306 protein-coding genes, 11 pseudogenes and 2 riboswitches (2 of these 319 only partly in view) are annotated in these 461,373 nt (G+C 71.5%); of the genes and pseudogenes, 180 read left to right on the top strand and 137 right to left on the bottom strand.

The window, feature by feature from the left end:
• The 3 genes from J2N69_RS27865 to J2N69_RS27875 form a co-directional block, all read right to left on the bottom strand.
• Window positions 1–272: the 5' portion of a response regulator gene (locus tag J2N69_RS27865; protein ID WP_269075678.1), read on the bottom strand. 406 nt of this gene lie to the left of the window's left edge; 272 of the gene's 678 nt are visible here — the first part of the coding sequence; it begins with the start codon at window positions 270–272; the stop codon falls past the left edge of the window.
• Between the two features lie 52 nt (window positions 273–324).
• Window positions 325–2,001 carry a sensor histidine kinase gene (locus tag J2N69_RS27870; protein WP_230903140.1) on the bottom strand — a complete coding sequence of 559 codons (1,677 nt, stop codon included), beginning with the start codon at window positions 1,999–2,001 and terminating at the stop codon, window positions 325–327.
• 193 nt (window positions 2,002–2,194) lie between these two features.
• A complete protein-coding gene (locus tag J2N69_RS27875; protein ID WP_230903141.1) occupies window positions 2,195–3,100 on the bottom strand; it encodes a sucrase ferredoxin in 906 nt (301 codons plus the stop codon).
• Window positions 3,101–3,529: 429 nt separating this feature from the next.
• Here J2N69_RS27875 and J2N69_RS27880 point away from each other — a divergent pair, with 429 nt between their 5' ends.
• A complete protein-coding gene (locus J2N69_RS27880) occupies window positions 3,530–4,672 on the top strand; it encodes a CobW family GTP-binding protein (protein WP_230903142.1) in 1,143 nt (380 codons plus the stop codon).
• A gap of 13 nt (window positions 4,673–4,685) precedes the next feature.
• On the opposite strand, the gene J2N69_RS27885 is transcribed toward J2N69_RS27880, so the two are convergent.
• Window positions 4,686–7,139: a DNA gyrase/topoisomerase IV subunit A gene (locus J2N69_RS27885; protein WP_230903143.1), complete on the bottom strand. Its 2,454-nt coding sequence runs from the start codon at window positions 7,137–7,139 to the stop codon at window positions 4,686–4,688.
• A 240-nt stretch (window positions 7,140–7,379) separates the two neighbouring features.
• On the opposite strand from J2N69_RS27885, the gene J2N69_RS27890 reads away from it, so the two are divergent.
• The 4 genes from J2N69_RS27890 to J2N69_RS27905 all read left to right on the top strand — a co-directional run bounded on the left by J2N69_RS27890 (window position 7,380) and on the right by J2N69_RS27905 (window position 12,241).
• Window positions 7,380–8,753 (top strand): M16 family metallopeptidase, encoded by a 1,374-nt coding sequence (locus tag J2N69_RS27890; RefSeq protein WP_230903144.1) that lies wholly within the window; start codon window positions 7,380–7,382, stop codon window positions 8,751–8,753.
• Window positions 8,750–10,135 (top strand): M16 family metallopeptidase, encoded by a 1,386-nt coding sequence (locus tag J2N69_RS27895; RefSeq protein ID WP_230903145.1) that lies wholly within the window; start codon window positions 8,750–8,752, stop codon window positions 10,133–10,135. Before J2N69_RS27890 ends, J2N69_RS27895 begins: the two co-directional genes overlap by 4 nt.
• Before the next feature lie 216 nt (window positions 10,136–10,351).
• Window positions 10,352–10,513, top strand: a riboswitch (cyclic di-AMP (ydaO/yuaA leader).
• A gap of 13 nt (window positions 10,514–10,526) precedes the next feature.
• Window positions 10,527–11,330, top strand: coding sequence for a M23 family metallopeptidase (locus J2N69_RS27900; RefSeq protein WP_230903146.1), 804 nt, complete (start codon window positions 10,527–10,529; stop codon window positions 11,328–11,330).
• A gap of 224 nt (window positions 11,331–11,554) precedes the next feature.
• Complete coding sequence (locus J2N69_RS27905; protein WP_230903147.1) at window positions 11,555–12,241, top strand: GntR family transcriptional regulator; 687 nt, start codon at window positions 11,555–11,557, stop codon at window positions 12,239–12,241.
• 246 nt (window positions 12,242–12,487) lie between these two features.
• On the opposite strand, the gene J2N69_RS27910 is transcribed toward J2N69_RS27905, so the two are convergent.
• Window positions 12,488–12,769, bottom strand: a complete 282-nt coding sequence (locus tag J2N69_RS27910; protein WP_030021209.1) for an HPr family phosphocarrier protein — start codon at window positions 12,767–12,769, stop codon at window positions 12,488–12,490.
• A 225-nt stretch (window positions 12,770–12,994) separates the two neighbouring features.
• On the opposite strand from J2N69_RS27910, the gene J2N69_RS27915 reads away from it, so the two are divergent.
• From J2N69_RS27915 to J2N69_RS27930, 4 genes are all read left to right on the top strand, one after another.
• Window positions 12,995–15,883 carry a bifunctional acetate--CoA ligase family protein/GNAT family N-acetyltransferase gene (locus J2N69_RS27915; RefSeq protein ID WP_230903148.1) on the top strand — a complete coding sequence of 963 codons (2,889 nt, stop codon included), beginning with the start codon at window positions 12,995–12,997 and terminating at the stop codon, window positions 15,881–15,883.
• A 71-nt stretch (window positions 15,884–15,954) separates the two neighbouring features.
• A complete protein-coding gene (locus J2N69_RS27920) occupies window positions 15,955–16,542 on the top strand; it encodes a DUF5998 family protein (RefSeq protein ID WP_127910975.1) in 588 nt (195 codons plus the stop codon).
• The gene (locus tag J2N69_RS27925) at window positions 16,542–17,732 is read left to right on the top strand and encodes an alkaline phosphatase family protein (RefSeq protein WP_230903149.1); all 1,191 of its coding nucleotides are present in this window, start codon (window positions 16,542–16,544) and stop codon (window positions 17,730–17,732) included. The genes J2N69_RS27920 and J2N69_RS27925 overlap by 1 nt, the downstream gene beginning before the upstream one ends.
• A gap of 68 nt (window positions 17,733–17,800) precedes the next feature.
• Window positions 17,801–18,460 carry a thymidine kinase gene (locus J2N69_RS27930; RefSeq protein ID WP_127910976.1) on the top strand — a complete coding sequence of 220 codons (660 nt, stop codon included), beginning with the start codon at window positions 17,801–17,803 and terminating at the stop codon, window positions 18,458–18,460.
• Between the two features lies 1 nt (window position 18,461).
• Here J2N69_RS27930 and J2N69_RS27935 read toward each other — a convergent pair whose 3' ends face one another.
• Window positions 18,462–19,277, bottom strand: coding sequence for a VOC family protein (locus J2N69_RS27935; protein WP_230903150.1), 816 nt, complete (start codon window positions 19,275–19,277; stop codon window positions 18,462–18,464).
• Between the two features lie 322 nt (window positions 19,278–19,599).
• Between J2N69_RS27935 and J2N69_RS27940 the strand changes: the two genes are divergently transcribed.
• Window positions 19,600–20,427, top strand: a complete 828-nt coding sequence (locus tag J2N69_RS27940) for a sulfurtransferase (protein WP_230903151.1) — start codon at window positions 19,600–19,602, stop codon at window positions 20,425–20,427.
• Window positions 20,428–20,489: 62 nt separating this feature from the next.
• Here the strand turns inward: J2N69_RS27940 and sepH are convergent, their stop codons facing one another.
• Entirely contained in the window at window positions 20,490–21,590 is a 1,101-nt protein-coding gene (gene sepH, locus J2N69_RS27945) for a septation protein SepH (protein WP_230903152.1), read from the bottom strand.
• 480 nt (window positions 21,591–22,070) lie between these two features.
• Between sepH and J2N69_RS27950 the strand changes: the two genes are divergently transcribed.
• On the top strand, window positions 22,071–23,303 hold the full coding sequence (locus J2N69_RS27950; protein ID WP_230903153.1) for a hypothetical protein: 1,233 nt from the start codon (window positions 22,071–22,073) through the stop codon (window positions 23,301–23,303).
• 9 nt (window positions 23,304–23,312) lie between these two features.
• Here the strand turns inward: J2N69_RS27950 and J2N69_RS27955 are convergent, their stop codons facing one another.
• Complete coding sequence (locus J2N69_RS27955) at window positions 23,313–24,650, bottom strand: D-arabinono-1,4-lactone oxidase (protein WP_230903154.1); 1,338 nt, start codon at window positions 24,648–24,650, stop codon at window positions 23,313–23,315.
• Window positions 24,592–25,848 carry an MFS transporter gene (locus J2N69_RS27960; protein WP_230903155.1) on the bottom strand — a complete coding sequence of 419 codons (1,257 nt, stop codon included), beginning with the start codon at window positions 25,846–25,848 and terminating at the stop codon, window positions 24,592–24,594. The genes J2N69_RS27955 and J2N69_RS27960 overlap by 59 nt, the downstream gene beginning before the upstream one ends.
• A gap of 142 nt (window positions 25,849–25,990) precedes the next feature.
• Here J2N69_RS27960 and J2N69_RS27965 point away from each other — a divergent pair, with 142 nt between their 5' ends.
• Together J2N69_RS27965 and J2N69_RS27970 are read left to right on the top strand one after the other, a co-directional pair.
• On the top strand, window positions 25,991–27,118 hold the full coding sequence (locus J2N69_RS27965; protein ID WP_230903156.1) for a ferrochelatase: 1,128 nt from the start codon (window positions 25,991–25,993) through the stop codon (window positions 27,116–27,118).
• 32 nt (window positions 27,119–27,150) lie between these two features.
• Window positions 27,151–27,960: an inositol monophosphatase family protein gene (locus J2N69_RS27970; protein WP_230903157.1), complete on the top strand. Its 810-nt coding sequence runs from the start codon at window positions 27,151–27,153 to the stop codon at window positions 27,958–27,960.
• Window positions 27,961–28,022: 62 nt separating this feature from the next.
• Here J2N69_RS27970 and J2N69_RS27975 read toward each other — a convergent pair whose 3' ends face one another.
• Entirely contained in the window at window positions 28,023–28,196 is a 174-nt protein-coding gene (locus J2N69_RS27975; protein WP_167515896.1) for a hypothetical protein, read from the bottom strand.
• A gap of 302 nt (window positions 28,197–28,498) precedes the next feature.
• Between J2N69_RS27975 and J2N69_RS27980 the strand changes: the two genes are divergently transcribed.
• From J2N69_RS27980 to J2N69_RS27995, 4 genes are all read left to right on the top strand, one after another.
• The gene (locus tag J2N69_RS27980; protein WP_030778701.1) at window positions 28,499–29,152 is read left to right on the top strand and encodes a response regulator transcription factor; all 654 of its coding nucleotides are present in this window, start codon (window positions 28,499–28,501) and stop codon (window positions 29,150–29,152) included.
• 6 nt (window positions 29,153–29,158) lie between these two features.
• Window positions 29,159–30,460, top strand: a complete 1,302-nt coding sequence (locus J2N69_RS27985) for a sensor histidine kinase (protein ID WP_230903158.1) — start codon at window positions 29,159–29,161, stop codon at window positions 30,458–30,460.
• Window positions 30,461–30,854: 394 nt separating this feature from the next.
• Window positions 30,855–31,151 carry a DUF4193 domain-containing protein gene (locus J2N69_RS27990; protein ID WP_205035431.1) on the top strand — a complete coding sequence of 99 codons (297 nt, stop codon included), beginning with the start codon at window positions 30,855–30,857 and terminating at the stop codon, window positions 31,149–31,151.
• 13 nt (window positions 31,152–31,164) lie between these two features.
• Window positions 31,165–32,094 carry an EcsC family protein gene (locus J2N69_RS27995; protein WP_230903159.1) on the top strand — a complete coding sequence of 310 codons (930 nt, stop codon included), beginning with the start codon at window positions 31,165–31,167 and terminating at the stop codon, window positions 32,092–32,094.
• A 5-nt stretch (window positions 32,095–32,099) separates the two neighbouring features.
• Here the strand turns inward: J2N69_RS27995 and J2N69_RS28000 are convergent, their stop codons facing one another.
• Window positions 32,100–32,552 carry a DUF3093 domain-containing protein gene (locus J2N69_RS28000; RefSeq protein WP_230903160.1) on the bottom strand — a complete coding sequence of 151 codons (453 nt, stop codon included), beginning with the start codon at window positions 32,550–32,552 and terminating at the stop codon, window positions 32,100–32,102.
• A 58-nt stretch (window positions 32,553–32,610) separates the two neighbouring features.
• On the opposite strand from J2N69_RS28000, the gene J2N69_RS28005 reads away from it, so the two are divergent.
• The 11 genes from J2N69_RS28005 to J2N69_RS28055 all read left to right on the top strand — a co-directional run bounded on the left by J2N69_RS28005 (window position 32,611) and on the right by J2N69_RS28055 (window position 47,133).
• The gene (locus tag J2N69_RS28005) at window positions 32,611–33,195 is read left to right on the top strand and encodes a PaaI family thioesterase (protein ID WP_230903161.1); all 585 of its coding nucleotides are present in this window, start codon (window positions 32,611–32,613) and stop codon (window positions 33,193–33,195) included.
• Entirely contained in the window at window positions 33,192–33,743 is a 552-nt protein-coding gene (gene dut, locus J2N69_RS28010; RefSeq protein ID WP_230903162.1) for a dUTP diphosphatase, read from the top strand. The genes J2N69_RS28005 and dut overlap by 4 nt, the downstream gene beginning before the upstream one ends.
• Before the next feature lies 1 nt (window position 33,744).
• Window positions 33,745–34,512, top strand: coding sequence for a DUF3710 domain-containing protein (locus J2N69_RS28015; protein ID WP_230903163.1), 768 nt, complete (start codon window positions 33,745–33,747; stop codon window positions 34,510–34,512).
• A 160-nt stretch (window positions 34,513–34,672) separates the two neighbouring features.
• Window positions 34,673–37,930 (top strand): FtsX-like permease family protein, encoded by a 3,258-nt coding sequence (locus tag J2N69_RS28020; RefSeq protein ID WP_230903164.1) that lies wholly within the window; start codon window positions 34,673–34,675, stop codon window positions 37,928–37,930.
• Between the two features lie 112 nt (window positions 37,931–38,042).
• The gene (locus J2N69_RS28025) at window positions 38,043–40,745 is read left to right on the top strand and encodes a hypothetical protein (protein ID WP_230903165.1); all 2,703 of its coding nucleotides are present in this window, start codon (window positions 38,043–38,045) and stop codon (window positions 40,743–40,745) included.
• Window positions 40,738–41,694 (top strand): ABC transporter ATP-binding protein, encoded by a 957-nt coding sequence (locus J2N69_RS28030; RefSeq protein WP_230903166.1) that lies wholly within the window; start codon window positions 40,738–40,740, stop codon window positions 41,692–41,694. Before J2N69_RS28025 ends, J2N69_RS28030 begins: the two co-directional genes overlap by 8 nt.
• A gap of 99 nt (window positions 41,695–41,793) precedes the next feature.
• Entirely contained in the window at window positions 41,794–42,462 is a 669-nt protein-coding gene (locus tag J2N69_RS28035) for an ABC transporter ATP-binding protein (protein WP_230904904.1), read from the top strand.
• Between the two features lie 169 nt (window positions 42,463–42,631).
• Complete coding sequence (locus J2N69_RS28040; protein ID WP_230903167.1) at window positions 42,632–45,187, top strand: sensor histidine kinase; 2,556 nt, start codon at window positions 42,632–42,634, stop codon at window positions 45,185–45,187.
• Window positions 45,188–45,228: 41 nt separating this feature from the next.
• Window positions 45,229–45,912, top strand: a complete 684-nt coding sequence (locus J2N69_RS28045; RefSeq protein WP_230903168.1) for a response regulator — start codon at window positions 45,229–45,231, stop codon at window positions 45,910–45,912.
• Between the two features lie 78 nt (window positions 45,913–45,990).
• Entirely contained in the window at window positions 45,991–46,389 is a 399-nt protein-coding gene (locus J2N69_RS28050) for an OB-fold nucleic acid binding domain-containing protein (protein ID WP_127910110.1), read from the top strand.
• A gap of 3 nt (window positions 46,390–46,392) precedes the next feature.
• A complete protein-coding gene (locus J2N69_RS28055; RefSeq protein WP_127910111.1) occupies window positions 46,393–47,133 on the top strand; it encodes a DUF3159 domain-containing protein in 741 nt (246 codons plus the stop codon).
• Window positions 47,134–47,202: 69 nt separating this feature from the next.
• Here J2N69_RS28055 and J2N69_RS28060 read toward each other — a convergent pair whose 3' ends face one another.
• From J2N69_RS28060 to J2N69_RS28075, 4 genes are all read right to left on the bottom strand, one after another.
• Window positions 47,203–47,880 carry a potassium channel family protein gene (locus J2N69_RS28060; protein WP_127910112.1) on the bottom strand — a complete coding sequence of 226 codons (678 nt, stop codon included), beginning with the start codon at window positions 47,878–47,880 and terminating at the stop codon, window positions 47,203–47,205.
• Complete coding sequence (locus J2N69_RS28065) at window positions 47,880–48,548, bottom strand: potassium channel family protein (protein ID WP_127910113.1); 669 nt, start codon at window positions 48,546–48,548, stop codon at window positions 47,880–47,882. Before J2N69_RS28065 ends, J2N69_RS28060 begins: the two co-directional genes overlap by 1 nt.
• Before the next feature lie 135 nt (window positions 48,549–48,683).
• Entirely contained in the window at window positions 48,684–48,923 is a 240-nt protein-coding gene (locus J2N69_RS28070) for a hypothetical protein (protein WP_230903169.1), read from the bottom strand.
• On the bottom strand, window positions 48,923–49,255 hold the full coding sequence (locus J2N69_RS28075; protein ID WP_230903170.1) for an ArsR/SmtB family transcription factor: 333 nt from the start codon (window positions 49,253–49,255) through the stop codon (window positions 48,923–48,925). Before J2N69_RS28075 ends, J2N69_RS28070 begins: the two co-directional genes overlap by 1 nt.
• A gap of 248 nt (window positions 49,256–49,503) precedes the next feature.
• Here J2N69_RS28075 and J2N69_RS28080 point away from each other — a divergent pair, with 248 nt between their 5' ends.
• From J2N69_RS28080 to J2N69_RS36825, 6 genes and pseudogenes are all read left to right on the top strand, one after another.
• A complete protein-coding gene (locus J2N69_RS28080; protein ID WP_230904905.1) occupies window positions 49,504–52,203 on the top strand; it encodes an MMPL family transporter in 2,700 nt (899 codons plus the stop codon).
• A 61-nt stretch (window positions 52,204–52,264) separates the two neighbouring features.
• The gene (locus tag J2N69_RS28085; protein WP_230903171.1) at window positions 52,265–54,337 is read left to right on the top strand and encodes an APC family permease; all 2,073 of its coding nucleotides are present in this window, start codon (window positions 52,265–52,267) and stop codon (window positions 54,335–54,337) included.
• 103 nt (window positions 54,338–54,440) lie between these two features.
• Complete coding sequence (locus J2N69_RS28090) at window positions 54,441–55,784, top strand: class I SAM-dependent RNA methyltransferase (RefSeq protein WP_230903172.1); 1,344 nt, start codon at window positions 54,441–54,443, stop codon at window positions 55,782–55,784.
• A 650-nt stretch (window positions 55,785–56,434) separates the two neighbouring features.
• Window positions 56,435–56,872: pseudogene (locus tag J2N69_RS28095) on the top strand (sensor histidine kinase); the annotation flags it as partial.
• Window positions 56,869–57,337 (top strand): annotated as a pseudogene (locus J2N69_RS28100) (response regulator); the annotation flags it as partial. The pseudogenes J2N69_RS28095 and J2N69_RS28100, both read left to right, overlap by 4 nt.
• 439 nt (window positions 57,338–57,776) lie before the next feature.
• Window positions 57,777–58,968, top strand: a pseudogene (locus tag J2N69_RS36825) (ISL3 family transposase).
• 82 nt (window positions 58,969–59,050) lie between these two features.
• Here J2N69_RS36825 and J2N69_RS28110 read toward each other — a convergent pair.
• Entirely contained in the window at window positions 59,051–59,476 is a 426-nt protein-coding gene (locus J2N69_RS28110; protein ID WP_230903174.1) for a hypothetical protein, read from the bottom strand.
• A 225-nt stretch (window positions 59,477–59,701) separates the two neighbouring features.
• Here J2N69_RS28110 and J2N69_RS36705 point away from each other — a divergent pair, with 225 nt between their 5' ends.
• On the top strand, window positions 59,702–60,127 hold the full coding sequence (locus J2N69_RS36705; protein ID WP_408056922.1) for a helix-turn-helix domain-containing protein: 426 nt from the start codon (window positions 59,702–59,704) through the stop codon (window positions 60,125–60,127).
• 51 nt (window positions 60,128–60,178) lie between these two features.
• A pseudogene (locus tag J2N69_RS28115) lies at window positions 60,179–60,759 on the top strand (AMP-binding enzyme); the annotation flags it as partial.
• Window positions 60,760–60,891: 132 nt separating this feature from the next.
• Here the strand turns inward: J2N69_RS28115 and J2N69_RS28120 are convergent.
• Window positions 60,892–61,899, bottom strand: a complete 1,008-nt coding sequence (locus J2N69_RS28120) for a TauD/TfdA family dioxygenase (RefSeq protein WP_230903175.1) — start codon at window positions 61,897–61,899, stop codon at window positions 60,892–60,894.
• A 143-nt stretch (window positions 61,900–62,042) separates the two neighbouring features.
• Window positions 62,043–62,981 carry a TauD/TfdA family dioxygenase gene (locus J2N69_RS28125; protein ID WP_230903176.1) on the bottom strand — a complete coding sequence of 313 codons (939 nt, stop codon included), beginning with the start codon at window positions 62,979–62,981 and terminating at the stop codon, window positions 62,043–62,045.
• Window positions 62,982–63,175: 194 nt separating this feature from the next.
• On the opposite strand from J2N69_RS28125, the gene J2N69_RS28130 reads away from it, so the two are divergent.
• The 14 genes from J2N69_RS28130 (at window position 63,176) to J2N69_RS28195 (ending at window position 112,836) form a co-directional block, all read left to right on the top strand.
• Window positions 63,176–63,391, top strand: a complete 216-nt coding sequence (locus J2N69_RS28130; RefSeq protein ID WP_160507932.1) for an MbtH family protein — start codon at window positions 63,176–63,178, stop codon at window positions 63,389–63,391.
• A gap of 209 nt (window positions 63,392–63,600) precedes the next feature.
• Window positions 63,601–68,259 (top strand): non-ribosomal peptide synthetase, encoded by a 4,659-nt coding sequence (locus J2N69_RS28135; RefSeq protein WP_230903177.1) that lies wholly within the window; start codon window positions 63,601–63,603, stop codon window positions 68,257–68,259.
• A gap of 72 nt (window positions 68,260–68,331) precedes the next feature.
• Window positions 68,332–99,306 (top strand): non-ribosomal peptide synthase/polyketide synthase, encoded by a 30,975-nt coding sequence (locus J2N69_RS28140; protein WP_230903178.1) that lies wholly within the window; start codon window positions 68,332–68,334, stop codon window positions 99,304–99,306.
• 106 nt (window positions 99,307–99,412) lie between these two features.
• Entirely contained in the window at window positions 99,413–100,654 is a 1,242-nt protein-coding gene (locus J2N69_RS28145; RefSeq protein ID WP_230903179.1) for an MFS transporter, read from the top strand.
• A gap of 179 nt (window positions 100,655–100,833) precedes the next feature.
• Complete coding sequence (locus tag J2N69_RS28150) at window positions 100,834–101,637, top strand: thioesterase II family protein (RefSeq protein WP_230903180.1); 804 nt, start codon at window positions 100,834–100,836, stop codon at window positions 101,635–101,637.
• A 35-nt stretch (window positions 101,638–101,672) separates the two neighbouring features.
• Entirely contained in the window at window positions 101,673–103,490 is a 1,818-nt protein-coding gene (locus tag J2N69_RS28155; protein WP_230903181.1) for a fatty acyl-AMP ligase, read from the top strand.
• Complete coding sequence (locus J2N69_RS28160; RefSeq protein WP_230903182.1) at window positions 103,487–105,247, top strand: acyl-CoA dehydrogenase; 1,761 nt, start codon at window positions 103,487–103,489, stop codon at window positions 105,245–105,247. Before J2N69_RS28155 ends, J2N69_RS28160 begins: the two co-directional genes overlap by 4 nt.
• The gene (locus J2N69_RS28165) at window positions 105,244–106,977 is read left to right on the top strand and encodes an acyl-CoA dehydrogenase (protein ID WP_230903183.1); all 1,734 of its coding nucleotides are present in this window, start codon (window positions 105,244–105,246) and stop codon (window positions 106,975–106,977) included. Before J2N69_RS28160 ends, J2N69_RS28165 begins: the two co-directional genes overlap by 4 nt.
• A 47-nt stretch (window positions 106,978–107,024) precedes the next feature.
• Window positions 107,025–107,798, top strand: coding sequence for an enoyl-CoA hydratase/isomerase family protein (locus J2N69_RS28170; RefSeq protein ID WP_272595846.1), 774 nt, complete (start codon window positions 107,025–107,027; stop codon window positions 107,796–107,798).
• A gap of 139 nt (window positions 107,799–107,937) precedes the next feature.
• On the top strand, window positions 107,938–109,410 hold the full coding sequence (locus J2N69_RS28175; protein ID WP_230903184.1) for a condensation domain-containing protein: 1,473 nt from the start codon (window positions 107,938–107,940) through the stop codon (window positions 109,408–109,410).
• Window positions 109,403–110,398, top strand: a complete 996-nt coding sequence (locus J2N69_RS28180; RefSeq protein ID WP_230903185.1) for an alpha/beta fold hydrolase — start codon at window positions 109,403–109,405, stop codon at window positions 110,396–110,398. Before J2N69_RS28175 ends, J2N69_RS28180 begins: the two co-directional genes overlap by 8 nt.
• Entirely contained in the window at window positions 110,395–110,685 is a 291-nt protein-coding gene (locus tag J2N69_RS28185; RefSeq protein ID WP_230903186.1) for an acyl carrier protein, read from the top strand. Before J2N69_RS28180 ends, J2N69_RS28185 begins: the two co-directional genes overlap by 4 nt.
• A 39-nt stretch (window positions 110,686–110,724) precedes the next feature.
• Window positions 110,725–111,807, top strand: coding sequence for a zinc-binding dehydrogenase (locus tag J2N69_RS28190; RefSeq protein ID WP_230903187.1), 1,083 nt, complete (start codon window positions 110,725–110,727; stop codon window positions 111,805–111,807).
• A 270-nt stretch (window positions 111,808–112,077) separates the two neighbouring features.
• The gene (locus J2N69_RS28195; RefSeq protein WP_230903188.1) at window positions 112,078–112,836 is read left to right on the top strand and encodes an AfsR/SARP family transcriptional regulator; all 759 of its coding nucleotides are present in this window, start codon (window positions 112,078–112,080) and stop codon (window positions 112,834–112,836) included.
• Between the two features lie 42 nt (window positions 112,837–112,878).
• Here J2N69_RS28195 and J2N69_RS28200 read toward each other — a convergent pair whose 3' ends face one another.
• Complete coding sequence (locus J2N69_RS28200; protein ID WP_230903189.1) at window positions 112,879–113,220, bottom strand: hypothetical protein; 342 nt, start codon at window positions 113,218–113,220, stop codon at window positions 112,879–112,881.
• Window positions 113,221–113,386: 166 nt separating this feature from the next.
• Here J2N69_RS28200 and J2N69_RS28205 point away from each other — a divergent pair, with 166 nt between their 5' ends.
• The 4 genes from J2N69_RS28205 (at window position 113,387) to J2N69_RS28220 (ending at window position 116,461) form a co-directional block, all read left to right on the top strand.
• Entirely contained in the window at window positions 113,387–114,742 is a 1,356-nt protein-coding gene (locus tag J2N69_RS28205) for a sensor histidine kinase (RefSeq protein WP_230903190.1), read from the top strand.
• Window positions 114,733–115,377, top strand: coding sequence for a response regulator transcription factor (locus J2N69_RS28210; RefSeq protein ID WP_230903191.1), 645 nt, complete (start codon window positions 114,733–114,735; stop codon window positions 115,375–115,377). The genes J2N69_RS28205 and J2N69_RS28210 overlap by 10 nt, the downstream gene beginning before the upstream one ends.
• A 5-nt stretch (window positions 115,378–115,382) precedes the next feature.
• A complete protein-coding gene (locus J2N69_RS28215) occupies window positions 115,383–116,132 on the top strand; it encodes a DUF4097 family beta strand repeat-containing protein (protein ID WP_230903192.1) in 750 nt (249 codons plus the stop codon).
• A 104-nt stretch (window positions 116,133–116,236) separates the two neighbouring features.
• Entirely contained in the window at window positions 116,237–116,461 is a 225-nt protein-coding gene (locus J2N69_RS28220; protein WP_408056817.1) for a hypervirulence associated TUDOR domain-containing protein, read from the top strand.
• A 565-nt stretch (window positions 116,462–117,026) separates the two neighbouring features.
• On the opposite strand, the gene J2N69_RS28225 is transcribed toward J2N69_RS28220, so the two are convergent.
• Complete coding sequence (locus tag J2N69_RS28225) at window positions 117,027–118,799, bottom strand: Ig-like domain-containing protein (RefSeq protein WP_230903194.1); 1,773 nt, start codon at window positions 118,797–118,799, stop codon at window positions 117,027–117,029.
• A gap of 366 nt (window positions 118,800–119,165) precedes the next feature.
• On the opposite strand from J2N69_RS28225, the gene J2N69_RS28230 reads away from it, so the two are divergent.
• Window positions 119,166–119,534, top strand: a complete 369-nt coding sequence (locus J2N69_RS28230; RefSeq protein ID WP_230903195.1) for a hypothetical protein — start codon at window positions 119,166–119,168, stop codon at window positions 119,532–119,534.
• On the top strand, window positions 119,531–119,740 hold the full coding sequence (locus J2N69_RS28235) for a hypothetical protein (protein WP_230903196.1): 210 nt from the start codon (window positions 119,531–119,533) through the stop codon (window positions 119,738–119,740). The genes J2N69_RS28230 and J2N69_RS28235 overlap by 4 nt, the downstream gene beginning before the upstream one ends.
• A 143-nt stretch (window positions 119,741–119,883) precedes the next feature.
• Here J2N69_RS28235 and J2N69_RS28240 read toward each other — a convergent pair whose 3' ends face one another.
• Window positions 119,884–121,383: a PucR family transcriptional regulator gene (locus J2N69_RS28240; protein WP_230903197.1), complete on the bottom strand. Its 1,500-nt coding sequence runs from the start codon at window positions 121,381–121,383 to the stop codon at window positions 119,884–119,886.
• 399 nt (window positions 121,384–121,782) lie between these two features.
• Between J2N69_RS28240 and J2N69_RS28245 the strand changes: the two genes are divergently transcribed.
• Window positions 121,783–123,312: an MFS transporter gene (locus J2N69_RS28245; protein WP_230903198.1), complete on the top strand. Its 1,530-nt coding sequence runs from the start codon at window positions 121,783–121,785 to the stop codon at window positions 123,310–123,312.
• Window positions 123,313–123,391: 79 nt separating this feature from the next.
• On the top strand, window positions 123,392–125,044 hold the full coding sequence (locus J2N69_RS28250; protein ID WP_230903199.1) for an amidohydrolase: 1,653 nt from the start codon (window positions 123,392–123,394) through the stop codon (window positions 125,042–125,044).
• 1,366 nt (window positions 125,045–126,410) lie between these two features.
• Here the strand turns inward: J2N69_RS28250 and J2N69_RS28255 are convergent.
• Window positions 126,411–127,352 (bottom strand): hypothetical protein, encoded by a 942-nt coding sequence (locus J2N69_RS28255; protein WP_230903200.1) that lies wholly within the window; start codon window positions 127,350–127,352, stop codon window positions 126,411–126,413.
• A 1,191-nt stretch (window positions 127,353–128,543) separates the two neighbouring features.
• Between J2N69_RS28255 and J2N69_RS28260 the strand changes: the two are divergent.
• From J2N69_RS28260 to J2N69_RS28275, 4 genes and pseudogenes are all read left to right on the top strand, one after another.
• Window positions 128,544–129,766 (top strand): annotated as a pseudogene (locus J2N69_RS28260) (globin domain-containing protein).
• A 290-nt stretch (window positions 129,767–130,056) separates the two neighbouring features.
• Window positions 130,057–131,361, top strand: a complete 1,305-nt coding sequence (locus J2N69_RS28265) for an SPFH domain-containing protein (RefSeq protein ID WP_230903201.1) — start codon at window positions 130,057–130,059, stop codon at window positions 131,359–131,361.
• A 55-nt stretch (window positions 131,362–131,416) separates the two neighbouring features.
• Window positions 131,417–132,358 (top strand): C40 family peptidase, encoded by a 942-nt coding sequence (locus J2N69_RS28270; RefSeq protein ID WP_230903202.1) that lies wholly within the window; start codon window positions 131,417–131,419, stop codon window positions 132,356–132,358.
• A 316-nt stretch (window positions 132,359–132,674) separates the two neighbouring features.
• Window positions 132,675–132,848, top strand: a complete 174-nt coding sequence (locus tag J2N69_RS28275; protein ID WP_230903203.1) for a hypothetical protein — start codon at window positions 132,675–132,677, stop codon at window positions 132,846–132,848.
• 29 nt (window positions 132,849–132,877) lie between these two features.
• Here the strand turns inward: J2N69_RS28275 and J2N69_RS28280 are convergent, their stop codons facing one another.
• The 3 genes from J2N69_RS28280 to J2N69_RS28290 form a co-directional block, all read right to left on the bottom strand.
• Window positions 132,878–133,612: a response regulator gene (locus tag J2N69_RS28280; RefSeq protein ID WP_230903204.1), complete on the bottom strand. Its 735-nt coding sequence runs from the start codon at window positions 133,610–133,612 to the stop codon at window positions 132,878–132,880.
• Complete coding sequence (locus tag J2N69_RS28285; RefSeq protein WP_230903205.1) at window positions 133,599–135,998, bottom strand: hypothetical protein; 2,400 nt, start codon at window positions 135,996–135,998, stop codon at window positions 133,599–133,601. Before J2N69_RS28285 ends, J2N69_RS28280 begins: the two co-directional genes overlap by 14 nt.
• Window positions 135,999–136,335: 337 nt before the next feature.
• Complete coding sequence (locus J2N69_RS28290; protein WP_230903206.1) at window positions 136,336–137,217, bottom strand: MurR/RpiR family transcriptional regulator; 882 nt, start codon at window positions 137,215–137,217, stop codon at window positions 136,336–136,338.
• 441 nt (window positions 137,218–137,658) lie between these two features.
• On the opposite strand from J2N69_RS28290, the gene J2N69_RS28295 reads away from it, so the two are divergent.
• From J2N69_RS28295 to J2N69_RS28315, 5 genes are all read left to right on the top strand, one after another.
• A complete protein-coding gene (locus J2N69_RS28295; protein WP_230903207.1) occupies window positions 137,659–138,309 on the top strand; it encodes a hypothetical protein in 651 nt (216 codons plus the stop codon).
• Window positions 138,310–138,413: 104 nt separating this feature from the next.
• Window positions 138,414–138,950 carry a signal peptidase I gene (locus tag J2N69_RS28300; protein ID WP_230903208.1) on the top strand — a complete coding sequence of 179 codons (537 nt, stop codon included), beginning with the start codon at window positions 138,414–138,416 and terminating at the stop codon, window positions 138,948–138,950.
• A gap of 3 nt (window positions 138,951–138,953) precedes the next feature.
• Complete coding sequence (locus J2N69_RS28305) at window positions 138,954–139,754, top strand: hypothetical protein (protein ID WP_230903209.1); 801 nt, start codon at window positions 138,954–138,956, stop codon at window positions 139,752–139,754.
• A 129-nt stretch (window positions 139,755–139,883) separates the two neighbouring features.
• On the top strand, window positions 139,884–141,113 hold the full coding sequence (locus J2N69_RS28310; RefSeq protein WP_230903210.1) for a peptidoglycan-binding protein: 1,230 nt from the start codon (window positions 139,884–139,886) through the stop codon (window positions 141,111–141,113).
• A gap of 384 nt (window positions 141,114–141,497) precedes the next feature.
• On the top strand, window positions 141,498–141,920 hold the full coding sequence (locus J2N69_RS28315; protein WP_330166835.1) for an ATP-binding protein: 423 nt from the start codon (window positions 141,498–141,500) through the stop codon (window positions 141,918–141,920).
• A 641-nt stretch (window positions 141,921–142,561) separates the two neighbouring features.
• On the opposite strand, the gene J2N69_RS28320 is transcribed toward J2N69_RS28315, so the two are convergent.
• The 3 genes from J2N69_RS28320 to J2N69_RS28330 all read right to left on the bottom strand — a co-directional run bounded on the left by J2N69_RS28320 (window position 142,562) and on the right by J2N69_RS28330 (window position 144,901).
• Window positions 142,562–142,996, bottom strand: a complete 435-nt coding sequence (locus J2N69_RS28320; protein ID WP_230903212.1) for a cupin domain-containing protein — start codon at window positions 142,994–142,996, stop codon at window positions 142,562–142,564.
• Between the two features lie 105 nt (window positions 142,997–143,101).
• A complete protein-coding gene (locus tag J2N69_RS28325) occupies window positions 143,102–143,890 on the bottom strand; it encodes a TetR/AcrR family transcriptional regulator (protein WP_230903213.1) in 789 nt (262 codons plus the stop codon).
• Window positions 143,891–144,052: 162 nt separating this feature from the next.
• Window positions 144,053–144,901, bottom strand: coding sequence for an AfsR/SARP family transcriptional regulator (locus J2N69_RS28330; protein ID WP_230903214.1), 849 nt, complete (start codon window positions 144,899–144,901; stop codon window positions 144,053–144,055).
• An 811-nt stretch (window positions 144,902–145,712) separates the two neighbouring features.
• Here J2N69_RS28330 and J2N69_RS28335 point away from each other — a divergent pair.
• The 9 genes from J2N69_RS28335 (at window position 145,713) to J2N69_RS28375 (ending at window position 151,459) form a co-directional block, all read left to right on the top strand.
• Window positions 145,713–146,051 (top strand): TcmI family type II polyketide cyclase, encoded by a 339-nt coding sequence (locus tag J2N69_RS28335; protein ID WP_127910582.1) that lies wholly within the window; start codon window positions 145,713–145,715, stop codon window positions 146,049–146,051.
• 64 nt (window positions 146,052–146,115) lie between these two features.
• Window positions 146,116–147,384 (top strand): beta-ketoacyl-[acyl-carrier-protein] synthase family protein, encoded by a 1,269-nt coding sequence (locus J2N69_RS28340; protein WP_230903215.1) that lies wholly within the window; start codon window positions 146,116–146,118, stop codon window positions 147,382–147,384.
• Window positions 147,381–148,586 (top strand): ketosynthase chain-length factor, encoded by a 1,206-nt coding sequence (locus J2N69_RS28345; RefSeq protein ID WP_230903216.1) that lies wholly within the window; start codon window positions 147,381–147,383, stop codon window positions 148,584–148,586. Before J2N69_RS28340 ends, J2N69_RS28345 begins: the two co-directional genes overlap by 4 nt.
• Window positions 148,587–148,675: 89 nt before the next feature.
• Window positions 148,676–149,155, top strand: coding sequence for an SRPBCC family protein (locus tag J2N69_RS28350; protein WP_230903217.1), 480 nt, complete (start codon window positions 148,676–148,678; stop codon window positions 149,153–149,155).
• Between the two features lie 8 nt (window positions 149,156–149,163).
• Window positions 149,164–149,628, top strand: coding sequence for an anthrone oxygenase family protein (locus tag J2N69_RS28355; RefSeq protein ID WP_230903218.1), 465 nt, complete (start codon window positions 149,164–149,166; stop codon window positions 149,626–149,628).
• Window positions 149,629–149,659: 31 nt separating this feature from the next.
• Window positions 149,660–150,412, top strand: coding sequence for an SDR family NAD(P)-dependent oxidoreductase (locus J2N69_RS28360; protein ID WP_230903219.1), 753 nt, complete (start codon window positions 149,660–149,662; stop codon window positions 150,410–150,412).
• Window positions 150,409–150,741 (top strand): antibiotic biosynthesis monooxygenase family protein, encoded by a 333-nt coding sequence (locus J2N69_RS28365; protein WP_127910585.1) that lies wholly within the window; start codon window positions 150,409–150,411, stop codon window positions 150,739–150,741. The genes J2N69_RS28360 and J2N69_RS28365 overlap by 4 nt, the downstream gene beginning before the upstream one ends.
• 12 nt (window positions 150,742–150,753) lie before the next feature.
• Complete coding sequence (locus J2N69_RS28370) at window positions 150,754–151,098, top strand: antibiotic biosynthesis monooxygenase family protein (protein ID WP_230903220.1); 345 nt, start codon at window positions 150,754–150,756, stop codon at window positions 151,096–151,098.
• A 40-nt stretch (window positions 151,099–151,138) separates the two neighbouring features.
• Entirely contained in the window at window positions 151,139–151,459 is a 321-nt protein-coding gene (locus J2N69_RS28375) for an antibiotic biosynthesis monooxygenase family protein (RefSeq protein ID WP_230903221.1), read from the top strand.
• 289 nt (window positions 151,460–151,748) lie between these two features.
• Here the strand turns inward: J2N69_RS28375 and J2N69_RS28380 are convergent, their stop codons facing one another.
• Window positions 151,749–152,243 (bottom strand): hypothetical protein, encoded by a 495-nt coding sequence (locus tag J2N69_RS28380; RefSeq protein WP_230903222.1) that lies wholly within the window; start codon window positions 152,241–152,243, stop codon window positions 151,749–151,751.
• 37 nt (window positions 152,244–152,280) lie between these two features.
• Between J2N69_RS28380 and J2N69_RS28385 the strand changes: the two genes are divergently transcribed.
• Entirely contained in the window at window positions 152,281–153,366 is a 1,086-nt protein-coding gene (locus J2N69_RS28385) for an acetylserotonin O-methyltransferase (protein ID WP_230903223.1), read from the top strand.
• Between the two features lie 12 nt (window positions 153,367–153,378).
• On the opposite strand, the gene J2N69_RS28390 is transcribed toward J2N69_RS28385, so the two are convergent.
• The 9 genes from J2N69_RS28390 to J2N69_RS28430 all read right to left on the bottom strand — a co-directional run bounded on the left by J2N69_RS28390 (window position 153,379) and on the right by J2N69_RS28430 (window position 159,327).
• The gene (locus J2N69_RS28390; RefSeq protein WP_230903224.1) at window positions 153,379–153,831 is read right to left on the bottom strand and encodes an anthrone oxygenase family protein; all 453 of its coding nucleotides are present in this window, start codon (window positions 153,829–153,831) and stop codon (window positions 153,379–153,381) included.
• Window positions 153,832–153,924: 93 nt separating this feature from the next.
• Window positions 153,925–154,347 (bottom strand): SgcJ/EcaC family oxidoreductase, encoded by a 423-nt coding sequence (locus J2N69_RS28395; protein WP_127910590.1) that lies wholly within the window; start codon window positions 154,345–154,347, stop codon window positions 153,925–153,927.
• 131 nt (window positions 154,348–154,478) lie between these two features.
• Complete coding sequence (locus tag J2N69_RS28400; protein WP_230903225.1) at window positions 154,479–155,279, bottom strand: hypothetical protein; 801 nt, start codon at window positions 155,277–155,279, stop codon at window positions 154,479–154,481.
• A gap of 175 nt (window positions 155,280–155,454) precedes the next feature.
• Complete coding sequence (locus J2N69_RS28405) at window positions 155,455–155,880, bottom strand: PPOX class F420-dependent oxidoreductase (RefSeq protein ID WP_127910592.1); 426 nt, start codon at window positions 155,878–155,880, stop codon at window positions 155,455–155,457.
• 127 nt (window positions 155,881–156,007) lie between these two features.
• A complete protein-coding gene (locus J2N69_RS28410; protein WP_230903226.1) occupies window positions 156,008–157,144 on the bottom strand; it encodes an acetylserotonin O-methyltransferase in 1,137 nt (378 codons plus the stop codon).
• A 23-nt stretch (window positions 157,145–157,167) separates the two neighbouring features.
• A complete protein-coding gene (locus J2N69_RS28415; protein WP_230903227.1) occupies window positions 157,168–157,563 on the bottom strand; it encodes a SchA/CurD-like domain-containing protein in 396 nt (131 codons plus the stop codon).
• Window positions 157,563–158,294, bottom strand: a complete 732-nt coding sequence (locus J2N69_RS28420) for an SDR family NAD(P)-dependent oxidoreductase (protein WP_230904907.1) — start codon at window positions 158,292–158,294, stop codon at window positions 157,563–157,565. Before J2N69_RS28420 ends, J2N69_RS28415 begins: the two co-directional genes overlap by 1 nt.
• A gap of 2 nt (window positions 158,295–158,296) precedes the next feature.
• Complete coding sequence (locus tag J2N69_RS28425) at window positions 158,297–158,677, bottom strand: antibiotic biosynthesis monooxygenase family protein (RefSeq protein WP_230903228.1); 381 nt, start codon at window positions 158,675–158,677, stop codon at window positions 158,297–158,299.
• Complete coding sequence (locus J2N69_RS28430) at window positions 158,674–159,327, bottom strand: SchA/CurD-like domain-containing protein (RefSeq protein ID WP_230903229.1); 654 nt, start codon at window positions 159,325–159,327, stop codon at window positions 158,674–158,676. The genes J2N69_RS28425 and J2N69_RS28430 overlap by 4 nt, the downstream gene beginning before the upstream one ends.
• A gap of 310 nt (window positions 159,328–159,637) precedes the next feature.
• On the opposite strand from J2N69_RS28430, the gene J2N69_RS28435 reads away from it, so the two are divergent.
• Together J2N69_RS28435 and asnB are read left to right on the top strand one after the other, a co-directional pair.
• The gene (locus J2N69_RS28435; RefSeq protein WP_230903230.1) at window positions 159,638–161,152 is read left to right on the top strand and encodes an FAD-dependent monooxygenase; all 1,515 of its coding nucleotides are present in this window, start codon (window positions 159,638–159,640) and stop codon (window positions 161,150–161,152) included.
• A 99-nt stretch (window positions 161,153–161,251) separates the two neighbouring features.
• Window positions 161,252–163,114, top strand: a complete 1,863-nt coding sequence (gene asnB / locus J2N69_RS28440; protein WP_230903231.1) for an asparagine synthase (glutamine-hydrolyzing) — start codon at window positions 161,252–161,254, stop codon at window positions 163,112–163,114.
• Window positions 163,115–163,214: 100 nt separating this feature from the next.
• Here asnB and J2N69_RS28445 read toward each other — a convergent pair whose 3' ends face one another.
• Window positions 163,215–164,303 carry an acetylserotonin O-methyltransferase gene (locus J2N69_RS28445; RefSeq protein ID WP_230903232.1) on the bottom strand — a complete coding sequence of 363 codons (1,089 nt, stop codon included), beginning with the start codon at window positions 164,301–164,303 and terminating at the stop codon, window positions 163,215–163,217.
• A 239-nt stretch (window positions 164,304–164,542) separates the two neighbouring features.
• Here J2N69_RS28445 and J2N69_RS28450 point away from each other — a divergent pair, with 239 nt between their 5' ends.
• From J2N69_RS28450 to J2N69_RS28460, 3 genes are read left to right on the top strand one after another with little or no spacing between them, the layout of a single operon-like run.
• Window positions 164,543–165,763, top strand: coding sequence for an aminotransferase class I/II-fold pyridoxal phosphate-dependent enzyme (locus tag J2N69_RS28450; protein WP_230903233.1), 1,221 nt, complete (start codon window positions 164,543–164,545; stop codon window positions 165,761–165,763).
• Window positions 165,764–165,767: 4 nt separating this feature from the next.
• Window positions 165,768–167,420, top strand: a complete 1,653-nt coding sequence (locus tag J2N69_RS28455) for an FAD-dependent oxidoreductase (protein ID WP_230903234.1) — start codon at window positions 165,768–165,770, stop codon at window positions 167,418–167,420.
• Window positions 167,417–168,652, top strand: a complete 1,236-nt coding sequence (locus J2N69_RS28460; protein WP_230903235.1) for a cytochrome P450 — start codon at window positions 167,417–167,419, stop codon at window positions 168,650–168,652. Before J2N69_RS28455 ends, J2N69_RS28460 begins: the two co-directional genes overlap by 4 nt.
• 75 nt (window positions 168,653–168,727) lie before the next feature.
• Here the strand turns inward: J2N69_RS28460 and J2N69_RS28465 are convergent, their stop codons facing one another.
• From J2N69_RS28465 to J2N69_RS28475, 3 genes are read right to left on the bottom strand one after another with little or no spacing between them, the layout of a single operon-like run.
• Window positions 168,728–170,221 (bottom strand): peptide MFS transporter, encoded by a 1,494-nt coding sequence (locus J2N69_RS28465; protein ID WP_230903236.1) that lies wholly within the window; start codon window positions 170,219–170,221, stop codon window positions 168,728–168,730.
• The gene (locus tag J2N69_RS36560) at window positions 170,218–170,631 is read right to left on the bottom strand and encodes an acyl carrier protein (protein ID WP_330166836.1); all 414 of its coding nucleotides are present in this window, start codon (window positions 170,629–170,631) and stop codon (window positions 170,218–170,220) included. The genes J2N69_RS28465 and J2N69_RS36560 overlap by 4 nt, the downstream gene beginning before the upstream one ends.
• 46 nt (window positions 170,632–170,677) lie before the next feature.
• Entirely contained in the window at window positions 170,678–171,454 is a 777-nt protein-coding gene (locus J2N69_RS28475; RefSeq protein WP_230903237.1) for a thioesterase II family protein, read from the bottom strand.
• 279 nt (window positions 171,455–171,733) lie between these two features.
• On the opposite strand from J2N69_RS28475, the gene J2N69_RS28480 reads away from it, so the two are divergent.
• On the top strand, window positions 171,734–171,949 hold the full coding sequence (locus J2N69_RS28480; protein ID WP_230903238.1) for a DUF6059 family protein: 216 nt from the start codon (window positions 171,734–171,736) through the stop codon (window positions 171,947–171,949).
• A gap of 22 nt (window positions 171,950–171,971) precedes the next feature.
• Here J2N69_RS28480 and J2N69_RS28485 read toward each other — a convergent pair whose 3' ends face one another.
• Window positions 171,972–172,610 (bottom strand): hypothetical protein, encoded by a 639-nt coding sequence (locus tag J2N69_RS28485; protein ID WP_230903239.1) that lies wholly within the window; start codon window positions 172,608–172,610, stop codon window positions 171,972–171,974.
• Between the two features lie 309 nt (window positions 172,611–172,919).
• Here J2N69_RS28485 and J2N69_RS28490 point away from each other — a divergent pair, with 309 nt between their 5' ends.
• The 3 genes from J2N69_RS28490 (at window position 172,920) to J2N69_RS28500 (ending at window position 175,821) form a co-directional block, all read left to right on the top strand.
• Window positions 172,920–174,101, top strand: coding sequence for a spore photoproduct lyase family protein (locus J2N69_RS28490; protein WP_336298616.1), 1,182 nt, complete (start codon window positions 172,920–172,922; stop codon window positions 174,099–174,101).
• A gap of 143 nt (window positions 174,102–174,244) precedes the next feature.
• Window positions 174,245–175,360, top strand: coding sequence for a hypothetical protein (locus tag J2N69_RS28495; protein ID WP_330166837.1), 1,116 nt, complete (start codon window positions 174,245–174,247; stop codon window positions 175,358–175,360).
• 263 nt (window positions 175,361–175,623) lie between these two features.
• Window positions 175,624–175,821, top strand: a complete 198-nt coding sequence (locus J2N69_RS28500; RefSeq protein WP_205039303.1) for a hypothetical protein — start codon at window positions 175,624–175,626, stop codon at window positions 175,819–175,821.
• Window positions 175,822–175,901: 80 nt separating this feature from the next.
• Here J2N69_RS28500 and J2N69_RS28505 read toward each other — a convergent pair whose 3' ends face one another.
• A complete protein-coding gene (locus J2N69_RS28505; RefSeq protein WP_230904910.1) occupies window positions 175,902–176,102 on the bottom strand; it encodes a hypothetical protein in 201 nt (66 codons plus the stop codon).
• A 169-nt stretch (window positions 176,103–176,271) separates the two neighbouring features.
• Between J2N69_RS28505 and J2N69_RS28510 the strand changes: the two genes are divergently transcribed.
• Window positions 176,272–176,457: a hypothetical protein gene (locus J2N69_RS28510; RefSeq protein ID WP_230903240.1), complete on the top strand. Its 186-nt coding sequence runs from the start codon at window positions 176,272–176,274 to the stop codon at window positions 176,455–176,457.
• Here the strand turns inward: J2N69_RS28510 and J2N69_RS28515 are convergent.
• Together J2N69_RS28515 and cobN are read right to left on the bottom strand one after the other, a co-directional pair.
• Window positions 176,426–177,082, bottom strand: a complete 657-nt coding sequence (locus tag J2N69_RS28515; RefSeq protein ID WP_230903241.1) for a histidine phosphatase family protein — start codon at window positions 177,080–177,082, stop codon at window positions 176,426–176,428. The two genes, J2N69_RS28510 and J2N69_RS28515, sit on opposite strands and share 32 nt — an antisense overlap.
• On the bottom strand, window positions 177,079–180,693 hold the full coding sequence (gene cobN, locus J2N69_RS28520; RefSeq protein ID WP_230903242.1) for a cobaltochelatase subunit CobN: 3,615 nt from the start codon (window positions 180,691–180,693) through the stop codon (window positions 177,079–177,081). Before cobN ends, J2N69_RS28515 begins: the two co-directional genes overlap by 4 nt.
• A 36-nt stretch (window positions 180,694–180,729) precedes the next feature.
• A riboswitch (cobalamin riboswitch) is annotated at window positions 180,730–180,863 on the bottom strand.
• 107 nt (window positions 180,864–180,970) lie between these two features.
• Between cobN and J2N69_RS28525 the strand changes: the two genes are divergently transcribed.
• The 3 genes from J2N69_RS28525 to J2N69_RS28535 are packed head-to-tail and all read left to right on the top strand — an operon-like array spanning window position 180,971 to window position 184,607.
• Window positions 180,971–182,380 carry a cobalamin biosynthesis protein CobG gene (locus J2N69_RS28525; protein WP_230904911.1) on the top strand — a complete coding sequence of 470 codons (1,410 nt, stop codon included), beginning with the start codon at window positions 180,971–180,973 and terminating at the stop codon, window positions 182,378–182,380.
• Between the two features lie 11 nt (window positions 182,381–182,391).
• On the top strand, window positions 182,392–183,018 hold the full coding sequence (locus J2N69_RS28530) for a precorrin-8X methylmutase (protein ID WP_230904912.1): 627 nt from the start codon (window positions 182,392–182,394) through the stop codon (window positions 183,016–183,018).
• 20 nt (window positions 183,019–183,038) lie between these two features.
• Window positions 183,039–184,607 (top strand): precorrin-2 C(20)-methyltransferase, encoded by a 1,569-nt coding sequence (locus J2N69_RS28535; RefSeq protein WP_269075680.1) that lies wholly within the window; start codon window positions 183,039–183,041, stop codon window positions 184,605–184,607.
• A gap of 13 nt (window positions 184,608–184,620) precedes the next feature.
• Here the strand turns inward: J2N69_RS28535 and J2N69_RS28540 are convergent, their stop codons facing one another.
• Complete coding sequence (locus J2N69_RS28540; RefSeq protein WP_230903243.1) at window positions 184,621–185,373, bottom strand: cobalt-precorrin-6A reductase; 753 nt, start codon at window positions 185,371–185,373, stop codon at window positions 184,621–184,623.
• Window positions 185,374–185,390: 17 nt separating this feature from the next.
• Here J2N69_RS28540 and J2N69_RS28545 point away from each other — a divergent pair, with 17 nt between their 5' ends.
• Entirely contained in the window at window positions 185,391–186,524 is a 1,134-nt protein-coding gene (locus J2N69_RS28545; protein WP_230903244.1) for a cobalt-precorrin-5B (C(1))-methyltransferase, read from the top strand.
• 13 nt (window positions 186,525–186,537) lie between these two features.
• On the opposite strand, the gene cobM is transcribed toward J2N69_RS28545, so the two are convergent.
• Together cobM and cbiE are read right to left on the bottom strand one after the other, a co-directional pair.
• Window positions 186,538–187,287 (bottom strand): precorrin-4 C(11)-methyltransferase, encoded by a 750-nt coding sequence (cobM, locus tag J2N69_RS28550; protein ID WP_230903245.1) that lies wholly within the window; start codon window positions 187,285–187,287, stop codon window positions 186,538–186,540.
• Entirely contained in the window at window positions 187,284–188,561 is a 1,278-nt protein-coding gene (gene cbiE / locus J2N69_RS28555; RefSeq protein WP_230903246.1) for a precorrin-6y C5,15-methyltransferase (decarboxylating) subunit CbiE, read from the bottom strand. Before cbiE ends, cobM begins: the two co-directional genes overlap by 4 nt.
• A gap of 227 nt (window positions 188,562–188,788) precedes the next feature.
• Between cbiE and J2N69_RS28560 the strand changes: the two genes are divergently transcribed.
• The 4 genes from J2N69_RS28560 (at window position 188,789) to J2N69_RS28575 (ending at window position 191,496) form a co-directional block, all read left to right on the top strand.
• Entirely contained in the window at window positions 188,789–189,181 is a 393-nt protein-coding gene (locus J2N69_RS28560) for a cell division protein SepF (RefSeq protein ID WP_127910363.1), read from the top strand.
• Window positions 189,182–189,330: 149 nt separating this feature from the next.
• Complete coding sequence (locus J2N69_RS28565) at window positions 189,331–190,509, top strand: AAA family ATPase (protein WP_230903247.1); 1,179 nt, start codon at window positions 189,331–189,333, stop codon at window positions 190,507–190,509.
• The gene (locus J2N69_RS28570) at window positions 190,493–190,828 is read left to right on the top strand and encodes a nucleotide pyrophosphohydrolase (protein ID WP_127910362.1); all 336 of its coding nucleotides are present in this window, start codon (window positions 190,493–190,495) and stop codon (window positions 190,826–190,828) included. The genes J2N69_RS28565 and J2N69_RS28570 overlap by 17 nt, the downstream gene beginning before the upstream one ends.
• A gap of 185 nt (window positions 190,829–191,013) precedes the next feature.
• Window positions 191,014–191,496 (top strand): DUF6099 family protein, encoded by a 483-nt coding sequence (locus J2N69_RS28575; protein ID WP_230903248.1) that lies wholly within the window; start codon window positions 191,014–191,016, stop codon window positions 191,494–191,496.
• A gap of 95 nt (window positions 191,497–191,591) precedes the next feature.
• Here J2N69_RS28575 and J2N69_RS36430 read toward each other — a convergent pair whose 3' ends face one another.
• On the bottom strand, window positions 191,592–191,726 hold the full coding sequence (locus J2N69_RS36430; protein WP_269075639.1) for a hypothetical protein: 135 nt from the start codon (window positions 191,724–191,726) through the stop codon (window positions 191,592–191,594).
• 113 nt (window positions 191,727–191,839) lie between these two features.
• On the opposite strand from J2N69_RS36430, the gene J2N69_RS28580 reads away from it, so the two are divergent.
• On the top strand, window positions 191,840–192,763 hold the full coding sequence (locus tag J2N69_RS28580; protein WP_230903249.1) for an LLM class F420-dependent oxidoreductase: 924 nt from the start codon (window positions 191,840–191,842) through the stop codon (window positions 192,761–192,763).
• A 130-nt stretch (window positions 192,764–192,893) separates the two neighbouring features.
• On the opposite strand, the gene J2N69_RS28585 is transcribed toward J2N69_RS28580, so the two are convergent.
• The 8 genes from J2N69_RS28585 to J2N69_RS28620 all read right to left on the bottom strand — a co-directional run bounded on the left by J2N69_RS28585 (window position 192,894) and on the right by J2N69_RS28620 (window position 202,340).
• Window positions 192,894–194,294 carry a discoidin domain-containing protein gene (locus J2N69_RS28585; protein WP_230903250.1) on the bottom strand — a complete coding sequence of 467 codons (1,401 nt, stop codon included), beginning with the start codon at window positions 194,292–194,294 and terminating at the stop codon, window positions 192,894–192,896.
• A complete protein-coding gene (locus J2N69_RS28590) occupies window positions 194,294–194,959 on the bottom strand; it encodes a phage tail protein (protein WP_230903251.1) in 666 nt (221 codons plus the stop codon). Before J2N69_RS28590 ends, J2N69_RS28585 begins: the two co-directional genes overlap by 1 nt.
• Window positions 194,956–196,935, bottom strand: a complete 1,980-nt coding sequence (locus J2N69_RS28595) for a putative baseplate assembly protein (protein WP_230903252.1) — start codon at window positions 196,933–196,935, stop codon at window positions 194,956–194,958. The genes J2N69_RS28590 and J2N69_RS28595 overlap by 4 nt, the downstream gene beginning before the upstream one ends.
• Window positions 196,936–196,941: 6 nt before the next feature.
• Window positions 196,942–197,355: a GPW/gp25 family protein gene (locus J2N69_RS28600; RefSeq protein WP_127913130.1), complete on the bottom strand. Its 414-nt coding sequence runs from the start codon at window positions 197,353–197,355 to the stop codon at window positions 196,942–196,944.
• A gap of 87 nt (window positions 197,356–197,442) precedes the next feature.
• Window positions 197,443–199,362 carry a VgrG-related protein gene (locus J2N69_RS28605; RefSeq protein WP_230903253.1) on the bottom strand — a complete coding sequence of 640 codons (1,920 nt, stop codon included), beginning with the start codon at window positions 199,360–199,362 and terminating at the stop codon, window positions 197,443–197,445.
• A gap of 25 nt (window positions 199,363–199,387) precedes the next feature.
• A complete protein-coding gene (locus J2N69_RS28610; protein ID WP_127913129.1) occupies window positions 199,388–200,137 on the bottom strand; it encodes a CIS tube protein in 750 nt (249 codons plus the stop codon).
• A gap of 1 nt (window position 200,138) precedes the next feature.
• A complete protein-coding gene (locus tag J2N69_RS28615) occupies window positions 200,139–200,576 on the bottom strand; it encodes a phage tail protein (RefSeq protein WP_127913128.1) in 438 nt (145 codons plus the stop codon).
• Between the two features lie 75 nt (window positions 200,577–200,651).
• Window positions 200,652–202,340, bottom strand: a complete 1,689-nt coding sequence (locus J2N69_RS28620) for a hypothetical protein (protein ID WP_230903254.1) — start codon at window positions 202,338–202,340, stop codon at window positions 200,652–200,654.
• 130 nt (window positions 202,341–202,470) lie between these two features.
• Between J2N69_RS28620 and J2N69_RS28625 the strand changes: the two genes are divergently transcribed.
• The gene (locus J2N69_RS28625; RefSeq protein ID WP_230903255.1) at window positions 202,471–203,883 is read left to right on the top strand and encodes a hypothetical protein; all 1,413 of its coding nucleotides are present in this window, start codon (window positions 202,471–202,473) and stop codon (window positions 203,881–203,883) included.
• A 151-nt stretch (window positions 203,884–204,034) separates the two neighbouring features.
• Here the strand turns inward: J2N69_RS28625 and J2N69_RS28630 are convergent, their stop codons facing one another.
• The 4 genes from J2N69_RS28630 to J2N69_RS28645 are packed head-to-tail and all read right to left on the bottom strand — an operon-like array spanning window position 204,035 to window position 206,727.
• Window positions 204,035–204,193 (bottom strand): DUF6760 family protein, encoded by a 159-nt coding sequence (locus J2N69_RS28630; protein WP_167516034.1) that lies wholly within the window; start codon window positions 204,191–204,193, stop codon window positions 204,035–204,037.
• The gene (locus J2N69_RS28635; protein ID WP_230903256.1) at window positions 204,190–204,636 is read right to left on the bottom strand and encodes a hypothetical protein; all 447 of its coding nucleotides are present in this window, start codon (window positions 204,634–204,636) and stop codon (window positions 204,190–204,192) included. Before J2N69_RS28635 ends, J2N69_RS28630 begins: the two co-directional genes overlap by 4 nt.
• Window positions 204,636–205,079, bottom strand: a complete 444-nt coding sequence (locus J2N69_RS28640; protein ID WP_127913234.1) for a phage tail protein — start codon at window positions 205,077–205,079, stop codon at window positions 204,636–204,638. The genes J2N69_RS28635 and J2N69_RS28640 overlap by 1 nt, the downstream gene beginning before the upstream one ends.
• A 55-nt stretch (window positions 205,080–205,134) precedes the next feature.
• Window positions 205,135–206,727, bottom strand: a complete 1,593-nt coding sequence (locus tag J2N69_RS28645) for a phage tail sheath family protein (RefSeq protein WP_230903257.1) — start codon at window positions 206,725–206,727, stop codon at window positions 205,135–205,137.
• 534 nt (window positions 206,728–207,261) lie between these two features.
• Between J2N69_RS28645 and J2N69_RS28650 the strand changes: the two genes are divergently transcribed.
• From J2N69_RS28650 to J2N69_RS28660, 3 genes are all read left to right on the top strand, one after another.
• A complete protein-coding gene (locus J2N69_RS28650) occupies window positions 207,262–210,402 on the top strand; it encodes an AfsR/SARP family transcriptional regulator (RefSeq protein ID WP_230903258.1) in 3,141 nt (1,046 codons plus the stop codon).
• A 120-nt stretch (window positions 210,403–210,522) separates the two neighbouring features.
• Window positions 210,523–212,157 (top strand): peptidoglycan-binding domain-containing protein, encoded by a 1,635-nt coding sequence (locus tag J2N69_RS28655; RefSeq protein WP_230903259.1) that lies wholly within the window; start codon window positions 210,523–210,525, stop codon window positions 212,155–212,157.
• Window positions 212,154–213,548, top strand: coding sequence for a hydrogenase expression protein (locus J2N69_RS28660; protein WP_230903260.1), 1,395 nt, complete (start codon window positions 212,154–212,156; stop codon window positions 213,546–213,548). Before J2N69_RS28655 ends, J2N69_RS28660 begins: the two co-directional genes overlap by 4 nt.
• Before the next feature lie 84 nt (window positions 213,549–213,632).
• Here J2N69_RS28660 and J2N69_RS28665 read toward each other — a convergent pair whose 3' ends face one another.
• From J2N69_RS28665 to J2N69_RS28680, 4 genes are all read right to left on the bottom strand, one after another.
• A complete protein-coding gene (locus tag J2N69_RS28665) occupies window positions 213,633–215,663 on the bottom strand; it encodes an AAA family ATPase (RefSeq protein WP_230903261.1) in 2,031 nt (676 codons plus the stop codon).
• The gene (locus tag J2N69_RS28670) at window positions 215,660–216,316 is read right to left on the bottom strand and encodes a Pvc16 family protein (protein WP_230903262.1); all 657 of its coding nucleotides are present in this window, start codon (window positions 216,314–216,316) and stop codon (window positions 215,660–215,662) included. The genes J2N69_RS28665 and J2N69_RS28670 overlap by 4 nt, the downstream gene beginning before the upstream one ends.
• Before the next feature lie 46 nt (window positions 216,317–216,362).
• The gene (locus J2N69_RS28675; protein WP_230903263.1) at window positions 216,363–217,049 is read right to left on the bottom strand and encodes a response regulator transcription factor; all 687 of its coding nucleotides are present in this window, start codon (window positions 217,047–217,049) and stop codon (window positions 216,363–216,365) included.
• A gap of 156 nt (window positions 217,050–217,205) precedes the next feature.
• Entirely contained in the window at window positions 217,206–217,808 is a 603-nt protein-coding gene (locus J2N69_RS28680) for a flavodoxin family protein (protein ID WP_230903264.1), read from the bottom strand.
• Between the two features lie 328 nt (window positions 217,809–218,136).
• On the opposite strand from J2N69_RS28680, the gene J2N69_RS28685 reads away from it, so the two are divergent.
• The 3 genes from J2N69_RS28685 to J2N69_RS28695 all read left to right on the top strand — a co-directional run bounded on the left by J2N69_RS28685 (window position 218,137) and on the right by J2N69_RS28695 (window position 223,558).
• Window positions 218,137–219,648, top strand: a complete 1,512-nt coding sequence (locus tag J2N69_RS28685; protein ID WP_230903265.1) for a 3' terminal RNA ribose 2'-O-methyltransferase Hen1 — start codon at window positions 218,137–218,139, stop codon at window positions 219,646–219,648.
• On the top strand, window positions 219,645–222,236 hold the full coding sequence (locus J2N69_RS28690; RefSeq protein WP_230903266.1) for a polynucleotide kinase-phosphatase: 2,592 nt from the start codon (window positions 219,645–219,647) through the stop codon (window positions 222,234–222,236). The genes J2N69_RS28685 and J2N69_RS28690 overlap by 4 nt, the downstream gene beginning before the upstream one ends.
• Window positions 222,237–222,325: 89 nt before the next feature.
• Entirely contained in the window at window positions 222,326–223,558 is a 1,233-nt protein-coding gene (locus tag J2N69_RS28695) for an arginine deiminase (protein WP_230903267.1), read from the top strand.
• Between the two features lie 31 nt (window positions 223,559–223,589).
• Here J2N69_RS28695 and J2N69_RS28700 read toward each other — a convergent pair whose 3' ends face one another.
• Complete coding sequence (locus tag J2N69_RS28700; RefSeq protein WP_230904914.1) at window positions 223,590–224,054, bottom strand: ATP-binding protein; 465 nt, start codon at window positions 224,052–224,054, stop codon at window positions 223,590–223,592.
• A 221-nt stretch (window positions 224,055–224,275) separates the two neighbouring features.
• On the opposite strand from J2N69_RS28700, the gene J2N69_RS28705 reads away from it, so the two are divergent.
• Window positions 224,276–225,103, top strand: a complete 828-nt coding sequence (locus J2N69_RS28705) for an enoyl-CoA hydratase family protein (protein ID WP_230903268.1) — start codon at window positions 224,276–224,278, stop codon at window positions 225,101–225,103.
• A gap of 716 nt (window positions 225,104–225,819) precedes the next feature.
• On the top strand, window positions 225,820–228,090 hold the full coding sequence (locus J2N69_RS28710) for a bifunctional salicylyl-CoA 5-hydroxylase/oxidoreductase (RefSeq protein WP_230904915.1): 2,271 nt from the start codon (window positions 225,820–225,822) through the stop codon (window positions 228,088–228,090).
• Here the strand turns inward: J2N69_RS28710 and J2N69_RS28715 are convergent.
• Entirely contained in the window at window positions 228,079–228,921 is an 843-nt protein-coding gene (locus J2N69_RS28715; RefSeq protein WP_230903269.1) for a PaaX family transcriptional regulator, read from the bottom strand. The genes J2N69_RS28710 and J2N69_RS28715 overlap by 12 nt on opposite strands.
• Before the next feature lie 9 nt (window positions 228,922–228,930).
• Window positions 228,931–230,583, bottom strand: a complete 1,653-nt coding sequence (locus J2N69_RS28720; RefSeq protein ID WP_272595847.1) for an AMP-binding protein — start codon at window positions 230,581–230,583, stop codon at window positions 228,931–228,933.
• 109 nt (window positions 230,584–230,692) lie between these two features.
• Between J2N69_RS28720 and J2N69_RS28725 the strand changes: the two genes are divergently transcribed.
• The 6 genes from J2N69_RS28725 to J2N69_RS28750 all read left to right on the top strand — a co-directional run bounded on the left by J2N69_RS28725 (window position 230,693) and on the right by J2N69_RS28750 (window position 236,631).
• Complete coding sequence (locus J2N69_RS28725; protein WP_230903270.1) at window positions 230,693–231,925, top strand: acyl-CoA dehydrogenase family protein; 1,233 nt, start codon at window positions 230,693–230,695, stop codon at window positions 231,923–231,925.
• Window positions 231,922–232,320, top strand: coding sequence for a RidA family protein (locus J2N69_RS28730; protein WP_230903271.1), 399 nt, complete (start codon window positions 231,922–231,924; stop codon window positions 232,318–232,320). Before J2N69_RS28725 ends, J2N69_RS28730 begins: the two co-directional genes overlap by 4 nt.
• 158 nt (window positions 232,321–232,478) lie before the next feature.
• Window positions 232,479–233,306, top strand: coding sequence for a dimethylargininase (gene ddaH / locus J2N69_RS28735; RefSeq protein WP_230903272.1), 828 nt, complete (start codon window positions 232,479–232,481; stop codon window positions 233,304–233,306).
• Between the two features lie 527 nt (window positions 233,307–233,833).
• Entirely contained in the window at window positions 233,834–234,631 is a 798-nt protein-coding gene (locus J2N69_RS28740; RefSeq protein ID WP_230903273.1) for a thioesterase II family protein, read from the top strand.
• Between the two features lie 138 nt (window positions 234,632–234,769).
• Window positions 234,770–235,762 carry an ATP-binding cassette domain-containing protein gene (locus tag J2N69_RS28745; RefSeq protein ID WP_230903274.1) on the top strand — a complete coding sequence of 331 codons (993 nt, stop codon included), beginning with the start codon at window positions 234,770–234,772 and terminating at the stop codon, window positions 235,760–235,762.
• Between the two features lie 29 nt (window positions 235,763–235,791).
• The gene (locus J2N69_RS28750) at window positions 235,792–236,631 is read left to right on the top strand and encodes an ABC transporter permease (RefSeq protein WP_230904917.1); all 840 of its coding nucleotides are present in this window, start codon (window positions 235,792–235,794) and stop codon (window positions 236,629–236,631) included.
• A 176-nt stretch (window positions 236,632–236,807) separates the two neighbouring features.
• On the opposite strand, the gene J2N69_RS28755 is transcribed toward J2N69_RS28750, so the two are convergent.
• Window positions 236,808–237,905 (bottom strand): IS701 family transposase, encoded by a 1,098-nt coding sequence (locus J2N69_RS28755; RefSeq protein ID WP_230904918.1) that lies wholly within the window; start codon window positions 237,903–237,905, stop codon window positions 236,808–236,810.
• On the opposite strand from J2N69_RS28755, the gene J2N69_RS28760 reads away from it, so the two are divergent.
• Entirely contained in the window at window positions 237,871–238,017 is a 147-nt protein-coding gene (locus J2N69_RS28760; protein WP_230905033.1) for a hypothetical protein, read from the top strand. The genes J2N69_RS28755 and J2N69_RS28760 overlap by 35 nt on opposite strands.
• A 732-nt stretch (window positions 238,018–238,749) precedes the next feature.
• Entirely contained in the window at window positions 238,750–239,352 is a 603-nt protein-coding gene (locus tag J2N69_RS28765; RefSeq protein WP_230903275.1) for an LmbU family transcriptional regulator, read from the top strand.
• Window positions 239,353–239,443: 91 nt separating this feature from the next.
• Here J2N69_RS28765 and J2N69_RS28770 read toward each other — a convergent pair whose 3' ends face one another.
• Window positions 239,444–240,100 carry an FMN-binding negative transcriptional regulator gene (locus J2N69_RS28770; RefSeq protein ID WP_269075640.1) on the bottom strand — a complete coding sequence of 219 codons (657 nt, stop codon included), beginning with the start codon at window positions 240,098–240,100 and terminating at the stop codon, window positions 239,444–239,446.
• Window positions 240,101–240,488: 388 nt separating this feature from the next.
• Here J2N69_RS28770 and J2N69_RS28775 point away from each other — a divergent pair, with 388 nt between their 5' ends.
• The 4 genes from J2N69_RS28775 to J2N69_RS28790 all read left to right on the top strand — a co-directional run bounded on the left by J2N69_RS28775 (window position 240,489) and on the right by J2N69_RS28790 (window position 244,832).
• Entirely contained in the window at window positions 240,489–241,814 is a 1,326-nt protein-coding gene (locus tag J2N69_RS28775) for a lysine N(6)-hydroxylase/L-ornithine N(5)-oxygenase family protein (RefSeq protein ID WP_230903277.1), read from the top strand.
• Window positions 241,815–241,945: 131 nt separating this feature from the next.
• A complete protein-coding gene (gene rfbA, locus J2N69_RS28780) occupies window positions 241,946–242,851 on the top strand; it encodes a glucose-1-phosphate thymidylyltransferase RfbA (protein WP_230903278.1) in 906 nt (301 codons plus the stop codon).
• Window positions 242,851–243,834 (top strand): dTDP-glucose 4,6-dehydratase, encoded by a 984-nt coding sequence (rfbB, locus tag J2N69_RS28785; protein ID WP_230903279.1) that lies wholly within the window; start codon window positions 242,851–242,853, stop codon window positions 243,832–243,834. Before rfbA ends, rfbB begins: the two co-directional genes overlap by 1 nt.
• Window positions 243,831–244,832 carry a Gfo/Idh/MocA family protein gene (locus tag J2N69_RS28790; RefSeq protein ID WP_269075641.1) on the top strand — a complete coding sequence of 334 codons (1,002 nt, stop codon included), beginning with the start codon at window positions 243,831–243,833 and terminating at the stop codon, window positions 244,830–244,832. The genes rfbB and J2N69_RS28790 overlap by 4 nt, the downstream gene beginning before the upstream one ends.
• Before the next feature lie 100 nt (window positions 244,833–244,932).
• Here the strand turns inward: J2N69_RS28790 and J2N69_RS28795 are convergent, their stop codons facing one another.
• The 3 genes from J2N69_RS28795 to J2N69_RS28805 are packed head-to-tail and all read right to left on the bottom strand — an operon-like array spanning window position 244,933 to window position 248,665.
• Window positions 244,933–246,318 (bottom strand): NDP-hexose 2,3-dehydratase family protein, encoded by a 1,386-nt coding sequence (locus tag J2N69_RS28795; RefSeq protein WP_230903281.1) that lies wholly within the window; start codon window positions 246,316–246,318, stop codon window positions 244,933–244,935.
• The gene (gene rfbH, locus J2N69_RS28800) at window positions 246,315–247,619 is read right to left on the bottom strand and encodes a lipopolysaccharide biosynthesis protein RfbH (RefSeq protein WP_230903282.1); all 1,305 of its coding nucleotides are present in this window, start codon (window positions 247,617–247,619) and stop codon (window positions 246,315–246,317) included. Before rfbH ends, J2N69_RS28795 begins: the two co-directional genes overlap by 4 nt.
• Entirely contained in the window at window positions 247,616–248,665 is a 1,050-nt protein-coding gene (locus tag J2N69_RS28805; RefSeq protein WP_230903283.1) for an NAD-dependent epimerase/dehydratase family protein, read from the bottom strand. The genes rfbH and J2N69_RS28805 overlap by 4 nt, the downstream gene beginning before the upstream one ends.
• A 247-nt stretch (window positions 248,666–248,912) precedes the next feature.
• Between J2N69_RS28805 and J2N69_RS28810 the strand changes: the two genes are divergently transcribed.
• Together J2N69_RS28810 and J2N69_RS28815 are read left to right on the top strand one after the other, a co-directional pair.
• Window positions 248,913–250,217 (top strand): activator-dependent family glycosyltransferase, encoded by a 1,305-nt coding sequence (locus tag J2N69_RS28810; RefSeq protein ID WP_230903284.1) that lies wholly within the window; start codon window positions 248,913–248,915, stop codon window positions 250,215–250,217.
• An 84-nt stretch (window positions 250,218–250,301) separates the two neighbouring features.
• Window positions 250,302–251,606, top strand: a complete 1,305-nt coding sequence (locus J2N69_RS28815) for an activator-dependent family glycosyltransferase (protein ID WP_230903285.1) — start codon at window positions 250,302–250,304, stop codon at window positions 251,604–251,606.
• On the opposite strand, the pseudogene J2N69_RS28820 reads toward J2N69_RS28815, so the two are convergent.
• A pseudogene (locus tag J2N69_RS28820) lies at window positions 251,603–252,495 on the bottom strand (AfsR/SARP family transcriptional regulator). The gene J2N69_RS28815 and the pseudogene J2N69_RS28820 sit on opposite strands and share 4 nt — an antisense overlap.
• A 365-nt stretch (window positions 252,496–252,860) precedes the next feature.
• Here J2N69_RS28820 and J2N69_RS28825 point away from each other — a divergent pair.
• The 5 genes from J2N69_RS28825 (at window position 252,861) to J2N69_RS28850 (ending at window position 272,712) form a co-directional block, all read left to right on the top strand.
• Window positions 252,861–269,213 (top strand): non-ribosomal peptide synthetase, encoded by a 16,353-nt coding sequence (locus J2N69_RS28825; RefSeq protein WP_230903286.1) that lies wholly within the window; start codon window positions 252,861–252,863, stop codon window positions 269,211–269,213.
• Between the two features lie 9 nt (window positions 269,214–269,222).
• Entirely contained in the window at window positions 269,223–269,435 is a 213-nt protein-coding gene (locus tag J2N69_RS28830; protein WP_230903287.1) for an MbtH family protein, read from the top strand.
• 65 nt (window positions 269,436–269,500) lie between these two features.
• Entirely contained in the window at window positions 269,501–270,700 is a 1,200-nt protein-coding gene (locus J2N69_RS28835; protein ID WP_269075642.1) for a cytochrome P450, read from the top strand.
• Window positions 270,701–270,767: 67 nt separating this feature from the next.
• Complete coding sequence (locus J2N69_RS28845; RefSeq protein ID WP_230903288.1) at window positions 270,768–272,072, top strand: activator-dependent family glycosyltransferase; 1,305 nt, start codon at window positions 270,768–270,770, stop codon at window positions 272,070–272,072.
• A gap of 34 nt (window positions 272,073–272,106) precedes the next feature.
• Window positions 272,107–272,712: a dTDP-4-dehydrorhamnose 3,5-epimerase family protein gene (locus J2N69_RS28850; RefSeq protein WP_230904919.1), complete on the top strand. Its 606-nt coding sequence runs from the start codon at window positions 272,107–272,109 to the stop codon at window positions 272,710–272,712.
• A gap of 55 nt (window positions 272,713–272,767) precedes the next feature.
• Here J2N69_RS28850 and J2N69_RS28855 read toward each other — a convergent pair whose 3' ends face one another.
• From J2N69_RS28855 to J2N69_RS28895, 8 genes and pseudogenes are all read right to left on the bottom strand, one after another.
• Complete coding sequence (locus J2N69_RS28855; RefSeq protein WP_230903289.1) at window positions 272,768–273,313, bottom strand: DUF1707 SHOCT-like domain-containing protein; 546 nt, start codon at window positions 273,311–273,313, stop codon at window positions 272,768–272,770.
• Between the two features lie 57 nt (window positions 273,314–273,370).
• Window positions 273,371–275,374, bottom strand: coding sequence for an alpha-hydroxy-acid oxidizing protein (locus tag J2N69_RS36565; protein WP_330166838.1), 2,004 nt, complete (start codon window positions 275,372–275,374; stop codon window positions 273,371–273,373).
• Window positions 275,371–281,955 carry a type I polyketide synthase gene (locus J2N69_RS28870; protein WP_230903290.1) on the bottom strand — a complete coding sequence of 2,195 codons (6,585 nt, stop codon included), beginning with the start codon at window positions 281,953–281,955 and terminating at the stop codon, window positions 275,371–275,373. Before J2N69_RS28870 ends, J2N69_RS36565 begins: the two co-directional genes overlap by 4 nt.
• On the bottom strand, window positions 281,952–283,787 hold the full coding sequence (locus J2N69_RS36830) for a type I polyketide synthase (protein WP_456243089.1): 1,836 nt from the start codon (window positions 283,785–283,787) through the stop codon (window positions 281,952–281,954). The genes J2N69_RS28870 and J2N69_RS36830 overlap by 4 nt, the downstream gene beginning before the upstream one ends.
• Window positions 283,788–283,796: 9 nt before the next feature.
• A pseudogene (locus tag J2N69_RS36835) lies at window positions 283,797–292,870 on the bottom strand (type I polyketide synthase); the annotation flags it as partial.
• 92 nt (window positions 292,871–292,962) lie between these two features.
• Entirely contained in the window at window positions 292,963–306,594 is a 13,632-nt protein-coding gene (locus tag J2N69_RS28885) for a type I polyketide synthase (RefSeq protein ID WP_230903293.1), read from the bottom strand.
• A gap of 138 nt (window positions 306,595–306,732) precedes the next feature.
• Window positions 306,733–307,899, bottom strand: coding sequence for a cytochrome P450 (locus tag J2N69_RS28890; RefSeq protein WP_230903294.1), 1,167 nt, complete (start codon window positions 307,897–307,899; stop codon window positions 306,733–306,735).
• Window positions 307,900–307,912: 13 nt separating this feature from the next.
• Entirely contained in the window at window positions 307,913–309,043 is a 1,131-nt protein-coding gene (locus tag J2N69_RS28895; protein WP_230903295.1) for a pyridoxal phosphate-dependent aminotransferase, read from the bottom strand.
• A gap of 823 nt (window positions 309,044–309,866) precedes the next feature.
• Between J2N69_RS28895 and J2N69_RS28900 the strand changes: the two genes are divergently transcribed.
• The 4 genes and pseudogenes from J2N69_RS28900 to J2N69_RS36850 form a co-directional block, all read left to right on the top strand.
• Window positions 309,867–311,036 (top strand): cytochrome P450, encoded by a 1,170-nt coding sequence (locus tag J2N69_RS28900; RefSeq protein ID WP_230904921.1) that lies wholly within the window; start codon window positions 309,867–309,869, stop codon window positions 311,034–311,036.
• A gap of 88 nt (window positions 311,037–311,124) precedes the next feature.
• Window positions 311,125–315,879: pseudogene (locus tag J2N69_RS36840) on the top strand (amino acid adenylation domain-containing protein); the annotation flags it as partial.
• Between the two features lie 867 nt (window positions 315,880–316,746).
• Window positions 316,747–318,102, top strand: a pseudogene (locus J2N69_RS36845) (amino acid adenylation domain-containing protein); the annotation flags it as partial.
• A gap of 201 nt (window positions 318,103–318,303) precedes the next feature.
• Window positions 318,304–319,464, top strand: a pseudogene (locus J2N69_RS36850) (FkbM family methyltransferase); the annotation flags it as partial.
• Window positions 319,465–319,482: 18 nt separating this feature from the next.
• On the opposite strand, the gene J2N69_RS28920 reads toward J2N69_RS36850, so the two are convergent.
• Both J2N69_RS28920 and J2N69_RS28925 read right to left on the bottom strand, forming a co-directional pair.
• On the bottom strand, window positions 319,483–319,899 hold the full coding sequence (locus tag J2N69_RS28920; protein WP_230903296.1) for a GerW family sporulation protein: 417 nt from the start codon (window positions 319,897–319,899) through the stop codon (window positions 319,483–319,485).
• Window positions 319,900–320,109: 210 nt separating this feature from the next.
• Window positions 320,110–321,384: a tyrosine-type recombinase/integrase gene (locus J2N69_RS28925; protein WP_230903297.1), complete on the bottom strand. Its 1,275-nt coding sequence runs from the start codon at window positions 321,382–321,384 to the stop codon at window positions 320,110–320,112.
• A gap of 417 nt (window positions 321,385–321,801) precedes the next feature.
• Between J2N69_RS28925 and J2N69_RS28930 the strand changes: the two genes are divergently transcribed.
• The gene (locus tag J2N69_RS28930) at window positions 321,802–322,035 is read left to right on the top strand and encodes a helix-turn-helix transcriptional regulator (RefSeq protein WP_230903298.1); all 234 of its coding nucleotides are present in this window, start codon (window positions 321,802–321,804) and stop codon (window positions 322,033–322,035) included.
• Between the two features lie 158 nt (window positions 322,036–322,193).
• On the opposite strand, the gene J2N69_RS28935 is transcribed toward J2N69_RS28930, so the two are convergent.
• The 7 genes from J2N69_RS28935 to J2N69_RS36715 form a co-directional block, all read right to left on the bottom strand.
• Window positions 322,194–322,994 (bottom strand): hypothetical protein, encoded by an 801-nt coding sequence (locus tag J2N69_RS28935; protein ID WP_230903299.1) that lies wholly within the window; start codon window positions 322,992–322,994, stop codon window positions 322,194–322,196.
• Window positions 322,995–323,149: 155 nt separating this feature from the next.
• Window positions 323,150–323,863 (bottom strand): hypothetical protein, encoded by a 714-nt coding sequence (locus J2N69_RS28940; protein ID WP_230903300.1) that lies wholly within the window; start codon window positions 323,861–323,863, stop codon window positions 323,150–323,152.
• Window positions 323,860–324,072, bottom strand: a complete 213-nt coding sequence (locus tag J2N69_RS28945; RefSeq protein WP_230903301.1) for a hypothetical protein — start codon at window positions 324,070–324,072, stop codon at window positions 323,860–323,862. Before J2N69_RS28945 ends, J2N69_RS28940 begins: the two co-directional genes overlap by 4 nt.
• A 12-nt stretch (window positions 324,073–324,084) precedes the next feature.
• The gene (locus tag J2N69_RS28950; RefSeq protein WP_230903302.1) at window positions 324,085–324,987 is read right to left on the bottom strand and encodes a PD-(D/E)XK nuclease family protein; all 903 of its coding nucleotides are present in this window, start codon (window positions 324,985–324,987) and stop codon (window positions 324,085–324,087) included.
• Complete coding sequence (locus J2N69_RS28955) at window positions 324,984–325,757, bottom strand: GIY-YIG nuclease family protein (protein WP_230903303.1); 774 nt, start codon at window positions 325,755–325,757, stop codon at window positions 324,984–324,986. The genes J2N69_RS28950 and J2N69_RS28955 overlap by 4 nt, the downstream gene beginning before the upstream one ends.
• Before the next feature lie 300 nt (window positions 325,758–326,057).
• Window positions 326,058–326,336 (bottom strand): hypothetical protein, encoded by a 279-nt coding sequence (locus tag J2N69_RS36710; protein WP_408056818.1) that lies wholly within the window; start codon window positions 326,334–326,336, stop codon window positions 326,058–326,060.
• Window positions 326,337–326,439: 103 nt separating this feature from the next.
• Window positions 326,440–326,754 carry a hypothetical protein gene (locus J2N69_RS36715; RefSeq protein ID WP_408056935.1) on the bottom strand — a complete coding sequence of 105 codons (315 nt, stop codon included), beginning with the start codon at window positions 326,752–326,754 and terminating at the stop codon, window positions 326,440–326,442.
• 138 nt (window positions 326,755–326,892) lie between these two features.
• Here J2N69_RS36715 and J2N69_RS28970 point away from each other — a divergent pair, with 138 nt between their 5' ends.
• Together J2N69_RS28970 and cutA are read left to right on the top strand one after the other, a co-directional pair.
• Window positions 326,893–327,573: a PDDEXK family nuclease gene (locus J2N69_RS28970; RefSeq protein ID WP_230903304.1), complete on the top strand. Its 681-nt coding sequence runs from the start codon at window positions 326,893–326,895 to the stop codon at window positions 327,571–327,573.
• Window positions 327,574–327,841: 268 nt separating this feature from the next.
• Window positions 327,842–328,168, top strand: coding sequence for a divalent-cation tolerance protein CutA (cutA, locus tag J2N69_RS28975; RefSeq protein ID WP_016327521.1), 327 nt, complete (start codon window positions 327,842–327,844; stop codon window positions 328,166–328,168).
• Between the two features lie 51 nt (window positions 328,169–328,219).
• Here cutA and J2N69_RS28980 read toward each other — a convergent pair whose 3' ends face one another.
• Entirely contained in the window at window positions 328,220–329,467 is a 1,248-nt protein-coding gene (locus tag J2N69_RS28980) for a helix-turn-helix domain-containing protein (protein ID WP_230903305.1), read from the bottom strand.
• A 247-nt stretch (window positions 329,468–329,714) separates the two neighbouring features.
• On the opposite strand from J2N69_RS28980, the gene J2N69_RS28985 reads away from it, so the two are divergent.
• The 3 genes from J2N69_RS28985 to J2N69_RS28995 all read left to right on the top strand — a co-directional run bounded on the left by J2N69_RS28985 (window position 329,715) and on the right by J2N69_RS28995 (window position 331,067).
• On the top strand, window positions 329,715–330,116 hold the full coding sequence (locus J2N69_RS28985; protein ID WP_269075681.1) for an ATP-binding protein: 402 nt from the start codon (window positions 329,715–329,717) through the stop codon (window positions 330,114–330,116).
• 134 nt (window positions 330,117–330,250) lie between these two features.
• Window positions 330,251–330,799 (top strand): hypothetical protein, encoded by a 549-nt coding sequence (locus tag J2N69_RS28990; protein WP_230903306.1) that lies wholly within the window; start codon window positions 330,251–330,253, stop codon window positions 330,797–330,799.
• 13 nt (window positions 330,800–330,812) lie between these two features.
• Window positions 330,813–331,067 carry a hypothetical protein gene (locus tag J2N69_RS28995; RefSeq protein WP_033949325.1) on the top strand — a complete coding sequence of 85 codons (255 nt, stop codon included), beginning with the start codon at window positions 330,813–330,815 and terminating at the stop codon, window positions 331,065–331,067.
• Between the two features lie 561 nt (window positions 331,068–331,628).
• On the opposite strand, the gene J2N69_RS29000 is transcribed toward J2N69_RS28995, so the two are convergent.
• From J2N69_RS29000 to J2N69_RS36725, 7 genes and pseudogenes are all read right to left on the bottom strand, one after another.
• Complete coding sequence (locus J2N69_RS29000) at window positions 331,629–332,564, bottom strand: DUF5655 domain-containing protein (protein ID WP_230903307.1); 936 nt, start codon at window positions 332,562–332,564, stop codon at window positions 331,629–331,631.
• Window positions 332,565–332,880: 316 nt separating this feature from the next.
• Entirely contained in the window at window positions 332,881–333,615 is a 735-nt protein-coding gene (gene drmC, locus J2N69_RS36720) for a DISARM system phospholipase D-like protein DrmC (protein ID WP_408056819.1), read from the bottom strand.
• Window positions 333,612–335,480: a DUF1998 domain-containing protein gene (gene drmB / locus J2N69_RS29005; protein WP_230903308.1), complete on the bottom strand. Its 1,869-nt coding sequence runs from the start codon at window positions 335,478–335,480 to the stop codon at window positions 333,612–333,614. Before drmB ends, drmC begins: the two co-directional genes overlap by 4 nt.
• The gene (drmA, locus tag J2N69_RS29010; RefSeq protein WP_230903309.1) at window positions 335,477–339,109 is read right to left on the bottom strand and encodes a DISARM system helicase DrmA; all 3,633 of its coding nucleotides are present in this window, start codon (window positions 339,107–339,109) and stop codon (window positions 335,477–335,479) included. The genes drmB and drmA overlap by 4 nt, the downstream gene beginning before the upstream one ends.
• A gap of 52 nt (window positions 339,110–339,161) precedes the next feature.
• Complete coding sequence (locus J2N69_RS29015; RefSeq protein WP_230903310.1) at window positions 339,162–343,316, bottom strand: BREX-1 system adenine-specific DNA-methyltransferase PglX; 4,155 nt, start codon at window positions 343,314–343,316, stop codon at window positions 339,162–339,164.
• Window positions 343,316–346,477: a DISARM system SNF2-like helicase DrmD gene (gene drmD, locus J2N69_RS29020; RefSeq protein ID WP_230903311.1), complete on the bottom strand. Its 3,162-nt coding sequence runs from the start codon at window positions 346,475–346,477 to the stop codon at window positions 343,316–343,318. The genes J2N69_RS29015 and drmD overlap by 1 nt, the downstream gene beginning before the upstream one ends.
• Window positions 346,478–346,897: 420 nt before the next feature.
• Window positions 346,898–347,038 (bottom strand): annotated as a pseudogene (locus J2N69_RS36725) (L-serine ammonia-lyase); the annotation flags it as partial.
• A 1,140-nt stretch (window positions 347,039–348,178) separates the two neighbouring features.
• On the opposite strand from J2N69_RS36725, the gene J2N69_RS29025 reads away from it, so the two are divergent.
• Window positions 348,179–348,937, top strand: a complete 759-nt coding sequence (locus J2N69_RS29025; RefSeq protein ID WP_230903312.1) for a hypothetical protein — start codon at window positions 348,179–348,181, stop codon at window positions 348,935–348,937.
• Between the two features lie 591 nt (window positions 348,938–349,528).
• Window positions 349,529–351,532 carry an N-6 DNA methylase gene (locus tag J2N69_RS29030; RefSeq protein ID WP_230903313.1) on the top strand — a complete coding sequence of 668 codons (2,004 nt, stop codon included), beginning with the start codon at window positions 349,529–349,531 and terminating at the stop codon, window positions 351,530–351,532.
• A gap of 46 nt (window positions 351,533–351,578) precedes the next feature.
• Here J2N69_RS29030 and J2N69_RS29035 read toward each other — a convergent pair whose 3' ends face one another.
• Complete coding sequence (locus tag J2N69_RS29035) at window positions 351,579–353,123, bottom strand: serine/threonine-protein kinase (RefSeq protein ID WP_230903314.1); 1,545 nt, start codon at window positions 353,121–353,123, stop codon at window positions 351,579–351,581.
• A gap of 130 nt (window positions 353,124–353,253) precedes the next feature.
• Between J2N69_RS29035 and J2N69_RS29040 the strand changes: the two genes are divergently transcribed.
• The 6 genes from J2N69_RS29040 (at window position 353,254) to J2N69_RS29065 (ending at window position 367,626) form a co-directional block, all read left to right on the top strand.
• The gene (locus J2N69_RS29040; protein ID WP_230903315.1) at window positions 353,254–354,936 is read left to right on the top strand and encodes a PD-(D/E)XK nuclease family protein; all 1,683 of its coding nucleotides are present in this window, start codon (window positions 353,254–353,256) and stop codon (window positions 354,934–354,936) included.
• A 56-nt stretch (window positions 354,937–354,992) separates the two neighbouring features.
• Window positions 354,993–356,192: a restriction endonuclease-related protein gene (locus J2N69_RS29045; protein ID WP_230903316.1), complete on the top strand. Its 1,200-nt coding sequence runs from the start codon at window positions 354,993–354,995 to the stop codon at window positions 356,190–356,192.
• On the top strand, window positions 356,185–359,883 hold the full coding sequence (locus J2N69_RS29050; protein WP_230903317.1) for a pPIWI_RE_Z domain-containing protein: 3,699 nt from the start codon (window positions 356,185–356,187) through the stop codon (window positions 359,881–359,883). Before J2N69_RS29045 ends, J2N69_RS29050 begins: the two co-directional genes overlap by 8 nt.
• 31 nt (window positions 359,884–359,914) lie before the next feature.
• Window positions 359,915–362,998, top strand: coding sequence for a pPIWI_RE module domain-containing protein (locus tag J2N69_RS29055; protein ID WP_230903318.1), 3,084 nt, complete (start codon window positions 359,915–359,917; stop codon window positions 362,996–362,998).
• Window positions 362,999–363,250: 252 nt separating this feature from the next.
• A complete protein-coding gene (locus J2N69_RS29060) occupies window positions 363,251–364,123 on the top strand; it encodes a hypothetical protein (RefSeq protein WP_230903319.1) in 873 nt (290 codons plus the stop codon).
• Window positions 364,108–367,626: a DEAD/DEAH box helicase gene (locus J2N69_RS29065; protein WP_230903320.1), complete on the top strand. Its 3,519-nt coding sequence runs from the start codon at window positions 364,108–364,110 to the stop codon at window positions 367,624–367,626. The genes J2N69_RS29060 and J2N69_RS29065 overlap by 16 nt, the downstream gene beginning before the upstream one ends.
• A 378-nt stretch (window positions 367,627–368,004) precedes the next feature.
• On the opposite strand, the gene J2N69_RS29070 is transcribed toward J2N69_RS29065, so the two are convergent.
• Entirely contained in the window at window positions 368,005–368,784 is a 780-nt protein-coding gene (locus tag J2N69_RS29070; protein ID WP_230903321.1) for a hypothetical protein, read from the bottom strand.
• A 665-nt stretch (window positions 368,785–369,449) separates the two neighbouring features.
• On the opposite strand from J2N69_RS29070, the gene J2N69_RS29075 reads away from it, so the two are divergent.
• The 3 genes from J2N69_RS29075 to J2N69_RS29085 all read left to right on the top strand — a co-directional run bounded on the left by J2N69_RS29075 (window position 369,450) and on the right by J2N69_RS29085 (window position 371,878).
• Window positions 369,450–370,154 carry a site-specific integrase gene (locus tag J2N69_RS29075; protein WP_230903322.1) on the top strand — a complete coding sequence of 235 codons (705 nt, stop codon included), beginning with the start codon at window positions 369,450–369,452 and terminating at the stop codon, window positions 370,152–370,154.
• A 122-nt stretch (window positions 370,155–370,276) separates the two neighbouring features.
• On the top strand, window positions 370,277–370,579 hold the full coding sequence (locus J2N69_RS29080; protein ID WP_230903323.1) for a helix-turn-helix transcriptional regulator: 303 nt from the start codon (window positions 370,277–370,279) through the stop codon (window positions 370,577–370,579).
• A gap of 327 nt (window positions 370,580–370,906) precedes the next feature.
• The gene (locus J2N69_RS29085) at window positions 370,907–371,878 is read left to right on the top strand and encodes a tyrosine-type recombinase/integrase (protein ID WP_230903324.1); all 972 of its coding nucleotides are present in this window, start codon (window positions 370,907–370,909) and stop codon (window positions 371,876–371,878) included.
• A gap of 150 nt (window positions 371,879–372,028) precedes the next feature.
• On the opposite strand, the gene J2N69_RS29090 is transcribed toward J2N69_RS29085, so the two are convergent.
• Window positions 372,029–373,558, bottom strand: a complete 1,530-nt coding sequence (locus J2N69_RS29090) for a helix-turn-helix domain-containing protein (RefSeq protein ID WP_230903325.1) — start codon at window positions 373,556–373,558, stop codon at window positions 372,029–372,031.
• A 778-nt stretch (window positions 373,559–374,336) separates the two neighbouring features.
• Between J2N69_RS29090 and acnA the strand changes: the two genes are divergently transcribed.
• A complete protein-coding gene (gene acnA, locus J2N69_RS29095) occupies window positions 374,337–377,051 on the top strand; it encodes an aconitate hydratase AcnA (protein WP_230903326.1) in 2,715 nt (904 codons plus the stop codon).
• A gap of 122 nt (window positions 377,052–377,173) precedes the next feature.
• On the opposite strand, the gene J2N69_RS29100 is transcribed toward acnA, so the two are convergent.
• From J2N69_RS29100 to J2N69_RS29120, 5 genes are all read right to left on the bottom strand, one after another.
• On the bottom strand, window positions 377,174–377,554 hold the full coding sequence (locus tag J2N69_RS29100; RefSeq protein ID WP_230903327.1) for a VOC family protein: 381 nt from the start codon (window positions 377,552–377,554) through the stop codon (window positions 377,174–377,176).
• A 102-nt stretch (window positions 377,555–377,656) separates the two neighbouring features.
• Entirely contained in the window at window positions 377,657–378,019 is a 363-nt protein-coding gene (locus tag J2N69_RS29105; RefSeq protein ID WP_230903328.1) for a transcriptional regulator, read from the bottom strand.
• 2 nt (window positions 378,020–378,021) lie between these two features.
• Window positions 378,022–378,435 carry a hypothetical protein gene (locus tag J2N69_RS29110; RefSeq protein ID WP_230903329.1) on the bottom strand — a complete coding sequence of 138 codons (414 nt, stop codon included), beginning with the start codon at window positions 378,433–378,435 and terminating at the stop codon, window positions 378,022–378,024.
• 140 nt (window positions 378,436–378,575) lie between these two features.
• A complete protein-coding gene (locus J2N69_RS29115) occupies window positions 378,576–379,970 on the bottom strand; it encodes an MFS transporter (protein WP_230903330.1) in 1,395 nt (464 codons plus the stop codon).
• Between the two features lie 162 nt (window positions 379,971–380,132).
• Window positions 380,133–380,441 carry an ArsR/SmtB family transcription factor gene (locus tag J2N69_RS29120; protein ID WP_127908955.1) on the bottom strand — a complete coding sequence of 103 codons (309 nt, stop codon included), beginning with the start codon at window positions 380,439–380,441 and terminating at the stop codon, window positions 380,133–380,135.
• A gap of 108 nt (window positions 380,442–380,549) precedes the next feature.
• On the opposite strand from J2N69_RS29120, the gene J2N69_RS29125 reads away from it, so the two are divergent.
• A complete protein-coding gene (locus J2N69_RS29125) occupies window positions 380,550–381,995 on the top strand; it encodes an MFS transporter (RefSeq protein WP_230903331.1) in 1,446 nt (481 codons plus the stop codon).
• A gap of 131 nt (window positions 381,996–382,126) precedes the next feature.
• Here the strand turns inward: J2N69_RS29125 and J2N69_RS29130 are convergent, their stop codons facing one another.
• Window positions 382,127–383,071: an EamA family transporter gene (locus J2N69_RS29130; RefSeq protein ID WP_230903332.1), complete on the bottom strand. Its 945-nt coding sequence runs from the start codon at window positions 383,069–383,071 to the stop codon at window positions 382,127–382,129.
• Between the two features lie 221 nt (window positions 383,072–383,292).
• Here J2N69_RS29130 and J2N69_RS29135 point away from each other — a divergent pair, with 221 nt between their 5' ends.
• On the top strand, window positions 383,293–384,450 hold the full coding sequence (locus J2N69_RS29135; RefSeq protein ID WP_408056821.1) for a S1 family peptidase: 1,158 nt from the start codon (window positions 383,293–383,295) through the stop codon (window positions 384,448–384,450).
• Window positions 384,451–384,519: 69 nt separating this feature from the next.
• Here J2N69_RS29135 and J2N69_RS29140 read toward each other — a convergent pair whose 3' ends face one another.
• The 5 genes from J2N69_RS29140 to J2N69_RS29160 all read right to left on the bottom strand — a co-directional run bounded on the left by J2N69_RS29140 (window position 384,520) and on the right by J2N69_RS29160 (window position 391,514).
• Window positions 384,520–385,716: a cytochrome P450 gene (locus J2N69_RS29140; protein ID WP_230903333.1), complete on the bottom strand. Its 1,197-nt coding sequence runs from the start codon at window positions 385,714–385,716 to the stop codon at window positions 384,520–384,522.
• Window positions 385,713–386,426, bottom strand: coding sequence for a tRNA-dependent cyclodipeptide synthase (locus J2N69_RS29145; RefSeq protein WP_230903334.1), 714 nt, complete (start codon window positions 386,424–386,426; stop codon window positions 385,713–385,715). Before J2N69_RS29145 ends, J2N69_RS29140 begins: the two co-directional genes overlap by 4 nt.
• Window positions 386,427–386,557: 131 nt before the next feature.
• Window positions 386,558–386,962 (bottom strand): DUF6092 family protein, encoded by a 405-nt coding sequence (locus tag J2N69_RS29150; RefSeq protein WP_230903335.1) that lies wholly within the window; start codon window positions 386,960–386,962, stop codon window positions 386,558–386,560.
• Window positions 386,916–387,530 carry a nitroreductase family protein gene (locus tag J2N69_RS29155; RefSeq protein ID WP_230903336.1) on the bottom strand — a complete coding sequence of 205 codons (615 nt, stop codon included), beginning with the start codon at window positions 387,528–387,530 and terminating at the stop codon, window positions 386,916–386,918. The genes J2N69_RS29150 and J2N69_RS29155 overlap by 47 nt, the downstream gene beginning before the upstream one ends.
• A gap of 99 nt (window positions 387,531–387,629) precedes the next feature.
• Window positions 387,630–391,514 carry a GH92 family glycosyl hydrolase gene (locus J2N69_RS29160; RefSeq protein WP_230903337.1) on the bottom strand — a complete coding sequence of 1,295 codons (3,885 nt, stop codon included), beginning with the start codon at window positions 391,512–391,514 and terminating at the stop codon, window positions 387,630–387,632.
• Window positions 391,515–391,961: 447 nt separating this feature from the next.
• On the opposite strand from J2N69_RS29160, the gene J2N69_RS29165 reads away from it, so the two are divergent.
• From J2N69_RS29165 to J2N69_RS29230, 14 genes are all read left to right on the top strand, one after another.
• Window positions 391,962–393,647 carry a ribonuclease J gene (locus tag J2N69_RS29165; protein WP_230903338.1) on the top strand — a complete coding sequence of 562 codons (1,686 nt, stop codon included), beginning with the start codon at window positions 391,962–391,964 and terminating at the stop codon, window positions 393,645–393,647.
• 392 nt (window positions 393,648–394,039) lie between these two features.
• The gene (gene ngcE / locus J2N69_RS29170; RefSeq protein WP_230903339.1) at window positions 394,040–395,473 is read left to right on the top strand and encodes an N-acetylglucosamine/diacetylchitobiose ABC transporter substrate-binding protein; all 1,434 of its coding nucleotides are present in this window, start codon (window positions 394,040–394,042) and stop codon (window positions 395,471–395,473) included.
• 230 nt (window positions 395,474–395,703) lie between these two features.
• Window positions 395,704–396,645 (top strand): carbohydrate ABC transporter permease, encoded by a 942-nt coding sequence (locus tag J2N69_RS29175; RefSeq protein ID WP_230904925.1) that lies wholly within the window; start codon window positions 395,704–395,706, stop codon window positions 396,643–396,645.
• 22 nt (window positions 396,646–396,667) lie between these two features.
• Entirely contained in the window at window positions 396,668–397,567 is a 900-nt protein-coding gene (locus tag J2N69_RS29180; RefSeq protein WP_230903340.1) for a carbohydrate ABC transporter permease, read from the top strand.
• A 147-nt stretch (window positions 397,568–397,714) separates the two neighbouring features.
• Complete coding sequence (locus tag J2N69_RS29185) at window positions 397,715–398,977, top strand: extracellular solute-binding protein (RefSeq protein WP_230903341.1); 1,263 nt, start codon at window positions 397,715–397,717, stop codon at window positions 398,975–398,977.
• 71 nt (window positions 398,978–399,048) lie between these two features.
• Window positions 399,049–399,996, top strand: coding sequence for a carbohydrate ABC transporter permease (locus tag J2N69_RS29190; RefSeq protein WP_175613666.1), 948 nt, complete (start codon window positions 399,049–399,051; stop codon window positions 399,994–399,996).
• The gene (locus J2N69_RS29195; protein WP_230903342.1) at window positions 399,996–400,886 is read left to right on the top strand and encodes a carbohydrate ABC transporter permease; all 891 of its coding nucleotides are present in this window, start codon (window positions 399,996–399,998) and stop codon (window positions 400,884–400,886) included. The genes J2N69_RS29190 and J2N69_RS29195 overlap by 1 nt, the downstream gene beginning before the upstream one ends.
• Before the next feature lie 197 nt (window positions 400,887–401,083).
• Window positions 401,084–402,283, top strand: a complete 1,200-nt coding sequence (locus J2N69_RS29200) for an ROK family transcriptional regulator (RefSeq protein ID WP_230903343.1) — start codon at window positions 401,084–401,086, stop codon at window positions 402,281–402,283.
• Window positions 402,284–402,405: 122 nt separating this feature from the next.
• Entirely contained in the window at window positions 402,406–403,503 is a 1,098-nt protein-coding gene (locus tag J2N69_RS29205) for a sugar ABC transporter substrate-binding protein (RefSeq protein ID WP_391938881.1), read from the top strand.
• 124 nt (window positions 403,504–403,627) lie between these two features.
• Window positions 403,628–404,428, top strand: a complete 801-nt coding sequence (locus J2N69_RS29210; protein ID WP_230903344.1) for an ATP-binding cassette domain-containing protein — start codon at window positions 403,628–403,630, stop codon at window positions 404,426–404,428.
• Entirely contained in the window at window positions 404,425–405,717 is a 1,293-nt protein-coding gene (locus J2N69_RS29215) for a sugar ABC transporter permease (RefSeq protein ID WP_230903345.1), read from the top strand. The genes J2N69_RS29210 and J2N69_RS29215 overlap by 4 nt, the downstream gene beginning before the upstream one ends.
• A 222-nt stretch (window positions 405,718–405,939) precedes the next feature.
• Complete coding sequence (gene dxs / locus J2N69_RS29220) at window positions 405,940–407,871, top strand: 1-deoxy-D-xylulose-5-phosphate synthase (RefSeq protein ID WP_230903346.1); 1,932 nt, start codon at window positions 405,940–405,942, stop codon at window positions 407,869–407,871.
• Between the two features lie 158 nt (window positions 407,872–408,029).
• Entirely contained in the window at window positions 408,030–409,532 is a 1,503-nt protein-coding gene (locus J2N69_RS29225; RefSeq protein ID WP_230903347.1) for an amino acid permease, read from the top strand.
• An 83-nt stretch (window positions 409,533–409,615) separates the two neighbouring features.
• Entirely contained in the window at window positions 409,616–411,112 is a 1,497-nt protein-coding gene (locus tag J2N69_RS29230; RefSeq protein ID WP_230903348.1) for an ArnT family glycosyltransferase, read from the top strand.
• A gap of 11 nt (window positions 411,113–411,123) precedes the next feature.
• Here J2N69_RS29230 and J2N69_RS29235 read toward each other — a convergent pair whose 3' ends face one another.
• The gene (locus J2N69_RS29235) at window positions 411,124–411,492 is read right to left on the bottom strand and encodes a PIN domain-containing protein (protein WP_230903349.1); all 369 of its coding nucleotides are present in this window, start codon (window positions 411,490–411,492) and stop codon (window positions 411,124–411,126) included.
• A gap of 67 nt (window positions 411,493–411,559) precedes the next feature.
• Here J2N69_RS29235 and J2N69_RS29240 point away from each other — a divergent pair, with 67 nt between their 5' ends.
• Window positions 411,560–412,636, top strand: a complete 1,077-nt coding sequence (locus tag J2N69_RS29240; RefSeq protein ID WP_230903350.1) for a hypothetical protein — start codon at window positions 411,560–411,562, stop codon at window positions 412,634–412,636.
• A 204-nt stretch (window positions 412,637–412,840) separates the two neighbouring features.
• On the opposite strand, the gene J2N69_RS29245 is transcribed toward J2N69_RS29240, so the two are convergent.
• Complete coding sequence (locus J2N69_RS29245) at window positions 412,841–413,905, bottom strand: LCP family protein (protein WP_230903351.1); 1,065 nt, start codon at window positions 413,903–413,905, stop codon at window positions 412,841–412,843.
• Window positions 413,906–414,088: 183 nt separating this feature from the next.
• On the opposite strand from J2N69_RS29245, the gene J2N69_RS29250 reads away from it, so the two are divergent.
• From J2N69_RS29250 to J2N69_RS29260, 3 genes are read left to right on the top strand one after another with little or no spacing between them, the layout of a single operon-like run.
• Window positions 414,089–415,099 (top strand): CDP-alcohol phosphatidyltransferase family protein, encoded by a 1,011-nt coding sequence (locus J2N69_RS29250; protein ID WP_230903352.1) that lies wholly within the window; start codon window positions 414,089–414,091, stop codon window positions 415,097–415,099.
• 1 nt (window position 415,100) lies between these two features.
• The gene (locus J2N69_RS29255) at window positions 415,101–418,679 is read left to right on the top strand and encodes a bifunctional glycosyltransferase/CDP-glycerol:glycerophosphate glycerophosphotransferase (RefSeq protein WP_230903353.1); all 3,579 of its coding nucleotides are present in this window, start codon (window positions 415,101–415,103) and stop codon (window positions 418,677–418,679) included.
• Window positions 418,680–418,726: 47 nt separating this feature from the next.
• Window positions 418,727–419,674: a capsular polysaccharide synthesis protein gene (locus tag J2N69_RS29260; RefSeq protein WP_230903354.1), complete on the top strand. Its 948-nt coding sequence runs from the start codon at window positions 418,727–418,729 to the stop codon at window positions 419,672–419,674.
• 58 nt (window positions 419,675–419,732) lie between these two features.
• Here J2N69_RS29260 and J2N69_RS29265 read toward each other — a convergent pair whose 3' ends face one another.
• The 5 genes from J2N69_RS29265 to J2N69_RS29285 all read right to left on the bottom strand — a co-directional run bounded on the left by J2N69_RS29265 (window position 419,733) and on the right by J2N69_RS29285 (window position 426,698).
• On the bottom strand, window positions 419,733–421,865 hold the full coding sequence (locus J2N69_RS29265; protein ID WP_230903355.1) for a 3-hydroxyacyl-CoA dehydrogenase NAD-binding domain-containing protein: 2,133 nt from the start codon (window positions 421,863–421,865) through the stop codon (window positions 419,733–419,735).
• On the bottom strand, window positions 421,862–423,088 hold the full coding sequence (locus J2N69_RS29270; protein ID WP_230903356.1) for a thiolase family protein: 1,227 nt from the start codon (window positions 423,086–423,088) through the stop codon (window positions 421,862–421,864). Before J2N69_RS29270 ends, J2N69_RS29265 begins: the two co-directional genes overlap by 4 nt.
• A gap of 639 nt (window positions 423,089–423,727) precedes the next feature.
• Entirely contained in the window at window positions 423,728–425,002 is a 1,275-nt protein-coding gene (locus tag J2N69_RS29275) for a ribonuclease D (RefSeq protein WP_230903357.1), read from the bottom strand.
• A 78-nt stretch (window positions 425,003–425,080) separates the two neighbouring features.
• Window positions 425,081–425,743, bottom strand: coding sequence for a response regulator transcription factor (locus tag J2N69_RS29280; protein ID WP_030687574.1), 663 nt, complete (start codon window positions 425,741–425,743; stop codon window positions 425,081–425,083).
• A 295-nt stretch (window positions 425,744–426,038) separates the two neighbouring features.
• Entirely contained in the window at window positions 426,039–426,698 is a 660-nt protein-coding gene (locus J2N69_RS29285) for a DUF3000 domain-containing protein (protein ID WP_230903358.1), read from the bottom strand.
• A 151-nt stretch (window positions 426,699–426,849) separates the two neighbouring features.
• Between J2N69_RS29285 and hemE the strand changes: the two genes are divergently transcribed.
• Entirely contained in the window at window positions 426,850–427,857 is a 1,008-nt protein-coding gene (hemE, locus tag J2N69_RS29290) for a uroporphyrinogen decarboxylase (protein ID WP_408056923.1), read from the top strand.
• Between the two features lie 56 nt (window positions 427,858–427,913).
• Here the strand turns inward: hemE and J2N69_RS29295 are convergent, their stop codons facing one another.
• The 3 genes from J2N69_RS29295 to J2N69_RS29305 all read right to left on the bottom strand — a co-directional run bounded on the left by J2N69_RS29295 (window position 427,914) and on the right by J2N69_RS29305 (window position 431,790).
• Entirely contained in the window at window positions 427,914–428,822 is a 909-nt protein-coding gene (locus tag J2N69_RS29295) for an NAD-dependent epimerase/dehydratase family protein (protein WP_230903360.1), read from the bottom strand.
• Window positions 428,823–429,377: 555 nt separating this feature from the next.
• Window positions 429,378–430,763 carry an FAD-dependent oxidoreductase gene (locus J2N69_RS29300; RefSeq protein WP_230903361.1) on the bottom strand — a complete coding sequence of 462 codons (1,386 nt, stop codon included), beginning with the start codon at window positions 430,761–430,763 and terminating at the stop codon, window positions 429,378–429,380.
• 145 nt (window positions 430,764–430,908) lie between these two features.
• Window positions 430,909–431,790 (bottom strand): DUF4349 domain-containing protein, encoded by an 882-nt coding sequence (locus J2N69_RS29305; RefSeq protein ID WP_230903362.1) that lies wholly within the window; start codon window positions 431,788–431,790, stop codon window positions 430,909–430,911.
• Window positions 431,791–431,944: 154 nt separating this feature from the next.
• Here J2N69_RS29305 and hemG point away from each other — a divergent pair, with 154 nt between their 5' ends.
• Both hemG and hemQ read left to right on the top strand, forming a co-directional pair.
• Window positions 431,945–433,408: a protoporphyrinogen oxidase gene (gene hemG / locus J2N69_RS29310; RefSeq protein ID WP_230903363.1), complete on the top strand. Its 1,464-nt coding sequence runs from the start codon at window positions 431,945–431,947 to the stop codon at window positions 433,406–433,408.
• A gap of 4 nt (window positions 433,409–433,412) precedes the next feature.
• Window positions 433,413–434,132 (top strand): hydrogen peroxide-dependent heme synthase, encoded by a 720-nt coding sequence (gene hemQ / locus J2N69_RS29315; protein ID WP_127911580.1) that lies wholly within the window; start codon window positions 433,413–433,415, stop codon window positions 434,130–434,132.
• 30 nt (window positions 434,133–434,162) lie between these two features.
• Here hemQ and J2N69_RS29320 read toward each other — a convergent pair whose 3' ends face one another.
• From J2N69_RS29320 to J2N69_RS29345, 6 genes are all read right to left on the bottom strand, one after another.
• Window positions 434,163–435,764, bottom strand: a complete 1,602-nt coding sequence (locus J2N69_RS29320) for an alpha/beta hydrolase (protein ID WP_230903364.1) — start codon at window positions 435,762–435,764, stop codon at window positions 434,163–434,165.
• 139 nt (window positions 435,765–435,903) lie between these two features.
• On the bottom strand, window positions 435,904–436,683 hold the full coding sequence (locus tag J2N69_RS29325; protein ID WP_230903365.1) for a TIGR04222 domain-containing membrane protein: 780 nt from the start codon (window positions 436,681–436,683) through the stop codon (window positions 435,904–435,906).
• 97 nt (window positions 436,684–436,780) lie between these two features.
• Window positions 436,781–437,890 (bottom strand): TIGR04222 domain-containing membrane protein, encoded by a 1,110-nt coding sequence (locus J2N69_RS29330; protein WP_230903366.1) that lies wholly within the window; start codon window positions 437,888–437,890, stop codon window positions 436,781–436,783.
• Between the two features lie 4 nt (window positions 437,891–437,894).
• Window positions 437,895–439,202 (bottom strand): MbnB/TglH/ChrH family RiPP precursor modification enzyme, encoded by a 1,308-nt coding sequence (locus tag J2N69_RS29335; protein WP_230903367.1) that lies wholly within the window; start codon window positions 439,200–439,202, stop codon window positions 437,895–437,897.
• A gap of 106 nt (window positions 439,203–439,308) precedes the next feature.
• Complete coding sequence (locus tag J2N69_RS29340; protein WP_127911583.1) at window positions 439,309–440,076, bottom strand: DUF4142 domain-containing protein; 768 nt, start codon at window positions 440,074–440,076, stop codon at window positions 439,309–439,311.
• 140 nt (window positions 440,077–440,216) lie between these two features.
• Entirely contained in the window at window positions 440,217–441,026 is an 810-nt protein-coding gene (locus J2N69_RS29345; RefSeq protein ID WP_408056823.1) for an aminoacyl-tRNA hydrolase, read from the bottom strand.
• On the opposite strand from J2N69_RS29345, the gene J2N69_RS29350 reads away from it, so the two are divergent.
• Window positions 441,025–441,990 (top strand): ABC transporter ATP-binding protein, encoded by a 966-nt coding sequence (locus J2N69_RS29350; RefSeq protein ID WP_230903369.1) that lies wholly within the window; start codon window positions 441,025–441,027, stop codon window positions 441,988–441,990. The genes J2N69_RS29345 and J2N69_RS29350 overlap by 2 nt on opposite strands.
• Entirely contained in the window at window positions 441,987–442,655 is a 669-nt protein-coding gene (locus J2N69_RS29355; protein WP_230903370.1) for an ABC transporter, read from the top strand. Before J2N69_RS29350 ends, J2N69_RS29355 begins: the two co-directional genes overlap by 4 nt.
• Before the next feature lie 31 nt (window positions 442,656–442,686).
• Here J2N69_RS29355 and J2N69_RS29360 read toward each other — a convergent pair whose 3' ends face one another.
• Together J2N69_RS29360 and J2N69_RS29365 are read right to left on the bottom strand one after the other, a co-directional pair.
• Entirely contained in the window at window positions 442,687–442,920 is a 234-nt protein-coding gene (locus J2N69_RS29360) for a hypothetical protein (RefSeq protein ID WP_230903371.1), read from the bottom strand.
• Window positions 442,921–442,930: 10 nt separating this feature from the next.
• Entirely contained in the window at window positions 442,931–443,776 is an 846-nt protein-coding gene (locus J2N69_RS29365) for a polysaccharide deacetylase family protein (protein WP_230903372.1), read from the bottom strand.
• 201 nt (window positions 443,777–443,977) lie between these two features.
• Here J2N69_RS29365 and J2N69_RS29370 point away from each other — a divergent pair, with 201 nt between their 5' ends.
• The 3 genes from J2N69_RS29370 (at window position 443,978) to J2N69_RS29380 (ending at window position 446,244) form a co-directional block, all read left to right on the top strand.
• Entirely contained in the window at window positions 443,978–445,192 is a 1,215-nt protein-coding gene (locus tag J2N69_RS29370) for a Cmx/CmrA family chloramphenicol efflux MFS transporter (RefSeq protein ID WP_230903373.1), read from the top strand.
• Complete coding sequence (locus J2N69_RS29375) at window positions 445,189–445,602, top strand: RidA family protein (RefSeq protein ID WP_230903374.1); 414 nt, start codon at window positions 445,189–445,191, stop codon at window positions 445,600–445,602. The genes J2N69_RS29370 and J2N69_RS29375 overlap by 4 nt, the downstream gene beginning before the upstream one ends.
• 63 nt (window positions 445,603–445,665) lie before the next feature.
• Window positions 445,666–446,244 (top strand): TetR/AcrR family transcriptional regulator, encoded by a 579-nt coding sequence (locus J2N69_RS29380; RefSeq protein ID WP_230903375.1) that lies wholly within the window; start codon window positions 445,666–445,668, stop codon window positions 446,242–446,244.
• Between the two features lie 32 nt (window positions 446,245–446,276).
• Here J2N69_RS29380 and J2N69_RS29385 read toward each other — a convergent pair whose 3' ends face one another.
• Window positions 446,277–447,032, bottom strand: coding sequence for a class I SAM-dependent methyltransferase (locus J2N69_RS29385; protein ID WP_230903376.1), 756 nt, complete (start codon window positions 447,030–447,032; stop codon window positions 446,277–446,279).
• Between the two features lie 361 nt (window positions 447,033–447,393).
• Here J2N69_RS29385 and sph point away from each other — a divergent pair, with 361 nt between their 5' ends.
• Window positions 447,394–448,380, top strand: coding sequence for a sphingomyelin phosphodiesterase (gene sph, locus J2N69_RS29390; protein ID WP_230903377.1), 987 nt, complete (start codon window positions 447,394–447,396; stop codon window positions 448,378–448,380).
• A 54-nt stretch (window positions 448,381–448,434) separates the two neighbouring features.
• On the opposite strand, the gene J2N69_RS29395 is transcribed toward sph, so the two are convergent.
• Entirely contained in the window at window positions 448,435–449,796 is a 1,362-nt protein-coding gene (locus J2N69_RS29395; protein ID WP_230903378.1) for an alkaline phosphatase PhoX, read from the bottom strand.
• Window positions 449,797–449,920: 124 nt separating this feature from the next.
• Window positions 449,921–451,012 (bottom strand): cell division protein ZapE, encoded by a 1,092-nt coding sequence (gene zapE / locus J2N69_RS29400; protein WP_230903379.1) that lies wholly within the window; start codon window positions 451,010–451,012, stop codon window positions 449,921–449,923.
• 36 nt (window positions 451,013–451,048) lie between these two features.
• On the opposite strand from zapE, the gene J2N69_RS29405 reads away from it, so the two are divergent.
• The 4 genes from J2N69_RS29405 (at window position 451,049) to msrB (ending at window position 454,387) form a co-directional block, all read left to right on the top strand.
• Window positions 451,049–451,834, top strand: a complete 786-nt coding sequence (locus J2N69_RS29405; protein ID WP_230903380.1) for a pyrimidine reductase family protein — start codon at window positions 451,049–451,051, stop codon at window positions 451,832–451,834.
• Between the two features lie 133 nt (window positions 451,835–451,967).
• Window positions 451,968–452,441 carry an indole-3-glycerol phosphate synthase gene (locus tag J2N69_RS29410; RefSeq protein ID WP_230903381.1) on the top strand — a complete coding sequence of 158 codons (474 nt, stop codon included), beginning with the start codon at window positions 451,968–451,970 and terminating at the stop codon, window positions 452,439–452,441.
• A 121-nt stretch (window positions 452,442–452,562) separates the two neighbouring features.
• Window positions 452,563–453,966 carry a UDP-N-acetylmuramate--L-alanine ligase gene (murC, locus tag J2N69_RS29415; RefSeq protein WP_230903382.1) on the top strand — a complete coding sequence of 468 codons (1,404 nt, stop codon included), beginning with the start codon at window positions 452,563–452,565 and terminating at the stop codon, window positions 453,964–453,966.
• A 13-nt stretch (window positions 453,967–453,979) separates the two neighbouring features.
• On the top strand, window positions 453,980–454,387 hold the full coding sequence (msrB, locus tag J2N69_RS29420) for a peptide-methionine (R)-S-oxide reductase MsrB (RefSeq protein ID WP_230903383.1): 408 nt from the start codon (window positions 453,980–453,982) through the stop codon (window positions 454,385–454,387).
• A gap of 367 nt (window positions 454,388–454,754) precedes the next feature.
• Here the strand turns inward: msrB and J2N69_RS29425 are convergent, their stop codons facing one another.
• Window positions 454,755–457,790 (bottom strand): AfsR/SARP family transcriptional regulator, encoded by a 3,036-nt coding sequence (locus tag J2N69_RS29425; RefSeq protein WP_230903384.1) that lies wholly within the window; start codon window positions 457,788–457,790, stop codon window positions 454,755–454,757.
• Window positions 457,791–458,003: 213 nt separating this feature from the next.
• On the opposite strand from J2N69_RS29425, the gene J2N69_RS29430 reads away from it, so the two are divergent.
• Window positions 458,004–460,517 carry a tetratricopeptide repeat protein gene (locus tag J2N69_RS29430; protein ID WP_230903385.1) on the top strand — a complete coding sequence of 838 codons (2,514 nt, stop codon included), beginning with the start codon at window positions 458,004–458,006 and terminating at the stop codon, window positions 460,515–460,517.
• Window positions 460,518–460,943: 426 nt separating this feature from the next.
• Here J2N69_RS29430 and J2N69_RS29435 read toward each other — a convergent pair whose 3' ends face one another.
• On the bottom strand, window positions 460,944–461,373 hold the 3' end of the coding sequence (locus J2N69_RS29435; protein WP_230903386.1) for a hypothetical protein. It continues 845 nt past the right edge of the window; only the last 430 of its 1,275 coding nucleotides appear in the window; its start codon lies beyond the right edge, outside the window; it ends in the stop codon at window positions 460,944–460,946.

A 461,373-nucleotide genomic window follows, 5' to 3' on the forward strand; every position in this document is an offset into this window, starting at 1 on the left:
TGCACCGTGGCCACGTCACGCGCCGCCGTCACCATGATCACGTCGGTCTGGTGTCCGCGCTCGCGCAACGCGCGTATGACCGACAGGCCCGTCTCGTCCGGCAGATAGTGGTCCAGCAGCACCAGGTCGACCGGGGTCTCCTCGACGAGACGCAACGCCTCACCGGCGCTGTGTGCCTTCGCCGCCACGTGGAAGCCGGGGATCTTCGCGACGTAGGCGGCGTTGACGTCCGCGACCCGGACGTCGTCGTCGACGACCAGGACCTTGATCACTGTGTCGCCGATCAACGTGTCGTCGATCAACGTGTCGCCTCCGTGCCTTCGGTCATCGTGATTCCTCCGTGGCGGCCAGTTCGGGCTCTAGGTCGGGCTCCAATGCGGGTGCCAGTTCGGGCTCGCGGAGCGCTTCGGGCAGTACGACGGTGAACTCCGCGCCCCCCTCAGGCGCCTCGTCGGCCCGTGCGCTGCCGCCCTGGCGTTCGGCGAGCCTGCGGACCAGGGCGAGGCCGATGCCGCGCTTGCCGTGTGCCGGCGGCTCCTTCGTGGTCCAGCCCTCCGTGAAGATCGTCTCCCGTTGCTCGGCGGGCACTCCCGGCCCCGTGTCGCGGACACGGAGGATCACCGAGCGCCCTGCGGTGCGTACGGCGACCTCCACGCGCGCGTGGCGGGTGCCCGCGGCGGCGTCAAGAGCGTTGTCGACGAGGTTGCCGACGATCGTGACGAGGCCGCCCGGGTCGACGAGCCGGTCGGGCAGCGAAGTGTCGTGCGGCACGGAGAGCGCGACGCCGCGCTCCGCCGCGACCGTGGCCTTGCCGACCAGAAGGGCCGCGAGCAGCGGGTCATGGATCTTCTCGGTGATCTGCTCGGCGGTCACGCGGTGCGCGCCGGCCACTTCTCCGACGTACTCGGCGGCCTCCTCGTACATCTCCAGTTCGAGCAGCCCGAGGAGCGTGTGCATGCGGTTGGCGTGTTCGTGGTCCTGGGCGCGCAGGGCGTCGATGAGGCCGCGGGTGGAGTCGAGCTCGCGGCCGAGCTGCTCCAGTTCCGTGCGGTCGCGCAGGGTGGCGACGGCGCCCCCGTCGTCGGTGGGCATGCGGTTGGCGACGAGGACACGCTGACCGCGGACGGTCAGCAGGTCGGTGCCGGTGACGCGGCCGGCGAGGACGTCGGTCGTGCGTCCCGGGCCGAGCGCGTCGTCCAGCGGCCGGCCGAGCGCCTCCGCGCCGAGGCCGAGAAGGCGCTGCGCCTCGTCGTTGAGCAGCCGGACCCGGCCGGAGCGGTCCAGTGCGACGACCCCCTCGCGGATGCCGTGCAGCATCGCCTCGCGCTCCGCGAGCAGCGCCGAGATGTCGGAGAAGGCCAGGTCACGGGTCTGCCGCTGCACCCTGCGGGAGATCAAGTACGCGGCGAGCGCGCCGACGGCCAGCGCCCCGCCCGCGTAGGCGAGCAGCCCCGGGATCGAGTGGATCAGGCGGGCCCGCACGCTGTCGTACTCGATGCCTACGGAGACGGCCCCCACGATGGCCCCGTCCGCGCCCCTCAGCGGCACCTTGCCGCGCGCGGAGCGGCCCAGCGTGCCGTTGTCTATCTCCATGACCTCGCGGCCCGCGAGCGCGTCGCTGGGGTCGGTCGAGACGACCTTGCCGATCTGGGCGCGGTCGGTATGGGACCAGCGGACGCCTTCCTTGTTCATGATCACGACGTACTCGGCGCCACTGGCCCGGCGGATTCGGTCGGCTTCCCGCTGGACGGGCCCGTCGCCCGTGGGCGCCGAGGACTTCAGATCCTCGGCGAGCTGCGGGTGAGCGGCCGTTGTCTGGGCGATGGCGAGTGCGCGGCGCATCGCCTGGTCGTCGAGCTGGTCGCTGAGCGGTGCGAGGAAGAGCCCGGTGGCCAGCACCGCGACCCCGGCGGCGATCGCCAGCTGCATCAGCAGCACCTGCGAGAACACGCGCCGCGGCAGGCCGAGGCGGCGGCGTCGCACAGGGGAGGTCGGGCTCATGTGTACGAACGGTACGGCCGGTGGCGGACTACTCCGAAGTCAGTGTGGCGGGGATCTCGTACGACGACGCGAGACCCCGGACCACCAGTCGGCGCAGCCTGGCCGTACGACGCTCCTGGGCACGCGCGGCCGGTGGCAGTCGGCGGTGCGGCGGCGTTCCTGCGCAACCGGTCACGGCCCGTTGGGCGGGGCTCTACGGGGCCGGGCGCACCGCCACCACGTCCATCCGCGCCGGGGACTTCAGGGCCGCGCCGCAGCTCTCCGGGCGGGGCGGCAGTGAGGTGCCCTGTTCCACCGTGACCTGCCAGCGGCGGCCATCGGTGTGCGCGACCGTCACGTCCCAGCGCGGGGCTGCGCCGTCCGTGCCGACGACGCTCAGGACCCCGGCTCCGTCCTCGCCCGTGGCCGTCCGCACCGCCAGCTCGGCGGCCTGACCGGGACGCTCCCAGGCGGAGTTGCCCCGGCACCCCTCGGCGATCACCCGCCCCGTACGCACCGCTTCGAGGATCTCCTTGACGGCGTGCGTCCCGGTCCTGCCGTACGCGTAGCCATAGGGGAGCACCAACAGGGTGGGCGAGAAGCGATGACCACCCAGATGAGTGATCTCCCAGGCTCCCACTTCGCCGGCGGCCGCCAGTTCGGCGGCGAGCGGCCTGCCGAGCAGGGCGCAGCAGCGGTCGCGCTTGCCGTTGGTGCAGACGAGCGCGAGCGGGGCGCCCGTGTGCGGGGTGCCGAAGCCGCCGTGGTCGCCCGCGCCGAGTGCCGTGAAGTCGAGGTCGAGCAGGCGACGGGGGTCGTCGGTCACCGCGGAGCGCAGCCAGGTGCGGCCGGGGACGGTATGCGCCACGTACACCCGGTGCCGGGTCGGGGCGTGGCAGTCCGCGTGGCGTCCGGGGCGGCGGATCAGCGCGACGCGCACGCCGGTGCCCTCGGCGGCCCTCTCCAGGGCGCCGCCGACCTCCGGGTCGAGGTGGCTGGACGTCAGCGCTTTGGCGCCCCAGGGGCCCGGCTGCTCCACCAGGAGCCATGTCCTGGCGGTCGCCGCGGTTCCCGCGAGAGGTTCGTCCAGGTCCCGCGAGGCGGTCGCGCACGTACTCACACAGGCGAGCCTAACCTGCCTGTGCGTGACGGGCTGTTCCCCCTGGCCGAGGGAGGCGGTGCCGGTGCGGGTGGGGGCTCGGAGGAGACGGGCGAGGCGGGCGGGGCAAGGTCCCCTCGCGGCCTTGACAGCCGGTGATCCATGGTCGGTGCCGTCAGACAGCGCAGAACGCCAATCGCTCATCAGCCACTGGTAGGAAGCAGCGGTCCTACGTCTCGGCGCCGTGCCCAACGTGTGCTCCCGCGAGCGCCGCCAACAATCGTTCACTTCGCGGCACGTACGCGCACGCCTATCCTGGGGCGGTCTTCATTCTTCGCGGGAGTTCCGCCGCGGCCCGCACTGCGCGTACAGGGCCGTCGCGACCCGCGCTCCGCGTACGGGACCGTCGCGACCCGTACGCATACGAACGTCGGTACGAGGGGCCCACGGTTGAACACGCAGCAGATCCCGGTCATCGTCCTCGCCGGATTTCTCGGTTCCGGCAAGACCACCCTCCTCAACCACCTGCTGCACCGCAGCGGTGGCAGCCGGATCGGGGCGATCGTCAACGACTTCGGCTCGATCGAGATCGACGCCATGTCGGTCGCGGGGCAGCTCGGCGACTCCACCGTCTCCCTCGGCAACGGCTGCCTGTGCTGCGCCGTGGACGCGAGTGAGCTCGACGAGTACCTGGAGCGGCTCGCCCACCCCGCCGCCGGGATCGACGTGATCGTCATCGAGGCGAGCGGCCTCGCCGAGCCGCAGGAACTCGTGAAGATGCTGCTCGCCAGCGAGAACCCGCACATCGTCTACGGCGGGCTCGTCGAGGTGGTGGACGCCGCCGAGTTCGACGCCACGAGAGAACGGCATCCCGAGGTGGACCGGCATCTGGGCATCGCCGACCTCGTCGTGGTCAACAAGGCCGACCGGGTGCCGAGTGAGGAGCACGAGCGCGTTCTCGGCGTCGTCCGCGGGCTCGCCGGGCGTGCGGCCGTCGTCGCCGCCTCCTTCGGCCGCGTGGACGTGGAGCTGTTCTTCGACCGCGCGCCCGTGGGGGAGCGGGTCGGCCAGCTCTCCTTCGACGACCTGCGGGACGAGGCGGAGCCGGCCGACGGCTGCGGCCACCACGGCCACCTGCACTCCGCCTACGAAAGCCTCTCCTTCACCTCCGAAGCGCCCCTGGGGCCCCGCCCGCTGATGGCCCTCCTGGACAGCAGGCCCGAGGGGCTCTACCGAATCAAGGGGTACGTCGATTTCGGGCCCTCCGACCCGCGGAACCGGTACGCGGTGCACGCCGTCGGGCGTTTTCTGCGCTTCTACCCCGAGCCGTGGGACCCGGGCGAGCCCCGCCTGACCCAGCTCGTCCTCATCGGGTCGGGCGTCGACGTACCCGCCCTGGAGAAGGAGCTGGAGGCCTGTCGCGAGTACGCCCCACAGGCCGATGAGCACGGCATGTGGGGCGTACTGCGCTACGTCCAGGAACCGGACGCCGACGAACCGCACCTCGATGGCCCGGGCGAACCCGGCCCCGGCGGCCCCGGCCTCGGCGACCCGGAGTCAGACCCCGACCTCGACGCCGACGCCACCGGCTGACGGCCGGCCGCGGCTACACCGGCCCGGCCACCGCCGCCACCGGCTTCGCCAGCGAGACGCCCGAACCGTCACGGCGCGGGTCGATGTCCGGCAGCTCGGCGGGCGCGCCGTTGCGCTGGGCCGCGTGCGGCGGTGTCGGGCCCGCCCAGGCGAAGCTCAGGCAGTCCTCGCCCTTCAGGAACCGCTGGACGCGCACACCACCCGTGGCGCGGCCCTTGCGCGGGTACTGGTCGAACGGCGTGAGCTTGGCCGTGGTCTGGACGGAGTCGTCGAGCGTGCCGCGCGAGCCCGCCACCGTGAAGACGACGGCGTCCACCGCCGGGTCCACCGCCGTGAAGGAGATGACCTTCGCGCCGGCGGCAAGCTTGATGCCCGTCATGCCGCCCGCGGGACGGCCCTGGGGGCGCACCTGGGAGGCCGGGTAGCGCAGCAGTTGGGCGTCGTCCGTGATGAAGACCAGGTCCTCCTCACCGGTGCGCAGCTCGGCCGCGCCGACGATCCGGTCACCGTCCTTCAGGGTGATGACCTCCAGCTCCTCCTTGTTGGAGGGGTAGTCGGGCACCACACGCTTGACCACGCCCTGCGCGGTGCCGAGCGCCAGGCCCGGCGACGACTCGTCGAGCGTCATCAGGCAGATCAGCTTCTCGTCCTTCGTCAGCGGCAGCAGCTCCGAGACGGGCGCCCCTCCGGAGAGGTTGGGCGCGCCCATCGTCTCCGGGAGCTGCGGGAGGTCCACCACGGACAGGCGCAGCAACCGTCCCTCTGAGGTGACCGCGCCCACCTCGCCGCGTGCCGTGGCCGGCACCGCCGAGACGATCGCGTCGTGCTTCACGCGCTTGGTCTCGGCGTCACCGAAGGGCTCGCCGTTGGCCGTGCATGCCAGCAGGCCCGTGGAGGACAGGAGGACGCGGCAGGGGTCGTCCGCGACCTGGAGCGGGACCGTGGCGGCCGGGGAGCCCGCCGACTCCAGGAGCACCGTGCGCCGGTCGGTGCCGAACTTCTTGGCGACGGCGGCCAGTTCGGAGGAGACCAGCTTGCGCAGTTCGGCGTCCGACTCCAGGATGCCGGTCAGCTCGTCGATCTCGCCGTTGAGCTTGTCGCGCTCGGACTCCAGCTCGATGCGGTCGAACTTGGTCAGTCGGCGCAGCGGGGTGTCCAGGATGTACTGCGTCTGGATGTCGCTCAGCGAGAAGCGCTCGATGAGGCGCTCCTTGGCCTGCGCGGAGTTGTCACTGGAGCGGATGAGGCGGATGACCTCGTCGATGTCCAGGAGGGCGACCAGGAGGCCCTCGACCAGGTGCAGACGGTCGCGCTTCTTGCCGCGGCGGAACTCGCTGCGGCGGCGCACCACGTCGAACCGGTGGTCGAGGTAGACCTCCAGGAGTTCCTTGAGGCCGAGCGTGAGGGGCTGTCCGTCGACCAGCGCGACGTTGTTGATGCCGAAGGACTCCTCCATCGGCGTCAGCTTGTACAGCTGCTCCAGGACGGCTTCCGGGACGAAGCCGTTCTTGATCTCGATGACCAGGCGCAGGCCGTGCGAGCGGTCGGTGAGGTCCTTGACGTCCGCGATGCCCTGGAGCTTCTTCGCGCCGACCAGGTCCTTGATCTTGGAGATGACCTTCTCGGGGCCTACGGAGAAGGGCAGTTCGGTGACGACCAGGCCCTTGCGGCGCGCCGTCACGTTCTCCACGGCGACCGTGGCGCGGATCTTGAACGAGCCGCGGCCCGATTCGTACGCGTCCTTGATGCCGGTCAGGCCGACGATCTTGCCGCCCGTGGGGAGGTCGGGGCCCGGCACGTACTTCATCAGCGTCTCGAGGTCGGCCCCCGGGTGCTTGATCAGGTGGCGCGCGGCGGCGATGACCTCGCCGAGGTTGTGCGGCGGCATGTTCGTCGCCATGCCGACCGCGATGCCCGAGGCGCCGTTGACCAGGAGGTTGGGGTAGGCCGCCGGGAGGGCGGACGGCTCCATCTCCTGGCCGTCGTAGTTCGGCTCGAAGTCGACGGTGTTCTCGTCGATCGATTCCGTCATCAGGGAGGTGGCGTCGGCCATCTTGCACTCGGTGTACCGCATGGCGGCCGGCGGGTCGTCGTTGCCGAGCGAGCCGAAGTTGCCGTGGCCATCCACGAGGGGGAGGCGCATCGAGAAGGGCTGGGCCATGCGCACCAGCGCGTCGTAGATCGACGCGTCGCCGTGGGGGTGCAACTTACCCATGACCTCGCCGACGACGCGGGCGCACTTCACATAGCCGCGGTCGGGGCGCAGGCCCATCTCGTTCATCTGATAGACGATCCTGCGGTGCACCGGCTTCATGCCGTCGCGGGCGTCGGGCAGGGCCCGGGAGTAGATGACCGAATACGCGTACTCGAGGAAGGAGCCCTGCATCTCGTCGACGACGTCGATGTCGAGGATCTTCTCCTCGAACGCGTCGTCGGGCGGCGGGGTCTTCGTGCTGCGGCGGGCCATCGCTGCTGCGGCTCCTTCACCAACAAGTGCGGGTTCTGACGCCGACCATTGTGGACCGTCCCACTGACAACGCCGACCACGCCCTGTGTCGACGGCCGCGCGTCACCCCGCGAAGTACGCCGAGGGCGGACCCGGGAACTTCGTCAGGTGTCCGCACGCTTGCATACAGTGGCAGGACTGGCAGGAAATTGTTCTGGGTCCAGCGATGATCACGATGATCCAGCGATCGAAGGGACGTACATGCCCATGGGTCACACGGCCACGGCCGAGGCCGGCTCCGGCGGCCTGACAGCGACCGAGCACCGGCTGGCCAACGGCCTGCGCGTGGTGCTCTCCGAGGACCACCTGACCCCGGTCGCCGCGGTCTGCCTCTGGTATGACGTCGGCTCCCGCCACGAGGTCAAGGGGCGTACCGGCCTTGCTCACCTTTTCGAGCACCTGATGTTCCAGGGCTCGAAGCAGGTGCACGGCAACGGCCACTTCGAGCTGGTCCAGGGGGCGGGCGGCTCCCTCAACGGCACGACCAGCTTCGAGCGCACCAACTACTTCGAGACGATGCCCGCGCACCAGTTGGAGCTGGCCCTGTGGCTGGAGGCCGACCGCATGGGCTCGCTGCTCTCCGCGCTCGACGAGGAGTCCATGGAGAACCAGCGCGACGTCGTCAAGAACGAACGCCGCCAGCGCTACGACAACGTCCCGTACGGCACCGCCTTCGAGAAGCTGACCGCCCTCTCCTACCCGGAGGGCCACCCCTACCACCACACGCCGATCGGCTCCATGGCCGACCTGGACGCGGCCACCCTGGAAGACGCGCGCGCCTTCTTCCGTACGTATTACGCGCCCAACAATGCCGTCCTGTCGGTCGTCGGCGACATCGACCCGGAGCAGACGCTCGCCTGGGTGGAGAAGTACTTCGGGTCGATTCCCTCGCACGACGGCAAGCAGCCGCCGCGGAACGGCTCCCTCCCGGAGCGCATCGGCAAGGAACTGCGCGAGGTCGTCGAGGAGGACGTGCCGGCCCGCGCCCTCATGGCCGCGTACCGCCTCCCGGAGGACGGCACGCGCGCGTGCGACGCCGCCGACCTCGCCCTCACCGTCCTCGGCAGCGGCGAGTCCTCCCGGCTCTACAACCGCCTCGTGCGCCGCGACCGTACGGCCGTCGCCGCGGGCTTCGGCCTGCTGCGCCTCGCCGGCGCGCCCTCGCTCGGCTGGCTGGACGTGAAGACCTCCGGTGACGTCGAGGTGCCGGTCATCGAGGCCGCCGTCGACGAGGAGCTGGCCCGCTTCGCCGCGGAGGGCCCCACTCCGGAGGAGATGGAGCGCGCCCAGGCCCAGCTGGAGCGCGAGTGGCTCGACCGGCTCGGCACCGTCGCGGGCCGCGCGGACGAACTGTGCCGGTACGCGGTCCTGTTCGGCGACCCGCAGCTCGCCCTCACCGCCGTGCAGCGCGTGCTGGACGTCACCGCCGAGGAGGTGCAGGAGGTCGCCAAGGCCCGCCTGCGCCCGGACAACCGAGCGGTGCTCGTCTACGAACCCCTGGCCGCCGACGACGAGGCCGCCGAGGGCACCGAGGCCGCCGCCGAGACCGCAGAGGAAGAGGAGGCGGCGAAGTGACCGAGGCCGCGACGATGCAGTTCCACCCCCAGCCCCAGGCCGGCACGGCCAAGCCGTGGGCCTTCCCCGCCCCCGAGCGCGGCACGCTGCCCAACGGCCTCACGGTGCTGCGCTGCGACCGCCCCGGCCAGCAGGTCGTCGCCGTGGAGGTCCACCTGGAGGCGCCCCTGGACGCCGAGCCGCAGGGCCTCGACGGCGTCGCCACGATCATGGCGAGGGCCTTCAACGAAGGCACCGACAAGCACTCGGCGGAGGAGTTCGCCGCCGAGCTCGACCGGTGCGGTGCCACCATGGACGCGCACGCCGACCACCCCGGCGTCCGCGTCTCCCTCGAAGTCCCGGTCTCCCGCCTGCCCAAGGCGCTCGGCCTGCTCGCCGACGCCCTGCGGGCCCCCGCCTTCGCCGACAGCGAGATCGAACGCCTCGTACGCAACCGCCTGGACGAGATCCCGCACGAGGCGGCCAACCCGGCGCGGCGCGCCGCCAAGGAGCTCTCCAGGCAGCTCTTCCCGGCGAGTTCGCGCATGTCGAGGCCCCGCCAGGGCACCGAGGAGACGGTCAAGGCCATCGACTCGGCCGCGGTCCGCGCCTTCTACGAGACGCACGTCCGGCCGGCCACGTCCACGCTGGTGATCGTCGGCGACCTCGCCGGCACCGACCTGGACGCCGTTCTCGCGGACACCGTCGGCACCTGGACGGGCGACACGGCCGAGCCCCGCCCGATGCCCGCGATCACCGCCGACGACACGGGCCGCGTCGTCATCGTGGACCGCCCCGGAGCCGTGCAGACGCAGCTTCTGATCGGCCGCATCGGCCCGGACCGGCACGACCGGGTCTGGCCCGCCCAGATCCTCGGCACGTACTGCCTGGGCGGCACCCTCACCTCCCGCCTGGACCGCGTCCTGCGCGAGGAGAAGGGCTACACCTACGGCGTACGGGCGTTCAGCCAGGTCCTGCGGTCCGCCCCGGACGGCACGGGCGCCGCGATGCTCGCCATCAGCGGCTCCGTCGACACCGCCTCGACGGGGCCCGCGCTGGAGGACCTCTGGACGGTCCTGCGCACCCTCGCCGCGGAGGGCCTGACCGACGCGGAGCGCGACGTGGCGGTGCAGAACCTGGTGGGCGTGGCCCCGCTCAAGTACGAGATGGCCGCCTCCGTGGCCGCCACCCTCGCCGACCAGGTCGAGCAGAACCTCCCGGACGACTTCCAGGCGCGCCTGTACCGGCAGTTGGCCGCGACCGGCACCGTGGAGGCCACCGCGGCCGTCGTGAGCGCCTTCCCGGAGGACCACCTGGTGACGGTCCTCGTCGGGGACGCCGCGCAGATCGAGGAGCCCGTCAGGGCGCTCGGCATCGGCGAGGTGACGGTGGTCGCGGGCTGAGGCCCCGTCAGGACGCCAGTTCGGTGGTAGCGCGACCCCGGTGACCGTTTCGGTGACCGGGGTCGCCTACTCCCCATATGTCCGAATTCATATGGTGGTTGCATGTCTGGCGTGTGGCGTGCGCTACAAAAACGGCCTTCTGTTTGTCGATTGAAAGACGGTCCGTTTAGCGTCAGTCCGACTGTTCGTCACGCATCACGTCGCATCCGCGGCACCGGACAGCCATCGCCGAGTCCCCGTACGGCGCGAGCCAGGGGAGCCGGGGACCCACACGTCCCTTGGGGTGAATCGGGCACCTTGCCGTCAGGCGAGGGACTCGTAGGAGACCTTCCTGCTCCGAACCCGTCAGCTAACCCGGTAGGCGAGAAGGAAGGAAAGGATCAGCCGCTTCATGGCGTTCACCCGTGCCACCGGGAAGCACCGTCGTCCCAGCCGCCTCACCCGCACGACCGCGAACGTCGCGGGAGTGGCCGCGATCACCACCACCGGTGTCATCGGAGGCCTGGCCGCTCCGGCGCTCGCCGCCGCCGACGACGCCGCTCTCGAACACACCGGGCTCACCCAGGCGATCTCCGTCGGCGACTCGCTCGCCGACAGCATCGACGCGCAGGCCGCCGCCCAGCGGCAGGCCGCCGACGACGCGGCTGCCGCCAAGAAGGCCGAAGAGGCCGCCAAGAAGAAGGCCGCCGAGGAGAAGCGCAAGGCCGAGGCCGAGCGCAAGGCGAAGGCCAAGCAGGAGCGCGAGGCCAAGGAGCGCGCCGCCCGCGCGGCCGAGCGCAAGCGCCTGAACACCTACGTCTCCCCGATCTCCGGCTCGTACGTCTCCACGGGCTACCAGACCGGCGGCGCGATGTGGTCCTCCGGCAGCCACACCGGCGTCGACTTCCACGCCGCGTCCGGCACCCCGGTGCACGCGGTGGGCGCCGGTACCGTCGTCGAGGCGGGCTGGGGCGGTGCCTACGGCAACAACGTGGTCATCAAGATGAACGACGGCACGTACACCCAGTACGGCCACATGTCGTCCCTCGGCGTCACGGTCGGCCAGACGGTCACCCCGGGCCAGCAGATAGGCCTCTCGGGCTCCACCGGCAACTCCAGTGGCCCGCACCTCCACTTCGAGGCCCGCACCGGCGCGGAGTACGGCTCGGACATCGACCCCGTGGCGTACCTTCGCTCGCACGGCGTCAACGTCTGACCTCTCCGACGCGCTCAGCGCCTCACCGAAGGCCCCGGCTCTTGCGAGCCGGGGCCTTCGCCGTTTCCGGCGCCGTTTCCAGGCCCGCCCGCGCTTGGCCAAAAGATATCCATGAATTCCGGCCCCCCATCGGAAATTCCGAAGTCCTGCAATAGAGTCGCGAGACAGTCACGCACGAGTGTCGGTCGACCGCGTTTCGCGGGGATCAAAGCGGAGGTCCGGTCATGCGCATTCCCGCGCAGTCGGTATGCACGGCCATCCGGGACGACATTGTCGCCGGGGTCTACGAAAGGGGCGGCCGGCTCACCGAGGAGCTTCTCGCACGTCGCTACGGCGTCTCCCGCGTCCCCGTGCGCGAAGCCCTGCGCACCCTGGAGGCCGAGGGTTTCGTCGTCACGCGCAGGCACGCGGGCGCCTGTGTCGCCGAGCCCACGGAGCAGGAGGCCGCCGATCTCCTGGAGCTGCGCACGGTGCTCGAACCGCTCGCCGCGGCCCGCGCCGCGCACCGCCGCACCGAGGCGCACCTCAAGGTCCTGCGCGGGCTCGTGCGGCTGGGCCAGGAGCGCGTGCGGAGGGGGCAGGGGGAGGATCTGCGCTCGCTGGGCGGCTGGTTCCACGAGACGCTCGCCCAGGCCTCCGGCAGCCCCGGCCTCATCACGCTGCTCACCCAGCTGCGGCACAAGCTCGCCTGGATGTACGTCGTGGAGCCCCCGGCCGCGCCCGCCGTCTCCTGGTCCGAACACGCGGCGATCGTCGACGCGGTGGCCCGCGGGGACGCGGAACGGGCCAGGACGCTCACCGCCGGCCACGCGGGCCGGGTGACGGCCGCGCACCGGTTGCGCCATGCGCGGCGGGACGACCGCGTGAGGGACATGCAACAAGCCGTAAACACGGTGGGCCTCCCGAATTAACGCGCGAGCCGTATACAAAGAGGGTGGCCGTCAGGAGAGCGCCCCCGAAAAAGAGCCGAGGGTTTTGGCGCTGCCGGGTGGTTATCTTTGCTGGCGAATTCACCGGCCGCCCCGCAGGTCATAATCCGACCGCCGAAAGGCCGCGAGCGAAAACCGGGCGGAAGGCTCGGCGAAAGGTCGGGTGGAAACCGAACGAAAAGGGCCCACCCCGTGTCCAGGGTGGGCCCTTCGAAGGAACTGCGTGGGTCAGACCGTCTCCGGGAGCTCCTCAAGGCCCTCCGCGACGAGCTTCGCCAGACGGTCGAGGGCGGCGTCCGCACCCTCGGCGTCGGAGGCGAGCACGATCTCCTCGCCGCCCTGGGCGCCGAGGCCGAGCACCGCGAGCATCGAGGCCGCGTTGACCGGGTTGCCGTCGGCCTTGGCGATCGTCACGGGGACGCCGGCGGCCGTGGCCGCGCGGACGAAGATGGAGGCGGGTCGGGCGTGGAGGCCCTCGGCCCAGCCGACGTTGACGCGGCGCTCAGCCATGTGTTGCTGCCCTTCCAGGTGTCTCACACTTGTCTAGACCATTGTCGCATGCCGTGGCGGGTGCTCCGTCGACCGGAGGCTGGCCCTCCGCGAAGCGGGCCCCGACCGTCCGCTAAGCGGAAGCTGGCCCCCCGCCAAGCGGTGGCCGGCCGCCCCGCCAGTGGACGCCGGTCTTCCGTCGACCGTACCCGGCCCGGGCGCCCCCGCGACCCGTACCCTGACCCCATGCAGACCCCGTCGGATCAGCGAGATCGGCACCAGCAGGATGGGCAGCGGGACCGGCACGACTACCCCTCCCACTGGGAAGCCGATGTGGTGCTGCGCGACGGAGGCACCGCGCGGATCAGGCCCATCACGGCCGAGGACGCGGACCGCCTGGTCAGCTTCTACGAACAGGTCTCGGACGAGTCGAAGTACTACCGCTTCTTCGCGCCCTACCCGCGGCTGTCCGCCAAGGACGTGCACCGTTTCACCCACCACGACCACGTGGACCGGGTGGGACTCGCCGCCACCGTGGGCGGTGAGTTCATCGCGACCGTGCGCTACGACCGCATCGACGAGCGCGGCATGGCCGCCGGCGCCCCCGCCGACGAGGCCGAGGTCGCCTTCCTCGTGCAGGACGCCCACCAGGGCCGCGGCGTGGCCTCCACCCTCCTCGAACACATCGCCGCGGTCGCCAGGGAGCGCGGCATCCGCCGTTTCGTGGCCGAGGTGCTGCCCGCCAACACCAAGATGATCAAGGTGTTCACGGACGCCGGGTACCAGCAGAAACGCAGCTTCGAGGACGGTGTCGTACGCCTGGAGTTCGACCTGGAGCCCACCGACCGCTCGCTCGCCGTGCAGCGCGCCCGCGAACAGCGCGCCGAGGGGCGGTCCGTGCAGCGCCTGCTGACGCCGGGCTCGGTCGCGGTGATCGGTGTCGGCCGCACCCCCGGCGGCGTGGGCCGCAGCGTGCTGCGCAACCTCAAGGAGGCCGGGTTCACCGGTCGCCTGCACGCGGTGAACAGCGCCTTCGAGGAAGGCTCCGAAGTCGACGCGGTGCCCGCCCACCGTTCGGTCACGGCCATCGAGGAGCCCGTGGACCTCGCCGTGGTCGCCGTGCCCGCCGACCGGGTCTCCCAGGTCGTCGCCGAGTGCGGCGAGCGCGGGGTGCAGGGCCTCGTGGTGCTCTCCGCCGGGTACGGCGAGAGCGGCGCCGAGGGCCGCGAGCGGCAGCGCGAACTGGTCCGGCAGGCCCGGTCGTACGGCATGCGTGTCATCGGCCCGAACGCCTTCGGTGTCATCAACACCTCCCCCCGGGCCCGGCTCAACGCCTCGCTCGCTCCCGAGCCTCCCGCGCGCGGGCGCATCGGTCTGTTCACCCAGTCCGGCGCCATCGGCATCGCGCTGCTCTCCGGGCTGCACCGCCGGGGCGCCGGCCTGTCCACGTTTGTCGGCTCCGGCAACCGCGCCGACGTATCGGGCAACGACCTCCTCCAGTACTGGTACGAGGACCCGGACACCGACGTCGCCCTGATGTACCTGGAGACCATCGGCAACCCGCGCAAGTTCACCCGCCTCGCGCGGCGCGCCGCGACCGCCAAGCCGCTCGTCGTGGTCCAGGGCGCCCGCCACAGCGGCATCGCGCCCACCGGCCACGCCGTACAGGCCACCCGCCTGCCGCACGCCACGGTCTCGGCGCTGCTGCGCCAGGCAGGCGTCATCCGCGTGGACACCGTCACCGAGATGGTCGACGCGGGCCTGCTGCTCGCCGGGCAGCCGCTGCCGTCCGGCCCGCGCGTGGGCATCCTCGGCAACTCCGAGTCGCTCGGTCTCCTCACGTACGACGCGTGCGTCGCCGACGGGCTGCGCCCGCTGCCGCCCCGCGACCTCACGACCGGGGCGACCCCGGCCGACTTCCGGGCCGCGCTCGCCGAGGCCCTGTCGGACGAAGGGTGCGACGCGGTGATCGTCAACGCCATCCCCTGGGTGCGGGAGAACGGCGCCGCCGCCGACCCCGAGACGCTCGCCACAGAGCTGCGGGCCGCCGCGGCGGGCTGCCCCGCCAAGCCCGTCGCCGTGGTCCACGTCGAGCTGGGCGGCCTCGCCGAGGCCCTCTCCGCCGCGACCAGCACCCGGCCGGGCGCCCCGGCGAAACACCCCGGCCCCCCGGACTGCGCCGAACCGGTCCACCCCGCACCGCGCCCACCCACCACCGAAGGCGAGACGCCCCCGCCGGAGACGGACGAGCCCGCGGCGGAGCAGTACCGCATCCCCGCCTACCCCGCCGCCGAGCGCGCCGTCCGCGCCCTCGCCGAAGCCGTCAAGTACGCCCAGTGGCGCCGCGAGGCCGGCGAGCCCGGCAAGGTGCACGAGTACGACGACATCGACGAGAGCGGCACCGCCGAGCGCATCGCGGAGCTGCTGGGCAAGGACGGCGACCCCCGCGGCACCACCCTCGCCCCGGCCGACGCCCACGAACTCCTCAGGCGGTACGGCATCCGCGTACGACGGGCCCTGCCCGCGCCCGACCCGGACGCCGCCGCGCACGCCGCGCGCACCCTCGGCTACCCCGTGGCCCTGAAGACCACCGCCCCCCACCTGCGGCACCGCGCCGACCTCGGCGGGGTGCGGCTCGACCTCGCCGACGAAGAGCAACTGCGACGCGCCTACCGGGAATTGACCGACACCTTCGGCAAGCCCGCCGAGCTGCGGCCCGTCGTGCAGGGCATGGTGCCGCGCGGCGTCGACACCGTCGTACGCGCCGTGATCGACCCGGCGGCCGGAGCGGTGCTCTCCTTCGGGCTCGCGGGCGCCGCCTCCGAGCTGCTCGGCGACACCGCCCACCGCCTCATCCCCGTCACCGACCGCGAGGCGGCCTCCCTGATCAGGTCCATCCGGACCGCACCCCTCCTCTTCGGCTGGCGCGGCTCGGCCCCCGTCGACACCCCCGCCCTCGAAGAGCTGCTCCAGCGCGTCTCCCGGCTCGTCGACGACCACCCCGAAGTGGTCGGCGTCTCCCTGGAGCCGGTGGTCGTCGCCGAACGCGGCCTCTCCGTCCTCGACGCCTCCGTACGCCTCGCGCCCCCGCCCGCCCGCGACGATCTCGGTCCGCGGACGCTCCCCGGGTACTGAACCGCGCTCCACGGGCGCCGGGGCGGCCACGGGGGCCCAGCGGCCCCGCACCGGGCCGTAGGATGGGCGGCATGGCAAAGACCGGTACGACGACCCAGGGGCTGCGCGCGGCGATCGAGCGCAGCGGCTACTACCCGGCCCTCGTGGCCGAGGCGGTGGAGGCCGCGATCGGCGGCGAGGCCATCGGGTCCTACCTGGTCCACCAGGAGACGACGTTCGACGCCAACGAAGTGCGCCGGCACGTCACGGTCCTCGTCCTGACCGGCACGCGCTTCATCGTCAGCCACACCGACGAGCAGGCGGCGGACAGCACCTCCCCGACGCCGTACGCGACCACCTCCACGGAGTCGGTCAAGATCGGCCGGATCTCCTCGGTCGTCCTCAGCCGCGTCGTCGCCAACCCGGAGAAGTACGTTCCGGGCACGCCGCCGCGCGAGGTCGTCCTCACCATCGGCTGGGGCGCCGTCTCCCGCATCGACCTGGAGCCCGCCGCCTGCGGCGACCCCAACTGCGAGGCGGACCACGGCTACACCGGCAGCTCGACCGCCGATGACCTCAGCCTGCGCGTCAGCGAGGCCGGTGACGGCCCCGACGCCGTGCAGCAGACCCTCGCCTTCGCCCAGGCCCTGTCCGAGGCGACCGCGGACACCGCCCGCTGATGTCGCTGCCCGCCTGGGACGACGTGGAACCGCTCGCCCTCGACACCGCCCCCGTGCCCGCGTACGGCTCGGGATCGCTCGCCGACCTGCTGCCGACCCTCGTCGCCCACCAGGGCGTGCCGGGCCACGCGGCGCCGCGCATCGCCGAGCTGACCCCCGCCGACCGCAACTGCGTCTTCCTGATCGACGGCCTCGGCTGGGAGCAGCTCAAGGCGCATCCGGACGAGGCGCCCTTCCTGAACTCCCTGCTGCCCACGTCACGCGGCGGCACCGGGCGGCCCATCACCGCGGGCTTCCCCGCCACCACCGCGACTTCGCTCGCCTCCGTAGGCACGGGCCTTCCGCCCGGCGCGCACGGCCTGCCGGGCTACACCGTGCGCGACCCCGCCACCGGCGAGCTGATGAACCAGCTCCGCTGGCACCCGTGGACCGACCCGCACGCGTGGCAGCCCTACCCGACGGTCTTCCAGCAGGCGCACGCGGCGGGCGTGCACACCGCCCAGGTCTCCTCCCCGACCTTCGAGCACACCCCGCTCACCAAGGTCGCCCTGAGCGGCGGCACCTTCCGCGGCAAGCTCTCCGGAGAGGACCGCATGGACCTCGCCGCCGAGCAACTCGCCGCGGGGGACCGCTCCCTGGTCTACACGTACTACGCCGAAGTGGACGGCAAGGGCCACCGCTTCGGAGTCGACTCCGACGCCTGGCGGGGCCAGCTCATGTACGTCGACCGGCTCGCCCAGCGGCTGGCCGAACAGCTCCCGCCGCGCAGCGCCCTGTACGTCACCGCCGACCACGGCATGCTCGACATCCCCTTCGACGACGCCTCCCGCATCGACTTCGACGAGGACTGGGAGCTGCGCGCGGGCGTCGCCCTCCTCGGCGGCGAGGGCCGAGCCCGGCACGTCTACGCGGTCCCGGGCGCCCAGAGCGACGTCCTGACGGTGTGGCGCGAGGTGCTCGGCGAACAGTTCTGGGTGGCCTCCCGCGACGAGGCGATCGCCGCGGGCTGGTTCGGCCCCCACATCGATCCACGCGTGTACGAGCGCATCGGCGACGTCGTCGCCGCCGCGCACGCCGACGTCGCGATCATCGCCAGTGAGCGGGAGCCCAAGGAGTCCGCGCTGGTCGGCATGCACGGCTCCATGACCCCCGTCGAACAGCTCGTTCCCCTCCTCGAAGTACGCACCTGACCCCTCGAAGTACGCTCCTGGCCGTACGCCCCCCGATGCACCCCGCCCCGAAAGGTCCGCAACTCCCCATGCCCGAGCTGGTGTTCTTCTCCGGAACGATGGACTGCGGAAAGAGCACGCTGGCTCTGCAGATCGAGCACAACCGCTCGGCCCGCGGACTCCAGGGAATGATCTTCACGCGGGACGACCGCGCGGGGGCGGGCAAGCTCTCGTCGCGGCTCGGCCTGGTCACCGACGCCATCGAGGCCGCGGACGACTTCGACTTCTACGCCCACCTCGTCGACCACCTCTCCCAGGGGGGCCGCGCGGACTACGTGATCGCCGACGAGGCGCAGTTCCTGGCCCCGGACCAGATCGACCAGCTCGCGCGCGTCGTCGACGACCTCGGCCTGGACGTCTTCGCCTTCGGCATCACCACGGACTTCCGCTCCAAGCTCTTCCCCGGCTCGCAGCGCCTGGTCGAGCTGGCCGACCGCGTCGAGGTGCTCCAGGTCGAGGCCCTGTGCTGGTGCGGCGCCCGCGCCACGCACAACGCCCGCACGATAGGCGGCGAGATGGTCGTCGAGGGCGCCCAGGTCGTCGTCGGCGACGTCAACCAGTCGCCCGACGAGGTGGGTTACGAAGTCCTGTGCCGACGCCACCACCGCCGCAGGGTGACGGCGGCGACCGCACGCGCGGGCGCCCTCTCGCCCGATGTCCTGCCGGTCGACACCGCCTCCTGCGTCTGACTCAGCCGTGCGCGCCGGTCGAGCGTACGAGGGTGAAGACCGCGCCCTCGGGGTCGGCGACCGTCGCCTCGCGGCCGTGAGGTCCCTCACGCGGCGGCTGGACCACCTGCCCGCCGAGCTCGACGACCCGGGCCGCCGCGTCGTCGACGTCGGCGGCCTCGAAGTACGTCATCCAGTGCGGGCCCCGGTCGCGCGGCAGCGCGTCGCCCACGCCGTGCACGGACGCCACCGGGTGGCCCTCGACGTGCAGGGTCAGATGGTCGTAGTCGGCCGAGACGACGGCCTCGTCGGTATAGCCGAAAACGGTTTCGTAGAACGTGACGACGCTCGCGGTCTCCCGCGTCACCAGCTCATTCCAGGCGGGCGCGCCCGGCACCCGGGTCACCGCGCTGCCCAGGTGTCGCGCGGCCTGCCAGAGCCCGAAGACGGCGCCCGTGGGGTCCGACGCGATGGCCATCCGCCCCGCCTTGCCCGCGGTGATCGGGCCCACGCCGACCGTGCCGCCGCAGTGCCGCACGGCCTCCGCCGTCGCGTCCGCGTCGTCCGTCGCCAGATAGGGCGTCCAGGCGATCGGCAGCTGCCGGCCGGGCGGCAACTGGCCGATACCGGCCACCTCGCGCCCGTCGAGCAGCGCCCGCGCATAGGGGCCGAGCTGCTCGGGCCCCGGCCGGAACTCCCAGCCGAAGAGCGCTCCGTAGAACCCCTGGGTCGCCGCCAGGCCATGCGCCATCAGGCTCACCCAGCAGGGTGTGCCGGGTGCGCTCCGACCGGTTCCCGCGCCGTCGCGCCGCCCTGCGGACGCCTGTGCCTCGGTCATCGTCGCCCTCTCCTCGGCCTTCGTGGTGGCCGCTTCGCTTCCGCTTCATCCGAACGCGCGTGCCCTCGCCGCGCGCATGCGCGCCCCTGTAGATGCTCGCACCACCCGTCGCACCACGCGTCCCGGCCGCGCCGCATGGTCCTGCCTCCCGCGGAGGATGCCCGTTTTGCGAGGTCTCATCCATGACCGCGGGGCGGCCGGGCGGAGAACGTGTGCTGTACGGCGCGTACCGGGCTCCGTACGCCCCGTGGTCGGGCGGCTTCGGCGGAGCAGGGTAGCCGGACCTTGGCCGCGGGGCCACCCCATGCGCAAGGATGGGCCCATGAACGCCATCATCTCTGCATCCGAACTCGCGAGCGATCTGGCAGGCGAGAATCCGCCGGTCCTGCTCGACGTCCGCTGGCAGCACCAGGGCTCGATGCGCGACGCCTACGAAGAGGGGCACATCCCGTCGGCCGTCTTCGTCGACCTGGACGCCGACCTGGCAGGACCCGCCGGCGCAGAGGGCCGCCACCCGCTCCCCGACGTGGACCACTTCGGTGCCGTGATGCGCGCGGCGGGGGTCTCGGCGGACCGCGATGTCGTGGTGTACGACGGTGGCCAGAACTGGGCGGCCGCACGCCTGTGGTGGATGTTGCGCTGGACGGGGCACGCGCGCGTGCGCGTCCTTGACGGCGGCCTCGCCCTGTGGACCGGCCCTCTGGAACAGGGCACCGGGACCGCCCCGGCCGAGGGGACGTTCCAGCCCGCCCCCAACAGCACCGACCTCCTCGACGCGGACTCCGCGGCGGCCCTGGCCCGCTCCGGGCTGCTCCTGGACGCCCGCGCGGCCGAGCGCTACCGCGGTGAGGTCGAGCCGATCGACAAGGTGGCCGGGCACATCCCCGGCGCGGTCTCGGCACCCACCACCGAGAACGTCGACCAGGACGGCCGCTTCAAGCCGGCCGCCGAGCTGGCGGACCGCTTCAAGGCGCTGGGTGCCGCCACGACGTCGGAGGTCGGCGTCTACTGCGGCTCGGGCGTCTCGGGCGCCCACGAGGTGCTGGCCCTGGCGGTGGCGGGAATCCCGGCCGCGCTGTACGTGGGCTCGTGGTCCGAGTGGTCGGCGGACGGCTCACGTCCGGTCGCCACGGGCCCGGACCCGCAGTAGTCCGCCACGCGCGTGTGGGGCCCGCACCGGCCGGTGCGGGCCCCACACGCGCGTGGCTGCGGCTACTCCTGTTTCTTGCGGCGCGTGCCGAAGACGATCTCGTCCCAGCTGGGCACCGCGGCGCGGCGCCCGGGGCGCACGCCGTCGGCTTCGGCCTGGCGGTCGGTGGAACCGACCAGGCGGTCGCGGTGGCTGGCCACCGAGCGCGGCATGAGGACGTCCGCGTAGGCCGAACCGGCGCCGGCCGACGCCGCGGGCGGCTCCTCCACCTCGGGCTCCTGCTCGGGCTCCTCCTGCGCGGGCGGCGGCAGCTCCGCGGTGGCCGCGGCCGAGGGGCGCTCGGGCACCACCATGTCGCCACGGAAGCTGGGCACCGCCTCCAGGAGGCTGGTCAGCGAGTCGCGCTCCTGCTCGGCGACCACGGGCACCACGCCGTCGGTCTCCTCCGCGGGCTCGGCGGGGGAGGCCGGGATGCTCTGCCGGTCGAGCTGCCGGTCCAGGGCGCGGTCGAGCGGCCGCTCCGGCGGACGGTCCCTCGGGAGCCGGGCGATGCGGGGCACGAAGGGGAAGCTGGGCTCGGGCGCGGCGATGTCGTCCGTCTCGCCGATCAGCGAGCGCGCCTCGTCGTCCACGGCCTGCACGAGCCGCCGGGGCGGGTCGTACGTCCAGCTCGCGGAGTGCGGCTCGGTCGCGACGCGGTAGACGAGCAGGACCTCCCAGGTGCCGTCGTCGCGGCGCCAGGAGTCCCACTGGACGGAGTCCTTGTCGGCGCCGCGCAGCAGCAGCCGTTCCTGGACGGCCTCGCCGAGCTGGGGTCCGGTGTTCTCACCCGGACGGCGCACAGGAGTCTTTCTGGCGCGCTCCGCCATGAAGGCGCGCTCGGCGAGCACGGGGCCCTCGAACCGGCGGACCCGGTCGACCGGGATGCCGGCGAACTGGGCCACTTCTTCCGCGCTGGCACCGGCACGTATCCGCGCCTGGATGTCGCGCGGGCGGAGGTGGCTCTCCACCTCGATCTCGATCTGTCCGAGTCGGGGCCGGTCGCCGCGGACGGCCGCACGCAGCCGCTCATCGATCGGAAGCGTGTACTCCGTGCTGTCCGCAGCCTTCAGCACCAGCCGTGTGCCGTCGTTGCTGACGGCCACGACACGCAGTTCGGGCATGGGGACCTCCCGGGTGGTGCCTGCCGACGTCACGTGCGTCGCTGCTTCCGCTAGTCGAGTGTGGCCTGCCCGGGTGCAGCCTGCCACAACCTTGCCGAGTTGCCCGGCGTGTCGGGCAGGGGCCCTGGATCGCCGTTATGGCACGGTAACCATTTTGCAACGCCAAGTGACGACCTTCGCCACCCTGTGCGGCCAGCCCCCCACCCGGCGGTCCTGGAAGGCCCCGGGCACCCTGGCGGGAGACCGGACCCAGGGCTCGCAACAGTACTCCATTCGGACCATGCGGGTGGACCGCCGCGCCGCCGAACTTCTCGTGGGGGAAGGGAGTTGGCGGCCATTTCGGCGCTTGCGCCCCCGCGTGCGCGTGGCGCACTTCACGGAATCGCCAGAAACGGAACTAAACGCTTCGGCCGTACGTCCCCTTCTCGTGCAGTCAGTCGAAAAAGCCGAAAAGGTGAGGAAGGCAGGCAAGGGTCGGAGATGCGAGTGAAGCCGGAATCCGGCAAGGAGTCGAAGGACCAGGAGGAGCCCGAGGAGAAGCGGCGCCTCGATCTCAGCGTGCCGCAGGTGGCCGGAAGCGCCATGGCCGCGGTCGTGGCGGCGAAGTTGGCCTCGAACCTCGGCGTCTACGGAACGATCCTCGGCGCCGGCGTCGTGAGCGGCATCGCGACCTGCGGCGGCACCATCTTCCAGCACTTCTTCAAGCGTACGGGCGAGCAGATACGCGTCGTGGCGGTCCAGGCCAAGCCGAAGGCGCACCAGGTACCGGCCACCACCGCGCCACGCGTGCCCGAGACGTTCAGAACGGCTGCCCATCAGGGCTACCCGGGAGCCGCGTCCACCACCGGGCCCGTGACCACGACGTGGGGGAGAGCGCAGGGCGCCGACGCCGACGCGACCAGGGCGGTGCCCGCCGCAGAGGCCGATCCCACGGCCGTGCTGCCGCCCGTGGCGACCGACCTGGACGGGAACCAGGGCGCGGACCCCGACGCCGAGAAGACGCAACTCCTCGGCTCGGTCGACGCCACCCAGTTCGCGCCGCGTGAGGATGCCACCCAGCTGCTGCCGCGCGAGGACGCCACGCGCGTGCTCCGCGTCGGCGCGCAGGCACCGCCTCCGGGAGTGCCGCTCGAACCGCCGCTGCCGTCGGAAGACTTCACCGACGGCACCACGCACCGCACGCAGGCCCGGAGCTGGAAGCGGCCTCTGATCGCGGCGGCCGTCGTCTTCGGTATCGCGATGGGGGGCATCACCGCGTACGAACTCGTGACCGATCGGGACCTCAGCGGCGGCAAGGGGACCACGATCAGCAACCTCACGGGGAACGGCTCCTCCAAGAAGGAGCCGCCGTCCACGCCCTCCGGTGATCCGTCGGGCCAGCCTTCGGACGACGGCACTTCGGGGACGGGCGACGACGGCTCCCACAAGGGCGACGGCGGAGCGACGCAGGACCCGCAGGGGACCGGCGGCCAGACCCCCGGCCAGGGCGAGGGCACCGGCTCCGGGAACGACCCCGACAAGGGCAGCGGTACGGACTCCGACAAGGGCGACGGCACCGACTCCGGGGACGACGGCTCCCAGACGAACCCGACACCGACGCCCACGCCGAAGCCGACCCCCACGCCGTCGAGCGGCACCGGTACCGGCACCGGCTCGGGCTCCGGCCAGGGCAGCGACGGCGACGCCCAGCAGGGCGAGACCACCAGCCCGTAGGCGGGCCGGTCAGTCGCCGAGGACCCGCCGCAGGTAGGCGTTGGTGAACATGCGGTCCGGGTCCAGGCGGTCGCGCACGGCGGTGAACTCGCCGAAGCGGGGGTACACCTCGGCGAAGTACTCCGCGTCGCGCGTGTGCAGCTTGCCCCAGTGCGGCCGCCCCTCGTGCGCGGTGAAGATCCGCTCCGCCGCCGCGAAGTACGCCTGGTACGGCGTGCCCTTGTACATGTGGACGGCGATGTACGCGCTCTCCCGGCCCGAGGCCGTGGAGAGCGCGATGTCGTCTGCGGGCGCCGTGCGGACCTCGACGGGGAAGCTGATCCGCAGCCGCGAGCGCTCGACCATGGTCTTCAGCTCCCGGAGGGTCTCGACGAGGGCCGCGCGCGGAACGGCGTACTCCATCTCCATGAAGCGCACCCGGCGCGGGCTGGTGAAGACCTTGTAAGGGATGTCCGTGTACGTGCGGGGGGACAGCGCCCTGCTGGAGATCCGGGCGATGCCCGGGATGGTCGCGGGGAAGGCACGGCCCACGGAGTTGACCACCTGGAAGAGGCCGTTGGAGATCAACTCGTCCTGCACGAAGGCACTGATCCGGCCGGGCGGGGCCACCGGGCCCGAGCTGCGGTTGTTGCGCTTGGTGTTGCAGTTGCCGGTGTGCGGGAACCAGTAGAACTCGAAGTGCTCGTTCTCGGTGAAGAACGCGTCGAAGTCGCTCGTGACCCGGTCGAACGTCATCGGCTCCTCACGGGCCGTCAGGAAGAAGAGCGGCTCCACGGCGAAGGTGATCGAGGTGATGACGCCGAGCGCCCCGAGCCCGACGCGGGCGGCGGCGAAGACGTCGGGGTTCTTCTCGGCGGAGCACGTCAGGACCGTGCCGTCCGCGGTGACCAGCTCAAGGCCCGTGATCTGGGCGGCGATCGAGGACGAGTCGCGGCCGGTGCCGTGCGTGCCGGTGCTGACGGCTCCGGAGACCGTCTGCTCCATGATGTCGCCCATGTTCGTGAGGGACAGGCCCTCCCGCGCGAGCGCCATGTTCAGGCGCTTCAGCGGCGTGCCGGCCTCCACCGTGACCGTGCCCGCCGCGCGGTCGATCGCGCGGATGCCGGTGAGCAGATCGGACCGTATGAGGAGGCCGTCGGTGGTGGCGGCCGCCGTGAAGGAGTGACCAGCGCCGACGGGCTTGGCCCGCAGGCCGTCGGCCTTGGCGGCGCGCAGGGCCGCGGAGAGTTCGTCCGTCGAGGTCGGGGTGACCTCCCTGGCGGGCCGCGAGGCGACGTTTCCCGCCCAGTTACGCCACGTCGCTGTGCTCTTCCCGCCGCCCGTTCCTCTGCTCGTTTCCGTGCTCATGGGTCCCTCTCCGTCGCGGAACCGGCCTCTTCAGCCGGCGATACCCCAGGAACCCGACGAGGACCGCGGCGGCCCCGGAGACCGCGGGGACCGAGTACCCGGCGTCCGGACCCGCGGAGTCGATCACCCAGCCGGCCGCGGAGGAGCCGAGCGCGACGCCGACCGCGAGCCCGGTGCTCACCCAGGTCATGCCCTCGGTCAGTTTCGCGCGTGGTACGTGCTCCTCGACGAGGGCCATCGTCGTGATCATTGTCGGTGCGATGGACAGGCCCGCGACGAACAGCGCCACGGCCAGGGACAGCAGGTTCCCGACCAGTTGAAGCGGGATCATACTCACGGCCATCGCGCAGACACCCAACAGCCACCTGGGCGCCGGCGCCCCCTTGAAGTGCAGCAGCCCGAAGACCGCTCCGGCGAGGCAGGAGCCGAGCGCGTAGACCGCGAGGACCAGGCTCGCCGCGGACTTGTGGCCCTGGTCCTCCGCGTACGCCACGGTGACCACGTCGACCGACCCGAAGATCGCGCCGGTCGCGACGAACGTGGCGACGAGCACCTGGAGCCCGCCCGAGCGCAGCGCCGAGCCCCGGCTGTGGTGCTCGCGCGGGTGGGGCACCGGCTCGGTGGCCCGCTGGGCCGTCAGCCAGAAGACACCCGCGGCGAGGAAGCCCCCGGCGAGCAGCGGCCCCGCCTCGGGGAACCAGACGGTGGAGAGCCCGATCGAGATGATCGGCCCGAAGATGAAGCAGACCTCGTCCACCACGGACTCGAAGGAGTACGCGGTGTGCAGCTGCGGGGTGCCGCGGTACAGGACGGCCCAGCGGGCCCGGATCATCGAGCCCACGCTCGGCACGCAGCCGACCAGGGCGGCGAAGAGGAACAGCGTCCAGTCCGGCGTCTCGAACTTCGCGCACGTCAGCAGCCCGGCGACCGCGGCCAGGGAGACCAGCGTGGCGGGCCTGAGCACCCGGCGCTGGCCGTGCCGGTCCACCAGGCGGGAGATCTGCGGCCCGAGCGCGGCGGCGGACAGCGCCACGGTCGCCGAGAGCGCGCCGGCGAGACCATACCGCCCGGTCAGCTGGGACACCATCGTCACGATGCCGATGCCCATCATCGACAGCGGCATGCGGCCGAGGAACCCGGCCGTCGAGAACGCCTTGGTGCCGGGGGCGGCGAAGAGGGCGCGGTAGGAGCTGGGCACGTGGACTCCGCGGAAGCGCCGGGGCCGACTGCGAGAAGCGGCCCCGGTAAGGCGTAAAGGTGGCCGATACAGCTTACGGCCCCGGCGCGGCGAACGCACCGGGGTTTTCCGGCTGTCAGTGGCGGGTGGCAGGATCGGTGGCATGTCCGATGCGCTCGATCCCACTCCGTACGACGCCCTGCTGCTGCTCTCGTTCGGCGGCCCCGAAGGCCCCGACGACGTCGTCCCGTTCCTGGAGAACGTGACGCGTGGGCGCGGCATCCCCAAGGAGCGGCTGAAGGAGGTGGGGCAGCACTACTTCCTGTTCGGCGGGGTCAGCCCGATCAACGACCAGAACCGCGCCCTCCTCGACGCCCTGCGCAAGGACTTCGCGGAGCACGGCCTCGACCTGCCGGTCTACTGGGGCAACCGCAACTGGGCGCCCTACCTCACCGACACCCTGCGCGAGATGGTCACCGACGGCCACCGCCGCATCCTGGTCCTCGCCACGAGCGCGTACGCCTCGTACTCGGGCTGCCGCCAGTACCGCGAGAACCTCGCCGACTCCCTCGCCGCCCTGGAGGCTGAGGGCCTGGAGTTGCCGCGGATCGACAAGCTCCGGCACTACTTCAACCACCCCGGCTTCGTGCGCCCCATGATCGACGGCGTCCTGAAGTCCCTCTCCGAGCTGCCCGAGGGCGTACGGGACGGCGCGCACCTGGCCTTCACGACGCACTCCATCCCGACCGCCGCGGCGGACACCTCGGGCCCGGCCGAGGACCACGGCGACGGAGGTGCCTACGTCGCGGAGCACCTGGACGTCGCCCGCCTGATCGCCGACGCGGTGCGCGAGGAGACCGGCGTCGAGCACCCCTGGCAGCTCGTCTACCAGTCGCGCAGCGGCGCCCCGCACATCCCGTGGCTGGAGCCGGACATCTGCGACCACCTGGAGGAGCGGCACGCCGCCGGCGCCCCCGCGGTGGTCATGGTCCCCATCGGCTTCGTCTCCGACCACATGGAGGTCCTGTACGACCTCGACACCGAGGCGAAGGCCAAGGCCGCCGAGCTGGGCCTGCCGGTCCGCCGCTCGGCGACGGTCGGCGCCGACCCGCGGTTCGCCGCGGCGGTCAGGGACCTCGTCCTGGAGCGCGCGGCCAAGGAGAGCGGCGTTCCCGTCACGCCCTGCGCCCTCGGGACGCTCGGCGCGAGCCACGACCTGTGCCCGGTGGGCTGCTGCCCGGCCCGCGCCCCGAAGCCCGCGGCCGCCGGCGCCGACAGCCCGTACGCGTGACCCCCGAGACCCCCCGAGCTGGAGCGAGCACGATGACGGACCCGCTGAAGGCGCTCAAGGCCGAGCTGCTCGGCGTCGCCCTGGAGGCCGCGCACCGCGCCGGTGCCTTCCTGCGCGACGGCCGTCCCGACGACCTGGGCGTGGCGGCCACCAAGTCCAGTGCCGTGGACGTCGTCACCGAGATGGACATCGCCTCCGAGAAGCTCATCACCGACTTCCTCGCCGAGCGCAGGCCCGACGACGGCGTGCTGGGCGAGGAAGGCGCGAGCCTGGCGGGCAGCAGCGGCGTCCAGTGGGTCGTCGACCCGATCGACGGCACCGTCAACTACCTGTACGGCCGCCCGGACTGGTGCGTCTCCATCGCCGCCCGCAAGGACGGCGAGACCCTCGTCGGCGTGGTGCACGCCCCGGTCCGCGGCGAGACGTACCGCGCGGTCCTCGGCGAGGGCGCCTTCGTCGGCGACCGCCCCGCGCGCGTGCGCCCCGCGCCGCCGTTCGGGCAGGCCCTGGTCGGCACCGGCTTCGGCTATCTCACCGAGCGCCGGGTCCGGCAGGCGGAGGTCACCCGGCACCTCGTCCCGAAGGTGCGCGACATCCGCCGCGGCGGGTCGGCGGCGATCGACCTGTGCGACGTCGCGCTGGGCAGGCTCGACGCGTACTACGAGCGAGGGCTCAACCCCTGGGACTTCGCGGCGGGCGACCTCGTCGCGCGGGAAGCGGGCGCCCTGACCGGTGGCCGCCCCGGAGAGCCCCTCTCGGGCGAGCTGGCCATCGCGGCCCCGCCCGGCCTCTTCGAGCCCCTCCAGGGCCTCCTGGAGGACCTCGGGGCCTGGCACGACTGACGCCACGCGAAAGACCCCGGCATCCGATGCGGATGCCGGGGCCCTCGTGCGTGCGTATGTGCTCAGACGTGCAGAGCGCCTACCTCGACTCCGTGCTCGGCGGCCAGACGGTGGAGGTCTTCCAGCTCCGCCTGCTCGACCTCGGCGAGGAAGTCGTCTCCCGTCTCACGGGCCATCGTGAGGTCGGACTCCGTGGCCTTTATGCGCTGCAGGAGACCTGCGGTGAATGCGTCCATGGTTGCGCCCCCTCGGCTGGGTCGTGGGTCGATGGCACGGGGGTGTGCCCTCAAGAAGGGGCGATCACGTCCAGAACAGCTCCTGGAGAAAGCCGTTCGTGGCATGCCACATACAAAGCGTGATCGCGGGTGTAAAGCCGTCCTCCCCCCGCTCCCTTCCGCAGAAACCTCGACGGGCCGAGAAAATCCCGCACTTCCCGGTCCGCAGACCGCCTTACAGCCGGTTTATGGCCGAAAGGGGCAGGATGGAGCCCTACCCCAAGACACATCTGCCCGCAGGGGCACAGAGGAAGGACAGCGACGTGCGCGTACTCGTCGTCGAGGACGAGCAGCTGCTCGCCGATGCGGTGGCCACCGGACTGCGCCGGGAGGCCATGGCCGTCGACGTCGTGTACGACGGGGCGGCCGCCCTGGAGCGCATCGGCGTCAACGACTACGACGTGGTGGTGCTCGACCGGGACCTCCCGCTCGTGCACGGCGACGACGTCTGCCGCAAGATCGTCGAACTCGGCATGCCGACCCGCGTCCTGATGCTCACCGCGTCGGGCGACGTCAGCGACCGCGTCGAGGGCCTGGAGATCGGCGCCGACGACTACCTCCCCAAGCCCTTCGCGTTCAGCGAGCTGACGGCACGCGTGCGTGCCCTCGGCCGGCGCACGAGCGTGCCGCTGCCGCCCGTCCTGGAGCGGGCCGGGATCAAGCTCGACCCCAACCGCCGCGAGGTCTTCCGCGACGGCAGGGAGATCCAGCTGGCCCCCAAGGAGTTCGCCGTCCTCGAAGTGCTGCTGCGCAGCGAGGGCGCGGTCGTCTCCGCGGAGCAGCTCCTGGAGAAGGCCTGGGACGAAAACACCGACCCGTTCACGAACGTGGTCCGGGTCACCGTCATGACCCTGCGCCGCAAGCTCGGTGAGCCCGCCGTCATCGTGACGGTCCCGGGCTCCGGTTACCGGATCTGACCCCCGGTGGCCGCGACCCCCGCGCCACCGGCGGCGCCCCCGAAGCCGACCTGGGAACCGAGGAAGGTCGAAGCACCCTTCCCCTGGCTGCGTCCGACCATCCGCATACGGCTCACGCTGCTCTACGGCGGCATGTTCCTGATCGCGGGCATCCTGCTGCTGTCGATCATCTATCTGCTCGCCGCCCAGGCGTTGAACGTCGGCAGCGACCTGCCGTTCAGGGTCACGGGCAAGTCCTCGGTGACCAGCGACAGCTGTGCCAACTTCCGGCTGCTCCCCCAGCGCCCCACGGAGGCACAGCTCAACGCCGCCCTGAACGAGTGCGTCAACACGATGCGCCAGAACGCCCTGGACAACCTCCTCAGCCGCTCACTTCTGGCCCTCCTCGGCCTCGCCGTCATCGCCTTCGCCTTCGGGTACGCGATGGCGGGCCGCGTGCTCTCGCCGCTGGGCCGCATCACCCGTACCGCCCGCAGGGTGGCCGGGACGGACCTGACCCGGCGCATCGAGCTGGACGGCCCGGACGACGAGCTGAAGGAGCTGTCCGACACCTTCGACGAGATGCTGGACCGCCTGGAGCGCGCCTTCACCGCCCAGCAGCGCTTCGTCGGCAACGCCTCGCACGAGCTGCGCACGCCGCTGGCGATCAACCGCACGCTCCTCGAGGTGCACCTCTCCGACCCCGGGGCGCCCCCCGAGCTGCACCAGCTCGGCAAGACGCTCCTGGCCACCAACGAACGCAGCGAGCAGCTCGTGGAGGGCCTGCTGCTGCTCGCCCGCAGCGACAACCAGATCGTCGAGCGCAAGCCTGTCGACCTGGCGGAGGTCGCCGACCGCGCCGTCGACCAGGTGCGCGGCGAGGCCGAGGCGAAGGGCGTGGAGATCCGCGGGGAGCGCGGCGCGGCCGTCGTCCAGGGCAACGGCGTCCTCCTGGAGCGGATCGCCCTGAACCTCGTCCAGAACGCCGTCAGGTACAACGTGCCGAGTCAGGAGGGGCAGGGCGAAGCCCTTCAGGAGAAGGGTGGTGGTGGGCGGCGGGAGGGCGGTTGGGTCGAGGTCACCACGGAGGCTCAGCACGGCCAGGCGGTCCTGGTGGTGTCGAACACGGGCCCGGTGGTGCCCGCGTACGAGATCGACAACCTCTTCGAGCCGTTCCGCAGGTTGCGGACGGAGCGGACGGGCAGCGACAAGGGCGTCGGACTCGGCCTGTCGATCGCCCGGTCGGTGGCGAGAGCCCACGGGGGCCGTATCATCGCGGAGCCACGCGAGGGGGGTGGGCTCATGATGCGCGTCACGCTTCCCATCTGACACGCTGCCACGAACTCGACGGTGTGTTCGCTTTACGCGGAATTTTCGGGACTCGATCCCGGGAGAACCGTGTGCGTTCCATCACAGTGGCGTATTTCTCGTCATCTACTCTCCGTGATCGTGAAAGTCGCCGGAAAGCCTGGAAAATCCGGGTTTTCGGGGGTCTTGATCACGGGAAGTACACGGGGTGACGCCCGTGAAGTGCGACATTCGGACCGTGTACGGTCCCGATCGCCATCCAAGCCGATCACCTCTTGAGGGGTGCGGTTGGGTGTCGATTGAGTAACAGACCTTGATGTGAGGCAAAATCTCCGCCTCGGGTCGGGCACAAGCCCGGCCTCTCACGCGTTACGTGCGCTGGAGACACCGCAGACACCCAGAGGGGGAGAGCGACATGGCAACGGACTACGACACCCCACGCAAGACCGATGACGACCTCAACGAGGACAGCATCGAGGAACTGAAGGCCCGGAGGAACGACAAGTCGACTTCGACTGTCGACGTCGACGAGTTCGAGGCCGCCGAGGGCCTTGAGCTGCCCGGCGCGGACCTGTCCAACGAGGAGCTCGCCGTCCGGGTGCTCCCGAAGCAGCAGGACGAGTTCACCTGCATGAGCTGCTTCCTGGTGCACCACCGCAGCCAGCTGGCCAAGGAGAAGAACGGCCAGCCGATCTGCCGCGACTGCGACTGAGGCGGGGTCGGCCATGACTGGCTCGACCCCGTCCAGGAAGCGCCGCTTCCGCAAGCGCGGAGCGGACCAGGCCGCCGCCTCGGGCGACGGCGTGCGTGACGACGAGCGGGGCTCTTCCCTCAACGGAGCAGCCTCGCTCGAACCGGCGAGCGCCGTCGAGGTGGCGCCGGACGAGACGGCGGCCGACAAGGCCTCTGGGCCCACTCGGACAACCGGGTCCCGGAGCCGCGTCGCCGCTGTCGCGGACGGAGTGAGGGAAGGCGTGCGCAAGGGCGGGCGCGGCGCCAAGGCCGGCATCGGCTACCTCGCCGACCGGCTCATCGAGAACGCCCCGCGGGTCCCGGTCCGCGATCTGACGACCCTCCGCAAGCAGTTCCCGGGCCTCGGCCCCGAGCAGCTCGCGGACAAACTCGTCGCGGGCGCCGCCAATGCCTCGTCCACGGTGGGCGCGGGTGTGGGCGCCGCGGCGATGATGCCCGTGCCGCCGACGATGCCCGCCGAACTCGCGGCCGAGATCACCGGCGTGGCAGCCGTGGAACTGAAGCTGATCGCCGAGTTGCACGAGGTCTACGGACTGCGGCCCGGCGGCAATCTCAAGGAGCGCAGTGCCGCGTATCTGACGTCGTGGACGCAGGAGCGCGGCGTCGACGTGACCAGGCCCACGACGCTCAACGCGGCGCTGGGCGGCCAGATGAAGCGGGAGCTGCGCCAGCAGATCATGAAGCGGATGGTCCGAAACCTCCCGAACCTCATGCCCTTCATGGTGGGCGCCGCGGTCGGGGCGGTGATGAACCGCCGGGACACGAAGAAGCTCGCCGAGAAGATCCGCGCCGACCTGCGGAAGCGGCAGATTCCGTGGGACGCGTTGCCGGAGCTGCCGCCTCTGGAGACGCCGGACGATCCGCTGCGGATCGCGGGGCGGCCCAAGGAGCTGGGGGGCTGAGCCCCTCAGGGGGCGCTTTGGCGTACGGCCTTCAAGGCCTCCGCCAGAGCCTCCGGGTGCCGTGTCGAGAGGTACGCGTACGGCGTCGGGTCGTCCGGGTCCGTGATCGGTACGCGCAGCGCCGTGGGGATGTACGCGCGCAGCAGCATGAAGGCGCGCGGGTCGGCCTTGTAGGAGCGCCAGGCGCGGGTCTCCTCGCCCGTCAGGACCTCCGGCTCACCCAGGGCGGACACCGGAATCCGCGCGTCGCCGGCGACCAGCGAGCCGGCCACCACGCGGATGCGCACCGAGCCGTACGCACTGGTGACGACCGCCGCCACCGCCGTACCGCCGACCAGGCCGCCGAGGAGCGGCAGCGTGCCGAACGGCAGCATGATCAGGGCCATCGCCACACCCACCAGGACCGAGGCGAACCACCACGAACGGGGCGCGGTCAGGCGTTCTTCGTAAGGCTGCATGGAACCAAGCTTGGCACGGGGAGCTGTGAGCACTGACGCGGAGGTAAGGTCTGCGCCTGTGAGTGGTACTTCCGCAGCTCTGACGCCCCCGGCCGACGCCATAGCGCCCGTCCGCCACCCCGACGCGCCCGCCCCCGGCGAGCTGATCGGCGCCCACTACGAACACTGCTTCGGTTGCGGCGAAGGCCAGGCGCACGGACTGCACCTCGCGGCACGCGCCGGCGAGGGGGTGAGCGTCACCGCCGAGTTCACCGTGCGCGAGGCGCACCAGGGCGCCCCGGGCCTCGCCCACGGCGGCGTCCTCGCCACCGCGCTCGACGAGACGCTGGGCTCCCTGAACTGGCTGCTGCGGGTGATCGCCGTGACCGGCCGCCTGGAGACCGACTTCGTACGGCCCGTGCCGCTGGGCACCGTGCTGTTCCTGGAGGCCGAGGTCACCGCCGTCGCCGGACGGAAGATCTACTCCAGGGCCACCGGCCGGATCGGCGGCCCCGACGGGCCCGTCGCGGTCCGCGCCGACGCCCTCTTCATCGAGGTGAAGGTCGACCACTTCATCGACAACGGCCGCCCGGAGGAGATCCGGGCCGCCATGAACGACCCGGACCAGATCCGGCGTGCCCGCGCTTTCGAGGTGAACCCGTGACGTCCCGTACCCCTTCCGGCGAGCTGAACGTGCTGATCAGGCGCGTCGACCCCGAGGTGCCGCTGCCGGAGTACGCGCAGCCCGGTGACGCGGGCTGCGACCTGCGCACGACGGAGGCCGGTGAGCTCGCGCCCGGTGAGCGGACCGTGCTGCCCACCGGGGTGTCCATCGCGCTCCCCGAGGGGTACGCGGCCTTCGTGCACCCCCGCTCCGGGCTCGCGGCCCGCTGCGGTGTCGCTCTGGTGAATGCCCCGGGGACGGTGGATGCCGGGTACCGTGGAGAGATCAAGGTGATCGTCGTGAATCTCGATCCGCGCGAGTCCGTGCGGTTCGAGCGCTTCGACCGGATTGCCCAACTGGTCGTCCAGCAGGTCGAGAAGGTGCGCTTCCAGGAGGTGGCGGAGCTTCCCGTATCGGCACGGGCCGAGGGGGGCTTCGGGTCCACCGGCGGCCATGCCGCCGTGGGCGTCGGCCCGGGCGTGAGCCCGGGCGAACAAACGGGTGGGAATCGATACGCATCGGTCGTATCCGACCGGGAAGGACAGTGACGTGTTCGGACGTCGCAAGAAGGACAGTGCCGCCGAGGACGCGGCGGGCGCGGACGAGCAGGTCGTCGACGGCGTGGACAGCAACGACTCCGCCGACGTCGCGCGCTCGCGCGTGCGGCTGGAGCCGGAGCCCCGTCCCGACGGTCCCTGGGACATCTCCGAGGTCCGCGAGCCCGGCGAGGGCCGGGTGGACCTCGGTGGGCTCTTCGTGCCGGGGGTCGAGGGCATGGAGCTGCGGGTGGAGGTCGCGGGCGACGCGATCGTCGCGGCCACCGTCGTGCTCCAGGACAGCGCCATCCAGCTCCAGGGCTTCGCCGCCCCCAAGAAGGAGGGCATCTGGAGCGAGGTCCGCGAGGAGATCGCCACCGGCATCACCCAGCAGGGCGGTGTCATCGACGAGGTCGAGGGCCCCCTCGGCTGGGAGCTGCGCGCGCAGGTCCCGGTCCAGCTGCCGGACGGCACCGGTGGCGTGCAGGTCGTGCGCTTCATCGGCGTCGACGGGCCGCGCTGGTTCCTGCGCGGCGTGATCTCCGGGCAGGGCGCGGTGCAGCCGCAGGCCGCCGGGCTCCTGGAGCAGATCTTCCGGGACACCGTCGTCGTACGCGGCGAGGGGCCGATGGCGCCGCGCGACCCGATCGTCCTGAAGCTGCCGGACGACGCGCAGATGGTCGCCGAGGGCAGCGTCCAGCAGGAGCAGCAGGAAGGCTCGCGGTTCTCGGGCGGCATGGGGCAGCTCCAGCGCGGCCCCGAGATCACCGAGGTCCGCTGACACCTCCGGGCGTGCCGCCGTCGGCGCCTTGAGCGCCTGACGGGGCATCAGGGGTGTCAACTGCCTTGTGGCCCGCGGTGGTTCCGGTTCGTCCGGACCATTGCGGGCCTTCTTCGCGTACGCCCATACTGTGCCGGTCACTCGGGGGGAGACCGGTGCGGTGAGTGGACGGCGGATGCCCGCCGCGGTGCGGGGGAGTCGGCAGCACGGAGTGGTCCTGGGGGCCGCGGGGCTCGCCGTGCTGCTCGCGGCCACCGTGCTCGCCGCTCTCGCGGCGCTCTCCGAGAAGGCCGTGGAGGGCGGGGCGCAGCGGCGGCTCGCCGCCGACCGGGAGGCCGTCGTCGAGGTCGCGGGACCGCACCGGGCGGACGGCGCGTGGGAGCTGGACCGGGCCGCCCGGGACGCCCTCGGCCGCGCCTACCGCGACGTGCCGCATCACACCTGGTCGGTGCTGCGGGCGCCCGCGGCCCGGAGCGACGAACTCGCCGTCACCGGGGCCGCAGGCCATCCCCGGCAGGACGCCACCCTCACCGTCGCCGCCCTGGAGGGCGCGGAGCGGCACGCCGCGCTCCGGGCCGGGCGCTGGCCGCGCCCCCGCGCCGGGCCCGTCGAGGTCGCGCTGACCGAGGCCGCCGCCGCCGAACTCGCCGTGCGGCCCGGGGGCGACATCACGCTACGGGGCGCGGGCGAGCACCTCGTGCGGACGAAGGTCGTCGGGCTGTACGCCACCGGGGGCCGCTCGCCCGCCGTGTGGGCCTCGCTGAGCAGTACGTTCGGCACGCCCGACTCCGTGGCGGTCGTGGCGCGCGGGGCGTTCACGGGCAGCCGGGGGCTCACCGGGGACGCGGCGGCGCTGTGGCTCGGGGTGCCCGACGCGGGCGGACTGCGGCTCGACGCCATCCGGCCGCTTCAGGAGCGTGCCCGGCGGTTCGCGGGCAGCGATGCCTCGCTCTCCGTCCTGCGGGGCGGCGAAGCCGGGCAGCACATCGCCGACGGCGACGACATCACCGTGTCGGCCGGGCTGCGCCGGGCGCTCGGCCGCCTCACCACACCGATCGCCGTGGCCCGCGCCGGGCTCTACGTCCCCGCGACGCTCCTGGCCGCGCTCGCCGTGGCCGCCCTCGTCCTCACCGCGCGGCAGCTCGCCGCACACCGCCGCCCCGAACTGGCGTTGCTGGCCGCGCGCGGGGCGGGCACCCGGCGACTCGTCCTGTCGACGGCGGGGCAGTGGGCCTGCGTGGCCGTGCCCGCCGCGGTGGCCGCGCCGTTCCTCGCCGGGCCGCTGCTGCGCGGCCTCGCCGGGGCCGGGCTCATCGAGGGCGAGGTGCCCGGCTCGGCGGCCACCGGCCCCGGCTGGGCGGCGGCCCTGGGCGCCGTCGCCGCGCACGGCGCCGCGGTGCTGCTGCCGACGGCCCGGGTCGGGCGGGACCGGCGGGCGGTGGCCCGGCTCCGGCTGCGGGTGGCGCGGTTCGCCGGGGTCCAGCGGCTGGGCGCGGACGTGGCGCTCGCCGCGGTCGCCGTCCTGGGCTGGCTCCAGCTCCGGCAGTACCGCTCGCCGGTGACCGGCGCCGACGGCGTCGACCCCGTCCTGGTGCTCGCCCCGGTCGCGATGACCGGGGCGGCCGCACTGCTCGTCCTGCGGCTGCTGCCGCTGTTCGCCCGTGTCATCGACCCCCTCGCGCGCCGCGCCCGCGGGCTCGTCCTGCCGCTCGGCGGCTGGCAGGTCGCGCGGCGCGCGGCACGGCACGCCGGGCCCGCGCTGGTGGTGACGCTGGCCCTCGCGGTCGCCGCGCTCAGCAGCACGGCCCTGGCGATCCTTGACCGCGGCGACCGCGACCAGGCCGCGTTCCAGGTGGGCGCGGACCTGCGCGTCGAGCCGGGCGAGGGGTTGGCGCCCCAGGAGCGGCGCGACGCCTACGAGGCGCTGCCGGGCGCGACGGCCGTCACGCCCGTGATCACCTCGGAGGGGTACGTCGGGCAGAACGCGGTCGCCGTCACCGCCGTCAACACCGCACGCGGGCCGGTGCCTTCCTTGCGGGGCGATCTCGCGGACGCGCCCGTACGCGAGCTGGTGGCGCCGCTCGGCAAGGGGATACCGGAGCACGGGTTGCCGGTCCGGGGTGCGGGGTCCTCGCGGGAACTGCCGCTGCGGGTGCGGATGGTGGCCAGTGGGGGCGGTGACGTCGTACCCGTACGGCTCACCGTCCACTTCGAGGACGGGGACGGGCTCGGCCGGTCGAGTTCGGTGGTGATCGAGGAGGGGCGGGCGCGGACCCTGCCGTTGAAGGTGGGGGTGCGTGGCGGGGGCGTGCGCGTCCTCCAGATCGACCTGAGCATGGCCGGCGAGCGGGTGCGGCGGACCTACCGGCTGACCGTCGACCGGGTGCCGGGGCTCACGCGGGCGGCGCGCTGGCACGACCTGCGGGCCGACGCGCCGGACCGGCACGCGGCCGGGTGCCCGGGGGCGCGGCGGGAGCGGGGCGCTTCTGGCGAGGCGCCCGGGCCCGTGCTCTGCCGGGACGGCCCCGGGCCCGGCACACTGCTCGACGCGGTGCTGCGCGGGCCCGACGGGCGGCTGAAGCACCCCCCGTGGGGTGTGCGGCTCGGCACGGACCGCGTGAAGGGGCGGCCCGCAGCACCCGCGCTCGCGGACGACGCGCTGCTCGCTTCCGGGGAGGTCAGGGTCGGGGACACCGTGACGGTCCGGCGGAGTACGGGCGGCAGCGCGCGCGTGCGGATCGTCGGGCGGCTCGCGGCGGTGCCCGGAGTGCCGCGCGACCGGCCGCGGCTGTTCGCCGACTCCCGGGCCATGGCCGCCCAGTGGGCCCTGAGCGGGGCGCTGCCCGAGGCGGAGCAGGCCTGGTGGGTGGGGGTGCGCGGGGCGGACGCGGCCGCTGCCGTGGCCGCGGTGCGCGCCGACCCTCGGCTGGGCGAGGCCGTCGATGTGCCGGACGCGCGGGCGGAGTTGGCGGCCGACCCCCTGCGGCGGGGCGCCCGGGGCGCGCTGATGCTCTGCCTGGTACTGGCGCCCGCCTTCGCCGTCATCGCCTTCGCCCTGCACACGGTGGTCTCGGCGCGCTCCAGGGAACGGGAGTTCGCGCTGCTGCGGGCGCTCGGCGTGCGGCGGGGGCAGTTGGCGGCGTACCTGTGGACGGAGCAATTGGCGCTGGCCGGGGTGGCGGCGCTGCTCGGCACGGGGCTCGGGGCGGCGCTTGCTTCGGTGATCATGCCGGTGGTCACGGTGGACGCCGAGGGCGAGCCGGTCTTTCCCTCGCTGGTCACGCAGGTGCCGTGGGGGCGTGTGGGGGCGACGGCCGGGGTGACCGCGGCGGTGATCTGCGCGGTGGTGACGGGGGCCGCGCGGGTCCTGGGCCGGGTGGATCTGGCGCGGGTGCTTCGGGTGGGGGAGGACGGGTGACGGGGGTGCGGGGAGTGCGGGGGATACCTGGGGCGAGGGGGACGCGGGCGGTGTCATGGGGCGGGGGAGGCCCATGATGCGCGGGTGGTGGCGCGGAGGACCCGTCCTGCTGGTGGGTGCCTTGGTCTGTGTGCTGGTCGCGGTCGCCGCCGGTGGGCCCGGAGTGCTCGAACGGCTGGCCGGGCAGGCCCTGGACTCCCGCCTGGAGCAGGCCCAACGGGCGGCGCCCGGCATCGTCCACAGCGCGCGCCTCGACCCGCAGGACGTACGGCTCGGGGCAGAGAGCGATCTCGGCGGCGACCTCGACCGGTACGCGCAGGTCATCGAGAACTCCGTTCCCCGGCCGTTGCGGGGCGCGATCACGCACGACGCCACCCGGGTGCGACTGCCCACCGTGACAGGGGCGGGAGCCGCGCTGTCGCTGGTGTACGCCTCCGACGCCCCGGGGCCGCAGGCGTACGTGGCCGGGCGGGCGCCCCGCGCGCGGGGCGGGGTCGTCGAGCTGGCCGTGTCCACCCGCACGCGCGACGCGCTGGAACTCCGGGTCGGCCAGCGGGTGCCGCTGAGAGCCGGGGCCCTGCAGAACGTCGACGCCGTCGCGCGCGTGTCCGGGATCTTCCGGGTCGCGGGCGAACGGCGGCTCTGGCGCGAACAGCCTCTGCTCGCCCGCCCGTTGCCCGGCGTGGCGGGAACGGAGGAGAGCGCCGGCGCCCTGATCGCGCCCCGCGGGGCCGAGATCCTCCAGAACCAGGCCGACGCCGAACTGACCGTCCACTGGAACATGCGGCTGACGCTCGGCGGCGCGGTGGCCGCCCGCTTCGTGGACGACCAGGGCGAGCGGGAGTTCCGGCGGGCCATGGCCCGCCACCCGCTCTCCGCGCGCGAGTCCACCTGCCGGTCGGGTTCGTACGGCGGGAAGTTCTGCGTGATCGGCGTCCACCCCGCGACCGAGCTGGAGACCGCCACCGAACTGCCCGACGTCTTCGCGGAGTTCGGTCGGCGGTGGCGCCAGGCCGCGGTCGTGATCTCGTTCGCCTCCGCCTCGCTGCTCGGCGTGGGGCTCGCCGCCGTTGTCGTGGCGTCGCTGCTGGTGGTGCGTCGGCGCCTGCCCGCCGACCGGCTGCTGCGGGCGCGGGGCGCCTCCGCTGCAGGGCTGGCCCTCGGGCGCGCCCTGGGGAGCGCGCCGGCCGTGGCGCTCGGGCTCGGCGCCGGCTGCGCGCTCGCCGCGGCGGTGCCGGGGACTTCACCCGCGTATGGCAACGGCCTGGCCGTGGCGGTGCTCTGCTGGCTGCTGCTGCCCGCCCTCACGTGGGGCGCGGTGCGGGACGGGGCCGTGGTGCGCGACCGGGGGCCGGGGCGGGCCGGGCGGCGGCTGGTCGCCGAGGCGGTCGTGCTGGTGCTCGCCGCGGCAGGCGTGTTCGCGCTGCGGGCCCGGGGCACGGAGGGGGCCGCGGCTGCCGAGGGGACAAAGGGGGCCGGGTGGGCCGCGGGGCCCGATCCGCTGCTCGCCGCGGTGCCCGTGCTGCTCGGGCTCGCCGCGGTCGCCGTGCTGGTGCGGTGCTACCCCTGGCCGGTGCGGCTCGCGGCGCGGTGGGCGGGCCGGGGGAGGGGCGTCGTGGGGCTCGTCGCGCTGGCCCGTGCGGCGAAAGAGGCTCCCGCGCGCGGGCTCGCGCTGCTCGTCCTCGTGGTGACGCTCGCCGGAGCAGTCTTCGGTGGCCTCGTCTCCGGGACGCTGGCGGAGGGGCGCCGGTCGGCGGCGGCCTGGCAGGTGGGCGCCGACGCCTCCTTCCTGGGGGCGGGCCGGGACCCCGACATGGCGGCGCGGCTGGCACGCGCGCGTGGCGTGCGCGAGACGGTGGCGGTACGGCAGCTGCGGGTCGACCCGGTGAGCGGCACGGACGGGGGCAGGTACGGGATCTCCAGCCTGATCGGGGTGGACGCGGGGCAGCTGGGGGCGGCGGACGGGAGTTCGGCCGCCGCGCGGGCGCTGCGTCAGGCCGGGCTGACCGGCGGCGGTGGGGGCCGGGAGATCAGAGTGCTCGCCTCCGAAGGCCGCGCGGGGGATCTGCTCACCTTCACGCGCCACGGCAAGGAGATGCGGCTACGCGTCGTCGGGCCGCTCCCCGAGGCCGTGGGGCGCGACCCCGCGCTCGGTCCCGTCCGCGGCGCCGAGGCACGGCAGCACCTGCTGCTCACCGACAACAAAGACCTCACGGCTTTCGCCGCCCCGGAGTTCGAGGAGTCCGCGCTCCTGCTGTACGGCGAGCGCCTGGACGCCCGGGCACTGCGCTCCCTCGTGCCGCGCGCCGCTCCCGCGGCCGCCACCGGCGAACTCCGCATCCGTACCGAGGAACAGGCCGAGGCCGACGACGACGGACTGATCGCCGCCGTGGAGAGCGCGCACACCGCCTGCACCGCCCTCGCCGTGCTCCTCGCGCTGCTCGCCCTCGTCCTCGACCTGCTGCTGTCCGCTCCCGCGCGCGGGCGCACCGCCGCCTATCTGCGCACCCTCGGCCTCGGCGGGCGCGCCACGTCCGCGCTGCACCTGCTGCAACTGCTGCCCATGGTGCTCGCGGCCCTCGCGGGCGGCGTCGCGCTCGGCCTCGCCCTGCCGGGGCTGCTCGGGCCCGCCCTCGACCTGCGCGCGTTCACCGGCGGGCCGACCGCGCCCGACCGGCACGTCGACGTCCTGTTCACCGCGGCCCTGGCGGCGGGGCTCTGCGTCCTGGTCGCCGTGGCGGTGGCGGTGGAGACCTGGCTCGGGCGGCGCCGGGGGCTCGGGGCGGTCCTGCGACTGGGGAGAACCGATGACTGACGCGTCCCGCCGTACCGCCGTGCCCGACCTCTCCGCCCTGGAGGCGCGGGCCCGTACCGCGCGCCTCCCGGCCGGCGACGAGGGCCTCGTCGTCTGCGACAACCTCGTTCGCGTCTACCGCACCGAGGGGGTCGAGGTGCAGGCGCTCCAGGGCCTCGACCTGGTGGTGGCCGAGGGCGAGTGCGTGGCTCTCGTCGGCGCCTCCGGGTCGGGCAAGTCCACGCTTCTGTCGATCCTCTCGGGGCTCGACCTGCCCACCGCGGGCCGGGCGAGGGTCGCGGGCCACGACCTGCTCGCCATGGGGCGCCGTGAACGCCTCGGCTACCGCAGGCACACCGTCGGCTTCGTCTGGCAGCAGACCGGGCGCAACCTCCTGCCCTATCTGACCGCGCTGGAGAACGTGGCGCTGCCGATGAAGTACGCGCGCGTGCCGCGTCGTGCACGCGGTGCCAAGGCCACCGAGCTGCTCGCCGTGCTCGGTGTCGCGCACTGCCGTGACCGGCTCCCCGCCGCGCTCTCCGGCGGGGAGCAGCAGCGTGTCGCCGTCGCGGTCGCCACCGCCAACTCCCCACGTGTCCTGCTGGCCGACGAGCCCACGGGCGAGCTGGACACGGCCAGTGGCGAGGCCGTTTTCGGGGCCCTGCGCCGCGCCAACGAGGAGCTGGGCGCGACCGTCCTGGTCGTCACCCACGACCCGCTCGTCTCCGAGCAGGTCCGCCGCACCGTACGCATCCGCGACGGACGTACGTCGACGGAGACGCTCCGCGAACAGGGCGGCGCGGGCGAGGAGTTCACGGTCCTGGACCGGGCCGGGCGGTTGCAGCTGCCGGGCGAGTACGTGGAGCGGTACGGGTTGCGCGGCCGGGTCCGGCTCACGGCCGAGCCGGACCATGTGGGCGTATGGCCGGACGGGACGGACGGGACCGGTGCGGAGTGCGGCGGTGGGTGATCGCGGGCGCTCTGCCCTTGTCCGGGCCGACGCAGGGTGACGATACTGGCGCCCAGTTCGAACACGGGTCCACAAGGGGAGCGTTCTGTGCCGGAAGCCATGGTCGTCGTCGAAGACCTCCACCGCACGTACGGCACCGGCGCCGCCGCCGTGCACGCCCTGCGCGGCGTCTCCTTCACCGTCCCGCGCGGCGAACTCGTCGCCCTGAAGGGACGCTCCGGCAGCGGCAAGACGACACTGCTCAACCTGGTCGGGGGACTCGACGCCCCGGACGGCGGCAAGATCACCGTCGACGGGCTGGAGCTGGCGTGCCTCGGCGAGAGCGGCCTCCTGGAACTGCGCCGCGACCGCGTCGGCTTCATCTTCCAGTCCTTCGGGCTCATCCCCATCCTCACCGCCGCCGAGAACGTCGGCGTCCCCCTGCGGCTGAAGAAGACCGACCCACGCGCGCGGGAGGAACGGGTCGCGCTGCTGCTCGCCCTCGTCGGCCTCGCGGACCACGCCGAGCAGCGGCCCGGCGAACTCTCCGGAGGCCAGCAGCAGCGCGTGGCCATCGCCCGCGCCCTGGCGAACAGGCCCGCCCTGCTGATCGCCGACGAGCCCACCGGGCAGCTCGACGCGGAGACCGGACTCGCCGTGATGGAGCTGCTGCGCGCGGTCGTCCGCAGCGAGGGCGTCACGGCACTGGTCGCCACGCACGACGCGGCGCTGCTCGACCTCGCCGACCGGGTCCTGGAACTGCGCGACGGGGGGATCGTCGAACACTGACCGGTACAGCGCGCATCGGGGTGTATCCGCCCGGGCGCATCAGGGTTGTGTCAAGGACGGCCGCCCCGCACCCCCTCGCCCGTAATGCCGGATTTGCTGGCCGTAAGGTCGAACCTGCGTACGCAGTGAGACGCTGCGTACACAGTTGTTCGAGGAAGACAATGAGGCCATGGCACGCGGCAAGCTTCGGATCTATCTGGGCGCGGCACCCGGCGTCGGCAAGACGTACGCGATGCTCTCCGAGGCCCACCGGCGTGTCGAGCGCGGCACCGACTGCGTGGTCGGCTTCGTGGAGCACCACGACCGGCCACGCACCGAGGTGATGCTGCACGGCCTCGAACAGGTGCCCCGCAAGGACCTGGAGTACCGCGGCACCGCCTTCACCGAGATGGACGTCGACGCCGTCCTGGAGCGCGCCCCCGCCGTCGCCCTCGTCGACGAACTCGCCCACACCAACGTCCCCGGCTCCCGCAACGCCAAGCGCTGGCAGGACGTCGAGGAACTCCTCGCGGCGGGCATCGACGTCGTCTCCACGGTCAACATCCAGCACCTGGAGTCCCTCGGCGACGTCGTCGAGTCCATCACCGGCGTGCGCCAGCGCGAGACCGTCCCGGACGAGGTGGTGCGCCGCGCCGACCAGATCGAACTGGTCGACATGTCGCCCCAGGCGCTGCGCCGCCGCATGGCGCACGGCAACATCTACAAGCCCGACCGCATCGACGCCTCCCTCTCCAACTACTTCCGCCCCGGCAACCTCACCGCCCTGCGCGAACTGGCCCTCCTGTGGGTCGCCGACCGCGTCGACGAGTACCTCCAGCAGTACCGGGGCGAGCACAACATCCGCTCCACCTGGCAGGCCCGCGAACGCATCGTCGTCGGCCTCACCGGCGGACCCGAGGGCCGTACGCTCATCAGGCGCGCCTCCCGCATGGCCGCCAAGGGCTCCGGCAGCGAGATCCTCGCCGTCTACATCGCCCGCAGCGACGGCCTGACCGCCGCGTCCCCCAAGGAACTCGCCGTCCAGCGCACCCTGGTCGAAGACCTCGGCGGCACCTTCCACCACGTCATCGGCGACGACATACCGGCCGCCCTCCTCGACTTCGCCCGCGGCGTCAACGCCACCCAGATCGTCCTCGGCTCCTCCCGCCGCAAGACGTGGCAGTACATCTTCGGCCCTGGCGTCGGCGCGACCGTCGCCCGTGAGTCGGGGCCCGATCTGGACGTGCACATCGTCACCCACGGCGAGGTCGCCAAGGGCCGCGGCCTGCCCGTCGCCCGCGGGGCGCGCCTCGGCCGCTCCCGGATCATCTGGGGCTGGCTGGTGGGCGTCGGGGGGCCCGCGCTCCTGACGCTGCTGCTCACCCACGTCGACGCCGACCTCGGCCTCGCCAACGACATGCTGCTGTTCCTGACGCTGACGGTGGCCGCCGCCCTCCTCGGCGGCCTTCTGCCGGCCCTGGCGTCGGCGGCCGTCGGCTCACTGCTCCTGAACTACTACTTCACGCCGCCGCTGCACCTGTGGACGGTCTCCAACAACAAGAACATCGTCGCCATAGCCGTCTTCGTGGGCGTCGCGGTGTCCGTCGCCTCCGTGGTGGACCTCGCCGCCCGGCGCACCCATCAGGCCGCCCGGCTGCGCGCCGAGTCGGAGATACTCTCCTTCCTCGCCGGCAGCGTCCTGCGTGGCGAGACCAGCCTGGACGCCCTCCTGGAGCGGGTCCGCGAGACCTTCGCCATGGAGTCCGTGGCGCTCCTGGAGCGGGCGGGCGACACCGAGCCCTGGACCTGCGCGGGCAGCGTCGGCGACGGCCGCGCGCCGAAGCGCCCCGAGGACGCCGACGTCGACATGCCGGTCGGCGACCACATGGCGCTCGCCCTGTCCGGCCGCGTCCTGCCCGCCGCCGACCGCCGGGTCCTCGCCGCCTTCGCCGCGCAGGCCGCCGTCGTCCTGGACCGCCAGCGCCTGCAGTCCGAGGCCGACCAGGCCCGCACCCTCGCCGAGGGCAACCGCATCCGCACCGCGCTGCTCGCCGCCGTCAGCCATGACCTGCGTACGCCACTGGCGGGCATCAAGGCGGCCGTGTCCTCGCTGCGGTCCGACGACGTCGACTGGTCCGAGGAGGACGAGGCCGAGCTGCTCGCGGGCATCGAGGACGGCGCCGACCGCCTCGAACACCTCGTGGGCAACCTCCTCGACATGTCCCGGCTCCAGACCGGCACCGTCACCCCGCTGATCCGCGAGATCGACCTCGACGAGGTCGTCCCCATGGCCCTCGGCGGCGTCCCCGACGGCAGCGCGGAGCTGGACATCCCCGAGACGCTGCCGATGGTCGCCGTCGACAAGGGCCTGCTGGAACGGGCGGTCGCCAACATCGTCGAGAACGCCGTGAAGTACGCCCCTGAGGGCAAGCCCGTCAAGGTCTCGGCCAGCGCACTGGGCGAGCGCGTCGAGCTGCGCGTCGTGGACCGCGGGCCCGGCGTCCCCGACACCGCCAAGGACCGCATCTTCGCGCCCTTCCAGCGTTACGGTGACGCTCCGCGCGGCGCGGGCGTGGGCCTCGGCCTCGCGGTCGCCCGCGGCTTCGTCGAGGCCATGGGCGGCACCCTGGCCGCCGAGGACACCCCCGGCGGCGGCCTGACCATGGTGCTCACCCTGCGGGCGGTGGCCGGGCGGCCGCCGGACCGCCCCGAACTGCCCGACGTTCCCGCCCAGGTCACCCGGTGACACCAGTGACCCCGAACCACAAACCAGAAAGGCAGGCCGGCATGACCCGGGTGCTCGTGGTCGACGACGAGCCGCAGATCGTACGCGCCCTCGTGATCAACCTGAAGGCGCGCAAGTACGAGGTGGACGCGGCATCCGACGGCGCCACGGCGCTCCAGCTGGCCGCCGCCCGCCACCCCGACGTCATCGTGCTCGACCTCGGGCTGCCCGACATGGACGGCGTGGAGGTCATCAGGGGCCTGCGCGGCTGGACCCGCGTCCCGATCCTGGTGCTGTCCGCCCGGCACAGCTCCGACGAGAAGGTCGAGGCCCTCGACGCGGGCGCCGACGACTACGTCACCAAGCCCTTCGGCATGGACGAACTCCTGGCCCGCCTGCGCGCCGCCGTCCGCCGGGCCGAGCCCACCGGCGCGGGCGAGGACGACATCATGGTCGACACCGAGGACTTCACCGTCGACCTGGCCGCCAAGAAGGTCAACCGCGACGGCCGCGACGTACGCCTGACGCCGACCGAGTGGCATCTCCTGGAGGTGCTGGTGCGCAACACCGGCCGCCTGGTCAGCCAGAAACAGCTGCTCCAGGAGGTCTGGGGCCCCTCCTACGGCACCGAGACCAACTACCTGCGGGTCTACATGGCGCAGCTGCGCCGCAAGCTGGAGGCGGACCCGGCCCATCCGCGGCACTTCATCACGGAGCCGGGGATGGGCTACCGCTTCGAGCGCTGAACCCCGGCGTGAGCGGGCATGCGGACAGGTGAGCGCACCCCTGGCTCCGGTGTCGGCACCCCCCGGTACGCTTCTTGTATGAGTGCTGTTCCTGGTTCCGAAAAGCCGGCAGGCCGTTTCCGGCGCATGCTCGACCGGCTGTCCTCCTCCCAGGAGGATCTGGAGTCGGAGGAGCTGCGCGAGGACTCCGAGACCGCGGGCTGTGTCCGCATCGGAGACTGCCAAGACCGCCAGATAGTCACCGTTACTGGTACCTTGCGCACGGTCACCCTGCGACCACGCGCCGGGGTCCCCGCGCTGGAGGCCGAGCTGTTCGACGGCTCCGCGGCGCTGGACGTGGTGTGGCTCGGCAGGCGCTCCATCGTCGGGATAGAGCCGGGGCGCAAGCTGATCGCATCGGGCCGGATCTCGATGAGCCGCGGCCGCCGGGTGCTCTTCAACCCCAAATACGAACTCAGACCGCTCGGACGGGAGTAGCCGGTGACGTCCCTCGACAAGCCGACGGACCAGGGGAACGCGGACCAGCAAGCCGCGTCCGATTCCAGGGCCGTGACCGAGGCAGCCCTCTTCGAGGCCTTCGGCGGCGTGCGGGGCATGGTGGAGACGGTCGTTCCCGGCCTGCTCTTCGTGACCATCTTCACGGTCAACAAGGACCTGCACATGTCGGCCATCGCGGCCCTCGCGGTGTCCCTGGTGCTCGTAGTGGTCCGCCTGGTCATGAAGGACACCGTCAAGCACGCCTTCAGCGGCGTCTTCGGGGTCGCCTTCGGCGTGGTCTTCGCGATGATGACCGGCAACGCCAAGGACTTCTACCTGCCGGGCATGCTCTACACCCTGGGCCTCGCCCTGGCCTACATCATCACGACCCTGGCGGGCGTTCCCCTGATCGGCCTCATCCTCGGCCCGGTCTTCAAGGAGAACCTCTCCTGGCGCACCCGCAACCCGGGCCGCAAGAAGGCGTACGCGAAGGCCAGCTGGGCCTGGGGCCTGATCCTGCTCGCCAAGTGCGCGATCCTCTTCCCGCTGTACTGGTGGGCGGACACCACGCAGTTCGGCTGGGTCCTGGTCGCCCTGAAGATCCCGCCGTTCCTGCTCGCCGTCTACCTCACCTGGGTCTTCCTGGCGAAGGCCCCGCCGCCGATCGACGTCTTCGCGGAGATGGAAGCGGCGGAGAAGGCGGAGGCCGCCGAGAAGGCGGAGGCGGAGCGCGGTACCCCGTAGCGGACGACGTACGCGGATGGGGGCGCCCGGTAAGTACCGGGCGCCCCCATCCGCGTACTGCCGCGACGGTCAGCCCGCCGCGCTCTCCCGGCGTACCGAGAGCAGGTCCTCCAACTGCTCCTCACGCGCCTGCGCGGCCACGAAGAGAAGCTCGTCGCCCGCCTCCAGGGAGTCCTCCGGCGTCGGCGCGAGGACGCGCGTACCCCGGATGATCGTCACCAGCGAGGTGTCCTCGGGCCACTGCACGTCACCGACGCGCGTGCCCGCGAGGGCGGACTCGGGCGGCAGCGTCAGCTCGACGAGGTTGGCGTCGCCGTGGCTGAAGCGCAGCAGCCGGACGAGGTCGCCGACGCTCACCGCCTCCTCGACGAGGGCGGACATCAGGCGCGGCGTGGAGACCGCGACATCGACGCCCCAGGACTCGTTGAAGAGCCACTCGTTCTTGGGGTTGTTCACCCGGGCGACGACGCGCGGAACGCCGTACTCCGTCTTGGCGAGCAGGGAGACGACGAGGTTGACCTTGTCGTCTCCGGTCGCGGCGATCACGACGTTGCAGCGCTGGAGCGCGGCCTCGTCCAGGGAGGTGATCTCGCAGGCGTCGGCGAGCAGCCACTCGGCCTGCGGGACGCGCTCGACGGAGATGGCCGTCGGCGCCTTGTCGACGAGAAGGACCTCGTGGCCGTTCTCCAGGAGCTCACCGGCGATGGAGCGACCCACCGCACCGGCTCCGGCAATGGCGACCCTCATCAGTGACCGCCTTCCTCGGGGCCTTCGGCGAACGCCGCTTCGACCTTGTCGACCTGATCGGTGCGCATCATCACGTGCACCAGGTCGCCCTCCTGGAGGACCGTCTGCGAGGTCGGAAGCACCGCCTCACCCAGCCGGGTGAGGAAGGCGACGCGGACGCCGGTCTCCTCCTGGAGCCGGCTGATCTTGTGCCCGATCCAGGCCTCGGACGCGTGCACCTCGGCGAGCTGCACGCCGCCGGTGGGGTCGCGCCACAGCGGCTCGGCGCCCGAGGGGAGCAGGCGGCGCAGCATCTGGTCGGCGGTCCAGCGGACCGTGGCGACCGTGGGGATGCCCAGGCGCTGGTAGACCTCGGCGCGGCGGGGGTCGTAGATGCGGGCCGCGACGTTCTCGATGCCGAACATCTCCCGGGCGACCCGCGCGGCGATGATGTTCGAGTTGTCGCCGCTGCTGACGGCGGCGAAGGCGCCCGCCTCCTCGATGCCGGCCTCGCGCAGGGTGTCCTGGTCGAAGCCGACGCCCGTGACGCGGCGGCCGCCGAACCCGGAGCCCAGGCGGCGGAAGGCCGTGGGGTCCTGGTCGACCACGGCGACCGTGTGCCCCTGTTGTTCCAGGGTCTGCGCGAGAGCGGAACCGACTCTCCCGCAGCCCATGATGACGATGTGCACGACCGTCCTTCCGGCTGTGTCAATACTCTGTGCTCAGGCTGAACGGTAAAAGCGTCTCAGACCGGAGCCCAAGCTACACACGCGCGGTCCGTGGAGGGCACCCCCGTGCACCTGCCGGGCGGATGGCCCGCGGGCTCAGTCCACGCTGCGCAGCAGGCCTTCGACGGTCTGCAGCCGGTGGCCCAGCTCCACGAGCTGGAGGCGGGTCGCCTCCTGCTCCGACCTGGCGCGCTCGACTGCCTCGCGGTACTCCTGCATGGCCTGCGCGTACTGCCGGTCGCGCTCGCGGTTGCGCTGCGACTGGAAGTAGGCGACGGCGACGACCGCGCCGGCGAGTATCAGGAAAAATGCGACCGGGATGATCACGTCGTCCACTAGGGCGTCCCTCTGTCCGATTGCTGTCCGTCGTCGCCCGCCCGGCCCTGCCGGGCGGCCGCGGAGATCGTATCCACGTTCAACCGCACGTCGAACGGCGCCAGTTCGAAGTACTTGAGCGCCTTGCCGTCGTCGGAGAGTTCCAGGCGGCCGACGACGAGACCCGCCTTCTCCATGCGTTCGAGGTGCATGTAGAGCAGGGGGCGGGACACCCCGAGCCGCCGGGCCAGTTCGCTGACGTACAGCTGGCCGGAGGCGAGTTCGCTGATGATCCGGATGCGCTGGGCGTGGCCGACGGCCGCGAGGAAGGCCAGTAGCTCCTCGCTGTCCATGGCCCGCCTTCGCGCTGGTCCCGATACCTGTCAGCCAAGGCTTACGCATGACGGGTTCCGCTGTCAATCCGCTACTCCGCAGTCTCACATAACAGTTGACGGCTCATTCCTTCACCTGTCAGTCTCCACTTACACATGACAGCCGAAGGGGTGGGGCGGGGATGGGCGTGGGGATGGGGACGGAGACGGAGACGGGGACGGATGTGAGGGCGGGGGCGGGCGGAAGGAGACGGTCGGTCACGGTGCGCGTGGCCCGGTGGAGTGCGCTGCACCCCTGGCGGGCGATCGTCGGGTGGCTGGTCTTCGTGGTGTTGTGCCTGGGCGGCGGGATCGCCGTCGGCTTGAACAGCGCCACCTCGGAGGACTTCCGCGTCGGCGAGGCCGGCCGGGCCGAGGCCCTGGCCGCCGAGGGGGGAGTTCAGCTCAGGCCGACGGAACAGGTGCTGATCCGGGCCGCGTCGGGCCCGCTGGACGAGGCGGCGGCCGACGCGGCCGTCAAGGACGTGACCGCCCGGATGAAGGCGCTGCCGGAGGTCGCCTCCGTGGCGGAGCCGGTGCGCTCGGCGGACGGGCGCGTCCTGCGGGTCCAGGTGGAGCTGAACGGCTCCGAACAGGAGGACCAGGAGCACGTCCCGCCGCTCCAGGCCCAGACCGAGAAGGTTGCGCAGGCCCACCCGGGCCTGGTCATCGAGGAGACCGGCGACGCCTCCGTGAGCAAGGGCGTCAGCGACCAGCGCGGCGAGGACCTCGCGTTCTCCGAGGCGATCACACTGCCCATCACGCTGATCACGCTGGCGGTGGTCTTCGGCTCCGTCGTCATGGTCGGCGTACCGGTGCTGCTCGCCATCACGTCGATCATGGCCACCATGGGCCTGGCGATGGTCGCCTCGCACCTGCTGCCCGACACGGGTGTCGGGATGAGCATGATCCTGCTCATCGGCATGGCCGTCGGCGTCGACTACACGCTCTTCTACCTCAAGCGCGAGCGCGAGGAACGGGCCAGGGCGGGCGGCCGCCTCACCTCCGAGGCGCTCGTCGAAGCCGCCGCCGCGACGGCCGGCCGGGCCATCGTGGTCTCCGGGCTCGCCGTGATCGTCTCCACCACCGCGCTCTTCCTGGCCCGTGACGTCATCTTCGACTCGCTCGCGACCGGCACCATCCTGGTCGTCGCCGTCGCCGTGGTCAGCTCCGTCACGGTGCTGCCCGCGCTGCTGGTCAAGCTCGGCCACCGCACCGAGCGCCGCGCGGCGAAGCGCGTCGCCCGGGGCAAGTCCGTACGCGCGTACGGGGAGAACAGACCCGGCCGCGCGTACGGCGAGAAGGGGCCCAGCCGCGTCTGGCACGCCCTGCTCACACCCGCCCGCAAGCACCCCGCGCTCACCCTCGGCGTGTCGGTCCTCGTCATGCTGGGGCTCGCGCTGCCCGCGCTGGAGATGAACCTCAAGAACCCCGCGCGGGACAGCTTCTCCCGCGAGATCCCGGCGATGAAGGGGTACGACAGGCTGCTCGCGGCCTTCCCGGAGCTGCGCGTGCGGCACCTGGTCGTGGTGCGGGCGAAGGCCTCGCAGTCCGACGAGGTACGGCAGGCCCTGCGGGAGCTGGACCGCGAGGCGAAGGCGGACCCCCTCTTCACCGCCCGCTCGACCGGGGAGCAGGGGAGCGGTAGCTCTGGTTCTCAGGTTCTCCGGTCCTCTGAGGGGCACGGGAGTGGCAGCTCCGGTGCGCAGGTTCTCCGGTCCTCTGAGGGGCAGGGGAGTGGCAGCTCCGGTGCGCAGGTCCTCCGGTCCTCTGAGGAACAGGGGAGCAGCATCTCCGGTACGCAGGTCCTCCGCTCCTCTGAGGAGCAGAGAGCCCGCGGCTCCGGCACCTCAGCCGCCCACTCCTCTGAGGAGCAGAGGGGCAGCATCTCCGGTACGCAGGTCCTCCGCTCCTCTGAGGAGCAGAGGACCCGCGCCTCCAGCACCCCAGTCACCCACCACTCCTCTGAGGAGCAGAGGACCAGCGGCCCCCGCACCCCAGTCACCCACTCCTCCGAGAAGCAGACCCCCACAGCCCCGCTCCTCCGCTCCTCCGAGGACCGGAGGACCACGACACTGGAGCTCAACTCCCGCCACGCCACCTACTCGACGCAGGCCGAAGCCTCACTCGACCGTCTGCGCCACCGCCACATCCCCGCCACCCTCGGCAAGCTCTCCGCGCTCCCCGGCGTGGAGACGGCCGTCACCGGCGAGGTGGCGCGTGGCGTGGACTACGTGGAGCACCAGAACGGGAAGCTGCCGCTCGTCCTCGGCTTCCTGCTCCTGATGACCTTCGCCATGACCGTCCACGCGTTCCGCTCGGTCGTCCTCGGCCTCCTCGGCGTAGGGCTCAACCTGATCTCCGCCGCCTCCGCGCTCGGGCTGCTCGTCCTCGTCTTCCAGGGCCGGTGGGCGGAGGACCTGCTCTCCTTCGTCTCGCTCGACGGCATCTCCTCGCGCGTGCCGCTCTTCCTCTTCGTGATCCTCTTCGGGCTCTCGATGGACTACCAGGTCTTCGTCGTCAGCCGGATACGCGAGGCCGCCCTGAACGGCGTACCCACGCGGCAGGCGGTCCTGGACGGCATCGCCTCCTCCGCCAAGGTGGTCACCAGCGCGGCGCTCGTCATGGTCACCGTCTTCGCGAGCTTCGTGATGCTGCACATCCTGGAGATGAAGCAGATGGGCTTCGTCCTCGCGGCGGCCGTCCTGCTCGACGCGTTCGTGATTCGCGTCATGATCCTCCCGGCTGCGCTGCTCCTCCTCGGCCGCGCCACCTGGTGGCCGTCCGGTGCGGTCCGGCGCGCGCAGGAGCGGCCGGCTCCCCGTCGCGAAGGGCCTGACGGGGGCGTTTCCATCGGGCCCGGGCGGGCGTACCCCGGGGGAAGTTTTGAGCGGCACTCTAAACCGGGAAGCGTCCCACACAGCGGATAACCGGAGCAGTTGGGGGTGGTGGGTTGGGCGGCCGTCCTTGCGACCGCTTACGATCCTCTGCGTGTCCAAACTGACCGACGTGCCCAAACGCATCCTGATCGGGCGCGCACTGCGCAGTGACCGGCTCGGAGAAACGCTCCTGCCGAAGCGCATCGCACTCCCCGTCTTCGCGTCCGACCCGCTGTCCTCCGTCGCGTACGCGCCGGGAGAGGTCCTCCTCGTCCTCTCCATCGCGGGTGTGTCGGCGTACCACTTCAGCCCGTGGATCGCGGTGGCGGTCGTGGTGCTGATGTTCACCGTGGTCGCCTCGTACAGACAGAACGTGCACGCGTACCCGAGCGGTGGTGGCGACTACGAGGTCGCCACCACCAACCTCGGCCCCAAGGCCGGCCTCACCGTCGCGAGCGCCCTGCTCGTCGACTACGTCCTGACCGTGGCCGTGTCGATCTCCTCGGGCATCGAGAACCTCGGCTCGGCGGTCCCCTTCGTGGTCGAGCACAAGGTGCTCTGCGCGGTCGCCGTCATCGTCCTGCTCACGCTGATGAACCTGCGCGGCGTGAAGGAGTCCGGGAAGCTCTTCGCCATCCCGACGTACGTCTTCGTGGCGGGCGTCTTCATCATGATCGCGTGGGGCGCCTTCCGGGGCATCGTCCTGGACGACACCATGAAGGCACCCACCGCCGACTACGAGATCAAGCCCGAGCACCAGGGCCTCGCGGGCTTCGCGCTGGTCTTCCTGCTGCTGAGGGCGTTCTCCTCGGGTTGTGCCGCGCTCACCGGCGTCGAGGCGATCAGCAACGGCGTCCCGGCCTTCCGCAAGCCGAAGTCCAAGAACGCCGCGACGACGCTCGCCCTCATGGGCGGCCTGGCCGTCACCATGTTCTGCGGCATCATCGCGCTCGCCATGGTGACCAAGGTCCGGATGGCGGAGAACCCGGCGAAGGACCTCTTCCACGACGGCGTCTCGGTCGGCTCGGACTACGTCCAGAACCCGGTGATCTCCCAGGTCGCCGAGGCCGTCTTCGGCCACGGCAGCCTGCTGTTCATGATCCTGGCCGCCGCCACCGCGCTGGTCCTCTTCCTCGCGGCCAACACCGCGTACAACGGCTTCCCGCTGCTCGGCTCGATCCTCGCCCAGGACCGCTACCTGCCGCGCCAGCTGCACACCCGCGGCGACCGCCTCGCGTTCTCCAACGGCATCGTGCTCCTCGCGGGCGCCGCCGCCCTGCTGGTCTTCATCTACGGCGCGGACTCCACCCGCCTGATCCAGCTCTACATCGTCGGCGTCTTCGTCTCCTTCACGCTCAGCCAGATCGGCATGGTCCGGCACTGGAACCGCCACCTGGCCGCCGAGAAGGACCAGAACAAGCGCCGCCGCATGATCCGCTCCCGCGCGATCAACACCTTCGGCGCCTTCTTCACGGGCCTGGTCCTGGTCGTCGTACTCGTCACCAAGTTCACGCACGGCGCCTGGGTCGCGCTGCTCGGCATGGTGATCTTCTACGTGACGATGACGGCGATCCGCCGCCACTACGACCGCGTGGCCGAGGAGATCGCCGCCCCGGACACCCCCACCGACGACAGCGTGCGCCCCTCCCGCGTCCACTCGATCGTCCTCGTCTCCAAGATCCACCGGCCGACGCTGCGCGCCCTGTCGTACGCGAAGCTGATGCGCTCGCACACCCTTGAGGCGCTCAGCATCAACGTCGACCCGGCGGAGACCAAGGCCCTCAAGGACGAGTGGGAGCGACGCGGCATCACCGTGCCGCTGAAGGTCCTCGACTCGCCCTACCGCGAGATCACCCGGCCGATCATCGAGTACGTGAAGAACCTGCGCCGGGAGAGCCCGCGCGACGTGGTCAGCGTGATCATCCCCGAGTACGTGGTCGGCCACTGGTACGAGCACCTGCTGCACAACCAGAGCGCGCTGCGCCTCAAGGGCCGGCTGCTCTTCACGCCGGGCGTGATGGTGACGTCCGTCCCCTACCAGCTGGACTCCTCCGAGGCCGCGAAGCGGCGGGCCCGCAGGCGCCAGGAGTGGAACGCGCCGGGCGCGGTGCGGCGGGGACCGGTGGAGAAGCCGCGGCGCACGAAGGAGAAGGACAGGGAGAAGGAGCCGAGCAAGAAGCTCTGAGCTTCTCGGGTCCCTCTCTGTGGCGAGCGGCCGGGCGACACCCACGTAGACTGGTGGGCTGTTGTCCGGCTGTTCCCTTTTCACGTTGTGGAGTCCCCCCGCCATGCAGGCAGAACCGAAGAATCCGCAGGCGGGGAACTCCCTGGTCGGCCGCGAGTACGAGGTCGAGATCGGCCCCGTCGCGCACGGCGGCCACTGCATCGCGCGGACCGCCGAGGGCCAGGTGCTCTTCGTACGGCACACGCTGCCTGGCGAAAAGGTCATCGCACGCGTGACCGAGGGCGAGGAGGGCGCGCGTTTCCTGCGCGCGGACGCCGTGACGATCCTCGACCCCTCCAAGGACCGCGTCGAGGCACCCTGCCCCTACGCCGGCCCCGGCCGCTGCGGCGGCTGCGACTGGCAGCACGCGAAGCCGGGCGCCCAGCGCCGCCTCAAGGGCGAGGTCATCGCCGAACAGCTCAAGCGCCTCGCGGGCCTGACCCCCGAGGAGGCCGGCTGGGACGGCACGGTCATGCCGGCGGAGGGCGACAAGCTGCCGCCGGGCGAGGTCCCCTCCTGGCGTACGCGCGTGCAGTACGCGGTGGACGCGGACGGCAACGCCGGCCTGCGCCGCCACCGCTCGCACGAGGTCGAGCCGATCGAGCACTGCATGATCGCGGCCGACGGCGTCTCCGAACTCGGCATCGAACAGCGCGACTGGTCCGGCATGGCGTCGATCGAGGCGATCGCGGCGACGGGCTCCCAGGACCGCCAGGTGATCCTCACCCCGAAGCCGGGCGCGCGGCTGCCGATCGTGGAGCTGGACAAGCCGGTGTCGGTGATGCGGGTGGAGGAGAAGGACGGCGGCGTCCACCGCGTCCACGGCCGCCCCTTCGTCCGCGAGCGCGCCGACGGCCGCACGTACCGGGTCGGCAGCGGCGGCTTCTGGCAGGTCCACCCGAAGGCCGCGGAGACGCTGATGCTCGCCGTCATGCAGGGCCTGCTGCCCCGCAAGGGCGACACGGCGCTGGACCTCTACTGCGGGGTCGGCCTCTTCGCGGGCGCCCTCGCGGACCGGGTCGGCGAGCAGGGCGCGGTGCTCGGCATCGAGTCCGGCAAGCGGGCGGTGGAGGACGCGCGCCACAACCTGGCGGGCTTCGACCGCGTCCGCATCGAACAGGGCAAGGTCGAATCGGTCCTCCCGCGCACGGGCATCACGGAGGCGGACCTGATCGTCCTGGACCCCCCGCGCGCGGGCGCGGGCAAGCAGACGGTACGCCACCTGGCGGGCCTGGGCGCCCGCCGCATCGCCTACGTGGCCTGCGACCCGGCGGCGCTGGCGCGGGACCTGGGGTATTTCCGGGAGGGCGGGTACCGGGTGCGGTCGTTGCGGGCGTTTGATCTGTTTCCGATGACCCACCATGTCGAGTGTGTCGCGATCCTTGAGCCCGCTGAGAAGGGCCGCTGACCTGCGGTGTTGTCTGGTGTGCATTATGGGCGTTGTGTGCGTTACGGGCGATATCTTGACGCACGCGGGACGCGCGTGACGCACGTATGACGCACGTTTGGTGCACTTCCTGATGGGTTATCAGGGGGGTGTTTCCGCAGGTCGTGGTGTGCCAGAGGGAGTCCGCAGTGGCGCCTTCTTGGCCTTCTCTTGGTTAAGCTCTGCCGGTTAAGTCCGGATTTCGGGCCCAGTGGAGGCGAGATTCATAGGTGCTTCGGTTGCCCAGGAATGGTTCAAGACCGGCTTCTCTGGGCTGCGGTGGTATGGGCAGCTTCGCTGCCACGGCGGCACGCGAGCCACGCGTCGATCTCGGCCCGTCCTGCCCGGGTGGCAAGGATGTGGCGTAGCCGCGTACCGCTGTGGCGTATTCGGTCAGGCGCTTGGCCCAGTGCCAAGCGCCTGACTGTTCTACGAGGTGCTCGACGCGATAGGCGTGGGTGTGTGAGACGCGGGCTTTATGTCTGACGCTTTCCCGATGCCGCTCTGCCGCTTCCGTGGCTTTTGATCGGGGTGGTCGTCGCACGACTTCGGCGAGTCGGTCTTCCAGCGGGCGGTTAGGGAGATCGGCCAGGCCGGCTTCCCCGTCAGCAGGGAACGCATCGACTTCTACCCGTGGGCCGCTGGAGGCGCTGCGCGACGACGATACGGCCCCACCGTACGGACTCGACCAGATCCCGGGGTTGGTGGAGCGGGTAGGCAAAAGTGGTCTGGCGGCGACGCTGACGATCGAGGGACAGCGGCACGGCGTGCTGGCCGCGGTGGGCCGGACCGCCTACCGGATCGTTCAGGAATCGCTGACCAACATCGCCCGGCACGCCGCCGCCACTACGGCGTCGGTCCGCATCGACTACCGGCCGGACGCTCTCGCCCTCCGGGTCGATGATGACGGCCGGGCCAGGCCGGACATGGCGCCGGAGCCCGGCATCGGGCTGCTCGGGATGCGCGAACGGGTCACTGCCCTCGGAGGCCACCTGCGGGCAGCACCGCGCGGCGAAGGCGGCTTCACCGTCCAGGCCGAGCTTCCCGTGGAACGGGCGTCGGCGTCGTGATCCGTGTCCTGCTGGTCGACGACCAGCCGCTCATCCGCAGCGGATTTCGCGCACTCCTCGACCTGGAAGACGACATCGAGGTGGTGGCCGAGGCCGCCAACTGACAGGAGGCCCTGGAACGCGCCAGAGAGCACCTGCCCGAAATCGCGCTCATAGACATCCAGATGCCGGTCGTCGACGGCATCGAGGCGACCCGGCGCATTGCCGCGGACCCGGCCCTGGCCGGGGTGCATGTCTCATCCTGACCAACTACGGCCTGGACGAGTACGTCTTCGACGCGCTGCGCGCCGGCGCCGCGGGGTTCCTCGTCAAGGACATCGTGCCGGAAGACTTCCTGCACGCCGTACGTGTCGCCGCGCGCGGCGACGCCCTGCTGGCACCGTCGATCACTCGCAAGCTATCAACCGGTACGTCACCCAGCCACTCCCCACCGGCACAGGCGCTGGCACGGGGCTGGAAGAGCTGCCCAGCTCGTGGGCCTCGCGTACGAATCCGGCCTGGTATCCCCTCGCAACTCCTGACATACACAGTTCGGAGCGCATGCCTGCCCGCACATGCTCCTCTGACTGAAGGCCCTCGCAAAGCTTCACAAGCTCTGCTTCGAAGTGGGGCCACTCGGGCTGGTTGGAGGCATGGGTACGAGATCTCACTCCGCATCCGTCCGCCACGCCACTCAGTAGGTCGTCGGATGCCTTGGACGGGGTACTGCCGTTTCTCGTGGACACCGAATACGGCGGAGCTCGGGTGCCTCCCTAAGAGATGAACAACCGCTGTCGCACATCGGGTTCTGGCTCAACTTCTGTGACGCGGACACTCTGAGTGACATCTGGGTCACTTCGGGTCGCACGTGAAGTCGCCCGAGAATGATTCATGGGGAGGGTGGTTGGGCTGACAGTTCGGGGCCGTGGAAGAGATTGTGCTCGGGTTGAAGGAGCTGCTGTTCCCGTCGATCGCGGACGTCGCGGTGCTGTCGGTGGACGTGAACTTTGAGATAGTGCGTGTTGATGCGCAATGCATCGCGGACGGCGCGGTATGCCCGGTCTACGGGGTCTGGTCGAACCGGGTTCATGGCTCCTACCTGCGATTTCCGGCTGATGTGCCGAGTGGTGGCCGAAGCGTTGTTCTCCAGTTGAGGGTCCGCCGGTTCACCTGCGGGAACTCAGGCTGCGCACGCCGTACCTTCGTCGAGCAGGTACCCGGCCTGACACGTCGGCATGGTCAGCGGAGCGAGCGGTTGCGCTCCTCTCTGGCTGCTGTCGCCTCGCCCTGCGGGCCGGGCCGGGGCTCGCATCGCCCGCGTTTTCGGGGTGTCCGTCAGCCGCAGCACGGTGCTCCGGCTGGTGGACGCTCTGCCCGAACCTGAGGCCCCCGCGCCGCGGGTGGTCGGCGTCGACGAGTACGCCACCCGCAGGGGCCGCCACTACGGCACCGTCCTCGTCGACAGCGAGACCCGCCGCCCTGTCGATCTGCTGCCGGATCGGGAGGCGTCAAGCCCGGCTGCCTGGCTCGCCGACCGGCCGGGCGTCGAAGTCGTGTGCCGGCACCGGGCGCCGTTCTTGGCCGAGGGCGCCTCCGCCGGCGCTCCGCAGGCCGTCCAGGTCGCGGACCGGTGGCATCTCTGGCACAACCTGGGCGAGGCCGCCGAGCGGGCCCTCGCCCAGCACCGCCGCTGCCTGCGGGCTCTTGTCCCGGCCGCCCCCGCACCCGAGCCGGAACCCGCCCCGGAAGAAGAACCGTCCGGTTCGGACTGGCTCGCCGCCGTCCGGCAGGACGACCTCCCCAGCCTCCACACCCTCGCCGTCGGCATCGACCGCGACCTCGACGCCGTCACCGCGGGACTCACCCTGCCCTGGAGCTCGGGCGCAGTCGAGGGACATGTCAACCGGATCAAGATGCTCAAACGCCAGATGTTCGGGCGGGCGGGCTTCAACTTCTTCGCAGCGCGCCCTATTGGCGTGACACAGAGTGGCCGCGCCACAGAAGTTGAGCCAGAGCCGCACATCGTGAACAGGGCCAGCGCGGCGTGCGCCAGGACGGATTCGCGCCGTCGGCCCTCGTTGAACCATCCCCCGTGGTGCAGCTCGTCCAGGACCTGACCCTCCTCCTCGATGAAGCCGAACACCACGGAGGTCGCGACGGGGAAGAACCAGCAGGGGCCGACGTTGGCGAGGTGCCCGTTCAGCTCGACGCGGTTGAGCGCCATGAGGGTGTGGCTTCGCGTAGGGCCGTCAGCTGCCGCTCAGTGGCGTCCAGGCCGGGAAGGTGAAGGTGGGCGTCGCGGTACAGGTACGCCGCAACCTGGTAGGCGATCTCCAGCACCTTCGCCGGATCACCGGTGGTGCGGCAGTGGGCACGGACGAACTCCAGGGCCCGCTGCTCGACCGCCTGGTCGGTGGTCTCCTGGGCGCCCAGGAGTTTTTTCTGGACGCGGTCCCAGTCGGCGACCACCCAGCTGGGGTTCTCGTAGCGAAAGAAGTAGCGGGCCGGGTCGACGGCGATCGTGTTGCCGGAGACGGCGATGCTGTCGATGCGGCTCCACGGCTCGGGCAACTCCACGGAGAACGGCGTCGTCGAGGTGCTGCCCGGTGAGGCGGCCATGGTCATGGCGGGATCCCTCCTGGTACGGCGGTTTCGGCTGCTCAGCGGACCGCTGGGCGCCGTACCTTGAGGACACCGCTGATCGGGTAGTCCGGGCAGGGGCGCTGTCTCCTCCTGCAAGGCCCTTTGCGTCGGATGCAAAGGGCCCGTCGGGTCCGCTCCGGCGCATCTATGGTGGGAGCGGCGCGGTCTCGGCTATCAACGAGACGGGGTGCAGACGTGGCAGATGGAATGCACGCGGCCCCTGGTGCTGGTGAAAGGCCCGGGGAGTTAGTACGCCGAACCCGTCGGACACGCGGGCTGACCCTCGCCCAGCCCGGTGAGAGAACCGGATATTCGGCCGCCCAGGTGTCCCGCTATGAGCGGGGCATCACCCACATGAACGACGTGGACGTGAGACGCAGGTTCGCGGACGCCCTCGAACTGCCACACGAGATGTTCGGACTCCTCGCGCCCACGCCTCGGTCGGAGATTCGACACGGTCAGGCGATCGACGCAACCGCCGCCTTCCCCCGCCTGCCCGCCCATAGGGTGGGTAGGCGGGGGTGGGAGGGCGGTGAAGATCCGGTGCGGCGAAGGAAGTTGCGGCCTCTGCGGACGAGGCGTTGCTGGGCGAAGTCCTGGTTGCCAAACTGCGAGACGCGATGCTGGGCCTAGGAGGCCCTCCCTCCGTGCCGTCCATCCAAGCGCTGGGTCGCGGAACCGCTCCGACCGAGCCCCGGCTATCGGGTCACGCTCCTCGACCCGGTCACCGGCGAACCGGGAACGGCGGAGGGCGAGATTTCCCTGGACCTGTCGGCGCGGCCGGTCGGCCTGATGACCGGCTGCCACGGGGATGCGGAGCGCACCGCTGAGGCGATGGCGGGCGGCTACTACCGCACGGGCGACATTGGATCACTCGACGCCGACGGGTACTCACCTATGTCGGCCGCAGTGATGACGTCTTCAAGTCGTCCGACTACAAGGTCTCCCCCTTCGAGCTGGAGAGTGCGCTGCTGGAGCACGAGGCGGTGGCGGAGGCCGCGGTCGTGCCCGCGCCGGACGCGCCGCGGCTCGCCGTCCCGAAGGCGTACGTCGTGCTGGCGAAGGGCTGGTCGCCGGGCGAGGAAACAGCAGCGGCGATCTTTGAGTACACCCGGTCGGTGCTGGCTCCGTACAAGCGCCTGCGGCGCATCGAGTTCACGCAGGAGCTCCCCAAGACCATCTCCGGCAAGATCCGGCGGGTCGATCTGCGGGAACGTACGGCGGAAGGGTCGGCGGACGAGTGGACGGAGCGGGGCAAGCGCTGAGTTCCTGCCCGAGGGCGCGCCGGAACCGGGCGATCGCGGCACCGCCTCCGGCCAGAACTGGCCGGAGGCGGTCCCGCGTGGCGTCGTGGAGGTCCGCGTCGTCACCGACCGGTACGACCTGTCGCGGGCGGGTCAGTCGAGCACGCTGCCGTTGCCGGGGCGGCTGCCGCGGGTGCGGCGGTTGTCCAGGAGGACGAACGTGCGGTGCAGCCAGCGGTCCTGGCCGTCGTAGCGCGGGGTGAAGGCCGAACGCCCGTGGATGGCCAGGCGGTTGTCCACGAACACCATCTCGCCGGAACGCAGCGGGACCGACGTCGAGGCTTCGACGAAGGCGTCCCGCAGTCGCTCCAGGGCCGCCGCGGCCTCCGCGTCGACGGCGGAGGTGGCATTGAAGTCCACCTTGACGTTGGGGTCTTCGATGTCTCCCGTGAGCACCGCGTGGGCGACGCCCGAGTCCCCCGACCGGAAGGACGGTGGCGGCACGGTGGTGAAGCGTTCCTGGTGCAGCACCTCGCGGGTCGCGGGGTTGAGCAGGCGCAGCGTGCGTCGAATCGACGAGACGAGGGTGCCGGCCGCGTTGTCGGGGTCCCCGCGCAGGCACAACAGGCCCACGAAGTCGGGGCGGTGCGGGTGGAAGGCGTTCTCGACGTGCAACTCCAGCGGTATGGAGCCCGCGTTGCTCTGTGACGACTCGCGCCCCGGGACCGGCACCACGTTCTGCACGAGGGCGCCCGACTTCTCGTCGCGGTAGGCGGCGATCTCGCCGAGCTCCACCGCGATCAGTACGGCGACGGCGGCCGGGACCGTGGCCTCCCGCTCCACCGACTCCGGAACCGTCGGCGTCGTGGGCAGCACCTCCGGGTCCACCGGCAGGTTGCGCAGCACAAGGGTGCCGTCCTCGCCGGGGTCGTGCCGGTAGGCCCGGATGACCTGGCGCAGCCTCGGCGGCAGGTGGGCGGAGAGTTCCCGGGCCGCGGCCACCCACTTGGCGTCGTCGATCAGCTCCGGCGTGGTGGTGACCAACTCCCGCGCCACGGCGTGGAATTCACGGCGCTCGGGGTCGGTCAGGGTCAGTGAGAGCGGTACGTCGGCGTCGGCGTCGGACCGGACCGCCCCGGGATCGGGGGTCGCGATGGACATGCGTCTCCTTCGGGCCTGTGCTTGCGGGGTGCGTCGCCCGACGGGGCCTCGGCGGCCGTTCGGGCGCACGGGAACGTGCGGGTACGTGCGTACGGGAGCGTGCGGAAACGTGCGTACGGGAACGTGCGTACGGGAGCGGGCTGTCAGCTGGACATGGCCACAAGGACCCGGCGGCTGCCGGTGAACGAGCGGCGGCCGTGGCCGACCAGCACGTTGTCGATCAGCAGCAGATCACCGGCGTGCCAGTCGACGTCGACGGCGGCGGCCAGGCCGCGGTCGCGCACCTGCAGCACATACGCGTCGGGGATCGGGCTGCCGTCGGCGAAGCAGACGGACTGCGGCAGTTCGTCGGCGGGCAGCACCCGGGCCAGTGCGGCCGCGTCCTCGCCGAGCGCCGCCGGGTGCCACTGGTCGGACTGGTTGAACCAGACCTCCTCGCCGGTCACCGGGTGACGCAGCGTGGACGGGCGGTCCTGGGTGACGCGCAGGGCGTCGCCGGGGAGCCACGTCCAGTTCGAGGCGGTCGTGGAGAGGAACTCCTCGACGGCGTCGCGGTCCTGGGTCTCGAAGGTCTCCTGCCAGCTCTTGCCGAGGCCGCGGCCCCCGTGCAGGTTCTGCGTGTAGCGCACCCCGCCGGCGAACGCCTCGCGCACCTCGTCGTCCAGCGACGCGAGCCACAGCGCGCCGTTCACCACGGGGGTGGCGCCGCCGGTTTCCGGGGCGGTGTGGCAGAAGAACAGCAGCCGGGACGGCCAACAGTGCGCGTACGAAAGCTCGTTGTGCATCGAGATGACGAATTCCGGCGGATATTCCGTCGACGTGTAGACGTTCCGTCCGACCTTGGTGCGGGGGGAATTCCCGTGCACGTAGGCCGCCCGGTCGGGCAGCAGGCGGTCCATGACGGTGTCGAGTTCGTCGGGGTCGACGCCGAAGCCCCGGAACACCAACGCCCGTTCCTCGGCGAGCCGTTCGGCGAGGTCGGGAAGAGCGTCGAGATACCCGGCGAGCCCTGCGGCGCCAGGTTTCGCGTCCACGCTCGCCGGGGTGATCTCCAGTGGTTTCCAGTTCCGGTGGTCCGGCATCCCGGCCTTCCCTTCTGCGCCCCCGCCGAGGCGTGTGGAATGCGATTCGCCGGACAGCTTGCGGAGCGTTTCTATACCGGCTCTACATGCCGGGGCGGCCCGATATAGAAGGCCTATAGCGCCAGTTCACAGAATCTCGAACGCCGATACGAGCAGATACGACACGTTCGAAACCCAACCGATCAGGGAGCGACATGGCCGAGCAGAACACCGACGCGCAGACCTACCTCGTTGTCCTCAATGACGAGGAGCAGTACTCCATCTGGTGGGCCGAGCGGGAGCTTCCGGCTGGCTGGCACGCCGAGGGCACCCGCGGCACCAAGGAGGAGTGCCTCGCGCACATCGGCGAGATCTGGACCGACATGCGCCCGCTCAGCCTGCGTCGCCGGATGGCGGAGGCGGCGGGCTGACCGCAGAGGCCCGCGCGGAAGCGGAGGCCCGGGGCTGAGCGGAGGCGCCCGCCCCGCTCACCCCCCGCCCGCCCCGCTCTCCCTCCGCCCGCCCCGCTCTCCTCCGGCGCTCGCACTCCCGCCGACACCGGGCTTCTCAGCCCTCTCGTCCGGCCCGCACCGCACCTCACTCCGCCCACCCACCGCACACGACCCCACGGGGAGCACTTGTGGCACGTCAGTCGCCCCTCCACCTTCTCTTCTCGGACCTGGCAGCCCAGGCCCCTGACCGGACCGCCCTCGTCGACGGCGACGGCGGGCGCGGGATCGGTTACGCGGAGCTCGACGCGGAGGCCAATCGGCTGGCGCACCTGCTGCGCGCGGCCGGTGTGGGCCGGGGATCGCTCGTCGCCGTGCATCTGCCGCTCTCCGCGGACCTGCCCGCGGCACTGCTCGCGGTCTGGCGGGCGGGCGCGGCGGTCCTGCCGCTGCCGGCCGACGCGCCGGAGGAGGGGCTGCGGGCGCTGCGCCGGTACGCCGAACCGGCGGCCGTCCTGACCCGAGGCGACGCGGCGGTCGCCCTGGGCGCCGGAGCCGGACCGGCTCCGGTGATCGACCTCGACGCCGAGCGCGACACCCTGCGTTCCCAGGCGGCCACCCCGCCCGAGGCCGGCGTCGCGGACGACGACCTGGCCTGGGGTGTCCAACTGCCCGACGCGGGCCAGTACCTGTTGGTGGATCACGCGACCGTCGCGCACCACGTCCGCTGGACCACCCGCCGCTTCGGTGTGACCGACGCGGACCGTGTGCTGTGCACGCCCTCCGGACTCGCCTCCTACTGGCCGCTGTTCACCGCCCTCACCACCGGTGCGACCGTGGTGACGGCCACGGCGAAGGGCCCTCTCGCCCACACGGTCGCCGCCCACGGCGTCACCGTCATGCCGGTCGCAGCCTCCGGTCTGGACGCCGCCGCGGCAGAGGGTGACTGGGCCGCCTGCGGCAATCTGCGCCTCGTCCTCGCCGCAGGAAGCCCCGCCGGCCCCGCCCCCACCGCTGTCGTCACCGCGGCCGGCGCCCAGGCATGGCAGGTGTACGGCCCCGACGGCGGTGCGCCCGCCGTCACCGCGTGCCCGGTGGAAGGCGGGTCCGGCGACGCCGCGGCCGCCGTATCCCTCGGACGGCCGGTCGACAAGGTGCGCGTGCTCGTGCTCGACGCGTACGGAGACCCGGTTCCCCCCGGCGTTCCGGGCGAGCTGCATGTCGCCGGCTCCGCGGTGGCGCGGGGGATCCTCGGCGACCCGCTCGCCACAGCCGAGCGGCTGCGGCCCGCCCCCTTCGGGGCGCCGGGCTCGCGCATGTACCGGACGGGCGACGAGGTCCGCTGGCGCGCGGACGGCGCCGTGGAGCTCCTCGGCCGGGTCTCCGACGGCGCACAGGCACCCGCGGCCTTGGCCGCCGAACTTCCCGGGCGGCCGGCCCACGCGGCCCCGGTCACCGCCGCCGAACGCGCCGTCTGCCAGACGTGGTCGGAGCTGCTCGGCATCACCGACATCGGCCTCGACGACAACTTCTTCCAGCTCGGCGGACACTCCCTCGTCCTCACCCAGCTCGCCGAAATGCTGCACAGGACCACCGGCCGCCAAGTGGTGCTCGCCGACCTCTTCGCCGCGGTCACGGTCCGCGAGCAGGCCGCGCTCGTCGACTCCGCGGCCGCCGTCGAACCCGCCGTCACCCCCGTCCCGCGCGACGGGGAGCTCCCGCTGTCCTTCGGCCAGCGCCGGCTGTGGTTCATGGACACGATGCACCCCAAGAGCCCGGAGTGGACGGCACCCCTCTTCATCCGGCTCTCCCCGGACATCTCCGCCGACACCGTCCGCCGCGCCCTTGACATCCTCGGCGAGCGGCACGAGGCGCTGCGCACCCGGTACGCCTCCCGCGGCGGCGAACCCGTACAGATCGTCGAGCCGTACACGCCGGTCGAGCTGCAGGTCGTGGACGGCGAGCGCGACGAGCTCCTCCCCGTCTACACCGAGCAGTTCGAGGCGGGCTTCGACCTGGAGGGCGGTCAGGTCTGGCGGGCACTGCTCGGCCGGGCCCCCGGCGAGGACCAGCTGCTCCTCGTCACCATCCACCACATCGCCTGCGACGGCTGGACCTCGGCCGTCCTGGAGGACGAGTTCCGCACCCTGTGCCGCGCCCTGCACGCCGGTGAGCGGCCCACGCTGCCCGAACTGCCCGTACAGTACGCGGACTTCGCGGCCTGGCAGCAGCAATGGCGCACCACCGAGCGGCTCGCCGACGACCTGGACTTCTGGCGCCGCACGCTCGACGGCATGGCCCCGCTCGAACTGCCCACCGACCACCCGCGCCCCCCGGAGCGCGACCCGCACGGCTCCGTCGTCACCTTCAGCATCCCGCAGCCCCTCGTCGACGCCGCGACCGCGCTCGGCCGCCGCAACGAGGCCACGCCGTTCATGACGCTCCTCACGGCCTTCGCCACCCTGCTCGCCCGGCACACCGGGCAGTGGGACGTCGTCGTCGGCGCCCCCGTCGCCGGCCGCACCCGGCCCGAACTGCGCCCCATGGTCGGCTTCTTCCTCAACTCACTCGTGCTGCGCTGCCCCTTGGAGGCCGGACAGTCCTTCCAGGACGCCCTCGGCCGGGTACGCGGCGCCTGCCTGGACGCCTTCGCCCACCAGGAAGTGCCCTTCGAGCACCTCGTCGAGGAACTGCGCCCCGAACGCGACCTGTCCCGCACCCCGCTCTACCAGGTCGCCTTCAACATGCACGACGAGCAGCTCACCGGCGGCATGCCCGACCGCACCGACCTCGACTACCTGCGCGGCGCCCGCCAGGTCTCCAAGACCGACCTCACCCTGTACGTACGGCGCGAGGCCGACGGCACCTGGACCGGCGCCCTCGAATACGCCACCGCCCTGTTCGAGCACGCCACCATCGAGCGCTTCGCGGACCACTTCGTACGCCTCCTGGACTCCGTGACCACCGCCCCCGCCACCCCGCTCGCCGAGGCGGACATCCTGCCCGCCGCCGAGCGCGCGCGGCTCCTCGGGGAGTGGAACGCGACCGCCGAGGAGTTCCCCGCCGGCACGGTCCTCGACCGGATCGAGGCCATGGCCACCGCCCACCCCGACGCCCCGGCCGTCCTCGCCGCCGACGCACGGCTGACGTACGGCGAACTCGACGCGTACGCCAACCGCATCGCCCACCAGCTCGCCGCGCGGGGCGCCGGACCGGAGACCATCGTCGGCGTCTGCCTCGACCGCGGGCCCGACCTGGTCGCCGCCCTCCTCGCCGTGTGGAAGACGGGCGCCGCCTACGTCCCGCTCGACGCGACCAACCCCGCCGAGCGACTGCGCCACGTCCTCACCGACAGCGGGGCGGCGTTGCTGCTCACCGACTCCGCCCTCGCGCACGCCACCGACGGCTTCACCGGCGCCCGTGTCCTCCTGGACCAGGACCGCGCGGCGATCACGGAACGCCCCGCCGACGCCCCGCCGCGGAGCGGCGACCCGGACGCCCTCGCCTACGTCATCTACACCTCCGGCTCGACCGGCACCCCCAAGGGCGTGATGGTCACCCACGGCGGCCTGGCCAACCATCTCGGCTGGGCGGCACGGGAGTTGACGTCCGGAAACGACGGCGGAGCGCCCCTGTTCTCCTCCATCGCCTTCGACCTGCCCGCCACGAACCTGTACGTGCCGCTGATGACCGGCGGCCCCGTGCACGTACTGCCCGCCGATCTGGACCTCGCGGACCTTGGCGGGGCCCTTGACGCCGCCGGACCGTTCGACTTCGTCAAGCTCACCCCCGGCCATCTGGACCTGCTCGCCCACCAGCTCGACGCCGGACAGACGGCCCGCCTCGCCGGGACCGTCCTCGTCGCGGGGGAGGCGCTGTCCGCCAGGACCGCCAACCACTGGCTGACCGCCCTCGGCGGCCACCGGCTGATCAACGAGTACGGCCCCACCGAGGCGTCGATCGGCTCCACCGCCCACCCGGTCACCGAGCCCCACGACGGCCCGGTCCCGCTCGGCGGCCCCCTGCCGAACACGACCGCCCACGTCCTCGACCCCGCGGGGCACCCCCTCCCCGTCGGCGTCGCGGGCGAGCTGCACGTCGGCGGGCACGGTGTGGCCCGCGGCTATCTGGGCCGCCCGGCACTGACCGCGGAACGCTTCGTGCCCGACCCGTTCGGCCCGGCAGGATCCCGCCTCTACCGCACCGGCGACCTCGCCCGCCGCCTCTGGGACGGCAGCATCGAATTCCTCGGCCGCATCGACGACCAGGTCAAGCTGCGCGGCTACCGGATCGAACTCGGCGAGGTCCGCGCACGGTTGACGGACCTTCCCGGTGTCCTTGACGCCGTCGTCGTGCTGCGCGACGACGAAGCGGGCGAGAAGTCCCTGGCCGCCTACCTCGTCCCGGACGGCCCCGCCGACCCCGACCTGGCGGCCGTCCGCGAAGGGCTCGCGGCCGTGCTCCCCGAGTACATGCTGCCGACCGCCTACGCCGTCGTCCCGGCGATCCCGCTCACCTCCAACGGCAAGGTCGACCACCGCGCCCTGCCCGCCCTCGACCTGGCGAGGGGCGCCTACCGGGCGCCGTCCACGCCGACCGAGGAACGCATCGCCGAGATCTGGGGCGAGATCCTCGGCCTGGAGCGGATCGGCGTGCACGACGACTTCTTCGCCCTGGGGGGACACTCCATCCTCGCCATCCGGATGACCTCCCGCCTCCAGGACGCCTTCGACGTGGACCTGACCATCCGGACGGTCTTCGAGCAGTCCACCGTCGGTGGACTCGCCCAGGCGATCGAGGAGCGGATCAGGGCCGAGATCGACCAGCTGACCGATTCCGAACTCGCCTGACCGCGCGAGCCCGTTGACTCACCGCCCGACGAACCGGGCCCAGTGACATACCCGTTGAGGAGCGGAAAGACCATGAGCATCGGCGACGCGCCGTCCACGAACGACCGGGAAGCGACCGCACTGCGGGAGGAGCTGCTGCGGAGCAGGCTGGCCGGCCGGCGGGGCGGACGCCGGGCCCCGATCCCGCGCGTCCCGCGGGATCGGGAGCTGCCGCTGTCGTTCGGACAGCAGCAGCTGTGGTTCCTCCACCGCATGGACCCCACGAGCACCGAGTACGCCGTACCGCTCGCGATGCGGCTGCGCGGCGCCCTCGACGCCGAGGCACTGCGGGCCGCCCTGACCCGGATCGTCGAGCGGCACGAGATCCTGCGCACCCGCTACACGCTGGCCGGGCGTGAGCCGGTCCAGATCGTCGACGAACCAGGCGCCGTCGAGCTGCCCGTCGCCGACCTCACGGACGTCAGTGCCGCCGAGGCCCACGCCCGCGCCGAGGCCGACGCCGGCCGCCCTTTCGACCTGGAAGGGGAGTGGCCGGTCCGGGCCCGCCTCTACCGGCTCGGTGACGACGAGCACCTGCTCGTCGTCACCTTCCACCACATCGCCTGCGACGCCTGGTCAATGGGCGTCTTCGCCCAGGAACTCGGCGCCTTCTACACCGCGTACAGCACCGGCACGCCCCCCACCGCCGACCCGCTGCCCGTGCAGTACGCGGACTACGCGGCCTGGCAGCGCGGCGAGCTCACCGGAGCCTCCCTGGAAGGCCACCTCGCGTACTGGCGCGAGCAGTTGGCCGACCTGCCGGTCCTCGAACTGCCCACCGACCGGCCGCGCCCCGCACGCCGGGACCCGCACGGCGACGCCGTCGCCTTCAGCGTCCCCGCCGACCTCGCCCGACGCGTCAGCGAGGTGGCCCGCACCCACGGCGTCACGCGCTTCACCGTCCTGCTCACCGCCTACCAGCTCATGCTGGCCCGCCACACCGGCGCCACCGACATCCCGGTCGGCGTGACCGTCTCCGGCCGGAGCCGCCCCGAGCTGCAGCAGCTCATCGGCTACGGCATCAACGTCCTAGTGGCCCGCGCGCGTTGGGACGGTGACCCCACCTTCGCCGAGCTCCTCGCCGCGGGACGCACCACGGTCCTCGACGCCTTCGACCACCAGGCCGTGCCGTTCGCCACCCTCGTGGACGAACTCCAGCCGGAGCGCGACCTGTCCCGCACCCCGCTCTACCAGGCGGACTTCATTCTGCGCGAACGACAGGCCCCCGCCCTCGCGCTGCCCGGCCTGGCGGTGACGCCCGAGACGGGCCACCGCACCGCCAAGACCGACCTCACCCTCGACGTCGCCGACGCCGCGGACGGCCCGCTCGACGCCCATCTGCTCTTCGCCACCGCCCTGTTCGACCGCTCCACCGCCGACCGCATGGCAGGCCACTACCTCCGCCTCCTGGACGGCCTCACCGCGGCACCCGACGCCCGGATCTCCGCCGTCGAGATGCTGTCCGACGGCGAACGCGCGGCCCTGGACGCATGGGCGGCGGGCGAGAGCATCGACCGTGGCGACGCGAGCACCGTGGACCTGTTCACCCGGCAGGCCGCGGCCACCCCCGACGCGGTGGCCGTCAGGGCGGGCGACACCGAGCTGACCTACCGTCAAGTCGAGGAGCGGGCCAACCAGGTGGCTCACTACCTCCTGGAGCACGGCGTCGGACCCGACACCCTCGTCGGCGTCTGCCTGGACCGCGACACCCACCTGGTGCCCGCCCTCCTCGGCATCTGGAAGGCATCAGCCGCCTACCTCCCCCTCGACCCGAGCGTCCCCAGTGAACGCCTCGGCTACATGCTCACCGACACCCGCGCCGAACTCGTCCTCACCACCGGCGCCCACCTTCCCACCCTGTCCGCCGTCCACCACGGCACCCTCACCGTCCTGGACCAGGACGCCTGGCTCATCGACGAGCAGCCCACCACGCCTCCCGCCACCTCCACCGACCCGCGCCAACTGGCCTACGTCATCTACACCTCGGGCTCCACCGGCCGCCCCAAGGGCGTGATGATCCACCACCGCGGCCTGGCCAACTACCTCTCCTGGACCGTGGGTTCCTACGCGGCCCAGGGCACCGGCGGCGCCCCGCTGTTCTCCTCCATCGCCTTCGACCTCGGCATCCCCGACCTCTTCACGCCCCTCATCACCGGCCAGCCGGTCACCCTGCTGCCCACCGACCTCGACACGGCCGCCCTCGGCAGCACGCTCGCCGCCCACGCCCCTTTCAGCTTCATCAAGCTCACCCCCGGCCACCTGGAGCTGCTCACCCACCAGCTCACCCCCGCCCAGGCCAGGGACCTCGCAGGCATCGTCATCGCCGCAGGCGACAGCTTCACCACCGACCTGGTCGCCCGCTGGCGCGCCCTCGCCGGACCGCAGGGCACCCGGCTCGCCACCGAGTACGGCCCGACGGAGATCACCATCGGCAACTCCGGCCAGCCGATCGACACACTCCCCGACGGCGAACTGATCCCGCTCGGCGACCCCATCCCCAACTCCGCGATGTACGTCCTCACCGACGACCTCAGGCCCGCCCCCACCGGCGCCGCCGGCGAGGTCTACATCGCCGGCGACGGACTGGCCCGCGGCTACCTCGGCCGCCCCGACCTGACCGCCGAGAAGTTCCTCCCCGACCCGTTCGGCCCGGCGGGCTCCCGCCTCTACCGCACCGGCGACCTGGGCCGCCGCCTGCCCGACGGCTCCCTCGACTTCCTGGGCCGCATCGACAACCAGGTCAAGCTGCGCGGCTACCGCATCGAGCTGGGCGAGATCGAGGCCCGCCTACGGCAGCACCCCACCGTCGCGGAGGCCATCGCCGCCGTACGGCGCACGACACACGGCGTGGAACGCCTGGTCGCCTACGTCGTCACGGCCGACGGCACCGACCCCGACCAGCACTCCCTGCGCACCCACCTGTCGGCGGCCCTGCCCGACTACATGGCCCCCACGGTCTACGTCCCCATCGACGCCGTCCCCCTGACCCGCAACGGCAAGGTCGACCACCGCGCGCTCGCCGCCCTCGACCAGGTCTCCCACACCGAAAGCCGTGGCACGGCACCGCGCACACCCGCCGAGGAACACCTCGCCCGCGTCTGGGCCGACGTCCTCGGCCTGGACGAACTCGGTGTCGACGACAGCTTCTTCGAACTCGGCGGCGACTCCATCGCGGCCGTACGCCTCGTGGGCGCCCTGCGTGAGGCCGGCCACGACGTCACCGTCCGCGACGTCTTCGAACACCGAACGGTCGCCGACCTCGCCCTGCTCCTGGGCGGCCAGGAGACGGAGGGCTCCGGCTCACCGGTGTCACTCGTGTCACGGGTGGCGCCGTTCGCGCTGATCGACGCGGCGGACCGTGCCCTGCTCCCGGCGGACGTGGTGGACGCCTACCCGCTGTCGCAGATCCAGACCGGCATGCTCGTCGAGATGCTGGCCGCGGGCCCCGACACGAAGGACGTCTACCACAACGTCAACTCCTTCCGCGTCCCCGACGAACAGCCGTTCTCGCCGGAAGCCTTCCGGGCCGCCGTGGACACGGTCGTCGCCCGCCATGACGTCCTGCGCACGTCGATGCACCTGTCCGGCCACTCCCAGCCCCTGCAACTCGTCCATGCCGAGGCGCGCATCGGCGTCGAGATCCACGACGTACGGAGCGCCGGCGCCCCGGAGCGGGAACAGGTCGTCGCGACGTACGTACGAGGCGAACGCGACCGCCACTTCGACCTGACCACCGCCCCGCTGCTGCGGCTCGGCGTACACATCGAGTCCGACACCGGCTGGTGCCTGACCCTCAGCCACTGCCACGCGGTGACGGAGGGCTGGACCCTCAACACGCTCCTCGTGGAGCTCCTCGACTGCTACGGCAGCCTGCGGGACGGCGGTGAGGCACCGGAGTACGAGGCGCCCTCCGTGCGGTACGCGGACTTCGTCGCGGCCGAACTGGAGTCGATGGCGAGCGAGGACGATCGGGCCTTCTGGCGGGCGGTGACGGAAGCGCATGCGCCGCTGCGGCTGCCGGAGGTGTGGGGCGATCCGGCGGGCAGCGGCGCGCAGCGGGTCGGCCTCCAGGTCCCGTTCACGGACCTGGAAGGCCCGCTGCGGGAGCTGGCGCGAACGGCCGGGACTTCGCTGAAGAGCGTGCTCCTTGCGGCGCATCTGAAGGTCCTGTCGGCGCTGACGCCGGACGAGTCCTTCCACGCGGGTGTGGTCTTCCACGGCCGTCTGGAGGCCCCGGGTTCGGACCGGGTGCTGGGCATGCACCTCAACAGCCTGCCGTTCCCGGCGACTCGGCCTTACTCCGGCACCTGGCGGGAGCTGGTGGAGCGGATCCACGCCCAGGAGACGGACATCTGGGCACACCGCCGCTACCCCCTGCCCGAGATCCAGCGTGACTGCGGCATCGGCGACCGACTCGTCTCCGTGCTCTTCGAGCACCAGGACTTCCGCCCGGCCGGTACCGAAATGTACGGCAGCGGTGCGTCCTGGGACGTCGGCGGCAACGAGTTCCCGCTGAACGTGGTGGCCGCCGACGGGGCCGTACAGCTGGGCTCCACGACGGATGTGATCAGCGGGGAGAACCTGCGGCGTCTGGGGTCGATGTACCGGTCGGTGCTTGAGGCGATGGCGGCGGATCCGGAGGGGGATGCCGGGGTCGCGTGTCTGCCCGAGGGGGAGTTCGAGGCGGTCTCGGACGTCACCGAGTGGGGCGGTTGTGCGGGTGCGCTGGAGTTGTTCGCGGGGCAGGTGGCGGATCATGCCGGTGAGGTTGCCGTCGTCTGCGGTGAACAGCGGGTCAGCTACCGGGAGTTGGAGGAGCGGTCGAGTCGTCTGGCCGGGCATCTGCGGAGTGTGGGTGTGCTGCATGGCGGTGTGGTGGGTCTGTCGCTGGAGCGGACGCCGGATGTGCTGGTGAGCATGCTGGCGGTATGGAAGCTGGGTGCGGCTTATCTGCCGATTGACCCTGCGCTGCCGGCTGAGCGTGCGGCGTATATGGCGGAGGATGCCGGGGCTGTGCTGGTGGTCACGGATGACTACCTTGCCGCGCATCGTGCGGAGATCGAGGCTTTGCCCTCGGTGTTTGATTCCGTTGCCGTGGATCCGGAGCAGGTGGCTTACGTCCTGTACACGTCCGGATCGACCGGGCGGCCGAAGGGTGTGGTGATCAGTCACCGCGCGCTGCACAACTTGCTGGCCTCGCTGCGGGAGCGGCTGGGTGCCGATCACACGGGTGTCTGGTTGGCGTCGACGTCGATCTCGTTCGACATCTCGGGGCTTGAGCTGCATCTGCCGCTGATCACGGGTGGGCGGGTCGTTCTGGCCGGTGACACCGAGGCCAAGGACGCCACCGCGCTGCGGGCGCTCACGGACGTACATGGTGTGACCCATGTGCAGGCGACCCCCTCGGGCTGGCGCCTGCTGCTGGCGGCCGGGTTCGATGACCGGTCGGTGGTGGCGTTGACCGGCGGCGAACCTGTCAGCGTCGAGCTCGCGCAACAACTCAGGGCACACGTAGGACGGTTGGTGAACGTGTATGGCCCGACCGAGACGACGATCTGGTCGTCCTCCTGGGACGTGCCGGAATCCGTCACGCACGTCTCTATCGGCGGCCCGCTCGCCAACACCCAGCTGTACGTGCTCGACGCGCAGGGCAGGCCGGTTCCGGTCGGCGTCACGGGTGAGCTGTGCATCGCCGGTGATGGTCTGGCGCACGGCTATCACGCGCGGCCTGGGCTGACGGCTGAGAAGTTCCTGCCCAACCCGTATGGGCCGGCTGGTTCGCGGTTGTATCGCACGGGTGACCTGGCCCGTCGCTTGTCCGATGGCAGCTTTGAGTGTCTGGGGCGTATCGACAGTCAGGTCAAGGTGCGGGGCTATCGCATCGAGCTCGGTGAGATCGAGTCGCGGTTGCGTGAGCACCCGGCTGTGAGGGATGCCGTGGTGGTGGCGCGTGCGGATGAGGCCGGGGACAAGAGCCTGGTGGCGTACGTCGTCGGCACGGTGGAAGCGGCCCCGTTGCGGGAGGACCTGGGTGAGGCGCTTCCGGAGTACATGGTCCCGGCGGCGTACGTGACGCTCGACGCGATACCGCTGACCAACAGCGGCAAGGTCGACCACCGCGCCCTGCCCGCCCCCGACCAGGACGCATACACCGGAACCCGTGGAACTGCCCCGCGCACACCCTCGGAGGAGCGGCTCGCCGCGATCTGGGCGAACGTCCTGGAAGAGGACGAGGTGGGGGTGGAGGACAGCTTCTTCGACCTCGGCGGTGACTCCATCCGGGCCGTCCGTCTGGTCGGCGCCCTACGCGCCGCCGGTTACGACGTCGACGTCCGCGCGGTCTTCGAGCACCGCACCATCGCCGCGTTGGCCACCCATGTGACAGGGGACAGGTCTGTCTCGCCGGTCGGCACGGTGCCCCCCTTCGCGCTCATCGGTGATGAGGACCGTGCCGCGCTCCCGGCGGACGTGGTGGACGCGTATCCGCTGTCGCAGATCCAGACCGGCATGCTCGTCGAGATGCTGGCGGCGCAGGAGCAGGGCAGGTCGGCGTACCAGAACATCAACTCCTTCCGGATCCCGGACGATCAGCCGTTCTCCGCGGAGGCGTTCCGCGCCGCCGTCGACCACATCACCCAGCGGCACGAGATGCTGCGTACGTCGATCGACTTCGTGCGCTACGCGCAGCCGCTCCAGTTGGTGCACTCCGGTGCGCAGATCGAGCTGGCCGTGGTGGATGTGCGAGGTCAGAGCCCCGAGCAGCGGCAGCGGGAGCTGGAGGCGTTCGTCGCCGCCGAGGAGGCCGCCGCGTTCGAACTGCCGGCCGCACCGCTGATCCGTATGGCCGTGCACGTCGAGTCGGACGACGCCTGGCGGATCACGTTCACGTACGTCCACGCCATCGCGGACGGCTGGAGCTACCACAGCCTCGTGATGGAGCTCCTTGACTGCTACCGGCAGTTGCGGGACAGCGGTGAGGCCCCGGTGCACGAGGCCCCGGCGGTCCGGTACGCGGACTTCGTCGCCGCCGAACTCGCCTCGCTGGACGGCGATGAGGACCGCGCCTTCTGGCAGGACCTGGTCGAACGCCACACTCCCTTGTCGTTGCCGGAGGCATGGCGCACGGTTACGGGTGGGACGAGCGAGCCCCTGCGGCTGCGGGTCGACTTCCAGGACCTGGAGCAGGGCCTGCGTGGGCTGGCCACGCGGGCGCGGACCTCGCTGAAGAGTGTGCTCCTTGCGGCGCATCTGAAGGTCCTTTCGGCGCTGACGCCGGAGGAGGCATTCCACACGGGTGTCGTGTACCACGGCCGTCTGGAGGCTTCGGGCGCGGAGCGGGTGTTGGGCATGCACCTCAACACCCTGCCGTTCCCGTCGACTCGGCCTTCCGGCAGCTGGCTGAAGCTGGTGGAGCGGGTCCACGCCCAGGAGACGGACATCTGGGCCCACCGCCGCTACCCCCTGCCCGCCATCCAGCGGGACACCGGCGACAGCCGACGGCTGATCCCGGTGATGTTCGACTTCCAGAACTTCCACCAGGTCGACACCGACTCGATCGACGTCGCCTCCGGACTCGGCGCGGGCTTCAACGAGTTCGCGCTCAGTGTCGTGGCCACGGGAGGCGCGCTCGTCGTCAAGACGCACACCGGTGCCCTCGGCCGCGCGGGCGCCGAACGGCTGGCCTCGATGTACCGGCTCGTCCTGGAGGCCATGGCCTCCGATCCCGATGGCGACGCCACCGCCGCCTACCTACCCGAAGTGGAGCAACCCTCTGTGTCCCGGCGCACCGAAGCCACCAGCACCGTGCTGACCCTTGAGACGTTCGTCGGCCAGGCGTCGGCGACTCCCGATGCCGTTGCGGTGGCCTGCGGCGAACAGCGTGTCAGCTACCGGGAGTTGGAGGAGCGGTCGAGCCGTCTGGCCGGGCATTTGCGGGGTGCGGGCGTCGTACCCGGCGGTGTGGTGGGGCTTGCTCTGCATCGGTCGCCGGATGTGTTGGTGAGCATGTTGGCGGTGTGGAAGTTGGGTGCGGCGTATCTGCCGATTGACCCTGCGTTGCCGGCTGAGCGTGCCGCATACATGGCCGAGGATGCCGGGGCTGTGCTGGTGGTCACGGATGACTACCTTGCCGCGCACCGTGCGGAGATCGACGGTCTTCCGGGTGCCTTCGACGCGGTCGCTGTGGACCCGGAGCAGGCGGCCTACGTCCTGTACACGTCCGGCTCGACCGGGAGGCCCAAGGGTGTCGTGATCAGCCACCGCGCCCTGCACAACCTCCTGGCCTCCGTGCGGGACGACATCGGCACCGGGCGTCGCGGAGCGTGGCTGGCGTCGACGTCGATCTCGTTCGACATCTCGGGTCTTGAGCTGCACCTGCCCCTCATCACCGGCGGGCGTGTCGTTCTGGCCGACGACAGCGAGGTCAAGGACGCCACCGCGCTGATCGCACTGATGGACCGGCACCGGGTCACGCACGTACAGGCGACGCCTTCGGGCTGGCGGCTGCTGCTCGCGGCCGGATTCGACAACTACGCCGTGACCGCCCTGACCGGCGGAGAGCCGATCACGGCCGGTCTCGCCCGCGAGCTGATCACGCGGGTGCAGCGGCTGGTGAATGTGTACGGGCCGACGGAGACGACGATCTGGTCGTCGTTCTGGGATGTTCCCGATGTCCTGGACGGCGTCTCGATCGGTGGTCCGCTCGCCAACACCCAGCTGTACGTGCTGGATTCGCAGGGCAGGCCGGTTCCGGACGGGATCACGGGGGAGCTGTGCATCGCCGGTGACGGTCTGGCGCACGGCTATCACGGCCGTTCGGGGCTCACGGCGGAGAAGTTCGTCCCGAACCCGTATGGGCCGGCTGGTTCGCGGTTGTATCGCACGGGTGACCTGGCCCGCCGCTTGTCCGACGGCACCTTTGAGTGCCTGGGGCGTATCGACAGTCAGGTCAAGGTGCGCGGCTATCGCATCGAGCTCGGCGAGATCGAGTCACGGCTGCGCGAGCACCCCGCTGTGAGGGATGCCGTGGTGGTGGCGCGTGCGGATGAAGCCGGGGACAAGAGCCTGGTGGCATACGTCGTCGGCACGGTGGAAGCGGCCTTGCTGCGGGAGCACTTGGGTGAGGCGCTGCCGGAGTACATGGTCCCGGCGGCCTACGTGACCCTCGACGCGATACCGCTGACCAACAGCGGCAAGGTCGACCACCGCGCCCTGCCCGCCGCCGACCAGGACGCCTTCTCCAGCGGTCGGCACATCGCTCCACGGACCCCGGACGAGGAGCGGCTCGCCGCGGTCTGGCGCAAGATACTCGGCCTTGACCGCGTCGGCGTCGAGGACAGCTTCTTCGACCTCGGCGGCGACTCCATCCGGGCCATCCGCCTCGTCGGCGCGCTGCGCGCCGACGGGTACGACATCGGCGTACAGGACGTGTTCGAACACCGGACCGTCGCCGGACTCGCCCGCGTGATGGCGGGGCAGAACACGGGCGCCTCGCTGACGGAGGCCGTCGCACCCTTCGCGCTCATCGACGACGAGGACCGTGCCGCGCTTCCGGCGGACGTGGTGGACGCGTATCCGCTGTCGCAGATCCAGACCGGCATGCTCGTCGAGATGCTGGCCCGCCCGGACAGCGGCCTGTACTACAACATCAACTCGTTCCGGATCCCCGACGAGCGTCCGTTCGCGGCGGACACCCTGCGCGAGGCCGTGTGCTCGGTCGTCCAGAGGCACGACATCCTGCGCACCTCCATCGCCATGACCGGCTACTCCCAGCCTCTGCAACTGGTGCACGCCACCGCCGACGTACCGGTGGCCGCCCACGACTGGCGGGGCATGGACCCGGCGGAACAGGAGCGGCTCGGCCGGGAGTTCGTGGCCCGCGAACGATCCGAGCCGTTCGACCTGACCGCTGCCCCCCTGCTGCGGTTCGCCGTGCAGGTGGAGTCCGACACCGCCTGGCGGATGACGCTCAGCCACTGCCACGCCGTCACCGACGGCTGGACCGTGAACTCCCTGCTGGCCGAGGTGCTCGACACCTACCGCCGCATCCAGAACGGCGACGGCGCCGAGGAACCCGCCCCGCTCGCCGTGCGCTACGCCGACTTCATCGCCGCCGAGCTCACCGCTCTGGCGTCCCCTGAGACCCGCGCGTTCTGGTCCGACGTCGTCGCCCATGCCACACCGACGTCCCTGCCAGCGAACTGGGCTGACGAGTCTGGCAGTTCGTCCGACCGGCACGGGACGCGCGTGCCCTTCGCGGACCTGGAGCCGGGCCTGCGGGGCCTGGCGGAGCGGGCTGGTGCCTCCCTGAAGAGTGTGCTCCTTGCGGCGCATCTGAAGGTGCTGTCGATGGTGACGGGGGAGGACGCCTTCCACACGGGTGTCGTGTATCACGGTCGTCTTGAGGCTCCGGATGCCGAGCGGGTGTTGGGCATGCACCTCAACACGCTGCCATTCCCGGCGGATCGGCCGACTTCGGGCACCTGGCTGGCCTTCATCGAGCGGGTATTCGCCCAGGAGGCGGGCATCTGGGCCCACCGCCGCTACCCCCTCCCCGTCATCCAGCGTGACTCGGGCGCCGCCGACCGTCTGCTCACCATCCTTTTCGACTACCAGGACTTCCACCAGGTCGACAGCTCGGCGGTCGACGTCGAGGCCAACCTCGGCGACGGGGTCAACGAGTTCGCCCTGAGCGCGATCGCGTCCGGTGGCCACTTCAACCTCGGTACGACCACGGACGTCGTCAGCCGCGAGAACGTACGGCGTCTCGCCTCGATGTATCGGCGGGTTCTTGAGGCGATGGCCGCTGATCCGCTGGGTGATGCGGGTGCGGTGTATCTGCCGGTGGGTGAGGAGGAGCGGCTGCTGGGTGAGTGGGGTGCCGGCGCTGCGGTGGAGGTGCCGGTTGACCGGCGGGTGCACGAGGTCTTCGCCGAGCAGGCCGCCCGCACACCGGAGCGTACGGCCGTGGTGTGCGGGGACGTTCGCCTGACCTACGCGGAAGTGGACGAACGGGCGAACCGGCTCGCGCATCACCTGCGGGACCTGGGTGCGAAGCCCGGCACGTTGGTCGGGCTTTCGTTGGAGCGGGGGATCGATCTGATCCCGTCTCTGTTGGGTGTGTTGAAGTCGGGTGCGGCGTATCTGCCGTTGGATCCGGCGAATCCGGATGAGCGGTTGGCGACGATTTTGGAGGATGCGGCCGCGCCGATCCTGGTGACGCAGCGCAGCCTGGTCGACCGGTTGTCTTCCTTCACCGGGCGTCTGGTGGTCATCGATGATGTCGATGACCGGGCTGTGATCGACGCGTGTCTGTCTGTGGCCCCGGTGACCGTGGGTGTGCCGGACGATCTGATCTACGTGATCTATACGTCTGGTTCGACGGGCAAGCCGAAGGGTGTTGGGCTCAGTCACGCCAATGTGCTGCGGTTGTTCAGCAGCAGTGAGCGGCACTTTGGGTTCGGTGCGGATGATGTGTGGTCGCTGTTCCACTCGTATGCGTTTGATGTGTCGGTGTGGGAGATGTGGGGTGCGCTCCTGCACGGGGGCACGCTGGTGGTGGTGCCTGCGCAGGTGACGCGGTCGCCGGAGGAGTTCTTGGATCTGCTGGTCCAGGAGCGGGCGACGGTCTTGTGTCAGACGCCGACGGCGTTTCGGTCGCTGACGGCGCTTGCGGGAGAGGGCGATCCGAGGACCGGTCAACTCGCCTTGCGTGCCGTGGTGTTCGCCGGAGAGCGGCTGGATCTGAGTGAGCTGCGGCCCTGGACCGACCGGGTCGGTATCGAGCGTCCGGCGTTGGTGAACATGTATGGGATCACCGAGACGACCGTGCACTCCACGTATCACCGCATCACCGCTGAGGACATGGCCCATCCGGCGCTCAGCCCGGTCGGGTATCCCTTGGATGACACCGTCATTCATCTCTTCGACGCCCACGGAAACCTCGTCCCGGTCGGCGTTCCGGGGGAGATCTATGTCTCGGGTCCGGCGGTGTCGCGTGGGTACCTCGGGCGGCCGGAGCTGACGGCTGAGCGGTTTGTGCCGGACCCGTTCGGTCCGGCGGGTTCGCGGTTGTATCGCAGTGGTGACCTGGCGTTGCGGCGTCCGGACGGGAGTCTGGAGTCGCTTGGTCGTATCGACAAGCAGGTCAAGATCCGTGGGTATCGGATCGAGCTCGGTGAGATCGAGAACCGGCTGCGCGAGCACCCGGCGGTCAAGGACGCCGTGGTCGTGGCCCGCGAAAGCCACACCGGAGAGAAATCCCTGGTCGCCTATCTCGTGGGCATGACGGTCGGTTCGGCTGAAGTGGGTGAACTGCGCGCCCACTTGGGTTTTGCCCTGCCGGACTACATGATCCCGGCGGCCTTTGTGGCCATCGACGCCATCCCGCTGACCACCAACGGCAAGCTCGACCACCGTGCCCTGCCCGCCCCCGACCAGACCGCCTACACCGGCGGCCGGAACATCGCTCCCCGTACGCCCGCCGAAGAGCGTCTTGCCGCGGTGTGGAGCCAGGTCCTGGATGTGGCCGAGGTCGGCGTCGAGGACAGCTTCTTCGAGGTCGGCGGTGACTCCATCCGGGCCGTCCGTCTCGTCGGCGCGTTGCGGGCCGCCGGGTACGACATCGACGTACGGGAAATCTTCGAGCACCGCACGATCGCCGCGCTGGCCGCTTCGGTCGAGGGGCGGTCCGCTGCCGAGGTGACGGTGGCGGTGGAGCCGTTCGCGCTGATCGGCGCGGAGGACCGCGCCGCCCTGCCGGTGGACGTCGTGGACGCCTATCCGCTGTCGCAGATCCAGGCCGGCATGGTCGTGGAGATGCTGGCCGCGCGGAGCGAGGGCCGGGACGTCTACCACAACATCAACTCGTTCCGAATCCTGGACGGGCAGCCGCTGGACGCGGAGGCGCTGCAGCGCGCGGTGGACACCGTCGTCGCCCGTCACGACATCCTGCGTACCTCCGTGCACCTGGACGGCTACTCCCAGCCGCTGCAAGTGGTGCACTCACGGAACGAGTTGTCCGTCGAGGTCGAGGATCTGCGCGGCCGGGACGCGGCCGCCGCCGGTGAGGAGTACGCGGCGCGCGAGCGGGCCCGCGGCTTCGACCTGACCACGGCTCCGCTGATGCGGTTCTGCGCGCACATCGAGTCGGACGACGCCTGGCGTCTGACGGTCAGCCACTGCCATGCCGTGACCGAGGGCTGGACGCTCAGCACGTTCCTCATGGAACTCCTCGGCGTGTACCGGCACTTGAAGGTCGGCGACGAGTTGCCCTCCTACGAGGCACCGTCCGTTCGCTACGCCGACTACATCGCGGCCGAGCTCACCTCACTGGCGAGTGAGGACGACCGCGCCTTCTGGCAGAACGTCGTCGGCACCCACACCGCACTGCGCATCCCCGCCACTTGGGCCGACACCAACGGCGACGCCAGTGACCGTTACTGGGTCCAGGCCCCCTTCGGCGACCTCGAAGAAGACCTCAAGGACCTGGCGGAGCGGGCTGGTGCCTCCCTGAAGAGTGTGCTCCTTGCGGCGCATCTGAAGGTGCTTTCGACGGTGACGACGGAGGACGCCTTCCACACCGGTGTCGTGTACCACGGTCGTCTTGAGGCCCCGGACGCCGAGCGGGTGTTGGGCATGCACCTCAACACGCTGCCATTCCCGGCGACTCGGCCTTCAGGCAGCTGGCTGGAGCTGGTGGAGGGGGTGTACGCCCAGGAGACGGACATCTGGGCCCACCGCCGCTACCCGCTTCCCGTCATCCAGCGTGACTCGGGCGAGCCCCAGCGCCTGGTGACGACGCTGTTCGACCACCAGAACTTCCACCAGGTCGACACCGACGTCGTCGACACGGCGTCGAACCAGGACGCGGGCGGCAATGAGTTCGCGCTGAGCGCGATCGCGGCCGGCGGCAACATCAACCTCGGTTCCACGACCCAGGTGGTGAGCCGCGAGAACATGGGGCGCCTTGCCTCGATGTATCGGCGGGTTCTTGAGGCGATGGCCGCTGATCCGCTGGGTGATGCGGGTGCGGTGTATCTGCCGGAGGGTGAGGAGGAGCGGCTGCTGGGTGAGTGGGGTGCCGGCGCTGCGGTCGAGGTGCCGGTTGACCGGCGGGTGCACGAGGTCTTCGCCGAGCAGGCCGCCCGCACGCCCGACCACACCGCCGTCACCTGCGGCGACCAGCGTCTGACGTACGCCGAACTGGACGCGCGCGCCAATCAGATGGCCCACCACCTGATCGCCCTCGGCGCCGGTCCCGGCACGTTGGTCGGGCTTTCGTTGGAGCGGGGGATCGATCTGATCCCGTCTCTGTTGGGTGTGTTGAAGTCGGGTGCGGCGTATCTGCCGTTGGATCCGGCGAATCCGGATGAGCGGTTGGCGACGATTTTGGAGGATGCGGCCGCGCCGATCCTGGTGACGCAGCGCAGCCTGGTCGACCGGTTGTCTTCCTTCACCGGGCGTCTGGTCGTCATCGACGAGGACGAAGACAGGGCTCAGATCGACGGATGTGCGTCCGACGCGGCCCCGGTGACCGTGGGTGTGCCGGACGATCTGATCTACGTGATCTATACGTCTGGTTCGACGGGCAAGCCGAAGGGTGTTGGGCTCAGTCACGCCAATGTGCTGCGGTTGTTCAGCAGCAGTGAGCGGCACTTTGGGTTCGGTGCGGATGATGTGTGGTCGCTGTTCCACTCGTATGCGTTTGATGTGTCGGTGTGGGAGATGTGGGGTGCGCTCCTGCACGGGGGCACGCTGGTGGTGGTGCCTGCGCAGGTGACGCGGTCGCCGGAGGAGTTCTTGGATCTGCTGGTCCAGGAGCGGGCGACGGTTTTGTGTCAGACGCCGACGGCGTTTCGGTCGCTGACGGCGCTTGCGGGGGAGGGCGATCCGAGGATCGGGCAACTCGCCTTGCGTGTCGTGGTGTTCGCCGGAGAGCGGCTGGATCTGAGTGAGCTGCGGCCCTGGACCGACCGGGTCGGTATCGAGCGTCCGGCGTTGGTGAACATGTATGGGATCACCGAGACGACCGTGCACTCCACGTATCACCGCATCACCGCTGAGGACATGGCCCATCCGGCGCTCAGCCCGGTCGGGTATCCCTTGGATGACACCGTCATTCATCTCTTCGACGCCCACGGAAACCTCGTCCCGGTCGGCGTTCCGGGGGAGATCTATGTCTCGGGTCCGGCGGTGTCGCGTGGGTACCTCGGGCGGCCGGAGCTGACGGCTGAGCGGTTTGTGCCGGACCCGTTCGGTCCGGCGGGTTCGCGGTTGTATCGCAGTGGTGACCTGGCGTTGCGGCGTCCGGACGGGAGTCTGGAGTCGCTTGGTCGTATCGACAAGCAGGTCAAGATCCGTGGGTATCGGATCGAGCTCGGTGAGATCGAGAACCGGCTGCGCGAGCACCCGGCGGTCAAGGACGCCGTGGTCGTGGCCCGCGAAAGCCACACCGGAGAGAAATCCCTGGTGGCGTACGTCGTCGGCGGGGCGAACGCGGCATCGCTGCGGGAACACCTCGCGCCGGTCCTGCCGGACTACATGGTCCCGGCGGCCTTCGTGGCCATCGACGCCATCCCGCTGACCACCAACGGCAAGCTCGACCACCGTGCCCTGCCCGCCCCCGACCAGACCGCCTACACCGGCGGCCGGAACATCGCTCCCCGTACGCCCGCCGAAGAGCGTCTTGCCGCGGTGTGGGGCGAGGTCCTTGATGTGGCCGAAGTGGGCGTCGAGGACAGCTTCTTCGAGGTCGGCGGTGACTCCATCCGGGCCGTCCGTCTCGTCGGCGCGTTGCGGGCCGCCGGGTACGACATCGACGTACGGGAGATCTTCGAGCACCGCACGATCGCCGCGCTCGCCGCCCGACTGTCCGGGCAGGGCGGGGGTGTCTCACTGATCCGTGCCGTGGCGCCGTTCGCGCTCGTGTCGGCGCAGGACCGTGCCGCCCTGCCGGCGGACGTCGTGGACGCCTATCCGCTGTCGCAGATCCAGACCGGCATGCTGGTGGAGCTGCTGCGCGCCGGTGACCTGCACACGTACCACAATCTGACGTCCTTCCGGATCCCGGACGAGCACGTGTTCTCGGCGGAGGCGTTCCGGGCGGCCGTGGACACCGTCGTCGCGCGCCACGACATCCTGCGTACGTCGATGCATCTGTCCGGCTACTCCCAGCCGATGCAGCTCGTCCACGCCTCGGCCGTCCTGCCCGTGACCGTGCACGACTGGCGGGGGCTCGACGCCGCCGAACAGCAGCGGCTCGGCCGGGCGTACGCGGACGAGGACCGTGCCGCAGGCTTCGACCTGGACTCCGCGCCGCTGCTGCGGATCGGCGTCCAGCTGGAGTCCGACAGCGCCTGGCGCCTGACGCTGAGCCACTGCCACGCGGCGACCGAGGGCTGGAGCTACCACTCCCTCCTCATGGAGATCCTCGACTGCTACCGCGAGCTGCGCGACGGGCGTGAGCCGGCCGCGTTCGTGGCGCCCGCCGTGCGGTACGCCGACTTCGTCGCGGCCGAACTCGACTCCCTGGCGAGCGACGAGGACCGCGCCTTCTGGCAGGACGTGGTGCGCGGGCACGCTCCGCTGACGCTGCCCGACACCTGGGCCGACGAGGACGGTGACGCCGGTGACCACCACCGCGTGTACGTTCCGTTCGCCGACCTGGAGGAGGGCCTGGGGCGGCTGGCGGCACGTGCGCGTACGTCGCTGAAGAGTGTGCTCCTTGCGGCGCATCTGAAGGTGCTTTCGACGGTGACGACGGAGGACGCCTTCCACACCGGTGTCGTGTACCACGGTCGTCTTGAGGCCCCGGACGCCGAGCGGGTGTTGGGCATGCACCTCAACACGCTGCCATTCCCGGCGACTCGGCCTTCAGGCAGCTGGCTGGAGCTGGTGGAGGGGGTGTACGCCCAGGAGACGGACATCTGGGCCCACCGCCGCTACCCCCTGCCCGCCATCCAGCGGGCCTTGGGCGAGGTTCAGCGACTGATCTCCGTGCTCTTCGAGCACCAGAACTTCCACCAGGTCGACCGCGACGCCGTGGACATGGACGCCGGACTCAACTCGTCGCCGAACGAGTTCGCGCTGAGCGTGGTATCCGGCAATGGCCGGTTCAACCTCGGGACCTCCACCGACGTACTCGGCCGGGACGCACTGCGCAGGATCGGCGATCTGTACCGGCGGGTCCTGGAGGCGATGGCCGCCGACCCGGACGGGGACGCCACGGTGGTGCCCCTCGCCCAGGACGATCTCGAACGGCTCCTGATCGACTGGAACACCGCGAACACCACGAACACCACGAGCACTTCGAACACGACCAACGTCACGAACACCAAGGCCGAGCAGCCGGTCGAGCAGTGCGTGCACGAGGCGTTCGCCGCCCAGGCCGCCCTTACGCCCGACCACACCGCCGTCACCTGCGGCGACCACGGTCTGACGTACGCCGAACTGGACGCGCGCGCCAACGGGATCGCGCACCGGCTGCGCGACTTCGGCGCAGGACCGGACACCGTCGTCGCCGTCCTCCTGGACCGCGACCTCGACCTGATGCCCACCCTGCTCGGCGTCCTGAAGTCGGGCGCCGCCTATGTGCCGCTGGACCCGCACAACCCCGACGACCGCCTCGTCCACATCCTGACCGACGCGCGGGCCGGCATCCTCGTCAGCGCGAGCGGCCTCGCGGAACGGGTGACGGGTGACTTCGAGGGCGAGCTGCTCCTCGTCGACATGGAAGACGCGAGCGCCTGGCCGGTCACCGCGCCCGAGGGGCTGAGCGGCCCCGACGACCTGGCCTACGTGATCTACACCTCCGGATCCACCGGCATGCCCAAGGGCGTAGGCGTCAGCCACGCCAACGTGCTGCGGCTGTTCCGCGTGACCCGTCAGCAGTTCGCGTTCGGCGACACCGACGTCGTGACACAGGCCCACTCGTACGCGTTCGACGTGTCCGTCTGGGAGATGTGGAGCGCCCTGCTGCACGGCGGTCGCCTGGTGGTCGTGCCCCCAAACGTCGTCCGCTCGCCGGACGAGTTCCTCGACCTGCTCGTCGCGGAACAGGTCACCGTGCTGCTGCAGACCCCGACGGCGTTCCGCGCCCTCAGCGCGTCCGCCGACGACGGCGACCCCCGCTTCGACCGGCTCGCCCTGCGCCTGGTCGGCTTCGGCGGCGAGAAGCTGGAGACGGCCGAACTGCGGCCGTGGGTCGCCCGGATGGGACTCGACGCACCGGCCCTGGTCAACCTCTACGGGCCGACCGAGACCACGATGCACGCCTGCTACCACCTCGTCGGCGCCGACGACCTCGCCCACCCCCGCCGCAGCGACATCGGTCACCCCCTGGCCGACCTGAGCGCCCACCTCCTCGACCCGCACGGACACCTCGTGCCCGTCGGCGTGCCCGGCGAGCTGTACGTGGGCGGCCCGGCCGTCGCCCGCGGCTACCTCGGCAGGCCCGCGCTGACCGCTGAGCGCTTCGTGCCCGACCCGTTCGGGCCCGCGGGCGAGCGGCTCTACCGCACCGGTGACCTGGCCCGCCGACTGCCCGACGGATCCCTGGACTTCCTCGGCCGCATCGACGACCAGGTCAAGGTGCGCGGCTACCGCATCGAGCTCGGCGAGATCGAGAGCCGACTGCGCGAGCACCCGGCGGTGCGCGACGCCGTCGTGACCCTCACCGAGCCCGCCCCCGGACACAAGGTCCTCACCGGCTACCTCGTCCCGGCAGGACCCGTGCCGACCGCCGCGGAACTCCGCGACCGTCTGGCATCCGTCCTGCCCGAGTACATGGTCCCGGCGGCCTTCGTCCCCATCGACACCGTCCCCCTGACCACCAACGGCAAGCTCGACCACCGCGCCTTGCCCCTGCCCGGCAGCGACGCCTTCGCCACCGCCCACCGTCTCGCGCCCCGGACCCCGGTCGAGGAGCGTCTTGCCGCGGTGTGGGGCGAGATCCTTGATGTGGCCGAGGTCGGCGTCGAGGACAGCTTCTTCGAGGTCGGGGGCGACTCCATCCGGGCCGTCCGTCTCGTCGGCGCATTGCGGGCCGCCGGGTACGACATCGACGTACGGGAGATCTTCGAGCACCGCACGATCGCCGCGCTCGCTGTCGTGGTCGAGGGGCGGTCGGCCGCCGAAGTGACGGCGGCGGTGGAGCCGTTCGCGCTGATCGGTGCGGAGGACCGGCTCGCCCTGCCGGTGGACGTCGTGGACGCGTACCCGCTGTCGCAGATCCAGACCGGCATGGTCGTGGAGATGCTGGCCGCGCGGAGCGAGGGCCGGGACGTCTATCACAACATCAACTCGTTCCGGATCCCGGACAAGCGGCCGCTGGACGCCGAGGCACTGCAGCGCGCGGTGGACGTGGTCATGTCCCGCCACGACATCCTGCGTACGTCCGTGCACCTCGGCGGCTTCTCGCAGCCGTTGCAGGTGGTGCACGCGCGGGTGGAGCCGACGGTGGAGGTCGTCGACCTGCGCGGCCGGGACGCGACCGCCGCCGGTGAGGAGTACGCGGCGCGCGAGCGGGCCCGCGGCTTCGACCTGACCACGGCTCCGCTGATGCGGTTCTGCGCGCACATCGAGTCGGATGACGCCTGGCGTCTGACGGTCAGCCACTGCCATGCCGTGACCGAGGGCTGGACGCTCAACACATTCCTCATGGAACTCCTCGACGTCTACGGCCAGTTGGCCCGCGTGGGCGGCGACGGCGGCGAGGTCACGCAGTACGTGGCTCCGTCCGTCCGGTACGCCGACTACATCGCCGCCGAGCTCGCCTCCCTGGCGAGCGACGAGGACCGCGCCTTCTGGCAGAATGTCGTCGGCACCCACACCGCGCTGCGTCTCCCGGCCACCTGGGCCGACGACGACGGCACCCCGGAGGACTTCCACTGGGCGCAGGCACCGTACGCCGACCTGGAGGACGGACTCCGTCAGCTGGCGGCACGTGCGCGTACGTCGCTGAAGAGTGTGCTCCTCGCGGCGCATCTGAAGGTGCTGTCGACCGTGACGACGGAGGACGCCTTCCACACCGGTGTCGTGTACCACGGTCGTCTTGAGGCCCCGGACGCCGAGCGGGTGTTGGGCATGCACCTCAACACCCTGCCGTTCCCGGCGACTCGGCCCTCCGGCAGCTGGCTGGAGCTGGTGGAGGGTGTGTATGCCCAGGAGACGGACATCTGGGCCCACCGCCGCTACCCCCTGCCCGCCATCCAGCGGGACTCCGGCGACAGCCGACGGCTGATCACCACCCTCTTCGACCACCAGAACTTCCACCAGGTCGACCGCGACACCGTCGACGTCGAGGGCGGGCTCGGCGACGGCACGAACGAGTTCGAGCTCAGCGTCGTGGCGTCCGGCGGGCGGATCACCCTCGGTGCGGGCACCCATGTGTTCGGCCGGGACGCCCTGCGACGCCTCGCGGACCAGTACCGGCGGGTCCTGGAGGCCATGGCCGCCGACCCGCACGGGGATGCGGGCGACCCCTGCCTGCCGCAGGACGAGCTGACCCGGCTGCTCGTCGAGTGGAACACCACCGTCGAGCAGCCGGTCCACCACCGCGTGCCGGACGTCTTCGCCACACATGTCGCCACCGACCCTGACGCGGTCGCCGTCACCTGCGGGGACCGGCACCTGACCTACGCCGAACTGGACAAGCGGGCCAACCGGCTTGCCCACCACCTGATCGGCCTCGGCGCAGGACCCGGCACCGTCGTCGGCGTCTCGCTAGAACGCGACATCGACCTCGTGCCGACCCTGCTCGGCGTGCTCAAGTCGGGGGCCGCGTACCTTCCGCTCGACCCGACGAACCCCGTCGACCGCCTCGCGTACGTCCTCGACGACGCGGGAGCGGCCCTGCTGGTCACCAGGGCCGCGCACGTCGCCACCTTCGACGGGATCCACGAGGGTCCCGTGGTGCTCCTGGACGGCGAGACGGACCGGGCCGCCCTCGCGACCCGCCCGGACACCGCGCCCGCGGTCGCCGGTACGCCGGACGACCTGATGTACGTCATCTACACGTCCGGTTCGACGGGCAGGCCGAAGGGCGTCGGCCTCAGCCACGCCAACGTCCTGCGCATGTTCACGGCCATCACAGAGGAGATGCGCTTCAGTAGGGACGACGTGTGCACGCAGGCACACTCGTACGCCTTTGACTTCTCCGTGTGGGAGATGTGGGGCGCGCTCCTGCATGGCGGCCGTGTGGTGATCGTGCCGACCGACGTCGGCCGGTCGCCGGAGGAGTTCCTCGACCTGCTCGTGGAGCAGCGGGTGACCGTCGTGTGCCGGATCCCGTCGGCGTTCCGCCAGCTCGCCGCGCTTGCCGCCGATGGTGACGAGCGCATCGACCGGCTCGCGCTGCGGGCCGTGGTCTTCGGCGGTGAACGCCTCGACACGGCCGAACTCCAGCCGTGGGTCGACCGGGTGGGCCTCGACAAGCCGATGCTCGTCAACCTGTACGGCCCGACCGAGATCACCGTCCACTGCACCTTCCACCGCGTGGACGCCGACGACTTCCGCCGTCCCGCGCGCAGCGTCCTCGGCCGGCACCTGACCGACCTGCGCGTCCACCTCCTCGACGGCCATGGACGGCTCGTCCCGGTCGGCGTCCCCGGCGAGATCCACGTCGGCGGCCCCGGTCTCGCCCGCGGCTACCTCGGCAGGCCCGCGCTGACCGCGGAGCGCTTCGTGCCCGACCCGTTCGGGCCCGCGGGCGAGCGGCTCTACCGCACCGGTGACCTGGCCCGCCGACTGCCTGACGGACGACTGGAGTTCCTCGGCCGCATCGACGACCAGGTGAAGGTACGCGGCTACCGCATCGAGCTCGGCGAGATCGAGACCGCGCTGCGCGAGCACCCGGCTGTCGCCGACACGGTGGTCGTCGCCCGCGAGGACCGGACGGGGGAGAAGTCCCTCGCGGCGTACGTCGTCCCGGTAGGACATGGAGACGAAGCCGCATCCGGCCTCCTTCGGGAGCACCTGGCCGCCACCCTGCCGGACTACATGATCCCGGCCGCGTTCGTCACGCTGGCCGCGGTGCCGCTGATGGCCAACGGCAAAATCGACCACCGGGCGCTGCCCGCGCCGGACCGCGACGCCTTCGACACCGGCACGTACGTCGCCCCGCGCACCCCCGTCGAGGAACGTCTCGCCTCCGTCTGGGGCGAGGTCCTCGGCCTTGACCGGGTCAGCGTGGAGGACGGCTTCTTCGACCTGGGCGGTGACTCGCTGCGCGCCGTCCGCCTGGCCGGGGCGCTGCGCGCCGCCGGGTTCGACGTGTCCGTCCAGGACGTCTTCGCGCACCGCACCGTCGCCGGACTCGGCACGCACCTCGCGGGACAGGGCGGGGGCACCTCACTGGTCACCACCGTGGCCCCGTTCGCCTTGATCGACGAGGCGGACCGGGCCCTGCTGCCGGCGGACGTGGTGGACGCGTATCCGTTGTCGCAGATCCAGACCGGCATGCTTGCCGAGACCATGGCGGGCAGCCCCGACGGACGGGCCGTCTACCACAACCTCAACTCCTTCCGGATCCGGGACGACAAGCCGTTCTCGCTCGCCGCGCTCCAGGAGGCCGTCGACACGGTCGTGGCCCGCCACGACATCCTGCGCACGTCGATGCACCTGTCCGACTACTCCCGGCCGCTCCAACTCGTCCACGCCACCGCCGACTTCGCCGTGACCCTGCGCGACCTGCGTGGCCTGGACGCGGCGGAGCAGGAGCGACGCAAGGCCGAGTACGTGGCCCAGGAGCACGCCGTCGTCTTCGACCTGACGACCGCCCCCCTGATGAACGTCTCGGCGCTCCTGGAGAGCGACGACGCCTGGCGGCTCAACTTCACGTACCACCACGCCGTTTCCGAGGGCTGGAGCTACAACGCCCTGATGATGGAGATCGTCGAGTGCTACCGCAGCCTGCGGGACGGTGGCGAGGCACCGGAGTACGAGGCGCCTTCCATCCGGTACGCGGACTTCATCGCGAGCGAGTTGGCGTCCGTGGCGAGCGCGGAGGACCAGTCGTTCTGGCGCGGGGTCACGGACGGGCACGCCCCGCTCCGACTGCCCGAGACGTGGGGTGACCCGGAGGGCAGCAGCGAGGAGCGGCACGGCCTGCAGGTTCCGTTCGCGGATCTGGAGGGGCGCCTGCGGGAGCTGGCGCGTACGGCAGGCACCTCGCTGAAGAGCGTGCTCCTTGCGGCGCATCTGAAGGTCCTGTCGGCGCTGACGCCGGACGAGGCATTCCACGCGGGGGTCGTCTACCACGGCCGCCTGGAGGCTCCAGGCGCTGACCGGGTGTTGGGCATGCACCTCAACACCCTGCCGTTCCCGGCGACTCGGCCTTCCTCCGGCACCTGGCGGGAGTGGGTGGAGCGGGTCTACGCCCAGGAGACGGACATCTGGGCCCACCGCCGCTACCCCCTCCCCGCCGTCCAGCGGGACGCCGGAAACTCCCGACACCTCATCTCGGTGCTCTTCGAGTACCTCGACTTCCACCACGTCGACACCGACACGGTCGACACCGCGCAGGGCCTGAACGACGGCATCAACGAGTTCGCGATGAACGTCATTCCGACCAAGGGCAACTTCAACCTCGGCTCCACGACGGATGTGATCAGCGGGGAGAACCTGCGGCGTCTGGGGTCGATGTACCGGTCGGTGCTTGAGGCGATGGCGGCGGATCCGGAGGGGGATGCCGGGGTCGCGTGTCTGCCCGAGGGGGAGTTCGAGGCGGTCTCGGACGTCACCCAGTGGGGCGGTTGTGCGGGTGCGCTGGAGTTGTTCGCGGGGCAGGTGGCGGATCATGCCGGTGAGGTTGCCGTCGTCTGCGGTGAACAGCGGGTCAGCTACCGGGAGTTGGAGGAGCGGTCGAGTCGTCTGGCCGGGCATCTGCGGGGTGCCGGTGTCCTGCGCGGCGGTGTGGTGGGGCTTGCTCTGCATCGGTCGCCGGATGTGCTGGTGAGCATGCTGGCGGTATGGAAGCTGGGTGCGGCTTATCTGCCGATTGACCCTGCGCTGCCGGCTGAGCGTGCCGCATACATGGCCGAGGATGCCGGGGCAGTGCTGGTGGTCACGGATGACTACCTTGCCGCGCATCGTGCGGAGATCGAGGCTTTGCCCTCGGTGTTTGATTCCGTTGCCGTGGATCCGGAGCAGGTGGCTTACGTCCTGTACACGTCCGGCTCGACCGGGCGGCCGAAGGGTGTGGTGATCAGTCACCGCGCGCTGCACAACTTGCTGGCCTCGCTGCGGGAGCGGCTGGGCTCGGGTTCTGGAGACGTGTGGTTGGCGTCGACGTCGATCTCGTTCGACATCTCGGGTCTTGAGCTGCATCTGCCGCTGATCACGGGTGGGCGGGTCGTTCTGGCCGGTGACACCGAGGCCAAGGACGCCACCGCGCTGCGGGCGCTCACGGACGTACATGGTGTGACCCATGTGCAGGCGACCCCCTCGGGCTGGCGCCTGCTGCTGGCGGCCGGGTTCAGTGACCGCTCGGTAGTGGCATTGACCGGTGGCGAACCCATCGACGCCGAGCTGGCTCAGGAACTCTCCTCACACGTAGGCCGGTTGGCCAATGTGTACGGGCCGACGGAGACCACCATCTGGTCGTCGTTCTGGGATGTTCCCGATGTCCTGGACGGCGTCTCGATCGGTGGCCCCCTCGCCAACACCCAGCTGTACGTGCTGGATTCGCAGGGGCAGCCGGTGCCGTCGGGAGTCGTCGGTGAGTTGTACATAGCCGGTGATGGTCTGGCGCACGGCTATCACGCGCGGCCTGGGCTGACCGCCGAGAAGTTCTTGCCCAATCCGTATGGGTCGGTTGGTTCGCGGTTGTATCGCACGGGTGACCTGGCCCGTCGTCTGGCCGACGGCAGCTTTGAGTGTCTGGGGCGTATCGACAGTCAGGTGAAGGTACGGGGCTATCGCATCGAGCTCGGTGAGATCGAGTCGCGGCTGCGGGAACTCCCGGGCATCGAGACCGCGGTGGTCGTCGCCCGCGAGGACCGGGCCGGGGACAAGACCCTGGTGGCGTACCTCGTCGGCGAGGCGGCCTCGGCCGACTTGCGCGGACGACTCGGCAGCACGCTTCCCGAGTACATGGTCCCGGCGGCGTACGTGACGCTCGACGCGATTCCGCTGACCAACAGCGGCAAGGTCGACCACCGCGCCCTGCCCGCCCCAGACCAGACCGCCTACGCGGGCGGGCGTCGTACCGCTCCGCGCACGCCGGCCGAGGAGCGACTGGCCGGAATCTGGGCCACCGTCATGGAGCAGGACGAGGTGGGGGTGGAGGACAGCTTCTTCGACCTCGGCGGTGACTCCATCCGGGCCGTCCGTCTGGTCGGCGCCCTGCGCGCCGCCGGTTACGACGTCGACGTCCGCGCGGTCTTCGAGCACCGCACCGTCGCCGCACTCGCCGTCCACCTCACCGGCACCGAAGGGGCGTCCCTGCTCACCGCGGTGGAGCCCTTCGGACTGCTCGGCGATGAGGACCGTGCCGCGCTCCCGGCGGACGTGGTGGACGCGTATCCGCTGTCGCAGATCCAGACCGGCATGCTCGTCGAGATGCTGGCGGCGCAGGAGCAGGGCAGGTCGGCGTACCAGAACATCAACTCCTTCCGGATCCCGGACGATCAGCCGTTCTCCGCGGAGGCGTTCCGCGCCGCCGTCGACCACATCACGCACCGCCACGAGACGCTGCGCACCACGCTCCACCTCACCGGCTACTCCCGGCCGCTCCAGCTGGTGCACGACACGTCCGCCGTACCGGTGATGGTGCACGACCTGCGTGGCGAGAGCACACAGGGGCAGCATGCGGCACTGCGGGAGTTCGGTGCCGAGGAGCAGGCGACGGGCTTCGCGTTGGCCGACGCCCCCTCCTTGCGGATCGCGGTGCACCTGGAGTCGGACGACGCCTGGCGGATCACCTTCACGTACGTCCACGCCATCGCGGACGGCTGGAGCTACCACACCCTCCTCATGGAGATCGTGGACTGCTACCGCAGCCTGCGGGACGGCGGTGGGGCCCCGGTGCACGAGGCGCCCCCCGTCCGGTACGCGGACTTCGTCGCCGCCGAACTCGCCTCGCTGGACGGCGATGAGGACCGGGCCTTCTGGCAGGACGTCGTCGAGCGCCACGCCCCCGTCTCCCTCCCGGAGAGCTGGGCGGACGCCTCCACGAACCTGCCGGGGACGCACGAGCAGTCGATCCCCTTCAGTGACCTGGCCGATGGCCTCCTCGCCCTGGCCCGGCAGTCCCATACCTCCCTGAAGACAGTCCTGTTGGCGGCGCACCTGAAGGTCCTGTCCTCCCTCACACCGGACGAGTTCTTCCACGCGGGTGTGGTCTTCCACGGCCGTCTGGAGGCGCCGGGTTCGGACCGGGTGTTGGGCATGCACCTGAACACCCTCCCGTTCCCCGCGACTCGGCCCTCGGGTACCTGGCTGGAGCTGGTGGAGCGGGTGCACGCGCAGGAGACGGACATCTGGGCCCACCGCCGCTACCCGTTGCCCGCCATCCAGCGGGACACCGGCGACGGCCGACGCCTGGTCTCCGTGCTCTTCGAGCACCTGGACTTCCACCAGGTCGACACGTCCGCCGTCGACGTGTCCGCCGGTCTGAACGACGGCGCGAACGAGTTCGCGCTCAGTGTGGCCGCATCCCAGCGGCACATCGCGCTGATCGCCTCTGCCGAGACGATCGACGGGGCGAACCTGCGGCGCCTCGCGGCCCTGTACCGACAGGTGCTGGAGGCGATGGCCGCCGACCCGGCGGGCCCGGCGGGCGAGGCACACCTTCCGCCCGAGGAGCTGACCGCCGCGCTTTCGGCACCTGCCGTTACCGAGTGGGGTGCTCGTGTGGGTGCGCTGGAGTTGTTCGCGGGGCAGGTGGCGGATCGTGCCGGTGAGGTTGCCGTCGTCTGTGGTGAACAGCGGGTCACCTATGGGGAGTTGGGGGAGCGGTCGAGTCGTCTGGCCGGGCATCTGCGGAGTGTGGGTGTGCTGCCTGGCGGTGTAGTAGGTCTGTCGCTGGAGCGGACGCCGGATGTGCTGGTGAGCATGTTGGCGGTGTGGAAGCTGGGTGCGGCGTATCTGCCGATTGACCCTGCGCTGCCGGCTGAGCGTGCCGCATACATGGCCGAGGATGCCGGGGCTGTGCTGGTGGTCACGGATGACTACCTTGCCGCGCATCGTGCGGAGATCGAGGCTTTGCCCTCGGTGTTTGATTCCGTTGCCGTGGATCCGGAGCAGGTGGCTTACGTCCTGTACACGTCCGGCTCGACCGGGCGGCCGAAGGGTGTGGTGATCAGTCACCGCGCGCTGCACAACTTGCTGGCCTCGCTGCGGGAGCGGCTGGGCTCGGGTTCTGGAGACGTGTGGTTGGCGTCGACGTCGATCTCGTTCGACATCTCGGGGCTTGAGCTGCACCTGCCCCTCATCACCGGCGGGCGGGTCGTTCTGGCCGGTGACACCGAGGCCAAGGACGCCACCGCGCTGCGGGCCCTCGCGGACGTACATGGTGTGACCCATGTGCAGGCGACCCCCTCGGGCTGGCGCCTCCTGCTGGCGGCCGGGTTCGACGGTCCCGCTGTCACCGCGCTGGTCGGCGGTGAGGCCATGAGTGCCGAGCTCGCTCAGCAGCTTGGTTCGCACGTAGGCCGGGCGGTGAATGTGTACGGCCCGACGGAGACCACCATCTGGTCGTCCTCCTGGGACGTGCCGCAGGCCCTCGACGGCTGCGTATCCATTGGTGACCCGCTCGCCAACACCCGGCTGTACGTGCTGGATTCGCAGGACAGGCCGGTTCCGGTCGGCGTCACGGGCGAGCTGTGCATCGCCGGTGATGGTCTGGCGCACGGTTACCACGCGCGGCCTGGGCTGACGGCTAAGAAGTTCCTGCCCAACCCGTATGGGCCGGCTGGTTCACGGTTGTATCGCACGGGTGACCTGGCCCGTCGCTTGTCCGACGGCACGTTTGAGTGTCTGGGGCGTATCGACAGTCAGGTCAAGGTGCGGGGCTATCGCATCGAGCTCGGTGAGATCGAGTCGCGGTTGCGTGAGCACCCGGCTGTGAGGGATGCCGTGGTGGTGGCGCGTGCGGATGCGGCCGGGGACAAGAGCCTGGTGGCGTACGTCGTCGGCACGGTGGAAGCGGCCCCGTTGCGGGAGCACTTGGGCGAGGCGCTGCCGGAGTACATGGTCCCGGCGGCCTACGTGTCCCTCGACGCGATACCGCTGACCAACAGCGGCAAGGTCGACCACCGCGCCCTGCCCGCCCCCGACCGGACCACGTACGCATCCGGCGGCCCTCGTACCGCCCCGCGCACGCCCGTCGAGAAGCGGCTCGCCGTCATCTGGTGCGAGCTTCTCGGGGTGGACGGCGTCGCTGTCGAGGACGGCTTCTTCGACCTGGGCGGTGACTCGTTGCGCGCCGTGCGGATGCTGGCGGAGTGCCGCGAGGCCGGGCTGCCGGTGGCCATGTGGATGATCCTCCAGGCGCGCAGCCTCGGCGACCTCGCGTCGCTGACGGCGGCGGCCGAGGCGGACGACGCCCGGTTCCCGGAAGACGGGATGCCTCTGCTGCCGGGCCACCTCAAGTGGCTCGACGGCTACGCGGCCGGGGCGCGCACGGTACGGGTGCCGTGGGACGGGCGGGCCGACGCCGACGTACTGCGCAAGGCGCTGGCGGCCGTGGTCCGACACCACCAGGCGTTGCGGCTGACGCTCGACACCGGCAGTTCGCCGGCCGTCGCGCGGCTCGCCGAGGTCGACGACGGCGCCCTGCTGCGGGTCGCCGACTTCGCGGCCGTACCGGCGGAGCGGCGTGCGGAGGCGGTTCGCGCGGCCGTCGCGGAGAGCGCGGCGGACGTCGACGCGCGCAAGGGCGCCGCTCTGCGCGCCACCCTGGTCCGCTTCGACGACATCCCGGACGACGAACTGTGGCTGTCGGGGCATGAACTCGCCCTGGACCACAGCTCCTGGTCCGTCGTCCTCGCCGACCTCGCGACGGCCGTACGGCTGGTCGCCCGCGGCCGGGTGGTCCAGCTGCCCGAGGTGCCCGTACCGCTGCACGGCTGGGCCCGGCAGCTCGCCGGTCTTGCCGGGAGCGAGGAGATGCTGGACCAGGCCGAGGTGTGGCTGGGTCTGCCCGAGGCACCGCCGCTGCCCGTCGACCACGCGGTTGACCACGCGGTCGGCCATGCGGTCGCCCAGGAGGTTGACCACGAGGTCGGCCACGCAGTGGCGGGTGACGGCAACACCGTCACCGTGGCGCTCCCGGCGGACGAGACCGCCGAGCTGCTGGCCGGTGACCGGCCTGAGCGGCTGCTGCTGTCCACGCTCGGGCGGGTGCTCGCGCGCTGGGCCGACGCGGACCGCATCGGCGTCGAGGTCACGGTCGACCCGCGCCGGGAGGCGTCCGACGAGGCCGCCGCCCTGGTCCGGACCGTCGGCCCGCTGACGGACCGCGTCCCGGTGTCCCTGCGGCTGCCGCGCGACCGTGGCCCCGCGGCCGATCTGGCGTCGGTGACCCGGCAGTTGAGGGCCCTGCCCGCGCCTCGCCACGGTTACGGCCTGCTGCGCTGGCTGGCTCCCGATCCTGACGTCGCCGAGGAGCTGGCGGCTCTGCCCGCCCCGCAGGTCCGGTTCACGTTCACGCCCGCCGATGAGGTCCGCGACGCGGCCCTTCCGTTCGTACCGGAGCATGCGGTCACCCAGGACACGGAGCTGCCCGAAGGGCTGCTCCTGGACGTCGACGCCCGCGTCCGGGGCGACCGGTTGTACCTGCACTGGACCCACCGCCCAGCCGTCCACGAGGAGTCGACCGTCCGCAAGCTGGCAGAAGAACAGATGGCCGAGCTCGGCGCGCTGCTGCGCGACGGAGCGCGAGGCCCGCGGCGCGCTGCCGCCCGCGCGGTCCCGGATGTCCGGGAGGCCGTCGAGGGGGTGATGGCGCGGCACGGCATCCCCGGCGCGAGCCTGGCCCTCGTCCGGGACGGCGAGGTCGCGGAGGTGCACGCCTTCGGGGTCCAGCGCGCGAACCATGCCGTACCGGTCACGGACGACACGGTGTTCGCGGCCGGGTCGATCAGCAAGCACCTCACGGCCTTCACCGTGCTGCGGCTGGTGTCCGACGGGCTGCTCGACATCGACCGCGACATCAACGACTACCTGACCTCCTGGCGGGTCCCCGACGGCCGTCCGGTGACCGCCCGGCTGCTTCTCGGCAACCAGGCCGGCTTCGCCGGGCACCCCGACCTGACGGAGGGCTACGGCCGGCACGACCCGGTGCCGACGGTGCTCGACGTGCTGAACGGACGGGCCCCGGCCCGGACTCCGGCCGCGCGCCGGCAGGACGAGCCCGGCGCGGTGTTCCATCTGACGCCCTTGCACTACTCGGTGCTCCAGCAGGCGATGAGCGACCTGACGGGCGAGGAGTTTCCCGACCTGGTCCGGCGGCTGGTGTTCGATCCGCTGGGGATGACCGGCAGCGGCTTCGAGCCGCGCTACCCCGACCTGTCGGGACGGCAGTTCGCCCACGGCCACGACGCGAGCGGGGCACCGGTGCCCGACGGCTACTACGTCAACCCGGAGGCCGCTGCCGGTGGTCTGTGGAGCACCGCGGCCGACCTCGCCGCGCTGGCCGTCCAGGTCCGGCGCTGCCGCCTGGGGTTGTCGGGCGCCCTCGTGGAGCAGGAGCTCGTACGGGAGATGCTGAGGCCGAGGTCGGGCCGGATGTACGGCTGGAGCACCATCGTCGACGACTCCTCGGGCGACCTGGAGTTCGGCCACGGCGGGCAGGCGTACGGCTACCAGGCCATGACCGGCCTTCGGCTGCACTCGGGTGTCGGCGCGGTCCTGCTGACGAACGCGGTGGCCGGAAGGGAGCTGGTCCGGCATGTGATCGCCACGACCTGGAACGAGCGGACCCGCACGGCGGGCCTGTGGCGGCGTGCCATCGACGACGCGGTACAGCGGGAGCACGGCATGGACGGTTCGGGCGTGCACGGTGTCTGAGCGCCTCGAAGTGTCCGAGACCGTCCCGCCCTCCGCGGCTGCCACGACTGCCACGCCCTCCGCGGCAGCCACGCCCTCCGCAGCTGCCGCGGATGCCGCGGACACCGTGGCATCGCCTTCCGCCCCCCTCCGCCGCAACGCCGACTTCATCCGGCTGTGGGTGAGCGCCGGTGTCTCACGGCTCGGCACGTCACTGACCATGGCGGCGTTCCCGCTCCTTGTCCTGTGGCACACCGGATCGGCCGCCGCGACGGGTCTGGTGACCTTCGCGGCGGCGCTGCCCGGCTTCCTCGTCCAGCTGCCCGCCGGGGCGCTGGTCGACCGCCTCGACCGCCGGAAGCTGATGATCGGCTGCGACGTGGTGGGCGTGCTGGTCGTCAGCAGTGTCGCCGCCACCGAGGTGGCCGGACGGTTCTGGCTGCCGCACCTGATGGCCGCCGCGTTCCTCCTGGCGTCCGTGGCGATCGTCTACCAGCTGTCCGAACGGGCCACCGTCCGGCATGTGGTGAGCCCCGGACAACTGCCGGCCGCGCTCTCCCAGAACGAGGCGCGCGGCGCGGCCATCGGCCTGCTCGGACAGCCCGGCGGCAGCGCCCTGTTCACGCTCGCCCGCTGGCTGCCCTTCGCCACCAACGCGCTGGCCGCCCTGGTCGCCCTCGTCCTGCTGCTCTTCATCCGACGGCGCTTCACGACCGAGCAGCCGCCCGGCCCCAGGGAGCCGCTGCGCGCCGAAGTCACCGCGGGCGTCCGCTGGGTGTGGCGACGGCGGTTCCTGCGCACGATGGTGGGGATCTTCGCCGGCAGCAACCTGGTCTTCCAAGTGCTGCTCCTGTCGGTGATGGTGATCGTCCACGACGGCGGTCACGCGCCCGCGGTCGTCGGCGTCGTCGTCGGCGCGGGCGGCATCGGCGGCGTCCTGGGCGCCCTGTGCGCGTCCTGGTGGCTGCGCAGGGCCAGCCTGTACCGGACGGTGGTGACCGGTTTCGCCGTCTGGACCGTGCTCGTGCCGCTGTCGGTCCTCGCGCGCGACCCCCTCGTCCTCATCGGCACCCTGGCCGGCATCTCCTTCGTGGCGAGCCTCTTCAACGTCGCCGGCGGCATCTACCAGATGCGCGTCACCCCCGACGAACTGCAGGGCCGGGTCAACGGCGCCACCGGCGCCCTGTCCTCCGTCGCGAGCGCCATCGGCGCCCTCGGCGGCGGCTGGCTCCTCGACCGCGCCGGTCTCACCGCCACGGGCGTCGGCGTCGGCGTCATCGTCCTGCTCCTGACCGTGACGGCCGCCGTGAGCCCCGTCGCACGCGCGGAGGGGCGTGACCGCCAAACCGCCGACGCCCCCGCCCCGTAGACGGGGCGTCAGACATGCGTGGCCGCAGTGCAGAAGCGATATGGGCCGCATATAGATGCGGGCGGCAGCGTGTGGGCCGGGCCCGTACGCCCCGCCCGCGGAGCGGTGCGCCGGCGTGCGGTGCCCACCCTCGACCCCTTGCAGGCAAAAGCGCCGCCCGGCGCTCCGGAAGGACTGTGATGACCGAGTCAGCGGACAGGTGGTTCCGCCGCTACCGAGCGACCACCGCACCCCGGCTGCGCCTGGTGTGCCTCCCGCACGCCGGCGGTTCGCCGACCGCCTACCGGACGTGGGCCCGCCGCCTGCCCGAGGACGTCGAGCTCCTTGCCACCTGCTACCCGGGCCGGCAGGACCGGTTCGCCGAGCCCTTCGCCGACTCGATCCAAGAACTCGCCGACGGGGTCGCGCAGGCGCTCCAGCCGCTTCTCGGCACGCCGATCGCCCTGTTCGGGCACAGCATGGGCGCGGTCGTCGCCCATGAGGTGACCCGGCTCCTCGACGCTCGCCACGGGGTGCGCCCGCTGAGGCTCTTCGTGTCCGGTGCCGACGCCCCGCACCGTCGTGAGCGCACCGACCTGCACAGCAGGGGCGACGCCGAATTCCTCGCCGAGATACGGCGGTTGGGCTCGTCGTCCCTGGCGGAGATCGACGACTCCGCCCTCCTGGAGATGGTGCTGCCCGTCATCAAGGCCGACTACCGCCTCGTGGAGACGTACCGCCCGGACCCGGCCGCCAAGACCCGCTGCCCGGTGGTGGCCTACGTCGGTGACCAGGACGAGGACTGCGCGATCGAGGACGTCCGCGCCTGGTCGCAGACCACCACGGCCGGCTTCGAGATGCGGGTCTTCCCCGGCGACCACTTCTACCTGGAGCAGCGGGAACCCGAACTGCTCGCCCACCTCACCGGCCACCTCCGGGCCGACCTGCGCCTGCGCGCGGCCGTCGGCCGGACGGCCGGGGCCGCCGCGGAGCACGGCGCGTGACCACCGACCGCATGACAGAAAGGCCGTCCGCCCACATGAGCGACGATCGCGACGCCCTCGTGCGCCCCGACCACGTCATGAGCCCCGACCACCTTGTCGGCCGGCTCGAGACACACGCACGGGACATTCCGGACCGGCCGGCCGTGGTCTTCGTCCGGCACCCCGACGGCAGCCCCGTCGAGGAGACCCTGACGTACGGCGCACTCGACCGCGAGGCACGCAAGGTCGCCGCCTGGCTGCGCGGGCGGTGCATAGTCGGCGACCGGGTGATGCTCCTGTACGGCACGGGCCTGGAGTTCGTGAAGGTGCTCATCGGCTGCATGTACGCCGGTGTGGTGGCCGTGCCGTCCCCGATGCCGGGGCAGCAGCGCGGCCACGACACCCGGTCCGCCGGGATCGTGCGGGACGCCGACGTCCGGCTCGTGCTCACCACCTCCGGTGAACTCGCTTCCATCACCGCCTTTCTGGCGGAGGCCGACGCCGAGGACGTGCCCTGCGTCGCCACCGACACCCTCGACCTGGCCGAGGCGCCCGACTGGCGGGTGCCGGCCCTTGACGCCGCCACCCTCGTCATCCTTCAGTACACGTCCGGTTCGACCAGCGACCCCAAGGGCGTGCGCGTCACGCACGGCTCGCTCGCCCACAACGTGGGCGAGATGGCCCACGCCTTCAGCCTCGACTCCGGTTCCCGGATGGGCAGTTGGCTTCCGCAGCACCACGACATGGGCCTCATGGGCAAGCTGCTGCTGCCGCTGCACCTGGGCGCGACCACGGTCCTGATGACGCCCATGGACTTCCTGCGCCGCCCGCACCTGTGGCTGCGGCTGCTCGACACGTACCGCATCACCACCACCGTCGCCCCGAACTTCGCCTACGACCTGTGCGTACGCCGCGTCACCGACGAGCAGCTCGCCGGCGTGGACCTGTCCCGGGTGCGCAACGCGGGCAACGGCTCCGAACCCGTCAGCGCCCGCACCCTGCTGAACTTCGCCGAACGCTTCGCGTCGGCGGGCTTCACCCTGGACGCCTTCAACCCTTGCTACGGCATGGCCGAGACGACCCTCCTCGTCACCGGTACGCGCCCCGACCGTGCCCCGGTCCTCGCGACCGTCGACGCCGACGCCCTGGCCCGCAAGGAGCTCCGCGCCCTGCCCGCCGACGCCGAGGGCGCCCGTCTCGTCAGCAGCGGCCGCGTCAACGACATGACCGTGCGGATCGTCGACGCCGACACCGGGCGGACGCTGCCCGACGGCCGGGTCGGCGAGATCTGGGTACGCGGCGACAGCGTCGCCGACGGTTACTGGCGCAACCCCGAGGCCACCGAACGGATCTTCCACGCCTGCACCGCCGAGGGCGAAGGACCTTACCTGCGCACCGGCGACACCGGAGCCCTGCGCGACGGCGAACTCTTCGTCACCGGCCGGGTCAAGGAGATGCTCGTCGTCAACGGCCGCAACCTCTACCCGCACGACCTGGAGCGCGAGGTCCAGGACCTGCACGAAGCGTTCCAGGGGCTCGCGGGCAGCGTCTGCTCGGTCGCCGCCGACGGTGAACGGGTCGTCGTGATGCAGGAGATGCGCCCGCGCGGGTCCTCCGCCGCGGACCTGCCCGAGCTGGCCCGCACGGTGCGCGGTGCGTTGGCCGAGCGCGTCGGCATCCGCGTCGGCGGCGTGGTCTTCCTGCGGCCCGGCCAGGTCCGCCGCACCACCAGCGGCAAGATCCGGCGCTCCCACATGCGGGAGCTGTTCACGGACGGCTCACTGCCGGGTCTTTACGAGGACCTCGACGCCCCGCTGCTTCGTGAGTTCCGGGAAGCGGCACCGGCCGCCCAGGCTCCCGGACGGTCCGCGTGAGACACGCCCCCTATCTCGCCGCCGCCGAACTGGACCGGCGTCTCGGCGACCCCACCGACGAGGGCCGTCTGTTCTCGTACGCCCGCTGCGGGGCCCTCGACGACCGCGAGGAGTTCCCGCTGGAGATCTGCCGGGAACTGGACCTGCTTGGCCTGCACCGGCAGTACGTCCCGTACCTCCACGGCGGTGAACTGCGCTCCTACGAGCAGGTGCTGCAGCTGATGCGGGCGGTCGCCCGGCGTGATCTGACCGTCGCCGTCGCCCACGGCAAGACCTTCCTCGGCGCCGTCTCCGTCTGGGTCGGCGGCGACGCCCGGCAGATCCGGGAGACCGCGGCGCGGGTGGCCGACGGGGCCGTGGTGTCCTGGGGGCTGACCGAGCGGGACCACGGCAGCGATCTGCTCGCCGGTGAGGTGACCGCGCGCCGGGACGGCGGCCACTACCGCCTCGACGGCGAGAAGTGGCTGATCAACAACGCCAACCGGGGCCAGCTGATCTGTGTCCTCGCCCGCACCAAGGACACCGAAGGGCCGCGCGGTTTCAGCCTGTTGATGGTCGACAAACAGCGCCTCGACCGGAGCGCGTACCGGCCGCTGCCGCAGGTGAGGCTGCACGGCATCCGGGGCGCCGACATCAGCGGGATCGCCTTCACCGACACCAAGATCCCGGAGGCCGCGCTGGTCGGCGCCGAGGGCGAGGGCAGCGAAATCGTCCTGAAGAGCCTGCAACTGACCCGGACGCTGTGCGCCGCCCTGTCCCTGGGCGCCGCCGACCACGCCCTGACGCTGGCCACCGGCTACGCCCTCGACCGGCACGCCTACGGCGACCGGCTCGCCAACCTGCCGCAGACGCGCAGGCTGCTGGCCCAGTCGTACGCCGACGTGCTGCTCGCCGAGGCGACGACCCTCGTCGCCGGCCGCTCCCTGCACACCCTCACCGGCGAACTGGCCACCGTGTCCGCCGTCACCAAGTACTTCGTGCCGACCCTCGTCGACCGGGTCGTCGCCCGCCTTTCCACCGTGCTCGGGGCGCGCTCCCTGCTGGTGGGGGACACCTACGAACACGGCCGGTTCCAGAAGCTGCAACGTGACCACCGGATCGTCGGCATCTTCGACGGCAACACCGTGGTCAACCTGCACGCCCTGATCAACCTGTTCCCGCTCCTCGCCCGGCAGTGGCGGCGCGGCACCGTCGACGAGAGGGGACTCGGGGCCGCCACCACGCTCGCCGCCGAGCTGCCCGACTTCGACCGCGACAGCCTGTCCCTGCTGCCGCGCACCGGCTGCAGCGTCGTCCAGGCACTGGCGCCGGGTGTGGAGGAGCTGTCCGCGCTCGCCGCGCGGGGCGAGCTGCCCGCCTCGGTGGCACGCCGCGCCGAGGGTGTCCTTGCCGCCGCCGAAGGGCTCGCCACCGAACTGGACGGCTACCGGCCGACCGCCGTCGACGTACCGGCGTCCGCGTTCACCCTCGCCGAGCGGTACGCCTGGTGCTTCGCGGCCTCGGCCGCCGTCCACCTGTGGCTGCGCAACCGGCAGGCCGTCGCCGAAGCGGGTGCGGACGCCGGGTACACGGCCGAGCTGTGGCAGGACGGCCGCTGGCTGGAGGCCGTGCTCGCCCGGGTCCTCGACCACCTCGGCACCTCCTGGCCCGACGCCGGCGACGACGTCCTGGAGCGTCTGGTGCCGACCCTGATCGCCCAGCACGAGTCCGGGCAGCTGCCCTCCCTCCTCCACCACCCGCTGAAGGTGAGCGCGTGACCACGATTCCCCGCCCGCCCACCGCGGCATCGGTCCACTCCCGGCTGCACGATCCCGCGCCCCTGGAAGCCGCCCTCGGCGACCCCGGCGACCCGGACAACCCGCTCGGCTTCGCCGCGCTCATCGCCGCCGACGAGCGCGGCGACCTCCTGGCGACCGGCGAACGTGCCCTGGACGCCTACGGCCTGGGCGCGGAGTTCGTGCCGGGCGAGCTCGGCGGGCGACTCACCCGCGCCGACGAGCTGGCCCGCGTACTGCGCCCGTTGTTCCGCCGCGACATCGCCCTGGGCCTCGGGCACGGAGCGAGCAACCTGGTCGGCTCGGTGAACGTGTGGGCCGCGGGGCGAGTGGACCAGCGCCGGTGGCTGGCCGACGTCCTGCTGCGCAACGGCCGTATCGCCGCCGCGTACACCGACATGTCGACCGGCAACGACGTGACCCGCACCGGCTTCCGCGCCGAGGTGCGCGGCCAGGAGCTCGTTCTCAACGGCCGCAAGGAGATCATCAACAACATCGCGCGCGCCGAGGCGGTGACCGTCCTGGCCCGCACCAGCGAGGCTCCCGGCAGCCGCAGCCACTCCCTGGTGCTGATGGACTCCGCCACGGCACCCCGTGACCGGCTGCGCTTCCTGCCCCGCTACCGCACCAGCGGTGTGCGCGCCATGTACCTGGGCGGCCTTGAGTTCCGCGACTGCCCGCTGCCCGTCGACACCGTCACCGGCGACCTCGGGGAGGCGATGGAGACCGTACTGCGCGCCTTCCAGGTGACCAGGGCCGTGCTGCCCGGCGCGGCCGTGGGCACCCTCGACCAACAGCTGCGCACCGTCCTCGACTTCGCGACGGAGCGGCGCCTGTACCGCCGTACCGTCATCGAGATCCCGCACGCCCGCTCGGTCCTGACCGGCGTCTTCCTGGACCTGCTCGCCGCCGACTGCCTCGCCACGACCGTGTGCAGGGCGCTGCATCTGCTGCCCGAGCAGACCAGCGTGTACGCGGCCGCCGTGAAGTTCCTCGTGCCGCTGCTGATGCGGGACGCGGTGGACTCCCTCGCGGTGGTCCTCGGGGCGCGCTCGTTCCTGCGCGAGGGTCCGCACGCGGTGTTCCAGAAGCATCTGCGCGACCTGCCGGTGGCCTCGCTGGTGCACGCGGGCGGCACGGTCTGCCTGGCGACGATCATCCCCCAGCTGCCCCGGCTCGCCCGCCGCGCATGGCTGTCCGACGACGTCCCGGCGCCCGCCGGCCTCTTCGACCTCGACGGCCCGCTGCCCGACCTGGACTTCGGCCGCCTGGCCATCACCGCGGGCCGCAAGGACCCGCTGATCGCGACCCTGTTCGCCGCGGAGGCCGAGCTGCGCGGCGAGCCCGTCCTCGGCCCGCTGCTCGGCCGGTTTACCGCCGAGCTGCGCGAACTGGCCGCCCGGTGCGACGCGTTGGCGCCACGTGACCGCACGCCGCTGGCCGGACCCGGCAGCTTCGAGCTCGCCGAACGCTACGCCGTACTGCTCGCGGCCGCCGCCTGCGTCGGCGTCTGGCGGCACAACACCGACAAGGCCGGTGCCTTCCTGCGCGACCCCGGCTGGCTCACCGGCGTACTCGGCCGGCTTGCCGCCCGGCTGCGGCTCGCGCCGGTACCCGGAGCCGACGCGGCACACGAGGAGATCGCCCGTGAGCTGTTGCACCGTCACGAGCGGCGCGACGGCTTCGATCTCGTCGGCCGCCGACTGGCGTGACAGCAGGACAGCGGCACAAGGGCAGCGACAACAGGAGGGGAAGGACAGTGGCGGTATTCGTCCGGGCCGAGAAGGAGGGCCGGGTGGCGACCATCAGGATCGTGCGCCCCAAGGTCAGCGGGGTGGATCCGGCCGTACCGGGGGAGATGACCGCGGTCGCCGACGACGTGGGCCGCGACGACGCCGTACGGGCCGTGATCCTGCGGGGCAGCAAGCGGGTCTTCGCCTCCGGCGCCGATCTGCGCGGCATGGCGGGCCGGCCCACGGCAGAGGTCCGCGCCCACACCGGGCGACTGCAGGCCGGGTTCAGCGCCATGGCCGCCATCCCCAAGCCCGTGGTGGCCGCGATCAGCGGATACGCCCTCGGCGGTGGCCTGGAAATCGCCCTGTGCGCCGACTACCGGATCGCCGGCCGTGGCGCGCTGCTCGGCCTGCCCGAGATCCGGCTCGGCCTGATCCCCGGCACCGGCGGCACCCAGCGGCTGCCCCGCCTGGTGGGCCCCGGCCAGGCCAAGAAGCTCATCTTCACCGGTCGCCCCCTGACCGCCCACCAGGCCCTGGACATCGGCCTGGTGGACGAAGTGGTCGACGACGAGGACGTCGACCGCGCCGCCCGGAGCCTCGCCGAGGAGTTCGCCCAAGGGCCCACCGCGGCCCTGGCCGCGGCCAAGCGGGCCGTGGACGAGGGCCTCGGCACCCCGGTGGAGACCGGAATGGGCGTCGAATGCCGGGAGTTCGCGGGTCTCTTCGCCACCGAGGACCACCGCATCGGCATCGACGCCTTCCTCGACGGCGCGATCCCCACCTTCACCGGCCGGTGAACGGGCCGCCGACGCCGACGATATGGCCGCCGTATAGATCACTCCGGCAGCCTGGGCAGAGGCGAGCCCAGCGGCGATGAGCGCGTTCCCCACCGACCCGAACCGACCGGCCGCCGGCGGCGCCGACAGAAAGACGACCATGCCGACTTACCATCAGCTCTCGCACGCACAGCAGGCATTGTGGTTCCTCCACGAGCTGGCGCCCCTGAGCAGCGCCTACCACACCGGGGTCGCGCTGGCCGTGCGCAGCGCGCTCGACACGGCGGTCCTCGCCGATGCCGTCGCCGCGACGGTCCGCCGCCACCCCATGGCCGACTCCGCCTTCATCCGGCACGAGGGACACCCCGTAAGGCTCCACACGGCGCCCGCGCCGCCGCGCCTGGAGGTGCGCGAGGTACCGGGAGCCGACGACGCGGAGCTGCACCGGGCCGTCCGTGACGCCCTCAACGAGCCGTTCGATCTTGCCACCAGGGGCGCGTTCCGGTTCGTCCTGCTGCGCCGTACGCCCACGGACGCCGTCCTCCTCGTCGCAGGCCATCACATCGGCACCGACGCCACCTCCAACTGGCTGCTGCTGCGCGACGTGGTCCACGCCCACGGCCGCATCGCGGCCGGTGGCGAGGCGGGCCTCGCGCCGGTACCCGGCGACTACGACGCCTATGTCGCCAAGGAGACCAAGCTCCTTGCCTCGCCCCGTGGCGAACGGCTCGCCGCCCAGTGGCACGCCCGCTGCGACGGCGCCGCCCCCGCCGAGATCCCCACCGACCGGCCCCGCACCGCGCACCGCTCGGGCGTCGGCGCGACCCACACGATCGACCTCGACGCACCCCTGGTGGCCCGTCTCCGGGAGGCCGCGCGCACCTGCGGCGTGACCCTCTTCTCCTACCTGCTCGGCACCTTCCAGGGGCTGCTGCACCGCTACACCCGGCAGAACGACTTCCTCGTCGGCTGCCCGACCACCACCCGCATGGCGCCGGCCCTGCGCGAGGTCGTCGGGAACTTCATCAATACCCTCGTCTTCCGCGCCGAGTTCGGCCCGACGACGACGTTCCGCGAAGCGGCCGTGGCCGCCGACGCCCAGGTCCGCGCGGGCATCGCCGGGGTGGGCTACCCCTTCTCGCTGCTGACCCGCACCGCGAACCGCCCGCGCAGCAGCTCGGGCGCCTCCCTGTGCCAGATCACCTTCAACATGATCGGCACCGCGGCCCCGGACCCCCTCATGCGGCTGCTCCTCGACAGCGAGAGCGGCGGCGACGCCATCGAGTACGCCGGTCTCGTGCTCGCGCCGTGCCCGCTGCCGCAGGCGGAGGGCCAGCTCGACCTGTCCGTGAACATCCGGCAGAGCGCCGAGACGCTGTCGGTCGACTTCCGCTACGACGTCGACCTCTTCGACCCGGACACCGTGCGGCGCTTCGCCGACCTCTTCGTCCGCGCGGCCGACCAGTCCGCCGCGGAGCCGGACGCCCCCGTCGCTCGGCTGCGCCTGATGGACGCCGCGGAGCTGGCCCGCCTGATGGGCTTCGACGACGACACGTATGACGACGACACGTATGACGACGCCGATGACACCGATGGCACCGACGCGTACGGAGAGGTGGCGGGGCGTGTCTGAGATCACCCACCGCACCCTGCGCGCGGGAGGCCGCGGCTTCCACGTCGCCGAGGCCGGCGAAGGCCCCCTGATCCTGCTGCTGCACGGGTTCCCCGAGCTGTCGTACTCGTGGCGGCACCAGCTCACCGGGCTCGCCGCGGCGGGCTTCCACGCCGTCGCCCCGGACCTGCGCGGTTACGGCGGCAGCGACCGCCCCGAGGGCATCGACGCCTACACCATCCACCACCTGGTCGGCGACGTCGTCGCTCTCCTCGACGCGCTGGGCGTCGAGCGCGCCGTGGTCGCCGGCCACGACTGGGGCTCCCAAGTCGCCTGGCACACCGCCCTGATGCGCTCCGACCGGGTGCGCGGGGTGGCGGGCCTGAGCATCCCCTACCGCCCGCGCAGCGGCCTGCCCCCGCTGCCCGCCCTGCGCCGCGCCTTCGGTGACCGCCACTACATGCTGTACTTCCAGACCCCGGGCCTCGCGGACGAGGAGCTGGTCCGGGACCTGCCCGCGACGTTCCGCCGCATGCTGGGCGGCACCTCCGGCGGTGCCCCCGCCGTCGATCCGGTGGTCCCGCGGGGCGGTTCTCTGCTCGACATCTACCCCGACTCCGGCGTTTTGCCCGACTGGCTGACGGCGGACGACATCGCCGTCTACGTCCGGGAGTTCGGCCGCACCGGTTTCACCGGCGGCCTGAACTGGTACCGCAACCTCACCGCCAACTGGGAGCTCACCGCCCCCCTCGCCAAGGCCCGCATCCCGGTGCCCGCGCTGTATCTGGCCGGCGCGGACGACTTCGTCATCCGCGCCCTCGACCCCGCCCACCTGGAGACCGAACTCCGGCGCTGGGTGCCGCACTTGAGAGATCTCGTCCTGCTGCCGGGCTGCGGCCACTGGGTGCAGCAGGAGCGGCCGGCCGCCGTGACCGAGGCGCTGGTCGCCTTCGCCCGATCCCTCGAACCGTCCGACCCTTCCACGACCTTGACCCTGGAGCACCGATGACCACCGCACAGCAGCCCTCCGCCGCCACCGCCAAGCACCAGGCCGTCGTCGACTGGCTGGTCGAGAAGGTGGCCTTCTACCTCGACGTCCCGGCGAGCGGCATCGCACCCGACGGCAAGCTCGTCGAGTACGGCCTCGACTCGGTGTACGCGCTGGCCCTGGTCGGCGACATCGAGGACGAGTACGACATCGAGGTGGAGGCCACGCTGGCCTGGGACCACCCGACGATCGAGTCCATCGCCGGACTGGTGGGGGAGCTGGTCGCCGGTTCGCGCGCCGACGGCTGACCGGACGAGGAAGAGCACGGCGGAGGAAGGAGTACGCCCATGCGCGCCGCGATCACCCGTGACGGAGCCCTCGTCGTCGAGGAGGTCCCCGATCCCGTACCGCAGGCAGGACAGGTCCTTGTGCGCACCCTGGCCTGCGGGATCTGCGGATCGGACCTGCACGCGCTCGACGACCCGGAGGCGTTCATGGACATCATGCGCCGCACGGGCGGAACCCCGCACGACATTCGTGAAGGCATCGTGCTCGGCCACGAGTTCGCGGGCGAGGTCGTCGACTACGGCCCCGGCACCGTGCGTGCGCTGCCGGTGGGCGCGACGGTCTGTGGACCGCCGATCGGGTTCGGCCCGCAGGGCTCCGGGATCATCGGCTACACCCCGGCGTTCCCGGGCGGCTTCGGCGAGTACATGATCCTGCCGGAGGCGTTCACGATGGCGGTGCCGGGCGGAGTGCCGGCCGAGGTCGCCGCCCTGACGGAACCCTTCTCCGTGGCGACGCGCGCGGCCCGGCGCTCGGGCATGGGCCCGGGTGACGTGGCGGTCGTCCTCGGCCTTGGGCCCATCGGCCTCGGTGTCGTCGCCGTACTGAAGGCGCAGGGGCACGGGCCCGTGGTCGCCGTCGACTTCTCGGCGGAGCGGCGGGCGCTCGCCGAACGCCTCGGCGCGGATGTGCTGATCGACCCCGCGGTCGAGTCGCCGTACGACCGCTGGAGTTCGCTCGGAGTGGTCACGGGGACGATGGACCGGATGGCCGCCGAGTACCGCGGCCTGAAGGTGCGCGACGCCGTGCTGTTCGAGTGCGTGGGCGCGCCCGGCATGCTCGACCAGGTGGTGCGGGGCGCGCCGGCCGGCTCCACCGTCGTCGTGGTCGGAGTGTGTCTGCGGCCCGACACCGTCGACGCCGGGGTGGTGGCGCACAAGGAGCTGGACATCCGCGGCTCGTTCGGCGGCAGCCCGGCCGAGTACCGGCAGACCCTGCGGGACATCGCCGACGGCCGGATCGACGCGGGCGTCGTCATCACGGGCCGCACCGGACTCGACGGCCTGGCCGACGCCGTCGCCGAGCTGTCCGCAGGGGGCCGGCACGCCAAGGTCATGGTGGATCCGCGGCTCGGCGGCTCCTGACCCCCTTTTTCGACCCTGGCATGGCACGGGCCGCACCGAGGAACTCTCGGCGCGGCCCGTGTTTTTTTGGTATTCGCCGGTTGTCGCGAGGGGCTCCGCGCCCTCCGGGTTCCGGGCGAAGCGCAAAGAAACCGCAATGTGTTTCCATGGATACGCATAATTACTCTTGGTTAGTTCAATACTGAACTCGCGGCCGGGTGACCTGCGGTTTCATGTACGATGCTTAGCGGTGCAACGCCCTGCACATGGAATGCACCAGGGGGTAATACAGTGGATACGATAAATTTTCGCATCCTGGGGCCGATCGACGCCCTGTCGAATGGCGACGCAATACAGCTCGGCGGGGCCAAGTCGAAGACTGTGCTTGCAGCGCTTCTGATGGCCGAAGGTCAGGTCGTCACCGTTTCCAGACTCGGGTACCTGCTCTGGCGTGACCGACCGCCGAAGACGTGCGACGCCCAGGTCTACACGTACATCTCGCGGTTAAGGAAATCCCTGGACTGCCAGGTGTCGATATCACGTCGGGGACATGGATACGCAATGTCCATCGGCGATGCTTCGTGTGATTGGAAAGATTTCGAACGGTTGTCGCGAATGGGGCGCGACGCACTGGCGGAACGCCGCTTCCGGCTCGCGGCGAAGTATCTCAGCAACGCGCTCTCCCTGTTTCGGGGAAACGCACTCGCGGATGGCACGGAACACCTCATCAGCGAGGAGGCGGCCAGCTTCGAAGAGGCCCGGATGGCTGCTCGGGAGGGCCGTATCGAGGCGTATCTCGCGCTCGGAGTACACACCGATCTGGTGCCTGAGCTGCTCAAGATGGTCACCAGATATCCGTTCCACGAGCGGGTGCGGGCCCAGCTGATGCTCGCCCTGCACCGCTGCGGCAGGCAGTCCGAGGCCATCGCCGTCTACCACGAAGGGCGTCGGCTGCTCGCCGAGGAACTCGGCGTGGACCCCAGTCAGGTCCTTGCCGACGTCTTCCAGGGCATCCTCACCGGCCGCCCCGAGCTGCAGCCCGCGGTGTGATCCGGTGCGTGACCGGCCGCGGTGCCCGGCCGTCTCCGGGCCTCAACTCCCGGAGCCGCGCCCACAGATGGCTGCGCCCGCCAGCCACGTCGCGGCCACCGCGTACGGAGCGTCCCGCAGCAGTACCGACACCCCGCACAGAGCCGCGACGACCATGCAGAGCCGCAACCAGGACAGCCGCCGTCGGCGGGCCGCACGTGTGGCGATCGCCACATCGACGGTCTCGTCGACGATCTCCGCGACCCGGTCGTCGATCAGATCGCCGTACCGGTCGACGAACCGGAGCAGCTCCTCACGGGAAGCGGGCTCGGCCGGGGCGTTGCTCTCGTGGCGGGCGCCCGCGATCAGCGTGCCGCCCTCAACTGCCGTGTTCTGCTTCGTCATGAGGACCACTCTGGTCGACTGGGCGCCGCCCTGTCGGTCACGTGCACCCACGAACCGGGGGTGGGTTATCCCTACCCCCGACTCGTCGGTTGTCCTCGTATCGGCCCAGGCCACAGCCTCGCTACCGTCCCGGTGTACTCAGGAATCGTCAGTCGAGGAGGGCCGCATGGTTCTGGCCGACACCCACGAAGCCGGCCACCGGTCGGAATCGGGTGACCCCGTGATCGCCGGTGCACCACCGATGGCACCACCGCAGGGCCCGTCCCTGCCGCCGAATCCCTACCGGGCCCTGGGATCCCCGTACTTGTGGCGGGCGAGCGTCCAGCTGGCCACCGACGCGGTGATGGGTGTGGCTGGCCTGGCCGTGCTGACCGCGCTCGGTGTCGCGGTCTGCCTGGTGCCGGCCGGGCTTGTCGGCGTACCGCTGGTGATACTCGCGGGCCGGGCGCTGCATCTGCTCGGCGCCGCCGAGCGCCAACGCTGGTCCGCCATCTGCGAGTTGGACATCCCGCCGCAGCCGCGTCCCGCACTGTCCGGACCGCTGCTCGCCTCGGCGGCGGCGCTCGCCAGGAGCCGGTCGACTTGGCACCTGGTGGCCTACTTCGGGGTGCTGGCCCCCTGGTCGCTGGTGACCCTGCTCGGCAGCGCGCTGGTGTGGGGCGTCCCGCTCGCTCTGGTGATCCTGCCCGCCTACTATGCCCAACTCCCCTCGGGGTCAGCCTCGTTGGGCCTGTTCACGGTCGGCGACCTCGGTACCGCGCTCCTGGTCTCCGCGGTCACGCTGGTGCTGTGGGCCATCCTCGCCCCGCTGGTGGTGCGTGGACTGCTCGCCGCCGACGTCCTGCTCGCCCGCACCCTCCTCGCGCTGCCCCGCGACGTCACACTGGCCCAGCGCGTCGAATACCTGACGGAGAGCCGGGCCCGCGTGGTCGACGCCGCCGAGGCCGAACGCCGGCGCATCGAACGCGACCTGCACGACGGCGCCCAACAGCGCCTGGTCGCCATGGCGATGACGCTCGGCCGGGCCCGCTCCCGGCTCAAGGGCTCCGGCCAGGACGCGGCGCTCGAGCTGGTGGACGAGGCCAGGGCCAGCGCCCAGGAGGCCATCAACGAACTGCGCGATCTCACCCGCGGACTGCACCCGCCCGTCCTCACGGACCGGGGTCTGGACGCCGCCCTGTCCGCCGTGGCCGCCCGGCTGCCGATCCCGGTCGAGGTGGACGTGGACGTGACGCCCCGGCCGTCGACGACCGTGGAGGGCATCGCCTACTTCGTCGTCACCGAAGCCCTCACCAACGTGGCCAAGCACGCGCGGTCGAAGAAGGCCTGGGTGCGCATCCGGCGCACCACGGACCGGCTGGCCGTCACGATTGGCGACGACGGCGTCGGAGGGGCGAAGGTCTCACCGGGCGGTGGACTCGCGGGCCTGGCCGACCGGGTCTCCGGCATCGACGGCCGACTGCGCGTCACCAGCCCGCCCGGTGGACCGACCCTGATCGAAGTGGAAATGCAATGCGCGTAGTGATCGCCGAGGACTCCGCCCTGCTGCGGCAAGGCATCGTCCTGCTCCTGCGGGAAGCCGGCATCGACGTCGTCGACGCCGTCGGGGACGGGGAGGCGCTGCTGCGCTCCGCTGCCGAGCACCGGCCCGACGTCTGCGTCATCGACGTACGGATGCCGCCGACCTTCGTCGACGAGGGCCTGCGCGCCGCCCTCGTCATCCGCAACCGCTGGCCGGAGACCGGGGTGCTCGTGCTGTCCCAGTACGTCGAGCAGAGCTACGCCGTCGACCTCATCGAGAGCGCCACCAGCGGCGTCGGCTATCTGCTGAAGGACCGGGTCTCCGACGCGGACGAGTTCGTCGACGGCCTACAGCGCGTCCGGGCCGGGGAGACCGTCCTCGACCCGGAGGTGGTCAAGCAGATGCTCGCCCGCAGCCGCCGTCAGGACCCCATGGCCACGCTCTCGCCCCGTGAGCGGGACGTGCTGGCCGCGATGGCGGAGGGCCGGTCCAACACCGGCATCGCCAAGGAGCTGTTCATCGGTTCCGCCGCCGTCGAAAAACACATCCGCAGCATCTTCGTGAAGTTCGGGCTGCATCCGGAAGACGGCGAACACCGCCGTGTACTCGCCGTTCTACGTTACTTGGGAGCATGAAAGACATGGCAACGCGCAAGAACCGCTGGATCCTGGCCGTCGGCCTGACCGTCCTCGTCGTGATCGCCGGCACCGGGGCCTGGCTGGTCACCAAGGCCCTGCCCGCCCACGAGAAGTACTCCTCCACCCACACCGCGAACGCCGCCTCCGGCACCCTGCTGCGCGTCGACACCCGCGGCGGCGTCACGCTGCACGCCGGCCGTGGCTCCAAAATCCACGTCACGGCCACCGGTGACTACGCGGACACCCCGCCGAAGGTGTCCGTGAAGTCCTCGGACAAGACGACCACCGTCACCGGCTCCTGCGGCGACGACTGCTCCCTGAACCTGGACATCACCCTGCCCGCCGCCCTCGCCGCCGAGGTCAGTTCGGGCCCGGGGCAGATCACCGGGAGTGACCTCACCGGACGCCTGGCCCTGACCACCGATGCCGGTGCCATCGATCTCACCGGCCCGCGGGGCCCGCTCGTGCTGCATACCTCTAGCGGCCAGGTCGACGTGAAGAACGCGAGGCCCACCGCCTTCGAGGCCAGGACAGAGCAGGGCGAAGTCCGCGCCACATTCGCGACCGCCCCCACCACTACCGATGTCACCACCGACCGGGGCAGCGTCGACCTGGCCCTGCCGCCCCACGCCGGCTACTACATCCAGGCACAGAGCAAGACCGGGACGCCGCACATCACCCTGCCGTGGAAGCGCGACGGCAAGCACACCGTGACCGTGCACACGAACGAGGGTGGCGTGGAGATCCACTGACCGTCGCCTCCGCTCAGGGGTCCGCCGGAATGCGACCGGCCGCGAGAAGCGGGAGAGTGGGGATCAGGTGTGCCGGGGAGCCGAGTAAAGGCAGGTGGATCGTGGTGAAGAGCGAGAAGTTCAAGAAGGGCGATCGCGTCTCCTGGAACAGTCACGGTCAGACCGTTTCGGGGAAAGTGAAGAAGAAGATCACGGAACGCGCCGAGGCGGCAGGACGCACCGTCGACGCCTCGAAGGAAGAACCGCAGTACGAGGTGAAGAGCGAGAAGTCCGGCGGTAGCGCCGTCCACAAGCCGCAGGCCCTGCGCAGGAAGGGGACCGGTTCCTGACGGGTGGAACAGGGTCGGAGCCCCGGACGCAGGCCTGGGCGGACAGGTACGGAGTACATCCGGCTTAGCAGACGGTGCCAGGCACGGGGGCTACTGTGGGCGTCGCACCGGCCGGCCGTTACAAAAGGCGAACCGCGTGGCAGTCAGCGCCTGCTGGACAGGCGGGTCCGCCCTTGCCATGACGCTCATTTGAGGCTCTGACTTGCATGTTCTCTTGCCCCGCTCAATCGTCACAAGTTTCCGATGACGCATCATGCGGAGTGCGTGGCGATTCTGGAGCCTGCCGGGAAGGGCGCCTGAGTTGCGGTTCTGTCCTCTGTCAGGCGCCCTTCGCCCCTGTTCGAACCGCCTGTCGGACTGCTGGGGCGTGTCCGTGGGTCGGTGAGTCAGTGCTTGGACATACCGGTCAGACCTCTGGGTTGCGGTAGTCGGTAGGGGCTTCCCGGAGGTCCGTGTCGCAGGAATGACGGAGCGGCCGGCCCCATCGCCAGGGCGCCGCAGGCGGTGGCCCGGGCGGTGGGGCCGGTGCTGAAACGGGCTCGTAGCCTTAGGTGAAACCCGTTGGTCAGCTGGCCCGCGGCGACGGCGTGGAAGACGCATCCGTGGGCGTGGGCTGGGTCGTCGCCTCGGGCGTGGCTTCCGGAGTGGGAGCGGACCGCGGCGTGGCCTCGGGGCGGGGGGTTTGCTGCGCCACGCTCGCGGGGGTGGCCCGCTTGGTCCAGTCGTCCTGGAGCCTGATCTTGAAGGTGTCGCCGAGCCGGGACGGGTCCAGGGACAGGCTGAAGGACCCGTTGGCGCTGGCGCCTCCGGCGTCGAACCAGGTGCCGTCCGCCGCTTGGACCTGGACGGTGCCCTTGGCCTCGCTGTCGCCGAGGGTCTTGCCCTTGACGACGACTTTGGAGTCGCTCCAGGTGACGGAGGAGATGTCCGGGGTGGGCAAGGTGACGGGCACGGTGATCTCGGGACCGCTGGTTCCATCGGGGAAGTGCTGTCGGGCGGTCAGGTGGGCCCAGTCCCAGTCCGCCTTGCGCGAGGGGTTGTTGTAGACGTGACTGATGGAGCCGTCGTCGTCGATGTGTGTCCACTCGTCTGTCACCCACGTCCCATCCGCCCTGCGGAACTGCACGGACGCGCCGGGCTGCCCGGAGCCGGTCAACGTAGGCCCCTGGACACCGTTCTTTGACGTCAGCGACAGCTTCATCGGCAGTGCGGGCAGGATCTCGACGGGGACGCTGTCGTAGTTGTCGGGATTCTTCGGTTCGGACACCACCAGATTCGCCATGCCCAGCGGCACACTTGTCGGCACGGGGACGCCCCTCTTGTCGAAGATCGCGGACGACCCGGTCGCCGTGGTGGCGACCTGTCCGAGTGAGAACCGTTGCCCCTGAGTGACCAGTTGGATGTCCACGTTGCCGATGCTCTGAAGGGAGTTGGTCCATCCATTGAGCCGCATGACACCACCGGCCCGCACGCGGGCGGTTGTGGCGTCCGCGTTCCACTGAAGCTGTGACGCGTATGGATCGGTGATGATGCGGATGGTGCGCTTGTCCTCGTGGCCGGAGGCGGCGTCTTCGGTGACGTAGATGTCATGCACACCGGTGGGCACAGCATTGCTCGACGTTGAGGCGGACCACATGCCGTCGTCGTTCACGCGTCCGCCGGACTTCAGTGGCATGGGCGTGCGGTTCGGGCCGTAGCTCAGGGAGATCCGCGCGCCGGGCTCGCCGATACCGCCGAAGGAGAGCCAGAAGTGGTTGGACAGGAAAGTACCCTCGCGCGGAGTGGTGAACATGGCGGGCTGGACGCCCAGCTTGGTGGTGAGGGTGACGGGGGCGGAGGTCCGTTGGTGCCGGCCGCTCTTCTGGGTCACGCGGAAATCGAAGAGGCCATCCGCCAGTGCCCCGGCGGGAAAGCGGGCGATATCGGCCCATTTCCCGTCCGGGTCGATGAGGCCGGTGAAGCTGTTCAGCGACTTCCAGGAGGCGGCACCGGCCTTACGGTACTCGAGGGACAAGGTCGCTTTGGGTTCGCCGGTGCCACCGAAGCCGATCTGGCTGGACTGCCGACCGGCCGCCACGGTGGAGTGGTCGGCGGGTCGGGTGATCACCGGCCTGGCGAGGCCGGCACCAGGGGTGTCGGCCCCGGAGAAGGCGCCGCTGACGGCGGTCGCCTGGGACATGGGTGTGGAGTAACCGGGTGCCACCGAGCTGGACAGCGTCAGGAGTGCGAGCGCCGCGATCGAACACGTGCCCACGATGGTCCGGAAGCGAAACGGTCGCGCACGCCGCGTGCGGGACGCTCCGTAGGTCGTGCCGTGTGCCTCCGTGTGGTGTGCCATTCCCGGTCTTGCTCCTTCATGCGAGACGGCGTGACATGCAACGAGTGTTGCATGTCACGCCATGTGCAGTAGAGTCGGTGCCGACCCCGGCCGTCTCGGCTGCTGTGCGTTTTGCGCACACACGGGGTCTCTTGAGCTTCTTCGAAGCAACTACCTTATTCTCGATAGGAGTTGATGTGCTCAACTCCGTCTGAGCGGCCGTTGGGAAGCAGCATCCTTGCCCGGTGCATCCTGCCGACCTGGACGGCAACGGCAGTCCGCCAGGGCCAGCCAGCGCACACCTACGTCGCCGACCCCCGGGCCACTGTCAGGCAGGTACTCTCGCCCGCTTCCTCGACGGCGCCCGTGCAGCGGCTCCTGCGGAACTTGACGGTGGTCGAGGACGAACAGCTCGGTCGCCAGATGCCCGTGGTGCGGCGGGACTTCGCCCTGCTGTACGACAACGAGCTGACCGGCGAGAGCACTTGGCGCCGCCGGCCCGCGGCCGCACAGGCGGTGGCCACGGAACAGGTGCGGCCGTGGACCGTCCGCGAGGCAACCCAGTTCCTCCAGGACCTCGCGCTGAGCGGGCGCCTGCGGCGCACGATGCCGATCCCCGAGGGCAGCCGCCTCGCGGTCCAGCGGGACGTCATCCGGGCCGCCGCACTCGCCGAGCCCCTGCGCCGCCGCGCCCGGGCAACCCGTACGGCACCCGGCGTGGACTACCACCGGCTGCGCCCCGGTGGACATACGTGAACCTTCGAAAACCTCGCCCGGCCCGGCCCGGCTCGGCTGCGGCCGGTCGGCAAGGCCAGGAGGCGGCCGGTGCTCAGTCGGCGCACACCGGTTCCGACGGCCTGATCGGCATCGGCGCCGCGGCCCTCGCCGTGCTCGTCGGCGGTGTCGCCGCCACCGTCTACGGCACCCGCCACCGGGCCGCCAGCCGGACGAACAGTAACTGACGAACCATCAGCTATCGGTGGAGGTCACCGCGTTCCCGCCCCATGCGTCCCGGACCGCGAACGGCCCCCGCGCCCGGCCTCCCCGGCCCGCCCGCACCTCACCCCCGGGCTGCGCCGCGCACCGCCTCCTTTCCCGCCTCACCTCACCCCGGGCCGCGCCGCGCACCGCCCCCTCCCTCGCCTTCGTCCGGGTCCGCATCATCGTGGAAGAGCAGCCAGAGGCCGAAGGACGTGTCCGGGGCGTGCAGTGGTGCGCCGAGGAGCCGCTCGCAGCGGCGCAGCCGGTTGTTGAGGGTGTGGCGGTGCACGCCCAGGGCCGCAGCGGTGCGGTCGTTGCGGTATTCCTCACGGACCCAGGTGCGCAGCGTCGTCAGCAGGACGTCGCCGCCGGGCGCCGTCTCCAGGGTCTCCTGCAGGCGCGCGCGCAGCAGCGCCACCCCGGCCAGGTCGATGGTCGCCGGCACCAGGTCCCGCCACTCCAGTTCGCCGTGGGTCACCAGGGGCACCTGCCTACGAACGGCCTGGCGGGCGGCGGACCGGGCCTGTTCGTAGGCGACGCCCAGTTCGGAGCGGTGCTGGAGGGAGGCCAGGCCCGCGTGCACGGGGCGGGCGAGGTGGCCGGCCAGCCCGTCGACCAGGGTGCGGGCGTCCAGGAAGACCTCGGCGCGGGCCACCAGCAGCATCCCCTCGGGGACCTCGCACGGCGTCACCCAGCGTCCCAGGCCCCAGCACTCCTCCAGCGCCGCGCCGAGCAGCGTGGGCGAGGCACCGGTGAGCACCAGCATCGCGTATGGGCCGGCCTGCGGGAGCCGGAACTCCTCGACGACCTTGCTCCACACACCGCTCCGCAGCGCGTGGCCGGCCAGCAGCCGTATCCCCGCCTGGAGCATGAGCAGTTCGTGCGGGGCGGGCGGGCGGCCCCGGTTGAAGTGGTCGGCGAGTTCGGCCGCGGCGCGGTCCAGGCGCTCCAGCCGGGCCGTGTCCAGGGGGCGGCCGGTCACCAGCAGCACCGCCCGGACACCGCCGCCGACGGCGATGGACCGCACCCGGACCCGCGCGCCGCCGGAGTCCAGCACCGTGCGGAACATCGGGTCGTGGCCGGCGGCGGGCGGCAGTTCGCCGCGCAGCCGAGCGAGCAGCGAACCGCCCGCGTCGGGGTGTCTGGCCAGGGGCCGCAGCTCGGCGTCGAGGACGTGGACGTGCGCGTCGAGTTCGGTGGCCAGCGCGCGGGCCCAGGCGCTCAGGTCCGGGACGGTCGGCCGGACGCGGCGCAGCGCGGCACGGATCTCGGCCGCCGGGTCCTGGCCGTGCGCCGGGAGCCAGCGCACCACCGGCACCTCGTGCTGCTCGGCCAGGGCGAGGAAACCGATGGGGACGGGCTGGGCGGCATCGGCCACCTGGACGACCGCGAGCGGTACGTGGCGCAGGCGGGCGATCAGGGCGCGCTGCGCGCCCCGGCCGGCCGGGATGGCCGCGGCGTCCAGGGTCACGGCGTGTCCGGCCGGCGGCGGGTCCGGTTCCGTCAGGGGGCGTCCGCGCAGGTCGGTCAGGCCGGTCACCTGCCGTTCCACACCCCAGGCGCCGACCATCAGACGGGCCCGCGGGGAGAGATTCGCCAGTAATTGCAGTGTCTGTACCGCCATGTCCCCATTATTTCGGCCGGTGCGCGTGCCGCGGTGCCGCCGCCCGGTGACGGGAATCACCCAGGGTCTTCCGTCCCGCCGGTTTCGGGACGTGCGGCCGGTCTCCGGGGCGGGTCATCCGTCCTGGACGCGTGGCCACCGGCGACCGTCCGGGGTGGTGCGGCACCGCCTCCGGTGCGGTTCGCGGGCGGCGGCGGCTGGCCGCGTGGCCACAGGGGCCCGGCCGCACCCCGGCACACCGTCGGCACCGGTCCGCGGGGTGGGACTTTCGCCGGGAATTCCGCCGGCCCGGGCGGCCCAGTCTGGGAGCACACCACACGAGCACTCCGCCGGCCCGGAGAACGCCGCCCACCTCGCGGCACCGGGAACGGGCGTACCCCGTAGAGGAGATGACCGACAATGCCTGGTCCCGCGGTTTCCACCGACCCACCGGTGCCGCAGAACTGGTCGCCCCGGATGCTGCGCAATCCGCGGCGGCGGGAGGCGGCCCTCCTGGGAGTCAGCGCGGTCTCCACGATCCAGATGGTCGACCCGAGCCTGAACTCCACCGCCCTGCCGCGGGCCGCCGAGGGCCTGGGCATGAGCTCCGGAACGATGACGCTGGCGGCCAGTATCGCCACGCTGCTGTTGGCGGCCTCGATGCTGGGCACCGGGTCCCTGGGCGACCTGCGCGGACGCCGCAAGGTCCTGCTGGCCGGCGCGCTCGCCGCGGTCGTCGGCTGCCTGGTGACCGCCCTGGCCGGCAACGGCGCCGTCTTCCTCATCGGACGCATCGTCACCGGTATCGGTACGGCGGCCGCCTTCGGCATGAGTCTGGCGATCATCCCCTTGCTGTTCCATCCGCGCGAGCTGCCCCGGGCGTTCGGGATCTGGCTCGGTGTGCAGGGCATCATGATCGTGGTCGCCTGTATCGGCGGTGGTCTGCTGGTCACGCACTTCAGCTGGCGGATCGGCTACCTCGTCATCCCGGTGATCGGCCTGATCGCCACCACCTGGGCGTACCTGACGGTGCCGGACAGCCGGGCCGAGAAGGCGCGCCGCTTCGACACGGTCGGGGTGCTGCTCGCGGCCCTGGCGCTGATCTGCCTGATCGAAGGGTTCAGCCAGGTCGGTGCGCACGGCTGGCTGTCGCCGGTCACGCTGGGGCTGATGGCGGCCGCGGTGGTGCTGTTCGGCCTGTTCGCCGTCTGGGAGCGGCGGGTGGACGAACCGGCCTTCCCGATGGAGCTGTTCGGCTCCCGCCCGTTCGTCGCGGCGATCGTGGTCGGGGTGGTCTTCAACCTCGGCAACGCGGCGGTGACCATGCAGTACCCGCTGATGGTCCAGGGGACGCTCGGCAAGTCGGCCTTCGTCTCCTCGATCGTGATCGCGATGTTCGGCGCGGGCTCGATCGGCGGTGCGTTCGGGGCCGGGGCCTTCCAGACCCGGCGGGGCATCAGCGACCGGGCGATGTTCGTCAGCGGTCTCGGCATCATCGCGGTCGCCCTGCTGGCCATGGCCTTCACCACCGAACACACCCCGCTGTGGCTGTTCCTGACGACCTCGACGGTGATCGGATTCGGCGTCACCTGGGCACAGAACCCCCAGTCCACGGTGATGATGCGGTCCGCGCCGTCCTCGATGGTCGGGTCCGTGGGCGCGATCAAGCCCGCGGTCGGCCAGATGGGCATGGGGCTCGGCCTGGGCGGTCTCATCCCGGTGGTGAACACCTTCACCGCCTCCTCCTCCGGTACGCCGCAGCACGCCGCCGCCCGCGGCTTCGGACTCGGCATGCTGCTGGTCGCCGTCTTCCTCGCGGTCGCCGCGCTGGTCATCTGGCGGATGATGCGGCCCCGGCGAGACGACGGCCCCGCAACGGTCCCGAACCGGGCCGCCACCGAACCGGCCGAACGGGCCCAGGCGGCCGCACGGACCGACGAACCCGCCTGACCCCTGGCGCACCCGGCTCCCCTGCGCCGCCTCCCTTCCCCCCACCCGTACCACCCGTACCACCCTAGGAAGGTCCCCCATGAGCACCACCCCCGCGATCGAGCCCGCCGGCCAGGCACCCGAGCGGATCTTCGTCAACGCCAACCTGATCACCGTCGACCCGTCCCGGCCCCGGGCCGAGGCGCTCGCGGTGAGCGGCGGCCGCATCATCGCCCTCGGCGACAGCGACGAGATCCGCGCCCTGGGCGGCCCGGACACCGACATCGTCGACCTCGGCGGCCGTACCGCGCTGCCGGGCTTCATCGAGGCGCACGGCCACCCGAGCGTCAGCATGACCACCGACGGCCCCGACGTGGTGGACATCCGCCCGATGACCTGCCCCACCGCCGAGGCCGTGCGCGCGCGGATCAACGAGACCATCGCCGCCGCCGAACCCGGTGTGCCGCTGGCCTTCGTCGGCTGGGACACCCTCCTCCAGGAGGGCCTCGGAGAGCCCACCCGCGCCTGGCTGGACGAGCTGGCCCCCGCCAACCCGGTCGCGATACTCCAGAACTCCGCGCACATGTCCTGGGGCAACTCCCTGGCCATCAAGGCGATCGGGCTCACCCGCGACACCCCGGACCCGGCCGGCTGCCACTTCGAGCGCGACGCCGACGGCGAGCCCACCGGGAAGGCGGTCGAGGCCCCGGCCTCCCTGATGATGATCGGCACCCCGCTGAACCCGCCCGCTGACCGCGCCCCCGCGCTGCTCGCCAATGAGCACGAGGTGCTCGCCGCCCGTGGCCTGACCACCTGCGGGGACCTCGGCCTCAAGGCCGGCATGCGGGAGGTCTGCGCCGCGTTCGCCCGGAGCCCGGAGGCCCGGGTGCGGGTCCGGGCCTACGAGATGTCCAACGCGGAGCTGCACACGGACGCCGTCCCCGGACAGGGCGACGCCATGTTCCGCCAGATAGGCATCAAGATGTGGGCCGACGGAAGCCCGTGGATCGGCAACATCGCCACCAGCTTCCCGTACCTCACCAACGACCGCACCGCCGCCATCGGCCTGGGCCCCGACCACCGCGGCTGCGCCAACTACACGGCGGAGCAGGCCCGCGCGATCGCCGAGGCGTACCTGCCGCACGGCTGGCAGCTGGCCTGCCACGTCCACGGCGACGTGGCGGTGGACATGATGCTCGACGTCTTCGAGAAGGTGCTGGACGAGCACGGGCGCCCGGACCACCGCACCCGCTTCGAACACTGCGGCACCATGACCCGCGAGCAGTACCGGCGGGCCGCCGACCTGGGCATCACCTGCAGCCTCTTCGTGGACCACATCTACTACTGGGGCGACGTCCTGGTGGAGAGCCTGTTCGGGGAGCGGGCCGAGGACTGGGCCAACGCCCGGGCCGCCCTGGACGCCGGCATCCGGATCTCCTTCCACAACGACTCGCCGGTCACCCCGGTGGAGCCGCTGCGCAACATCCAGGTCGCGGTCACCCGCCGCACCCGCTCCGGCACCCGCGTCCTGGGCCCGCAGAACCGCGTCACCCTCGACGAGGCGATCCGCGCCGAGACCATCGACTCCGCGTGGCATCTCCAGAGCGAGCACGAGGTCGGCTCCCTCGAAGTGGGCAAGCACGCCGACCTGGTGGTCCTGAACGACGATCCGTACGCGGTGGACCCGGACACCATCGGTGACATCCAAGTGCTCGCCACCTACCTGGACGGCCGGCCGACCTACACCGCCTGACCCCGGCCAGGCACCATCCCCCTGCCCCGCGACCCGGCACCGACCGGCGTCCGCGGGGCCGCGGGCGTGGGGGAGCGGGGCGTGTCGGGTAGGGAGGTTGGTCCTACCGGTAGGCGACGTTCACCGGGAAGCGCGCGCCCCCCGCCCTACCAAGATCGCCATGAAGCTGACGAAAACACACCGGAAGGAACGTGCATCCGTGACCGAGCACGCGCTCCCCGACGTCACGAGGATCACCAGGGCTGCCGCGGTCGCCGGCATCGCCACGGCCGTCTTCGACACCAGGACGACAAGAGTCCGACCACCCCCACCGCGCAGCCTGCCACCGGAACGACGCACCCTACGACGCATCCGACAATGCACCCCACGGCCCCCCGCGCGAGCAGGCGGGGACAGCAGCTCTCCCGGATCGGATCTGACGGCCTGGCAGGCCTGGGCGTCGCCGCCGCTGCCACCCTCGCCGCGGCACCACCACCAACGCCTACGCCTCCCGCCGCCTGCGCGCGCGGTCGACGGCGCCGGGACGCGACGGGCGTAGAAGCCGTCGATGCCAACGGCCGCGCAGGCGACCAGATATTCGGTTTAACGTTTGCCCAGGACCCTCCCGCACCGCAGCTCGATCGCCTCCTTGGCCTGGTCGTAGGAACCGCGCACCGCCTCGGCAACCGCGCGGCGGCGCAGGCCGTGCGAGTGCAGCCCAGCGGGTAGCGACAGGTCCGCATCCAGGGGGGCGGACGCTGGTCATCGACCTGCCCCGCCACGCGGTCCGCGTCACGGTGCCGAATACGCAGGCCGGAGGCCTGCAATGGCCCACCTCGCGATGCGGGCGGACCTGTCCGTCCGCACCCCGGACCGCCGGGCGGCCGGCGCGTTCCCCCTGCTCGCGCTCGGCCCGCTCCCACAGGTCGAGATGGGCCTGGAGCAGCAGCCTCAGCAGCTCGCGGCCCAACCGTCCGGGCTCGTCCTCGGTCAGCCGGCCCCGCTCCACCAGCCGTTTCGGCTTCCCCCGCGTCCCCTCGATCCTTCCGGTCACCGCGGGCAGCCCGATCCGCGGCACGATCTGCTGGGCCTGCATCGGCTTCGCGGCGTCGGTAAGGACCTCGATGATGTCCCGGCAGACATCCGCAGCACCGCAGCCGGCAGCCCCTGGCGCCAGTGCGGCACTGTGGTCGCCCCGACCACCCGCACCCCAGGGTGCACCGAATTCTCCGGCTCCGCGCCGCCGGCCACTGGTGCGTTCGCTCCGGACCCGCCCAGATCCATGATCACCTCTGCCACCGTCTCCCGGGCGATCCGCAGCCGCGACCATGCCTCCTGCTCGTCCTCCAGACGGGCCGTGCCGCCGCCCCTCATGCGCAGTCGTATGTCAACCCGCCCGCTCATAGGTAAGGACGGTCTTCGGGTGGTTGCCGATCTTGCGTAGGCGCAGCGGGCCGTCCGAGGACTTCACGTCGAAGGAGTATCCGAGCTCCTCCGGCGGGCAGTTGACGGTCCTGGTGCCCTGATCGAGCTTGAAGTTGCTCATGGACAGGTCGTGCTGGTCGATGCCGGAGACAGTGGCGCTGCCCTTGCATCGCGGGCCGGAGCGGGACTCGATGACCACGCGTGCGCGTCTGCCCGACTCGACCTGGTGGAAAGTCAGCTGCTGGCTGCCGTCCCTGGCTCGCCACCGGCCCACGAACCAGGGGTGGATGGGCTTGTACTCCGTGGCCACCCCGGCGAATCCGGAGCCTTTGCGCCAGGTCAGCGTGGTGGTTTCCAGCATGCCGGGATCGACGAAGTCCACTCGGGCGCCACCGTCGCGGATGCGGACCTTCGGCCAGACGATGGTGTTTCTGGTCGGGTCGGTGGTCCAGGAGGAGAGGTCCCCGGTGGCGACGGCCGCGATCACCTCTTGCGGTTCTTCGCCGTCCCTGCAGTACGCGCCGAAGCCGGCCGCGAGCCACACGGTGTCCCGGTACGCCTTCGCCCTGATGCCGCCGCACGGTTTGGTGCCGGTCTCATAGACCGTCTTCCGGGCGGACCAGGCGTCGTCGGAGGAGTGGCGATGCTGTGCCTCCAGGCCGCGGCGAGTGAAGCGGAGGGACACCTGCCGGCCGTCGGACAGTTCAAGGACGGTGTGGTCGTCGTCGTCCTCGACGACCCGTGAATCAGGCTTGTCCTCCGGTTCGCGGTGGGACTTCGTGTGCTGCGCGCTGCTGCCGGACGGGCCCCTGTCCGATTGCTCGGCTTGCTCGGCGCAGCCGCCGACGGCTGCGCCGAGCATCAGCACCGCTACCGCCCACGCCGCTGCGCTCTTCGTTCTCATGCCGTGTCAGCTCCCCTGTACGCCGTGCCGCGATGCCCGGGCCGGTGGGTGGCACGAACTCGGCGATGCTAGTCGGTGGGCGGCTCGCCCCGCTCGGCCCCCGGCACGGTGCGGTCCCGGCGGTTCCGTCACTCGTCGAGGACGGCGGCGACCGCACCCGGGCCCGGGCCGCCGCCTCCCGTGCCTCGTGCCTCCAACTCCCCAATCCCACAACCACGATCTCCCAGCTCAAACCATCGAGGCCGTCCCTGGAAGAGAGCTACACCCCCTCAGGGACAAGGGCCTCGGGGTCGGGCTCGCCTGCCGGATGCTGGGGCTGTCGGAGTCGGCGTACTACGTGCGCGAGAAGCGGCCGGAGCCGGCCCGTCGGCTGCGCGGCGAACAGCTCGTGCCCCGGGTCGAACGGGTCCATGCTGAGTCCAGCGGCACCTATGGCGTGCGCCGGAACACCCGCGCGCTGTGTGGCCACCGCTGCCGGGGCCGCGCGTCCTCGTACAGGCGGGCATTGTCGATCGCCACACCCCCGCCGCAGCCGGCGTCCGCCGCACCGCCTCGTCGTCGGCGTCGTGTTGGTCAGGTACAGACTCCTGAGCACCCGGCCGCGGACCCGGGCCGGGACGCCCAGGAGGCTGGTCATCGGCGCATGGCCGGGCGGGAAGCCCGGGGACGACGGGTGCCGGGTCGGGCCCGCCAGGCGCACCGGCCGCAGTGCGCCGATCAGCGGGCCCAAAAGCCCCTCGCCACGCGGACAGTGGCCGATCCGGGCCGCGTCCGCCTCGTATGCCGACCATGAGGAACCGCGTGATCGTGCCGTCCTCGCCCAGTACGCTCGGCGCCCCGTACTCCGCGTCGACGCCAGGGCAACCGCAGAGTGAGCGATCCGCCGCAGGACGACTTCCAGGTCGAGGGCGGAACCGATGGCCGACACGACGTCCAGCAGCGTGCGGGCCCCGGGCCCCTGCGTTCGTTCTTCCATCGCGGCTCCGTTGGCTTCCGTGCGGCCCGGCCACCAGCATGCCGGACGCCGCCGCCCGCCCCGTGCTCGGCCTGAAAGTCCTGGTCGGAAGGGAAGTTGGCCCCTACCGGGCCGCCTGTCCCGGCACCACGATCGGCAGAGCGATCACCGCGACGAGCGGCACGGAAACGCTCTCGCCGACGCTCACCCACGTTCCCATCACCCCGGGGAGACCCATGCTGTCGTCCGACTCGGCCGCCGTTGTCCGCGCCACCCTGCCCGCCGTCGACGCGGCCCTGAACGAGATCACGAGCCGCTTCTACAGCGCCATGTTCGGCGCGCGGCCCGAGCTGCTGGACGGGCTGTTCAACCGCGGCAACCAGGCCAGCGGCGAGCAGAGCCAGGCACTGGCCGGCTCCATCGCCGCGTTCGCCAAGGCGTTGCTGGCCGACCCCGATGCCCGCCCGGACGCTCTGCTGTCGCGGATCGCGCACAAGCACGCCGCGCTCGGCGTCACCGAGGACCAGTACACGTCGTTCACAAGTACCTCTTCGGCGCGATTGCCGAGGTCCTGGGCGAGGCGATCACCCCGGAGGTGGCCGCCGGCTGGGACGAGGTGTACTGGCTGATGGCGGGCGCACTGATCGCGCGGGAAGCCCGCCTCTACCACGAGGCGGGGGTCGATCCGCGTGCGCCGTGGCGCCGGTGGACGGTGGTGGAGCGACGCGAGGAGACCCCGGACGCGGTCTCCTTCCTGCTGCGCCCGGCCGACGGCGGCCCGCTGCCCCGGGCGCGCGCCGGCCAGTACGTCAGCGTCAAGGTGCTGATGCCCGACGGCATCCACCAGACCCGCCAGTACAGCCTGTCGGACGCGCCCGGCGACCGGCTGCGCCGGATCACCGTCAAGCGGGTGGCGAGCGTGGCCGACGCCCCCGAGGGCGAGGTCTCCAACGAGCTGCACCGCACCGTACGGGCCGGCGACGAACTCACCCTGTCGGCACCATTGGGAGACGTGGTTCTCGACGGCTCCGACGCTCCGCTGCTGCTGGTCTCCGCCGGGATCGGCTGCACCCCGATGGTCGGCATGCTCGCGCACCTCGCCGCCACCGGCTCGTCCCGCCCGGTGCGCGTCCTGCACGGCGACCTCAGCCCGGCCGACCACGCCCTGCGTGCCGACACCAAGCGCCTGGTGTCCCAACTCCGCGACGCACAGGCGTACATCTGGTACGTGCGGGGCGCGGACGAGGAAGCCGGTGAGCGCCCGGGCCGGATGACCCTGGACGGCCCGGGCCTGGGACTGGACCTCGACCTGTCCGCCGACACCGACGTGTACCTGTGCGGCTCGCTGCCCTTCATGCGCGCCGTCCGCACCGGTCTGCTCCGGGCCGGCGTCCCCGCCCGCCGCATCCGCTACGAGGTCTTCGGCCCTGACCTGTGGCTGGCCCACGCCGACAGCTGAACCCACCCACCGCCGCCTCTCGTTGCCGTCCGCAGCCGGCCGAGGCCGGTCAAGAGGGCCGGAAGTCCCGGCGGTTGCGGACCTTCAGCGGACCCGGCGCGCGGGGGGATCTGTGAGGCTCTCGTTGCAGGCGCAAGATCATCGGCCGTGGCCCCGCCACCTCGACGCAACGGCACATCGCCACCACGACATACGCCGGGGCCGGCGGGTCACGGACCGCGCCGCGACCGCGGACGGGCGCGACACCGCGCGCCCGATGACGCCGGAGACCGGAGACGGAGCGAAGCACCATGGCAGCCGCGAACAGGGGAGAAGAGGGGATGCACCGCCCCGACGAGGCGCGCGAATCGGAGGACGACACCGAGGAACTGCCCCCGGTGGGCGTGGCACCGCCGCGCCCGGAGACCACCGGTCCGGCGCACACGCCCGTCCCGACCGGGGGCCGGGCGCGCCCGCAGGACGTGGCCGTGGCCGGGATCGCTCTCGTCAAGGAACTGTTGGAACCCGCCGAACCGGCCGCCAAGGGCGGCGCCCCGGCTCCGGCCCCGACCGCTCCGCCACCGGCCCCCGCCGACGCCGGAACCTCTCCGGCCGCACGCCGCCCGACGAAGCGCCCGGCGGCCGCGCCCCCTCCCGGCCCCCACCGCGTCGGCGAGACCCCCTCACAGCGCCGCGCCCCCTCCGCCGACCCCGCCCTGGTGGAACGGCGCGGCCGCTCGTTCTCCGGCTGGGCGGCCATCCTCCTCGCCGCCCTGGCCTCGGCCGGCTGCGCGACCGTGCTCTGGTGGCACGGCCTCCTCCCGGAGCGTGCGGTACGCGCCGTGGGCCTGCCGCTCGTACCGGACCACGGCCCCGTGCGGCTGTGGGAGTGGACGCTGGTCGGGTGCGGCGGAGTCGTGGCGCTGCTCGCGGTCGGCGGGCTCACCCGGGGGCGGGCCGGGAGCGTCTGGGTGCTCAGCCTGTTCGGACGGTACCGGGGCAGCGTGCGGCGCACCGGGCTTGTCTGGATCAACCCTTTGGTGCTGCGCCGCAGAGTGGACGTCCGGCTGCGGCACTGGCGCAGCGAGCCGATGCCCGCCGTGGACGCGGCCGGCATCCAGCTCCGCGTCGTCGTCCTGGTGGTGTGGCGGATCAAGGACACCGCGCGGGCGCTGCTCGCCGTCAACGACCACGAGGCGTATCTGCGCGAACAGGTGGAGGCGGCGATGGCCCGGGTGCTCTCCCAGCTGCCCGCCGACGCCTTCCACGAGGACACCCCGACCCTGCGGGACGCGGAGGCGGTCGGCGACAGGCTGACGAAGACCCTGTCCGCCGGCTGCCTGCCGGTGGGCATCGAGATCTTCTCCGCCCAGCCCACCCGGCTCGAGTACGCGCCGGAGGTGGCGGCCGCGATGCGGCGCAGCCAGATCGCCGCCCTCGATGCCAAGCACCGCGGCACCGTACTGACCTCGGTCATCGACGCCGTGGCCGAGACCATCCAGGGGCTGACCTCGCGCGGCATGGTCGAGCTGGACGACTACGAACGCCAGGCGCTGGTACGGGACTTGACCATCGCCTTCTACACCTCGCGGGGCAGCGCACCGGCGGAGACCTGAGCGGCCCCCTTGCACACGGAATACCGAACACGCAACACGGAAGGCAGGTGCGCGCATGCGCACTCCCGAATTCACCGAGGAGATACCCGCGGACTGCGCCTGTGCGTTCTGCGCGGGCGCGGCAGGCACTGAGGCCGGTGGAGGACGGCACGGCGGACGGCGCGCCCGCTGTGCCGTACGCGGCGCGGTCGCGGCCGCGGTGGGCGCGGCCGCCGTGATCGGCGCGAGCACGACCGCCGCCGCCGAACCGGCGCCGAGCCACGCCGGCTGGGACGGCAGCAAGTACTGGTATCAGGACGCCACCGGCTGGTGGCGCTGGACCAGCCACTACGACAAGTATTTGCGTCACACCGGTGGTTCGGCGTCCGGCGCCGGCGCGTCCGGGGTCACGCACTCCGCGCCCTCGTCCTCCTCCGCCGGGCACAACCCTCATCCCACCTTCCGGGGCCGGGCCGGCTGGGACGCCACGGACCGGGTGTACTGGTACCAGCAGGGCGGCAGCTGGTGGTGGACCAGCCACCAGTGGAAGTACGAGGCCCGCACCGGCCGCTCCGGCCCGACGGCCCCGACCGACTCCCCGGCTTCGTCGTCCAGGAGCCGCGCCGGGCATGCCGACCGTGGCAGCCAAGGCAGCCACGGTACGGAGGCCGCGATCCGCTGGGCGATGAGCCAGCTCGGCAAGCCGTACATCTGGGGCGGCAACGGCCCGTACGGGTACGACTGTTCGGGCCTGGTGCAGCAGGCGTACCGCCGTGCGGGCATCTCGCTGCCGCGGGTCGCCGACGCCCAGTACCGCGCCGCCACGAAGATCTCCCGTTCCCAGCTGCGCCGCGGCGATCTGGTCTTCTGGTCCTCCAACGGCTCGTCCTCCGGTATCCACCACGTGGCGATCTACCTCGGTGGCGGCCAGTATCTGGAGGCCCCGCGCCCCGGCAAGTCCGTGCGGATCTCCTCGTTCTCGTACTACAACCCCACGCTCTACGGCCGGGTCGGCTGAGCGGATGCGATGGGCCGTCGGAGGCTGACCACGGCCGAGAGGCACATGGCCCGCAGCAGTCCGCGGTGGTAGCACCGGAGTCTGCGCAAGCTGCCGCGGACTCGGCCGACTTCGCAAGGGCCGCGGGACCACGGATCTTGCGGTTCCACTCGGGCACGTTCCCCTCCGCCGGCTCGTCGTAGGCCGAGCCCGCAGACGACCTCGCCGACGTTGCCCTTTACCAGTGACCAGTTCCGACCCACGTGAAAGGTAGGCCCGACCGTGACCGCGCGGACGGACGTACGGGTGCGACCGGGGGCCCGTATCTCGCTCGCGGGTGGACCGGCGCGTTCCGGGGGCGGGCGGCGGGCCCGGCCACTTCCGCCGCAGCGGGGTGGCCGTTCCCGGCGATGTGCCGCCCGGCGCGGCCGTCCTGGTGGTGATCGATCCGGGCAACCCGATGGAGATCGACTCCATCCCTGTGGCGGTGATGGGGCTGGTGGGCTGGTGACGGCGACTGGTCCGCGGCCGCCGTCACGCTCAGCGAGCCGACGGGCCGACGAGGCTCCGCCCCTGCTCCCGGCCCGAACCCTCGTACGGCCCCTGGCCGCTCCTCATGAGGACAGCCGCCTGCCCGGCGATGGCGGCCGCCTGAGCGCGGCGCTCCACCCCCAGCTTGTCGAACAGCCGCGAGACATAGTGCTTGACCGTCTTCTCGGCCAGGAACAGCCGCTGCCCGATCTGGCGGTTCGTCAGCCCCTGGCCGATCAACTCCAGGATTTGCAGGTCGCGTTCGGTCAGACCGGGGAAGGCGTCCAGGCCCCGCTTCGGCTTGCGGCCACAGCGCACCCGTTCCATGAGCGCGGCGACCGCGCCGGGACCGAGCAGCGAGCGCCCCGCGGCCGCCTCCCGCACCGCGCCCACCAGCTCCGGCCCGCGCACCTGCTTCAGCAGAAATCCGCAGGCCCCGGCCGTGAGCGCGTCGAGCTGCACCTCGTCGTCGGCGTACGTGGTGAGCATCAGGCACGCCACCCCGGGCGCGGCCGTGCGCAGCGCGCTGCACACGGCCACGCCGTCACCGTCGGGCAGGTGCACGTCCAGCACGGCGACGTCCGGACGCAGCGCGGGGATGCGGGCCAGCGCCTCCTGCGCCGTCGCGCCCTCGCCCACCACCGTGAGGTCCCGCTCCGTGTTGAGCAGACCGGCCACCCCACGGCGCACCATCTCGTGATCGTCGAGGACGAACACCCGGATCGGGCCGTCAGCGCTTGTCATCGGCGGTGGCCTGGGTGGGTGTGGGCGAGGGGGTCTGTGCGGGCGCGGGCGAGGGGGCCTGCGTGGGCTGCGCGCCGCGCGTCGGCTCGGGGGCCGGCGTGGAATCCGAGCCTTGCGCGGACTGCGGGCTCCGCGCGGGGTCGGGGGTCGGAGCCTGCGCGGGTGCGGGGGTGTGCTGAGCCGGAGAGGCGGGGGTGGCCTTGCCGGTCCAGTCGTCCACGAAGCGGACGGCGAAGGTGGTGCCGAGCTTCGCGGGGTCGACGTGCAGGGTGAACGAGCCGCTGCCGGAGTACCCGGCCTGGTCGAACCATGTGCCGTCCGCGCCGAGGACCTGCATCCGCCCCTTGCCGTCCTCGTCACCGAGCGTGGTGCCGGTGACGGTGACGTCCTTCTTCGTGCGTGCCACCTTGGAGATTTCGGGGGTCGGGAAGGCGACGGGCACATCGACCGCGGGGCCGGTGTCGCCGTTCGGGTACAGCTGGCGGGCCGTCAGATTCCGCCAGTCCCAGGAAGGCTTCCACTTCGCGTAGCGATACCCGTCCTTGACCGTTCCGTCGTCTGAGGGGGCCGTCGTATCGGGGGCGGTCACCCAGCTGCCGTCCGGCTTTCGGAACTGTATCGCCGTGCCGGACTGCCCCGAACCGGCCAGTGTCCGGTTCTTGCTTCCGTTCTCGGCGGTGAGCTTCAGCTTCAGTGGCGTGCGGTACCGCAGTTCGGCGGACGGCGGTGTGGGGCGCTTCGTCCAGTCGTCGACGAAGCGGACCTTGAACGTGTCGCCGAGGCGGACGGTGTCCACCGAGACGTTGAAGCTGCCGTACTTGCTGATGCCGCCCGCGTCGAACCAGGCGCCGTCGGCTCCTTGGACCTGGACGGTTCCCTTGCTGTCGTCGTCGCCGATGGTGGTGCCCTTGATCACGACCTTGGGCCCGCTCTCGCTGACGGTGGAGACCTCCGGCGCCGGCAGGTCGATGGCGACCGGGAGCTCCGGGCCGCTCTCACCGTTGGGGTACACCTGGTGAGCGGTCAGGTGGGGCCAGTCCCAGGCAGGCTTCCACTTCGATGCCCAGACGTAGTAATCGTCGATCACGCCTGCGCTGTCGGGCCGGGTGCTGCTCGAGGTGGCGGCCCACGTGCCGTCCGCCTTCTTGAACTGCAGCTTGCCGTCAGGCTGCCCCGTCCCCTTGAAGTACCTGCCCCTATCGCCATTGTGGGCGACCATCGACAGCTTCAGGGGTATGGAGGGGAGGACCTGAACGGGGATGCTGTCGAAGTTGTCGGGGTTGCGAGGGTCGGTCAGTACCAGATTCGCCATGCCCCCGGGTACGCCGACCGGGACGGGGACACCGCTGGCGTCAAAGAGCGCGGAATCCTTGCCGCCCCTGCTGGACTTGGTGGCGAACGTGCCGAGGGGGAACCGCCGGCCCTGGGTCGTCAGCTGGACCGCCACGTCACCCACGGGGTCGCTGGAGTTGGTCCAGCCGTAGAGCCGCATGGTGCCGCCGGCCCGGACTCGGCTGGTGGTGTTCTTCACGTTCCACTGGAGCTGGGACGCGTTCCGGTCGGTGATGAAGGTGATGGTGCGCTTGTCCTCCTGGCCGGGTGCGGCGTCCTCGCTGACGTAGATGTCGTGCGTACCGGCGGGAACGGAGTCCTTCTCCGCGGTGGCGGCCCACGTACCGTCCGCGCCCACCCGCGGGCTCTCCCTGAGCGCCATCGGTGTGCGGTCCGGGCCGTAGGACAGGGAGATCCGCGCGCCGGGCTCGCCGATGCCGCCGAAGTCGAGGAAGAACGCCTTGGACAGCGAGACCCCCTCGCGCGGCGTCGTGAACTGGGCCGGCTGAATGCCGAAGTGGATGGTGAGGGTGATCGGCGCCGAGGTGCGTTCCCGCTGATCGGTCTGCTGGATGACGCGGAATCCGAAGGAGCCGTCCGTCAGCTCACCGTCGGGGAAGAGGGAGGTGACCGCCCACTTCCTGTCCGGGCCGACGAGGCCGGTGAAGCTCGTCAGAGTCTTCCAGCTCGCGGTGTGCGCCTTGCGGTACTGCAACGCCAAGGTGGCGCCGGGCTCGCCGGTGCCGGCGAAGTTGATCCGGGGGTTGCGCCGGCCCACCTGCACGGTGGAGCCGTCCGCGGGCCGGATGATCACGGGAGCGACCACACCGGGGCCGGGCGTGTCCGCCGAGGCGAAGGTGCCGGTGACGGCGGTGGCCGTCGCCGTCGCCATCGGCGCGGCGTGGCCGGGCGCGGCCGTGGCACAGGTCAGGAGGAGGGCGAACGCGGTGGCGGTGCCCAGGCTCGTGGCGGACGGGGCCCGGTGCGGCCGGGCGTGCCGCGGGCGGCGGGGAGCCGTCTTCCGGGCGGTTTCCGCCTCTCCGTGATGTTTCATGCTGCTGTCGCTCCTTCGTATGAGGCGGCGGTACGGCGCGGCCCGTGGGGGAGAGGCCCTGGTGAGGTCCGCCGCCTGGGCGCGGCGGCGGGGCGCGGTGCGGCAGGGCCTGGGTACGGGCGGCCACCCGGGCGCTGCCGGAACACCGCTCCGCGACGAGAGCGGTGCGCTCTTCGCGCGTTCTTCGCCCCGGGTCATGCACCCGAGGTTGCTGCAATCGTTGCACAGTTGCGGCCGTGCATCAAAATGAGCAACGCGCGCAACGATCGAAGGGGGGAAGAGGGGGTGGGAAGAGGGGGTGGGAAGGGCTGTCGGGGCGATCACCGCCCCGCACCGCTCACTGGCCCGGGTCGGGCACCACGGTCGACGGGGCCATGAGATCCATGTCGCCCCACAGCGCTTCGATGTCGCTGGTCGCACGGGCGGCCTGCTCGGGGCGGCCGGCGGCGAGTTCGGCGAGCACGGCCTGGCTGACGGCGACCGCCGGCGTCAGGGTGGGAAAGATCGACGTGCTCTCGCTGGGGATGGCCACCACGACATCGGCGGCGTGCGCGAGTCGGCTGGTGCGGCGGTCGGTGACGAGGCAGACCGTGAGATCGCGGCGCGACGCGGCCTGCGCCATGGTGATCAGCTCGCGTGGGGTGCGCCAGAAGTTGAAGATCACCAAGCAGCCGCCCGGGGGCAGGCCCACCAGCTGCGTCACCCGCTCCGTCCCGGCCTGGGTCTCCAGGCGCAGGTCGAACCCCATGCCCGTACCCACGTAGGACAGCACGATGGCCGGCGCGGCGAAGCTGCCGGACGCGGCGACCAGAGTGCGCGGCGCCGCCATGATGGCCGCCGCGAGCGCCTTGATCTCGTCCGGGTCCAGGCTGTGCGCCATCCGCGACAGGTGGTCGGCGTCCTGATGGAGCGCGGCCCGCGCCGGGGTCTCGGTCATCTCGGTGGAGTGCCGGTCGAGCAGCTCCGGCGTCGACAGCGCGGAGAGGTACTGGCTGCGCACCTCCAGCTGGAGGTCGGGCCAGCCGCCGAACCCCATCTGGCGGGCCGCGCGGGTGACCGTCGAGGCGTTGACACCGGCCCGCTGGGCCATGTCACGCGCGGAGGCGTAGGAGGCGAACTGTGGGTTGGTCTGGACGACTTCGAGGACCCGGGCAGCCTGGCTGCCGCGCGGCAACTTCGCCAGCTGCTCCGCGATGCGTACCTGGAGCGACCTTCCCACCTCCACTTTGGGGCCGCGCCGCGGCGCGGATATGCGCCTCAGTCTACGGGCCCGGGCGGCAGGGCATGGCGGTGCGCGCCACCGAAGCCCGATCCCGGTTTCGCATCCGGCTCGCGACCCGGCGCAACACCCGTTGCACCTCCACCTGCGCTTCTGAGCGTTCCGTACGCCACATTCGTTGCATACAGATTTGACTGCAATGATCTTCGCGTCTCTAATGGGTCCCGAACGCAGGGTTTGCGGACATAACCCGCAAATCCTGACATGCGGGCCCTGGTGCCGCGCTTCCTGGCGCCGGGACCCAGCGGGGGCGGGCATCGGAGAGGGTGACCTCGGCCGGCCCGCTCCCTCGCCGGAGGCGCATGCCCCCTCACCTCCGTGCGCCTCCGGCGAAAAGCCTCCAACCAAACCCCCTACACGCAAAAGAAGTTGGGATCTCCTGTGGAATCTGAGCAGAACACCAAGCGGGCCTCGCGCAAGAAGAAGGCCATCGCCGGTGTCGCCGTACTGGCCGGCGCGGGCCTCCTCGCCGCGGGTGGTTACGCCCTGAGCACCTCCACCGGCCTGGCGACCTCCGGCCTCTTCGGCACCACTACGCAGCACGGTCCCGACCCCGACACCAACGCCGACGTCTCGCTGCTGGTCAACGGCCACCAGCGCGCCGACCTGGCCGACGAGCTGACCAACGCCAAGATGGCCAACGACGGTGAGGGCGCGCAGACCACCGTCAAGCTGACCGCCGGCGGCAAGACCGACATCGACACGGTCGGTCTGAAGGTCAACTACGCCAAGACCGACGCGAACGAGGGCCTGGCCAAGCAGCTGGTCGTCGACGTCGACGCGGACGGCCGGCGTGTGGCGTCCGGCCTCTCGGCCGCGGACATCGCCAAGAAGACCACGCTCCCGGTCTCCCTCGCCGCCCTGTCCGGCGGGAAGCTGATGCACGACGGCAGCAACGAACTCCCGGTGACGCTGCACGTCCACCTCAAGGACGGCACCGAGAAGAACTGGGACCAGGTGAAGGACCAGACCATCAAGTCGATCTCCTTCGGCTTCACCGGCAGCGGTACCCCGTCCACCGACAGGAAGTGATGACCGGCCTCACGGCACGGGACTCCGGGGGCGGGCACCATCGAGCGGCCTCAAGCCCGCCCCCGGTTCCCCGCGCCGCGGTGGCTCGTACCACCGCGGCGCGGATGGCCCGCCGAGCGTTCAGGGCCACGATGACCCTGCTGGTCACGGCCCTGGCGCTCGGCGCGCTGGCCGCCGGCATCGCCTGGCTGGCGTACGGCGTCCGGTTCGTACCCGTGCTCACCCCGTCGATGCGGCCCGGTATGCCGCCCGGCTCGCTGGCGGTGACCAGGCCCCTCGCTCCCGAGGACATCCGGACCGGCCAGGTCCTGGTGTTCCGACCCCCGCAGCCGTGGACGCCCAAGGACGACCGGCCCGTTCTGCACCGGGTCACCGCGATCGAGCAGTACGCGGCGGGACGGGTGCTCACGACCAAGGGCGATGCCAATCCGGGCCCCGATCCCTGGAAGGTCGACCTCTCGGGCTCCGGCGAGTACGCCCGGGTCGTCGCGGTCGTCCCCCACGTCGGGACGGTGGCCAAGGCCGCGCACCAGGCCGGGCCGGTCGCGCTCGGCGGTGCGCTGCTGGGTCTGTACTTCCTGGGCTGGGGCGCGCGGCGGCTCGTGCCCCGGAGCGGTGGACGACACAATCGAGGAGCGTGAAGCGTGCATCTCGCACGGCATGAGAAGCGGCCGGTGCGCCCGGCCGCACGGAGGGGCGCGGCGGCGGCCCTGGGGGCGGTGGCGGTACTGGGCGCTGCGGTGCCGGCTGCGGCCGCCGGCCACGACGGGTCCGCCGGCAACCCGCAACTGGTCCACGTCCGCTCGGGACCCGGCGTCTCCTGGACGGCCGACACCCTTGGCCTGCACCCCGGCGACCAGGTGGACCGCTACCTCGACGTGGTCTCCGACCACAGCGCCCCGCTGGCGCAGTCGCTGCGGCTGTGGGGCACCGGCCGGCTCACCGACGGCGGGGGCCTGGTCGCCGGTGTACGCGAATGCTCGGTCGCCTGGCGCAACGGAAAGTGCGGCGGTCACGAAGCCCAACTCTCCGCCCCCGGCACGCCGTTGGCCAAGCCGGCCGGACTGGGCGGCGCCCGTATGGTCCCCGCCCGCGACACCCGCCACCTGAAGCTGACCCTGGCCGTCCCCGCCGACCTGCCGCCCGCCCTCGCCGGTGCCACCGCCCGCGTCACCCTCCAGGCGACCGGAACGGCCCAGGGGGACGGGTCCAGTACGGGTGGCGCCACCGGGGCGGACGCCACCGCGGGCTCCGGCGGCGGCACGGACTCCACCGGCGGCTCGTCACTCGGCGGGGCACTCGCCCGCACCGGCACCGGCGGCCTCTGGGGCCTGATCCTGCTCAGCGTCGGCGCGCTGTGCGCCGGCACCGCCGTCCTGGTCAACCGCCGCCGGACCACACCGGACGGTACGGACGCCGCGCCCGCCGCCTCGGCCGAGGCCTGACGCCCGCCCGCTCGTACCTCCTCGCCCGCGTACCGGCGCGCCCGTGGTTCCTCGCGCCCGCGTGTCCGCCTGCCCGCATACCCACGGGACGCGCGGCGGTGCCCGCGCCTCCACCCGAAAGCAGTGTGCATGTCCCTCCCCCTCTTCCAGGAAGTCCTCGCCCCGAACAACTGCGGCTGCCCCGGCTGCGACGCGCGCCGGTGCGCGGCGCGTTCGGCCCGGGTGGGCCGCGCCACGACCGGCGCGCTGATGGTCGCGATGGCGACCGCCACCACCGTCGGCGGCGCCATCCAGGTGTGCGCAGCCCAGCCCGCGGCCGCGGCGCCGGGCCCGGCCGCCGCCGGCCACACCGCGGTACGGGCAACCGCCAGGCAGGGGGCGGTGACGAGCCGGGCGGAGATTCTCCGCCACGCCCAGCACTGGGTGGACCGCGGGGTGCGGTACAGCATGGGCAGCTACTTCGAGGGCTACCGGCAGGACTGCTCGGGGTTCGTGTCGATGGCGTGGGGCCTGTCCGGCAGCCAGTGGACCGGGAGCCTGGCCTCTTATGGGGTCCGGGTGAGCAAGAGCGACCTCCAGCCCGGCGACATGCTGCTCTACCACAATGCGGCCAACCCCGTTCACGGTTCACACGTCGTCCTCTTCGGCGGCTGGACGGACGCCTCCCACACCCATTACGTCGCCTACGAACTGACCCCGCCCCACGCGATGCGGCGGGTGACCCCCTTCCCGTACTGGAACCACACCTCGGGGTACGTGGCCTACCGCTCGCGGACGGTCACGCCCGGCGGCGGCCAGGGCGGCGGAGGCACCCCGGCACGGCCCGCCCAGGGCACCTTCCCCGGCGCAGGCGTCTTCGGCCCCGGCCAACACAACACCTACGTAACCGAGTTGGGCGAAATGCTCGTACAGCGCGGCGGCGCGCGGTTCTACTCCACCGGCCCCGGGCCGTCCTGGGGGCAGGCCGACCAGCGGGCCACCGCGGCGTTCCAGCGCGCCCAGGGCTGGCGCGGCGCGGAGGCGGACGGCATACCGGGACCGGACACCTGGCGGCTCCTGGCCAACGGAACCGGCCACGACATCCCGGCGGCATCGGGCGGCGGCGGGACGGCGGACGGTGTCCCCGCTTTCCCCGGGCGCGGAGTCTTCCGTCCAGGACAGTCCAATTCCTTCGTGGCCCAACTCGGGCGGCAATTGGTGAAAAAGGGGTTCGGACAGCACTACGCGGTGGGCCCCGGCCCCAGCTGGTCGGAGAGCGACCGCCGCAACGTCGAGGCGTTCCAGCGTGCCCAGGGCTGGCGCGGTGCGGAGGCGGACGGCATACCGGGCCCGGAAACCTGGCGCCGCCTCTTCCGCTGACGGACCCGCCCCTGCTCACCCCTCGGGGACGACGGCCGAGGCGTCCTCCCCGGGGCGGGCCGAACCGCCGGGTGAAGAGCCCGGCACACGGGACCCACCCCATTCAACGAGACACATCCCCTGCAAGGAGAAATATTGCTTCTGGTGGCATAGCGCGAAACAACCGGGCAAGAGCGGAGGGTGTGCGTGCGTGCCGTCGGTTCCTCGTTCCGGGACCGAAAAGCCCTCGCCGGGACGGCCGGAAGGCCCTCACCTTTGCGGTTCGTCCGGGCACCAACGGCCATCCCGCCGGGCTGGTTCGTTCGCACATCCTTGAATGAGTCTCAGAAATCCAACACTCATTGGGGAACTGTTGTGTTCGTTGTCGATTCCACCCGTGCGGATGTGGCAGAGGCCAGGAGGGCGGCCCGCACGTACGTGAAGAGGCACTGTCCCTGGGCGCGGGAGGACGACGTGCTGCTGGTGATCAGTGAGCTTGTGGGGAACGCGGTACGGCACACCGAGGGCTTCTGGCGCCTCAGCCTCCAGGCCCGTCCGCACGCGCTCGTGGCCCGGGTGGACGACCACAGCACGCGTATGCCCGCACCGCGCGTCCCGGACGTGACCGGCACGGGCGGTTACGGATGGCACATCGCGCGCAGCCTGTGCGGGCAGCTCACGGTGCTGCCGCGCCGCGACGGCAAGACCGTGGAGGCGTGTTGGAACCGCTCGGACGCCCCGGCGGTGGACCCCATCCCCTTCGAAGGCGCCGTCCCCACCACGAACGCCACTCGCTTCGCTCACCCTGCGGGGCGCATCGCCGCGTGAAGCGTCCGCGGGCGTCCGCCACCACCCCTGCTCAGGCCGACACCTCCCTCATGTCGCCACCCCGGCCCGCTGTCCGGTACAGTAGATCTTGAACTGGTCGCCACAACACGCGGTAACCGGTGATGCGTTGGTGGTCCAAGGAAAGACGTCCCGCTTCCTGCGGGGAGATGCAGGTGCAAGGCCTGCCCGGCGCTCGAATAGAAGGCCCGTACACGTGCAGCGTGTACGGGCCTTCTTGTGTTGACAGGCGCTCGAGGGCATGGCCAATCGTTCGGGTCCTCGATGATGTCCGGCGGCCGACCCGCCGTGGTCGGGTCCGGCCGGGTAGGGAGGTATGCCTGTCGCGGCTCCCCGGATGAGGCAGTAATTGCCTGGAGTGCGTGCTGGCGGACAAGAGATGCCGGACTGGTTCGGGCCTGAAGTCATCGTGGCCGCCATCATCGGCCTCGTCGTCACCGCGACACTGTTCCTGCGACGGTCTCGTCGCTCGCGCCATTCCGCAGTCAGACGCTGGTAGCCACCGCCTCGGTCCCCTTTCGTTCCCCGGGCTCAGCTCAGAGGGTCTTCAGTAACGTGACAGTGCCCCGTGCCCCACGTGGCCCCGGGGCCGGAAAATGAGCCGGCCCGGGGCCACATGCGCGTCAGGAGGAGGAGTTGGGGGTTCCCACGGGGATGTGGGGCTCGGAGGCGTTCGTGGGCGGTTCGGTGTCCACGTGGCCCAGGTCGGGGCGGGGGGCCAGGGGCGACAGGTGGAAGATGACGTCGGCCTGCGTGGTGCCGGTGTTGACCAGGCGATGGCGGACCGAGATGGGCACCAGCAGGGAGTCGCCCGCGGTGAGAGCGACCTTCTCGCCGTTGAGGCTCATCTCGAGGTCGCCGGCGATGACGTAGAGGAATTCTTCCGAGTAGGGGTGGAAGTGCTCGGTGATCAGTTCGCCGGGCTGGAGCTTGAGGAAGCCGCCGAATCCGGAGGTCGCGCCGACGGTTTTCGGGCCGAGCGTCAGCCGCAGATCGCCGCCGCGGCGGCGATTGGGCTCGATGCTGGCGAGGGAGACGCGCTGCTGTTCCGCGTTCATGGTGAGCACCCCTGTTCGGTGAAGGCGTGTGGTGCGTAGTGGCACTTGGGCTCTTCACCGTGCCCGGGGGGCTTCGAGGTGGACTCGAACGTCGGGTGGGTGGGGTTATGCCGTTTCCGCGGCCGCCGCGCCGGGCGCTTCGTCGGCGGGTCCGGCGGGGGCCTCGCGATAGAGGGCGAGGCCGTTGATGAAGACGTCCAGGAAGAGTTCGAAGCGGGCGTCCGGGGAGTCGGCGAACATCACCGGGCCGTGTTCGGTGAGCTTGGGGAAGCGGTCCTTGGGGAGGTCCGCGAAGTAGTTGCGGACCTCGTCACCGGAGTCGCCGCCGATGCCCCGTTCGTTCCACATGTCGGCCTCCAGGACGACACCTTCGACGAGGAGCGAGAGCATGTCGCCGGCCTTGGCGGCGATGGGGACGGGGAGGCCGGCGGTCAGGAAGAGGGAGAGCATCCGCTCCAGCTGGACGATCATCTCGGGGCCCGCGGGGTAACGGCCCATGGAGATACGGGCCATGTCGCGGTGCGACTGGAGGAGGTCGCGCAGATCGCGGGCCATGCTCCTGACCTGATCCCGCCAGTTGTCCGGGTCCGGGTCGGGCACACGGAACTGGGAGTACACGTGCTCGTACATGACCTGGAGCAGCTCGTCCTTGTCGCGCACGTGCGCGTAGAGAGCCGAGACGGTGACGCCGACCTCCGCCGCGACCTTGCGCATGCTCAGGACCTCGATGCCTTCGCGGTCCAGGACGTCGAGGGCTCCGTCGATGATCGTCCTGAGGGTCAGCGGCTTGCGCTTGGGGGCGGCGCGCTTGGACAGTCGGTGCTGATCCCACGGCAGCGGAGCGAGGGCGTCGGTGTCGTCCGCGGGCTCGGCTTGGCGATCGATCTTGGCCATGAGGTGAGGATACATGGACAGGGCTCTTGAGAGCAGAACGCTGTCTATGTAAGGTGAACGCTGTAAACCTCGTCGTGGTTGCACTGGCCCCCGACAGTGCAACCATGTCCACCCCCGTGTTCCGAGGGTGGACGCCTTGAGGGTCGGCCGATGGCTTGCGGTTCAGGCCGACCGTGACCTGCGAGGGCTGACGGTGCCTGTTCGTTCGGGAGCGCTTTTCGATGGGCCTGCGTGAGCGCTCTGCCTGGAGAGGAGGACGTGATCGTCGGAGAGGAGGCCCTGGTGGATGCGCTGTACCTCGATCGAGGGGCTCAACCCGATTTCCTCGCTCAGCGTGGTCCTCAACTGCTGGTAGGTCTGCAGGGCTTCGTGGCGGCGGCCGATGGCTTGCAGTACGCGGATGAGCCGCCCGTGGAACCACTCGTTGAGCGGGTTCTCCGCGACGAGCCGCCGCAGTTCGCCGACCAGCTCGCGTTCCCTGCCGAGTTGGATGTCGGCCTCGATGCGCTGCTGGAGCACTTGAAGCCGCTGCTCCTCCAACTGCACGGCGTAAGCACTGAGCACGGGGCCGCAGGCGATGTTGCCGAGTGCGGGGCCGGCCCAGAGTTTGAGGGCCTTTGCGAGGGTGGCGGCTGCCTGCTCGGCGCGGCCTGCCCTTAGTTCGGCTTGGCCTTCCGCCGCCAGTTTCTCGAAATTCCAGGCGTCGATGGCGTCCGTGCGGAAGTTGAGGAGGTAGCCGAAGGACTGGGTCTGGAGAATGTCTTCGCCGCGCTGTGCGAACCCCTCCCGCTCAATCATTTTGCGGAGCTGGTAGATGTACGTCTGGGCGGTGGTCATCGCGCTTTTTGGCGGGGAGTCACACCATAGTTCCTCTATGATGGAATCCACCCGGACCAGGTGATTGGCCCGGAGGAGGAGAAGTGCGAGCACTTGACGGACTTTTGGTGCGGAGGGTGTGCAGTGCCGGTCTCCATTGATGACTTCGACCGAGCCAAGAACCGTGAATCGCATCGTGAAACCTCCTCTGTGTACGAGCTGTCCTCCGTTGAAGCCTTGTCCTGCTCTGCAAGGTCTGGGTAAATCGCGACGATCGCCCAGAGGGATGTCTTCTTCCGTTCTAAGGCGGCCGCGGGAGGGTCACATGGAGAGGGCGAAGCGTCACCGGGAAACGTCGCATCGCTTCCTGGTGCGCCGGTTTCATGGCGCCGATGAAGACAGCCGTTCGAGGCGCTGACGTAACGCGCCGGTGGCCGGTTCCGGCCTGTCCGGCAGGCGTGTGCGCCGCGCCAGACGGCTCGTCCGGCCTGGTCGGCGACCGGTCGGCCGATGGCAGAGGGTGGCGCCGTGCTCGCAGCGGCAGTCGTAACCGCAACGACACGTCTGTTTCTGGTCCTGTTTCTTTATCCCCGTCTTGCATCCCCGTCTTGATCCCCCGTCTCGCTCGGTGCGAACCCCAATTCTGCTACAGGGTCGCTTGGAATGTAAACGCCTCAATCTCGCGTCTCGCTTGAGCGGTTGTCGCAGATCGATCGAGCCGCAGGACGGAGCGTATGCGCGTCCGCCGGAAGGCCATGTGCGCGGTGTCGGACCCCTGCGGCATTTCGCCGACTCTGTCCGGCCAAATCCTTGATCATTTCTGCGGTCCATGGGGAAAACCCCGCCGCGGCGCCTCTTTATGGCGCTTCCGGTTCCGTTTTCGAACTGGCGGCCGGTATCGACGCGTCCGCTGAGCTTCGGTCGATATTTTAATGCAGATCGAGTGGCGCTCCGGCGCCGACTGGGACCGTCCTGGCGCGCATTCATCCAGCTGAAGGGGACAGCCGTGCACAGGACTCTCATTGTTGCCCGCCTGCAGGAGGCACGGGACACCGCCGGCATCGCCGACACGTTCGCCCAGTCCGACGCCACAGAGCTGCCGCACATGGTGGGAGTGTCACGGCGAACGCTCTTTGCCTTTCATGATCTGTACTTCCACCTCGTCGAGGCCGACGGCGACATCACGCCCGACCTGTACAAGGCGCGCCGCCACCCGCTCTACAACGACGTCAGCGACAAGCTCACCCAGTTCGTGGCGCCCTACGACCCGAACTGGAAGGAGCCGAAGGACGCGATGGCCAACCCGTTCTACGTCTGGACGGCGGACGAGGGACGGCAGCTGTGAGTGAGGAGGCGAACGCCACGCGCTCCACGCGCCGGGCGCACACCACCCTTACCTGGAGCAGCCGATGAGCCGACGCGCCGTCATCACCGGTATAGGGGTCGTGGCCCCCGGCGGGGTGGGCAGGGACGCGTTCTGGGACGTGCTCGCCGCGGGGCGCAGCAAGACCCGGAACATCACGCTCTTCGACCCGAGCGGGTTCCGCTCCCGCATCGCCGCCGAGGTGGACTTCGACCCGCTGGCCGCGGGGCTGACCCACCAGGAGATCCGGCGGATGGACCGGGCGGCGCAGTTCGCCGTGGTCTGCGCCCGGGAGGCGCTGGCGGGCAGCGGACTGGACCTCGCGGCGCTCGACCCCGGCATGCTCGGGGTCAGTATCGGCAGCGCGGTCGGCTGCACGATGAGTCTGGAGGAGGAGTACCGGGTCCTCTCCGACACCGGCCGCCGCTGGCTGGTGGACCACACCTACGGGGTGCCGCATCTGTACGAGCAGATGGTGCCCAGCACGCTGGCCGTCGAGGTGGCCAGGGACGTCGGAGCGCAGGGGCCGGTGTCGCTCACCTCGACCGGTTGCACCTCGGGGCTCGACGCCGTGGGCCACGGGGTGCACCTGATCACCGAGGGGTCGGCGGAGGTCGTCTTCGCCGGGGCCACGGACGCGCCGCTGTCACCCATCACCTCGGCCTGCTTCGACGCGATCAAGGCGACCTCGCCCGACAACGACGACCCCGAGCACGCCTCGCGGCCGTTCGACGCCGAGCGCCGGGGCTTCGTCCTCGGTGAGGGCGCCGCGGTGATGGTGCTCGAGGAGTACCAGGCCGCAAGGGCCCGGAACGCCACGATCTACGGGGAGATCGCCGGCTACGCCCGGCGCAGCAACGCGTTCCACATGACGGGACTCAAGCCCGACGGCCGGGAGATGGCCGAGGCCATCCGGGCCGCACTGGCCGAGGCCCGGCTGAACCCGGACGACATCGACTACATCAACGCCCATGGCTCGGGCACCAAGCAGAACGACCGCCACGAGACGGCCGCGTTCAAGCACAGCCTGGGGCAACGGGCCTACGAGGTGCCGGTCAGCTCCATCAAGTCGATGGTGGGGCACTCACTGGGTGCGATCGGCTCCATAGAGGTCGCGGCCTGCGCGCTGGCGCTGGACCGCCAAGTCGTCCCACCGACCGCCAATCTGCACCACGCGGACCCGGAGTGCGATCTCGACTACGTACCGCTGACCGCACGGGAGCGGCAACTCGACAGCGTGCTCAGCGTCGGCAGCGGGTTCGGCGGGTTCCAGACCGCCATGGTGATCCGCAAACCTTCGGGAGACCGGCAATGAACGGCAAGGACATGGTCATCACCGGCCTCGGCGTCGTCGCGGCCACCGGTATGGACGCCGAGGAGCACTGGGAGTCGGTGCTCGCCGGCAAGAGCGGCATAGGCCGGATCAGCCACTTCGACCCGTCCTCGTACCCGGTAGCACTGGCCGGTGAGGTCGGGGAGTTCAGCGCCCGGGAGCGCGTGCCCCGGCAGCTGGTCCCGCAGACCGACCGCTGGACCCATCTGGCGCTCTACGGCGCGGAGTCGGCGCTCGCGGACGCCGGGGTGGACCTGGCCGCGTTCGACGAGTACGAGATGGCCGTCGTCACCTCCAGTTCCTCGGGCGGCACCGAGTTCGGCCAGCACGAGATGGAGCAGCTCTACACCAAGGGACCCGGGTGGGTCGGTGTGTACCAGTCCATCGCCTGGTTCTACGCCGCCACCACCGGCCAGATATCCATCCGGCACGGGATGCGCGGACCCTGCGGGGTCATCAGCGCCGAACAGGCGGGCGGACTGGACGCGCTGGGGCAGGCCCGCCGGCTGCTGCGCGGCCAGTCCCGGCTCGTGGTCACCGGCGGTACCGATGCCTCGCTGTGCCCGTACGGGCTGGTGGCGCAGTTGTCGTCGGGGATGCTCTCTCGCAGCGAGCAGGTGGACCGCGCGTACCTGCCGTTCGACTCGGACGCCGCCGGTTATGTGCCGGGGGAGGGCGGGGCGATGCTGATCGCGGAGCGGGGCGAGTCGGCGCGGGCCGAGGGCCGGGGTTACGGCGTGGTCCTCGGGTACGCGGCCGGATTCGACCTGCCGGGACGGCCCACCTCGCTGGCCCGTACCGTCCGACGCGCCCTGGCCGACGCCCGGTTGGACCCCGACGACGTGGACGTGGTCTACGCCGACGCGATGGGCGACCTGCGGCACGACCAAGAGGAGGCCGAGGTCATCGCCGAGGTCTTCGGGCCCTGCGGGGTGCCGGTCACCGCGCCCAAGGTGCTCAGCGGGCGGTTGTACGGCGGCGGCGCCCCGCTCGATGTCGCGACCGCACTGCTCGGCCTGCGCGACGGGGTGGTGCCGCACACCCCCGGCGTCACCCGGCCCCTCCCCGGAATCGACCTGGTGCGCGAGGCGCCGCGCGAGTCCGCGCCGCGCGTGGCCCTGGTGATCGCCCGGGGGTACGGCGGGTTCAACGCCGCGGTGGCGCTGGGCCGGATCGACCGCTGAGCCGCGGGCCGCCGTATGCGCCGTACCGCGGCGGACCTCGGGCGACAGCCGCATCCCACGACGGACACAACCGGACAGGAGCAGCATTCATGAGCGAGTGCGCCGGACACACCGACAACTCCATCGTCATCGTGGCACCACTGGAACTGGTCTGGGAGATGACCAACGATGTGGAGTCCTGGCCACGGCTGTTCACCGAATACGCCGGGGCGGAGATTCTGGAGCGCTTCGGTGATGACACCATCCGCTTCCGGCTGACGCTGCACCCGGACGAGAACGGGCAGCAGTGGAGCTGGACGTCGGACCGCACGGTCAACGAGGCGGAGCGGACCACCCACTCCAAGAGGGTGCAGACCGGGCCGTTCAAGTACATGTCGCTGTTCTGGGAGTACACCCAGACCGACGCCGGCGTACGGCTGCGCTGGGTGCAGGACTTCGAGATGAAGCCGCAGGCCCCGGTGTCGCTGGCCGCCATGACGGACCGGCTGAACACCAACACGCGCGTGCAGTTGGAGCACATCAAGGAGCGGGTCGAGGCGAGGGCAGAGCAGCTGTCCAACGCCGGTTAGGGGACCCCGTGCTGGAAGTCGTCGTCGTCCCCTTGCTGCTGCTGGTGAACGGTCTGGGCGCCGGCGTCATGATGAACACCCAGCTGGGCGGCTTCGCGTATCTCAACCTGCTGCCTCCGGCACGCTACGTGCACGCGCACGCCTTCTACTCCACCCGCTACGACCCGTTCATGCCGCTGTGCATCGTGGCCACGGCGCTCGGTGCGGGGGTGCTGGCCATCGCGGGCAGTCACCCGGAGGCGCGCGTGCTGCACGCCCTGGCGGCTCTGCTGGCACTGGGCACCATCACGGTGTCGGTGGTGAAGAACGTGCCGGTCAACCGGTGGGTGCAGTCGCTCGATCCGCAGCGGTTGCCCGCCGACTTCGCGGAACGCGACCCGCGCCGCTCGTGGGGCCTGTGGAACCAGGTGCGCACCTGGCTGCTGACGGCGGCGCTGGTGGTCAACTGCGCCGCGCTGGCGACGCTGTTGTGAATCCTTTCCGATGCGACCCAGGAGGTCCGTTGTGCAACTGAACGTGGAAGGCAAGAAGGCTCTGGTCACCGGGGGGTCCCGGGGAATCGGCCGGGGGGTCGTCCTTGAACTCGCCCGGGCCGGACTGGACGTGATCACCTGCTACCGCCAGGAGAGCGACCATGTGGAGTCGCTGCGGCGGGAGCTGAAGGACATCGGCGGCGACCACCACGTGGTGCGCGCCGACCTCACCGAGCCGGAGGGGGTGAGCGCGCTGCTCGCCGAGGCCGAGCGGGCCTTCGGGCAGCTCGACCTGGTGGTCAACAACGCCGGGGCGATCACTCATGTCCCGTACGAGCAGCTGAGCCTGGCGGACTGGAACCGCATCGTCGCCACCAACCTCACCGCCGCCCACCTGGTCATCCAGGGAGCGCTGCCGCTGCTGTCGCCCACCGCCTCGGTGATCAGTGTCGGTTCGAAGTCCTCCGAGGTCGGCATCCCGCTGCGGTCGCACTACACCGCGACCAAGGCGGCTCTGCGCGGGCTGAGCCGCTCGCTGGCCAAGGAGTTCGGCCACAAGGGCTGGCGCTTCAACGTCCTGGCGCTCGGAGTGATCGAGACCGAGGCGCTGTGGGAGATGCCGGAGGAACAGCGGGCCACGATGCTCGCCCGCTACGAACCGAAGACCGCGCTCGGGCGGCTGGGCAAGCCCGAGGAGGTCGCCGGGGCGGTGCTGTGGCTGGCCAGTGACCTCTCCCGCTACGTGACCGGGTCCGTGGTGTACGTCGACGGAGGTATCTCGTGAGCGCCGCGTCGTTCCGGGTGCTGCTCAAGATGACGGTCCATCCGGGCATGGGCGAGGACTTCATCCAGGCATGGGCGGAGCACTCCTCGGTGGTCGAGGAGCACCCCGCCAACCGCGGCCACTCGCTGGCCACCAGCACCGAGGACGACGACGTCTTCTACATCGTCAGCGACTGGTCGAGCGAGCGCGAGTTCCGGGAGTTCGAGGACAGCCCGGCCCATCTGGAGCACCGGGCGCGGCTGCACCCGTACCGCTCCAGCGGCTCCATCGCCTTTCTGGAACTGGTGGCCGAGGCCCCGGCGACAGGAGCGGCACGGTCCCGGGCGTAGGAGGGAGCAGTGATGAAGGGGGAGATCAGAGTGCTGCTCTATCACTCCACCGAGGACACCGAGGGCATCACCGCCGCGTACCACCAGGTCAGCCGGGCCATGGACGGCGTACCTGGGCTGCTCGGCAACGAGCTGCTGGTCTCGCCGTACGACTCCACGGAGTTCGTCGTCGTCAGCCGGTGGGCCAGCCGCGCGGACTTCGACCGCTGGGAGCGGGGGCCGGAGCACAAGGGGCAGACGGCGCCGCTGCGGCCGTACCGGCACCCCGGGATGGCGCGGCCGTTCGGGGTGTACGAGGTGAGCGCGGCGTACCCGGCCGCCGGGGCCGGGGTGCCGGCCGGGCGGCGGAGCCCATGAACATCCGGAAGTCCGCGACATTCGGGAAAGGAGGTCGGACGTGGCCGAGCCGGAGACGTTCCGGGCCGTCCTGCACATGGAGATCGCACCGGGGACCGGCCGGGAGTTCGAGGAGACCTGGCGGGACATCGCCGGGACCATCTCCGAACACCCCGCGAATCTCGGGCAGTGGCTGCTCCGGGAGAGCGGCACGGAGGGCTCCTATTACGTGATGACCGACTGGGCCGACGAGGCGAGCTTCCGCGAGTTCGAGCTCAGCGCACCGCATGTGGAGAACCGGAAGCGCCTCGGGCGTTACCGTCGCGCCGGGTCGATGGCGACCATGCGTCTGATCGGCCCGGCCGGTCCCGGGGCCGCGTAGGCCACGAGACGGCAGCCGGCCGGGCGGCACCCCCGAGGGCGTCTGCTCGGCCTGTGCGGCACACCACGGCGCGGCAGTGTCGGCGACCAGCCGGCCTGCCGCGCATCGTGCTGTCCGGTCCGGGCGACCGCGCTCGGGCGTGCTCGAGCCACGCTCCGGCACGGGTCGATCTCCGGACGGCACGGTGGGCGGGTAACCGGACGGCGGAGACGGGAGGTCGACCATGTGCCCAGCCGCCACGGTCGTCCCCGTGCTGAACACCCTCGTCCGGCGGGCGATCTCGACGCCGTCAACGACCCTGGTGGGTCTTGTAGCCGGTCGCCGCGGTGATCCGCTTCAGCGCCTTGTCCATGGCATCGACGGCCACGTCCGCCAGGCCGAACTGCGTCATCCAGACGAAGACCCGGAACTTCGGGGCGTGGTTGTAGACCCGCAACAACAGCCGGGTGCCCTTGGCGTGCGGCTCAGCGGTGAAGACGCCCTTGTACCACCAATTGCCCATCTCGGCGAAGCTGCCGCGGCTCCGGTTCACCTCGGCGGCACCGTACGGCAGGGAGAAGCGGTCGGGGCCTCCCTTGAGGGTGACCTTCTTGCCCGGGTCGTGGAGGAGGACGGCGTTGTGCTTGCCCGCCTCGCCTTCGGAGACGTTCGTGAGCAGGGCGCGCACCGCGTCAAGCGACGCCTCGACGATGCCGGACGCCTCGTACATCGGCTTGTCGGAGCTGCCGAATGAGCGCCGGATGGCGCGCAGCGAGGTCTTCTTCCGTCCTTGTGCACTGGTCATGTCAGTTGTCCGTTCCATGTGGGAAGCGAGTGTTGCTATGGAAATGAACCTGAACGAACTCCTGGTCATGGCGAAGGGGTTCGCGAGTTCGCAGTTGCTCCTGACCGCGGTGCGGCTGGAGGTGTTCACGGAGCTGGGGCCCGGCCCGCTCAGCGGTGCGGAGCTTCGCCGGCGCCTGGAGCTGCACCCCCGGGGCGCGGGAGCCTTCCTGGACGCCTTGGTGAGCCATGGGCTGCTGCTGCGTACCGGCGAGATGTACGCCAACGCGCCGGTGGCGGCCCGTCACTTGGACGCCCGGCACACCGAGACCTACCTGGGCGGCTATCTCGGACTGAACGGAGGGCTGTACTGGTTGTGGCCGCAGCTGGAGACGAGCCTGCGGACCGGCCGTCCGTGCACCGGCTTCACCCCGGGCGGCGGGGAGGAGTGGGGCGCGGAACAGGCTGGCTCGGAACAGCAGGGTGGGCAGCCGGACGCCGCGCAGCAGGACGGGCAGGGTGACGGCCAGGAGGCGCCCATGGAGTGGAGCCCGGTCTACGTCGACGCCATGGCGGTCTTCGCCCGCGCCGCGGCCCCCGTCCTCGCCCGTTCCCTCGACTGGTCCCGTTACGAGACGTTCGTGGACGTGGGCGGCTCCAACGGCACCCTCGCCTGTGAACTCGTCCGGTTGCAGCCGCACCTGCGCGGCACCTGCGTGGACCTGCCCGCCCTGAAGGAGCAGTTCGACGCGTTGGTGGGGCGCGCGGGAGCCGCGGACAAGGTCGCTTTCCAGGGCGGGGACTTCTTCGAGGACCCGCTGCCCGAGACCGACGCCGTCATCATGGGCCGCATTCTGCACAACTGGTCCGAGAAGGAGCGGCTGCGGCTGCTGCGCCGGGCCTACGACGCGTTGCGGCCCGGCGGCACGCTGCTGATCTTCGACCAGCTCACGGACGAATGCCGGCAGCACAGCCGGGAATCGTCGCTGGCCAGCCTGGACCAGTTGCTGTTCTCCGAGTCCGGCTCGGAGTACACCTTCGGCGAGCTGAGCGGCTGGCTGGGCGCATGCGGATTCCGGGCCCCGTCCGTACAGCTGATGGACGGGGGCCCGGAGATGCTGGCCCTGGCAGGGAAACCAGAGTGAGACCATCGGGCGCTACGAGACCGCCGTGGCGGCCGCGATCAGGGCCAGCGCGATAACGGCCAGCGAGGCGCGAATCCGGTTCAGGTGACCCCACCTGGGCCGGGGGTCGTCCCAGTCGTCGGGGAGGTTCCGCGGGTCGAGTGCCGCGAGCCGCCGGTTGATGGGGACGTTGCCGAGGTGGGACACGCACTGACTGGCGAGCAGGGCCAGGCCGCCGGCCGTGAACGGAATGCTGCTCGCGTCCCCCTCGACGATGGCCAGCGCGAACGCCGAGAACATCCCGATGTTGAAGACGATCGGCATGGTCGGGTGGAAGCCCTTGCCGAACATCCGGTGCGATTCCACATAGCGCTCCGGCGGCATGTTGCACAGCGCGGGAAAGACACTGATGGCGACGGCCGTGAGCACTCCCGCGCCGACTCCGGAAGCGGTCAGCGCCAGGACCGCCAAGATGTGTGACACCACGCTGTCCTCCCTTCTACGGTGGTCCGCCCGGTCTCCTGCCGGCCCCGGGCCCGCGGCCGGTACTCCGGCGCGGGCCCGGGGCCGGCAGGGCCGTCACTGCTGGTAGGCGGCCTGCCGACGGGTGTTCTGGAAGGAGGCGAGCCGCCAGGTGTCGCCGTGGCGGACCGCGGTGATGCTGATGATCGAGCCGCGGTCCGGATCGGTCTCCGCGCTCTCGCCGAACGAGACGCCGCCGACGGAGATGACCACGACGGAGTCGTCGGTGAGGAAGCGGATCTTGGGGTCGCCGTGGTGCTGGTCGTCCATCTTCGAGCCCTTCAGGGGCCCGTCGAAGAGCATCTGGTGGACGTCCTGGATGACCTGACGGCCCTCCGCCAGCTGCCCGTCGAAGGAGATGTAGGTGGCGTCGTCCAGGAATGCCGCGGCGTAGCCGGCGCCGTCGCCCGCGTTCCACGCCTTGGCCATGTTCAGCAGGATCTCTTTGATCGCCGCTTCGTCCTTGCTGCGCTGCGACATGGTGTCTCTGCCTTTCCGAGTGCTGTGCCGGTGAGTGAGGGTGTCGGCGCCGTACGGCGGCGGTCCGCGCCGGATGGCGACGTGAGCACGCCGTGCGGCGGTCTTCCGGTGGTGCCGGTGGCCGTGGCCCGTCAGTCGACGGTGACCATCTGATGCATGCCCTCGACGGCGAACATCCGCGCCGTGGTGAAGTCGGTGAGCCAGGTGGTGAGGACGTACGGGCCGGGCGTCAGATCGGCGGTGACCACCGCCGAGCGTCCGTGGGAGAGCGGGACACAGCCGACCGGGTTGGCGCGGATCAGATCCGTCATCGGGGGCTTCCTCCCCTCGGATTTGGCGGCGAAGAACGCCGCCACGTCTTCGCTGGTGGCGCCGTCCTTCACCGCCATCAGGATGGCTTCGTTGTACTGGCCGAGGTCGTTGGTGATCCGGATCGCCGCGCCGCTGGGAATCCGGTCCGGGGCGCTGAAGCGCGGCCCGTCGTCGGTGCGGCACTGCACGATCTCCACGCTCGCCTCGGGGAGCGCGGTGGCCACCGCGGGGCCGGCGCCCGCCTCGGCGCGTACGGCGGGGATTCGGGCCGCGGTGAAGCCGTCGTCCTTGACGCGCCGGTAGTCGAAGAGGTGGTAGGTCCCCTCGGTCAGCTCCGCGGTGAAGGTGACCGACGTCTGGCCGGTGACCGCGCCGCCGCCGAGCATTGTGAACTCCCGGTCCACGGCCTTGCTCGCGGCCATGGCCTCCGGGCCGTACCCATAGGCTGTCCGGAGATTTTCCACATGCTTTTCCAGCGGAATTCCAGCCGCCAGCTTCACGATTCCGAGCCAGGCGCCCTCGGGGTCGGTGGCCTGGATGCGAAAGGTCACCGCACCGGTGGGCACGGTGTCCGGTGCCTTGATTCCACCGGGACCCGCGACTATTTCGTAAATCTGCATGGAAATGAATCCTTCCACCCGATACATGCGCGCATTTCGGCAGTGTGTTCGGCATCGAGAAATTGCCGCCGCACTGCTGCGGTTGATTCTCGAGGGCCCCGCATTTCTTTCGCTTGAGCCGGGCTCGAGCCGTGAGCGGGTGTACGACGGTTGCGCGGCCGGTGTCCGCGGGCTGTCAGCGGCCGCCGTCGTCCTGGGCGAAGGGGTCCTCGTCGGGGCCCGCGGGGCGCACTTCGTACGTCAGGGGGCGGTCCCGGTACATCAGGCGGTAGACGAGAATCCACGCAGAGCTCTGAATTCTCTCGAAGGTCGACATCTCGCCCTGCGCCTTCGGCGGGACGAGCCGCGCCACACCTTCGACGGTGGGCCCGAGGGGCTTGCCCCTGCGGGTGCACGGGGCAAGGGTGACCCGCGGATTGTTGGCCAGCCGCTTGACCTTCCAGGTCTTGGACCGGGTGTTGAAGAACACCCGGTCGTCCTTGAGGATCCGGCCGACAGGTGTGGCGACCCCGACGCCACTGCGCTTGTACGTCGTCAGCAGAGCCACTCGGGACTTCTTGAGCGGCTCGAGTGCCTTTGTGGCAGTTGATTCGGAAGTCATGATCGTTCTTTCCGAGAGAACGGACGAGATGTACAGTGCTCACTCTAGCTGAACAGTGCTCACCGTCAAGTCCACTGTTCAGTCGCGTGTCGGTGGTAGGGCTGACGGCCGGTGGTTCCGGGCGCCGTCACACCGGGCGGCAGACGAGCGCGGCCCAGCGCCCGGCGGCGGGCTCACCTTCCAGGGCGAAACCGCCGACGGCCAGCAGCTCCCGCCACTCGGCGAGGTCCCGCTCGCCCCCGCCGAAGCGCAGCAGCATGTCGATGTCCAGGAACTTGCCCTGGTCCCAGGCGTCCCCCGGCGCCAGCACATGCTCCAGCACCACCAGCCGGGCCGCCGTGTCATCCCCGATCGCGCGCCGCACGCCCCGCAGGATCGCGGTGGCCGCGGCGTCGTCCCAGTCGTGCAGCACCGCTTTGAGCACGTACGCGTCGTGGCCACTCGGCAGCTCGCCGAAGAAGTCGCCGCTCACCACCTCGGCCCGCTCCGCGACCCCCTTCTCGGCGAAGAACCCCGGCGCGTTCTCCACCACCTGCGGCTGGTCCACGAGCGTGCCGCGCACCTCCTGGTGGCGCAGGAGCAGCTCGCTGAGGAAGTAGCCTTGCCCGCCGCCGATGTCCGCGACGCGCCGGAAGCGGCCGAAGTCGAAGGCGTCCAGCAGCTGTTGGGTGGTGGTGGCGCTCATCCGGGACATCGCCCGGTCGAACAGCGCGCTGGTCTCCGGGTGCCGGCGCAGATACCCGAAGAAGTCCGTGCCGAAGATCTCGTCGAAGACCGGCCGTCCGGTGCGCAACGCCGTGCTGATCTCGGCGTACGGGCGGTTGACCGCCTCGCTGCCGTTGAACAGGATCATGTCGCGCTGGCTGTTGGGTACGTCGCTGCGCAGCGCCTGGGCCATGTCGGTCAGCCCGACCTTCCCCCCGTCCCGCAGCGTGAACACCCCGACCGCCGCCGCGCAGCGCAGCATCCGGCGGAGCGCCCCGGGGTCGGTCCCCGTCTTCTCCGCGAGCTGCGGCACCGTCAGCTCGCCGCCCGCCAGCACATCGGCCACTCCCGCCTCGGCGAGCGCGTAGACGACCTGGGAGACGCGCTTGCCGTTGGTGAGCAGGAGCAGCCGGGCGTGCGGCGGGATCACGGCCCCGCCGGGCGGTCCGGGCGGTCCGGGCGGTCCGGGCGGTCCGGGTGGGGCGGACTCGGTGGCGCCGGCGGCGTTCGCGCCGGGTTCGTCGTGAGAGGTCGTGCCGGACGTGCCGGTGACGCTCATGCCCAACTCCTTGGTCGTGGCGCTCAGTTCTGGCCCTGAGTCTGCGGGTGGGTGTCGATGGAGAGCTGGGAGACGCAGCGCATCACCGAGGAGCGGAAGTGCGAGGTGAAGCCGTCCACGGTGCGGGTGTCGGTCTCCCGGGCCTCGGCCAGATGGGGGGCCAGCTTCTCCTCCAGGATGTGGACGCCCTTCTGGGCGCCCATGTGCCGCCCGATCTGCGCGAAGTCGCCCTCGTAGTGGATGACCCGGACCAGGACGTCGTCCTGTACGAAGACGGCGGTACCCAGCAGCCGGCCCACCTCCTTGCCGTCGTCGTCGGTGAACACCGGGGTGTTCACCCGCTGGAACCCGGCGAAGAGTTCGGCCACTTCTTCCACGCGCTCCGGCTTGATCCGGTAGCTGATCGCGGCGTACGGCATCAGATTCCTCCATCGACGTTGAGCGTGATTCCGGACAGGAACGCCGCGCCGTCGCCGCCCAGGAACAGCGCGGCGGCGGCGACGTCCTCGGGGCGGCAGAGCCGTCCCAGCGGCGTCAGGGCGACGATCCGCCGGGTGACGGGGTCGTGCGGGTCCTCGGTGCCGTCGGCGACCATGCCCGGTGCGATGGTGTTGACCCGGATGCCCTGCGGGCCGAGTTCCTTGCACAGTGCCCGGGTGAATCCGATCAGCGCCGCTTTGGCGGCTCCGTAGTGCGCGGCCGCGGGCCTGCCGCGCAGTGCGGCGGCCGAGCCGATGTTGATCACGGATGAGCCCTCGCCCAGCAGGGGCAGGGCGGCCCGCGTGACCCGGTAGCAGGCGGTCGCGTTGCGGTCCATGACCCGGGCCCACTCGTCTTCGTCCAGCTGGGCCAGTGGCGCCGCGCCGTCCGCGCCCACGTTGTTGACCAGGACGTCGAGACCGCCCAGGGTCTCGGCCACGGCCCCGGCCAGCCGTGCCACGTCGGGCCCGCTGGACACGTCGGCACGGTGGATGTCCCGTACGGCGTGGCGAAGCTCGTCGTCGGGTTCGTGGGCGCCGAGGTGGCAGGTGACCACCTGGGCCCCGCTGCGGGCGAAGGCCAGGGCGATGGCTCGGCCGATGCCGCGGCCGCCGCCGGTGACGAGCACGCGCTTGCCCTTGAGCCCGCCGTCCTCGGGCCGTATGTCCATGGTCACGAGGGGTGCTCCTTGTCGGTGTCCCGGACCGTGCCGGGCACGCTGGTCCCGACCGTGCGCTCCCGCCCCGGGGCCGGCGCGGTGTCCAGCACCTCGTACAGCTCGTAGCAGGGCGTGCGTCGCCGGTCCTGATAGGGCCGCAGCGGGGTCTTCCGCTGCTGGTGGGCCGGCCCCTGCCGCCAGCTCTCGTACGCGTCGGCGTCCTGCCAGTCGGTGACCACCGCATAGCCGTACGGGTCCCCGGCCAGCCGCAGCAGGGCGACGCCGAGCACTCCCGGTGTGGGCCGGAACCCCGGCAGGAAGAGGCGGTAGGCGCGCTCCACCGCGAGCGGGTCATCGGTGGGCGCCCGGTGGTAGACGACCAGGCGGGCCGTCACGACAGCGCGGGCATCCGCTGCTGGCCGACACAGCGCATGGTGTTGGCGCGGAACTGCTCCAGGAACTGCTCGGGCGTCTCCACGTGCCGCTCCTCGGCCATGTACGGGGCGAGCTTCTGCTCCATGCCCGGGCGCCCCCCGCGCTTGGCCATGTACCGCGCCACATCGTCCAGTTCGCCGTCGAACAGCACCACGCGGATCATGTTGTCGTCGTGGACGAACAGGCCGACGCCGAGGATCACCCCGGTCTCCTGGCCCTGCTCGCCGCGCAGGGTGGGCCGCGCCTCCGCCTGGACCTCGGCGAACACCTTGCGGATGTCCTCCGCGTGCCCGGACTTGACCCGGTAGCGCAGCGCGGCCATCCCGGCGGGCCGGTCCTCGATGAAGCGGGACTGCACACACAGCATCGGGGCCGGGCCGCCGCCGTCCTGGAGGTAGGGGGCCAGTCGGGCCGCGTCCCGGTCGGTGATCGCGCGGATCGCGTCGTCGGCGTCGTCGTGGTGGTGGAACACCCGGATGACGGTGTCTCCCTGCGCGAACAACCCCGTGGCCGACAGCGGGGCGAGCCGCACCGGCTCGTCGTCGAGCTCGCGCGCGATCTCGTCGTCGAGTCCGGGCCTCACCTTGTATGCGATGGCGGATAGAGCCATGGGCCGCCCTGCCTTTCACTCGTGGGTCGTCTTGCTCGTGGTCGAGGCGAGTCGATCGTGGTCGTGGTCGTGGTCGTGGCGAGTCGATCTCCTGCGACCTCCTGAGGCAGCACGAGTCTCGACGGCCCTTCTCAAGCGACGTTGGGGCGACCTTGGAACGGGACCACAGGACAGGTGCCGCACCGGTCCAGTGGCCCACCGGTACACCGTTCCCCTGGGACGCGACCTGCGTTCGAGGGCGGTTCCGAGCGGCACGGAGAGGATCGGGCCGCCCACCCCGTACGGCTCAGGCCGTGAAAGGAGCACCCCGTTGCCCGATCGAGCCCCGTACCCACACCCTTTACCGGACACGGACCTCGATGTCCTGGTCATCGGCGCCGGGCCGGCCGGCATCGCGCTCGCCGCCGACCTCGCCAGATACGGCGTGCGCTGCCAGGTGGCCGAGCGCCGCCCCGACCCCCGCCCCGGCACCCGCTGCCCCAACCTGTGGCGCCGCACCCTGTACGCGTACGACCGGCTCGGACAGTCCTCGGACGAACTGCGCGCACACGGCGTACCGATGCGCTCCAAGGCCTTCCACGTGGGGGACCGCACCGCCGAACTCTCGCTGCTCGAAGACGCCGATGACCAGCAGTGGCCCTACCCGCTGCTGGTCCGCCAGGACCGCCAGGAGGAATACCTGACGGCGCTCGCACGGAAGCACGGTTGCCCGGTGCGCCGGGGTGTCACCGCGCGCATCGTGGCCCAGGAACAGGGCTGCGTGCACGTCGAGTTGACCACCCCGGAGGGCGGCCCCGAGCTGCTGCGGGCCGCCTGGGTGGTGGCGGCGGACGGTGCGCAGAGCCCGTCCCGGGCCGCCGCCGGAGTGGACTGGCAGGTCCTGAGACACGACGGCGTCGCGTGGTGGCAGGTGGACGCCGGCATCGAAGGGGTGAAGCTGCCGACCGACCGGGAGGATCTGTTTCACGCCCCTTACAGCCATGTCGGCATGGTGCCGCTGGCCGACGGCCGCCACCGCGTCTTCCTCGCTTCCGCCACCGAGGACGCCACCGCGCGGCCCACGTACGAGGATGTGGAGCGGCTGTTCCAAGCGGTGGTCCACCCCGAGGCGCGGCTGCACGAGCCCCGGCACCTGTGGTGGCACACCCCGGTCGAGGGCCGCGCCGAGCGCTGGCTGACCGGCCGGGTCATCTTCCTGGGTGAGGCCGCCCGGGTCTTCCCCATGCCCGTCCACGGACTGAACACCGGCATTCAGGACGCCGCCAACCTCGCGTGGAAACTCGCCGCCGTCGTCCAAGGCCGGGCTTCGGTACGGCTGTTGCGCACGTACGAGGCCGAGCGGCGGCGGGTCGCCGAAGTGCTGATGGAGCGCGGGAAACGGGTGCTGCGGGCCGGGGTCGCCGCCGACCCGGAGGCCACCCTCGCGCCGATCCTGGACGAGGGCAGCCCCCGCATCCGCACCGAGCCGGCTCCCACGTACGAGACGAGCCCGCTCACCGGGGGGACCGAACGGTTCGCGGACGGCTGCGCGGGCCACTGGATCGCGTCGTGCCCTGTCCACACCCCGGCCGGAGTGTGGAGCGTCTCCACGCTGCAGAGTCAGGGGCAGTGGCTGGTGCTCTCCCCGTCCCGCGAGCCGCTCAACGTCACCCATCCGCTCAATCCACGGGTGGTCGACGGGGCGCAGCTCGCGGTGTGCGACCGCCTGATGATCACCATTGTGCGGCCGGACGGCTATGTGGGCGCCGAGATCCCGTGCGGCACGGGCAGGCCCGCCGAACGCGCGGTGCTCGATTACCTGGACCGGGTCGCGGTCGGGGGCTGACGGAGCCCGACGAGCGCGCCTTGAGTACGCGTTGACCTGACGTCCCGATACTCGGTCGGGTCATGAGCCGGACGTTTTTTCCGAAGAGGAGTGAGCCTCATGTGCGGGATAGCCGGAGTGATCGACTGGGTCCCCGACGCCCGGGACGGCAAGGAGTCCATCGCGCGGATGACCGAGGTCATGCTGTGCCGGGGACTCGACGAGCAGGACGTCTGGCGCAACGGCAGGGTTGCGTTCGGCCACACCCGTACCTCCATCATCGACCCGGCCAACGGTCAGCAGCCGATGACCGTGTCCCACGACGGTCGTGACCTCGCGACGATCTGCTACAACGGCGAGATCTACAACTACCGGGAACTGCGGGAGGAACTGCGGGGCCTGGGCCACCACTTCAGGACCAACAGCGATACGGAAGTGCTGCTCCACTCCTATCTGGAATGGGGCACCGAATGCGTCCACCGCCTGCACGGCATCTTCGCCTTCGGCGTCTGGGACGCCCGGTCGGAGGAACTCCTGCTGATCCGCGACCACATGGGCGTCAAGCCGCTCTTCTACGCGCGCACGTCGACCGGTCTGCTCTTCGGCTCCGAACCCAAGGTGATGTTCTGCCACCCCGAGCTGGAAGCGACGGTGGACGACAACGGCCTGCGGGAGTTGTTCAGCCAGGCCAAGACGCCCGGCACCTCGATCTTCAAGAACATCCACGAGGTACGGCCCGGCAGCGTCCTGCACGTCAAGGACGGACGGCTCATCGAGCGCAATTACTGGAAGCTGAGCGCCCGTGAGCACCCCCACGACCTCGACGGCACCATCGCCACCGTGCGCGAGATGGTCGGCGGCACCGTCACGGAACAGCTCGTCGCCGACATCTCCCGGGGCATCCTCGTCTCCGGCGGCATCGACTCCAGCACCATCGCCGCCCTCGCCGCGCCCCGGCTGCGCGAGGAAGGCGAGCCGCCGCGCGCCTTCGGCATGACCTTCACCGGATACGCGGAGAACTTCCGCCCCGACGAAGTGCGCGCCACCCCCGACATCGCCTACGCCCGTCTGCTCAGCCAACGCCTCGACCTGGACCTGACGGAGATCGAACTGAGCCCCGAGGCACTGGCCGACCCCGCCCTGCGCGCCGCCGTGGTGGACCGGCAGGATCAGCCCACTGCCCTGGGCGACATGGACGCCTCGATGTACCTGCTCTTCCAGCAGGTCAAGCAGCACATCGGCGTGGCGCTGTCGGGCGACACGGCGGACGAGGTCTTCGCCGGATTCGTCTGGTCGCACAAACCCGAGCTGATGAACGCTCCCACCTTCCCGTGGGTCGCCGTCGGGCAGTTGCACGGCCGCGCCAGCCGCGGCCTGGGCTGCGGTCTGCTGGACCGTACGCTCCTGGACAAGCTGGACCTGACCGCGTACACGCAGGCCCAGTACGAGGCGACCCTGGCCGAGACTCCGCTCCTGCCCGGCGACAGCGCCGTACAGCGCCGCATCCGCGAGATCGACTACATGCACATGACCCGCTGGCTGCCGTCCCTGCTCGACCGCGGCGACCGGCTGGCCATGTCCTGCGGTCTCGAGGTCCGCGTCCCCTACTGCGACCCGGCGCTGGTGGACTACGCGTACAACATCCCTTGGGAGATCAAGAGCTTCGACGGCCGGGAGAAGAGCCTGCTGCGCGCCGCCTTCCGCGGCGTCGTCCCCGACGAGATCCTCGACCGCCGCAAGAGCCCCTATCCCGTCACCCAGGACATCCGCTACGCCGAACTCATCTGCGGTCAGCTGCTGGACGTCCTCTCCGATCCTTCCTCGCCGGTCATCGCCTTCGCCGACGTCGAGGCCGCCCGCGAAGTCGCGCGCACACCCGAACGCCTCGCGTCGGGCGCGGGTGCGTGGGCGGCCCGGTCCGACGTGGAGATGCTGCTGAACCTGGACGTGTGGCTGCGGAGCGGGGTGCGGGTGACGTTCTGAGCACCCTGTGCCGGTGAGGACGGGTGCGGAGGGAAAGAAGCGCCCCCTGGGGAGAGTTCCCAGGGGGCGACGTGTGCGGGGGAGCGAGGGGTGCGGCCGGTCAGTTCTTGTGGCCGATGATGAGGGTGTCCACCCCCATGGGCCGGGTGGCGAGGTCGGTGAAGCCGGCGGCCGCCACCCACGCACGGCATTGGGACGGGGTGTACTTGCCGCCCTCGGGGACCGTCATCATCATCTGGAGGCTGCCCAGCAGCGGGTTCAGGGCGGTGCGGGCGTCGTCGATCATGACGTCGTAGACCAGGACCAGACCTCCGGGAGCGACCGCGTCGTGGGCGCGGCGGAGCAGGTCCTCGCGCTCCTTCATGGAGATGTCGTGCAGGACCCCGCCCAGGAGCACCACGTCGGCCCGTGGAAGAGGGCCACCGTCCGCGCTGTGGAAGGCGACCCTGGAGCGGGCCGGATCGGTGGCGAAGTGCTCCTCGAAGGCGGTGGCGACCTCGGGGCGGTCCACGACGGTACCGGTGAGCCGGGGGAACGCGGTCAGCAGCTGGCGGGCCAGCTCGCCCCGGGAGCCGTCCACGTCGACGAAGGAGTCGTAACGGCCCCAGTCGATGGCCTCGCGCAGCTCGTCCGCGATCATCGCGTTCATGGAGTCCATGAACGCGATGAAGGCGTGGGCCGCGTTCGGGTCGGAGTACGGGTCTCCGCCCGCGCCGTCCTCCTCGCCGGGCCGCTCCGCCAGGCCGCCGGTGCGCAGGAGACGCACCAGCTCCGGGGCAGGGCCCGCGGTGACGTAGGCGCCGATGAACTCCGGCGCCCCGGCGTCGAGATGGAGCCGCGCGGCAGCGGTGGCACGGTACCCGTCGGGACCGCGTACGAGCAGGCCCATGGCGGTGAGCGCGTCGAGGAAGTCGGGGAGCGGGCGGGGGTGCAGACCAAGGCGTCGCTGGATGTCCTCGATGCCGGCCGGGGCCTCGGCGAGCGCGCCGAAGACGTTCAGTTCGACCGCGGCGGCGAACACCTGGGCCGCGGTCCCGGCGGCGACCGCGTCCAGGACGGGGACCAGGCCGGCTCCTACGTTGTCCGCCAGTCGGTCCGACGGGGGCGAGAACGTGCGCGTCGTCCTCGTCGGTTGCGCCGGTTGCGTGGGTTGTGTCGTCTGCGTCGGCTTTGCGTCCGTCTTCGCCATCGGCGGGTCCCTTCGTGGGTGGGGTCCCGCGCAGCATGCGCAGGAGGGCTCAAGAAGCGGACGGGCGCTGCTTGACCGGGCGTGGAGTGCCCCGGTGGACGGGGACCCCGTGCGGGCGGGTTGGGGATGACTCGAAGAGGCGTCGAGAGGGGCGGGAAACCATCGGGCCGGTGCGGCGGTGTCCGCCGCTCGGCGGCTGATCGAGCCGGTTTCCGAGGAAGACGACCTAGGAGAGCATCATGACCCGCACGCCCGTTTCCCCTCCCGACGCCTTCGCCGGGGCGGCCGAGCGCCAAGGGGGCGATCTGCGGCATCTGCCCTCCGGCCGTGACCTGCTCGACCTGGGCACCTGCGTCAATCGCTACGGGCCGCCCCCCGCGGTGGAGAAGGTGCTGGCGGACGTGGACGCCCGGGCCCTGCGGACGCATCCGTACGACGCCTCGGAGCAGTTCACCGCCGCCTACGCCAGCTATTTGCACGTCGCGCCCGAGGACCTTCTGGTGGGTCGGGGCATCACCGAATTCCTCACGGTCCTCGCGCAGGTGTGCGCGCCGGAGGACAGCGTGGTGATCACTCCGGATTACACGGACACCATTCGGTTGTTCCCTCGGCATCTCGGCCCGGGAGGCGGTTCGGGCGCCGGGTCCGGAACAGGCCGGAACGACGTCGTGCGGGACTCCGTGCGCGGACGTACGGAGCGAGTGGCGGCGGCCATGCGCGAGCGCCGGTTCGTGGTGCTGTCCAATCCCAATAACCCGCTCGGGCTCTACATTCCCCGGAGCGACCTGGTGCGGATCTGCCGGGCCAACCCCGGGGCGACACTGATCGTGGACGAGGCGTACGCCGATTTCATGGCCGACGCCACGCTGTCCATGACGCGGTGCGGTCTGGACAACGTCGTGGTGCTCCAGTCGCCGAACAAGCTGTTCGGCATCGCGGGGGTGCGCACCGGCGCTCTGTGGACACGCAACGACGCGCTGCGCGAGGCCGTGCGGCGGCGGCTGCCGAACTGGCCGCTGTCCTACCTCGACGCGGCCGTGGCCACCGCCGCCCTCGGTGAACGGTCCTGGGCCGCGGAGACCCGCACCCGGCTGCTGGACGCCGGGCGGCGGATGGAGGGGCTGCTGTGCGAGCGCTTCGGTGACGCGGTGGTCACCGGCGCGCCCGTCCACTTCCGCTTCGTGCACACCGATGACGCGCAGCGGGCGCACGAGGTGTACGAGCGGTTGGCCGAAGCGGGCGTCGTGGTCCGGATCTTCTCGGGAACCAGCCCCGGGCGGGCGCCCGGGCTGCGGATCGTCGCGCCCACCGATCACGAGATGAGCCGGGTGGCGGACGCGCTGTCCCGGCTCCCGGAACATCTGCCCGAGCGGCCTGCGGGCGGGCCCGCCCGGACCCGTCCGATCCCGGCACCGTACGCCGCAGCCCCCGTCCCGTCAGAGACCAGCCGAGTGAGGTAACCCCATGACTGCAACAGGCACGTCCGCATACAGCCCTGTGCTGGTCGTCGGCGGTGGGATCGTCGGTCTGTCCATGTCGCTGTTCCTGTCCCAGCGGGGCATCGCGAATGTCCTGGTGGAGCGGCACGCGACCACCAGCACCCACCCCCGCGCCCGCGGTGTGAACGTCCGCTCCATGGAGATCCTGCGCGCCGCCGGCCTGGAGGCATCGATCCGCGCCACGGAATCCGCGCGGGCGCTCTCCACCAATCACGGCATCGTGGCCGCGCACGACCTGGCCGGCGAGGAATTCCGCCGGATGGACGGCGCGCATACCGCCGACCCCCGGCTCGAGGCCTGGAGCGATCTCAGCCCCACGTCCTGGGCGCTGTGCGACCAGGACGAACTGGAGCCGCTGCTCGCCGACCGCGCCCGTGAGCTGGGCTCCTGGCTGCTCTTCGGCCATGAACTCACGGCGCTCGCGGACGGTGTGGCCACCATCCGTGATGTGCGTGCCGGGACGGAATTCCGGATGTCCTTCACGTACGTCCTCGCGGCCGACGGCGCGCACAGCCCGCTGCGCGAGGCCCGTGGCATCGCCTTCGACGGGCCGGGCACCTTGGCGCACTTCGCCAACATCTACTTCCACGCCGACCTCACCGAGCCGCTGCGCGACCGCCGCTTCGTGATGTGTTACCTCAGGCAACGGGATTTCCAGGGCGCCCTGCTGCCCATCGACAACCACCGTCGCTGGCTGCTGCACGTTCCCATCGGGCCCGACTGGGAGGCGGAACGGCACCGCTTCGAACCGGGCGCGTGCGCCGAGATGGTCCGCAAGGCCACGGGCGTGCCCGGACTCGACGTCGACATTCGCGGCGTGCTGCCGTGGGAGTCCGCCGGGCGGGTGGCCGCGCGCTGGCGGGACGGCTCGCTGTTCCTGGTCGGCGACGCGGCCCATGTCATGCCGCCCACCGGGGCGTTCGGCTCCAACACCGGCATCCAGGACGCCCACAACCTCGCCTGGAAGCTGGCCGCCGTACTGCGCGGCGAAGCCGGCCCCGGCCTGCTGGACACCTACGAGGCCGAGCGGCGCCCGGTGAGCGTGGCCACCGTGGAACAGGCCGTAGTGCGCTCCAAGGACCGGGGCCGCAAGGGCGGGGACGGCGGGCCGCCGCCGGGACTGGCCGACGACGCGGCGGTGATGCTGGGGTACCGGTACGCGACCGCCGCGCGGGACACCGATGACGCGTACGGAGGCGACCCCACGTCAGCGGAGACCGCTGACGGCGCGACCTTCCTGCCCGCCGACCACTGGTCCGGCTCGCCCGGCACGCGCGCCCCGCACGTCCCCCTGCCGGGCGGCCGGTCGCTGCTGGACCGCTACGGCACCGAATTCGTCCTGGTGACGAGCGATGCCCGCTGGATGCGCGCCGTCACGGACGCATGCGGTGACGGAGCCCGGTTGCGGGCATGCCATCTGCCGTCCGGCGAGGAACCGGCCAAGACGTTCCAGGCGCAGTACGGGGTGGGGGACGGCGGGGCCGTACTGATCCGCCCGGACGGGTTCGTGGGGTGGCGCTGGACGGGCACCCCGGCCGGACGGCCCGCCGAAGAGCTGTCCGCGGCCCTGGCCCGCCTCACGTACCGGGAATCCTCTCCGCAGGGAGTACGCGCATGACCTCCACCGAGCCGGCACACGTCGACGAACCACCGCTGCGCTTCCCCCTGCCCAGCCCCGACCCCTCCGCCCCGCCCCCGGATCTGGCCCGGCTGCGCGCCGGCTGCCCGGTGGCTCCGGTGCTGCTGCCGTCCGGTGACCGCGCCTGGCTCGTCACCACGTACGCCGACAACCTGAAGGTGTTCGGCGACGGCCGGTTCAGCCGGGCGGCAGCAGCCGCCAAGGGCGCCCCGCGGGCCCGTAACATCCCGCTCGACCCCAACTCCCTCACCACCATGGACCCTCCCGAGCACTCCCGGCTGCGTCGGGCCCTCAGCGGCGCCTTCTCGCCGCGGCGCCTCGACGTGCTGCGGGACCGCATCGGTGCCGTCACCCGCGCTCTGCTGGACGAGGCCATGGCACACCGGCCCGCCGACCTGGTCGCGGGCCTGGCGCAACCGCTGCCGCTGACCGTGATCTGCGAGTTGCTGGGGGTGCCCGCGGAGGAACGCGACCGGTTCCGGGAGTGGACCGAGGCGTACCTGACGTTGAGCCCGGAGCACGCCAGCCGGTCCACCGAGGCGGCCCGGCAGCTCGACACCTACTTCGCGGCTATGGTGGAGCGTCGCAGGCGGCAGCCGTCCGACGACGTGTTCGGCGCGCTGGTCGCGGCCCACGAGGACGGGCGGCTCAGCCACGCGGAGCTGTGCACCTTCGCCACCACGTTGCTGGTCGCCGGGTACGAGACCGTCGCCGCGCAGATCGCCGGCTCGCTGCACGTCCTGCTCACCTACGGCAGCGAACACCCCGAGGCCTGGGTGGATCTGTATACGGGCGACCGGCTGCGCGACCCTGTCGTCGAAGAACTGCTGCGCTTCGTCCCCATCGCCATGACCGGGGGAACTCTGCGGGTCGCCACGGAGGACGTGGAACTCTCGGGGACGGTGGTCCGGGCGGGCGAGGCGGTGCTGCCGTCCACCACGTCCGCCAACCGCGACCCGGCGGTGTACGAACACCCGGACCTCTTCGACCCGTACCGCTTCGAGGTGGGCCGGGGTGCCTCACACCTCGCCTTCGGGCACGGGCCGCACCGCTGTATGGGCGCTCATCTGGCCCGCATACAGATCGGCGTGGCGCTCGGCACCCTGCTGCGCCGCTGTCCGACGCTGCGCCCGGCCGTGCCCCTCGGCGAACTGGAGTGGAACACCGCGAAGCCCATCCGTTCCCCCAAGTCCCTGCCCGTCACCTGGTAGCGGAAGCTCCAAGGCCGGCGCGGCGCCGCAGAGATGGCACCGGCCGGCCGGGACGCCGAGGTCGTCGTCGTCCGCTCACACCCCGAGCTTGCGTGTGAGCGGACGGCGGACCAGCAGCAGGATCACGCCGATGAGCAGGGCCACGGCGCCGACCGAGAGGAAGTAGGCGGCACCGGGGGCCTGTTCACCGGAGACCTTGAGGGCGTTGCCGCCGAGGCCGCCGCCGAGGGCGCCCGCGAGCCAGAACAGGGCGACCATCTGGCTGACGAAGGCGGCCGGGGCGATGGCGGTGGTGGCGCTCATGCCGACCGGACCGAACGACACCTCGCCGCAGGCAAGGAGCAGGAAGGAGGCCACCAGCCAGAGCGGTGAGACCGGCTCGCCACTGTGCGCACCCAGCAGTGCGGCCACCGCGAGCACTAAGTAGGCGGCACCGGTGCAACCCATGCCGACGGCGAACTTGACGGCTGTGTCGAGACGTTGGCCGGCCCGCTGCCACATCCGGGCGAAGAACGGGGCGGTGAGCAGCACGAACAGGGGGATGGTGGACTGGAACCAGCTCGCGGGGATGGTGAAGCCGAGCACGTCGCGGTCGGTGGAGTCCTTCGCGAAGAGCGCGAAGACGGAGCCGCCCTGAAGGAACAGGCCCCAGAAGACGGCGGAGACGAGGAAGAGCCAGATGTACGTCTTGACCCGGCTGCGTTCGGCCGCTGTCAGGAGCGGATTGCGGATGAGCCGCCAGAACGCGCCCATGGGGGCCACCACACAGAGCAGCCCGACCAGGGCCATCACATGGCCGACCTCGAAGGTGTCGAAGGCGGCGTCCACGCCGTAGCCGACGGCGACCAGACCCGCGGCGGCCCCGCTCCAGCGCAGCACCGTGGCCCGCTGGGCGGGATCGGCCGCGCGCTCGGGCACCTTGCCGGTGGCGCCGAAGTGGCGGGCGCCGCGGACGTACTGGATGAGGCCGAGCGCCATGCCGAGCGCGGCGAGTCCGAAGCCGAGGTGCCAGTTGACGCTCTCGCCCACGGTTCCCACGACGAGTGGCGCGATCAGGGCGCTGACCTGGACACTCATGTAGAAGACGGCGAAGCCGGCGTCTCGGCCCGAGCGGTCATCGGGAGCGTAGAAGGTGCTCAGCAGGTTGGCCATGTTGGGCTTGAGCAGCCCGGTGCCGAGGGCGACGAGCAGCAGCCCCGGATAGAAGGAGACCTCCGAGGGCACGGCCAGGGTGAGATGCCCGAGCCCGATGACGACGCCGCCGAACAGGATGGCACGGTGCGGGCCGAACAGCCGGTCACCGAGCCAGCCCCCCGGCACGGAGGCGAGGAACGCGGCGGCCATGTAGCTGCCGAAGAGCAGTGCGGCATCGTCGTCGGAGAGGCCGAGCCCGCCCTCGGCCACGGGCTCGCTCGCGTAGAGCACGAGGATCGCGGACATCCCGTAGAAGCTGAAGCGCTCCCAGACGTCCGTCCCGAACAAGGTGATGAACCAGCGGGGGCGGCCCAGGATGCCGGTCTCCGCGGGCTGTTCGTCGCGAGGACCCCGGGTGACGGGCGTGGCTGTCATGGGCGTGCACCTCTCTGTTCGAGCTGGGTCTCCGACGCACCGTCGGCCCCAGGCTCTCCGGAAGGACCGGCACAAGCACCCTGGCCGCGTGCCGCCCAGGCCGGAGCGAGGGGGCAGCGGCCAGGTTCGGCGCGGAGGCGGTCAACGGATGGAACCCGCTTGGGGGCCGCGTTGATGACGGCCAGGAGCTGACGCGGGGTCTCGGCCTCGGCGACGGCATCGTCGTCGAGCACGATGCCGTACTTGCGGCTGATCAGAGCGGTCAGCTGGAGCAGTGCCAGGGAGTCGTAGCCGAACTCCATGAAGGACATGTCCAGGGCCTGTTCGCCCTCCATGGACGTCCCGTCGTCGGGGGCACCGATGCTCTCGTGGCAGAGCTCACTGAGGTCGCTCAGGGTGATGTCACTCATGACGGTCCTTTCGATGGGTGGTGGGGGTTGGGTGCTGGTGTGCGCTCTACCCCGTCGGAACCGGCGGCGCGAAGGGCGCCAGGCTGCGCAGCACTTCCCCGATCCGCTGGGGGAGTTCACGTCCGCGGACGAAGAAGTGCGTCCCCGGTACGGAGTCGAGACGGAAGCCCGCGCTGGTGCAGTGCCTCCAGGCCCGTACCTGTGCGGTGGAGACCATGGAGTCGTCGCGGCCCGCGAAGGCCCGCAGCGAGCACGGCAACGCGTCGGCCGGCGCCGACCGCAGACTGCGGGCGAGCAGCAGGTCCGAGCGGAGGGTGGCCAGGACGCGGGTGAGCCGCCCCGGCCGGCGGCGCAGCGGTTCGGGCAGGGACTGCGTGTCGCTGAACGCCACCATCAGTTCCTCGTCGGTGAGTTCGGCCGGGTCGCGTGCGTCGAGCAGGTCGAGAGGCGCCTGGGGCGCCGCGCAGGCGCCGACGAGCAACATCCGGGAGGGCGGAAGGCCGGCGCGCAGCCGATGCTGGGTGAGGCGGTAGGCGACGAGCGCACCGAGGCTGTGCCCGTAGAAGGCGTGCGGGACCGAGGAGTCGAGCAGCGGGCCCAGGTCCTGCTGGAGTTCGTGCACCAGCTGCTCCGCGTCGGTGATGCGGGGCTCCTTGAGCAAGGCCTCCCGGCCGGGCAGCCGTATCGGCAGGACATCGACGTCCCGGCCCACCCGCGGCTGCCACCCGGCGAATGCCAGGGCCCCCGCCCCGGCATGGTGGAAGCAGAACAACCGCAGCCTGCCCCCGTCGCCCGATGGCCGTACTGCCAGAAAGCGGTGCACCTGTGTCCCCCTTGCAGCTGTGGCCCCACATACCGGCGGCCGTCGATGCGCGCCACCAGAGTCGCCATGGGCCCTATAAGGGGGCTCGAATGCCGCTTGGGCAGGAGCGGAGCTGAGCTGTGCGTATGGTTTGTACTGTTTTGCACCGGCCCGGGCGCAGGTCGGACAGCTGCTCGCTGGCTTCCCAGGGCCCCGAGGGCCCCGAGGTGCTGTCGACCGGGGCGCGAGGCGCCATTGGAACGATCCGCTGTCATGTCCATTAGAGGGATACGGCGCATAGTGATCGACCGCGTCCTGCACCCGGTCTGGGAGGGCTTGGTGGCGCTGGGGATGCTGTACTTGGCCGGCGAACTGATGCGGTCCGAACGCTCGGCGCAACCTCTCACCGGCCCTGCCGAAAGCCACCCCGAACGGCTGCGCCCCGACATCCCGTTGACTTTGCAGGAACGTAAACTCGCACGTCAGTTGGAGCGCCGGGGGGACCCGCCGGTGTAGCCGCTGCGTGGCCGGGCTGTCCCTACTCCGGTTCGAGCGCGATCGTGGTCGTGATCCGTGTGAGAGCCGGGTTCCTCGGTGCCGAGCCGAAGCCGAAGCGCACGGGCGGTGCCACGGGGGCCACCGTGCCGAGGTCGGTGCCCTCGAAGGTTGCCGATGCCGTGCGGATCGGCCGCAGGTCCCGGGCGCCGTACCACTCCCGGCGTCCCGCGCCCGTGCTGCCGCGGGTGCGCACGCCGGGCAGCAGCAGGCGGGCGGGCCGGTCCGTCAGCGCGCTCCACGCCGGGCGGCGGGCGAGGGCGCCGGGAACGGCACGGAGCAGCAATCCCAGCGGGCCCCTGCGGCCGACGCTGAAGCGCAGGTCGAGTGGGCCGGCGCTGACCGTCCACGTGTCGGCGGCGACGCCGACGTCGACCGGGACCACGCGTACGGTGTCGAAGGTGTAGGTGTCGCTGACGAAGTCCGCCGTCGCCCGCGTGGGGGCCAGCAGCAGCCGTTCCCCGTCGGCCCGCTCGATCATCACATCGCTGAACGGCCCGAACGGCGACCGGTGCCAGTGGCCGAGCACGACGCGGGTCCCGGACGCGGTGCCCAGGCCCGCGATCCAGCCGTCGAAGCGCAGCAGCGGGCGCCGCGCGGCTCCGCCGGGCATTGGGGTCATCCGCTCGTCTCCGTTCGGGGTGCCGCCGCCGATGGCCGGGAGGGCCCGAGCCGACGGGCACACACACCCGGCGATTCGCCCCATACCGCGCCATGTCAGGCGAATGCCCCGAGGGGGGTCGCCGGAAACGCGCGGCACATGTCGGGTCGGCGGGCCTGGTCCTGGAGCGCCGGCGAGAGTCCGACCAGCCGCCGCGCCCGACCCGTGGCCTCCCCGATGCGCGGGACAGTGCGGGACAAGGTGTACTGGGGCCGTGGGGAGCCACGACAAGCACGGCAGGCACGACAGGAACGGCGACAGGTACGGCACGTGGGTCAGTCATCGGCGGGCGCCGGGTCCGCTGCGGGAGAGCCCGAACAGCAAGCGCTCTTCGGGTGGGCGGACACCGCCCCGGCAGCGGCCCCGCACGGGGCGTTCCGGGACAGCCCCCAGGCGCGGCGGATGCTCGACGTCCGGGAGGTCTACGCGGAGCCCGCGGCCCTGGACTCGCCGCGCGGGCAGCAGATCATGGCCCGGCTGCCGGGGGTGCGCGTGACCGAGGTGGGCAGCCACTGGCGTATCCCCTCCCTGCACGGGAACGACGGCAACGCCGAGCGGTGGGTCCGTATCAAGACCGAGACGCTCGTCCTCGGGGTCAAGCACCAGCTCGTGACGCGGCCCAACGGCAGGTCGGCCGACTGGATCGCTCCGGGGCCCTCCAACGGGTGCGCGATGGCCTGCGCCTACTGCTACGTCCCCCGCCGCAAGGGCTACGCCAACCCCATCACCCTGTTCACCAACATCGAGGCGATCGTTGCCCACGTCCGGCGGCACGTACGGGCCCAGGGGCCCAAGACCGAGCCCAACCAGTGCGACCCCCACGCGTGGGTCTACGACATCGGTGAGAACGGCGACTGCTCCGTCGACGCCCTGGTCTGCGACAACACCGCGGATCTCATCGCCGCGTTCCGTGCGCTGCCGACCGCCAAGGCGTCCTTCGCGACCAAGTTCGTCAACCCTGATCTGCTCGCGCTCGACCCCCAGGGGCGTACGCGGGTGCGCTTCTCCGTCATGCCGGCCGACGACGCCCGGCTGCTGGACATCCGCACCAGCCCGGTCGCCGAGCGGATCGCCGCGGCCGCCGACTTCCTCGACGCCGGCTATGAGGTCCACTTCAACCTCTCGCCCGTCGTCCTGCGCCCCGGATGGCAGCAGGACTGGGCCGACCTGCTCACCCACCTCGACGACGTCCTGCCCGCCCGGGTGAAGGAGCAGGCGGCGGCCGAGGTCATCATGCTGACGCACAACCAGGCGCTCCACGAGGTCAACCTGAGGTGGCACCCCCGCGCCGAGGAAGCGCTGTGGCAGCCGGACATCCAGGAGACGAAGCGTTCGCAGAACGGCGCGCTCAACGTCCGCTACGCCCTCGACATCAAGCAGGAGTCCCTGACACGGCTGCGGCGACTGCTCGCCGAGCGCGCGCCGTGGCTGCGGGTGAGATACGCCTTCTGACCCGAGCCGCCCTCCGCCTCTCGCTCAGGTCTCTCTCAGGTCTCTCTTGGGTCTCTCTTGGGTCTCTCTTGGGGCCGGTGATCCCGGGCCGGGCGCGCCGCTGCCCGCCGGGCCACTTCTTGTCGGGAACAGGGCAACCATTCGTGGCAGGTGCTGGTCTACCGGCCGAGAACACTTACGAGGAGACCATCATCATCGCCATACGCAAGACCCTGACCGCCACCGCCGTCGTCGGCGCGGTCCTCGCCGGTTCTGCCGCCTGCGGGACCGTGGAGCAGCTGTCCGCCGGACAGAAGCTCGACCGGGCCTTCGAAAAGCTCGACGAGGAGAAGACGCTCTCCTTCGAATTCTCCCTGGACAGCGACGTCGCGTCGCTCAAGGCGCTGGACGGCCCCTCGGCCCCGGAGCCCGGCGAGGAAATGCCGGACGAGGTCGCGCGGCTGTTCCGCGACGCGAAGATCAGCGTCACCGTGCAGTCGAAGAAGCCGTTCGGCGAGTCCGGGGAGAAGGACTTCGACCGCATGGCCATGAAGGTCAGCAACCCGGACGGGCAGCTGATCGAGTACCGGGTCATCGGCGACCACACGTATCTCCGTACGGACGCGGGCACGCTCGGCAAGGCCATGGGCACCCCTGTACCGAAGGCGTCGGACCTGCCTCCGGAGGCGGGCGCCCTCAAGAAGGTCCTGGAGGGCAAGTGGGTGAAGATCGACACCAAGGAGATGGAGCGGCTCGCCGCCGAGAACGGTGACGAGCCGGGGGCCGAGCCCTCCCCGGAGCCGACCATCGACGCCGTGACGCAGAAGAAGCTCATGAAGGCCGTGCGCGGGGTCGTCGCCCGTGAGGTCAAGCTGAAGTCGGCCGGGGGCGAGGACGGGACCGAGCGCATCACCGCCACCGCGCCCTTCCGCACCCTGGCCACCGAGCTGGTCGAGGAGCTTCGCCCGCTGGCGAAGAAGCTGCCGCCGGGTGCCGAGCTGCCGACGGACAAGGACCTGAAGGATGCCCCGGACGCCAAGGTGCGGGCGGACGTCACGCTGAAGAACGGCGAGCTGAAGGAGGTCCGCCTCGACCTCGCCAAGCTCACCGAGAACCCCAAGGTCAAGAAGCTCGGCCTGGTCGTACGGATGACCGGCGGCAGCACGCCCACCGTCCCGGCCGGCGCCACCGATCTGGACGTCGAGCAGCTGATGGAGGGAATGTTCGGCGGGGTGGGCGCGGGCGCGTCGGGGCCGGCCGGCCCCTTCGACGGCGAGTGACCGACAGGCGGCCGACTCTTCCGAGAACGCGGGGCTGTCTCCGTAGGGGGCGGTCCCGCGTCGTGCTTTACACCCCCCTGCTCCGGGACGCCCCCGACAGCTCAGGAGACCTGGCGCTGAGGCGAAGTGCGGCGGCGGATCGTTCCCTCAGCCACGTACGGGTGATGTGGGGCGTACCGGGTCGGAGGGCTGGGGAGGCACGGAACGGCTCGGCATGAAGCGCCGGGCCACCGGCAACACCGCCGAAGCGAAGGAGACTTCACATGCGCCGTTACGCCGCCGTCGTCCTCGGGGCCATCACCCTGCTGGGAATTCTCGCGGTGCCGGCGAACGCCGTCCCGGACCCGGTCGCGACCCTCAACTGCCTGGTGGGGACACCCGCGGACATCACGGGGCTGATCGATCCGGCGGCTCCCGCCGTGCCCAGCGAGATCCCGGGCACGACGTGCCTCGCGCCGTGACGGGCTGAACGCCGCCGCGTCGTGGCGCGCCCGCGGGGCATCCGGGACCCGCGCAAGCGCGCCACGACGGCCGTCACCCGTCAGCTCCAGCGGTATCCGTCACCGAAGTTGAGGGTGTGCTCCAGCACGTCCTCCATCGGGTCGTCGACCTGGCCCATGTTGATCAGCGCGACCCTGGGTCCGTTGTGGGATTCCTTGTTCGCCTCGTCGGCGTGCGCCGTGCCGGAGCACAGCGCGGCCGGTACGGCCGCCACCGCCGCGACCAGCGCCCAACGGGACATCTTCCGCACCCAACAACCGTCCACTGCAGCCTCCTTGGACCACGGGTGAGGGCCACCGGTCGCGGCCCGTCTCGCGGTGTGTAACCGCCCCGCGGCCAAGAAGTCACCGACGATCATACGAACGGGTCGTAGGACGCCCCGTCGCCCCCTCGATCAAGAAGGCAGCTGTATGCGTACACGTCGCGTCGTGACCGCCGCCCTGCTGGGGCTCCTCACCTTCCCCCTCGCCCTGACGGCCACCCCGGCCGCGGCGAACCCCTCCCCGATCCCGCCCATCGCCGAGACGCTGGTCAGCGAGGGCATCACGGTCGAGGGGCCGCTGGTCAACGGCGTGGTGCTGCCTCACCTGCTGTGACGTCGGGTGAATAACCGAGTGGGAAACCGGTCCAGCGCAGCTCCGCGGGCAGGTGCCCCATGTCGTTGAAGAGGACGAGTGACGCGGGGCGTCCCGGCGCGTAGCGGATGACGGTCAGGGCGGCGTTGCCGTGGTTCAGGCCCAGCCAGCGCCACGCGGGCGCGTCGAGGGCCTCCCGGACGAGCCAGCCGATGAGGAAGTTGTGCGTGACGACCAGTTCGTGGCGGGGTTCGTCGTCCGGCGCCGGGCCGGTGAACCGGGCCAGCGCCGCACGGGCGAGCGCGGGCCCGCCCGTGCGCTCCTCCTCCGGGAAGCCCGCCAGCCACTGAAGCGTGGACTCGGCGCTCTCCGGCGGCAGTTCGTCCTCGCTCGGCATGTACGGGATGTAGTCGCCAGCGGCGTCCGAGCGGCGCAGCGGCACGCCGTCGAGCCGCCCGGCGATCAGCCGGGCGGTCTCCTCGGCGCGGGGCAGCGGCCCGTGGTGGACCGCGGAGAGGGGCACGCCGCGCAGCCGCTCGCCGAGCAGGGCGGCCTGTCGGCGGCCGCCCTCCGTCAGGCCGCGCTCATCGGCGGTGGCCTCGCCGTGCCGGACCAGGTAGAGATACCGGACGGCGCCGCCGCTCACGCCTCGCCGCCCTCGTCCTCCAGGTTGCCTTCCGTCTCCAGGTAGGCCTGCCGCAGCGCTTCGAGCACCGCCGGGTCCGGCTTCGCCCACATGCCGCGCGACTCGGCTTCCAGGAGGCGTTCCGCGATGCCGTGCAGCGCCCAGGGGTTGTTCTCCTGGAGGAACTGGCGGTTCGTCGGGTCCAGGACGTACGTCTCCGTGAGCTTGTCGTACATCCAGTCGGCGACGACGCCCGTCGTGGCGTCGTACCCGAACAAGTAGTCCACGGTGGCGGCGAGTTCGAAGGCGCCCTTGTAGCCGTGGCGGCGCATCGCCTCGATCCACTTGGGGTTGACGACCCGGGCGCGGAAGACGCGCGAGGTCTCCTCGACCAGGGTGCGGGTGCGGACCGTCTCGGGCCGCGTCGAGTCGCCGATGTAGGCCTCCGGCGCCGTGCCGCGCAGGGCGCGGACCGTCGCGACCATGCCGCCGTGGTACTGGAAGTAGTCGTCGGAGTCCGCGATGTCGTGCTCGCGGGTGTCGGTGTTCTTGGCCGCCACCGCGATGCGCTTGTACGCGGTCTCCATCTCGGCACGGGCCGGGCGGCCTTCGAGGCCGCGGCCGTAGGCGTAGCCGCCCCAGACCGTGTAGACCTCGGCGAGGTCCGCGTCGGTGCGCCAGTCGCGGGAGTCGATGAGCTGGAGCAGCCCGGCGCCGTACGTGCCCGGGCGGGAGCCGAAGATGCGGGTGGTGGCCCGGCGCTCGTCGCCGTGCTCGGCCAGGTCGGCCTGGGCATGGGCGCGTACGTAGTTGTGCTCGGCGGGCTCGTCGAGCGAGGCGGCCAGCCGCACCGCGTCGTCGAGCAGGCCGATCGTGTGCGGGAACGCGTCGCGGAAGAAACCCGAGATGCGCAGCGTCACGTCGATGCGCGGGCGGCCCAGCTCCTCGTACGGGATGGCCTCCAGGCCCGTGACACGGCGCGAGGCGTCGTCCCAGACGGGGCGGACGCCGAGCAGCGCCATGGCCTCGGCGACGTCGTCGCCCGCCGTGCGCATCGCGCTGGTGCCCCACAGGGACAGGCCGACGGAGGTGGGGTAGTCGCCGTTGTCGGTGCGGTACCGCTCGATGAGCGAGTCGGCGAGGGCCTCGCCGGTCTCCCACGCGAGGCGGGACGGGACGGCCTTGGGGTCGACGGAGTAGAAGTTGCGGCCGGTGGGCAGGACGTTGACCAGGCCGCGCAGCGGGGAGCCGCTGGGCCCGGCGGGGACGAAGCGGCCCTCCAACGCCCGTACGGCGTGGTCGAGTTCGGCCGTGGTGCCCTCCAGGCGGGGAACCACCTCGCGGGCGGCGAACTCCAGGATGGCGGCGACCTGCTCGCCCTGGTCGCGGGGGACGGCCGCGAGGTCCCAGTCGGCGTCGTCCATCGCCTGGACCAGCGCGCGGGCCTTCTCCTCGGCCTCGTCGGCGCTCACGCGCGTCGCCGCGGACTCGTCCAGGCCGAGCGCCTCGCGCAGGCCGGGCAGGGCGGAGGTGCCGCCCCAGATCTGGCGGGCGCGCAGGATCGCGAGGACGAGGTTGACGCGGTCGGCCCCGGCCGGGGCGGTGCCCAGCACGTGGAGGCCGTCGCGGATCTGCATGTCCTTGATCTCGCAGAGCCAGCCGTCGACGTGGAGGAGGAAGTCGTCGAAGCCGTCGTCGTCCGGGCGGTCCTCCAGGCCCAGGTCGTGGTCGAGCTTCGCGGCCTGGATGAGCGTCCAGATCTGCGCGCGGATCGCGGGCAGCTTCGCCGGGTCCATGGAGCTGATCTGCGCGTACTCGTCGAGGAGCTGCTCCAGGCGCGCGATGTCGCCGTAGGAGTCGGCGCGGGCCATCGGCGGCACGAGGTGGTCGATGAGGGTGGCATGGACGCGGCGCTTGGCCTGCGTGCCCTCGCCCGGGTCGTTGACGAGGAACGGGTAGATCAGCGGCAGGTCGCCGAGGGCGGCGTCCGGCCCGCAGGCCGCCGAGAGGCCCGCGTTCTTGCCGGGCAGCCACTCCAGGTTGCCGTGCTTGCCCAGGTGGACCATGGCGTCGGCGCCGAAACCGCCGTCGGCGGCCGGGGCGGCGATCCAGCGGTAGGCCGCCAAGTAGTGGTGCGAGGGCGGCAGATCCGGGTCGTGGTAGATCGCGATGGGGTTCTCGCCGAAGCCGCGCGGCGGCTGGATGAGGATGAGGAGGTTGCCGCGCCGCAGGGCGGCGAGGACGATGTCGCCCTCCGGGTCGCCGCCGTCGCCGACGCGCGAGCGGTCCAGGAACATCTCGCCGGGCGGCGGCCCCCAGTGCTGCTCGACGGAGTCCCGCAGCTCCTGCGGCAGCGTGGCGTACCACCGCTTGTAGTCGGCGGCCGGGATGCGGACCGGGTTGGCGGCCAGCTGCTCCTCGGTGAGCCACTCCTGGTCGTGGCCGCCCGCGTCGATCAGCGCGCGGATCAGCTCGTCGCCGTCACCGGAGACGAGGCCCGGGATGTCGGCCTCGGGGCCGAAGTCGTAGCCCTCGGCGCGCAGCCTGCGCAGCAGCGCGACGGCGGAGGCGGGGGTGTCCAGGCCGACCGCGTTGCCGATCCGGGAGTGCTTGGTCGGGTACGCGGACAGGACGAGCGCCAGGCGCTTGTCGGCGGCCGGGATGTGCTTCAGACGCGCGTGCCGTACGGCGATACCGGCGACCCGGGCCGCGCGCTCGGCGTCGGCGACGTACGCCGGAAGGCCGTCCTCGTCGATCTCCTTGAACGAGAACGGGACCGTGATGAGCCGCCCGTCGAACTCCGGCACCGCGATCTGGCTCGCGGCGTCCAGCGGCGAGACGCCCTCGTCGTTCTCCTCCCAGGCCGAACGCGACCCGGTCAGGCAGAGCGCCTGGAGGATCGGCACGTCGAGGCCGGTCAGCGCGCCCGCGTCCCACGACTCGTCGTCGCCGCCCGCGGAGGCCTCGGCGGGCTTGGTGCCGCCGGCCGCGAGGACCGTCGTCACGATGGCGTCGGCGGGGCGCAGCGCGTCGATCAGTTCCGGCTCGGGGGCGCGCAGCGAGGCCACGTACAGCGGCATCGGGCGGCCGCCCGCGTCCTCGATCGCGCCGCACAGGTCGTCGATGAAGGCGGTGTTGCCGCTCATGTGGTGGGCGCGGTAGTAGAGCACCGCCACCGTCGGGCCCTCGACGTCGCGGGCGGCGCGCTCCAGCGGGCCCCAGGACGGGGCGGGCGCCGGCGGGTCGAAGCCGTGGCCGGTGAGGAGCACGGTGTCGGAGAGGAAGCGGGCGAGCTGCTCCAGGTTGGCGGGGCCGCCGTGCGCGAGGTAGGCGTGCGCCTCGGCGGCGATGCCGACCGGCACGGTCGAGGAGGCCATGAGCTGGGCGTCGGGCGCCTGTTCACCGGTGAGCACGACCACCGGCAGACCGCTGGCGATGAGCTGGTCCAGGCCGTCCTGCCAGGCGCGGACGCCACCGAGGAGGCGTACGACGACGAGGTCGGCGCCCTCCAGGAGCGCGGGCAGCTCGGCGAGGTCCAGGCGGGACGGGTTGGCGAACCGGTAGTCGACCGGACCCCCCGCCGCGCGGGCGCTGAGCAGGTCGGTGTCGGAGGTCGACAGCAGCAGAAGCATGCGTGCGCAGGCCTTCCTCGGGGTGTCCGCGCCCCGGGTGGTCGTATGGACGGCGGGAGTTCCTGACTCGCCCCACCTCGGTGGGGCTCACAGTGGCGGGACCGCGCCGGATTCGCACCGGGCTTCCTCCCTCGGGCCCTGGTGGGCCCACGCCGTCGCTGGCGTCGGCGGACCTGGCGGTCCGCCGCCTGCATAGTAAGTCCTGGCCGCCGCCGGTGGGGCGGCCGCCTGCCGGGACGGCCCGTCTCGGCAGGCGACCGGCCGGATCGGCGTGGGTATGCTCGCCGCCATGCCGCCCACCCGAGCAACCTCCACGAACCAGGGCGAATCCCTCATACGCAACCCGGTGCGCGACCGGGGTGACGCCTGCCCCGGAGCGCTTCGACTGCACCGCGCCGACGATGGCGCGCTGGCCCGACTCCGCCTCCCCGCAGGGCTTCTGACGTCCCGTCAGGCGGAGGTTCTCGGGGAGGTGGCGGAGCGCCTGGCGGACGGCCACCTCAGCATCACCTCGCGCGGCAACATCGAGCTGCGCGGCCTCGGCGAGAGCTGCGGCGGACGGCTCTCCGCACTCCTCGCGGACGCGGGCCTGCTGCCCTCCGAACGCCACGAACGCGTCCGCAACATCGTGGCCTCCCCGCTCGCCACCCTCGACCGACTCGGCCACGCGGACGTGCAGTTGTGGGCCCGTGAGCTGGACCGGCTGCTGTGCGGGCAGGAGTGGACGACGGCGCTCTCCGGCCGTTTCCTGTTCGTCCTGGACGACGGGCGCGGGGATGTGGCTCCGCTCGGCGGCGATGTGACCTTGATCGCAGAATCGGGTGGCTCGGGTGGCTCGGGTGGCTCGGGTGGCTCGGGTGGCTCGGGTGGCTCGGGCGGTTCGGACGGCTCGGGTGGCTTGGGCGGAGAGGGTGGCTCTGACGGCTCTGGCGGCACGGCGGTCGTCCGCATCGGGGGCCACGCTCTGCGCGTCCCCGGTATCGACGCCCCGCGCGCCGCCCTCGCCGCCGCCGAAGCCTTCCTCGCCGCCGCGCGTGACGCGGGCAACGGAGCCTGGCGGGTCCGGGAGCTGCCCGCGGGGCACCCCGTCGACCTCGCCGGGGCGCTGGCGCGGCAGGGCATCGACGCCGTACCGGCCGCCGTCCCCTCCGACCCGCCCCGCGCCACCCCCCACCCGCCCGGCGTCATCGGCCGCGCGGTGGCCGTCGGCGCCCCCCTCGGCCGGGTGAGCGCCGCCCAGTGGCGGGCCCTGCTGCCCGCCCCCGCCGACGAACTGCGCGTCACCCCGTGGCGCGGCTTCGTGCTCCCCGGCTTCGCGGACGCCGCGACCGCCCACGCACGCCTCGGCGCGCTCGCCGACGCCGGCTACCTCACCGACCCCGGCTCGCCCTGGCTCGGCGTCTCCGCCTGCACCGGCCGCCCCGGCTGCGCCAAGTCCCTCGCCGACGTCCGCGCCGACGCCGTCCCCGGCGCCGGCGGCCTGCCCGTCCACTGGTCCGGCTGCGAGCGGCGGTGCGGACACCCGCACGGCGACTGGGTGGACGTCCTCGCCACCGGGGACGGGCCGTACGAGGTAACGGTGCGCGGCGGCGGCACGGCGACGCCCGTGAGCGGCGGCGCCACGTTGACCGAGACGGTCACCACAGCACGTATGACAACGGCAACCACCACAACGGCCACGAGATGAGCGAGAGCACAGTGTTCGACTACGAGAAGGACGGCGCGGCGATCTACCGCGAGTCCTTTGCCACCATCCGCGCGGAGGCGGACCTCGCCGGTCTGCCCGCCGACGTCAGCCAGGTCGCGGTGCGGATGATCCACGCCTGCGGGATGGTCGACCTCGTCCGCGACCTCGCCTTCAGCCCCCGCGTGGTGGCCGACGCCCGCAAGGCGCTGCGCGACGGCGCGCCGATCCTGTGCGACGCGAACATGGTCGCGAGCGGCGTCACGCGCAAGCGGCTGCCCGCCGACAACGACGTGATCTGCACCCTCACCGATCCGTCGGTCCCCGGCCTCGCGGAGCGGCTCGGCACCACCCGCAGCGCCGCCGCCATGGAGCTGTGGCGCGACCGCCTCGAAGGCTCCGTCGTCGCCATCGGCAACGCCCCCACCGCGCTCTTCCGCCTCCTGGAGATGATCGAGGAGGGCGCCCCGCGTCCGGCCGCCGTCCTCGGCATCCCGGTCGGCTTCGTCGGCGCCGCCGAGTCCAAGGACGCGCTCGCCGAGCACCGCTCGGGCCTGGAGTACCTGGTCGTACGGGGCCGTCGCGGCGGCAGCGCGATGGCCGCGGCGGCGATCAACGCGATTGCGAGCGAGGCGGAGTGAACACCGAGAACGCCCAGCCCATCGAGAACACTGAGAACACCCAGAACGTCCAGGACACCCAGAACGTCACGAACACCCCGGGGAAGCTGTACGGCGTCGGGCTCGGCCCCGGCGACCCCTCCCTGATGACCGTGCGCGCCGTCGAGGTCATCGCCGCCGCCGACGTCGTCGCGTACCACTCGGCGCGGCACGGCCGCTCCATCGCGCGCTCGATCGCCGCGCGGCACCTGCGCCCCGACCACATCGAGGAACCGCTGGTCTACCCCGTCACCACGGAGACCACCGACCACCCCGGCGGCTACCGCGGCGCCCTCGACGACTTCTACGAGGAGGCCGCCGCCCGCCTCGCCGCGCACCTGGACGCCGGACGCACCGTCGCCGTCCTCGCCGAGGGCGACCCGCTCTTCTACGGCTCCTACCAGCACATGCACAAGCGGCTCGCGCACCGCTACGACACCGAGGTCATCCCCGGCGTGACCTCGGTCAGCGCCGCCGCCGCCCGTCTCGGCGAGCCCCTGGTCGAGGCGGAGGAGGTCCTCACGATCCTCCCCGGCACCCTCCCCGAGGAGGAGCTGACCGCGCGCCTCGCGTCGACGGACTCGGCGGTCGTCATGAAGCTCGGCCGTACGTTCGGCAAGGTGCGCGGCGCCCTGGAGCGCTCGGGCCGCCTGGACGAGGCGCGTTACGTCGAGCGCGCCACGATGGACGGTGAGCGCACCGGCCGCCTCGCCGACGTGGACCCGGAGTCCGTGCCGTACTTCTCCGTGGCGGTGCTGCCGAGCCGCGTGGCACCGCTGACGGGCGGCCCCGCCAAGGAACCCGCCCGGGAGGCTTCGGGCGAGGTCGTGGTCGTCGGCACCGGACCGGCAGGCCCCCTCTGGCTCACCCCCGAGACGCGCGGCGCGCTCGCCGCCGCCGACGACCTCGTCGGCTACACGACCTACGTCGACCGCGTACCGCACCGCCCCGGCCAGCGGCGCCACGGCTCCGACAACCGCGTGGAGTCCGAGCGCGCCGAGTTCGCCCTGGAACTGGCGCGGCGCGGGCGGCGCGTGGCGGTCGTCTCCGGAGGCGACCCCGGCGTCTTCGCGATGGCCACGGCCGTCCTGGAGGCCGCCTCGCAGGACGCGTACGAGGACATCCCGGTCCGGGTGCTGCCGGGGGTGACCGCCGCCAACGCCGCCGCCGCGCGCGCGGGGGCGCCGCTCGGCCACGACTACGCCACGATCTCCCTCTCCGACCGCCTGAAGCCGTGGGAGGTCATCGCTGAGCGCCTGGCCGCGGCGGCCGCGGCGGATCTCGTCCTCGCGCTCTACAACCCCGGCTCGCGCAGCCGCACCTGGCAGGTGGGCAAGGCCCGGGAACTGCTGCTCGAACACCGGGCGCCGGACACGCCGGTCGTCCTCGGGCGGGACGTCGGGGGACCCGAGGAGTCCGTGCGGGTGGTGCGGCTCGGGGACCTCGATCCCGCGGAGGTCGACATGCGGACGCTGCTGATCGTCGGGTCCTCGCAGACCCGGGTCGTGCGGCGGCGCGGGGGCGCGGAGCAGGTGGTGTGGACGCCGCGGAGGTACCCCGAAGGGGGGTGAGCGGGTTCGGGCGTCAGCCGCTGAGCCCGCGCAGCCAGGCGGCCGCCTCCTCCGGAGTGGCCGCCACCGGCACGGCTTCCGGCACCGGAGGCCGCTGCACGACCACCACCGGAATCCCTGCCTCCCGCGCGGCGAGGAGCTTCGGTGCCGTCGCCGCGCCCCCGCTGTCCTTCGTCACCACGACGTCGATCCGATGCGTGCGCAGCAGCTCACGCTCCCCGTCCGGTGTGAACGGGCCCCGCTCCAGGAGGACCTCCATGCGGGCGGGGAACGGCGGCTCGGGCGCGTCGACGGAGCGTACGAGGAACCACAGCGCCGACAGGTCCGGTTCCGGCCCGGCGAAGGCCGCGAGCCCCATCCGCCCGGTCGTGAGGAAGACCCGCTCGCCCAGCGCGGGCAGCACCCGTGCCGCCTGCTCCAGGGAACCCACCGGATGCCAGTCGTCGCCCTCACCCGCGACCCAGCCGGGGCGGCGCAGGGCGAGCAGGGGAACATGGGCGGTGGCGGCGGCCGACGCCGCGTTGAAAGAGATGGTCCGGGCGAAGGGATGGGTGGCGTCGATGAGCGCGTCCACGCGGTGCTCCCGCAGCCACGCCGCCATGCCCTCGGCCCCGCCGAACCCGCCGACGCGGACCTCGCCGGGCGGCAGCCGGGGTGCGGCGACCCGCCCCGCCAGGGAACTGGTCACCCGCCGCCCGGCCTCGCCCGCCAGCAGCTCCGCCAGGCGGCGGCCCTCGGTCGTACCCCCCAGAATCAGTACGTGCACGGAGTTCGGTTCCCCTCATGAGTAAGGCAAGCGGCCCGCACGAGGCGCAGGGCGGACGCGGCGCCCAACTCAAGCACACCGGTCTGCGGCCCGGCTGGACGACCGGCGCCTGCGCGACCGCCGCCACCACGGCCGCGTACACCGCGCTGCTGACCGGCGACTTCCCCGACCCGGTGACGATCACACTGCCCAAGGGCCAGACGCCCGCCTTCGCGCTCGCCGCCGAGGAGCGGACGGACACGTACGCCATGGCGGGCATCGTCAAGGACGCGGGCGACGACCCGGACGTCACGCACGGCGCGCTGGTCCGCGCCACGGTGCGGCGGCTGCCGCCCGGCTCCGGCGTCGTCTTCACGGCGGGCCCCGGCGTCGGCACGGTGACCCGCCCCGGCCTGCCCCTCGACGTCGGCGAACCCGCGATCAATCCGGTGCCGCGCCAGCTGATGCGGGACCACGTGGCGCGGGTGGCGGCGGAGCACGGCGGCAGCGGGGACGTGGAGATCACGGTCTCCGTCGACCACGGCGAGGAGATCGCCCGCTCCACCTGGAACCCCCGCCTCGGCATCCTCGGCGGCCTCTCCATCCTCGGCACCACCGGCATCGTCGTGCCCTACTCCTGCTCGGCGTGGATCGACTCGATCCGGCGCGGCGTGGACGTGGCGCGGGCGGCCGGGCGTACGCATGTCGCCGGGTGCACGGGCTCGACCTCGGAGAAGACCGTCGTCGCCGAGCACGGCCTCCCCGAGGACGCGCTCCTCGACATGGGCGACTTCGCGGGCGCGGTCCTGAAGTACGTACGCCGCCACCCCGTCGACCGCCTCACCATCTGCGGCGGCTTCGCCAAGCTGTCCAAGCTGGCGGCGGGCCACCTCGACCTCCACTCGGCCCGCTCGCAGGTCGACAAGGGCTTCCTCGCGGAGCTGGCGCGGCGCGGCGGCGCGAGCGACTCCCTGGCCGCACGTGTCGCCGCCGCCAACACGGGCCTGGAGGCGCTGCGGCTGTGCGAGGCGGCGGCGGTACCGCTGGGCGACCTGGTGGCGCGGGCGGCCAGGGACGAGGCCCTGGCGGTGCTGCGGGGCGCGCCCGTCGCGGTGGACGTCATCTGCATCGACCGGGCGGGCGCGGTGGTGGGGCGAAGCGAGGCGGCCTGAGCCGCTCAGGCACTCAGCACACGTGCCGGTCCCGTTCCGCCGAGTACAGATGGCTGTCCCGGAACTGCGAGGCCCCCAGCGTGCGCCCCACCATGATCACGGCGGTCCGCACGATCCCCGCCTCCTTCACCTGTCCGGCGATGTCCGCCAGCGTGCCCCGCAGGATCACCTCGTCGGGCCGGCTGGCGAGAGCCACCACGGCGGTCGGGCAGTCCGCCCCGTAATGCGGAAGCAGCTCCTCGACCACCCGGTCGACATACCCGGCGGCCAGGTGCAGCACGAGCAGCGCCCCGCTGCGGCCGAGCGTGGCCAGATCCTCGCCGGGCGGCATCGCCGTGGCACGCTGCGCGATCCGCGTGAGGATGACCGTCTGGCCGACCGTCGGCACCGTCAGCTCCCGCTTCAGCGCGGCGGCGGCGGCCGCGAACGCCGGGACGCCCGGGACGACTTCGTACGGGATGCCCGCCGCGTCGAGCCGCCGCATCTGCTCGGCGACCGCGCTGAACACGGACGGGTCGCCCGAGTGCAGCCGCGCCACGTCGAGCCCCGCCTCGTGCGCGCGCACCAACTCGGCGGTGATCTCGTCCAGGTTGAGCCGCGCGGTGTCCACGAGCCGCGCCCCGTCCGGGCATTCGGCGAGCAGTTCGCGCGGGACGAGGCTGCCCGCGTACAGGCAGACCTGGCAGGCGGCGAGCGTCCGGGCGCCGCGCACCGTGATCAGGTCGGCGGCGCCGGGCCCGGCGCCGATGAAGTACACGGTCATCGTTCTTGATCTCCTCGATCGCCTTGTTCCGCGGCCTTGGTGACGGACCATTGGGTGACCGGCATGGCCTGCCGCCACCCGGTGAAGCCGCCGACGGGGACGGCCTGCGCGACCGCCAGCCGCACCAGCTCGCCGCCGTGCCGCCGGTACCACTCGGTGAGCAGCGCCTCCGACTCCAGCGTGACGGTGTTGGCGACGAGCCGCCCGCCGCCGGGCAGCGCCGCCCAGCAGGCGTCGAGCAGGCCGGGCGCGGTGAGGCCGCCGCCGATGAACACGGCGTCCGGCGTGGGCAGTCCGGCCAGCGCGGCGGGCGCGGAGCCGGTGACGACGCGCAGCCCGGGAACGCCGAGGCGGTCCGCGTTGCGGGCGATCCGCTCGGCCCGCACGGCGTTCTTCTCCACGGTGACGGCGCGGCACGAGGGGTGCGTCCGCATCCACTCCACCCCGATCGACCCGGAGCCGCCTCCCACGTCCCACAGCAGCTCACCGGGCGCGGGCGCCAGCACGGCGAGGGTCGCGGCACGCACATGCCGCTTGGTGAGCTGGCCGTCGCTCTCGTACGCCCCGTCGGGCAGCCCCGGCGCCGCGCCGAGCCGCAGGGCGCCGGGCGCGCGGCGGCACTCCACCGCGACGACGTTCAGGGGATCACCGGGCGCGTGCGACCAGGCGTCGGCGACACCCTCGTACGAGGACTCGCGCGCCGAGCCCAGCTGTTCCAGTACGCGCATCCGGCTCGGCCCGAAGCCCCGGTCCCGCAGCAGTGCGGCGACCTCACCCGGTGTCGCGGCGCCCGCGCTGAGCACGAGCAGGCGGCGCCCGTCGTGCAGGGCGGCGGCCAGGCGCGCGGCCGGGCGGCCGACCAGCGTGACCACCTCGGTGTCCTCGACGGGCCAGCCGAGGCGCGCGCACGCAAGCGAGACGGAGGAGGGGTGGGGGAGTACGCGCAGAGTGTCCACGCCCAGCTCCGCCGTGAGGGCGCGCCCGATCCCGTAGAACATGGGGTCGCCGCTGGCGAGGACGGCGACGCGACGCCCCGCGTGCTCGGCGAGCAGGCCGCGCACGGCGGGCCGCAGCGGCGAGGGCCAGGCCAGGCGGTCACCGGGGCAGGCGTCGGCGGGCAGCAGGTCCAGCTGGCGCGGGCCGCCGATGACGACCTCGGCGTCGGTGAGCGCGGCGCGGGAGGCGGCCGGGAGCCCGGCCCAGCCGTCGGCCCCGATCCCGACGACGGTGACGGCCGGTATGCCTGCGGGGGAGGCCGGGGGTGCGGGGGTCACTGCTCATACCTCGGGGTTCGGGAGGGGGCTGCGCCCTGGCACTCTACTGGTGACCAGGCATCCCCCGGTCCGCGGCCGTCGGCGGGAGCCCCCGCGAAGTCGTCCGAGCACCCTCGTCCGGGACCGGCTTCACAGGGCCATCCGTGTCGCTGTTGGGCTGATCGGGTGACTTGGCGTAAGAATTGGCCGGTGCAGATGATGAGTGCGAGCCAGGACGGGGTGGGCAAGTGAGCAGCAGTCAGCGCCACGACGTCACCGACGAACAGTGGGAAGGGCTCGCCCAGGTGGTACCGCTGCGCAGCCGCAACGAATGGCCTTCATGGCCCGGACACCGCGCGCTGCCCGACGCGGAGACCGAGACGCGCAGGCGGTTCGTGGTGATGCGGGTCAACGTCTTCTCGGACGCCCGCGAGGTCGCCGAGACGGTCATGTCGCAGATCCCGGTCCTGCTCGACCTGACGGGTGCCGAGACGGACGTCGCCAAGCGGGTCCTCGACTTCAGCAGCGGTGTGGTGATGGGCCTCGGCTGCGGCATGCATCGCGTCGACAAGAACGTCTTCCTCCTCGCCCCGCCCGGCACGGAGGTGCAGGGTCTGGTGGAGGCGGTGGCACAGCCTTGAGGCTGCCTCAGGGGTGTCCCGGGGGTGCCTTGAGGCTGTAGCCCCTCGCAGGGCCGGCGTGGGGGAGCTTCGGGGTGAATCGCCCGATCGTAGGAAGGTCGGCTTGGTGGAACGGTTCGCCCCGTGCAAGGCCGCTTAGCGTCCCGGGCATGACGGTGTTCTCCCCGGTGCCGGCCGCCCGGCCGCCGGCAGGCCAGGACCGGCCGCAGGTCACCGAGCTGCGGTTGTCCGCCTTCGCCGGGCACCGCGGCGCGGTCCTCCCCTTCGGCCCGCTCACGCTGATCACGGGCCCCAGCGGCAGCGGCAAGACGAGCGCGCTGCGCGCGTACGAGGCGCTCGCGCGGCTCAGCGCCGGTGCCGAACTGGTCGACGTCTTCGACGACCCCGCGGCGTGCGTGCCCGAACGGGCCCGCGCCGACGGCCAGCGGCGCCGCGGGTTCCGCATCGGCTGCACGGTCGAGGGGCCCGCCGGAACCATCCGGCTCGACCTGGCCGTCCAGGCCGAACCCGAACTCCGCGTCGTCGGCGAGCGGCTGACCCGCGGTGGCCTCGTCCTCCTGGAGACGGCGCTGCGCGACCCGGGACGGCGCATGGTCCAGGCCGCCTGGCACACCGCGGGCACGGCTCCGGTGACCCGCGCCCCCATGCCGGACGACCGGCTCGGCACCGCGCTCGTGCCGCTGCGCGTGGCGGGCAAGACCGACGGGCAGCGCCTGGTGCTCGCGGCGGCCGAACAGGTCGTCGTGGCGCTGCGCTCCGCGTTCGCCTGCGACCCGCGGCCCAGCCGGATGCGGGCCCCGGTCCCGGCCGGACTGATCGGCGCGGGCCGCCTCCAGGGCAGCTGCGACAACCTCGCGGAAGTGCTGTGGCGCACCCGCGCCGAGTGCGCGGGCCGCCACGCGCTGCTCGTCTCGGCCGTACGGGACGGCTGCGCGGGCCCGGCCGCCGACGTGTTCGCCGAGGAGGCCGAGGACGGATCGGTGCAGGCCTTCATCGACCGCGGCGACGGCGCGCGCACGCCGCTCGCCCGGCTCGGGGACGGCGAGTTGCGCTACCTCGCGCTGGCGCTCGTCCTGCTCACCGGCCCCGGCGTCCTCGCCGTCGACCCGGTGGCGGAGGTCCCGGAGGCGTACCAGACCCTCACCGTCCTCGCCGACGACCTCGACCGCCGGCTGGACGCGCGGCAGGTGCGCGCGCTCGGCGAACTGGCGGCGCGGACCTGCGCCCGCGGCCACATCCGCCTGGTCGGGGCGGTGCGCGACGCCACCGAGGCGGCGTCGGCCGCCGACGCCTCGGTGGTAGACCTGGGGCGTGACGGAACGACTTGATGTGGCGGGGCTCCAGCGCAGGCTGGCCCGGTTCGCGGCGGCCCGCGACTGGGAGCAGTACCACACCCCCAAGAACCTGGCCGCCGCGCTGAGCGTGGAGGCGTCCGAACTGGTCGAGATCTTCCAGTGGTTGACACCGGAGCAGTCGCAGCAGGTGATGCGGGACCCGGACACCGCGCACCGGGTGGCGGACGAGGTGGCCGACGTCCTCGCGTATCTGCTCCAGTTCTGCGAGGTCCTGGGGATCGACGCGCTGGCGGCGCTGGCGGCGAAGATCGAGCGGAACGAGGAGCGTTTTCCGGCTCCCGAGGGCCCGTAGCACCCCCTCTTCGATATTTTCGTCACTCTCCGGAGTGGATGCCTTGTCCAATCTCGCTTACTTGTCCACAGAATTCCGACCTCCCCTGGCTTTTCGCCCGGATGAGTATCACTCTGGGTAGTGAACAGGCGAGTTCGGGCGGACGTGCGGCGGTGTGGGCGCGCGGGATGGATGGGGGGCTGCGCATGAACGCGATGCGGCTCATCGAGGCGAACCGGCGTGCGCTGGCGCTGAGCGAGGACCCGATCGGCATCGTCGTGGAGGTGTGGCAGTCGCAGGCGCTCGCGCAGGCGATCGGCAGCCGCCTCGCGGTCATGGGCCCTCCCGAGTTACGGGGCGAGGCGCTGGGCCTGAGCGAAGTGGGCGGCAGGGCCTGCGGACTGCTCGACGCCCCGCACCTCGGGACGGAGGACATCAGAGCCGCCCGGCTCACCGAGACCGGCGACGCCCAGGCGGTCCTGGTCGCCCTCGACCGGCTTCTCGGCGAGGTCGGCATCGCGCTCGTCGGCGTCGCGATGGGCGCCGCCGACGAGGGGGTGTACTGGCAGTGCATGGAGGCGATAGACGCCGCCGACGAGTCCCGGGACCGGGTCCTCGAAATGTTGCGCAGGCTCGCGGTGCGCGAACACGGCCTGCCCGCGCCCGACTCGGCGGCGGGCCCGTCGTGAGGGGCCGGTGCGGCGGCCCTGCCGGGCGGTGGCGGTGGTGGGGGCGTGGCGTGGCGGTGGGTGGGGTGCCGGTGCCGGTGCCCGTGTCCGTGCCGTCAGAAGGGGCCGGGCTCGCCCGCGGGGGAGTGCGGTGCCTTACCCCGTTCCTCCATCTGCTGGGGCAGCTCCTTGGGCGCGTCCTGTCGCTCGGGGGCGGCTTCCCTGGGCGACACGTTGGCAGGCCGGGTCACCGGGGCGGCTCCGTACGGGCCTCGGTACCGGCGGTTTTTTCACCCGACCGGGGCGGCCGTGGATCGGCGGAACCGGCGGGGTCGACAGGCTCCCGACCGTGCAGGATGGACACATGGATCTTCGAATCTTCACCGAGCCCCAGCAAGGGGCGACCTACGACACCCTGCTCACCGTCGCCAAGGCCGCGGAGGACCTCGGCTTTGACGCCTTCTTCCGCTCCGACCACTACCTGCGCATGGGCTCCGTCGACGGGCTGCCGGGCCCCACGGACGCGTGGATCACCCTCGCCGGGCTCGCGCGGGAGACCAAGCGGATCAGGCTGGGCACCCTCATGACGGCCGGCACCTTCCGCCTGCCCGGCGTCCTCGCGATCCAGGTGGCGCAGGTCGACCAGATGTCCGGCGGCCGGGTCGAACTGGGCCTCGGCGCGGGCTGGTTCGAGGATGAGCACAAGGCGTACGGCATCCCCTTCCCGAAGGAGAAGTTCGCCCGCCTGGAGGAGCAGCTGGAGATCGTCACCGGCCTGTGGTCCACGGAGGTCGGCCAGACCTTCGACTTCGACGGCAAGCACTACCGGCTCACCGACTCCCCGGCCCTGCCCAAGCCCACGCAGGCCAAGGTGCCCGTGCTCATCGGCGGCCACGGCGCGACGCGCACCCCGCGCCTCGCCGCGCGGTACGCCGACGAGTTCAACATCCCCTTCGCCTCGATCGAGGACAGCGAGCGCCAGTTCGGCCGGGTCCGCGCGGCGGCCGAGGAGGCGGGACGCAAGGGCGGCGACCTGGTGTACTCCAGCGCGCTGGTGGCCTGCGTCGGCAAGGACGACGCGGAGGTCGCCCGGCGCGCGGCGGCCATCGGGCGGGAGGTGGACGAGCTGAAGGCGAACGGCCTCGCGGGCTCCCCGGCCGAGGTCGTCGACAAGATCGGGCGGTACGAGGCGATCGGCGCGAGCCGCATCTACCTCCAGTGCCTGGACCTCGCCGACCTGGACCACCTGGAGCTGATCTCCTCGCAGGTGCAGTCGCAGTTGTCCTAGGCCAGGTGGCGGCCCCCCAGCCGTGGTCGCCGGCCGTCCTCCAGCCGTGGCCACCAGTGTCCTCCAGTCGTGGCCGCCGGGCGCACCCCCTCCGGTGCCCGGCGGCCACTCCCACGGCCGGTCGTGGCCCCTACTGCTTGGCCGAGCGGCCGAAGAACTCCAGCTCGGCGATGGCCACCTGGCGGTTGTCGGCGGCGCCGTACGCGGAGCGCAGGATCAGCCGGGCGGTCACCGCGTCCCGTACGCGCACGTCGATCTTCTGGACGCCGCCGTCGTTGATCCGGCGGTGCATGGTGTGCTCCTTGCCCGCGGAGTCGCTGACCACCAGGTCGAACTCCATGGGCCTGGCCTGCTGGGCGGCCTGGGCGGTGCGGGGTGAGGTGCCCGGGGTGATGAGCAGGTTGAGCAGGTCGGTGGGCTGGCCGAAGTCGGCCTGTATCCACTGGCCCGCCGAGTCGCCCGCGTAACCCGTGCCCCACCAGGTGTTGGAGTAGCCGTCGAAGGCGAGCTTCGCCGGCTGCTTGGCGGCGGAGTGCGAGGCGCTGGAGCCGGTGGGGTGCACGGGCACCCGCTTGGCGAAGTGGTCCTGCACGGCGCGCGCGGCCGGGGGCCCGCCGAAGATGCCGCCGACCACCAGGCCGACGACGACCGCGGCGCCGACGGCGCGGGCGATCCAGCGGGTGCGGTCGCGGTGCAGGCGCGGCCGCTGACCGGCGTACGGGCCTTCGGCGGTGGGGGCGGCGGAGGCCTTCAGGGGGGTGGCGCAGCTGCGGCAGAAGTGGCGGCGGGCGGCGTTGGGCGTCCCGCAGCCGCGGCACGGCGCGCCCGACTCCGGTTCGGCCGGCACGGCGGGCTGCCGTACGCGCGGGCGCGCCGCCTCGGGCCTGCCCGGCAGCACACCGCCCGGCGTCTCGGCGGGCGCGGCCCCGGAGGCCTCCGGCACGGGGACGAGCAGCGACCGGATGGCGGTGTCGGACATGCCGGACCCGGAGGAGGAGCCGCGCGGGGGCGTCCCGCCACCGGAGGGTGAGCCGCCCGGTGCCGAGTCACCCCGTGCCGAGCCGCCCGAGGCCGAGCCGTCGGACGACGAGCCGCCCGCCGCCGAGCCGCTCGCGGGTGCGGGGCCGGCCGTGGACTCCGTGGGGCCGGTCGCCGGGAGCGGGACGGTGGTGTCGGCGGCGGCCGGCGTGGGAGCGGAGGCGGGGCCGGGGGTGGCGGGCTTACCCGACTCAGGGGCGGCCGGGGCGGACGGGGCCGACTCCGGGCGGGCGGGCCCGGAGTGGTCCGAGGCATCGGCCTGGCGCGGTCGGGACGGGGCGGGAGTGCCCGGGGCCCCGGGGCCGTCCTGGGCGGCCGCGTTCACCGGGCCCGCCGGGGTGTCCCAGCGGAGGAAGGCCCCGCAGGAGTCGCAGAAGGACTGGCCCCGCTGCCGGGCGGGGGTGCCGCACTCGGGGCACGAAGAGGTGGGCGGCGTGTGCGAAGGGGAGTGGGGCATCGGGTCCGTCTCAGGCTGCTCGGGCTGCTCGGGCATCAGGTTCCTTCAGGGGAGGTCAGGGCGGTCACCTCGGCCGTGAAGGGGAGGTGGGCGGGGCGGGCCGCGGCGACCACGGACCGCAGGCGGTGGGGGTCCACCGACGACGGGTCGGGCACCCGCAGGGACACGTGCAGAGCGGGGCGCGGCGACCCGGGGAAGGGCCCCAGGGGACGCGCCGACCAGGTCGCGCCGCCGCTCTCGGTGATCCGCGGCCGTACGCCGAAGGCCAGTTCGACGGCGGCGGACAGGCCGCGCCGGGTGCCGCGCACGCGGTGCAGCGCCACGGCGGAGGCCACCGCGTGGCGGCGCAGCGGCAGCGGTTCGGTGCCGTCCAGCTCCGTGCCGACCCAGTCCGTCAGCCAGCCGAGGAAGTCCTCGGGTGCCAGGGCGGGCGTGAAGTACGCCTCCAGACAGTCCAGGACGGTGAAGACGGGCGCCAGCACGGTGTCGAGACCGGAGACGAAGCGCAGCGCGAAGTCGTCGTCGGCGTAGACCGCGGGCAGCTGCTCGCCCAGCGGATGGGCGGAGGCCAGCGCGGGCAGCGCCCCGCGCCGCGATCCGCCTTCCGGCGCCGCGGCACCGGCCCCCGGCCCCGCGGAGCCGCCGCCCTTGCGCAGTGACGCGGGGCCCGGCCCGGCCGGCCCCGTGAACCCCGCCGTCATCGCGCCTCGATGACGCGCACGCGGTGGTCGAAGGGGAACAGCAGGGCGGACGGGCCGAGTTCGATGCGGTCGGTGGCGTCGCCTCGACGGCCTGTGAGGGGGTCGGCCGGATGCAGCAGGACCTCGTCGACCAGCTCCACGCCCGGCACCCGCTGGAGCGCCGCGAAGATCTCGCCCGCCCGCAGCGGACGCCCGAACGGCCAGCCCGCGCCGAGCGCCCCGCCGGTCAGCGGGTCCAGGTAGGCGTAGAGCGCGTCGAGGGCGTCGGCCCGCACCCGCTCCGCCTGGGCGGCGCGGAAGGAGTGCAGCGTCGCGACGACCGTGACGCCCTGGTAGAAAGGCGGCCCGACCGCGAGGCGGGTGCCGATCGGGCGGCGGTCGTCGAGGAAGTCCGTGACCCGGGAGAGCAGTTCGTCGCCCGGGACCAGCTGTTCGAAGCGGAGCCGGCCGCCGCGGTCCGGCACGGCCTGCGGGACGACGAGGACCCGTACCGCGTTGTCGCCCGCGTCCGCCGCGTCGGCGGCCAGGCAGTGGATGCGGGCCGTCTCGGGCGCCGCGCGCCGCGCCAGCTCCTCGTAGTCGCGCGCGGTGACCGCCCGCTCCTGGGCGCGCAGCGCGATCGGCGCGCGGACCTTGGCCTCCTGTACCGTCTCGCCGTCCACACCGCCGCGCGCCGCCTCGCGGTTCTCCACCCGGGCGACGTACGGGATGGAGCTGCGCAGCACCTGGATCGCGCCGCGCGCGACGTTGCCCGCGCGGCCGCCGCCGGTGCGGTAGCGCGTGGCGCGCAGGGCGGCGCCCTTGGCGGGGACCGCGCCGAACTGGCGCAGGGAGCCGTCGGGTTCGCGGACCGCGGGGCCGAAGGCGATCTCGCCGGTCGCCGCGTCCAGCGTGACGTGCCGGTCGTCGGGGCCCGACGCGGCGAAGTGGTCCACGACCTGCCACTCCTGCCAGCCCACGCCGTCCTCGTCGGAGCCCCCGGCGCCCTCGGAGACCTCCAGGACGAGCGGGGGCCGGTCGGCGACGACCGGGGCCTGGGCGAGCCGGACCCGCTGGCCGGGCACGCCCGTGGAGTCGCCCAGCAGCTCGTCGCGCACGACGTCGGCGTGGGCGACGACCGTCGTGCCGCCGATGGTGAACGCGGACGCCGCCCGCACGGTCGGCGACGCGCTGTAGAACGGCTGCCCCGGGGCGGCCTCGACCACCCGGCACCGCACCCAGCCCGCCTCCTGCCGCCCCACCCGCGAGACGACGTGCCCGGCCGGGACGTGCAGGACGACGTCGCCCGGCCGGTTGAGGCCGCCGGTGGAGTCCTCCTCCACCTCGCACTCCGTCCAGCCCTCGGCGGTCCACGCCTCCCACACCAGCGGCGGCTGGCGCGGGTCGACGCCGACACCGTCGACGCGGCTGTCCAGCTGGAGCACGGCCACATTGCGCGGCACGGCGGCGCTGAGCCCGAACAGCAGCGTGTCGCCCGGCCGCGGGGACTCGCCGAAGACCCCCACGTCACGTCCGCCGAACACGTCCTGCCCGCAGTCCTGCGGGGTGCCGCCCGCCTCCTGGCGCAGCACGGCGTCCAGTTCGCAGGGCACCACCGTCAGGTCCGCCTCGGTCGCGAAGGCCACCGCCTCCTCGGTCTCCGTGCGGCTGGTCGCCACCTCCGTCCCGGCGGGCAGCACCACCGCCTCGGGCTGCGGCGCGGAGAGCCAGAACGTGACGTCGGCGCGGGCCGCCGAGGGCGGGAAGAGGGTGACGCCGAGCAGGTCGAGGAAGGCCAGGTGGTTCTTCTCGGGCACGCGGTTGAGGCGGTAGACGACCTGGTCGGCCATGTGCGCGACCGCCTCGACGAGGGTGACGCCCGGGTCGGAGACGTTGTGATCGGTCCACTCCGGGCAGCGCTGCTGGATGTAGCGCTTGGCGTCGTCGACGAACTGCTGGAAGCGCCGGTCGTCGAGGTGGGGTGCGGGCAGGGCCATCGGACTTCAGACTCCGCTCTCTGATTCCGTGGACGGGATCACGTAGAAGGGAAAGACGAGGCTGCGCGGGTTGTTGGTGCCGCGCACGGTGTAGCTCACGTCGATGAACAGGACGGACGGGTCGTCGGGCGCCGGGGTGACCTCGACGTCCAGGACCTCGATGCGGGGCTCCCACCGGTCGAGCGAGGACCGCACCTCGTACCGGATGCGGCCCGCCGTCGCCTCGTTGACCGGCGCGAACACCAAGTCGTGGACGGCGCAGCCGAACTCGGGTCGCATCGGCCGCTCGCCGGGCGCCGTGGCGAGCACCAGCCGGATCGACTCCTCGATCTCGCGCTCGCGGCGGGCCAGCGCGATGCCGCCGCCCGCGTCCGTGCGCAGCGGGAACGTCCAGCCCGCGCCGACGAACTGCTCACTCATCCCTGCCACCCTCTCGGAACGGAGCGGAACGGAACGCACGCACGTCTGCCGCCCCCCTTTGAACGCCATGCATCTCTGCCGCGCCCCCTAGAACGGAATGCCGTTGCGCAGGACGGCCGGTGCGCTCAGCGCGACCGTGGCCGGCGAGCTGATGGCCGCCGCGGCGCCCGCGTTGACGGCCACCGCGCCGACCGCGCTGACGGTGACCGCGCCGACCGAGTTCACCGCGATCGCGCCCGCCGACTTGAGGCTGACGGCGCCGGTCGCGTTGATGTCCGCCGCGCCGCCCGCGACGACGCCGAACTTGGCGCCCGCCTTGATGTCCACGGCCCCGCCCGCGCTCATCGTCAGCGAGCCGCCCGCGGTCAGCGACAGGTTGCCGCCCGCCCGGATGCTGACGTTGCGGGTGCCCGAGATGGACACCGAACCGTCGCTGCGGATCGTCACGCTGGTGCGCGTCTCGTCCATGTGGACGGTGAGCCGGCCGTTGCCCGTCTGGAGCCGGATGCCGCTCTTCATGCGGGACTTGGCGTCGACCAGCTCCACCGTGTGACCGCTGCGCGAGGCCATGGAGCGCCAGTTGACCCGGCCGCTGGTCGGATCGATCGGCTGCAACCCGTCCGTGTTGGGCGTCGGCTTGTCGACGCCGTTGTACAACCCGGCCAGGACATACGGGTGTTCAAGCGAGCCCCGGTCGAAGGCGACGAGCACCTCGTCGCCGACCTCGGGCATCATCAGCCCGCCGCCCCGCACGCCACCCAGCTGTGCGATGCGGCACCAGTCGCTCTCGTACGTCTGGGAGAGCCACGGGAAGCGCAGCTTGACGCGGTTCAGCTTGAGCGGGTCCTTGGCGTTGCTGACCAGGGCCATGGCGACGCCCGGCATCGGCGGGGCGGCGTCGGCGCCACCGGAGGCGAGACCGTACAGCGAGCGGAACTGCCGCCCCGTCACCGTCAGCCAGGTCATGAACTGCCGTCCGGACTCGAAGACATGGCGCACGCCGGTCGCCGTGTACTTCCCCTCGAAGGGGAAACCGGCGCCCTTCAGGGCCACGGGCTGTCCCGGCTTCAGGTCCGGGTTGCCGGTGACCGCGACCTCCAGCTCCGCGAAGGAACCGGCCACGTCGTCCGCCAACGCCTGCGCCGCGTGCCGGACTTGGGCCTGCGTGGTGTACGGCGTATGCGTACTGGTCAGCTCGGCTCTGCCGAAGGGCCGCGAGAGCTGGGCGGGCGTGATGTCGGCGACGATGTCCTTGCTGCTGACCGCTGGCGCCCGCGCGGACAGCGGCCGCTTGGCCCGCATGTCCCAGCCGCGCGCCTCCGCCGTGGAGACCTGCCCGGCGGCGGTCACCGCGACGCGGCTGTGCAGCGCGTTGTGCTTGAACTCGAGGACGTACGGGCTCTGCGCTGCGGGCGTCGTGTCGGCGGGGGCGCCCGCGGCGGGGGCGAGCCCCGCGAAGCACAGCTTGCCGTTCTCGTCGAACGACAGGTGCGTGTCGTTCTCCTGGGCGAGGCGCGAGAGGAAGTCCCAGTCGGTGATGTTGGGCTGGGTGGCCAGTTCGTAGACGGTCGGCGTCGCGTCGATCCTGCCGAGCTTCAGGCTGTTCAGGGCGGCGACGCGGCGCACGATGTCGGCGGCCGTCATGTTCGGGAAGCCCTGCACGCGGCGGTTGCGCAGCAGCCGGTGGCCGGGGTCGTAGCCGCGTACGACGAGGGACTTGCCGCCCCCGTCGACGTCCACCTCCAGCGCGGTCACCTCACCGGTCAGCATCGGCTTGCCGCGCACGCCGTCGGTGAACGGGCACAGGACGGCCTTGGCGCCCACCTTGATCTGCGGGAACTTCTCCAGGATGTCGCCGCCCGCGTCGGCGAACGTGAGCTGGAAGGCGGACGGCACGTTCACACTGGAGTCCACCCAGCCCTCGACGAGCATCGCCGCCAGCTTGTCGGGCAGCACGGAGCCGCCGATCTCGGCGTGCAGGACGCTCGTGTACGTCTTCTCGCTCATGCGGACTCCCTGTGCGTCTTCTCGCTCACGCGGACTCCCGGTGCGCGGGCGCGGGGCGGGCTTCTTCGGCGGCGGGCAGCAGCAGTTCGGTACCGGGCCTCAACCGCATCGGGTCGTCGATGTCGTTCGCCTCGGCGATCAGCCGCCAGCGGGTGGCGTCGCCGTACTCCCGCCAGGCCAGCGAGGCCAGCGAGTCACCGGCCACCGTGCGGTGTACGCGGCGGGCGGAGAGCGCCCCGGAGGTCGGGTTCTGCCCCTTGGTGGGCATCGCCACCTCGGTCAGCGACAGTGAGCACGTCGCGCGGATCGGCTCGCCGGTCGGGTTGAACAGGGTGTACGTCGCGCTGACACTCGTCACGTACGCCACGAACTGCACGGTGTTGAACGACCCCCAGGAGAACCGCACCCACGGCGGCGACGGCCGCTTGGACGTCACGCTCTGCGGTGTCACCTCGCAGCAGGAGAGCAGCGACTCCACCTGCTTCTGCACCTTGCCGGAGTTCGGCGCGCCCGAGGAGTCGAGGAAGACCTCCAGCTGGAGCGTGGCGGGCACGGACCCGGTGAACTTCGGTGGCGCACCCCGCATGTAGGCCACCGCGGGCTGCGTGCGCCACTCCGCCGAGCGGCCCATCTGGAGCTGCGTCGGGTTGAACTGGAACTCGACCTCGCCGATCTTCCCGCCCAGCGAGCCGCCCAGGTCGGTGGGCGGCTGGTGGATGGCGAGCGCGGCCCGTACGAGGCTCGCGCCCGCCTTGCCGCCGGTCGGCGCGGCCATCTCAGGCACCCCCCGCGTCGGTGAACCCGTGGTGCGCGATCTCCAGTGTTTCCGTCGCCACGCTCGGGCTGTCCGGACTCAGGCTCGGCCCCTGCCAGCGCACCGGCAGCACCTCCACGAGCCCCCACTGGGCGACGATGGAGCCGTCTGCGCGCAGGGCGGCGATCTGGGCCGTGGGCCGGGAGATCCCCGTCGCGATGGACGAGATCCACGAGGCCACGCGGGAGGTGTCGGCGGTCAGCGGCCGGGTGAGACGGATGGTGGAGAACGTCACGCGGGTCGGCAGCTGCCACACGAACCCGTTGTTGCCGCCTTCCTGGCGCTGCTCCACCTCCACCTCGGAGGACAGCCCGTCGCAGCCGTTGAACAGGCCGAGGTCCTGGCCGTCGATGGTCAGCTTGAAGAAGACGGTGGAACCGGGGTCCAGGGTCGAGGGCATCGGGGGTTCTTTCCTAGTGGCGGCGAGGCGGGCGTGAGCGGGCGGGTGGGTGAACGGGTGTGCGGGGCGGGGTGGTCAGCGGCCGTGGTCGCGCAGCCTGCCGATCCGCTCGCGGTCACCGCGCAGCTCCGCGCGCAGCAGCCGGGAAAGGGGGGCCAGCAGGCGCCGGGCGAGGTCGTCGAGGTCGGCGGGGCTGGACGCGGGGGTGGCGGGGGGTGCGCCACCGCCGTCGCGGGTCTCGCCGGGGGCGGGGGGAGCGGGGGCGTCGGCTTTGCGCGTGGCGGGGGCCGGTCGGGGCGGTGCGGCAGCGGGTGCGGGTGCGGGGGCGGGCGTGGGTGTGGGAGCAGGGGTGGGCGACGCGGCTTGCGCCGAGCGCCGCTGGACGGCCGGCCGGGGTGTGGGCCGGGCAGAGGTGCGTACGGGCGGCGCGGCCGGTACGGAGGTGAAGGCCGGGGCGGCGGCGGGCGCGGTGCGGGGAGCGGGCGCGGGGGAGGGCGTCCGGTGCGGTGCGCGGGGGTTCGGCTTGCCCAGGGGGACGACGACGGGGGCGGCGGCGGTCCCCGGCGCGGCCGCCTTGGACGTGCTCCCGGAACGCTGGAGCGGCACCGCGCTCGGCACGGTCCGCCCCTCAACGGCTCGCGGCGGAGGAGCGGCGTGGCCCGCGGCCGGGGGCTGGACCGTCAGACTCCGGGACGGCGCCAGGGGGCGGCCGGCCCCGTGACGGTGCCCTCTGGGGGCGACACCGCGGTCGAGCGGCACGATGGGCAGCGGCTTCGACAGGGGCGTGGTGCGTACCGCCTCCGGGGTGGGCGTGGGCGCGGCCGGGGGAGCGGGCGCCGGGGTCGGGGCCGGGTGCCGTGTCGAGGGGGTGGTGGCCGCGGCCTTCTGCACGGGGGTGGCGGCGGAGGAGGGGCTCCGCTGAGCCAGCGGCTCGCCGAGCCCCGTGCGCGGCCGCCCGCCCGAGGTGGCGCCGTCGTCCGGGGAACGCCGGACGCGGCGTACGAGAGGCCGTCGCTGTACGGGCTGGACGGGGGAATCCGCCCGCACAGCGACGGGGTCTGCCGCCGCGCGCACGCTCCCGGGACCGGGACCCGGAACGGCTGCGGCAGGCGTCCCCGGGCCGGCGGGGGGCACCGGTCCGGGGACATCAGTGGTCCGGACGCCGGGGGAGGCGTCCGGAAGGGACGGCGAACCGTCAGGACCCGCACTCGCGCCCCGTGCGGTGCCGACGGGGGACAGGCGCCGCTGCGGGACCGCGCTCGGCACGGCCGACACCAGCGGGGAACGCCCTGTTGGGGTGCGCCGCACCAGGGGTACGGGGGTGGCGCGGTCCGGGGCCGTGGTGGCGCGCTGGACGGTGGGCCTGACCGGGGCGGCGGCGGACGGTGCGCTGGACGGCTGGGGGTGGGCCTGCGGGGGCGTGGGCTGTACGTCGGGGCTCGCGCCGGAGGCGGGAGGCGTGCGGATACCGGTGAGCGGGGCGACGCCGTTCTCGTTCCGGGCGGTGGCTGCGGTGGGTCGTGTGGCAGCGCTTTGGGCGGTCCGGGGCGCTGACGGCACAGGGGTGCCGGTGCCCGGCCTGGGGGTCGCGGCGGGTGCGGTGTTCCGCGGTGCGGCCTGGAGGGGGGCGCCGATGGCAGGGGCGGTACGGCCCTTGGGCCTGCCGGCGATCGAGCCGTCGGTGGACTCGGCGGGCTGTGGTGCCGCCGAGGTGCTGTGGCTGTTGGTATCCGGAGCCGTGCCCTTGGGGCGCCTGGCGGGCATCGGTGTGGCCGTCCCGTAAGCGGGGGCGCCGGGGCTGCTGGTGAGTGGGTCCGTACCGCTCGCGGGCGTGGCGGGGGCGGGGCTCGTTGTGGGTGCGGTGGCCTGCGGTGCGGTCTGGATGGGGGTGGGGGTGACGCTTGGCGTCGGTGTGCTGGGGGTGCCGATGAGGGGGGCTGTGCTGTTCTTGGGCTTGTTGGCGGTTGCGCCCTTGGTGGGTGCGGTGGCTTGCGGTGTGGCTTTCCCTGGGGTGGGGGTGGTGCTCGGCGTGGGCGTGCTGGGGATGGTGCCGCTCGTGGGCGTGCTTGCGGCGGTTTTGGGTGCGGGTGCGTTGGTCTGCGGTGTGGCTTTCCCCGGAGTGGGGGTGCTGCTCGGTGCAGGTGTGCCGGGCCTGCTGGTGAGCGGTCCTGTACCGCTCGCGGGCGTGTTCGCCGCAGCCATGGGTGCGGGTGCGGTGGTCTGCGGTGCGGTCTGCATGGGGGTGGGGGTGACGCTTGGCGTCGGTGTGCTGGGGGTGCCGATGAGGGGAGCTGTGCTGCTCTTGGGCTTGTTGGCGGTTGTGCCCCTGGTGGGTGCGGTGGCCTGCGGTGCGGCCGTTCCCGGAGCGGGGGTGCGGCTCGGCGTGGGCGTGCTGGAGCTGCTGGTGAGCGGGCCGGTACCGCTGGCGGGCGTGCTCGCGGCGGTCCTGGGGGTGCGTGCGGTGGTCTGCGGTGCGGTCTGGATGGGAGTGGGGGTGACGCTTGGCGTCGGTGTGCTGGGGGTGCCGATGAGGGGGGCTGTGCTGCTCTTGGGCTTGTTGGCGGTTGTGCCCCTGGTGGGTGCGGTGGTCTGCGGTGCGGCCTTTCCCGGAGCGGGGGTGCTGCTCGGCCGGCTCGCAGCCGTGGCCTTGGCCGGTGCGGCGGACGCTGGCGCGGCCTTCCCCGTGGCGGGGCCCGTACTCGGCGTCGGTGTGCTGGACCTGCCGGGACTGCTCGGACTGCCGGAAAGCGGAGGCGTACTGCTGCCCGGCCCACTCGCAACCGTGCCCTCGACCTGCGACTTGGCGGCTCGTTGTACCGGCTTGGCGGGAGCGGGAGTCGACGCCGACGGCACAGCAGAGGGCGCCGCCGGAGACGTAACTACATGTTCGCCCGAGCGCGCCGGGCCCGCGCCCCGCGAGGCCGCCGAACCGTCGGCCGTCGCCGACCGCTGGGCACCGCCCCTCGAAGCCGCGCGCCGCACGGAACCCGGAGCCGCACCCCCACCTTCGGCCCCGTCCTCACCCAGCGGCTCCGGCAGCCCGCGGACGGGCAGCCGCAGCGACGGCAGGTCGAGGCCGCCGGGGCGTCCGGCGACGGGCCTGAGGACGTCGCGCAGCAGGCCGCCGGGGGCCGAGGCGCGTACCGGGTGCCCCAACTCCCCGCCGAAGGACGGGTTCTGGTGGGTGGCGAGCGTCGCGCCGAAGCCCTGCTCGGCGACCGTGCGCGGCGTCGCGAGGACACGCTGGACCGGCGGCACGGCGGTCCAGCCGCCGTCCCGCCGCACCTCGGCATCCACACCGCCGTGAGCACCGGAACCGGCACCGGTACCGGCGTCAGCCCGCGCCGGGTCCTCCGCCCCACGGCTCCGCGACCCGCGTCGCCACCCGAACAAGCCCATCACTTACCTCGACTCACCAACTTGCCTGACTCACCGACCGGCCGAACCGACCGGCCGCCTCACCGGCCCGCTTCCGCCCGTTCCACCAACGTGGCCGTCCGCCCCACGTACGCGCGCCGGTCCGCGTGTTCGAGGTCGAGGATGTCGTCCATGCCCCAGTGGAAGTGGTAGGCGAGATACGCGACTTCCTCCTCGATGCGGTCGGCGGCGTACGTCACGATTCCCCCAGGCGGCTCCCGGCCAGCTCCACCTCGAAGGACTCCTCGCAGTGCGGGCACGCCACGGCCGCCCGCGTGTGCCCCTCCGCGTTGATCTGCCGGTAGAAGTCCTGGAGGAAGGCGAGGTCGGAGGCGAACATGTTCTCCACCGTGCCGTCATGGACGGCGCCGAGCGTGCCGAGCCGGGTGATGACCCGGCCGAGCAGCACCACCGACAGATACGCGGGGTTCTCCCGCACCCGCACGTCCCGCAGCGGGACCAGCTCGTCGCGCGCCGTCGCCAGCCGCATCGCGCCGTTGCGGTGCACGGTGCCGGACTCGTCGACGAAGCCGCGCGGCAACTCGAACTCGAACTCCGTGCGCAGGGGTTCACGGACTCCCGCCACGCCACCCGGGGCGGACGCCGCCCCGGATGCCACCCCCGCCGGGCCCTCGCGCCGCATTATTCGATGACCAGCTCTTCGAAGACGATGGTGACCTGCTCGGTCAGCGCGGCGGCGTCGCCGGCCTTGACCCCGTTGGTCTCCACCTTGCTGCACCAGGCGTTGCGCAGGTTGTACCGCTTCACCGGCGAGTTCTGGTAGTCCATCATCATGATCGTGGCGTTCTTGCGCGCCGAACCCATGTCGCCCGCGATGGACTTGTTGATCCACTCGCTGAAGACGGGGCTCTGCGTCATGCCGCGCGTGACCGTGCACTCGCCGGCCTTCTTCACGCCGGGCATCTTCTTCACGACGGGCTTGCCGTCCGCCGACACCTGCTGGTACTCGATGACGTCCTGCTCCATCGAGAGGCCGCTGACCTCCTGGAGGTACTCGACCATGACGCCGTCGATCTGGAGGCCGAAGTTGTGTGTGGTGAGAGCGTCACCGGGCTGAAGGGACAAGGGATTTCACTCCTGTTGCGAGGTACGTGGGCGGTGCTTGACGGGCGTACGGGCTCTACTCCTCCAGCTCGCCGCCCCCGCCGGAGAACTGCGCGAGCCGGAACACCACGAATTCGGCGGGCTTGACCGGCGCGATGCCGATCTCGCAGACGACCCGGCCGAGGTCGACCGACTCGGCGGGGTTCGTCTCCTCGTCGCACTTCACGTAGAAGGCGTCCTCGGGGCGCTGGCCGAACAGGGCGCCCGAGCGCCACTCGTTGACCAGGAACGCCGAGACGTTGCGGCGGATGCGTGCCCACAGGGCGTGGTCGTTGGGCTCGAAGACCACCCACTGGGTGCCGATGAGGATCGACTCCTCGAGGTAGTTGAAGTAGCGGCGCACGTTCAGGTAGCGCCACGCCGGGTCGGACGCCATCGTGCGCGCGCCCCACACGCGGATGCCGCGGCCGGGGAAGGCGCGGATGCAGTTGACGCCGATCGGGTTGAGCAGGTCCTGCTCGCCCCGGGTGATCTGCAGCTCCAGGTCGACCGCGCCGCGCACGATCTCGTTGGCCGGCGCCTTGTGCACCCCGCGCTCGGAGTCGTTGCGCGCCCACACGCCCGCCATGTGGCCGGACGGCGGCACGAGGACCGCCTGGCCGGTGGCCGGGTCGAAGGACTTGATCCACGGGTAGTAGAGGGCCGCGTACCGCGAGTCGTAGCCCGCGGTCTCCTGGCGCCACTGCCGCACCTGGCGGGCGTTGAGCGACGGCGGCGGGTCGATGATCGCCATGCGGTCGCCCATCAGCTCGCAGTGCGCGATCAGCCCGAGCTGGACGGCCTTGACCTGCTCCTCGTCGATCAGGCCCTGCTGGTAGGCGGCCATCAGGTCCGGTACCGCCACCATGTTGATCTCGTCCAGGGCCTCCAGGCCGCCGAACCCGGTGCGGTCGGCGGAGTCGCCGATGAACTGCGCGGTCTCCACGCGGGGCGCGGCGCCGCTCGGGGCGGCCGTCGCGGGCACGGCGGCGGGGGCGGGCGCGGGCGGCGCGAGTGTGACGGTCTGGACCTCGGGCCTGGCCACCTGGCCGCCCGCCGCCGCCTCTTCCAGGGCGATGACCTTGGAACGCTGCTTGACCTGCGTGACGACGTAGTTGCGCGCGGTCTTCTTCGCGCTCACGTCGAAGCTCTCGACGACCTTGTCGCCGTCCTTGACGACCAGCTTGAAGCGGTCGGCGGCGCTCTCGCCCTCGCCGTCCTGCACCTCGACGGTGAGGGGCCCGCCCGCGGAGCCCGCGGTGATCGCCGAGACCGTGAAGGCGCCGAGCGCCACCGGCTCGCCCGCGGTCAGCTGCCTGGGGGCCTGCGCGGGGGCTGCGCCCTGCGGGGCCGCCCCGGCCGTGTCGGTGCCGCCGACCCGTACGACGTACGCGGCGGCGCCGCCGTTGTTGAAGAACCCGTACACGGAGTGCGCCAGGTAGTACCCGTCCGTGAACTCGCCGAACGCCGCGACGTACTGGGACCAGTTGGTCACCAGCGTCGGTTCGTTGAGCGGACCGCGCGGCGCCAGGCCGACGAAGGCCGCCACGGAAGTGCCGACGCCCTCGATGGGTCGAGAACCGCTGGCTACTTCCTCGATGTAGACACCGGGGGACAGGTACGTGGGCATGTGGGTCCTGGCTCTCTTCCTGGAGGGAGGCGATCGAGGGAGGCGATCGGCGGATCGACGTGGGTCCGTGACCGGGCGATACCGGTGACGATGTCTCACGCGCGGACCGGTGCGTAGAGACAAACGGACGTCAATGAGGGCAGAGGCCGCTGCCCGTTCGGCCGCCCGCGCCGGTTCACCGGCCGGGACGCCCGGGGCCGCGCTCCTCCTGGTCCGGCCGCCGGGTCGGCGGGGGCAGCGCGCGTTGCCCGTCCGGACACCCGCACAGGCACTCGCACCGGCACCCGCGACGGCCGCGCGGGGCCCGCCGTTCCCCGCGGCGCCCGGCTCGGCCGAATGTGCGTGCTCCTTGGCGCATATGCCGCACACCGGGTTTCAGCAGCGTCAATACCTGGTCAACAAGGTGGCGCAAGTGCGCCGCACGCGCCGGGAGGCCGGTGCGACTGCCGTAACGTTTGGTGCTGATGGCCATCCGTGGCCAGTACGAACGGGCACATTTGCGGTGCGTCACGGGGCAAGGGGTGCGGGCTGACCATGTGGGGCGACGCGGAAGGTGATCCGGGCCGGAACGGCGACGCCGCCGGCCGGCCGGCCGACCGGGGCGGCCCCGGCGGGGCACTGCGGTTCCAGGTGCTCGGGCCGGTGCGGGCCTGGCGCGACGGACGGCAGCTGAAGCTCGGCTCGCCGCAGCAGCGCGCCACCCTCGCCGTGCTGCTGCTGCGCGACGGGCGGCCGGTCTCCGCCTCGGAGCTGGTCGACGCGCTGTGGGGCGAGGAGCCGCCGCCGCGTGCGGTGGGCACCCTGCGCACGTACGTCTCCCGGCTGCGCGCCCTGCTCGAACCCGACCGGCGCGCCCGCGAGCCCGCCCGGCTCCTGGTGTCGGCCGGCGACGGCTACGCCCTGCGGGTGCCGCGTACCGCCCTGGACGCGTGCGAGCTGGAGGACCGGGTGGCCGCGGCCCGCCGGGCGAGCGGGGCCGGACGGCACGCCGAAGCCCACGAGGAGCTGACGGCGGCGCTCGCCCTGTCCGACGGCGCGCCCCTGGCCGGCCTGCCCGGCCCCTACGCCGCACGTCAGCGCGACCGGCTCACCGAACTGTCCGTCACCGCCCAGGAGGAACTCTTCGCCTGCGCCCTCGCGCTCGGCCGGCACGACGAGACGACCGGCCCGTTGCGGGTGTTCGCCGCCGAACACCCGCTGCGCGAGCGCGCCCAGGCCCTGCTGATGCTGGCCCTGCACCGCTGCGGCCGCCAGGCGGACGCCGTCGCCGTGTACGAGACGGCGCGCCGCACACTCGCCACCGAACTCGGCGTCGACCCGGGCCCCGAACTCACCGGGCTGTACGAGAACCTGCGGGGCGGCGGCGAACCGCTCCCGACGGCGGCCGGCGCCCCCCGCCCACCGTTCCACACCCCACCGCCGCGCCCCAGGGACACCCCTCGACGCCCCGCCCCCGCGCCACTCCCCGCCCCACCGGCCTCCGCCGTCCACGCCCCCGCCCAACTCCCGTCCCCTGTGCCCGACTTCGCGGGCCGCGAGGCCGAAGTGGACCTGCTGACAGAGACGTTGCGCGGGGCCGTCACCGGAAGCGCGATGGCCGTCGCCACGCTCACCGGGCTCGGCGGCGTCGGCAAGACCGCGCTCGCGGTGCACGTCGCCCACGCCTTACGCGACGACTTCCCCGACGGCCAGCTGTACGTGGACCTGCGCGGCGCCGACCCCGCGCCGGGCGTGGACAGCGGCAGCGCGCTCACCGGCTTCCTGCGCGCCCTCGGCGTGGCCGAGAGCGCCGTACCCGACGGCCTCGACCAGCAGACCGCGCTGTACCGCTCGCTGCTGGCCGGGCGCCGCGTGCTCGTCCTCCTCGACAACGTCCGCGACACCGCGCAGGTAAGGCCCCTGCTGCCCGGCACCCCCGGCTGCGCCGTCCTGGTCACCAGCCGCTCGCGGACCATCACCCTGCCCGGCGCCCGCCTCGTCGACGTCGAGACGATGGACGAGCGGGAGGCGCTCGGCCTGCTCGCCGCCATGATCGGCGGCGACCGCGTGGCCGCCGAACCGGCCGCCGCCCGCGAACTGGTCGCCACCTGCGGCGGACTCCCGCTCGCCGTCCGCATCGCCGCCGCCCGCCTGGCCGCCCGGCCCGGCCGCGCCGTCGCCGACCTCGCCGCCCGGCTGCGCGATGAGCACCGCCGGCTGGACGAGCTGCGGGTCGACGACCTCGGCGTCGAGGCCACCTTCCGGCTCGGCTACGAAGCACTCGACGCGGACCTCGCCCGCGCCTTCCGCATGGTGTCGCTCTGCTACATGCCCTCCTTCTGCCGGGGCGCCGCGGGCGCCCTGCTCGACCTGCCCGACGAGGAGGCCGAGGCGGCGGTGGAACACCTCGTCGACGCCGGCCTCATGGAGCTGCACGGCGAGGACCGCTACCGCTTCCACGACCTCGTACGGCTCTTCGCGCGCCGCCGGTGCGAACACCGGGAGAGCCCCCGCGAGCGCGCCGACGCCCGCCTCCGCTTCCTCGACTACGTCCTCGCCACCGTCGTCACCGCCGTCCGCCACCTGAAGCCGCACAGCGTGCTGCCCGCCCTGCTGCACCGGCCCGCATCCCCGGGCAAGGACCTGCCGGACGAGGCCGCCGCCCGCGACTGGCTCGTCGTCGCCCACACCCGCCTGTACGCCGCCGCCGAGAACGCCCTGCGGCACATCCCGGACACGGCGGACGACGACGGCGGCGCACCCAGCGGCCTGCGCCCCACCGTCGACCTGCTCACCGCCTGGTCCCACCTGCTGGTCGGCACCGCCCGCCACCGCGACCTGGAGCCGCTCGCCGAACTCGCCCTGGAGACCGCGCGCCGCCACGGCGACGACCTCGCCGCGGCCCGCGCCCTGCGGCTCCTCGGCGCCCCGCACTACGGCACCGAGACCTACGGCCGCGCCGAGCGGGCCCTGCGCGAGAGCCTGCGCCTGGCCGCGGCGGCGGGCGACCCGCTGGTCGGCGCCGAGGGCAGCCACGAACTGGGCATCGTCCTCATGGGCACGGGCCGCCCCGAAGCGGCCCTGGAGCAACTGCGGCTCGCCTACGCCCGGTTCGGGGCGCTCGGCGGACACAGCGACCGCATCCGCGTCCTCTCCCACATGGCACGGGTGCACGTCAGCCTCGGGCGGTGCGCGGAAGCCGACACCGCGCTGACCGAGGCGGTGCGCCAGGCGCGGCAGTCGGGCGGCACCTCCACCCTCGCCCACGTCCTCTACCAGGCGGGCTGCGCCCTGCTGGCCGCGGGCCGCGCCGCCGAGGCCGCCGACCGGCTGCACGAGGCGCGGCGCCTGCACGCCCGCGCGTGCGACCCCCGCTGGGAGGCGCTGTGCTGGGCCCGCCTCGCCGCCTGCGAACTGGAGCTGGGCAGCCCCGGCAAGGCCATGGAGTGTGCGGACGCGGCGCTGGCCGCCGAGGGCGAGCTGGGCGACGCGTTCTGCCACGCCCTGGCGATGGCCGCGCGGGGCCGGGCGCACCTCGCTCTCGGCGACCTCGACCGGGCCAGGGGCGCCCTGCTCATCGCCCACCGCGTCATGGACCGGCGCGGCGCCATGGAGGCCGCCGAGATCGCCGCGCAGCTCGCCCAGTGGAAGGCGCGGACCGGCGCGCCCCGGCCGCTCCTGCCGGCCCACGGCTGAGCCGCCGCCGGACGGCGCCGCGCACGGCTCGCCGGCCCGTACGGGAGGGCAGTACGGGCTGCCCCTGACGTGGCCCTTTCGTACAAGGAGGGATCCCGTGGCGGGCTCTACCGTGCCCGTATGACGTGGTGGAACTCCCTTGACCCGGCCGCGGTGACCGTTGACCCCGGTGGCCGAGCAACCGTACGGCTTCGCGTACGCAATACGGGAGACACGGTCGAGGAGTACCGGCTCGGGGTGGTCGGCGCCCCGGCGGGCTGGTCCCGCGTCGAACCGGAGGTCCTGCGGCTCTACCCGGGCAGCGAGGGCACCGCCGAGATCTCCTTCGCGCCGCCCCGCTCACCGGACGCGGCGGCGGGTCCGACGCCGTTCGGCATCCGCGTGGAGCCCCGGGAGAACCCGCAGGCCCGCGATGTCGTCGAGGGCCAGGTCACCGTCACGCCGTTCTCCGAGATCCGGGCCGAGCTGCTGCCGCCCACCCTCGTCGGACGCTTCCGCGGCCGGGCCTCCGTCGCCGTGGACAACCTCGGCAACACCCCGCTCACCGCGTCCCTGACCGCCCGCGCCGACGCCGACCGGCTGACGTTCGAGATCCTGCCCGCCGCCGTCCAAGTGGCGCCCGGCCGGGCCGCGTTCGTCAAGATGGCGGTCCGTCCGCAGCAGGTGCTGTGGACCGGCGGGGCGCAGGCGCACCCGCTCACCGTCTCCGTACGCCGCTCCGGTGACGACACCGCCCACGAGCTGCCCGGCAGCTTCGACCAGCGCTCGGTCCTGCCCCGGCGGCTCCTCGCCTTCGGCAGCGTCCTCGCCGCCCTCGCCATCGCGTTCGTGGTGCTCTGGTTCTCCTCCGCCCCCAAGCTGACCGGCTCCGCACGCGAGAACCAGGCCGTCCCGGCCCCGGACGCGGTCGTACAGGGCGGCGAGAAGAAGAAACTCGTGGACGCCCCGGGGCCCCCGAAGGACAAGAAGATCAGCGACGACGTGACTGGCGGTGGCGGTGGCGGCGGTGGTGGCGCCGAGCTGCCCGGCGACGGGGACAAGGGCGGCTCCGGCGGCTCCTCCGGCGGCTCCTCCGATGGTGGCGGTGGCGGCGGGGGAAGCGGGAGCGGCGCGGAACGGGCCGACGAGCCGCGAGCCCCCCGCGCGGGCGGCGGCACCAAGGCGGGACCGCCCTGGAAACGCGGCTACAAGGCGGACGTCGTCGTCGAGTACGCCCAGCACCGCCTCGCCGCCCTCGGCTCGAAGAACCCGTGCACGCTGACCGGCCGCGTGACGCCCGGCGTCATCGACGCCAACACCGAGGCCTCGCTGATCTGTTACCAGGAGGCCGTGGTCCGTAGCGGCGAGAACAGCGGCCACAACACCGCCCAGATCTTCGCCACCGACGACAAGGGCACGCTCGGCCGGGCCACCCTGACCTCCCTGTGGGCCCAGGGCATCCGCCCCGACGACGTCCGCTCCGGGGCGGACACCTGGGAGGTCGTGCAGTTGCAGGCGGCCTTCTGGTGGGCCTCCCAGGCCGGCATCAGCGACGACGACCTGAACCGCGACCGGGCCTACGCCGAGCATGGCGTCGCCTACTTCGCGAACGGCCGCTCCGCGCCGACCACGGCCAGGTACAGCGGCAACACCGCCGCCCACATCAAGGAGTACCAGGGGGCGGTAGGCCTCCCCAGGACCGGCGTCGCGGACAGCGCGACCCTTCGGGCGATGGTCGGCGGAAGCGTGAAGAATCCCGGCGTGGTAGGGCGATGAGCGACATGTGGACAGCATTGGAACCGACCGCGACGACGGTGGAGCCCGGCTCCACCGCGAAGATGCGGGTACGGGTGCGCAACACGGGTGACACCGTCGAGGAGTACCGCCTCCAGGTGGTCGGGACCGCGGCCGGCTGGGCCCGCGTACAGCCCGACGTCCTGCGGCTGTACCCGGGGGCGGAGGCCACGGCCGAGGTCGAGATCGCGCCGCCCCGCACGTCGGACGCGGTGGCGGAGCCGACGCCGGTCGGCGTGCGGGTGGTGCCGCGCGAGGCGCCGCACACCGCGGACGTGGTGGAGGGCCAGGTCACCGTCGGCCCCTTCGCCGAACTGCGCACTGAACTCCTGCCGTTGGTCGTACGCGGCCGGTTCAGCGCACGGGCCGCCGTGGCCGTCGACAACCTCGGCAACCAGCAGCTGACCGCCTCCTTCTCCGGCCGGGAGAACGGCGAGGAGCTGGAGGTGGAGTCCGAGCCGGGCTCCGTCCAGGTCGCCCCCGGCCGCGCCGGCTTCGCCGACCTGCGGCTGAAGCCGGGCGCGGTGAGCTGGGTCGGCGGCACCAGCAAGCACCCGTTCACCGTCTCGGTGCTGCGGGCCGGGGTGCCCGAGCCCGTGGAGCTGCGCGGCACGTACGTACAGCCGTCGGTGATCCCGCGCTGGGCGATGGCGGTGCTCTCGGTCCTGGTCGCGCTGGCCGTCGCGGCGGCCGTGATGTGGTTCCAGCACAAGCCGGCCATGACCTCCCAGGCCAGGGAGCTGCCCGGCAAACAGCAGCAGCTCCCGCAGGGCGACAAGATGAAGAAGGCGCCGAGCCCCAAGCCGGAACCCAGCGAGGAGAAGAAGGAGAAGCCCGCGCCCCCGGCCGACGCGGGCAAGGAGGAGCCGCCGAAGTCGGAGCCGGGCGGCGGCGAGGAGAAGGCCGACGAACCCGAGGGCCCCACGACGCACACCATCCGCAGCGCCGAGGGCGGCGGCTGGTACCTGGAGGTCAAGGAAGGCAAGCAGGAGGACGGCACCTACGTGGGCCAGAACCCTTCCCTCACGGACGAGTTCGGCGAGAACCAGAACTGGATTCTGCACCACTACCCGGAGTCGGACACCTACGGCCTGGAGCCCGCCCACGCCCCCGGCACCGTCCTGGAGCAGAAGGCGAACACCAACATCGCCCAGATCCTCCACGCCGAGCCGGGGAACATCAAGTCCGGTCGGCTCGGCGACAACCAGAAGTGGAAGCTGGAGAAGCGCCCGGACGGGCTGACGCGGATCGTCGCCGTCGGCTCGGGCGAGTGCCTCGTCGACATGCAGAACGACCTGAGCGCGGTCACCTGGCAGTGCGACGACAACAACAAGAGCATGGGGTGGACGATCTCCGACTGGCCGGAGCAGTAGCCGGACCGGAGCAGGTCGCGAACGGCAGGGGCCGGGTGGCGCACCGTGGGGTGCGCCACCCGGCCCCTGCCGTCTCTGTGCCGCTCACTGCCAGGGCAGCGACCCGCCCGGCTCCAAGCGGCCCATCTTGCGGTACTCGCGCCGCGCCCCGGCCCGCACGTCCGCGCCCGAGACCGGCCCGCCGCGCCCCGCCGCCAGGTAGGCGGCCGTCACCGCGGCCGACCGGATGCCGCCGCCCGCGAGCTCGAACTCCTTGGCGCAGCGCATGAGTTCGGCCTCCAGGTCGGGCGTGCGGGGGGTGCCGGACAGGCAGCTCCGCCACAGCGTGACGCGCTGGTCGACGTCCGGGAACGGGAAGTCGACCACGAGGTCCAGGCGCCGGGTGAACGCGTCGTCGATGTTGGAGCGCAGATTGGTGGTCAGCACCGCGATGCCGTCGAACGCCTCCAGGCGCTGGAGGAGATAGGCGCTCTCCAAGTTGGCGTACCGGTCGTGGGAGCTCTTGACCTCCGAACGCTTGCCGAAGACGGCGTCGGCCTCGTCGAAGAGCAGCACGGCGTCCGTGCGGTCCGCCTCGGCGAAGATGCGCTCCAGGTTCTTCTCCGTCTCGCCGATGTACTTGTCGACCACCGCCGACAGGTCCACCACGTAGAGGTCGAGACCGAGTTCACCGGCCACCACCTCGGCCGACAGCGTCTTGCCGGTGCCGGAGTCCCCGGCGAACAGCGCGACGACGCCGCGGCCGCGGCCTCCCCCGGTGCGCAACCGCCACTCGCCGAGCACCTTGTCGCGGTGCCGGGCGCGCTGCGCCAGCTCACGCAGCAGGGCGAGCGGCTCGTCCGGCAGTACGAGGTCGGCGAACCCGACCTGGGGCCGGACGCGCCGGGCGTGCTTGTCCAGGAGCGGCGCGGACTGGAGCCGGGCGCTGCTCTGGACGTGCGCGGCGGTCGGCGCGGTGCCGTCGAACGCGGCGAGGTTCGCGGCGGCGCGGGCGGCCCGGCGGATCTGCGCGGCGCCGAGCCGGTAGGGCGCGACGGCTTCGGCCAGGTCGAAGCGGAGGTCCGGTCCGCCCGGGTCCGTGCCCGCGTGCCGGGCCAGCTCCGCGCGCCACACCGCCGCCGCGTCGATCCCGCCGGGCGGCGGCGCGTCCAGCGCGAGCAGCCCCGCGTCCGGCGCCCACCCGGGGTCGTACGGCTCACTTCCGACGAACACCACCGTCACGTCCCCGGTCGCCAGGGACTGCACCAGGGGCGCCGGTTCGTCGGGCAGCGGGCCCACGACGATCGCGGCCCCGCGCAACCGCGCCTCGCGCAGCAGGGCGAGGGCGGTGCGGCCGGTGTCGTCCCCCGGCCCGGTTGTCGGCCGGTGGCGCAGCACGGGCAGCCCGGTGGCCCGCAGCGCGTCGGCCACCGGCTCGGCGGCGGAGCCGTCCCGGTGCTCCCGCAGGTGGACGAGGAGCGCACGGTCGGCGGCGAGGTCCGCGAGGCGCGTGGCGAGCGGATCACCCGGCGCGGAGACATCGCGTGCCGCCGGGGGCAGCAACTCGACGCCCCGGCCCACCAGTTCCGTGTCGAGGAGCGCGTCGTCGCCGAGGAGCCGCGCCACCACCCGTTCGGGCACGCGCAGCGCCCGCCCGGGCAGCGGCCGGTCCTCGTCCTCCAGTGCGAGGAGGCCCCCGGCGCGCAGCGGCGCGAGGGGGTGGAAGCGGGCGCGGGCGGCCGGATCGTGCGGGGCGGTGCCCGCGAGGTCGAGGGCGAGCGCGACCGTGGCCCGGCGCCGCCCCACGTCGTCGTTGAGATACCCGTACAGCGGCTCGAAGCGGCGGTCGACGTCCGGCGCGCAGGCGGCCAGGAGGATGCGCTGATCAAGGGAGGACAGCCCGAACGACCCGGCCAACTCGCCCAGCGCCCCGCCGGGTTCGCCCGAACCCATGAGGTCCGCGGCCGGCTGCGGGGCCGCCGTGGCCAGCCGGTGCGCGTGCTCCTGCGTCACGTACAGGCCACGCAGCGGGTCGGCCGCCGTCGGGTCGGCGGAGCCGCGCCGCTCGACCAGCTCCGCCACGCGCCCGCGCAACGCGTCGAGCAGCGGGAGGAGCGTGCCGGAGGCGGCGCTCACCGGGGGCCCTTCTCTTCGGCCGGCCTGGCCGCGCCACCGGCCCTGGTGCGCAGCATCCGCGGACGCGCGTCGCCCGGCTCGCCGTTGATGCCGCGTACGGACACGACGGCGCCCTCGGTGACCGGCGGCGCCACGTCGTACACCGGGGAGACCGGGAACGGCACCGTGATCACCACGTCCAGGGACGGCTTCAGCTCACCGCCGAGCGCCGACCAGATGTCCGCGATGGACCGGGACTCGGGCGGCGGCACCGCCACGCCGAGCGGCAGCGGCACCCCGAGCGCGGCGAGCGCGTCCGGCAGCCGGTCCGGCGGCAGCAGTTCATGCGCGAGCAGCGTGCCGAGGGCCGCCGAGAGGAGCCGGTGCTCGTCCTCCGGGCGGTTGGTCCAGGCGGTGAGCAGGTACGAGAGGCGGAACCAGCGCGGCGGCTGCCGCCTGCGCAGCACCACGCCGTCCGGCCCGCGCTCCGCGTAGGCGCCGCGCTCGCGCCGGGCCACGTCCTCGCGGATGTCGTACAGGTACGAGTTGAGCGTCGGCGCGTTGCGGCGCGCCGCCCAGTCGCGGTTGGGCGCCTCGAAGACGACCTCGCCCGACCCTTCGGGGAGCGCGGCCCGCAGCAACCGACGCAGCGCTTCGTCCACTTCGTGGATCACGTGGAGACCCCCGGCCCGGCCGGGCGGAGGCGGTGGATCGGCGGCATCAGATGTATCCCTCCCGCAGCGCGTACGCGACGGCATGCGCGCGGTTCTGGAGCTGCAGGCGCGTCATCAGCGCGTGCAGGACGTTCTTGACGGTGCGTTCGGAGTAGGCGAGCTTCTCCGAGATCTGCTTGGTGTCGAGGCCCTCGGCGATCAGCCGGACCACGTCGACCTCGCGGGGCGCCATGCCCAGCGTCGGCACCAGGGCCCCGGCGGCGGACGGCGGCCCGTCGAGCGCCGAGAGCCGCAGCCGCCCCAGCTGGGTCATGAGCCGGTTGATGAGGTCGGGCGGCAGCTCCCCTTCGCCGCGCGCCGCGCTGTGCACGGCGCGCAGCAGCTTCTGCGGGGTCGCCTGGTGCCGCCAGAGGATGGCGCGTACGCCGCACTCGACGACCGTGAGCAGCTCCGGTTCGCGCAACTCGCCGGCGATGAGGACGACGCGCTGCTCGGCGGAGCGCGCGAGCCGGCGCAGTTCGGTGCCCGCTAGGTCGTCGAGCCGGTCCACGAGCATGACGGCGACGCGCTCCGGCGCGGGCGCCGTGCCGGGCGCGGCCTGAGGTGTCTGCGATGGGTCCTCGGCACGGTCCACCAGCTCGACGCTGGGCTGGTGGCGGAGATGGCTGATCACTCCGGCGCGGCTGAGGGGGTCGGTGGCGTGTACGGCCACCGATATGCGTGTATCCGACACTGGTCTTTCCCTGTCTTCCCCCGAATATCGACGGGCACAGGGTGATCGGAACCGATCAACAAACGATGAGCGACGGATCAACGCGGACGTTTACCGACGTGAGCGGACGTGAGTGGACGTGAGCGGACGTGCGTGGACGTAAGCGGCGGCTCGCCGTCACGAGGCCGGCGGAGGGAAGGGCGCGTCGCGCAGCAGCCGCGCCAAGTGCACGGTGTTCGCCGCGAGCGCCCGGGTCGTGTCGGCGACGGCGTCCGGTGTCTCGTCCAGGTCCTGGTAGTCGGTGCCCTGCTGCGCCTCGCCCACCCAGTAGGTGACGGCCCCCGGCGCGAGGCTGAAGCCGATGTCGTTGAGCCCCTGGAAGACGTCGGCGCTCACCTTGTGCGCGCCGTCCTCGTTGCCCACGACCGCCACGGCCGCCACCTTGCCGTGGATCAGCGGGCGCCCCTCGTCGTCGGTCTCCGTCTCGGCGTTCAGCCGTTCGAGGACGCGCTGGCAGACGCTCGACGGGTGGCCGAGCCAGATCGGGGTGGCGATCAGCAGGATGTCGGCCGCGAGCATCTTCTCGCGCAGCGCGGGCCAGGCGTCGCCCTCGCCCAGATCCGTCGAGACGCCCGAGCGCACGTCGTGGTCGGCGATCCGTACGGACTCCACGCTCACGCCCAGCTTCTCCATCTCGGTCAGCACCTGCCCCGCCAGCAGCTCACTGCTCGAAGGCGCGGGGGAGGGGGAGAGGGTGCAGACGAGTGCCAGGGCGCGCACGGGGGACTCCTTCGCGGTACGGATGCGGTACGTGGTGCTGAGGCCTCCAGTGTCCAGATCATCACGCACGAAACATCGCCCCGCACGCCGGGCGGCCCCCCGGAGGGTCCGCCGAGGACGCCGCTCCCGTACCTGGCTGACGAGGGAAAATTCCCGGGTGCGCGGGCGGCACGCGCTGTACGTTGAGGGGGCGTACCGGGGGCGGGCGCCGTTGCGCGGGGGTTGCCGCGGCGCGGCGCACGCACCGCGGCGAGCCCGTACAGAGGGCCGCGATCACAGCCCCGGAGCGCGCATCCACAGCCCTCATCCCGTTTCGAGGCCATCCACCGTGTTCCTGACGATCAGCACCACCGGCACCCCTGACCGCCCCGCGACCGACCTCGGGTTCCTGCTGCACAAGCATCCCGGCAAGGCGCAGGCGTTCTCCACCTCCTACGGCACCGCGCACGTCCTCTACCCCGAGGCCACCGCGGAGCGCTGCACGGCCGCGCTGCTCCTGGAGGTCGACCCCGTCGCGCTCGTGCGGCGCGGCAAGGGCAAGGGGCGGGGCGGCGCGCCGGACGCGGCACTCGCGCAGTACGTCAACGACCGGCCCTACGCCGCGTCGTCGCTGCTCGCCGTCGCGATCGGGGCGGTGTTCTCCAGCGCGATGCGCGGGCAGTGCGCCGCGCGCCCCGAGCGGGCCGCGCAGCCGCTGCCGCTGCGCGTCGAGGTGCCCGCGCTGCCCGCGCGCGGCGGCGCCGAGCTGGTGCGGGCGCTCTTCACGCCGCTCGGCTGGACGGTGACGGCGACGCCGGTCCCGCTGGACGAGCGGTTCCCGGAGTGGGGCGACTCGCGGTACGTGCGCGCCGTGCTCGACGCGCCCGAGGGGCGGCTGACCCTGGGCGAGGCACTGCGCCACCTGTACGTCCTGCTGCCCGTCCTCGACGACGCCAAGCACTACTGGGTCTCGGCGGACGAGGTCGACAAGCTGCTGCGCGCCGGTGAGGGCTGGCTAGCGGGCCACCCGGAGCAGCAGCTCATCACCAGCCGCTATCTGTCGCGGCGCCGGTCCCTGACCCGCGAGGCGCAGGAGCGGCTCGAACTGGCGCGGCTCGCCGACGCGGACGACACGGACGTCACCGAGATCGACAACGCCGTCGACGAGGAGAGCGCTGATCCCGACGTCGAAGAGGGGTCGGAGAAGCCGGTGCCGCTCGCCGTGCGGCGCCGCGAGGCGATCCTCGCGGCACTGACCGCGGCGGGCGCCGCGCGCGTGCTCGACCTGGGCTGCGGCCAGGGCCAGTTGGTGCAGGCGCTGCTGAAGGACGCGCGGTTCACCGAGATCGTCGGGGTCGACGTCTCCATGCGCGCGCTGACCGTCGCCTCGCGGCGGCTCAAGCTCGACCGCATGGGCGACCGCAGGGCGGAGCGCGTCACCCTCCTCCAGGGCTCGCTGGCGTACACCGACAAGCGGCTCAAGGGGTACGACGCGGCGGTGCTCAGCGAGGTGATCGAGCACCTCGACATGGAGCGGCTGCCCGCCCTGGAGTACGCGGTGTTCGGCTCGGCGCGGCCCCGCACCGTCCTGGTGACGACGCCGAACGTCGAGTACAACGTCCGCTGGGAGACCCTCCCGGCCGGCCACGCGCGCCACGGCGACCACCGCTTCGAGTGGACCCGCGAGGAGTTCCGCGCGTGGGCCCGCCGGGTGGCCGAACGGCACGCGTACGACGTGGAGTTCGCGCCGGTGGGGGACGAGGACCCCGAGGTGGGACCGCCGACCCAGATGGCGGTGTTCCACCGGACGGAGAAGAGCCCGATGGCGGACAGGACCGCGAAGGAGGTGCGAGCAGCATGACCAGCAGCAGCAACGAAAAGAACAATGGCGCCGGCACCCCTACTGCCGACGTCACGGGCCGTGTGCTCCCCGTCACCGACCTCTCCCTCGTCGTCCTGGTCGGCGCCACCGGCTCCGGCAAGTCCACCTTCGCCCGGCGCCACTTCAAGCCCACCGAGGTCATCGGCAGCGACTTCTGCCGGGGGCTCGTCGCCGACGACGAGAACGACCAGAGCGCCAGCGGCGACGCCTTCGACGTCCTGTACTACATCGCGGGCAAGCGGCTGGCCGCCGGCCGCCGCACCGTCGTCGACGCCACCAACGTGCAGAGCGACAGCCGCAAGCGGCTGATCGAACTGGCCAGACAGTACGACGTGCTGCCCATCGCCATCGTGCTCGACGTGCCCGAGGACGTCTGCGCCGCGCGCAACGCCACGCGCGCGGACCGGGCCGGTCTGCCGCGCCGCGTCATCCAGCGCCACCAGCGCGAACTGCGCCGCTCGCTGCGGCACTTGGAGCGCGAGGGCTTCCGCAAGGTGCACGTCCTGCGCGGCGTCGAGGAGATCGACGGCGCCCGCCTCGTCACCGAGAAGCGCTACAACGACCTCTCCCACCTCACCGGCCCCTTCGACATCATCGGCGACGTCCACGGTTGCGCCTCCGAGCTGGAGACCCTGCTCACCAAGCTCGGTTACGTCGACGGCACGCACCCCGAAGGGCGTACCGCCGTCTTCGTCGGCGACCTCGTCGACCGCGGCCCCGACACCCCCGGCGTGCTGCGCCGCGTGATGTCCATGGTCGGCTCCGGAACGGCCCTCTGCGTGCCCGGCAACCACGAGAACAAGCTCGGCCGCCACCTCAAGGGCCGCAGCGTCCAGCACACCCATGGCCTGGCCGAGACCGTCGAGCAGCTGGCGGCGGAGAGCGAGGAGTTCCGGGCACAGGTGCGGGAGTTCGTGGACGGGCTCGTGTCCCACTACGTCCTCGACGGCGGCAAGCTCGTCGTCTGCCACGCCGGTCTGCCCGAGAAATACCACGGGCGCACGTCGGGGCGGGTGCGCTCGCACGCGCTGTACGGCGACACCACCGGCGAGACCGACGAGTTCGGGCTGCCGGTGCGCTACCCGTGGGCGGAGGAGTACCGCGGCAAGGCCGCCGTCGTCTACGGCCACACTCCGGTACCCACCGCGACCTGGCTGAACAACACCATCTGCCTGGACACCGGCGCCGTCTTCGGCGGCAGGCTGACCGCGCTGCGCTGGCCGGAGCGCGAGCTGGTCGACGTCCCCGCGGAGCGGGTCTGGTACGAGCCCGCCAAGCCGCTGCGCAGCGAGGCACCCGGCGGCCACGACGGACGCCCCCTCGACCTGACCGACGTGCACGGCCGCCGCGTCGTGGAGACCCGGCACGCCGGCCGCGTCGCCGTGCGCGAGGAGAACGCGGCGGCGGCCCTCGAAGTCATGAGCCGCTTCGCGACCGACCCGCGCCTGCTGCCGTACCTGCCGCCGACGATGGCGCCCACCGCCACGTCACGGCGGGAGGGCTACCTGGAACACCCGGCCGAGGCCTTCGCCTCGTACGCGCAGGACGGTGTCGGCCGTGTCGTGTGCGAGGAGAAGCACATGGGCTCGCGCGCGGTCGCCCTGGTCTGCCGCGACGCGGACGTGGCCCGGGAGCGCTTCGGTGTGGACGGTCCGACCGGCTCCCTCTACACCCGCACGGGCCGCCCGTTCTTCGCCGACCCGTCCGTCACGGAGGAGCTGCTCGGCCGGGTGCGCGCCGCCGTCACCGAGGCGGGCCTGTGGCAGGAGCTGGAGACGGACTGGCTGCTGCTCGACGCCGAGCTGATGCCGTGGTCGCTGAAGGCGTCCGGCCTGCTCCGCACGCAGTACGCGGCCGTGGGCGCCGCCGCCGGGGCCGCCTTCCCCGGCGCGCTCGCCGCCCTGGAGGCCGCGACGGCACGCGGTGTCGACGCGGGCGCGCTGCTCGCGCGGCAGCGGGAACGGGCCGCGGACGCCGCCGCCTTCACCGACGCGTACCGCCGCTACTGCTGGCCGACCGACGGCCTGGAGGGCGTGCGCCTCGCGCCGTTCCAGATCCTGGCCGCCCAGGGCCGCAGCCTCGCCGGGCTCCCGCACGACCGGCAACTGGCCCTGATCGACCGCATGGTGGAGCACGACGGCGGCCAGGGCTCCGACCTCCTCCAGACCACCCGCCGCCTCTACGTCGACACCGGCGACGAGGCGTCGGTGCGGGCGGGCGTCGACTGGTGGCTGGAGATGACCGGACGCGGCGGCGAGGGCATGGTCGTCAAGCCGGTCGAGGCCCTGGCCACGAACGGACAGGGCCGGCTGGTGCAGCCCGGCGTGAAGTGCCGGGGCCGCGAGTACCTGCGGATCATCTACGGCCCGGAGTACACGCGGCCGGAGAACCTGGAGAAGCTGCGCGGCCGCACCCTCGGCCACAAGCGCTCGCTCGCCCTGCGCGAGTACGCGCTCGGCCTGGAGGCGCTGGACCGGCTGGCGGGCGGCGAGCCGCTGTGGCGCGTGCATGAGGCGGTGTTCGCGGTTCTCGCCCTGGAGTCGGAGCCGGTGGACCCGCGGCTCTGAGCCGCCGGACGCCGGGAGACTGAGGCGGCATCAGATGACGTTGCCGTGTTGACCGCGCGCGGGCCGCCCGGCCGGGGAAAGATGGACCCATGGGATTCCATGTCGACTCCGAGGCCGGGCGGCTGCGCCGCGTCATACTGCACCGCCCCGATCTGGAGCTCAAGCGGCTGACTCCGAGCAACAAGGACGCCCTGCTCTTCGACGACGTCCTGTGGGTGCGCAGGGCCCGCCAGGAGCACGACGGCTTCGCGGACGTGCTGCGCGACCGGGGCGTGGCGGTGCACCTCTTCGGCGATCTGCTGAAAGAGACGCTGGATGTACCGGAGGCGCGCCTGCTCGTCCTGGACCGCGTCTTCGACGAGAAGGAGTACGGCCCCCTCGCCACCGACCACCTGCGGGTCGCCTTCGAGACGATGCCGTCGGTGGAGCTGACCGAGGCGCTGGTGGGCGGCATGACCAAGCGGGAGTTCCTGGAGGCCCACCCCGAGCCGACCTCCGTGCGCTTCCACTGCATGGACCTCGACGACTTCCTGCTCCGCCCGCTCCCCAACCACCTCTTCACCCGCGACACATCGGCGTGGATCTACGACGGCGTCTCCATCAACGCGATGCGCTGGCCCGCCCGGCAGCGCGAGACCGTGCACTTCGAGGCCATCTACCGGTACCACCCGCTCTTCCGCGGCGAGCACTTCAACGTCTGGTCGCAGGGCCAGGCGGACTACCCCTCGACCATCGAGGGCGGTGACGTCCTGGTCATCGGCAAGGGCGCGGTGCTCATCGGCATGAGCGAGCGCACCACGCCGCAGGCCGTCGAGATGCTCGCGCACAAGCTCTTCGCGGCGGGCTCCGCGCAGACCATCGTGGCGCTCGACATGCCGAAGCGGCGCGCGTTCATGCATCTCGACACGGTCATGACGATGGTCGACGGCGACACCTTCACGCAGTACGCGGGCCTCGGCATGCTCCGCTCCTACACCATCGAACCGGGCGTCGGCGACCGGGAGTTGAAGGTCACCGACCACCCGCCGGAGAACATGCACCGCGCGATCGCCGCCGCCCTCGGACTGGACGCCATCCGGGTGCTCACCGCCACCCAGGACGTGCACGCGGCCGAGCGGGAGCAGTGGGACGACGGCTGCAACGTCCTCGCGGTCGAGCCGGGCGTCGTGGTGGCGTACGAGCGGAACGCGACGACCAACACGTACTTGCGCAAGCAGGGCATCGAGGTCATCGAGATCCTCGGCAGCGAGCTGGGGCGCGGCCGGGGCGGGCCGCGGTGCATGAGCTGCCCGGTGACGCGGGACCCGGTGCCGGGAATGTAGGGACGGCTGCCCTGGGGACGGTTCGGTTCCCCTAGGGGCGGCTCCCCTGGGGACGGCCCCCTTGGGGTCGCGTCGGGAGTGTGAACCACACCGCCTTGCCGGACGCGGTGGGGCGGTGACCGCAGGACGAGCTGAGGGTGCGGATCAGGAGCAGGCCGCGGCCGTGCTCCTGCCAGGGGTCCGGTTCGCCGGGCGGCTCGGGGGCGGTGAGGTCGCCGGGCGGCAGCGGGCTGGAGTCGTGCACCTCGACCTGGCAGCCGGTCGGCAGCAGCTCGATCACCAGCTCTATGGGTTCCTGCCCCACGGTGTGCTCGACGGCGTTGGCGACCAGCTCCGCGGTGAGCAGTTCGGCGGTGTCCGTGTCGGGGGACGCCTCGATGTCGGTGAGCGCGGTACGGACCAGGGCGCGCGCGACGGGCACGGCCGCCGAGGTGTGCGGCAGCGCGATGCGCCAGGAGGCGGGGGAGGGGGGCTCGTGCAAGGCGGGTCCGTTCAGGGCAGCAGGCGGTCCTGCTTTCAACCGTACGAATCCTAAGCGCTATGTCGACAGAGGCGACGGTCGGGCATGCGGGGGACGTACGACCCTGCCCGCTCCAGGAGACCGGACCCGCCCCTATCGCGTACTCATGACGACAGTCACACATCAGTGATAACTTCGGTGGAGCGAACTCAGCGCACCCCGCGAACTCAGCCCGCAGGCCGAGGAGGCCGCACCTGATGAGTCCCTTCACCGGCTCCGCTTCCCCCACCCCCGAGTGGCGGCATCTGCGCCTCACCGTCGACGACGGAGTCGCCACGGTCACCCTCGCCCGCCCCGACAAACTCAACGCCCTCACCTTCGGCGCCTACGCCGACCTGCGCGACCTCCTCGCCGAGCTGTCTCGGGACAGATCCGTGCGGGCCCTCGTGCTCGGCGGCGAGGGGCGCGGCTTCTGCTCGGGCGGCGACGTGGACGAGATCATCGGCGCGACCCTCGCCATGGACACCGCCCAGCTCCTCGACTTCAACCGCATGACGGGCCAGGTCGTGCGGGCCATCAGGGAGTGCCCCTTCCCGGTGATCGCCGCCGTGCACGGGGTCGCCGCGGGCGCCGGCGCGGTGCTCGCCCTCGCCGCGGACTTCCGCGTCGCGGACTCGAGCGCCCGCTTCTCCTTCCTCTTCACCCGCGTCGGCCTCTCCGGCGGCGACATGGGGGCCGCCTACCTCCTGCCCCGTGTCGTCGGCCTCGGCCACGCCACGCGGTTGCTGATGCTCGGCGACGCGGTCCGCGCCCCCGAGGCCGAGCGGATCGGCCTGATCAGCGAGCTGACCGACGAAGGCGGGGCCCCGGAGGCCGCCCGAACCCTGGCCCGCCGCCTCGCCGACGGCCCGGCCCTCGCCCACGCCCAGACGAAGGCACTGCTCACCGCCGAGCTGGACATGCCCCTGGCCGCGTCCGTGGAGCTGGACGCGGCGACCCAGGCGCTCCTGATGAACGGCGAGGACTACGCCGAGTTCCACGCCTCCTTCACGGAGAAGCGCCCGCCGAAGTGGCGGGGCCGGTGACGGCGGGGGAGCGGGGGCGCCGTGCCAGGTCGTCGGAGTCTCGGCCTGCCTCTGCGGCGGCGGCCGGTGCTCGTGCGGCGCGGCGGCCCGCGGCCGCTGTCGCCGCCTCGTCGGCAGAAGGGGACGCCGAGGCCGTGACGGAGCCTCTCTCCACGGCGTCAGCTCACCTCGCCGCCCTGCCGTCGGAGCCCTGGCCTGCTCCTGTGGCGGACGGCGCTGGTGCGGCGCGGTGGCCCGCGGTCGCCGTCTCGTCGGCAGGAACGGACGCCGGGGTCGTGGCGGAGCCCGTCTCCACGGTCTCGGCCTGTCGTGCTCAGCCGTCCGAGTCCTGGCCTGCGGCGGACGGTGCTCGTGCGGCGCGGTGGCCTGCGGTCGCCGTCTCGTCGGCAGGAACAGGCGCCGGGGCCGTGGCGGAGCCCGTCTCCACGGCGTCAGCCCACCGTGCCCCCGGCCCCACCGGCGGCCTGCCGGGGCGTGCGGAGCCCGCGCGAAGGGTGGGGGGCGGGGCTGACGTGCCTTCGGTGCAGGCGGGGCGGTCCGGGCACGGTCGCGGGGCCGTTGTCCCCGCCCGCGACGGGGGTCTCCCCGTGACCGAAGGCGCTGCGGCGGCCAGACGGTTCGCGCGGGACGTGGGCGCCGAGGCCACGCCCCCGGCCTCGGCGCAAGCGGTCCCTGCTCCCGCCGAGGCCGGGGGCGCGGAAGCCCGCCCCCACCGCATCGCCGTCATCGGTGGCGGCCCCGGGGGGCTCTACGCCGCCGCCCTGCTGAAGCGGCTCGACCCGGCCCGCGAGGTCACCGTCTGGGAGCGCAACGCCCCGCAGGACACCTTCGGCTTCGGGGTCGTCCTCTCCGATGAGACGCTCGGCGGCATCGAGCACGCCGACCCCGCCGTCTATACCGCCCTTCAGGCCGAGTTCGTACGCTGGGACGACATCGACATCGTGCACCGCGCCCGGCGGCACACCTCCGGCGGCCACGGCTTCGCGGCGCTCGGGCGGCGGCGGCTCCTGGAGATCCTGCACGCCCGCTGCCGCGACCTCGGCGTCGAGCTGCGCTTCCGTACCGAGGCACCGCCCGCCGCCGAACTCGCCACGGCGTACGACCTCGTCGTCGCGGCCGACGGCGTGCACAGCCTCACCCGCGAGGCGCACGCCGAAGCGTTCCAGCCGGCCATCACCACCCACCGCTGCCGCTACATCTGGCTCGCCGCCGACTTCGCCTTCGACGCCTTCCGCTTCGAGATCGCCGAGACCGAGCACGGCGTGATGCAGCTGCACGGCTACCCCTTCTCCGCCTCCGGTTCTGGTGCGTCCACCGTCATCGTCGAGATGCGCGAGGAGGTCTGGAAAGCGGCCGGCTTCGACGGCCTCGGCGAACGCGAGTCCACCGACCGCTGCGCCAAGATCTTCAGCGAGGCGCTCGGCGGCCGCCCCCTGCGCGGCAACAACTCCGCCTGGACCACCTTCCGCACCGTCGTCAACTCCCGCTGGTCGCACGGCAACACGGTCCTGCTCGGCGACGCCGCCCACACCGCCCACTTCTCCATCGGCTCCGGCACCAAGCTCGCCGTCGAGGACGCCCTGGCGCTCGCCGCCTGCCTCCAGGAACAGCCCGACATCCCGAGCGCCCTCCAGGCGTACGAGGCCGAACGCCGCCCCGTCGTCGAGTCCACCCAGCGCGCCGCCCGCGCCAGCCTGGAGTGGTTCGAGCGCCTGCCCGACCACCTCGACCAGCCGCCCCGCCAGTTCGCGTTCAACCTCCTGACCCGCAGCCGCCGCGTCACCCACGACAACCTCCGCCTGCGCGACGCCGAGTTCACCCGCTCCGTGGAGCGCGAGTTCGGCTGCCCCGACGGCACGCCCCCCATGTTCACGCCCTTCACCCTCCGCGACCTCACCCTGCGCAACCGCGTCGTGGTCTCCCCGATGGACATGTACTCCGCTCTCGACGGCGTCCCCGGCGACTTCCACCTCGTCCACCTCGGCGCACGCGCCCTGGGCGGCGCGGGCCTGGTCATGACCGAGATGGTCTGCGTCAGCGCACCCGGCCGCATCACCCCCGGCTGCGCCGGCCTCTACACCGCCGAACAGGCCGACGCCTGGCGCCGGATCACCGACTTCGCACACGCCCAGGCTCCGGGCACGGCGATCGGCGTCCAGCTCGGCCACTCGGGCCGCAAGGGCTCCACGAAACCGATGTGGGAAGGCATCGACGACCCCCTGCCGGGCGGCAACTGGCCGCTCTCCGCCGCCTCCCCGCTCCCGTACACACCGCACAGTCAGACCCCGCGGGAACTCTCCCGCGCCGGACTCACCGAGATCCGCGAACAGTTCGTCGCGGCGGCCCGCCGCGCCGACCGCGCGGGCTTCGACCTCCTCGAACTCCACTGCGCCCACGGCTACTTGCTCTCCGGCTTCCTCTCCCCGCTGACCAACCACCGCACGGACGCGTACGGCGGCACCCTCACCGCCCGGCTCCGCTTCCCCCTGGAGGTCTTCGACGCCGTACGGGAGGTATGGCCCGACGGCAAACCCATGACCGTCCGCATCTCGGCCACCGACTGGGCCGACGGCGGCACCACGGCCGAGGACGCCGTGGAGATCGCCCGCGCCTTCGCGGCCCACGGCGCCGACGCGATCGACGTCTCCACCGGCCAGGTGGTCGCGGACGAACGCCCCGCGTACGGCCGCTCCTACCAGACGCCGTACGCCGACCTCATCCGCAACCGCACCGGCATCCCCGTCATCACGGTCGGCGCCATCTCCTCCTGGGACGACGTCAACTCCCTGCTCCTCGCGGGCCGCGCCGACCTCTGCGCCCTGGCCCGCCCCCACCTCTACGACCCCCACTGGACCCTGCACGCGGCGGCCGAACAGGGGTACGCGGGCCCGGGCGTCGTCTGGCCGCTCCCGTACCGCGCGGGCAGCCGCCGCCCCCAGACCGGCCGCACGGACGCACCGAAACCACGCTTGTCGCTACGGAGTTGACGAACACTCAGAATCGGCCCCGGGCGACACGAAGCGCGCACCCGCCTCCCGCAGCAACCCGTCGAGCCCGGCGAACACCGCGGCCGACCGCGCGCCCGGCCAGTCCGTCGGCAGCAGCCCGGCGGGCAGGCCCGGGTCGGCGTACGGGAGGCGTCGCCATGAGTCGAGGGCCAGGAGGTAGTCGCGGTACGCCTCCTCGGGCGGCGGGGCCGTCTCCCCCCTCGCCTCCCAGGAGCGCAGCACCGGCCCATGCCGGTCCAAAAACGCCTCGTGCTGCTTGGCCAGCGAGGTGAGGTCCCACCAGCGGCCCACCGCCTCCGCCGTCGCCGCGAACCCGAGGTGCTCGCCCCTGAACAGGTCGACGTACGGCGCGAGTTGGAGCCGCTCCAGGGTGTGCCGGGTCTCCTCGTAGAGGTGCGCGGGGGCGATCCACACGCCCGGCGCCGCCGTCCCGAAGCCGAGCCCCGCCAGACGGGACCGCAGCACGTGCCGCTTGTGCCGCTCCGTCTCGGGCACGGAGAACACGGCGAGGACCCAGCCCGTACCCTCCCGCGAGCCGGCCGGGCCGTAGATGCGCCGGTCGCCGTCCTTCAGGAGCTGCCGGGCCTCCGGCGACAGCGCGTACCCCGCCGCACCCGACGCCGTACGCGCCGGTACGAGGAGCCCGCGCCGCTTGAGCCGGGACACCGACGAGCGCACCGACGGCGCGTCGACGCCGACCGGCGCGAGGAGGCGCACCAGCTCGGCGACCGGCACGGGGCCGGGCGCCGCCCGGCCGTAGGCGCCGTAGAAGGTGACGATCAGGGACCGTGGAGTGTGCTGCTCGGACACGTGATCACTTTACGGGCCCGGCTCCGCCGAGGGGCCGGCGGCGGACGGCGTACGCAGCCGGAACCGCTGCAGCTTGCCCGTCGCCGTCCTCGGCAGCGCGTCGAGGAAGACGATCTCGCGCGGACACTTGTAGGGGACCAGCTCCGCCTTCACGAACGCGCGCAGCCGCTCCGCGTCCCGTGGCGCGCCCGCGCGCAGGACCACGTACGCCACGACCACCTGCCCGCGCCGCTCGTCGGGGCGCCCCACGACGGCCGTCTCCGCGACGTCGGGGTGGCGCAGCAGCGCCTCCTCCACCTCGGGGCCCGCGATGTTGTACCCGGCCGAGATGATCATGTCGTCGGCGCGTGCGACGTAGCGGAAGTAGCCGTCGGCGTCGCGGACGTATGTGTCGCCGGTGATGTTCCAGCCGTGGCGCACGTACTGGAGCTGGCGGTCGTCGGCGAGGTAGCGGCAGCCGACCGGCCCGCGCACCGCGAGGAGCCCCGGCTCGCCGTCCGGCACCGGCGCGCCGGAACCGTCCACCACGCGCGCCTGCCAGCCCGGCACGGGCAGCCCCGTCGTACCCGGCCGGATCGCGTCGTCGGCGGCGGAGATGAAGATGTGCAGCAGCTCGGTGGCGCCGATGCCGTTGATGACGCGGTGCCCGGTGCGCTCGTGCCACGCCCGCCAGGTCGCCGCGGGCAGGTTCTCGCCCGCCGAGACGCAGCGCCGCAGCGAGGAGATGTCGTGGCCGTCGAGCTGGTCCAGCATCGTGCGGTACGCGGTCGGCGCGGTGAACAGGACGGTGACGCCGTGCCGCCCGATCGCGGGCAGCAGCTGCTTGGGCGCCGCCTGTTCGAGCAGCACGGACGAGGCGCCGAAGCGCAGCGGGAAGATGACGAGGCCGCCGAGCCCGAACGTGAAGCCGAGCGGCGGACTGCCCGCGAACACGTCGTCGGGGACCGGCTTGAGGACGTGCCGCGCGAAGGTGTCGGCGATGGCGAGCACATCGCGGTGGAAGTGCATGCAGCCCTTGGGGCGGCCCGTCGTGCCGGACGTGAAGGCGATCAGCGCCACGTCGTCGGCCGCCGTGTCCACCGCCTCGTACCGCTCGGGCTGCCGGGCGGTGCGCGCCAGCAGGTCGTCGGGGCCCTCACCGCCGTACGTGGTGACGCGCAGGCCCGGCACACCGGCCTTGATGAGGTCGTCCACCGCGCGGACGTCGCACAGCGCGTGCCGCACCTCGGCGATCTCGCACATGGTGGCCAGCTCCGGCGCGCGCTGCTGGGCGAGGACGGTCACCGCGACCGCGCCCGCCTTCATCACCGCCAGCCAACAGGCCGCGAGCCAGGGCGTGGTGGGCCCGCGCAGCAGCACGCGCTCGCCGGGGCGTATGCCGAGTTCGGAGGTGAGCGTGTGCGCGACGCGGTCGACGTGGCCGCGCAGACCGCCGTACGTCCAGGTCTCGCCGGACGCGGTGTGGAAGGCCGGCCGCTCGGCGCCCAGCCGGTCCGCCGTCCGGTCCAGTAGCTCCGTGCCGCAGTTCAGGCGGGCGGGGTAGTGCAGCTCGGGGCGGTCGTGGACGAGCGCGGGCCACTGCTCACGCGGGGGGAGATGGTCCCGGGCGAAGGTGTCGACGTGGCCGGACGGTGTCAGCCCCGGATTGCCGTTGGGTTCCATGGCGGCTCTGCCCCCTTGCCTGCCGGTCGGGCGCTGTGGTGGGCTCGCCTCACGAGCGTATCGTGTTGGTGACGGCAGTCAACGGTGCGCGATAAAGGAGGGGCTCGCGATGACCACATTCTCCCTCGACCCAGGACAAAGTGCCTGGTGCGCGGAGCTGCGCGTCCTCGCCGCCGAGCGGCTGCGCCCCCTGGCGGAGAAGGGCGAGCCGGGCCATGTGAACCGGCCCCTGGTCGAGGCGCTGGGTGAACTGGGCCTGCTGGACCGCCTGTTCGAGGAGCCCGGTGACCGGGGAGGGGCCGGGCGCGCGACGTCCGGCGCCCTCGGCCTCTGCCTGATGCGCGAGTCCCTCGCCTACGCCTGCACGGAGGCCGAGACCGCCCTCGCGCTCCAGGGCCTCGGCGCCCACCCCGTGCACGCCTACGGCTCCGCGGCGCAGCGCGCGCGCTGGCTGCCCGAGGCCCGCGCCGGGCGGGCGGTCGCCGCCTTCGCGCTCTCCGAACCGGGCGCGGGCTCCGACGCCGCGGCCCTGACCCTGGCGGCGGAGCCGGACGGCTCCGAAGGCTGGCGCCTCACGGGCGAGAAACGCTGGATCTCCAACGCCCCGGAAGCCGACTTCTACACCGTCTTCGCCCGTACGTCCCCGGACGCCGGGGCCCGCGGCGTCACCGCCTTCCTGGTCCCCGCCGACCGGGCGGGCCTGACGGGCACGGCCCTCGACATGCTCTCCCCGCACCCGATCGGCGCCCTGGCCTTCGACGGCGTACGGGTCGGCCGCGACGACGTCCTGGGCGAGACCGACCGGGGGTTCCGGGTCGCGATGACCACCCTGAACCGGTTCCGCCCGAGCGTCGGCGCCTTCGCGGTCGGCATGGCCGCCGCCGCGCTGGACGCGAGCCTCGCCCACACCGCCGAACGGGACGCGTTCGGCGGCAAGTTGAAGGACCTCCAGTCCGTCGCGCACCAGGTCGCCGAGATGGCCACGCGCACGGAGGCGGCCCGCCTGATGGTCTACGCGGCAGCGGCGGCGTACGACGAACAGGCCACAGCGGGCGCGGAGGCGGCGGAGGGCTCGGAGGGGGCGGAGGCGGCCCGGGGTCCCGGCATCGCGCGGCGGGCCGCCATGGCGAAGCTGCTCGCCACGGAGACCGCGCAGTACGTCGTCGACGCGGCGGTCCAACTGCACGGCGCCCGCGCGCTCCAGCGCGGTCATCTCCTGGAGCACCTCTACCGTGAGGTGCGGGCGCCCCGGATCTATGAAGGGGCGAGCGAGATCCAGCGCACGATCATCGCCAAGGAGCTGTACTCCGCGCAGACCTCCGAGAAGGAGCCGCCCGCATGACCCTGCACCGCGTGAACCCCGCCGAACTCTCCCCGCCCACCGGCTTCTCGCACGCCGTCACCGCGACCGGGTCCCGCCTGGTCTTCCTCGCCGGGCAGACCGCCCTGTACGGCGACGGCAAGGTCGTCGGAGCCGGTCTGCCCGCACAGTTCGAGCGGGCGCTCACCAACCTCCTGACCGCCCTGCGCCACGCCGGAGGCACCCCCGCCGACCTCGCGCGCGTCACCGTCTACGCCACGGACGTCGCCGACTACCGCCAGCACGCGCCCGAACTGGGCCGCATCTGGCGGCGGTTGGCGGGCCGCGACTACCCCGCGATGGCGGTGGTGGGCGCCGTACGGCTGTGGGACGATCAAGCGCTGGTCGAGCTGGACGGGGTGGCGGTCCTGGACTGAGAACCGCCGACGGGCGGAAAACAGGAATTCGAAGCGGGCGGGGCGATTGCCCTGCCCTCGCTTATTCACGGTAACGCCTCGCCGATCCCGTATCCGTGCTGCTTCAATGTTCCAGGAATTTCCGCAGACAGGACGGGATCAAGGTGTCGCACATAAATATGGAACGGTCCACGAACAGCGCCCGTGCGGCGTCACCGCGGCGTTATCTGATGTGCCGCCCCACGCATTTCGACGTCACGTATTCGATCAACCCGTGGATGGATCCGAGCAGACCTACCTCGGCGGAGACCGGTCTGGGGCAGTGGAAGCGGCTGCACGACACGTTCGTGGGTCTGGGCCACGAGGTACAGGTCATCGATCCGGTGCCGGGGCTGCCCGACATGGTGTTCGCCGCGAACGGCGCCACCGTCGTGGACGGCAAGGTGCTCGTCGCCCGCTTCCGGCACGCGCAGCGCGTCGACGAGGCGGCCGCGTACCTGGAGTGGTTCGGCCGCGGTGACTGGTCCGAGGTCCGGCAGGCCGAGTACGTCAACGAGGGCGAGGGCGACTTCCTCTACGTGGGCGGGGAGATCCTCGCCGGCAGTGGTTTCCGCTCCGACCTGCGGGCACACGACGAGATGCGCGAGTTCTTCGGCCGGCCCGTGGTGAGCCTGACGCTGGTCGACCCGCGCTGGTACCACCTCGACACGGCGCTCGCCGTGCTCGGGGAGGGGGAGGTCATGTACTACCCGGCGGCGTTCTCCGCGGAGAGCAGGGCGGTGTTGGCGGAACGTTTCCCAGACGCGATCCTGGCCGACGAGGCCGACGCCGCCGTCTTCGGCCTGAACGCCCTGTCGGACGGCCGCAACGTGGTCCTGCCGGAGCAGGCCGTCGGCCTCGCGGCGCAGCTGCGCGAGCGCGGTTACACGCCCATCGGGGCCGACCTGACCGAAATGCTGAAGGCCGGCGGCAGCGTCAAGTGCTGCACGCTGGAACTGCGGGGCTGAGGCCGGGCGCGCCCCGCGCACCTGCCGACGGTGGTCGTCCCGTCCGCCTGTCCCGTTGACGGGACAGGCGTGCCGGCTTAAGCGACGGTTGTCCCTGCGACGTGCTTTCCGGGTGCTTCGTCAGCACCCGTGAAGGTATATTCGGCGTGCGGCCGGAATCCCGAACCGTAAATACCGACGCCGGTGCGGCGCGGGATTCCGTACGGTTTGCGAACGCGCCTTTACCCAGGGCGAATTCCCGGCCCATCCGTCGTATGCGCGGTGAATTCGATGCGACCCGCGGGACGAGACACGGGCCCCCGCCGCACGATCGCGGTCCGCCGCGTGATGGCACCCCCGCCCCCCCCTGGCTGCCCGCACCCCCCGACCGCGGCTGACCGCCCCCCGACGCCTCCCCGGTGCCCGCGCCGGATGTCTCGTCGCCGTCATGCCACCGCGCCGTCCCCCCCCGAACCCCCTCGCGCCGGACGCCCCGGAGCCCTCTTCCGGCGGGACCGGCGCACGAAGGACAGGAAGAAGCGATAGCGATGAAGAGCACGCGCCGCCACGACACCGTGCCCAGCGACTGGATGCGCCAGTTCCACGAGCCGCGGGGCGACGGTCTGACCCTGGTCTGCTTCCCGCACGCCGGTGGCTCCGCGTCGGCCTACTTCTCTCTGTCGAGCGCCTTGTCGGCCACGTGTCACGTGCTGGTCGCGCAGTACCCCGGCAGGCAGGACCGCCTGGCCGAGCCCGCCATCGACGACCTCGGAGAGCTGGCGGACCGGGCCGCCGAGGCCCTGGAGCCCTGGCGGGACCGGCCGTTGGCACTGTTCGGGCACAGCATGGGAGCCGCCGTGGCGTACGAGGTCGCGCGGCGCCTGGAGCGGCGGCAGGGGCGCGGTCCCCTCGGGCTGATCGTCTCCGGGCGGGCAGCGCCGTCCGTCCGGCAGGACCGGGGCGTTCACCGCATGGACGACGCCGGCATCACCGCGCACATGGCGGAGCTCGCGGGCACACCGCCCGTCCTGCTGGCCGACAAGGAGTTCCTGGCCACCGCCATCCCGCCGATGCGCGCGGACTTGAAGGCGGTGGAGAGCTACCAGGACCTCTCGGGCGGCAAGGTCACCTGTCCCATCAGCAGTTACTGCGGAGAGCACGACACGGACGTGCCGCGCGACGGGGTCCTCAGGTGGCGCGAGCACACCACGGCGCGCTTCACGGCCGATTTCTTCGAGGGCGGTCACTTCTACCTCCAGGACCGGCAGCCGGAAGTGGTCCGGGCCATCACGCGGGACCTGGCGGCCTTCACCTCCCTCAAGCCGACGACGCCGACGGCGCGCTGACCGAAAGCGGCGGTCGCGACTTGACGCGATGTATCGCGTCTCCTACTGTCGTGATCCTGCTCAACTGGGCGTCCCCGTCTGCCTGTTGTGAGAACGGCCGCGCATGCTCGAACACATTCGAACCTGGGGAGATCTCTTATGCCAGAGGCCATCCACGCCGAAGGCCTGGTGAAGCACTTCGGTGACGTGCGGGCCGTGGACGGCGTCGACCTCGACGTCCCCAGGGGGACCGTGCTCGGCCTGCTCGGCCCCAACGGCGCGGGCAAGACCACGGTCGTGCGCATGCTGACCACGCTGCTCAAACCTGACGCGGGGCACGCGACGGTGGCCGGCTTCGACGTCACCAAGAACCCGGACGACGTGCGCCGCTCCATCGGCCTCTCCGGACAGTTCGCCGCGGTCGACGACTACCTGACCGGCCGTGAGAACCTCCAGATGGTCGGCCAGCTCTACCAGTTGACCCGACGCGACGCGAAGGCCCGCGCCGCCGAACTGCTGGAGCGGTTCAACCTCGGCGACGCCGCGGACCGCGCCGCCCAGACGTACTCCGGCGGCATGCGGCGACGCCTCGACCTCGCCGCCGCGCTCGTCGTCCAGCCGCCGGTGATGGTCATGGACGAGCCCACCACGGGCCTGGACCCCACCAACAGGCTGGCGCTGTGGGACGTACTCCAGGAGCTGGTCAAGGGCGGCACGACCCTGCTGCTGACCACCCAGTACCTGGAGGAGGCCGACCACCTCGCGCACGACATCTGCGTCATCGACCACGGCCGGGTCATCGCCCGCGGCACCTCCGACCGGCTCAAGGCGCAGATCGGCGGCGAGCGGATCGCGCTGGTCGTCCACCGGCGGGACGACATCGCCGGAGCGAGCGCGGTGCTGAGGAACCGCGGCAGCGGTGAGGTCGCGGTCGAGGACCACACGCGCCGGCTCACCGTACCGGTCACCGGCGGCGCCCGGCTGCTCGCCGACATCATCCGCGACCTGGACGAACTGGGTATCGCGATCGACGACATCGGGCTGCGCCGACCGACGCTGGATGACGTGTTCATCTCGCTCACCGGGCGCTCCGCCGAGGCCGAGGAGAACGGCCGCTCCGAGGACCAGCTCGTGAAGGAGAGTGCGAAGTGACCGCCCACGCCCCCACCGCCCAGACCGCCGTGCCCACCCAGGTGTCCGCCGTGCCGCGCACCAGGAGCGGCATCGCCCTGTCCGTCCACGACTCGCTGGTCATCGCCAAGTGCGGCCTGACCCGGATGTCACGGGCCCCGGGCATGATCATCTTCATGATGATCCAGCCGCTCATGTTCGTGGTCATGTTCTCGTACGTGTTCGCCGGCTCGATGACCATCGGCGGCACCACGGACACCGGTGTCTACCGCGAGTTCCTGGTCACCGGCATCTTCGCCCAGACGGTCATCTTCGCCACCGTGGCGACCGGCGCGGGTATCGCCGACGACATGCGCAAGGGCCTCATCGACCGGTTCCGGTCCCTGCCCATGGCCCGCGGCGCGGTGCTCACCGGCCGCACCCTCTCCGACGTGGTGGCGATGTCGATCACCGTGGCGGTCCTGGCGATCGTGGGCGCGCTGGTCGGCTGGCGCTTCCACGAGGGCGTGCTCAAGGCGCTGGCCGGCTTCGGCCTGCTGCTCCTGCTCGGGTACGCGTTCACCTGGGTCGGCGCGCTGACCGGCCTGTCCGTCCGTACCCCGGAGGCGGCCTCCTCCGCCCCCATGATGTGGATCCTCCCGGTGTCGTTCATCTCCAACGCCTTCGTGGACCCGGGCCAGATGACGCCCTGGATGCGGCACGTGGCCAACTGGAACCCCTTCAGCGCCACGGTGCAGGCCTGCCGGGAGCTGTTCGGCAACCCGGGGGTGAGCACGTCCGACGCCTGGCCGATGCAGCACTCGGTACTGGCCTCGCTGCTCTACTCGATCCTCATCATCGCGATCTGCCGCGCGCTGGCCGTGCGCAAGTACCGCAACTTCTCCTCCTAGGCCCGGCCGGCCGCGCGGACACGGCTCCGGCCGGCGCGGCCGCCACGGCGCCACCCGTACCGCGGCCCTGGACATCCGTTTCCCCCGGCGGCATCCAGGGCCGCACTCTCATGAGGGCCCACCGCGGCCCGGCCGCCCGGCGTGGCCCGGCCGCTCCGGCAGGGCCACGCCGGGCGCTAAGCGGCCGACGCCAGGTGCTGATACGCGTACGCCGAGGAGACGAGGGTCATGTGGTGGTACCAGCCGGGAAAGGAGCGGCCCTCGAAGTCACCGAGGCCGAAGTCCTGCTTCAAAGTGTCGATGGAGGCCGCCGCACTCGCCCTCAGCGCGGCCAGCGACAGGACGTCGTCGAGGGGCGCTTCGGTGAGGTTCGTGATCCACACCGGCCCCGCGGCAGCGTCCGCCCCCACCTCGCGGACGAGCCGGAACGGGCCGAGTGGAGGCCCCGCCGCCCGGCCCCCGGGCAACCGGACCAGCGCGGAGCGGGCCTGCGCCGGCCGCTGCCGGGTGTCCGGCATGGTGACCGTGACGGTGTCGACGGCACGGGCGGCGGACACACAGTCACCCGCGCCGACGAGCCCCCTGCCGGGAAGGGCCCCTTCGCCGGTCGGGTGGACCTTCAGATACGGGGGGAGCGCGACGACGAAGTCGCGGTTCCGCCGGTCGAGTCCGCGCAGGAGGAAGTCGGCGTCCAGCGCGTCGCTCAGGTCGGTCACGATGGGGACCCGCGGGCGCTCCGTGCGGCTCGCCAGCGTGTCGACGATGTCGAGCATCTGCGCCCCCACCGGCCGGTACCGCACCGTGTCCGGGATGCGCGCGCGTCGGCGCAGCTGTCCGTCCTCCGCCCAGGGCGCGGGCAGGTGCAGCCGCCAGTCGACGGGCACCTGGACCGCGCCGATGGCGAGGAACGCGCCGATGCCCAGCTGGCAGTTGAGGGTGCGGCTCGCGAGCGGGTCGAAGTAGCGGTGCACGCCGACCGACTGCTCGCCGGACTTGGGTATGACGACGCGATGGATCGTCCAGGCCGAGGCGGGCCGGTACCTCTCGGCCCAGCGGGTGAGCTTGCGCATGACCGAATCCCAGCCCCAGGGACTGGTGGAGACGAACTGGCGCAGGGACTGGGCGGCGGTGGGGGAGGTGGAAACATAATGAGCCAGGCGACGTACGGACTTGTGCCCGGGTGTGATGAGCAGACCCGACAAGTAGGCCTGCGCCCATCTGCGTTGGTCGACGCGTCTGATGCTGCTGAAGACTTCGTCGGAGAAAGCGGTCAAGGTGGTGCTGTCGTCGGTGACGGGCGATGTCTCACTCGCGGTCGCGCCGGGCCTGGTCATTCGCAATTCCCCCTACTCCGATCAGCGCGACGACAGCAGGGACGAAGCATGAATCCCGATGCGGCGCAACTGACGAACGTAACTTGGCCGAAAAGCGTCGCGTTGAGTCAAAGTGTCTCGTCGCTGCTCTCTCAGGTCGACGTCAGCGAAACACCCTTGACCCTGGCCGCTCGGCCTCGAAGTCGATGGAATTCTAGCCAGCTTCAATCCGCAAGGTCACCCCTTACTTGTCGGTCTCTTGCGCGCATGGAGGGTGCCCCGGCCCCGTGCGTGCGCGTGTCCCACGGCTTACCGCGCCCACGCCGACCGGTCACCCGTCAGGGGTGGTCCGAGGGGTAAGCGGCGAATCGACGGTTTAGGGTATTTTCTGCGCTGATGGTGCGGTTCACCGGCAGCCCCGGTATGTCAATACCGCCTCCTGCGCCTCAGGTGTGCCGGAATCTGATCCTCCTATTCCGGTACGGCGGCCGGAAGGCGTCTGTGCCGTTTGAACTTCAATAAGTACGGCCGGGCAGAGCCGTGTGCTTGCCCTGGACTTTCCCTTGAGATCTACTCGGACAAGCCGCCGGAGTGGTTGCGTCCTATGTGGCTCGTTGGTGCGGAGTATCGCATCGGCACCCGCTTACCTGCGGAATATGCAGCCGAGTGGAACGGGGATGGATTAAGCATGTCGAAATCCGAAACAGCGAAGTCTGTACTATTTCGTAGAAGGGTTGACGCGATCCCGCGACAAGTGGGGAACGTCAGCGAGGACCACCGGCGCAGCCAGGTGTTGACCACACAAGTGGGATTGCAGCTACCGGCCGGTCTGACCTTCGAGAACTGGGAACTGGCCGGGCGTCAGCTCTCCGGCATCGTCAACTCGTCGTCCTGGTGGCTCGGCGACTGGCTCGTGTACGGCAAGGACCACTACCGCGACCGGTATGAGCGAGGAGTGCGCGCCGCCGGTCTCCAGTACCAGACGCTGCGCAACTACGCATGGGTGTCCCGCCGGTTCGCGCTCGACCGGCGTCGCTCCGCGCTGAGCTTCCAGCACCACGCCGAGCTGGCTTCCCTGCCCGCCGAGGAGCAGGAGCAGTGGCTCGACCGGGCCGAGCGGCAGGGGTGGAGCACCAAGCAACTGCGCAGGGCCATGCGGGTGGCCCGCGGCGGCGGGGAGCCGGAGGCGGCGCAGACCGAGACCACCCGGCGGCTCGCCGTGCCCGACAGCCGGCTCCAGTCGTGGCACAAGGCGGCGGAGCGGTCCGGGGTCGCGCTCGACCAGTGGGTCATGGCCACGCTCGACAACGCGGCCGAGCAGATCCTGGAGCACCTGGAGCAGTTGGAGCAGTTGGAGCAGGCGGGCAGCGGTGCGGGAGCGGGCCAGCAGCAGTGCCTGATCGGCTGAGTCGGTAACGGGCCGCGGGGTCCGCCTCCCTCCGGAGTGCGGGCCCCGCGGCATGCCGTTCGAGTGGCCGGGGGCCTCTCGCGCGAAGGGGTCAGGGCCCCGTCCGCGGCAGTCGGCCCATGAGCTCGGCGGTCTCCCGATGCCGGGTGCACTCGCTGCCGCCGAACGATTTCTGCACCCGTTCACGGACTGCGGCCGGCTGTTCCTGGCTGAGTTTGAACATCCCCTCGGCCCGGCTCACCGTCACCCGGAACGCGCCGACGCCGGGGACGATTCTGCGGAAGTAGTCGAGCGATTCCGACTGGTCCCAGCCGGCCCCGAATCTTCCCTCGAATGCGAGCGCGGTGGCCCGTACGACGTCGAGGGTCTCCTCAAGGGAATCGATCTTCTGCACCACACCGCGCACATGCACCGAGGTGAAGTTCCACGTCGGCGCGGCCGGCGTCACCTCGTACACCGACGGCGAGACGTAGGCGTGCGGCCCGGTGAAAGCCAGCAGAATGGTGTCTCCCGTCTCCAGTGTCCGCCAATGGGGATTGGCCCTGTTCATGTGCCCGAGCAGGGTGGCGCCCGTCAGGCCGTCGGTCCATTCTCCGCTCGTCCGGGGGTCCGGAATCACGGGAAGGTGCGTGGCGAAGGGGCCGTCTTCGGCGCTGCCGTTGATGGCGGCCAGTGCCAACGGATTATCACGGATCAGGTCGACCATCCATGAACCGTCCGGTTCACGGTAGTGACTGGGAACGAACACCCGGAAATCACACCCCTCGATGTCAGTGGTCTTAGTGCGGATCCAAGTCGGGGCAGAGTATCCACCCATTGGACGCAACGACCAGGCTCACCGGTATTCGCTTTGCTGTCCTGTCGACGGGACAGCCGGGGTGATGACGTAACGGGCCGGGGCTCTTGCCCACGCTTTCCGCAGGCATCTACGTTGGTGGCTCGATGGTCTCCTGTGCGCCACTGAATACGTGACTTCCGGATCGCCGGTCGCGGCATTCCGCGAGCATCTGAGACCGCATCAGAAACGATCTCGCCGCGAATCGACAGAATTCCGGGCGGGGTCCTTTGGTTGCCGCAATTCACCCATCGAAGATGCGGAAGTCCTGTCGCAGCGACGCCAGCGGGAGAAAACTTCTATGGTCACCAGTGCACAAGAGATCCATGACGTGGTCGGCATCGGCTTCGGTCCGTCCAACCTGTCGCTCGCCATCGCTCTGGAGGAGCACGGGGTCAATGTCTCGGCGCGTCCCGTCAACGCGGCGTTCTTCGAGCGGCAGCCGTCGTTCGGCTGGCACCGCAACATGCTGCTGCCGTCGACGACGATGCAGGTGTCCTTCCTGAAGGACCTGGCCACCTTCCGCAACCCGGTGTCACGGTTCAGCTTCGTGTCGTACCTGCACGATGCCGGCCGGCTGGCGAACTTCGTCAACACCCAGACGTTCTTCCCGACGCGGCAGGAATTCCACCAGTACCTGGAGTGGGCCGCAGCGAAGCTCGCCCACCCCGTCTCCTACCACTCGAACGTCGTCGGCATCAGGGTGCCGCGGGAGGCGACCGGCGGACCGTCCCCGTACGTGCAGGTCCAGGTGGAGGACGCGGACACGGGCCGCACCCGGCTGGTCAACGCGCGCAACGTCGCCGTCTCGACGGGCCTGGTGCCGCGCATGCCGGACGGAGTGGCCCGCGACGAACGCGTCTGGCACAGCTCGGAGTTCCTGACGAAGTTCCGGCAGCTGAACCCCGACGACCTGAAAAGGGTGGCGGTGGTCGGCGCGGGCCAGAGCGCGGCCGAGATCACCCGGTTTCTGTACGACGCTCTTCCGCACGCCCAGGTCTTCGCCGTCCTGCCGTCCTACGGATACTCCGTCGCGGACGACACACCCTTCGCCAACCAGGTGTTCGATCCGAGCGCGGTCGACGACTACTACTTCGGCACGGGCCGGACGCGGGAAGCCTTCTGGCAGTACCACAAGAACACGAACTACTCCGTGGTCGACGACGAGGTCATCAGGGACCTGCACCGGCGGGCCTACGAGGAGGACGTGCGCGCCACCAAGCGCCTGCACTTCCTCAACCTCTCCCGGGTCGACGAGGTCAAGCGGGTCGGGAACGAGACACGTGTGTCGCTGGAGTCGCTGCTCGACAGCGGCGCGCAGGAACTCGACGTCGACGCGCTCGTCTTCGCCACCGGCTACGAGGCCATGGACCCGAGCCGCCTGCTCGGCGACCTCGACCGCCACTGCCTGCGCGACGAGCAGGGACGGCACCGGGTGGAGCGCGACTACCGACTCGTCACCACCCCCGAACTCGCCGCCGGCATCTACCTCCAGGGCGGTACCGAGCACACCCACGGGCTGACGTCGTCCCTGCTGTCGAACATCGCCGTACGCAGTGGTGAGATAGCCGACTCCATCCTGCGGGACCGCGCCGGGCGCGCCGGGGGCGGAGCGGCAGCGGAGTAGAGCCACACCAGCTTTGGCTCGGCGGTCGACGGAGCGCCGAGATCTCGCGCAGATGGAGGAGACGTGGTCCACCCGATGTTCCGAGCGGCGCGCCGAGCGGCCGCACGCCCCAGTCGTACGGCCTCAGTCCGGTGAAGGGCATCGTCCTGGCGGGCGGGAACGGGACGCGACTGCGGCCCCTGACCCTCGTGGGCTCGAAGCAGCTCGCCCCGGTCTACGACAAGCCCATGGTCTACTACCCGCTGTCCGTGCTCATGCTTACGGGCATCGACGACATCCTGATCATCGCCCGCGGCGCGGAGGTCGAGCTGTTCCGAAGGCTCTTCGGGGACGGCAGCGGACTCGGCATGCGCATCGACTACGCGGTCCAGGACGAACCGCGCGGCATCGCCGACGCCTTCCGCGTCGGCGCCGACCACATCAAGGGGGAGGACTGCGCCCTCATCTTGGGCGACAACCTCTTCTACGGCGCCAACCTGCCCGCCGTCCTGCGCAGAAGCGCCCGGGAGATGCGCGGGTGCGTCCTCTTCGGCCACCAGGTCGCCGAACCGCAGCACTTCGGCGTCGCCGAGATCGACGCCAAGGGCCGGCTGGTCTCCATCGAGGAGAAGCCGGAGCACCCCCGCTCCAACCTCGCGATCCCCGGCCTGTACTTCTTCGACCCGGACGTGACGGAGATCGCCCGCGACCTGAAGCCCTCGGCCCGCGGCGAGCTGGAGATCACCGACGTGCTGCGGGCGTACCTGGCGGAGGGGCGCGCCGACCTGGCGTGGCTCGGCAGGGGCGTCACCTGGCTGGACACCGGCACCCACGAAAGCCTCCTGGACGCCGGCCGGTTCGTCCGCACCATCCAGCACCACCAGGGCACCCGCATCGGCTGCATCGAGGAGATCGCGATGTACATGGGCTTCATCACGCCCGACGCCTGCTACGACCTCGGAGCCGAGATGGGCAGTTCCCCCTACGGCCAGTACGTCATGGAGAGCGCCCGGGAGTACCGCCTGAACCCATCGCTCGACAACTTCCTGGAGGCCTGATGCGTCTCCTGGTCACCGGCGCCGCGGGCTTCATCGGCTCCGCCTACGTACGCGCACTGCTCGCACCCGGCGCCGACAACGCGGCGGCCGAGATCTCCCACGTCACGGTCCTCGACAAACTCACGTACGCGGGCCGCACCGACAACCTCGACCTCACCCACCCGCGGCTGACCTTCGTCCAGGGCGACATCTGCGACGCCGAGCTGGTCGGCCGGCTGATGGCCGGGACCGACCAGGTGGTGCACTTCGCCGCGGAGTCGCACGTGGACCGCTCCATCGCCGGCGCGGACGAATTCGTGCGGACCAATGTGACCGGCACCCACACGCTCCTCGACGCGGCGCTGCGCCACGGCGTCGACCGCTTCGTGCACGTGTCCACCGACGAGGTCTACGGGTCCATCACGACGGGCTCCTTCACCGAGAAGGACCTCCTCGGCCCCAACTCCCCCTACGCGGCGTCCAAGGCGTCCTCCGACCTCATCGCCCTCTCCTACCACCGCACCCACGGCCTGGACGTCCGGGTCACCCGCTGCTGCAACAACTACGGACCGCGGCAGTTCCCTGAGAAGGTCATCCCGCTGTTCGTCGCGCGCCTGCTCACCGGCGGCGACGTCCCGCTGTACGGCGACGGCAAGAACGTACGCGACTGGCTGCACGTCGAGGACCACTGCCGCGGCGTGGACCTCGTGCGCACCCTCGGCCGCCCCGGCGAGATCTACAACATCAGCGGCGGCACCGAGCTGACCAACCTCGAACTGACCGGGCTGCTGCTGAAGGCCTGCGACGCCGGCTGGGACCGGGTGCGCCATGTGGAGGACCGCAAGGGCCACGACTGGCGCTACTCGATCCACGACGACAAGGCCCGCACCGAACTCGGCTACCGCCCCCGGCGGGACTTCGAGTCCGGACTCGCCGAGACGGTGGCCTGGTACCGGGAGAACGCCTCCTGGTGGCAGCCGCTCGTCGCCGGTGCCACGGCATGACCGGTGGGGCGGCGACGCCGCGCCCGCTGCGGTGCGGCGTCCTGGGCTGTGCGGACATCGCGTGGCGCCGTACCCTCCCGGCGATGGCGGCCACGCCCGGCGTCGAGGTGGCCGCCGTCGCCAGCCGCGACGGGGCGAAGGCGGCCCGGTTCGCCGCCGCGTTCGACTGCGAGCCCATCGCGGGGTATGACGCGCTCCTCGCGTCCCCCGGCATCGACGCCGTCTACGTCCCGCTGCCCGCGATGCTGCACGCCGAGTGGGTCGGCAAGGCGCTGCGCGCGGGCAAGCACGTCCTGGCCGAGAAGCCGCTGACCGGGGACGCGGAGAGCACTGGACGGCTGCTGCGGCTCGCCGACTCCCTCGGGCTCGTGCTCCTGGAGAACGTCGCCTTCCCGCACCACGGGCAGCACGCCCACGTACGGAAACTGCTCGCCGACGGCGTCATCGGCGACGTGCGCGACTTCACGAGCGTGTTCACGATCCCGCCGCGGCCCGACGGCGACATCCGCTACCGGCCCGACGTCGGCGGCGGTGCCCTGCTGGACATGGGCATCTATCCGATCCACGCCGCGCTGTACCACCTCGGCTCCGACGTGGAGGTGCTCCACGCGGTGCTGCGGGTACGGGCCCGTACCGGCGCGGTGGTGTCCGGGCGGATCCTCGCCTGCACGCCCGCCGGGGCCACGGCCGACCTCACCTTCGGGATGGAGCACTCCTACCGGACGAGCTGCGAGTTCGCGGGCACCACCGGGCGGCTGCTGCTGGACCGGGCGTTCACCCCGCCCCCGGGGTTCCAGCCGGTGGTGCGCGTGGAGCGGCAGAACCATCGCGAGGAGTTCACACTCCCCGCGGACGACCAGTTCGCCAACGCCGTACGGTACTTCGCCGAGGCCGTGCGGTCGGGGGCCGGCGCGGCCGAGTACGCGACGGCCGGCCTGCGCCAGGCCCGGCTCGTCGGGGACGTCGAGCGGACGGCGGTACGGATCGAAGTCCCCTAGCGGATACGGCGGTTCGCCTTCGGCACACACCAGGGCCGGCTCCCTCGCGGGGAGCCGGCCCTCATGTGTGCTGTCGCCCTCGGCCGGGTGCGCGGCGCGGCTAGGCCTTCAGCGTGTTCATGCACATCAGGAGCGTGCGCGCCTGGACGCTGACGTAGTGGCTGTACCGGGCCAGCGCGGCGAGCTGGTCGCGGGAGACCCAGCGGAAGCCGGGCGGCTCGTGAAGCGGTGCCTCGCTCTCGTCGGCCTCCACGATCAGATACCGGCTGACCGCGTCCAGGAAGCGGCCGCCCTCCTCCGAGTGCAGCGCGGCGTAGCGGACGCGGGACGGGTCGGCGCCCGTCACCAGATCGAGGAACGGCGGCCGCTGCGCGGCCGGCAGATGCGCGTGGTTGCCGGGCGTGCACTGGACGGTGGGGCCCAGCTCCGCGTCCAGGAAGCCGCCCTCGGGCCGGGCGCGGACCAGCACATGCGGCACGCCTTCGATGGTGCGGGTCAGGAAGGCGACGACGCCCTGGCCGCACGGTTCGAACAGCGGCTGCGTCCACTGTCCGACCTCACGGTTGCCCGCCTGGACCGACACGCCCACGACCCGGAAGTACCGTCCCTGTTCGTGCTCCACCGTGTGCGTGCCGCGTGTCCAGCCCGGCAGGCCGAGCAGCGGGACGCGCTGCCCGCGGACCGGCGTCACGGACCGCTGCGCGGCGAGCCAGGACAGCAGGTCGGTGTCGGAGTGCAGGGCCTCCGGGGCGTCGGGTCCGTACAAACCGGCGAGTGCCGACCGGGCGTCCATGTTCACCGTGTGGTCGTGGCCGAGGAGCTCATGGATCTGGCCCAGCGTCAGCCAGCGGAAGTCCTCGTGCTCGGGGACCGGGCCCACCGCTTCGACGACCATGTTGCGGTTGCGTTTGCGGTGGAACCAGGAGCCGTGCTCGGACTGCAGCACGTCCGACAGGACGCGGCCCCGGGACGGGTCGGTGAAGTACTCCAGGTAGCGGACGGCCGCGCCCTTGTGGACCTGGGTGTAGTTGCTGTACGTGGCCTGCACGGTGGGTGAGAGCTGGAGCAGCTCGGGGTTGCCGGGCTCCATCTTGGCCTGCATCAGGAAGTGCAGGACTCCGTCGAACTCCCGGGCGAGGACGCCGAGGATGCCGACCTCCTGCTGGACGATGACGGGCTGGTGCCACTCGGCCTGGCCGGGCGGCTCGCCCACACAGGCGCGCAGCCCCTCCACGGTGAAGAAGCGGCCGCTGCGGTGCACGAGGTTGCCGGTCCCCGGCGCGAAGGACCAGCCGTCGAGGTCGTCGAAGGCGACACGGTCCACCGAGAACCGGACCTCCTCGCGGCGCCGGTGGAGCCAGCCGCGTATCTCCTCCGCCGACTCGCCGGTCAGCGCGGCCGCGGACCGGGCCACGCGGTCGGGCAGCGTGCGGTCCTCCCTGGGCCCGAGCAGCGGGCGGGCGTCCAGGCCGCCGGCCGCGGTCATCGGTGACTCCCCACGAACTCGGTGACGGAGGAGACCATGTAGTCGGTCATCTCGTCGGTGAGACCGGGGTAGACGCCCACCCAGAAGGTGTGCTCGGTGACGATGTCGCTGTTGGTGAGGGTGCCCGACACCCTGAACTCCCGGTCCGCATAGGCGGGATGGCGGGTCAGGTTGCCGGCGAACAGCCGCCGGGTGCCGATCTTGCGGCTCTCCAGGAAGTGCACCAGCTCCGAGCGGTGGAAGGGCGCCTCCGGGTCGACGGTGATGACGAAGCCGAACCAGCTCGGGTCGCTGCCCGCGGTGGCCTCCGGCAGCAGCAGCCACGGCACGTCCGCCAGGCCCTCGCGCAGCCGTCGCCAGTTGCGCCGCCGCGCCGCGCAGAACGCGTCGAGCTTCGCCAGCTGGGTCAGGCCGAGCGCCGCCTGGAGGTCGGTCGCCTTCAGGTTGTAGCCGACGTGGGAGAAGATGTACTTGTGGTCGTAGCCGGCCGGCAGCGTGCCCATCTGGTAGCCGAACCGCTTGCGGCAGGTGTCGCTCTCGCCGGGCTCGCACCAGCAGTCGCGGCCCCAGTCGCGCAGGGACTCCACGATCCGGGCCAGCGCCAGGTTCGAGGTGAGCACACAGCCGCCCTCGCCCATGGTGAGGTGGTGCGCCGGATAGAAGCTGACGGTGGTGAGATCGCCGAAGGTACCGGCGAGCTGCCCCTTGTACGTGGTGCCGACCGCGTCACAGGTGTCCTCGATGAGCAGCAGGTCGTGCTCCTCGGCGAGTTGCGCGACCTCCGCGACCTCGAAGGGGTTGCCGAGGGCGTGCGCGACGATGATCGCCCGGGTCCTCGGGCCGATGGCCTTCTCGATGCGCTCGGCGGTGGTGTTGTACGTGTGCAGGTCGATGTCGACGAAGACCGGCACCAGGCCGTTTTGCAGGATGGGGTTCACGGTCGTGGGGAAGCCCGCCGCCACCGTGATCACCTCGTCACCGGGCCTGAGCCTGCGGTCCCCGAGCTGCGGGGACGTGAGAGCGGTGATCGCCAGGAGGTTCGCCGAGGACCCGGAGTTGGTCAGATGGGCCTTGCGCCGCTTCATCGTGCGGGCGAAGGACGACTCGAACCGGCGGGACGACTTGCCCGCCGCGATCCGCATGTCCAGGGCGGCTTCGACGAGGGCGGCCCGGTCCTCCGCGTCGAGCACGGCTCCGGACGGCCAGATCTCCGTGACGCCGGGGACGAACCCCCGGTCGTCCTGGACGTCGTGGTGGTGCTTGCGGACCTCATCGAGGATGTGCGCGGCCCGTTCACTCATGTGCTGTCCTTCCCTCGGCCTTCGGCCGTCCCGGAGTTGAGACCATGCGGCGCGTCGGGGCCGGGCACCCCCGCCGCCGCGAGCAGATCGCGCACCGAGTCCGTCAGAGTCCGGCGCGGTGCCCAGCTGAGCAGTCGCCGCGCCCGTGAGGTGTCCAGGCGCTGCCACAGGGCGTCGGAGCGGTTCGCCTGCGCGGACCGCTCCTCCTCCACGCGGACCGAGCGGCCACTGCACGTGATCATCAGGTCGACGAGCTCGCGCACCGGGACGGTCTCGCCCCGGGCGATGTTGATGACGACGCCCGCCTCGGCGAGCGCGGCCCGCGGCACGCGGGCCGCCGCGACGATGGCGTCGGCGACGTCCCGTACGTCCACCACGTCACGGTGGGCGCGCAAGGGCGCCAGCCGCAGTACGTCGTGGCCCGCCGCCAGGTGCGCGGCGACCGTCCCGGGCAGACTGCCCAGGGGGGCGCCGGGGCCCCAGGAGACGGACACCCGCAGCACCACCCCGTCGACTCTCCGCTCCTGGACGGCGCGGACGACGGTGCGCGTCCCCGCCAGCTTGGTGCGGCCGTAACCGGTCGTCGGCGTCTGCGGCCACTCCTCGTCGATGAGGTCGTCGGGGCCGGCGGGCCCGTACTCGTGGGTGCTGCCGAGCTGGATGAGACGGGGCCGGCCGGGCAGCGCGGCGACGGCGTCCGTCAGCCGCTGGACGAAGCGGTCGTTGAGCGCGGTCATCCGCTGCTCGGTGCCGCTCCAGACCGCGCCCACGGCGTTCACCACGACCCGCGCCCCGAAGTCCGTGCACAGCCGGGTGAGTCCGGCCGTGCCGACGGCGTCGAGGTCGAGGTGCACGGTGTCGTTCCCGGCGGCGCCCGCCACGGCGCGGGCCGGATCGCCCGCCCCCGTCGCGGCATCGTCCCGCAGCCCCCTGCTGACCCGGATCACCCGGGCCCCCGTCGCGGCGAACGCGGTACAGATGTGCTGCCCCAGGTAGCCGGTGGCACCCAGTACGAGGACCGGTTCACCGGTCGGCGCTCCGTTCACGGGCGGGCACTGCCCTTGCGGCAACTGGTGCGCGTCCGCTGCCGACCGGCCTGAAAGCTCCCTGCCATCCGGTCCTCCCACTCTGTAGGCGCTCCACACGCACCGGTCCGGCGAGTGTGGGCCGCGCGGCTAAAGCCGATCTAGGCCCAGCCTTTCGTGGCGTACGACCAAGACCGGATCAAGGTCCGCTTAAGGGCGGTCGGCGAGCGTCTTCGAAGTCCCGGTGTCTACGGAGGAGTTGAGCGCTATGCGCGTCCTGTTTGTGACATGGCCCTGGCGCACCCACTACCAGCCGGTCGTGCCGTTGGGCTGGGCCCTGCAGACGGCCGGGCACGAGGTGCGTGTCGCGAGCGGGCCGGAGCTGAGCGACGTCATCACCAGGTCGGGCCTGACGGCCGTGCCGGTCGGCTCCGACGTGCCCGTCCTGCAGAAGCTCGCGGAGATGTTCACCGAGGAGCACCAGGAGATCGTCGACACCCTGGAGAAGCTCGGGCCGCGCGACGACCTCCTCTTCGAGTTCGCCAAGAACGACGAGGAACTGCTCACCTGGGACCGCCTGCGGTGGCTGACCCGGTACCTCACCGAGATCCTCAAGGGCATGAACGAGTCGATGATCGAGGACCTGGTCGAGTACTGCCGCTGGTGGCAGCCCGACCTGGTGGTCTGGGACTGGCTGACGCCCGCCGGCTCGATCGCGGCGACCGCGGTGGGCGCACCCCACGCGCGCATCAAGATCGAGATCGACGTGGACGCCCGGTTCCGCCGCGAGTTCGTGCGGGTGCGCGACGAGCAGGCTCCGGAGGACCGCGAGGACGCGATGGCGGACTGGCTGGGGAGCTGGGCGGAGAAGTACGGCGCCTCGTTCTCCGAGGAGATGGTGACGGGGCAGTTCACCGTCGAGCAGATGCTCGGCTCGCTGCGCCTGGAGTCGGACGTGCCGTGCGTCCCGATGCGCCTCATCCCGTACAACGGTCCCGCCGTCGTCCCGGAGTGGACTCGCGCCGACCCGGCGAAGCCGCGGGTCCTGGCCACCTTCGGGGTGAGCCAGGAGCAGGGCGAGGAGTATCAGGCGTTCTCCGTCGAGCAGTTGCAGGAGATGCTGGACTCGCTGGCGGACCTCGACATCGAGCTGGTCGTGACGCTGCCCGAGCAGCTCCAGAAGGAGTTGAAGCGGGTCCCCGCCAACACGCGCGTGGTGGAGTTCGTGCCATTGCACGTCATCATCCCCTCGTGCTCGGCGGTGATCCACCACGGCGGAGTGCCCGCGTTCCTGGACGCGATCGCCCACGAGGTGCCCCAGCTGATGGTCGGCCGTGTCGTGCCCGACATCGAGGAGCGGGCCGCGCGCACGGCAGAGGCAGGAGCGGGGCTGTGGCTCCCGCCGGCCGAGGTGAGCGGGGCGAGGATCCGCGAGGAACTGGTGCGGCTCCTCGACGAGCCGGCGTTCCGGGAGGCCGCCGGGCGGCTGCGGGAGGAGTACCTCGCCCAGCCCACCCCCAGTGAGGTGGTCCGGGAGCTGGAGTCGCGCGTGGACCGCGGCCGTTCCCGCTGACTTCCTTCCGGGCCGCCCGCGCGCGTCGTGGCAGGCCCCCGAGCGTTACCCAAGTCGCGGTGTCTACAGAGGAGTTTGACCGCCATGCGCGTCCTGTTCGTGACCATCCCCTGGCGAAGCCACCTGCACCTGCTCGTGCCGATGGGCTGGGCCCTCCAGACGGCGGGGCACGAGGTACGGGTGGCCAGCGGCCCGGAGCTGGCCGACGTCATCACCCGGTCGGGCCTGACCGCGGTACCCGTCGGCTCGGACGAGCCCGTCCTGGAGAAGCTGGAACGGTTGCAGGACGCCGAGGTCCTGAAGAAGGTCGAGGAACTCGCGGAGCGGGGCGACCTCCTGGTCGACATGTCCGAGAACCGCGAGGAGGAGCTGACCTGGGAGCGCCTGCGCTGGGCGTACCGGATGTACCGCAAGACCCACGCGGCCATGAACGACTCGATGGTCGAGGAACTGGTGGAGTACTGCCGCTGGTGGAAGCCCGATCTGGTGGTCTGGGACTGGCTGAGCTACGCCGGCTCGATCGCGGCCACCGCGGTGGGCGCCGCGCACGCGCGCATGCCGATCGGGCTGAACGTGGAGGCCCAGATGCGGGCGCACTACCTGCGGGTGCGGGAGCAGCAGGCCCCGCAGGACCGTGAGGACCCGCTGGGGGACTGGCTGGGGGAGTGGGCGCGGAAGTTCGGCGCCTCGTTCCATGAGGAGATGGTGACGGGGCAGTTCACCGTCGACCAGATGGTGGGCTCGCTGCTGCTGGAGTCGGACGTGCCCCGGCTGCCCATCGGCTACGTCCCGTACAACGGGCCCTCCGTCGAACCGGACTGGACCCGTGCCGATCCGGCGAAGCCGCGGGTCCTCGCGACCTTCGGTGTGAGCCTGGAGCAGGCGGCGAGGCATCAGGCCCTGACCACCGAGCAGTTGCAGGGGATGCTGGACGCCGTCGCGGGCCTCGACATCGAACTGGTGCTGACGCTGCCCGAGCAGCTCCAGAAGGAGCTGGTGCGCGTACCGGACAACACGCGCATGGTGGAGTTCGTGCCGCTGCACGTCATCATCCCGTCGTGCTCGGCCGTGCTCCACCACGGGGGCATCGGCCCGTTCCTGGACTCGATCGTCCACGAGGTGCCCCAGCTGATGGTCAGCCGTGTGCTGCCGGACATCGGCGAGCGCGGTCCGCGCATGGAACAGGCCGGAGCCGGGCTCTGGATTCCGGGGGACGACCCGGAGGAACTGAGCGGGGAGCGCATCCGGGACCACCTGGTGCGGCTCCTGGAGGAGCCCTCGTTCCGGGAGGGGGCGGGGCGGCTGCGTGCGGAGCTGCTCGCCCAGCCGACACCGGCCGAGGCGGTACGGGAACTGGAGCGGCTCGCCGACGGACACCGCTCGCGCTAATGCCCGCCGTCCATCAGGATCGCCCGCTGGATGTCCTGGAGCGCCGGGCCGGGCTCGATGCCCAGCTCCTCCCGGAGAGTCCGGCGGGCCCGCTGGTACACGCGCAGCGCGTCCCCCGGGACCCGCTGCGGTGCAGCGCCATCATCAGCTGCCGGTGGAACGCCTCGCGCATGGGGTGCTCCGTGCTGAGGAGGTAGAGGTCGCTGACCAGCTCGCGATGGAAGCCAAGGGCCATGCGCGCTTCGATCAGGCTCTCCATGCACTCCAGCTGGGCTTCGTTGAGCCAGGTGCGGAACCCCTGGAGGATCGGGCCCGGCGCCACGCCGGCGAGGAACGGCCCCCGGCACAGAGCGAGCGCGGCCTCGAAGTCACGCATCGCGGGTTCGTAGCCGCCGCTCCTGAGGTGTGCCCGGCCCTCCTTCATCAGCCGCGTGAAGTCACGCAGGTCGACCTCGTCGGTGCTCGCCGTCAGCAGCATGTACCCCGGGGGCTTGGTGAGGACGGGGCTCGCCTGCGTCCCGGCCCGGCTGAGCAGTTTGCGGATCTGGGAGACGTACACGTACAGGCCCGCCGTGGCACTGCGCGGCGGCTTCTCCCCCCAGATCTCCCGGATGAGCTGGTCGACGGTGACGACCTGCTCGGAACGGATGACGAGCGCGGCCAGCAGGATCTCCACCTTCTGCGCCTTGACGGTCTTCGCGCTCGTTCCTTCTATGACACGGAGTTGCCCCAGAATCTCGTAGCGCACGCTGTGAACCCCCATTTGCTGGAAAGATGTCCGTCCGGGTCGAGCGGTAAATTCGGCGGGTGAATCAAGCGGTGCCGGAATTAACTGAAATCGATCGCTGAATTCATCGGCTGCCGGCTGCTTCTGGCTGCGGCCGAACATACCTCAGATCGCCCGTGCCGGACCGGCCGCGAGCGGTGCCCGGCGTCCCGTTGACGGGACAGTTCCCGCCGTCTGACCAGGAGCGCGAAAGGGCATGCGGCGCCTGGTCGGAGCATTGACAGGCCGCTGGGTCGATGTGCTTACCTGATGGCCCCGCGAGCAGCTGTCCAGGCGGAAGCCGACGCGTCGTCTCCCTCCAATTCCCGGTGCCGCCGGTTGAGTACCAGGTTCTTTCCGGCACCCCCGGCAAATGTCGCTCCACCGAGGTGAGCGGACCCACTGCGCTCCGTTCACCGGGTCTCGCAACGGATTGCGGCAGCCGCGCGACCTGATCGCGCAATGACCCGAAACAGGAGTGCCGAGTAATGATCCCACTGTCTTTCGCGCAGCGCCGTCTGTGGTTCATCGACAAGTTCGAGGGCCCGTCCGCGACGTACAACGTGCCCTTCCTCGTCCGGCTCACGGGCGAGCTGGACACCGAGGCGCTCACGGCGGCGGTCGGCGACGTGGTGGCCCGTCACGAGAGCCTGCGCACGCTGATCGTGGAGAGCGCCGAAGGCATCCCCGAGCAGCGGGTGCTGCCCGCCGCGCAGGCCCGCCCCGACGTGCCGCTGGTCGAGGTGGCGTCGGAGGGGCTGGACGAGGCGGTGCGGGCGGCCGCCCTGCACGCCTTCACGCTGTCCGAGGAGATACCGGTCCGCGCCACCCTGTTCCGCGCCGGCCCCCGGGAACACCGACTCCTGCTCCTGGTCCACCACATCGCCGCCGACGGCGAGTCCATCGCCCCCCTCGCGCGCGACCTGGGGACCGCCTACACCGCCCGCCTCCAGGGGACCCTCCCGGACTGGCCCGAACTCCCCGTCCAGTACGTCGACTACACGCTGTGGCAGCGCGAACTGCTCGGCGACGAGGACGACCCCGACAGCGTCCTGTCCACCCAGCTCGACCACTGGCGCGCGGAGCTGTCGGGCCTCCCGCAGCCCATGCGCCTGCCCACGGACCGGCCCCGCCCCCCGGCGACCAGCCACCGCGGCGACGTCGTCGGCGCCACCGTCGACGCGGACCTGTTCGCCAAGGCCGAGGAGCTGGCCGGGCGCGCCGGGGTGTCGGCGCCGATGGTGTTCCAGTCCGCGCTCGCGGTCCTCCTCCAGCAGCTCGGCGCGGGCGAGGACATCGCGATCGGCTCCACCATCGCGGGCCGCCGGGACGCCGACCTCGCCGACCTCGTCGGCTTCTTCGTCAACACGTGGGTGCTGCGCACCGACCTGTCCGGCACCCCGTCCTTCGAACAGGTCCTCGCGCAGGTGCAGCACAAGGCGCTGGCCGCGTACGACAACCAGGACGCGCCGTTCGAGCGGCTGGTGGAGGCCCTGAACCCGGAGCGGTCCAATGCCTACCACCCGGTGTTCCAGGTGATGTTCACCTGGTCGGCGGGTGCCCGCGTCGCCTTCGGACTGCCGGGCGGTCTGCACGCCCACGTCGCTCCGCTGTGGACGTCGATGGCCAAGTTCGACCTGGAATTCAGCTTCTTCCACGACCCCGGCACACCGGGGCTCGAGATCCACCTGGAGTACGCGACCGACCTGTTCGACCGCGCCACGGCGGAGGCCGTCGTCGACCGTCTCGTGCGCCTCGTCGGGCAGTTGGTCGACGAGCCGTCCCGCGCCGTCGCCCTGTCGGACGTACTGGCGGCGGACGAGCGCGAACTGGTGCTGCGCACCTTCAACGACACGGCGGCCGAGACCCCCGGCCTGAGCATCGTGGACCTGATCGAACGCCAGGCCGCGGCGACACCGGACGCGACGGCCCTGGTCCACGACGACGTCGAGCTGTCGTACGCCGAGCTGACAGCGCGCGCCGGGCGGCTCGCGAGCGAGCTGGCCGCGCGCGGTGTGGGACCGGAAGCCCTGGTGGGGCTGGCACTGCCGCGCTCCGCGGAGCTGATCGTGGGCATCCTCGGCGTCTGGCGGGCGGGCGCCGCCTACCTGCCGATCGACCCCAGATACCCGAGCACCCGCCTCGGCCACATCCTGTCCGACGCCCGCCCGCAACTGGTGCTGACCACCGCCGCGACGGCCGACGCGCTGCCGGTGTCACAGGTGCCCTGCCTGTACGTCGAGGACATCGGCCTCGACGCGGCGGGCCCGGACGCGCCGCCCGCCGTGATCCGGCCCGCGAACGCCGCGTACGTCATGTACACCTCGGGCTCCACCGGGACACCGAAGGGCGTGACGGTCACCCACCGGGACGTGGTCAACGGTGTGCTCCGCCTCGCCGACCGCGTCGGCATCGTCGCCGGCACCCGCGTCCTGGCGGGCACCTCGGTCAACTTCGACGTCTCCGTCTTCGAGACCGTCACCACCCTGGCGGCCGGCGGCACCCTGGAGGTGGTCCGCGACCTCCTCGTCATCGGTGAGCGCGGCGGCTGGTCCGGGGGCGTCATCAGCACCGTGCCGTCGGTCTTCGCCGAACTCCTGGACCAGGTGGGCGGCAAGATCAAGGCGGACGCGGTCGTCTTCGCCGGTGAGGCGCTGCCCGCCTCACTGGTGGAGCGGGTCCGTGAGGTGATCCCCGGTGCGCGCGTCGTCAACGCCTACGGCCAGACCGAGTCGTTCTACGCGACCACCTTCACCGCCGAGGAGACCTGGACCGGCACGGCCGGCGCACCCATCGGCTCTCCGCTCGGCAACATGCGCGCCTACGTCCTCGGCCCCGGCCTGAAGCCGCTCGCCCCCGGCGTGGTGGGTGAGCTGTACGTCGCGGGCAACGTGGCGCGCGGCTACCTCGGCAAGGCCGGCCTCACCGCCGAGCGCTTCGTCGCCGACCCCTACGGCCCGCCCGGCGCACGCATGTACCGCACCGGTGACCTCGCCCGCTGGACCGCCGACGGCCACCTCGAATACGCCGGCCGTGACGACGCGCAGGTGAAGGTGCGCGGCTTCCGCATCGAGCCGGGCGAGGTGGAGGCGGCACTGACCGCGCACCCCGGGGTGGCGCAGGCGGTGGTGGTCACGCGCGACCACCGGGGCCGCGCCCAGCTGGTCGGCTACGTGGTGCCCGCGGACATGGGGGACTCGGGCACGGTGGACAGCCTGGGCGAGCTGGACGTCGACCTGACGGCCACGGTCTCCGCCCGCGCGCTGCGCGCGTTCGTCTCCGGCAGGCTGCCGGAGTTCATGGTGCCGTCGGTGTTCGTGATGCTGGACCGGCTGCCGTTGGCCCCCAACGGCAAGCTGGACCACAAGGCGCTGCCCGACCCGGAGTTCACCGGCTCCGCCTACCGCGCCCCGGGCAACCGCGCGGAAGAGGTGCTCGCCGCCGTCTACGCCGAGGTGCTCGGCCTGGACCGGGTCGGCGTGGACGACGACTTCTTCGCCGTCGGCGGCGACAGCATCCGCTCCATCCAGGTCGTCTCCCGCGCCCGCGCGCATGGCGTCGAGGTCACCCCGCGGCACATCTTCGAGTGCCGCACCGTCGCGGAGCTGGCCCGAAGGGCCACGTCCAGCAGCCGGCCCGGCCCGGCCCTGGCGGAACCCGAGGGCGGCGGCACCGGCTTCATGCCGCTGCTGCCCATCGGCCACTACCTGCTCGAACTGGGCGGTGACATCGACCGGTTCACGATGTCGATGACGGTCGACCTGCCGGTCGGCATCGACAGGAACGCCCTGGTGGCGACGTTGACGGCGGCCTTCGACCGGCACGACATCCTGCGCTCCAGGCTGGTCACCGGCGAACAGCGCGGCCTGGAGGTCGCCGCGCCCGGCACCGTCGACGTGGCCCCGCTCGTCCACCGCGTGGCGAGCGACGGCACCTGGGACGAGGCGTGGCGTGCCGGGGCGGCCGCCGAACTCGAAGCCGCATGCGACCGCCTGGACGCCACGAACGGCGTGATGGCGCAGTTCGTCTGGTTCGACGCGGGCACCGGAACCGCCGGACGCCTGACCCTGCTCCTCCACCACTTCGCCGTGGACGGCGTGTCCTGGCGCATCCTGCTGCCCGACCTCGCCGACGCCTGGCGGCAGCTCCGCGACGGGCGCACCCCGCGGCTGCCCGAGGTCGCCACGTCCGTACGCGCCTGGGCGCACGCCCTGACCGGGGCCGCCGCCGAGCGGGCCGCGGAACTGCCGCTGTGGCGCCAGATCGTGTCCGGCCCCGACCCCGACCTGGGCGCACGCCCCTTCGACGCGGCTCTCGACACCATGGCCACCGTCGACCACGTCTCCCTGGAACTGCCGACCGAGGTCACCGAGGCACTCCTGACCACGCTGCCCGCGGCCTTCCGCGGCGGAGTCAACGACGGGCTGCTCACCGCGCTGGCCCTGGCCGTCGCCAAGTGGCGCAAGGGGCGCGGCATCAACGAGCCCTCGGCGCTGATCCGCCTGGAGGGCCACGGCCGCGAGGAGTCCGCGGCACCCGGCGCCGACCTCTCGCGCACCATGGGCTGGTTCACCAGCATGTACCCGGTCCGTCTCGACGTGGCCGGGATCGACCTGGACGACGCCCTCGCGGGCGGCGCGGCCGCGGGAACCGCCGTCAAGGCCGTCAAGGAGCAGCTGCTCGCCGTCCCGGACAAGGGCATCGGCCACGGCATCCTGCGCCACCTCGACGCCGAAGCCGGGGCGGCCCTCAAGGCGTGCAGGTCCGGGCAGATCACCTTCAACTACCTGGGCCGCTACACCGGTTCCGCCAACATGCCCCAGGAGCTGCGGGGCCTCGGCTTCACCCAGGTCGAGGACACCACCATGCTGACGGCGCGCCTGGACGGGAATATGCCCGCCCTCGCCACCCTCGGCGTCAGCGCATACGTCACCGACACCGCGCACGGCCCCCGCCTGGACGCCCGCCTGGAGTTCCCCACCGGACTCCTCGGCGCGGACGAGGTCCAGGAGCTGGCCGGCCTGTGGCGCACCGCCCTGGAGGGCCTTGCGCTGCACGCCGCCGCGCCGGACGCGGGCGGCCTCACGCCCTCGGACGTGCCCCTGGTCGAGGTGAGCCAGAGCGAGCTGGACCGCTGGCAGGAGCAGTACGCGGGCCTGACCGACGTATGGCCGCTGACCGCGATGCAGAACGGACTGCTCTTCCACACCGAGCTGGCGGGCGCCGCCTTCGACGCCTACCAGATGCAGTTCGTCTTCCACCTCGCCGGCGCGGTCGAGCCGCGGCGGCTGCGGGCGGCCGGTCAGGCGCTGCTCGACCGCCACCCCAACCTGCGGGCCGCGTTCGTCACCGACAGCGCGGGCGACCGCGTCCAGATCATCCAGAGCGACGTCGAACTGCCCTGGCGGGAACAGGACCTGTCGGCCCTCCCGGCGGAGGAGAAGGGGGAGCGGCTCAGGCGGTTCCTGGCGGCGGAGCACCGCACCCGCCTCGACCCGGTGAAGGCGCCGCTGCTGCGGCTCTCGCTCATCAAGCTGACCGACGACCGCTGGGAACTGGTCTTCACCGCCCACCACGCCCTGTTCGACGGCTGGTCGGTCCCCCTGCTCATGCAGGACCTGCTGCGTCTGTACGGCACGGCCGGTGACGCCACCGCGCTGGACAGGCCGCGCGGCTACCGCGACTTCCTGCTGTGGCTCTCCCGGCAGGACCGCGAGGCGACCGCACGGGCCTGGGCGCGGGAGCTGGACGGCGTCGACGAACCCACGCTGCTGGTGCCCGACGCGGGCCGGGCGGCCGAGCCCTCGGGGGTCGGCCAGGTGGACGTGCCGCTCACACCGGAGCAGTCCCGCGCGCTCACCCGCCGCGCCGGCGAACTGGGCCTGACCCTCAACACCCTGGTCCAAGGTGCCTGGGGCATGCTTCTCGCGGGGCTGACCGGGCGCCGGGACGTGCTGTTCGGCGCCACCGTCTCCGGGCGCCCGCCGCAGGTGGCGGGCGTGGGCGAGATGGTCGGCATGTTCATCAACACCCTGCCGATCCGGGTGGAGTGCGCCCCCGGCCATACGCTCGGCACCATCCTCCGCGATCTCCAGGACCGGCAGAGCGCACTCCTCGACCACCACCACCACGGCCTGCTGGAGATGCACCGCACCACCGGCCTGCGCACGCTCTTCGACACGATGGTGGTCTTCGAGTCGTACCCCATCGACAGCGCGGCGCTCAGCGAGGCGTACGCGGCCGCCGGCATCTCGGTGACCGGGCTCAGCCCGCTCAGCAGCACCCACTACCCGCTGGTGGTGATGGCCTCCGCCGAGCCGCACCTGAAGGTCGGACTCCAGTACCAGCACCACCTCCTCGGCCCCGAGCGGTCGGCCGCCGTCGCCCGGCGCTTCGGCCGGGTCCTCGCCCAACTGGCGGCAGACCCGCACGCCCGCCTCAGCGACCTGGACCTGCTGGAGCCCGCCGAGCGCGAGACGCTCCTGACCGGCGTCAACGACACCGCCGTCGAGACCCCCGCGCTGACCGTCCCCGGCCTCTTCGAGCGGCAGGCGGCGAGGACGCCGGACAAGGCCGCGGTGACGTACGGCGACGTCACGTACACCTACGCCGAGCTGGACGCCCGCGCCGGCCGTCTCGCGCATGCCCTGGCCGGACGCGGGGTGGGCCCCGAGACCGTCGTCGGCCTCGCGCTGCCCCGCGGAGCCGACCTGGTCACCGGCATTCTCGGCATCCTCAAGGCGGGCGGCGCGTACCTGCCGATCGACCCCGCCTACCCCAGTGGCCGCCTGGACCACATCCTGGGCAGCGCCCGGCCGCGCCTGGTCCTCACCGACGCCGACACCGTCGGGGTGCTGCCCGACACGGACGTGCCGACGCTCCTCCTCGGCGACGTGGACCTCGACACCGGCGACGCGTCCGCGCGCCCGACGGCGAAGCCGCACCCGCAGCACGCCGCGTACGTGATGTACACCTCCGGCTCCACCGGCACCCCGAAGGGCGTGGTGATCAGCCACGCGAACGTGGTCAACGGCGTGACGCGGCTCGCCGAGCGGGTGGGCGTGGACGCGGACACCCGGATGCTCGCGGGCACCTCGGTCAACTTCGACGTCTCCGTCTTCGAGACCGTCACGACACTGGCCGAGGGCGGCACCGTCGAGATCGTCAGGGACGCCCTCGTCCTCGCCGAACGCGAGACGGTGTCGGCGAGCGTCATCAGCACCGTGCCGTCGGTCTTCGCCGAACTCGGCGACCGCATGGCCGCCATCTCCGGTCTGAAGACCGTCGTCTTCGCCGGTGAGGCGCTGCCCGGCACCCTCGTGCGCCGCATCCACGACACCCTGCCTGACGTGCGGATCGTCAACGCCTACGGCCAGACCGAGTCGTTCTACGCCACCACCCACACCGTCCGGCCGCACGAGGACCCCGGCACGGCGGACCACACCCCGATCGGCACACCGCTCGGGAACATGCGCACCTACGTCCTCGGCCCCGCCCTCACACCCGTACCGCCCGGCGTGGTCGGTGAGCTGTACGTCGCCGGGAACATCGCCCGCGGCTACCTGGGCCGCGCCGACCTGACCGCCGAGCGCTTCGTCGCCGACCCCTACGGCCCGCCCGGCGCGCGCATGTACCGCACCGGAGACCTCGCCCGCTGGACCGACGACGGCCGGCTCGTGTACGTCGGCCGCGACGACGACCAGGTCAAGATCCGCGGGGTCCGCGTCGAGCCCGCCGAGGTCGAGCGCGCCCTGACCGCGCACCCGGGCGTCGCCCAGTGCGTCGTCGTGGCCCGCACCGCCGCCGACGGCGGGGACAAGCAGCTGGTCGCCTACGTGGTGCCCGCACCGGCCGGCGCCGACGGCGCCGAACGGGACCGGCACAACGACGCTCTCGTCGGCTCGCTGCGCGGTCACCTGCAGGAGCACCTGCCCGCCCACCTGGTGCCCGCCGCCGTCGTCGCCATCGACGCCGTGCCGCTCGCCGCCAACGGCAAGCTGGACCGCAAGGCGCTGCCCGCACCGGACTTCACCGCGGCGGCCGCCGGGCGGGGCCCGCGCACCGCCCAGGAAGAGCTGCTGTGCGAGCTGTTCGCCGAGGTCCTGCACGTGGAGCGGGTCGGCATCGACGACGACTTCTTCGCCCTCGGCGGCCACTCGATCATGGCCACGAAACTGGTCAACCGCATCCGCGTCGCACTGCGCACCGAGGTGGAGCTGCGGACCCTCTTCGCCCACCCCACCGTCGCCGGGCTCGTCCCGCACCTGGACGGCGCCGCGGGCGCCCGCGCGCCGCTGGCGCCCGTGCGGGAGCGGCCCGAGCGGCTACCGCTCTCCTTCTCCCAGCAGCGCCTGTGGTTCCTGCACAAGTTCGAGGGCCACGCGGCGACGTACAACATGCCGCTCGTCCTGCGGCTCGACGGCGACCTGGACATACGCGCCCTGGAGGAGACGGTCAACGACATCGTCACCCGCCACGAGATCCTGCGCACCGTCTACCGCGAGGTCGAAGGCAGGCCCCACCAGCACATCCTGGCGCCGGAGAAGGCCCGTACCGGCCTGCCCGTGCGGCAGGTGGCCGGCCAGGAGGGCCTCGCCGAGGCCATCGACGCGGCGGCCCGCCACCCCTTCGACATCGCCACCGAGACACCGCTGAAGGCCGCCCTGCTCCGCGTCGGCCCGGCCGAACACGTCCTGGTTCTGGTCCTCCACCACATCGCGGCCGACGGCTGGTCCGCGACCCCCCTCGCCAAGGACCTGGCCACCGCCTACGCGGCCCGCTCCCGCGGCGAGGCCCCCCGCTGGGCGCCGCTGCCGCTCCAGTACGCCGACTACGCCCTGTGGCAGCAGGAACTCCTGGGCGACGACGCCGACCCGGACAGCCTCTTCAGCAAGCAGTACCGCTACTGGTCCCGCCAGCTCGCCCGGCTGCCCGAGACGGTCACCATCCCGACCGACCGGCCGCGCCCCGCCGAACTCGACCGCAGCGGTGACCTGCTGGAGTTCACCCTGGACGGCACGCTGCACGACGGCATCACCGGCCTCGCCAGGGCCACCGGCACCACGCCCTTCATGGTGCTCCAGGCCACCATGGCCGCCCTGCTCACCCGCCTCGGCGTGGGAACCGACATCGCGCTCGGCAGCGGCATCGCGGGCCGCGTCGACGAACACCTCAACGACCTCATCGGCCTCTTCGTCAACGTGCAGGTGATGCGCACCGACACCTCCGGCGACCCCACCTTCACCGAACTCCTCGGCCAGGCACGCCGGACGAGCCTCGCCGCGTACACCCACCAGGACATCCCCTTCGAGGCCCTGGTGGAGAAGCTCAACCCCGAACGCTCGGCCTCGGTCAACCCGCTCTTCCAGATCGCCCTGATCCTCCAGAACACCGAGGACACCGACTTCGAACTGCCCGGCCTGCGAGTCGTCACCGAGGGCGTGGGCACGGGAACGTCCCGCTACGACCTCACCCTGAGCCTCAGCGAGACCTTCGAGGACCGCACCACACCCGCGGGCATCCACATCGCCGCCGAGTACTCCACCGAACTCTTCGACGCCTCGACCATCGAGGCGCTGATCGCCCGCTGGGAGCGGCTCCTCGCCGCCGCCGTCCGCGACCCCGCACAGCGCATCGGCGACGCCGACCTGCTCGCCGCCGAGGAGCGCAGCGCCCTGCTCGTCGCCGAACAGCAGGGCGAGCGGGCCGTCGCCGCCGCCACGTTCCCCGAACTCTTCTCGGCACGGGTGCGGCAGACCCCCCACGCATCGGCGGTGGAGTCGGCCGACGAGGCCTGGACGTACGAGGAGCTGGACGCACGGGCGAACCGCGTCGCGCACTGGCTGACCGGCCGGGGGATCGGTCCCGAGCAGACGGTCGGCGTGGCCATGCCGCGCTGCGCGGACCAGGTCGCCGTGGCCCTCGGCGTCTTCAAGGCCGGTGCCGCCTACCTGCCCGTCAACCTCGACTACCCTGCCGACCGCGTCCTGTTCATGCTCACCGACGCCGCCCCCGCCGTCCTCCTCACCACGCGGGGCACCGGCGACGAGCTGCCGCCGGGTCTGACCACCGAGGTCGTCGCCGTCGACACCCCCGAGGTCCAGGCGGCCTGGCAGGGCAGCCCCGTCACGGACCCGGCCACCGCCTTGACGCCCGACCACCCCGCCTACGTCATCTTCACCTCCGGCTCGACCGGCCTGCCCAAGGGCGTCACCGTCACCCACGCGGGGATCGCCGCCCTCAGCGCCACCACTCGGGAGCGCCTCGCGCTGACCCCGGACTCCCGCGTCCTCCAGGTCGCCGCGCCCAGCTTCGACGCCGCCTTCTGGGAGCTGGTGCAGACCCTCACCACCGGCGCCACCCTCGTCGTCCCCCGCGAACAGCGCGTCGTGGGCGACGACTTGGCCCGCACCCTCGCCGAGCGCGACATCACCCATGTGATGCTGCCGCCCAGCGTGCTCGCCGCGCTCCCGGCCGACGCCCCGCGGACCCTGACCGCCCTACGCACCGTCACCGTCGGCGGCGAGGCCTGCCCGCCCGCCCTGGTCGCCGCCTGGGCACCGGGACGCCGCTTCGTCAATGCCTACGGACCCACCGAGACCACCGTCTGCGGCGCCATCAGCGCCCCCCTCACCACCGGCCACACGCCCATCGGCACCGCCGTGGCCGACAACCGGGTGCGCGTACTCGACGAGCGGCTGGCGCCCGTCCCGCCGGGCACCCCCGGCGAGCTGTACATCGCCGGGCCGAGCCTCGCCCGCGGCTACCTGAACCGCTCCGCACTCACCGCCGAGCGCTTCGTCGCCGACCCCTACGGCCCCGCCGGCACCCGCATGTACCGCACCGGCGACATCGTCCGCCAGGGCACCGACGGACAGCTCGACTACCTCGGCCGCAGCGACGACCAGGTCAAGATCAACGGCCTGCGCATCGAACCCGGCGAGATCGCCGCGACCCTGGCCCGCCACCCCGGCGTCGCCCAGGCCGTCGTGACCGTCCACGAGAACAAGGACGGCGAACGGCGGCTCGTGGGCTACGCCGTACCCGTACGGGCGAAGGCGACCGGCCCGGCGAACGACGTGGACGCCGACACACTGCGCACCTTCCTCTCCGAGCGGCTGCCGGACTTCATGGTCCCCTCCCTGTGCATGCTGCTCGACAGCCTGCCGCTGACGCCCAACGGGAAGCTCGACAAGGCCGCGCTGCCCGAACCGGAGGCCGTCGGCAGCACCTACCGCGCCCCCCGCACCGACACCGAGAAGGCGCTCGCCGCCATCTACGCCGAGATCCTCGAACAGGACCGGGTCGGCGTCGACGACGACTTCTTCGCCGTCGGCGGCGACAGCATCCGCTCCATCCAGGTCGTCTCCCGCGCCCGCGCGCAGGGCATCAAGGTCACGCCCCGGCTGATGTTCAAGCACCGGACGGTGGCCGCGCTCGCCGAGGCTGCCGCGGTCGACGACGGCCGGAGCGGACCGGCCCGCCGCGAGCCGGCGGGCGGCGGCGTCGGCTGGATGCCGCTGCTGCCCGTGGTGCGCCGGATGAGCGAACACGTCGGCGGCTACGACGGGTTCGTCATGTCGATGGTGGTGGACCTGCCGGCCGGCATCGACGAAAGAGGCCTGGTCGCCACCTTGTCCGCGGTCGTCGACCACCACGACATGCTCCGTTCCCGCCTGCGCGTACGCGCCGGAGAACCGGGCCTGGACGCCGCCGGGCCCGGCACCGTCGACGTGGCCGCGCTCGTCCGCCGCAGGCCCTGCGCGGGCGACTGGCAGGACACCGCCTGGCGGCAGGAGACGAAGGCCGCGGTGGACGCCGCCGTCCGCGAACTGGACGCGGCGGCCGGGCGGATGGCCCGCTTCATCTGGTGCGACCCGGGCCCGGACACCGCCGGACGCCTGATCCTCGTACTGCACCACCTCGTGGTCGACGGCGTCTCCTGGCGTATCCTCCTGCCCGACCTCGCCCAGGCCTGGGACCAGGTCCGACAGGGCCGCACACCGCGCCTGACGCCGGTGCCCACCACCATGCGCCGCTGGTCGCACGGCCTGGTGGAGGCGGCCGCGGCACCCGAACGCGTCGCCGAGGCCGCCCTCTGGCAGAAGGTGCTCGACGGCCCCGACCCGCTGCTCGGCTCCCGCGCCCTCGACCCGGCCGTCGACGTCCGCGCCACCGTGGAGACCGTGCGCGTCGAGCTGACCCCCCAGGTCACCGAGGCGCTCCTGACCACGCTGCCCGCCGCCTTCCACAGCGGCGTCAACGACGGCCTGCTCACCGCCCTCGCCCTGGCCATGGCCAAGTGGCGCCGCGAACGGGGCGTCGAGGAGAGCTCCGCCCTCATCCGTCTCGAAGGACACGGCCGCGAGGAGGCCGCGGTCCCCGGCACCGACACCACCCGCACCGTGGGCTGGTTCACCAGCGTCTACCCCGTCCGCCTCGACGTCGGAGGCTTCGACCTCGACGAGGCCATCGCGGGCGGCCGCATCGCGGGCAGCGTCGTCAAGGCGGTCAAGGAGCAGCTCCACACCATCCCCGACAAGGGCATCGGCTACGGCCTGCTGCGCCACCTCAACCCGAGGACCGCCGAGACCCTGCGGGCCCACGGCGACGGACAGGTGTCCTTCAACTACCTCGGGCGGTTCGGCTCGGCCGGCCAGGCCAAGGAGGCCACCGGCCCCGGCTGGACCATCGCCGACGACGTGGACGACCTCGCCCCCGACCTGACCACGCCCGCCCTCGCCACCGTCGACATCACCGCCTACGCCGTCGAGAGCGCGCAGGGCCCGCGGCTGAGCGCAGGCATCGCCTTTCCGACCGGGCTGCTCTCCCGCGAGGAGGCGGCACACTTCGCGGAGCTGTGGCGCACGGCCCTCGAAGGCCTGGCCCGGCACGCCGCCGAACCCGGCGCGGGCGGACTGACTCCGTCGGACGTGCCGCTGGTCCAGGTGCGCCAGCGCGACCTGGAGGTGTGGGAGGAGCAGTATCCGGGCGTGGCCGACGTATGGCCGCTGACGTCGATGCAGTCCGGCCTGCTGTTCCAGAGCCAGCTGGCCGGCGCCGACTTCGACGCCTACCAGGTGCAGCTGGCCTTCCACCTGACCGGGGAAGTGGACCCGGAGCGGATGCGCGCCGCCGGTCAGGCCGTGCTCGACCGCTACGACAGCCTGCGCACCGCCTTCGTGGCCACGGCCTCCGGCGAGCAGGTGCAGCTCCAGCTCAAGAGCGTCGAACTGCCCTGGCAAGCCCTTGACTGGAGCGAGCTGTCCGAGGAGGAGCAGGACGAGGCCCTGCGGGAGCTCCTGGCCCGGGACCGGGCCACGCACTTCGACCTGACCGCCCCGCCGATGCTGCGCCTGACCCTGGTGAAGCGGGCCGCCGACCGCCACGCGCTGGTCCTCACCGTCCACCACATCGTGTACGACGGCTGGTCGGGCCCCCTCGTGCTGCACAGCCTGCTGCACCTCTACACCACCCGGGGGGACGCCGGACAGCTGAGCCGGGTCCGCCCCTACCGGGACTTCCTCGAATGGCTGTCGCGCCAGGACCGCGAGGTGGCGGCGCGGGCCTGGACGGCCGAGCTGGCGGGGGTGGAGGAACCGACCCTCGTGGCCCCGCAGCACCGGCAGGAGGCCAGTGGCAACCACCTCCAGGCGGAGGTCGCCCTCGACCAGGACACCGCCCGCCGGCTGGCGCGCCGCGCCGCGGAACTCGGCATCACCCTCAACACGCTGGTCCAGGGCGCCTGGGGCCTCCTCCTCGCGGGCGAGACCGGACGGCAGGACGTGGTGTTCGGCGCCACGGTCTCCGGACGGCCGCCACAGGTGGCCGGCATGGACGAGATGGTGGGCCTGTTCATCAACACCCTGCCGGTACGGGTGAACCTCACGTACGGACAGAGCCTTGCCGAACTGCTGCGCGACCTCCAGGAACGGCAGGCCGCGCTGACGGACCACCACCACTTCGGGCTCGCCGAGATCCACCGGGCCACCGGCCTCGGCACGCTCTTCGACTCGATGGTGGTGTACGAGTCCTACCCGGCGGACGAGGACGGCCTCGACGAGACGCAGAGCGCGGCCGGGATCGCCATCTCCGGCATGGACTGGGAAGCGTCCGTGCACTACCCGCTGAGCCTGTTCGCCGTGGCCGAACCCGACCTGCGGCTCATGGTGGGCCACCAGGACCACGTCTTCGACTCCGCGGCCGCACGCCGCATCGCCGGCCGCCTGGCGCGGATCCTGCGGCAGATCGCGGCGGACCCCGGCATCCGGGTCGGCGCCCTCGACGTGGTGGAACCGGCCGAGCGCGAGCGGATGCTGACCGAGTTCAACGACGTCACCACCGATGTCGACGCGGTCTCCGTCGCCGAGCTGTTCGAGAGGCAGGTCCGGCGCCGCCCCGACGCGGCCGCGGTGGTCCGCGGTGACACGACGCTCACCTACCGGGACCTGGACGCCCGCGCCAACCGGCTCGCACGGGTCCTGGTGGCACGGGGTGTCGGCCAGGAGTCGCTCGTCGGCCTCGCGCTGCCGCGCTCGCCGGAGCACATCGCAGCCGTCCTCGCCATCGCCAAGGCGGGCGGCACCTACCTGCCCATCGACCCCGACTACCCGGCCGAACGCCTGACCTTCATGCTCGGCGACGCCGCCCCCACGGTCCTGGTGACCGACGAGAAGACCTCGGCGGCCCTGCCCGAGAGCGGCTGCCCGCACCTGATCGTCGACGAGCCCGGCACCGCCCACGAGATCGCCACGGCCACGGCGGAACCCCTCGCGGCGGCCCGCGCCGCTGACGCGGACCAACTGGCCTACGTGATGTACACCTCCGGATCCACGGGCCGCCCCAAGGGGGTGGGCGTCACCCACCGGTCGGTGGCGGTCCTGGTGGCGGACCGCGGCATCGACGCGGGCCACCTCGAACGGGTCCTCATGCACAACACGCAGGCCTTTGACACGTTCACCTACGAGTTGTGGGGGCCTTTGCTGCGCGGTGGCGCCGTCGTCATCCCGCCGCCGGGACGCCTGGACCCCGCAGGCCTGCGGCGCATGATCGCCGAGCACGGCGTGACCGGACTCGCCATGACGGCGGGCCTGTTCATGGCCATCGCCGAGGAGACACCCGAGGCGTTCGACGGAGCGCGCGAGGTGTGGACGGTCGGCGACGTGGTGACCCCGGCCGCCCTGGAGCGGGTCCTGCGCGCCTGCGACGGGCTGTCCGTCGTGAACGGATACGGCCCGACCGAGACCACCGCCGCCACCACCATGCACGTCATGACCGGCACGGCCGGCCTCGCCGGCCTCACCGACGTCGTACCGATCGGCCGCCCGATGGACAACACCCGGCTGTACGTGCTCGACACGGCGCTGCGGCCGGTGCCGCTGGGAGCGCCGGGCGAGCTGTACGTCGCCGGTGAGCGCCTGGCCCGCGGCTACCTCAACCGCACCGCCCTGACCGCCGAACGCTTCGTGGCCTGCCCCTTCGGCGGTCCCGGCGAGCGCATGTACCGCACCGGCGACGTGGTGGCCTGGACCGAGGAGGGCCGCCTCGTCTTCCGGGGCCGCGCCGACGACCAGGTCAAAATCCGCGGCTTCCGCATCGAGCCCGGCGAGGTCGAGGCATTGCTGGCCACGCACCCCGGCGTCGGCCAGGCCGTGGTGATCGCCCGGGACCACCGCAGCGCGGGCAAACGGCTCGTCGCCTACGTCACGCCCGTCGAGGGGGCGGGGCCGGACGCCGAGGAGCTGCGGGCGTTCACCGCGCGGCGGCTGCCCGAGCACATGGTGCCCTCCGCGTTCATGACCCTGGAGAGCTTCCCGCTGGCCGCGACCGGAAAGGTGGACCGCAAGGCGCTGCCCGCCCCCGAGTTCACCAGCGACGCCGCCTACCGTGCCCCGCGCACCCCTCAGGAGGAGCTGCTGACGGGCGTCTTCGCGCAGATCGTCGGCGTCGAGAGGGTCGGCATCGACGACGACTTCTTCGACCTCGGCGGCCACTCCCTGCTCGCCACCAAGCTGATCAGTCGGATCCGTACGGTGCTGGGCGTGGAGGTGCCCATCCGACTGGTGTTCCAGGCACCGACCGTCGCGGCGCTTGCCACCCACCTCGCCGGTGGCCTCGAAGCCACCGGCGACAGTGACCCCTTCGGGCCGGTGCTGCCGCTGAAGGCGGGCGGCCACAAGGCGCCGCTGTGGTTCATCCACCCGGGATTCGGCCTGTGCTGGTCCTACCTGGGCATGGCCGACCGCTTCGACGACCGGCCGGTGTACGGCATCCAGGCCCGCGGCTTCGACGGCGCGCCGCTGCCGGAGAGCTTCGCGGCCATGGTCACCGACTACGTGGAGCAGATCCTCTCGGTCCAGCCGACGGGCCCGTTCCATCTGGCCGGGCACTCCCTCGGCGGCAGCCTCGCCCAGGCGATCGGCGCCGAACTCCAGCGCCGCGGCCACGAAGCGCCCCTGGTCGTCCTCCTCGACGCCGTGCCGGCCACCTGGTTCGCACGGCACGCCGGGGCGCACCTCGACCGATCCGAGGCCCGCGACTTCCTGGAGAGCTACCTGCCGGGCGGCGGGGACGACGCGGACCGCAGGACCGTCATCGAGAACGGCGCCACCGTCATGGTCGAACACACCCGGATGGTCGCGGAGTTCACGCCGCCCACCTACCGCGGCACCGTGCTGTTCTTCAACGCGACACAGAGCCCCGAGGCGGGGCCCGGCCTGTGGGACCCCCACCTCGAGGGTGAACTCCTCGCGTACGACATCGACGCCACGCACTTCGGCCTGACCGCGCCCAAGCCGGCGGCCGAGATCTGCACCATCATCAACCGCCACTTCCGGGACTAGGGAGCCAGCATGAGCACGAACCCCTTCGACGACGAGACCGGCACGTTCCACGTCCTGGTCAACGACGAGGACCAGCACTCCCTGTGGCCGGCGTTCGCCGACGTCCCCGACGGCTGGCGGATCGTCTTCGGCCCGCAGGAGCGCCGCGCCTGCCTCGCCCACATCGAGGAGAACTGGACGGACCTGCGGCCCAGGAGCCTGCGCGAGGCCATGACCGCCTGACGCCCGGCACCACCCGCCACGCCCGAGCCGATCCGTGGACCCGAAGAGGAAAGAGGAAGAAGAACGTGACGCAACTCGCTGACCGCTGGGGCGTGAACCCGGCGTACTTCTGGATGTGGGACCGCAAGCCCGACCAGCCCGTGGAGGTCGACGCGAGCGGCGTGGTCCACGTGTACGGATACCCCGAGTGCCTGGAGGTCTACGGTGACCCGAAGACGTACTCCTCCGACGTGGAGGCGCTGCTGCTCGGCGAGGCCGCGGAGGGCGAGGCGCTGAGTGACGGCGCGCTGAGCGCGACGGACCCGCCGAAACACACGAAGATGCGCAAGATCGTCAGCCGTGCCTTCACCCCGAAGACGGTGGCCGACCTCGAACCGAGCATCACCCGGATCACCCACGAACTGCTCGACGCGGCGGCGGGCAAGGAGAGCCTCGAACTGGTCGAGGACCTCGCGTACCCGATGCCGGTGATCGTGATAGCCGACATGCTCGGGGTACCGCACGGCGACCGTGACCTGTTCAAGAAGTGGGTGGACCGGATCGTCGACGCCGCGGGCGAGGTGACCGTGGAGAGCGAGGGCGTGCAGCGCGACGACGCCGACGTCGCGGCCGCCATGGGGCAGGTCCCCGAGATGATGGAGTACCTGCACGCCCACGTCGCCGAGCGGCGCGTCAAGCCGCAGGACGACCTGCTCACCAAGCTGGTGCAGGCGGAGATCGAGGGCGACCGCCTGAGCGACCGCGCCGTGGTGAACTTCGCCAGGGAACTCCTCGTCGCCGGGCACCTCACGACCAGCGCGACGATCGGCAACATGCTGCTGTGCCTGGACGCCCACCCCGAGCAGATGGCGCGCCTGCGGGCCGACCCGGGCCTGGCCCCCGGAGTGGTCGAGGAGACCCTGCGCTTCCTCAGCCCGCTCGCCGGCTCCGTCCGCGCGAGCGTCGCCGACGCGGAACTGGCGGGCGTCAAGGTGCCCAAGGGCAGCCTCGTCAGGCTCTGGCTCGGCGCCGCCAACCGGGACGAGCGCCAGTTCCCCCGGCCCCACGTGTTCGACCCCGACCGCGACCCCAACCCGCAGCTGGGCTTCGGCCGCGGCATCCACTTCTGCATCGGCGCGCCGCTGGCCCGCCTGGAGGGCCGCCTCGCGGTGAACATCCTCCTGGACCGGTACCCGAAGCTGCGCACGGACCCGGACAACCCGCCGCAGTTCATGGCGCTGGAGGACGTCCTCGGCGTCTCGAAGCTGCCGCTGCTCACGAGGTGACCGGCCCATGGCGCGGCGGCACCGGCAAGAGGTCACGATGATGCGGCTCACGGAGGAGACAAGCGCTATGCGCGTCCTGTTTGTCACGTTCCCCTGGCGGACCCACTTCCAGGCCCTCGTGCCACTGGCCTGGGCCGTGCAGACCGCGGGGCACGAGGTACGCGTCGCCAGCGGCCCGGAACTGACCGGCACCATCACCCGGTCGGGCCTGACCGCGGTGCCCGTCGGCTCCGATGAACCCGTCTTCGAGAAGCTGGAGCGCTCGCAGGCCGAGCTGTACCAGAAGCTCGTGGCGGAGGTCGGGGAGCGGGACGACATCCTGGTCGACCTGTCCGAGAACCGCGAGGAGGAGCTGACCTGGGAGCGGCTGCTCTGGGGCTTCCGCTTCCTGACCGAGACCTTCAAGGCGATGAACGACGCCATGGTCGAGGAGCTGGTGGAGTACTGCCGCTGGTGGCAGCCGGACCTGGTCCTGTGGGACTCGCTGAGCCACGCGGGTTCGATCGCGGCCGCCGCAACCGGGGCGGTCCACGCCCGCCTGCCGACCGAGATCGACGTCGAGGGCCGGATGCGGCGCCACTTCCTGCGGGTACGGGAGCAGCAGGCCCCGCAGGACCGTGCGGACCCGCTGGGGGAGTGGCTCGCGGGCTGGGCGCAGCGGTACGGCGTGCCGTTCTCCGAGGAGATGGTGACCGGGCAGTTCGGCGTCGAGCAGATGCTCGGCTCACTGCGCGTCCCCTCGGACGTGCCCCACATCGCCGTGCGCGCCCTGCCGTACAACGGGCCCTCCACCGTGCCGGACTGGGCCCGCCGGGACCCGGCGAAGCGTCGGGTCCTGGCCACCTTCGGCCTGACGCTGGAGAAGGACCCGGCGTCGCTCGCGTTCTCCGTCGAGCAGTTGCAGGAGATGCTGGACGCGCTGGCGGACCTCGACATCGAGCTGGTCGTGACACTGCCCGAGCAGCTCCAGAAGGAGCTGCGGCGGGTCCCCGCCAACACGCGCATGGTGGAGTTCGTGCCGCTGCACGTCATCATCCCCTCGTGCTCGGCGGTGATCCACCACGGCGGAGTGCCCGCGTTCCTGGACGCGATCGCCCACGGCATACCGCAGTTGATGGTCGGCCGGGCCCTCCAGGACATCGGCGAACGCGGTCCGCGCATGGAACGCGCGGGCGCCGGCCGGTGGATACCGGGGGACGACGCGGCGCAGCTGAGCGGGGCGCACATCCGGGACGAGCTGGTGCGGCTCCTGGACGAGCCGGCGTTCCGGGAGGGCGCCGGACGGCTGCGGGAGGAACTGCTCGCACAGCCGACACCGGCCGAGGCGGTGCGGGAACTGGAGCTGCTCGCGGACCGTCACCGCCGCCGATGACGGCCGCCGCACATGAGGAGGCGTGAGGACAGCCATGGAGATCCAGGAGACGGCCGCCGTTCCCGGCGCCTACGTCATCACCCCGCACAAGTACCCCGACCCCCGCGGGGTGTTCTTCGAGTCGCTCCGGGCGGACCTGGTCAGTGAGGCGCTCGGGCGCCCGTTCACGGTGCGCCAGATCAACTACTCCGTGTCGAGGCGGAACACCCTGCGCGGCCTGCACGGCGTACGCATACCGCCGGGCCAGGCCAAGTACGTCACCTGTGTGCGTGGCGCGTTCCGCGACATCGTCGTCGACCTGCGCGTCGGCTCACCCACGTTCGGCCACCACACCACCACCCTGCTGACGGCGGAGAACGGCGTCGCCGTGCACGTCACCGAGGGCCTCGGCCACGGCTTCCTGGCCCTCACCGACGAGACGTGCATCAGCTACGCCCTGTCGACCACCCATGTGCCGGGCACCCAGTTCGAGATCGACCCGCTCGATCCGGAGCTGGCCCTGCCGTGGGGGTTCACCGAGCCCCCGCTGCTCTCGGCGAAGGACGCGCGGGCGCCCACCCTCGAACAGGCCCGGGCCCAGGGCATCCTGCCGCGCTGGCCGGACACGCTCCCGGAGGACACCGGGCGGCACGCCGGCTGAGGGCGCCGCGCCCGCAGCACTGCGAGCCCCCGGCGCCTCACCGCCACGCGTGGCCTCAGCGCCACGCGTGGCGGATCCTCAGGCGGCCGAACCCCATGGTCCCGGAGACCCGGATCCTCGGCCCCGCGCCGCCGCCGGAGCGCCGCCGGGGCTTGTAGAGGGCGTCCTTCCACCCCGTGTTGAGCCCCTCCAGCTCGACGGTCGCATCACGCGGGACGGTGATCCGGGCCCTGCCCGTGCCCAGTTGCAGCTCGATGTCGACCACCCGGTGCTCGATGACCGCCCGGGACAGGTCCAGCCGCACCCGGCCGAACGCGGACTCCACCTTCAGGAACCGGGGCACCCGCCACGCGCCGCGCCGCAGAATCCGCCCGCCGGCGGCGGCGATCGTGGACGTGGTGCCCGGAACCTCCGCCGGGAGCACGGACACGGCCGCCGCGAGTTCGCCGTGGTTCCGGGCGGTCAGGGCCCCGTGCAGGCCCGCGTCCATCTCCGCCAGGGACAGGTGCCCTTCGGCGTACGCGTCCTTCAGGCGCTGCACGGCCGCGTCGCGGTCGTCCTCACCGATCGGTGACGACGGGTCTTCCGGCAGAGCGGTCATCGTTTTCATCCTCGTGTCGTGCCGACGGGCTGGTGCCGTGCCCAGGTCCGGCTGCCCTCAACTGTGCCGAGTAGACGGTACGTTGGCCGGTCCCGGCGTGGCGAGGGGGCCCGCCGGGGCGAGCAGCTGCGGGCCGAGGGCCGCCACGCTGTCGTGGCCGGACAGCGTCAGCGCCAGGTCCAGCTCGGCGAGCAGGCACCGCAGGACGTGGTGGACCCCGCCCTGCCCGCCGAGGGCCAGGCCGTACACGTAGGGCCTGCCGTACAGGACGGCGTCCGCGCCGAGGGCCAGGGCCTTGACGACGTCACCGCCGGTGCGCACTCCGGAGTCCATCAGCACCGCGACGCCGTCCCCGACGGCGGCACGCACCGCGGGCAGGCAGTCGAGCGCGGCCATCGTGCCGTCCAGCTGCCGCCCCCCGTGGTTGGAGACGATGACGCCGTCCGCGCCGTGCGCCACCGCGAGGCGCGCGTCGTCCGGGTGCAGGACACCCTTGACGAGGAGGGGCAGCCCGGTCAGTTCGCGGAGCCGGGCGAGCCGGTCCCAGGTCAGGGAGGGATCACCGGAGACGCTCGCCCAGTGCCGGACGACCGCCTCGGTACCGGCGCCGGCGGGCAGCGCCGCCCGGAACACCGGATCGGCCGTGTAGTTGGCGAGCCCCGTGCCCCGTACGAACGGCAGGAAGCCGTGGTCCAGGTCGGCGGGCCGGTAGCCAAAGCCGGGGTTGTCGACGGTGAGCACCAGCGCCGTGTAGCCGCTCGCCTCGGCCCGGCGGACCATGGACGCCGTCAGCTTCTCGTCCGAGGGCCAGTAGAGCTGGAACCAGCGCGGCCCCGGGCCCGCGGCCGCCGCGACCTCCTCCATGCTGTGCGAGGAGAAGGAGGACAGGACGAAGGGCACCCCCGCGTCGGCCGCGCCCCGCACGGCGGCCAGCTCCCCCTCGGGGTGCACCACGGTCTGGGCGGAGACCGGCGCCAGGAGGACCGGCACGGGCAGCCGCCGGCCCAGCAGGGACACCGACAGGTCGCGCCGCGTGACGCCGCGCAGCACCCGCGGCACCACCCGCCACCGGTCGAAGGCCTCGCGGTTGGCGCGCCCTGTCGCGCCGGTTCCCGCGTTGCCCGCCAGGAACCCGTGGGTGGCAGGGTCGAGGACCGCGCGGGCCGCCTCCTCCAACGCCGTGAGGTCCGTGGTGAGCTGTCCCGCGCGGCCCTCGGGGCCCGCCACGTAGATCTCCCGCACCAGGTCGGCCGGTACGCCACCGGCACGGGCCGCCAGATCGCCCTCGATGTACCGGGTGAGCAGCTTCGCGACCTCGCCGACCCGTTCCGTCAGCGCGAAGTGCCCACCGGTGTGGATCTCCACCGAGTGGCCGGCCGTGGTGTGGCGGGTCCAGTCCCGCACCTGTTCCAGGGTGTTCTTCGGGTCGGCCGAGGCGAGGAGCACGGTGAGGGGCGCCTTCACGGTGGTGTCCTCGGCGCACCGGTAGCGGCGCAGCAGCCGGTGGTCGGCGCGCAGCATGCGCAGCACTTCCGCGAGGAAGTCCGGTTCCCGCAGCAGCGCCTCGGGTACGCCGCCGAGGTGCCGCAGCCCGTCCGCGAGGGCGGCGTCCTCCCGCGTGTCGAGGTCGGGCTCCTCCCAGTCGCTCGACGGCGGCCGGGCCGCGGAGACGAAGAGCCGGGCCACGCGGCCGTGCCGCTCCAGCAGGCGGGCCGTCTCGAAGGCCGCGAGCGCGCCCATGCTGTGGCCGAGCAGGAACAGCGGGCGGTCGGCGTACGGGGCGAGGGCGTCGGCCGCCCCGGCGGCCAGGGCCGAGAGGTCCTCGGCGAAGGGCTCGGCCCTGCGGTCCTCCCGGCCGGGGTACTGCACGGAGAGCAGCTCGATGTCGTCCGGCAGCGCACCGGACAGCCCGGTGAAGGCGTGCGCCGTGCCGGCCCCGTGCGGGAAGCACACCAGGCGGGCGGTGCAGCGCGGCCGGGGGTGGAAGACCCGGATCCAGCGCCCGGCGCCGGGCTGCGGCCCGGCCGGGGCGGATGCGGGTGCGGTGGTGCGCTCGGTCATGACGTCGGTGTCCCGTTCTCGGTGGTGGTGGCCAGCTGGTCGAGGAGACGGCCGAGCCGCTCCCGTACCGCGTCGCGCTCGGCGCCCGTCAGGTCGGCGCGGTCCGCCAGCGCGGCCTCGAACTCCGCGAGGCCGTGCAGAAGGGGGGAGTCGGCGGCGGTGTCCTGGGCGCCGGGCTGCCACAGCTCTTCGCGCATGTACGCGGCGAGGTCCTGCGGGGTCGGCCAGTCGAAGACGAAGGTGGGCGGCAGCATGAGCCCCGTCAGGGCCGCGAGCCGGTTGCGCAGCTCCACCGCCGCCAGGGAGTCCACGCCCGCGTGGTCGAAGGCGCGGCCCGGGTCGACCGCGGCGGCGGAGGCGTGGCCGAGCACCCCGGCGATCTCGCCGAGGAGCTGGTCCAGGAAGGCGTCGCCGCTGCCCCCGGAGGGTCCGGCGCCCGGTGCGGGGCGTGTCCCGGAGGAGTCGTCCGCGTGCTCCGCCGGACCCGCCTCGGCGGCCGTGGGTGACGCGGGCCCCGCAGGGCCACCGGGAGAGGCGGGCTTGTCGGTGCCACCGGGTGACGCGGGCTCGTCGCGGCCGCCGGGCAGCAGGGACTCCAGCAGGCGCGGCAGGGTGCCGGCGCGGTGCTGTGCGGTCAGGGCGCCGATGTCCCAGCGGCCCGCCATGGCCACCGGCCGGTTCCGGCGGACCGCCGCGTCGAAGAAGGCCAGGCCCTCGTCGACGGACATCAGCACGATGCCGAGGCGGCCCATGCGGGCGATCTGGGCGTCGGTGAGGGTGCTGCCCATGCCGCCCCCCACGTCCCACTGGCTCCACACGACGGACACCCCGGGTCGGCCCTCGGCGTGCCGCTGCTCCATCAGGCCTTCGAGGAACGCGTTCGCGGCGGCGTAGGCGCCCTGCCCCGCCGAGTTCAGCGTGCTCGCGACGGAGGAGAAGACGACGAACGTGGACAGGTCCAGGTCGGCGGTCAGCTCATGCAGGTTGAGCGCCGCGTCGGCCTTAGGACGCAGCGGCCGCTCGAAGCCGCCGGCCGTCAGATCGCTCACGACGCCGCCTTCGAGGACACCCGCGGCGTGCACGAGGCCCCCCAGACGGACCCCGTCGCGGGCGAGCCCGTCCAGCGCGGCGGCCAGCGCGTCGCGGTCGGCGGCGTCGCAGGCCACCGTACGGACCTCGGCGCCGAGGCCCCGCAGCTCCGCGACGGTGCGCTCCGCCTCGGGGCCGGGGGCGCCCCGGCCCATCAGGACCAGCTGCCGTACGCCGTGCCGCACCACCAGGTGCCGGGCGGTGATCCGGCCGAGCCAGCCGAGACCGCCGGTGATCAACACCGCCCGCGTGGTGTCCCAGGGCTCCTCCGGGTCCGGCAGGTCGAGGACGACCTTGCCGGTGTGCCGGGCGTCGGCCAGGTACTGGAAGGCCTCGGGCGCGTCACGGATGTCCCAGGCCGACACCCGCGGCGGCCGCAGGACGCCCTTTTCGAACAGGCCGAGGAGGGTGCGCAGCATCTCCTGGATGCGGTCGGGGCCCGGGTCGCGGACGTCGAAGGCCCGGTAGGCGACGCCGGGATGCGCCGCCGCGACCTCGTGCGGGGCGCGCCGGTCGGTCTTGCCCATCTCCAGGAACCGGCCGCCGCGCGGAAGCAGGCGCAAGGACGCGTCGGCGTACTCGCCGGTGAGGGAGTTGAGGACGACGTCGACGCCCGTGCCGCCGGTCCGCTCCAGGAACCGCCGCTCGAAGCCGGGCGTGCGGGAGGAGGCGATGCGCTCGTCGGGCACCCCGGCGGCACGCAGCGCGTCCCACTTGCCGGGGCTCGCGGTAGCGTAGGCCACGGCGCCGAGGTGGCGGGCGAGCTGGAGGGCGGCGGTGCCGACGCCGCCCGTGCCCGCGTGCACGAGCACCTTCTCGCCGGGGCGCAGGTCCGCGAGTTCCACCAGGCCGTAGTAGGCGGTCAGGTAGGCCACGGGAACCGCGGCCGCCTGGCGGAAGGACCAGCCGTCGGGGACGGGGCACACCAGGCGCCGGTCGGTCACCGTGGTCGGTCCGATGCCGGTGAACAGGCCGAGGACCCGGTCACCGGGGCGCAGGTCGGTGACGTCGTCCCCCACCTCGACGACGACACCGGAGCCTTCGCCGCCCTGCCCGGGCGCGGTGGCGTCCGGGTCGGCGGACGCCGGTACGACGCCCAGGGAGAGGAGCACCTCACGGAAGTTGAGCCCGGCGGCCCGCAGCCGCACCCGGATCTCGCCGGGCGCCAGCGGCCGTTCCGCCTCCGGCCAGGGCACCAGCGAGAGGCCGGCGAAGGACTTCTTGGCGACGTGGTCCAGACGCCAGTGCGGCGCGGCGGGCGGCCGGAGCGCCGTCGCGGGCGCGGTGGCGCCGAGGACGGGCCGGTAGGCGGTGCCGCCGCGCAGCGCCAGCTCGGGTTCACCGGTGGCCAGCGCCGCGGCGAAGAGGTCCCGCGAGGCGGCCGTGCCGTCCTCGTCGAGCAGCGTGAAGCGGCCCGGGTGCTCGGCCTGGGCGGAGCGCAGCAGACCCCAGACGGCGCGGTGCGCGGGCTGCTGTCCGAGCGCGCGCTCACCGTTCACGGTGACGGCGCCACGGGTGGCGACCACGAGCCGGGTGCCCGCCAGCCGGTCGTCACCGAGGACGAACTGGACGGCGTCCAGGACGCGGTGGAGCGCCTCGCGTACGGCGGTGGGCGTCGGGGCCGCGACCGGCGGGCAGGACAGCAGGACCGTCCGGGGCGCCGGGCTCCCCGTCGCCAGGGCCGCGGTGAGCACCGCCCGGCCGTCGTGGCCGCTGTCCGGCCCCAGCTCCAGCCAGCGTTCGACGGGCGCGCCGGACAGCTCGGCCAGCGGCGTCCAGTGCGGCAGGAGCAGACCGTCCGCCTCCTCCTCGTCGACGGCTGCGGTGTCGCCGGGCGTGACCGGCCGCAGGGCCAGAGCGCCGATCGACGCCAGCGGCACACCGTCGGGGTCCGTGATGTCGACCGCGACCGTGTCCGCCCCCGTCGGCGTCACCCGCACCCGCACCCGGTCGCCGAGGGCAGCGTGGACGCGTACATCGGTCCAGGAGTACGGCAGCACACCCCGGCCCGCCGCCCCCTCTCCGCCGGCGGTGTCCACAGCCGTCGGCGCGTGCAGGGCGGCGTCGAGCAGCGCGGGATGCAGCGTGTGCGTGCCGGGGCGGACCCCCTCGGGCAGCACCACATCGGCATACGTCTGCGCGCCGTGCCGCCACAGCGCCCGGACCCCGCGGAACGCCGGTCCGTGGGCCGCCCCCCCGGCCGCCCGGGCGGTGTACAGGTCGTCGGGCCGTACGTCGAGCGGGACGGCGCCCTCGGGCAGCGCGATCCGCCGCCCGGAGTCCGGGCCAGGCGTCCGCCGGGAGACGGTGCCGTGGGCGTGCCGGGTCCAGGCCGACGGCCCGGTGACGTCCGCGCGGCGGGCGTGCACGGTGACGGCCCGGCCGCCGTCGGGGCCGGCCGCAGCGAGGAACACCCGCAGGTCGACCTCCGCGCCGTCCGGCACGGCCAAGGGCGCCTCCAGCCGCAGTTCCCCGACCACCTCGCACTCCGCCGCGCGGGCGGCGCTCACCACCAGGTCGAGCAGGGCGGTGCCGGGCAGCTGCACCCGGCCCGCGACCCGGTGGTCGGCCAGCCACGGCAGCGCGGTGTGCGAGAGCCGTCCGGTGAACAGGGTGCCGCCCGGCTCCGGTACGTCGGCGACGGCCGTCAGCACCGGATGGTCGAGCCCGGTGAGCCCGGCCGACCGTACGTCACCGGTGCGCCGGGGCAGGTCGAGCCAGTAACGGCGGCGCTGGAAGGGGTAGGTCGGCAGCGTGACGCGGCGCGCCCCGCGGCCCTGGAACACGGCGGCCCAGTCGACCTCGGCGCCCACGGCGTGCAGCCGGGCGATCGCGGTCAGCACGGCGGTCGCCTGCGGCTGCCGGCGGCGCTGCGCCGGGATCAGCTCGGGCGCGGCGGCCCCGCCGGCGAGGCAGTCGGCGGCCATCGCGGTGAGGTCACCCGCCGGGCCCACCTCCAGGAACCGGTCGCAGCCGAGCCCCGACAGGGCCCGGACACCGTCGTTGAAGCGGACCGCCTCGGCGGCGTGCCGGACCCAGTACTCGGGGTCCGCGAAGGTGTCCGGCCGCGCCGGCTCCCCGGTCAGGTCCGAGACCACCGTGAGCCGCGGCTCATGGAAGGTCAGGCCGCTGACCACGGTGCGCAGCTCGTCGAGGGCCGGCTTCATCAGGGGGGAGTGGAAGGCGTGGCCGACCTTCAGCCAGGTCGCCTTGCCGCCCGTCTCCTCGAACTGCGCGACCACGGCGGCCAGTTCGTCCCGGTCGCCGGAGAGGACCGTGGCGGCGGGGCCGTTGACCGCCGCGACGGCGACGCGGTCGGTGCGCCCGGCGATCAGCGCGGTGGCCGTCTCCTCGTCCGTACGCAGCGCCACCATGGCGCCGCCCTCCGGGAGGCGTTGCATGATCCGCCCGCGCGCCACGGCCAGTTCGGCCGCGTCGGCGAGGGAGAGCACACCCGCCGCGTGCACCGCGGCGAGCGCGCCGACCGAGTGCCCGAGGACCGCGTCGGGCCGGATCCCCCAGGACTCGAAGAGGCGGAACAGGGCGACCTCGTAGGCGAACAGGGCGGGCTGGGTGTACTCGGTGCGGTGCAGCAGCGCCGCCTCGGCGGAGCCCTCGGGCGCGAAGACGACCTCGCTCAGGGGGCGGTCGAGACGCGGGTCCAGCTCGGCACGGACCGCGTCGAAGGCGGCGGCGAACACCGGGAAGGTGCGGTACAGCTCCTCGCCCATGCCGGGCCGCTGGGCGCCCTGCCCGGCGAAGAGGAACGCGTTGCGGCCCTCGACGGCCTTGCCCTGGACGGCCGTGCTCGCACCGGAGTTCTCCGCGAGGGCGCGCAACCCGTCGAGCAGGCCGGGCAGGCCATCGAGCCCCTCGGGCAGCAGGACCGCGCGGTGCGTGAGGTGACCTCGGGTGGTCGCCAGGGAGAAGCCGAGGTCGAGGAGGTCCGTGGGCGTGGCGGGCCCGGCGGTCAGCCGGTCGAGGACCCGCGCGGCCTGCGCGCGCAGCGCGGCTTCGCTGTGCCCCGACAGGGCGACGGGGATGACGGGCAGCGGCGCCGCCGCCCCGGGCGCGACGTCCGCGTCGTCGGCGGTACCGGGCTCGGGGGCCTGCTCCAGGATGATGTGGGCGTTGTTGCCGCTGATGCCGAACGAGGACACCGCGGCGCGCCGCGGACGCCCGTACTCGGGCCACGGCCGCGCTTCGGTCAGCAGCGCCAGCTTCCCCTCCGCCCACTCCACATGGGGCGTGGGCTCGTCCGCGTGGAGCGTCCTCGGCAGCACACCGTTCCGCAGCGCCATCGTCATCTTGATGACACCGCCGACCCCGGCCGCGGTCTGTGTGTGGCCGATGTTGGACTTCAAGGAGCCCAGGTGGAGCGGGCGGCCCGCCGGGCGGTCCGTGCCGTAGGCGGCGAGCAGGGCGCTCGCCTCGATGGGATCGCCGAGGGAGGTGCCGGTGCCGTGCGCCTCGACGGCGTCGACCTCGGCGGGGGAGACGCCGGCGGCGGCGAGGGCCCGCTTGATGACGAGTTCCTGGGCGCGGCTGCTGGGCGCCGTCAGGCCGTTGCTGTCGCCGCTCTGGTTGACCGCGGAGCCGCGTATGACGGCGAGGACGGGGTGTCCGAGGCGGCGGGCGTCCTCCAGGCGCTCCAGGAGCAGCAGCCCGGCACCCTCCGACCAGCCGGTGCCGTCCGCGGCCGCGGCGAACGACTTGCAGCGCCCGTCGGTGGAGAGCGCGCGCTGGCGGCTGAACTCCACGAACGGCGCCGGCGTCGCCATGACGGTGGCGCCCCCGGCGAGCGCCAGGGAGCACTCGCCGCGGCGCAGCGCGGCACCGGCCAGGTGCAGTGCCACGAGGGACGACGAGCAGGCCGTGTCCACGGTCAGCGCGGGCCCCTCGAAGCCGAAGGTGTAGGCGAGCCGCCCGGAGGCGACGCTGCCCGCGCTGCCGAGACCCAGGTAGCCCTCGTACTCGGCCGGCGCGGGGGACAGCCGGGAACCGTAGTCGTCGTACATGGTGCCGACGAAGACCCCCGTACGGCTGCCGCGCAGCGCCGCGGGGTCGAGCCCGGCGTCCTCGAACGCCTCCCACGCCGTTTCCAGGAGAAGCCGCTGCTGCGGGTCCATCGCGTGTGCCTCGCGGGGGGACACCTCGAAGAAGTCGGCGTCGAACTCCGCCGCGTCGTACAGGAACCCGCCCTCCTTGACGTACGACGTGCCCGGCCGCTCCGGGTCGGGGTCGTACAGCCCGGTCAGGTCCCAGCCGCGGTCGGCGGGGAACGGGCCGATGGCGTCGACCTCGTCAGAGACCAGCCGCCACAGGTCCTGCGGGGACGCCACGCCGCCGGGGAAGCGGCAGGCCATGCCGACGACGGCGATCGGGCCGTTCGCACGCTCGGCCTGCCGTGCGGCTGCGGTCCGCAGTTGCTCGTTGTCCTTCAACGCCGCCCGCAGCGCGTCGACGACTTGCTCGTGGGATGTGGCCGTCATCGTGAGTCTCCATCGGTTCCGTGCCGGGGCTGGTCGGTGCGGCCTGCGCCCAGAGCCAGGCGGACCAGTTCATCGGTGGTCATCGTGTCCAGGGCGTTGTCGTGTCCCGGCCCGTCGGCGCCCTCGGTGCCGGACGGCGCGCCGCCGGACCCGTGGGGTTCAGCGGATTCCGCGGGTTCGTCGGACGCGTCGGGCCCGACGGCGAGGTCGGAGGCGAGGCGGACCGCGAGGGCGCCGGGGGTGGGGTGGTCGAAGACGAGCGTCGGCGGCAGCCGCACGCCGGTGACGGAACTGAGCCGGTTGCGCAGTTCGAGGGAGGTCAGGGAGTCGAACCCCATGTCCTGGAAGCGGTCGGCCGCCGCGACCCGCTCCTGGGAGGCGTGCCCGAGGACGGTGGCGACCTCCGCCCGCACGGCTTCGAGGACGATGTGCCGCTGTTCGTTGCGGGGCGCTCCGGCCAGGCGGTCGCGCAGCACGGCGGCCGGGTCCTCGGCGGGCCGCTCGGCCGCCGGCCCGCGCGGCGCAGCGGCCGGGGCGAGAGCCCGCAGGACGGCCGGTGCCGACCGCGCGTCGAGTCCGCTCAGGTCGAGACGGGCGGGCACCAGGACGGGCGCGGCGTCCGCGACGGCGGCGTCGAACAGGGCGAGGCCCTCCTCGACCGGCAGTGCGGTGACACCGGAGCGGGACAGGCGCCGCAGGTCCGTGGCGCCCAACTCCCCGCCCAGGCCGCCTCCGGGAGCCGCGGCCCCCTCCGCCCCTTCCTCGCCACCGTCGGCCCACAGCCCCCACGCCAGCGACACGGCGGGGAGCCCCTCGGCGTGGCGCCGGTGGGCGAGGGCGTCGAGGAAGGCGTTGGCGGCCGCGTAGTTGCCCTGTCCCGCGCTGCCCACCGTGCCCGCGAGGGAGGAGAACAGCACGAACGCGGACAGGTCCAGGTGCCGGGTCAGCTCGTGCAGATGGACGGCGGCCTCGGCCTTGGGCCGCAGAACGGCGTCCAGACGCTCAGGAGTCAGCCCCTCGACGACGGTGTCGTCGAGGACACCCGCCGAGTGCACCACCGCGGTCGGCGGCTGCGCGAGCCCCTCCAGGACGGCGGCCAGGGCGGCGCGGTCCCCGGCGTCGCAGGCCGCGACGGTCACCCGGACACCGGTGGCCTCCAGCCCGGCGACGAACTCCTCGGCCCCGGGCGTGCCCAGACCGCGCCGTCCGGTGAGCACCAGCTCCCGTACACCATGACGCTCCGTCAGATGCCGGGTCACCAGGCGCCCCAGAGAGCCGAGACCGCCGGTGATCAGAACCCGGCTGTGCGCACCGAACGGTGCCGCATCCGCCGGCCCAGGCGTGTGCACGCGCAGCCTCGGCACCAACAATCGTCCTGCGCGCAGAGCGAGTTGGGGCTCGTCCGACGCGGCGGCCGGTACGAGGCCGCGCAGCGACTCCGAACGCCCGTCGGTGTCGATCAGCGTGAACCGCCCGGGGTGCTCCGACTGCGCGGCGCGCACCAAGCCCCACACCGCGGCGAGAGCCGGGTCCGGACGCTCCCCCTCTTCCACGGCGACCGCGTCCCGGGTGAGGAGGACGAGCCGGCTGGAGGCGCACCGCTCGTCGGCGAGCCAGCGCTGGACGGCACCGAGGACTTCCCGGGTCTCCGCCCCGGTGGCGGCGAGGTCGCTGTGCGCGGCGGGTGCGCCGGGTGTGAGGACGACGACCTCGGGAACCCCCGTGCCGCCGTCCGGGGAGCGGAGCAGCTCGTCGAGGCCCGCGTGGGCGCGCACCGTCACGCCGCCCGCCCGCACGGCGTCACGCGCTCCGTCGCCGTCCGGACCGGCCACGGCCCAGGGCCCCGCGGGAGTGGGCCCGTCGAGCGTGACGCCGGTCCAGTGCAGGGCGAACAGCGAGGCGCCGCCGGCCGGCCGGGCCGTGGCCGACGGCAGCTCACGCAGGGCGAGTTCGTCGGCGTCGAGTACGGGGGCGCCGGTGCCGTCGGCGACGAGCAGGCGGTAGGCGGCGCCCTCGCCGCGCCGCAGACGTACGCGCAACGGCCCCTCGGCGTCGAAGTCGCCGTACAGGGTCAGACCCCTCCACGCGAAAGGTACGAGGAGCCGGGCGTCGTCGCCGCTCTCCGGGCCACCGGCGCCGAGCAGGGCGTGCAGGGCGGCGTCCAGGGCGGCGGGGTGCAGCAGGAAACCGCCGCCACCGCTCACCTCGGCGGGCGGCGCGACTTCCGCGTACAGGTCCGCTCCGTCACGCCACAGGGCACGCAGCCCCTGGAAGGCGGCCCCATAGGCGTAACCGCGCTCGGCCAGCCGGGAGTACAGGCCGTCGAGCGGGACCGGAGACGCGTCCTGCGGCGGCCATGGGGTGAGGTGGCCGGGCGGCGCGGCGGGTCCGGCCGGTGCCAGCGTGCCGGTGGCGTGCCGGATCCATCCGGTTTCCGGCGAGTCCGCGGGCCGGGAGTAGAGCGCGAGGGAGCGGCTGCCGTCGTCGGCGGGCGCGCCGACGGCGAGCTGCACCGCGACGGGCCGCCCGGCCAACAGTGGCCGCTCCAGCGCGAGTTCGGACACCGCACCGGCCCCGGCGCGCCGTGCGGCGTACAGCGCCAGCTCCACGACACCCGCGCCGGGCAGCATCACGTCACCGGCGATGGTGTGATCGGCGAGCCACGGCTCGGCGCGCACGTCGAGACCACCGGTGAACAGCAGCCCTCCGCCGCCCGCCAGTTCCGTGCCCCCGTCGAGCACGGGGTGGCCGTGGTGGCCGGCGGCACGGGCCAGGGGGGTGGCCGGTGCGCTCAGCCAGTAGCGCTCGTACTGATACGGGTAGGTGGGCAACGGCACGGTGCGCCCGCCGCGCAGGAACCGGCCCCAGTCGACGTCGACGCCGTCCGCGTGGCACCGCGCCAGGGCCGTGGTGTAGGTGTGGGGTTCGGGGTGGCCGGGGCGGAGGAGGGGTGTGGCGTTGATGGCCCGGCCTTCCTCTTCTTCGGTTCCGCTGTTGCGGGTGAGGGCGGTGAGGATGGGTGCGGGGCCGAGTTCGAGGCAGGTGGTGATGTTGTTGTGGTGGAGGGTTTGGATGCCGTCGTGGAAGCGGACGGTGTGGCGCAGTTGGCGGGTCCAGTAATCCGGACTGCTGAGTTCTTCGGTGGTGGCGATGTGGCCGGTGATGTTGGAGATGAGGGGGGTGTGGGGTGGTGTGTAGGTGAGGGTGGCGGCGATGTGGTGGAAGTCGTTGAGGATGCCGTCCATGTGGGGTGAGTGGAAGGCGTGGCTGACGGTGAGGTTGGTGGTTTTGCGGCCTTTTTCGCGCCAGGTTTGGGCGAGTTGGGTGGCGGCTCGGGTGTCGCCGGTGATGACGGTGGAGGTGGGTCCGTTGACGGCGGCGAGGTCGAGGAGGCCTGTGTAGGGGGCGAGTGAGGTTCGTATTTCGTTTTCGGTGGCTTGGATGGCGGTCATGGTGCCGCCGGTGGGGGCTGACTGCATGAGGCGGCCGCGTGCGGTGACCAGGGTGCAGGCGTCGGTGAGGTTGAGGACGCCTGCGGTGTGGGCGGCGGCGATTTCTCCGACGGAGTGGCCCAGGAGGAGGTCGGGGGTGACGCCGTGGTGTTCGAGGAGTCGGTAGAGGGCGACTTCGAGGGCGAAGAGGGCGGGTTGGGTGTATTGGGTCTGGTGCAGGAGTGCGGCTTGGGGGGTGTTGTCGTCGGCGAAGACGATGGTTTTGAGGGGTTGGGGCAGGTGGGGGTCGAGGTGTTCGCAGATGGTGTCGTAGGCGTCGGCGAAGACGGGGAAGGCGGCGTGGAGTTCGCGGCCCATGCCGGGGTGCTGGCTGCCCTGGCCGGTGAAGAGGAACGCGGTACGGGCCTGCCCTGTCGCGCTGCCGGTCACCACGTTCCGCGCCCGCTCGCCGCGACGCAGCGCGTCCAGACCGCCGAGCAGCTCCGCGCGGTCGGCCGCGAGGACCACGGCCCGGTCCGTGAGGGGAGAGCGGGAGACAGCCAAGGAGTGGCCGATGTCGAGGTCCGACCGTCCGAGCGCCGTGGCGACGCCGGACCCGGCGGCGAGCGGCCGCAACTGCGCGGCCTGGGCGCGCAACGCCTGCTCGCCACGCGCGGAGACCACCCACGGAAGCAGCCCGGGAAGCTCCGGCTCATCGGCGGCGGAAGCGGTGTCTGCGGCTGCCGGGGCTTGTTCGAGGATGAGGTGGGCGTTGGTGCCGCTGACGCCGAAGGAGGAGATGCCGGCGCGGTGGGGCCGTCCGGTTTCGGGCCAGGGGATGGGTTCGGTGAGCAGGGTGACCGCGCCGGTGTTCCAGTCGACGTGGGGGGTGGGTTGGTCGGCGTGGAGGGTTTTGGGGAGGGTGTGGTGGTGCATGGCCTGGACCATTTTGATGATGCCGCCGACGCCCGCGGCGGCTTGGGTGTGGCCGATGTTGGACTTCAGCGTGCCCAGCCACAGGGGGTTTTGGGGGTTGCGGTTTTGTCCGTAGGTGGCGAGGAGTGCTTGGGCTTCGATGGGGTCGCCGAGGGTGGTGCCGGTGCCGTGGGCTTCGACGGCGTCGATGTCGGTGGGGGTGAGTCCGGCGGTGGCCAGGGCTTGGCGGATGACGTGTTCTTGGGAGGGGCCGTTGGGTGCGGTGAGGCCGTTGCTGGCGCCGTCTTGGTTGATGGCGGAGCCGCGGATCACTGCCAGGATTTTGTGGCCGTTGCGTTGGGCGTCGGAGAGGCGTTCGAGGAGGAGGATGCCGGCGCCTTCGCTCCAGCCGGTGCCGTCGGCGGTGTGGGAGAAGGCTTTGCAGCGGCCGTCGGGGGAGAGGCCGCGTTGGCGGCTGAATTCGATGAAGGTGGTGGGGGCGGACATGATGGTGACGCCGCCGGCGAGGGCGAGGTCGCATTCGTTGGTGCGCAGGGCTTGGGTGGCGAGGTGGGTGGCGACGAGGGAGGAGGAGCAGGCGGTGTCGATGGTGATGGCGGGGCCTTTGAGGCCGAGGGTGTAGGAGATGCGGCCGGAGGCGATGCTGGGGGAGTTGCCGGTGAAGCCGTAGGCCTCGGTGTGGGTGGGGGTGGTGGGCAGGCGTGAGGTGTAGTCGCTGTACATGACGCCGCAGAAGACGCCGGTGCGGGTGCCGTGGAGGGTGGTGGGTGCGATGCCTGCGTTTTCGGTGGCTTCCCAGCTGGTTTCGAGCAGGAGGCGTTGTTGGGGGTCCATGGCGGTGGCTTCGCGGGGGCTGATGTTGAAGAAGGGGGCGTCGAAGCGGTCGGCGTCGTAGAGGAACCCGCCATGGCGTGTGTAGGAGGTTCCGGTGTGGTCGGGGTCGGGGTGGTAGAGGTTGTCGAGGTCCCAGCCGCGGTTGTGGGGGAAGGGTCCGATCGCGTCGGTGCCTTCCGCGACCAGCCGCCACAGATCGTCCGGGGTACGGACATCACCGGGATACCGGCACGCCATCCCCACGATCGCGATGGGGTCGTCCTGCACACCGGTGGCCGGGACCTGCGCCGGGCGCGGCGTGGCGGTCTCCGGGGCGTCGGTCTCCGAGGCGTCCGTCCAGCCCAGCTGTGCCATGAGGTGGTCCGTGAGGGCCGTCGGCGTGGGGTGGTCGAAGACCGTGGTGGCCGACAGCTTGACTCCCGTCGCCGCGCCGAGCTGACCACGCAGTTCGAGGCCTGACAGGGAGTCGAGGCCGAGGTCCCGGAAAGCCGTGCCCGCGGTGACGCTCGCCGTGCCCGGCAGGGCGAGCACGGAGGCCACCTGCGTACGCACCAACTCCTCCACCGCGCGCCGGCGTTCGGCGCCCGGCAGCCCGGCGGTCCGTGCCGCCCACGAGGTGGCACCGTCCTGCGGGCCCGTCCCCTGGGCCCGACGGCGGCCGGGAGGCGCGAGGGAGCGCAGCAGCGGGGGCGGCGTGCGACCCGCGTCACCCAGCGCGGCCAGGTCCAACTCGACCGGCACGAGCAGCGGTTCATCCGAGGCCAGGGCCGCGTCGAACAGCTCCATGCCGCGCCGCGCGCTCAGCGGAAGGACGCCGATGCGGGCCCACCGGGCGACGTCCGCTTCGGACAGCTCCGCCGTCATGCCTCCCGCTGCCGGGTCCCACATCCCCAGGCGAGGGACGTCGCGGGCAGCCCCTGGGCCCTGCGGTGCTGGGCGAGGGCGTCGACCTGGGCGTTGGCGGCGGCATAGGCGCCCTGGCCGGGATTGCCGAGGAGACCCGCGATCGAGGAGAACACCACGAACGCGGCCAGCGGCAGCCCGGCCGTCAGGTCGTGCAGATGACGCGCGCCATCGGCCTTCGCGCCGAGCACCCGGTCGACGGCGTCGGCGCCGAGGTTGTCCAGGGTGGCGTCGGCGAGGACGCCCGCGGTGTGCACCACCGCGGTCAGCGGGTGCTCCCGCGCCACCGAGGCCAGCACTTCGGCGAGGCGCGCGCGGTCGGTGACATCACAGGCGACGACGGTGGCCTGCGCTCCGAACTCGGCCAGCTCCGCGGCAAGGCCGGGCGCGTCACCGCTGCGGCTGCACAGCAGCAGATGGCGTACGCCGTGCCGGTCGGCCAAATGCCGGGCGACCAGGCGGCCCAGACCGCCGGTGCCACCGGTGATCAGGACGGTGCCTTCCGGGTCGAGCCGGGCGGGCGACGCGGGAGCTTGCGGGCGGCGGGTACGCGCCAGTCGGGGAGCGTGCAACGACCCCTTGCGCAGAGCGAGTTGCAGCCCGGCGGCGACCGCGACGGCGGCCGCCGCCGGCAGTTGGGCGAGGTCGTCGCCGTCGCTGTCGCTGTCCAGGAGCGCGAAGCGGCCCGGGTGCTCGCTCGCCGCGGTGCGCAGCAGACCGTGTACGGCGGCACCGGGCAGGTCGCGGACATCCTCGCCGGGGGCGACGGCCACCGCCCCCCGGGTCAGGAACAGGAACGTCGTCGCCCGCAGCCGCTCGTCGGCGAGGCAGCGCTGTACGACGGTGAGCGCCTCCCGCACGGCGGCATGGGTCGCGGGGACCTCTCCCAGCCGGTCGTCATGGGTACGGCACGGCAGCACCAGGACATCGGGCGCCGGTTCGCCGGAGAACAGGGCCGCGTCCAAGGCGTCGAAATCCTGGTACGGAACGGCGGTGATGCCCGCCACGCCGGTGCCCAGCGCGGCCCACCGGCCGGCCGGGGCCTCGTCGGCGGACAGCGGAACCGTCTGCCACGCCACGCGGTACAGCCCCTCGCGGGTCCCGCCGTCACGTACGGCGGCGAAACCGTCGGCCGCCATCGGACGCAGGGCCAGGGAGCCGACGGACAGCACGGGCTGCCCGGCCGGGTCGGTCGCGGTCAGGACGGCGCCGCCGCCCTCCCTCAGGGCCAGGCGCACCCGCAGCCGGGTCGCTCCGGAGGCGTGCAGGGTGACACCGTCGTAGGCGAACGGCAGGCGCAGCGCCTCCGGCGACGCATCATCGGCGCCGCCCTCCTCGCCGCCGGCCAGGGAGCCGAGCAGCAGCGCGTGCTGAGCCGCGTCGAGGAGAGCGGGGTGGATGCCGTACTCGGCGGCCTCCGCGTGCAGTTCCTCGGGCAGTGCCACCTCCGCGTACAGGTCCGTGCCCGAACGCCAGGCGGCACGCAGCCCTTGGAAGGCCGGGCCGTACGCGTACCCCAGTTCGGTCAGGCGCTCATACACGCCCTCGTGCGCGAGCGGCCGCGCACCCGGCGGGGGCCAGGCCTCCTGCTCGGCCGCCGCTTGGGCGCCATTGTCGGTGACGGCGCCGGCGTCAGTGCCGGTGTCGGTGACGGCTGCGGAGAGTACGCCCGACGCGTGCCGGGTCCACTCGTCCTCGTCCCACTCCTGCGCGTCCGCCGCGGACTCCCGGCGCGAATGGACGGCGACGGAGCACTCACCGGAGGCGTCCGGCGGGCCCACGGTGATCTGGAGCCGGACGCCCTCGTCGGGGAGGAACAGCGGCTCTTCGAGAACGAGTTCGCGCAGCCCGCCCCGTCCGGCCCGGTCGCCCGCCGTGACCGCCAGCTCCACCACCGCTGCTCCGGGTACCAGCACGGAGCCCGCGATCACGTGCTGGGCGAGCCAGGGGTGCGTGCGCGGCGAGAGCCGGCCCGAGAGGAGCAGCCCGTCGCCCGCCGCGAGGCTCGTCAGACCGCCGAGCAGCGGATGCCCCGCGGGCGCGAGCCCCAGACCGGCGGCGTCACCTGCCGGGGCAGGAGCGTCGAGCCAGTAGTTGTGGCGTTGGAAGGGGTAGGTGGGGAGGGTGGTGTGGTGGGCGTGGGGGAAGAGGTGTTGGGGGTTGAGGGGTGCGCCGTGGAGGGTGAGTTGGGTGAGGGCGGTGGTGTAGGTGTGGGGTTCGGGGTGGCCGGGGCGCAGGGTGGGGAAGGTTTGGGGGGTGTTTGGGTTGTCGGCCTGGGAGTTGCGGGTGAGGGCGGTGAGGATGGGTGCGGGGCCGAGTTCGAGGCAGGTGGTGATGTTGTTGTGGTGGAGGGTTTGGATGCCGTCGTGGAAGCGGACGGTGTGGCGCAGTTGGCGGGTCCAGTAGTCGGGGTTGGTGAGTTCTTCGGTGGTGGCGATGTGGCCGGTGATGTTGGAGATGAGGGGGGTGTGGGGTGGTGTGTAGGTGAGGGTGGCGGCGATGTGGTGGAAGTCGTTGAGGATGCCGTCCATGTGGGGTGAGTGGAAGGCGTGGCTGACGGTGAGGTTGGTGGTTTTACGGCCTTTTTCGCGCCAGGTTTGGGCGAGTTGGGTGGCGGCTTGGGTGTCGCCGGTGATGACGGTGGAGGTGGGTCCGTTGACGGCGGCGAGGTCGAGGAGGCCTGTGTAGGGGGCGAGTGAGGTTCGTATTTCGTTTTCGGTGGCTTGGATGGCGGTCATGGTGCCGCCGGTGGGGGCTGACTGCATGAGGCGGCCGCGTGCGGTGACCAGGGTGCAGGCGTCGGTGAGGTTGAGGACGCCTGCGGTGTGGGCGGCGGCGATTTCTCCGACGGAGTGGCCCAGGAGGAGGTCGGGGGTGACGCCGTGGTGTTCGAGGAGTCGGTAGAGGGCGACTTCGAGGGCGAAGAGGGCGGGTTGGGTGTATTGGGTCTGGTGCAGGAGTGCGGCTTGGGGGGTGTTGTCGTCGGCGAAGACGATGGTTTTGAGGGGTTGGGGCAGGTGGGGGTCGAGGTGTTCGCAGATGGTGTCGTAGGCGTCGGCGAAGGCGGGGAAGGCGGTGTGGAGTTCGCGGCCCATGCCGGGGTGCTGGCTGCCCTGGCCGGTGAAGAGGAACGCGGTGCGGGGTGTTGTCGGTGTGGTGGGTGGTGCGTGGTGGATGTGGGGGGAGGGGGTTTTGTTGGCGAGGGCGGTGAGGCCGGTGAGGAATCCTTCGCGGTCCTGGGCGATGACGGCTGCGGTGTGGGTGAGGCGGGCGCGGGTGGTCATGAGGGTGAATCCCACGTCGTGCACGGGGTGTTGCGGGTTGGCGTTGATGAAGGTGTGGAGCTGGGTGGCCTGGGCGCGCAGGGCTTCCTCGGTGTGGCCGGACAGCAGCCACGGCCCCGGCACACCGTCGTCAGCGGGCGCGGGGGACGGGCTGGGCTCCTCCGGGGCTTGTTCGAGGATGAGGTGGGCGTTGGTGCCGCTGACGCCGAAGGAGGAGATGCCGGCGCGGTGGGGCCGTCCGGTTTCGGGCCAGGGGATGGGTTCGGTGAGGAGGGTGACCGCGCCGGTGTTCCAGTCGACGTGGGGGGTGGGTTGGTCGGCGTGGAGGGTTTTGGGGAGGGTGTGGTGGTGCATGGCCTGGACCATTTTGATGATGCCGCCGACGCCCGCGGCGGCTTGGGTGTGGCCGATGTTGGACTTCAGCGTGCCCAGCCACAGGGGGTTTTGGGGGTCGCGGTTTTGTCCGTAGGTGGCGAGGAGTGCTTGGGCTTCGATGGGGTCGCCGAGGGTGGTGCCGGTGCCGTGGGCTTCGACGGCGTCGATGTCGGTGGGGGTGAGTCCGGCGGTGGCCAGGGCTTGGCGGATGACGTGTTCTTGGGAGGGGCCGTTGGGTGCGGTGAGGCCGTTGCTGGCGCCGTCTTGGTTGATGGCGGAGCCGCGGATCACTGCCAGGATTTTGTGGCCGTTGCGTTGGGCGTCGGAGAGGCGTTCGAGGAGGAGGATGCCGGCGCCTTCGCTCCAGCCGGTGCCGTCGGCGGTGTGGGAGAAGGCTTTGCAGCGGCCGTCGGGGGAGAGGCCGCGTTGGCGGCTGAATTCGATGAAGGTGGTGGGGGCGGACATGATGGTGACGCCGCCGGCGAGGGCGAGGTCGCATTCGTTGGTGCGCAGGGCTTGGGTGGCGAGGTGGGTGGCGACGAGGGAGGAGGAGCAGGCGGTGTCGATGGTGATGGCGGGGCCTTTGAGGCCGAGGGTGTAGGAGATGCGGCCGGAGGCGATGCTGGGGGAGTTGCCGGTGAAGCCGTAGGCCTCGGTGTGGGTGGGGGTGGTGGGCAGGCGTGAGGTGTAGTCGCTGTACATGACGCCGCAGAAGACGCCGGTGCGGGTGCCGTGGAGGGTGGTGGGTGCGATGCCTGCGTTTTCGGTGGCTTCCCAGCTGGTTTCGAGCAGGAGGCGTTGTTGGGGGTCCATGGCGGTGGCTTCGCGGGGGCTGATGTTGAAGAAGGGGGCGTCGAAGCGGTCGGCGTCGTAGAGGAACCCGCCATGGCGTGTGTAGGAGGTTCCGGGCTTGTCGGGGTCCGGGTCGTACAACCCGGTCAGGTCCCAGCCCCGGTTGTCGGGGAAGGGCCCGATCGCGTCGGTGCCTTCCGCGACCAGCCGCCACAGATCGTCCGGGGTACGGACATCACCGGGATACCGGCACGCCATCCCCACGATGGCCACCGGCTCATGCTGCTTGTCCTCGACCTCGCGCAGGCGCTTGCGCGCATCGCGTGCCTCGGCGATGGCCCGCTTGAGGTATTCGCGGAGTCTTTCCTCGTCAGCCACGTGCTCTCAGCTCTCCGGAACGGTGTGGTGGTCAGGGACTGTCCGTCGGGGGATCGCCCCCGGGGTGTGTGCGTTCATTCCAGTTCGTCGACGAGGGCGAAGAGTTCGTCGTCGGTGGCGGAATCGAGATCCTCGCCGGGGCCCGTCTCCTCGGCGGCGGCGTCCGCGAGCTTCAGGAGCTCCCGGAGGCGGTCGGTGACGCCCTCCCGTACGGCGTCCGCCGATCTCATCGCCGCTTCGACGCGGTCGAGTTCCGCGAGGACGGACGTGACGGCGGAACCTCCGGTGTCCGGGGCGAGCTGTTCCCGCAGGTAGGCCGTGAGGGCCTGCGGGGTGGGATGGTCGAAGACGACAGTGGTGGGCAGGCGCCGACCGGTCTCGGCGTTGAGACGGTTGCGGAACTCGACGGCGATCAGCGAGTCGAAGCCCATGTCCTGGAACGCCCGGTCGTCCGTGACGCCCGCTGTGTCGGCGTGGCCGAGCACTCCGGCGACATGGGTGCGTACGAGATCGGCGAGTACGCGCTCCTGGTCGGCCGGGAGGAGGCCGCTCAGGCGCTCGGCGAGCGGCTGCGCATCCGGGGCCGCCGGGGAACCGCCCGCGGCGGTCGAACGCCGCCGAGGCCCCGCGGGCAGCAACTCCCGCAGTACCAGCGGCGGTTCGGCATCGGGGTGGCGGCGCAGGTGGGTGAGGGCGAGAGCGGGGTGCGCGCTGGTGGAGGCGGCGTCGAACAGCGCCATCGCGTCGGTGGAGGACAGCGGCACCAGGCCCATGCGGGACATGCGCTCCAGGTCCGCGGTTCCCAGGTGCCCGGTCAGCGCGCTGGTCTCCGTCCACAGGCCCCAGGCGAGGGACGTGGCGGGCAGCCCGTGGGCCCGGCGGTGGGCGGCGAGGGCGTCCAGGAAGGCGTTGCCCGCCGCGTAGTTGGCCTGGCCCGTCGTGCCCAGCGTGCCCGCCACGGAGGAGTACAGCACGAACGCGGCGAGATCGTGGCCGGCGGTGACGTGATGGAGGTTCCACGCCGCGTCGATCTTGGGGCGCAGGACACGGTCGAGCTGTTCGCCGGTCATGGTCTCGACGACACCGTCGTCGAGGACGCCCGCCGCATGGACGACGGCGGTCAGCGGACGATCCTCGGGGATCTTCGCCACCACGTCGGCCAAGGCCTCGCGGTCGGCCGTGTCGCAGGCGGCGAAGGTGACCTCGGCGCCCAGCTCGACGAGCTGCTCGCGCAACTCCTCGGCGCCCGGGGCGCGTTCACCGCGCCGGCTGACCAGCAGCAGGTGCCGGGCGTCGTGCCGGACCACCAGGTGCCGGGCCAGTACGCCGCCGAGCGCCCCGGTGGCCCCGGTGATCAGCACCGTACCCCGGCCCCAGGCGGGCAGCTCTGTGCCGTCGCCGTGCCCGGCCCGGGAGAGGCGAGGCACGTGTGCCCGTCCGTCGCGCCACGCCACCTGCGGCTCGGCCGAGGCCACCAGCGCGGCCAGTGATCCTCCCGAACCGTCCGTGTCGATCAGGGTGAAGCGGTCCGGGTGCTCGGACTGGGCGGAGCGCACCAGACCCCACACGGCCGCGTGCGTCAGGTCGTCGACCAGGTCGGTGGCGTGGGCGGCCACGGCACCGCGGGTGAGCAGGACGAGCCGCGAGGCGGCCAGGCGTTCCTCGGCCAGCCAGGAGCGGACCAGGGTGAGCGCGTGAGCGGCGGCCGCCCGGGCCTCCGCCGCGACATCACCCGTGGCGCCGCGGCCTGCCGGCGGAACCACCACGACATCCGGCAGTACCTCCGCGCCGAGCAGCGCGTCAAGATCGGCGTACGCCGTCACGGACGGCCCGAGGGCCAGGCCGTGGACGTCGTCGGCTGTGCCGAGCACCGCGCAACGGACCGGCTCCACAGGGGTGTCGGCAGCGGTCCCCAGCGCGGGCCAGGCGAGGGCGTACAGCCCCTCGGGGGTGCCGGGCCGCGCGTCCTGGGCGGCCAGGGGGCGCAAGGTGAGGGAGCCGATGCGGGCGACCGGCGTCCCGGTTGGATCGGTGGCGGTGAGGGACACGGAGTCCGTACCGGTGCGGGTGAGACGGACCCGCAGAGCCGTGGCGCCCACCGCGTGCACCTGTGCCTCGCTCCAGGCGAACGGCAGGCGTGCCGGCACGTCAGGGTCGGCCACGCCCGGCAGCAGCGGATGCAGGGCCGCGTCCAGCAGTGCCGGATGCAGCACGAACCGGCCCGCGTCGGCCTGCCCCTGTTCGTCCAGTGCCACCTCGGCGAAGACCTCGCCCCGCGCCTCCCACAGGCGGCTCAGCCCTGTGAACGCCGGGCCATAGGCGAGGCCCGCGCCCGCGACCCGCTCGTAGGCCCCGCCGAGATCGATCTCGACCGCGCCCTCCGGGGGCCACACACCCGTGGCCTGCGGGGAGATGTCCGTGGTTCCCGGCACCGGCTTGCCGTCCGTCGGCGCCGGGTCCTGCGTCGCCGCCCGCACGAGCCGTCCGCCGGCGTGCGGCGCCCAGGCCGCCTCCGGGCCGTCGGTGTCCGGGCGGGAGTACACGTCGATCCGCCGCCCGCCCGATGCGTCGGGTTCCGCCACGACGACCTGGAGCTGCACTCCGCCGTCCTCCGGGATCACCAGCGGTGCGGTGAGGGTCAGTTCCTCCACCTGCTCGCAGCCGACGTGTTCCCCGCAGTACAGGGCCAGTTCCAGCAGTCCGGTGCCGGGTACGAGCACCGAGCCTCGCACTGTGTGGTCGGCCAGCCACGGATGGGTCCGCAAGGAGATCCGGCCGCTGAACAAATGGGCGTCCCGGCCGGCGATCAGCACGGAGGTGCCCAGCAGGGGATGGTCCGCCGCGTGCAGGCCGAGCCCCGCGGCATCGCCCGGGGCCGGGGCCCCGGTGAGCCAGTAGCGGTCGCGCCGGAAGGCGTAGGTGGGCAGTTCGACCCTGCGCCCCCCGGGGTACGCCGCCGCCGGGTCCAGGGTGTGGCCGTGCAGACCCAGCAGGGCCAGCGCCGCCGTGACGGTGCCGGGCTCGGGGCGCCCCGCCCGCAGCAGCGGGACGAGCGTGGCCGGTTCGTCCGTCACGCACTCCTGGACCATCGCGGAGAGAACGCCGTCGCCCAGCTCCAGGTACTCCGTGACGCCCTGGGACTCCAGGAACCGCACGCAGTCGTGGAAGCGGACGGGCCGCCGGATGTGTGCCGTCCAGTAGTCGGGTGACCGCAGTTGCGCGGCTGTGGCGAGTTCGCCGGTGACGTTGGAGAGCACGGCGACGCGCGGCTCGTGGAAGGCGAGCCGCTCGGCCACCGCACGGAACTCGTCCAGGGCCTCGTCCATGTGCGGCGAGTGGAACGCGTGGCTGACCGGCAGCCGCTTCGTCTTGCGGCCCCTGTCCCGCCACAGCGCCGCGATCTCGTCGACCACGGCCTCGTCACCGGAGACGACCACCGAGCGGGGGCCGTTGACGGCCGCGACGGTGGCCGCGTCGCCGTACCCGGCCAGCGTCTCCAGGACCTCCTCCTCCGTCGCCTGCACCGCGGCCATGCCGCCGTCGGCGCGGGCCGCCTGCATGAGCCTGCCGCGCGCGGCGACGAGCGTGCAGGCGTCGGCGAGGGAGAGGACGCCTGCGATGTGGGCGGCGGTGACCTCCCCGATGGAGTGCCCGAGAAGGTAGTCGGGGAGCACGCCGTACCCCTCGACGAGCCGGTAGAGGGCGGTCTCGACGGCGAAGAGGGCGGGCTGCGTGTAAGCGGTCCGGTGCAGCAGGGCGGCGTCGGCGGAGTCGGGCGCGGCGAACAGCACGGCCCGCAGGGGCCGTTCGAGCCGGGTGTCGAAGTGGGCGCAGATCTCGTCCAGCGCCCGCGCGAACTCCGGTACGCGGGCGTGGAGTTCGCGGCCCATCGCCAGGCGCTGGCTGCCCTGGCCGGGGAGGAGGAAGGCGGTCCTGCCCGGGGCCACGGCGCTCGTGGCGCGAACGGTCTGCGGTGTCGTCTCCCCGCGCGCGAGGGCCTCCAGGCCGTGCAGGGCCTCCGCGCGACCGGTGGCGACGACGGCGGCGCGGTGCGGGAGGGCGGCCCGGGTCGTCGCCAGGGAGTGACCGACGTCGGTCAGACAGAGGCCGGGATGCCCGGCGAGGTGGGCGTGCAGCCGCCCGGCCTGGGCCCGCAGGCCCGGCTCGTCCCGCCCGGAGACGAACAGCGCCACGGCGGTGTCCTCCTCCCTCGGCCGCTCCGGCTCCGGGGCGCCGCCCGGCGTCCCGGAGCCGCCCGGCTGCTCGATGATCACGTGGGCGTTGGTGCCGCTGATGCCGAAGGAGGAGACGCCGGCGCGGCGGGGCCGGTCGGTGCCGGTGCCCCACGGCTGCTCCTCGGTGAGGAGGCGTACCGTCCCCTGGCCCCAGTCCACGTGCGGTGTCGGCTCGTCGGCGTGGAGGGTCTTGGGGAGGATGCCGTGGTGCATGGCCATGACCATCTTGATGATGCCGCCGACGCCCGCGGCGGCCTGGGCATGGCCGATGTTGGACTTCAACGAGCCCAGCCACAAGGGACGTTCACTGTCGCGGTTCTGTCCGTAGGTGGCCAGGAGTGCTTGGGCTTCGATGGGGTCGCCGAGGGTGGTGCCGGTGCCGTGGGCTTCGACGGCGTCGATGTCGGTGGGGGTGAGTCCGGCGGTGGCCAGGGCCTGGCGGATGACGCGTTCCTGGGAGGGGCCGTTGGGTGCGGTGAGGCCGTTGCTGGCGCCGTCCTGATTGACCGCCGTCCCCCGGACCACCGCCAGGACCGTGTGGCCGTTGCGTCGGGCGTCGCTCAGCCGTTCCAGGAGGAGCATCCCGGTGCCCTCCGCCCAGCCCGTGCCGTCCGCGGACGCGCCGAACGCCTTGCACCGGCCGTCGGGCGACAGCGCCCGCTGGCGGCTGAACTCGACGAACGTGGAGGGCGTGGCCATGACCGTGGCGCCACCGGCGAAGGCGAGCCGGCACTCGCCGTTGCGCAGTGCCTGGGCGGCCAGGTGCAGCGCCACCAGCGACGAGGAGCACGCCGTGTCCACCGTGACGGCGGGGCCCTCCAGGCCGAGCGTGTACGCGATCCGGCCGGAGGCGACGCTGCCACGGCTGCCGTTGCCGAGGTACCCCTCGACGCCCTCCGGGGCACGGCCCAGCCGGCTGCCGTAGTCGCCGTACATGATCCCGGCGAAGACGCCGGTGTCACTGCCGTGCAGGGACAGCGGATCGATGCCCGCGCGTTCGACGGCCTCCCACACGGTCTCCAGCAGCAGCCGCTGCTGCGGATCGACGGCGGCGGCCTCGCGGGGGGTGATCCCGAAGAACGCCGGGTCGAACTCCGCCGCGTCGTACAGGAAACCGCCGCGCCGCGCGTACGACGTCCCGGGGTGGTCGGGATCGGGGTCGAAGAGGCCGTCCAGGTCCCAGCCGCGGTCGTCGGGGAAGTCGCCGACGGCGTCGGTTCCTTCGGCGACCAGCCGCCACAGCTCCTCCGGAGAGGCCACACCCCCCGGGTAGCGGCAGGCCATGCCCACGATCGCGATCGGCTCGGCGGAGGGCGCCGTCACCGTCACGGGGGCGGCCCGCCGGGCGTCGCCGAGCGCCTCGGCTATGAGGTGGGCGGCCAGGGCGTCGGGGCTGGGATGGTCGAACACGACGGTGGCCGAAAGCCGCAGGCCGGTCGCCGCGTTCAGCCGGTTGCGCAGCTCGACCGAGGTGAGGGAGTCGAACCCCAGGTCCTTGAAGGCGCGGCCGGTCTCGACGGCGTCCGGGGAGGCGTGGCCGAGCGCCCCGCCGATCTCGGCCCGCACCAGGCTCAGTGCGAACTCGGCCCGCTCGCCCGCGGGCAGCGCGGCCAGCCGCCCTGCCCACGGCTCCCCGGAACCGGCGACCGCCCGGCGCTGCCGCGGAGCCCGTACGAGCCCCCGCAGCAGCGGCGGAACCGCTCCGTCCTGCGTGCGCGCCGCCAGGTTCAGCCGGGCCGGGACCGCCAGCGGCAGGTCACCGGCGAGAGCGGTGTCGAGGAGGTCGAGGGCGGCAGCGGTCTCCAGCGGCAGCAGGCCGCCCCGTCCCATCCGGTCCAGGTCCCGCGCGCTCAGATGGCCGGACATGCCGCTGGCCTCGGCCCACAGTCCCCAGGCGAGCGACGTCGCGGGCAGTCCGGCGGAGCGCCGGTGCGCGGCGAGGGCGTCCAGGAACGTACCGGCCGCCGTGTAGTTGCCCTGCCCGGGGCTGCCGAGCAGACCGGTGGCCGAGGAGAACAGCACGAACGCGCTCAGGTCCAGCTCCCGCGTGAGTTCGTGCAGGGCCAGCGCCGCGTCGGCCTTGGGGCGCAGGACACTCCTCATCCGCTCGGGAGTGAGCGCGGCGATGGTGGCGTCGTCGAGGACACCGGCCGCGTGGATCACGGCGGTCAGCGGCCGGCCGAGGGAGCCCAGGAGCCCGGCGAGAGCGTCGCGGTCGGCGACGTCGCACGCGGCGATGGTGACCTCGGCACCCAGCGCGGTCAGCTCGGCCTCCAGCGCGTCGTCACGGCCGGTGCGGCTGACCAGCAGCAGATGACGCGCTCCGTGGCGGGTCACCAGGTGCCGCGCCACAAGACTCCCGAGGGTGCCGGTGCCGCCGGTGATGAGCACCGTCCCCTCCAGCGCCGGCATGGCGCGGGACGGGGCGTCCGCCGCCCGGACCAGTCTCGGTACGAGGAGGGTGCCCCGGCGTACGGCGACTTGCGGTTCGCCCGTGCGCAGCGCCCGCGCGATCATTTCCGGCGCGGGGTCGTCGGTGTCGACGAGCGTGAACTGGCCGGGGTGCTCCGACTGCGCCGAACGGACCAGACCCCATACCGGCGCCGCGGCCAGACCGGGCACCCCCTCACCGGGCAGCGCTGCCACCGCCCCGGAGGTGACCACGGCGAGGCGCCCGCCCTCGCGGCGTTCCCGGGTGCCGTGGCCGTTCCCGGCCTCCCCGGCCAGCCACTCCTGGAGGACGCCCAGCGTCTCGCGCGCGTTCGCGTGCGGCTCGTCACCGGTCACCCGATGTACGACGGCCTCGGAGGCATCGGCGGCGGCGTCGACGGAGTCGCCTCCGGGTACGGGGACCCACTCCACGGTGAACCATGAGTCCCGCCGCGCCGCCGGGGCAGCCGGGGCCGCCGGCCGCAGGGTCAGGGCCTGGGCCGAGGCCACCGGGGCGCCGGCGAGGTCGGTGATCTCCAGCGTGACGGTGTCGTCGCCCGTCGGCCTCACACGGACCCGCAGAGCCGACGCTCCGGTGGTCCGGCAGGTGACGCCGGACCAGACGAACGGGAGCCGGGGCGGGCGTACCGCCGTACCGTCGTCCGCGCTGTCGTCGTCCGCGCGGTCGTCGTCCAGGACGGCCAGGTGAAGGGCCGCGTCCAGGGCCGCCGGGTGCAGCCCGTAGCGCGGGGCCTGAGCCTCCTGGTCCGGTGCGAGACGTATCTCGGCGTAGAGATCGTCACCGTGCCGCCAGGCGGCACGGACACCTTGGAAGGAGGGGCCGTAGTCGTACCCCTGCGTCAGGAGGCGCTCGTACAGGCCGGCGACGTCGAACGGCACCGCTCCCTGCGGCGGCCAGGCGGTCACCACCGAGCCGCTACCGTCGTCGCCACCGTCGTCAACGGGCGTGAGATGTCCGGTGGCATGACGGGTCCAGTCCTCTTCATCACCGCGCCGCGCGTGCAGGCTCACCGGCCGGTGGCCGTCGGCGCCGGGCGCCCCGACCATGACCTGCACCTGGACACCGCCCCGCTCGGGCAGCGGCAGCGGGGCCTCCAGCGTGAGCTCGCCGAGGTGGCCGCAGCCGAGCCGCTCGCCCGCGTGCAGAGCCAGTTCGACGAACGCGGCACCCGGCAGCAGCACGCTGCCCGCCACCACGTGGTCGCCGAGCCAGGCGTGGTCCGCCAGAGAGATCTGCCCGGTGAGGACGGCGGTGTCGTTCCCCGCCACGTCCACGGCCGCGCCGAGGAGAGGATGCCCGGCCGCTCCCAGCCCCAGAGCCGCGACGTCCCCGCGAGCCGAGGGGCTCGTGAGCCAGTAGTTGTGGCGTTGGAAGGGGTAGGTGGGGAGGGTGGTGTGGTGGGCGTGGGGGAAGAGGTGTTGGGGGTTGAGGGGTGTGCCGTGGAGGGTGAGTTGGGTGAGGGCGGTGGTGTAGGTGTGGGGTTCGGGGTGGCCGGGGCGGAGGAGGGGTGTGGCGTTGATGGCCTGGCCTTCCTCTTCTTCGGTTCCGTTGTTGTGGGTGAGGGAGGTGAGGATGGGTGCGGGGCCGAGTTCGAGGCAGGTGGTGATGTTGTTGTGGTGGAGGGTTTGGATGCCGTCGTGGAAGCGGACGGTGTGGCGGAGTTGGCGGGTCCAGTAGTCGGGGTTGGTGAGTTCTTCGGTGGTGGCGATGTGGCCGGTGATGTTGGAGATGAGGGGGGTGTGGGGTGGTGTGTAGGTGAGGGTGGTGGCGATGTGGTGGAAGTCGTTGAGGATGCCGTCCATGTGGGGTGAGTGGAAGGCGTGGCTGACGGTGAGGTTGGTGGTTTTGCGGCCTCTTTCACGCCAGATTTGGGCGAGTTGGTTGGCGGCTCGGGTGTCGCCGGTGATGACGGTGGAGGTGGGTCCGTTGACGGCGGCGAGGTCAAGGAGGCCTGTGTAGGGGGCGAGTGAGGTTCGTATTTCGTTTTCGGTGGCTTGGATGGCGGTCATGGTGCCGCCGGTGGGGGCTGACTGCATGAGGCGGCCGCGTGCGGTGACCAGGGTGCAGGCGTCGGTGAGGTTGAGGACGCCTGCGGTGTGGGCGGCGGCTATTTCTCCGACGGAGTGGCCCAGGAGGAGGTCGGGGGTGACGCCGTGGTGTTCGAGGAGTCGGTAGAGGGCGACTTCGAGGGCGAAGAGGGCGGGTTGGGTGTATTGGGTCTGGTGCAGGAGTGCGGCTTGGGGGGTGTTGTCGTCGGCGAAGACGATGGTTTTGAGGGGTTGGGGCAGGTGGGGGTCGAGGTGTTCGCAGATGGTGTCGTAGGCGTCGGCGAAGGCGGGGAAGGTGGTGTGGAGTTCGCGGCCCATGCCGGGGTGCTGGCTGCCTTGGCCGGTGAAGAGGAACGCGGTGCGGGGTGTTGTCGGTGTGGTGGGTGGTGCGTGGTGGATGTGGGGGGAGGGGGTTTTGTTGGCGAGGGCGGTGAGGCCGGTGAGGAATCCTTCGCGGTCCTGGGCGATGACGGCTGCGGTGTGGGTGAGGCGGGCGCGGGTGGTCATGAGGGTGAATCCCACGTCGTGCACGGAGTGTTGCGGGTTGGCGTTGATGAAGGTGTGGAGCTGGGTGGCCTGGGCGCGCAGGGCTTCCTCGGTATGGCCGGACAGCAGCCACGGCCCCGGCACACCGTCCCCCTCCGGGGCAGTGGTGGTGTCCTGGGTTTCGGGGGCCTGCTCCAGGACGACGTGGGCGTTGGTGCCGCTGATGCCGAAGGACGACACGCCGGCGCGGTGGGGCCGACCGGTCTCGGGCCAGGGGATCGGCTCGGTGAGCAGGGCCACCGCACCGGCGTCCCAGTCGACCCGCGGTGTCGGCTCGTCGGCGTGGAGGGTCTTGGGGAGGATGCCGTGGTGCATGGCCATGACCATCTTGATGATGCCGCCGACGCCCGCGGCGGCCTGGGCATGGCCGATGTTGGACTTCAACGAGCCCAGCCACAAGGGACGTTCACTGTCGCGGTTCTGTCCGTAGGTGGCGAGGAGTGCTTGGGCTTCGATGGGGTCGCCGAGGGTGGTGCCGGTGCCGTGGGCTTCGACGGCGTCGATGTCGGTGGGGGTGAGTCCGGCGGTGGCCAGGGCCTGGCGGATGACGCGTTCCTGGGAGGGGCCGTTGGGTGCGGTGAGGCCGTTGCTGGCGCCGTCCTGGTTGATGGCGGAGCCGCGGATCACTGCCAGGATTTTGTGGCCGTTGCGTTGGGCGTCGGAGAGGCGTTCCAGGAGGAGCATCCCGGTGCCCTCCGCCCAGCCCGTGCCGTCCGCGGACGCGCCGAACGCCTTGCACCGGCCGTCGGCGGAAAGCCCGCGCTGCCGGGCGAACTCCACGAACATCCCCGGCGTGGCCATGACGGTGGCGCCACCGGCGAAAGCCAGCTCGCACTCGCCGCCGCGCAGCGCCTGGACGGCCAGGTGCAGCGCCACCAGCGACGAGGAGCACGCCGTGTCCACCGTGACGGCGGGGCCCTCCAGGCCGAGCGTGTACGCGATCCGGCCGGAGGCGACACTCGGGGTGTTGCCGGTCAGCAGGTACCCCTCGTGACCGTCGGCCGGCTCGTGCAACCGCGGTCCGTACTCCTGCGCCGTCGCTCCGACGAACACACCCGTCCGGGTGCCGCGCAGCGTCTCCGCGCGCACGCCCGCCCGTTCGAGCGCCTCCCAGCTGGTCTCCAGGAGCAGTCGCTGCTGCGGGTCCATCGCGGTGGCCTCACGCGGGGAGAGACCGAAGAACGCGGCGTCGAACCCGGCGGCGTCATAGAGGAAACCGCCGTGGCGTGTGTACGACGTACCGGCCTTGTCGGGGTCCGGGTCGTACAGCCCGGTCAGGTCCCACCCGCGGTCGTCGGGGAACTCCCCGATCGCGTCGCGGCCCGCGGCGACCAGCTCCCACAGCCGTTCCGGCGTCGTGGCGCCGCCCGGGTAGCGGCAGCCCATCCCGACGATCGCGATGGGCTCGTCGTCGGCCGGGCGCTCCGCCCGCGCCGGCACCACGGAGCTCTCGCCGCGCCGTCCGTCGTCGAGGAAGCGGGCCAGGTCGGCGGGGCTCGGGTGGTCGAAGAGCAGCGTGTCCGGCAGCCGCACGCCGGTCGCCTCGGTCAGCCGGTCGCTCAGCTCGACCGCCATCATCGAGTCGAAGCCGAGGTCCTTGAAGGCCCGACCGGTGTCGACGGAGTGCGGGGTGACATGACCGAGGACGATCGCGGTGTGGACGCGCACCAGCTCCAGGGCGGAGCGGGGCCGCTCGCCCGTGGGCCCTCCCTCGGCAAGAGCCTCCGCCGGAGCTTCGTCCGAAGCCTCGCCCGGGCCCTCCGGCACACCCGCCCCGCCAGACGCCTCCTCCCGAGCCCCGTCCGCTGAACCGAGCCAGTAGGGGCCGCGCTGGAACGCGTATGGCGGAAGCGGCACGCGGCGGCCGGGCAGCACCGCCTCCCAGTCGACCCCGACACCCTGGACGTGGGCCTGGGCCAGGGCGGCGACGAAGGTCTCGGCTTCGGGCCGGTCCCGCCGGAGCAGGGGGACGGGCGTGGGCTCGCCCGGGCCGAGCGCGGCCCGCGTCAGCGCGCTCAGCACCGCGTCCGGGCCGATCTCGACGTAGGAGGTGACGCCCGCGGCGCGCAGGGCGGCCAGGCCGTCGTGGAACCGCACGGCCTCGCGGAGGTGCCGGACCCAGTAGTCGGCCGAGCCGATCTCCTCACCCGCGGGCCGGCCCGTGAGGTTGGAGATCACGGGGATCGTCGCCGCCCGGTAGGTCAGCTGCTCGGCGACATGCCGGAAGTCGGCCAGGACGCCGTCCATGTGCGGGGAGTGGAAGGCATGGCTCACCCGCAACCGCCGCGTCCTGCGGCCCTCACCGGCGAACCGGTCGGCGATCCGCAGGACCTCGTCCTCGTCCCCGGACACGACGGTGGAGCGCGCCCCGTTGACGGCGGCGAGCGACACGCGGTCGTTCAGGAGCGCCGTGACCTCTTCCTCGGAGGCCTGGAGCGCCACCATCGCGCCGTCGGCACGGGCCGCCTGCATGAGTGTTCCGCGCGCCCGCACCAGCGCGCAGGCGTCGGCGAGGGACAGCACCCCGCTCACGTGCGCGGCGGCGATCTCCCCGACGGAATGGCCGAGCAGCCGGGCGGGCCGTACGCCGCACGCGGTGACGAGCCGGTGGAGGGCGACCTCGAAGGCGAAGAGCGCCGTCTGCGTGTACGCGGTCTGGTCGAGGCGCTCGGCCCCGGTGAACATCACCTCCCGCAGGTCCGGCTGGAAGTGGCCGCAGATTTCCTCCAGGGCGTCGGCGAAGACGGGGAAGGCCGCCGCGAGTCCGCGGCCCATGCCGGCCCGCTGCGCCCCCTGGCCCGAGAACAGGAACGCCGTGGCACCCGCGCGCGCGATACCGGTGAAAACCCCTCCGGGGTTGGGGCCGGGACTGCCCTCGCGCTCGGCGAGCGACGCCAGCCCGCGCAGCAGCGCGTCCCGGTCCGCGCCGGTCACGGCCGCGCGGTGTTCGAAGGCGGTGCGGGTCACCGCGAGGGAGTGGCCGACGTCCGCGACGTCGGTGAGGGGCCCGGCCCCGGTGGGCTCGCCCCGCACGGCGTCGAGCAGCCGCGCGGCCTGCTCACGCAGGGCCGGCCCGGTCCTGGCCGACAGCAGCCACGGCACGGCCGGGGGCGGCGGGGGAGGCGACGGCTGCTCGGCGCGCGGAGCCTCGGCCAGTACGACGTGGCAGTTGGTGCCGCCCATGCCGAACGAGCTGACCCCCGCGACGAGCGGCCGGTCCGCGAGCGGCCACGGCCCGGACGCGGTCTGCACCCGGAGGTTCAGCTCCTCCAGGGGGATGTCGGGGTGGGGGGCTTCGAAGTTCAGGCTCGCGGGAAGCCGCCGCCGGCCGATGCTCAGCGCGGCCTTGAGGAGCCCGACGACACCGGCGGCGCCCTCCAGATGCCCCACGTTGGTCTTCGCCGAGCCGACGCGCAGCGGTGTCCGCCGCCCCGGCGCCGTCCCGAGCGCGGAACCGAGCGCGGCTGCCTCCACCGGGTCACCGCGGCGGGTGCCGGTGCCGTGCAGCTCCACGTACTGCGCCTCGTCCGGGGAGACGCCCGCCCGCTGCCACGCCCGGGCGATGACGTCGGCCTGCGCGTCGGCGCCGGGCACGGTCAGGCTCGCGGTCGCGCCGTCGTTGCCGGTCGCGCTGCCGAGGATCACGCAGTGCACCCGGTCGCCGTCGGCCAGCGCGCGGGCCAGCGGCTTCAGTACGACGACGGCGCCGCCCTCGCCGCGCACGTACCCGTTGGCCCGCGCGTCGAAGGTGAAGCACCGGCCGTCCGAAGACAGCCCGCCGAACGCGACGGCGCCGGCCGTGCCCTCCGCGAGCAGGTTCAGGTGCACCCCGCCCGCCAGCGCGGTCCGCGACTCCCCGCGGCGCAGGCTCTCGCACGCCAGGTGCACGGCCACCAGCGAGGACGACTGCGCCGTGTCCACGGCGAGGCTCGGGCCGCGCAGGCCCAAGGTGTAGGAGACCCGATTGGCGATGACGCCGCGGTTGAGCCCGGTCACCGTGTGCGAGGTGATGGCGCCGGGGCCCTGCCGGTCGAGCAGGACCGCGTAGTCGCCCGAGATCGCCCCCACGAACACACCGGTGTCCGTGCCGTGCAGGCGTCCCGGCGGGGTGCCGGCGTCCTCCAGGGCCTCCCAGCTCAGCTCCAGCATCAGGCGCTGCTGCGGGTCCATCGCGGCGGCCTCACGCGGCGCGATCCCGAAGAACTCCGGGTCGAACCGGTCGACGTGCTCCAGGAAACCGCCCGGACCCACCGCGGTGCCCCGGCGGCCCGGCGGCACCTCGGAGGTGATGGCGCTGCGGCCGCTGTCGAGCAGCTGCCAGTACGCGTCGGGGCCCTGGGCCCCGGGGAGGCGGCAGGACATCCCGACGACGGCTATGGGTTCCCCTGCAAGCCCCGCATCGCTGTGGGTGTCCTCAACAGACATGCCATTCCTCACTGAAGGTCAACTGGTGTGCTGGTACGGGGTGCTGGGAAGAGCCGCCGCGAAGGCAGGGCGAGACGACGGACGGGCGCGCCGACGGGCGACGGGGCGACGGGTGGACCGGCCCGGTCTCTCTCCCGGCTACCAGGCGACCTGGAGCCGGGAGAGACCGCGGATGCCCATGCCGTCCTTCCACACGAAGGGCTCGGGGACGTCGGCGAGCCGCAGCGTCGGGAAGCGCCGCGTGAGACGTTCGAGGACGATGCGCACCTGCATCCTCGCCAGTGGCGCGCCCAGGCAGCGGTGCACCCCGTGGCCGAAGGTGAGATGGGAGGCGTCGCGGCCGTCGACGAGTGCCATGGACTCCGGATCGGCGAACACGTCGCCGTCGCGGTTGCCGTACAGCAGGGCGACCACGATGCCCTCGCCCGGCTGCACCGTCACGTCGCCGACCTGTACGGCCTCGGTGGCGACGCGCATGAAGGTCAGCGGTGTGGCGGGACTCAGCCGGATCAGCTCCTCCACCGCGTTGCCGATCCGGTCCGGGTGCTCGGTCAGCTCCTCGTACACACCGCGGTCGGTCAGCAGCGAAAGCGTCGCGAGGCTGATCTGCCCGGCGGTCGTCTCGTAGCCCGCCATCAGGAGGGTGAGTCCCAGCGTGAGCAGCTCGTTCGTGGAGAGCTCACCGCGGTCGTGCACGGCGATCAGGTCGCTGAGCAGATCCTCCTGCGGGTCGCTTCGCTTGCGGCCCATCAACTCGATGATGTACTCGATGAGTTCGATGCGGTACCGGGCCTTCTCGCGGGGTGTGCTCGCGTCGATGTCGAAGAGCACCTCCACCCAGCCGCGGAACCGGGAGGTGTCCTCCTCGGGGATGCCGAGCATGGAGCAGAGCACGGACAGCGGCAGCGGCCGCGCGAGGTTCTCGATCAGGTCCACACCGTGGCCGAGGTCGCCGACCGCGTCGAGGCGCCGGTCGGTGATCTCCTCCACGAAGGTGCTCATCCTGGCCATGCGGCCGGTGGAGAACGCGCCGCTCACCAGGCGCCGCAACCGGGCGTGCCGGCTGCCGTCCATGCTCATCATGGAGTCCGCCGAGGGCTGGGCGTCGTTGAACTTCGGCGCCTCGGGCCCGAGCGACGCGGCCCGGCTGAACCTCTTGTCCGTCAGGACCGCGCGCCCGAGCGTGTAGTCGCGCACCAGCCACAGCTGGTCGCCCGGGGGCGTGACAATGCGGACGACGTCCTCGGGGCCGGGCCGCAGGAAGTCGGGAAGCGGGCCCAACTGGTCGGCCGTGCACTGCCTCATCTGGGAAACCCCTTTACTTGTCGGCGGGCCGGGCGGCGCGGATCCGGCGCTCGACCTCGCGCAGCAGTTCGGTCTGCCGGTTGAACGCGATGCGTACGTGATTCCGGCCGCGGTCGGGATCGGCGAAGGAGGGCCCCCCGGGGACCACCAGGACCCCGGCGCTGTCCAGGAGTTCGAAGGTGAAGGCCCTGCTGTCCTTGCGGCCCCCGGTGAGCGGGCTCACGTCCGCGAACAGGAAGCAGCCCCCCTCGGCGGGGACGATCTTCATGCCCATGTCCGTGAAGATCCGCAGGGCCAGGTCGCGTCGGCGGCCCATCTCCTCGCCCCCGGCCCTCAGGTCCGCCGAGAGGGCGGCCAGGCCGACGGCCACCTGGAGCGGGGTCGCGGCGCCGTTCGTGGTCAGCTCGTGCACGCGCCGCAGCGCCTCGGTGCGCGCCGCGTCCGCGCGCAGGAAGCCGAGCCGCCAGCCGCTGATCGCGTAGCTCTTGGAGAGCGAGCCGACGACGATGCTGCGCTCGGCGAGCCCGGGCACCTCGGTGACCGAGGTCGGCACCCGGCCGTCGAAGACGAAGTTGCTGTACACCTCGTCGCAGATGACGGTGGTGTCCCACCGCTCGCACAACTCCGCGATCTGCGCCAGCTCTTGGCGGTCCAGTACGCGCCCTGTCGGGTTGCCCGGCGAGTTCAGGAGCACGGCACGCGTGCGCGGTGAGAAGGCGGCGGCGAGGTCGGCCGGGTCGAAGCGCCAGTCGGGCGCGTGCATCGGGACGAACCGGGGCACGGCACCGGCCAGCGCGATGGCCGCCTTGAACTGTTCGTAGCCCGGGTCGAGCAGGACGACCTCGTCACCCGGGTCGACGGTGGTGAGCAGGGCCACGCAGAGCGCCTCGGTGGCGCCGACGGTGACGGTCAGCTCGGTGTCCGGGTCGGTCGGGGTGGGCAGCGTGGCGGCGATCCGCTCCCGCAGCAGCACATCGCCGGCCGGGTTGTCGTACTGGTTGCGCCCGGCGCGCATGGCCTCGTGGGCCGCCTCGATGATGTCGAGGGCGGGCTCGGGGTAGCCGGGGGTGCCGAGCGCCATGTCGATGGCGCCGCGCTCACGCGCCAGCAGAAAAAGTTCACCCAGACTATTGCCCTGCAACACCGAGGCCCTCGATGAAATGTAGGGCCGATGGGTCGTGGGACTCGCCATGTTCCCCCTCCTTCTGCTTCTGGGTTTGCCCGAATGTCCGGACCGGCACCTGGCGCAGTCGACCAGGGGAATTGATTCGAGTCGTGTGCGACAGATCATGCCGTGTTCAGCAGATCGTGCGGCATTCGAAAGGCGGAATCAAATGGTCACAGGAATCATCTGGATTCGCCGGATTAAATCGACGGCCTGCGTGCTCCGCCCGAACATACCCGCCGACCCGCGAATGGTGAACCGGAAATCGGCCGGTGGCCGCGTCCCGTCGACGGGACACCCGAACCTTGACCGGCGGGGCCTCGGCCTGCTTGCGTTACGGTTCCGCGCAGGCGAACGAGGCCGGAAACCAATGGGGTGGAGTGGAGAACGGTTGAACCGGCAGGAATTGCACGCACAGCAGTCGGTCCTGTCAACCGGCAACCGGCAACCGGCAACCGGCATCAGGAAACCGGCGAGCCGGTAACCGACATCCGTCGTCCTCTCCCACTCTCGGCATCACCAGTGAATGGCAGGTTCCGTTTCCGTCCGTGCGCCGCGGAAAAGCACGGGCCCCGCGAAGCCGGCGAACTCCTCGTGATGACCGACACCATTTCGACCCGCACAGCCGCAGGCCCTTCGCCGGGGAACTCACGGTGCTGGGCGCCCCGGCCCAGCGAAAGGCGAGGCACTGACCATGACCCCTCCGACCCCCGTGACCCCCGCGACGCCCGTGGCTTCCCCGTCGCCCGCGACGCCGCCCCTGACCGTCGGGGCGACCGACCTCACCGACCCGCGGACGTTCATGGCACCCGGCGCCGAACTGGCCGCGATGTGGCGCCGGTTCAGGGCGGAGGACCCCGTCCACTGGCACGAGGTGACCGGCCGCGCCGTCCCGGGGTTCTGGGTGCTCTCGCGCCACGACGACGTGATGCGGGTCTACCGGGACAACAAGCGGTTCACCTCCGAGCGGGGCAACGTCCTGACCACCCTCCTGGAGGGCGGCGACTCGGCCGCGGGCAAGATGCTGGCCGTCACGGACGGCCCCCGCCACCGCGACCTGCGCAACCTGCTGCTCAAGGCGTTCTCGCCCCGGGTGCTCGAACCCGTCGTCGCCGGGGTGCGCGAACGCGCCGACCGGCTGGTGCGCGTCGCCGTCGAGAGCGGCGACTGCGACTTCGCCCAGGACGTCGCCGAGCACATCCCGATGGCCACCATCGCCGACCTCCTCGGCGTACCGGCCAGTGACCGCGACTATCTGCTGACCCTGACGAAGGAGGCGCTCAGCACCGAGGAGGAGGGCCAGTCCGCGGACGAGGCACTGGTCGCCCGCAACGAACTGCTCTTCTACTTCTCGGAGCTGGCCGCCGAGCGGCGTGACGACCCGCGCGACGACGTGGTGAGCGTCCTCGCGACCAGCACGATCGACGGTGAGCCGCTGACCGAGCAGGAAATCATCTTCAACTGCTACAGCGTGATCATCGGTGGCGACGAGACCAGCAGGCTGTCCATGATCTGCGGCATGCGCGAGCTGATCGAGCACCCGGAGCAGTGGCGGCGGCTCAAGTCCGGTGAGGTGTCCGTCGACAGCGCCGTCGAGGAAGTCCTGCGCTGGGTCAGCCCCGCCATGCACTTCGGCCGCCGGGCCCTCGCGGACGTGGAGATCGGCGGACGGACCCTGCGCGCCGGGGACGTCGTCACCCTCTGGAACAGCTCGGCCAACTACGACGAGGACGTCTTCGCCGACCCCGGCACCTTCGACCTGGGCCGCACACCCAACAAGCACGTGTCGTTCGGGTACGGGCCGCACTTCTGCCTCGGCGCCTACCTGGGCCGGGCCGAGATCGCCGCCATGCTCACCGCGCTGTGCACCCACGTCGACGAGGCCGCGGCGAACGGTCCGGCCAAGCCCATCCACTCCAACTTCCTGCACGGGTACAGCAGTCTGCCGGTCTCCCTGCGACCGGCCCGGTAGCACCCCTACCCCTGGCCGCCCCCCGCCCCTGCCGCCCGGCGCACCGCAGCCTTCGACCCGCTCGCCGCCTTGAACCTTTGGAGAATCCGTGAACGACCTACAAGGATCGTCCGCTGCCGAACCGTCCACCGGCACGACCCTTGCCCCGGCCACCTTTCCCGGACTGTTCGAGGCGCGGGTCCGCGAGACGCCGCACGCTCCGGCCGTCGAAGCGGCCGACCACTCCTGGACGTACGGCGAGCTGAACGCGCGCGCGAACCGGATCGCGCACTGGCTCATCGGCCGGGGGATCGGCCCGGAACACGTCGTGGCGGTGGCGATGCCGCGTACGGCCGAGCAGATCGCCGTGCTGCTCGGCATCATGAAGGCGGGCGCCGCGTACCTCCCCTGGGACCTCGGCTACCCGCGGGAGCGGATCGCGTACATGGCGGCCGACGCCGCGCCCGCCGCCGTGCTGACCACGCGGGACGCGTCCGCGCAGCTCCCCGAGGACCTGGACACGGACGTGGTGGCCGTCGACGAGCCGACGACGGCGGCGGCCTGGCGGCAGGCGCCGCCGACGGACCCGGACGACGCGCGGCGGGTCGCGCCGCTGAGCACGGCGCACGCCGCGTACGTCATCTACACCTCGGGCTCCACCGGCAGGCCCAAGGGCGTCACGGTGACGCACTCCGGGCTCGCCGCGCTGCGGGCCGAGGCGGTGCGGCTCGGCGGCCTGGACGGCACGGTGGACGCGCGGGTGCTGCAATTCGCCTCGCTGAGCTTCGACATGTCGGTGTGGGACCTGGTGTCGGCGCTGACCACCGGGGCCGCGCTCGTGGTGCCCGAGCGGGAGCGGCTGGTCGGTGACGAACTGGCCGCCGTCCTCGCGGCGCGCGGAGTGACACACGCGACGCTGCCGCCGAGTGTGCTGGCCACCCTGCCCCCGGGCACCGCGGAGTCGCTGAAGCGGCTGCGGGTCCTGGTCATCGGCGGGGAGGCGTGCACACCGGGCCTGGTGACCGAGTGGGGCCCCGGCCGGCGGTTCATCAACGCGTACGGGCCGACGGAGGCCACGGTGTGGGCCACGTTCAGCGGACCGCTCACCGAGGGTGCCGTGCCGATCGGCACGGCGATGACGGACATGCGGGCGTACGTGCTCGACGAGCGCCTCGAACCGGTCGCCGACGGGCGGCCCGGCGAACTGTATCTGGCGGGTCCGGGCCTGGCGCGCGGATACCTGCGGCGCCCGGCACTGACCGCCGCACGGTTCGTGGCGGACCCGTTCGGTCCGGCGGGCGGCCGGATGTACCGCACCGGGGACGTGGCGCGGGTGGGCGAGCAGGGGCAGCTGGAGTACCTGGGCCGCAGCGACGACCAGGTCAAGGTGCGGGGGCTGCGGATCGAGACCGGTGAGGTGGAGGCCGTCCTCACGAAGCATCCAAGGGTGCGGCAGGCGGTGGTCGTGGCCCACGACGGCGGGCGGGGCCGGAACAAGCAGCTGGTCGGCTATGTGGTGCCGGTGTCCGACGAGGAGTTCTACGGCGCCGGGCGCGGCGAACGGACCGGGCACCTCGCCCTCGAACTGGGTCTTGGCGCCGCGGAGTTGCGTGCCTTCCTGGCCCGGCGGCTGCCGGACGGCATGGTGCCCGGCGTCTTCATGACCGTCGACGAGATACCGCTGACGCCGAACGGCAAGGCCGACAAGGCGGCGCTGCCCCGGCCCGAGTTCCGCGGCGCCGACTATCGGGCCCCCGCCACCCCTGTGGAGGAGGTGCTCGCCGACATCTTCGCCGAGGTGCTCTCCGTGAGCCAGGTCGGCGTGGACGACGACTTCTTCTCCCTCGGCGGCGACAGCATCCAGTCGCTCCAGATCACCTCCAGGGCGCGGGCCCGGGGTGTGGAGGTCGGCACCCGGCAGATCTTCGAGTGTCGCACGGTCGCCGCCCTCGCCCGGACGGTCAGCGCCGCGCGGTCGGACGCCGACGCGGCGCTGGACGAGCCGGACGGCGGGGGCGTGGGCCGGCTGCCGCACCTGCCGTCGACGCGTGCCCTTGAGAGCCACGGAATCTCCGCGCGGTCCGCACAGGCGATGGTCCTGGACCTGCCCGAAGCCATGGACCGGGACCGGCTCGCCGCCACCCTGGGTGCCGTGATCGACCACCACGACATGCTGCGCGCCCGCCTGGTGGAGGCCGAGGGGGGCGGGTTCATCGTCGCGGCGCCCGGATCGGTGGACGTGGACGGGCTGATCCACCGGGTCGCTCACGACGCGGCACGGGACATGGACGCCGGTCCCGGCCGGGCCGCCGAAACCTGGCAGCACCTGCTCCGGGCCGAACTCCACGCAGCCACCGGCCGGTTGGACCCGGAGTCGGGGGTCGTCGCGCAGTTCGTCTGGTTCGACGCGGGCACCGCGCGGCCCGGTCGGCTCCTGGTGGTCCTGCACCGCCTGGTCGTCGACGGCGCATCCTGGCGCATCCTCCTGCCCGACCTGGCCGAGGCCTGGCAGCGGGTCCGCGACGGCAAGGCCCCCGAACTCCCCCCGGTGGCCACATCGGCGCGCCGCTGGGCCCACGCCCTGGCCGAGGAGGCGCGGCGACCCGGGCGCGTGGCCGAACTGGACCTGTGGCGCTCCATCGTCGAGGGCCCCGACCCGGACCTCGGCGCCCGCCGCCTCGACCCGGCCGTCGACGTGAACTCCACGCTGACCGAGGTCCGTGTCCAACTCCCAGCCGAGACCGGCGACACCCTCCTGACCGCCCTCCCGGCCGCCTTCCGCTGCGCCGTCGACGACGCCCTGCTCGCCGCCCTCGCGATGGCGGTGACGAAGTGGCGCGCGGGGCGCGGCGTGACCGCGCCGTCGTCGCTGATCCGCAGGGAGGCACCCGGCCGCGCCGAAGCCGCCGTCCCCGGCGCCGACCTGTCCCGCACGGTCGGCCCGCTCACCGGCGTCGCGCCCGTCCGCCTGGACGTGGCCGGAGCCGACCTGGACGAGGCGTTCGCGGGCGGGCCCGCGGCCTGCACCGTCCTCAAGTCCGTCAAGGAGCAGCTGCGGGCACTGCCCGACCAGGGCCTCGGCCACGGTCTCCTGCGCCACCTGAACCCCGAGACCGGCGCCGTCCTGGAGCGGCACGGCGACGGGCAGATCCTCTTCGCCTTCCCGGGCCGTCCGGCCGCCGCCGGCCTGCCCGCCGAGCCGCACGGCCCCGGCTTCACCCCGGCCCCCGCCGCGGCGGGGCCGGCCGACCTGGACGCCGGCCTGGACACGGGCCACGCACCGCACCTGCCCGCGGACGCCGAACTCGCCGTGCGCGCGGCCGTCGCCGAGACCGCCGAAGGCCCGCGCCTGGGCGCCCGGTTCACCGCCCCGGAAGGCATCCTGACCGCTGGGGAGGTAGGTGAGCTGGCCGACCTGTGGTGCCAGGCCCTCGAAGCGTTCGCCCGGCACACCGCCGAGCCCGGCGCGGGCGGCCTGACCCCGTCGGACGTACCGCTGGTCGCCGTCGGTCAGGACGACATCGACGAGTGGCGCGAGCGCCACCCGGGCCTGTCCGACATCTGGCCGGTGCCGCCCCTGCCGCTGGGCCTGCTGGTGCACTCGATGATGGGCCGCGAGGCGGGCGCCGAACTCGACACGTACCAGGTCCAGTACACGCTGGGCCTGTCCGGCCCCGTAGACCCCGCCCGCCTGCGCACCGCCGCACAGGCCCTCCTGGACCGGCACCCCGCGCTGCGCGCCGCCTACGCGCCGGGCCCCGACGGTGACCTCGTCCAGCTCGTCGTGGACGGAGTCGAGGTGCCCTGGCAGTACCTCGACCTGAGCGGCCTCGGCGAGGCCATGCGGGACTCGGCGCACGAACAGTTCCTGGCGAGCGACCTCAAGGTGCACTTCGACCCGGCCACACCGCCGATGCTGCGCACCTCGCTGCTCACCCTGGCCCCGGACCGCCACGAGCTGGTCCTGACGGCCCACCACGCCAACGTCGACGGCTGGTGCCTGCCGCTGCTCGTCCGGGACCTGCTGCACCTGTACGCCGGCCGGGGCGACGCCTCGGCGCTGCCCCCGGCCCGCAGCTACCGCGAGTACCTCGCCTGGCTGGCCCGGCAGGACGGGCGGGAGTCGGGGCGGGTGTGGGCGAAGGAGCTGGCGGGCCTCGACGGGCCGACGCTGCTCGCGCCCGACGCCGCCCCGGGCGCCGACAGCGCGGACGTCGGACGGATCGACGTCCCGCTGCCCGTCGGCGCGGCCCGCGAACTGCCGCGCCGCGCCGCAGCGACGGGCGTCACCCTGAACACGCTGGTGCAAGGCGCCTGGGCCGTCGTCCTCAGCCGCCTGACGGGACGACAGGACGTCGTGCTGGCCGCCGCGGTGGCGGGGCGTCCCGCCACGCTGCCCGGCGCGGAGTCGATCGTCGGCACCTTCATCAACACCGTCCCGGTACGCGTCCCCTGCCCCCCGGACGGCCTCCTCACCGACATGCTGACGGGCCTCCAGAAACGCCAAGGGGCGCTGCTCGGCCATCACCACCACGGGCTCGCCGAGATCCAGCGCGCCGCCGGCCTGCCGGTCCTGGCCGACACCCTCATCGGTTTCGAGTCGTTCCCGCTGGACCGCGAGGCCATCGCGGAGGCGAGCGAGGCGGCCGGTGTCACCGTCACCGGCATCGGCCTGTTCACCCTGAGCCACTTCCCGGTGACCGTGTTCGTCTACCCCGACGGCGCCCACCTGCGGCTCAAGCTCCAGTACCGCGAACACCTCTTCAGCCGTGAGCGGGCGCGGGAGATGGCCGAGCTGTACGGGCGGGTGCTCAGGGAGATCGCCACGAACCCGGAGGCCCGGCTGAGTGACCTGGCGGCCGTGGAGGGCACCGGGCAGGAGCAGCCCCCGGCCGCTCTCGAAGGCGAGGTCGCCGCACGGACCGCCCACGCCGTCCCGGTGCCCGACGCGGCGGAGCACTTCAGGGCCACGCTCGGGGACGTCACCGAGCCCACCCTGATGTTCGGGCTCCAGGACGCCCACGGCGGCGGCCATCAGCTCCCGGCACCGCGCCATCCGCTCGACGCGCACCTCGGCGAACGCGTCCGGGCCTGCGCGAAGGACCAGCGGGTCGGCCCGGCCGCCTTGTTCCACGCGGCCTGGGCCCTGGTCGTCGCGGCGTGCAGCGGGCGCGACGACGTGGTCTTCGGCACCGCGGTCCCCGGCCCCCGGCAGCCGCACGGCGCCGAGCTCGCGCCCGACGACGCCGTCGACTTCCTCCCCCTGCGTGTCGACCTGGCCGGTACCAGCGTGCGCGACCTGGTACGCGGCACCGAGCGGGCGCTGCGGGACCTCGCCCCGTACCACCGCACGCCACCGGCCATCGCCCATGCGCAGAGCGCCGTACCGCCCGAGGTCCCGCTGTGCAACGCGACCCTGCACTACCGGCAGCCGGGGACCGGCGACCGCGTCGCCGAGGGGAACGGCCACCCCGTCGCCCTGTCGGTCGACGACCTCGGCGACTCCTTCCGCCTCGACGCCCGCGTCGACCGGTCCCAGGACGCCGAGCGCGTCATCAGCTGCCTGGAAACCGTCCTGTCGCACCTCGTGGACGCCCTCACCACTGAGGACGCGGCGCGGCGCCCGGCGCTGCAACTGCCCGTCCTGAACGAGACGGCACGCCGGCAGCTCCTGGTGGAGTGGAACGACGTACCGCCCACGGCTCCGGTGAAGCGGTGTCTGCACGAGTGGTTCGAGGAGGTGGCCGCGGGGCGGCCGGACGCGGTGGCGGTGGAGTTCGAGGACCGCGCCCTGACGTACGGCGAGCTGAACGCCCGGGCGAACCGACTGGCCCGCTACCTGCGCGGACTGGGCGTGGGCCCGGACGTCCTGGTGGCGCTCTGCCTTCCGCGCAGCGAACTCCTGGTCGTGACGGTCCTCGCCGTGCTGAAGGCCGGTGGCGCGTATGTGCCGGTGGACCCGGCGTCCCCGGCGGACCGGCTGGCGCATGTCCTGACGGACAGCGCCCCGCAGGTCTTCCTGACCGACGGGCCCCTGCCCGAGGGCCTGACCGCCCCGTCGATCCCCGTGGTCGACGTGCGCGCCGACGCGGACCGGTGGGCCGCGCTCGCCGCCGACGACGTGACCGGCACGGGCGTCCGCCCGTCGAACACCGCGTACGTCATCTACACCTCGGGCTCGACGGGCGTACCCAAGGGCGTCGTGGTCGAACACGGCAACGTGGTGCGGCTGTTCACGGCGACGGAGGACTGGTTCCGGTTCGGGGAGCGGGATGTCTGGACGCTCTTCCACTCGTTCGCGTTCGACCTCTCCGTGTGGGAGATCTGGGGCGCGCTGCTGTACGGCGGCCGCGTGGTGGTGGTGCCGCAGGCGGTCACGCGCAGCCCGCAGGAGTTCTACCGGCTGATGTGCGCCTCCGGTGTGACGGTCCTGAACCAGACGCCGACCGCGTTCCGTCAGCTCGTCGCCGCCCAGGGCGAGGACGCCGAGCCGCACTCGCTGCGTGTGGTGGTGTTCGGCGGGGAGGCCCTCGAAGTCGCCTCGCTCAAGCCGTGGCTGCGGCGCGCGGTGAACGCGGACACCCAGCTGGTCAACATGTACGGCATCACCGAGACCACCGTGCACGTCACTTACCACGCCCTGACGGACGCCGACATCGACCGGCCCATCAGCCCGATCGGCCGGCGCATCCCGGACCTGTCCACCTACGTCCTGGACGCCCACGGCCGCCCCGCGCCCGTCGGAGTCGTGGGGGAGCTGTACGTCGGCGGCGCGGGTGTCGCCCGGGGCTACCTGAACCGTCCCGAGCTGACCGCGGAACGCTTCCTCGACGACCCGTTCCGCGCGGAGCCGGGCGCGCGGATGTACCGGTCGGGCGACCTGGCGCGCTGGCAGCCGGACGGCACGCTCGAGTACCTGGGCCGCAACGACGACCAGGTCAAGATCCGCGGCTTCCGGATCGAGCTGGGCGAGATCGAGGCCCGGCTCGCCGAACACCCCGCGGTCCGGGACGCCCGCGTCCTGGTGCGCGACTACGACGACGAACAGGACCACCGCCTGGTCGCCTACCTCGTGCTGTCACCCGACCGGGCACCGGCCCTGCGCGAACTCCTGCGCCTGGAGCGCACCGAGCCGCAGGCGCTGGAACGGACGTACGAACTACCCAACGGCATGACGGTGTTCCAGCAGAACAAGAGCGAGACCGAGTTCGTCTACGACGAGATCTTCACGCACCTGGAGTACCTGCGGAACGGCATCACCATCGACGACGGCGACACCATCGTCGACGTGGGCGCCAACATCGGCCTGTTCACCCTGTTCGCGGGCAGCCGCTGCCCCGACGTCCGCGTCCACGCCTTCGAGCCGATTCCGCCCGTCTTCGACTCGCTGCGCCGCAACGTCGCCCTCCACGGCATCGACGCCAAGGTGTACGACTGCGGTCTCGCCGCCGAGGCGAAGGAGGAGACCTTCACCTTCTACCGGCACAACACCGTCATCTCCTCCAGCGTCACGACCACGGAACAAGCCCATGACCTGGTCCGTTCCTACCTGCGCAACCAGGAGGAGCTGACCGGCGGGGCCTCGGGCGAGGCCGCGGCCGACGACGGCCTCGTCGACGAACTCGTCGACGCCCGCCTGGACAGCGAGGAGTTCACCTGCCGCCTGCGCCCCCTCTCGGAGATCATCGCGGAGGAAGCGATCGACCGGATCGATCTGTTGAAGATCGACGTGGAGAACGCCGAGTACGAGGTGCTGAAGGGCATCCAGGAGCACGACTGGCCGAGGATCCGTCAGCTCGTCGTCGAACTCCACGACGTCGACGGCCGGTTGGACGAGGTCACGGCCCTCCTCAAGGACCACGGGTACGACCTCGTGTGCGAGCAGGGCAACCGTCTGCTGCGCAACACGACCCTCTACAACGTGTACGCCCGCCGCGTCGACGACCGGCAGCCCCGGCAGGCATCCGAGCCCGCCCCGGTGGCGCGCCCGCAGCGCTGGTCCGGTCGGACCGCGCTCGTCGCCGACGTACGCGAGAGGCTGCGGACGGCCTTGCCGGACTACATGCTCCCGGCCGCGTATGTCCTGCTCGAAGAGCTGCCGCTGACCCAGAACGGCAAGCTGGACCGGCGGGCCCTGCCGGCGCCCGTCTCCCAGGGCCGCGCCTACGTGGCGCCGCGTACGCCGTCGGAGCGGCAGCTGTGCGACCTGATCGCGCAGGTGCTCCGCATCGAGCGGGCGGGCCTGAGCGACAACTTCTTCGAACTGGGCGGCGACTCGCTGCTGGCGACCCGCCTCACCAGCAGGATCGGCAAGACGCTCGGGGTCAACGTGCTGATCCGGGAGGTGTACGAGGCCAAGGACGTCGCCCACCTGGCGCACATCGTGCAGAAGGCACCGGCCGCCAAGCAGCCGCAGCTGCGCAGGATGGACAGGAGCGCCCCGCGATGACGCCGGCCCCTTCGGGACTCACCCGCGGCGGCGCCCGGCGAGGAGGCGTACGAGGCGGGGGACGGCGGCGCCCGCCAGGAAGGCGGCGAGCGGCACGGCGACGACCGTCCACGGGTTCCGCAGCGGCTTGTACGTGACGGTGCCGCCCTTGATCTCGATGAAGCCGCGGGGCCGGGCCTTGACTCCTCCGGCCCCGCTGGGTTCATCGGCTTCGGTGCCGCCTCGCGCGGGACCGCCGAAGCCGAAGCCGTAGCCGACCTCGGCGACGGGGATGACGGTGACGTCCCCGGTGGTGACGGCCTCGCCGTAGACGACGGTCGTCGCGGCCCGCTTGCCGGTCTCCTCCACCAGCCGCTCCAGCCGGTAGCCGGGGGTGTCGTCGTCAGTCATATGAGCCGGCGGGGTGGCCCCGGCCGTCTCGTCAGCGGCGGTCACCGGTGCCTCCTGGGGGGATGGACGCGAGGGCGCGGGTCGCGATGCGCTCAAGGGTAGCGTAACGGGCGTAACGGCCCCGCGCGGCGGGCGAGTTGTGCTCCTGGCGCGTCAGATGTCGCGGAACTCATGGACAAAGCTTCTGACCTGCACAAATGACCCCTCTCGAAGATCATCTTGCACGATTGCTGCACAAGCTGAACGGAGCAGGACTCACGCGGCCCTGGTGTAGGCGCTCCGGACCGCGATGCGGACCTTGGAACCGGCTCCCACGACCCGGTGCACGTACTTACGCAGGGTGAACGCGGGATCGGCGTGTCCGAGTCGGTCCGCGAGCGTGTACACGTCTACACCGCCGCTGATCATCATCGACGCGTACAGGTGTCGGAGCGCGTGCATCATCACGTCGCGGGACTTCTCCCAACGTCGTCCCTTCGCGTCGGATTCAAGGGGCTTGATGAGGCCGGCCGACGCCAGGGCGGGCTTCCAGCGGTAGGAGTTGAACCAATTCGACTGAATGGCGGTCTTCTCCCGGGTGTAAAAGATCAGCCGCATCGTGACCGGGTCGCCGCCTTTGCTGCCCCAAGGTCGGGTCACCTCGACCGGCGGGTACTTCTGCATGTGCTCGCGCAGGGGGATGGCCACGTCGTCGGTCAGCTCAACCCACCGGTCCTTCGGGTCCTCGTCGTCTCCGCCCTTGGGGAGGGCGTATACGAGGAACGAGCCGTCGTGGACTACCTGCCGCTGCACGTGGACCATGGCGCCGTCCGGATGTGCCCAGTCGATATCTTCTGGTGACAGGCCGAATATCTCTCCTTGCCGAAGACCCGGGCCGCGACCACAGTCGACGAGCGCTTTGTAGCGGTCGGGAAGTTCGGCACGGATCTTCTCGGTGTCCTCCCATGTCAGGGTCAGCTCTGCCCGGCCGCCACCTCCTCGCTTCGGCTTGGCGTCCTGTACCGATTTGGCGAGGCACGGATTTTTGTGTATCAGGCTGTCGTCCACGGCCAGGTCAAAGACAGCCCGAAGGTTGTCGAAGACAAGGCGCAGTGTGGAACTTTCGAGCAGCCTGCGACGATCGTGCAGCCAGTCCAGCAAAGATGAGGCGTTCACGTCCTTTACGCGCATCTTCCCCACTGCGGTAGGAACGACGTGCAGGAGAATCCGCTCCTTGTGGCGTCGGTAAGTTCGTGGATTCTTGTGTTCGTGCCCCTTGAGCCATGTAAGGGCGAGCTCACCGACCCTGACCTCTCCGGCGCGAGGGTTGATATATGAACCGTCGTCCACTCCGGACCGCATCTTGGTCTCATGCCTGCGGGCTTCGACCTCGGTGCGGAACAGCTCCGTCTGCTGGACATCTTCCCGGTTACGCCATCGGGCCTGCCACCGCTTCCCCGTCCCGTGATCCCGCGTCGGGACTTTGCCGTGTTCCTTGCAGGTCGACTCCCCGTCTTTCGGGCGCGATTTGTGCCAGCGGTCGTACGGCATCAACTAACTCCTGGTTTTCAATGGGCCTTTGAGTCTATTTGTGGACTCTCTTGAATCAGGGCCATCGTCGACGGCGAGATCGTGTGCCCGTTCATCGCACCCTAAGTGAATTGGATGTTGATCCAGGCGAGCCGAAGATGTCAAATGCATTCTTGGGGTCTTCGCGACAAAGGGTGCAGAGTGGTAGAGAAGATTTCACCTAGGTGAATGCTCGCTGAGGGTTCGGCGAGCCCTCGGCGAACCCTCAGCGAGCATTCACCAGTGTCCTTCGAGGGTTCGCGAGAGTCGCAGGCGTTTCGTCGAGAGGCCCTCTGTTTGGTTCGGCCGGAATTTAGTGCGAACGTTTCATGTGCCACCACGGCGGAATTCCGCTCACGTGGTTCTTTTCTGCCCGCTTCGAACCGTTCTGGAGTGCCCATGCGTCGAGCCAATGCCCATGCGGAAGAAGCCGCCCGTGGCGCGGGGGACCGTTGCCCCTTGGCGAGCGCGGAGGAGCTGGCCGATTTCCTGGGCGTACCTCTGAATACGGTCTACATATGGAATCATCGACACCAGGGTCCGCGAGCCCACAAGGTCGGCCGCTATTTGCGCTACCGCTGGTCGGAGGTAGAAGCATGGCTGGAAGCTCAAGCGGTGAATCGCGCGACCTGATCGGCCAAGATTGGCTGGTGCTCTTGTCCTTGGCCGGGCGACAGAACCCGGCGTATAGCCCGACTCGCCTGCCGCCACCAGCGGCTTTGCCTTGAGAAGGGCCTCTGGCCTGCGTCGGAGGCTCCTTCTAGTGACGCGCCATCCTAAACGGCACGGACCTACGCCCGGTCGCGCCTGAGAGTCGTCTCGCTGAGCCCGAGGGCCATACTGCCCATGAGCTCACGAGCGAAATCCTCCAGAATCGAGGGGTTGGTAGCGAGGAACTCCATGACCCGCTCGGTTCGCTGCTCAGGCGAAAGCTCTTTCAGTTCTTGCTGCCATGCCAGGGTGGCAGCACCGCCATCCTCGACCTCGGCATTCACGATGAGGCTCCAGAGCGCCTGCTGGGCGTCCTCACGAGCGAGCCAAGTCATGAACATCTGCTGAAACTGCTGGCTCGTTACAGTGACCTTCGGGTCGCTGGGCGCGGTGGCCAGATCTTGGGAAGGCGCGTCCGCCTCGACCCCCGGGACGGCAACAGGAGGTGTCGTCGTGGACCCGGCCCGCAAGGCCTTCTTCTGGGCTCTGCGGGCCTGTTGCTTCAGCACCAAGGCTTCGCCCTTGGCAACGAGGACCGGCGCGGCCCAGGTGTGCCACCAGTGGGCAACGCGAGGTTTTGCGATTTCTACGAGACCCTCAATGATCTGGACCGTGATGTCAGCCACGGCCTGTTGGCCGGGGGTGAGCTGAGGACGCTGATCCTCCACGTACTCGGTGACGTAGACGATCTTGGGCCTGTCTGCGAGACTTGACTCCTTTTCGGCCTTCAGGCGGATCTCGACGTGCTCCGGCCCTTTGTCACTCGTCTTGGGAGTGAATCCACGCTTCCAGCCTTCGCTCTTCCGCGAGTCGGCGAGGTGCTCGCCCTTGGGGATACGAACAACTGCGGGGATCTCGTCGTACTCCTGGTCCTCGGCCATGCGTCCTCGCCAGTGCTCGGGTCTTCCTCGGCGCTCGGTCGACGAGGAAGACGCGGTGGTAGAACCTCACCCATGACCGTAGCTGCAGCGTCCGACGATTTGGCAGGTTCGGCGGGCATCGCATCAGCCGCCACGAAGTCGCGGGCCCAAGGTTGTCACCAGTCCTGTTGCCGGATCCGCTCGTCGGACACGATCCCGTAGACGTAGCGCCCAGAACGTTCGGGGCATCGTGGAATCTCCGACGGCCCCGCGATCGGCCATGCCTCCAGCGCTGACCGGATCTCGTGCCACTGCACGTTGCGCCGGCTCTCGACGATCACCAGGGTGTAGTGGTTAGTCCGGTAGGTAAAGGGCTTGCCGGTCTTCGTGTAGAAGACCTCGCCCTGGTGCTCCTCGATCCGAGGCCTCGCCGTCTCCATGTTGGGACCGACCGGCACCGGCTCGGGCGGAGGTGGCGGGGGCACTGGATGCCCTGCCCACCGGAGCCGTTCCTCCGGCGTTGGCTCCCGGCTATTTCGATGCCAGGATGCGCTCCCCGGCACGGTGGTCGAGGTGACTGCCAGCTCTGTTCCGTCCGGCAGCACCCCACGGCCAGGCTCTCGGTAGGGCTCCGCTATCTTGATGTCACGCCGCTCATAGCCGAGCCTGCTGGCAACTGACTCTAGGGTCCCCATCTGAATGTTCCCGACGTACGACCACTGGTCCTCGCTCGCATCGTCCGAGAACTCCACGACGCCGACCAGGTAGACCCCGTTCTCGTTCGGGTCGCCGAAGAGCTGCCGCAAGCGGTCGGGTCCAAAGTCGCCCATCATGTATCCGTCCACCCCTGCATCGCCGCTGTCAGATTCTCCGTCGATTAATGCGATCACAGTCTCCCTCGCGGCTGAGTCGCGTGCTGTGCCATACGGGACCCGATCACAGCCACCCTGCTGAGCACCTCGGTGGCTTCCTTGAGTGTGGTTGAGGGCGGCAGCACGAAGCGCGCGCCGAACTCGACTTCACCGCTGAGCTTGGCTTGCTTCTCGCCGTAGCCAGCGCCGAGGAACGCTGGAGCGCCGAGCGCCTTGAGTCTAGCCACGCCATCCTTCTCTTACTGCAAGGTCTTGCGCGGCGGATGGGGTCTCCACGGAATCCAGTCCTCTTGGGCGAGGTACTCCTGCCAGAGCAGCGCCAGGTGATCCCAGTCGAAGGCCTTGGAGGAGGTGACTCGCTGCTGCACAAGGAAGAAGCGGAAGTCGACCCCGCGAAGCCCGCTGCTGTCGACGAGCTTGCCAACCTCCTGAGTCGGCAAGCTCTCGGTGGCGTCCCAACGGACGGTGTAGCCGCTGCCCGGAATCGGGGCGTCCACGATCGCGACGTACAGGCCACCGGAGCCGATCTCCCGGATGGCCTTCGATGAGCCGCCGGGCAAGACGACGTTGTCGTACATATAGGCAGCACGAAGCCGGAGGGCGAGGTACAGGTCGATATCGTCGATCTGATTCCAGATTGTGTGGCCATCCACCTCCGGCACCTGGGACTCGATGTGGCTCGTCCAGGCTGTGGCGGTCGTCGCGGCCCACGGTACCGGGGACGAGGCGAAGGGAGCGATGAGCTCCTCCCAGGTGAGGTTCTGCCAGTCCTGGGCATGGGTGGTGTCGAGACGGATTCGCTGAAGCGAGACCGCCACGAACCGGCAGTCGCCTCGGTCCTCCTCGGCGACGTATCTGTAGTACCGCTCCAACTGTTCAATTCCGAGGCCGGCAAGCAGCTTCACTTCGAGGACAGCGACAACCTGACCGTTCGCCTCCACCACCAGGTCGGGGCGATCCGATGCCTTCCGGCCCCGCGACTTCGAGGCCTCCCGACGGATCTGGAGCGGGCCATCAGCGTTGATGCCGAGGACGGAGCGGGTGATCGCCTGGTCGGCATTCATGAGAGTGGCGAGCAGATCGCTCCACGCGTTCTCGCTGTTGATCGAGAGCAGGAAGCGAAGGTCCGGAAGACCGCTCACTCGCTGCCCTCTCCCAGCTCCGCGTCGATGTTGAGCACGCGGATCCCGGACTGCGACTGCGCGAGGAGTACCGCAGCGTTCTCGGCAAGGCGACGGGCGGACTTGAGCCGCAGATCCAGTTCGACATCGTCACCCCAGCGGACTGACGTTGCGATGGCGAATGCGATTGAACCACCGGACTTCAAGTGGCCGACGATCTCCTTGTGGATGCCGCGGCTGGTGCGCTGACTAGAGCGATCCGATTTGGCGTTGCGGTAGTTGCTGGCTTGCCTGGCCAGCTCCACGGACTCCCCGATGTAGAGCACGCGAATGCCGTCGTCGTCCACACCGAAATCGTATCGGTAGAGCCCTGGCGCTCGCGGGAGTCCGGGAAACCTCGGCAGGCCGACTTCGTCCAGCGTGATCGGGCCCGCGCTCAGCCACGAGAACGCAACGCGGACGTCGAGCGCCTCCAGTTCCTTGAGCTGGGACTCTTCGAAAGGCCCACGATGAGTCGCGCCGGTCAACTGCGGGATTGAGCCGCTCTCGGTGGCCAAGGATCCGGCACCGATCAAGAACCCGAGGTTCTGCAGCCACCGCCGAGAAGGTTGCGACTGAAACCGGCTGCGCTTGGCACCTGTCGCAAGGGAGATGACCTGCTTGACCGGCCAATGCACACCATCTACTTCGACCCAGTACTCACGGATCTCCTCGGGCACGTGACCAGCGAGACGCCTACGAACAAGCGTGGGCGTCAGCTCGAAGGATTCGCCATCGAGGGTGAACTGCATGGAACGGAGGTTAGCCGCAATCGTGCATGAGTACTCATCAGTTCGCTGACGGGGTCGCTGTGCGTGTGGGGTGCAGCTCTTCCGGGGGGTGAGGTCGCTCCTCCCGGACGACCAGCCTCATCCCCCTGGGCCAGGTGCCCAGGTCGGGCATATCGGTGATTTCCGCGGCCCAGGCGCCGGGCCGTTCGGTGCCGCCGGCGTATTGGGGCCGGTGTCCACGCCTTCTTAGGAATCTTCAGTACGGCTTGGTGGATGCCGTCGGTGATGGTCATTCCGACGGAATAGGACAGCCACTGCCCATCAGACGTGGATGCTGCCGCCGGAGTCGGTGCGGACCAGTGTCTGCCGCCCCAGCCGCAGAGTCTGGAGAGTTGTGCCAGGGCGAGTCGGGCGGTTTCGATGTGGTCCGCGGCGGTGTTGGAGCCTGCGTTGGGGCCGCAGCAGGGCGGCCACCGGCTCCCCGGACCCGGCCTGGCCGTGGTCGGCGAACGCCACGAGGGGGCGGTGGCCGAAGGTCTTCTTCCGGGGCGCGGTGGTGTCCTGTTTCTCGGAGTGCGCGAGGGATAGCACTCCGGCCATGTCCACGATCAACTGGCCGTCGGTGGCCGGACTGTTCGCACGGGCCAGCGCGGGCAGAGCTGGATGTTCGGCCCGGTGGCCTCCGATCCCACAGTCTCCCGTGTCATCGGCAGACTCGCCGCATCCGGCCCGAAAGCCCACGCGACGATCCGGGACGCACGTTCCCGAGCACGGGGCGGGTCTGGGAAAGCATGCCGATGTCGGCCAGACAGCCCCCGCCGAGTGCGACGGCCAAGGCCACATCCAGCAGGATCTTCCCCGGATCGTGCACGGCCCGCAGCTTGCGCCACGGCGTGAGTGCCACCGATATCGCGGTGTTCAGAACGGACTTGCGGACCATCTCGGCCAGCAGCAGCGCCCTGGCCTGTGAGTGGAGTGTTTCGCCGTTGTTGAGGGCGGGCTCGGTGATGGCCGACAAAGTAGAGAAGTCGTATTCTTGCTGTTCAGAAGCACGTCTCGCCTACGTGACCACCCGTCGGACAACTCGCTTCATGAAAGCGCGAGGTTAGCGGTCAAACTGTGGGTCGGCGCATAACTGACCAGGAACGGAGACGCCGTGACGGACCTCCCCACAGACGGCCAGCCCATCGAAGCTGTGCCGACGGAGTACAGCGGCACCACCTTCCGTTCCGGGCTCGAAGCCGACTGGGCCCGCACCCTCGATACCCAACGCATCCTCTGGCAGTACGAGCCCGAGCGAGTCATCCTGCCGTCAGGGGCGCATTATCTGCCGGACTTCTGGCTGCCCGAGATCGGGACATGGCTTGAGGTCAAGGGACCAGCCACGCCCCGTAAGGAAAAGGCCGTCGAGCTGGGCAAGACGCGCGCCTGCCGCTGCGACGGCCCCTGCGCCTGTGGGTGGCCTGGTGGCGAGATGGTCCTCCTTGGCTGGGTCGCGGAACGCACCCACGGCGACATCAACGTGGCACGCAGCCGGTCGGGCTATGCCAGTTGGGCCGCCGCTCACGGGCCCAGCGCGTACTTCGTGTTGTGCCCATGGTGCGGGCTCAGACAGTGGATCACCCTGCGGCGTCCGTGGAAGTGCCGCGCCTGTTGCCGCGGTCTGGAAAGCGAGGAGCTGTTCCAACCCCATGACCGTGTGCTGCCTTTCGGGAGCGGCTCGGTATGGTCGCCTGCGGACACGGCGGCCATCCGCAGGGAGATCGCCGAACAGATTGCTGAGGCAGAGGCCGCCGATTCGGGCCACTCTCGCTCGGAGGCCCCGTACGAAGAGTGAGGGCGCGGGAGCCCACTCGCGGGTGAAGGTCCACTCTCGCCCGGCACCGACTGGGCGCCGTGCTGCCGCCACGAGGCGGCGACACTTCGACGGCTCCCCAGGGGCGGTCGGTCGGGGGTGCTGAACCCGGCAGACCTGGAACAGATTCGCGAGCCCTGCGTTTTCAAATCACGGCGGCTCGAACACAACGGGCCGCTTCCGCCCCTCTCGCTGGCCTGCGTCGAACACATGGGTAGGGTCGCGGTACCCGAGCTGGAGAGGTAGCCGCATGGACCACGAGATCGTGATCGCGCAGACGACCAGTGATGACGAGGAGCAGGCGAAGTCCCTCGCCAGAGGCGCTGTTGAGAGCAAGCTGGCGGCGGGCGTTCACATCGATGCGCCCATCACCGCCTTCTACTGGTGGCAGGGGAAGGTCGAAGCGGCTCAGGAGTGGCGGATCTCCTACATGACGTCGTCGGATCGCCTCCCCGCGCTGGAGGCATGGCTGCACGAGAGGCACCCGTACGACGTCCCCCAGTGGGTCACACTGCCAGTGACCGGAGGCTCGGAGGCCTACCTGTCCTGGGTCGTCGACGAGACGCGTCCGCAGTAGGGGCTCCCAGATCAGCGCCTCGCTCTCGCCGAGCTTGTGCGCTTGGACGCTTCACGCCGTCGCGAACGTCAGTAGGTGACTGGCCAGATCGCGCTCCGTGTCGGGAAGCCCAGCAGCGATGGCCTGAGCCCGCTGCCGGCCCATGGTGTTGGGCTTCGACTCCGCCGCTGCGGCGAACTGGTGGGCTACGTAGGCCCCGCGATCTACGTCACCGCCGCGCAGAAGGGCGGACGCCAGGTCACCCAGGACGACCACACCGGACTCGGGTAGTCCACCGCCGAGGCGCTCGACTGCGGAGTCGGCCGTGGCGGTCAGCTCCTGACGCGCGAGTTCGCCATAGACCGAGAGGGTTAACGAGTCCATGCGGTATGGCGTCACGAAGCGGACCCACGCCTGCTCGCTCGTATGGTCGGCTAAGTCATAAGCGAACTTGGCCTGATCGAGAGCACGAAGGGCGCCAGCGTCATCGCCTGACTGGGCGGCTTCCTCCGCGTACCGGCCCAGAGCCCACGCTGCGGCGGTTGCGTTGCCACGTCCGCGTACGTCCTGAGCTGCCTGCGAAAGCATCTCCAGCGCCTTCGCCGGGCTGGGGGCACCGTAGCTCGCGTAGCCCAGAGCGAGAGCGCGCAGCGGGGGGTGTCCAGCCTTCTTCGCGCACTCCGAGGTCACTCCGTAATAGGAAGTGGCCTTGTCCTGCTCGCCGAGGTCCCAGGCGACCCACCCAGCAAGAGCGGCAGTCTCCCCGGCCGCGATGGTCAGGGCTCGCTCGTGGGCTCCGGCGCGGGGAAGGGCTGCGGTGATCGCGCCCAAGTGCGCCTCGACGCGGGACTGCAGGCTGAGCGCACTCTCGTTCAGCTCGTCCACGTGCAACCGGGCCGCATGATCAATAAGCACCCCCGCGGACTCAGGGTCGATCTTGGAACCCTTGCTGAGTGCATAGGCCAGTCGGCCCCACGGCTCGGCAGCCGCAGCCGCACCGATGACTGCGCCTCCCAGCAGCGTTCGGCGTTTCACGTCGTCCAGGTCCTCCGCCTCAGCCTTGTTCTTCTCTCGCCGCCTGGCGCGGGCGGCTTTCGCCTCGCGCAGCAGCGGCTCCAGCGGGACGCCACAGGCCAAAGCGATGTTCCCCAGGGTGTGGTCCGTCGGAACGTTCGCACCGTTCTCGTACCGGTTCACCTCCCGGCGGGTCACCGTTGCCCGGCCGGAGGCGGCGTTGATCGCACCGGCCTGCTCGTCCTGCGTCCGATTCGCGTTACGCCGCAGGTGACGGAGCAACTCGGCAAATGGATCCACCGCCATGAGTCTGACCCCTATCCGTGGGAGAAAGCCAATACTCCCCTCAACCCCCCCTGGTTTTCCCCCCTTGACAAAGATTTCCCCCCTCCGGTTTCCCCTGTCCCGGATCGCGCAGCCACGGTGCGATGTGCTCATGACCACGCACCGGACAGCAACGCCGCCCCGACCTCGGGGCGACGACGGTGGCGCCCACGCCGTCGGCGCCTCAACCGCTCGGTGTCCGCTGGCCTCTCACGTCTTCGAGATGGCCATGGAGCCGGTAGATGTGCACGTCGCTCAAGCGCGACGAACGATGGCCACCGTGTTGAAGCACTGGTCGTTGCCGGAGACGCCGGCAGAGGACGCCCGGCTCGTCGTCTCGGAGTTGGTGTCCAACGCGATCATTCACGGTTCCGGGGACGTCCGACTGCGACTGCGACACGACGAGCACGAGCTTCGAATCCGAGTCACCGACGACAGCACGGCACCGGCGAGGCGGCGACGTGCGAGTGCCGCCGGCCTCGGCGGTCGAGGGCTGCACCTCGTCGCCTGCTTGTCGCTTCGGTGGGGCGTCGCGGACGGCGGCCGGACGACGTACGCGGTCATCCCCACTCTCACGGAGGCACCCCCATGTCGCCGCACAACGCAGCCAAGCATGGAGCCGACGTGTTGAGCCTCGTCGCCTTTGATCGGGGGCGAGAGAAGCACACGGGCGGTGGGGCGCCGACCGCTGGCCGTGACTACCCGAGCTGGCCTCGCACCTCTGCCCAGGTGAAGCGCCGGTCCCGAGCTGGCCAACTCCGAGGCTTGCGCCAGCACTTCTACCGTCAGACCGTCGGCGCGCAGGCCGATCAGCCGCTGCGCGTGCTGGCGTACAGCCTGGTACCGAGTCCGAGGGCCCGACCTGACGAGGACTGGGGGACGCTACAGGCTGAGGCCGACCAGCTCGGTTACGCGATCACCGCCCGGCTCCACGATGTGGCGGTCCCGGTGACCACGACGTACCTCCCGGCATCCAGTGCGAGCCAGGGCGTCTACACGCCGCCTTGGGATCGACCTGGTTGGCGGGAAGCCGAGCGACAGCTCCGAGAGGGCTTGGCCGACGGCGTGCTCGTCCTCGACCGGCACAACATCAGCTCCGATGACGACGAGTACCACGCCGTGCTCAAACACCTGGGCGAGCACTGCCGGGCGTTTCTCCACCTCGTGATCTCCGAGGAGCCCGTCGCGCCGACTTGGAGGCGTCCGCTGCGCTGGATGGACAGGAAGGGCTGGGGCTGGCGGCAGATCAGCGCCCAGATCGCCCTGATCGTCGCCGTGAGCGTCGTGCTCGTCCTCACCTTCAAATACACCTGACGGAGGGCTGACCATGACTTTCGAGGGACACATCGATCGTGCGCCGCGCCTCCTGCCGCACCGCGAGCAGGGCGAAGCGCTCCTCGCCATCAGGGAGGCCGCCCCTTCGGCGCCCAGCGAAGAGGGGATCGACCTCTTCGCCGTGCCCGCTGGTGAGGTTCAGGGGCGTGGCTTCGACCTCTCGCGCTTTCACCGGCTCGCGCGCCTGCCGGCCGTGCCGGACGGATTGACCTCGCCGTCGGCTGAGGGCCCGCCGGACGCGGCCTGACTCTCCTCAAGCGAGCACGACGGCGACCACCACTGCCCCGGATGCCGCCGCCGGTTGCCGCACCGCCCCATCCAGCTTTCCGGGGTCTCGGGGTTCCAGGACGTCCGTGAGCAGTTGGAAGTCGCCGAGCTCCGAGCCCGACCCCGGCGCCATCCAGCCGCTTCGGCGTCCCGCTTGACCTTCCCGTCCCCGTAGACCTTGTCAGCTGAGGGCGTGGTGGACGGACAGCGACATCATCTGAGGCATCTACGCAACCGCTCCTTGCACCCTTGGACGTGAGTAGGCGTGTAGCCGTGCCAGAAGCAGACCGGCCCGCCCCGCCCCAGAGGCCAGGCGGGGGCAGCCAGCGGGCTGCTCCAGGGCGTCCGCCGGGTCGCGGAATAGTCCACACCCTGAAAACCGCACTGCGCCAGTTGGCTGAACTGACGAAGGACGACTTCGAGCTGGCCGGACCGGAGGCATGAGCATGAGAGCGGAGAGGCCGGGGCCGGCGGCCCACAGACGGCAAAGGGGCGGCTGGTGCATCGACTAACCGATGCGCCAGCCGCCCCTCCTATTACGTCAGGCCGCCTCGAATGCCCGCCGGATCAGCGGCGCCGCCTTCTCCAGGTCGGCGGCCGAGACGACGCGGACCTCCAGGTCACCGGTCCCGAGGTGTCCGATGCCGCGCATGTCCCGGGTGTAGCCTTCCTCCAACTCGACCGTGTCTGGGTCGAGTATGAGGTACACCAGGATCGCCTCGTGCTTCGGACGGAAGATCACCGACGCCACGTTCACCAACCGCCGGTAAGCGATGTAGTGCCGCAGCGACGCCACCTCCACCTCGCCCCATGCCGTGAGCGCCTCGTCCAGTTCCGCGTACAGGTGCCGCAGGCACTCCGGCACCGCTCCGCCCCCCGCAGGCGGAGAGATTGCCGAAGCCGCCGACACGCTGTCCGCCACGGGTGCCCGCTCCTGGCCCCGGCTAGACGAGGCAGCGCTCGGGAAACCGGGCGCGGGGTCCACGAGCAGCAGCCCCAGCAGGCCACCGTCGAAGATCCGATAGCGGACCAGGTCGATCCGCTCGGGCAACCTCTGCACCGCTACCCGGTCGTGGTGCGAGAAGCCCGCCGCGATGCAGATCATCCGCGGACGACGCCAGTCGACGGACTTGGCGGCCTGGGCGCCCAGCACCTTCCGCACGAGCGCCTCGAACTCGTGCTGTGCCGATTCCAGCCAGGACAGGTAGGAGGCCGCCTGAGACATCACCCCACTGTCCGAGCCTTTCTTGAACTCGATCACCACCGGGCTGCCGTTCTCATCGAGCCCCAGGGTGTCGATCCGCCCCCGGTGCCAGGGGCCGGTCTGGTACTCCGACGCTAGGAACCGGACGCCCAGCATCTGCTCCAGGCCGGCCTCGACTCGCCGCTGCAGCGTCACCTCCAGCGCCACCGTCGAGCCGGCCAGCTCGACACCCCGTCCGTCCGCGTCCTGCCGGAACATCATCAGCTCGGCCACCAGCGCCCCCTCCCGCGATCTCTGCAAGAAGACCAATCGACGATGGGCCTGAGGTATTCCGCTGCGGCCGGCGTGCCGGGTTTCACAGGGCCAACGCGCTCGTTGAGCGGAATGCGTGCGGGGTGGGCCGACAGCGGATGAGTTCTCCTGGCGTCATGCCTCCAGGATCTTGCCGAACGCTGTCCGTGCCGCCTCACCTCGATTGTTCGTTCGCAGTGATCGAGGACGGGAGAGGGGCACGAGTGCCGAGTGGGCGCACATCGCATCGGCGGTCTCGTTCGGGACGTGACCGCTGGATGCCGGGTTCGCGGGGTCGTCAACAGCGAATCAAGTCGCCTTGTTCATGAAGGGCTGCAAGGTGAGCACGGATGGCCCTCGGATGCGGGCCGCCTCGCAGGAGGAGGCCGCACTCGAGATTGGTTTCCATGGCCGCGCCCGTGATGTTGGCGCTGCCGACGAGAGCTGTGGATCCGTCTGTGACAAGGATCTTTGCGTGGAGTGACGTGTGGCGAGCTGAGCGCCGGGCCGCTGGCCATGCCAGTCGAGTCGCATCCAGGTGGGGAAAGGGGATGCCGCGAAAGCTGTAGGAGGGGTTGTCCGTGTTGCGTTCCAACAAGAGTGTGATCTGAACGCCGCGCTCTGCCGCTGCCTTGAGCGCAGCGGTGATTCTTGGCTCAGTATGCGTGGCATAGCTGACGAGCCAAATCTCGTGCCGAGCCTCGTCGATGAGAGTGGTGATGCTGTGCGCTGTCAGCCGACTGGATGTGATCCGTGTGTGGGGCCCCGTCCAGACGACGTCGATGGCCTGAGCCTTGCGCGAAGTATCCGCTGCGGCTACCGCAGCGAGAGCCCCTGCGAGGTAGTCAGGGGAGCAATGAGCAAGGCAAGCGCTGAGTTGACTGCATGCGCGCCGGATTATGTTCGAGGACGCCTGGGCTCGGAGGTCCCTCAGCCCATCGATGCCTCCGCCTGCGGCTACTGAGAGTGCATACAGGTCCTGGCTGGGAAGTTCACGCGCGAGGGCCTGCACTGTGGTGATCGGATCGGTCATCGGGGGAAGGCCAGTCCGTCACTGGTCAGGTCGACGAGGACAGCGCGGTCGAGCCAGCGGTTGTTTACCTCGCAGGTGGTCTCTGATGCGAAGAGACAGGCGTGGCAGGCTGCGGCATGCAGGGCCGCGGAAGGGTCCTCTGGAACGTGTTCGGCGCAGAGCGGATCGGAGGAACAGTAGGCTGCATCCTCGAATGCCTGATCGAGAAGCCGCTGAAGATAGCGCTTCTCACCGAGCGATACCAGGCCGCCAAGGGTGCCCTCGCTGTCGCTCGCGGAGGTGGACAGCAAGATTCCGGCCGCGGGGTTGTTGGGCGCGCCGAGGTAGAGCCGCTCTCTGATCGATGCTGAGGAGTATCCACACTCGAGAGCTACCTGGCGAATTAGCAGATGGCTGAGGGTGTGGAGTAGCAGGAATCGGGCAACGGGGAAGGCCGGGTCCGCAGGCAAGGATCGGTTAAACAGCCACTGATCGTACGCACGCCGCAGACGGATGATGCGGTCGTTCTGCTCTGCCTGTCGCGCCCAACTACGCACAGCATCCTCGCGGAGCTCCAGAAAGATGCCCTCGCCGCGGCGGTCCGCCGCCGGCACCCACTCCGGCTTGCCGCGAGTAAGGGGAACGCGCTGGATTGGATCAAGATCCTGGCGGCCTGGAGCCGAGATGCGGGTGAACCCGAGCAGCGCGCTCGTCTCCCGCAGCCGCGGGATGAGGACGACCTGGTGGAGCAGTTGGTCATATCCCGAGGGCTTCGGAGTCGGCACCGCGCGGAAGTCGTCGTCCTGTTTCTCGGTGGTGGGATGCGACAGAAGGCGCCACTCGGCATCCAGAAGGCTCTCGTCTGGCCGAGCGGTGCTGGGTCCGCCAGAGGAACGGATTTCTTGAATGGCGGTCCACACAACTGAGATATCAGTTTCCCGCAGCTCCCGGAGGTCCTCCACCTTACCGATCAGCAGGTCTACGATCTCCGGCGACGGTTGGGCGCTGAGAATCTCCCAGTTTTTCGCGACGAGCTCGGGGACGGACTTTCCGCTGGGCAGGTGCAGCGCCGACGCTGAAACGGAGAACCAGAGGTTCGAGGCGCCGAGCACCATGAGACGCAGGTTCTTGCCACAGGGACTGAACTGCTGAAGGTGTGGATGCCGGCCCCTGCAACGGGGGAGGTTCTCCCAGCCGTCTCGTCCCGAGGCGTCCATGATGTTGCCGCGCTCGTCACATTCGAGACACACGACGGTGACCTGCGGGCCCAGGGTGGAGGCCGCATCACGCATAGTCAGACGTGGTCCGTGGCAAGGTTTGGTGGCGTTTCGGTGTACGAAGGGGACGAACGGGAAGTCGTCGATGTGCCCGTCCTCGCAGACCACGACGAAGCGGGCGGGGATGCAGGCGCGGCGTTTGTTGATCGTGGTGCGCCCCTGCTTGTCGCAGTGCTTGTGTACGTACTTGGCCAGATCGGCCCGTTTTCCCCAGCGGTGTACGAGCTCGAACTGGCCGCTCCCACCAAGTGGCCCTAGGCGATGACAGGCTGGACAGCGCAGCCAGCCAGGAAACGGGGTGACTGGTACTCCTACTCTGGTCCAGGCGTTCTCGGATTCTTTAGCGTCCCAAGGGGCCTTGCGTAGAGCCCGGACTTGCGGCCCCAGCACCCGCTGGACCCTCTCCAGAAGCCGAGGTTCGCTGATCTCGGTCTGATAAATGGGGTTCCATGCGTCCAGGCCGCGCACCATGACGCTCATCGCGGGCAGGTCGACGACCGCTCCGACGCCGGCGGTGGTCATGAGGTGACTGGGGCGAGCCTCACCGATCCGGGTCGCTACGGCCGGCCCCTCGGCACCGGCGGACTTGTTTGTCAGCAGCGGGCTCACGCGCTGCCTCCCTTTCGGTCGTAGTCCCACAGGGGTGCCTCATCGAGACTCGGGTCCTCCTGGTCAAGCTGGAGAACCACCTGTGGTTCGACCTCGCGCATGCTCCGCGGGGCCGACCACAAGTCCCAAGGGCCTGAGTCAGGTTTCTTCAGAAGGCCAGCCAGGTCTGTTCCCTCGTCGTAGCCCAGTCGGCCGGTCTGTAGACGCGACCGTCGCGAGTGCCACCTGTCCAGCCGGTGCTGGACCTCTTTGCGAACCCGGTCAGGGGCGTCCTTGTCATGCGTCACCCGGCCCGCACGATCCGCGACGGCGTCGATGAGGGCCGAAGCAAACGGGCCCGACAAGGCGACATCGTGAGCAGCAGGGTTGGGTAGAGCCGCGGTCCCGGAGTGGCGCAAGGCGGTTGCGATGATTGCCGTCAGCCCGCGATCCAGCGCGCGCTCGCTGAACGGTGTGGTCGTCAGCCCTTCGACACGCATCCCGAACGTGGCGTGCTCGTACTCGAAGGTCTCGAAGTGGGCGAGGTCACGGGGCCGACTCCAGTTGTAGATGGTCAAGACCAGCCCCGGGCGGCGCTTGTCGCGACCAACACGAGACGTTGCCTGGATGTACTCAGCCGTGTTCTTCGGCTGCCCCGTCACGAGCATCAGACCGAGGCGCTGCACGTCCACACCGACCTGCAGCATGCTGGTCGCCAGCAGGACATCGATTGGGTACGAACGGCGTGATCGCACCTTCTCCTTCGCGGCTTCAGGATCTGCCTTCCGCAGCTCCACCAATGCGTTGATGGCATCGGTGGAGTCGAACTCAGGATCGAAGGGGCCATCGAGTTGCGCGAGAGAGCCAGCGATTCGGCTGGACGGCATCCGACTGGTCAACTCCGCCACGGTGGGACGTTTGCGCCTGGTCCGGACCCTGCTGCTCCGCAGGCGGTCCGCGATGTCGTCGTCGATCAGTCGGCGCATCCCAGCAAGCTCTTTGGTGGCGGTGAAATAGTCCACCAAAGTCATGTATGGGTCAGCTGCGACACCATGACGGTCGAACAAGCACTGAGCGTGCTCCAAAATCGCCGCGGCCACACGGATCTCTACTGCCTTCAGCCTCTCGCCCGGGGCCATGATGCCGCGATAGCGACGCCCGGGTGTGTCTGGGCTCGAGGAAGCGACTCGGGAGAAGAACGTCTCTCCAGCGTCGAGGACCTGAGGAGGGAATACCGCAAGACCTCGCGCGAAGACCTGTTCAACCTGGTCACGGGCACGCCGCACGGTCGCCGTGGAGGCGACGACCACGGGTCGGATTTCGCGCCCGTTCACAACGCGAGTGGCGAGTTTGTCTACGACAGTCTCGTACAACCCGACCATGGATCCGAGAGCATCACTGATGAGGTGGAGTTCGTCCTGGATGATCAGATCTGGCGGCCGTGGGCGCACTGCAGGCTGGAGTTCGGCGCGTGGCAGCCCCTGAGCCGCTGGGTGATAGCTCCGACAGAAGCTGTCGAAATCCGGGTTGTGCCAACCATGTCGTGCACAGCGCTGCTCAGCGAGGCCGAACAAGGTTGCGGTGGCAGCCGACCAGGGCAGCTGCGCGAACTTGTCTACGGTGGCGATGACGAGGGCTGGCGTGAGCCGGTAGATCTCTTCGTCTACGGTCACCACGGGCAGGCCCTCATCCGGCGAGTGTCGTGGCGTGAATGGGCACTGTGCCGTGGGGTCAGGGCACGCCAGGATAGTGCGTCGCCGGATCTGGGAAGTGCTAAGGCAGTGCGGGGCGAGGGGCGTTCCGCACCACGGGCAGGCCGCCAGCTGCAAGGGTCCACCGAGTTGGCCATCAGGGTTGCGGTTGTCGTCGATCTGTCGCTTGGCTTCCTCAAAGCTATTGGGTGTTACCGACTTGCCAACCCACAGCCCGATGCGGAACGGGACATCGCCCCAACGCGTGTCGCCGGCCGCAATCCGCTCGCGCCGCAGCCACTCGCAGGCGCAAACCAGCGCGGCAGCCCTTTGGAACTGCTGAGCTGTGAGAAGACGGAGGGTGTAGCGCATGAGTACAGCCACGCCATCGCCACCGTCCCGGGCCATGCCTCCGTCACCCTGGACGCCCTGAAGCCGGCGGATAGCGAAGGTGTATGCCGTCAAACCCAGATACGCTTCGGTCTTGCCGCCACCGGTGGGGAAGAAGAGCAGCTGAACTTCTCCGTCATCGATGCTTCGGTGAGCATCTGGGTGGGCAGGGTCGGTCAGCCCAGGTAGACAGAGGAGGAGGAACGCCAGCTGGAATGGACGCCAGCTGCGGTTCTCCGGCCTATTGAGCTTGCGTAGGAGTGCTGCGGTTTTCGCGTCTGGATCAGCTGCCCGGGCGCGAACCAACTCGCTGCGGACACGCTGCAGTGCCATGGCCTGGTTGGCGAAGCGGAAGGCTTCACGGGCAAGACCGTTGTCGTGGAGCAGCTGAATCGCACGCTCCAACCGGTCGGCCATGTCGTGGGCGTCGCGCAGGGCCCGGGTGCCGGACGGCTCGTACAGCCCGACCTCTGTGTCTGTGGCGATCCGCTCTTCCTGGAGCGCGAGCCACTCGCGATAGCCCGTAACAAGCGGGCTAAGAGCGCTAACGAGGCCGTCGCGCGCGAGATCCTGCTTGCCGAGAGCCTCCATGTCCAGCTCGACACCGGGGAGATCCCGCATGTCGGCGGCCTGGATCAGCGGTACCTCTGCCTCGGGAAAGCAGGTTGTCCTGATCTCGTGCGCCCTCTTCTCCCCAGGACGGACCTTCGCCTCTGCGGAGCACTGTCGCCCATGGGCGAACTGCCGCCTCTCCCGATAGAGGAGAGCCAGATGGAGCTTCTCGTCGTCGCTAGCGGCAGGCCTGACCCCAAGCTCAGGGTCGTTCTGAGCAACGAAGATCGCTGCATGTCCGTCGAGGGCCGTCGCCGTCAACTGGACCTGGTAGAGCCTCGTCTCGTCCTTCGCCGTAGCGGTCTCAGTTTGGGCGTTGATGAGCGAGACATCGACAATCCGTTGTCCCCGCCGGTGCCGGACTGTGTAGCGCAGAAGGACCTGATCCTGATTCGGGTCCGGGATGCGCTGATCCTGGGCCTCCTTGTCGACTGGGATCTCGACGGCCCCGCCCGCAGGTTGCCGCACCCAGACCGTCCGCGGGTTGCCGAGATCGGTCTGCTGGTGCTCAGACTTCGATCGCTGATAACGGCCCCAGGCTGCGCGTACCAGCACGGTATCGACATCGTCGGCGACGCGGAACGAGACACCTATGGCCGAGGCCGCCATGCGGCCGGCGCGAACTACGGCCTCGGAGCCCTCTTCGTCATCGTCTTCATCGTCACCTAGATCATCACGAAGGGCAGGATCATCGAGCAGAGCGAGGCTGTCAGCATCGGAATTCTGAGCCAGCCGCGACCCGAGGGCGGGCTCCTGCGCAGGGGCAAGCCGTGGCACCAGCCGACCCAGCAGGTACTGCTCGGCGGGACTCGTACCGGCAAGCAGCTCCTCGTGATCGCCATCCCAGGGGCCATGTAGATCACGCTCGAGGAATCGTTCCAGGTGGCCTCTGACCTGGAACGACGTCACCTCGGTGGTGCTGTTCTCGCTGCCTTGCGTGCCGCTCGATCCGCTCACGCATCCGATGCTATGGGATGGGTCTGACAGTTGGCCTGCGTACAGGCGTCAGCTACTTGGGCTGCGCGTCGAAGCGCTCCTGGTTGAGTGTCCGCAGGCGATCGATTACCTCGTACTTGACGTCCCGCTCCATGGTCCAGCGAACGCCGATCTTGGTTTCGTGAAAACCGACCCTGGGGTCGAGATCCGTCCAGCCGTAGGCAGCCAGGACCGCGTGGTCGATCTCCACGTGCAGGTCTCGTAGCGCCACAACTTCCGGGTCGGTGACTGAGGGATCGCGAACCTTGTTGTAAGTCGTGGTGAGGCCCCAATTTCGGGACCGCATCAACTCGCGACGGTTCGAATTCAAGAGCTCCCCGAGGGAATCCAATCGCGACCACTCGGATGGAAATCTGTGAGGTTCTGGCCGGGGAAACGAGGCGAACACGGCATTAGGGCTGTAACGAATATCGGTGCGCATGGTTGACGTATAGCGAATCACCCAAGAGCTGTGCGCACTCGATGAGAGCAATGCGAGATGGGCGAAGTCTGCGAATGCAAAAACTACAGAGCTGCTTTCGAAAACTGGCCCGGTGGCTACGCGTGCAGGCATGAGAGTGTTTCCTACCCGACACATGGCGAGGACGTAGTCCATGCCGCGGATCCGCTTGTAGAGCCCAGGGCATCGCTCGGCAAACTTCCACCAATTCTCGCGATACGGCTTCTTCTTATTCTTGTCTCGCTGAGGTTTGGCCAACCTTCGCACGATATCGATCAAGTCGGGATACTGCTCGGCTTCCGCAAGGCTCATATCATGAAAATTGATCACCCATCGACTGGCCGAGAAGTCGGAGCGTCTGTTCAGGTCCTTGCCGATTACGTATTCATCGATGAGTCTGGCATTCTCTGGATTCTTGTGAACCAACAGATCTCGTTCGTCTTCGGTCAGGTTGAAGCCGTCGCCGAGAACGATGGATCCAATGAATGCGAGATCTTCATTAGCTGAAAGGGGGTGGGGTCGGCCGGGGATTGTCGTGGGGACCTCGAGGTCGAGGCCAATTGATGGGACTCTCTCACCATCGAGCCAAAGGGCGGCTCCGTCCCGCGGTTTCTCGCGGCTCATCCAGAACTCGACGATCTGAAGGCTTGCGCTCTTGGTCGGCCATGGATGGCTAGACTTTCCACGCCAGAGGTGGAGCCTATTCGCGACTTGCTCGAGACCCACCTTAAGTGTCACGGTCTCCGTTACGGTGTTATTGGTGACAAGGCCCAGCTGACCGTTGTTGTTGAGCAGTCTCTCAGCGCGTAGGACAAACCGTGCAGCTAGATCGGCGCTCCCTGTAACCCCGCTTCCATCCCATTGCTGGAGCCATTTCAGGTAATCGGCGCCCAGGGGGCCTGAGATCTTCTTCCCGCCAAGGAATGGGGGATTGCCGACGATCGCGTCAAATCCGGGCGCATTAGTGTCTCCGAAGATCTCGGGGAAGGTGAGCGGCCAGTGAAGCGGGGTGCGTCGGGCCGCCCCGACCGGTCGTCCATCATTTAGACTCTTCTCTGCCAGGATTGAGAGTGGTGAGTCATCGGTGCTGGCGGTTGCAATCTGCATTGCGAGTTGAGCGAATAGAGTGTCTCGCTTCTTGCCGGTAACCTGGGCGGCGGTGAGGCCGACACCAGTGAGTGCATCGGCTACAACCAAGAGAGAGGATTCGGCCGCTCGCGCCTGCCCGAGCAGACGCGCCTTGTGCTCAATATCGCGTATGGTAACCGCAGGTAGCGTAGTAATCCGCCGCCGCAGAGTCGCTGCCTTTTGCACCGTGGCTCGCCATTCCTCCGAGAAATCGATCGTTCCTCGGTGTAGGCGGCGGCCGGCCACTGGGTCGACGTGCATGGCCTCGAGCTGAGCGAAACTGGTCAGGCCGAGAAGCGAGTCGCCCGACACGAACCGGTCATCGAGAAAGCCGAATGGGCGTTCCCGGTCCATGGTGATCAGCCACATGGAGAGCTTGGCCATAGACACGGCCAGTGGGTTGATGTCCACGCCGTAGAGGCAGCGCTCCGCCACCAGACGGCGGGCCTCCAGCTGGACGGCGTCAACTTCGCTGTCAGAGGCTAGACGATTGCCGTAGCGAGTTTCTGCGGCGAGTAGAGCGTCCCGTCGTCCCTCCAGCTCCCAGGCCCGGACCAACTTACCCGCGAGATACCTGCACGTGGCCACAAGGAATGCGCCGGAACCCATCGCGATGTCCGCTACGCGTAGCGTGAGGATCTCCGCCGAGGGGCGAAGCTCCCAGGCATCTTCGTCGCCCGTCTGCAGCGGGCCGGGACGGTGGACCAACGGATCCACCGCGTGCTTCACGACCTCTTCCGCCAAGCGGCGCGGGGTGTAGTGCGTTCCAGAGGATGCGCGTCGCGACGAGCGCGTGACGTAGCGGCCTCCCTTTGGGGTGACTGCCGGCCAACCGCGGTGGTCGAGCCTTATCACTGGCAGCAGCGATTCAGCGTGGGTGAAGTCCTGGGTGCCTGATCCGACCACGCGACCCAGGTCGTCCAGCTGATCGCTCGCAACAGCCTTAGCCAGCTCAGTCTGGATCTTCTGGGCCTTCCAAACGCTGTACTCGCTCAACCAGCCGGCGAACTTGGCATCGCCCAACTCGGCACGCTTGGAGATCGCGTCGGCCAACGGCACCTCACAGGTGAGCTGCTTGACCTCGGCACCCTTGATGCTGGGCCACTTCGCGGGGCGAGCGAGTCCAACCATCGTTTCCTCGGCGGTGCGTACTTCGAGTTCAAGGAGCCCCTCGTACACATAGCCGATCTGCTCGACGTCGAGGGAGCGGAAGGTCAGCTGACGGGTCGCGCCATCAATCGTCACGAACTGAACAGCCTCAAGCATCTTGAGAACCGTCAAGTCGTCCACCGCAGGGGGCTCGGCGTCCATGTGGCTAGGTGTGTTGCCCTCGGCGGTCGCAACGCGGCCCTCCAGCCACGGGTAGCGATCCGGGTCGAAGAGCTCTCCACCGTAGGCCGGCATCCTCAGATCCTCATGCGCAACGCCTGCGTGAACGGCCCGGGTCACCGCAAGCAGCCGGTGCCATGCCGCGGTCCGGTGGGCCAGGGCCTGCTGACCTGCGTACTTCTCGCGTGTGCGCAGTTGCTCGACCAGGTAGCCGACGGAGTACCCGCTGGCGTAGAGGTCGTCATCACTGGGGAGGAGACGGCGCTCTTCGGCGAAGAGGAGGAAGACCACGCGCATCATCACTGTGACGACACCGGAGTAAAAGTCGTCGTCGGTCACGTCTCGGAGCAGGTCGCCTTCGCTGTCTCGGTCGAGTTGATCAAACCTGGCGACCAGTAGTTCGACTGCGTCCCGTACCTGCCTGCCTAGTGTCTCGGTGACTTCCTCTTGCCGTGACAGGCTGGCGCGCAGGAGGCGAGGGAGGGTCTTGTCGAGTTCCGCGTTCAGGAAGCGGAAGCGACCGAGGAAGTCGACGAAGGCGGCGAAGAGGTCTGGTTCGGCGCTGAACAGGGACGCATCCCAGATGCCGACGCCAGTAGAACCCCCGATCGGCGCCCAGACGACGGCCCACCACCGCCCGTCGGTCGCTACACCGATGGGCACCCTGCGGGCACGCAACAGAGCCGCCAGGCGGTCAACAGGACTTGAGGCACCGCCTCTTGAATCGAGCGGATGCTGACCCCAAGGCAAAAGAGTGCCGAGCAACTTCCAGGGATTGTTGAGGTCTTCGTCCTCTAGGCCGTCGGCTGCACCGGTGCTCTTGGCATCAGGTTCTTCGCCGTCGGCCTCCTCCTCTGCAGTGTCCTCGTCGTCCTCTTCATCCGTATCCTGCTCATCCCTGCCGACTACGTCGGCGCGGAAGGCGAAATCCGGACGGAGGGGGGTTCCAAGACCAGCTTGGGCAACGGCGAGAGAGGCCGGAATGCCATCGTCGAGGAGAAGGCTGTCCTGCCAGTCCAGGGCGTTGTGCAGCACAGCGTGAACGACATCGCGTCGACTCACGCCACCATCGCTCATCATCTGTTCTACGCGAACGCGCATGAGCGCGCGCGTTTCCTTGGGCACCTCTGTCAAGCCATTCGGCAACGCCTCATGGACGACGGGCAAGGCGAGGAAGGGCCCGGAGGTCTGGAGGAGCTCCAGCCAGGCATGCCGAGCCCGGATTTCCTCGGTGACTCCGGTGCTGGCGGACTTCTTCCGACGGGGAGCCATCAGTTTTCCTCCCAGCCCTCGGGCACGCATACGGCCACAGCGAACGGAAACACGAGCTCGCGGAGGCCCGCGTAACGCCGCTCTACCTCTGCTACGTCTCGCCTGCGCTCGCCTGGCAGGCTATCGAGCCGAGCTCGGATCGCTTCAACATCCCGCTCGATCTGATCCTGCTCGACTTGCTGCAACTCATCGAGCGACAGTTGGACGAATGCCCGGGATGGTTCGGCGAGCAGTCGCTGCAACGATTCCTCGAGCTGACTGAGCGTTGCGTTCACCCGCTCAACTTCCTTCACTTGGCGATCCGTAAGTGCGGTCTCAAGGTCGGTGAGTCGGGCGCGAGCAGCCTCCCGTACATCCTTGGCGAATCGCTCGGCCAGTGTTGGCCATGCCTCGGTCACGAGGGCGAGAGCTGCCGCCGGCGCCTCCCGGCAGGCATCGGGAGCGAAGCCGTCTTCTAGCGCACGCCGCAGCCTCGCCTTGATGTCGTCCTCGCGGGGATTCTTCCTGAGCTGGCCGAGGTCTACTGCGCGGGAGCGGCCCGAGGCTGGCACGGCGCGCGCTACGGGCATGATCTCCTCGTGCAGACGGCGGCCGTCTGCACCCACGACGACCAGGCGTGCGTAGGCGACAGCCAACACGTCGGTTATGCCGCAGTCCTCGGGCAGTGTGACGGTCACCGCGGAGACGCGGTGCAGTTTGGAGTGGCCTTGCCACATGGCGGAGCGCAGCAGCCGAGCGCACTGAGACACGAGAGGATGCTCAAGATGTGCGTGGACAGCACTATCGTCGCGCCCCTCGAGCAGGGTGCCGTCGAAGACCACAGGGCGCCGTACATGATCCAACGGATCTTCGAGACCAGTGACAGTCCGCTCCCAGCCGCGCTTCAGGTCGGGGACCTCCACCTGCCCGCCGGAGAGGTCGACGAGAGGCTGCTGCTCAGCCATCGCCAGTCCGACGTCGACGACGCGTCGTACGTTCACCGGGGATACGTGAAGCCGTCGTTCGCTGAGTGATAGCTGCTTCCGAAGCCGCTGGGTGTGTGCGCGGACGTCTTGCTCGGCCTTCAGCATGCTCGCCGACGGTTTCTGCTTTACCTCAAATGGGTCCACGAGCATGGGGCGACCAAGCAGTTGAGCTTCCACAGCAGCTGCGAGAACTGGGTTGATGCTGCCTAGATCGGCACGCTCTGTGGCGACCTTCACGGCTACTCGGGACAGGAACTCCAGGTCACCCTTGTATGACTTGGCTTCGGCGTTCTCCCAGTCCGTACCGACGAAGTGTGCAACGTCCACGGGGAACCGCTGGCCGTGCCTGTCCACACGTCCGATTCGCTGCTCCAGCCGGTTCGGGTTGAACGGGATGTCGTAGTTGATGATCCGGTGACAGTAGTTCTGCAGGTCGATGCCCTCGCTCGCAGAGTCGGTCGCGAGAAGGATGCGCACGGGCGTCCGGTGCGGCGCTGCCTGAAACGCAAGCTTGACGGCATCCCGACGCTTCGGATCCATGCCGCCATACAGCAGCTCCAGCTTCTCGCCGCCAAGCCCACGCGCGTTGAGGATGTCCGCGAGGTAGGTCTGGGTGTCACGAAATTCCGTGAAAACAATCACTCGGTCGCTCGGATCCGCGGTCAAGACACGCTGGATCTCGGCGACCAGCGCTTCGGCCTTGCTGTCGGTCTTCTGACCGTGAACATCCGCCCAAGCGAGCAGCTCCTCGAGTGTGGTGCGGGAGTTACCCCCAAGGGGACCGGTGCTGTTTGCGATCCGGGTCAGAAGTTCCAGCTCACCAACACTGCCAGGCTCGTCGTCCTCCGTCTCCTGGTCCCAGTCGGCTGCCTCGTCGAGCCAGGCCAGGTCGTCACCGCCGGGGGGCGTGGCCTGGCCGTAGCCTTCAGCTGCAGTTGCGTGACTGCGGAGTGTCAGTGTGAATGCAGCAGGAGACGAGAACAGCCGTCGCTTCAACATCAACGTCACGAGATCATTCGCCTTGACCGCTGTGGCGCTCTCTCCCAGGCGCTCGGTCCGGTACGCCTCAAGGAGCTGCTGGACCTGGATCTCTGCGGGTGAATACGTCACAGGGATGGCGCGATTCGTCCGAGGTTGGAACAGGCCGTTGTCCTCGTCGTCTTTGATCTGATCCTTCAGGCGGCGCACCATCACTTCCTCAAGGGCAGACTCTGTGGGCGTCATGCCACGGGTGAAGCGCTGCGGGTCGAGCATCGCCAGCAGAGCCTGCCAGGAGTTGGAGTACCCGTTATGCGGGGTCGCACTGAGAAACACCCGATGCTGGCTGTGCTCGCTGACCCGCTTGACGGCTTCCGTCTGCTTGCTGTCGACTGCGTATCCCTTGCCGCGCTGCGGCGCCGGCGGCGCGCAGTGGTGCACCTCGTCGACTACCAGCAGGTCGAAGAAGCCCGGGTGCCTTGTTTCCTCTGTGAGGACCTCGTCGAGCAGGCGTCGAACGATGGGGCTCCTCAACCATTGCAGGCTGATGATGAGCCTCGGGAAGACAGAGAACGGGTTCTGGCCCAGACCATGAGTACGGCGTAGGTCCCGCAGAGTCATCGAGCTCAGGACCGTGAAGTCGAGGCCGAAACGCTGCTTCATCTCTTCTTGCCACTTGCCGGTCAGTGACGCAGGGCAGACGACGAGCACGCGACGAGCGCGGTGGCGGAGAAGCATCTCCTGGATGACCAGGCCGGCCTCGATCGTCTTGCCGAGGCCGACGTCATCGGCGACGAGGAGGTTCACTCGCGGCATCGACAGCGCCTTGGCGACCGGGGCGAGCTGGTGTGGATAGACGGTGATTCCGGACCGGAACGGAGCCTGCAGAGTTTCTGTATCAGCACTTGCCACGCTGCCCCACCGAGCAGCATCGAGGAAAGCTCCCAGTCGCTGCGGATCATCCCAGCGCCCATCCTGAACCTCGGGCAGCTCTTCCGACGAAACCAGCTGACGGCCTGGCTCCATCTCCCAGACGACGGTCAGGCTGTCGCCCACGTCGTCGCCCGAGACGTTGGTCAGAGTCACGAGCGTCCGCCCCGGAAGACGTGCCGCAGCGAGCTCGTCGACTGGCTGACGGCTTTCGTCCACGCGGGCGACGACCCAATGCTCCCCGCGTACCTTTACTAGCTGGCCTGGTGCAACCACCGCATCATTCATGATGGACCAATCTTGCCTGATCCAGCCCATGCACTGGAGCCGTTCCAGAAGCGTCTCCGCGGATGCCCCAGAAACGCAGAGTGGAGGTTGCTCCTATGCGGTCTGACGTGTCACGACGACACCCCGTAGCACGAGTCGCCACCGGACAGCCTGACCGCTCAAGAGCCCGCTATGCGTCGGTCTCGGGTTCAGCGCCGTCGGCGATTCAGAGGAAGGGCGGTGTGCCTGCCTCAGCCACCGAGGTTGGAGGCGGACACCCACCAAGCCGTTCGGTGTGCCGCCGAGAGCACGCTGAGGCAGGGACATCCCAGGGACTTTCACGTCTGTCCCAGGGCGTTTCCGGGGACTGTCCGCCGCGTAAGCAGGGAAGGCCCTGACAGCACTGAAAGATACAAACGCACTGGTCAGAGCCCATCCCGCCTAGCACTCAATGATGTTCACCGCGAGCCCGCCCCGCGCCGTCTCCTTGTACTTGACGGACATGTCCGCGCTGGTGCCCTTCATGGCCTTGCCAGCCTTGACGTAGGCGTCCGCCCTCCCATCCCGCCGGCAGGCTCGACGACGGCAGTGCGCATTTCACTGCTCGTCTCGACGTGCTCCCGGGCAGGGGTGTCGTGGATGCTGTCGGCGGGCGCCTCGGTCAGCAGGTCGCCGACCCGGACGTGGGGGCAGCCGGATGATCGAAGAAGCGCCGGTGCGCGTGGAGGTTCGGGCTGGAACTGGCTGTAGCGGTGTAGTGCGCTTGATGCGCGTGCACGGAAAGGACCGAACTGCGAATCTTAGAAACGCCAGTGGCACCGTCGGTGCGGACATTGCGAGGCCCCTGTGGCGAGCACTCTCCGTGAAGGCTGACGGGCACTCAGATATCTCTGACGCCTCGTCACCAATTCAAGATCATCTTGCACGCACGTTGCACAAGGTGATGAAAAACAGCGATGATCAATGGAGGGTACTGCAAGTGTGTAACAGCAGGTCAGCAGGCACTTAGGAGTGTCGTGCCCCTCATCTCCTAGGGGCACGACACTCCTGCCGATCAGATGTCGCGGAAGAGACCAGTGAACGCGGTGACCTGCCGCGATGAGCGGCGTGTGGTCGCTGAGCTGCGCGAATGACCTTTCAGCTGTTTCACGCTCGTGCCGCTTGATGGGGCCGGAAGTCCCAGAAAAGTCCCAGGGGACTCCCACTGCTGACGGGTGCCTTTCGGCTCTGTACGGCAGTACGGGCAGTCGAACGGCCTCGTTTCCAGCGAGGGTGGTGGAGCCTGGATGTCGAGTGACTGGCGCTCGGCCGATGTCTTGCGGGATGGTAGGGCCCTGATGATCGACGACGACTCTGCGGTCGCTGGTGGCAGCGAGCCGGCAGTACCCGCCAGCCCTCGGACGCCCTACAGCGAGAGGCCCGTCGCGCGGGCCCGGCGGGCGAAGGCTCAAGAGCTGATCGAGCGGCTCGTCGCCGAGGGCCGCGTTCGGATCACCGACCCTGATGACGACGAGGTCGCGGAGTGGCGGCGCGTCGTCAACTACGCGAAACGGCACGGCCTGGAACCAGCGGGCAAGCGCATTGAGAAGGTTCCGTACGGTGGGCCGGGGCTGGAGCTGTTCCTTGCGGATGGCCCGCATCCCCAACGCGCGGAGTCAACGGCCGAAGGCGGGCGGGGATCCGGTTCCCGTTCCCTCACGACTGGGGAACCTCCATCCGATCGTGACCGCGCTCAAAGACGACGAGCGCCGACTCGTCATGCCGTCTGCGCTGCGCCGTAGGTCGCTCCTGCTGTTGCAGGGACTGGCGGCTGAGGCGGTCCGGCGAGGGTACGAGGTGCGGAAGGCCGGGTCGTCCTTCTACCCGCGCGAGGGCGGAGTGGACGTCGCTGTCGACGGCTTCGCGTATACCGTCACCGTCAGACAGGAGTTCCCGGAGTCCACAGATCCGGAGCGTTCCGTTCGTCTTGTCGTGGAGCTGGCCCATGGCCTGACCGGTCGGCCCGGTCGCTGGCGGGATCGGAAGACCCGGACACTCGAAGAAGCCCTGGGCTTGATCCTTGGAGAGATCGAGGCGCGGGCGGTAGAGGACGCTCGGCGTAGGCAGGAGGAGCAGCAGGCCCACCTAGCGCGCGGACTTCGTTGGCAAGCGGCCATGGATGTGGCGAAGGAACAAGCTGTCCGTGAACAGCTTGCCCAGGCGCTGTGTGAAGAGGCTACGCGCTGGCAGGAGGCCGCTGCCCTCAGTGCGTACTGCAATGCATTGGAACATCGCATCGGCGAGCTGAACGGTGTTGCGGACGAGTCGGCTCTGGACTCAGCTCGACTGTGGCTGGAGTGGGCAAGGGAGTACGTGAGGTCAATCGACCCCTTGACTCCGCTTCCAGGACTGCCGAACACCCATGAGCCCACGCGTGAGGAACTCAAGCCATTTCTCAGGGGTTGGAGTCCCGATGGACCGGAGCGTCTAGGCGGACGCTGACGCCCGCGTGAGCAGTGGGCCGACGTGTTGCCGACGACGCATCATGTGGAGTGAGTGGCGACTCTTGAACGGGCGGCTAAGGGGACCGCGATGATGTTCTCGAAGGCGTGACAATGATTGAGGCGAAGCTGTCCACGGGCTGTCCCCGGTGGCCTCGACGATAGGGTCGGCCAGCGGGCGCTTCTGCCGGGCCCCATTCATCCAGCCGGAGCCGGGGACCCGGTCATGCCTTCGGCACGCTCAACGTGCGCACGGCCGGAACGAACCGCACGAGGGTTCTGTGAGCCCCGGAGCGCTACGGCACGAGCAGCTTGGTGGCGGAGTAGCCGGGGATCCACGCACTGAGCTGTCCAGACGGAGAGCCCGCCGAATCCAGGCACTGCCCTTCCGCTGTGGCATCTGCTTTGGAGCGGGCATGGCGTCGGGAATGACAGCGGTGCGTGCGGCTCGCTGCCGGGCACGGCTCTCGTGCATCCTGAGCCTGAGCACATTGACAGAGTCAACGCGTAGGCTTCACTCGCAGGCTGCAGCGTGCCGCGAGTGCATCGTTGCCTGCCATATCCAGCTAGACCATCCCTGAAACGAGAGACCATGGAGCAGCACGATGAACCGGTCACGCTCAGCCTTGCAGGGATCGCGCGGCTTGCCGGAGTCGGTCGTGCCGCCGTGAGCAACTGGAGGCGGCGGCACAGCGACTTCCCGAAGCCGGTCGGCGGCACTGACGCCAGTCCCATGTTCTCCCTGGCGGATGCGGAGTCCTGGCTTCTACGACACGGCAAGATCGACGAGTCCTCCAGTGGCTGGGACCGTCTCTGGCCGCGGATCGAGGACCTCGGCGACCGGGACGGGATGGCTCATCTACTGGCCTCAGCGGGGGAGCGCCTGGCGACCCCGGCGATGAACCCGCCGCGTGGAGCCCCGGAACCCAGTGCTGCCGACCGGAAGTTGGCGGACGAGGTCGTGCGGCTAGCCCTTCGCCAGTCGTCGAAGGAAGCCTTCGCCGTGCTGCTGGATCGTTGGCACGCTGTCCACGTACGTCAGTTGATCGTCACTCCCCGCCAACTGGCCGACACTATGGTGGCTCTGGCGGCCGAACTCCGTGACGGCAGTGCGCCGGTGCGTCGGGTGCTGGACCCTGCGTGCGGAATGGGTTCGCTCCTGGTTGCGTCCGGTCGGCGATGGTCGGGGCAGGTACCTCCGCCTGCGCTGGAAGGTGTCGACAACGATGCTGCTGTCGCTCGCCTGACCCGAGCCAGACTGGCTCTGGAATTCCCGGGCTGTGAGCGACACGTACAGTCTGGGGACACACTGCTTGATGCCCCCCTGCGGCACGCCTCCCGCGCAGACGTGGTTCTGAGCTATCCACCGTCCAACGAGCGTGCCTGGGGACACGACGAACTGGCGACCGATCCTCGCTGGACGTATGGCACGCCACCACGGACCGAGCCTGAGCTGGCGTGGGTGCAGCACTGCCTGTCCGTGCTGGAACCTGGGGGAGTCGCAGTGCTGGTCCTACCGCCGGGTGTCGCTTCGCGGCGGGCCGGACGGCGAATCCGCGCGGGGTTGGTGCGCACCGGAGCCGTGCGAGCCGTTGTCGCGCTGCCGCCCGGGAGCGCGCCGCCGCATGGGGTGGGGTTGCATCTGTGGCTGCTGGCGACGCCCCGTGAAAACCCCGCGCACGAGGTAACCTTCGTCGACGCTGCGGACTGCCGGACAACCGCGCTCACTGGTCGTGGCATGGCCGTCGACTGGGACGGTCTGCGTGAGCGCACCGTGGCGGCCCTGCGTGGCAGTGACCTACCTGGCGTCACACGGGTGCCGACCGCGGAACTGCTCGGCGATGAGACCGACCTGACGCCCTCTCGCCGCACCGTGGCCGACCGGTCCTTGGGGCCGGTGGAACTGCGCCGCGCCTGGACCGGCTGGGACAAGGCGCTGATGGACATGGACGATGCGGCCAAGGCCGTTCGCGAGCACGAGGCGAGCCCTGCAGTACCGGACGACTTCGGCTACATCTTCGTGGGTGATCTGGAGCGTTCCGGTGCTCTGGACGTGACGCCCGGCAAGGTTCTCGCTGACGATCTGATCCAGCAGGGAGCGCAGGCCGAGGATGCTCTGCGCGTCGTCACCCCATGGGCCGTACGGGGTGAGGAGCCATGGGTTGCCGCGGCGCAGGCCGCCGAGTTGGAGGCTGAGGGGCAGGGGGTTCTGACGTCCTTCGGCGATGTCGTGGTCGTGACCGCGGCCGGCGGATTCGACGTCTGGGTCGAGACGGCCGGACCGCGACTGCTCGGTGCCCATACCGTCCGGCTGCGGACCGACCCTGCACTGCTTGACCCGTTCTTCCTCGCCGCGTGTCTGAGCGCGCCAGGCAACGACCAGCGAGCAGGGACGCGTGCCTCCTCTTCCTCTCGGGTCGACGTACGCCGACTGCGCGTCCTGCGCGCGCCGGCGACGCAGCAGCGGCGGATCGGGGAGGTCCACCGCCGACTCGTGCGGTTCCGGGAGGCGGTGGCCGACCTGGGCAGGCACGGTGATGTGCTCGCCGCCATGTTGTCGGAGATGCTGGCCCAGGGCAGGCTGACGGAGGAGTGAGTGGCGAGGTCCGGCAGAGGCCGGGCCCCAGTTTCCGCGGAGCTCGTCAAGCTGGCCTTGGCAGGCGGTCCAGCAGCTTGCAGATTGCCTCGAGCAGCGCCGGGGACACTTCACCTTTCCTCGCGTCCAGAACAAGTTCCTTCACTTCGACTCCCACTTCTCGGCAGAATTCCACGGTCTGGCGGGATGGTCCCGTCCCGGGCCAGGACGCGAGTTCCTCGGCCAGATTCAGCCAGGTCTCGGCCACCGCCTGGACCGGGCTTCCCTCCGCAGTCATCACCTGCACCGCGCCGAGCCGTGCCCGGGCTCGCAGTTCACCGGTATCCGTGCCGGCCGATGCGTCCGCGAGCCGCCTGGCGACATCCCGGCAGATGCGGCCTGCGGAGGCAGTCTCTCCGCGCAGCATCTGAGCACGAGCCACGACGAGGCGCGCGCCTTGCACCTCGCGCACCGCCCCAGGAAGGCACTGCTCGGCGCGCACCAGCATTGCGGTCAGCTCGTCGACGGCCTTGTGCGGTTCGCCGCGTTCGATTTCCATCTCGGCCTCGGCGCACAGATTCCGTAGCGCGGACCGGGTGGGACCGCCGACGGGCCGGCGATGTACCCGAGGGCGGCGCGGACCCATCGGTGATGCTTCCGAGAGCGGCGCCGCAGCGGTCTCCGGGGCGCGATGGGGCAGCGTCGGGTCCGGGTCGAGGGCGGGGCGGGGAGCGGGGTCGCCCGGCGAGGGCAGCAGGGGCCGCCAGATCTCAAGCGCCAGTTCCAGAGGCGGCCGATCGGCGGAGGACTTGGCGAGCATACGGTCAGTGATGTCCACGATCTCGGACGGCAGGCCGGGGACATCGTCGCTGAGGAGCGGCGGCCGCTCCTCGCAGTGCAGGCGGGCCAAGTCGTAGTCGGAGTGGCCGGCCTCGAAGACCAGCCGTCCAGTCACCATCTGGAACGCGATGCAGGCGACACTGTAGAGGTCGGCCTCCGGGCCCGGGTTGCGTTCGCCGCGGTGGATCTCCGGGGCCATGTAGCCGATCGTGCCGGGCGTCCGGCCGTTGGTGTACCGGGTGGCCGCCGGATCTTTCGGCAGGGCGATGCCGAAGTCGGTGAGGTATACGACGCCGTCGCGTCGGGCCAGCAGGATGTTGGCCGGCTTGACGTCCCGGTGCACCACGCCCGCGCCGTGCACCCGCCCGAGCACTTCCAGCAGCGGGACGATCACACTCGCTGTGGCCGACAGGGTGGGTCTGTTCCGAGTGAGAAAAGCATGCAGGTCGTGGCCATCGACGTACTCTGTGACGAGGTACGGGCGCGGCAGGGAGAGATCTGCATGGACGAAGGCTGGCACGCCCCGGCCACCGAAGCGTTGGTGCATTTCGCACTCGCGGTCGAAACGCCGTAACTCTTGTGGGGTGGGAGTCCGGTACCCGCGCAGGGTGGCCTCCGGATCTCGAGGCCACAGGAACTTCACCGCGACAGCCCGCTCAGCATGCCTGTCGTCGGTCGCCCGATAGACGACCCCCATGCCACCCCAGGCGCCTTCGCCGGCGCGGCTGAATCTGCCCGCGAGCTTCTTCCCCGCCGGCCATGGCTCCACCACGCACACTCCCTGCCTCTCCTGGCGAACCGTCAGACATCAAGCTACAGGAGATTCTTGTGTGCCTTGACTTTGTTCACAGAGCTCTGTCACGGTGATGCCCTCACCGTCGAGACTGCAAGGAGTCGGCACCGTGCAGCCCTGGGACAACCCTCCCGGTACGGTCGGCGTCGGGCGCCTGGCCCGCATCCCGGTCCGTCACCTGCGCGACGAGGAGCCCGGTTGTCCGATGAACCGTGCTCTCAGTGTCCGCCGCGACGTGTTCGCTGCGAAACGGGTTCCGTCCAAGACCCCACGCGAGGAGTTCCCATTCGCGCTCGTGCAGGAACTGCTCGACCAACTGGAGTCCGGCGCGGCGCAGAGCATCGAAGAGGCCCTGGAACGATGTCGCCCGACGCGGTCCCGGTGCCTGCCGCAGCACGTGACCTGGTCGGTGGCGGCCGCCGAGCGTTACCTCGACGCCCGGAGCAGGGACCAGGAAAGCCGCAACGGCGCCGACGTCCCCCGCACGTTCCGCGCCCCGGACGCATGGATCGCGTTCCGCACGCTCGAGGAACCCGACAAGCGCGGCATCACCGACTACGAGCGCACCGTCTGGGGGAGGCAGTACGTCTCGGACGACGCAAGGCTGCGTGAACTCGTGATTCCCACCAAAGGAAATGCCAAAGAGCGACTCCCGCTGCCCGAACTCGCCGCTGTCGCCTCTGTCCTGTATTACGGGATCCCGGCCCGCATCCCTTCCTTCGAGCATCACTCCCCAGCCCTCAGGCACCCGGCGCCACCGCCGCGGCCAGAACGCGTCCGGGTCTACTCCGCCGGCCTCACCGAAGGCCGGGTCCGTCTTCTGCGCACAACGGAGACCGACGCCTCCGCGGACTGGACCGCTGAAGAGATCACGGCCTTGCACGAACAGCACGTCGTGCCCCGGCTCGGCCGTGTCCTCGACAGCCGCGAACGCATCGCCGGTGCCCACTGCGCGGGTTGCAAGGTGTTACCCGAGTGCTCCGTCGTACCGCGGGCGCCTGCTCTCCTCGCGCTTCCGCCTCCCATGCGGCCTCGCAAGCGGCGCACGGTATCGGTCAGCGACCTGAGAGCACACCACGACTGCCCCGCCCGCTACCACCTGACCCGCGTACTCAAGCTGCCGAACCCCGTTCAGGAGAACGAGGCCGTGCGCAGAGGCCGGGCCGTCGACAGCTGGCTCAACGCCCGCCACGCCTCGGCGGACGCCCCGCCGTGCCGCGAAGTGCCTCTGCCCGCACACCTGCCCGGCCTCACGGACGACGAGCTGGCCCCCGCCCTTGGCATGCTACGGGCCCACCGGGCCAGGTGCCCGCTCGACAATCCGGCGGCGACGCGTTTCCGCCCGCAGCACCGAGTGATGGCCCACGACCCGCAGTCTGAGGTCATGGTCATCGCCTCGTGTGATCTGGTCTACGAGGAACGCGGCGGCGTAGTTGTTCGCGAGACCAAGACCAGCGCATTTCCACCGGGCGGCCGGTCCGTTCTGCTGGAAAAGCATCCGCAGCTCGCCCTCTCGGTACTGCTGCTGGCGGCCGGCGTGCTCGGCGGCGATTCGCGACGGTCCCGCGTGGAACTGGAGATCCTGCGCCCGGACGGGGTGTCCCTTGAAGAGTTCGACCCGGGCGATGAGGCCACGGTCGAGCGCGCCCGTACCGTCCTTGCCTCGTACACAGTGCCCTGGGCCGCCGAGACCCGCTACGACGCGGTGCCCCGGCCCGGTTACGACTGCACGGGCTGCGAGGCACTGTCCTGGTGTGCCACTGGTAAGGAGCGCGTGGCTGCTGCAGGTTGAGGGAAGTTCCCGTTGTCTCCGTCATGTAGCTCGTCGCACCACATGGAGTGGTAACCGTGCCCGCGAGTCCCCTTGCCACCGTCGATTCGTCCGCCGAAACGCTCGATGCCTGGGCTGCCCATGACGGCGTGCCGCTGCTGGCCACCGTGGCCCGGGCCCTGTGTGTCCTCGACCACACCACTGGCTTGAATGCCTTCTGCCTTCCGTACCCTCCCGTCGTCCAACTCGCCCTAGACCGAGCGGTCGTCGCCTGGCTGCGCGGCGGACTCCGACCACCGGCCTCACTTGCCGAACTCATCCAGCGGTGTGCCGACATCCCGTTGGAGGACTGGCCGCTGTCGCTGCCGTCGGACGCTGTCGGCCCGGACGACGTTCTGCTCGACCCGTACTCGCATCGCCCCACCCAGTTGTGCCATGAGTGGAGCGAATGGGAACGTTCGGCGCCCGACCCGGCTGTGCGGCATCGCGACCAGCAGGTGATGCGGACCGCTCTGGACCGCTGCCGCAGCCACGGAGAGGAGGACGCATACACCGAGTTCCGCAGCCTGCTGGTGCGGCGGCCGGTGCTGACGGCCCAGGAACTCTTCGCTCTGCATGGCGACTTCACGCTGGAGCCGGTCTGGGAGCTCATCGACCTGATCTACCCGGAAGTTCCTCTTTCCTGGAGCCGGGACGGTTGTTACGCGGTGTGCGGTCGCTGCAGAACACTGCTGACGCCGCTTGCGGGCGGAGAGTGGTGGTGTGAGCGGGATCGCTGCCGACGGCAGGGAGACCCGCCGGTCGGCCGTCTGATCGAGGCGGCTCACGCCGGCACTGTGTACCAGCTGGAGCGTCCGCTGCGCCGACACGTCACAGGGCCCGGACTGGCTGAGGTGGAATTGGAGGACCGGCTCACCGGTCTGGGCCTCGACGTCATCATGTGGCCCGGTTTCGATGCCTACGACCTGTTGGTGGTCTTCCCCGACGGCCACCGCTGGGCCGTCGACGTCAAAGACTGGGCGCACCCGGCCTTCCTCGGCCGAGCCGCCCGCCCCGTGCGGCCCGAGCCTCCGTACGACGAGGCGTTCTGGGTGGTGCCTGTCTACCGGGTACGCGAGCGCCCCGGCTATCAGCAGGCGTTTCAGCGAGCTCGGCCCGCAGCGGCCGCTGCCGTACGCCTGCTCACCGACGACGAATTGATCCGGGCTGCCCGGCAGCGGCTGGCCGAGTCGCGCCGTGGCACCCGCGCCGACAGCCAGGAGGGCACAGATGCGTGACGAAAAAGCCTGGTGCGAGGCGGTAGCGGGGGAGTTGAGGGGCGAATGGCCCGAGGCCGGAGCCCCGGACGGGTTTGGCCCCGTCGAGTTGTGCCGCGTCGAGCTGGGGCTGCGGCTGCTCGAACGGCTTGCCCCTACGGCGGATGCCGTGGACGCCTATGCGCTGTTCGGCGGTTACCCGTTCGCGCAACACGCAGGGCTGGCGCAACATCCGTGGCAGCGCACGGCCCTCGCCGCCGCCCGGCACCTCCTGTGGCCGCTGCGGCGGCGCGCCTGGCGGCAGGCGCTGGACGCCTACCGGTCGGTTGCCAACAGGCTGCGGGCTTACGAGCTGCCGCCAGCCGGAACCACCGGCGGTCCCCGACCCGTGGTGCCGATGGTGGCCGGGCGCCGGATGGACGTCTACGACCAGGCCCTCAGCCGGCTGCCGGACCTGGTCACCCGCGCCCTCAAACCGGCCCCCGCAGGAACGAGTTCCTTCCAGGAACGCCGCCGCAACGCCTCGGTCACCATTCCCGAGGAACTCGTCCGCACCAACCCACCCGGCCACGACCTTGCCGCAGGACGGCCCGGGGGCGGCGAGCCACTCAGCGTGTGCCGCGCCGAACTGCGCGCAACGGCCCGGTGGATGGACGAGGCCGAGCGCGAGGCGGAGATCCCGCATCCCGGTCACTGGGAACAGCGGCTGGAGGCGGTCAGGTTCGCGCCCCGCAATGCCGCGGGAACGGACTACACCGAGGCCGACGAGGTCGAACTGGCTGGCATGGTGCACCTAGCCGGCATGGTCGGTGCCGGCAAGAGCACGTTCATGATTCTGGTGGCCGTCTGGGCCGCCCGGCGCGAGATCCCGCTGCGCACCACGCTCGTCATCGGAGACGTCGCCGAACAGCTACGGCTGTGCGGTCTCTTCGAGGTACTCGGCATCGCCGTCGCGCCGGTGCTCGGCACCACCACACGCGAGCAACACGTCCAGCGGCTGCACCGGCGGCTCTCCGCCCGAGGATTCGATAACCTCCTCGACCACGACGACCCCGGCTTCGACCTGCTGAGCACCGCCTGCGCAGTGAGCGGTCTGCGCGGCGTCGACGGCGATCCGCTGCAATACCGCGACGCACCATGCACCCGGCTGCATCCCGAGCCACAGCGCGGCCCGGCGGAACCGGAATCGGTCGTCCTGGAGCAATGGACTCCCGACCGGAGGAACACCGCACCCCGCCAGGCCCACGCCCCGGACCGCCTGCCCGGCCGCCCGCACGGTTGTCCTCTGTGGGCCGAATGCCCGCGCCACGCGGCTGCCCGCGCGCAGGTCGACGCTCTGATCTGGGTGGCCAACCCGGCCAGCCTGGTACAGAGCCAGGTGCCCGCGCACCTCAACGACGAGCGGCTGCGCCAGCTGGAACTGGCCTGTCTGCGCAGCGACCTGATTTTCGTAGACGAGGCCGACAGCGTCCAGATGGCACTGGACCGCCTCTTCACCCCATCCGGCACGCTGGTTCGCCCCGACACCGACTCCTGGCTCGACCAGCTGAACCGCTACAAGATCGAGGAGCTGAGCAGGCGCGCCCGCCTGCCGCTGACCGACGGCCAGGTCGCCCAGTGGAACCGGGCACTGGGAACCGTCACCCTTGCCGTCGATCCGCTCTGCGCTCTGCTGATCAAGGACGAGAACCTCCGGGAGTGGGCTGATCCCGCCTACTTCAGCCCGTGGACCCTCCAGCAGAGCCTGCTAGACGACCTGTTCCGCGACGTGACCCGGCGCCACCGTGAAGGCGAGCAGTACCAGGCGGAACGGGAGGCGTCCGCCGCGGCCGACATGGCTGAGGACAGCGCTGAACTCTACGAGGGCTATGACGACGTGGCGGACGAGTCGGGCCCCTCCCCGCACCTCGCGCTCTCCCCGGCCCGCCGCCTGCTCGAGGCTGCCTGGGATGCCTTCCGCGACGATCCGTTCGGAGAAGGCGACGCCCCCGACCCGCTCACCAGCGTCCTCACCGACACGGCCGACGCCCTCCTGCACCACATGGCAGCGGGCCGCACGAGGGATCGGGTGCGTGAGCTGGCCGGTCAGCTCGTCGACCGGGTGACGGAGGAAGTACGGGCCGAACAGCCTGCATTCACCACGCCCCCGCCCGAGCCGCCGAAGGACTGGTGGGACGTCCTATGCCTGCGGCTCTCCTTCCTCCTGCTGCTCAGCACCCTCCACCACAGGCTGGAGCGCCTCACTTTCCTATGGCCACACGTGGAGGCCGCCCTGCGCCTGGACTCCCAGGGCAGGGAGCTGGCCCGGCGCGTCCCGCTGGACTACGCCCCGCTGGTGCCCGAGGCGCCCATGGGCAACATCCTCGGCTACCAGTACCTCCCGGACGGCGAGGAACGCGATGACGCCGGCCGCCGCGGCGGCACCCTACGCTTCTTCCGGTGTGCAGGAGTCGGGCGCGAGCTGCTGCTGAACCTGAACAGCCTCGGCGCCGACCCGGCCACCGGCCGTGGCGGCCCGCACGTCGTGTTGATGTCCGGTACCAGTTGGGCCGGCGAGTCCAGCCGCGCCCACGTCCGCGTCCCGGTGAGCCTCATCCTTAAGCCCACCGATGCGTCCCTGGCTGCCGTGGCCCGAACCTCGTTCGCCACCCGTTTCCTCTACGACCGGGACGAACGCCCGATGAGCCTCTCCGGCACACCGCCGCGCGACCGGCTCGCCCAAGCGGTCGCGATGGCCCGGCGGCTCGGCGAACCGGGCCCGGGCGGCTCTTCGGTGCTGGGCCAGGAGATCAGCCGTATCCCTGAGAGGACGCGGCGGAGAGCGCTGATCCTCGTGGGCAGTTACCGGGAAGCTGCTGCGGTGGCCGAGGCACTGCACCGGTTCGACGCCTGGCGCGGCAAGGTGAGCGCGCTGATCCCGGACGACGAGGCCCGCGGCAGCGGCGTAGCAGCCGGCACCGCCCCGGGGCAGCAGGACGAGACTCCGGCGACACTACGGCGTGGCGACGTCGCCCGCTTCGCCGACGATGACACCGCAGAAGTCCTGGTCGCTCCGCTGCTGGCCGTCGAGCGTGGCCACAACATCCTCAACGAGGAGGGCAAAGCGGCCTTCGGCACGGCCCTGTTCCTGGTCCGCCCGCACCCCCGCCCCGACGACCTCGACCTGTCCGTCTTCGCCGTCAACGATTGGCTGAGCGGCATGCTCCGCGACCAGCCGCGCCGAGACACCCTCGACGGCCCGCACACGCTCACCGAACTCATGGAGAAAGCGGGATCGCTGGACGAAGCGGCCGGAGCCCTGCGCCAACAGGGCCGCCGCGAATGGCGTCGGCTGCTCAACCGCAGATACGCCTACAGTTCACTGCCCGCCTGGGAGAAGCGCGCCTTCGCCTGGGACCAACTCGTCACGCTCTGGCAGGTCATCGGCCGTCTGGTGCGCGGCGGAGTGCCCGCCCGGGTGGTGTTCGTCGATGCCGCCTTCTCGCCTCGCCTGGCGAGACAGCTGGCCCCCGGCAGCACTGGCCAACCGTCCTCCGGGACTGATGTGCCCAGCACCGACGGCCTGCTCCACGCCCTCGCCGGCATCCTCGACCCCTACCTGACGGACCAGCCCGACACCGCCCCGCCCCACCCCGATCCGGCAGCTCGCTCTCTGGTCCGTCTCCTGTACCAGCCGTTCTACAACGCCCTCCGCACAATGACCCATCGCTGACTTCCCGACTCTGCTCGCGAGGAGCCGTCCCATGCCACCCGTCTATCGTTCCGCCCGCACCACGGCCTGGCGCCCGGCCGACGCCTTGGCCTCTCACACCGTGCCCTACCGCGTCCTGCCCTTCCCCGAGCAGTGGCGGGACGCCGTCCTGACTCTGTGCAACGCGCCCCGGGTGGCAGCGGGCAAGGAGCCGTGGAAGACAGCACCCACCTGGCGCCTGGAACAGGTCCTGCAGGCTTTCGCACCCGACGTCCTCGCGCTGCCACGCCCCTTCCACGACCGTGACCCGGGCGCGCCGGCCCACTGGCTGTGTGCGCCCGCCGACCTCCCCGACCCGCTCCCCGGCCCTGTCCTGGACACTGTGCTCAAGCACTGGCTGCGTGACTTGCGGCCCGAGCCCGAGTACCGCGGCCTGCTGAAGGAGACCATCGCAGAACTGGCAGCCCATCCGCCGCGCTGGGAGACCGTCCACCATGAACTCCTGCCGCGTGACGTCCCGACCGATGGCGGCACCGCACGTCCGTCACCGCACCAGTACAGCCTCAGCCCCGACTGGCTGGCCCGGCGGATCCTCGCGCTAGGCCCGTACCCGTACGACGGTGGGCAGCTCATTTTCCGGGCCATGCCACGTGGACCACGTGACCAGGGTGCCCAACTCGTCTCCGAACCGATCCGGTTCCCCGGGCCGGATGAGAAGCAGGACTCCTGGTGGTCGGTGACGCTGTCGATCACGCTCCAGACCGTGCCGTTCGACCCGCTGCCGCGCTTCAACCTCCGCTGGTCGGTTCGTCGCTGGGCCACTCGTACCAACGCCAAGACGGGCCGCTTGCGCCTCCCGTGGGGTGCGAGCACCACCGTCCTGCTGCGTCCGCGCAGGCCGTTTCTGCCGGGCACCCCCCGCAGCGAACGGTTCGCCGTCGCCGCGCTGGAGCGCTACTGGGACAAGGACCTGGGCGAGAAGGGCGACTTCGCCGACCGGTGGCGCGCGGGTGGTCCCGCAGCGATGCTCGCCGGACTGCCCCTGGGCGAGCCCTTCCCGGACGCCGACGCGATCCTGACCGACCCCGCGTCCTGGCTGCGCGACGATGCCCGAGCCGGCATCCTGTACCGCACCGCTATGGGGCGGCACGACGTAGGCCCCGGCTTCATGGCACACCAGCTCTCACAGCTCACAGCCTGGGCGGAAGGCGCCCTCACGTCCGAACTGCGCCGCGCCCCGGACCTCTCGCTGATCGACCGGGGCACGCCCGCGAACATCCCCAAGGGCGACAAGGAGACGGTCGAAGCGGAACGGTGCGCTCAGCGCCGGCTGGCGACGGCCTACGCGCTGGACGCTCTCGACGGCGTAGCGCGCCAGGGCAGCGCTCCCGTGCTTGAGGCACGGCTGCTGTGGCAGTCGCCGCGGCTGCGCGACGCCGCCTTGGCCTCCCTCGGCGAGCTTCTGGGCCTCAAGGGCGACGGCGGGTCCTTCACCGCACAGCAGTACGACGACGCCACGGCCGGCGCACCGGTCGTGCACGAGTGGTCCGCTCCGGAGCTGACCGTGCGGGTCCACTGCATGCGCCCGCTCGTCGCGCTCAGTGACCGTACCGCCGACAGCCTCCTTGCCCCCCTCGACCTGCCCACCGGCACCCATATCAAGGACGCCCAGGTGACCGCCGCGACAGTGGCCCGCCGCGACAGTGCCGCACAGTGGCTGGCCGCGGAACGCACCACCGACGCGCCGGCCCTCGCCCTGGTAGAGATCGGCCGCGCCGCGTCATATCCAAGCAGACTGCACGACCCGAAGTTCGCCATGCGACTCGGCTGTGCAAAGGCAGGCTTCATCACACAGTTCACCACGGTGCCCGAAGCAGGCGACGAGAACGGCAAGGGCGCGGAAACAGCGTCCAGCCTGCGGCACCGCACGCTAAGTGCCTGGAACGACGGCCTGCGGCAGCTCGGCGCGCGCACCCTCCCCCGGCTCGCCGAGGACGACGGACTGCCCGACGGACTGCGGCATGCCGCACTGTGGATGGTCCGTAAGAATCGTACGACCCGGAATCGCTGGGCCGCGTACCTCCCGGTCGGCGTCATGATCACCCCCGATCCGGCCGGCACCGACGCGGCCCGTGTTGAAGGCTGGGACCCCGAGGCACGCTCCGGCGCAGGCGCCTGGGTCCCTTACCCCGAACTCCTGCTGAGGCTGACCACAAAAGCTGAGGTCAAGCCCGTTCTGCCCAGCCAGCGCGGCTCACAGGACGACGAGGCCAACACCTCTGAGGTGCAGACGGAAAGTGGGACCGAGCGCCCGAAACGCTACCAAGAACGCGAACGGCAGCGCCGTGAGGCCGCCGAGTGGCTTCAGGGTCTGCGTGCCTCCCTGCGCACCGCACCAACCGTCCTGTTCGCCGAGGCCCACAACGCCCGCTCGCACTGGACCTGGCTCCAGGACGGCCGGATCGAACGGGATCGCCTGCAGGACGGCCTCGCCCCGGCTCGTCGCCTCGACCCCGATCTGCGGATGGTCCGGGTCCGCGCAGGCGCCCGGAACGAGACTCCGCAGTGGTGGGGGAGAGCCCCGGAGGGCAAGGCGAACGGCATCCAGCAGGGCTTGTGGGTGCCAGAGGATGCCGCGGAAGACGCCCGCGTGTTCTTCAGCACGACCGCCAAGCCCGTGCAGTTCAAGCACGCGGCGGTGACCGCCGACAAGCTCTCGCCTCGGCCGATCGCTCAGGGCAAGCGCAAGGGTGAACCCACCATCGACACCGGCCAGGCGGCCTGGATGCCGGGGCTGCTGGAGATCGCCGTCGTCGGTTGCCATCGGGACGACGGCGACGACCCGAGGTCCCTCGCGCTCCTCACCCATGCTCTGCGCCAGCCTCCGGACTACGACCAGGCCCTTGCCTTGCCCCTGCCACTTCACCTGGCCGGCCTGGCACAGGAGTACGTACTGCCGACACCGAAGGACGACGAGGCGGAAACGGGAGACGCAGGGGCCGCGGTCCAATCCGGCGCTTCGGGCGATTTGGATGACGCGCAGGACGCATCGCCGGTGGAACAGCCTGTGCCGGACTTGGAGTTGGAGGCACTCGACGTCGACACTGAAGGGCAGTTGCAACTTTTCGAAATGTAGGTCTGGCCGTATTCGGTGGTGACGGTGGGTAGCCATCACTGATCATGACCGTTCAGTCGCTGTGCCATACGGCCGGTGGCCGTCGCGCCCAGGGCCGCGGCCACGCGAGTCCGGCACTCGCACCGCCGCGCCCGCAGCAGGCCCGCGGCCACGCTCACGCAGTATCCGCCCTCACAGACCAGATTCTGCTGGGTAGGGTGATCCGTGTTGCCGCGGGTCTCGGCACCGAGTCAGGAGCGGGGGTGGGGACGGGTGTCGATACCCGCACTGCAGGCCATGGAGCGCGCCCGGGCCGCCGGAGGCCGCCTTATGGACTTCACTCAGCGGGAGAGCCGCGGCATCGGACAGGTGTGCCCGTGGGACTTGGTGGTAACCATCGGGCCGGAGCCGGAGGACCTTGATGCGGCAGCCTGGATCATCGCCGACGAGATCATGCGGGCCCGCACCGACCTGGACGACCTCGCATACCGGCTCTGGCACGATAGCGCCCTGGCCGGCACCCCGCTGACCGGCCCCGATCGTGCCCACGTCCTGCTCTACGCCGGCCCGGTATTCGAGGCCAACGACACCACCGGCATTACCGGCTACGTAGGCGAGTGGCTCTGGTATCTCTCCACCCGCGACCTTTCCCCCGAGCCGGGGCGCACCGTGGAGATCTTGGACCCGCCCTCATCGACGGTGACGGACAGCGGGCCGGACGGGCTGGTGATCCACCGAGTGCCCGGCAGCGAGCTGGGGTTCGTCTTCCGGTTGTGGGAGATGAAGAAATTCACCGCGGAAAAGATGAAGCCGAGCGACACGATCCGCAAGGCATGGCAGCAGTTGAACACTTGGGGGGCGCGGTACCTGGGTCAGATCTCGTGGGGAGACCGGGAGCTGGCCCCCGACACCCGGGAGTTCGTTGCCTCAATAGCTCGGCAATGGGTGGACGCGAAGGCGTCGGGGAACGGCGGGGTCAGCATCGCTCTCGACGCCGAATACATCCCGGACACGGCCTTCGAGCGCTCGCACCAGCACTTCACCACCCACACCCACCCGGGCGCGCTGCAGGGCGTAGTGGTGGCGATCGAGGATCTTGAAGACTTCGCGAAGGACGTGAGGAGGTACGTGTGGAGCGCACTCTAGACTTGGAGGTACTCGCGTCCGCGCTCGGCGAGCACCGGGCGGGCGGGGTGCTGCCCAGCGCACGGGACCTGCTGGCGGCGATGACCGAGCTGGAGGTCGCGGCCTTCCGCGGTGAGCGGGAGATCGAGGACGAGACCCTCGCCACGGCGTGGTACCTGCACGGGCTCGCGGCGCTCGCCCCGGAGACTCCTGGCTACGACGCGGTGCGGGTGCGGCGAGCCTTCGCCACAAGCGCGCACCTGATGGACCTCGCCCTGGGCGACGAACGCAGACCCGAGGCTGAGCGGCTCCAGATCGCCTTCGCCGCCCAAGCCGGATACCGGCGCAGCGAGCAGGACCCGAACGCCACCGCCGTCTACCGGCAGGTCCGCGCTCTCGTCGACATCACCGGTGAAGTGCGCGGGCACATCGGCACCCTGGCGGTAGAGGCCGGCGTCATCTTTCTCGGCTTCGACCGCCCGGAGCTGGGCCGGGCGCTGCGTGCGTGGAGGCGGCAGCTGCGTGGGGTGAGGGCAATGATGCGCCGCGAGTCCCTGGCGGGGACCATGTACGGGCCCGCAGAGGCCGTTGTGGAGGCCGTTTTCCACCTGTACCAGTTCCTGGCAGTGGGCGAGGAACGGGATCTGTTGGCGGCGCAGCGGCTGCTGCGGGACGTGATGACGCAGGCGGCCGGCCGGGGCGACCGGCTCGCGCGGTGGGTTGCCGCGCATCTGTACCAGCTGAGCGGGGAGATGGCGGCCAGCAGCCTGTACCAACTGCTCCCCCCGGGCACTCCCCGGGCAGTGTCGCGGAGCTTCGCACTGTCGGAGCCGCCAGTGATGACGCTCTGGCCGCCGCAGCGCCAGCTCCTGATGCTCAAGCGCGGTAATCCGCTCGACCCGGCGACGTCTCGAAGCCTGATCAGTGTACCGACCAGCGCGGGCAAGACGCTGATGGCGCAGCTGGTGATCTGCTCGCACCTGGCGCAGCGCCCCGGGCGCGTGGTGTACGTGTCGCCGATGCGCAGCCTGGGGCGGGAGATGCGCGGGACACTGCGGGGCCGGCTGCGGGTGCTCGGGCGGCGCCTGGCTGCAGAGCAACCGGATTTTCCGCTGGGCACCTGGACCTCCTCGGCCCAGCCGGACGGCGGGGACGTGGAGATCGTCACCCCGGAGCGGCTCATGCACATGATCCGCAACCACCCCGGCGAAGCACTGGCGGAGGTCGGGCTGGTCGTCGTCGACGAGGCCCACCACCTGGGCCAGGGGCGGCGCGGCTTCGTGCTGGAGAGCCTGCTCACGCTGCTGCAGGCTCGTAGGGACATCCGACTCGTGCTGCTGTCCGCGGCGGTCGGCAATAAGGGCGATATCGCCTCGTGGCTCGACCCGGAGCGCCCCGAACGGGAGGTCTACTTCACCGACACCTGGCGGGGGCCGCGCCGGATGCACGGGCTCATGTATCCGAACCTCATGGCGGAGCAGGCCGAGTTGACGGAGCGGCGACCGACGGCAAAGCATGCCTCGCCGGTGCTCGCCACCGTGCCCGTCGAGACCCTCCTCGATGTCCGGCCGACCGCCTCGTCCGCCATCGCCCGACTGACTACCGGAGAGGTGGGCACGCGGCGCTTCGCCGGCTCCGCAGGCCGGTGGAACGCGCGGACCCGTCTGCCAGGCGGGATCGCCGACTACCAAGTCTTCGCCGCTGGCGCCGGGGAACTCACTGCGGTCGGCAGCGTGCTGATGGTCGTCGGCACCCGGCGGGCAGCCCGTGACGCGGCACTCGCCATCGCCGAGTGCCTGCCTGAGCGGCCCGAAGCCGAGGCTCTGACCAACTACCTCGCCGACACGCTCGGCACGGAACACCCTCTAGTGCGCTGCACCCGGCACGGCGTCGCCTACCACCACGGCGCCCTGCCCGAGGATGTCCTGCACGCCGTCGAGGGCGCGCTGCGTCGCAACGAGCTCCTGGCGATCGCCAGCACCAGCACCCTCACCGACGGCGTCAACCTGCCCGTGCGCACCGTCATCATCCACCACAAGGTCGACGGCGACCCGCTCACCTACGATGGCCAGCGCACCCTGTCCCCCGCCGAGCTCCTCAACGCCATCGGCCGCGCCGGGCGGGCCGGTCGGGAGAGCGAGGGGTGGATCTTCCTGACCCGCCCTTACCCGCCCCGCCCCGACGAGTTCGACTCCCTCAACCCCGACCCGGAGCAGTTGCGCGTTGTTTCCGCACTGCTGACCGACGAGGCCCTGACCGCACTCGCTGACGCCGAGGACACCCTGCGACAGGACGCTGACGGAGTCTTCGCGCTGGCGGATGGTATCGCCGCAGACTTTGCCTCGTTCGTCTGGCTCGTCCTGCAGCTCCACGCTTCCTCACCGACGCCGCAGGGCAATCCCATCGACGCCCTGGACGCACTGTTCGCCCCGTCCCAGAGAGGCAACGGGCGGCAAACCAGCCGGTGGCTCACCCTCGCGGACAAGGTTGCCACCGTGTTCGAGACCACCGACCTGGCCCAGGCAGGCCGGTGGGCCGCCACCGGCACCAGCCTGGGGTCGGCCCGCTACCTCGACTGGCTCGCGAAGCAGCTGGCCGTGCTGCTCGAGCGGCACACGGTGGACGACGCCACCGGAACCACCGGGGGCGACCGGCTCGCCGAGCCGGAGGAATGGCCGCTGCAGCGCACCCTCGATTTCCTCACCGAGCACCAGGTCTTCGACCGTCTGCTCGACCACGTCCCGGAGGTCACCAAGACCTGGAGCTTCAAGGACAAGGAGACGCGGGGCACTCATATGAACGTCCCGATCGCCCCCGCGCTCCGCGAGTGGATCTCCGGCACCACGATTCCCGACCTCGCCCGTTCCTGGCAGCCCGGCGTCGCTGCCGGGTGGGCGCTCGAACAGGCGGTACGCAACATCAGCACCGCCTTCGGGCACGCCCTGAGCTGGACCGTCGGCGCCCTGATCAACCTGGTCAACACCAGCCCCGCGCTCCCTCCCGGCGCACCCAGGCTCAACACACACACTGCCTGGCACATCCGCCACGGCGTCGACACCGAGCAGGCCCTGACCCTGCTCACCTCCGGCATCACCTCCCGACGCATCGCCCACCTCCTCGGCCGCGACGCCGCCCGCCTGGGGCACCGGTCGGCCGGCCTGCGGCAGTGGACCGCCCAGCACCACATCGACGGCTGGACACGGCAGTATGGGGCGATCGACTACGAGGTCCAGGACCTCCTGGACTACGTCCGCACTCCCTCCGACCCGATCAACCAGCTCTTCGACAACCGCGCAGCCACCACTCCACTCACCCGGCGGGTAGCAGGGACACCCGACGGCCCGGTCAACGTCGCGCGGCCCAGCGAGCGCCACCCGACCATCCGCCTGACCCGCGACCGCCACCGGGTGGCGACCGTGCCGGCCGACCGCCACCTCGATGTCCTCGCGATGCTCGACAGCGGCCTCGACCTCAACCACCGCCTCCACAACGGCCAGCTCATCACCACCCGGCGCGCTCGGTAGCGCCTGGCCCTGTCGAGGGAACCAAGCGCGGGACTGCGGCTCAAGAGGGGGGCGATGCACCGCAGAATCACCGACTTGCCGCCGCCCGTGGAGGCGTTGACCAGGACGCACGGGGATCCCGCGTCCAGGTCGACTGAGACGACCCGCCCGGCGGAGCCGATCCCGGTGATGGGCGCGGACGCCTTGGCGGCGGCCACCATCTCGCGCACTTTGGGGTTCTACCTTCGCCGGTCTCATCGGGTTCGGCATCGCCCGCCTGGTCTCGCAGTGCCCGCTGACCGTGCCGCACACGCTGGGCCCGGTCCTTCCGTCGGAGGGCCGGACCCAGCAATCTCCGAGTGCCCGACGGACATGCGGGACGGAGTCGAGTACGGACGGCTAATGTGTGCGCAGCCGCTTGAGGAACGTCCTGACCAGGGCGTCCAACTCAGAGTCCCTGGCTGTTTCTTCCACCAGGATTCGTTCGATGTGAACGAACCCGCTGTTCCGCCAGTGCCGATCCCTGGTCCCGTCAGCCGCCAGTCGGCCGCGGTGATGGGGTCCGTCGACCTCGATCAGGCCGGCTCTGCCTTCGCGAACGACTAGGAAGTCGGGCGCCCATGTGTTGCCGACTCCTACGCGTCCCAGCGGCAGAGGAAAGATGGAGATGGTGGCATCGGCGGGGAGGGCAGCCTGGGCGCGCTTGAGCGCCTCATAGACCCGTACCTCCTCGCGGGAGTCAAAAAGGAATCCGTCGCGTCGCAGTTCCGGTTTCGGATCGGTGACACGCGCGGCGTGGTTCGTTGTGGTGTCGGCGGTGAGCCGCCCCTGAAGAGCTGACCTCCAGTCCGCGGCCACGTCTGGGAGCGCTGGCCTGACGTAGACAGAGTGTCCTTCGACGCCGTTCCGTTCAGCGATCGGCAGGAGAGCGTCCCGGATCCGCGCAAGCAAGTCCTCAGAGAACCGGTCCATCAGCCATCCGGGAACCAGAAGGCGGGCATCCATCCAGTCGCCGAACCTGTTGCCGGGAGACCACTCGAGTCCTTGAACATCCAGTAGAAGGGCTGCCGCCTGAACGTCTCCTCGCTCATGAAGGAACCAGGCAGTCTGCGCGAGGATGGTCTCCTCTACAGATAGCGCTGCCTCTTCGCTTGAGACCTTGCTGACGTCTGAAGTCACCGTTCCACACTAAAACCTCGGTCTGACAGTCGAACCCCGTTGACCAGAATGATCGCGGCGACATCGCCACTCCGGTCCGCCATTTACTCGTGGGGCCGTGACGACGCCCTCCGGCGACACTGCCGGGTCGGCCAGGGCACGGGCCGTACGGTCAGGAGTGTGTGGCGCGCGATGGGGGACTGTAAGACGTTCGGCCCTGACCCGTAGTCGGTGGTGACGCCGCAGCAGATCACGACTTCCGTTCGTCGCCCATCGGAGACCCCGGTACAGGGTGTCGAAGCGCTGTCTGGACGGCGGGCTGTGCCGACCCGATCGCTGAATGGGAAGGAGCAGGTGCTTAGAAGGCGCCTGCTCTGTTCCTGCACTTTCGCTCGTTCAGATCGACCGCTCGGTGGCTGGGCGTCAGCGATTTCGGGGTCAGCATGGTGATTCGCTCACGGCAGACGCATTGAGCCCGGAAGGGACTGGAATTGCGCGGCGAAGAAAGTGAACCTAGAGCAGCTCACGGAAGATCGTCTGCGTGATCGGCGGAACATAGCACGGGATCGCCGGTTACCCAAACCGGCGATCCTCCGGACTATTGAAGAGGTTCGGTCGCCGTGCGATTCACAGGCGGTGCCCGGACTGCCGTGCCTACCCCCACGCCTCACCCAAGGAGCTCGCCCATGGCTGCAGTTGTTGGCGCCAAAACGTTTCATGTGACCGATCGGCAGTGCTTTTCGATCCTGGACTGGGCCGCCGAGCAGCCGCAGAACGGTCTCGTACTGCGGGCCTTCCTGGCGTCCATCGCCCTCGCGGCGCTGCAGCCGAAGGAGGCCCTGCTGCTGCGTGTCCGAGACGTGGAACTCGTGGACGACGGCAGCGGTTGGCTGCTGATCCATCCTCAGGGACGAGAGCGCCGCGAGACGGATTCGGAGCGCGCGGGCCACGAACGGCGTGTACCCGCCTGCCGGGAGTTGGTGGCGCTCCTGAAGGCGGAGATCACCCGGCGCGATCTTCGCCCCGATGACGCGATATTCGCTCTCGACGACGGGCGACCGCTGACCGCCCCGGTCTACCGGAAGATCTGGCAGCAAGCGCGGGCGGCGGTTCTGGAAGCGCACGAGGCCGACTCGTCGCTCGGCAGGAATATCTCCGCTCTGCGTGACGCGTGCATCGCGGCGTGGCTGAAGAACGGTGACCAGAGCGCGGCGCACATCTTCGTGGTAGCCGAGTGCGCCGGAATGAGCGCTCCTCGCCTCGCCGAACGCTTCGCGCACTGCCTTCGTAAGCCGACACGGGATGAAATCCCTTGGGACCGGATCGAAGCTGCCCTCGCCCTTCCTGACCTGTCGAATGAGCCGGCCTCGGCCGCCGTGCGCCGTCCGTAGCGCTTTCCGCGTTGCGGATCGTCTGCGATTCCCTTCCTGCCGCTTGACAAGGCGACGGGTGGGCGGAATTGGATTTCCCCCCGCCCGGGCTCACTCCGCCCCTACCTCACAGAGAACCACCGATGCCTGGACGATCTTCGCTTGCCGCTACCGCTTCCTCAGGCGCCACATCCGCCGCCTTCCTGACCGTGAAGGACGCCGCCGACTATCTCGGCCTCTCACCCCACACGCTCTACGTCTGGCGCCACCGTCGCCAGGGACCCCCGAGCTTCCGTATGGGAACCCGCGGTCGCGTCATGTACCGGCTCGAAGCGCTCGACGCCTGGGTCCGCGAACAGGAACAGGCCGACTCCCGCTCCACCCCGGCCCTCAACCCGCTCAACACCCCTCTGCAGGAGCGGTCGAGCCGCTTCCTCAGCGCCTGAACCCCCAAGCGCCGTAGAGCGTTGCCGCCATCCCCATCACCAAGGAGTTCCACCTGGCCGGCTACATAGAAGACCGATGGCTGAAGAAGCGCCCCAACCCGAAGACCGGCAAACGTGACCGTACCGCCATGTACGGCAAGTGCACCCGCTATCGCGTCAAGGGCATCCCCGGTGTCAAGGACCGTTCCTTCGACGCCCTCCAGGACGCCAAGACCTGGCTCGCCCAGGCTCAGACCGACGCTCGCCGTGGCGAGTTCGTCGATCCGCGCGATGGGGCCATCTCCCTCAAGGACTACATCGCGACCCACTGGTGGCCCACCCAGAGCGGTGACCCGTCCGATCGAACGGATCGAGCAGAGGGTACGCCGGCACATCGTTCCCCACCTGGGTGCTCAGCCGCTCAACGCCATCGGTACGGAAGCCCTGCGCCACTGGAAGAAGCGGCTGGAGAAGGACCTCGGTCCGACCTCGATCCGTCTGGTCTGGGCGACGCTCTCCAGCGTCCTCCAGGCCGCGGTCGAGGACCGTCGCCTCGGACGCAACCCATGCCGGTCCAGCACTGTCGGCCCTCCGGCCGCCGCACCCGGCAGGGTCGAGGCGTGGCCGCCCGAGCGGGTCCTGGCGGTACGGGAGGCCCTGCCGGATCGCTACCGGCTCCTTCTCGTGATCGGAGCAGGTCTCGGGCTCCGCCAAGGGGAGGCGCTCGGTCTTTCAGCGGACGACATCGACTTCGAGAAGGAGGTCGTGCACGTCCGGCGGCAGGTCAAGATGGTGCGGGCGAAGCTGTGTTTTGCGCTTCCCAAGGGGCGCAAGGTCCGGGACGTGCCACTGCCGTCAAGCGTGGCCCAGGCCATCCGGCAGCACACGGAGCAATTCGCGCCGGTGCCGGTCACACTGCCCTGGGACGACCCGACTCCGGCCGAGACGCCGGTGGAGGCCAAGCATCGGCGGCCGAGGACCTACGACCTCCTGGTGACGGGACGCGAGCGGAAGGCCATCAACCGGAACTACTTCAACTCCTACGTGTGGAAGCCCGCTCTGGCCACGGCGGGTGTGATCGCCCCGCTGGACGAGGGCAGCACCGACGGTGCTCGCGTGTGGGAGCCGTCCCGGGAGCACGGCTTTCACGCCCTGCGCCACTTCTACGCCTCCGAGGAACTGGAGGCTGGCGAATCGATCGTCTCCCTGGCACGCTGGCTGGGGCACTCCGACCCCGGGTTCACGCTGCGGAAGTACTCCCACTTCCTGCCCCGCGCCGGCGCACGAGGCAGCGCCGCCATCGACGCGATCTTCGCGTAGCTGCGGCCGTGGTCGGTCGGTAGAGCCCGTGGAGCGTGGCTCGTAGCCCGCTGCGGGGCCCAAAGTCCCAGAGAAGTCCCAGACATGCCGCCGCACCCCTCCCTGACCCGCTAAATAGCAGGTCAGACGGGGTGCGGCGGCATCGTCGTATCAAATGTCCCGGAACGTCTCGATCTGCGCCCCCACGGAGTTCAGCCGCTCCGCCAGGTCCTCGTACCCGCGGTTGATCACGTACACGTTGCGCAGTACCGACGTGCCCTCGGCGGCCATCATGGCGAGCAGGACGACCACGGCGGGGCGCAGTGCGGGCGGGCACATCATCTCGGCGGCGCGCCAGCGGGTCGGGCCCTCCACCAGGACCCGGTGCGGGTCGAGGAGCTGGAGGCGGCCGCCCAGGCGGTTGAGGTCCGTGAGGTAGATCGCGCGGTTGTCGTAGACCCAGTCGTGGATCAGCGTCTTGCCCTGCGCCGCCGCCGCGATGGCCGCGAAGAACGGGACGTTGTCGATGTTCAGGCCGGGGAACGGCATCGGGTGGATCTTGTCGATGGGCGCCTCCAGCTTGGAGGGGCGCACGGTGAGGTCGATGAGGCGGGTGCGGCCGTTGTCCGCCGGGTACTCCGCCGAGCGGTCGTGGTCGAGGCCCATCTCCTCCAGGACCGCCAGCTCGATCTCCAGGAACTCGATCGGCACCCGGCGCACCGTCAGCTCGGACTCGGTGACGACGGCGGCGGCGAGCAGGCTCATCGCCTCGACCGGGTCCTCGGAGGGGGAGTAGTCGACGTCCACGTCGATGGTCGGCACGCCGTGCACGGTCAGCGTCGTCGTGCCGATGCCCTCGACCTTGACGCCGAGCGCCTCCAGGAAGAAGCACAGGTCCTGGACCATGTAGTTCGAGGAGGCGTTGCGGATGACCGTCGTACCGGCGCTGCGGGCGGCGGCGAGCAGCGCGTTCTCCGTGACGGTGTCGCCGCGTTCGGTCAGGACGATGGGCCGGTCGGGGGAGACGTCCCGCGCGACCTCGGCGTGGTACAGCCCCTCGGTCGCCGCGATGTCCAGGCCGAACCGGCGCAGCGCGATCATGTGTGGCTCGATCGTGCGGGTGCCCAGGTCGCAGCCGCCCGCGTACGGCAGTTTGAAGCGGTCCATGCGGTGCAGCAGCGGGCCGAGGAACATGATGATCGAGCGGGTGCGGCGCGCGGCCTCCGCGTCGATGGCGTCCATCTCCAGCTTGGCGGGCGGCACGATCTCCAGGTCGACGCCGTCGTTGATCCAACGGGTGCGTACGCCGATGGAGTTGAGCACCTCCAGGAGGCGGTAGACCTCCTCGATGCGGGCCACCCGGCGCAGCACCGTGCGGCCCTTGTTGAGCAGCGACGCGCAGAGCAGCGCCACGCACGCGTTCTTGCTCGTCTTGACGTCGATGGAGCCGGAGAGCCGACGGCCGCCGACCACCCGCAGGTGCATCGGCCCGGCGTAGCCGAGCGACACGATCTCGCTGTCGAGCGCCTCACCGATGCGGGCGATCATCTCAAGGCTGATGTTCTGGTTGCCGCGCTCGATGCGGTTCACGGCGCTCTGGCTGGTGCTGAGCGCTTCGGCGAGCTGCGTCTGCGTCCAGCCCCGGTGCTGGCGGGCGTCGCGGATGAGCTTGCCGATGCGTACGAGGTAGTCGTCTGCCATGTGTCGCAGGTTATCTCAGATATGAGATGACGCGCGCGCTGGGGTGGGCCGTTCGAGGAGCGGTCCTTCGGAGGCCGCCCCCGGCAAGGGAGTTGCCGACGCGGGCGGCCGTGCGGACGGGAGCCCCGCCGCCGCCCGCGTCACTCGGGCGGCGGCCGCGCGTCCTGCCGACGACGGTGCGTCAGGGCCCACTCTGCCTCCGCCGGGCGCGCGGCGCACCTCGACGGAGCGATATCGGCCATCGGACGACATGTCATATCCCCGCCGCGCACGCGATATCAGCCGCGCACCGGCTCCCGAAAGCGTCACCCCTGCCGCGCCGACACGCGGCCCGCGAGGCCCTCAAAGCCTCCGCGAGCAGGGAAGACGCCCGGCTGCTCCCTCGCGGTGCGCGACGGGGGAGGCCCTTCCTCGCGCCGCCCCATCCGCCCGCCGAGACCTTCGGGCAGCCCCCGGCCGACAGGGGGACGCCCGGCCAAGCCGAGCCCCCCGCGAGCGCCGCGCGCCGCTCCGGAGAGGGGGCGCGCCGCATGCCGCCACCCCGGAGCCGGCGGGGGCGGCGCGGCGCGGCGGCCCGGGGCACCACAAAGTGACGACGTGCCTCGTCGTCACGCCGGGTCATGTACTAGAGTTATCTCGACATCGAGATATCTGCCGAGGCGCACCAGAAGCCGCCACTGGGTAAGGGTTACCTAACTAAGTCTTACCTTAGCGGATCGACGAGGAGTCGTGGCGGCAGGATGTGACGAAACGCGCGAAAAATCTGAAGGAGACTGTCGTGTCGGCGAACAGCTTCGACGCCCGCAGCACGCTGCGCGTGGGCGACGAGTCGTACGAGATCTTCAAGCTGGACAAGGTCGAGGGCTCCGCACGCCTTCCCTACAGCCTGAAGGTGCTGCTGGAGAACCTGCTCCGCACCGAGGACGGCGCGAACATCACCGCCGACCACATCCGCGCGCTCGGCAACTGGGACTCCCAGGCGCAGCCGTCGCAGGAGATCCAGTTCACGCCGGCCCGCGTGATCATGCAGGACTTCACCGGCGTGCCCTGTGTCGTGGACCTCGCCACCATGCGTGAGGCCGTGAAGGAGCTGGGCGGCGACCCCGCGAAGATCAACCCGCTGGCCCCGGCCGAGCTGGTCATCGACCACTCCGTGATCGCCGACAAGTTCGGCACGGCGGACGCCTTCGGCCAGAACGTCGAGCTGGAGTACGGCCGCAACAAGGAGCGCTACCAGTTCCTGCGCTGGGGCCAGACCGCCTTCGACGAGTTCAAGGTCGTCCCCCCGGGCACCGGCATCGTCCACCAGGTCAACATCGAGCACCTGGCGCGCACGGTCATGGTCCGTAACGGCCAGGCGTACCCCGACACCCTGGTCGGCACCGACTCGCACACCACGATGGTCAACGGCCTGGGCGTCCTCGGCTGGGGCGTCGGCGGCATCGAGGCCGAGGCCGCGATGCTCGGCCAGCCGGTCTCCATGCTCATCCCGCGCGTCGTCGGCTTCAAGCTGACCGGCGAGCTGAAGCCGGGCACCACCGCCACGGACCTCGTCCTCACGATCACCGAGATGCTGCGCAAGCACGGCGTCGTCGGCAAGTTCGTCGAGTTCTACGGCGAGGGCGTCGCCGCCACCTCCCTCGCGAACCGCGCCACCATCGGCAACATGTCGCCGGAGTTCGGCTCCACCGCCGCGATCTTCCCGATCGACGACGAGACGCTGAAGTACCTGAAGCTCACCGGCCGCTCCGAGCAGCAGGTCGCGCTCGTCGAGGCGTACGCCAAGGAGCAGGGCCTGTGGCTTGACCCGGCCGCCGAGCCGGACTTCTCCGAGAAGCTGGAGCTGGACCTCTCCACGGTCGTCCCCTCCATCGCCGGCCCGAAGCGCCCGCAGGACCGCATCGTCCTCGCCAACGCCGCCGAGCAGTTCAAGATCGACGTACGCAACTACGTCGACTCCGTGGACGAGGCGGGCAAGGAGTCCTTCCCGGCCTCCGACGCCCCGGCCACCACGAACGGCGTCCCGTCGAACCCGGTCCTCGTGACCGCCGCCGACGGCTCGACGTACGAGCTGGACCACGGCGCGGTGACGGTCGCGGCCATCACCTCCTGCACCAACACCTCGAACCCGTACGTGATGGTCGCCGCCGCGCTCGTCGCGAAGAAGGCCGTGGAGAAGGGCCTGACCCGCAAGCCGTGGGTCAAGACCACCCTCGCCCCGGGCTCGAAGGTCGTCACCGACTACTTCGACAAGGCGGGCCTGACCCCGTACCTCGACAAGGTCGGCTTCAACCTCGTCGGCTACGGCTGCACCACCTGCATCGGCAACTCGGGCCCGCTGCCCGAGGAGGTCTCGAAGGCCGTCAACGACCACGACCTGGCCGTGACGTCCGTCCTCTCCGGCAACCGGAACTTCGAGGGCCGCATCAACCCCGACGTCAAGATGAACTACCTGGCGTCCCCGCCGCTGGTCGTCGCGTACGCCCTCGCCGGCTCGATGAAGATCGACATCACCACCGAGGCCCTCGGCGCCGACCAGGACGGCAACCCGGTCTACCTCAAGGACATCTGGCCCACCGAGGCCGAGGTCAACGACGTCGTCGCCAACTCCATCGGCGAGGACATGTTCAACAAGTCCTACCAGGACGTCTTCGCGGGCGACGCCCAGTGGCAGGCCCTGTCGATCCCGACCGGCAACACCTTCGAGTGGGACACCGAGTCGACGTACGTCCGCAAGCCCCCGTACTTCGAGGGCATGACGATGGAGACCACCCCGGTCTCCGACATCACGGGCGCCCGCGTCCTGGCGAAGCTGGGCGACTCGGTCACCACCGACCACATCTCCCCGGCCGGTGCGATCAAGGCCGACACCCCGGCCGGCAAGTACCTCACGGAGCACGGCGTGCAGCGCCGCGACTTCAACTCCTACGGCTCGCGCCGAGGCAACCACGAGGTCATGATCCGCGGCACGTTCGCCAACATCCGCCTGCGCAACCAGATCGCGCCGGGCACCGAGGGCGGCTTCACGCGTGACTTCACGCAGGAGGACGCGCCGGTCTCGTTCATCTACGACGCCTCGCGCAACTACATCGAGCAGGGCATCCCGCTGGTCGTCCTCGCGGGCAAGGAGTACGGTTCCGGCTCGTCGCGCGACTGGGCCGCCAAGGGCACCGCGCTCCTCGGCGTCAAGGCCGTCATCGCCGAGTCGTACGAGCGCATCCACCGCTCGAACCTCATCGGCATGGGCGTCCTGCCGCTCCAGTACCCGGAGGGGATGTCGGCCTCGTCGCTCGGCCTGACCGGCGAGGAGACCTTCTCCTTCTCCGGCGTGACCGAGCTGAACAACGGCACGACCCCTCGCACGGTGAAGGTCACCACCGACACGGGTGTCGAGTTCGACGCGGTCGTCCGCATCGACACGCCCGGTGAGGCGGACTACTACCGCAACGGCGGCATCATGCAGTACGTGCTGCGCAGCCTGATCCGCAAGTAGCCTTCGGCAGACAGCGGTTGAGGGCCGCACCCCGGTATTCGTACGGGGTGCGGCCCTCGTCTTTCCATCTGCGGGCTGTGGGGGCTGGGCGCGCAGTTCCCCGCGCCCCTGACCGGGCCGGCCTAGCCGCCGTACGGCACCGTGATCAGTTCCATCGCGTGGGACGACGGGTCGAGGAAGTAGACCCCCTTGCCGCCGTCGTTGCGGTTGATCTCGCCCGGCTGCTTCTGGTGCGGGTCCGCCCAGTGCGGGATGCCGCGCGCCCGGATCTTCTCGTACGCCGCTTCGAACTCCGCATCGGAGACGAGGAAGGCGTAGTGCTGCGGGGTGATGTGCTCGGCGGGGATGGTGGCGAAGTCCAGAGTGACGCCGTTGTTCAGGGCCACCGCGATGAACGGGCCCCATTCCTGGGTGATTTCGAGGCCCAGCAGGTCCGTGAGGAACTCGGCGGACTCCCGGTTGTCCCGGGCGTGGACGATCGTGTGGTTCAGCTCGAGTGACAAGGAATGCCTCCACAGGGCATCTCCTGACACCTCCATGCCTCACCCGGTCGGTGACCGGCACGCGATGTCGTCGTGGATCTTAGAGGAGGTCTCGATGGGCTCTCAAGGAGCGTCTTCCTGAACGCCGTCTTCCTGAACGCCGACTACCTGGACGTCTTCTTGAACGTCTTCCTGTACGACTTGGCGCAGATGCCTCAGGTACTCCTCGAACCGTTCGCGTCCTGACTCCGAGAGCCGGACCTGCGTCACCGGCCGACGCAGCTCGCGCAGCTTCGCGATCTCCACCAGCTCGGCCTTCTCCAGGATGGCGAGCTGCCGGGACAGTTCGGCGGCGGACAGGTCCAGCGCCTCGCGCAGATCGGCGAACGTCACCTGCTGCACATGGCGCAGAGAGCCGAGGATCGCCAGGCGCATGGGCGAGTGCATCACCGTCACGAGACGTGTGCGCGGCTGCTCGTGCGTCATGCTCAGCGCCTCCACCGCAGGACCAGGTAGACCAGCAGGCCGACGGTCGGCAGGGCCGCCGCGATCAGGGACCCTCCGAGGGGTGCCGGGTTGTCCCAGAGAATCTTGGACCCCGGGGCGCCGAGCATCATCGTGGCGAACACCACCGCCGCGTTCTCCGTCGCGGTGTGGGGCCTGCGGCGCGTGGCGCCCAGATGGAACCAGTACCAGCCCGTCATCAGGGCCAGGGCGGCTACGAGAGCCAGCACGCGCACGGCAGTTTGAATGCTGTTCGCACTCACCGCGGCCAGCCCGGCCGGCAGGAGGCCGACGGAGAACACGCCCAGCACGCGCTCGCCGACTCCGGCGGGCCTGCTCAGTCGAGGGGCGCCATCGATGACCTTGAGCTGGTGGGCTGCGTCAAGCTGTCGTGCCACGGCTGATCTCTCCTCTGGGCGCCGCTTCCTTCCGGTTGCGACTCTGGCATCTAGTTTCCAAATCGGCAACTGGAATGCTTGCCTCCGGATGCCCGTGAACTGCCGTGACCTGCCGACAACTGCCGTCAACTGCCGTGAACTCAGCTCCGGATGCCGCGAGTCGAGCGGCCCGCCGATGCCCGGGCCACTACCACGGACGCAGCGGCGGCCAGCACCCCGAGCGCCGCCCATCCGAACGCCGCCCGGAAGTCCGGTCCTTGGGGCGTGCCGCCGCCGAGTGCCGTACCCACCAGGACGGCGAGGCCGAGCGAGCCGCCGAGCTGGTCGACCGAGCGCTGCACGCCGGACGCGGTGCCCGCGTCGTCCTCCGTGACATCGGAGAGGGCCGCGTTCTGGAGTGCCACCAGGCCGATGCCCATCCCGGCCGCGACGCCGAGCATGCCGGGCATGATGTCCGTCCACAGGTCGCCGTGGTCGGGGAGCCGGGCGAGCCAACCTAGCCCGGCCGCCGTCAGGAGCAGCCCGAGCAGCGCCGTGTACGTGACGCCGAGCGCGCCGATCAGCCGGGCCACCTGGGAGATCGCGAGCAGGAGCGCGGCGCAGAACGGCAGGTAGGCCAACCCGGCCTGGAGCGGCGTGAGTTCGATGACTTCCTGGAGGTACAGCGTGGCCAGGAAGAAGGTGCCCGAGAGCGCCGCGCTGAGCGGCACCGTCGCCGCGTTCGCGAGCGCCCGGACGCGGTGCGCGAAGAAGGAGAGCGGCACCAGGGGGTTCGTGGACCGTGCCTCGACGGCGACGAGCGAGGCGAGGAGCGCGGCCCCGGTGAGCAGCGCGGCCGGTGAGCCGCGCAGCGCGCCGTAGACCAGGGCGAGCGGTCCCGCCACCAGCAGGGCGGCGCCGGGCAGGTCGAGGCGGCCGGGCCGTTCGGGGCGCGGCCCGTCGGGGCGTACGAGCATCGGAGCCAGGACGAGTACCGCCGCCGTGATCGGCACGTTGACCCCGAAGATCCAGCGCCAGTCGAGGAGTTGGACGAGCGCACCGGACAGCAGGACTCCGACGACGAGACCGGTCGCGGAGATCGCGCCCCAGACGCTGAGCGCCTTGGCGCGCTCCTCGGGGGAGGGGTAGAGCAGGGCGATCAGTGACATCGCGGCGGGGGAGGCGAGGGCCTCGCCCGCGCCCTGCGCGAAGCGGGCGGCGATCAGGGTCTCCAGGTTCGGCGCGAGTCCGGCCGCGAGCGAGGCGAGGGCGAAGAGCGCGGCGCCGAGCAGGAACATCCGCCGCCGCCCGAGCAGATCGGTGAGTCGCCCGCCGAGCAGCAGGAGGCCGCCGCCGACGAGCGTGTAACCGGTGACGACCCACGACAGTGAGGCGGCGTCCGCGTCGAAGCGGGCGCCGATGGCGGGCAGGGCGACGTTGACGACGGTCACGTCGACGGCGATGAGGAACTGGAGGAGGGAGAGCAGCGCGAGGGCGGGCGTGCGCCGCGAGGGGGCGTGGCCGCGCGCGGAGGAGCGTACGGAAAAGATGTTCACGTGAAGGGCACTCCAGGTCGGCCCCGGGCCGGTGTGCGGCGGGGGCTGAGGAAGACAGGACGCTTCCGTGCCACGGACCCGCGGGGCGGGTGGGGCACCTGGAGTTACTTGGTCACGGACATGGGCGGCACGCTAGCCGTCCGCGTGCCGGGGCGCACCTGGTTATCCGGCGGCGACGAGGTCCAGCAGCCCCGGGAACCGCTCGTCCAGTTCCTCCCTGCGCAGTACGGCGGTCCTGCTGTTCCCGTGGTCGACCATGCGCAGCAGGCCCGCCTCGCGCATCACCTTGAAGTGGTGCGAGGTCGTGGACTTCGACACGGGCAACTCGAAGGAGGCGCAGGTGCGTTCGGTGCCCGCGGGCTCGCGCAGGAAGCGGGCGATCACCCCGAGGCGCAAGGGGTCGGCGAGCGCGTGCAGGACCGTGCGCAGGTCCATCTCCTCGGGGAGGGGGTGTCCGTCGTCGTCCGGCATGGGAGGCCTTCCTCGGTAGGTTCGACTTGCATCGTACCTCGCGGGCATGCCAGGGTCAGGTTCGATCAATTCCGAACCTCATCGTCTCCTCTCGGGGGTCTCCCAGCCATGCCCGGACCACAGGCACCGCTCGCGCCCGCGACACCCATGGCGGCACCACCGAAGCCGCCGTGGCTTCCGCTCGCCGCGATCCTCCTCGCCGTCTTCGTCGTCCCGATGTCCATCTCGGGGACGGCAGTCGCCCTGCCCGGCATCGGCGCCGACACCGGCGCCGGACCCGCGCCCCTCCAGTGGGTGGTCAACGCCTTCAACGTCGCCTTCGCCTGCTTCACCCTCGTCTGGGGCTCGGTCGCCGACATCGTCGGCCGCGTCAGGGCCTTCGCCGCCGGCGCCGCCGTCTACGCCGTCGCCTCCCTCGCGAGCGCCCTCGCCTCCGACGTCCTCCTCCTGGACGCGGCCCGCGCCCTCGCGGGCATCGGCGGCGCGGCGATCTTCTCCTGCGGCTCCGCGATCCTGTCCACGGTGTACGAGGGCCCGGCGCGCGCCAAGGCGTTCGCGCTCTTCGGGACCGTCGCGGGCGTGGGCGTCGCGGTCGGCCCCTCGCTCTCCGGGGCGCTGCTCCAGACGGTGAGCTGGCGCTGGGTCTTCGCCGTGCACGCGGTGGCCCTCGCCGTCGCCCTCGCCGCGGTACCGGCCATCGCCCGCTCGCTCCCGGCCACGCCCCGTCCGGCCGGCGCGCGTGTCGACGTACCCGGCAGCGCGGTCTTCGTCGTCGCCATGGTGCTGCTGACCACGGCCATCGTGCAGGGCTCCCAGTGGGGCTGGGGCAGCGCGGGCGTGCTCGGGCTCTTCGCCGGGGCCGCCGTCGCGCTGGCCGCCTTCGCCGCCGTCGAGAAGCGCCGCACCCACCCCATGCTCGACCTGGGCCTGCTGCGCAACCGCCGCTTCCTGGGCCTGTGCCTGGTGCCGGTCGCCGGTTCCTTCGGCTTCGTCACGATGCTCACGTACCTGCCGAGCTACCTGACGGAGGTGACCGGCCGCGGCACGGGTGCCGCCGGGCTTTTGATGGTGCTGCTCACCGCGCCGATGCTCGTCTTCCCGCTGCTCGCCGCCACGTTGGTGGCCCGCGGTGTCCCGCCGCTCACCATCATCTACGTGAGCCTGGCCGCCCTGGCCGTCGGCGACGCCACCCTGACCCTCTTCGGGCCGGACGTGTCCGTGGCCGTCATCGCCCTGCCGATGATCGTCACCGGCGCGGGCATGGCCCTGGCCGCGGGCCTCGTCGACGGCCAGGCCCTCGCGCTCGTCGACCCCGCGAAGGCGGGCATGGCCGCGGGCTTCCTCAACACACTGCGGCTCGGCAGCGAGGCGGTGGCGGTGGCGCTGTACGGCTCGGTGCTCACCACGCTAACGGCCTCCCGGTCGTACGACGAGGCGTTCCACGCGGTGCTGTGGGGGCTGGCCGGGGTCTGCCTGGTGCTGGGCGTGGCCGTCTTCGGCCTGCTCGGCGGCGGCCGCACGGCAAGCGGCGAGGCGGGCGCCCGGCGGACTTGACCGTGCCACTCGCGCAAGGCGGTGGCATCGGCGGCGTTCTTCACCCGCCGCACCTCGGCTTCGCACCCGTGACGTGGGCGAGCTACCTGTCCGGTATCGCGAGGTCCTTTCAGGGAGGAGACTTCGGCGTGTCACGGGGACGCCAGGTCGTCCGGCCCGGGCGTCCGCCGATTCCGTACGAGCCCTACGGGAGCCGGCAGTTGGCCCGCGACGATCGCGGCGAGGGACAGCGCGAACCCCAAGAGCTGGACGGGGCCGAGCGTCTGGCCGAGTACGACGGCGCCGAGCACCGCGGCGACCAGCGGCGAGAGCAGGACGAGGACCGCCACCGAGGCTACGGGCAAGATGGTGATGCCGCGGAACCACAGGACGTACGCGATCAGTCCCCCCACCAGGCCGAGCCACAGGTACCCGAGCACGGCGGGCAGGTCGACCGCGGGAGGCGCCCCCTCGGCGAGGAAGGTGACCGGCACCAGGAAGAGGCCCCCGGCGGTGAGCCGCCACCCGGCGAAAGCCATGGGCCCGGCCTCGGCGGGCCGCCCCCAGCGCTTGGTGAGCGTCACCCCGAGCGCCATCGAGGCCGCGCTCGCCAGGCCCGCCACGACCCCGGCCATGTCGAGCGCCGCGTCCGGCCCGATCACCACCAGACCGACACCGACGACGCCCACCGCGCCCCAGGCGAGGCGCCACCCGGACAAGGCCTCGCTCAGGACCGCCACGGCCAGGACGGCGACGACGAGCGGCTGGATCGCCGCCAGCGTGGCCGCGACGCCACCCGGCAGCCGCTCGGCCGCGACGAACAGCAGCGGGAAGCAGAGCCCGATGTTCAGCACCCCGAGCACCGCCGCCTTCCCCCACCACGTGCCGCGCGGCAGCGTCCGGGAGAGGGCCAGGGCGATCAGACCGGCGGGCAGGGCGCGCAGCAGCCCCGCGAACAGCGGGTGTTCCCGCGGGAGGAACTCGGTGGTGACGACATACGTCGTCCCCCACACCACAGGGGTGACCGCCGTCAGGAACGTGCGCGGCAGGTCGCTGCGGGGGACGCCGCTGCTCGCCCCGCCAACACCCTTTGACATCGCTGGACTTGTCATGCCTCGGAGTCTCACCGCAGGCCGATCCATGAGTCCAACACATGTTCTTCACGCCACCGATCGCGATGTCAGATCGATGACCGCGGCCAAGAGTATGGACTTGGCCGCGCCCTCTCCCTACGCTCTGCCGCGCACCGAATGAGAGCGCTCTCAGCAACGTAACCCTGTTCCACCCCCACCCCGTTGGAACGACGAGAGGTCCCCCAGTGAGACGCGTAACCGGAGCACGCCTCGCCCTGTCCGCCCTGCTCGCGTCGGCCACCTGCGCCGCCACGGGCCTCGCCCCCACCGCAGCGGCCGACTCCCGCCCCGCGCCCCGGCCGCCCGCCTCCGCCGCCCTCCTCGACGCCATGCGCCGCGACCTCGGTCTGACACCCGCCGCCGCGCGCGAGCGCCTCGCCGACGAGCGGCGGGCCGTCAAGGCCGAGCGCGCGGCACGGAGGGCGGCCGGCCCGGCGTTCGGCGGCGCCTGGTTCGACGCGAAGCGCGGTCGGCTCACCGTCGCCGTGACCGAGCGGCAGGTCGCCTCGGACGTACGACGGGCCGCCGGGGGAGTCGACGTCCGGCTCGTCAAGCACAGCGCCGCCGCCCTGGACACGACGAAGAAGCGCATCGACAAGTTCAAGGCGCCGTCAGACGTGGCCAGTTGGCGGGTCGACCCGCGGGCCAATCGCGTCGTCGTCGATGTCGTCGCCGGTCACCGGGGCGACAACGATGTCTCGGCGTTCCTGCGGCGCGCCCGCGCCACCGCGCCCGTACGCGTCGACACGGTCCCCGAGGCGCCGCGCACCTACGCCGCCGGAACCGTCGGAGGCGACCCGTACTACACCGGCAACGTCCGCTGCTCCATCGGCTTCTCCGTCCACGGCGGCTTCGTCACGGCCGGGCACTGCGGCCGGGCGGGCGCGGCGGTGCGCGGCTGGGACGGCTCCGCCATCGGCACCTTCCAGGGCTCGTCGTTCCCCGACAACGACTACGCGTGGGTGTCCGTCGGCAACGGCTGGTGGACCGTGCCGGTCGTACTCGGCTGGGGCAGCGTCCCCGACCAGCTGGTGCGCGGCTCGGCGGAGGCGCCGGTCGGGGCGTCGATCTGCCGCTCCGGTTCCACCACGAAGTGGCGCTGCGGCCGGCTCCTCGCCAAGAACGAGACCGTCAACTACTCCGACGGCAGCGTCGTCCACCAGCTCACCAAGACCAGCGTCTGCGCCGAGGGCGGCGACTCTGGCGGCTCGTTCATCAGCGGCGACCAGGCGCAGGGCGTGACATCCGGCGGCTGGGGCAACTGCGGCAGCGGCGGCGAGACGTGGTACCAGCCGGTGAACGAGATCCTCCAGCGGTACGGGCTGCGGCTGCACACGGCCTGACCCGCCGGCCGGCGGCGGGCAGTCCCGGGCGGCCTGCGACCGGTGACCGGCCGCCCGGCCGCCTTGACGTCACAGTCTCACCGGAAGCGCCTTCGGAAGACGCTTGATCATCCCCCAGCTCCAGGTCAACTCCGAGGCGGGGATAGCCAGTACGAGCTTGGGCAGCCTCGCCAGCAGCGTCTCCAGGCCGATGTGGGCGTGCAGCCGGCTGAGGCTGGTGGCCGGGCAGTAATGCGCGCCGCCGCCGAAGGTCAGGTGGGGGTTGGCGGCGCGGTCGATGTCCAGGCGGGTCGGCTCGGGGAACACCTCGGGGTCGTGGTTGGCGCCCTCGACGCAGACCAGTACGAGGGAGCCGGCGGCCACGTCGGTGTCACCGAGCCGCACGTCCTCCGTCGCCAGGCGGGGCAGGCCGTCGCCGATCGAGAGGTTGCGGCGGTACAGCTCCTCGATGGCCCGGGGCATGAGCGCGGGCGTCTCGCGGAGCCGGGTCGTCTGCTCCTGGTCACCGGCCAGGAGCATGATGGCGTGGCCCAGGAACGCCGCGAGGCTCTCGTAACCGGCGACCAGCATGTTGCAACCGACGTCGCAGAGCTGTGTCACCGTCAGCTCGTCCTCCGGCCGGTCCTCGCGGAGCGCCGCGAGGCGGGGCAGCAGTCCGGCGGCCCGGCGGCGGTCCGGGCGCAGAGCCGTGGCCATGACGGCGCGCAGCTCCTCCCAGTTGCGGGCGGCTTCGGCGGGCGTGTGAGCGCTGGTGCCCATGGCCACGTCGCAGCGCGCCGCCAGCGCCGTCTCGTCGGCGTCGCGCAGGCCGAGGATCTCCGTCATCAGGCGCATGGAGAGCGGTGAGGCGTAACCGGCCCAGAGGTCGACGGGGCTGCCGCCCGCCACGGCCTTGTCGATCAGCGCCTCCGCGGTCGCCCGCAGGAAGTGCGTCAACTCCTCGTTCTTGCGCGGGGAAAGGGACTTCATCACCTCGTCGCGCAGCCCGGCGCTGGTGATGTTCGCCATGTTGCTCACCGCGTCCGGCGGGAACGCGCGTGCGTACTGCTGGGGCACGCCGTCGTCGGCGGTCGCGTACAGGCTGAAGCGGGGGTCGGTGAGCACCTGGTGGCAGAGTTCGTGGGAGGCGACCAGCCATGCCTCGTCACCGGCCAGGGTGATGACCCGGGCCACCGGCCGGTTCCTGCGCAACCAGTCGCACTCGACCGGTACCTCGTCACCTCGCCGGCTGAACGGGAAACGCAAGGGGAGTTCGTCGCTGTTCATCGGGGGAGCTGCCTTTCCTTGAGCAGAATGTGGCCTTGCTCGGCGGTGGCACGCAGCACGCTGCGGCCGGTGTAGAGGAGGTCCGCGAAATCGACGGGCGCGTGGTAACTGATCGTGGAGGTCGGCACATCGAGGATGCTCGGGGTGTCGACGAAGAAGGGCAGTTCGGCGACCAGGTACTCCATGGCCAGGGCGACTCTGTCGTCCGTGGCGCACGTACCGTCGCGCGCCGCCGCGTTCAGGGAGCGGCGGGTCATCTCGAAGCAGACGCGGTACAACTCCTTGTCCTCGGCGAGCGCGTTCTCCGCTCTGGTACGCAGCTCCCGGTAGGCGTCGCGTTCCGACAGGTCCGAGAGCAGATGGGTGTGCTGCCGCGCCACCGCCACGTCACTGCGCTCCCACGCCCGGCGGATTCTGCGCAGTACGCCGGACACCTCTTTGCGGACCTTCCGGGCAGCGGTCTCCTCGGGATATCCGAGCGCCCGGTAGGTGAACACCAGGCTGCTGTCCGGGCACACCACGTCCACGCGCCGGAATGTGGCGTGCCCCCATCGCATCAGGAGCGCGAGGTTGGAGATGCTGAAATAGCTGTTGCCGGGGCTGACCCCGATGAGCAGGTGGTCGCCGAGGTCGAAGACGCGCTGACAGTTCGGGGTGTGGGGAATTACCTCGAATTCCGAGGAGACGGACACGTGTGAGGAGAGGGTCATACAGAACTTTCCACTCGTGACGGGCGAGGGCATGCCGGAAACCCGGAGAACCGGAGAGCAAGAAGACCCAGGAATCCGCGAAGCCGGAAAGCTGGAACAGCCGGAAAGTTGGAAAAGCGGCGCAGATCGCCTTAGGCGACCGTTTCCTCGAAGCCCGAGTTGGAATCTGAGGCCGAGCCCGAGGCCGACCCCGAGTTCGCGTCAAGGTCCGGGCCCGGGCCAGCGCCCATCGTCCTCAGGCCGTCCGCCATCTCCAACGCGAGGCTTTCCAGCAGTTCGGCGAAGTCCATGTTCTCGATGGGTGCGAAGAGGGCCGCGTCGATCTGCTGCCGGACGTTCACCAGCGCGGAGTTGTGGACCCCTCCGCTCTCCAGGATGCGCAATGTCCGACGGGCCGCGTCGAGGAATCTGAAGGGGCCGTACGACGGCGGCTGGTACGGCAGGCCGATCCCGCTGCTGACGAGGAACGCGGCGAGGACGGCGATGTCCTCAGCCGATCCGGGCGGGAGGGCGGGTGACTTTCCCCCATCGCTCATAGCTGATGACCTCGTTTCTGTTCCGACGGCAGGGGGAGGCGAGTTCCTGCGCCGGATATCCGATCGGCACGATGAAACGCGGCTCGATATGAGAGGGGAGTTCCAGCAGCCGGCCGATCGCGGGGCCACAGAAACTGCTCACCGGGCACGCGCCCAGTCCTTGGGCGTGGGCGGCCAGCAGCAGGTTTTCGACGGCCATCGCCAGGCACAGCTGGCTGTGCCCGCCGCCCGGGTCCTCCGCGCACCGATCTCGGTCGACGCACGCGACGACGATGACGGACGGGTCGCCGATGATCCCGGGGGCGAAGGCTCTGACCCGGCGTACGGTGATCCCTTCCCGGATCGCCACGAAGGCCCATGCCTGACGGTTGGCCGCGGTCGGTGCGGCGATCGCCGCGTCGAGCATGCGGTCGATCAATATGTCGTCTACCGGGTCGTCGGTGTAGTGGCGGACCGCGCTGCGCGTGCGCAGCACCTTGAGAACGGCATCCGCCGGTGGCCGGGCCGTCGATGTCGAAACGTCACTCAGCACGCATTCACAGTAACGCTCGGTAGTGAACGTGTCCATGCGTGATTCCGCATGACGATGCGTCAGAAACGCGTGCGCGGGGCGGAGGTGGTCGTGCCACCCCGCCCCGCGCCGTCGCGCGCCCGCCGTGCGGGCGGATCAGCCCAGCAGTTCCACTTCCGCCAGCGTGGCGGAACCGTGCGGCACGAGCCGGTAGTGGCCATACGTCCCTGGCCTGGCCACCGTGAACACCCGCGTCTGCCGGTCCCAGGCGAAGGACTCGCCGGAGCGCTTGTCCAGTTGCTTCCACGTGCGCCCGTCGACGGAGCCTTCCAGCACCCAGCCGCGCGGTGCCTTCGCCTTGTCGGTGGACGACGTCAGCGTGTACTGCACCGCCTTGGTCTCCTTGCCGACCGGCAACTCCACCGCCCCGGACTCCGAAGTGGCCGCCGTGGCAGAGGAGTTGTCAAAGAGCGTGCCCTCGCCCGTCAGTGCGTCCTTCTTCGGGGACGGCACCTCGTCGTCCTGGGTGATCGACGTCGGCTGGGCGTTCTTGCCGGAGCCCCACGCGGACGGCTTCGGGCCCATGTCGAACTCCAGGACCCCGCCGCGCGCGATCAGCTTGTGGGGGAGCGCGGTCGACGTCCACGCCTTGCCGTTGACCTTGAGGCCCTGCACGTACACGTTCTCCGCGCTGTTCCTCGGCGCCTTGACGACCAGGTCCCGCCCGTTGTCCAGGTGCACGGTCATCTTCTTGAACTGCGGTGAGCCGACGGCGTATTCACCGCTGCCCATCACCAGCGGGTAGAAGCCGAGCGAGGAGAAGAGATACCAGGCGGACTGCTCGCCGTTGTCCTCGTCGCCGTGGTAGCCCTGGCCGATCTCGCTGCCGGTGTAGAGGCGGGCGAGGACCTCACGGACCTTCGCCTGCGTCTTGGCCGGCTGCCCGGCCGCGTCGTACATGTACGCCACGTGGTGGGCGACCTGGTTGGAGTGGCCGTACATGCCCATGCGGACGTCACGCGCCTCCGTCATCTCGTGGATGACACCTCCGTACGAACCCGCGAACTCGGCGGAACCGGTCTCGGGCGTCGCGAAGTACGTGTCCAGCTTCTCGGCCAGCTTCTCGCGGCCGCCGTAGAGGTTGGCGAGGCCGCGTGAGTCCTGCGGGGCCGTGAAGGCGTACCCCCAGGCGTTGGTCTCCGTGTAGTCGTGACCCCACACGCGCGGGTCGAACTTCTCGGAGGGGACACGCCACTTGCCCTGGGCGTCCTTGCCCTGGAAGAAGCCGGGGGCCGTGCCGGCGCCCGCCGCCTTCTCGTCGAAGAGGTTCACGTACTCCCGCGCGCGGTTGAGGAAGTACTCCGACTCCTCCTTGTACCGCTTCACACCCGTCTTCTTGTGGAGGGCCGCGCCCATGCGGGAGATGCCGTAGTCGTTGAGGTAACCCTCCAGCGCCCATGACAGGCCCTCGTGCGTCTCGCTGCTCGTGTAACCGAGGAACGGCGAGGTCTTCATGCCCTTGCGGCCGACCCCCGCACTCGGCGGCACCACGGTCGCGTTCTTCAGCGCCGCCTCGTACGCGGCCTTCGCGTCGAACTTCACGTCCTTGACGTACGCGTCGGCGAACGCGACGTCCGACGAGGTGCCCGTCATCAGGTCCGCGTACCCCGGCGAGGACCACCGCGAGGTCCAGCCGCCGTCCTTGTACTGCTGCACGAACCCGTCGACCAGCTCACCCGCCTTCTTCGGCGTAAGGAGCGAGTACGCGGGCCATGTCGTCCGGTAGGTGTCCCAGAAGCCGTTGTTGACGTACGGCTTGCCCTCGACGATCTTCGCGCCGGTATGGGTCGGGGTGTCCGGACCGGTCTGCGGGGAGAACGGCGAGGCGTACTTGTACGTCGCCTTGCCGGCCGCCGAAGTGACCTTCTCAAAGCCCGAGTTGGGGTACAGGTACAGGCGGTACAGCGACGAGTACAGCGTCGTCAGCTGACCCTGGCTCGCGCCCTCCACCTCCACCTTGCCGAGGATCGCGTCCCACTGCCTCTGGGCGCGGTCCTTGACGCGGTCGAAGGAGGTGCCCGCCGGGATCTCCTGGGCCAGGTTGGCCTTCGCCTGGTCCACACCGATGAGGGAGGTGGCGAGGCGGAGGGTGACCGTGCGGTCCTTGCCGGGGGCGAAACGCAGATAGCCGGTGACGTCACCGCCCCCGCCGCCCTCCAGCTTGCCGCCCGCGGTGACCGGTGCGTCGAAGGTCCCGTACACGAACAGGCGCGTGGCGCCCGTCGAGAGCCCCGACTTGACGTCCGAGAAACCGGAGATGATCCCGTTCTCCTCGTCGAGGGTGAGACCGCCCTTCTCCGAGACGTTGTCGAAGATCACGCTCGCGTCGTCACCGGGGTACGTGAACCGCATCATCGCGGCATGGTCGGTGGGCGCCATCTCGGCCTTCAGGCCGTTCTCGAACGTCACACCGTAGTAATGCGGGCGCGCCGTCTCCTTCTCGTGCCTGAAGGGCAGCGCCCGCTTGGTCCGCGAGGCGCTCGGCGTGTCCTTGTCGACGGACGGCATCAGCTGGAACGTCTGCCGGTCGCCCATCCACGGGCTCGGCTCGTGGCTCGCGCTGAACGCCTGGATCGTCGGCAGGTTGTCGTCGTTGTTGCCGCGCGCGTAGTCGTACAGCCAGCTCAGCGACCCCGCGTTCGTCACCGGCGTCCAGAAGTTGAAGCCGTGCGGGACGGCGGTCGCCGGGAAGGTGTTGCCGCGCGAGAAGCCGCCGCTGGAGTTCGTGCCGCGGGTGGTGTCCGCGTAGTCGGAGGGGTGCGCCTTCGGCTTCGGCGGGGCCTTCTCCCGCAACGACACGTCGTCCAGCCAGCCGCGGAATTTCGCCGGGCCCTTCGGAGCGTCGTACGCGACCAGGACGCGGTCGACCGTCTTGCCGCGCGCGACCTCGCCGATCCGCGAGGCGACGTTGTTCCACTGGTTGACGTAGAGCACCTTGGCGGCGCCCTGACCGCGCGGGTCCAGGGGGAAACCGTGCTGGTCCGTGGCCTTGAGGTCACTCAGATAGGTGCCGTCGGTGAACGCCAGGTCCACGGCGACGTTCGTCGCCGCGTAGTCGAGGTCGCCCTCCGCCATCGAGGGGAAGACGCGGTAGCCCAGCTCGGTGTTCCGCCGCACCGGCACGTTCACGTCGAAGACCTTGTTGTACGAGTATCCGCGGCCGTCGGCCTTGTGGGTGCCCGCATAGCGCAGCGCGTGCCTGCCCGTGAACCCGGCGCGCGACTTGGCGGTGGGCGAGCCGCTGGGGCCCCGGTCCACCAGGCTCAGCATGTCCTCGGGGGCGGGCGCCTCGGTGCCGCCGACCGAGAGCTGCACGTCGGCCAGCTGGACTATGTCGGGCGCGCCGTTGTTGGCGGAGATGTCCAGGCGGTAGTGGCGGTACGCCGTCGCGTTGGTGAAGTCGTACTTCTTCGTCTTGTGCCGGCCGTCGAACACCTCGCCCCCGCGCTCGTCGAGGACCTTCCAGTCCTTGCCGTCGGCGGAGCCCTTCAGGGTCCAGTCCTTCGGGTCGCGCGGGGCGTGGTCGTTGGCGGACGTCAGCGCGTACGTCACCACCTTGGCGGGCTCTTTCAGGTCGAACTCGACCCAGCCGGACCTGGCGAACGTCAGCCACTTGCTGGTCGCCTCGCCGTCGACGAGGTTCTCCGCCACCTCGCCCGAACCCGTGTTCTCGCCGCTGGCCCGGACCTCGGTGACGTGGTCCATCACGCTGCCGGGCAGGCCGGAACTGAACGCGCCGTTGACGCCCGAGGCCTTCTTGCCGCCGCCGGGGGCCGTCTCCACGGTGCTCACCCAGTCGGGCTGCGCCTCACCCTCCTCGAACGAGGAAGCGAACTCCCGGTCGGGGCGCGGCGGCTTCTGTGGCGCCGCGACGGTGGCGCCCTGCGCGGCCACGACGAGCGTGAGCGCGAGCGCCAGCGTGCCGACGGCGACCGGCGGGTGATGGTGTCTTTGACGAGATCTGCGTGCCGTGTGCGGCATCCCCGAGCCCCTCCTTGCGAGTTGGACAACGTTGTCACGATCGCTGCGCAAGGTCTAGTAGGGAGTCAAGTGGCGAAGGGTGTCAAGGCTGTTGCCGCGTTTCGTGGGGCCGGGGTGAGGTGTGCGGCGACGGTGCCGGCCCTTGAGGGGCGGGGGCGGATCGGCGGGCGGGGGGGCTCGGGGCGCTCTGGGGGAGGGGCGGGTGTTCCGGGGGCAGGCCGGGGCGCCCCCGACGGAGGACCGGGCGCCCCGACGGCCGGTCGGGCGCCCTGACGGTGGGTCGGGCACCCGGCGGCGGGTCGGGCGCCCGGGGGAGGACCAGGGGCCCCGAGGGAGGGCCGTGCATTCCGTAGTAATCCGGGTTATCCGGGGCAGATCGGGTGGTCGGCGGTATGAGTCCACGGGCGGCAAAGGATCACCCGCGCGCCTCTCCGGTAGCGTCGGGGCATGAGTCATCCGCATCCAGAATTGAAAGCCGCCCCACCACTGAGCAAGCGTGGGCTGAGGATCGTCGCCCTCGGCGGCCTGGGTGAGATCGGCCGCAACATGACCGTCTTCGAACACGCGGGCAAACTGCTGATCGTCGACTGCGGTGTGCTGTTCCCCGAGGAGACCCAGCCCGGGGTGGACGTCATCCTGCCGGACTTCACCTCCATCCGGGACCGTCTCGACGACGTGGTGGCGATCGTGCTCACCCACGGCCACGAGGACCACATCGGGGGCGTCCCCTACCTGCTGCGCGAACGGTCCGACATCCCGGTCGTCGGCTCCAAGCTGACGCTGGCCTTCTTGGAGGCCAAGCTCAAGGAGCACGGCATCCGGCCGCGTACGGTACGCGTGCGCGAGGACGACCGGCGCGGTTTTGGCCCCTTCGAGTGCGAGTTCGTGGCGGTCAACCACTCCATCCCGGACAGCCTCGCGGTCGCGATCCGTACCAGCGCCGGACTGGTCCTGCACACCGGGGACTTCAAGATGGACCAGTTCCCGCTGGACGACCGCATCACCGACCTGCGCGCCTTCGCCCGCCTCGGCGAGGAGGGCGTGGACCTGTTCCTGACCGACTCCACCAACGCCGAGGTGCCCGGTTTCACCACCTCCGAGCGGGAGCTGAACCCCGCGATCGAGCAGGTCATGCGGACCGCGCCGCGCCGCGTGATCGTCTCCAGCTTCGCCAGCCATGTGCACCGTATCCAGCAGATCCTGGACGCCGCTCACGCGCACGGCCGCAAGGTCGCCTTCGTGGGCCGCTCGATGGTCCGCAACATGGGCATCGCCCGTGACCTCGGCTATCTCAAGGTGCCGTCCGGTCTGGTGGTCAACGCCAAGGAGCTGGAGAACCTGGCCGACCACAAGGTCGCCCTGGTGTGCACCGGTTCCCAGGGCGAACCGATGGCCGCGCTCTCCCGAATGGCCAACCGCGACCACCAGATCCGCATCGGCAAGGGCGACACGGTCCTGCTCGCCAGCTCCCTCATCCCGGGCAACGAGAGCGCCATCTACCGCGTCATCAACGGCCTGACCCGGTGGGGCGCGAACGTCGTCCACAAGGGCAACGCCAAGGTGCACGTCTCCGGACACGCCAGCGCCGGGGAACTCGTCTACTGCTACAACATCGTCAAGCCCCGCAACGTCATGCCGGTGCACGGAGAGTTCAAGCACCTGAAGGCCAACGCCGACCTGGCCATCCGTACCGGGGTCGACCCCGAGCGGGTCGTCATCGCCGAGGACGGCGTCGTCGTCGACCTCGTCGACGGGCGCGCGAAGATCACCGGGAAGGTGCCGGCGGGGTACGTCTACGTGGACGGCATGGAGGTCGGCGGCGCCACGGAAGCCTCCCTCAAGGACCGGCGCACCCTCGCCGAGGAGGGTGTGGTGACGGTGGTGGCGATCGTCGACGCCGACACCGGCGCCCTGGCCGAGGCCCCCGACTTCCTGGCCCGCGGCTTCGTCCACGACGAGTCCACCTTCCAGTCCGTCATCCCCGTGATCGAGAAGACCCTGGCCAACGCCGCGCAGGAGGGCGTCGGGGACGCCCACCAGCTCGAACAGCTCCTCGCACGAGCCGTGGCGAACTGGGCCTTCCGCACCTACCGCCGCAGGCCCCTGATCATCCCGGTGATCATCGACGCCTGACCCGCCGACTGCGGCGTCAGCCGGGGGCGGCCACCGAGACGCCGGGGGTGGCCGCCTCGCGGGGGAGGACGCATCCGGCGTCGGACGTGGCCAACCTGGGCGCACCCGGCGCCAGCCGCGAACCCCCGAAAGTCCATGGAAACCGGCGCGAAAGTCCACGCGGCGGCGAGGTGATGTGCGAGAGGTTTGGCCAGGATCTCCGTAGGTCTCAACTCGGAGAACCTGTACCGGAAGCCTGTGTTCGATCTTGCCCAGCCGGCCGGGAGTGGACTATACCTGTCGGCATTCGCTCAGCGTTCGGCACGATCGCACGACCCCAGCTTCACACCACCGCGGTGCCGGGGAGGGTCCGGTTCACCGCCTGAGTCCTGTATGAAGGCGAGGACTTGAGCATGGGAACCACCAGCGTCAACCGTCGTGATGTCATGAAGAGGGCGGCGGCCGCCGGCCTGCTCGCGGTGCCGGCCGTCGGGGCGCTGAGCTCCTGCGCCAGCGGAGGCGGCGAGGAGAACAAGGCCGAGAAGGGCGAGAAGAGCAAGAAGAACCCGCTCGGCGTGAAAGCGGACGCGGGCCTCGCGGTCTACATCTTCAACGGCGGATACGGCGACAAGTACGCCCAGTTCGTCACGGACATGTACGCCGAGAAGTACCCCAAGGCCAAGCCGGAGCAGAAGGCGACCGAGAAGATCGCCACCCAGGTCCAGCCGAAGATCGTCCGCGGCAAGCCCACGGCGGACGTCGTCAACAACTCCGGCGCCGAGCAGATGAACATCGGCAAGCTCGTGCACAACAAGCAGGTCGCCGACCTCGGTGAGGTGCTCGACGCGCCCTCCTGGGACGACCCGGACGTCACCGTGCGCGAGACCCTGGTGCCCGTCGTCGAGCAGATGGGCCGCTTCGGCGGCGAGGAGTGCTACCAGCTCAACATCACGCTGACGGTGTACGGCAACTGGTACTCCGCCAAGCTCCTGGAGGACGGCCTCGACACCGCGTACCCGAAGACCTGGGACGAGATGCTCGCCGTCTGCAAGAAGGCCAAGGCCAAGGGCATCCACGGCTGGAGCTACCCGGGCGGCCACCCGCGCTACATGTTCTTCAGCATGTACGCGATGTTCGCCCAGCGCGGCGGCCGCGACGTCATCGAGGCGATGGACTACCTGGAGCCGGACGCCTGGCGGCACGACGCCGTCAAGGACGTCTTCGAGGCCTGGGAGGAACTGGTCGCCAAGAAGTACGTCCTGACCGGTTTCGACGGCCAGCAGGCCCACACCGAGATGCAGACCGCGTGGACGAAGGAGGGCAAGTGCCTCTTCGTGCCCAACGGCTCCTGGGTGGAGAACGAGGCGAAGGACACCACTCCCAAGGACTTCCGGATGGCGGTCGGCGCGACCCCGTCGCTGGACTCCGGCGACAAGATGCCCTTCGGCACGCTCTACGCCCCGGCCGGTGAGCCCTTCATCGTCCCCGCCAAGGCCACCAACCGGCAGGGCGGCCTGGAGTGGCTGCGGATGATGTACAGCAAGGAAGCCGCCCGCAACCTCTTCGAGGAGGTCGGCTCGCTGCCCGTCGTCAAGGGCGCCATCGACGGCGTGAAGCTGCCCTCGGGCACGGCGAGCGCCCAGGCGGCGATCAAGGCGGCCGGCGAGAACATCGTCATCCCCCGGTTCATGGACTGGTACAACGAACTGTTCCGCGAGGACTTCAACAACATGATCCACAAGTTCATGCAGGGCCAGATCGGCCCCAAGCAGGCGATGGACACCATGCAGAAGGCCTCCGAGCGCATCCTGAAGGACCCCGACATCACCAAGGTCAAGAAGGCCTGAGCGGCGGACCGGGCACGAGAGCCGACGAGGCACAAGAGCGGGCGAGGCTGAGCAGCGTGAAGACCGGGACCCAGGTGGGCGAACCGCCCCCCTCGAAGAACTCGAAGAACTCGAAGAACGCGCAGAAGACGGACGACTCGCGGAACTCGCCGGACTCGGAGGCGGCGCGGGGCGAGCACAAGCCACCGCCGACCCCGCTCCCCGGCCTGCTGCTGTGGCCGGCAGTGCTGCTGCCGCCCGGCCTCACACCCCAACGGGTCCGCTACGACCGGCGTTACCGCACCCTCGACAAGTACCGCTTCATCCTCGGCTTCCTGGCCGTGCCCCTCGCCTTCTACGCGCTCTTCGTCGTCTCGCCGTTCCTCCAGGCGATCTACTACTCCTTCACCGACTGGTCCGGCGGCCCGGTCGCGAACTTCATCGGGTTCGACAACTACCGCAAGATGTGGGACGACGTCCGCTTCTGGGACTCGCTCCAGGTCAGCGCGCTCCTGCTGGTGATCGCGCCCGTCGTGACACTCGTACTCGGCATCTTCTTCGCCTACATGATCACCGCGGGCGGCCGGCACCGCCGGGGCCAGGCCATCGCGGGCGTCGCAGGGTCGTCCTTCTACAAGGTCGTCTACTTCTTCCCGCAGGTGCTGTCCGTCTCCATCGTCGCCGTGGTGTGGGGGCGCGTCTTCAACACCAACAGCGGCCTGATCAACGGCGGCCTGGACAAGGCCGGCATCGAAGGCCCCGCCTGGCTGGGCGGCGACGAGACCCTCGCCCTGATCGCACTGCTCACCGTCATCAGCTGGAGCTTCGTCGGCTTCTACGTCGTGCTGTTCTCCGCGGCGATGGGCGCCATCCCCAAGGACATCCACGAGGCCGCGCTCCTGGACGGCGCGGGCCGCGCCCGCACCTTCTTCGGCGTCACGCTCCCGCTCATCTGGGACACCGTACGCACCGGCTGGATCTACATGGGCATCCAGGCGCTCGACACCTTCGCGATCTGCCTCGTGATGGTCCCGGCGCACGTCCTGAAGGTCACCCCGGTCTTCCTCTACGAACGCTTCCGCGACGGCCAGTACGGCTACGCCACCTCCATCGGCGTCGTCCTGCTCGTCCTGAGCGTGGCGTTCTCCCTGATCGTCATGCGGGTCGGGAATCGCGACCGGATCGAATACTGAAGACCGCGGGAGCCACTGCATCATGACCACGACCGCCGCCGCCACGCCCCGCCCCGGCACCACCGAGGCGCCCCGCCGCGAGACCGAGAAGGAGTCGGGCGGCACCCTCAACGTCTTCTCGCACGCCTTCCTCGTCCTGTGGGTCGTCCTGGCCGCCGGGCCCCTGATCTGGGTCGCGCTCACCGCGTTCCGCCCCTCGGCGGAGATCCTCAGCGATCCGGCCGGCTGGCCGGCCGCCTTCCACTGGGAGAACTTCACCAACGCCTGGAACAAGGCCGACATCGGCCGGTACACCATCAACTCGCTGATCATCCTGGCCGGTTCGCTGACCGGCACCATGCTGCTCGGCTCCATGGCGGCCTACGTCATCGCCCGCTTCACCTTCCCCGGCAACCGCGTCGTCTTCATGCTCTTCGCGGGCGGCATGATGTTCCCGGTCATCCTCGCGCTGGTCCCGCTCTTCGCCGTCATGGAGAACTTCGGGCTCCTGGAGACCCGGCCCGGCCTGATCATCGCGTACATCGCCTACTCGCTGCCCTTCACCACCTTCTTCCTGACCTCCTTCTTCCGTACGCTGCCGACCGGCGTGCAGGAGGCGGCGATGGTCGACGGCGCCTCGCACACCCGCACGTTCTTCCAGATCATGCTCCCGATGGCGAAGCCGGGCCTGGTCAGCATCGGCATCTTCAACTTCCTCGGCCAGTGGAACCAGTACCTGCTTCCGCTGCTGCTCAACAACGAGGAGACGAAGAACTACGTGCTGCCGCAGGGACTCGCCTCGCTGGCGGTCTCCCAGGGCTACCGCGGCGACTGGGGCGCGCTCTTCGCGGGCCTGACCATCGCCATGCTCCCGGTGCTCGTCGTGTACGCCGTCTTCCAGCGACAGGTACAGGCCGGTCTGACCGCGGGTGCGCTCAAGTGACCTGGTGGGGCAGGTGATTTCAGCTTGGCCACGAAAGTGGTCTAGGCCTGTCGGGGCAAAACCGGACGTGAGTAGTGTCGGCGCGACGGCGCCGCGGGGGGCGACTGTACGCGCCAAGTCGACACCGATGTCGAAGGGTTGAACAGCATGAGGAATCGAATGGTCGCCACCGGCGCGGCAACGCTCTGCATGGCGCTGGGGCTCACCGCCTGCGGCGGGGACAGCGACAGCGGTGACGGCAAGACCATCAAGCTCGTCGCCGCCGACTACGGCGACAAGGCCTCCAACGCCTCCAAGGTGTACTGGAACCAGGTCAAGAAGGAATTCGAGAAGGCCAACAAGGGCTACAAGGTCGACGTCCAGGTCATCAACTGGAACGAGATCGACAAGTCCGTCAAGAACATGATCCAGGCGGGCAACGAACCCGACCTGCTCCAGACGGGCGGTTACGCGGACAAGGTCGCCGACGACCTCCTCTACAAGGCGGACGAGGTGATGTCCGCCAAGACCCGCGAGAACCTCATCCCCACCTTCGCCAAGGCCGGCGAGGTCGACGGCACCCAGTACGGCATCCCCTGGGTCTCCTCCAGCCGCGTGATGTTCTACAACAAGGACGTCCTCAAGAAGGCCGGCGTGAAGACCCCGCCGAAGACCTGGGACGAACTCGCCGCCGCCGCGAAGAAGATCAAGGACAAGAAGGCCGCCGAGACTCCGTACGCCCTGCCGCTCGGCCCCGAGGAGGCCCAGGGCGAGACGATGATGTGGGAGCTGGGCAACGGCGGCGGCTACACCGACGCGGGCGGCAAGTACACCCTGGACAGCGCCCGGAACGTCGAGACGTTCGAGTGGCTCAAGAGCGAACTGGTCAAGCCCGGCCTCACCTACGCCAACCCCGCCTCCACCGACCGCAAGACGGCCTTCGCCGACTTCGCCGCGGGCAAGGTCGGCATGCTCAACGGCCACCCGAGCCTCATCCAGATGGCCAAGGAGGGCAAGGTCGACTACGGCGTCGCCCCCATCCCCGGCAAGGAAGGCCCGCTGAAGAGCACCCTCGGCGTGGCCGACTGGATGATGGCGTTCAAGGACGGCGGCGCGGAGAAGGAAGGCGTGAAGAAGTTCCTCGACTTCACGTACTCCAAGAAGATGCTGGCGTTCGACGAGATGTACAACCTCATGCCGGTCACCCAGGACGCCCTGAAGACCATGCAGACCAACGGCAAGCACAAGGACCTGGAGCCGTTCTTCGAGGTGCTGCCGAGCGCCAAGTTCTACCCGCTGGGCGACACCACCTGGGACGTCGTCTCCGCCGAGATCAAGAAGACCGGCGGCAAGGCCGTCGTCGACGACCCCAAGCAGGTCCTCGGCGACCTCCAGAAGAAGGCGGAGACGGCCGCGGCCGAAGCCAAGTAGCACGCCCTCCGTCCCGCGACCGTCCCTCTGGTCTGTCACTCCGGTCCCTCCCCAGTCCGCAAGGAGACCTTGTGTCACTGAAGGCCCCTCCGTCCCCGGCCGGTTCCGGCCGGGGACGGAGCGGGCGCGCACCCCGGCCGGTGAGCCGCCGCGGCGGAATCGCCCGGCTCGGCCCGCTGCCCTGGATAGCGCCCGTCATCCTGCTGATCCTCGCCGTGGTCGTCTGGCCCGTCATCGAGCTGATCCGCACCTCGTTCCTCAACATCTCCATCGCCGGCAAGGTCCGCGGCAGCGCCGGGACCGACAAGTTCAAGAAGCTCTTCGAGGAGAGCGACTTCGGGGCGGTCCTGCTCTGGACCGTGGTGTGGACGCTCGTCGTCGTCAGCGTCACGATGCTGCTCTCCCTGGCCCTCGCCCAGCTCTTCAACCAGAAGTTCCCCGGCCGCCGCGTCACCCGCTGGGCGCTCATCGCCCCCTGGGCCGCCTCCGTCCTGATGACCGCCATCGGCTTCAAGTGGATGCTCAACCAGACCGCCGGCGTCCTCAACACCCTGATGCTCGACCTCGGCCTCATCGACAGCTCCAAGGACTGGCTGGGCAGACCGGAGACCGCCTGGCCCTGGATGATGGCCGTCGCCGTCTTCGTCTCCCTGCCCTTCACCACGTACACGCTGCTCGCCGGGCTCCAGACCATCCCGCAGGAGGTCTACGAGGCCTCGCGCATCGACGGGGCGGGGTCCTGGCAGACGTACCGCCACATCACGCTGCCGATGCTGCGGTCCGCCTTCCTCGTCGGCGTCGTCATCAACCTCATCAACGTCTTCAACTCCTTCCCGATCATCTGGGCCATGACCCAGGGCGGCCCGGGCTACGACACCTCCACGTCGATGGTGTTCATGTACAAGCTGAAGGAGACCGACATCGGCGAGTCCGCGGCCATGTCGGTCGTCAACTTCCTGCTGGTCGTGGTGCTCGTGCTGATCTTCCTGAAGGTCAGCCGGTGGAACGAGGAGGACTGATGGCCGCCACGACGGCGAAGCTTCCCGCGCCCGAGAAGGGCCCAGCGCCCCGGAAGGGCCGCGCCCGCAAGCGCACCTTCCGGCCCCGCACCCTGGTGATCACGGCCTGCGCCTGGCTCCTCGCGGCGATCTTCCTCGCGCCGTACCTGGAAATGATCGTCACCGCCCTGCGCCCCAAGGAGGAGCTGCGGGACCGCACCTACCTGCCCCGAAATCTGGAGTGGGCGAACTTCATCGACGTATGGAAGGAGTCGGAACTCGGCCAGAACCTCCAGGTCACCCTGCTGGTCGCGGGCGGCGCCACGCTGCTGGTCCTGCTGGTCTCGCTCCCCGCGGCGTACTACACGGCACGCATGCGCTACCGCGGCCGCAAGCTCTTCCTGCTGCTTGTCCTGGTCACCCAGATGTTCCAGCCGACGGCGCTGCTGGTCGGCCTCTACCGCGAGTTCCACCAGCTGGACATGTTGAACTCGGTCTGGACCCTGATCCTCACCAACGCGGCGTTCAACCTCGCCTTCGCGGTGTGGATTCTGACGGCGTACATCTCCTCCATCCCCCCGGAGCTGGAGGAGGCCGCCATGGTGGACGGCACCAGCCGCTTCGGCGCGATGATCAAGGTGACGCTGCCGCTCGCGCTGCCGGGCGTGGTCACGGCGGTGATCTTCACCTTCATCACGTCGTGGAACGAGTTCGTGATGGGCCTGACCCTCACCACCGAACCGGCCAAGCAGCCGCTGACGGTCGGTATCAGCAACTTCATCGGCAACTACACGGTGCAGTGGAACTACCTCTTCGCCGCGTCGGTGGTCGCGATCATCCCGGTCATCGTGCTGTTCGCCTTCATCGAGCGGCATGTGGTGTCGGGGCTGACGGCGGGGTCCGTGAAGTAGCGGAGCGCACACCGCGGGGGCCGGGGCCCGACGGGAGGCGGAATGTCTCCTGCCGGGTCCCGGCCCTTCCGGCGTCCGATCCACTGTTTTTCCGTCAAGGACTTGACTGCGCCAACCCCTACATCGGAGCTTGGAGTTCACAACTTGTACGGGCGGCCACAGTGCCGTACGTCAGACGGCAAAAGGTGGATGAGTCAATGGAGACTCCGGGGTCGCAGTCCTCTCTGCACCGGGCCAATCTGGAGCGGGTCGTGCGCGCCGTACGCCTCGCCGGGTCGCTCACGCAGGCGGAGATCGCGAGGACGACGGGCCTGTCGGCGGCGACGGTCTCCAACATCGTGCGGGAGCTGAAGGACGGCGGGACCGTCGAGGTCACGCCCACCTCGGCGGGCGGCAGGCGGGCGCGCAGCGTCTCGCTCAGCGGGGACGCGGGCATCGTCATCGGCGTCGACTTCGGGCACACGCACCTGCGCGTGGCCGTCGGCAACCTCGCCCACCAGGTGCTCGCCGAGGAGGCCGAGCCGCTGGACGTGGACGCCTCCGCCGCGCAGGGCTTCGACCGGGCCGAGCAGCTGGTCAGCAGGCTGATCGCGGCCACGGGCGTCGACCCCACGAAGATCGCGGGCGTCGGGCTCGGCGTGCCGGGGCCCATCGACGTGGAGTCCGGGACGCTCGGCTCGACGTCGATCCTGCCGGGCTGGACCGGGACGAAGCCCGCCGAGGAGCTGGGCGCCCGGCTCGGCGTGCCGGTGCACGTGGACAACGACGCCAACCTCGGCGCCCTCGGCGAGCTGGTCTGGGGGAGCGGCCGCGGGGTCAAGGACCTCGCGTACATCAAGGTGGCGAGCGGTGTCGGCGCCGGGCTCGTGATCAGCGGGCGCATCTACCGGGGGCCCGGCGGCACCGCCGGGGAGATCGGCCACATCACGCTCGACGAGTCGGGCCCGGTCTGCCGCTGCGGCAACCGCGGCTGCCTGGAGACCTTCACCGCCGCCCGCTATGTCCTGCCGCTGCTCCAGTCCAGCCACGGCACGGATCTGACCATGGAGCGCGTGGTGGGCCTCGCGCGGGACGGCGACCCGGGGTGCCGACGGGTGATCGCCGACGTCGGGCGGCACATCGGCAGCGGCGTCGCGAACCTCTGCAACCTGCTCAATCCCTCCCGCGTCGTGCTCGGCGGGGACCTCGCGGAGGCCGGCGAGCTGGTGCTCGGCCCCATCCGGGAGTCCGTCGGGCGGTACGCCATCCCGAGCGCCGCCCGGCAACTGTCCGTACTCCCGGGGGCGCTCGGCGGACGGGCCGAGGTGCTGGGCGCCCTCGCCCTCGCGCTCAGCGAGATGGGTGATTCAACCCTTTTGGACGGAACACTGCCCGCCGGGGCGCCTGCCTTCACTTAGATAACGCATGGCACCGTTGTCATCTCGTTAAGGATTTACTCCTTGACGCTGGTGTGGCGGCCGAGTTGACTTCGAGCCACCTCGGCCGCAACGACGCGGCCTCGTCAGGGAGGCACCCCACCATGAACGCAATGACGCGTCGCGTCGTCATAGGTACGGCCGCGGTTTCGATGGCACTGGCCATGACCGCGTGCGGCAAGGCCGGCGACGGCGACGACAAGGGCAGCGGCGGCGACGACAAGACCATCGGTCTGCTGCTCCCCGAGAACAAGACCACCCGGTACGAGACCTTCGACCGCCCCATCATGGAGGCGAAGATCAAGGAGCTCTGCTCGGACTGCAAGGTCAAGTACAACAACGCCGCTCAGGACATCGAGAACCAGAAGAAGCAGTTCGACGCCCTCGTCACCCAGGGCGTCAAGGTGATCATCCTGGACGCGGTCGACTACAAGTCGACCAAGTCGTGGATCAAGCAGGCCGACAAGCAGGGTGTGAAGGTCGTGGCGTACGACCGCCTCGCCGAGGGCCCGCTCGCCGCCTACGTCTCCTACGACAACGAGAAGATCGGCCGCCTCCAGGGCGGGGCCATGGTCAAGGCGCTCGGCTCCGAGGCCAAGGACGCCAACGTCGTCATGATCAACGGCTCGCCGACCGACCCGAACGCCCCCTTCTTCAAGAAGGGCGCCCACTCGGTGCTCGACAAGAAGGTCAAGAAGATCGCGTACGAGCAGGACATCCCGGACTGGTCGCCCGACGAGGCGAACAAGAAGATGTCCTCCGCGATCGACAAGCTCGGCAAGGACGGCATCCAGGGCGTCTATGCCGCCAACGACGGCATGGCGGGCGGCGTGATCACCGCCCTCAAGCAGCGCGGCATCAAGGTCCCGGTCGGCGGCCAGGACGCCGAACTCGCGGGCGTACAGCGCCTGCTGAGCGGCGACCAGGACTACACGATCTACAAGGAGATCAAGCCGGAGGCCGAGACCACCGCCGAGATCGCCGTGGCGCTCCTCAAGGGCAAGGCCATCGAGCCCCTCACCGACCGCAAGGTCGACTCGCTCAGCGGCGACTTCAAGGGCATTCCGGCCAAGTTGTTCGACGCGCAGGCGATCACCAAGAACGAGGTCGCCGACACGATCATCAAGGACAAGGTCTACAAGGTCAGCGAGATCTGCACCGCCCAGTACAAGAAGGCGTGCGACACCGCGGGCATCAAGTAACTCCCGCTCCCAGTCAAGCAGTTCGTAGGAAACGGGTCCCGCGGAGCGTTCGTGAGAGCGCTCCCCGGGCCGCTGCTCCGCTCTCGCTGCACCACCCATCCCCGCCGGTCAGGCGGCGAAGGAGATGATTCACGTGTCCGCTACGCCCGTGCTGGCGTTGCGCGGGGTCTCCAAGCGGTTCGGCGCCGTCCAGGCGCTCACGGACGTAGACCTCGAAATCCACACCGGTGAGGTGGTCGCCCTGGTCGGCGACAACGGCGCCGGCAAGTCCACCCTCGTCAAGACGATCTCGGGCGTCCACCCGATCGACGACGGCACCATCGAGTGGGAGGGCCGCCCGGTCCGCATCGGCCGGCCGCACGACGCCCAGAACCTCGGCGTGGCCACCGTCTACCAGGACCTCGCGCTCTGCGACAACCTCGACGTCGTCGCCAACCTCTTCCTCGGCAGCGAGCTGAAGAGCGCCTCCGTCCTCGACGAGATCAAGATGGAGAAGCGCGCCAGGGAACTCCTGGACACCCTCTCCATCCGCATCCCCAGCGTCCGCATCCCGGTCGCGGCGCTCTCCGGCGGTCAGCGCCAGGTCGTCGCCATCGCCCGCGCGCTGGTCGGCGACCCCAAGGTCGTCATCCTCGACGAGCCCACCGCCGCCCTCGGCGTCGAGCAGACCGCGCAGGTCCTCGACCTGGTGGAGCGGCTGCGCGAGCGCGGCCACGGCGTGATCCTCATCAGCCACAACATGGCCGACGTGAAGGCCGTCGCGGACCGCGTGGCCGTGCTGCGGCTCGGCCGCAACAACGGCACGTTCTCCGTGGCCGACACCACCAACGAAGAGATCATCGCCGCGATCACCGGCGCCACGGACAACGCCGTGACCCGCCGCAGGGCGCGCACCGCCACGGCACCGAAGGAGGGAGCGAAGTGAGCGACCTCGCCAAGACCCCGACGAGCACCGACTCCGACACCCCGGCCCCGGCCGCCCCGGTCCCCGCCGTCGACCCGCGCCTCCTCGTCCGCGAGGAGGGCCTGGCCGGCTACTGGACCGAGTTCAAGCGCAAGATGCGCGGCGGCGAGCTGGGCTCGCTGCCCGTCGTCATCGGCCTGATCGTCATCGCGGTCGTCTTCCAGCTGAAGAACGACCACTTCCTGGACGCGAGCAGCCTCGCGAACATCGCGGTCTTCACCTCCGGCCTCGGCATCATGGCCGTCGGCATCGTCTTCGTCCTGCTCCTCGGCGAGATCGACCTCTCGGTCGGCTCGGTGGCCGGCATGGGCGCGGCCGTGTGGGCCGTGCTGAGCGTCACCCACGGCCTCAACGACTGGCTCGCGGTCGTCCTCGCCGTCCTCACCGGCCTCGTCATCGGCGCCGTCCACGGAGCGTTTTTCGCCAAGATCGGGGTGCCCGCCTTCGTGGTCACCCTGGCGGGCTTCCTCGGCTGGAGCGGCCTGCAGATCTGGCTGATGGGCGGCGAGGGCAGCATCAACACGCCCGAGGGCAGTGTCGTCGAGGACCTCACCGGCCACTTCTTCGCCGACAAGGCCGCGGCCTACGGTCTCGCGGCCGTCGCGATCCTCGCGTACGCCGCCTCCCTGCTGCTCGACAGCAAGCGCCGCAAGGCCGCCGCGCTGCCCTCGCGCCCGGTCAGCGAGATCGTGCTGCGCACGGCCGTCGTCGCCGTCCTCGCGGGCGGCGCGGCGTACGTCCTGAACGAGCCCGCGGGCGCCCGCGGCCTGCCGCTGGCCCTGGTGCTCTTCCTGGCCGTCCTGGTGATCGCGGACTTCGTGGCGCGGCGCACCACCTTCGGCCGGCAGGTCTTCGCGGTCGGCGGCAACGCGGAGGCGGCCCGCCGCGCCGGCATCAACGTCGACCGGGTCCGGATCACCGTCTTCGCGATCTCCGGCATGCTGGCGGCCTTCGGCGGCCTGTTCATCGCGAGCCTCTCCGGCGGCGCGACGAAGAGCCTGGGCGGCGGCAACACCCTGATGATGGTGATCGCGGCGGCCGTCATCGGCGGTACGAGCCTCTTCGGCGGGCGCGGCAAGGTGTGGTCCGCGCTCCTGGGCATGCTGGTGATCCAGTCCATCCAGCAGGGGCTGAACCTGCTCGGCATGGCGAGTGAGATCCAGTACATGATCACGGGGGCGGTGCTGCTGGCCGCGGTGGTCATCGACTCCGTCTCGCGGCGCACGCAGAAGTCGGCGGGGCGCGCGTAGCGGTTTCCGGGCGTTTTCCGGCTGCGGGCCCGTTGTGGCTGGTCGCGCAGTTCCCCGCGCCCCTTACGGGGGCTCCTCCCCGCGTCCCTGCTCAGGGGCGCGGGGTTTCCCATGTCCGGTAAACCCGCCTCCCGGGCGCAGCTCCCGGTGGCGGAACATTAGACTCGACAGACCCGGCAACGCTCGAACAGCACATCTCAGCTCTACTGCAAGGAGGCACGGGTGCCGCTGCTGACCCGCATCACGGGACCGCGCGATCTGGACCGGCTCAGCCCCGAGGAGCTGAACGAGCTGGCGGGCGAGATCCGCGGCTTCCTCGTCGACGCAGTCTCCAAGACCGGCGGCCACCTCGGCCCCAACCTCGGCGTCGTCGAGCTGACGATCGCCCTGCACCGCGTCTTCGAGTCCCCCAAGGACAAGGTCCTCTTCGACACGGGCCACCAGAGCTACGTCCACAAGCTGCTCACCGGCCGCCAGGACTTCGACAGGCTGCGCGCCAAGGGCGGCATCTCCGGCTACCCCTCGCGCGCCGAGTCCGACCACGACGTGATCGAGAACAGCCACGCCTCCACGGTCCTCGGCTGGGCCGACGGCCTCGCCAAGGCCAACGAGGTCCTGAAGAAGGACGACCACGTCGTCGCCGTCATCGGCGACGGCGCGCTCACCGGCGGCATGGCCTGGGAGGCGCTGAACAACATCGCGGCCGCCAAGGACCGCCCGCTGGTGATCGTCGTCAACGACAACGAGCGTTCCTACGCCCCCACCATCGGCGGCCTCGCCAACCACCTCGCCACGCTGCGCACCACCGACGGCTACGAGCGGTTCCTGGCCCGCGGCAAGGACATCCTGGAGCGCACCCCGGTCGTCGGCAGGCCGCTGTACGAAACGCTGCACGGCGCCAAGAAGGGCCTGAAGGACTTCATCGCCCCGCAGGGCATGTTCGAGGACCTCGGCCTGAAGTACGTCGGCCCGATCGACGGCCACGACATCGAGGCCCTGGAGTCCGCCCTCCAGCGCGCCAAGCGCTTCGGCGGCCCGGTCATCGTGCACTGCCTCACCGAGAAGGGCCGCGGCTACAAGCCCGCCGAGGAGGACGAGGCCGACCACTTCCACGGCATCGGCCCGATCCACCCCGACACGGGCCTGCCCGTCGCCGCGGGCGGCATGGACTGGACGTCCGTCTTCGGCGAGGAGATGGTCAAGCTCGGCCACGAGCGCGAGGACATCGTCGCCATCACGGCGGCCATGCTCCAGCCCGTCGGCCTGGCGAAGTTCGCCAAGGAGTTCCCCGAAAGGGTGTACGACGTCGGCATCGCCGAGCAGCACGCGGCGGTCTCCGCTGCGGGCCTGGCCACCGGCGGCCTGCACCCCGTCTTCGCCGTCTACGCCACCTTCCTCAACCGCGCCTTCGACCAGCTCCTGATGGACGTGGCCCTGCACAAGTGCGGCGTCACCTTCGTCCTGGACCGGGCGGGCGTCACCGGCACCGACGGCGCCTCGCACAACGGCATGTGGGACATGTCGATCCTCCAGTGCGTGCCGACGGTGCGGATCGCCGCCCCGCGCGACGCCGACCAGGTCCGCCTCCAGCTGCGCGAGGCCGTCGAGGTCGACGACGCGCCGACCGTCGTGCGCTACTCCAAGGGCGCGGTCGGTCCGGCCGTCAAGGCCGTCGGCACCGTCGGCGGCATGGACGTGCTGCGCGAGGCGGGCAGCGACCGGCCCGACGTGCTGCTGGTCTCCGTCGGCGCGCTCGCGCCCATGTGCCTGGAGATCGCGGGTCTGCTCGACAGGCAGGGCATCACCACGACCGTCGTCGACCCGCGCTGGGTCAAGCCGGTCGACGAGGCCATGGCGCCGCTCGCCGAGAAGCACCGCGTCGTCGTCACCGTCGAGGACAACTCCCGCGCGGGCGGCGTCGGTTCGTCGATCGCCCAGGCCCTGCGCGACGCGGGCGTCGACGTGCCGCTGCGCGACTTCGGCATCCCGCCGCGCTTCCTCGACCACGCCTCCCGCAAGGAGATCATGGCCGAGATCGGGCTGACCGCGCCGGACATCGCTCGCCAGGTCACGGGTCTGGTCGCCAAGCTGGACGGCAGGTTCGAGCGCGACACGGCCACGGCCGTGGAGTCCGTGGAGCCCGCCCGCGACTGATGTCCACCGACACGGCCGATGGGCCGGTTCCGGCACCCTGTACGGGTGGTGGGACCGGCCCATTCGCGTGAATAGGGCCGTGCCGGGCGGTGCGGGATACGCGGTCTCTCGATCATGTCGGGGACGACAAGCGTGGAGGCAAGCGTGGAGGTTCGCCCGTGACAAGCACCCTGTTCCGAACTAAGAGCGTGGAGCAGTCCATCCAGGACACCGAGGAACCGGAGCACGCGCTCAAGAAGTCGCTCTCCGCCCTCGACCTCACCGTCTTCGGCGTCGGTGTCATCATCGGCACCGGCATCTTCGTCCTGACCGGGAAGGTGGCCAAGGAGACCGCGGGCCCCGCCACCGCGCTCGCCTTCGTCGCCGCGGGCGTGGTCTGCGCGCTCGCGGCCCTCTGCTACGCCGAGTTCGCCTCGACCGTGCCGGTGGCCGGATCGGCGTACACCTTCTCCTACGCCTCCCTGGGCGAGCTGCCCGCCTGGATCATCGGCTGGGACCTGGTGCTGGAATTCGCGCTCGGCACCGCCGTGGTCGCCGTCGGCTGGTCCGGCTACGTCCGCTCGCTGATGGACAACGCGGGCTGGCATCTGCCGGAAGTGCTCACCGGGCCCGACGCCGCCGAGGGCTTCGGCTTTGACATCCTCGCCTTCGCGCTGGTCCTCGCCCTCACCGTCATCCTCGTCCTCGGCATGAAGCTCTCCGCGCGCGTCACCACGGTCGTCGTGGCCATCAAGGTCGCCGTCGTCCTGATCGTCATCATCGCGGGCGCCTTCTTCATCAAGGCCGACAACTACAAGCCCTTCATCCCCAAGGCCCAGGAGGTCCCGCCGGGCGACAGCATTCAGTCGCCGCTGATCCAGCTGATGTTCGGCTACGCGCCCACCAACTTCGGCGTCCTCGGCATCTTCACGGCCGCCTCCGTCGTCTTCTTCGCCTTCATCGGCTTCGACATCGTGGCCACCGCCGCCGAGGAGACCCGGCTGCCGCAGCGCGACATGCCACGCGGCATCCTCGGCTCCCTCCTCATCTGCACGGTCCTGTACGTCGCCGTGTCCATCGTCGTCACCGGCATGCAGCACTACAGCGAACTCTCCGTGGACGCCCCCCTGGCCGACGCCTTCAAGGCCACCGGGCACCCCGCCTACGCGGGCATCATCAGCTTCGGCGCCGCCGTCGGCCTCACCACCGTCTGCATGATCCTGCTCCTCGGCCAGACCCGCGTCTTCTTCGCGATGAGCAGGGACGGGCTGCTGCCCCGGTTCTTCTCCCACGTCCACCCGAAGTACAAGACGCCGCACCGGCCGACCATCCTCCTCGGCGTGCTCATCGCGATCCTCGCGGGCTTCACCAGCCTCGACGAACTCGCCGAACTGGTGAACATCGGCACGCTCTTCGCCTTCGTCGTCGTCGCCCTGAGCGTCATCATCCTGCGCCGCACCCGCCCCGACCTGCCCCGCGCCTTCCGCACCCCGATGGTGCCCCTGGTGCCCATCCTCTCGGTGGCGGCCTCGGTGTGGCTGATGCTGAACCTGCCCGCCGAGACCTGGATGCGGTTCGGCATCTGGATGGCGCTCGGCTTCCTCGTCTACTTCGCGTACGGGCGTTCGCACAGCCAGCTCGGCCGGCGCGAGAAGCGGCTCGGCGCCGACGACGCACGGTAGTCACCCGCCGTTCGGCAGGCATTTCCATCGGCCCCGTATGTCCCGACCCGATCGGAACTGCGGGGCCGGATAGCGTGCACCGTATGCTCGCCGCGCCCGCCACCTCACTACGCTCCGTACGCGGCCTCCGGGTGCCGGGGCCGCGCAAGGAGCACGCACCCGGCCCCCGGACCGGCTACTGGAGTCGCCTGCTCCCCCTGCTCGCCGCCCTGGCGTGCGTGACCCGCCTGCCCTCCTTCCGGCTGCCGCTGTGGAACCCCGACGAGGGCTATCTCGCCGTCCAGGCACGGATATTGGCCGACGGCGGAGAGCTGTACGAGACGGTGGTCGACCGCAAGCCGCCGCTCGTCCCCTGGCTCTACGCGGGCGCCTTCGCGCTCTTCGGCGACTCCTCGCTGCTGCCGCTGAAGGTCCTCGCGGTCGCCGCACAGCTCCTGACGGCGGCCCTCCTCGCCTCGCTGGCCCGGCACCGCTGGGGGGACACCGCGGGCCGCACGGCGGGCGTGCTGTACCTCCTGGTCTCGATCGGCCTCAACCCGGAGGACGCCCAGGCGGCCACCTTCGAGGTGTTCATGCTGCCGTGCACGGCAGCCGCCATGTGGTGCGCGGACTGCCGCCGGTGGGGCGCAGCGGGCGCGGCCGTCGCCTGCGCCTTCCTCGCCAAGCAGACCGGCGGCGCGGTGCTCCTGCCGGTGCTCTGGCTGCTGTGGCGCGGCGGGACGCCCCGGCGCGGCGCCCCACGCCTGGCGGCCGGCCTGTGCGGGCCCGTCCTGGCCGCCGCCCTGCTGACCTCACCCTCCGGCTTCCTCTTCTGGACGGTGACGGGGTCGGGCGCCTACGCCTCCTTCACCGGTTCCGAACTCCACGTCCTGGGGCGGGGGTTGGTGAACGCCGCGATCCTCGCCGCGGCCTGCGCGGGCCTCGCCCCGCCGGTCGTACGCGTTCTGCGCATCGCCCGCACCGGGGCGGGGGAGCTGTGGCTCTGGCTCGCCTCATCGGTGGCCGCCGTGCTGCTCGGCTTCCACTTCTTCGGCCACTACTACCTCCAACTCATGCCGCCCCTCGCGCTGTTGGGCACGGCGGCGCTCCAGATCCTGCCGCGCGAGCGGACGGTCAGGGCGCTCGTCACGTCGGGATGCGCGTGCGCGGTGTTCCTGGCCTGGGGCCTGACCGCGCCGCGCCCCGAACTGGCGCACGCCACGCGCCTCGCGGAGACGGTCAGGGCGCACACCGCGCCCGACACGAGGGTGCTGTTCTGGGGGATACACCCGGAGACGTACTGGCTGGCCGACCGCCCGCCCGCGAGCCGCTTCCTCACGGCGGGCCTGCTGACCAACTACAGCGGCGGCCGCAACGGCCCGCAAGTGGGGGAGAAGTACGCGATCGACGGCGCCTGGCCGACGTTCCGCGAGGAGTGGCGGCGCCGCCCGCCGACCCTGGTGATCGACGACTCCCGCGGCAAGCCGTACGCCCCCACCAGGGTGCCGTCCCTGCGGAGGGCCTTGGCGGCGGGATACGAGCCGGTGCTGTGGGTGGAGGGGGCGGTGGTGTACGCGCGGGTGGGCGGGGAGACGCGGTGAGGCCCACCCCGCTACGGACGCACCGCCCGCGGCCCCACGCACTGCGCCCCCGACTCCGCGACCCTGCGGCGCAGTTCCCGGTCGGCCGTGACCACCACGCACGGGCGGTCCGCCGCCTCGGCGGCCACCTCCACGATGCGGTCGTCGCCGCTGCCGGGCGCGCTGTCGACGCGTACACCGGGCACGGACGCGACACCGCGCGCCGCCCCTTCGACGACCAGGACGATGTCCAGCGGGCCCGGATGCCCGGCGATGCCCTCATCGGCGTACGCGACGAGCCGGTCCCGCAGCCGCTCGGCGGCCCCGCGGCGGTCGTGCCACCAGCCGTCGGGCACGGACCCCACGACGTTCGCGGCGTCGACGACGACAAGAGTTCTCATACGGCAAACGTAAACTAATCGGCAGAACACTGTGCGCACGTGAACGTGAAAGGGCTGCCGCCGAGTCATGCCGTCGAGGACGAGGACCCTCAGCACCGGTGCCCCGGACACCGCCCGCTGGCTGCTGCGCGGCAAGGACGGCCGGCTCACCGCGTACGCCCGTGCCGACGGCGGCCTGCTGCGCTGGACGGAGGCGCGGCCCGGCGGCTCCGACTGGACGGGCCCCGACTTCTTCGAGGCGCCCGACCTGACCTACCTCACGCTGGCGCAGGGCGTCGACGGATACGTCCACTTCATCGGCCGCCGCGAGCGGCGCGATGCCGACGGCAAGGCCGTCGTCGACCTCGTGCACTCCATCCAGTACCAGACGGGGCGCCCGCTCATGGACTGGCGTTCGCTCGGCAACCCGCACACCAAGCTCGTGGAGCGCGCGCCGCACCTCGGCGCGCCCGCCGCCGCCGTGGACGCCGCGGGCACGGTGCACGTCTTCGTGCGGGACGCCGTGAACAGCGTACGGATGCGCCGTGAGGGCAAGGGCGGCAAGTGGGAGGGCTGGAAGGACTTCAAGGTCCGCGAGGCCCTGGACGGCATCACCGCCCTCGCCACGGCCGCCGGTCGCATCGAAGTCCTCGCGCCCGGCGCCAAGGCGACCCTGCGCTGGGCCCAGGAGAAGCAGGGCGGCGAACTCGTACGCGCGGACGACATCCCGCTCGCCCCCGTCCCCGGCTCCGGCACCGCCCTGGAGACCGCCCCCGACCGCCTCACGTACTACGCGGCCGACGCGCTCGGCAGCGGCATCCTCGCCCGCCGTCCCGCCCTCGGCGGCCCCGTGATCCCCCTCGGCGGGGCCCCGGGGGCCGGGCCGGTCGCGGCGCTGCGCACGACCATAGACGGCCACGACTGCACGGTCCTCGCGCACCGCACGGCCGCCGGCCGCCCCGAGCTGGCCGCGTTCCCCACCGAGGACGAGGAAGCGGGCCTGTGGTGGGCCGAGACCGGCGAACCCTGCCTGGGCGCCCCGGCGTTGGCGCTGGACGCGCGCGGCCGGGTGGTCATGGCGGCGATCGGCCTGGACGGCACGCTGCGCCTGACCCGCCAGAAGGCGGAGCCGGGTCTGGCACTGGAGGCGTGGGCGAGAGTGTGAGGCGGCGCCCTGGCCGGGCGGCTCAGCATTGCGGCTTCCCTGGGCCGGTTCGGTGGATTCCCCGGCGGCCAGCCCTGGTCAGGGCAGCGGGAGTTCACGCGCCCCCGGCCACCGGCCGCCCCCGGTCGCCCGGCCGGGGATCACGGCCATCCCACGGCTCGGTGGCCGGGCCTCGGCGGCCACCTCCGGGCGAGCGGCGCAGCCCTACGCGCCCCCGCCGCCCCGTGCCGGGGACTTCTTCGCCGCCGCGGGGACAGGCTGGTCCGCCTTGAGGGCTCGCCAGAGTTCATCGGCCTGCGGGTGTGCCGTGACCACTCGGTTCGGGTCCAGTTTGTCGTACTCCACCGGCAGCATGACCGTGTCCATGCCGCCCGGGCCGAGCCGGTTCAGGCTCTTGGCGAAGTCCGCCAGGTCGGTGAGGGAGCCGAGCCCGGAATCGGTGGTCAGCGCCTCGGTCGCGGCGTTGGCGGTCTTGTACAGCTTGGCGGGGTTACTCAGGGTCTCCTGGTGCTTGATCTCCGCGAGCGCCGCCAGCAGGAACTTCTGCTGGAGCCCGATGCGTCCGAGGTCGCTGCCGTCCCCGACGCCGTGCCGGGTGCGGACGAACGCCAGCGCTTGCGTGCCGTCGAGCCGGTGCGTGCCCGCCGCCAGCTGCAGACCGCTGTCCCTGTCGTCGATCGCCCTGTCCGTGGTGACCGTCACCCCACCGAGCGCGTCCACCAGCTTCTTGAGACCGGCGAAGTCGATCTCGACGTAGTGGTCCATGCGGATGCCGGTCATGGCCTCGACCGTCTTCACGACACAGGCCGGACCGCCGCTGGTGTACACGGAGTTGAACATCACGCGCCCCGCCTCCGGCAGCTCCTTGCCGCCGGACGTGGTGCACCGCGGCCGCGTCACGAGCGTGTCCCGCGGAATGCTCACCGCGGTCGCCTTCGCCCCGCCCGCGGGCAGATGCACCACCATCGCCGTGTCGGAGCGGGCCGTGCCGCCCGTGTCGCCGCCCGCCAGGCCCGAGTTGGCGCCGGACCGCGAGTCGGAGCCGAGGACGAGGATGTCCTGGGTGCCGTCGTCCCGGTCGGCGGGCCGGTCGCCACCGAGGGCGGCACTGATGTCGATGGTGCTGAGATTGCCCATCAGATGCCGGTACGCCCAGTAGCCCAGACCGCCGCCGACGACGAGCAGTGCGGCGAGGGTCCAGCACACGACGCTGCGGAACCTGCGTCCCGGCTTCGACCCGCGCCGGTGACCGCGGGAATGTCTTGCCATGATCATCCTTTCCGGAGTGCGCCGCGCGACGCCCTTCTCATTTGACGGTCCGGGCCAGGGCATTGTTCAAACAAAAAGTCCCTTCCGCCGGGCCGGAAGTCCCGAAAGTCCGGGACCAATGCGCGCAACTGGCGCTCCGGCGGCGCTGATTAGATGGGGCGTCCGGCTACTGACTGAGGAGATATGGGAAGGCTTTCGCTGAAGGCTGTCCAACGGCAGACGTGCAAGAAGCGCGACGCGTGGTGGACGGTCCTTCTGGTGGACCCCGTGGCCACTCGTCTGCTCTGCGTACTCGCCCGCTTCAAACGCGTCACACCGAACGGCGTGACCTGGTCCGCGCTCTTGCTCGGACTCGCAGCGGCCGGATTCTTCGTACGCGGCGACCGCACACCCCTCGCCATCGGAGCCCTGCTCTACCACGTCAGTTTCATCCTCGACTGCGTCGACGGAAAGCTCGCCCGGCTCAAGGGCAACGGCACCGTATTCGGCGGCTGGCTCGACTACGTCTTCGACCGTGTCCGCGTGCTGTGCTGCGCCGTCGCGCTGATGGGCGGCCAGTACCTGCGCACCGGAAACGCGTGGTACCTCGGTGCGGCGCTCGCCGTCGTCTTCCTCGACATGCTCCGCTACGTCGACGCGCTGCAGATCTACAAGATGCGCATGTCGATGCGGCGCAGCATCGAGACCCTCGCCGCCGAGCGCCAAGCTGCCGCCGCCACCGGCCAGGCTGTGACCCCGGTGGTCTTCCTGGAGGACCTGTTGCGCGAGGACCCGGACCTGGACCCCGACGAACAGCGGCGGCCGAGCGAGGTCCCCGTCATCGACCTGCACGCCCGGTTCCGCGGGCGCTTCCCCTGGTACGCCCGGGTGCGCAGAGCCCTCGTCGAGCACCGCATCCGCCCGCATCTGGTCAGCGGCATCGAATTCCAGATGGCCGTCTTCATCGTCGCGCCGCTCATCGGGCAGATCCTGCCGGTCACCCTCGTCGCGGGCCTTCTGCTCGCCGCCTTCGAGCTGGCCATCATGTACAAGTTCTGGCTCTCCACGCGGGACTTCAGCCGCGTCATGGAGAAATTCGACGAGCACCCCGCGGCCGCGCGGCTCACCGGAGTTCCCGTCAAGGGGCGCCACCGCAGAATGCGTGACCGGAGTATCTCCGCACCCGCCGGCAGCGGACTGGAAAAGGGAATCTGATATGCCGACGAGACCGCCGAGACTCAGCATCATCGTGCCGTTCTACGGCGTGGAACAGTATCTGTACGAGTGCCTCCAGTCGCTCGCGGAACAGACGTTCCGCGACTTCGAGGTCGTCATGGTCGACGATGAATCGCCGGACGGCTGCGCCGACATCGCCCGTGAATTCGCCCTGCGCGACCGGCGTTTCCGACTCGTCCAGCAGAAGAACGGCGGCCTCGGCCACGCCCGGAACACCGGCACCCGGCACGCACACCCCGACGCGGAATTCATCACGTTCGTCGACAGCGACGACGTCCTGCCCGACTACGCGTACAGCGTCATGATCCGCTCACTGGAGGAGAGCGGCTCCGACTTCGTCGCGGGCAACGTCCACCTCCTGAACAGCACCGGCACCCGCCAGTCCCCGCTGCACCGCCCGCTCGCCAAGCGCCGCGTCCGCACGCACATCACCGAGACGCCCGACCTCATCTTCGACCGCACCGCCTGGAACAAGGTGTTCCGCCGCGCCTTCTGGGACCGGCACCGGTTCGCCTACCCCGTGGGCGTGCTGTACGAGGACACCCCGGTGACCCTCCCGGCCCACCACCTCGCCGAGGCCGTCGACGTCATCGAGCGCCCCGTCTACTACTGGCGCCAGCGCGAAGGCTCCGCGGCCCCCTCCATCACCCAGCGCCGCACCGAGGTCAAGGGCCTCGTCGACCGCGTCGCGGCCTGCGACGGAGTGAGCCGGATGCTCGCGCTCCAGCCCGGGGAGCAGGGCCGCCGCAACAAACACGAGTACGACCTGCGGACCCTGAAGTCGGATTTCCCGCCCTTCATGAAGGTTCTCCTGGACGCGGACGACGAGTTCCGCACCCGCTTCCGCGACCTCACCAAGGACTACCTCGACCGGGTCGACGAGGCCGTCCTCACCGCGCTCCCCGCCGAACTGCGGCTCAAATGGCACCTGGTGCGCACCGGCGACCTCGACGAACTCCTCGCCCTGCTCGCCAAGGAGCGGAGCGGCGAGAAGCCCGCCATCCGCCGCCGCCTGCGCGGGGCCCGCCTCGACTACACCCCCGAGCTCTCCGGGCGGCGCGTGCCCAAGTCCGTGCTGCGCTGCGACGAGGCGCTGTCCGCCCACGCCGTGGTCACCGACACCCGCTGGCTGGACGGCAGGCTGCGCGTGCGGGGCTACGCCTATATCCGGCACGTGGACGCCGCCTCCCGCCTCGGCGCGCTGAAGGTGGCCGCCCTGCGCGAGGCCGGCACCCGGCGCATCCTGCCGGTGAAGGTCCGCACCTTCCACGAGCCCGAGGCCACCGTCCGCTCCCGGCAGGCCCACCACTGCTACGACTGGGCCGGCTTCGAGTTCGAGATCGACCCCGACCGCCTGCGCCACCGCGGCACCCTGCGCCGCGGCACCTGGGGCCTGCGCATCGGCGTACTCAGCGGCGGCACGTTCCGCCTGGCCAAGCTGACCAAGGGCACCCGCGGCACCGGCACCCACCCGCCGTACTACTGCCCCGACGACAAGACCCGCCTCATACCCCAGTTCCGCGGCGGCCTGGTGCTGCGCGTCGAACCCGTCCGCGCCCTCGTCACGGGCCACCGGCTCCGCGGCGACCACCTGGAACTCCGCGTCGACCTGCGCGAGCGCACCGGCGCCCGCTGCTCCCTGCGCATCCAGCACCTCGCCCTCGGCACGTACCGCGAGTACCCCCTCACCAAGATCGGCGGGGGTGAGGGACCCGGCGCCCGCTGGGCCCGCATCCCCGCGCGCGATCTCAGGGAATTCGGCGTCCCCGGCCGCCACGGTTTCCAGCGGATGCTCAACACCCCCGCCAGCAACGGCTGGCGCACCGAGCTGATCGTGCGGGGCAAGCGCCGCCGCATGATGGTCGACCCCCGACTCGCCGAGGGCCACCACCTGGCCCCCGACCCCGACTGGCCGGGCCTCACCTCCGACGACCGCCATCTCGTCGTCCACCAGAACACCCACGGCGACCTCGTGCTCTACGAGACGGCCGTGTTCCCCGTCGCCCGCCATGTGTGCTGGGACGCCGACGGCCGGCTGCGCATCGAGGGCACCCTCCCCGGACGGCTGCGCCGCGGCGGCCGCATCGTGCTGCACCACCGCGGCCAGAAGGAGGAGTGGACCTTCCCCGTCACGGTCGAGGAGGACCGCTTCCGCGTCGACATCACCCCGGCGGCGATCACTTCGCTGGCCGGCACCGTGCCGCTGCGCCCCGGCGCCTGGGACGTCCTCTTCCGCGCGGGCGAGGGCGCGGGCGACGACTGCGCGGTACGCGTGGACCGCCCCGTGCACGCCCGGCTGCCGCTCGCGTACGGCGACAGCGGATACACCGCGGAGACGGCCCGCTTCAACCAGCTGATCCTCGTCGCCCCCTCCCGGGTCGCCCAGGACGAGCGCAGCACGTACCACCAGCGCGGGCTCCAGGGGGACTTCTACCCGGCCGCGCGCCGCAAGCCGCTGCGCGACGCCGTGCTCTACAACAGCTTCACCGGCCGCCAGTTCTCCGGCAATCCGCGCGCCGTCCACGAGGCGCTGCTGCGCCGCCAGGGCGACGACGGGCGCCTGGACCACCTCTGGGTGGTCCGCGACGACCAGGTTGAGGTCCCGCCCACCGCACGCCCGGTGACGATGTGGACCCGCGAGTGGTACGAGGCCCTCGCCCGCAGCCGCTACATCGTCTCCAACACCCACCTGCCCGAGTGGGTGGAGCGCAGGGACGGCCAGGTCATCGTGCAGACCTGGCACGGCACCCCGCTCAAGCGGATCGGCCACGACATCGAGAACGTGCAGTTCTCCGACAAGCGCTACCTGGAGAAGATGGCGACCGAGGTCCCCAACTGGAGCTTCCTCGTCTCGCCGAACACCTTCAGCACGCCGATCCTGCGCCGCGCCTTCCAGTACGAGGGCGAGGTCCTCGAGACCGGCTACCCGCGCAACGACATCCTGTTCTGCGAGCGCGCCCCGCAGGTCGCCCACGAGGTCCGCCGCAAGCTGGGCCTGCCGCCGGGCAAACGCGTCGTGCTCTACGCGCCCACCTGGCGCGACGACCAGTTCTACAGCCCCGGCCGCTACAAGCTGGACCTCAGGATCGACCTGGAGCGGGCCCGCGCCACCCTGGGCCACGACCACGTCCTGCTGGTCCGCAAGCACCCCAACGTCGTCGACGACGTGCCGGGCGCGGGCGACGGCTTCGTCTTCGACGTCTCCAAGTACCCGGACATCGCCGACCTGTTCGTCATCTCGGACATGCTCATCACGGACTACTCGTCGCTGATGTTCGACTTCGCCATCACCGGCCGCCCGATGTTCTTCTTCACGTACGACATGGAGAAGTACCGCGAGAAACTCCGCGGCTTCTACTTCGACTTCGAGGCGGCGGCCCCGGGCCCGATCGTGTCGACCCCCGACGAACTCCTGCGCGCCGTGCGGAACGTCGACGGCACGGCCCGGCAGTACTGGCCCCGCTACACGCGCTTCCGCTCGCTCTTCTGCGACCTGGACGACGGCAGCGCCGCGGACCGCGTGATCGACCGGATGGTGGAACTGGCGTACGCAGCTTGACCATCGCCGCCCCACGCACCCCCACGTACCGAGAGTTGAACCCCCACATGAACAGCCACGCCCCACTGGACGTCCGTAAGCTCTACGCGGTCGGCGAGACCCTGGAGAAGCACCGCGAGCTCGCCCAGGCCGCCTGGACCTACGAGCAGGCGGTCCGCATGGACCCGCAGGGCCTGCCGGTCGACCTGCAGCTGATCGCCTCGGAGCCGCAGCGCTTCTCCTACCGCAGGATCATGGCCCGGTTCCTGATGGAGCACCTCGACGCGATCCGGCAGCGCGTCCCCCACGAGCCGGTCGAGCAGACCAGCGACCCCAAGATCTTCGTCTACTGGGAGCAGGGCTTCGACGACGCGCCCCCGATCGTCCGCGCCAACCGGGAGCGCCTGGAGCGGCTGCACGGGGCCGACGTCGTCGAGCTCGACAAGGAGCGCCTGCACCAGCTGGTCGACATCCCCATCGGCATCCGCCTGCACGCGGAGAGCGACCGCACCCACTTCTCCGACATCGCGCGTTTCGCGCTCCTGCACCGCTACGGCGGGATCTGGCTCGACGCCACCTGCCTGGTGACGGACTCGGTCCTGGACCGCTTCGACGTACTGGTCCGTTCGGGCTTCTTCGCGTTCCGCTACCACGACGCGCTGACCTCGAACTGGTTCCTCGCGGCGCAGCCGGGCAACTATGTCACCGGCATGATGTACCAGGGGCTGTGCGAGTACTGGCGGCGCCGGGACATCGCGGTGCACTACTACATGGCGCACCACATGTTCGAGTCCATGTACTACCTGGACCAGCGCTTCGCCTCGATCTGGGACGCCACGATCGACCTGAGCTCCCATCCGCCGCACGAGCTGCAGAAGGCGATGCAGGAGCCGTACAGCCCCGAGCGCCTGGAAGCCCTGCTCTCCCACTCCTTCGTGCACAAGCTGACGTACAAGCGCGACGCGAAGCCCGGCAGCATCCTCGAACACCTCGCGTCCCAGGGCGAGCGGCGCTGAGAAGGCCGAAGGGCCGTACGGGACAACGCCCGTACGGCCCACCGACCTGCTCTGTGTGTTACGCGGGGACGCTCGCGACGCCCTGCGCCAGGAACCGCTTGCCGTTCACGCGCTCGCTGACACCCTCACGGTCCAGGTACGGCGTGATGCCGCCCAGGTGGAAGGGCCAGCCCGCGCCGGTGATCAGGCACAGGTCGATGTCCTGGGCCTCGGCGACGACGCCCTCGTCGAGCATGAGCCCGATCTCCTGCGCCACCGCGTCGAGCACGCGGTCGCGCACCTGCTCCTCGGTCAGGACCTCGTCGCCCTGCTTGAGCAGAGCGGCGACCTCGGGGTCCAGCTCCGGCTTCCCGGAGTCGTACACGTAGAACCCGCGCTTGCCGGCCTTGACGACGGCCGCGAGGTTCGGGGAGACCGTGAAGCGCTCCGGGAAGGCACGGTTGAGCGTCTCGGAGACGTGCAGACCGATGGCCGGGCCGACCAGCTCAAGGAGGACCAGCGGCGACATCGGCAGACCGAGCGGCTCGACGGCCTTCTCGGCGACGGCGACCGGGGTGCCCTCGTCGATGACGTTCTGGATCTCGCCCATGAAGCGGGTCAGGATGCGGTTCACGACGAACGCCGGGGCGTCCTTCACCAGCACCGCGGTCTTCTTCAGCTTCTTGGCGACACCGAAGGCCGTGGCCAGCGACGCGTCGTCCGTCTTCTCGCCGCGCACGATCTCCAGGAGCGGCAGGATCGCGACCGGGTTGAAGAAGTGGAAGCCGACGACCCGCTCGGGGTGCTTCAGCTTCGACGCCATCTCGGTGACCGACAGCGACGAGGTGTTCGTGGCGAGGATCGCGTGCGCCGGGGCGACCGCCTCGACCTCGGCGAACACCTGCTGCTTGACGCCGATCTCCTCGAAGACGGCCTCGATGATGAAGTCGGCGTCGGAGAAGCCCTCGGCCTTGTCCAGGACACCGGAGACGAGCGCCTTGAGGCGGTTCGCCTTGTCCTGGTTGATGCGGCCCTTGCCGAGCAGCTTGTCGATCTCGGCCTGGACGTAGCCCACACCCTTGTCGACGCGCTCCTGGTCGATGTCGGTCAGGACGACCGGCACCTCAAGACGGCGCAGGAAGAGCAGCGCCAGCTGCGAGGCCATCAGACCGGCGCCGACGACGCCGACCTTGGTGACCGGACGCGCCAGGTTCTTGTCCGGGGCGCCGGCCGGGCGCTTGGCGCGCTTCTGCACGAGGTTGAACGAGTAGATGCCCGCGCGCAGTTCACCGCCCATGATCAGGTCGGCGAGAGCGGTGTCCTCCGCGTCGAAGCCCTGCTGGAGGTCGCCGTCCTTGGCGGCGGCGATGATCTCCAGGGCGCGGTAGGCGGCCGGAGCGGCGCCGTGCACCTTGGAGTCCGCGATGGCACGGCCACGCGCGACGGCGGCGTCCCAGCCCTCGCCGCGGTCGATCTCGGGCCGGACGACCTCGACCGAGCCGTTGAGGACGGAGGCCGTCCAGATCAGCGACTGCTCCAGGAAGTCGGCGCCCTCGAACATCGCGTCGGCGATGCCGAGTTCGAAGACCTGCTTGCCCTTGAGCTGCCGGTTCTGGTTGAGCGAGTTCTCGATGATGACCGTGACCGCGCGGTCCGCGCCGATGAGGTTCGGCAGCAGCGCGCAGCCGCCCCAGCCGGGCACCAGGCCGAGGAAGACCTCGGGCAGCGAGAAGGCGGGCAGCGCCTTGGAGACGGTGCGGTAGGAGCAGTGCAGACCGACCTCGACGCCACCGCCCATCGCGGCGCCGTTGTAGTACGCGAAGGTCGGCACGGCGAGGCCCGAGAGGCGCTTGAAGACCTCGTGGCCGCCCTTGCCGATGGCCAGCGCGTCCTCGTGGTGCTTGAGCAGCTCCACACCCTTGAGGTCGGCGCCGACGGCGAAGATGAACGGCTTGCCGGTGATGCCGACGCCGACGATCGAGCCCTCGGACGCCTCCTTCTCGACCTGGTCGATCGCGGCGTTGAGGTTCGCCAGCGACGCGGGGCCGAAGGTGGTCGGCTTGGTGTGGTCGAAGCCGTTGTCCAGCGTGATGAGCGCGAAGCGCCCGGCACCCTGGGGGAGGTCGAGGTGGCGTACGTGCGCCTGCGTGACGACCTCGTCCGGGAACAGCTCGGCCGCACCCTTCAGAAGCTCGGTGGTCGTGGTGCTCACTTGTCGCCTCCGGCGTCCTTGTGGTTCGGGTTCTCCCAGATGACCGTCGCGCCCATGCCGAAGCCGACGCACATGGTCGTGAGGCCGTAACGCACCTCGGGCTGCTCCTCGAACTGCCGCGCCAGCTGCGTCATCAGGCGTACGCCGGAGGAGGCGAGCGGGTGGCCGAACGCGATGGCGCCGCCGTACTGGTTGACGCGCGCGTCGTCGTCGGCGATGCCGTAGTGCTCCAGGAAGGCGAGCACCTGCACGGCGAAGGCCTCGTTGATCTCGAAGAGACCGATGTCGGAGATGGACAGGCCCGCCTTGGCGAGCGCCTTCTCCGTGGCCGGGATCGGGCCGTAGCCCATGACCTCCGGCTCGACGCCCGCGAAGGCGTACGAGACGAGGCGCATCTTGACCGGGAGGTTGTTCTCCCGGGCGAACTCCTCGGAGGCGATCAGCGAGGCGGTGGCGCCGTCGTTGAGACCCGCGGCGTTGCCGGCCGTGACGCGGCCGTGCGTACGGAACGGCGTCTTCAGGTTCGCGAGGTTCTCGAGCGTCGTGCCCGGGCGCATCGGCTCGTCGGCGGTGGCCAGGCCCCAACCGGTCTCACCGGCCTCGGCGTTGGTACGGCGTACGGAGATCGGCACGAGGTCCGCCTGGATCTTGCCGTCGGCGTACGCCTTGGCGGCCTTCTCCTGCGAACGCACCGCGTACTCGTCGGCGCGCAGCTTGGTGATGCTCGGGTAGCGGTCGTGCAGGTTCTCGGCGGTCATGCCCATGAACAGCGCGGACTCGTCGACCAGCTTCTCGCTGACGAAGCGGGGGTTGGGGTCGACGCCCTCGCCCATGGGGTGGCGGCCCATGTGCTCGACGCCACCGGCCACGGCGATGTCGTACGCGCCGAAGGCGACGCTGCCCGCGACCGAGGTCACGGCGGTGAGCGCGCCGGCGCACATGCGGTCGATGGAGTAGCCGGGCACGGACTGCGGGAGCCCGGCGAGGATGCCGGCGGTGCGGCCGATCGTCAGACCCTGGTCGCCGATCTGCGTGGTCGCCGCGATGGCGACCTCATCGATCTTGGCGGGGTCGAGGTCCGGGTTGCGGCGCAGCAGCTCCCGGATGGCCTTCACGACGAGGTCATCGGCACGGGTCTCGTGGTAGATGCCCTTCGGACCCGCCTTGCCGAACGGGGTGCGGACGCCGTCCACGAAGACGACGTCCCTGACGGTACGAGGCACGATGGCTCTCCTCCAGGGTGCGGTTGCGCCACGCCTGCGGCGCGCTTCCTGGGCCCATGCTACTTGTCGGTAACTAGGTGGCCAAGGGAGGCCCGCGGGAGGCGAAGGTCACACTTGTTCCGCGGGGCGGTGAGCGGTGCCCTGTCCCGCCGCTGCGCGGCGGATGCCTGCCCCACCCACCCGCCCGTTACTCGGCGTCAGCGGGTGCCGTGGGGAGTCGGGTGGCGCGGCGCCCGCCCATGCGCGTGGTACTCGGGGTTTGCGGGTGCCGTAGGGGGCCGGGTGGCGCGGTGGCCGACCATGCGCGGGTACTCGGGGTTAGCGGGTGCCGCCGGGGCCGGGTTGCGCGGCCCCCGCCCATGCGTGCTACTCGGGGTCAGCGGGTGCCGTAGGGCGTCGGGAGGCGCGGCGCCCACCCATGCACCCCGCGCTCGGCGTCAGCAGGTGCCGGTGGGAGCCGGGCCGTACGAAGGCGCCGGGCACCCGCGCCACCCGCCCGCCTCGCCCGCAGGGCGGACGCCGCCAGCCCGCCCGGGACCAGCGGTGGTCGCCGCGTCACCCCCCCTGCCCCCTCCACCTCTCGACGCGGGGTAACGGGTGGGTGGGTGGGAAAGCTGCGGCGGCCAGGAAACCCCGCCGTCAAGCCAGCGCAGCGACCAACGCCGGCGTGACCTGCTCGATCTGCCACCGCCGCGCGCCGTACCCGGCCAGCGCCGACGCCACGGAGTCCGTGTCCACCTGGGCCGGCGGCTCCCAGCAGACGCGCCGGACCGTGTCCGGAGTGATCAGGTTCTCCTGCGGCATGTTCAGCCGCTCGGCGAGCGCGGAGACCGCGGCCCGCGCGGCGGAGAGCCGCGCCGCGGCGGCCGGGTCCCGGTCCGCCCAGGACCGCGGCGGCGGCGGCCCGCTCACCGTCTGCCCCGGCTGCGGCAGCTCCGCGTCCGGCAGTGCCTTGGCGCGGTCCACCGCGGCCTGCCACTGCTCCAGCTGACGTCGGCCCATGCGGTGTCCGAAGCCGGGCAGCCCGGCGAGCGCGTGCACGTTGGGCGGCAGGGCGAGCGCCGCCTCGACGATCGCGCCGTCGCTGAGCACCTTGCCCGGCGAGACGTCGCGCCGCTGCGCGATGCGGTCCCGCGCGGTCCACAGCTCCCGTACGACCGCCATCTGCCGGCGCCGGCGCACTTTGTGCATGCCGGAGGTCCGGCGCCAGGGGTCCTTGCGGGGCGGCGCGGGCGGCGCGGAGGCGATGGCGTCGAACTCCTCGCGGGCCCACTCCAGCTTGCCCTGCCGGTCCAGCTCCTTCTCCAGGGCGTCGCGCAGGTCGACGAGCAGCTCGACGTCGAGCGCGGCGTACCGCAGCCAGGGCTCGGGCAGCGGCCGGGTCGACCAGTCGACGGCGGAGTGCCCCTTCTCCAGTACGAAGCCGAGTACGCCCTCGACCATCGCGCCGAGCCCCACGCGCGGGAACCCGGCGAGCCGCCCCGCCAGTTCCGTGTCGAAGATCTGCGAGGGGACCATGCCTATCTCGCGCAGGCACGGCAGGTCCTGGGTGGCGGCGTGCAGCACCCACTCGGCGTCGCCGATGGCCGCGCCGAGGCCCGAGAGGTCGGGGCAGGCGACGGGGTCGATGAGCGCGGAGCCCGCGCCCTCGCGGCGGAGCTGCACGAGGTAGGCGCGCTGGCCGTAGCGGTAGCCCGACGCGCGTTCGGCGTCCACGGCCACGGGGCCGGTGCCACGGGCGTACTCGGCGATCATCGCGGCGAGGGACTCCTCGTCGGCGATCACCGGCGGGATGCCGTCACGGGGCTCCAGCAGGGGCGTCGGCAGCCCTTCGGAAGCGAGGCCGTCGTCCGGAGGGGCGCCCCCGGTGGTGCGCAGTGAGCTGTCTGCTGCGGTCTCTTGGGCGTCGGTCACCTGTCAAGGGTATCTGTGTATACGCGGCGCCCGTCGACGGAACGTTCCGTCGACGGGCGGGGGAGGGTGGTAAATCAGTCAGTGGATGATGCCGGTGCGCAGCGCGACCGCCACCATCCCGGCCCGGTCGCCCGTGCCGAGCTTGCGCGCGATGCGGGCGAGGTGGCTCTTCACGGTCAGGGCGGACAGGCCCATGGAGACACCGATGGCCTTGTTGGACTGGCCTTCGGCGACGAGCCGGAGCACCTCGACCTCACGGCCGGACAGCTCGCGGTATCCGCCGGGGTGGCTCGGGGCACCCGGCGGGCGGCGGTGCATTCGGGCGGCGGCCGAACCGATCGGAGCGGCGCCGGGGCGGGTGGGGAGTCCGACGTTCGTACGTGTGCCGGTGACGACGTAGCCCTTGACGCCGCCCGCGAGGGCGTTGCGCACGGCACCGATGTCGTCGGCGGCGGAGAGGGCGAGGCCGTTGGGCCAGCCCGCGGCACGGGTCTCGGACAGGAGCGTCAGGCCGGAGCCGTCGGGGAGGTGGACGTCTGCGACGCAGATGTCACGGGGGTTGCCGATGCGGGGACGAGCCTCAGCGATGGACGAGGCCTCGATGACGTCGCGTACACCGAGAGCCCACAGGTGGCGGGTGACGGTGGAACGGACGCGGGGGTCGGCCACGACGACCATGGCGGTCGGCTTGTTCGGGCGGTAGGCGACCAGGCTTGCGGGCTGCTCGAGGAGAACGGACACCAGGCCTCCTGGTGGGGGCGGGACGGGACCGGCTCGGGGATGAAGCCGGGACGAACCGTGCTTTTCAAGGTCACAAACCTCTTCGGCAGCAAACCCGCCCGCCTTTAGGGAATGATCACGATTTGGTGAGTACCAATCGGGGTAATTCGGACATGCGCTCGATCATCCGGAAATCGGCCCGAACAAGCCGCCGTCCGGGCGACCCGATCCGAGCCATCCGGGCCCCACCCACATCGGCCCCACGCACATCGGCCCCGTGGCGGTGTGCCACGGGGCCGACGAGACCGGTTCCGCGTCAGGGAGCGAGGGGCCCGCGCCGCTGCGGGAGGGAGACGACGGAGCCGTCCCCGGGGGCGAGCGGGGGCAGTCCGGCGATCTGGCAGAGCAGCTCGCACCACGCGGCGAGGTGCGCCCCGGTGTCCGGCACCCCGCCGCCCCCCTCCCGCGGGGTCCACGACGCCCGGATCTCGATCTGGGAGGCGGGCGGCCGTTCCGCGAGCCCCCCGAAGTAGTGCGAGCCGGCGCGCGTCACCGTGCCGCTCGCCTCGCTCACGGAGAGCCCGCGCGAGCGCAGCGCGCCGGTCAGCCACGACCAGCACACCTCCGGGAGCAGCGGGTCCGCCGCCATCTCCGGCTCCAGCTCCGCCCGCACCAGCGTCACGAGCCGGAAGGTGCCCTGCCAGGCGTCGTGCCCCGCCGGATCGTGGAGCAGCACGAGCCGTCCGTCCGCGAGGTCCTCCTCGCCGTCCACGACCGCCGCCTCCAGCGCGTACGCGTACGGCGCGAGCCGCTTCGGCGGCGGCGTCGGGTCGATCTCGATCTCCGGCCGCAGCCGTGCCCCCCGCAGCGCCTCGACCGCCGCGCGGAAGGGCGGCGGAGCCGAATCCGCCACCTTCCCCTCCGAACCGTCCATCTCTCCAGCGCCGTCCGACCGTTGTCCCTGAGCCGCAGCCATGCGGGGAAGGTTAAGGGGAACGGCGCCTTCGCGCAGGGAGAGACACCCGTGAGGGGGTCCCCGGTCAACGTGCGAGACTTTCCGCGTGAGTGCCAACAGCAGCCAGAGCCCCGCGGGCCGGCAGAACGCAGCGACGTACGACTCCCCCTTCATGAAGGCGTGCCGGCGCGAGGCCGTGCCGCACACGCCGGTCTGGTTCATGCGGCAGGCGGGGCGCTCACTGCCCGAGTACCGCAAGGTCCGCGAGGGCACCGCCATGCTGGAGTCCTGCATGCGGCCCGACCTCGTCACCGAGATCACGCTCCAGCCGGTGCGCCGCCACAACGTGGACGCGGCGATCTACTTCAGCGACATCGTCGTCCCGCTGAAGGCGATCGGCGTCGACCTCGACATCAAGCCCGGCATCGGCCCCGTCGTCGAGAACCCCATCCGCTCGCGCGCCGACCTCGCGCAGCTGCGGGACCTCACCCCGGAGGACGTCCACTACGTCTCCGAGGCCATCGGGATGCTCACGGGCGAGCTGGGCGCCACCCCGCTCATCGGCTTCGCGGGCGCGCCTTTCACCCTCGCGAGTTACCTCGTGGAGGGCGGCCCGAGCCGCAACCACGAGCACACCAAGGCGCTCATGTACGGCGACCCGCAGCTCTGGGCCGACCTGCTCGACCGGCTCGCCGAGATCACCGCCGCCTTCCTGAAGGTGCAGATCGAGGCGGGCGCCAGCGCCGTGCAGCTGTTCGACTCATGGGTGGGCGCGCTCTCGCCCGCCGACTACCGGCGCTCGGTGCTGCCCGCGTCGGCGAAGGTCTTCGACGCGGTCGCCTCGTACAGCGTGCCCCGCATCCACTTCGGCGTCGGCACCGGCGAGCTGCTCGGGGCCATGGGTGAGGCCGGCGCCGACGTCGTCGGCGTGGACTGGCGGGTGCCGATGGACGAGGCGGCGCGCCGCGTCGGCCCCGGCAAGGCGCTCCAGGGCAACCTCGACCCGGCCGTCCTCTTCTCCACGCGCGAGGCCGTCGAGGCGAAGACGGACGAGGTGCTCGCCGCCGCGAAGGGCTTGGAGGGCCACATCTTCAACCTCGGCCACGGCGTCCTGCCGACCACGGACCCCGAGGCGCTGACCCGGCTCGTGGAGTACGTCCACACGCGTACCGCAGTCTGAAGAATGTCCGAAAAGGGTCCCTGTCCGGCCGGACAGGGACCCTTTTCGTCGCTCCGTCACCGCGCGAGGAGCGGGGCGCCGTCCGCGGCCCAGAGCGCGGCCAGCGACTCCCGCAGGGTGAACCGGGGCCGCCAGCCCAGCTCCCACTCCGCGGCCGTGACGTCCGAGCACTGCCAGGGCACCGCCGTCGACCGGCCCGCCGGGGCGGGCGCCTCCTCCACGGCGCCGGTGAACCCCGCCGCATCCGCCAGGCCGTGCGCCAGGTCGCGCACCGGAGCGGCCCGCCCGCTGCCGATGTTGAGCAGCCGCGGCAGCCGCCCCGGCAGGGCCAGCGCGAGCGCCACCGCCCGCGCCACATCGCGTACGTCGACGAAGTCCCGGTGCGCGGTGAGGTCGCCGACCCGCAGCGTGCCGTGCGGGGTGTGCGCGAGGGCCCGGCTCAGCTCGGCGGTGAGGCGGCCCGGCGGCGCGGCCGGGGGTGCGCCGGGGCCCACCGGGTCGGTGACCCGCAGCACCAGGGCGTCGATCCGGGACTCCAGGACGGCGAGGGTGCCGGCCAGCTTGGTGGCGCCGTAAGGGGTGACCGGGCGGGCGGGGGCGTCCTCCGCGGTGCGCTCGCCGACGCCCCTCGGGCCGTACTCGGCGGCCGAGCCGAGGTGCACGAGGCGGGCTTCGGGCGCCGCCGCCCGCAGGGCCTCGCACAGGACCGCCGGGCCACGGGAGTTGACCGCGGCGAGGTCCGCGGTGGTGCCGGCGGCCGTGCCCGCACAGTTGACCACCGCGTCCGGAGCGGCCCGGCTGAGCTGCTCGGCGAGCGCGTCGGTGGTGACGGTGGCGAGGTCGGTCTTGTGATCGTCCACGGGCGCGCGGCCGCCGCGCAGCAGCCGTACGCCCGGCAGGGCGCGCAGCCGCTCCTCGACATGCCGGCCCAGGTAACCGGTGGCGCCCAGGAGGAGTATGCGCACGGCGCCCTCACGCTCCCTCGGGTTCGGCGGTGATCGCGGCGCCGGCATCGGGAGCCGTCGCTCGTGCGGTGCGTCTCATGCGGTTGTGGTCCCCTCCACGCTCGGGCCCTGGGGATGCCTCCGCCCCACGCCCACCCCCAACGGCGCGGCCACATGTCGCGGCGTGTGTCCGTTCCGCTCTGACGCGTCACATGGTGCGGCCTTGCTGTGGAGGCTGTGCCGATTCTGTGAAAGCTGGCGGAAAAGAGAGGGGACGGCCACAGGGGGTGCCGGAGGGGGCGCGCGGGCAGCGCGACGCGCCCCGGAAGCGGAGCTTCCAGGACGCCGTGGCCGCTCAGAGGGGGCGCCGCGTCCCGCCCCGCGCGTCAGCGCCGGTCACCCGCGCCCGCCGTGGGCGGGCTCCCACGGAGCGGGAAACGAGAGGGGCCCGAACGTGTGGAATCAGCCAAGCGGGGCGGGAACGGCGTAGGGCGGCATTTCCGCGGCGAGCCCGTACTGACCTGCGGGGCGCGCGCGTTCCGTGACGGCGGGCGGGGGCGCGAAACAGGGCGTTTCTCAGTCCGCGTCCGCCCGCACCGCCGCGACCGCCTTGCGTGCCGCCACCAGGATCGGGTCCCACACCGGTGAGAACGGCGGCGCGTATCCGAGGTCGAGCGCCGTCATCTGCTCCACCGTCATCCCCGCCGTCAGCGCGACCGCCGCGACGTCGACCCGCTTGCCCGCGCCCTCGCGCCCGACGATCTGCACGCCGAGCAGCCGGCCCGTGCGCCGCTCGGCCAGCATCTTCACCGTCATCAGGGCCGCGCCGGGGTAGTAACCGGCCCGGCTGGTCGACTCGATGGTCACCGCCACGAACCGCAGCCCGGCCGCCAGCGCGTCCTTCTCGCGCAGGCCCGTCCGCGCGATCTCCAGGTCGCACACCTTGCTGACGGCCGTGCCGACGACGCCGGGGAAGGTCGCGTAGCCCCCGCCCACGTTCGAGCCGATGACCTGCCCGTGCTTGTTCGCGTGCGTGCCGAGGGCGATGTGCCGCTGCCGCCCCGACACCAGGTCCAGGACCTCGACGCAGTCCCCGCCCGCCCAGATGTCCTCGTGGCCGCGCACCCGCATCGCGAGGTCCGTCAGCAGGCCGCCGTACTCGCCCACCGGCAGCCCCGCCGCGCGCGCCAGTTCCGTCTCGGGGCGCACGCCGACGCCGAGGATCACGACGTCCGCCGGGTACTCGGCCTCCTCCGTCACCACCGCCGAGACCCGGCCGTCCTCACCCGTGAGGATCTTGGTGACCTCGGCGTCGTTCACCATCTCGATGCCCATCCCGGTCATCGCCTCGTGCACCAGGCGGCCCATGTCCGGGTCGAGCGTGGACATCGGCTCCTTGCCGCGGTTGACGACCGTCACGTCATAGCCGCGCTGGATCAGCGCCTCCGCCATCTCCACGCCGATGTACCCGGCCCCGACGACCACCGCCCGACGGCCCTCGGTGCGGGTCAGGGTGTCGATCAGGGCCTGCCCGTCGCCGAGGGTCTGCACGCCGTGCACGCCGGGCGCGTCGACGCCGGGCAGCGGCGGGCGCAGCGGCCGGGCGCCGGTGGCGATGACGAGCTTGTCGTACGCCGTCCAGTACTCCTCGCCCGACTCCAGGTCCCGGGCGAGGACGCGCCGGCCCGCCACGTCGATCCGCCGCGCCTCGGTGCGCATCCGCAGGTCGATCGCCCGCTCCCGGTGCTCCTCGGGCGTCCGCGCGACCAGGTCGCCCCGGTCCTCGACGGCGCCGCCCACCCAGTACGGGATGCCGCAGGCGGAGTACGAGGTGAAGTCGCCGCGCTCGAACGCGACGATCTCCAGTTCGTCCGGGCCCTTGAGCCTGCGTGCCTGCGATGCGGCGGACATGCCGGTCGCGTCGCCTCCGATGACCACCAGTCGCTCTCGTGTGCTGCTCATGTGGACACGCTAGGTCACGCCGTGGGGGGTGACGTCGGCGGTGGGGTTGGCGTCGCGTCGGCCGGTGCGGGGACTGGGCTGCGGGTCGGTGGGGGCTGAGCGCGCAGTTCCCCGCGCCCCTTTCGGGGCGCAGGTTTCCCGTCCCTTACGGGGCGTTGTCGCCCTGTTTGCGGTGTGACCGTCGCAGCCACAGCAGGAGCAGCAGCGCTGCGGTTGCCGCGAACGGGAGGGTTGCTGCCAGGGCGATGCCGATCCAGCGCAGGCCCGTGACGAACGCGTCCCAACCGCCCGTGAGCGCGTCGCCGAACGTCGTGTCGTCGTCCCCGTCGGCGGTCTCGCGCGCGCTCTCCGTGAGGGACAGGGTGATCGTCGCCATGCTCGTGCGGTCCTTCAACGAGGCCCGCTGCGCGAGCAGTGACTCCAGGTCGGCCTGACGGGTGCTCAACTCTCCTTCCAGGGTCACCACGTCACTCAGCTTCGTCGCCTTGTCCATCAGCTCCCGCACGCGGGTCACGCTCGCCCGCTGGGACTTGACGCGGCTCTCGACGTCGACGACCTGATCGGTGACGTCCCGCGCCTTCGCCTCGCGGTCGAGCAACCGGCCCGTTCCTTCGAGGGACTTCAGGACGTCCTCGTACGTGTCCTGCGGGACGCGCAGCACGACACGGGAGCGCTCGCGGCCCTCGTCGTCGCGCGACGTGCTCTCGTTTCCCACGATGCCGCCCGCGTCCTCGGCCGCCGCCCGGGCCTCGTCCAGGGCCTTGGGGACGTCCTTGACGCGGACGGTGAGCGTCGCGGTGCGGATGACGTGCGTGCCGGTGAGCTTGGGGCGCTTCCGGCCGCCGGACGTGTCGGCCTGCGCGCCGGCGGCGTCCTTGGCGCCCTCCGGAGCGGCGGCCTGCTGGCCCGCGCCCGCCGCCTTGTCGTCATCCCCGCTGTCGCCGCCGCTCGCGGTGCACCCCGTGAGCGCGAGCGCGCCCGCCAGGAGCACCCCGGAGAGGGCCCGGGCCGCGCGGCCCCTGGACATGCGGTGACGTGACCTGCTGGACGTGTGCATCGGCGTACCCCCGATAGACGTGGCCGGTGATGCTCCTACGACGCCGGGCGGGGCGCGAACGGTGGTTGCCGAGCGGTCCCGATGCGGTCACGGTCGGGACTCGGCGGTCTGAGAGAGTGGAGGCATGCGCGCAACGGACACACGTACGGGCAGCGGCCACGCCGTCGTCATCGGCGGCGGGATCGCCGGCCTCGCCGCCGCACACCGACTCCTGGCCACCGCCCCGAGGAGCCGCGTGACCGTCCTGGAGGCCTCCGACCGGCTCGGCGGCAAGCTGCGCGCCGGGGAGATCGCCGGGGTCGGCGTCGACCTCGGCGCCGAGTCCATGCTCGCCCGCCGCCCGGAGGCCGTCGCCCTCGCCCGCGAGGTGGGCCTCGCCGACCGGCTCCAGCCGCCCGCCACCGCCACCGCCTCGCTCTGGACCCGCGGCGCCCTGCGCCCCATGCCCAAGGGCCACGTGATGGGCGTACCGGGTGACGCCTCCGCCCTGGCCGGGGTCCTCTCCGCAGAGGGCCTGCGCCGCATCGAACGGGACCGCGAGCTGCCGCGCACCGAGGTCGGTGACGATGTCGCCGTGGGGGAGTACGTCGCCGCCCGCCTCGGCCGCGAAGTCGTCGACCGCCTCGTGGAGCCCCTGCTCGGCGGCGTCTACGCGGGCGACGCGTACCGCATCTCCATGCGCTCGGCCGTCCCGCAGCTCTTCGAGGCCGCCCGCACGCACACCTGCCTCACCGAGGGCGTCCGCGACATCCAGGCGCGCGCCGCGCGGAACCAGCAGACGGGGCCCGTCTTCATGGGCATCGACGGCGGCATCGGACAGCTGCCGCTCGCCGTCGCCGCGTCGGTACGCGCGCGTGGCGCACGCATTCTCACCGGCACCCCGGTCACCGAGCTGCGCCGCACCGGTGACGGCTGGCGCGTGGTCACCGACAGCGGCGTCCACGAGGCCGACGCCGTCGTCCTCGCCCTGCCCGCGCCCGCCGCCGCGCGGCTCCTGGCCGCCGAGTCGCCCGCCGCGGCCGCCGAGCTGGACGCCGTCGAGTACGCCTCCATGGCGCTGGTCACCCTGGCGTACAAGCGCGCCGAAACGGACCTCCCCGAAGGCAGCGGCTTCCTCGTGCCGCCCGTCGACGGGCACACCATCAAGGCGTCCACCTTCGCGAGCCGCAAGTGGGGTTGGATCGACCGGCAGGGCCCGGACCTGCTGGTCCTGCGCACCTCCGTCGGACGGTACGGCGACGTGGCGGTCCTGGAGAAGGACGACGCCGACCTCGTCGCCATCTCCCGCCACGACCTGCGCGAGGCCACCGGGCTGAACGCCACGCCCGTCGCCTCCCGCGTCACCCGCTGGGACGACGGCCTCCCGCAGTACCCCGTCGGCCACCACGCGCGCGTGGCCCGCGTCCGCGCCCACGTCGCCGCGCTGCCGGGCCTCGCGGTCTGCGGAGCGGCGTACGACGGTGTCGGCATCCCCGCGTGCGTCGCGAGCGCCAACGCGGCCGTCGACCAGCTGGCCGGGGACCTCACGGGTGTGGAGCAGCTCACCCGCGACCCGGTGCAGAGCCTGCACGGCGGCGGAGGAGAATAGCCCCATGAGTGACGACGCCCCCGCCAAGACCCCCAACGCCGGCAAGAAGGCCAAGGACCTCAACGAGGTCATCCGCTACACCCTGTGGTCGGTCTTCAAGCTGCGTGACGTGCTTCCGGAGGACCGCGGCGGCTACGCCGACGAGGTCCAGGAACTCTTCGACCAGCTCGCCGCCAAGGACATCACCATCCGCGGCACCTACGACGTCTCCGGCCTGCGCGCCGACGCCGACGTCATGATCTGGTGGCACGCCGAGACCTCCGACGAGCTCCAGGAGGCCTACAACCTCTTCCGCCGCACCAAGCTGGGCCGCGCGCTGGAGCCGGTCTGGTCGAACATGGCGCTGCACCGCCCCGCGGAGTTCAACAAGTCGCACATCCCGGCCTTCCTGGCCGACGAGACGCCCCGCAACTACGTCTCGGTCTACCCCTTCGTGCGCTCCTACGACTGGTACCTCCTGCCCGACGAGGACCGCCGCCGCATGCTCGCCGACCACGGCAAGATGGCCCGCGGCTACCCCGACGTGCGCGCCAACACCGTCGCCTCCTTCTCCCTCGGCGACTACGAGTGGCTGCTGGCCTTCGAGGCCGACGAGCTGTACCGCATCGTCGACCTCATGCGTCACCTGCGCGCCTCCGAGGCCCGTATGCACGTCCGCGAAGAGGTGCCGTTCTACACCGGGCGCCGCAAGTCCGTGGCGGAGCTGGTGGCGGGGCTCGCGTAGCCCCCTGTCACCCCTGCACGGGGCCCTGGCTCACAGGGCCCTGGGACGCGGCACCGCCCGCTGTCCGGAGTGCGGCAGCGGCTCCTTGTGCGGCGCGCACGCCGCGCGCCGCACCGGGAGGCGGCCCTCCAGGAGGTACGCCTCCAGGTGCCCGTTGACACAGCGGTTGGGGCCGCCGCCGATGCCGTGCGTGCCCGCGTCCCGCTCGGTGACCAGGACCGACCCGGCCAGCCTGCGGTGCAGCTCCAGCGCGCCGTCGTACGGGGTCGCCGCGTCGCGCTCGGCGGCGAGGATCAGCGTGGGGGCCAGTTCGCCCGCCGACGCGCGCACGTCGACCGGCTGCTGCCGGGGCGCGGGCCAGTAGGCGCACGGCAGGTTCATCCACACGTTGTCCCACGTCTCGAAGGGCGCCACCCGGGCCAGCTCCGAGTTGTCGCGGTCCCAGGTGGCGAAGTCCGTCGGCCACGGCGCGTCGTTGCACTCGACGGCCGTGTAGACGGCGTTGCCGTTCTCCTCCTCGGCCGCCGCCCGCGGCTCGGGCGCGGCCTGCTGGACCAGCGGCCGCGCGTCGCCCTTCACGTAGGCGGCGAGAGCCTCGGCGCGCGCCGGCCAGAAGTCGTCGTAGTACCCGGCCATGAGGTAGGCGGCCTGGAGCTGCCCCGGGCCGACCTTGCCGCCGGCGGGCTTGTGGGCCAGCTCGGCGCGCACCTTCTCGTAGTGGCGCTGGACCTCGTCGGGCGTCGTGCCCAGGTGGTACGTCCTGTCGTGCTTGGCGACCCAGGCGCGGAAGTCCGCCCAGCGCCGCTCGAAGGCCGCCGACTGGTCGAGGTTGTTGCGGTACCAGATCTGTGCGGGCGCGGGGTTGACCGCCGAGTCGAAGACCATGCGGCGCACGTGCGTCGGGAAGAGCGTCGCGTACACGGCCCCGAAGTAGGTGCCGTACGACGCGCCCATGAACGTCAGCTTCCGCTCGCCGAGCGCGGCGCGCAGCACGTCGAGGTCGCGCGCGTTGTTCAGCGTCGTGTAGTGCCGCAGCCCCGGGTTGCGTTCGGCGCACCCGCGCGCGTACGCCTGTGCCTGCGCGATGCGTTCACGTTTGTACGAGGCGTCGGGGTGGCTCTGCGACTGCGTGGGCGCCTTGGCGTACTCCTTCGGGTCCTGGCAGGACAGCGGCGCCGAGCGCCCGACCCCGCGCGGCGCGTACCCGACGAGGTCGTACGCCGCCCCGAGGCGCTTCCACTCGGGCATCAGGCCCATCAGCGGGAAGTACATGCCGGAGCCGCCGGGGCCGCCGGGGTTGAAGACGAGGGCCCCTTGACGTGCGACGGCACGCTTGCCGTACTTGCCCGTCGCTTTGGCGCGGCTGACGGTCAGTCTGATCTGCCGGCCGTCCGGGCGGGCGTAGTCCAGCGGTACGGAGACCGTGCCGCACTTCAGGGAGGCGGGCAGCTTCTCGGCCTTGGCGCAGGCGCCCCAGCGGATGCCGGCGGCCTCGGCGCGCTGCGCGGCGACGGCGGTGCCGCGGGTCTCGGGGGAGGGCGGGGCGGCGCCCGCGCTTCCCGCCGGGGCGGCGACGAGGGCGGTCAGGACCAGGGAACCGGCGGTTCCGTAGCGGGCGGCTGCTGCTCTCATCGCGCTTCTCCACCTCTTCTGTCCGGCCGGGCGCTCCACTCGGTGCGCTCCGGATGCCGTCCGAACCACGGGACGTTCGAACAAAAGGGATGATTCGTGTGATGATCGGCGAAGTAAAGCACCGGCCGCCGGTGTCGGCTCAATGCCCCTCGTGCGCGGCCCCCGGGCGCCGTCGGGCGGAGAGGGCCGCCCGCAGCTCCGGGTCCGCGACGGCCCGGACCCCGCGCACGGCCACCGCGGTGAGGTGGTCGTCACGGGCGGACAGCGCGCCCAGCAGCCGCTGGCCCGCGGGAGACGCCCAGCGCGTGTACGGATGGACCTCGACGCGGGCGATCACCAGGCAGCCCACGCACAGCAGCAGCGGCAGCCCGAACCAGGCGGCGACGGGCACCTGTCCCGCCCCGCCCTGCCCCTGACCGGGCATCAGCACCGCCGCGCCGCCGAGCGCGAGCACCACCACGGTCGCGGCCCGCACCTGACGCACGGCGGCCGCGACCTCCGAGGCGGCGCCGTCCGGCACGGCGAGCCCCGCGCCGACGAGCCGGTCCGCGAGCGCCCGCACGGCGTCGGCGGTGGCCGCGCCCCGGCGTATCGGGGCGATGGGGGACTGGCCCGCCGGGCCGATCGCGCCGAGCACCGAACGCTCCATGGCGTCGCGGCCCACCGGATCGACCACGGTCGCCCAGCCGGTGTGCGCGATCAGCAGCCGCCGCGCCCGCGCCATCGCCATCGCCACGAGCGTCACGTCGGCGACCCGGGTGGGACCGCCGGAGAGGAACGCGGCCTCGTAGACCGTGAGTTCATGCCCACGGGCCGCGCTCGCGTCCTGCTCGGCGGCGCGGCTCGCGGTCAGGCAGAGCCGGCCGCAGGCGAGAGCGGTCACGGCCCAGGCGAGGAGAAGCAGGGGGACCCAGAACATGGCGGTTTTCTATGCGACGGCGCCCCTGTGCGCCACGGCTTGTTCACCATGTGGACGCGGGGTGACGGGTGGGTGACGTTTCGTTCGGGGCCCGTCGTCAGGAGGAGGACGAGCTGCCGCAACTGGAGCCGCCGCCTCCACCGCTGGAACAGGAGGACCCGCCGCCTCCGCCGCCGCCGGAACAGGAGGACCCGCCGCCGGAACAGGCCGAGCCGCCTCCACCCCCGGAGCATGCCGAGCCGCCCCCGCCCCCACCGGAGCATGCCGAGCCCCCTCCGCCGCCTCCCGAGCCCGAGCACGCGAAGCCCCCGCCCCCGTCCCCGCCGCCGATGCCCGAGGAGCACCACACCACCGCCGCCGCGCCCCACAGGTCCGGGTCGTGATGCGGGAGGAAGGGCGGAGCCATGACGGGCATCCGGTGCCCCCGCCCGACACGCGCGGCGGCGATCAGCTGGTCCCGCAGATCGGGGTGGGCGGCGGCCAGACCCCGGGTCGCCACCAGGTGCGCGGCTCCCGTGAGGTGCCCCGCCGAGGCGACGTACTCGTCCAAGGCGCGGCGCCCGGCACCGGTGAGCTGCTTCTCGCCGACCGACATGCAGGCCAGCCCGACGGCGAAACCGATCAACCCGGCGGGCACGAGGGCGAGGAGGCCGTCCGACACCTGGTCGAAACCACCCTCCTCGAAGGGGGCGTTGGCGTACTCCACCATCGTCAGCATCACGGCCACCCCGAACCCGCAGAAGCTCCCGAAGAGCTGCGCCGCGGCCCAGCGGCGGCAGGTCCGGCGCGGGCCCGGCCGCATGATCAGGCCGCGCGCCGCGAGCGCGTCACCCGTCTCCTGCACCGGACGGCTGCGCATCACCGCCGTCCGCAGCCAGTGCAGCGCGCCGCCCGGAGCCGCCGCGTGGGCGTCGAGGACCGCCCGCTCGACGGCGTTCCTGGCCGTGGGCCGCGGGATGCCGACGACACCGGGCCCGGCCACCACCAGGCGGCCGTCCTCGTGCAGCCCCGCGATGACCGCGTCGGTGAGCCGGGCGGGACCTCCCGAGAGGAACGCGGCCTCCGCCGTGCCCCGCACGAAGGCGTCCTCGTCGTCCTGGCCGCCACCGGCCGGGCCCTGGGCGCGGCCTGCCGCCACCACGGCCCGGATCAGCCCGACGGAGGAGAGCGCGACGAGCAGCGTGTAGATGATGCCTGCGGTGCTCATGAGGTCACCGCCTCTGGAGGACGCGGCGGGTGGCGTGCAGCAGGCGGGCGGCGGGCCGCCGGGACAGGGGCGCCGGGCCCGAACGCTCCAGCCACCAGTCGCTCAGCCGCCGCCGCGCCTCGGCGTCGGTGTCGGTGTCGGCCAGGGAGTTCCCCGCGAGCAGCAGGTGCCCGGCGAAGGCCAGCGCGTCGTGGCGGTAGCCGCCCGTCATGGGCCGGGCCCGGGCGTAGGCGAGGAAGAGGGCCCGGTACGCCGTGCCGAGGATGTCCGGCAGCTCGGGCGCGACCTTCGCGACCACGTCGGCCCGCTTGGCGGCCAGCGCGTGGCTCTGCACCTTCAGGCGCGCGTGGTCGAAGCCCTCGGGCGCCGGGGTGCCCGCCACGAGCGCGGAGAGCAGGGCCGCCTGGGCGACGGCGGTGCGCTGCCGGGCGGCGCCGGGCGCGGGCCGGACCTCCGCACGCGCACCCGGCAGCTCCGCGGGCAGCTCGCCCGAGGCCTTCACCGTGGCCCGTATCGCGGTCAGCTCCCGCTCCAGCTCGGCCGGCTCGGGGAAGTTCTCGTCGCGCTCCAGGAGTACGCCCGGCGGCGTCACCCGCGAGGCGAGGTCGGCCAGGATCGCGAGGACCGGCTCCGGCACCGGGTGCGCGTGGCTGTCGTGCCAGACGCCGTCCCGCTCGAAGCCGCCCGCGACATGGACGTACGCGATGGCCTCGACCGGCAGCTCGTCGAGCGCCCGGGCCGGGTCCTCGCCGCGGTTGACGTGGTTGGTGTGGAGGTTGGCGACGTCGATGAGGAGGCGTACGCCGGTCCGCTCGACCAGCTCGTACAGGAACTGCCCCTCGGTCATCTCCTCGTCGGGCCAGGCGATCAGCGCCGCGATGTTCTCCACGGCGAGAGGCACGGGCAGCGCGTCCTGCGCGATGCGGACGTTCTCGCAGAGCACGTCGAGCGCGTCGCGGGTGCGCGGCACCGGCAGCAGGTGCCCGGCCTCCAGGGGCTGGGTGGCGGTCAGGTCGCCCCCGGCGCGCACGAACGCGATGTGCTCGGTGACCAGCGGCGAGCCGAGCGCGCGCGCCCGCTCGGCGAGCGCGGTCAGACGCCCCTCGTCGGGGCGGTCGGCGCCGCCGAGCCCGAGCGAGACGCCGTGCGGCACGACGGTGACGCCGCGCTCGCGCAGCCGCACCAGCGAGTCGGGCAGATGCCCCGGGCAGATGTTCTCCGCGACCGCCTCCACCCAGTCGATCCCGGGCATGGCCTCCACGGCGTCCGCTATTTCCGGACGCCACCCGATACCGGTTCCGAGCCGTCTCATGCCGCTCCCCCTAGTCGTCCCCCTGGAGCCCCGTCCCCCGGTCCCCCGTCCCCAGCACTTTGGCCCGGGCGGCACCGGCCGAACCCTCACGGGGAGACGTTCAGAGCTACATTTGAGGTTCCGGCCTGCCGGTGTTGACCTGGCCGGGCGGCGCGGGCGAGGGCCGGGACGTGGTGGACACCTCGCCGCTGGGCCCGGCGGGGACGGGCTCGCGGGGTGTGACGCCCGAGGGCGGAGGGGGCCCGGTGGGCACGGCGGTGGCGTTCGACGCGGCGCCGTTCGCGATCCCGTCGAAGTCGACGAGCCCGGTGGCCTCCAGCATCGTGATGTGGTCCAGGACGGTCTGGTTGGCGTCGGTGGCGAGCTGCCGGATCAGTGTGTTGCGGGTGGTGTCGCGCACCTGGGCGATCACGCTGAAGACCTTGCCGTGCGCGACGCGCAGCAGATTCGCGAACTTGCGCTGGTACGTCTCGCCGCTCGCCTCCGTCAACTCCTTCAGCCAGCCCTGCTGCTGCTCCGTCGGCTGGTTGGGCAGCTCCACGCCGAGCTGCGCGGCGACGCCACGGACCCGCTGGTCGAGGTCGGTGTGGCCGACGATGAGATGGTCGCCCGCCTCCTTGATGGCCTCGGTGGGCGCGCGCTCCATGGCCTGCTGCCCTGCGGGTATCTCCCAGAGCCCGGCGAGCCGCACCTTCACCAGCAGGTCCCGGTCGGCGGCCGACAGCGGCCCCCACTGGGTGGCCACGCTCCCGGCGGCCAGATTGGCGGGCCCGGTGCCGGAGCGGTCCGCGTACGACCACACGGGGAACGCGATCGCGCCCAGCGTGGCGACGAGTGCCGCGATGATCAGTGCCGTGCCGTTGACGCGTCGCAAGGTGCCTCCCGTGGTGCTCCGTGTCGCCGGTGATACCGGGGAGTACGGAAGATACGGGTGGGGCGTTCAACGGCGCGCGAGATTGCCCGTTTTGGATGCGGAGACCCGGTGGCGGCACACCCCGGGCCCACCGCCACCGGTCACGGCCGGGCCGGGCGCAGCGCCGGGTGGTCGGCGACCACCGTGCAGGATCCCGGCGCGATCTCCGTGAACCCCGCGTCGCGCACCACCGGGAGGCCGCTCGCGGTGAGTTCGCGCCAGTGGGCGGGGTCGGCCGTGCGCACGGAGAGCGGGAAACCGGCTTCACGCCAGGCCGTGCGCTCCTCGTCCGACAGCTCCCACCACGCCAGTTGGGCGCCGTGACCCGCCTGGGCCATGGCCTTGCCCGCCGACATCTCGACGTCGGGGCTCATCCACAGGACGGGGTGCGTCGGGTCGGCGCCGGCCGGGGGCTCCGGGTCGTCCAGGTCGGTGCCGGAGACCTGGAGGCGGGCCAGGTCCTTGGGCCAGCCGTCCAGCGGGACCGGCGGGAAGACGCGGACCTCCGCCGACTTGCCGGTGACCGTGATGCCGGGCAGCGCCTCGGCCCTGCGCCACTCGGCGCCGCGTGCCCGGCGCACCACCTTGCGGATGCGGGCGTCCTGCCAGTCGCGCATCGCCCGCGCCCACTCGCCGTCCCCGGTGGAGCGCTCGTCGCCGAGGATCACCAGGACCGCGCGGGCGGCGGTCTCCAGGGCGTCCGTGCGGGCCGGGGGAGCGGCGCGCTCGATGCGGGCGACGAGGGGCAGCACGAACTGCGGGGCCTCGTCGCGCGCGGTGCGCGCGTGCCGGAAGGGGCTGTCGGGGGCGTCGGAGGTGCTCACGGGTCCAGTCTGCCAGGCGGCCCGGCGCCGCCCGGCCGGGGCTCCGGGCGGCTCCTGGGTGCGGCCGTGCGCGAGGATGGCCCGCATGGAACGTGATCTCGTGGTGCGGCTGAGCGGGGTGGGCCGGCGCTACGGCCTGCGCGGCCCGTGGGTGCTGCGCGGCGTCGACCTCGGCGTCGGCGCGGGCGCCCTGGTGCGCGTGGAGGGCGCCAACGGCAGTGGGAAATCAACCCTGTTGCGGCTTCTCGCCGGTATCGACGCGCCCTCAGAGGGCCGGGTGACCGGGCGGCCGCGCACGGCGTTCGTCCCGGAACGCTTCCCCGCCGCGATGCCGTTCACCGCGCTCGGCTACCTCACGCACATGGCCCGCGTGCACGGCCTCGCGCGGGGCGCGGCGGAGCGGAGCGCGGAGCAGTGGCTGGAGCGGTTCGGCGCCGCCGGGTTCGCGGACACGCCCCTTTCGCACCTGTCCAAGGGCAGCAGCCAGAAGGTCGCCGTCGCCCAGGCCCTGGTGGCCGCACCCGGCCTGCTGGTCCTCGACGAGGCGTGGACCGGGCTGGACGCCGCCGCCCGCGCGGAGCTGGACCGCGCGGTGGCCGAGCGCACGGCCGCGGGCGGCTGCGTCGTCTTCGTCGACCATGACCCGCGCCGCCTGGCGGGAGCCGTCGACGAGGCGTACGCGGTGGACGGAACGGCACTGGAACGACGTACGCCCGGCGGGAGTTCGTCGGCGGCCGAGGAGCGGGTGTCCGCGATGCGGCGCGGGCCCGCGGTCGTCATCGTCACGCGCGGCCCCGAGGGCGCGGAGCTGCCGGGGCCGGTCGCCGCGGTGGCCGTGGAGACAGGCGGCGCGGTGGCCGTGGAGACAGGCGACGTGATGTCGCACGCTGCGGCTTCGCGCACCCTCACGGTCCCGGAGAGCCACTCCGACCTCGTCCTGCGGGAACTGCTGACGGCTCGGCCGCCCTGGCACGTGGTGACGGTGGAGCGCGCGCCGGTGATTCCCGGCCCGGCCCCGGCCCCGGCGGCCGAAGGGCAGGCCCCCCGATGACCGCGCTGCTGCACTACCAACTCGCCCTGCTGGCACGCTCGCAGCGGTGGCTGGCCCCGGTCATCCTGTACGCCGTCTTCCTCGCCGTCGGCGTCCAGAGCGGACAGCCCGTCCTGGACTCCCTCGCCTACGCCGCCGCCGCGCTGCTGCCGGTGGCCGCCTGGCTGGTGCGGATCTGTGCGAGCAACGAACCGCCCGCCGCGCGCACCTGCTCCGCCGCCGCGGCCGGGCCCGCGCGGGCCCACCTCGCCGCCCTGCTGGCCGCGTTCCTCGCCGCGGCCGCGCTCGGCGTCCTGGCCGTGCTCGTCGTGACGGTCATCAGCGACGCGGGGAGCACCAACGGGCGGCTGCCGGTGGCCCGCGTCCCCGCGGGCGCGGCCGGGCTGATCGCGATGCTGGTCAGCGCGTTGCTCGGGACCGCCGTCGGGGCGCTCACCACGTGGCCGCTGCTGCGCTCGGCGGGCAAGGCGGTGCCGGCGATGCTGCTCGGCGCGCTCTTCCTGCTGACCACCACCGGCTCTCCGGCGCGGTCGGTGCTGACCGATCTGACCGCGGGGTCGCGGGAAGGTGTCGTGCCATGGCCGCTGGGCGCGCTGGCCGGGGCGGCCGCCGCGGCGGTGGCGGTGGTGTGGACGGCTTGCGCCCTCACCTCGCGGCGCGGCTGAGGGGTAGCCCTGCTTCGGCGGGTGCGTCGGGTCAGCCCGAGCACATCGTGCGCTGGGCCTCCTGCCACTCGCACGCCGGGCAGAGCGTGACGCCCTTGTGCGACTCGGGGTACGCGGTGGGGGCCTGGCACAGCACACACGCGGCGAAGGGGCCGTCCCCCGGGGCGGCGTCCGCCGCGGGGCCGGGCCCGGCCCCCGCGCGCTCCGTACTCGTACGCCCACTCGTACTCGCACTCGTGCCCGCGCAGTAGTCGTCGTCCGCCATACGGTCCAGCCTAGCTCCGCGGCTCGGCCGCCCGCTGGGCCCTGATCTGCTCCGACACCTTCACGAACCGGAAGCCGCGCTCGCGCAGCTTCGGGATGATCGTCCGCAGCGCGCGCTCCGTCGTGGGGGCGGCGCTGCGCGTGCAGTGCATGACGACGACCGACCCCGGCCGCACTCCGTCGAGCACCTGGTGGGCCACCGCGTCGGCGTCCGTCGCGAAGGCGTCGCCGCTCACCACGTCCCACTGCACGGCGGTGACACCGGCGGGGGCGAGCGTGCGCAAAGACTGCTCGTCGTAACAGCCGCCGGGGAAGCGGAAGTACGGCATCGCACGCTTGACCCCCGCCTTGCGGAAGGCGGCGAAGGCGCGGTCGATGTCGGCGCGCATCCGCGTCGGCGCCACGGTCGGCAGGCCGTAGCAGTTCCCGGTGAAGGCGTGGTGGCTGTACGAGTGGTTGGCCACCTCGAAGAGCGGGTCCCGGCCGATGCCCTTGGCCTGGTCGGGATACTCCTCGGCCCAGCGGCCGGTCATGAAGAAGGTCGCGGGCACCTTCAGCCGGCGCAGCGTCGCCACCAGCTCGGGGTGGTCGAACCGCTCACCGGCCGCCGCGCGCGCCCCCTGGTTCGCGGTCATGTCCGCGTCGAAGGTGAGCGCGACCGTGCGGTTCTTCGTGCGCGGCCCGTGGGCGAAGACGGGGGTGAGGCCGGAGGGGCCGGGCGCGAGCGTGGGCGGCGAGGCGGTCGCGGGCCGGCCCGGCCGGCCGGGCGCCGCGGGGCCGCCGGACGAGCAGCCGACGAGAACGGTGGTCAGGGCGAGGGCGCAGAGCGCGGCGCGTCTCCGTACGAGAGTCATCACGCGGTGACGATATAAGGGCAAATGTGACAAATGCGGTTATCGGCCCGCAGGGATGCCGTGCGACCACCCGTCTGGGCCGGACCCGGTCGGCGGCCCGCTGACTCCTCCCCATTCTGAAGCGTCCGCTTCAGAATGTGTTAGCGTCCTGACCCGTTCGTTCTGAAGCGCTCGATTCAAAAAACGATCGGAGGACCTCTCCCCATGCCACCTGCGGTGTACATAGTGGGACTCGGCATCTTCACCCAAGGAACCTCGGAGTTCATGCTCTCCGGCCTGCTCCCGGGCATGGCCGACGACTTGGGGGTCTCGATCCCGGACGCCGGCCTGCTCATCTCGGCCTTCGCGATCGGCATGGTCGTCGGCGCGCCGCTGCTCGCCGTCGCCACGCTCGGCCGGCCGCGCCGCACGGCGCTCGTGTCGCTCCAGGCCGCCTTCGTCGTCGCGCACGTGGTCGGCGCCCTCGCGCCCGGCTACGCGGTGCTGTTCGTCTCACGCGTCGTCAGCGCCCTCGCGTACGCCGGTTACTGGGGCGTCGCCGTGGCCACGGCGGTCGCGCTCGCCCCGGCGGCGGCCAAGGCGCGGGCGGTCGCCGTGGTGGCGGGCGGGCTGACGCTCGCCACCATCGTCGGCGTCCCCGCGGGCACGCTCCTGAGTCAGCACTCCAGCTGGCGCGCCGCGTTCTGGGCGGTGGCCGCGGCCACCGTGGTCAGTCTCGTCTGCACCCTGCTCGTGGTCCCCGGCGGCCGCGGCGAGGGGGAGCGGCCCTCGGTCAGGGCCGAGCTGCGGGGCTTGGCCAGGCCGCAGCTGTGGCTGTCGTACGCCGTCACGGCCTTCGCCTTCGGGGCCGTCATCGTCACCTTCAGCTACCTGGCGGCGCTCCTGACCGAGGTCAGCGGGGTCTCCGAGGGGTGGGTGCCGGCCATCCTCGCCCTGTTCGGCGCCGGCGGCCTCGCGGGCCTCGTGATCGGCGGACGCACCGGGCAGACGCGGCCCCTCGGCACGCTGGGCATCGGGCTCGGCGCGCTCGCCGTGTTCTCCGCGCTGCTCGCCCTCACCGCGCACGTCACGGCCGTGGTGGTCGCGCTGGTCTTCCTGCTCGGTCTCGTCGGATACGTCACCAACCCCGCCCTGCAGTCACGGGTGTTCACGCTCGCCCCGGACGCCCCGACGCTCGTCGGCGCGGTCAACACGGCCGCGTTCAACGTCGGCAACACCGTGGCCCCGCTGCTCGGCGGCCTCGCCATCGACGCCGGGTACGGCTACGCGTCGGTGGCCTGGGTCGGCTCGGGGCTGGCCGTGGCCGGAGCGGCGGGTGTGCTGTGGGCGGCGCACCTCCGGCGATCGGGGCCGGAACGAAACGAGACGCGGCCGCGTATGGCCGTGATCTCCCGCGAGACCGCCAAGGCGGAGGCGTGAACGCGGGCGCGCGGGAGACCCGCGCGACCCGTGTCCGGGTGACCGCCGACCCCGACTGGTATGAGTCGGCGGGCATCTCGCTCGGCGTCCGCGTCGGCGGCCTCGTCTTCACCTCGGGGCAGGCCCCGGTCGACGAGCACGGCGGCACCGTCGGCGCCGGGGACTTCGAGACGCAGGCCCGGCGGGCGCTCGCCAACCTCGCCACGGTCCTCGCCCACGGCGGCTCCGGCCTCGACCGGCTGGTCAAGGTCACGGTCTTCGTCACCGACATGTCCCACCAGGACGTCTTCGCCGGACTCCGCGCGGAGTACTACACGGTGCCGTTCCCCGCCGAGTCCTTCGTCCAGGTCGCCGCCCTCGCCGACCCCGCGTGGCTGATCGAGATCGAGGCGGTCGGCGCCGTCGCGTGAGGGGTGCGGGTGCCGGGGGAACCGGGTTTTGTGAGTGTGTTCCAAAACGTCTACTGTGGGCGCATGGCCAGGCCACGAGAGTTCAACGAGGACCGCGTCGTCACCGCGGCCATGGAGGCGTTCTGGCGCCACGGGTACGAGGGCACATCGACGCGCGACCTGTGCGACAGCACCGGCCTCGGGCCTTCGAGCCTGTACAACACCTTCGGCGGCAAGCGGCAGCTCTACCTGCGGGCCCTTGAGCGCTACCACGACACCGCCACCGCCGAACAGGTCGAGATCCTGCGCGGCCCCGGCCCGGCGAAGGAGCGGCTGCGCGCCATGATGCTCCACGCCGTGGACGCCGATCTCGACGAGGCGGACGGCCGCGGCTGCTTCGCGATCAACGCCGCCGTCGAGGTCGCCGGGCTCGACCCGGAGGTCAAGGTGGCGGTGCGGCGCAGCTTCGACCGGGTCCAGGACGAGCTGTGCGCGGTCGTGGAGGAGGGGCGGCGCGCGGGCGAGATCCGCTCCACCGGCGACGCGCGGACCGTGGCCCGCCGGGTGCAGAGCACCTACTACGGACTGCGCGTCCTCAGTCGCGTGCACGACGACCGGGAGACCCTGCTCGCCACGGTGGACGGGGCGCTCGCCGACCTCTGACGGGCGCCGCGCGTGCCGCCGGGGCGGCGGGGTCAGCGGGCCGCGGCACTCGCTGCGTCGCGGCGGAACAGGCCCGTCCAGAGGAAGGGTTCGCCGAAGAGCGGGGAGTCGGCGGGCTCGTCGCGCATGCGGCGCAGTTCGACCACCGTCAGGTCGCGGAAGATCCGCCGCAGCGACGCGTCGTCGTAGGCGACGCCGCCGTGCAGCCGCGCGTCGCGGTAGAAGTCCGCGTCGGGCCTCTCGGAACCCATGCCTCCCTCGCCGGCCGCGAAGCAGGTGAGGGCGTAGTGGCCGCCGGGGGCCAGGACGCGGTCCAGGAGCGCGAGGTAGCTCACGCGGCGGTGCGGCGGCAGGTGGTGGAAGCAGCCCGAGTCATGGACCAGGTCGTAGGGCCCCGCCAACTCCGCCCGCGTGAGGGCGAAGGCGTCGCCCTGGTGGAAGCGCACGTCGGCTCCCGTCTCGCGGGCGCGGTCCTCGGCCCAGGCGAGCGCGGCCGGCGACAGGTCGACGGCGTCCACCTCGAAGCCGAGGGAGGCGAGGTGGAGGGCGTTGCGGCCCGGACCGCAGCCGAGGTCGAGCGCGCGGCCAGGCGTGACAAGGCCCCGCTGGACGTACGAGACGAGGCTCTCGTCCGGCTTCGCCGCGAAGAACGGCACGGGCCTGCCGCGGTCGGCGTAGAAGTCGTCCCACCAGGCGGCACCGCCGGACGTCCAGCGGTCGGCCTCAGGTGCGAAGAGGCCGTCGAGAAGTTTCATCACGTCGTCGAACGTGCGGAGGTCGCGGTCCATCAAGTCCCCTTCCGGATACGGGGATTGTAGGCCGCAGAGGCGAAGAAAGCCCAGGTCAGGCCGGGTTTACGGCAGGCTTCGGAAGGCTTCGACCGGCGCCTGACGGGCCCGCGGGAGGGCGGCCGGGGACCTCGCCCGGCCGCGGCCCGCCAAGCTCGCCGCGCGCCCGCCGAACGGCCGCACGGGGCCTTTCGCGGCGTCGCCGGAGCGGGTTTTCCGAGGGGAACGGGGAAACGAACGGGGTGTTCACGCGAAGTATCCCCAGAAGTAACCGCGGCTGATTGGATGTTCGAGCGCCCGAACGAGGGGCGCCTCCCGCGCACCCCGCACCCCGCGACCCCCCCACCCTCAGGAGTTCTCCGTGCCGCACTCAGCGCTGCGCAAGTCCCACGCCGCGGCGGTCACCGCCGCCCTCGCCGCCGCCACGCTCGCCGCCGTCACCCCGTCCGCGACCGCCGCCGACGGGTCCGCCGCGCCGCCGCCGCTCAAGGTCCTGACGTACAACACGTTCCTGTTCAGCAAGACGCTCTATCCCAACTGGGGTCAGGACCACCGCGCGAGGGCGATACCGGCGGCCGGCTTCTTCCAGGGGCAGGACGTCGTCGTGCTCCAGGAGGCGTTCGACAACTCCTCGTCCGACGCGCTGAAGGCCGCTGCCAAGGACCGTTACCCGCACCAGACGCCGGTCATGGGCCGCGGCAAGGACGGCTGGGACGCCACCGGCGGCGCCTACTCCTCGGTGACGCCCGAGGACGGCGGCGTCACGGTCCTCAGCAAGTGGCCGATCACGCGCAAGGAGCAGTACGTCTACAAGGACGCCTGCGGCTCCGACGCGTACTCCAACAAGGGCTTCGTCTACGCCGTGTTGGACGTCAACGGCACCAAGGCGCACGTGGTGGGCACGCACGCCCAGTCCACCGACCCGGGCTGCGGCAGCGGCGAGGCGGCCGCCACGCGCGCCAAGCAGTTCAAGGAGATGGACGCCTTCCTGGACGCCAAGAACATCCCGGCGGGCGAACAGGTCATCGTGGCGGGCGACCTCAACGTCGACACGCACAGCGCGGAGTACGCCTCGATGCTCGCGGACGGCGGTTTCGTCGCGGCCGACGCGCGCACGGGCCACTCGTACTCCTTCGACACCCGCGACAACTCCATCGCCGCCGAGCGCTATCCGGACGACCCCCGCGAGGACCTGGACCACATCCTGCACCGCAAGGGCCACGCCCGCCCCGCCACCTGGCACAACAACGTGCTCAAGGAGCAGAGCGCGCCCTGGACGGTCTCCAGCTGGGGCAAGCGGTACACGTACACGAACCTCTCGGACCACTACCCCGTCACGGCGTACTGACCACCGGGCGCCCGGCAGGGGCACGCGCCTTGGGTGCCGCTGCCGGGCGTGCCGTCACCTGTGCCAGGGCCCCGTCACGGCGAACGTCGTGCCGGGTGAGTAGCAGTTGACGTACATCGTGGCGTGGTCGGGGGAGAACGTGACGCCCGCGAACTCGCCCCACTCCGGCTTCTCCGGGGTGCCGATGGTCTGGCGGTTGCGGGCCATCGCGTAGACCTCGCCGCGCCGCGTGAGGCCGTAGACGTGCTGGGCGCCTTCGCCGTCCTCGCACACCATCAACCCGCCGCTGGGCGCCAGGCAGATGTTGTCGGGGGACTCGCCCGGCAGCTGGATGTCCGTGCTCGGGCCGAAGACGATGACGAGGGTGAGGCGGCGCGCGGCCGGGTCGTACCGCCAGATCTGACCGAAGTGGTCGCCCGTCGAGCCGTCGGCGCTGCGGGCGAAGGACGAGACGAAGTAGACGGACGAGCCGCCCCAGTAGCAGCCCTCCAGCTTCTGCGCGTGCGTGATGCCCTTCGGGCCGAAGTCCTGATGGCGGATGGGGGTCTGCGCGGCCAGCGGGTCCGGGACGTCGACCCACTCGATGCCGTCGAAGCGCGCGCCGGTCTCCTGGACCGAGGACAGGTCCGGTACGCCCGGCACCCGCATCGCCTGGAGGCTGCCGCCCGCGCGCAGCGAACCGCGGCCGCCCCCGGGCTTGTTGGGCAGGAAGCGGTAGAAGAGGCCGAACGGCTTCTGGAAGGCGTCCTCGGTCTCGTAGACGACGCCGTGCCGGGGGTCGACGGCGATCGCCTCGTGCTGGAAGCGGCCCATCGCGGTGAGCGGCACGGCGCCGGTGCGGCGCGGGTCCACCGGGTCGACCTCGAAGATGAAGCCGTGGTCCTTGGTGTAGCCGTTCGTGCCTGCCTTGTCCTCGGTCTCCTCGCAGGTGAGCCAGGTGCCCCAAGGGGTCGGCCCGCCCGCGCAGTTCACGGCCGTCCCGGCGATCGCGACGCGTTCGTCCAGGACGTCGTTTCTCCGGTCGAGGGCCAGCGCCGTACAGCCGCCCTTCGCCGCCGGGTCGTAGGTGAGGCCCTTGACCGTCGGCACGCCGATCTTGCCGGTGACGCGGTTCTCGTGGTTGCGCACGAGGTGGACGCCGCCCTTGCGGCCCGCGAAGGCGGCCATGCCGTCGTGGTTGCTCGGCACCTTGCCCTCGCCCGACCGGAGGGCGTCGCCCTCGCGGGAGAGGACCTTGTAGCGGAAGCCTCTGGGCAGGTCGAGCAGGCCCTTGGGGTCGGGGACCAGGGGGCCGTAGCCGGCCTTTCCGTGCGCGGCCGCGGTGCCCGCGAAGAGTTCGGAGAGGGCGCCGGTGAAGGCGATTCCCGCGCCCACGGCACCGGTGCGGGCGAGAACCTGACGTCGAGTGGCAGACATGATGGGCAACCTCCTGCTGGCGGACAGGAATGTGACCGGATGTGTGTACCACGTGCCCTGGGGTGCGGGAACCACGCGCGTCACCATTGCTTCGGGCGTGGCGTCCCGGCCCGTGCGCGAGCCCCTACGCCGAGACGAGGCCCTTCGCGTCCCGCGCGAGCGCCGTGAGCCGGGATATGGCGCGGAAGTACTTCTTGCGGTAGCCGCCGTTCAGCATCTCCTCGCTGAACAGCCGGTCGAAGGGCACACCCGAGGCCAGCACCGGCACCTCCCGGTCGTACAGGCGGTCGGCGAGCACCACGAGGCGCAGCGCGGTCGACTGGTCGGGCACCGGCGTCACCTCCGTGAGGCAGACGGCCGTGAGCTGGTCGGTCAGCGCGCCGTAGCGGCTCGGGTGGACCTTGGCCAGGTGCGCGAGGAGGTGCGGGAAGTCGTCGAGGGAGGCGCCCGCGGTCGCGTACGCCGCCTTGGTGACCTGCTCCTGCGAGTACGGGGCCGGAGCCTCGGGCAGCCCGCGGTGGCGGTAGTCCTCGCCGTCGATGCGCAACGCCTTGAAGTGGGCGGACAGGCCCTGGATCTCGCGCATGAAGTCGGTCGCGGCGAACCGGCCCTCACCCAGCTTGCCCGGCAGCGTGTTCGAGGTCGCGGCCAGCGCCACGCCCTGCTCGATGAGCTTGGCCAGCAGCGAGGAGACGAGCACCGTGTCGCCCGGGTCGTCGAGCTCGAACTCGTCGATGCACAGCAGCCGGTGGCCGCTGAGCGTGCGCACCGTCTGCTGGAAGCCGAGCGCCCCCACCAGGTTCGTCAGCTCGACGAAGGTGCCGAACGCCTTCTGCTCGGACGCCGCGGGCGCCGCGTGCCAGAGGGAGGCGAGGAGGTGGGTCTTGCCGACGCCGTAACCACCGTCGAGATAGACGCCCCGGGGCCCGGCGGGAGCCGCGGCCTTCTTCTGGAACCAGCGCCTCTTCCCGGCCCCGGAGGCGTGCGCCCCGCCGAGCCCCGCCGCGAAGCCGCTCAGGACGCGGACCGCCTCGGTCTGGCTGGGCTGGTTCGGGTCGGGGATGTACGTGTCGAAGCGCACCGCGTCGAAGCGCGGCGGCGGCACCATCTCGGCGACCAGGCGGTCGGCGGGGACGTGGGGCTCGCGGGCGCACAGGGACAGCGGCGCCACGTCGGCGGGGGAGCTGGGCCCGGAGGCGGAGGTGGAGGACGGCACGGTTCCCCAGCTTAAGGGGCGTGCGAGACTGCGGATATGCGACGCCTGTTCCCTGTGACCGACCAGACAGCCGCCCCGAGCACCGCTGACCTGCGGGACTGGAGCCTCGACGAGCTGGCCGACGCGTACGCCTACCCCCCGGGGGCCGCCGCCGGGGAGGCCACGTGGCTGCGCGCCAACATGGTCTCCACGCTCGACGGCGCCGCCCAGCACGACGGCCGCTCCCAGCCGATCTCCAACGACACCGACATGCGGATCTTCGGCACCTTGCGCGCGCTCGCCGACGTCGTGGTCGTGGGGGCCGAGACGGTGCGGGCCGAGGGATACCGCCCGGCACGCGCGCGTGAGGCCTTCGCGGCGCGCAGGGCGGCGGCCGGGCAGACCCCGGCGCCCGCCATCGCGGTCGTCAGCGCGAGCCTCGACCTGGACTTCTCCCTTCCGCTTTTCGCCGGGCCGCTGACGCCCACGCTTGTGGTGACCGGCGCCGCCGCGCCCGCCGACAGGATCGCCGCCGCCGAGCGGGCGGGCGCCGTCGTGGTCGCCGCGGGCGAGGGCGCGACCGTGGACCCGGCGCGTGTGGCGCCCGCCCTGGCCGAGCGCGGGCTGACCCGGCTGCTCACCGAGGGCGGGCCCCGCCTGCTCGGACAGTTCGTGGCCGCGCGGGCGCTGGACGAGCTGTGCCTGACGGTCTCGCCGATGCTCACCGCGGGGGACGCGCAGCGGATCGCGGGTGGGCAGGCCCTGGCGACGCCCGACCAATTCGTACTGACGTCCGTACTGGAAGAGGACGGGTTCCTTTTCACCCGCTACCGCCGAAGCTGACAATCAGCGGAATTGACCGTTCCGTTTGGCTTCGGGCGGGCACACTAGATCTCGCAGAGCCCCGTGCGGCCACGGGGCAGGATGGTTTCCGCAAGGGCCTCAGAACGGCCCACGGACGAGAAGGGCGCCTGTCGTGTTCAGAAGCGTATTGATGATCGAGAAGGCCCTGACGTCCGCCGACGTGGAGTTCGTCACGACTTTGCACGGTGACGAGCCGGTCACCTTCCACGTACTGCTCCAGCCCCGGGGCGACCAGGCGGACCGGCTGCTGCGGGCCATCGACGACGTCGCCCTCGGCGAACTCGACGAAGCGGTGCGTGAGGGCGAGACCCCCGAGGGGGAGGACGCGGCGGCCCTCGGCGAACAGGCACTGCGGGTCTCGCTGGCGGCACTGCACGCGGCGGGCTGCGAGGCACAGGGGCGGCTCATCGAGGACCACCCGCTCGACGCGCTGCAGGCGCTGGTCGACGAGGCGGGCGCCGACGAGGTGATCGTGCTGACCGACCCGCACTACGTGGAGGAGTTCTTCCACCGGGACTGGGCCTCCCGGGCCCGGCACAAGGTGGGCGTACCGGTCCTGAAGCTGTTCTCGCACAGCGAGGCGTGACGCTGCGCCGTGCGGGGGCGGTGCTGCGGCCGCGGCGTGCGCCGCCGCGCAGGGAATAGGCTGGGGGCCGTTCACCATCGTACGAATGCGACATCGTCGCACCACCAGGGGAGACACACGCATGGCACCCGGCCTGCCCCAGTCCATGGCCGACATGGACCGACCGCACTTCATCGGCATCGGCGGCGCCGGGATGTCGGGCATCGCGAAGATCCTGGCCCAGCGCGGCGCCAAGGTCGCGGGCAGCGACGCCCGGGAGTCCGCCACGGCCGAGGCGCTGCGCGCGCTCGGCGTCACGGTCCACATCGGCCACGCCGCCGCGCACCTCGCCTCCGACGCGACCTGCGTCGTCGTGTCCTCCGCGATCCGCGACGACAACCCCGAGCTGACCCGCGCCGCCGAGCTGGGCATCCCCGTCGTGCACCGCTCGGACGCCCTCGCCTCCCTGATGCACGGCCGGCGCCCGATCGCCGTGGCGGGCACGCACGGCAAGACCACGACGACGTCGATGCTCGCCGTCACGCTCGCCACCCTCGGCCTCGACCCGTCGTACGCGATCGGCGGCGACCTGGACGTGCCGGGGTCGAACGCCCTGCACGGCGAGGGCGACATCTTCGTCGCGGAGGCCGACGAGAGCGACCGCAGCTTCCACAAGTACGCGCCCGAGGTCGCCATCGTCCTCAACGTGGAGCTGGACCACCACGCCAACTACGCGTCGATGGACGAGATCTACGAATCCTTCGAGATCTTCGCCGGCAAGATCGTCCCGGGCGGCACGCTGGTCATCTCGGCGGACCAGCCGGGCGCCGTCGAGCTGACCCGGCGCCTCCGGGACCTGGGCGAGCTGAAGGTCGTCACCTACGGCGAGTCCGACGGCGCCGACCTGCGCATCCACAAGATCACCGCGCGCGGCCTGACCAGCGAGGTCACGGTCGTCCTGAACGGCAAGTTCCTCACCTTCCAGGTCTCGGTGCCCGGCCGCCACTACGCGAACAACGCCGTCGCCGCGCTGGCCGCGGGCATCGCCCTCGGCATCCCCGCGCACAACCTCGCCTCCGCGCTCGGCTCCTACACCGGCGTCAAGCGCCGCCTCCAGCTCAAGGGCGAGGCGGCGGGCGTGCAGGTCATCGACTCCTACGCGCACCACCCCACGGAGATGACGGCCGACCTGGAGGCGATGCGCTCCGCCGCCGGCGACGCGCGCATCCTCGTCCTCTTCCAGCCCCACCTCTTCTCGCGCACCCAGGAACTGGGCACCGAGATGGGCCAGGCCCTCGCCCTCGCGGACTCCTCCGTGGTCCTCGACATCTACCCGGCCCGCGAGGACCCGATCCCCGGCATCACCAGCGCCCTGATCATCGACGCAGCCCGCGCGGCCGGCGCCGAGGTGGCGGCCGCGCCCGACAAGGACGCGGCGGTCGCGGCCATCGCGGGAATGGCGAAGCCCGGTGATCTCGTTCTGACCATGGGAGCGGGCGACGTCACCGACCTCGGCCCGCACATCCTGGCCGAGCTGTCGAAGTAGAGGGGACTCACCCATGTCGTACGACGTCGAGAAGCCGGACGAGCAGTGGCGCGCCGAGCTGACCCCCGCCGAGTACGCGGTGCTGCGCCAGGCCGGCACGGAACCCGCCTTCGTGGGTGAGTACACGGACACCAAGACCAAGGGCGTCTACTCCTGTCGCGCGTGCGGCGCGGAGCTGTTCACCTCGGCGGAGAAGTTCGAGTCGCACTGCGGCTGGCCGAGCTTCTTCGACCCGAAGGACACGGACGCGGTCGAACTGGTCCAGGACACCTCGCACGGCATGGTCCGCACCGAGGTGCGCTGCGCGCGCTGCGGCTCGCACCTCGGGCACGTCTTCGAGGGCGAGGGCTATCCCACGCCGACGGACCAGCGGTACTGCATCAACTCCATCTCGCTGCGGCTGGCTCCGGACGAGGACTGAGTGCCGCGGTGGTGCGAAGCACGGCGGCGGGGTCACCGCCGCCGTGCGGAGTGCGCGCCGCTGTCAGGCGCGGGGGCCTCCCGGGTAGGGGGCGGTGTGGGCGGGGTTCTTCGCCGCGATCGTTTCAGTGGTGGAGTTCCCTGAAGGCATACAAATCAGTGCCCCCACGACGGTTGCTGCAATCCCGATGATGGCGGGGGCCAGTCGGACGTGCTTCGAGATTCCCGTGTGTTTCTTCAGCGGCATGTGCGGATGAACTCCACTCTCGTTCCTGCGTTGATCTTGACGGGTTGAAGGTACCGTCCCCGCGAGGCGTTCGTACAGGAAAGTGGAAATCCCCGAAAATCTATACCCGCTGCCCGGGAAATCAGTCCGGAATGATCGATTCCGCCCTAGTCTCCTTTACCTCCGCCAACGCGGCCCGCGCCCGCGCCGCCTCCGCCGTCGCTCCTGTCCGTTCGGCCACGGCCGCCGCCTCGGTGAGGTGGTCCGCCGCTGAGGTGGTGTGGCCCAGGCGGTGTTCGGCCGCCCCCAGACCCTGCAGGGCCTGCGCCTCTTCGGTCGCCGCCCCGATGGTCCGCGCCAGCTCCAGCGCGTGGGTGTGGTGCTCGGCCGCCTCCTCGAAGCGGCCCGCCGCGTGCAGGGCGAGGCCCATCCCATGCAGGGTTATCGAGGCATTGCGCCGGTCTCCCAGGCGCTGGAACGAGTCGAGTGAATCCTGGTACATCTCCAGCATCGCGTGGAGTTCCTGCGGTGAATTCATGGTGTTCGCGAGATTTACTTGTGCCATGGCATGCTCTGCCGTGGTGCCCGAGACGGCGAGTACTTTCCGGGCCTCTTGGAGGTATTTCCGTGCTGATTCCCTTTTGCCGGCGCGCAGCTGGAGATCCGACAGGTTATTCAGCACGTGCGCCTCTTCGTGTGCGTCGCCGACCGTTCGGAACGTGTCGAGTGCCTTATGGAAATGGTCGCGGGCGGCCGGGAGATTCCCCAGGTACAGATGTGTGATGCCGAGGTTGTTGTGAGACCGGGCGACCTGCCATATAGCACCTGAACGCATGCGCAGTGTGAGGGTCTCCTCCTGGTCGGCGAGCGCCTCCGGCAGACGGCCGAGGTTCCACAGCAGTACGCCCCGCGCGTGCAGCACCTCCGCCACCGTCATGCCGTCGATGTCCCGGGCCGTGTCCAACGCCCGTCCGAGGACGGTCAGGGCCTGGTCGTACCGTCCGCTCCGCGACAGCGCCGCACCCTGGTCGACCAGCGCGTACGCCTCGGCCTCCGGGTGGGCGAGGCTCCGCCAGTGCTCCGCGGCCGCCCGGTGCATGCCCTGAGAGTCGGCCGCGTACTTCTCCTCCAGCAGGAAGCCCGCGAGGGACCCGGCGAGCAGTGAGGCCTCGTGCGGATGGCCGTGGGTCCGGCAGTGGCGCTCCGCGGCGATCAGCGCGGAGCACTCCGCGGCCAGCCAGCGCCGGGCCTCGGCGGCGCCACTCCATGCAGGTGTCCGGTGTGCGGAAACGCGGCGGGGAAGGTGCGGGCGCGGACGGCGCGGGGCGATGAGCCGGTCCGCCGCATCGGATGCCTGCACGTAGAAATCGATCAATCGGCGGAGGGCGCTTTCCCGCTCTGGGGCCCCTAGTTCGGACGCCGCCAGCATGCGCGAGTATTCGCCGAGAAGATCATGAGTGGTGTATCGGTCGGGTGTCGGTTCCTGAATGAGATGGGCGTCGAGGAGTCCTTCGAGTATGCGTTCCGCATCGTCGAATGAGAGATCGGTGAGCGCGGCGGTGCTGAATGTGTCGTAGTCCGGACCGAGTTGCAGACCGAGAAGCCGGAAAACGGATCTTTCCTCGGGGCGGAGCGTGGAGTAGGAGACTTCGAAGGCACGGGCCATCTCCTGGTTGCCGTCCCGGATCTCGCGCAGTCTGCCGTGCCCGTGGGTGAGCCGGTGCAGCAGGTGACCGGTCGTCCAGGAGGGGCGGGAGGCCAGGCGTCTCGCGGCGATCTCGGTGGCCAGCGGAAGCCGTCCGCAGAGTCGGACGATGGCGGTGACCTCGCGGACGCGTGGCGTGCGGCCTTCGCCGGCCAGTTCGCGGAACAGGGTGACGGCGTCCTCCTCGGGGAGTACGTCGAGCAGGACCGGCCGGACCCCGGGCAGCCCGGAGAGTCGGCGGCGGCTGGTGACGATCATCAAGGAGGGCGAGGGGCCGGGCAGCAGGGGCCGCACGTGTTCGGGGTCGGCTGCGTCGTCCAGGACGATGACGGCACGGCGGTGGCAGAGCAACGTGCGCCATAGGTAGACAAGTTCGTCGAGCCGGTCCGGGAGGTCCGTCGCGGGGACCCCGAGCATGCGCAGCAGCGCTCCGAGAGCGGACGTGGCGCAGAGGGGGGCCCGGCCCGGCGAGTGGGCGCGCAGGTCGAGGTGGAGCTGCCCGTCGGGGAACAGGGGTTCCAGGCGCCGGGCGGCGTGCAGCGCGAGCAGTGTCTTGCCGACCCCCGCCATGCCCGAGATGGCCTGCAACGCGATCACGGCGCCGTTACCCCGCTCCGCCGCGCGGGTGATGGCCGCCAACTCCTTCTCCCGGCCCACCAGTTCGGGGTGGCGCGGCAGGGTGTGCGGGGCGGTGGCGGCAGGCCCCCGGCGGGGGAGCAACTTCTGTGCAGGGGCGCCGTTCAGCACGAGGCGGTGCAGTCGAGTGAGCGCCTCGCCCGGGTCGGTGCCGAGGTGCTCGCGCAGATGGCGGCGGACGGTCTCGTACACGTGCAGGGCTTCGGCCTGTCTGCCACAGCCGTAGGTCGCGGTCATGAGGTGGGCGGCCAGGGTCTCGTCGCCGGGATGCCGCTCCAGTAGCGCGGCGATGTCCGGGACGAGTTCGGCGTAGTGGCCGCGGCGCAGTTCGGCCTCGATCCGGGTCAGCTGGGCGGCGAGCCGCTTCTGCGACAGGCTCGCGCGGACGCTCTCGGCCCACGGGCCGCCGAGCCCGGCCAGCGGCTCTCCGCGCCACAGCTCCGCCGCCTCCCGCAGCAGGGCAAGGGCCGCGGTGTCGTCGGCGCCATCCGCCAGGGCGCGGGCCCGGGCGGCGAGCTGCTCGAACCGGTGGCAGTCGACCTGCTCGGGGCGGACATCGAGCAGATAGGTGTGGGCCCGCTGGACGAGCAGGTCGTCGCCGGTGTTCTCGCGCAGGCGGCGCCGTATGCGGGCGGCGTAGGTGTGCAGCCCCGCGCGCGGCTTGGCGGGCGGGTGGTCGTCCCACAGCCGGTGGATGAGGGTGTCCAGGGAGACGGGGCGGCCCGCGTGGATGCCCAGCGTCGCGAGGACGAGGCGTTCCTTCGCGGAGCCGAGGAGGTCGATTCGCCCGTCGTATTCCAGGGCGACGGTTCCCAGGACGCGAATGCCGATCTCCACGAGTGCCCCCGTCCGCCGGCCGGCCTGTGCTGTGAATGGGCGTCAAAGAATCGCATGAGGTCGATATCGTTCAAATAGTGACGGTCATTTGTTCACTTCATTGGCTTGTTTTGGCTTAAACGCTGTTCTCGGCAGAGGTATGCGGTCTGACGCGAGCGCCTGACGGGTAGGGCTGAAACGGTGTGAGCCGTGGATCTCGAGAGAGGCGGCGCAATGGATCAGGTGACGGCCCTGGAATTGACGGCCGCCCTGACACTGGCCGCCGCCCGGCCGCGAGCACGGCGCGCACTGCTCGACATGGTGAGCGCCTCCGTGGACGCCGCCACGGCCGAGCTGCTCAGCACCTGGGCGTCGGCGGAGCAGACCGAGGTCACCGGCGAGACCCCCCGGGCGCTGAGCGCGGCCCTCGCGCAGCAGGCCGTGCACCGCCCGGAGCTGGCGCGGGAGTTACGGCGCTGGACCGCCACCCTCAGCCCTGCCCCTCTCAGCCCCACCACCCCTGGCCCCGCCCCCGCGGACGTCGCCAATTCCATCGGCGGGGCGGCCCATATTGAGGGCGCCGCCATCCAGGCCCACGGCATCCACGGCGGAGTCCACATCCACTCCGCCGCGCCCGCCCCGCCCCGCGATGCCGATGTCCCGCGCCAACTGCCACCTGTGCCGCCGCACTTCACCAACCGGAAGCGTGAGCTGGCCGAACTGGACCTGCGGGTGGCCGACACACAGGCGGCGCCGGTCATCGCGGTCATCAGCGGTCCCGCAGGAGTCGGCAAGACCACCTTGGCCAGGCGCTGGTTGCTCGGCATGGCCGACGCCTTCCCCGACGGCCAGTTCTACGCCGATCTGCGTGGCCACTCCGAGGGCGGCCCCGCACGGCCGGCAGAGCTGCTCGGGCAGTTCCTGCGTGCCCTCGGCCAGGAACGCATCCCCGCCGACCTGGGAGAAAAGGCCGCCCTGTGGCGCTCGGCGACCACGGGGAGCCGCATCGCCGTGCTGCTCGACAACGCGCTCAGCGCCGCGCAGGTCCGTCCGCTGCTGCCCGGCGGCACCCGCGCCCTGACGGCGGTGACCAGCCGGGGGCGGCTGAGCGGCCTCGGCATGGACGGCGCGACGTTCCACCCGCTGGACGTGCTCGGCACCGGCGACGCGGTGGAGCTGCTCCGGCGCCGGATCGGGGCCGACCGCGTCACCCGGGAGCCCGAGGCCGCCCTGGCGGTGGCCGAGGCCTGTGCGGGCCTGCCCCTCGCCGTGTGCGTGGCGGCAGCGCGGGTGGCATCGCGGCCGCGCCAGCCGCTGGCGGCGATGGCGGGCGCGCTCGGCGCCGGCGCGGGCGGCGCGCTGGACGTGCTGCGCGTCGAAGGGGAGTACGCCGTGCGGGGCGCCCTCGACGCCTCGTACCGCCTCTTGAGCACCGAACTCGCGCGTGGCTACCGGAGGTTGGGTCTGGCACCGGTTCCTGTGCTCGGGGTCGAGGCCGCCGCCGCGGCCTGTGGCCTGCCGACGCGGGAGGCGGACCAGCTGCTGGACGAGCTGGCGGAGGTGAACCTCCTCGAAGACCTCGGCCCCGATCCCCGTACCGGTACCGGCCGCTACCGCTTCCACGACCTGATCAGGGCGCACGCGGGACAGCTCGCCGCCGCACACGAGGGCTCTGTGGGCAGCGGGGCGGTGGTGCGGCGCGTAGTGGACTTCTACCTGTATGCCGCCACCGAGGCGGAGACCCTCCTCACCCCCAGCCACCGCATCTTGCCGCGTCACTACGCCCACCGCCCGGCGCCGCCCCCGCCCTTCACCGACGCGCGCGGCGCGCTCGCCTGGCTCGACGCCGAACGGGCTCACCTGATGGCCGTGTTGCGCGCCGCCGCCGAGCGCGGCTGGCACGACACCGCGTGGATGCTCACCGACGCCATGTGGCCGCTCTTCCTGCGCCTGCGTCCGTACGAGCTGTGGGTCGAGGCCCACGAGACCGGGCTCGCGGCGGCCCGCCGGGCGGGCGACCGGGAGGCCGAGAGCCAGATGCTCACCTCCGGCGGCGCCGGACTGCGCAACGCGGGCCGGCCCGACGCGGCGGTCGGCTGGTTCGGGCAGGCGCTGGAGGTGGCGCGGGCGAGAGTGGCCGCGGCACAGGGGCCGGGCGCCGACGGCCGGGGCCTCGGCGCCGGCGGCCCGGATGTCCTGAAGGCCGCCCGCCGGGCCGAGGCCCAGGCACTGCACGGCCTCGGTCAGTCGCACCGGCTCGCCGGGAGGCTGGCTGAGGCCCTGCGTTGCTTCCGACTGGCGCTGCCGCTGCGCGAGGCCATCGGATACACGCGCGGAGCCGCCTTGACCAGGATCTGCCTCGGTGATGTGGCACTGGCGGACGGGCGCCCCGAGGACGCCCTGCCGGAACTCGCCGCGGCCAGGGACGCCCTGCTGGCCGAGGACGATCCCTACGACGCGGCCCGCGCCCTGGCCTTCCTGGGCCAGGCCGCGCTGAGGTGCGCGGGTGACGACACGGCCGCGGTCGAGGCGGCGGAGGAACAACTGGTCAAGGCAGTGGGCGAGTTCGAGGCCGCCGGGTCGGTGCACTGGCAGGGCCGTGTCCTGGAGATGCTCGGCGAGGCGGCCGAGGACCGCCGCGAGACGGAGCGGGCCAGGGACTGGTACGACCGGTCCCTGGCCCGCTACCGCAGCGTCAGCGCTCCCGACGTGCGGCGGCTCGAGGCGCGCCTGCGCGCTCTGGGCTGAACCTCCGGCCCTCAGGGCACGGCCCGGCCGGGCCGTGCCCTGAGGGCCGTCCCGCCAGGACTTCCCCGTACCATCCGCGCAACAGGGCTACGACGTCCCGTCCCGCCGCCTCTCTCGTCTCCACGGACGGCCCGATCCACAGGGGTCCACGCCGGGCACACGTCACCCGGTCACCGCCCGCCCGGCGGACCACCACCAGCAGGCAGCCGGGATAGCGCTCCAGGGTGCGCAGGGCCAACGGCACCGCGTCCGGATCACGGCGCGGGCGGCCCGCGTAGAGCACATCGGCGCACTGCCGCCACGTCTCGCCTCCGGGGCGGCCCGCGACCTGGCACAGGCGGGAGCAGTCGAGGCAGACGATCACGGGGGCGCACGCGTTCGACGGGCTTGGCGGTGCCGCCCTCACGACGGACACGACCGCGGCCCTCATGCCGGGATCCCGTCGGCCGCTCCCGTGCCCGCCGGGGCAGCGGGCACCGGCAACACCGGAAGCGACGCCTCGTAAGCGGGCTGACCGATGCTCAGCAGCCGGTACATCAGCCTGCGGGTGTTGCGGGCGAACCGGCCCGGTTCGGAGGAGATCCGCCGCCCGATCCGCGCGTACTCCTCGGCCGGGTACTCGGTACGCGCGTAGGCGAGCTGCTCCGGCAGCGGGTGCGCCGGGGACAGGGCGGGCGCGGCGCGAGCCAGTTCCGCCGCGGGCGAGTCGGGATTGATGTCGGCGCTGGGGTAGCGGGCCAGCAGGATGACCGCGCGGGTCAGTGTGGCGTACAGCGTCACCGAGCCGTGGTCGCCGATCACCCAGTCGGCGGCGATCAGCGGAACGCGCCAGTCCGTGTCCGGCGGCAGCACGGTG

Origin of the sequence: Streptomyces huasconensis (assembly GCF_021028635.1) — a bacterium.
Classification (GTDB): Bacteria; Actinomycetota; Actinomycetes; order Streptomycetales; family Streptomycetaceae; genus Streptomyces; species Streptomyces huasconensis.

What these genes read in the sequence shown, in the direction of transcription:
- J2N69_RS28645 (WP_230903257.1), bottom strand. Translation starts at nt 206,727, where the DNA reads ATGCCCACGTACCTGTCCCCCGGTGTCTACATCGAGGAAGTAGCCAGC.
- J2N69_RS27890 (WP_230903144.1), top strand. Translation starts at nt 7,380, where the DNA reads ATGCCCATGGGTCACACGGCCACGGCCGAGGCCGGCTCCGGCGGCCTG.
- J2N69_RS28460 (WP_230903235.1), top strand. Translation starts at nt 167,417, where the DNA reads ATGACCTCCACCGAGCCGGCACACGTCGACGAACCACCGCTGCGCTTC.
- J2N69_RS28855 (WP_230903289.1), bottom strand. Translation starts at nt 273,313, where the DNA reads ATGACCGCTCTGCCGGAAGACCCGTCGTCACCGATCGGTGAGGACGAC.
- J2N69_RS29385 (WP_230903376.1), bottom strand. Translation starts at nt 447,032, where the DNA reads ATGGACCGCGACCTCCGCACGTTCGACGACGTGATGAAACTTCTCGAC.
- J2N69_RS28210 (WP_230903191.1), top strand. Translation starts at nt 114,733, where the DNA reads ATGCGCGTAGTGATCGCCGAGGACTCCGCCCTGCTGCGGCAAGGCATC.
- J2N69_RS27925 (WP_230903149.1), top strand. Translation starts at nt 16,542, where the DNA reads ATGTCGCTGCCCGCCTGGGACGACGTGGAACCGCTCGCCCTCGACACC.
- J2N69_RS28340 (WP_230903215.1), top strand. Translation starts at nt 146,116, where the DNA reads ATGAGCCGACGCGCCGTCATCACCGGTATAGGGGTCGTGGCCCCCGGC.
- J2N69_RS27910 (WP_030021209.1), bottom strand. Translation starts at nt 12,769, where the DNA reads ATGGCTGAGCGCCGCGTCAACGTCGGCTGGGCCGAGGGCCTCCACGCC.
- J2N69_RS29260 (WP_230903354.1), top strand. Translation starts at nt 418,727, where the DNA reads ATGAACAGCCACGCCCCACTGGACGTCCGTAAGCTCTACGCGGTCGGC.
- J2N69_RS28885 (WP_230903293.1), bottom strand. Translation starts at nt 306,594, where the DNA reads ATGTCTGTTGAGGACACCCACAGCGATGCGGGGCTTGCAGGGGAACCC.
- J2N69_RS28985 (WP_269075681.1), top strand. Translation starts at nt 329,715, where the DNA reads ATGGAGCCGGTAGATGTGCACGTCGCTCAAGCGCGACGAACGATGGCC.
- J2N69_RS29330 (WP_230903366.1), bottom strand. Translation starts at nt 437,890, where the DNA reads ATGAGCACCGCAGGCATCATCTACACGCTGCTCGTCGCGCTCTCCTCC.
- J2N69_RS27970 (WP_230903157.1), top strand. Translation starts at nt 27,151, where the DNA reads ATGACGGACCCGCTGAAGGCGCTCAAGGCCGAGCTGCTCGGCGTCGCC.
- J2N69_RS28270 (WP_230903202.1), top strand. Translation starts at nt 131,417, where the DNA reads ATGCGCACTCCCGAATTCACCGAGGAGATACCCGCGGACTGCGCCTGT.
- ddaH (WP_230903272.1), top strand. Translation starts at nt 232,479, where the DNA reads ATGGAACGGTCCACGAACAGCGCCCGTGCGGCGTCACCGCGGCGTTAT.
- J2N69_RS28725 (WP_230903270.1), top strand. Translation starts at nt 230,693, where the DNA reads ATGACCACATTCTCCCTCGACCCAGGACAAAGTGCCTGGTGCGCGGAG.
- J2N69_RS28415 (WP_230903227.1), bottom strand. Translation starts at nt 157,563, where the DNA reads ATGCCGTACGCCGCGATCAGCTACCGGATCAAGCCGGAGCGCGTGGAA.
- J2N69_RS28345 (WP_230903216.1), top strand. Translation starts at nt 147,381, where the DNA reads ATGAACGGCAAGGACATGGTCATCACCGGCCTCGGCGTCGTCGCGGCC.
- J2N69_RS27905 (WP_230903147.1), top strand. Translation starts at nt 11,555, where the DNA reads ATGCGCATTCCCGCGCAGTCGGTATGCACGGCCATCCGGGACGACATT.
- J2N69_RS36565 (WP_330166838.1), bottom strand. Translation starts at nt 275,374, where the DNA reads ATGACCGAGCGCACCACCGCACCCGCATCCGCCCCGGCCGGGCCGCAG.
- J2N69_RS28745 (WP_230903274.1), top strand. Translation starts at nt 234,770, where the DNA reads ATGCCAGAGGCCATCCACGCCGAAGGCCTGGTGAAGCACTTCGGTGAC.
- J2N69_RS29015 (WP_230903310.1), bottom strand. Translation starts at nt 343,316, where the DNA reads ATGGCTCCCCGTCGGAAGAAGTCCGCCAGCACCGGAGTCACCGAGGAA.
- J2N69_RS28635 (WP_230903256.1), bottom strand. Translation starts at nt 204,636, where the DNA reads ATGCGGCGCGAGGGCCCGGCGGGGGTGGCATCCGGGGCGGCGTCCGCC.
- J2N69_RS27950 (WP_230903153.1), top strand. Translation starts at nt 22,071, where the DNA reads ATGCGAGTGAAGCCGGAATCCGGCAAGGAGTCGAAGGACCAGGAGGAG.
- cutA (WP_016327521.1), top strand. Translation starts at nt 327,842, where the DNA reads ATGGACCACGAGATCGTGATCGCGCAGACGACCAGTGATGACGAGGAG.
- J2N69_RS27900 (WP_230903146.1), top strand. Translation starts at nt 10,527, where the DNA reads ATGGCGTTCACCCGTGCCACCGGGAAGCACCGTCGTCCCAGCCGCCTC.
- J2N69_RS29245 (WP_230903351.1), bottom strand. Translation starts at nt 413,905, where the DNA reads ATGGCAAGACATTCCCGCGGTCACCGGCGCGGGTCGAAGCCGGGACGC.
- J2N69_RS29430 (WP_230903385.1), top strand. Translation starts at nt 458,004, where the DNA reads ATGGATCAGGTGACGGCCCTGGAATTGACGGCCGCCCTGACACTGGCC.
- J2N69_RS28730 (WP_230903271.1), top strand. Translation starts at nt 231,922, where the DNA reads ATGACCCTGCACCGCGTGAACCCCGCCGAACTCTCCCCGCCCACCGGC.
- J2N69_RS28925 (WP_230903297.1), bottom strand. Translation starts at nt 321,384, where the DNA reads ATGCCGTACGACCGCTGGCACAAATCGCGCCCGAAAGACGGGGAGTCG.
- J2N69_RS28620 (WP_230903254.1), bottom strand. Translation starts at nt 202,340, where the DNA reads ATGCCCGCCAGGCGCCCCAAGGGCACGGCTCCGGATACCAACAGCCAC.
- J2N69_RS28330 (WP_230903214.1), bottom strand. Translation starts at nt 144,901, where the DNA reads ATGCGATTCACGGTTCTTGGCTCGGTCGAAGTCATCAATGGAGACCGG.
- ngcE (WP_230903339.1), top strand. Translation starts at nt 394,040, where the DNA reads ATGGGAACCACCAGCGTCAACCGTCGTGATGTCATGAAGAGGGCGGCG.
- J2N69_RS28395 (WP_127910590.1), bottom strand. Translation starts at nt 154,347, where the DNA reads ATGTCGCAGCGCAGCAAGGACGAAGCGGCGATCAAAGAGATCCTGCTG.
- J2N69_RS28870 (WP_230903290.1), bottom strand. Translation starts at nt 281,955, where the DNA reads ATGACGGCCACATCCCACGAGCAAGTCGTCGACGCGCTGCGGGCGGCG.
- J2N69_RS29210 (WP_230903344.1), top strand. Translation starts at nt 403,628, where the DNA reads ATGATTCACGTGTCCGCTACGCCCGTGCTGGCGTTGCGCGGGGTCTCC.
- J2N69_RS29405 (WP_230903380.1), top strand. Translation starts at nt 451,049, where the DNA reads ATGCGACGCCTGTTCCCTGTGACCGACCAGACAGCCGCCCCGAGCACC.
- J2N69_RS29250 (WP_230903352.1), top strand. Translation starts at nt 414,089, where the DNA reads ATGGGAAGGCTTTCGCTGAAGGCTGTCCAACGGCAGACGTGCAAGAAG.
- J2N69_RS28850 (WP_230904919.1), top strand. Translation starts at nt 272,107, where the DNA reads ATGGAGATCCAGGAGACGGCCGCCGTTCCCGGCGCCTACGTCATCACC.
- J2N69_RS29160 (WP_230903337.1), bottom strand. Translation starts at nt 391,514, where the DNA reads ATGCCGCACACGGCACGCAGATCTCGTCAAAGACACCATCACCCGCCG.
- J2N69_RS28040 (WP_230903167.1), top strand. Translation starts at nt 42,632, where the DNA reads ATGGCACGCGGCAAGCTTCGGATCTATCTGGGCGCGGCACCCGGCGTC.
- J2N69_RS29185 (WP_230903341.1), top strand. Translation starts at nt 397,715, where the DNA reads ATGAGGAATCGAATGGTCGCCACCGGCGCGGCAACGCTCTGCATGGCG.
- J2N69_RS29120 (WP_127908955.1), bottom strand. Translation starts at nt 380,441, where the DNA reads ATGCCGGACGACGACGGACACCCCCTCCCCGAGGAGATGGACCTGCGC.
- J2N69_RS28655 (WP_230903259.1), top strand. Translation starts at nt 210,523, where the DNA reads ATGACGTGGTGGAACTCCCTTGACCCGGCCGCGGTGACCGTTGACCCC.
- J2N69_RS28185 (WP_230903186.1), top strand. Translation starts at nt 110,395, where the DNA reads ATGACCACCGCACAGCAGCCCTCCGCCGCCACCGCCAAGCACCAGGCC.
- J2N69_RS28130 (WP_160507932.1), top strand. Translation starts at nt 63,176, where the DNA reads ATGGCCGAGCAGAACACCGACGCGCAGACCTACCTCGTTGTCCTCAAT.
- J2N69_RS28140 (WP_230903178.1), top strand. Translation starts at nt 68,332, where the DNA reads ATGAGCATCGGCGACGCGCCGTCCACGAACGACCGGGAAGCGACCGCA.
- J2N69_RS28605 (WP_230903253.1), bottom strand. Translation starts at nt 199,362, where the DNA reads ATGAGCGAGAAGACGTACACGAGCGTCCTGCACGCCGAGATCGGCGGC.
- J2N69_RS28580 (WP_230903249.1), top strand. Translation starts at nt 191,840, where the DNA reads ATGGATCTTCGAATCTTCACCGAGCCCCAGCAAGGGGCGACCTACGAC.
- J2N69_RS29350 (WP_230903369.1), top strand. Translation starts at nt 441,025, where the DNA reads ATGGAACGTGATCTCGTGGTGCGGCTGAGCGGGGTGGGCCGGCGCTAC.
- J2N69_RS28650 (WP_230903258.1), top strand. Translation starts at nt 207,262, where the DNA reads ATGTGGGGCGACGCGGAAGGTGATCCGGGCCGGAACGGCGACGCCGCC.
- J2N69_RS36560 (WP_330166836.1), bottom strand. Translation starts at nt 170,631, where the DNA reads ATGAGTGACATCACCCTGAGCGACCTCAGTGAGCTCTGCCACGAGAGC.
- J2N69_RS29305 (WP_230903362.1), bottom strand. Translation starts at nt 431,790, where the DNA reads ATGTCCAGGGGCCGCGCGGCCCGGGCCCTCTCCGGGGTGCTCCTGGCG.
- J2N69_RS29300 (WP_230903361.1), bottom strand. Translation starts at nt 430,763, where the DNA reads ATGAGCAGCACACGAGAGCGACTGGTGGTCATCGGAGGCGACGCGACC.
- J2N69_RS28585 (WP_230903250.1), bottom strand. Translation starts at nt 194,294, where the DNA reads ATGCCCGAGCAGCCCGAGCAGCCTGAGACGGACCCGATGCCCCACTCC.
- cobM (WP_230903245.1), bottom strand. Translation starts at nt 187,287, where the DNA reads ATGACCGTGTACTTCATCGGCGCCGGGCCCGGCGCCGCCGACCTGATC.
- cobN (WP_230903242.1), bottom strand. Translation starts at nt 180,693, where the DNA reads ATGCTTCTGCTGCTGTCGACCTCCGACACCGACCTGCTCAGCGCCCGC.
- J2N69_RS28215 (WP_230903192.1), top strand. Translation starts at nt 115,383, where the DNA reads ATGGCAACGCGCAAGAACCGCTGGATCCTGGCCGTCGGCCTGACCGTC.
- J2N69_RS28045 (WP_230903168.1), top strand. Translation starts at nt 45,229, where the DNA reads ATGACCCGGGTGCTCGTGGTCGACGACGAGCCGCAGATCGTACGCGCC.
- J2N69_RS36705 (WP_408056922.1), top strand. Translation starts at nt 59,702, where the DNA reads ATGCACGCGGCCCCTGGTGCTGGTGAAAGGCCCGGGGAGTTAGTACGC.
- J2N69_RS28350 (WP_230903217.1), top strand. Translation starts at nt 148,676, where the DNA reads ATGAGCGAGTGCGCCGGACACACCGACAACTCCATCGTCATCGTGGCA.
- asnB (WP_230903231.1), top strand. Translation starts at nt 161,252, where the DNA reads ATGTGCGGGATAGCCGGAGTGATCGACTGGGTCCCCGACGCCCGGGAC.
- J2N69_RS28830 (WP_230903287.1), top strand. Translation starts at nt 269,223, where the DNA reads ATGAGCACGAACCCCTTCGACGACGAGACCGGCACGTTCCACGTCCTG.
- J2N69_RS28405 (WP_127910592.1), bottom strand. Translation starts at nt 155,880, where the DNA reads ATGACTTCCGAATCAACTGCCACAAAGGCACTCGAGCCGCTCAAGAAG.
- drmC (WP_408056819.1), bottom strand. Translation starts at nt 333,615, where the DNA reads ATGACCGATCCGATCACCACAGTGCAGGCCCTCGCGCGTGAACTTCCC.
- J2N69_RS28125 (WP_230903176.1), bottom strand. Translation starts at nt 62,981, where the DNA reads ATGCCGGACCACCGGAACTGGAAACCACTGGAGATCACCCCGGCGAGC.
- murC (WP_230903382.1), top strand. Translation starts at nt 452,563, where the DNA reads ATGGCACCCGGCCTGCCCCAGTCCATGGCCGACATGGACCGACCGCAC.
- J2N69_RS28980 (WP_230903305.1), bottom strand. Translation starts at nt 329,467, where the DNA reads ATGGCGGTGGATCCATTTGCCGAGTTGCTCCGTCACCTGCGGCGTAAC.
- J2N69_RS27920 (WP_127910975.1), top strand. Translation starts at nt 15,955, where the DNA reads ATGGCAAAGACCGGTACGACGACCCAGGGGCTGCGCGCGGCGATCGAG.
- J2N69_RS29050 (WP_230903317.1), top strand. Translation starts at nt 356,185, where the DNA reads ATGCGTGACGAAAAAGCCTGGTGCGAGGCGGTAGCGGGGGAGTTGAGG.
- J2N69_RS28245 (WP_230903198.1), top strand. Translation starts at nt 121,783, where the DNA reads ATGCCTGGTCCCGCGGTTTCCACCGACCCACCGGTGCCGCAGAACTGG.
- J2N69_RS28250 (WP_230903199.1), top strand. Translation starts at nt 123,392, where the DNA reads ATGAGCACCACCCCCGCGATCGAGCCCGCCGGCCAGGCACCCGAGCGG.
- J2N69_RS28175 (WP_230903184.1), top strand. Translation starts at nt 107,938, where the DNA reads ATGCCGACTTACCATCAGCTCTCGCACGCACAGCAGGCATTGTGGTTC.
- J2N69_RS28320 (WP_230903212.1), bottom strand. Translation starts at nt 142,996, where the DNA reads ATGAACGCGGAACAGCAGCGCGTCTCCCTCGCCAGCATCGAGCCCAAT.
- J2N69_RS28690 (WP_230903266.1), top strand. Translation starts at nt 219,645, where the DNA reads ATGACCAGCAGCAGCAACGAAAAGAACAATGGCGCCGGCACCCCTACT.
- J2N69_RS27955 (WP_230903154.1), bottom strand. Translation starts at nt 24,650, where the DNA reads ATGAGCACGGAAACGAGCAGAGGAACGGGCGGCGGGAAGAGCACAGCG.
- J2N69_RS28050 (WP_127910110.1), top strand. Translation starts at nt 45,991, where the DNA reads ATGAGTGCTGTTCCTGGTTCCGAAAAGCCGGCAGGCCGTTTCCGGCGC.
- J2N69_RS27885 (WP_230903143.1), bottom strand. Translation starts at nt 7,139, where the DNA reads ATGGCCCGCCGCAGCACGAAGACCCCGCCGCCCGACGACGCGTTCGAG.
- J2N69_RS29030 (WP_230903313.1), top strand. Translation starts at nt 349,529, where the DNA reads ATGGAGCAGCACGATGAACCGGTCACGCTCAGCCTTGCAGGGATCGCG.
- J2N69_RS29285 (WP_230903358.1), bottom strand. Translation starts at nt 426,698, where the DNA reads ATGGCTGCGGCTCAGGGACAACGGTCGGACGGCGCTGGAGAGATGGAC.
- J2N69_RS29355 (WP_230903370.1), top strand. Translation starts at nt 441,987, where the DNA reads ATGACCGCGCTGCTGCACTACCAACTCGCCCTGCTGGCACGCTCGCAG.
- J2N69_RS27965 (WP_230903156.1), top strand. Translation starts at nt 25,991, where the DNA reads ATGTCCGATGCGCTCGATCCCACTCCGTACGACGCCCTGCTGCTGCTC.
- J2N69_RS27870 (WP_230903140.1), bottom strand. Translation starts at nt 2,001, where the DNA reads ATGAGCCCGACCTCCCCTGTGCGACGCCGCCGCCTCGGCCTGCCGCGG.
- hemG (WP_230903363.1), top strand. Translation starts at nt 431,945, where the DNA reads ATGCGCGCAACGGACACACGTACGGGCAGCGGCCACGCCGTCGTCATC.
- J2N69_RS36710 (WP_408056818.1), bottom strand. Translation starts at nt 326,336, where the DNA reads ATGGCCGGAGTGCTATCCCTCGCGCACTCCGAGAAACAGGACACCACC.
- J2N69_RS28815 (WP_230903285.1), top strand. Translation starts at nt 250,302, where the DNA reads ATGCGCGTCCTGTTCGTGACCATCCCCTGGCGAAGCCACCTGCACCTG.
- J2N69_RS29165 (WP_230903338.1), top strand. Translation starts at nt 391,962, where the DNA reads ATGAGTCATCCGCATCCAGAATTGAAAGCCGCCCCACCACTGAGCAAG.
- J2N69_RS28890 (WP_230903294.1), bottom strand. Translation starts at nt 307,899, where the DNA reads ATGAGGCAGTGCACGGCCGACCAGTTGGGCCCGCTTCCCGACTTCCTG.
- J2N69_RS28285 (WP_230903205.1), bottom strand. Translation starts at nt 135,998, where the DNA reads ATGAAACATCACGGAGAGGCGGAAACCGCCCGGAAGACGGCTCCCCGC.
- J2N69_RS28205 (WP_230903190.1), top strand. Translation starts at nt 113,387, where the DNA reads ATGGTTCTGGCCGACACCCACGAAGCCGGCCACCGGTCGGAATCGGGT.
- J2N69_RS27995 (WP_230903159.1), top strand. Translation starts at nt 31,165, where the DNA reads ATGACTGGCTCGACCCCGTCCAGGAAGCGCCGCTTCCGCAAGCGCGGA.
- J2N69_RS28000 (WP_230903160.1), bottom strand. Translation starts at nt 32,552, where the DNA reads ATGCAGCCTTACGAAGAACGCCTGACCGCGCCCCGTTCGTGGTGGTTC.
- J2N69_RS28695 (WP_230903267.1), top strand. Translation starts at nt 222,326, where the DNA reads ATGGGATTCCATGTCGACTCCGAGGCCGGGCGGCTGCGCCGCGTCATA.
- hemQ (WP_127911580.1), top strand. Translation starts at nt 433,413, where the DNA reads ATGAGTGACGACGCCCCCGCCAAGACCCCCAACGCCGGCAAGAAGGCC.
- J2N69_RS29370 (WP_230903373.1), top strand. Translation starts at nt 443,978, where the DNA reads ATGCCACCTGCGGTGTACATAGTGGGACTCGGCATCTTCACCCAAGGA.
- J2N69_RS28030 (WP_230903166.1), top strand. Translation starts at nt 40,738, where the DNA reads ATGACTGACGCGTCCCGCCGTACCGCCGTGCCCGACCTCTCCGCCCTG.
- J2N69_RS29230 (WP_230903348.1), top strand. Translation starts at nt 409,616, where the DNA reads ATGCTCGCCGCGCCCGCCACCTCACTACGCTCCGTACGCGGCCTCCGG.
- J2N69_RS29320 (WP_230903364.1), bottom strand. Translation starts at nt 435,764, where the DNA reads ATGAGAGCAGCAGCCGCCCGCTACGGAACCGCCGGTTCCCTGGTCCTG.
- J2N69_RS27990 (WP_205035431.1), top strand. Translation starts at nt 30,855, where the DNA reads ATGGCAACGGACTACGACACCCCACGCAAGACCGATGACGACCTCAAC.
- J2N69_RS28485 (WP_230903239.1), bottom strand. Translation starts at nt 172,610, where the DNA reads ATGACCCCAATGCCCGGCGGAGCCGCGCGGCGCCCGCTGCTGCGCTTC.
- J2N69_RS28575 (WP_230903248.1), top strand. Translation starts at nt 191,014, where the DNA reads ATGAACGCGATGCGGCTCATCGAGGCGAACCGGCGTGCGCTGGCGCTG.
- J2N69_RS28110 (WP_230903174.1), bottom strand. Translation starts at nt 59,476, where the DNA reads ATGACCATGGCCGCCTCACCGGGCAGCACCTCGACGACGCCGTTCTCC.
- J2N69_RS28255 (WP_230903200.1), bottom strand. Translation starts at nt 127,352, where the DNA reads ATGAGAACGAAGAGCGCAGCGGCGTGGGCGGTAGCGGTGCTGATGCTC.
- J2N69_RS28510 (WP_230903240.1), top strand. Translation starts at nt 176,272, where the DNA reads ATGCGTACACGTCGCGTCGTGACCGCCGCCCTGCTGGGGCTCCTCACC.
- J2N69_RS28845 (WP_230903288.1), top strand. Translation starts at nt 270,768, where the DNA reads ATGCGCGTCCTGTTTGTCACGTTCCCCTGGCGGACCCACTTCCAGGCC.
- J2N69_RS28450 (WP_230903233.1), top strand. Translation starts at nt 164,543, where the DNA reads ATGACCCGCACGCCCGTTTCCCCTCCCGACGCCTTCGCCGGGGCGGCC.
- J2N69_RS28995 (WP_033949325.1), top strand. Translation starts at nt 330,813, where the DNA reads ATGACTTTCGAGGGACACATCGATCGTGCGCCGCGCCTCCTGCCGCAC.
- J2N69_RS29130 (WP_230903332.1), bottom strand. Translation starts at nt 383,071, where the DNA reads ATGTCAAAGGGTGTTGGCGGGGCGAGCAGCGGCGTCCCCCGCAGCGAC.
- J2N69_RS28265 (WP_230903201.1), top strand. Translation starts at nt 130,057, where the DNA reads ATGGCAGCCGCGAACAGGGGAGAAGAGGGGATGCACCGCCCCGACGAG.
- J2N69_RS28545 (WP_230903244.1), top strand. Translation starts at nt 185,391, where the DNA reads ATGAGTAAGGCAAGCGGCCCGCACGAGGCGCAGGGCGGACGCGGCGCC.
- J2N69_RS28120 (WP_230903175.1), bottom strand. Translation starts at nt 61,899, where the DNA reads ATGTCCATCGCGACCCCCGATCCCGGGGCGGTCCGGTCCGACGCCGAC.
- J2N69_RS28420 (WP_230904907.1), bottom strand. Translation starts at nt 158,294, where the DNA reads ATGGACATACGGCCCGAGGACGGCGGGCTCAAGGGCAAGCGCGTGCTC.
- msrB (WP_230903383.1), top strand. Translation starts at nt 453,980, where the DNA reads ATGTCGTACGACGTCGAGAAGCCGGACGAGCAGTGGCGCGCCGAGCTG.
- J2N69_RS29105 (WP_230903328.1), bottom strand. Translation starts at nt 378,019, where the DNA reads ATGACGCACGAGCAGCCGCGCACACGTCTCGTGACGGTGATGCACTCG.
- J2N69_RS28155 (WP_230903181.1), top strand. Translation starts at nt 101,673, where the DNA reads ATGAGCGACGATCGCGACGCCCTCGTGCGCCCCGACCACGTCATGAGC.
- J2N69_RS28900 (WP_230904921.1), top strand. Translation starts at nt 309,867, where the DNA reads ATGGCACCCGGCGCCGAACTGGCCGCGATGTGGCGCCGGTTCAGGGCG.
- J2N69_RS28600 (WP_127913130.1), bottom strand. Translation starts at nt 197,355, where the DNA reads ATGAGTGAGCAGTTCGTCGGCGCGGGCTGGACGTTCCCGCTGCGCACG.
- J2N69_RS28310 (WP_230903210.1), top strand. Translation starts at nt 139,884, where the DNA reads ATGTCCCTCCCCCTCTTCCAGGAAGTCCTCGCCCCGAACAACTGCGGC.
- J2N69_RS27975 (WP_167515896.1), bottom strand. Translation starts at nt 28,196, where the DNA reads ATGGACGCATTCACCGCAGGTCTCCTGCAGCGCATAAAGGCCACGGAG.
- J2N69_RS28465 (WP_230903236.1), bottom strand. Translation starts at nt 170,221, where the DNA reads ATGACAGCCACGCCCGTCACCCGGGGTCCTCGCGACGAACAGCCCGCG.
- J2N69_RS29180 (WP_230903340.1), top strand. Translation starts at nt 396,668, where the DNA reads ATGACCACGACCGCCGCCGCCACGCCCCGCCCCGGCACCACCGAGGCG.
- J2N69_RS28280 (WP_230903204.1), bottom strand. Translation starts at nt 133,612, where the DNA reads ATGACAAGCGCTGACGGCCCGATCCGGGTGTTCGTCCTCGACGATCAC.
- J2N69_RS28200 (WP_230903189.1), bottom strand. Translation starts at nt 113,220, where the DNA reads ATGACGAAGCAGAACACGGCAGTTGAGGGCGGCACGCTGATCGCGGGC.
- J2N69_RS29090 (WP_230903325.1), bottom strand. Translation starts at nt 373,558, where the DNA reads ATGGCAGACGACTACCTCGTACGCATCGGCAAGCTCATCCGCGACGCC.
- J2N69_RS28525 (WP_230904911.1), top strand. Translation starts at nt 180,971, where the DNA reads ATGCTCGCCGCCATGCCGCCCACCCGAGCAACCTCCACGAACCAGGGC.
- rfbB (WP_230903279.1), top strand. Translation starts at nt 242,851, where the DNA reads ATGCGTCTCCTGGTCACCGGCGCCGCGGGCTTCATCGGCTCCGCCTAC.
- rfbH (WP_230903282.1), bottom strand. Translation starts at nt 247,619, where the DNA reads ATGAGTGAACGGGCCGCGCACATCCTCGATGAGGTCCGCAAGCACCAC.
- J2N69_RS29140 (WP_230903333.1), bottom strand. Translation starts at nt 385,716, where the DNA reads ATGAACAGCGACGAACTCCCCTTGCGTTTCCCGTTCAGCCGGCGAGGT.
- J2N69_RS29360 (WP_230903371.1), bottom strand. Translation starts at nt 442,920, where the DNA reads ATGGCGGACGACGACTACTGCGCGGGCACGAGTGCGAGTACGAGTGGG.
- J2N69_RS28380 (WP_230903222.1), bottom strand. Translation starts at nt 152,243, where the DNA reads ATGACCAGTGCACAAGGACGGAAGAAGACCTCGCTGCGCGCCATCCGG.
- J2N69_RS28590 (WP_230903251.1), bottom strand. Translation starts at nt 194,959, where the DNA reads ATGACGGCGGGGTTCACGGGGCCGGCCGGGCCGGGCCCCGCGTCACTG.
- J2N69_RS28565 (WP_230903247.1), top strand. Translation starts at nt 189,331, where the DNA reads ATGACGGTGTTCTCCCCGGTGCCGGCCGCCCGGCCGCCGGCAGGCCAG.
- sepH (WP_230903152.1), bottom strand. Translation starts at nt 21,590, where the DNA reads ATGCCCGAACTGCGTGTCGTGGCCGTCAGCAACGACGGCACACGGCTG.
- J2N69_RS28930 (WP_230903298.1), top strand. Translation starts at nt 321,802, where the DNA reads ATGCGTCGAGCCAATGCCCATGCGGAAGAAGCCGCCCGTGGCGCGGGG.
- J2N69_RS29145 (WP_230903334.1), bottom strand. Translation starts at nt 386,426, where the DNA reads ATGACCCTCTCCTCACACGTGTCCGTCTCCTCGGAATTCGAGGTAATT.
- J2N69_RS29075 (WP_230903322.1), top strand. Translation starts at nt 369,450, where the DNA reads ATGGCTGCAGTTGTTGGCGCCAAAACGTTTCATGTGACCGATCGGCAG.
- J2N69_RS28370 (WP_230903220.1), top strand. Translation starts at nt 150,754, where the DNA reads ATGAAGGGGGAGATCAGAGTGCTGCTCTATCACTCCACCGAGGACACC.
- J2N69_RS28775 (WP_230903277.1), top strand. Translation starts at nt 240,489, where the DNA reads ATGGTCACCAGTGCACAAGAGATCCATGACGTGGTCGGCATCGGCTTC.
- J2N69_RS28035 (WP_230904904.1), top strand. Translation starts at nt 41,794, where the DNA reads ATGGTCGTCGTCGAAGACCTCCACCGCACGTACGGCACCGGCGCCGCC.
- J2N69_RS28225 (WP_230903194.1), bottom strand. Translation starts at nt 118,799, where the DNA reads ATGGCACACCACACGGAGGCACACGGCACGACCTACGGAGCGTCCCGC.
- J2N69_RS29055 (WP_230903318.1), top strand. Translation starts at nt 359,915, where the DNA reads ATGCCACCCGTCTATCGTTCCGCCCGCACCACGGCCTGGCGCCCGGCC.
- J2N69_RS27935 (WP_230903150.1), bottom strand. Translation starts at nt 19,277, where the DNA reads ATGACCGAGGCACAGGCGTCCGCAGGGCGGCGCGACGGCGCGGGAACC.
- J2N69_RS29345 (WP_408056823.1), bottom strand. Translation starts at nt 441,026, where the DNA reads ATGCGGGCCATCCTCGCGCACGGCCGCACCCAGGAGCCGCCCGGAGCC.
- J2N69_RS28610 (WP_127913129.1), bottom strand. Translation starts at nt 200,137, where the DNA reads ATGGCCGCGCCGACCGGCGGCAAGGCGGGCGCGAGCCTCGTACGGGCC.
- J2N69_RS27930 (WP_127910976.1), top strand. Translation starts at nt 17,801, where the DNA reads ATGCCCGAGCTGGTGTTCTTCTCCGGAACGATGGACTGCGGAAAGAGC.
- J2N69_RS28795 (WP_230903281.1), bottom strand. Translation starts at nt 246,318, where the DNA reads ATGACCGCGGCCGGCGGCCTGGACGCCCGCCCGCTGCTCGGGCCCAGG.
- J2N69_RS28300 (WP_230903208.1), top strand. Translation starts at nt 138,414, where the DNA reads ATGGCCCGCCGAGCGTTCAGGGCCACGATGACCCTGCTGGTCACGGCC.
- J2N69_RS28500 (WP_205039303.1), top strand. Translation starts at nt 175,624, where the DNA reads ATGCGCCGTTACGCCGCCGTCGTCCTCGGGGCCATCACCCTGCTGGGA.
- J2N69_RS28455 (WP_230903234.1), top strand. Translation starts at nt 165,768, where the DNA reads ATGACTGCAACAGGCACGTCCGCATACAGCCCTGTGCTGGTCGTCGGC.
- J2N69_RS29395 (WP_230903378.1), bottom strand. Translation starts at nt 449,796, where the DNA reads ATGTCTGCCACTCGACGTCAGGTTCTCGCCCGCACCGGTGCCGTGGGC.
- J2N69_RS28720 (WP_272595847.1), bottom strand. Translation starts at nt 230,583, where the DNA reads ATGGAACCCAACGGCAATCCGGGGCTGACACCGTCCGGCCACGTCGAC.
- J2N69_RS29125 (WP_230903331.1), top strand. Translation starts at nt 380,550, where the DNA reads ATGCCCGGACCACAGGCACCGCTCGCGCCCGCGACACCCATGGCGGCA.
- J2N69_RS28410 (WP_230903226.1), bottom strand. Translation starts at nt 157,144, where the DNA reads ATGAGCGTCACCGGCACGTCCGGCACGACCTCTCACGACGAACCCGGC.
- J2N69_RS28595 (WP_230903252.1), bottom strand. Translation starts at nt 196,935, where the DNA reads ATGGCCCTGCCCGCACCCCACCTCGACGACCGGCGCTTCCAGCAGTTC.
- J2N69_RS28240 (WP_230903197.1), bottom strand. Translation starts at nt 121,383, where the DNA reads ATGGCGGTACAGACACTGCAATTACTGGCGAATCTCTCCCCGCGGGCC.
- J2N69_RS29195 (WP_230903342.1), top strand. Translation starts at nt 399,996, where the DNA reads ATGGCCGCCACGACGGCGAAGCTTCCCGCGCCCGAGAAGGGCCCAGCG.
- J2N69_RS28825 (WP_230903286.1), top strand. Translation starts at nt 252,861, where the DNA reads ATGATCCCACTGTCTTTCGCGCAGCGCCGTCTGTGGTTCATCGACAAG.
- J2N69_RS29380 (WP_230903375.1), top strand. Translation starts at nt 445,666, where the DNA reads ATGGCCAGGCCACGAGAGTTCAACGAGGACCGCGTCGTCACCGCGGCC.
- J2N69_RS29235 (WP_230903349.1), bottom strand. Translation starts at nt 411,492, where the DNA reads ATGAGAACTCTTGTCGTCGTCGACGCCGCGAACGTCGTGGGGTCCGTG.
- drmD (WP_230903311.1), bottom strand. Translation starts at nt 346,477, where the DNA reads ATGAATGATGCGGTGGTTGCACCAGGCCAGCTAGTAAAGGTACGCGGG.
- J2N69_RS29205 (WP_391938881.1), top strand. Translation starts at nt 402,406, where the DNA reads ATGAACGCAATGACGCGTCGCGTCGTCATAGGTACGGCCGCGGTTTCG.
- J2N69_RS28445 (WP_230903232.1), bottom strand. Translation starts at nt 164,303, where the DNA reads ATGGCGAAGACGGACGCAAAGCCGACGCAGACGACACAACCCACGCAA.
- J2N69_RS28400 (WP_230903225.1), bottom strand. Translation starts at nt 155,279, where the DNA reads ATGCAGATTTACGAAATAGTCGCGGGTCCCGGTGGAATCAAGGCACCG.
- J2N69_RS28150 (WP_230903180.1), top strand. Translation starts at nt 100,834, where the DNA reads ATGACCGAGTCAGCGGACAGGTGGTTCCGCCGCTACCGAGCGACCACC.
- J2N69_RS28790 (WP_269075641.1), top strand. Translation starts at nt 243,831, where the DNA reads ATGACCGGTGGGGCGGCGACGCCGCGCCCGCTGCGGTGCGGCGTCCTG.
- J2N69_RS28955 (WP_230903303.1), bottom strand. Translation starts at nt 325,757, where the DNA reads ATGCAGTTCACCCTCGATGGCGAATCCTTCGAGCTGACGCCCACGCTT.
- J2N69_RS28190 (WP_230903187.1), top strand. Translation starts at nt 110,725, where the DNA reads ATGCGCGCCGCGATCACCCGTGACGGAGCCCTCGTCGTCGAGGAGGTC.
- J2N69_RS28090 (WP_230903172.1), top strand. Translation starts at nt 54,441, where the DNA reads ATGCAGGCAGAACCGAAGAATCCGCAGGCGGGGAACTCCCTGGTCGGC.
- J2N69_RS28935 (WP_230903299.1), bottom strand. Translation starts at nt 322,994, where the DNA reads ATGGCCGAGGACCAGGAGTACGACGAGATCCCCGCAGTTGTTCGTATC.
- J2N69_RS29150 (WP_230903335.1), bottom strand. Translation starts at nt 386,962, where the DNA reads ATGAGCGATGGGGGAAAGTCACCCGCCCTCCCGCCCGGATCGGCTGAG.
- J2N69_RS28760 (WP_230905033.1), top strand. Translation starts at nt 237,871, where the DNA reads ATGCTGCTGAAGACTTCGTCGGAGAAAGCGGTCAAGGTGGTGCTGTCG.
- J2N69_RS28060 (WP_127910112.1), bottom strand. Translation starts at nt 47,880, where the DNA reads ATGAGGGTCGCCATTGCCGGAGCCGGTGCGGTGGGTCGCTCCATCGCC.
- J2N69_RS28740 (WP_230903273.1), top strand. Translation starts at nt 233,834, where the DNA reads ATGAAGAGCACGCGCCGCCACGACACCGTGCCCAGCGACTGGATGCGC.
- J2N69_RS28705 (WP_230903268.1), top strand. Translation starts at nt 224,276, where the DNA reads ATGAGTCCCTTCACCGGCTCCGCTTCCCCCACCCCCGAGTGGCGGCAT.
- J2N69_RS28615 (WP_127913128.1), bottom strand. Translation starts at nt 200,576, where the DNA reads ATGCCCTCGACCCTGGACCCCGGTTCCACCGTCTTCTTCAAGCTGACC.
- J2N69_RS29335 (WP_230903367.1), bottom strand. Translation starts at nt 439,202, where the DNA reads ATGAGACGGCTCGGAACCGGTATCGGGTGGCGTCCGGAAATAGCGGAC.
- J2N69_RS28430 (WP_230903229.1), bottom strand. Translation starts at nt 159,327, where the DNA reads ATGGCTCTATCCGCCATCGCATACAAGGTGAGGCCCGGACTCGACGAC.
- J2N69_RS27940 (WP_230903151.1), top strand. Translation starts at nt 19,600, where the DNA reads ATGAACGCCATCATCTCTGCATCCGAACTCGCGAGCGATCTGGCAGGC.
- J2N69_RS28325 (WP_230903213.1), bottom strand. Translation starts at nt 143,890, where the DNA reads ATGGCCAAGATCGATCGCCAAGCCGAGCCCGCGGACGACACCGACGCC.
- J2N69_RS28075 (WP_230903170.1), bottom strand. Translation starts at nt 49,255, where the DNA reads ATGGACAGCGAGGAGCTACTGGCCTTCCTCGCGGCCGTCGGCCACGCC.
- J2N69_RS28385 (WP_230903223.1), top strand. Translation starts at nt 152,281, where the DNA reads ATGGAAATGAACCTGAACGAACTCCTGGTCATGGCGAAGGGGTTCGCG.
- J2N69_RS28810 (WP_230903284.1), top strand. Translation starts at nt 248,913, where the DNA reads ATGCGCGTCCTGTTTGTGACATGGCCCTGGCGCACCCACTACCAGCCG.
- J2N69_RS28660 (WP_230903260.1), top strand. Translation starts at nt 212,154, where the DNA reads ATGAGCGACATGTGGACAGCATTGGAACCGACCGCGACGACGGTGGAG.
- J2N69_RS29325 (WP_230903365.1), bottom strand. Translation starts at nt 436,683, where the DNA reads ATGTTCTGGGTCCCCCTGCTTCTCCTCGCCTGGGCCGTGACCGCTCTC.
- J2N69_RS29155 (WP_230903336.1), bottom strand. Translation starts at nt 387,530, where the DNA reads ATGGACACGTTCACTACCGAGCGTTACTGTGAATGCGTGCTGAGTGAC.
- J2N69_RS29200 (WP_230903343.1), top strand. Translation starts at nt 401,084, where the DNA reads ATGGAGACTCCGGGGTCGCAGTCCTCTCTGCACCGGGCCAATCTGGAG.
- J2N69_RS29255 (WP_230903353.1), top strand. Translation starts at nt 415,101, where the DNA reads ATGCCGACGAGACCGCCGAGACTCAGCATCATCGTGCCGTTCTACGGC.
- J2N69_RS28505 (WP_230904910.1), bottom strand. Translation starts at nt 176,102, where the DNA reads ATGTCCCGTTGGGCGCTGGTCGCGGCGGTGGCGGCCGTACCGGCCGCG.
- J2N69_RS27915 (WP_230903148.1), top strand. Translation starts at nt 12,995, where the DNA reads ATGCAGACCCCGTCGGATCAGCGAGATCGGCACCAGCAGGATGGGCAG.
- hemE (WP_408056923.1), top strand. Translation starts at nt 426,850, where the DNA reads ATGAAGGCGTGCCGGCGCGAGGCCGTGCCGCACACGCCGGTCTGGTTC.
- J2N69_RS29080 (WP_230903323.1), top strand. Translation starts at nt 370,277, where the DNA reads ATGCCTGGACGATCTTCGCTTGCCGCTACCGCTTCCTCAGGCGCCACA.
- J2N69_RS29240 (WP_230903350.1), top strand. Translation starts at nt 411,560, where the DNA reads ATGCCGTCGAGGACGAGGACCCTCAGCACCGGTGCCCCGGACACCGCC.